This window comes from Psychrobacillus sp. FSL K6-2836 (genome assembly GCF_038003085.1).
GTDB lineage: Bacteria > Bacillota > Bacilli > Bacillales_A > Planococcaceae > Psychrobacillus.
The window spans coordinates 3,402,617-3,863,989 of the sequence record NZ_JBBOOM010000001.1 but is presented as its reverse complement, the minus strand read 5'-3'; the positions used below and the strand labels follow the sequence as shown (position 1 = coordinate 3,863,989).

Sequence of the window (461,373 nt, the reverse complement as noted above, 5' to 3'; positions counted from 1 at the left end):
GCAGTGTGTGTAGCGATTTTACCATCTAGCGTTATACCTGATTTCAATGTGACAAAAGGTTTTTCCGTTACGATAAATTTATTGAATACTTCGTTCATCTTTTGAGAAGCTTGCTCTTGAATGCCTGAAATTACTTGAATTCCTGCATCTTTTAGAATTTTAACACCTCGTCCAGATACGATTGGATTTGGATCGAGCGTCGCAATAACAACCGTTTCAATACCAGCCTCTACAATTGCTTCTGCACAAGGACCTGTTCTTCCGTGATGCGAACAGGGTTCAAGTGTCACATAGATTGTAGCACCCTTGGCATGTTCCCCCGCCATTCTAATAGCATGAATTTCCGCGTGGGGCTCACCGGGTTTCATATGTGCACCTATGCCAACAATTCGATTATCATTTACGATAACTGCTCCTACTAATGGATTCGGATCTGTTTGCCCTTTCATAGCACGAGCATTTTGCAGTGCAAGATCCATGTAAAATGCATGACTAGTCATTTTGAAAAGTACCTTCTTCCTCCATATGTCCTGAGCGATTTATTTTCGTGTGTAAGTAATTCTCATTGAATTCCGACACATCCCCCCATAATGGTGTACGTCCCGCTACAGATAAACCTGCGTCCTTTAATGCTTTTACTTTTTTGGGATTATTCGTTATTAATGTAACTGGTTTCGTGCGCAATACTTTTAAAACTTCGATTGCATCACCGTAATTTCTAGAATCATCCACAAAACCAAGTTTTTCATTGGCATCCACTGTATCCGAACCATTTTCCTGTAGTATATAGGCCATTGCTTTACTGAAAAGGCCAATTCCTCTACCTTCATGGTTTGCTAAATAGAATAATGCTCCTGCCCCGTTATCAACAATCATTTGCATCGACTGTTTTAATTGGAAACCACAGTCACAACGCTTACTGCCAAAAATATCACCTGTATGGCAAATGGAATGCATGCGAATTAGTGACTCCTCTGTCTCTTTAAAATCTCCATAAACTAACACACTGGACTGTTGGTATTCCGCTAAGTTAGAGGAGGATAAATTGTTGATAATTTGACCAATATCCTCAGTATATTCATTACTATTTAACCAGCTATACCACTGGAATATAACCGTATTCCCATTTAAATTTACTGGCAAACGAATCGGTCCGACTAAATAAATCGAACTTTCATCGGTTTTAATAACTTGAATTTTATCTTTTAATACATTCACTACATCATTTGATATTTCCTTAACATTTTGCATTCCAAATCCTCATTTCTCTAAAGCATAATAGTATCTCTATATTATTCTATTTAGATTACTTTTCGTAAGTAATTATATTTTAGTAATCTTTTTATGTCAATTATCTTAGACTAAAAGAGCCCTGCAACAGTTGCAAGGCTCCAATTTCTATTTAGTTATTAGATAATTTTTCGAAAACTGTATGGAATGCTTGAATTGTTTTCTCAATATGCTCTACAGTATGTGCGCTTGATAGGAATAATCCTTCAAACTGCGAAGGTGGCAGATAAATCCCTTCCTCTGCCATGAGACGGAAATACTTAGCGAACAATTCTAGATCAGATGTTTTCGCTGTATCGAAGTTAATCACGTCTTCATTGGTTAAGAAGAAACCTATCATAGAACCAGCACGATTCACTGTATGTGGAATATTATATTTTGTTGCTGCTTCTCGGAAACCTTTTTCAAGTATATCCCCAAGCTGTATAAAGTAATCATATGATTTTTCATTTAAACGGGTTAATGTTTCATACCCAGCTGTCATCGCTAAAGGATTACCTGAAAGTGTACCTGCTTGGTATACAGGTCCAGCAGGTGCAATCATTTCCATGATTTCACGTTTCCCGCCAAATGCTCCTACAGGAAGTCCGCCGCCAATAACCTTACCTAAACAAGTTAAATCCGGTGTAATACCGAAATATCCTTGTGCACAGTTGTATCCTACTCGGAAGCCAGTCATAACCTCATCAAAGATTAATACTGTTCCGTGTTTTTCAGTTAACTCACGTAAACCTTCTAAGAATCCTTCAACTGGAGGAACAACACCCATATTACCCGCTACAGGCTCAACGATTACCGCTGCTAAGTCATCTCCAAAGTTTTCAAATACATGGCGTACGCTTTCTAAATCATTATAAGGTACTGCTATTGTGTTTTTTGCAATAGACTCAGGTACACCTGGACTATCTGGTAATCCAAGTGTCGCAACTCCAGATCCAGCCTTTATCAATAAGCTGTCTCCGTGTCCGTGATAGCTACCTTCAAATTTCAAAATTTTGTTACGTCCTGTGTAACCTCGAGCTAAACGAAGTGCGCTCATCGTTGCTTCCGTACCAGAAGAAACCATACGAACCATCTCGATAGATGGAACACGCTCCATTACTAGCTTTGCTAATTTGTTTTCGATCAATGTAGAAGCTCCGAAGCTTGTGCCTGTTTCAGCAACCTGCTGAATTGCTTTTACAACGTTTGGTTCCGTATGCCCTAAAATAAGCGGACCCCATGATAAAACATAATCAATATATTCATTACCATCGATGTCTGTTAAAATTGCGCCTTTTCCACTTTCCATGAAAATTGGATCCATATCGACTGATTTAAATGCACGTACAGGACTATTTACTCCACCTGGCATTAACTCTTTCGCTTCTGTAAATGCTTGTTTAGACTGCTCATATGATTTTGTCATTATTTTTCCTCCAACCAACGGGCAGCATCTTTAGCATGATATGTTAAGATCATATCTGCACCTGCTCGCTTCATTCCTGTTAGTGTTTCAAGCACTGTTTCTTTTTCGTTGATCCAGCCATTAATCGCTGCCGCTTTGACCATCGCATATTCTCCACTTACATTGTACGCAACAATCGGAGTAGCAAATGTATTTTTTACATCGCGAATAATATCTAAGTAAGATAATGCAGGTTTTACAATTAGGAAATCTGCACCCTCTTGTACATCGGATGAAGCTTCTCGGATTGCTTCCATACGATTCGAATAATCCATTTGGTAAGTTTTGCGATCACCGAATTTTGGTGCACCGTCTGCTGCTTCACGGAAAGGTCCGTAATATGCCGATGCATATTTTACTGCATAGGACATAATTGGCACATCTTTATATCCAGCTTCATCTAGACCAAGACGAATTGCAGCTACAAAACCATCCATCATATTTGAAGGAGCAATAATATCTGCACCGGCTTCTGCTTGACTTATCGCCGTTTTTGCTAACAAATCAAGGGAAGGATCATTTAAAATACGTTCATTTTCATCCACTACGCCACAATGCCCATGGTCTGTAAATTCACATAGACAAGTATCCGCAATTACGATCAAATGTGGATGGCGTTCTTTGATGAAGCGGATCGCTTTTTGAACAATTCCATGATCATGATATGCCCCAGAACCAACTGCATCCTTTTCAGCAGGAAGTCCGAATAATATAACCGAAGGAATTCCTAAATTTACTACTTCGTCTACTTCCTCTGCTAAACGGTCAAGAGAGAATTGGAAAACGCCAGGCATCGATGATACTTCGTTTTTAATATTCTCGCCTTCCATCACGAATATAGGATAGATGAAATCTTCCTTATGTAAATAAGTTTCCTTTACCATTGCTCGAATACCAGCTGATTGTCTTAAACGACGATGACGTTGAAAAAATAATTCAGTCATTACACTCTTCCTTTCCATTCCGCTAATTTAACGATGACATCTCTTAAAGTATACGTAACTGGCATAACCTGCACAGAAACCTTCATAGACTCTAAAAAATGCTTTGTAATATGTCCGATTGCACAAACTGTGATATGTTCATATCCAAAACTAACCCCAATACTTCGGTGAAAAACCTCGGCTGTCGAAGGACTCGTAAAGATAATCGAACACTTTTCCTCGCTCATTAATAGCTTCTTCACAAGTTCCTTGTTTTCCTCGAGCTCCACTGTTTCATATATAGTCCATTCATCTACTTCATGGTTCAGTCCGGCTGTGATTGTATCTTTGGCAAGATTCCCTTTAACAAATAAACAACGATCCGTTAAGGATGCTACTGTTGGAAATTCCTGAACAAATATATCCGCACTAAATATAGTTGGGGTAAAATCGACTGTTAATCCCAAGGTTTCAATGGCATTGGCTGTTTTTATCCCAACCACCGCAATTTTAGCTTTAAAAAAACTTGCATCCAGACGATACTTTACCATCTTCGATTGAAATGCCTTCACACTACTTTGACTAGTAAAAATAAGCCAGTCATATAAGTTACATTTCTCTAGTTGATCTAAATCTTGAGGACTAACTATCTCCTTTGTCGCAATCATCGGAGCGATTACCGCGTTCCCACCAAGACCTTCTACAAGGTCTGATGCTTCCGATGACCTTAGAATGCCCGTAAAAATGACATTCTCTCCTAACAAAGGAGCATTATTAAACATTCAAATCTGCCTTCACTTGTTGGATTAAATCGTATGCTCCTTGTTCCGTAACAATACGTGCCAGTTCTTTTCCAAGGGCATCCGCATTTATACCAGTTAGAATTTCTTTATATACGATCGATGCATCCGGTGCAGCAACTAGAGCTGTCATTGTAATTTTATCCCCACTAATTGTTGCATGTCCAGCAATCGGCACCTGACATCCACCGTCCATTGCCGCTAAAAATGCGCGCTCTGCTTCAACTGCAACCCATGTATCACGGTCAGAAAGCTTGGATAGCTCATCGATTAATTCTTGATCATCTGCACGGCACTCAATAGCAAGAGCCCCTTGTCCAACTGCAGGTATGCAATCCTCGGGAGATAAATATTCTGTTACGACCTCATCGCTCCAGCCTAAACGTTTTAAACCTGCTGCTGCTAAAATAATTGCATCATATTCGCCATCTTGTAATTTTTGCAGGCGAGTATCTACATTACCACGAATCCATTTAATCTCGATGTCCGGACGTAATAATAATAGCTGGGCACTTCTTCTTAAACTACTTGTCCCAATTACCGCTCCTTTTGGAAGATCAGCAAATTTCACATGGCCTGTTGATATAAAAGCATCACGTTCATCCACACGTTTTGGTGTACATCCCATGACTAAACCTTCAGGTAATACAGAAGGCATATCCTTCATACTATGCACAGCAAAGTCGATTTCTTTGTCGTAAAGGGCCTGTTCTATTTCTTTCACAAAAAGTCCCTTTCCTCCAACTTTTGAAAGTGTAACATCCAAAATTTGGTCTCCCTTAGTCACAATCTCTTTCACTTCAAACTCAAAAGGTGCTCCCATATCTTTCATTTGTTGAATAAACCAATTAGTTTGAGTTAAAGCTAACTTACTTCTTCTAGATCCTACAATAATTTTACGCATAACTTAACGCGTCCTTTCTTTAATACCAAATATGGAATTGAGATAATTGACTTCCTAATAAGAAATTTATCAAAACAAATAGAAACGCATAAATGTGTATCCACGCATAATTTGTCCCTTTAATCTTTGCCGATTTTCTTATCAATAAAACAAGAATATAAATTACTAATACGATAAAAGAATTGACTATCTTTATATCATAGAGTGGAAAAGCATCTAATGATATATATGCCCATTCTAACCCAAGAACTAAACTTACAAACAATAATGGGATTCCCGTTAGAATGGACAGGCTCATCCCGTTTTCAGCTTGTTGCAGTGAAGGTAAACGAGTGAACTGTTTCGTCCACTTTTTCTTCTTTAACACTTTATATAAGATTAAATATAATGTCGAAAAAACAAATGCTAAAGCAAAAGCAGTATAAGCGAGTAGCGCAAACATAATATGAATGAATAACAGCTCAGATTTAAGGTTGTCTCCTACCAGTGACTGCGCCATTGGATTTGGGGCAAATGTATGAATCGTCATAAAAATAAAACCGATCAAATTCAAAAAGAATGCAGGAAGATCCAATCTAAATACCAACTGTAAAACAAGGGAAAGCATAATGATCAACCAGGCATAAAAATATATACCCTCAAACAATGAAAGTATTGGAAAACGCTTCATTTCCATCATATACATGATTAAAAAGATTGTTTGTAAAGTACCAACGATGAAAAGTAACCACACAGCAAATCGATGTGCTCGCAAATCTTTATGTAAGTAATCAATAAAATAAAAAACAAGGCTTATAGCTTGAAGAATGACCATAATCTCATGAAGCCTTGTCATCGTCAGGTCAGTCATAACATTCTCCTTTTACATAGTAAAAAGGCGTTTATTATATCTATTTGTCTCCATACAGATATAAAAACACCTCCTTTACTTAGTTGAATTGCAAGTTTTCTTTTAAATTTTGTGATTCCATTAATGTCTGCTTTAAATTAATTTTAGCTTTTTCTGCTTGTAATGCTACTTCCTTTTGAACATCCTCTTCTATACCAAAGATTTGCTGGAATAGTTGTAGCTGATTTGCAGGATCTTTTGCTGCAGATAATTCTTTTACTTGTAGAATTGGTTCTTTTAACAGCTGATTGACAATCGATTTTGTATGCTTGCTTAAAATTTTGCGTTCACGATCCGTTAAATTAGGCATTTTGTTTTCAATAGATGCCATTGTTTCTGCTTGTATCGTATTCGCTTTTTGACGAAGTGCTGCAATTATTGGTACTACTCCAAGTGTAGTTACCCAATCATTAAATTGTTCAATTTCTGTACTGATCATCTGATTAATTTGTTTTGCTGCACGTTCTCTTTCAGCTAAGTTCGCTTCCACAATCCCTTGTAAATCATCTATATCGTATAAGAACACATTTGGAAGATCACCGATACGCGGATCTAAATCACGTGGTACGGCAATATCTACCATAAATAATGGTTTCCCTTTACGAAGACGCTCTACAAACTGCATAAGTTCAAAATCAATGACAAATTCAGTTGAGCCTGTTGAACTAATGAGGATATCAGCCTCTAATAATGCACATTGAAGCTCGTCCATCGGTTTAGCATCGCCGTCAAACTTAGAAGCAAGCTCCTTCGCTTTTTCAAAAGTACGATTGATCACCGTAACCTTTTCAGCTCCACTACCATGTAGGTTTTGAATTGCAAGCTCACCCATTTTACCAGCACCTAAAATAACAACATGCTTATGGTTTAATGAGCCAAATATTTTCTTCCCTAGCTCTACTGCTGCGTAAGAAACGGAAACAGCATTCTCCCCAATTGCAGTCTCTGCATGGGCACGCTTTGCAAATGTTACTGCTTGTTTGAATAATTGATTGAATACAGTACCTGTTGTACCGTTTTCTTGTCCGTTTAGAAAGCTTTTCTTTACTTGCCCTAATATTTGCGTTTCACCAAGTACCATCGAATCGATACCCGCAGTAACACGGAACAAATGATTATTCGCTTGGTCATCCTCGTGAACAAATAAATAGGTAGATAAATTTTCTAATGGAATATCAAACCAATTTGCTAAAAATTGCTTCACATAGTATTTACCGGTATGTAGTTGGTCTACAGTGGCGTAGATCTCCGTACGGTTACATGTAGATACGATGACATTTTCTAATATACTTTTTTGGTCTTGTAATGCTTGCATCGCATTCGGAAGTTCCGTTTCAACAAACGACAGCTTTTCACGAATTTCGACAGGAGCAGTACGGTAATTGACACCAACCACGATTGTATGCATGGAATATGTCTCCCCTTCACGTCATTTCATAAGTCCAATTATATCATAGCTTTGCGTTAGTTCCGCTCATATTTGTGAACAACATATGAAATCTTATTTAGAATTATTATAAATTAATAATACCAAACAAGCTAACCCAATTCAAACATTCTGTTCACATTAATAAAAGTATAATAATTCAAAAAATAATGTCGAATATAAGGATGTTATTCCCTAATTGAGTAGTTTTTAATCTTTTGTATGTACTCTGATAAAATACAGTTGCTTTACCTTTCATGTGGACGCTTTCCACTTCAATCAATAAAATGAGTAGGGTCAAAACCGTTCCTATCGTTTTCGAAGGGCTTTGGATAGACGTTTTGCTATATTATTACCGAGTAAATTTTTAGTGATATTGGTTGTGACTTCCGTCACAACCAATATCACTTTTTTCGGTAATCTTATGGCGTTTGCTATCCGTTGCCCTCCTACAACTCTTAGAAACAGGTAAGTGCGTTTTTGGATAACTAGAGAAAAGATCCCGCCTATTCATAGAGGGGATGACAGTCTAAGTACGCGACATCGTGATGCTCCTGCGCAAAGCTCGTCGCAAAATAAAAAAACATTTCGCAACGACTGCCTGACCCACATCGTGTGGGCCCGAAGATGCAATTTCGTTCGCTATGTCGCTTCTTTATGGAGCAAACACTTACTTCTTCTCTTTATTTCCACTAGGATAAAAGAAAATTTGCTTTCTTCCTCGACCATTTGATAATCGCATTTCTAATTCAAAAGCGATTACAAATAATTTAATTACTCTCTAAAATTTGACCAATCTTATCATCAAGAGGATAAGCTAGGCCAAATATCCTAGTGGAGTACTACTCACTGATTGATTTTAGTTACAGGTGGCGACTCCAGCATGAGAAGCGAGAAAGTCGAGACCCCGCAGGCGTGTTTATTAGGAACGAAGGTCAAGAAATCTACAGCATGTGTCGACGATTCGTAACCAGCATTGTACTGGTCCGAGGAGGCTCGGCCTCGCTCAGCTAGAACGCGTCCACCTGTTTCTGCATCGCTACGCTAGCTTCGAAACATGAAAGTGCGTTGTAACGAAATCACTAGCATTATTCATTCCTTAAAGTATCATGAGCCTTGTGTTCACGGGAGATTTTTTATACTTTCTTAATCTTTAAAAAAGCGAGTTCTTGATCGACTTATCGCTCAAGAACTCACTCGGAAATACTTTTATACAATTAGTCTCTACTATTCAACTGCAGAGAATCAAATAAGTTTAGAGATTCCCAACAAATAGCTTCAATCTAAGTAGAATTAAATTCTACTTTCAATTTCAGCCCATGCTGCATCGAAGCCTAGACCTGTGTCTGATGAAAAAACGATTAATGGATCCGTTTTGTCCATTTGAAGTTCATCCTTCACTATCTTTTTATGCTTATCCCATTTCCCTTTAGGGATTTTATCTGCTTTTGTTGCGATAACAATACAAGGGATATTATAGTGCTTTAGGAAATCATACATCATACAATCATCGCCTGTTGGTGGATGTCTTAGATCTACGATTAACACTACAGCTTTTAAAATGTTGCGTGAGGTAAAATAAGTTTCAATCATTTTACCCCATGCAGCACGTTCTGATTTAGATACTTTTGCGTAACCGTAACCAGGTACATCAACAAATATCAGAGCTTCCTCTAATTGATAAAAGTTCAATGTTTGTGTCTTACCTGGTTTAGAAGAAATCCTAGCCATGCTTTTACGACCAATCATTTTATTGATAAAGGATGATTTCCCTACATTTGAACGTCCAGCTAAAGCTATTTCAGGTAAATCACCCTCTGGATATTGCGCTGGTCTTACGGCACTGATTAGTAATTCTACATTATGGATTTTCATTATTATGCCTCCTCTAGAGCCAGTTGAAGCACCTCTTCAGCATCGGAAACAAAATGGAATGTTAATACTTCGCGAACACTTTCTGGTATATCTTCAATATCGCGCTCGTTGTCTGATGGACAAATAATTGTCGTCAAACCTGCACGATGTGCACTTAGTGTTTTTTCTTTTAAACCGCCGATAGGTAGTACTCGACCTCTTAATGTAACTTCCCCTGTCATACCGACTTCACGTTTTATAGGACGCTTAGATAGTGCAGAGACAAGCGCAGTAACTATAGTAACCCCTGCCGAAGGACCATCTTTTGGAACAGCACCCTCTGGGACGTGAATATGGATATCCTTGTTTTCATAAAATGTTGGATCAATCCCAAAATCCTCTGCTTTTGATCGTACATAAGATAATGCAGTTTGTGCAGATTCCTTCATTACTTCACCAAGCTTACCAGTCAATTGGAGTTTGCCGGTTCCTGCAGACAACGAAACTTCAATTTGCAGCGTATCCCCACCTACTGATGTATAAGCAAGACCAGTAGCCACTCCTATTTGATTTTCTGTTTCAGCTTGTCCGTACCTAAATTTTCGTTTACCTATAATATTTTCAAGACTTTTTGTTGTAATCGAAACTCGTTTTTTATCACCTGATACAATTTGCAGCGCAGCTTTACGACAGATATTTGCTAGCACCCGCTCCAAACTACGCACTCCAGCTTCTCTAGTATAATGTCGGATTACATCCAGTAAAGCATCATCTTTTAACTGTAGCTGACTTTTCGTTAAACCATGCTCTTTTAGTTGTTTTGGTAATAAATGATTTTTTGCAATAGAAAGCTTTTCTATCTCTGTGTAGCCAGCAATGGATATAATCTCCATACGGTCACGTAATGGCCCAGGGATAGTACTTAAATCATTTGCTGTAGCGATGAAAAGGACATTGGATAAATCATATGTCTCTTCGATATAATGATCACTAAATGAATTATTTTGCTCAGGATCTAATACTTCTAGCATTGCAGCGGAAGGATCTCCTCTAAAGTCATTCGACATTTTATCGATTTCATCTAGTAAAAACAATGGGTTAACCGTTCCAGCTTTTTTCATCCCTTGAATGATACGTCCAGGCATAGACCCTACGTAGGTTCTTCGATGACCACGAATCTCCGACTCATCTCGGACTCCTCCAAGTGAGATACGGACAAAATTACGCCCTAAAGACTCAGCAATTGATTTAGCTAAAGAGGTTTTACCAACTCCAGGAGGACCAGCTAAACAAAGAATTGGACCTCTTAAGGATTTCGTTAATTGTCTGACAGCTAAATACTCTAACACACGCTCTTTAACAGACTCTAAGCCTTCATGATCCCTATTCAATATTTGCTCAGAACGTTTTATATCTAACAGGTCTTCTGTAGCTTTAGTCCATGGGATAGAAACGATCCAGTCGATGTAATTTCGTATTACGCCACTTTCTGGAGCCTGCGTAGGAAGTTTTTCATAGCGATCTAATTCCTTTAGCACATTCTTTTTCGTTTCTTCAGGTAAGCCAGCTTCCTCAATACGTTTTTTTAATTCGGCTACTTCACCTGTTTTACCTTCTTTATCCCCAAGCTCTGTTTGAATAGCTTTCATCTGTTCACGTAGATAGAACTCTTTTTGTGTTCTTTCCATCGCATGTTTGACCCTTGTATTTATTTTCTTTTCTAGGTCTAATATTTCTTGTTCATTGTATAAACGACCGACTAACCATTCTAAACGTTCTTTGACATCCATTATTTCTAATATTTCCTGTTTACCGGAAATTTTTAAAGGTAAGTGGGAAGCAACCATATCTGCTAAACGACCAGGTTCTTCAATATCAGTAACGGAATTGAATGTTTCTTCGGAGACACTCTTAGATGATTTTGAATACTTTCCAAAATTATGTACTAGCGTACGCATGAGTGCCTCTTCTTCTTGATCCGCTTTTTCGGGTTCAATAAATGCAGTCACTGAAACTTCGTCAAATGTATCAAGCTGATTAAAATCATCCCAAATGGCACGTTGTAATCCTTCTACTAATACCCTCAACGTACCATTCGGCAACTTCACCAATTGCTTTACTTTCGCAATTATGCCGACATCATATAGATCTGACATATTTGGTTTTTCAACGGTCATATCTCTTTGAACAGAAAGAAATAACTTTTCCTCTCGAATCATTGCCTCATTGAGTGCAGCGATAGAACGCTCACGCCCTACGTCTATATGTAAAATCATTGTAGGATAAACGAGTAAACCTCTAAGAGGCAGTACTGGATAAAATACATTTTTTTCTTTAGTCATTTGGGTAGTCACCTCCAGCTTATTCTGTCCGAATAACTCATTAATAATGCTTCGGATAAAAAAAGTTCCTATTAAGTTAAAAAAGCTGACATCCTTGCATGCGCTAAGCACGCGCAGATTGGAAGCCAGCTTTGTCAATGGCTAATTAAGCCGATGTTTTTTCATTATCTTTTTCTAATTCTGTGCCATCCTCTAATAATAGTTTAGGTTTGGCTTTTTCTGTAATAGATTCTTTCGTTATTACACATTCTACAATATCATCTCTTGAAGGTAATTCAAACATTACATCAAGCATGATATTTTCGATAATAGAACGAAGACCACGGGCACCAGTTTTTCGTTCTATCGCTTCTTTAGCAATAGCTTCTAATGCACCCTCTTCAAATGTTAGCTTCACATTATCCAATTCAATCATTTTTTGATATTGCTTAGCAAGAGCATTTTTCGGCTCTGTTAGAATTTGAACTAAAGCATCCACGTCTAATTGCTCTAGGCTAGCTAGTACTGGTAAACGTCCAATGAATTCTGGTATCAAACCAAATTTCAATAAATCCTCTGGTATTAGTTGAGAAAGTACAGAACCTTCTGCAACTTCGACTTTGTTAGGATCTGCTCCGAAACCAATTACTTTTTCACCTAAACGACGTTTAATGATTTGTTCGATACCATCAAAAGCTCCACCAACGACGAATAAAATATTCGTTGTATCGATTTGTAAAAATTCTTGATGAGGATGCTTACGACCACCTTGTGGAGGAACGCTTGCAACAGTACCTTCTAATATTTTTAGAAGTGCTTGTTGTACGCCTTCACCAGAAACATCACGTGTAATAGATGGATTCTCAGATTTACGAGCAACTTTGTCTATTTCATCAATATATATAATCCCTTTTTCAGCACGTTCGATATCATAGTCAGCTGATTGAATTAGTTTTAAAAGGATATTCTCAACATCTTCCCCTACATATCCTGCTTCTGTTAACGAAGTTGCATCTGCAATTGCAAATGGCACGTTAAGAATTCTTGCAAGTGTTTGGGCTAGTAATGTTTTACCACTACCAGTAGGACCTATTAATACTATATTAGATTTAGCTAATTCTACTTCATCGATTACACTATTTGAATTGATGCGCTTGTAATGGTTATAAACAGCTACTGCAAGTGATTTTTTTGCTCGTTCTTGTCCAATTACATATTCATCTAAAATAGCTAAAATTTCTTTTGGTTTTGGAACTTCTTTAAACTCTACTTCTTCTTCAATTCCTAGCTCTTCTTCTACAATCTCAGAACAAAGATCGATACATTCGTCACAAATATATACGCCAGGTCCTGCTACTAACTTACGAACTTGTTCTTGTGGCTTACCACAAAAAGAACATTTTAAGTTCCCTTTTTCATCATTGAATTTGAACAAAATATTCACCCCTATTCAAGCAATTATGTTACAAGATTCTCATCAAGTAATCAAATAATACGTTTAAGTATGTATTTTAATATATAAAATGCTATGTATATGATAGAACAAGGCACAGTTTTAAGTGCTGTACCTTGCTCTATTAGTATTAATCACGTATGGATTTGAAATTAAGAAATTTTAGCGTTATCCACTAAGAATTCAATTGTTTTTGCAAAACGTAGATCGTTTGCAAGAACGTCAGTACCACCAAGTGCACGTTTAATATCTTCAATCTTCATGTTGAATTGTGCGCTCATTTTTTCTAACTCTGCATTTATATCTTCTTCAGAAACTTCAATATTTTCTTGTTTAGCAATTGCTTCAACAGTTAATGAAACCTTAACTCGGTTATTTGCATCTTCTGTCATTTGTGCACGTAATGCTTCTTCATCTTGACCTGAGAATTGATAGTAAAGATCTAGGTTCATACCTTGTTGCTCTAAACGTTGACCAAATTCTTGTAGCATGCGGTCAGTTTCAGATGCGATCATTGCTTGAGGAATATCAATTGTTGCATTTGCAGCAGCAGCTTCAACTAATGTATCACGAAGCGTTTGAGCAGCTAATTGTTTTTTCTCTTCAGCAGTTACTTCTTTCAGTTTAGCACGTAAAGCGTCAATACCATCTACTTCAGCGTCAACTTCTTTAGCAAAGTCATCATTAAGTTCAGGTAGTTCTTTACCTTTAACTTCTTTAATAGTTACTTTAAATGTAGCAGCTTTACCAGCTAACTCAGCAGCATGGTACTCTTCTGGGAATGTTACTTCTACATCTTTCGCATCTCCAGTTTTTGAACCAACTAATTGCTCTTCGAAGCCAGGGATGAATGAGTTAGAACCGATTTCTAATGGATAATCTGTCCCAGCTCCACCTTCAAATGCAACTTCATCAACGAATCCTTCGAAGTCGATTACTGCAGTATCACCTTCAACGATTGCATCTTCTTTTACAACTAATTCAGCTAAACGATTTTGTTGGCTTTGTAGTTGCTCATCGATTTCTTCGTCAGTTACAGTTTCTTCTAATTTTGTTACTTCAAGACCTTTATAGTCTCCTAGAGTTACTTCTGGTTTTACAATAACTTTAGCAGTGAAAACTAAAGGCTGTCCCTTTTCCATCGTTACGATATCGATTTCTGGTTGATCTACTGGATCAATTCCAGCATCTTCAACAGCATGCCCATAAGCATGTGGAAGAATGATATCTAATGCATCTTGGAATAATGATTCTACACCATACATTTTTTCGAACATTGGACGAGGCATTTTCCCTTTACGGAAACCTGGTACGTTAATTTGTTTAACTACTTTTTTAAATGCTTGATCTAACCCTTTTGCTACTTCTTCTGCAGTAACTTCTACTGTTAATAAACCATTATTGCCTTCTTGTTTTTCCCATTTTACAGACAAATCCATTGACATATATTCTACCTCCAAATAATAATTTACAATAATTTAGCAGCCTGTATACACTCATACAGAACAGTTTTTCACTAATTATATTGACAACTTGTATATTATAGCATAGTTGACTAGAGTTTCAACATTATTCATAACTCAAAAATTCTAGTGATTCTTCCAATACAATGAGCAACTCTATGAACTCATCTGACCGTAATTCTCGATTACCAAATAACACATCCACATATTCAATGTATCTGTTAGCTACTATTTCATTAGTATATCCTACCCAATCAAATGGAAACAAGGCATAAGCATGTCGATGAACCATTTCCAACGTCATTTGAAGCTTTGTTGGATCTTTTTCTAACGTGTTCTCTATATAACGCTTTATGGGTTCTACTCGATCTACAGCAGTATGTTCCGGTGGTGCTGTTGGAATAATAGTTTCTTTAAAACCAAATTTTTCAACGGTAACTTCGTTATGCACTCCGGCAGCACCAAGTAGTAAAAGTGCAAGTGATTTAATAGTAGGGATTATGTCTGAGCTTTCGATAATAGTGATGATTTCCTTAGTTATCTCCATAATATCTGTTTGAAATGCCTCTTGCAATAATTGTTCCTGCATGCCATAAGGTAGTTTTTTAAAGTGACTAAGCTTAAACTGTTCACTATCAAATTTGGTCTGCACGTCTTCATCTGACGAATATGTAGTATCTGTTAACATCTTGATGCTCAGTTCTTTTAGTTGTTTAAAATTTTTCTTTTGTTGAAAAGTGTATGTCGAATCTTTCATCAACCCATTTAACACTTCGTTTAATTGTTTGTATTCTTTTAGATCTAGCAAAATTGTCAAATATAATTCTATTACCTGCTCGAAAAAAGGGGATTTCTTTTCGTAAAGAGTTTCACATATTTTCTTCGCATCTAATGCTCTACCTGTTTCTAGTAATGAAAGTATATAAACGCTTTGTACCATATCACTTAATTCTTTATATTTGTTAGCCTCATCAAAACAAGACACCGCTTCCACAAAATTGTTCTCTTCAGCAAATTTAAGCCCATTTTCAACATAATTTTCGATCATTCCAGGAAATAAAATGACGTTTTCATCCTTTAGAATTGGATGATTCTTTTTTTTCAACGTAATTCGCCACCCTCACTAGCTAATCTATGTACTTAATTATATATACTATATCATTTTTTCTTTGTGCACTAATACAATCTGGTTAGAAATTTTGAATACAACAAAAGAGATGCGCCTAATCGGCAATTGATCAGGTGCATCTCTTTAAAACTGTCTTAATAATTATCGACGCAAGCCACCGTCTTCTTCTGTACTGATCGTATCTTCTTTGTAGTTTCCATCTTCTTGTCCATCTTTATCGTTTTCTTTTCTTTTTTCTATTTCTTCGATTTTACTTGGTTGCTCCTGTGTTGTGTTAGGATCTTCACTGTATCGCTTTTCTTCATTTTGGTTAGGCATTTTGGATACTCTCCTCTTTTTAAAAATTTTATAATTTGTGATAGTTAATGGATTCCCTATCTTTATAGTTATAAACAAATTATGCGGTTTTTTCGTTTAGGCTTTCTAAGAGAGTCTCGTATAATTTTAAATCCTCTAAATATAATTTTTGATAGGATTCTAAACTATGTTTCTTCACTAACACAAAACTTGAATGATCAATCAGACTAAATTTTTCGTTAAGCATTTCCGCATTTATCCAAGCTGTTTGTTCAAATGCAATATTCATCTCATGTTCGTCTATTAGCATTGCAAGTAACTCTCTATTCTTATGAATCTCACTTACTAAATAACGCTTTTTGGTCTGGAAAATTTCGATAGTCCGCTCTAACGATTCAAGTAAATCTTGCCGATCCATTGCGTGACCTAATTCATGAATAGTTAATATTTTTATATATAATTCTAACGAAACAAGTGCTTGAATTTCTTCCCACGAACTTACTAACCGCTCAAAATCCACACCTATATAGTGTCCAATGAAGTTGTAACTCATATTAATACCAGAATGGTCTTGTCTTAATTCCAAATCTATCCTAACTGTTTTCATAATAGATCTGATAACCTTTTCAATATATTTATTAGTGTATCTACTTAACATATAGTTTCTTGACTTCCCCTTTATTTTTACTATTTCAACAAGATACACTATAGGATAATAGGAGTTTGATTTCAATCGAAAGGTTTTGGGAAAATATAAAGGATGCACGAAGCCATATTGGCTTCATGCATCCTCTAAATTATTATTTAGTTTTATTGACTTTTAGTTTTTAACTATTGATCGAGTTATAATCGTCTTCATTTCTTTTTTTGTTTTTTTCATCAGGATTTTCATGACTTTCCTTATCAAAGTCATTTAGATTGTTCCGGGCTTCTCCACCCTTGCGACCTAATTCTTCATAAAACTCATTTTCATGATTATTGGAGGTTGCTTCCCGGCCGTTACGTCCCGCTTCATTAACTGACTCATTTGGATTGTTGTTTCTGTTGCGTTTGTCCTGGTTGTTTGGCATTCTTGTAATTCCTCCTTTAATTTTTTTGAGCTTCATAGGCTCACTTTCTAGTTTCCCGGTTATAAACGAAATAAACACAAAAAAAGTATTTTTTATTAAAAAACACATAAAAGACAAGCCGTGTTTTCAACGACTTGTCTTTTGTATTAACTATTTTCTATTTCCTTTTTTTACCTTATCCTCGTAAAACACGCTAAAGTTCGGGTCTACAATTCCTATATTTAAGTATCTAGCTTTGTAGTCTCTTAGCAGCTCGAAGAATTTTTTACTTAAAAACAATATAACGATTAAGTTAACGAAAGTCGGGATAGCTGTTGTAATATCCGCAAAATACCAAACCGCTTTTCCAGGCATATCGTTCATTACTGCATAAATTACCATTAATGAACCTGGAATAGGATATAACCATTTGAACAATGTTAATATTTTGTACTTCAATGCAAGCTTCTTTTCATTATTAAATACATGTCTTAACAATATTTCATAATACGTATACCAACCTGTAGAAGTGGTTAGTCCGAATAAGAAGATGGAGATTGTTATTATATATCTACCAAACTCTCCAATTCCAATTTCAAAAGCAGATAATGTTAGAGCCGCACCATCTAAACCTGAAGACCATGCACCTGTTATAATAATTGTAAACGCAGTGATAGTACATACGATAATCGTATCCGCGAATACCTCCATCGCACCCCACATTCCTTGCTTCACAGGATGGGCAGTCTTAGCTGTTGAGTGGATCATTGGTGAAGTACCCCAACCAGCCTCATTACTATAAACCGCACGAGCAACACCCATACGAATTACCTGAGCAATTGCCGCTCCGGTGAACCCACCTACTGCCGCCATTCCAGAAAAAGCACTATCAAATATTAAGGAAAAAACAGGTATGATTTCGGAGTAATTTTTAAAAATGATAAAAAGTCCAGCGATCACATAGAACAAACACATAAACGGAACGAGCAAAGAAGCAATCTCACCAACCCGTTTAATGCCACCGTAAATAATAATATAAATAATCGTTAAATAAATAAACGAGGCGGGTATCATTCCAATATCAAATGTAGAGCTAACTGCTTCTGAAATCGTATAATTTTGAAGTGTGATAAAAAATGTAGTGAAAATACCTAAGCCAAATAGGATTGCTGGAACCTTCCAATACTTAAAATTCTTTTCCTCACCAAGACCTTTTTCCATATAGTAAGTTGGTCCTCCATATGGATTGCCTTTTTCATCCGTATTTCGGTAGTACACAGATAATGTTACTTCAACCGTTTTTGTAATCATACCTAGGAGTGCCGTAATCCACATCCAAAAAACTGCTCCAGGTCCACCAATGGCAATTGCAGTAGCAACACCACCGATATTCCCTACCCCCACACTTCCCCCAATAGCAGTAGCCACAGCTTGGAATGGTGTTAATATTCCTTTTGTATCTTCCGTTTTATCTTTTTTTCCAAAAACCTTCCCAAATGTTTCTTTAAAAATATGAGGCAAATAACTAAACTGAAAAAGTTTACTTCCAATTGTAAAATATAAACCTACAAAAAGAACTGTAAATATTAGTGGTAATCCCCATAACCAACCAACAATCGTTTCCAGTATTGCATCCAAAAGCATAACCCCTCTCTTATTTTTATGTGCTTATCTCTGGTACCTTACTTCTCCTCCAATAACGGTCATTTCCGTTTCGGTAGTCAATAATTCATCGGGACTTTCCATTTGAAAAGGGTCTTTAGATAAAATGGTCATATCACCCAACTTGCCCCGTTCTAATGTTCCTTTCAAATTTTCTTCATTGGTTGCGTAGGCGCCCCCCACTGTGAATAAATGAATGGCTTCATACATAGACAATTTTTCTGACTCATTATAGCCATTATGGCTTTCTCCAGCCTTCCTTCTAGTTATAGCCGCATGAATACCTAATAACGGATTTAAAGGTTCAATTGGAGCATCTGAGCCTCCAGCACTTATTACTCCTTTATCTAGGAGGCTTTTAAAAGGATACGCAAACCTAGCTCTATGTTTTCCGAGTCTATCCTCAATCCAAGGATAATCACTTGAAACAAATTTAGGCTGCAGATCAACCATTCGATGAGGACTGCTTAATCTTTGGATTAATTGTTCATTCAATATAGAAACATGAATGAGCCTATCGCGATATTTGGACGGTTTAAATTGATCTAAAATATCAAGGACATTAATAAGTGCCTGATCCCCAATCGTATGTATTGCTACAGGCATATTTTGCAGTCTAATGTCACGTATTAGTTGAAATAAGACTTCATTATCGTACATCGCGTTGCCAACATTACATGGATCATCTAGATAAGGCTCCGATAGATGAGCTGTCCTACCACCTAATGCACCATCAGCAAATAATTTAATGGCTCCTATTCTAACCTTGTCATTTCCATATCCAGTGCTCATTCCAGAAGTCACCATTTCCTCTAAATAATCATAATCTATTAATAGATTACTACGAGGCCCTATTCCCTCATGATTGATAAGTTCATCAAATAATCTGTATGTTTGTCGCGCACCTCCTAGATAATTCGGGTCATTAGTATGAATACTCGTTAAGCCTAAACGAATAGCTTGTTGCAAGCCCGCTTGTAAGGCACTCTTTAATTGTCCGTAACTCTTTTCTGGAATATGCTTGGAAATGATCGTTGATGCAGTTTCCAGCAATAACCCATTAGGCTTGTTCGTATTTGGATCTAATACAATTGTACCGCCATAGGGAATATTCATATTTGGGTGGTAGCCACTTATTTTCAAAGCAGTGCTGTTAACCAAAAATGCGTGTCCACAAATTCGAGGCAAAAAAAGCGGCTTATTCGACGAAACCTTGTCTAATTCTTCAATAGATGGAATTCTTCTATCTGGAAAAACATTCTCATCCCAACCTCTTCCTAAAATCCACTCACCAGGCTTCATATTAACTGCCCATTTCTCGATGGAGTCCAATAAATCATCTGTAGATTTAACGTTAGTGAGATCCAGTTCTTGTGAATTGATACCAACGCTTGAAATATGCAAATGACTATCTATTAAGCCTGGCAAAACAGCCCGACCTTCCAAATCGATAATTTTAGCTCCATTTCTCCCCCATTGAAGTAGAATTCCCTCATTAGTCCCCATATCCACGATTCGTTCATTATGAATAAAGATGGATTGCACAATAGGTTCTTTCGGATTCATCGTGTAAACTTGCCCATTGATAAAAATAGTTTTCACATTCATCTACTCCTTTCCTATATATTTATTATAAAATAAAATTACTATATATTGAATGATATATTTAGATATTTTAAAATATTCCGTCTTTTTAGAAGAGTATATGAGGTACAGAAAAAATGTAGAACTATCCTCAAGACTAGACTCTGTCAGTACATAAACGCATAAACAACACAAAAAACCACCTTCAGCTAGAAAGGTGATTTTTTGTGTTTATTTCTAAATTAGCAACTTGATTTGATCTGGTCAAAATTAGAAAGAAATTACTCCGAAGACAATTGCCGCTATAATCATGACAAAACATGACCCTAAAGCCCATTTAATAATAAACTTTTGATGGTCACCAAATTCCACACCAGCCATACCAACAAGTAAATAGGCAGAAGCCATTAATGGGCTCATCGCATGAACTGGTTGACCTAGTAATGACGCACGCGCAATCTCTACTGGATCCACACCATAAGCTGCGGCAGTTTCAGCCAATATTGGTAGCACCCCAAAATAGTATGGATCATTTGCCATAAAATAAGTAAACGGTATACTTGTTACAGCTGTAATGACGGCGAAATTCGAGCCTAAAGAATCTGGAATTACTGAAACTAAGCTATTGGCCATCGCATCAACCATTTCTGTTCCAGATAAAATTCCCGTAAAAATACCAGAAGCAAAAACTAAACCAACAACTGCGAGTACATTTCCTGCATGATTAGATATCCTTTCTTTCTGGTCATCTAGATTTGGATAGTTAATCATAAGAGCTACGACAAAAGCAATCATGAACAAAGTTGCTAACGGTAATACAGAGGTAACTAAACAAACAATCAGTACAATCGTTAAAATGAAATTGACCCATAACAATTTCGGTCGCTTATAGTCTTCCAATGCTGAAGTTACTGCTAGCTCACCTAAAGCAAGCATCTCGTCCTTTGAATATTGAATCTCTGCAACTCCCAATCTTTTACGCTCTTTTTTCCCAAGAATATACGCCGTAAATAAACACCATAAAATTCCAACGGCCATAACAGGGATTAGAGGAGTAAACACATCCGCTACATCTAGCTGCAGTGCAGCTACCGCTCTTGCTGTCGGTCCCCCCCACGGTGTCATGTTCATAACACCAAATGACAGCATCGCAACGCATGTTAATATGAGTGGATTCATTCCAATGCGCTTATAAAGCGGAAGCATTGCTGATACTGTAATCATATAAGTTGTTGTTCCATCACCATCAAGTGCTACAAGCATGGAAAGGATAGCTGTACCTAAAACAATTTTTAATGGGTCTCCCTTAACAATGACTAAAATTTTTGAAACAAGCGGATCAAATAGGCCAGCATCAATCATTACACCAAAATAAAGTATAGCGAACATTAACATTACACCAGTCGGTGCAACTTGTTTGATACCATCTAGCATCATTTCACCGATGCCTGGTCCAAATCCTCCTAGTAATGCGAACAAAATTGGTATTGAAACCAACGCGACCATCGCGGACATTCGTTTTGTTATGATTAAGTACATAAATACAGCGATCATTGAAAAACCTAAAAGCGCTAACATACTATTCCTCCCCTATATCGCATTCCCCAATTGTCATTTATCAAATATGACAAATAATTTAACAATTTAGATATTGTCTAAATATAGATTAGTAGTTCGCTCATGTAAACGTTTACAAAATATAGTTATTTAAAACCTTTTTAGCTATTTCGTTCATTTAATCCATAGTCTGATAATTCTAAAATCAACATAAAAAAACACTTAGAAAATCTAAGCATTCTTTGACTGACTTCTATATGACGAATAAGCAAATAGTTTTAACTAGTGACAGCTCTCTTATATATCACAAATGATTACAATGCCTTTACCGGTCCTTCAAGAACATCCTGACTACCAAATAGATACCTCAAAAAAATGGCACGATGAACAAGATGAAAAAAACGCGAAATAACTGATAAGCAGCAACCATTGATACATCTGCCTGGATAATCGGCACAAGAACAAAACAATCAACCAACTTGAATGAAACGGCGGAGGTATTAACACATATATCCCTAAGGCAACCTCGTAATAAGTTAATTTCTATATCATAATACTTTTGCCAATATCGTACGGCTATTATCATAAGAAGTAAATAATACGAAATATTATTTCATTAAATCCATTTAAACTATTTTGTTTATATTATTCAGAGCAATATTAGTATTCTCCATAAACCTTCATTAAATCCTCATACATCTTGTCCTGCTCTTCTAGGAATTTAGAAGTTTCACTGCTATCCTTATAAAAGTCTTTCCACATATATTTCTGTAGCATTTGTTGCCATTCCTCTGTCCGCACCATTTTTTCAATCGTCCTATCCCAAAAACGAATTTCTTCCTTCGTCATATTAGGCGGTCCCATAATACCGCGCCAATGTTCAAAAACTAAGTCTATCCCTTCTTCTGACCATGTAGGGATTTCAGGAAGTTCTGTTAATCTTTCATCAGATGAGATAACAAGCATTTTCACTTGGTTTAAATCATAATACTTTTTTGCCTCTGCTAAAGTCATTGTGGCAACATCTATTTGCTTTTTTAATAATGCATCCACTACTTGAGCACTATTTTCGTATATAAAAAAGTCCAGTTCTTCGGGTTGCAATCCAGCTTGTTTGCCAGCTAATACAAATGAGAGCTGATCGTCGTTCCCTAATCTTGGAGAAACGCCAATTTTATATTCAGAAGGTGTTTCTTTCAAATTTTCCATTAAGCTTTTTGCACTGCTTATGCTTGAATCCTTTGAAACGATTACGACCTCCCATTCTGTAGCCAAAATGGCTATTGGTGTAAAATCTTTATAGGTTATCTTACTTTGACCTAATAAATGATTAGTAATAAGCAAGCTGGAATTGATAGCTAATACATGATCTTTTTGCTGTTTTGTATATTTCCACCCTAACTCTCCACCAGCTCCAATTTTATTGAGCACATGAATATCCTCGTCAACTAAGTTTTCGCTCATTAGAACGTCTTGTATAGCTCGTGCGGTTAAGTCCCATCCTCCACCAATTGATCCAGCTACAATCCTTACTTCGTCTGTAATCACTTCCTGGTTGTCTTCTGGTGAACACCCGGTTAAGAGCGTGACAAAAAGTGTGAAAACGACCATTAATTTTATCCTCATTGTTCATCCCTCATTAACTTAATTAAGAACACCTCAACTATTTTGAGCCCTTTGTTATTCTATAAGGTAATATTTCCTCTGAGGTCTTCCTACTATTCCATATTCATGCTTTGCTGTGCAGACATCTATCGAAACGAGATACTCTAAATACCTTCTTGCAGTTGTTCGAGATACGCCCATCTTTTCACTCATTTCATCAATGGAAACGCCTCTAAGTTCTTCCACTACCCCTTTTATTTTCTCTAAAGTATGGCGATCAACGCCTGTTGGGAGATCTTTTTGCATGATTGTTGATGGATTAGTGATTCCAAATAATCGATCAATCATCGTCTGATCCATTTCGTCACTACTTCTAAGTAATTCTTTCTTTCCTTTATAACCTTCAATTGTTTCAACAAATTTCTTCATTGTTACCGGCTTCAATAAATAATTTGATACACCATATCTGACAGCTTTTTCAAGCATGGTTCTTTCCGTTGCAGCAGTCACCATAATAATATCAATAGTCGGATACATCTCTCTGATTTTCGATAATAAATCTGTTCCAAGTTCATCAGGCAAATAGATATCTAATAAAAGTAGATCCACTTCATTTTCACTTAAAAGTTCCATTGTTTCTTTCGCATTTAGCGCCTTCCCGACCAGTTGTACACCCGTTATCTTTTGTAAAAACTGCTCTTGAACTTGTGCAATTCGAAAATCGTCCTCTGCAATTACAACCTTAATCACTTTCTTCCACTCCTGACTCTATCCCAAAACCATTTTTCGGAAGGTAAACTGTAAAAATAGACCCTCCATTTCGTTCATTACTCACTTCAATTGTTCCACCTAATAATTCTACAATGCGTTTAACATTGAATAGACCATATCCCCTATTTTCACCCTTAGAGGAGTATCCTAAAGTAAACAAAGACTCTAACAAGTCTTCTGAAATTCCTTTTCCGTTGTCTATTACTTCAATAATTATATCGTTTCCAAGCCCCGTAATGGAAAAAGCCACTTTTTTCTCGTTCTGATGTGCAACGGCATCAAATGCATTATCAATAAGATTCCCTATGATTGTAACGATATCTGTTACCTCAATATGGCTAGGTAAGGGATCTACATAACTCTCAGCATCAATATCAAGGATAATCTTCTTCTCTGACGCTTTTCCAAGTTTCCCTAACAAAATAGCTTGGACATTTGCATCATGAATTTGATTAAATAATATTTGGTTTTGATGCTGATGATTGATAGACTCTTTTTGAATAAATTCTAATGCGTCCTCATACCGTTCTAATTGTAATAATCCTGATAACAAATATAATTTATTGGCGTACTCATGTGTTTGCGCACGAAGCCCTTCTGAATAACCTCGAACCTCCGTTATTGTATTCATAAGCTTTTTTAGTTCAGTTTTATCCCGGAAACTAGAAACGACACCTACAACATTCCCATTTTCAATAATTGGTATTAAGTTAAAGATGAAAACTTTTTCAATGATCAACACCTCAACATTATGAGCAGTCTTTCCTGTCTGTAGCACATCATCCATTTTTATATCTGGAAGGACATGCTGAATATGCTGACCTATAAAGTCTTCCGTGTTTAGATTCAACATAGACTTTGCAGAATGATTGATTAAAGTTAATAATCCATTTTCATCAATAGCTATAATTCCTTCTTTAACGGATAAAAGAATTGCACTTCTTTCCCTATACAAAGAAGCAATTTCATGTGGTTCCAGTCCCAATGTATCGTTTCTAATACTTTTTGTTAGAAAAATACCGCCGATGATTCCCAACAGTAAAACAACCAATGAAGCAACGATAATAATTTTAATGCGTTGATAAATACTCTGATAAATATCCCTTTCCAAAAACTCGACAGATACTGTTCCAATCACCTGAGTATAATCTCCATAATCCGTAATAATAGGTACCTTCCCAGTTAAAACTGAACCTTGCTTCCGCTCTACTTCAAAATTATTAGAACCCCCAAAAATTAACGCCAGATAACCTGTATCATCTAAAGTCTTCTGACCGACCAGACTTGGATTTACATGTGAATAAATGATACCCTCTCGATTTTCGATGATAATATTTGCCGCTTGCACCTGATCCTTTACCTGCTCAGCAATTGGTCGAAAATGGGTTTCTAATTCTTGTTTTTCAATAGCATCCCTAAGCTCAGGCATGAGGGAAATAGACTTTGCCGATTGCAAAGCTAATTGTTCCACATGATTCCTTGTATCAACAGATTGAAGGTAAGCAAATATGCTTGCAAGTAGAATAATGATTAAAAAAATTAGCGTACTAATTAGTCCTAATATTTTAGTTTGTAATGGAATATTTTTAAGTTTATTCATTGTCAGAACTCTTTTCTTAATATAACTATTCTTTTAATCATAGCATTTCCATAAACTAATTTATAGCGTATAGAGACCACTAAACTAGAAGAGTCAAAGAAGCAAAAAATGAAAAGATAATGATTCTGGTATTAGAATACATATAATCCGTTACACGCACATCTTATACATACTAAATGAGAAATTTTAAAGCCATCGAATTTATTAGATGCAAAAAAACCTCCTAATCATTGATTAGAAGGCAATTTCGATACAAAGCATAAAGTATGTCCCAGGAGAGATTCGAACTCCCGACCGACGCCTTAGAAGGGCGTTGCTCTATCCAGCTGAGCTACTGAGACTAGTGCTCCCCCTAAAGGGATACAAGGTTATTTTTGATGAATTAGGGATTCGTTCATATACGGTTTTTCCAAAAATTCATAACCTTAAATAATTATGTCCCAGGAGAGATTCGAACTCCCGACCGACGCCTTAGAAGGGCGTTGCTCTATCCAGCTGAGCTACTGAGACAAGTACTCCCCCACCTAAACTGATAGGAAAGACAAGATTTATTATATAATGATAACAAAGATAAGTCAACACTACTTCAAATAATTTATAAAGTTACTTTTTCTAGCAGTATATGTTCATCTGAATAAAACAGAACTGACCAAAAATCACCGCTTTTTTCAGCTATTGCATAGCTTTTTTCTTTACGTCCACGAGGTTGCTGAAGACTACCAGGATTGATAAATAATATACCCTCCTGCATTTCTGCCCCTAATAAATGCGAATGACCAAAGCAAACTACTGAGGCTTGTACCTCCTGCGCTCGATAAAAAAGGGGCATTAGAGTCGATTTAACATTGTATTTATGACCATGAACTACAAGTACTTTGGCATCCTGGACAGAAAACAATTCCTCTAGAGGAAATCGATCATCTATATCACAATTTCCACGAACAACATGAATAGGAGTATCATAAAAGTAATTTGCATCTAACTCACTATCCCCACAATGGATAATCGCATCCACTTCCTGTTGGTGTTGCTCCAACACCTGTTCCATTGTGTTGGTTGTATTATGTGTATCACTCATTATTAATAGCTTCATTTCCCTCACCTATCCTTCAGAAATTATTTCTTTCAGACCCAATGAAAGTTTTTTTATCGCATTGCCTCGATGAGAAATTGCTCCCTTTTGCTCCACTGTTAGTTCTGCCATCATTTTTTGTTCGGAAGGAACATAAAAGATTGGGTCATATCCAAATCCATTCGTCCCTTTTCTTTCGGTCCCAATGACTCCCTCACATGTTCCTCTGACAGTGAAAGGCTCTTTGTTTGGGGATGCAACTGCAATAGCACATACAAATCGTGCTGTTTTTTCGGTTTCTTTGATGCCTTCTAGCTCTTTTAGCACTTTTTCGATATTTGCCTCATCACTTTTCTCTTCGCCTGCATAACGTGCAGAATAGATACCTGGTCGCCCATCAAGTGCGTCAATCTCTAAACCACTGTCATCTGCAATAACCATCGTTTGTAAATGGTTTGCTAAGGAAGTAGCTTTTAATAATGCATTTTCTTCAAAGGTTGTACCTGTTTCTTCTATATCCATTTCTTCCGCCACATCATGGAGCGTTTTAACTTCATATCCTAGGGGGTTAAACAACGCTTCAAAGTCTTTTGCTTTTCCTTTATTTTTAGTTGCTATTATTATCTGTTTCAATTGATATCTCGTCCTTTTTCTCTAATTTTAAAAGCCAACTTCTCTAGTTATGTACATTAGCAGCTAATTATCAGTAAATACCCTGCAAGCAAAAGAAGACCCCGTTTTCGAGGATTCTCTAGCTAACAGGGTCATTTGAATGAAATTGTTCGAACGTCTGCACTCGGTATTTCCAACCATTTCTCTACGATCGTTTTGAATATAGGCACAGAGCCAGTCGTATAAAATATTGGTGATTCTTTTTGTTTAATCGGATTATTAAGTTCATGGTAATTTAAATATTCTTTTACATCATGAGCAGTTTCTTCCGCAGAAGAAAGTACATTTACATGGTTCCCAACAGCCTCTTCAATATGCTTTTGTAAAAGTGGATAATGAGTACAACCTAAAATGACGGTATCAAATTGCTCTTTCTTCAGTGGTGTTAATGTTTCCATTACCATATTTCGAGCAAATTCACCTTCGTATTCATTACTTTCTACAAGTGGTACAAATGTGGGGCATGCTAGTGGAATCACTTTACTAGACGTATTTAAAGAAGCAATAGCTTTCTCATACGCACCACTTTTTATAGTACCGCTTGTACCTAGCACTACTATTTCATTACTTTTTGTTGCTTTAATCGCCGCTCGAGCTCCTGGAAAAATTACACCTATCACAGGAAATGGCATCTTATTACTTAATGAATTGAGTGCTACTGCAGTAGCAGTATTGCACGCAATTACTAGCATTTTGATATTCATTTTTGCTAAAGCATTAGCCAACTGCCACGTAAATTTTCGGACCTCTTCGCTTGTTCTAGGTCCATACGGGCATCTGGCTGTATCACCAATGTAAATTATTTTTTCATTCGGTAGTAATTGCATAATTTCTTTCGCAACTGTTAACCCACCAACTCCAGAGTCTATAACACCAATTGGGGCTTTCACGTCAATTCCTCAGTTCTTCATCTCTTGATGTAATTTTTCTAATAATACGGATAAATTTGCAACTTCATCATGATCGAATTGTTGAAGTACATCCTCTAAATACTGCTGTCGTTTATCTATAACCTCTTCTATAATTCGTGCGCCCTCTTCTAACAAATGTATACGAACAACACGACGGTCTTGTTCATCCCTTATACGCTTCACAAGGTCACTTTTTTCCATACGATCAATTAAGTCCGTAGTTGTACTAAAAGCTAAATACATTTTATTGGATAAATCTCCGATAGTCATATCGCCAAGCTCGAGTAGCCATTGAAGTGCTACAAACTGTGGAGGCGTAATAGTGTAGGCACTTAAAATTTGTCGTCCCTTTTGTTTAATGATTCCAGATATATGTCGAAGCTCTTTTTCTAAAAAAGCAACTTGCTCCTGATCTAATATTGCCTTATTAATATCCTCTGCCATCTGTTCCTTCACTCCTCAAAACAATAACCTTCTTTCTATTATTGTGACGTGTTATGAGGAAAATGGCAAGGATTCATATCAATTCAACGATAGTTCACCTAATCGTAATAATTCTACAATCGCTTGAGACCTACCCGAAACTCCTAGTTTTTGTATTGTATTTGAAATATGGTTTCTAACTGTTTTCTCGCTTATTGATAACAAAGCTGAAATTTCTTTTGTAGAATTATCTTCTACTAATAATTGAAAAATTTGACGTTCTCTACTTGTCAAAATCGAACGATGCTGATTGTTGTCGTACAATGCCATAGCCCCCTATCCACTCTCCTACTAACGTATGTAGCACGGGGATGGTAGGTGACGGCTAGTTAATACTCTTTTGAAAAACTTCTCGTTCCTCCTCAGACCATTTTGCAGCACGACCAGTTTTTTTATCAATTTGAACTATGGATCCACGACCAGTAAAGACAATTTCACCTTTTTCATTCTTTGCCATGTAATGTATATCCACAGAGGATGAGCCAACAGAATTTGCTTTCACATAAATGTGGAGCAACTCATCAAAGAATACTTGTTTTACATAATCACATTGCAAATCAGCAACTACCGGAATTTTTTCTCCCTTTGGATTTAACCAGTCATTCATGAGTTGAATATGCTTGAAGTATTCAATTCGCGCATATTCAAAATAAGCAAATGTAACTGTATTGTTCAAATGTCCATACATGTCCGTTTCTGAAAAACGTACACTAACCTCCGAATAAAAACGAAAATCCTGCTCCCATGTTGCACTATCTTCTATGTATTTAGCCTTCATAAATTAAGCTCCCCCTAAAATGAATAGATATTCATTTATTGTAACAGAGAAAGAAAAAATCTGCATAGAATAATAATATTCTACACAGATCTTCTTATAGCATCTATTGTCTAGCTTCAACGCCTTGCTCCTGCGCAAAGCTCGTCGCAGAAAAACATATTGCTCCTGCGCAAAGCTCGTCGCAGAAAAACATATTGCTCCTGCGCAAAGCTCGTCGCAGAAAAAAACATTTTGCTCCTGCGCAAAAGCTCGTCGCAGAAAAAAACATATTGCTCCTGCGCAAAGCTCGTCGCAGAAAAAAATATATTGCTCCTGCGCAAAGCTCGTCGCAGAAAAACGTTGCCCCTCGAGGTTAAATGTAAATCTTTTCCTTCCAACAAGTTGGACTGCAAATCTTCCCATTTACTTGTCGGAGGCCCGCAGGAGGCGGGTCATACAGTCGTTGCGACACGATGTCGCATACTTAGACTGTATACCTCCATAGGCGCGATTACGCATTTCTACTAATCAACCATATGGTCGCTTCCGAAGAAGTCTTTGAACATTTGAACAGTAGTATCACGGTTCAATGCAGCGATAGAAGTTGTAAGTGGGATACCTTTTGGACAAGCAACAACACAGTTTTGTGCGTTACCACAGTTTGCAAGACCACCATCTCCCATAATTGTATTTAAACGTTCATCCTTGTTCATAGAACCAGTTGGATGTGCATTAAATAAACGTACTTGTGAAAGCGGTGCTGGTCCCATAAAGTTAGAACCACTGTTTACGTTTGGACAAGCTTCTAGACATACACCACAAGTCATACATTTAGACAATTCATATGCCCATTGACGTTTGCGTTCTGGCATACGAGGTCCTTCACCAAGATCGTAAGAACCATCGATAGGAACCCATGCTTTTACTTTTTTCAAAGAATCGAACATGCGTGTACGATCCACTTGAAGATCACGAACAACTGGGAATGTTTTCATTGGTGCCAATTGAATCGGTTGTGTCAATTGATCGATTAATGCCGAACAAGATTGACGTGGACGACCATTGATAACCATTGAACAAGCTCCACATACTTCCTCTAAACAGTTCATATCCCAAGTTACAGGAGTTGTAGCTTTTCCATCAACATTTACAGGGTTTTGACGAATTTCCATTAAAGCAGAAATTACATTCATATTTGGTCGATAATTTACTTCGAATTTTTCCCAAAATGGTGTAGATTCAGGTGTATCTTGACGTAAAATTTCAAACTGGACTTTTTTTGTTTCAGTTGCTGTTACCATTATTAATTGTCCCCTTTCGCAGAATAATCGCGTTTACGAGGTGCAATAAGAGATATATCTACTTCTTCATAATGTAAAACTGGAGCCCCTGTAGCTGGATCAAATTTCGCCATCGTTGTTTTCAAGAACTCTTCATCATTACGCTCTGGGAAGTCAGGCTTGTAATGCGCTCCACGGCTTTCATTACGATTAAGCGCACCTAATGTAATAACACGTGCTAAATATAACATATTTTTTAACTGACGAGTAAATGATGCGCCTTGGTTAGACCATTGTTGCGTGTCATCCATATTAATATTTTCAAAACGCTCTAAAAGCTCTTGAATTTTCTTATCAGTTGCTTCTAATTTATCATTATAACGAACAACAGTTACGTTATCCGTCATCCATTCACCAAGTTCTTTATGAAGTAAGTACGCATTTTCCGTACCTTTCATAGACATAACTTTGTCCCATTTCTCTTGTTCCAGTTTTAGTTCAGCTTCAAAGATAGAATCATCCATATCAACTGCATGAGTTTTAAGATGACTCATATATTTAACTGCATTTGGTCCTGCAACACTTCCGCCGAAAACAGCTGAAAGTAAGGAGTTAGCTCCTAAACGGTTAGCACCATGCTGTGAAAAATCACATTCTCCAGCAGCAAATAATCCTGGAATATTCGTCATTTGATCATCATCGACCCATAGTCCGCCCATTGAATAGTGAACTGCAGGGAAAATTTTCATTGGAACTTTACGAGGGTCATCACCAGTGAATTTCTCGTAAATTTCAATGATACCACCAAGTTTAACGTCTAGTTCATGTGGATCCTTGTGTGAAAGATCTAGATAAACCATGTTTTCTCCATTAATACCTAGCTTTTGGTTAACACATACGTCAAAGATTTCACGTGTTGCAATATCACGTGGAACTAAGTTACCGTAGGCAGGATATTTTTCTTCTAGGAAGTACCAAGGTTTACCGTCTTTGTATGTCCAAATACGTCCACCCTCACCACGTGCAGATTCTGACATCAAACGTAGTTTATCGTCACCAGGGATTGCAGTTGGGTGAATTTGGATAAATTCTCCGTTTGCATAATAAGCACCTTGTTGATATACGATTGAAGCAGCAGAACCAGTATTGATGATAGAGTTAGTAGTTTTCCCGAAAATAATTCCAGGGCCACCAGTAGCCATAATAACTGCATCTCCGCGGAACGCACGAATTTCCATTGTTAGAAGGTTTTGCGCTTTAATACCACGACATACGCCTTCGTTATCTTTAATAATTCCAAGGAATTCCCATCCTTCGAATTTTGTTACTAAACCGTCTACTTCAAAACGACGAACTTGCTCGTCTAGTGCATAAAGTAATTGTTGGCCAGTTGTTGCACCAGCAAATGCTGTACGGTGCATCATTGTACCACCAAAACGACGGAAATCTAATAATCCTTCAGGTGTACGGTTGAACATAACACCCATTCTGTCAAATAAACTAATAATCCCAGGTGCTGCATCTGCCATTGCTTTTACTGGTTTTTGGTTTGCTAAGAAATCTCCACCATATATAGTATCATCTAAATGTACTGCTGGAGAATCTCCTTCACCTTTTGTATTTACAGCTCCGTTAATACCGCCTTGTGCACAAACAGAGTGTGAACGTTTTACAGGTACTATTGAAAATAGATCTACGTGCGTGCCATCCTCGGCAGCTTTCATTGTTGCCATCAAGCCAGCTAATCCACCGCCGACAACAATCAGTTTACTTTTTGCCATGCTATTCTCACTCCTCGATTTAATAGTAGTTGAACGTCTTTACAGTTTCTTAAACGAATGCTAGAAGAGCTTGTACGCCAACTACAGATAACGCTAAGAAGATTATTAATGTTACGTAAGTTGCAATTTGTTGTGATCTTGCAGATTGTGTAATACCCCAGCTAACTAAGAATGACCAAATACCGTTAGCTAAATGGAATGTAGCCGAAATAACACCTACGATATAGAAACCTAACATCCATGGATTAGATAAGATCTCTTCCATCATGTTAAAGTTAACTTCTTTTGCTCCAATAGCAGCTTGGAAACGTGTTTCAAAAACATGCCATGCAATAAATACTACAAGGAAAATTCCAGTAAAGCGTTGCAAAATAAATAAATAGTTTCTTAATGTACCAAAGTTTTTCGGATTATTTTTTGCAGTGAATGCAATATAAATTCCGTAAAATGCATGGAACATTAATGGTAGATATATTACGAAGATTTCTAACAATAACTTAAATGGTAGACTCTCCATAAAGTGAGTTGCACTATTAAATGCTTCTGCACCTCTTGTAGCAAAATGGTTTACTACTAAATGCTGCGTTAAAAACAAACCTACAGGAATAATACCTAGTAAGGAATGCAGTCGACGCCAATAAAATTCGCGCTCCTTCGACAAAACAATTACCCCCTCAAATTTCCGACTGATAGTTTGAAAACTATCGCAAAAAAACAATTGTTTTCAAATCTTTCACATCATCATGTTACGTATTTATGACATATCCATTGTACTCTCATCATTTTGGAGCGTCAAGGTATGTTTCTGAATTTTCATTTGGATTCCTTTACCTATTTTGGATAATAATTTGTTTAATTAATCACAATCTATTCTGGTCCCCATTACTATTTTTTTATGATAAAATAAATAGGCAATAATGATTTTTGGAAAGAAGGGTTGCTACTTGAATGAAAAGGAACATTCACATGTAACTTCCTTTGGATATGAGTTAATAAGAGACCACGTGCTTACTTCTATTCTCGGAAAACATGAAAAAGATATATTATATTGGGCTGGAAAAGATTTAGCTCGAAAATTCCCCCTTTATTCGATGGAAGAAGCCGTCACGTTTTTCAATGAAGCTGGTTGGGGCACTTTACATTTAGAAAAAACAACAAAAGATTCTACTTTCTATACGTTAAGTACATATAATCTACCTCAGAGTGGACAGAGCAGAAGTCACCGATTAGAAGCAGGTTTTTTAGCTGAACAACAACAAAAGCTTACTGGCTATTTAACCGAATGTTACGACGAGGAAGTTAAAAAGAACGGCTTAGTCTCTTTACAGATAAAATGGGATTCTAAAACTAAAGGGTAACAGGTTAGTCATTTTTGACTTTTCCTGTCACCCTTTTTCAATAGATAAGCGTATATAAAAATGTTCTTCAAAATTACTATCATTAATGAAAGATACTACTGATTTCAGTTTCAACCCACTTTCATGTTTCGAAGCTAGCGTAGCGATGAAGAAACAAGTGGACGCTTTCCGCAGGGGAAGCGATGAGCTATCACCACAGCTCAACGCGTCGCTGTGATAACTCATCTGTCTCCCTCATCCCGCCGAAGTCGCCCTTTAACTATAATCAATATAGTGTGTAGTACTCAATATTAGATTTAGCATTGGTTATGATTATGAAAATAGAATTAGTTTTAGTTAATGAGATGCAATTATTTTAATGATGGATAAAGGAAATAGATTTTTCTTAATACTAGTGGAAATAAAGAGAAATAGTAAGTGTTTACCCAAAAGAAGCCAAATAGCGCCAGAAATTGTATCTTCTGGCGCTTACTCTATGATTAGGAAAGCATCTTTTCTCTAGTTATCCAAAAACGCACTAACCTCTTTCTAAGAGTTATAGGAGGGCGACGGGCAGACTAACGCCATAAAATTACCATAGAAAAAAGAGGCTGATCGTGACTGCGTCACAATCGACCTCTTTAAAAATCAATTTGATTTTATTTGAGATAGTTTAATTTCATCGTTACTTTAAACTATAAATTATTGTACCGATTGATGGGTTAACGCAAGATCGAATTCGTCATGCAAGGCATTTGCGGCTTCAATCATATGTTGCTGAGGTACTACAACAGACACTTTTATCTCAGATGTACTTACCATTTTCACAGGAATATTCTCTGTTCTCAGGCGATCAAACATTTGAGCTGCAACACCTGGGTTCGAAACCATACCAGAACCTACAATAGAAACCTTTGAAAGACCTACTTCAAAATCTGCGAAGGTAAAGCCAAGCGTTTGTTTATGTGTTTCTAAAACTGTTATCGCTTCAGCCAGAGATTCTTTTTTTATAGAAAAAGAAACTGCTGGCTTCACTCCATCAACTATCGACTGAACAATTATATCCACGTTTATATGGTTTGTAGCTAGAGTTGTGAAAATAGAAGCTAAAGAGCCATTAAATGGCACCTCATATTCTATAGTTAATCGAACGATATCGGATTCAAACGCTACCCCACGAACTACTAAATTATTTTCCACATCTACTTCCTCCTTCAAAATCGTTCCTTCTCCATCTTTATAGCTTGAGCGTACTCGTAATGGAACCTTATAGTTTTTAGCAAATTCAACAGCACGTGGATGTAATACCCCTGCGCCTAAGTTAGCTAGTTCAAGCATTTCGTCATATTCAAGTTGGTCAAGTTTTCGAGCATTCTCAATATAACGTGGATCGGATGTATAAATACCATCAACATCCGTATAAATGTCGCAAATCTCAGCTCCGATGGAAGCAGCAATAGCTACAGCAGTTGTATCAGATCCTCCTCTGCCAAGAGTAGTAATCTCTCCAGCTTCTGTTATCCCCTGGAAACCCGCTACAATAACTACTTTATTTGTGGCAAGTAAACCGTCAATTTTAGAAGGATCCAGTTTTAGTACTTTTGCATTTCTATGTACATTATCTGTTATGAGACCTGCCTGAGCACCAGTTAGAGAGATGGCATCTATCCCAATTGCATTTAACTTAATAGCTAGTAATGCCATCGTAACCTGCTCACCATTCGATAAAAGCATGTCCATTTCTCGTTTGGATGGTGATTCCGCTAATCCGAAAGCAAGGTTTGCTAATTCATCTGTTGTTTTACCCATTGCAGATACAACAACGACAATATCATTTCCTTTTTCTTTTTCACGTTTCACCCGATTAGCAACATTTGAAATTTTTTCTGTTGATTCAACTGAAGTACCGCCAAACTTCATTACAATTTTAGTCATGTATATCCGCTCCCTTTTTTGTCCCGCTTTCACGTGCAGTGAGACTCCCACTTCAACGAATCCACAATGTACAATGGCCTATGTGGGAAATCAACTGCCCGTTAAAGCCCGAATGGTTCAACTAACATAATAGGGAATGAAGAAAATCCCCATCAATTGAAGTTTCTCTTTACTGAAAGGATCAAAAAATGCTTTTCACATATTGTGAAAAGCATTGTCTCATACACGGTCCAAAAAATCTGCCCATGTGAGATAGCCCTCCAGAATATAAATTCTGACAATCCTACATCTATTAAATGCAGAACCAACAATAAAATAGGAAAAGCTATTCTATGTTTCGGCGAAAAACCCTTTCCTCAGCCATTCTAGGAACTTTCCTTCCTCCTGCTGAGTACTGATGTCTAATCGCACCTCTATCTTCACTTAAATACAGTGAATATTAAATTCATATAACCATAACACATGATTATTCAGAAGACAATACATTTTTCTGAAAATGACCAATCATTATATCTGCCTGTTTACTCGGAAGTCCCGCCGCCATTAATTCATCTTTACTTGCAGCTTGAATTTTCTTTAAGGAACCAAAATGTTTTAATAATAACTTTTTCCGCTGAGGTCCGATACCTTCAATACCATCCAGCGAAGATGCAATCGTATGCTTTCCTCGTTGCTGCCTATGGAATGTTATAGCAAATCGATGGACCTCATCCTGAATTCGTTGTAGCAAATAAAAACCTTCACTAGTCCGCTTCATCGGTATTAGCTCCAAAGGGTCTCCGTAAATAAGCTGCGAAGTTTGATGCTTGCCATCCTTTGCAAGACCTGCAATTGGAATATCTAGCCCAAGCTCATCCTCTATAATTTCACGTGCAGCTTCAATTTGTCCTTTGCCTCCATCAATAATGATTAAATCAGGTAGCGGCAAATTTTCCTTAAGTACACGAGTATATCTTCTACGTACAACTTCACGCATTGCTCCGTAATCATCATGTTTAGCTGCAGTTTTTGTTTTATATTTACGATAATCCTTTTTACTGGACCTACCATCGATAAAAACAACCATTGCGGATACTGCATCAGTCCCATGAATATGCGAATTATCAAAAGCTTCAATGCGCATTGGAGCTGCAATCCCCATCGAATCACCAAGCTGCTCTACTGCTCCGATCGTCCGTTCCTCTTGTCTTTCAATCAAATGGAATTTCTCCGTAAGTGCTATTTGAGCATTCTTTTCCGCTAATTCGACTAGATTTTTTTTCGTGCCTCTTTGTGGAACAAAAACCTTCATCTCTAGAAGCTTTGAAGCCAAGTCGATATCCGTACTTATAGGAACATAAATTTCTTTAGGTTTAATATGTTCTGACTTCGCATAAAATTGACCTAAAAATGTTATAAACTCCTCTTCAGGATCTCGGAAAATAGGAAATAGCGAAACGTCTCTTTCTATAAGCTTCCCTTGTCGTATAAAGAATACTTGCACACACATCCAGCCTTTATCTACATGGAAACCAAAAATATCTCTGCTTGTGAAATCATTCATCGTCATTTTTTGTTTTTCCATCACTTGTTCGATATGTGAAATTTGATCGCGATACTCTTTTGCTCGTTCAAATTCAAGTGCTTCTGCAGCTGAATTCATTTTCGCAACCAATTCTTTTTTCACTTGCGTATGCCCGCCATTCAAGAAACTAATAATTTCATGAATGATTGTATCATAAGCATTTTCTTCCACTTTTTTCACACAGGGAGCTAAACACTGTCCCATATGGTAGTATAGACAAACTCTATTTGGCATCTTTTGACATTTACGAAGTGGATATAAACGATCTAGAAGTTTTTTCGTTTCATGTGCCGCATGAGAATTTGGATAAGGTCCGAAGTATTTCCCTTTATCTTTTTTTACCTGCCTTGTAATGATCAGTCGAGGATCTTGTTCCGCAGTAATTTTAATATATGGATACGTTTTATCATCTTTTAACATAATATTATATTTTGGATCATGCTTTTTAATAAGATGGAGCTCTAGTATTAAAGCTTCCAGCTCAGATGAAGTGACGATATATTCAAAGTCAACAATTTCTTGCACTAATCGCAGCGTTTTACCATCATGAGCTCCTTTGAAATAAGAGCGCACCCGATTTTTTAATATCTTTGCTTTGCCGACGTATATAATAGTCCCTTGTCGGTCTTTCATTAAGTAACATCCTGGCTCATCTGGTAGGATGGCACATTTTTGTTCTATTAAATCATTCATATTATCACCCGTTTAAAAAAACCGGGCACTATGTAGCACCCGGTTTTATATTATGCGTTTTTTTCTACAAATTGTACTAATGCTTCTTTTGGTTGGAACCCTACTGCTTTGTCTACAGGTTGCCCATCTTTAAATAATACTAGAGTTGGGATAGACATAATACCGAATTGACTAGCAGTTGCTTGGTTTTCATCAACATCTACTTTTACAATTTTAACTTTGTCGCTCATTTCAGCGTCCATTTCTTCTAATACAGGAGCAATCATTTTACAAGGTCCGCACCATGTTGCCCAAAAATCTACTAATACTAATCCTTCTTCTATTTCTGAATTAAAAGTTTGATCTGTTCCGTGAACTATTGCCATATTAAAATTCCTCCTTTATCTACTATGTAATGATTATAACAGACAGAAATATCAACATCTACATATTAGCTCGAAATAGAAAAGCGTATGCTCCCTCAAAGTACAAAACCAGTTCCCTATCATTTTAAGTGATGATTTATAAAAAAAGACTAAAACGTTCAATAAGAATGAAACAAAATTTATTATTCAACGTATAAGACATTAAGTGTGTCAATTTCATAAAAGTATGTTAAATAGTGAAATTAGAACAACATTGATTTCTGCTTCAGGCGGACGCTTTCCGCTCCAGAGAAACGACAACTTTCCTATTCATAAAGGAAGCTCTCGAAGATGCAATTTCGTTCGCTCTTTCCCTACTTTCTTTAGTAAGCACTTACTATTTTTCTTATTCCACTAGTATAAAAGTAAATCTACTTTCTTCATCCTTCATGACAGAACCAGCCCCCTAAACGGCAGATGGTTTTATCACCATATTAACTTTGACTACACTTATCATCTAAGCGATAGGCTTTGCTATATCTTAAAGTGGAGTACTACACATTATATTGATTGTAGTGAAAGGCGTCGACTCCAGCGGGATGAGTGAGACAGATGAGACGTCACATCGACGCGCAAGCGACGGTGATGGCTCATCGCTCACCCCGCGGAAAGCGTCCGCCTGGAACGGAAATCGGTAGTATTATTCATTCTTATAAGTTCTGTAAACCAGTATTCATGCTGTATTTATATATATCTTCTTTCAAAAAAAAGCTGCCCAAAAGTTATTCTTTTGGACAGCCACTTCTATTATTAAGCGTTTACTTTTAGTTTTTTGAACTCTTCTGTAAGCATTGGAATTACTTCGAACAAATCTCCGACGATACCGTAGTCCGCTACTTTGAAAATATTTGCTTCAGGATCTTTGTTGATAGCTACAATAATTTTCGAGTTAGACATACCAGCTAAATGCTGAATCGCTCCGGAAATACCTGCTGCGATATAAAGGTCTGGAGTTACTACTTTACCAGTTTGTCCAATTTGTAACGAATAATCACAATAATCAGCGTCACAAGCTCCACGAGAAGCACCAACTGCTCCACCTAATACATCTGCAAGCTCTTTTAAAGGTGCGAATCCTTCTTCACTTTTAACTCCACGTCCACCAGCAATAACAACTTTTGCCTCTGATAAATCTACACCTTCTGTAGATTTACGAACTACTTCTTTTATAATTGTACGAAGGTTTGTAATATCTACTGACAAGGATGAAACGTCAGCTGACTTACTGTCATCTTTTGCAAGTGGTGCAATATTATTAGGACGGATAGTGATAAATTCAATACCAGCCTTCACTTTTACTTTTTCAAAAGCTTTGCCTGAATAGATCGGGCGGATGAAAACAGCCGCTTCGCCTTCACCTTCAATAGAAGTTACGTCTGATACTAAACCAATTTGCAGCTTACTTGCAATTTTAGGAGATAAATCTTTCCCAAGCGCTGTATGACCAAATACAATTGCCTCTGGATTTTCTTGCTCAATAACCGCTAACAATGCTTGACCATAGCCATCTGAAGTATATTGCTTTAAATGTGGATGTTCCACAGTAATTACACGATCAGCGCCATATTTACCAAGATTAGCAGCTAATTCTCCCACTGAATCTCCTAATAGAACACTAACAACTTCTCCGCCGCTTGAAATTTGTTTAGCTGCAGCGATTGCTTCATATGATACGTTACGAAGAGCACCTTCACGCGCTTCTCCTAATACTAATACTTTTTTAGACATGCTATTTTCCTCCTAATAGTAAAATTAATTCGGTTCAAATACTCCTCAGCGTATTCGCTCCTATGCAAAATAATCTTTTCTGAATAAGTTAAACGACTTTCGCTTCCGAGTGAAGTAAATGAACTAACTCTTTTACTTGATCAGCTAGCTCGCCTTCTAATACTTTTCCAGCTTCCTTTTTAGGAGGTAAATAAATTTCGATTGTTTCTGTTTTTGCTTCTACATCGTCTTCATCGATATCTAAGTCATCTAATTCTACTTCTTCTAGTGGCTTTTTCTTCGCCTTCATAATTCCTGGAAGAGATGGATAACGTGGCTCATTTAGACCTTGCTGAGCAGTAACCAATAATGGCAATGAAGTTTCTAATACTTCCGTATCTCCTTCAACATCACGTTTAATAGTCACTGTAGTCCCATTTATCTCTAAGTTTGTAATAGTAGTTACATAGTTAATACCAAGGCTTTCAGCAACTCGTGGCCCTACTTGTCCTGATCCACCATCAATTGCTACGTTACCAGCTAATATTAAATCCGGATTTTTATCCTTTAAGTATTCCGAGATAATATGTGCAGCAGTAAATTGATCCAACTCTTCTACATCATCCTCTATATTAATAAGGACAGCTTTATCTGCGCCCATTGCTAGTGCTGTACGAAGTTGCTTCTCAGCGTCTTCTCCACCCATTGTAAGAACTGTTACTTCTCCACCCTGAGCATCGCGAACTTGGATCGCTTCTTCAATTGCGTATTCATCATAAGGATTAATAATGAATTCTGCTCCATCTTCTTGTATTTTACCCCCGCTAACAACGATCTTCTCTTCTGTATCAAATGTACGTTTTACTAAAACATAAATATTCATATTGATATCCTCCCAATGTAAATTATTATTTACCTTTAAATACAGGTTCTCTTTTTTCAATAAATGCAGAAATGCCTTCTTTTGCATCCTCTGAAACAAAGACAGTTCCAAAAGCATTTGCTTCTGCCCTTACACCTTCATGATAGGAAGCAGGTTTAGCATATTGAAGCATTGCTAAAGCATTTTTTACAGCAATTGGACTCTTCTTCGCAATCTTAACGGCTAGCTTTTTGGCATGTTCAAATAATTCTTCTTCCGCGTAAGCTTGGTTTGCAAGACCTAATTGAGCTGCCTCTTTCCCACTTATTGGATCACTTGTTAACAACATTTCTGCCGCTTTCGCAAATCCAACATAACGTGGTAGTCGTTGTGTACCAGCAAAACCTGGTATTAAACCTAGTTGCAATTCCGGCAACCCAAGTTTTGCATTTTCTGCAACAAGTCTAATATGACAACTCATCGCAAGTTCAAGCCCTCCACCAAGTGCTGCTCCATGAATTGCAGCTATTACTGGTTTAGAGAAAGTTTCCACTCTTTCGAAAATTGTTTGGCCACTTGCTGCAAGCTCAGAGAATGCTTCTCCTGATGTAATGGAGGTAAATTCTTTTATATCTGCCCCTGCAGAGAAAAATCTACCTTCCCCTTTTAGCAAGACTACTCGAACTGCATCATCATTTTCAACTGCATCTAAAAGTTCATTTACTTCTAAAATAACCCCTCTTGCTAAAGCATTTGCTGGTGGACGATTTAATGTAACAGTAGCTACACCCTCTTCAATAGTCCATGACAGAAATTCCATTTTCTCACTCCCCTTTGTTAACCTTTTATACCATTTAACAATAGACGATGTACTTTACCTGTAAGATCAACTAAATCGTATTTATGCTCGTTCATGACCCAGGTAGTAGTCGTCTCATCAATTGTACCAAAAACCATTTGTCTTGCTAAGCGAATATCGATCGTATGATCAAATTCTCCTTGGTCGATTCCTTCTTTTAAAACGGTATCTAATAATATTAAATAGTTTCTTAAAACTGCATTAATCCGTAATCGCAATGCTAAATTGGCTTGTCTTAATTCCAATTGGGTGACCGTCGCTAAATGATGATCGCTTGATAACACCATAAAATGATTCTCAATCATTTTATACAATTTTTCTGAAGAACTAATGTCTTGTTCAATAATTTCTTTCAAATTATCCGCAAATATTTCCATTTTTTCTTCAAAAACAGAAACTAAAATTTCTTCTTTGTTTTTAAAATATAAGTAAATTGTCCCGTCAGCTACTCCCGCCTGTTTGGCTATTTTAGAAACCTGTGACTGATGATAACCATTTTCAGCGATTACAATAATTGCTGCATCGATGATTTGCTTATATTTTGGTTTGTCCTTTTTCAATATGAATTCACCACCAATTTATCAATTACGCCATGGCATAATTGTGTCCTGATTTTGAATTGAGTTAAAGCCTGCGTGATGCAGATAAGGTTGCCTTCGCCGCATGAATGCAAGTTACTTAGGCTACTATCCTTTAAAAAACTTCATTCAAAATCTGCGACATCCGCCGGAGGCTTTTTTATTCGGCTTGGGCTGAATAAAATAAAAAAATATGAATGATTATTCATTCATATTTTTATATTATATTTTATTTTATCGATTGTCAATAATCAATTAACTTTGAACTACTTGTTTTTGTTTCTCTTTTTCTTCTTCTACTAGCGTTCTTCTCAAAATTTTACCTACCGCCGTCTTCGGAAGTTCTGCTCTGAATTCATAGATTCTTGGCACTTTAAATGCAGCCAAATTTTCACGACAAAAAGCATTTAACTCATCTTCTGTCACAGTTACTCCCTCTTTAACAACTATATATGCTTTTACTGTTTCTCCTCTATATGGATCTGGAACTCCAGCAACAACACATTCCTGAATTGCCGGGTGTTCATATAGTACCTCTTCCACATCTCTAGGATAAATATTAAATCCTCCAGCAATGATTAAATCTTTTTTTCGATCGACCACATAAAAGTAACCGCTTTCATCCATATACCCTAAATCACCAGTTAAAAACCAACCATCACGCATTGTCGCTTCCGTATCTTCTGGTCGATTCCAATAACCCTTCATTACTTGAGGTCCTTTAACTGCGATTTCCCCAATTTCCCCAAATGGTAATGGCGTAGTTGAATCAACCGCGAAAATTGCCGCATCTGTATCTGGCCAAGGAATACCAACTGATCCTTTAATTCGATCTTCCTTATATATCAGATTCGCATGGGCTACAGGGGAGGTTTCGGTTAAACCGTAGCCTTCTACTAATTTACCACCGGTAATTTTTTCAAAATTCTCTTGTACCTCTAATGGTAATGGAGCAGATCCACTTAAACAAGCGACAATAGAAGATAAGTCATATTTTTGGATATCTGGATGATTTAATAAACCAATATAAATTGTTGGAGCTCCTGGGAAAATAGTTGGTTTTTGCTTATCTATCGTTTTTAGTGCAGTTTCTACATCGAACTTAGGCAATAATACCATTCTATTACCTAGCATAACAGAAAATACTAAAACGGTAGTCATTCCATACACATGAAAGAATGGGAGTACGCCTAAAATAGTTTCTTCACCTTCTTTGCATTTGTACATCCATGCGGTACACATAGCAGTGTTAGATACTAAATTTTTATGTGTAAGCATAACCCCTTTTGGAAAACCTGTTGTACCGCCTGTATATTGTAAAAGTGCAATATCCTCTTCGAAATCGAAAGCCATATTAATCGCTTCAGATTTTCCAACTTTCATAATTTCCGTAAATAAGTGGTTTATCCCTCGGTGCTCCACTTTAACACTAAATCCGTATTGTTTCTTTTGAATAAATGGATAAATAAGATTTTTAGGAAATGGAAGGTAATCCTTAATACCAGTAACAATGACGTTCTCTAAATCTGTATCTTTTAAAACTTTTGTAACACGTGGATATAATATATCCATTACTAAAATAGCTTTTGCTCCTGAGTCCTTCATTTGATATGCAATTTCTCTTTCTGTATAAAGAGGATTTGTCTGAACAACAATCGCTCCCGCATATAATGCACCGTAGTAACCAATTACCCCTTGTGGACAGTTCGGTAGCATAATTGCTACTCTATCTCCCTTTTGGATACCAATCGATTGTAAATAGTTAGCAAACTTCAATGATGACTCGTAAAGCTCTTTGTAAGATACATCTCTCCCCATAAAATGTATCGCAATCTTTGTTGGAAATTTCTTATACGCTCTTGTTAAATATTCTTGAACCGGAATATGTTCATAATCGAGCGTATGCGGAATTTCTGGTGGATATTGCGCTAACCACGGCTTTTCTGTCATTTGAATGCCCCCTTTGTTTATAATAGCGTGAATATTCCTATTTTTAATTATAGAGAAAACTGAATGACAATTCAATTCTTTAATAAAAAGAGTTTTTTTGAAAGCTTACTAGAAAGAAATAATAAAGACTGCAACGCTCACTCCCTCATCATTAAGATAAAAAGTGCTACATTGCAGTCTTCAAATAGGCTAGTAACTTATTATATTAATTTGTAACGATATATATTATACCTACTAAGATAAAAAGTATCCCAACAGCCAATAAAATTTTCGACAATTTCTCCATTATAACCGCTCCTAAGAAATACTTGCACCAATAACAAATGATAACCCTACAGAAATAACTAGTGAAATAAACCCAATTGAACGATTATCCTTTTCGATTTCCTGATCAACATTAAAGCTTGGAGTTAAAAACTCAAATAACAGGTAAGCAATAATTAGTAATGTAAACCCAAATAAACCCCACCCAACCATTTCAAAGAATGAATTGTGTTGTTCTATGGAATACCTAAAAATGTTACACACACCAAAAATCTTCCCACCAGTAGCAAGTGCAACTGCTACATTACCTTTTTTTATTTCTTCCCAATTCTTATACTTCGTGACGACTTCAAAAATAACCATCGAAACGAGCAAGCATAGAATAACAACACTAAAATAACCTGCAGACTCTACAAGTGGGTTTGACCAGAAACTGGATAGAAGCATACTTAAAAACCCCTTTTAACTTTTCCTTCTATACGGAGAGCCCGATAAAAAGTTTCATTATTTATAAATTATTTTAATTCAACAACTGTTACTCCGTGACCACCCTCACCAGCCTCGCCGAAACGATAGCTTTTCACACGAGAATGGTTTTTCAAAAACTGTTGTATAGCTTGTCTTAATACTCCAGTGCCTTTTCCATGAATAATAGAGATTCTTGGATAGTTAGCAAGAATTGCGTCATCTAAATACTTTTCAGTACGCATTATAGCATCTTCATATCGTTCTCCACGAAGATCTAACTCTAATTTTACATGTGAGTCTCTGCCACGAATAGAATTCACTGAAACGGTCTGTTTTTGTTTCTCTGGTTTTACAAATTCAAGATCCGATTCGTCTAATTTCATTTTTAACATACCAATTTGAACAGACCATTCCGTTTTAGACAACTTCTCAAGCAGAGTCCCTTTTTGACCGAAGCTTACTACTTTTACTTCATCCCCAGTTTTCAACTCTTGAGCCATTTCATTTAATTTCTTTTGTTTCCTCAATACAGGATTATCTGGTAAAGCGGCATCTAGACGTTTTTTTGCATCGATCAATTCATGTTCTTTTACGAACTTATGTGTATTTGTTTGCATTTTACGCAGTTCACTAATAATTTCATCTGCTTCTCGTCGGGCTTCATCAACAATTTTCTTTGCTTTATCTTTTGCTTTTTGTTCTAGTTTTTCTTTACCCTGTTCCAATTCAGCTAACCTTAGTTCTACATCTTCTTTTACTTTACGAGCTTCAGCTAAAAGGACTTCTGTTTCTTCTGCATCCTTTTCTGCTTGTCTACGACTGTTCTCAAGAGATGCAATCATGGAGTTCACTTCTCCGCGGTCTGTCCCAGTAAAGGTTTGTGCTTGGTTAATAATATACTCTGGTAATCCAAGTCGCTCGGATATTTCAAATGCATTACTTCTTCCTGGAACTCCTATTAATAGTTTATAAGTCGGACTTAAAGTTTCAATGTCAAATTCAACACTTGCATTAGCAACACCAGGTCTATTGTATCCATACGCCTTAAGTTCAGGATAATGTGTCGTAGCCATCACTCGAGCACCTGTCCCATGTACAGCATCCAATATAGATATCGCGAGTGCAGCACCTTCTTGCGGATCGGTTCCTGCTCCAAGCTCATCAAATATGATCAATGACTTATCGTCATATTTTTTTAATATATCGACAATATTAACCATGTGAGAAGAAAAAGTACTTAGACTTTGCTCAATAGATTGCTCATCTCCGATATCTGCAAATACTGATTCGAATAATGCCACTTCAGAGCCATCCAAGGCAGGAATAGGAAGTCCACTTTGGGCCATTAATGTACAAAGCCCAACTGTTTTCAGGGTGACCGTTTTACCACCTGTATTCGGTCCGGTAATGACAATAGTTGTAATGTCTTTCCCGAATTCAATTGTATTTGGCACAGCCGTCTCTATTGGAATAAGTGGATGCCTTGCTTTCACTAAACGAATATATCCTTCGTTATTAATGATTGGCATCGTACATTTTTGGGCTTGACCATATTTTGCTTTCGCTAGAATAACATCAATTTCTCCAAGTACATTTACTAACAGAAAAATGTCATGTCCTACTATTTCTACCTCAGCTGTCAATTTGATGAGGATACGATTAATCTCTTCCTGTTCCTTCACTTTTAAGCTTCGTATATCGTTGTTTATTTGTACTACTGCTGAAGGCTCGATGAATAATGTTTGTCCCGAAGAGGATTGGTCATGGATGATTCCACCGTAATGACTACGGTATTCGGACTTAACGGGAATTACATATCGATCGTTTCTGATTGTAATAATCGAATCTGAAAGCATTTTCGAAGCATTAGCCCCTCTTGTATAGCTTTCTAGTTTTTCACGCACACGACTTACTTGAATGCGTAATTGTTGGCGAATAGAGCGTAATGTACTACTAGCACTATCTAATACTGAACCATTTTCATCGATACAATCATTAATCTCATGTTCGAGAGCAGTTAAAACCGGAATATCTTCTTTTTTCCTTAGGAAGTGAGGAATTTTAACGTCCTCCGATTCCGCTACATTTTCTAAAAACTGGCGCAATATTTTACTTGCACGAATAGTACTAGCTATCTCCATTAACTCTGTAGGGCTAAGCATACCTCCAATTTGGGCACGTTTAGCATGAGGTCGAACATCTGTCATCCCACCCATTGGTACATTTCCACGTAACCTGAGAATTGCCATACCTTCATCCATTTCCTCTAACAGCTTCGTCACTTCTGTAAACTCAACGGAAGGTATGAGCTTATCTATATGGCTTTTTCCAATAGAAGAAGTACAGTAATTGGAAACTTCTTCTCTAATTTTATAATACTCTAAAGTTCTCAGTGCTCTTTCAGCTATCAACCGAAGCACCTCCTAATTATTTCTGTATATATTGCTTAAACTTCTCAAAGGACCAAGTGTTCACGATATTGTCTTTATGCAACCAGGCTTTTTGAGCATATCGTACACCAATGTCCATATATTTCAGTTGAGCGATATGATGAGCATCCGTATTAATGGCTATTGGAACACCCTTTTCTTGTGCTAGCTTTAAATATTCTGTGTTCAAATCGAGACGATAAGGATTTGCATTTAACTCCAAAATCTTGCCATATTCTTGGGCCCATCCGATAAGAGTTGGAACATCTGGATTATAACCATCTCTTTGTTCGATTATTCTTCCCGTTGGATGCGCAATCATATGTACATAAGGATTTTTTACTGCCGTTAAGAGTCTTTCCATAATCTTTTCTTGCGGCTGACTAAAACTAGAATGGATGGAAGCTATTACAAAGTCTAGTTGCGAAAGCAAATCATCTTCAAAATCAAGTGTGCCATCTGGTAGTATGTCCATCTCGGTACCAGTAAGTATTTCAATATCTGAGTATTTTTCATTAAGCTCATGTATAATATCCATTTGGTTTAATAATCGTTCCTTAGAAAGCCCATTAGCTACTTTTAAATAATTGGAATGATCCGTAATCACCATATGTGAATAGCCTTTCGCACGACAAGCATCTACCATTTCTTCTATAGAATGAGCCCCATCCGACCAAGTAGTATGCATATGAAAATCACCTTGTATATCTTTTAGCTTAACTAAGGAAGACAGCTGATCTAACTTGGAAAATTCCGATCCGTCTTCTCGAACAGTTGGGGGTATAAAAGGCAAATCAAAATAAGCATAAAAATCTTCTTCGGATTCAAAATGCTCGACACTTCCATCTGCAAGTTCAACACCATATTCACTGATCTTCTTGCCTTGGTCTTTTGCAATCTGACGCATTTTAATATTATGGTCTTTCGATCCGGTAAAATGATTTAATGCAGAGGCATACTGGTTTAACTCCACAAGTCGGAAATCGACATCAATCTCCACTTCCACAGCTAGAGTTACCGAAACTTTCGTATCTCCAGCAGCAATTATCTTTTGTACAGGAAGTACTTTTAATAATTCTTCTCTAACTGCTTGTGGAGAACTCGTAGCGATTATAAAATCGATATCCTTACTTGATTCTTTGACCCTTCTGTACGATCCAGCAACAGAAAACTTTTCAATTAATGAAATGGATGAAAGTTTGTGCTCGATTAGCTCTACGATCGGTTCGATTTGCCAAACGGCGGTTCGTTCCGGTTTTGATTGAAGGTTTACTATTTCTACTAATATTTTCTCTTCCGTCTTCTTGGCAAATCCGGGAAGACCTTGAACTCTCCCTTCTTCGCATGCAATCTTCAGTGCGTCAACGGAGTCAATATGTAATTCCTTGTAAAGCTTAGCAATTTTCTTGCCGCCAAGTCCTGGAATTTTAAGCATCGGGAGTAGTCCACTAGGCACTGTTTCTTGTAGCTCCATAAGCAAAGTAGAGTCACCAGTTGTGATTAAATCCTCTATTACAGCTCCGGTTGCTGCACCAATCCCTTTTAAAGATAAAATATTATCCATTTCAGACAAGCTTCTGTCATCTAATTCTAGAACTTGCGCAGCTTTTCGAAAAGCAGATACTTTAAAAGGATTTTCACCTTGTAATTCCATATATAACGCAATTTTTTCTAAAGTTTTAATAATCGTCTTCTTATCCAACGATAACACCTCTTTCATTTCAATTAACTAATATAGCTAACATAAGAAACCTAGATATGCCGGTGATTTCCGCTCCGAGTGGACGCTTTCCGTGGGCACGGCTTCAGCCGCTTCCTTTGCTCCTGCGCAAGCTCGTCGCAAAAAAGATTTTCGCTACGCTCCGTCCAGGGTCTTCAGCTCGTGCACCTGTCGCTTCGCTATCGGTGCAGAAAACATTTGCTGTTCCCACTGGAGTCGCCGCCCTGCGCTCCAATCAACCATATTCCCTTTATAAAAACAGATAATTGTAAATAGTATCAGCTAAATAAACGAGGATTATAGGATAAAAAGTCAGGGGGTAATTAACACTGGCACTAAGGGAAATCTTATCATCTAAGCAATGTGTTTTGCCAAATCACCTAGTGGAGTACTACTCCTTATATTGATTGTAGTGGAATGTGGCGACTCCAGCGGGATGAGCGAGAAAGTCGAGATCCCGCTGGTAGCGTAGCGAAGACATTGGCCAAACTTTATTTGGTCAATGTCTTTGCGACGAGTAACCGTAGGAGCATATGTTTTCAACGAGGAGGCTCGGCCTCGCCCGCGGAGGCCAACAGGATGTTGGTCACAAAGGCTTTGCCACAGGACGTGGCGCACTTAGCCTTTGTTCTCCACATGTAACGGAAATCATCAGGATTATTCATTCTTAAAAGTTCCGTGAACCCAGTTGACACGCTACATTATTATATACTTTCTTAACCTTTCAAAAAAACTTCCCTCTACCGAGAGAAGTTATTTTTCAATATAAATATACCACCAATTTTTAACCATTTCCGATAGGATTGGCGTATGATCTAACATCCATTCGGTTAATATTGAACCTGACATTAAATTTTGGATAAAATCAATTGGTAAAAGAGCAAATACATAAAGTAATACAAATAAAATAAAATAAAATTCGATAAGTCCTAAGATTGCACCCATAATATTGCTTACAAATCCCAAAACAGGTAAATACTTTAAAAAGTCAAACATAGATGCAATCATTTGTAAGGCAAATTTCACCACTATAAAAATAAGCGCAAAGGCAATAATTCGATAAAATGTTTGAGCTAAATCTAAACTTTCTACCGCAATTGTCAATTTAGAACCAGCAGTTACAGCTGGAAATGGAATCCATAAAACAAATTTATCTGCAAGTGGTTTATAATAAGAGTAAGCTACTACTAATGCAATAATAAAACCAGTCATGTGGAGAAGTTGAACAATCAACCCGCGCTTTGCGCCAGTTATTAAGCCACCCACAAGTAATATTAATATAATTATATCTAACATATTTTCAGTCCTTTAACCTTTTCAATTCTTCTTCAAGTAGCTCTAATTGTTCTTTTACTTTTATGTAATCATGTACAGTATTTACAGCTGTGAGCACTGCAAGCTTTGCAATGTCTAGCTGACTATTATGTGAATGTATTTCTCTCATTTTGTCATCCACTATAGAAGCTACTAGTCTCATATGGCCTGAAGATTCAGAACCTACCATTTTATAATTCTGTCCATATATATCAACCGAAATTCGTGTTTTTTCTTGTTCTGACAAAGCCATAACCCTCCTCAGAAAATCCTAATACCTATAATAACACGAAATAGATTACGATGTGAAGAAAGGAACGAACGAATGTCAAACGAAGTCTTATTAATGAAGCCAAATGAAATAGAAAAAGTAAAATCCCATTATATGAAATTTAAGGTAGAACGCTCTGCTCCTGGTGTTGTTTTTGCAGCAAAGCTAGCAGATACAGCCATTACTATCTATAAATCGGGCAAGGTTATGTTTCAAGGAAACGGCGCTACACGAGAGGCCTCACTTTGGGGAACAAGTTCGATTCAATCTACATCAACAAGTGTAGCGAAAGGAGATATTTTACCTCCTAACTTTTCTTCCTTATCTGTACTAGGTTCTGATGAAACAGGAACCGGGGATTATTTTGGTCCAATTACAGTTGCAGCTTGTTTTGTAAGTAGCGAACAAGTAGAACTAGTTAAAGAACTAGGTGTCAAGGATTCCAAAATGCTAACAGATGATGTAATGCGCAAAATGGCACCTGACTTAATGGCGACTTTAACACATAGCGTCCTAGTATTAAAAAACGAAAAATACAATGATATACAATCCCGTGGGTGGTCCCAAGGAAAAATAAAAGCGCTTATGCATAACCAAGCACTTAAACTTGTACTGAAAAAAATGGGTTCAGAAAAACCAACATTTATATTAATAGATCAGTTTGCGGAGCGTGGTATTTACTATAATCATATCAAAGCGGAGAAAGAAATAATCCGAGAAAATGTTTTGTTTTCTACAAAAGCTGAACAGCTTCATGTTTCAGTTGCAGCGGCATCCATTATTGCAAGATATGCATTTTTAAAGGAAATGGATCGTTTAACTGAATTAGCAAACACCACGATACCGAAAGGAGCAAGCGCAAAAGTCGATGAAATAGCAGCTAAGATTTATTTGAAGCATGGAGAAGAATTTTTAAAGTCCATCACCAAATGGCATTTCGCTAATACTGGAAAAGCGATAAAAATTGTAAACAAGAGACGATTTTAGCATAGGGGGTTGAACATAATTGGAAAATATTTATGAAACAGAACGGTTGTATTTATGTGTATTTGATCAATCACATGTAGAGGCAGCAAAACAATTTTGGGGTGATGAAGAAGTAATGTCACTGTGTGATGGGCCTTCTGCACATGAGTTGCTTCCTGAAGTGATAGAAGGATATCGTAAATTGCAAGAAGATAGAGGTTTATCCGTTTATGCAGTAATAGAAAAAGAATCGGATGAAGTAATCGGAGCAGTTGGTTTTAATCCAACTGATTCTATGGAAGTAATAGAGTTAATTTATCATTTTAGCAAAAACAAATGGGGGAAAGGTTTTGCAACAGAAGCTGCGGTTGCTTGCCTGAAGCTAGCTAAAAATAAAGGAAATACTAAAATCATTACTGCATCAGCAGACCCCCTAAATCAAAGTTCTTTAAAGATTTTAGAAAAAATTGGTTTTACCTATAAGGGAATGAAGTGGTTTGAAGATACAGAGCAAGAAGAGCCTTATTATGAGTATTTACTGTAATGTCAAATTTTCATATAAGTTACCATACTCTACTTATGATCTTTATCAATACATAAAAGGAACAAGAGGTTGTTTGTGAAACCGGCCACTTTTCCTCCTAAAGCTCCTGTCATGGAAAATTATTACAGATAACACAAAACCATAGAAATGCATAACATGTATCTGTACATGTTTAAATAGCGATGGAGGTTAGAGTATGGTAAATTTTCAAGCTTTTCATGGTACTGTTACCATGATTAGTGATTTTATGATTGGCTCTAATGGTGAAGGAGAAGGTTGTTATACATTAATGTCCGTAGATAACGGCAATGGAACTTCAGTAAATTTCGTGGTGTCCCCCACTACTTATTTTGTAGACCATGTAATGGTAGTGGTTGGAGACAGGGTGACCGGATACTATGATGCAAATGCTCCTGTTCCTCTTATTTATCCACCACAATATCGAGCACTCGTTATAGCAAAAGAAAATCCAAATCAAAATGTGAAAGTAGACTACTTCAACAGCCAGTTTGAAAGTAGCGATGGTCAATTAAAGTTAAATATATCACCATATACTCGAATATTATTGACAAATGGGCAAGCTTTTACAAGAAATCCCGCAAACCGAAATCTAATTGTAATTTATGGTCCTACCACAAGAAGTATCCCTGCTCAAACTACACCATATGAAATTATTGTTTGGTGTTAGAAATTATCGAAAAGCATTATATAAATTAATGAGACTGGGACATAATTAGTTTCAGTTTACGCAAAAAGAGAAATTGCACAGTGCGATTTCTCTTTTTGCATTTTATTTTGAAAATATCCGACGAGGCGTTATCCTCGTACCGCGTATTTTCTTAAATTTGTGGCCATGAATGCGAGCCCAATTTCATTATCAATCCACGACTTTCCACGAAATTGTACAAAACATTGGCGAAGCAATTCTTTCATATCTGGATGTACACGGAAACGGTTAAATAGTGCGGTAACTTGGCGCATACCCTTGGGCTAGACACATCATGCGAATACTATCTTTCGTCAGATCCTCCATTTTACGACCTGAAAAAGTGGATTGTGTGTACCCACATAAAATCAGTTTTAGCATCATACGAGGATGATACGATGGGCAACCTGTATCATGTTATAATTTTTAAACATAAGGACACTTCTTTCGTTTAGAATTTGGTAGTAGGATACTAAAACATTAGCAGAAGATGTCCTTTTTTGTTGCCTGAAATTATATAGAGATTAACTGAATATAGAAGAAATATTAGTTGTGCGGAGTGAAGGCGGCGACTCCCAGGGGACAAGCGCGTGGGAGAGACTACAGGCTCGACCCGTGCCCCCAGGAAAGCGTCCGCCGTAACGGAGAACAACGGTTACGAAGTAGACATAAAAATAAAGCAGTTCAAACTTTACTCATCGTAAAATTTGAACTGCTTTTAATTTTGAGGTGGGTTTTGTCCCAGCCTCATATTCTTTTATACTCACACCAGATTATCTGGTACTATCCTCGCTTCATCCATAACCCTTTGAACAAGTTGTTCCACAGTCTCGCCTCTAGCAAGTTTCGCATTTTGACCAGCCCATAGTGACATATATTCTTTGTTATTTTGATTTGCAGAAGCTTTTCGAATCGATTTGGTTAGTGCATTTTGTATTGGAAAGTTTGGAATAGTTCCTTCGAATTTTCCCATTTGCATTGTAAATTTATTGTTAATGCCTCTTGCCCATTTTCCTGAAAATGTACGAGTTAATGTCGTATCCACATCTTTCGAATGCAATATTGCTTCTTTATGTAAAGGATGCGCACCACTTTCCTCACAAGTCAAAAAAGCAGTGCCCATTTGACCAGCCTTTGCCCCTAAACATAATGCAGCCATTAGTCCCCGTCCGTCCATAATCCCCCCAGCTGCAATTACTGGAATACTTACAGTGTCTGCAACTTGTGGAATCAAAGACATTAAACCAACTAAGCTTTCCTCATGATTACTTATGAAGTTTCCCCTGTGCCCACCAGCTTCACTTCCTTGCACAACCACTGCATCCATTCCAAGCTTCTCAATAGAAATTGCCTCTGCCACAGTTGTAGCTGTTCCAATTGTAGTTACATTATGTTGTTTAAATTTTTCCATCACGTCAGCAGTTGGAACACCGAATGTAAAGGAGCAGATTGGTACTTTTTCTTCAATAACTACTTGTATTTGTTCCATATAAGACTGAAAGGCATTTTCTATGTTTGGAAGAGTGATCTTTTCTTCTAGTATGTTCAGTTCCTCACGATATCGGTTTAATAAACGGTTCGTCTTTTCTACTTCGTTTTCCGAGATTTCAAATTCGCACGGGACAAATAGATTCACTCCAAAATTACTCGAAGTTAGCTCCTTTATATCTCTGATTTCTTCTCGTAATTGAATTGGACTCATATATCCCGCTCCAATCATTCCAAGTGCTCCATTATTCGAAACAGCAGCGACTAATTTAGAAGTCGTAATTCCCCCCGCCATCGGAGCTTGAATGATTGGATAGTCTATTTTTAATAGGTTAGTAAGATTGTTAGTTAACATATTTCCCCTCCAAATTCATTAAAAAAGCAATGCCATTAATTGTACTTCTTCTAACTACAAGTATAATTTAAGTTTATACAAACCTATTACAAGGTAAATTTCTTTCAGAAAGTTGTATCCAATTATACCATCCATTTATTAGCGCTTTAGTTTTACTTTCCAATCATCGTAGCAATTGGCATCTAATCCTAAAACATTGCTTCTTAGTCATTCAAATGCTTTGCTCGGTGAAAATTACGTTCTTCTAGAAAACCAATGAATCGCTTGTTGTTCAATATCCTTGGCTAATTTCTCTTTTCCATTAATATAGGCGTCAATGTCATATGGAAATTGCTCCGCTAATGCTTTTTTTAAATCTCCGTATTTTTTTGCAATAACCGGTTGCACTCTCAAAAAATCTCGAAATGCAAGATGCCTTTCAATTTCACCATTGCCAAGTTCATAAATATGTACATGATGCGTCCGATTATCTCCTCCTTTTTGGAAGTATCTACGACCAGAAAGTCCGTTTTCACCTTTTGGTTCATAACCGATTGCAATCATTGCTTCGTTATATGCATCTATTTTTGTTATATCTCGTACAACGGGCATCATATCGATAATCGGCTTTGCACTCAAACCATTCACAGACGTGCTTCCAATATGATGAATCATTTGAATTTCTAAACCAAAAATCTTTTGGAGCAGTATTGCTTCTTCATCAAACTTTTTCTTCCAATCTGTTGAATACTTTTCTACTGATACTTTACGTTTATTCATTTTTCACCTCTTGCAAATATTCTTCTAACAATTCTTTAAGGACCTTCGAAAAACCAAGCAACTTAAATTGCTCTTCATTAATACATGTAGCAATTCTAGTTGCCACAACTCTTGCTAAATCATACATTTTATGATAGATACTTCCACTTTCAAGCGCTTCTTCCAGTTCATCCTCATCGTGTTGAATAACTTCTCCTGTAAGTAATGCGACAATATCTAGAAACAAGTCATCCCACCAAGGAATATAATTTTCGATTCTTATTTCGTAACATATATCAATATACACTGCATTATTTCCCCACAAGTATCGAACATCGTAGTGACGGAAAAATTTTTCCCTATCAGAAAATGCTGTAGCCACATATAATTATCATTTACAATACAAATCCTTTGCCCCGTGCTATACCCATAGTTACTCTGTAACCTTTTTCATATTTAATAATATGATATATCCTGTAGATTCTTTTTTCTCTACAAAAAAATTTGTGTACTCTCTTTGAATAATTCATTTCCTATCAAGTGATTGCCGTATCTTCTTAACATCTCTTTAGCACATTTTCTATTTTTTTCGCTCATTTCCACGTTTAAAGTTCCCAGTGATTTTTGCTAAGATTAATTGCTGTTCCTTATCATTTTCTGCCTCTTCTATTCTTTTTAAAAACTTATCTGCCTCTTTGGCTTTTAATATTTTCACACGCTTCCCATGAAATTCTATGAAAACCGTATTATCCTTAGAAATCTTATAACTAAAAGGGTTTTCATCTAAACGATTTCTTTTGTCTATTCCATCCACCAAATCACCCCCAAACTTCATTACTTTTTATATTCTCTTAAAAATGATTTTTTTCCTCTTTCTAATTTAAATATCTGAATTTAGTATTATTCCTATTAATCCATACAAATTCCTGATTAAATCAGTTACAATGAAGGGTATCATTACGGTTTTACTTAAGGAGAATTTATTTGAAGGTACATGTTTTATTAAAAGGATATAACTTTTTATTTTTTGGTTTACTTGCACTCTTTATTCCTTTTTTACCTGTGTATTTAGCTGAACAAGGATTATCCACGAGTGAAATTGGAATAATCATTGGAACTGGGGGGTTTGTGACGTTATTTGCACAACCTTTATGGGGATTCATCAGTGATAAAACAAAAACTATCCGAAAGGTCATGCTAATACTTGTATGTTTGACTGCAGTTTCGGGTTACTTTTTATTTAACTTCGATAGCTTTGTTTTACTAATTATCTTTGCATTGCTAGTGTATTTTTTCCTCATGCCACTTGATCCATTAACAGAGAGCTTAAATTTCACCGTTTCGGAGATGGCTCGGATTAGCTATGGTTCCATTCGCACATATGGAGCGCTTGGCTATGCAGTTTTGTCTTTAATAGCTGGGTTTACGATGGATTATTTTGGGGTGAGCAGTCTATCGATTTTATTTGTTTTATTGGGACTTCTATCGTTAGGAATTGTTTGGTTCATGCCTGATATACAAGCCTCTGCTAAACCAGTGACCATGAAGGGGTTAAAACAAGTATTACGAAACAAAGAAATGCTTCTGTTTTTAGCATTAGTCTTCGTAAGCTCCGTTCCTGCTCGTATGAATGATACGTTTTTAGGGATTCATATTAAAGCACTTGGGGGAGATACATCCTTAGTGGGAATCGCCTTTTTCTTGGCAGCTACTAGTGAAATCATTATCTTTGCGCTTAGTTTTTGGTGGCTAAGAAAAGGTAAGGAGTTGGAGATCATTACGATTGCCACCTTCTTTTACTTTTTACGTTTTTTTATATCAGGTTATGTAACTAGTCCTGTTACTCTAACTATCCTACAATTATTGCAAATGCTAACATTCCCTATTTTTTACACTGCTGCAATTCAGTACTTGTATAATATTATGCCAAAGGAATGGCGTGCTACGGGACAAACTGTTCTAGCATTATTATTTTTTGGATTATCTAGCATTATTGCTTCTTATGCAGGTGGATCCCTTTACAAAGAGTTTGGAGGACATTCATTTTACTTCATCATTTCAGCGTTGTCCTTCATAGGAGTTGTATTTGGTTTACTGTTGACTATTCGAAAGCGAAAAGTTCATGTATGATTATTTTCTTTAAAAATGGGTATTAAAAATACATAGACTTAAAATTAGTACCTTTTACTAAACTTTCTTTATTTACAGGAAGAGATTTTGGTGGGAGGTGATTAATTGAGAAGAGCCTATGGGGTAAAAAAGTTATCTTCTTATTTAGATACAGTTGGATACCCACTTACTGAAGAGGAAATAAACGATTTAATCATGAACAAAGAGATTCCTCACTTAAAACCAATGGCAAATATGATCGTCTTTAATTTGGATCATATTGATTGGTGGATTAATCAGAAACAAATTTCTCCAAAATGAAACCCTGCGTAAAATGCAGGGTTTCATTTTGCTATATTAACTCATTTCTCTCGAACCAATCATAATATCTTCTGAAGGTAATAGTTTAGAAAACAATATTGTCAATATTACAGACGCAAGTACCCCCCATAAAACACCTAATATTAAAGAGACAATTGCCCCAGAGATTATACCGATTCGAGCACCACAAACAGAAACTTTACTATTCTTCATACCCATAACAAAAGTAGAGTTTCTCTTACTTTTCCAGATTAATCCTACAATTAATACAGGTACCACTCCTCCCCCGGCCATAGAGTATGCTAGAGAAAATAAATCAATTATAGAATCCGCCCAAATAGCAGTTACAATAGTGAGTATGCCAAATACAACTACACTAACTCTTGTTAACTTGAGGTAATACAAATCCGTCTTTTCCTTTATATTCGGAATAACTAAATCATTGATGATTACAACAGCAGCTGAATGAAGTAATGATGACGCACTTGAGATAGCAGCCATGAAAATCATGATAAAGAAAGCTAGAGCAGCTAATTGTGTCATTTCTTCTAATATTAACCACGAAATAGCATTATCCGCATCGAGAGTTGGATTTTGAAGCTTAACTACTAATCCACTAATTGTTGCTAGAGTCGTAAAGATAATTGCTACAATACCACTTACCAGCATAGCACGACTTGCTGACTTTGAACTTTTAGACGCAAAGCAACGTTGCCAATAAACTTGAGCAGCTAATATTCCTAAAGTTCCTGTCACAAAAAGTGTTACAACCTCCATTACAGATAGATTCATCTGAACGAGTTCACTTGAACCGACTTCAGCTAACCCGGTTTTCAAATTTGCATAACTAAAGTCAATACGATCAAATACTTGAAAATAGAACCACACTGCTATAGCAATGAGAATCCCTCCTTGTATGAGATCAGTCCATACTACTGAATACATCCCCCCTACTGCTGTATAAATAATAAATACTGCAGAAAACACTAAAATCATTAGAACAGGTTCAGCACCAGTAAAGGTTGAAAACAAAGCCCCCATCCCCATTGCCTGTCCACTGACCCATGCTATCATTATGGATGAAGTCAAAATAGCAACTAGACTGCGAGTAATGCGATCTCGCACGATTAAATCATTTATCATTTCTGCCAACGTTTTATATGTAAATTTTGCTGCAAACCCTGCAAAAACTAAAGCAAATAGTATCTTTGCCCCCTGCTCTCCAACTACAAAAGGAATATTAGCTATTCCAATCTCATAACCCTTGGAAGAGTGACCAACAAAATTCCCAACACCCATAATCGTAGCAATATCCGTGAATAGTAATAAGAAAAAAGGTAGCGACCCACCCGCTATTGCATAGTGAGCGAAACTAGCATCTGCCTTCTTTTTAAAGAAAAACGACATTACTATAAAGAATAAGGATAATACTATAGTCAATGTCCATGTCCAAAAGCTTAAACCCATCAAACCCCTCCTTAATTTCTCTCTTCCCTGTGCGCCATACAATTCAAACACTATTCTGAATATATTTTATAATTCCATAAAAAAGAGCAACACCTAAAATCGGCGCTGCTCAACTTTTACCTATTATCCTCTTAACTCCGCTCCCGCTTGTTCTGCAAGTGCTTTTAAAACTTTGTTATGTGCATTTACTACTTCTTCGTCTGTAAGGGTACGCTCTGGGTCAAAGTATGTTAGGGAGAATGCAACCGACTTTTTACCTGGTTCCATTTTTTCTCCTTCATATAGATCGAATAGATGTACACCTTTTAATAATCTACCACCAGATAAGTGGATAATCGCTTGAAGTTCCCCGGTTGCTTTTTCACTATCTACAACTAAGGCAATATCACGTGTAATAGAAGGGAATTTAGATACTGGTGCATAATACAATGCTTCTACTGATTTATTTAGCACTTTTGCTAAATCCATTTCCAACACATACGTTTCTTTTAAATCACGATCTTTTTGCTCAGATGGGTGTAATTGAGCGATTAACCCGATTTTTTCTCCAGACAATTTGATAGAAGCTGTGCGTCCAGGATGTAAACCATCTACTACTGCACGTTCAAATGTAAGCTCACTTGTATGTCCGAGAAGCTCCATTAATCCTTCCACAATTCCTTTTAATACAAAGAAATCAACTGCTTTTTTCTCACCTTGCCAGCTATGGTCTAACCATTTACCAGAGATTACTGCTGCTAGATGTTCTTGTTCATGAGGTAATCCAGAATCAGTTTCACCTAAGAAAACAGAGCCTACTTCATACAGTGCTACCGTATCTGCTTGACGGGCTGTATTATAGGTAACAGCTTCCAGTAAATGCGGGATTAAACTTTGGCGAAGTATGCTTCGTTCTTCACTCATCGGCATTAACAATTCTGTTACCGTGGCTGTTTCTAACGCAAATTTTTGAGACATTTCTTTAGAAGTTAATGAATACGTAATTGCTTGGTATAATCCTGCACCTTCTAAGTAGGCACGTACTTGACGACGTTTTGCCTGATAAGATGTTAGACCGCCTGGCTTGGATTCCTCCACTGGTAGTGTCATTGGAATTTCATCATAGCCATACATACGTGCAATTTCTTCAATTATATCTTCTTCAATTTTAATATCTTGGCGACGAGTCGGTGCTTTAATATATAAGAGACCGTTTGCAGCTTGATAGTCAAATTTTAATCTAGATAAAATAGATGTCATATCCTCTAAAGAAATTTTCATCCCTAAACGATTGTTGATAAAGTCTGGAGATACAATCACTTCTGCAGGAGTTTTGTCTAGCTCATCAACAATTACAGATCCCGCTAACACTTCTCCTCCTGCAAGCTCTGCAAGAAGACTTGCTGCACGCTCTGCTGCAAGAATTACACGATTTGGGTCTACCCCTTTTTCAAAACGTGCACTAGCATCACTGCGTAAATTATGATCTTTCGATGTTTGACGAACAGAGCCACTTGCAAAGTATGCTGACTCGATTACAACGGTCGTAGTTCCATCGTGAACTTCCGAATTTGCTCCACCCATGACACCCGCAATTGCAACTGGCTCATTGCCATTTGTAATAACTAAGTGATTTGATTTCAAAGTACGTTCTTGATCATCAAGGGTAACAATTTTTTCTCCTTCACTCGCAAGACGAACAACAATTTCTTTTGTTTCTAGCCGGTCATAGTCAAATGCATGAAGTGGTTGACCATATTCCATTAGTACGTAGTTCGTTATGTCAACTACATTATTATGTGGACGTACTCCAGCTGCCATTAAACGATTCTGTAACCAAAGTGGTGATTCTTTTACTTGAATATTTTTCACAACTTTAGCAATATACATTGGATTTTCTTCGATTGCATCTACTTTCAGATTTAAGTAATCCGATGCTTTTTCATTACTTTCAGAATAGCTTGCTTCTGGATATTTCATATCCTCAGATAAAATAGCTCCAACTTCATAAGCTACGCCAAGCATACTTAATGCATCCGAACGGTTAGGTGTCAAACCAAGCTCTAAAACAACATCATCTAAACCTAGCAATGGAAGAACACTTTCTCCAGGAACTGCTTTTTCCGGAAGAACATAAATCCCATCTGCATATGCTTTAGAAACAAGGCGTCCTTCAATCCCTAATTCTTGAAGAGAACAAATCATACCATTCGATTCTTCCCCGCGAAGCTTCGCTTTTTTTATCTTCATACCGCCTGGAAGTACTGCTCCTGGACGAGCAACGATTACTTTTTGCCCTGCATCTACATTTGGTGCCCCACAAATAATTTGTGTAGTTTCTTCCCCAACATCTACCTGACAAATATTCAGTTTATCTGCTTCTGGGTGCTTCACTTTTTCTTTCACATAACCAACGACAACATTTGTCATTCCTTGAGAACGATCAATCACAGCATCTACTTCGATACCTGAGCGTGTGATCTTTTCTCCTAAATCTTTTGGATCTAATCCTTGTGTATTTACATATTCTGATAACCATTTCGTCGAAACTAACATATCATATTCCTCCTTACACTTCTGTTCGGTGGAATTGCGTTAAGAAACGCACATCATTCGTATAGAAATGACGAATATCTTCCACTCCATATTTCAACATTGCAATACGCTCTGGACCCATACCAAATGCAAAGCCAGAAAGCTTTTTAGAATCATACCCAGCCATTTCTAAAACGTTTGGATGAACCATACCAGCGCCTAAAATTTCAATCCACCCTGTTTTCTTACAAACATTACAGCCATCGCCACCACATTTGAAGCAAGAAATATCCATTTCCACAGAAGGCTCCGTGAATGGGAAAAAGCTTGGACGTAGACGAATTTCACGATCGTCCCCGAACATTTTCTTTGCAAATATCGAAAGAGTACCTTTAAGATCGCTCATGCGAATATTTTCACCAATTACCAGTCCTTCAATTTGTGTAAATTGATGTGAATGAGTCGCGTCATCATTATCACGACGATACACTTTACCTGGACAAATAATTTTAATCGGTTGACCTTCTTTTGCTTCCATCGTACGTGCTTGAACTGGAGACGTATGTGTACGTAAAAGAATATCTTCCGAAATATAGAAAGAATCCTGCATATCACGAGCTGGATGACCTTTTGGTAAATTCAACGCTTCGAAATTGTAATAGTCTTTCTCCACTTCTGGACCTTCCGCTATTTCATAGCCCATACTTATAAATAAATCTTCAATCTCCTCTACTACTCGAGTAAGTGGGTGATGGTTTCCGGTCTTCACTGGACGACCCGGTAATGTTACATCAATCGATTCTTTTTCTAGTTGTTCATTAATAGCCTGTTCTTGAAGTAAAGTCATACGTGCTTCCAATACAGTAGTTACTTCTTCACGTACTACATTTACTAGTGCACCCATTTTCGGACGTTCTTCTGCGGGAAGTTTGCCCATTCCTTTTAGTAGATCCGTAATCGGACCTTTTTTTCCTAAGTAGGCAACACGTACGTCATTTAGTTCTTTGACTGTGCCTGAAGCCGCAATTTTTTGTAATACTTCTTCTTTTAACTGTTGAAGTTGTGCTTCCATGTGTAATACTCTCTCCTTTTCATTCAAATTCGCCTTGGATTTGCGTCCAGATTTTGTATCCAGCTTGCCTCGATAAACTCCTTTACAAAATCTGTGACATCCGTCGGAGGTTGTTTAATTTAAATTAGCATGTTTTTGGCTGATTAATATTAAACAATAAAAAATCCCCGCCCCTATAAAAGGGACGAGGACTAATTTCGCGGTACCACCCTGATTATTGCACAAAAATAAGTGCAATCACTCAATTCGACTAACGGCTCTACACCGGCACACCTTTACAGCAATTGCTGGTCCCGGTGGCAGCTAACGGGGTGAACTTCTATATGCATTCTCCATTTACACTTTCAGTCAAGGTGTAAAATCCCTCTATTTCGAATGATCATATATACTTTTCCCGATTACAGCTTTTATCTATCAAATTATATCCATTATACGGACTTTTACATTTTTCTTCAAGTCTGATTTATTCAGAAATATATAAAAATAATAGTACTACTACATTTGCGCACAACTACAAAGTGGTATTTCAGTTCCAGGCGGACGCTTTCCACTCCAATCAATAAACAATTAACAATTAGATAACATGGTCTAAAATTATTTTAATGTAAGTCCATATAACAGAATTCCCGTAGCTACTGCAACGTTTAATGATTCTGCTTGTCCTAATAAAGGAACAATAATATTTTGGTCAGTTTGCCCGAGAAGTTCGGTATTAATACCGCTTCCTTCATTTCCGACGATTAACGCAAATGATTCTTCTTTTTTCACTTCATTAAAAGGTGTAGAATTTTCAAACGCTGTACCATAAACTGTTACTTTTCGTTCTTTCAATTTCTCTACCCAATCAGAGAGATCTCCTTTAATGATTGGCAAATGAAAGTGAGATCCCTGTGCGGAACGCAAAGTTTTCGAATTATAGGCATCTGCAGATCCTTTTCCAAGAATAACAGCATCAATTCCCGCTGCATCTGCAGTACGAATCATTGTGCCGATATTTCCCGGATCCTGCACAGCATCTACTAATAATAGACGATTCCAGTTAACATATTCTTCTTCATTCACAGTTTGTTGCTTGCAATGCGCAAATATTCCTTGCGTATGCTCGGTTTCAGCTAGCTCTTTTTTTATCAAGTCATTTATTTCTACAACTTCTATATTCTCAATCTCCCAATTGCCTGGAACTTCTGCTGTATCACTTATCATGATGGTGAGTACATTTTCTTTTTGCTTTATAGCTTCTTCTACTAAATGATACCCTTCCATAATGAATTCGCCTGTTTTGTCGCGTTCTTTTCTAACACTTAATAGTTTTTTCCAATGCTTTACTAAAGAATTTTGAGGAGATTCAATACGTTTCATATATATGTGACCGCCTTTTTTATATAAGTGTAACAAAATCATGTATAGCTGGCGAGAGTTTGGGGAAGATAATTACGAGGAGTGATGAAAATGGATTTTCAAATTAGAGAAGCTATTACCGCTAATATGAAAGGTCATACGGCAACAGACATTCGAGGTGTAGTAGAAGACGCTATTCAAAGAGGCGAAGAACATTTACTACCTGGGCTAGGTGTGTTTTTCGAAAAATGGTGGAACATGACAGACGAATCGAACAAGCAATCTGTATTAAACGAATTGGCAACTGCGTTCGCTAAATGATACAATCCCGTGAAGAAATTGAACTCTTCGCGGGATTTTTCAATTTTTAATAATACATTTTGGAGACATTCATTATATTATTATATCCATTAAATACATAATATACGTTTACCTTTTTAAAATAACTGCTTATAATTGTGTTATTGGAATTATTTTAAAATTCCGATATACATTTCATAATATTAAAGAGGCGAATAATATGAGTATATCCATTGATAATATTGTACTAGAATTAAAGAAGCTATTAACAGATGAACAAGTTTCGGTCAATCTAACTGTGAGAGAATTACATAGCAAAGACGAGTCGTATCATGAGGCAAGTCTTCCGGACATAGTTGTTTTTCCAAAAAATACGGATGAAGTTAGTCAAATTATGAAGTTAGCTAACAATTACCAAATCCCAGTTGTCCCTTTTGGTCGTGGCTCCAGCTTAGAGGGTCATATAATCCCCTATGATAATGGAATTACAATCGATTTTTCATTGATGGATAAAATTTTGGAGGTCCGTGAAAGTGACCTGCTTGTAAAGGTGCAGCCTGGTGTAACACGAACACAATTAAACAAAGAGCTAAAAAAATATGGATTATTCTTCTCCGTAGATCCCGGAGCAGATGCAACACTAGGTGGAATGGCTGCTACTAATGCAAGTGGAACAACCACAGTCAAATATGGTGTAATGCGTGATCAGGTTCGTGATTTGGAGGTTGTGCTTGCAGATGGAACTGTTATGCACACAGGAAGCTTAGCAGCAAAATCAGCATCAGGGTTACATTTGAATGGACTATTCGTAGGTTCAGAGGGGACGCTTGGTTGTTTTACAGAACTAACACTAAGAGTATACGGCATTCCTGAATTTACAACTGCAGCAAGAGCCGTCTTCCCTACCGTTCAAAATGCTGTAGAAGCAGTTACCTCCATTTTACAGGCAGGAATTCCAATCGCAAGAGTAGAATTAGTCGATGAGGAATCTATCCGTCAAGTAAATCATTATAATGATATGAATTACGCTGAAAGGCCCACACTATTTTTGGAATTTGACGGCAATGAAGCAGGGTTAAAACAAGATGTCGAGTTTACCAAAGAAATAATGGAAGATCATGGCTGCGAAGAAATCCAATTTGAAACAGATAATACAGCTCGTACTAAGCTATGGGACGCAAGACATAACCTAGCATATGCCTATATTCACGGGAATGTTGGAAAAAAAATGATGATTACGGATGTTTGCGTTCCTATCTCAGAACTTGCCGAAGCAGTGATATTTGCGCGAAAAGAATTACATTCCAATGGGCTTACTGGCGGTATTACAGGGCATGTGGGAGATGGTAATTTCCATTCAATCATAATGATTGATATGAATGATGCAGAGGAAGTTGCCAAGGCAGATAAATATAATGAAAAAATAGTTCATTATGCTTTAGAGCGTAACGGAACATGTACAGGAGAGCATGGTGTTGGTATTGGTAAACAAAAATACCAAGCTTTAGAGCATGGAACAGCATTACAGGTGATGGAAAAGATTAAAATTGCTCTTGACCCAAACAATATATTAAACCCACGTAAGAATGTTAATATTGGAGATTCAGGCGAGTAAAAGAAATTATTGGTTTCTACTAGTAAGTTAAAGCACATATTGGCATATAGCACTAATCTAAAAAAGGCTGTCTTACTCGTCGAATTAATCGACTTGTGGACAGTCTTTTCATGTAATAAAGAGTGATTCAGCGTCTCCCGAATCACTCTTCCTATGTAGTGATGAAGTTATCCATCTTGATAAACGACATCACATTGTATATATAATTCCAAACAAAGAGACAAACCCTGTCTTCCCCATTTGTTGATACTTAATTTAAGCCATGACTGATGCAAGCACCGCTTTTTGTGCATGCAAGCGATTTTCTGCTTGTTGGAAAATGTACGAGTTCGTACCATCAATTACAGTGCTTGCAACCTCTTCTTCACGATGGGCTGGTAAGCAATGTAAAAACATATAATCATCTTTTGCATTTGCAACTAGCTCCTCATTAATTTGGAAATCTTTAAAATCAGCAAGTCGTTTAGCTGTTTCCTCTTCTTGACCCATTGACGTCCATACATCTGTATACACAACGTCTGCATTTACAGCAGCTTCAACAGGATCATTAGAAACGAACAGAGAGCCACCATTTGCTAGTGCAATTGATTTAGCTTTTTCTATTATTTGTGTATTAGCTTCATAGCCAACTGGAGTTGCTACGGAAATATGCATCCCCATATAGGCAGCTGCTATAACTAGTGAATGCGCAACATTATTTCCATCACCTATATATGCTAGCTTCAGTCCAGACGTATATCCCTTCACTTCATGAATCGTTAAAATGTCTGCAAGTGCTTGGCATGGATGATAAATATCTGTTAATCCATTAATCACAGGAATACTAGCATGCTCGGCAAGCTCTTTAACCATTTCATGTGAATTTGCACGGATCATGATTCCATCTAAATAACCAGATAATACATGCCCAGTGTCGTAGACAGATTCACCGCGACCGATTTGTAAATCACGCGCATTCATGAACATGCCATTACCACCTAATTGCTTCATACCTACTTCAAAGGAAATTCTTGTACGTGTTGAATGTTTTTCAAAAATCATCCCTAACGTTTTCCCTTCAAGTAAAGGAGGACATTTTCCAGCTTTCGTTAGCGTCTTCAAATCAACAGCCAACTGTATTAAGTCGCTTACCTCCTCCTTTGAGTAATCTAAAAGTGTCAATAAGTCTTTCCCCTTTAAACTATCCACTACTTTTAAATTCACCCATTCAAGTAACTTCATTTATAAAAACTCCTTTTTCCGTATATTTATGTAATATCAATTATATGTTTGAATAATTATAAAGTCAAGTGGATTTATATACACTAAATAAACATAAAACACATTATTATTTTAAGTCATAAGTAATACTTGATAAGATTTTTTCTCTACTAACAATAAATTAAAATAAGAAAAACCGCGCAAAAAGATGCCCGGTCCTTTAAGGTCAAAACCTGTTTCTATCGTTTCCGAAATGCTTTGGACAGACATTTTACTATATGATTACCGAGGGAATTTTTAGGGATATTGGTTGTGACTGACGTCACAACCAATATCCCTTTTTTTCGATAATCTTATGGCGTTTGCCTGTCCGTCGCCCTCCTGCAACTCTTAGAAACAAGTTAGTGCGTTTCTGGATAACTAGAGAAAAGCTAATTTCCTATACATAGAGGATAGAGGAAGCTCTCGAAGATGCAATTTCGTTCGCTATTTCGCTTCTTTATGGGGCAAACACTTACTACTTCTCTTTATTTCCACTAGGATAAAAGAAAATTTGCTTTCTTCCTCGACCATTGGATAATCGCATTTCTAATTCAAAAGCGATTACAAATAATTTAATTACTCTCTAAAATTTGACCAATCTTATCATCTAAGCGATAAGCTAGACCAAATATCCTAGTGGAGTACTACTCACTGATTGATTTTCGTTACAGGTGGCGACTCCAGCGGGATAAGCGAGAAAGTCGAGACCCCGCAGGTAGTGGTTATTAGGAATGAAGGTCAAGAAATCTACAGCATGTGTCGACGATTCGTAACCAGCATTGTACTGGTCCGGGGAGGCTCGGCCTCGCTCAGCTAGAACGCGTCCACCTGTAACGGAAATCACTAGCATTATTCATTCCTTAAAGTATCATGAACCCAGTGTTCATGCCACATTTTTTTATACTTTCTTATCTTTTAAAACCCGTTGTACTTTACACTCCGAAAAAACATCTCTTTTTAAAATAAAATCCATTTTGTAAAATAGATTCACCAAAATGGATTCTTATTATTTCTATTCTTTCACACTTGTCGGTGTAGCTTCCTTTACAATAATGATACCGTCATATGCTTCATTCGGCGTCATTTCAATCGTGTAAAACATCTTTAAAAATTTGTACCACATGCGAAAGTCATCCCCGATATTTGCCATCTTTTGCTCCTTCGAAACTATTTCTTCTAACTCACCGGACTCACTCGCCTTTTCAAAATCCACGTAAAAAATATTTGATTCCACCTCTTTGAAAGCGTCCACTAACTCGTTGTGATTCTTCACTTTATAATTTTTACGATCCCCGGAGCTGCCATTTTTTGATTGAAAATTGCTCTCGATAAAGTCCGTACCAATTGCAAAATACTCTTCTCCGTATAGCTCATCTAAATAATTGCCCATCGATTTGTAGCCAGCTAACGACGCAGACGTTTTTTCTATATGTCCATTATGACCGTTAAAAAATACTTTCTCGTTACCTCTGGCTGCTTCAAATTGCATAATCCATTGCAAATTGTCCGTCAAATACTCATCTCGCAGCTGCATATAATCTTTATCATTTAAGAACAATTGCGTACGCTGCTTCAAGATTTGCGCGTATTGCAGGGCAAATGTGTACATTTCCTTTGTTGATTTTCCCACATAAGCTGCTTCATTCGATTGTAAATCTAGAATTATCTCATCTATTGTTTGCTTGGCCTCGTTTAACTGTTCCGTAGTTAACTCACGCATTTTCTCATTCGAGACATGTTCAAGTTTTAATTCATAATTTTTAAATGCATCTTGGTTTACTGTTTTGTAGTATTTAAGCACTCCTTCTTTACTGTAGTTATAGCGCTGCATGTCATTTCCATAAAAGTAAACCTTCTCGTCCTCGCTAACTGTCGCGTTATAATCATGCAGCCATTGTACAAGATCGACCATTTGCTCTGTTTGATAAATACCATAGTCTAGCGTATTTACTGCCTCTTCGGCTGTACCATTTCCATATAAAATGAATTCGTTTATTTGCTGCCCGCCTCCAAAGTCACCTTCTAAGACAAATACACGGACGTTTTCATGTTTGATTAACGTTTTAAATACATCTTTTTTCAGCTCTTGAAATTCCACATTCCCATGTGTTGCCTCTCCTAAGCCGATCAGCTTAACATGATCCGGGATATCCATAGCATCCACTGTTGAACTATATGATTCCGCATCATCAATCACTTTGCCACTGCTGCATCCTGCCAAAAAAACAGAAAGCAAGATAGCAGCACATACTATATAGCTCTTATTCAACATTATTATCATCCCCTTAAACTGCTTTCCTTTGAAAATATAAATACCCTCCGACAAAAAATAAGATAAAACTTCCGCCTACAACGGTTAATAATTGTACCCAAGGAACGAAAAAGGTATCGCCCGTGTCTCCCCCGATATACATCATTAAAAATGGCTGTGCCCACGGATAGAAAGTACCAAAACGCTCGGAGTTTACTACAAGTATAGTAGGCAATGTAAGAATCACATTAATGGCAAATGGCGCTGCAAAGCTCTTGAACAGTATGGACATCCATAACTGTAGTGCAACTAATGGCAAAGTCGCTACCCATCCTCCAACTAAGCTTTTCCAAACAATCTCCATTGGGAAAGGATCAGTGAACCCCTTTATCATTCCGACTATGTAAACAGCGACAAAAAATAATACTTGTATAACTAGTACTAGCACCATTAACAATACATACTTCGCGATGAATACCCTTCCTCTTGTCACAGGTAATGCCAGTAGCTGTTTCCACCCACCTGCCTGATGTTCGTATCTACAAATAGCACTTGCTAAAACTCCTGTTATCAGAGGTAAAAACAGTAAGGCATAGCTTAAATTCATAGATAGCAAGGACAAATACCACTCATTGATTTCAAAATCCTCATTAGAAAATCTACTTGTTAATCCAAGGAATATACCTATAAGCGGTACAGTCAAGATGATGAACAGAATCTTTGAATGTCTAAACTTAAACCATTCCGATTGTAAAATGGAGACCATTTATTTCACATCCCTTCTCGTAAAGTCAAGCATTCCAACAATATACAATAGTATACCTACTCCGATTCCAAGCATGACATTGATTAATGGCTCATCCCACTCGTTCATCAAAGAAGGCCACTTCCAGATCATCCAATCAGGTAATATAAAAGCAGAGTACGCAAATATGACACCTAATACCCCTGTCGTAATCGGAATTCCCTGGTTTTGGCTCACAGAGGCAATCCAGAGCTGTAATGCAAGTACAGGCAAGGCAGCTAAGTATGGATAGAAGCTATACTTTAACAGCTCCAAGTAAGGTATTTGATCTCCTAAGTTTAATAGAATGCCATATCCTAAAGAAAATACTGCTAACAGAAGCGAAGATACAAATAACAAGCTACCAAGTACCGTGAATTTCGATAAATACACATTCATCTTGGAGACAGGCAATGAAATTAGCTGCTTCCATGCATTCGTTTCATTTTCTATACTTGCCATAAATGAAGTTAAAATCGCGATTCCTAAAACCAGTGCTAGTGGGGTAAAGGAATGTACATTTGCTAAAAAGTATCCCCAATCATCGTCACTCTGTTTTAGTAAATAATCCTTTCGAACTCCGTAGTTGACCATCTGCAGGGCAATAACTCCGAAGGGACCTAAAAACGCTAGAAACCATAGTCCTTTTCGTTTAATCTTCAAAAAATCTGCCCGTAATAGTTTTCCAATCATATGACCTTCTCCCTTGTGGTCATTTGAAGGAAGGTATCTTCCAATGATCTTTTTTCCTCTTCTACACGGTAAATGGAGTAGCCTTCATGTACAAGGGTATGAATCGCCTTCGAAACTTTTTCATCGGAATGCTCAGACAATAAAATAATCCCGTCCTGCCAATCTGCTTTTATACCGTTACCTAATAGCGAACGCCACGCTTGCTCGCTGTCACTAACCTTTAATAGAACCTTTTGCTGGGCATACATGCGCAAATTTTCGATGGAATCCTGGTAAATCATTTTCCCTTTCGTAACGATTCCAACTGTCGTCGCCATTTGGTCAATCTCTGATAATAAATGACTGGAGATTAAGATGGTCATTCCAGTTTCCGCAGGCAGCTGTTTGATTAGATTACGAATCTCTATAATGCCCGATGGATCTAGTCCGTTGGTTGGTTCATCTAGGATTAGTAACTCTGGACTGTTTAATAGGGAAGCGGCAATCCCTAATCGCTGCTTCATTCCTAGGGAAAATCCTTTTACCTTTTTATTTGCAACCTCAGACAATCGAACTATTTCTAATACCTCATGGATTCTCGTTTTAGGAACGCCTAGTATTTTTCTTAATGCCTCTAAATTTTCATACGCAGTTAAATGCGGATAATAGGACGGGTTCTCTACTAGGGAACCCACTCTTTTTAAAATATTTATTTTTTCTTTATTTAAATCCTTTTCAAAGATTTGAATCGTTCCAGACGAAGCTTTCATCAGGCCTAAAAGCATACGAATGGTCGTTGTCTTCCCCGCTCCATTAGGTCCTAAAAATCCGTATATTTCTCCTTTACGTATTTTCATATCCAGCCCTATCACGGCACTTTCCTTCCCAAAACGTTTGGATAGATTGGTTGTCTGTACTACATATTCCATTTCCCTCACCTCATTATCTATGTTAGACATAGAATGTTAAAACTTGGTAAGGCGTAAGTTTAAATTTTGTTTAAAAAAAGGTATACTCGAAAGGATGTCCCTTCAAATACACCATCACTTGTTTTTCTTTATTTTGATAGTTGTTCCCTTTTCACCGGATTCAATATCCCAATCCAGTTTCATGCCCTTGACCATCATATCAACAATGGATAAGCCGATACCTGCTCCTGCTTCGTTGGATTCGTTTTTCATCCCATTTCCTCTGTCTAAAATGACGATGGCATCATATAGATTGGTAGATTCTGTTTTGACACAAATATATCCGCCGTTTTTTGCGTGGCGAAGCACGTTTTGTAATAAGTTATCTACTATGCTTCCTAACCAAATCGGGTCAACCTTCCATTTGTTTTGCTCAAATGGAACCAAATGGACTTCCACTTCAAATCCTTCCTTTTCGAAGACAGGGTACCATAAAGCTAAACATTCTCGTACGTAACGAATAACGTCAATTTCCTTTGATTCAAACTTATATTTACTAGCCATGAGTAATGTATACGACATCAAGTTTTCCATTAGCCTATCAATATTTACAACAGAAGCCTCCAACGACTTAATCGCTTTTTGACCCTCTTCTGATAAATTCTCTTTAGCAATCGAATAGGTTTGTGCCCTCACTTTTGTTAAAGGTGTACGCAAATCATGAGAAAGATTGGCAATCAGCTCTCGGCGTAGTTGTTCCTCCTCTCGTTCTCGCTGTTTACTTTCCCTCAGCTCACATACCATTTGATTGAACGTTTTTTCAAGCTGTCCAATTTCGTCCTTCTTTTTCACCGCAATCTCGATGGGTAGCCCGTCTACATCCCGTATTTCCATGGCCTCCTGTAAGTGTAATAAACGCTTTCTCATACTACGAAAGAATAAAAAGGAGACGAATATAAATAGGAAAATAATAAAAATGACACCAAAAACGAAAATGAGTCCATACCGATCATAAATATGTGCTAGCGGCGGATCAAACTCGGACCTCGGCATCTCCAGTACAACGAAACCGTTCCTTTCATCTTGCCCGACAAACGCAATAACCGTAAATGGGTCTCCTCCGTAACGCTCTTTTATGAATTTTGCTGTATATGAGGATGACCACTCCGCAGGCAGTTGTACCATTACGTCTTCTTGATTAGCTAGCTTCCCTTGATCGTCCACCCAAAACATCGATGCTTTTGGATGCTGCTGTTTCCAATTGTCAAAATGCTGTTGAATGGAATCAGTTGTAACCTTTTGCATAGCGTTTGCTTCTTGATGCCATTTCCCCTCTACTTCACTTTCCTCTAGCGTATCTCGAGTTTGGATTTGATCCTCTACATTTTTGGAAATGCCAAATAAAAATAAAGCGATAATTAAGTAGGAAATTTGAACAATTGAAAGTGCTAATAGAATAAGGAACATATACTTTGCTAATAATGATTGGAAAAACCTCTTCATATTTTTACCCTATACCCGATTCCACGAATCGTTTCAATGATAGTTGGTTTTGCTGGGTTCCTTTCAATTCTCTCTCGTAAATAACGAATATGCACCATCAACGTCTTATCACCCTCGATGTAACGCTCTCCCCATACTCCCTCATACAGCTGTTCTTTCGTTAATATTTGATTCAAATGACGAACGAAGTACTGCAAAAGGTGATACTGCTTGCCCGTTAATTGGATTTCCTCATTCGTCTCATTGTCAGCGATTCTCATGTCCTTTGTATAAATCATCAAATGCTGAAGCTTTAATACATCATCATTCTTTTGGTATCTCCGTAACAATACCTCGACACGCGCTGCAAGCTCATCCGGATGAAACGGTTTCGTTAAATAATCATCCGCAAAATTTAGACCCTCTATTTTATCTTCCACCGCGGTCCGCGCCGAAAGCATTAATATAGGCAGGTCTCCCTTTTCTTTTTTCATACGTCTTCCAATAGAAAAACCATCTAACCCAGGAATCATTACATCCAAAATAGCCATATCCACTTGTGAAATATACTTTTCCGCATCCTCCCCAGATTTCAGCCAAGTCACCTCATACCCTCTCTCCGTTAAATCCTTTCTTACCCAGCTTCCTATATCGATTTCGTCTTCTATGTAAAGAATATGTACCATTTTTCGTCCTCCTTAGGTTTTGCCTGTGGTTTGTTCGTTGAATGCTAGCTGGTTTTGGGAATGATGGTCGTGATGTAGTTCTGGATTTCTTAAAGAAGTACTATTGTCGTAAATTTTGCTCGACGGGTGGAGTTGGACTCTGATTGTAGTAAAGTAAAGCTGTATTATAGTAATCTAGCGGTCTATTGTCGTAAATTAAGCCGGGATTAACATAAATCTTGCTCGACAGGTGGAGCAGGATCTGAATTGTAGCGATCCAGGCAGCATGTAACAACAAAATTCAATAAACCCTAGAATATTTAAAAAATGATATACGGTTATTTATCAGGAGTACCCGAGAGGTGCGCATACTTTTTAAAATTGGGCTTCCGATGCACTCAATTAAAAGGCATTCTCAAATTAGAGAATGCCTTTTATATAAATATAATCATTATTCTCTAACCCCTATTTTAGGTTTAATATCATTTGCTAAAATAACTCTATTCTTCTCCTCCTCACTACACATGTAGGTTACATCTCTTTACGTATGAATGTGTTCCAGTATTGGTTTAAATTACCATAATTATAACATAGATTTTATTTTAATTCACATCTAATACTTCTGTTCTTTTAGTCATGCAAAAAACCTCCCAACATTTGTCAGAAGGTATTTATTATCTCAATTTTATTCGAAAATTTTGGGGAATCAGATATAACGGTGCCGCAATCTGTTCTTTCCCCTAGAATCCTTTAAACGCTAGTATTTAATCGAATGTAATTTTATTTACTGCATCACGATCTAATTTTTTTATCACTTCTACAATTAGTTTTACTGTGTTTTCATAATCATCTCTATGCAAGATTCCTGCATGAGAATGTATATAACGAGTTGCTACGCCTATTGAAAGCGAAGGAACACCGTTGACGGAAATATGCATAGAACCTGCATCAGTTCCCCCACCCGGTATCATTTCAAATTGATAAGGTATATTATTTTCGTCTGCAGTATCCGTTACAAAATCACGTAAACCTTTATGGGAAACCATAGATGCATCAAATAATACGATTTGTGGACCATCACCCATTTTACTTGTCGATTCTTTTGCAGTAATACCTGGAGTATCTCCAGCTACACCTACGTCCACAGCAAAGCCGATATCTGGTTTGATCTTATTAGTAGTTGTTTTGGCACCACGAAGACCTACCTCTTCTTGGACATTCCCTACTCCATAAACGATGTTCGGATGGTTTTCGCCTTTTAGTGCTTTTAATACATCAATTGCGATTGCACAACCGATACGGTTATCCCACGCTTTAGCTAATAGAAGCTTTTCGTTGTTCATTACGGAAAACTCAAAATAAGGAACTACCATATCTCCTGGTAATACGCCCCATTCCATTGCTTCTTCTTTCGAGGATGCACCTATATCAATGAACATATCTTTCACATCCGCTGCTTTTTTACGAGCTTCTGGAGATAGAATATGCGGTGGTTTAGAGCCGATAATACCAGTTATCGTATCTCCTTTACGTGTCACAATCGTGACGCGTTGTGCTAGCATTACTTGAGACCACCAGCCTCCAACTGTTTGGAAGCTCAAAAATCCTTTGTCATCAATTTTGGAGATCATAAAGCCGACTTCGTCTAAATGTCCAGCTACCATAATCTTTGGACCGTTTGCATCTCCAACTTTTTCTGCAATAAGGCTACCTAAATTGTCATATTCAATATTATCTGCAAAAGGGGCGATGTACTTCTTCATCACTTCTCTTGGTTCACGCTCGTTCCCTGGAATCCCTTTAGCATCTGTTAATTCCTTTAACATCGTTAATGTATCATCTAGCTTTGGCATTATTTCGACCTCCTAAATATATGTACAATTTAATTATATTCTAAATTAATGACATTTTCAAAATTTGAATGTAAAATATCTCAATCGGCTCCCGCTCCGCCGCCGTCACCACCGCCTCCTCCACTTGATGAATCTCCACCGTGATAACCTCCTCCATCTGTTGAAGCTGAAGCCTTAGTCCACGACCAAGACTTTGTCACATAATCTATCGGATCTGTACTTGCGAATAATACTGTAGCAAGTGGAATAGAGAGCTCCTCATATGGGATATCTACATTTTTTCTGCCCAGTAAATAAGCTCTAACTATCCATTTTTCTTGTTCAGCAATATTCAAAGTATTTGGCATCCCATTCTTTAATACTTTTCGATAGGAACGTACTGCATCTTTTGCACGTACTGCATTCATCGAAAGAATATTTCTAGGTACGACTAAATATAAAATGACAACCAATAATAATAATCCAACGTTCAAATCGACTACCTCATCATTTCCAATTGAAGTAGTAAAGAAAAATAATAGAACAGCATATATACTAAAAAATAATGTCGAACGTTTTTTTATCCAAAGCATAACTATAAAAATAATCGTAAAAGTACATATACAAGCAATAGCCAAATAGCTTTGTACATTTGCATAATAAGCGAATATAGTAATCAGTGAAACTATAAGGGTAGCAAAAGTTATGATTAGTAAAGGTATTTTACTATTAATAGCTCTCGCCTCTTCTAGCTCTTTTTCTACTAATTGATGCCATTCTATTTGTTTCTTTTTAAAGCCCCTTACTTTGGTATGAAAGAATTTGGAGTTCTTATTATCCTTTGCAGCCCCTGCAGCATCATGTAAATGAAATGCCCACTTTCTAGAGCCACTTTTAGTTGTAAATAGCCAACCTGTCATATATTTTTCAAATACTGAAGTAGCCAGTGCTCCATCTGTAAGCCGGAAATCCAATGTTTCTTCTGGAGCTTTCGGATCATATTTAAATCGAAGTGCAGACTTTGCGTGTTTAACTTTAACTGCTCCTTTTTCTGCTAATGAAAAGAGACCTGCAAGAAAGGCTTTAGGATGCGGTTTTCCACATTTATCAACAAAAAACAAATACAATACATCTGTACTTAAAACTTCATCACTATATCCTTTTCTCCAAAAATGTCTTTGCGGTAAGAAAAACAGTAAGCATAGGATGATAATTATTATTGCAAATGAGACTTTCGGTATGAATGAGATAAGTGTATCCATATAAGACAGTCTTTTATTCCATTTTTTCTGTTTTTCTATTTCATTAGCTAAAGCATCTTTATAGGATAATGATGCTTTAGTTTTTCCAGATAATGAAATTAAGTCTGCAGGGAATATTAAACTAGTCTTCGTTTCAGTAAATGCTTTGGAAACAGGACTTTTAAATCGAATACCAATAGTATTTTTCTCCGTTTTCACCTTTGCTTTATTGTACAAAACGCCTTCAAACGTATTTTTTTCAACTGTTTTAGGAAGAATATAATCTATTGTTACATTAGAATAATCCTGATCATGGTTGTCCCCTTCTTCAAAATAAACAACATCCAGTTCGTTATAATTATCATATGCAGTTACACTATTTTTGAGAGTATAAGCATACAAAAATGATACTTGCCGATCACGTACTCCTATATTCGAAAAAAATGTATTATTATCTTGTGTCACTTGTAAGAGAGTCATCATGGCTGGATCAATAAAACCTGGTTCCAAGTTCAAGTCGGCTAACTCATAAGCATAAAATTGTTCTACATCTTTACCATGTTCATTTGGGAAAGACCGATGCAATTTAGAGAAGGACCCCTCAAAATTATAAGTAAATACTTCATTTACTAATAGATCCCCGTTTGGTTGAATCCAGGACTTTATATGTACTTTATCAATGGAATAAGACTTCGCCTCTGCTACTATTCCAAAAGAGAATGATAGAAATACTAATATAATTGATAATAGAAACTTTTTCATAGATTACACCGCCATTCTAATATGTATTGTTATTTTTACGGTTCGCCCATGAAAAAGTTTCAATCAAAATCAATAACCACTTTTTTGACGTTCATAATTCGTTTCATTTTTCGCAATATACGCCTGTAAGACATCTTCATTGCTAAAACCTAGTTTTTTAGCAATTGCACCATACATTATCCACACTTTTTCGTAATGAGTTTTAGTCGGTTCAGTTAAAAACGTTAAGACGGACTCATTTGCACCTATGAAAAGTGCAGTTAAATCTCCGTCGATACTTTTATGTGGCCATTCCTCTAAATCTTGAAATCCTTTTTCTATTCCTAACGATAATATAAAGTGAATAGAATCAACATACTCCTCTAAAATAACACTTCGTTCTGATGGTCCCTTCTCACTCCAGAATTTAAAGCATCTAGTTTCGTTCGCAAGTTCTGCGAGTTCAACTATAAGTGCCAACCCTTTTTTTTCAAAAACATCGTCCGTTACTTGCTTATTAGCTTGAATATATTGGTCTAAAGCATGTTGCATTGTAAAAAGTTTATGTAAATTCATCATTTCCTCCAAATATTTTAATTTATTTTGAAACCAAACTACCTCCTCTATCGTATAGCAAGTACAATGTATTTTACAAGGAGGACATTTGAGATGTTCCATTTACTAAGACTGCTTATTTTGATACTTATCATATATGTTTTTTATAAAATTCTTCGCTATTTATTTGATCCTAAGCGTAAACTGGATGAGGCATATGAAAAAGAACAGTATTATTATTATGATGAGGTAAAAAATGTTCGTAAAAACTTCTTTATTACGTATAAAGGAATTCTATTTGAGGGAGAAAAATATTTAGGTACTACCGACCAAGCCTTCGAAGTCGTTTCAATTTTCATTTGGACAAAAGATCCTGCTAAATTACAAGGCTTGACGAAAGAAGACTTACGTTTTTTACAAAATGAAATAAAAATGAATTATCCTAATGCCAAAATAAACTGGAAAAGCCCTATTGAGCAATTAATGCAGGATGACGAATGAAAAGAATGGATATTTACTAATTAGTGTGAAAATTATACACATTTTTATATTGACTTACACTTTGTAAAATATTATATTAGAAGTCCTGCCAACAAAACATTGGCGCTAAGGGGACTTTGAAAAGTTCATTCTTATATGAAAGAGGATGGATAATATGAATAAAGAACTGTTAATGGAAAGTGCACGTAATATGAAATCAGTAGCATATGTACCTTATTCCAAATTTCCAGTTGGAGTAGCATTATTACTTACAGATGGCACTATAATTAATGGAGTAAACGTGGAAAATGTTTCATTAGGGGCAACTAATTGTGCTGAGAGAACGGCTATTTTTACTGCAATATCAAATGGTTATAAAAAAGGTGATTTCCAGGCTATAGCTGTCGCCGGTAATACGGTAGATTTCCTTCCACCTTGTAGCATTTGCAGACAAGTTTTAGCAGAATTTTGTTTGCCTGATATGCCAGTTTATTTAACAAATGAGAACAAAGATATACTAGAATTGAATTTAAGAGAATTATTACCTTACGCATTCACTGATCTGGAGATGTAAGTACAATACTTTAAAACCTGTTTCTATCCTTTTCGAAGGGCTTTGGACAGACATGTTTGCTATATGATTACCGAGTGAATTTTTAGAGATGCTATTGGTTGTGACGTCCGTCACAACCAACTAGCATCTTTTTTTCGGTAATCTTATGGCGTTTGTCTATCTGTCGCCCTCCTACAACTCTTAAAAACAGGTAAGTGCGGTTTTGGATAACTAGAGAAAAGCTACTGTCCTATTTATAGAGAAAACTCTCGAACTTGTACTAATCTTAATATCTAAGCAATACGCTTTGCCAAATCTAATAATTGGGACTACTCACATAATTGATGGTAGTGCAAGGTGGCGACTCCAGTGGGAAAAGCGTTAGGTGAAGACCCCGCAGCGAAGACATTGGCCAAACTTTGTTTGGGTAATATCTTTGCGACGAGTAATCGCATGAGCATATGTTTTCCGCTCGAAGAGGCTGAGGCAACGGCCACGGAAAGCATCCACCTGAAACGGAAATCAGTCATATTATTCATTTTTAAAAGTGCTGCAAATCCAGTGTTCACAGATCATTTTTATACACTTTCCTATCTCTAAAAAAAGACATCCCTATGCAATAATAGAGCTGTCTGTTGTTAATATGTAGAAAATTAAGAAAGCATATAATATCAATAGCATTAAAAATCCAACACGAAAGTTCGTATGCTTCGTTTTATGGCGAAACATTTGCATACCGATGTATGCCCCTATTCCCCCTCCTACAATCGCAAGTGTCCATAGTGTTTTTTCCGATATGCGCTGTCCATGTTTTCTTGCTTGTGATTTATCGTATCCCATTACAAAAAAAGCGATTATCGACATGATTAATATGAAAATAAGAATAACATTCGTCATCATATTATGCTCCTTGTACAAAAAAAGCTGATAGAATCTCTATCAGCTTTTTAACTTAAATTATTTTGCGATTGCTTTTTTTGCTGCATCTGCAAGTTGTGTAAATGCTTGAGAATCTGATACTGCAAGATCCGCTAACATTTTACGGTTAACTTCGATTTCAGCTAATTTCAATCCGTGCATTAAACGGCTATACGAAAGTCCGTTCATACGTGCTGCCGCATTGATACGTGTAATCCATAGTCTACGGAAATCACGTTTTTTGTTACGACGATCACGGTATGCATACATGAATGATTTCATTACTTGTTGGTTAGCAACTTTGTATAATGTATGTTTTGAACCGTAATAACCTTTAGCTAATTTTAATACTTTTTTACGACGACGTTTAGTTACTGGTGTGCTTTTTACGCGTGGCATGATTCATTACCTCCTGCTATTCTTTCGAATGATTGAATTTCTGTTATTATTTCATGTAAGTTAATAAAGTTTTGATACGTTTGTAATCGCCTGAAGACGCTACTTTAGTTTTACGTAGTTTACGTTTTGCTTTAGTAGATTTGTTAGCGAATAAGTGGCTTCCAAAAGCACGGTCATGTTTTAATTTTCCAGTCCCGGTTTTTTTGAAACGCTTTGCAGCTCCACGGTGAGTTTTCATTTTCGGCATGTCGAATTCCTCCTAAACAATTGTACTCTATTACTGTTTTTCGTTCTTTGGTGCAAGCACTAAGAACATACTACGGCCATCCATTTTCGGTTTTGACTCGATTGTGGATACTTCCGTACAAGCTTCTGCAAATCTATCTAAAACACGTTGTCCGATCTCTTTGTGAGTGATGGCACGGCCCTTAAATCGAATAGATGCTTTCACTTTATCTCCTTTTTCAAGGAACTTGATCGCGTTTTTCAGTTTCGTTTGGAAATCATGCTCATCGATTGTTGGGCTCAAACGAACCTCTTTCATCACGATGATTTTTTGATTTTTACGAACTTCACGATCTTTCTTTTGCTGCTCAAATTTGAATTTACCATAGTCCATGATACGAGCGACTGGTGGCTTGGCTTGAGGAGCCACAAGGACAAGATCCAAATTTACACGACCTGCTATTTCAAGTGCTTCGTTACGTGTTTTTAATCCTAATTGATCACCATTCTGATCAATAACTCGTAGTTCGCGAGCTCGAATGCCATCGTTTACATACATGTCTTTGCTAATAATGATCCACCTCCAAATAGTGTCGCGAATACATGGTTTGGGCATAAATTCCGTAGAAACGAATAAGTTACGCCGTTTTAGATCCATAAAAAAAGCAGACAGACATATGATATATGTCTGCCCGCCGATATGAGTACATGTAGAAACTACATGTTACAGTCGATCTTGTGCTTACCAGTCAACAACACTTTTAGGTGTCAAACAGGTGAGAAGCGGGCAGCCTCTTCTTATACCGCAAACTTGTATTCAATAACCTTATTAACTATAGCATGTTGATATACTCATGTCAACACACAAATCTATTAATGTGCTACTTCTTCTTTCAAACGTTCTAAGAACTCTGCAAAAGGAATGCTTTCTGATTTTTGTTCTCCGTATTTACGAACGTTTACATTTCCAGCTTCTAGCTCTTTATCACCCAGTACAAGCATGTACGGAATTTTTTGCATTTGCGCTTCACGAATCTTATAGCCCAGTTTCTCTTCTCGGTCGTCCATTTCAACACGGAAACCAGAAGCAACTAGTTGTTCTTCAATTTGTTTAGCAAATTCAAAATGCACTTCATTGGAAACCGGAATGATCTCAACTTGAACAGGTGCTAACCAAGTTGGAAATGCACCTTTATACTCTTCGATCAAAAATGCTACAAAGCGCTCCATTGTAGAAACAACCCCGCGGTGAATAACAACTGGGCGATGATGCTTGCCATCTTCTCCAATGTAATTTAGGTCAAAGCGTTCTGGTAATAAGAAGTCCAGTTGAACAGTCGATAAAGTTTCTTCTTTACCAATTGCAGTCTTCACTTGAACGTCTAATTTTGGTCCGTAAAATGCCGCTTCATCTTCAGCTTCAAAGTAATCTAAACCAAGCTCGTCCATCGCTTCTTTTAACATGCTTTGTGCTTTTTCCCACATTTCATCGTTATCAAAATATTTTTCTTTGTTTTGAGGATCACGATATGAAAGACGGAAAGAGTAGTCTTCTAAGTTAAAATCTTTATAAACCGAAATGATTAATTCTACAACTTTTTGGAACTCAGATTTGATTTGGTCTGGACGTACAAATAAATGCGCATCATTCAAAGTCATTCCGCGAACACGTTGTAATCCTGATACAGCACCTGACATTTCATAACGATGCATTGTCCCTAACTCTGCAATACGTAGTGGAAGGTTTCTGTATGAATGCATACCATTTTTGAATACCATCATATGATGTGGACAGTTCATTGGACGTAGCACTAATGTTTCGTTGTCCATTTCCATCGGTGGGAACATAGAATCTTGATAATGATCCCAGTGACCAGATGTTTCGTAAAGCTCTTTCGAACCTAACACTGGTGTGTATACATGCTTATAGCCAAGTTTTAGCTCTTTATCTACAATATAACGCTCAATAACACGACGGATTGTCGCACCATTTGGCAACCAAAGTGGTAAGCCTTGCCCTACTTTTTGAGAAGTTGTAAATAAATCTAGCTCTTTCCCAATCTTACGATGATCGCGTTCTTTCGCTTCTTCTAGCATATTTAAATGATGTGTAAGCTCTTCTTTTTTAAAGAATGCAGTACCATAAATACGTTGAAGCATCTTGTTATCACTATTTCCGCGCCAGTATGCACCGGCGATACTTAATAATTTGAACTCCTTAAGCTTGCCTGTTGATGGAACATGTACCCCACGGCAAAGATCAAAGAAATCTCCTTGCTCATAAATAGAAACTTGTTCTCCTTCGGGAATTGCTTCCAGAAGTTCTACTTTATATTCATCGTCTTTAAATTTATCAAAAGCAACTTGACGTGAAACATCATGACGAATGATTTCAATATTTTCATTAATAATTTTTTTCATTTCTTTTTCGATTAATGGTAAGTCTTCTGCAGTAATTGGCACCGGTGAATCAATATCATAGTAAAAACCATTTTCGATAACTGGTCCAATACCTAATTTAACATCTTTGAAAAGACGTTTAACTGCTTGTGCAAGTAAGTGCGCTGAGCTGTGGCGTAAAATTTCTAGTGCTTCGTCAGATTCTGGAGTAATAATTGCGATATCTCCATCCTCCGTAATCGGTGTTTTAAGGTCGATTAATACTCCACTTAGTTTTCCAGCAAGTGCTTTTTTACGTAATCCAGGACTGATTGATTGAGCAATTTCTTCTGTAGTTGTCGATACAGGGAATTCCTTTACTGCTCCATCTGGAAATTTCAATTTAATAATTTCTGCCATTTTGAACACTCCTTTTATAATAGGTGAAAACAATAAAAAAACCCCATCCCTAAAAAGGGACGAGGTTCAAGTCGTGGTTCCACCCTTCTTCTGTCTATCCACTACTTATAGTAATGATAAATGAAATAGACGAAGCTCTGCATCGGCTAACGGGCCGGTGACCGGTAATTGCTAGTTAAATTCACAATTACTGCTCAGAGGTGGTAAATCGATTGCCGATACTTAAGAAGCTTACAGCCAAGGCTTCTCTCTCTTCAAAGTCGTACAAACTGATTGTTGTCCTCTTCCTCGCATTTACTTATTCTTATGAAAATGATTATACGCCACAGAAAAATCAAATGCAAGATGAAATCCAATTTTTCCGTGCTTCTATCCCTAATTCTTTAGATTTCTCTCCAATTTTTCCCTTGAAGCGAAATTGGTGTCGTAAGTGCTCGAATTCGTTCCATGATTCGACCAGCTTTTACTACTTCCTTCTCCCCGCGTTGCGTGAAAGACAAATGATGTTGCAACTCGTCATAGTTGAAATTAGAAGACATAAAAGTTGGTAGTTGTTCTGACATTCTATAATGCAAAATTGTCCCTAAGATTTCATCTCTGGTCCAACTAGACATTGTTTCAGCACCAATATCATCTAGCATTAAAACAGGAGCTCGTTTGACGAATTCGATTTTCTCCGCAAGTGACTGATCCTGGATGGATTGCTTCATTTCTCTAAAAAATTCCGGAACATACACAACTACCGAATGTATATGTCTTGCTGCTAACTCATTTGCGAGAGCACCGAGTAAATAGGACTTTCCTACACCAAACTTGCCGTGAATGTATAATCCTTTTGCTGGTAGGACATTTGTACGCTCCCATTCATTAAGAAAGTCTTTAGCTGCACGGACTGCAACAACCCTACTGCCATCCTCTAGGTCCACTCCGGCAAGACTAGCTTCCATAACCTCTTTAGGCATATGAATACTATCAATCATAGAAATAACTTTCCTACGCTCGTCTTCAATAATACCTCGTTTGCAACGAATAAAATCATTATCTATCAAGTTTCGATCAAGGACTAGTTTAGGTTCATACCCTTTCATGTAATTCTGACATTGATCTAAAGTCGGACAAGAGCCACAATCATGAGATTGGGAGATAAATTCATATAGCTTACTCAAACTACGGTCGACTATCTCCTTATTGATCTCTGAGGCGTTTTCCTCTAGAAAATTCTGCACTCTAGGGTTTTCTAAAACTTCCTTTTTCATATCGTTTAGTCGCGTAGTAAATTCAGGCGATACAACTCTTTTTAGTGTTTCATTTATACGTTCCACTTTTGCCACCTACCTTTTCAATATACCTAGTTCCGCTAATAGTTTTTGACGTTCTTCATCGATATTTTGAATTCCATTTGTAGCATTCCCTGTTGATTTCTTCGTTTCCCCATCTTTCTTATAAAACCAATCAGGTACTTTTTCCTCACGGGACGGTTTTTTCGTATATGTTTTTTGTGGAGAGCCTTCATTTTTCCATTTTACATACTGTTCATGTTCGTTTCTAGCGAGTTCCATTGCTTCTTTAGCTGTTTTGACATCTTTTCGCATCCAGTGAGAAGCGATTTTCTCCGCATAATTTTTTGTGAGTTTCATGTCTGTACGTAGTAATACATATTGCAACAAAACATTGACGACTCCGATTGGCATTTTGAAGTGAGTTACAAAATGATTAGCTAGCTGAACATCTGCGAGAATCGGCTCTTTTCCGTTCGCGATATCCTTTAGTACCGTTACGGGAGGCGTTGTCTCCAAATAATGGATCAACTCACCTTCCTTCGTTAAAGGTCCGGTGGATTCCAAAGGTACAACTTTCTTTTCAATCTTCTCAATTACAGGAGCAACTTTAGAGACAGTCAGCTTATAATAATCCGCACATGCTTTTTTCAATCTCGCTTCTGATAAATGTAGTTCATCATCTAATGCAAGAATAACAACTTTTTGCATTTCCACTGGGCTTAATCTATATAAAAAAGCAAGTTTTGCAATTACTTCTCTTGCTTCTATTGTCATCGCTGATTTAGGTACTAATTGCTCGGAAAGACCCTCTTGAAGTAATGAAAAATCAAATTCGTCGTAATAAAAAGGAACAGAAGATTTTCTTTCCTTCGATTCAAAAGTGTCATCATAAGATACAGCATTATTCATTTTAGTCGATGGTTTAAATACATCGACAAAAGTTCTGGTAACATCTGTGAAACCATCATTCCACTTGGAATTTTGGATAAAACGATTACGTAATTGTTTAAATGAATTTTCTCCTACTTTATTTAGCAAGAACATGGATAGTAATGGATCCTTTAAAAATGACTCAGCATCTAATGGTGCTGCAAGCTCATAATGGAATATATTACCTTCATCCATTGTTTTTTTCCATGTACGTAGAAGACCGATTGCCTCTAAAGCAAGACGAGCTTGAAAAATTTTGCCGATCGGCATCCCGAGAACATTCATCAGCTGGTAATGCGACCATCGCTCACTTTGTTCTCCATCTGCCCAAAGCGTTAAATACAAACTAATGCTTTCTGCTCCAACCAACGGCTGATAAAACAAAGTCAACAATTGCCGATCATAATCTGAAAAAGAATATGGTAAGCGAATCATATACAAATCTGCTGGCTGTAGCTCTTTATATAACATCGACAATTGTATCTACACTCCTTTAAATTTTGTTAAAATAAAGAATGTTAACTCATAAGTAGCCATTCTATTAATACTTCTATTTATAATGACGGATTTTTCTTTAGAATTTCTTTTAATTCATCGATAAATACATTCAGATCTTTAAATTGGCGATAGACGGAAGCAAAGCGAACGTATGCTACTTCATCTACTTCTGCAAGCTTGTCCATGACAATTTCTCCGACGTCCTCTGACTTCACTTCTGCATTACCAAGTCTTCGTAATTCTTTTTCAATAGAGAAAACAATATTTTCTAGTTGCTCTAGTGCGACAGGTCTCTTTTCACAAGCACGAATTAGCCCACGTAGCACTTTCTCACGACTAAACTCTTCTCGTGAACCATCTTTTTTTACAACGATTAGTGGTGTCTCTTCTACTTTTTCAAATGTAGTAAAACGAAATCCACAATCTTCGCATTCTCTCCTTCTTCTGATTGCCTTATTGTCATCCACAGGACGAGAATCGACAACTTTTGTGCCATTATATTGACAAGTTGGGCATCTCATTTAGATCTCTCCTAATTCTTTACGGTAGTTTTATGTATCTATTATAACAATATTCTTCTATAAAATCGAAAAAGCAGAGGAATCGCTTCCTCTGCTCACTCAGTCAGGTATAAATCTATTACGCTTGAACTGTCATTCGTGATGCAGGCTTTTTAACTGGTCCCATACCACGTGGCATTTCTAACGTTTCGCGTGTTCCAGCATTAAGAGCATCTGCAATATAGTTAGCTGCGATTGATGGATCTAAATCACCACATGTATACACATCAATGCTCGCATAACCGTGCTCTGGAAAGCTGTGAATCGTTAAATGCGATTCGGAAATAATAACCACTCCACTTACACCTTGTGGTGCAAATTTGTGAAATGCAACTTCTCTGACTTCTGCACCAGATTTTAGTGCAGCATCAACAAATGTTTGCTCGATAAATTGCATATCGTTAAGTTTGTCGAAATCGCACTCCCATAGTTCTGCAATAATGTGACGTCCCATTGTTTCCAATGTCCGTTTCCCCCTTTGATAAGTTTATTTTTAACCTCAAAGTTGACTACCACGGGGGAAAGTTAGTCCAAAGAGGTCCTAACCCTTTAAGTAGTCGGTGTACAAGTAAAGTAACACGATTCTCATTATATGTTGTTTTATTAAATAATGCAAGAAATAATAAAGAGGCTAGGACAGAAATAGAAATTTTATTGGATAAGGAGAAACCTTTACTAAATAATGGATATTTTATAAAATTGATTGGAGTGGAGGGGCGACTCCTACGGGAATAGCGTGACGCCTGAGACTACAGGCTCAGGCCACGCCCGTGGAAAGCGTCCCTGGAATGGAAATCAATTTTGAGCATAGCAAAAAAACAGCATTTTTCTCACAGAGAAAAATGCTGTTTTGGGGTTCTGTCCCAGCCTCTTGAATAATTATAGGGATGAAGCTACTTTTTTGGTCAGGTCAACCACCCTTGCAGAGTAACCCCACTCATTATCGTACCAAGCAAGTACCTTAACTTTGCGTTCCCCGATGACCATAGTAGTTAAGCCATCAACAGTTGTTGATAGTGTAGTAGTGTTAAAGTCGATTGATACTAGTGGTTCCATTGTAATACCTAAAATACCTTGCATTGCACCTTCAGATGCTTTAGTGAAAGCCTCATTTACTTCTTCTGCAGTAACATCTTTTTGCAAATCCACTACTAAATCTACTAAAGAGACATTCGGAGTTGGTACACGTAATGCCATGCCATGAATCTTTCCTTGCAGCTCTGGCAATACGAGTGTAAGTGCTTTAGCAGCTCCTGTTGAGGTTGGAATGATAGATTGACCACAGGCACGTGCACGTCGTAAATCTTTGTGAGGATTGTCTAGATTATTTTGATCGTTTGTGTATGCGTGAACAGTAGTCATTAACCCATTTTCAATACCAAATGTGTCATTCAATACTTTAACTACAGGTGCTAAGCAATTTGTAGTACAGCTTGCATTCGAAATAATATGGTGAATCGATGGATCGAATTTATCATCGTTTACTCCCATAACAATTGTTGCATCTTCATTTTTTGCAGGGGCAGTAATAATTACCTTTTTGGCTCCAGCTTCGATATGTGCTGTAGCTTTTTCACCATCATTAAATTTACCAGTGGATTCAATAACAATATCCACGTTTAACTCTTTCCAAGGTAAATTTGCTGGATCTCGATCATCCACAATTTGAACACGCTGACCATTTACAACTAGTGCGTTTTCTTCAATTGCAATATTTCCAGTAAAAGTACCATGTGTAGAATCATATTTAATAAGATGTGCCAATGTCTCTAATGGGTACCTTGCATTAATCGCTACCACATTTAAGTCCTCTTGTGCTATTGCTTGACGAAAAACCATACGTCCAATACGTCCAAAACCATTAATTGCAATTGAAACTGCCATAAGAAAAGTCCTCCTGTAACTATGTGATACTTATTGTTTTATAACCTTGAATTAGTATAACACATTTTACGTATTGTGTAGCCCCAAATATACAGAATATAAAAGTCGATCTTTTCAAATAACTTATCATTGGTTCAATAGAGCGCAGGAACTTAAAAAGAACTAGACCTGTTTCAATCGTTTCCGAAGGGCTTTGGACAGACTTGTAGCTATATTATTACCGAGTAAAATTTTAAGAGGCTGGTCGTGACGACGTCACGACCAGCCTCTTCTTCTATCGGTAATTTTATGGCGTTTGTCTGTCCGTCACCCTTCTATAACACTTAGAGACAGATTAGTGCATTTTTGGATAACTAGAGAAAAGACACTATCCTATTCATAGAGGGGATGACAGTCTAAGTACGCGACATCGTGGTGCTCCTGCGCAAAGCTCGTCGCAAAATAAAAAAACATTTCGCAACGACTGCCTGACCCGCATCGTGCCTCGAAGATGCAATTTCGTTCGCTATTTCGCTTCTTTATTTAGTAAATACTTACTACTTTTCTTTATTTCCACTAGTATAAAAGAAAATCTGTTTTCTTCCACTTTCATTGAATAATATCATTTCTAATTCAAAAGCGATTACAAATAATTTGATCACTTTCTAAAATTTGTCCAATCTTCTCATCCAAGCGATAAGCTATGTTAAATCTTATAGTGGAGTACCACACACTAGTTGATTGTAGTGAAAGGCGACTCTAGCGGGATCAGTGAGTCAGATGAAACTTCACAACGAACGCGAAGCGGCGGTGAAGGTTCATCGCTCACCCCGCAGAAAACGTCCGCCTGAAACGCAAATCATGGGTAACGTTTAATACTTTAAAGTACTATTTTCAGTTTTATTGTTCCCAAATTGCTAATACTTTTATTAATTGTTGTTTAGTTTCTTCTATTGTGCCGTTGTTATAAATAACCGCATCCGCACCTTCTTCTTTTACCGACAAAGGTAATTGGGATTGAATACGTAATTTAGCTTCCTCCTGGGTAAACCCATTTCGAGACATCAATCTTTCTAGTTGCTTCTGTTCCGTTACTGTCACTACAAGGATTTTATCCACAAAGGATTGCAACCTACTTTCAAAAAGCAGTGGAATATCCATAATTATGACTGGATGTTCCTGCTGCATTAGGTGCTCCTTTTGGGCTAACATTTCTGCTCGGATAGCAGGATGCATAATATCATTTAATTGCTTACGTTTAGAAGGATTCGAAAAAATAATTTCTCCTAGTCCTTCCCGATTTAAGGATCCATCTTCGTGGATAACCTCTGTACCAAAAGTCTCTTTAATCATTTCAAGAGTCGCAGTTCCTTTTTCAACTACTATACGTGCCACAACATCTGCATCTATAATAGGAAAGTCCATTTCCATTAGCATATTTGCTACGGTGCTTTTCCCACTAGCGATGCTTCCCGTTAATCCGATAATCATCTGTTTGCTCCCTTATTTCTGACATGCTGGACAGTAGGTAGAAGTACGGCCACCGATTGCCTTCTGTTTCGTTTTCGTACCACAGGCTAAACATTCCTTTTTTCCATACATTTGAAGCCTATTTTGCATATTTCCGGATTCACCGTTGATGGACCGGTAATCGGAAATAGTACTACCTCCATTTTCAATACTATCAAGCAGAACAATTACTATTTCTTGGAACAGCTGAATTTTCCGCTCTCTACTAATTCGTTTTACTTTTCGAGCTGGATGTATTTTCATACGAAATAACGCTTCCGTTGCATAAATATTGCCACAGCCAGATATGATATGCCCATCCATGATAAATTCTTTTATCGCTTTATTTTCGTATTTAGGCAGTGCACTCATATACAAAAAATGATCTAATGCATATTGGTCAAATGGCTCTGGTGCCATTAGCAATAAAGGAGGGTAATCCGCTTCCTTTTCTAATAATCGTAATTCGCCAAATCGTCGGATGTCCGCGTAGACTAGCATGCCTCCCTCCTCAAAATGGAAGGTCACATGAGCATGCCTTTTAAACTTATCTTCTGTAATTTCATGCAAATTTTTCACATAAAACCAAGCACCTGACATGCCTAAATGAGATACAAGCATATGAGCATAACCATTTTTCAAAAGATGAAAATAAATATATTTCGAACGTCTCTCTAAGTGGTCAATTTTTACACCAGGCAAAGCTAAACGAAACTGATCCACATCTAGACCTTTAATGATAGCTTCTTTACCATTTGCCTTTGAAGTATATATCGTTTTAGAAACGTCTACAGATTTAATTGTTTTTCCAGTAACAATTGGTTGAAGGGAGCGTAACACTCCCTCTACTTCTGGTAATTCTGGCATACTTTTAACCTCCTACTTTGTGTCATACCAAGATGATCCGAAGGCATAATCCACTTTTAGAGGTACAATCAGCTTAATCGCATTTTCCATTACTTCCGGCACTATTTTTTCTAGCATTGCAATTTCCTCAGGAGGAGCCTCGAAAATTAGTTCATCATGAACTTGCAGTAGCATTTTCGTTTGCATATTTTCTGTTTTTAGTCGTTCTGCCATATCTATCATAGCTTTTTTTATAATATCTGCTGCGCTTCCTTGAATTGGTGTATTCATCGCAGTTCTTTCCGCAAAGCTTCGTAAATTAAAGTTAGAACTCGTTATCTCAGGTAAATATCTTCTTCTATTTAGGATTGTTGTCACGTAGCCTGTTTGTTTTGCATCATGAACAATATCGTCCATATATCCCTTTACTCCTGGGAAGCTGTTTAAATAATTCTCGATAAACTTCGCTGCTTCTTTTCTAGTAATATCCAGATTTTGTGATAAACCATAATCACTAATACCATATACGATACCAAAGTTAACGGCCTTGGCAGCACGACGCATATCAGATGTCACAGCTTCCTGCTCCACATGGAAGACATCCATAGCTGTTTTAGTATGAATATCTAAGTCATTATTAAAAGCATCTACAAGGTTTTCATCTTTAGACATATGCGCAAGAACACGCAATTCAATCTGCGAGTAATCCGCGGCAAACATTACCCAACCAGGTTGAGAAGGAACAAAGGCCTTACGTATTTTTCTGCCCTCTTCTAATCGCACTGGTATATTTTGCAGGTTTGGATTTATCGAACTCAAACGTCCTGTTGAAGTTAGCGCTTGTTGATAACGAGTATGGATTTTCCCATCGTCTTCATGGATTTCTTTTAGCAATCCTTCAATGTAGGTCGAATTGAGCTTACCTAATTGACGATATAGAAGAATTTGCTCAATTATTTCATGTTCATTTGCAAGTTTTTCAAGAACATCCGCTGCAGTTGAATAGCCTGTTTTCGTCTTTTTAATAGGTGTTAGACCTATTTTTTCAAATAATATTACACCTAATTGTTTAGGAGAATTTATATTGAACGTTTCCCCAGCTAGTGTATAAATGTCTTGTTCGATCGCCTGTAATTTAATATTTAGCTCATGACCCATTTCTACTAGAATTTGTTTATCCACTAATACTCCATCCGATTCCATCGTGCCGAGGATAGAAGCAAGAGGCAGTTCTATTTCTTTATACAATGCGTATTGTTCATTTTCTTCAAGTTTCACTTCTAGCTTTTCCTTAAGGTCCCATATAGCCTTTGCTTTTCTAACTGCATGTTCTGCAATTTTTTCGATTTCAGGCGTAGTTTTTTTGGCACCTTTTCCGTAAACACTATCATTTGTTAACAAGTTAAAATAACCAAATTCTTTCGCAATAGCTGCAACGTCCTCTGACGAAATAGCTGGATTTACAATATACGCTGCTAATAGCAGGTCAAATTCAACTCCATGCACACTAACATTATGTTTTCTACTAACTGCTTGTGTTGCTTTTGAATCTGCTAAATATTTTTTATTGGTATCATTCTGTAACCACGAACAAAAATCCTCCGATTGAAAAGCTACCTCTGCTGGAGCAAAATAACCTTTTTCTCCATTTGATAAAGCAATACCTAATAGTTCGCTTGTATGGTATTGAACATCATACATTTCTAAATGGACTGCCATCACTTTATCTAATATAGTAGAGTCTATTTGTTCAACGATCTCGAATTCTACTTCTGTGGTTTCTGATTCCTCTGAAATATAGTCAGATTTCTCCAGTAGTGTTTTAAAAGATAGTTCCTTCCAAACTTCAATTACATCTTCCATATTGGGACCACTATATGAAATATCCTCAATAGAAACCTGTATTGGTGCAGCAGTTTCAATCGTAGCTAATACCTTACTCATAATTGCCTGTTCTTCATTGGCAACAAGTTTTTCCTTTAACTTAGCACCACTTACTTTATCAAGTGCTTTGTATAGATCCTCTACAGAACCATGTTCCTTTAAAAGCTTAATAGCTGTCTTTTCTCCGACACCAGGTACTCCAGGAATATTATCTGAAGCATCACCCATTAAGCCTTTCATATCAATAATCTGTAGGGGGCTTAAACCATACTTTTCTTTTACATGTTCGGGCGTGTATTTTTCAATATCTGTGATGCCTTTTCGCGTAATATATACAGTAGTCTTTTCTGTCGCAAGCTGCGTTAAATCTTTATCTCCAGAAACGATTACGACTTGCTGGCCTTTATCATCCGCTTGCTTACTTAAAGTGCCAATAATATCGTCCGCCTCATACATTTCCAGTTCGTATCGCTTAATGCCATATGCATCTATCAACTTACGTATATAAGGGAATTGTTCTGAAAGCTCTGGAGGAGTTTTTTGTCTTCCACCTTTATATTCCCCAAATGTAGAATGACGAAAAGTTGTTTTTCCAGCATCAAATGCTACCAATATATGGGTCGGATTTTCTTCTTCCATAATTTTTTGAAGCATCATAGTAAAGCCATACACTGCATTTGTATGTATACCATGTTCGTTAGTTAATAAGGGTAGGGCAAAAAAAGCTCGGTAAGCCAAACTGTTGCCGTCTAATAATAGAATTTTTTCGGATGACATATACATTCACTCCTTCATAATAAAAACGTCATTCCCTATATCTTACCATGACAGTAAGGGGAATGACGATTCATATACTATTCTAAGTAACCTGATAAAATTTTCGCATATGGTGAATCAGATGGGATAATTATCATCGTATCTTCGCCTATCGTTTTCTTATAAGATTCTAACGTTCTGTATAAGGAATAGAACTCAGGATCCTTCGAGAAACTATCGTTATAAATTTGTGCCGCCTCTGCTTCTCCGTCCGCTTTAATCATCGCTGCATCTTTATTAGCTTTAGCAAGCATTTCCCGAACTTCTCGATCCGTGTCGGCTTCTATACGACGTTTATCTGCATCCCCAGTGGACAGGAATTTTTGTGCAATACTTTGTCTTTCCGAAATCATTTCATTGTAAACAGATTGCTCATTTTCCTGTGGCAGATCTGTACGCTTAATACGAACATCTATTACTTCAATTCCGTAATTATCCTTTTTCAATAATTCATTTACGTGGTTAGTTATTTGATCATTTAAGCTTCCTCTTGAGGAATTTTCATCGTTAATAATCTCACTATATTCTAGTTGACCTAGCTCTGAACGAACGACCGAATAAATAAATTCCTCCATACGAGAGCCAGCTCCAACCAATGTACCTGCGCTTGAAATCATTTCTTTTGGATTCACTACTCTCCAAACAGCATAATTATCTATAATGATTCGACGTTTATCTTTAGTATTGATCTCCGCCTCGGATAATTTATAGTTCATCTGGTATTTAGGGATTGTTGTTACACTTTGTAAAAATGGTATTTTCATATGAAGGCCAGGAGTATCTTTAATATCTTTAATTTCACCGAATTGGCGAATTACTTTAAACTCTCCTTCTTTGACTACATATATATTCGCTAATGCGATAATGAAAAGGACAAAAACTAAAAAGATTGCGATGAATGGCTTTGTATATTTTTTATAGTCCATAGGCTTTTTTTCCTTAGGTACTTTACTTGGTTTGTTTTCAACCGTTTTAAACTTAGCTTCTAAACTTGAGAATGGGTTTTTGTTGTCCGCCATTATTTACCGCTCCCTTCTTCTGTTTTAGCTTCTGTTTCAGTTACAGGTGGTGCTGTTTGTTTTGTTGTATCTAATGATTGAAGGGGTAAATATTTCATCGTTCCACCTTCATCATTCATAATGTACATTTTTGCATTTGGTAAAACAGCTTCTAGTGTTTCCATTACTAAACGTTGTTTCGTAATTTCTTTATTGTTTTGATATTCTGCATAAAGTTTATCAAACAAAGCTACGTCCCCTTTTGCCTGTTCAATCCGTGCAGTTTTATAACCTGTCGCATTTAAAATAATGGCATCCTTTTCCCCAATTGCTTCACTTAACTTTTGGTTTTTATATTTGTCTGCTTGATTTACTTTTGTATTTTTAGTCTCCTCGGCATCTGTTACTGCAGTAAATGCTGAACGAACTTCTGCATTAGGAAGTTCCACGTCTTGTAGTTTCACGGTTAGTACAGTAACACCAATATCATATTTTTCTATTAACGAGCGTAATAGATCATTCGTGTCACTCTCAATCTGTGCTTTTCCTGACGTTAAAGCATCATCTATTTTGGAGTTTCCAATAACAGAACGAATAGAGGCTGAGGTTGCATCATGAAGTAATTCTTTCGGGTTTTCAGCATTAAATAAATATGATTTAGGATCTGTTATTTTCCATTGAACAACTAAATCAGTTAAGACGATATTGTCGTCCCCTGTGATCATTTTAGTATCTTTATCAAATGATTCAATTTCACCGTTTGCTTTCTGACTATAGCCGAACTTTAAACTAAATGTTTCTTTGGAGAGTTTTTCTACTGATTGAATTGGCCAGGGCATTTTAAACTTCAATCCCGAATCCACTATTGGTTCGCTTGCTTCACCAAATGTAATGACGATTGCTTGTTCCGATTCATCTACTGTATACCATGAAGTAAAAACTGCAGATATTAATATAATGCCAATTACACTCATGGCAATAATAGTTAGTAACCTTTTCGTACTCATATTATTTCCTCCTTTTTATGTATACTTCCTTTTACGGTTTAACTTGGTAGTTGGTTTCAAAAATAATAGAATTGGTTATCTCATACATGTTTTCTATGAATAGCATGTTAAGTAAACTTTTAGAATTTAGTTGGAAAAGTAGATACTTATACATTCTTGTTTTTGCTTGAAACTGTAATGACGAAATTACTCTTTACATTAAAAAAACGGGTAAAAGATACCCGATCCTCTAAAAACAAAAATGTAGATATGCCGTTGATTTTCGCTACGAGCGGATGCTTTCCGTGGGCACGGCTTCAGCCGCTTCCCTCGCGATGCTCAGTCCAGGGTCTTCAGCTCGCCCTGTTCCCACTGGAGTCTCCGCTGCGCTCCAATCAACTAGTTCCACTTTACATAAACGAACAATTCAGATAAAAGAATATCCACATTCTTCTTTCATTATAAAATAGTATACCTAATAGGTCAGACGGTTTTATCACTATAATAACTTTGACTGCTACTATCGGCTAAGCGATATACCCTGGCAAATCATTGAGTTTAGTACTACACATTATGTTGATTGTATTGGAAAGTGGCGACTCCGGCGGGATAGCTTGAGCTGAAGACCCCGCAGGAAAGACATTAGTCAAACTTTGTTTGACCAATGTCTTTGCGACGAGTAACCGCAGGAGCATATGTTTTCGCAGCGACGAGGAGGCTGAAGCCAAGCCCGCGGAGGCCAACAGGATGTTGGTCACGAAGGCGTTGTCACACGACGTGGCGCTTTTAGCCTTTGTTCTCCACCTGAAACGGAAAGCAGTAGTATTATTCATTCTTAATTGTCCTGTAAACCCAGTATTCATTTTGCATTTTATATTCTCTCTTTATAAATAAAAAAAGCTAGCAAAATGCTAGCTTTTTTCAGGTAAATCGTTTGGAAAAGGGGTCTATTTAAATGTAACAAATAATTGTTAATGTATTATGAATGATTTGTAAATATTTCCTTACCAATTATTGTTTTTATACTTTTTATAATAATTGAACTGGCGGGCGATCAAAAATAATTTACGAGTAAAATGCTTGTCCTTCTTGTAGAATAATGGATTTCCCCATTTACCGGACTTCAAAAGCATTCTTACTTCTTTTTGAATCTCTTCATTTTCAACAAATTTCGTTAATACGATTTTAGGCACTACGGTAAATAGATAATGCTCATTCAATAAAGTTAGAGATTTTTCCTTTTGATAAATAACATCATCTACAAAATAACGGGCCATATTATGTCCTAGGGCAGTTGTATAATAACTAGATCGTCCTTGTCTAATATTCACCTCAAATACTTTAAACTTCCCATCTCGCTCATCGAATTTTAAGTCAAAGTTTGCAAAACCGACATAACCTATTGCTTCTAAAAAGTGTTGTAGCTTTTCCATCAGTTCCTCATTATATCGAGTAATGAGTGCAGTATAGTTACCAATAGCCGTAACTGTATGCTCCTGTAGAACTACCTGTGCAAGTGTACTTAGCTGGGCTTTGCCTTTAGAACTCATGTAGAAGACCGAATCCCACATATACGTATCATCCCCTGGAATATAATCCTGAATGATTAAGTCTTCTGTATAACCACTTGCATTTACTTTGCTAATCACATCATCTAGTTCAGCCTTTGTCTCTACACGGTAAACTTTTTGCTGACCAGAAAACTTATTTTTGTAATACATAACACCATTGCTCGGTTTTACGATTAAAGGAAATAGTACATCTTCCGTAAATGCTGCTTTTTTTGCACATGAATAATAATATGTTTTCGGCGCATCAATTCCGTGCTCTTCACAAAGCTTATAGAAATTTGTTTTGACGAGAAGATTATTCATTAATTCTTCCGACATATAGTTAAAAACATACATTTTTTTTAAAGCGTCTGCATTTTCAATTATTAATCGTACATAAAAATCATTTGTTCCTATTAATAACAATTCTTTGTCGTTTGTTTTATATTTTTGTGCAACTTCCATAAGTACCTGAACAAAAGCAGATTTATCCCACAAATTCGGCTGAATCTCTATATGTTCGATCACGCTACTCCATTTGGTAAAAGACATTTCTTCTTTACCTACTAATATTGGCTTTATATTGTATTCCTCGTGAAAAGAAATCGCCATATTATAAGCATTCATGTCTGTCCCAATAATTATTGGGATAAAGGGTTGGTTTTTCATAAAGACCTCCATTAACTTTTAACAAGCGGAATTGATACAGTAAAGACAGTACCTTTTCCTACTTCACTTTCTACTTCTAGTAACCCGTGATGGGCTTCCACTAGATGCTTAACAATTGCTAAACCAAGACCAGTTCCTCCAGAGTTTCTACTTCTAGCTCTATCAACTCGGTAAAAACGCTCAAATACCCTGCCAATTTCATCTTTTGATATTCCTATCCCTTCATCTTGGATACGGAATATTCCACATTTTTCGTTACGATCAATGGATATGATCACTGTTTTATCCTCAGGGGAGTAAGTCAGGGCATTCATCAATAAATTCATCATTATTTGGATTAAACGATTAATATCACCTAATACATAGACTGGTCCGTTATATATAATTTTGAGAGTCATATTCTTTTCCTCTACAATATGACTAGTCATCTCTTTACTTCGCTCAACAACTTCCAATAAGTTGATCTTTTGTAAATTCACTTCATATCCTACCTGTTCCACTTTTGACAAATCCAATAAATCATTGATAAGCATTTGAAGTCTATTACTTTCTTTGTGTATAATCTCAAGGAAAGAAAGCAATGTTTCTTCATTTTTATATGCGCCATACAATAATGTTTCTGAAAATCCTTTAATACTAGTGACAGGAGTCTTCAATTCATGGGATACATTCGCCACAAAATCTTTTCTAACTTGCTCCAGTTTCACAAGCTCCGTAATATCATGCATTACTACCACTATACCAAGCCATTTTCCATGCTCGCCAATAACCGGCGCTCCATAAGCATCCATAAAATAAGTATGTATGTTTTTCTTTATCGATATTTGTTCCCGATTCGAAGCCTCTGTCAAAAATAATTGATCAATGAACGCCTCAATCTGTTTTGGAAGACCAATTTTATTAAATAGCTTTCCATCAAGATCTTTAAACGATATATCAAGCTGCTTAAGAAAAGAACGATTCACAATAGTAATATACCCGTTACGATCAATCATAATAAGGGCACTGCCCATGTTCTCGATTAACGTTTTTAAACGTTCTTTTTCCGTTTCTCTCATGACGGATATATCATGTAAATTTCGTGCAAGTATATTAATAGAGTTACTCAGCTTCGACATCCCGGAAAATTCATCTTCAAAGGCACGAATTCGATAATTTCCTCGTGCTAATTCCATAGCGGTTTCCGTCAAATGCTCTATTGGCTGGGCATACTTCTTGAAAATATTTGTCCCTAAAAACAGTGCAACAAGAAAAGTAAGACTTAGAATGACGATTAAAAATAACCATAAGGAATGGGCATTGATCAATTCAGTTTGAGAGAATGTAGAAGCTAACATTTCCTTAATATGCCTCTGTTCATCTACTGTGAGTCCTGTGGAGTCTATATAATTGGATACTTCATCTATTTTTGTGTTTATGACTTTTTCAGAAGAGCTTTTAGCGAAAATAGGAAAAAGCTGTCCAAGTATAATTCCTAGACAAGCTAATATTAACCCTATCATAATAGAATAAGTTCTAAAAAGTTTGGAATGAAATGATTTCATTAGCTCTTAGGCTCCTCAAACTTGTATCCTAGTCCTCTAATTGTTTTGATGAAATTAGGCTTTCTACTATTCTCTTCAATTTTATCACGCAAATGACTAATATGAACATCCACTATACGAGTATCGCCAGCAAAATCATAGTTCCATACCGCACTTAATAGCTGATCACGTGTTAATACTCGATTTTTGTTTTCTATTAAATACACTAGTAATTCAAACTCTTTTGGAGTAAACTCCACGACGTCATTGTTTAAAAGAACCTCAAAACGTTCCGGGAATACTTGTAGCGGACCAAAAGTATACATTTCTTCTATGGTTTTCTCCTGCTTATGCTCAGTAGATATGCCAGAACGACGAATCATTGCTTTTACCCTTGCGGTTACCTCTCTTGGACTGAAAGGCTTCGTCATATAATCATCGGCACCTAGTTCAAGACCTAATACTTTATCGAATTCTTCGTCTTTTGCTGTTAACATTATTATAGGAATTTGTACTTTCTTTAAACGAAGCTCTTTGCAGACCTCCATGCCATCCATATGTGGTAGCATCCAATCCAGTACAATGACCTCTGGTTTTTCATCTAAAGCTTTATTAAGCCCTTCTAAGCCATCACTTGCTGTTATGACTTCAAAACCAGCTTCTTCAAGATTATATTTTAATAAAGTTACAATTGAACTTTCGTCATCCACAACTAATACTTTTCTCATTATTTTGCCTCCAAGGTTGATTTGAAACCCCCATTCCAAATCGATGTTAGCTATATCGTTATTATTTTTCTATAATTGGAGGCGTTACATGAAACTCGCCTTCCACAACAATTTCGTTTTGGTCATTTTGAGCTAATACTGTAATTATTACATTATTTAATCGTTCTACTATTTCCTTTACTTCAAATGTAAATTCTACAATTGAGTAATGATAAGTAGGTATTGGAAAGCTTATAAACTGTTTTGTTATATGTGATCCAGGGCCCGGCAAGTATTTTGAAATAGCGGATGTAATAATACCTGTTAACATAATAGACGGTACGATAGGTTTTCCATATTGAGTCTTAGCTGCAAAATCATGTTGAATATATAAAGGGTTGTTATCATTGGTTAGCCCCAGATATAGTAGCAAGTCTTTGTCCTCAATTTTTTCTGTTAGTGCTAACTTTTCACCAATCTCTATTTCCTGTATACGTCTACCTATTTTTCGAGTTTTCCCTAATAACAATAGTTCCTCCCCCTCACAAATAGCTAATTCTATATTAACAATAAACCTACGCAAAGCGCAAGGTGATGATAGGACCTTACCAGTTAGGATACTTGTGATTAAAGGCACTTTTAGCCATCCTTATGTAAGTCCCAAGCCAAGGTCCCAGTAATCAAGGACATTTTAATGTACTTTCTTATAAAAAAATCGAGTGGGTTTCCCCACTCGATTAGTAACAACCTTAAGTTTAAACTAAAACTTTCATAACAGCTTTGACGGCGTCTGCTGATTTGTTTAATAATGCTTTTTCATCTTCTGTTAACTCAAGTTCGATAATTTTCTCGATACCTGCTGCACCAAGTACTGTTGGAACACCAAGGTAAATGCCATCCATACCATATTCGCCTTCTAAATAAGCGATTGATGGCAATACTCGCTTTTGGTCTTTCAGAATTGCTTCAGCCATTTCAACTAAAGATGCAGCGGGAGCATAGTAAGCAGAACCATTGCCAAGAAGGTTAACGATTTCCGCTCCACCTTTACGAGTACGATCTACGATTTCTTCTAAACGAGCTGCGTCGATTAGAGTTTCTAATGGAATTCCACCAGCGTAAGAATATCTTACTAATGGCACCATATCGTCGCCATGTCCGCCAAGAACAAAACCAGTTACATCTTTAACAGATAGGTTTAATTCTTTCGCAACAAACGTACGGAAACGAGCAGTATCAAGTACACCAGATTGTCCGATTACACGTTCTTTTGGTAAACCTGATTCTTTATAAACTGTATAAGTCATCGCATCAACAGGGTTCGTTAATACTAAAATTGTTGTATTTGGAGAATATTTTACGATTTCAGATGTAACAGATTTCATTACTTTTTGGTTTGTTTGAACTAAATCATCACGGCTCATACCAGGTTTACGTGCTATACCAGCAGTGATAATTACTAGATCTGAATCTTTCGTATCTTCATAGTTAGAAGTACCAATGATATCAGAGTCAAATCCTTGGACTGGTCCAGCTTGTGCCATATCCAAAGCTTTACCTTTAGTAGCATTTTCTGCTTGTGGAATATCTACTAATACAATATCACCAAGCTCTTTTTGAGCAAGTAGAAAAGCAGTTGTTGCACCTGTAAATCCTCCACCGATTACTGAAATTTTACTTCTTTTCAATGTCATTAGAAAACTCTCCTTTTGTTTTTATAAGAAAAGGAAGGGAAAATTCCCTTCCTTAAAAACCAAAATTCAATTTCATATTACATATTTTTAATAAGTTCATCAGCGAATTCAGAACATTTAACTTCAGTTGCACCATCCATTAAACGAGCGAAATCATAAGTAACCACTTTAGAAGCGATAGATTTCTCCATTGAATCCATGATAAGTTTCGCAGCTTCAGTCCAGCCTAAATGTTCTAGCATTAATACTCCTGAAAGAATAACGGATGATGGGTTAACTTTGTCAAGTCCAGCATATTTAGGAGCTGTACCATGAGTAGCCTCGAAAATAGCATGTCCAGTTACATAGTTAATATTAGCTCCTGGAGCAATACCGATACCACCAACTTGTGCAGCAAGTGCATCAGAAATATAATCTCCGTTTAAGTTCATTGTAGCAACTACATCAAACTCTTTTGGACGTGTTAAAATTTGTTGTAAGAAGATATCAGCAATCGAATCTTTTACTAGAATTTTACCAGCTGCAAGTGCATCAGCTTGTGCTTTGTCAGCAGCTTCCGTTCCTTGCTCTTCTTTAATTTGATCATATTGGTTCCAAGTAAATACTTTATCACCAAATTCTTGTTCTGCTACTTCGTAACCCCAAGTTTTGAAAGCACCTTCTGTGAACTTCATGATATTCCCTTTATGAACTAATGTTAAAGAAGTACGACCTTCTTTAATAATATAGTTAATAGCCGCGCGAACTAAACGTTTTGTACCTTCTTCAGAAATTGGTTTAATACCGATACCTGAAGTTTCTGGGAAACGAATATTTGTAACACCGAATTCTGTTTGTAAGAAATCGATTAGTTTTTTCGCATTATCTGTACCTTTTGCATACTCAATACCAGCGTAGATATCTTCCGTATTTTCACGGAAAATAACCATGTCTGTATCTTCCGGACGTTTAACTGGAGATGGAACACCAGTGAAATAACGAACTGGACGCAGGCAAGTATATAGATCAAGTTCTTGACGTAACGCTACGTTTAATGAACGAATTCCCCCACCGATTGGTGTAGTTAAAGGTCCTTTAATAGCAATTAGGTACTCATTAATAACATCTAAAGTTTCTTGAGGTAACCATTCGCCAGTTTTATCGAATGCTTTTTGACCTGCAAGAACTTCTTTCCATTCAATTTTCTTTTCACCATTATAAGCTTTTTCTACTGAAGCTTCTAATACACGGGATGCTGCTGCCCAAATATCTGGACCTGTTCCGTCTCCCTCGATGAAAGGAATTACTGCTGTGTTTGGTACGTTAAGTACACCGTTTTCTACTGTAATTTTGCCTGTTGTCATTTGTTATTTCCTCCTACTATCATAATCATAGGGCAGTAAACACGGGAAGTGTTTAAGCCCTAGCTACTAAGATAATACTACTATTATCTTTCTTCAATTGGAATATATTTTTGCATTCCAGGCCCTACATATTCTGCACGTGGACGGATTAAACGATTGTTTGCATATTGCTCAAGAATATGAGCGCTCCAACCAGATACACGTGATACTGCAAAGATTGGTGTAAATAAATCATGATCTATTTTCAAGGAATGATAAACAGATGCAGAATAGAAATCTACGTTTGGTGGTAAGTTCTTTTGTCCTGTAACTATTTCTTCGATACGAATAGACATATCATATAGTTTAGATTCGCCATTAAGTGTAGTCAATTTTTTAGACATTTCACGTAAATGTTTTGCACGTGGATCTCCTTTTCTATATACACGGTGACCGAATCCCATAATTTTTACTTTGTTTTCTAATTTTTCGTCAATATAAGTGTCAACATTATCAAGTGTATCGATTTCAGTTAACATTTTCATAACTTGCTCGTTTGCTCCACCATGTAGAGGTCCTTTTAAAGCTCCAATTGCTGCAACTACGCCAGAATAGATGTCTGAAAGGGTTGCTACACATACGCGAGCAGTGAATGTAGAAGCATTCAACTCATGATCCGCATGCAATACAAGTGCTTTGTCAAACGCTTCGACCTCTATGTCTTGTGGTAATTCTCCGTGTAGCATGTACAAGAAGTTAGCAGCATAGCCTAAGTCTGTTTTAGGTGCTACAGGTTCTTGACCTTTGCGAACACGTGAGAAAGCTGTTACTAATGTCGGGATTTTTGCTTGTAATTTAATTGCTTTTAAGTAATTCGCCTCATCGGACATATCTTCTGCAGCATCATCATATAATGCAAGCATAGAAACTGTTGTTCTAAGAGCAGTCATTGGATGTACATCATTGATTGGGAATGTTTTGAAAAAATTCAAAACTTCTTGCGGTACAGCCATATGATCAGCTAATTGTTGCTTCAATTCAGCAAGTTCTGTCGCATTTGGAAGACGCTTATGCCAAAGCAAGTAAACTACTTCTTCAAAGCTCGCATTGTTTGCTAAATCATCAATATCATATCCAACGTATGTAAGTGTATCATCGATGATTGAACTGATTGACGTTTCTGCCGCTACAATTCCTTCTAAACCTTTAGTTGTTGTCATATCAAAGTCTCCCCTTTACAACATAAGACTTCTGATCATATTTTCAAAATCAGAAGAACTATATGTATATATTAATGTTTTTAGTATTGCTTACTTAAACAGTATAATCAATATTGTCGTCTTTGTGAATGAAAACGCTTAAGTTTGTTGAAAAATATCATAAAATCTCCTAATTAATTGAAAAGATTGGATGAAAATGATTACTCTACAATTAAATAAAAAAGATTTGTTATCACAATGGCTGCCAATTGGAATAATTATACTGATATCATTTATTGCTTACCCTCTTACTTTGTCAATTATTGGAGGTTACTTTCTATTTCCATTAACTAATTTATTACATAAAAAATTCAAAATTCCAGTATTTTTAAGTGTTTTACTCACTGTAGTTTTAATTTTATCGAGTTTTTTAATCATCTTATTTTTTCTAATTCAAACATTAATTGATCTAATTCCATTTATACACGAACATGTTGTTTTACTACCTGTTATGGAAATACAAAATCACCCTATATTTATGATGTTTGAAGGCAAATTTCAAACATTACTAAATAAAATATTGAATGATTTATTATTAAATGTAACGCATTTACCCTCTTATTTTTTTGAGATATTCTTGTTTAGTATTGGATTATTCTTTTCCTTAATCGAATCTATAAAGGACCGAGAATGGTTTCTAGTTTACTTTCCTAAAAAAATGCGCAGTCTTTGCCACAGAGCATTATTGAAATCTTCAACCATCGTAAATCAATTTATACATGTAGAGTTTAAGTTATTTGTATTAACGTTTATCTTAATCACTATTGGATTTTCGGTATTAGGATTACATAATCCGATTAAGTATGCATTTCTTATTTCTTTAGTCGATAGCGTTCCTTTTTTAGGTACAGGCCTAATACTAATCCCTTTATGTATTTACTTTTTTTTAATGGAAATGCATATGGTAGGTACTATTATCTTACTTTTATACTTGTTTGTTCAGTTAACAAGACATATCGTCGAATCGGTACTCTGGTCATCCACCACACAAATAAAGGCTGTCCACGTCTTTTATTTGAGCGCGGCAGCCATTTTAATCTTTGGATTTGTAGGGATATTGTTTAGTCCATTTATTTATCTATTCGCCCATAAATGGGAAAGCTTTACGAAGACTTCATCACAATAACTTGACCGTTTTTCATCTTTTTGCGAATCCATCTATAAACAAGTGGTTTAAATAAGTTACGCGTTGGAGCAAATAAAAGCATGAAGCCAATTAAATCAGAGATAAATCCAGGCAGTACAACTAATATAGCTCCGACAAATATACTAATACCATTTATCGCTGCTTCTCCTGGTGCTTGATAGTTTTTAACGCTGTCGGATACTTCACGGAATGCTTTAAAGCCTTGTCTTTTTGCAAAATAGCCACCAATTATTCCACTTGCAATGATCAATAAAAATGTATATCCTACTCCAATCGTTTTACCTGATAGCATTAGAATATATAATTCAACCGCAGGGATTAAGATAAACAAACCAATAATCCATTTCATCATTTCACCTTCCTTTTAGAAATAGCTTAAGCACCATTTAAACTCAAAACCTATTTCAAACGTTTCCAGCGGGCATTGGACAGACTTGTTACTACAATATTATCGGATAATTTTTTGAGAGGCTGATCGTGACTGACGTCACGACCAGCCTCCCTTTTCTCGGTAATCTTATGGCGTTTGTCTGTCCGTCGCCCTTCTACAACTTTGAGAAACAGGCAAGTGTCTTTTCGGATAACTAGGGAAAAGAACTTTCTTATTCATAGAGTATGTGTCCTAAATTACAATTTCGGTCGCTATTTTGCTTCTTTATTAAGTAAAACTTACTATTTTTTTAAATTTCCCACTATCTATCACTAAATAATAGCATCTCTAAATCAACAACGATTACAGAAAGTTTTATCACTATAATCACTCTGCCTAATGATATCATCTTAGCGATAGGCTCTGCAAAATCTTCCTGCTGAGTACTGCTCACTTAATTGATTGTAGTGCAAGGTGGCGACTCCACCGGGATGAGTGAGACAGATGAGGCATCACATCGACGCGCAAGCGACGGTGACGGCTCATCGCTCACCCCGCGGAAAGCGTCCACCTGAAACGAAAATCAATAGTATTAATAAATAGATTCTAATACGCTACTTCTTTTCATTCAATAAAAGCCCCACCTTTTAGGGTGAGGCATTTTCTTAAATTATGCTAGCGTGACCATGATAGATAAATCCACTTTCAGCATCTATCGTTAATTCTTGGCCATTTTTTATAAGAGTTGTGGCATCTTTAACACCTACAATAACCGGCACACCTAAGCTAAGTCCAACGACTGCGGCATGACTAGTTAAACCACCCTCTTCGGTGATTAAACCTCTGCATTTTTCAATACTAGGGACCATATCACGGTCAGATCCTAATGTCACAATAATACTATCCGTTGTATCTTGTCCAGCTAATTCTTCCGCGTTATTCACAACTATTGCTTTTCCGAATGCAGTATTTTTACCAATACCTTGTCCTCTTGCAACTAAGTCTCCAATAATATGAACCTTCATCAAGTTTGTTGTGCCCGCTTCTCCAACAGGTACACCAGCCGTAATGACAACTAGATCCCCATGAGTTACGTAATGGTGAAGAATACTTTCCTCCACAGCTACTTCCAAAATCTCATCTGTTGAGTGAGCTTTTTTTCCAACAATTGGATATACTCCCCAAACTAATGTTAGTTTTCTAGATGGGGTAGCAGTTGAAGTCACAGCAATAATCGGAACACCAGGTCTAAATTTAGCAATCATTTTTGCAGTATATCCACTTTCGGTTGGTGCAATAACTGCTTTTACCTTTAGGTTTATCGCCGTGTGTGCAACTGCTTGACCAATAGCATCCGTTAGGTTAACGTCACGTGCTTTACTAATTTTCGTTACATTTTCACGATAATCTACTGCATTTTCCGTACGACGAGCTATTTTATCCATCGTTTGAACAGCCTCTACTGGATAAAGCCCAGCTGCTGTTTCCCCAGAAAGCATAATTGCATCTGTTCCATCAAATATAGCATTTGCGACGTCACTTGCTTCTGCGCGAGTAGGTCTAGGATTTCTTTGCATAGAATCGAGCATTTGAGTAGCTGTAATAACAGGTTTTCCAGCTTCGTTACATTTTGTAATTAGTTTCTTTTGAACTAAAGGAACTTCTTCTGCTGGAATTTCTACACCTAGATCTCCCCTTGCAACCATTAAGCCGTCAGATACTTGAATAATTTCATCAATATTATCTACGCCTTCTTGATTTTCGATTTTAGCGATAATTTGAATATGTTCACCATTATTTTCTTCTAGTAGCTTACGGATTTCTAGCACATCTTTTGCACGACGAACGAAAGAAGCAGCAACAAAGTCTATATCCTGTTCAATACCAAAGAGGATATCCTGAGCATCCTTTTCTGTCATGCCAGGTAATTGTACCGATACTCCTGGTACATTGACACCTTTATTATTTTTTAACGTTCCTGCATTTTGAATATAAGTAGAAATAATTCCATTCTCTTTATCAATTTTTTGCACGATTAATTCAATTAGTCCGTCATCCAATAGAATGACTGAACCTTCATGAACATCCTCGATTAATTTTTCGTAGGAAATAGAGAAACGCTCTAAAGTACCTAACACTTCTGTCATCGAAATTTCAATTGTTTCTCCAGATTGAAGCTCAATCGCACCATTTTCCATTTTATGTGTGCGAATTTCAGGTCCTTTTGTATCCAATAATATTCCAACAACTTTACCTGTTTTCTTAGATACTTTACGAATCGTTTGAATTCTTGCAGAATGTTCCTCGTGATTTCCATGTGAGAAATTCAATCTGGCAACATTCATACCAGCATTAATTAGTTTCTCTAACATTTCTTCTGATTCACTTGCGGGTCCAATTGTACAAACTATTTTAGTTTTTCTCATAGTACAGTCCTTTCTATAATGGGAAGATATTGCCTCATTAGATAGATAATTCTTTAGATAATTGATACATAGATATATCAAATTCTTCATGATTTTCAAATGCTTCATTCATATCATAGTCTACCACTTGATGATTCCGTATGCCAATCGCACGCCCGCCATTTCCAGTTAGAAGAACCTCTACAGCTTTAGCTCCAAATAAACTTGCTAGCACACGATCGCGACCTGTTGGTGAACCACCGCGTTGAATATGTCCAAGTACCGAAACTCTCGTCTCAATATCTGCTAAGTCCTTGAGTTTACTAGCAAATTCTGCACCACTCATCACACCCTCAGCAACAATAATAATACTATGCTTTTTCCCTCGTTCCGAACCGCTTTTTAGACGCTCGACAATCTCATCCATATTTATCTCTACTTCAGGAATAATAATAGTTTCTGCTCCACCTGCAACTCCAGCCCATAAAGCAAGGTCTCCGGCATCTCTCCCCATTACTTCCACGATAAATGTACGTTCATGCGATGTGGCAGTATCTCTGATTTTATCGATACTTTCGATGACTGTATTTAAAGCTGTATCAAATCCAAGCGTATAATCTGTACCTGGAATATCATTATCGATTGTTCCTGGTATTCCTACACAAGGGAAACCATTTTCCGTTAATTTCATAGAACCACGATAAGAACCATCCCCACCGATAATTACTAAACCTTCAATACCATGAGCCTTTAGTTGCTCTACCGCTTTTTGTTGACCTTCCTCTGTCCGGAACTCTGGGCATCTTGCGGAATACAGTTTTGTTCCACCTCTTTGAATAATATCGCCAACAGAACCTAGGTCTAAAACTTCCATTTTACCTTCGATTAGACCTTGATAGCCATGGAAGATACCCACTACTTCCAGCCCCTCGTAGATGGCTTTTCTTACAACAGCTCGAACTGCTGCGTTCATGCCGGGAGCGTCTCCTCCACTTGTTAATACGCCAATTCTCTTCATCTATTTCTCCTCCAAAACATGAATTTCATAATATAAGCTTATCATGAAATGAACTAAAAAAAAATGCGTCGTTCTTGACGCATTTTATTCATTAAATTCCCCAATATTTTTAAATTTAACATAACGATTTTCTATTAGTTCATCTGGTGCTAAATTCTGTAATTGTTTTAAAGAAGTAAGAAGGGTTTCTTTCATATAATTAGCCTGTGCGGCTATATCTTTATGAGCTCCTCCATGTACTTCTGTGATGACAGTATCAATAATACCCATCTTCTTTAAATCTGGAGCAGTAATTTTCATCGCTTCTGCAGCTTGTTTTGCCAAGGATGCATCCTTCCAAAGAATCGATGCAGCTCCTTCTGGTGAAATAACGGAGTACGTAGAGTTTTCTAACATATGAATATGATTAGCTACACCTAATGCTAATGCTCCTCCACTGCCACCTTCTCCAATAACAACACTTATTACCGGCACTTTAAGTCCAGCCATTTCTACTAAGTTTCTAGCTATAGCTTCACTTTGCCCACGTTCCTCCGCTGCTTTTCCTGGATAAGCGCCTTTCGTATCTATCATACAAACTATCGGACGATTAAACTTTTCTGCTTGTTTCATTAATCGCAAGGCTTTTCGATACCCCTCTGGATGAGGCATACCAAAATTACGTTTTATATTCTCTTTTGTATCTAACCCTCTTTGATGTCCAATGATTGTTATTGGTTTCCCTTCAAACAACGCTATTCCACCTATAATCGCTGCATCGTCACCGAAAAATCTATCTCCGTGGAGTTCAATAAATTCTGTACATAATAATTGGATATAATCTCTTGTAGTGGGACGACTAGGATGACGAGCGACCTGAACCCGATCCCAAGGTTCCATATTTTCATATATCTCTTGCTCTAATTTTTCTAGTCTAGCTTCTAAATTGACGATTTCTACTGACATATCAACGTCAGCACTTTTTGTGTACTCTTTCAATTCTTCTATTTTTGTTTTTAATTGTACAATTGGTTCTTCAAAAGGTAGTACTTTTACCATTTTGCACCCTCCTTAGTCATATGAAGATGAACGATGGAAGCAACTTTTTCGCGCATTTCTTTTCGATGAATTATGGCATCCAACTGTCCATGATTCATCAAAAACTCAGCAGTTTGAAAATCTTCTGGAAGTTTTTCTCGCACTGTCTGTTCAATCACTCGTCTACCAGCAAAGCCGATTAAAGCTTTAGGCTCGGCAATATTAATATCTCCTACTGATGCGAAGCTTGCAGAAACTCCACCCGTTGTAGGATGCGTAAGAATTGAAATATATAATAGTCCATGATCACTATGTCGTCTTAATGCTACAGACGTTTTTGCCATTTGCATTAGCGAAAGGACACCTTCTTGCATTCTTGCTCCTCCACTTGCAGTGAAAATAATAAAAGGAATACTAAGCTCTGTAGCCTTCTCAACAGCTCTCGTAATTTTCTCGCCTACTACTGAACCCATAGATCCCATTCTAAAATGTGAATCCATGATAGCTACAACGACTTGTTGTCCATCTAATTGTCCAATTCCAGTAAGAACAGCTTCATTCAATCCTGTCTTTTGTGCGTCCGCCTTTATCTTTTCCGTATAACTAGGGAAATTCAAAGGATTTACAGTTTCTAAATGATCATCCATCGACTCAAATGTATTTTCATCTAGAAAAATTTCTACACGCTCCCAGGCTGTCATTTTCATATGATGATCACATGTAGGACATACCTTTAAATTCTTCATCAAGTCTTTTGTAAATACATTTTTTCTACACTCAGGGCATTTCATCATAATACCTTCTGGCACATCATTTTTTGCTTTTTCAGTCGGTATTGTGGCATATTTTTTCTTTTGATTTTTTCTAAATATATCTCGAATACTCATTTATACATCTCCCCTATTAATTAGCAAAAGCCATTCATTATATAGAGATATCGCTTGGTGTTCTTCTCCATTTTGCATTGCAGTAAGAAGCTGAATCCAAAGTGATTTCTCTTCTAGAATCATAATCTCTTGGTAAGGCTCTCCTGCAAACTGTTTTAACAAAAACCAAATTTTTAAACCTAATCGATTATTGGAGATGATTATAATTTCACGAATTATATCTTCTCGAATTATTTCTTCTACCATAAGTTTTTCTTTAAAGGCATCCCATATATGTAGTTCATAAAGTCTCTTAGAGTTACTAATTGTATAGATTGCATCTTTCTCTAATGCATGTCTCGTTATATGCACATCTTCCTTCGACTTAGACTCTTGTAGGATAAATGTAGATAGTACCTCAACTAGCCGATGCTTGCGATAATCCGATAGAAAAGTACCTTCACCTCGACGTGTTTCTATTAGACCGAGTAATTCTAAACTCCTAAGCGCTTCCCTTACTGTTGATCTACCTACCTGAAGTCGCTCTGCTAGCTCTCTTTCAGAAGGCAATTTACCACCAACAGAAACATTTTCTTCTGCAATTAGTTGTCTCAACTGCTTGACTATTTCCAGAAACATTTTTTTAGGATTATTCGTTGGGTCCATTAAGCCTCACTCTTCCATAAATTACAAAGTGGTCTGACCACTCATAATTAATAGCATACAAAAGATTTCTACATACGTAAAGAAAAAACTGCATATTAAATAAGCAGTTTACTTCTCCATATATTTAGTAATGATTTGAGAGCGGCCATTTCTACGTTCTGATTTTCCTGTGATAACAAGCATTTCCTGCTCTTTTAATAACGTATTAAATTTTGCATATTCCTCTGGAAATAAGGTTACTGACAAGCTACCAGTATCGTCCTGTACTGTTAGAAAAGCCATTGCCTCTCCTTTTTTTGTACGAATTCGTTTTATGTCCTGTATTAGTCCTACTATCTTTACAGACATATCTTTTGTTGTCTGCAATATATCCCAAATGTTATTGATTTTATCCTTCAACATTTTCTTCTTAGATAGTGTAGGATGCTCTGAAAAGTATTGACCTAAAACTTCCTTTTCAAATTGTAGCTTCTCCATAATTGGAAGTGGATCTGATTTTATATACTTAGACTTTCCAAAATGAGAGGCATCTCCCCCAAACAAATCTGATTCCTCGGTGGGACTTATCAATTCAGCATATTTAACAGCTGCGTCTAAAGTAGATAACAGAGTCGATCTCTCATAACCGAATTCATCTAAAGCCCCTGCTTTGATCAATGGTTCTACATTTTTTCTTGTAAAATGAACTGCTGACAAATCAGAAGCCAAGTCAAATATATCCTCCCATTTGGTTTCTCGTTCGATACGTTTCTGTAATAATTTTTGTATAAAATTATAGGAAACCCCTTTTATGGCTTGTAAACCAAATCGCACTCCTCCTTTTTCAACTGTGAAGAAGCGTTGACTACGGAAAATGGAGGGTGCAAGAATCTCCATGTCTTTTTGTTTCATTTCCATCATTAACTCATTTATTTTCGCTTGGTTTCCGGTAGCTATGCTCAATAAAGCACTATAAAAAGCTACAGGGAAATGTGCTTTTAAATAAGCCATTTGAAAAGAAATAACACTATAGGCCACAGCATGACTTTTTGGAAAACCATAGTCAGCAAATCGGACGATTAAATCATAAACTGCTGACGCTGACTGTTCTGAGTGCCCCTCTTGAATAGCTTTTTGAACAAAGTGTACACGTTCATTTTGTAAAACTTCACGATTTTTTTTGCTTACAGCTCTACGTAATAAATCGGCTTCTCCGAACGTAAAACCAGCCATTTTTGAGGCAATTTGCATAATCTGCTCCTGGTAAACTATGATGCCATAGGTTTCTTTTAAAATTGGCTCTAATATGGGATGTTCATAAGTTATGGGAGCCTGTCCTGCTTTTCGCTTTGCGTATAGAGGTATGCTTTCCATTGGACCTGGACGGAATAATGCGTTTACTGCAACTACATCTTCAAACTTTGTTGGATGAATTTGTTTAAGGGCTTGTCGCATTCCGGCTGATTCCAATTGAAATACACCTGTAGTATTTCCTTGCTGTAATAGCTGAAAGGTCAGCTCATCATGCAGCGGAATTTCTGTTAATTTAAATGGATTTGATTGTTTATAATTAATGATCTTCAAAATTCTTTCAATAATCGTCAAATTTCGTAGCCCTAAAAAATCCATTTTAAGTAATCCGACTTGTTCTACTTCCTTCATCGGCCATTGCGTTAAATAGATATCCTCATGCCCACTTTGAATAGGAATAACGTCCACTAAAGATACTGGTGATAATACCACCCCTGCTGCGTGTGTAGAGGCATTCCTTGGTAATCCCTCTAAAGCAAGTGCGACCTTAAACCATTTTTTTCGAACGTCTTCTGTTTGTATAAACTCACGCAACTTCTCAGACATCGTATATGCTTCATTTAACGTGATTCCGGGCTTTGCAGGTATAAAAGAAGAAATAGCTTCCAAAGTAGTAGACTCAAATCCAAACACTCTAGCAACTTCTCTAGCAGCAGCTTTTGCTGACAATGTTCCAAACGTAATAATTTGGGAGACATAGTTCTTTCCATATTTCTCTACGACATATTGAATAACTTCCATCCTTCTCGAATCCGCAAAGTCAATATCAATATCTGGCATTGTAATTCGTTCTGGATTTAAAAACCGCTCAAATAGTAAACCATAACGAAGGGGATCTACGTCGGTAATATTTAAAGAAAATGCTACAAGTGAACTGGCGGAAGATCCACGACCCGGGCCAGTTAATATATTTTGTTGTTTAGAGAACTTCATGAAATCCTGAACGATTAAAAAATAGTCCTCATAGTTCATTTGGTTAATAATGGACAGTTCATAATTTAAGCGCTCTATATATGGCTTCGTAATTTCCTTTATCCGTTTACTCAGTCCATCCTCACAAAGTTCTCTTAAAAAGTCCTTAGAATTCTTCGTTTCGGGTAATGGATATTTAGGCATAATAGAAGCAGTTTTTTCAATATCAACATTACAGCTATTAAGCATCTGCTCTGTGTTTTCAATCCAGTTTGGAACGTCTGAAAACCATTCACTCCATTCTTCAGTAGAAAGGAGATGAAGGGAGTTGGAAGAAGGTTTTAAGCGAGCGTGATCACTCATTTTTAGCGACTGATCCATCGCATTTAACACTTCATATGCAAAAGCATCTTCTTTTTCTATGTATCGACTCATATGGTATGCAGTAATTGGTATGGACAACTGTTCACCCAACTGAATGATTATTTCTTCATGGTCTAGTTTTTCACCATTTGGTCGTTCCATTGCAAGATAGAAATTCACACTTCCAAATATATTTTGCAATTCGGTAAGCTGCTCTATCGAAGTAGAAGACTCCCCTTTATAAACAGCGATCAATCCACTTTTATATGCTTCTAGCCATCTTTTAGGTAGAGCTGTAATATCTCTTGTCTCGATACTACTTGATATTTTCAGCAAATTTTCATAACCATTATGATCTTTCGCGTATAGCACCAGACCTACAATATTTGACTCTAATTGAACATTAACGGTGAGTCCCAGGACAGGTTTAATCTTGTGCGCATGTAATGCATGCCAAAAAGGCAGTAATCCATACAATTTACTATTTGTAATGGCAGCTGCCCTCGCATTATTCTGTTTTAGCTTTTGCGTAAGTTGTTCCAATTGTATTGTGCTCTTCAGCATATCCGCCGACGTCACAATTTGTGGATATACTGTTTTCATGTAAACACCTCAATTTACAACATTTTTAAATCTTCTATAACCAAAGCAGCTTCTTCCCATGTCTTTACGGCAGCTCCTGAAGCAAGTGGATGTCCTCCACCGCCATACTTTTTGGCTATTCCATTGATAACAGGACCTTTTGAACGAAGTCGAACTCGAATTTCTGAGGAGTCTTCTATAAAAAATACCCAACATTTCATACCCTTCACATCAGCTAAGGAACTTACTAGCAGAGACGCTTCTGATTGATCTACTTTATACTTTTGGAGAATTTCTTTCGTAAGTTTAACATGACCTACACCAGTTTCATCCATCTCAAAGTTTTCGTATACATAGCCTTTTAGCTGAAGGAGATTTCTTTCGACTTCATACATTCCATTATATAAAGCAGTACTATCAAAATCATATGTTAACAACTCTCCAGCAAAATCCATAGTCTGCTTGGTTGTACTTTGGAACATAAATCTACCTGTATCCCCTACAATTCCTGCAAATAATAAACGTGCAATGGAGGCATCCATTTTCCACTGTTTATATTCTTTTGCTTCTACGAACAACTCACAAATCATTTCACTAACCGAACTAGCATCTGTATTTACCCACAGTAAATCACCATAGGCATCATCGTTAGGATGATGATCTATTTTCATAAGAAAACTTCCAAGCTTATAACGAGCATCATCAATTCTTTCCGTATTTGCTGTATCTGTAACAATGATTAAAGCATTTTCAAAATCCTCATCAGAAACATTATCAGGATGGGCAAGGAAATTTAAAGTATTATCATGAGTGCCCGTTGCTAAGACTTTCTTTGTTGGATAATTTAATGAAATGAGCTCTTTTAAACCGATTTGCGAACCATAGGCATCTGGATCAGGTCTAACATGGCGATGCAAAATAATCTTGTCATACTTTTCTATTGTGTCTATGATTTGTCTTTTCATCTGAAATTACCTCTCTTGTTTGGTTTTACTATTCGCATTTTTATAAATTTCCCTTTACAATAGATAGAAGGTTAACTTTTTATTGGAGGTTCATTATGCTTAATATACTATTAGTAGCTGCAATAGTAGTTACATTTGTTTGGTATTTTTATTTTAAAACGAAACAATTCCGCACACCATTACCTATTCGTAAAAAATGGCTTGGTGCAAAGGCTTCTGTTTGTCTTGGAGCTTTTTTATTATTTTTTGGCATTAACTTTTTAATCATTTACCAATCTTCCGTAACATATATTGTTGCCGGTCTGTTTATCTTACTGGGAGGTTATTTTACGTATCACAATGTAAAAGTGGCCAAGCACTACGGGCAATTTGTAGAAGAAGAATTATCTATTAATCAATGATGCAGCTAAACTAGCTGCATCATTTTTTAAAAGATAAGAAAGTATAAAAATGTAGCGTGAACACTGAGTTTATGGAATGAAAAGAATGAATAATACAACTGATTTCCGTTTCAGGTGGACGCTTTCCGCGGGGCGAGCTGAAGACCCTGGACTGAGCATCGCGAGTGAAGCGGCTGAAGCCGTGCCCACGGAAAGCGTCTGCTCGAAGCGGAAACCAACGGTATATCTACGTTTTTGTTTTTAAAGGACCGGGCGTTTTTTTGCAAGGTTTGTCTTATCTCTCCAATAACTGATACGTTACCATTGCTTTTCCGACTAATAGTTTGTCATTAAAGATTTCAATATCCATCTTCGCTACTTTTCTACTCAATTCTAACACTCTGGCTTGAATGCGTAAGATACTTTCGAGCTGAATTGGCTTCGTATAGTAAATGGTCATATTCTCCACGACACTTTCTCCACGCTTACGAATCTTCAAGGTTTGTGCCCCGGTTTCAGTTACTAATATTGTAAAAGCACCATTGGACATAGCGCCATAATGATCTGTCATTTGTGGTGTAACAACAAATTCAAATATAAAATCTTCTGTAGAAATGATTTTTATTTGTTGCTTTACAATATCATCGATCGTTTCACCGTTTTGTGGTTGTCTAGCAGCAGCTTGCAATGCTTTCAATACATCTTGTCTACTAATGACACCCTCTAAATAATTTGTATCCCGCACTACAGGTAACAAATCTACGCCTTCCCAGATCATTCGATGACTTGCAGAAGATACACTTGTTTTCATCGTGACAGAAATCGGATTTTTCGTCATAACTTTTTCAATTGGTTCATTGTTCGATTTACCGATGACATCTCTCGCAGTAATAATTCCTACTAGTTTCTTCGATGCATCTACTACTGGGAAAACACCATGCGTCGTAACATCATTCAGTACTCGGTATTGTTTGACTTTATCTGTTGCATACAAATATGACGTCTCTTGTAGTGGAACATATATATCCTCGATTAATAACACATCTTTTTTAATAAGTTGGTCGTCAATGGCACGATTAATCATCGTAGCTACAGTAAATGTATCAAAACTAGTAGATATGACAGGAAGCTCTAGCTCGTCTGCTAACCTTTTTGTATTCTCTGTAACATCAAAACCACCTGTAACTAATACTGCAGCACCTGCTTGTAACGCAGTTTCATGAACCTTAAGTCGATTTCCCGCTATTAACAGATTACTCGGTTCTACATACCGCATCATGTCTTCAAGTTGCATTGCACCAATGACAAATTTGTTTAATGTTTTATGCAATCCTGTTTTTCCACCTAAAACCTGTCCATCTACAATGTTTACTACTTCTGCATAGGTTAAACGCTCGAAATGCTCTTTTTTCTTTAACTCGATTCGAATCGTTCCTACTCTTTCAATTGTACTAACTAGCCTTCTAGTTTCTGCCTCTTTAATCGCGCGATAGGCTGTCCCCTCACTGACAGTCAAATCTTTGGCTATTTGTCTAACAGATATTTTATCGCCAACTGGAAGTTTTTCAATGTATGCTAAAATTTGTTCATGTTTTGTTGTCATGTAGTCACATCCAAACGATTGTTATACGTTTATTGTACCACATAAGCATCATTTCCTAGTCACGAGTCCATTGAACAAACTCTCCTGCGTTTAACACTTGAACTTCTGCAGTCTTTACTAGACTTTTGAATATTTGCGGATCTTGTTTTATCGGAGGAAACGTATTATAGTGCACTGGTACTACAATTTGAGGTTTTAATAGTTGCACTGCATACGCAGCATCCTCTGGACCCATTGTAAAATTGTCCCCAATTGGAAGAAATGCAACATCAATATTATTACGTTCCCCTATTAGTTTCATATCTCCAAACAAAGCGGTATCACCTGCATGATAGATTGTTTTATCCTGTAACGTAAGAAGAACCCCTGCCGGCATTCCACCGTATATAATTTCTCCATTTTCTGTCGTATAAGAATTACTATGGAATGCTTGTGTGAATTTCACTCTTCCAAACTCAAAATCATAAGCCCCCCCTATACCCATTGCATGTACATTAATACCGAATGATTCGATATAGTTGGCAAGCTCGAATGTCGCAATCACCGTGGCATTATTTCGTTTTGCTAAGTCTACTGTATCCCCAAGATGATCATTATGACCATGCGTCAATAAAATAACATCTACTTTCTCTTCGGATGCGTTTAAATCGGTTTGTCCATTCCCTGTGATAAATGGGTCAATTAGGAATATGTGCGTATTTGTTTTTATTTTCACCACTGAATGTCCGTGATAGCTGATTTGCATAATGTATCCTCTCCTTTTGGGTAGTTATTTTAAAGTATTACTCTTACTTAGTTATTCATTCAACGTAGATGCCAGAAATCCTTTATTCTGATATGCTTATAGTATTAAATTTAAAAAGAGGTGCCCGTATGAATCAAACAGAAAAAATACAATCATATCTACAGGCTCATCAAATTGATGCAGCATTTATCACTACTCCAGACAACGTATTTTACTTTACAGGATTTAGAAGTAACCCACATGAACGCCTGTTAGGTGTAGCAATTTTCAAAGAAGCCTCTCCATTTATCATTTGTCCTCAAATGGAAATTCCAGATGCAAAAGCAACAGGATGGACAGGAGAAATAATCGGACATCAGGATACGGAAAACGCGTGGGATATCCTCGTACAAAAAATCACAGCAACAGCTGGTAATATCCAAAGCCTTGCCGTTGAGAAGTCGCATATGACAGTGGAAAGATTAGAAGCATTAGAAGAACGAATTTCTGCACTTCAAGTATCTAGAATCGACGAAACAATTAATGACCTTCGAGTTATTAAATCAGAAGAAGAATTAGTTAACATGCGCAAGGCAGCTGAGCTTGCAGACTATGCCATCGAAGTAGGTTGTAAGGAAATTGCAGAAGGTAAAACAGAGCTGGAAATTTTAAATGCAATTGAGTTAGCCGTAAAGGAAAAAGGGGCTGCACAGATGTCATTCGACACGATGGTTCTAAGTGGACCTAAAACAGCCTCACCTCACGGAACTCCAGGAGATCGTAAAATACAAAAAGGGGATTTTGTCCTGTTTGACTTAGGCGTAGTTTATAATGGCTATTGCTCAGATATTACTCGCACTGTAGCATTCGGAGAACCTACTCCAGACAAACGTGAAATATATGAGACGGTTCGCCGAGCAGAAGAAGCAGCGGTTGAAGCAGTTAAACCAGGCATTACTGCTATGGCACTTGATAAAATTGCAAGAGATGTCATTACAGAAGCTGGCTACGGTGATTATTTTACACATCGTTTAGGACATGGACTTGGAATTTCAGTTCATGAATTCCCATCGATTACGGGTGTAAATGATATGAAACTTGAAACAGGTATGGTGTTTACAATCGAGCCAGGTATTTATCACCCGGAAATTACAGGCGTTCGTATTGAAGATGATGTAGTTGTAACAGAAAATGGAGTAGAAGTTTTAACAAAATTCCCAAAAGAATTACAAATTTTATAATAGATTTAAAAAGCACTGTGGATGACCTGCAGTGCTTTTTTTAGTTTTCAAATGCCTTTACAAGCGGCCACATACGTACTTCGATCTTTTTCGAGTAATGTAAGATTGGTTCATCATTTTCTATAGCAACCCCCTGACTAGAGAGCATTGTGTTCACTTTTATTTCAGACTCTGCATGTTGAAGCAGCCATGGGTGATGCAATATGTCACATCGCAAAGGAATACCCTTTGAATTCAATGTATAAAGACAATATCGTTCGACTAACCATTCATCAAATGATCCCCGTTCAGCATAATATGGCTCTGAAATTGGACGATAATCAGCTATGAACTGTGCCTCCCCACACTTCCTTCTACTCTCATATCCAATCAAATCACCCTGCTTTTCGACCTTCATATCTGCATGAACATATGGTAGGTGATAAAATGTTCTAGCTACTTTTACTGCAAGAAGATTCGTTGCATCTAGACTAAAAAAGTATACCCCTGGTTTTCCATCAAGCGTTATATATGTTCTAACATTCAGCTCGGGAAATTTATCAGTGCCTGGTATAGGTGGTAATCCACGCAATCGAATATCAGTCATGTGAAACGGAACTACCCCGACCCAACACAAACCATCATAAGTATCCAAAGGTAACACTTCAGGAACTAGTTTGCGTAAAACATCGAATTTAACCGGAAAATGAGCAAATAGTAAATCATTCCAAGTTTGCTTCATTACCCATGGTAAGTTAGGTAAGGGCCATAATCTATGCCCATCATTCCAGTTCGCTTTTTTAGATTTTTGATAATCTGTCATGAAATACTTAGCTCCTATCCGATAAAATAAAATACAATAAACCCATATATGCCAACCGTTCTTATATTACCTTACCCGCTAATTTCTTATACTACAATATCAAGTATCCAACATAGGCAAAAACAAATCCGCCTACATATGTAATTAGAAAATACATCAGCCAAGTTTTGGGATACTTTTGCAAAGTATATAGTTCTTTATTCAATGTAGAAAAAGTTGTAATAGAACCTAGGAGCCCTGTGCCAATTAAAAGCAGATAAATTTCTCCTGCTTGACCACCGACCAACAGTCCAAGTAAAAAGGCTCCAACAAGATTTACTAAAAGGGTTCCACATGGAAATGCACCGCTTGTGCTTTTGTTCACCTTTTCGGAAACAATATATCGAATATTTGCACCTATAAATCCTGCAATACCTATTAAGAGGATACTCATTTAGTCACCTCATTTTTCCAACCAAAATTACTGATTATAATTCCACCCACAATACTAAGTGTAATATAAATTATTGCAAGAACAACTTGTTCATTCTCTATCATCGCTATCGTTTCTACGCTAAACGTGGAAAAGGTTGTAAAAGATCCTAAAAAACCTGTTCCAATGGCAGACTTCAGTTTATTAGAAAAAGGTAGAGTTCTGGAGGTTATAAAAGCCAATGCATAGCATCCAACCAAATTGACCAATAAAGTACCGAATGGAAAACCTGATTCAGATATCATAATAACACCTATTGAATATCTAGCAATTGCCCCTAAAGCACCTGCGATTCCTATGTACATATACACCATGAAGATCACCCCATTAACCAGAAATCACCCAAAGCATTATTGCCTTGAGTGATCTATTTTAAAATATTAGTTTAAAAGTGTCGTTACATCCACATAAGGTAGGTCTTGCGCCTCTGCAACTGCTTTAAAGGTAACATGTCCTGCTAAAGTGTTAAGTCCTTTTTGAAGAGAAAGATTATCTAGACATGCTTGCTTATATCCTTTATTGGCAATTTGTAACGCATACGGTATTGTCGCATTTATAAGCGCCATTGTAGAAGTTCTTGGAACTGCTCCAGGCATATTAGCAACAGCGTAATGTACTACTCCATGCTTTTCATACGTTGGGTTATCATGTGTTGTAATACGATCAGAAGTTTCGAAAATCCCACCTTGGTCGATTGCAATATCAATAACAACAGAACCAGAAGACATCGTTTTAATCATTTCCTCTGTTACTAGTTTCGGAGCTTTTGCACCTGGTATTAATACACATCCAATAACTAAATCTGCTTCTTTCACTGCTTCTGCAATATTATACGGACTAGAGATTAATGTTTGGATGCTTGAGCCAAAGATATCCTCTAATTGGCGAAGACGATCAGGGTTTAAATCGATAATCGTAACTTGTGCTCCCATCCCAATTGCAACTCGAGCAGCATTGGCACCAGCAATTCCTCCACCAATGATTGCAACTTTCGCACGTGGAACTCCAGGAACTCCTCCAAGTAATATTCCTTTACCCCCGTTAATTTGCTCTAAATACTGTGCACCAATTTGAGTTGCCATACGACCGGCAACTTCACTCATCGGAGACAATAATGGTAGTGTATTATTAGGCAATTGAACTGTTTCATAGGCAATTGCTGTAACTTTTTTATCCAGTAATACTTTTGTTAAATCTGCCTCAGGAGCTAGATGTAAATAAGTGAAAAGAATCGACTCTTCACGAATTAAGTCATATTCCGCATGAGTAGGTTCCTTTACTTTCATGACCATTTCTTGGTCCCATGCTTCTTTTGCAGTTGGTACAATTTTTGCTCCTGCAACAATGTAGTCTTCATCTGTAAAGCTTGACCCAAGTCCAGCTCCAGTTTCAATAAAAACCTCATGTTTATAATGCGTTAAACTTACTACCCCAGCTGGCGTCATTGCAACGCGATTCTCATTGTTTTTCGTTTCCTTTGGAATCCCTATACGCATTTTCGTATCCTCCTATGTAAACCATGTTGTTGTGAAGATGACGCATTATTTAATCGCATCATTTCATACAAATCCATTTTATCATTTATATATTTAAATTACTGCAATAATTTAATATTCTCATGTATGCGTTCACAAATAAGACTAAATAAAAATGAAGGGAAAGGAGGAATTATGTCTAACAATCTCGAATATTATATATATAACCAATAAGGAGGTTTTTAAAATGACATTAAAATACAATCAAATTTTAGTGGCTGTTGATGGTTCGAAAGAAGCCGAATATGCATTTAAAAAATCTGTATCTATTGCAGCACGTAACAATGCAACATTAAATCTAATAAACATTATCGATACTCGTTCATTTGCTGCAATCGAGGCGTATGACCGTTCGATTGCTGAAAGAGCTCAAACTTTCGCTGAAGAATTACTAGGTGGATATAAAAAAGAAGCACTAGCTGCTGGAGTACAAAATGTGAATGTAGTAGTAGACTACGGTTCACCAAAAACTATGATTTCTAAAGACATTGCTAAAAAAGTAGAAGCAGATCTAATCATCTGTGGTGCTACTGGTCTAAATGCAATGGAAAGATTCTTAATCGGCAGCGTATCCGAATATATCGTGCGTTCCGCTTCCTGTGATGTTCTTGTAGTTCGTACTGATGAAGTACTAGATGTATAATATCAAATGGTTGGCCGTGATTCTTCTCATGGCCAACCATTTTTTCTGTTATTAGATAGAATTGCCTAGTTTCTCAGATTCTAATCAGTGAGTGCTATAATGATTTACCATTTTATCTAGATATGCTCTCCTCTTACTTACTTCTTATAATCCTCTCACATATAATATCTGCAATCTCAAAGATTGACAAAGTCCCATCCACTATTATGTCAGAGTCTGGTTTAATTGTTTTTAACATCTCAAGATAGCCTCTTCTTCCACCCGAAACATAGTTATCCATATCGGATAAAATATTTTGGGTGGTATTACCGTGGAAATCTCGAGTTAACCGCCGCACTAGAGCAACGTCTAACGGGGTATCAATAAATACACTTAAATCAATGAATCTACTTATTAAAGAATGCTTATATGCAAAAGGATAATCTAATATTATAAAGTCCAACCGTTCAGAAAGTAGTATTTCCAATTCCTCTAAGAAAGGGGATAAATTCCACTCGTCATAGTTGGCACCATTATCCACCCAACTTATGATGTTCTCGGGTCCTTCCAAATCATAGGTATCAAAGAATAGCGCTTTAGAATTATGTAATTTTTCGTTTAGTTGTTTTACTATAGTTGTTTTCCCACCACCAGAAACGGCAGCTATAGAAATGACAAAAGGTTTCATATTATACTCCCTACCTGCGCTGAAATTTGCGTAATAAACTTACCATAATGGAAAGAGACGTTATTCTTTTTGAAATTTGAAAAGCTAAAAATCCCTAATATAAAACAAAACATAATTAAAATCCATGCTATTCCTGAAAATAATCCAAAGTGTAACAATCAAACAGTAGCCAGCACTTGTATTTCTATTTTTTACCCAGAAGAGTAATGTTATAAAACGGCAATCCCCATAATAATAGTGAAACCGACGTTTAGCATTCCTTTTACTTCTTGTTCTATCGGAAACAGAATTAGAATACCTCCTTTGTTTCTGCCCAAGTACTGAAGCTTTTTAAATTCACATTTAGACATCTGAGAGTGTTTCATATCTCTCTTAAATTTACCTCTATCCCTCTATTCTATAGTTACTTCCAAAAACCTTGCCTCTTCTTTAAAGTAAAAGAGGATGGGACAGAACCCCAAAACAGCATTTTTCTCTGTGAGAAAAATGCTGTTTTTTTGCTGTGCACAAAATTGATTTCCATTCCAGGGACCCTTTCCACGGGCGTGGCCTGAGCCTGTAGTCTCAGGCGTCACGCTATTCCCGTAGGAGTCGCCCCTCCATTCCAATCAATTTTATTAAATATCCATTATTTAGTAAAGGTTTCTCCTTATCCAATAAAAATTTCTACTTCTGTCCCAGCCCCACTTTTATATCCATTTTAAATATTCAGTCTTGGTCAAGCTATAGAACACCTTCACAGGTTCGCAATTCTCACCGTATCTCTAGCTATCATAATTTCTTCATTTGTCGGAATGACGATAACTTTTACTGGAGAATGAGGATAATTAATAAAAGTTTCTTTCCCGTTTATTTTATTTAAATCTGGATCCATGTACACTCCCATAAACTGGAGCCCTTTTAATACTTTTTCACGTATTACTTCACTATTCTCTCCAATACCCGCTGTGAAAATAATTGCATCTACGCCATTCATACGTGCTGCATAAGAACCCATGTATTTATGAATTCGATCGGCAAATACGTCTAGTGCCAGCTGCGCACGATCGTTTCCTTTGGCAGCTTCTCCAACAATATCTCTTAAATCACTAGAGAATCCTGAAACACCTAGCATTCCCGATTTTTTATTAAGAATATCTAGGATACCCTCTGCATCTTTGCCTGTTTTCTCCATCAAATAAGGGATTAAAGCAGGATCAATATTACCAGATCTTGTTCCCATTGTTACACCAGCTAGTGGCGTAAATCCCATGGATGTATCGATTGATTTACCATGATGAATAGCAGCAATACTTGCCCCATTGCCTAGGTGACAGGATATAAATCGAGTTGTCTCCAGCTGTCTATTTAATAGGACTGCAGCTCTTTGCGATACATACTTATGGGAAGTCCCGTGAAAACCATATTTTCTAATACCGTATTTTTCATAGTAGTCGTAAGGAATTGAGTATAGATAAGAGCTTTCTGGCATCGTTTGATGAAAAGCTGTATCAAAAACAGCTACAGCTGGGACATTTGGAAGCTCCTTTTTAAATACCTTTATACCAGTTATGTTTGCTGGATTATGGAGTGGAGCTAACTCAGATAATTCGTCGAGGCTCTTTAATACTTCCTCGTTTATTAAAACAGAATCACTGTAAACCTCACCTCCATGTACTACTCGATGCCCAACTCCTTGGATTTCATCTAACGAATGAATTACATTTTTTTCAATCAGCATATTTATCAATAGTTTTACTGCTTGTTCGTGATTGTCCACCTGTTCAATTATATTAATACGTTCTTCATTTGTCGTCATTGTAAAAATAGGATTACCTAGACCAATTCTTTCGATTAACCCTTTTGCAATTACCTGTTCGTCTACCATTTCAAAAACTTGGAATTTTAATGAAGAGCTTCCTGCATTTATCGCTAATATTATTGGCATAAAAAACGCTCCTTCGTTGAACTAGTACTTTAATTGTACCGTTCAAAGAAGGAGCAAGCAACTTACTTCATATTCTCTTCTTGCCAAATTTCGATCTTTTTCAAAAATAGTTCCATCGCTTCTTTGTTCATCATATTCGGAACCTTCGCTAATAGAACCTCTCTCGGTGCCTTCAAATTATCGCTTTTCTTTTGTAATATCAAGAGGCTTTTCTCTTGTCCCTTTGTTTTGAAAATGGAATTTGGAAATTGTATGACTGCTTGAATCCAACCATTTTCCTTGATGAATTCATGAAGTTTTGGTGCCTGCTTAGATTCAAATATAGTATCTGGTACTAAAAAGAATAGATAGCCACCTGGTTTTACATGCTTCATCGATTGTTCCATAAACAAATGGTGAGCATACGGCATTTCCTCTGTACTGTGTAAGAAGTATTCCTGTGAAGTTTCTGCATCTGGATAATATCCAACTGGTAGGTCGCTTACGACAATATCAACAGGATCGATTAAAAGAGGTTTTAATGCATCCTGTCTAAATAATTGAATGTCATGTGTAAGGAGTTCACCAGTTTGTGCAGCCAATTGGATTAACAGTTCATCAATTTCTACACCAAATGCATAGTTTTCCGATGGCAATGCATTCATAATAGTATACAATAAATTACCCGTTCCAAGTGCAGGGTCTAAAATAGATAGTTCTTTTTTGTTTTTTGTCAGTTCTTTTACAAAATAACTTACTAATAGTCCAATTGCATCTGGTGTCATTTGATGATTAACCTGAGCAGATTTCTTCATGCCTTTTAAAATGGCTAATTGAATAGCTTTGCGAATTTGTTCTTTATCTGCATCGATAATAGACGGTCTCTTTTTATCAGATAGCCAAAGTTCTAGTGCATAAACGACACCTTCTAAATATGTAGCAAAAGCCTCATTCTCGATAAAACTGCTTTCTTGATCAATAAATGTAAAGATTTGTTCAACATGTGTGTGCATAGTATCCCTCATAGTAAAACCCACTCTATAGCTTCAGAGTGGGCTTGCTTTTATTTTATAGATAAAAAGTATATCCTTTATACCCATTATATGTCTAGCTCCAACTCCTAGTCCTTCGAACGCTTCAAAAGTGCAAGGCAAAGTGCGCCTTTATTGCAATTCTTCCAGCGCTTTTCACGGCTAACATAGGCGTTTGGGCTTTCTTATTTTGTTAATGCTTTTACTGCTTCTAATGCTTTTTCATAGTTTGGATGATCTGTTCCTTCTCCAACATATTCAGCATAAGTTACAACATCGTTTTTATCTACTACAAATACAGAACGAGCTAATAAACGTAATTCTTGCATAAGTACTCCGTAAGACTCTCCGAATGATGCATCACGGTGATCAGATAAAGTTTGGATTGCATCAGCAGCATTAGCCCCACACCAACGTTTTTGAGCGAAAGGTAAATCCATTGAAACAGTTAAAATTGCTACATCATCACCTAAACTAGCAGCCTCTGAGTTAAATTTGTTAGTTTGTGTAGAACAAACTCCTGTATCTAGGGAAGGAACTACACTGATTAAACGAATTTTACCAGCTGAATCTTGTAGAGTAACGGGTGATAAATCATTTGCTAGCACTGTAAAGCTTGGTGCCTTTTCCCCAACAACCACTTCTTTACCAACTAATGTTACAGGATTATTTTTAAATGTTACTTGTGCCATAATATGTAGCCTCCTTTTTCATACCTTCATCTTACTAGAATACGTTCGGCTCATGCAACTCTTTTGCAACAGCATTTTCATATGTTACTTTCTCTTTCAAATCATACACTGCTTCATGTACGACTAATGTATCAGCTATAAAATCATGTACACCTTGCTTTTTAGGTGTGAAAGCTACGACTAAATAAGGAATATTCAATGGAATTATAGATATTAATCGACCAATCCACTCTCTAAATATAACAGTACTCCATTTTAGTTTTTCACCGTCTTTCGATATTACACGAATGCCAAATATCATCTTTCCAACCGTCTGGCTGCATAGTTTTGTCATCAACACAAAATACGCATAGAAGATAACTGCTGTGATTACTGTAAAGGGTGCATACCATTCGGGACTATTTAACTCGAATGAAAACAAACGAAATATAGGTTTGATCAATAACATTCCTATAGATGCTAAAACGAGAATATCTACTGTATATGCCCAAAAACGAATCCAAAAGCCTGCAGCCTTCTGTCCATATTGTGCAGTACGATGAACAATTACTTGCTGGGTTGCAGAGGTGTTCGCTTGCACATGCTGCTCTTCTGATTGTACAAATTCACTCATCTTAAACCCTCCTTATTCATTCCCATATAAATACATCATTTTTGGCGAACTATTTTCTGTGATTAACTGTCCAATAAGCTTGGATTCAATGTCTAAACCTAAGAATGATTGGGCTTTCATCGCAAATAACGAAGCAAAGCTTTGTGAGTAACCATATTCAAATACTTCTGCATTCTCCAGGTTATAGTCTGTTTTTATAGCTTGAACGACATCCTCTAAAAATCCATAGTCATCAGCTAATCCAGCTTCGATTGCCTGACGACCATTTAATATTCGACCATCTGCAACTTTCTTAACTTCTGCTTCCGTCATGTTTCTACCTTTTTCGATAATATCAACGAAGTCCTCATACGAGTCGTTTAACATTTCTTGAAGCATTGCCCTTTCTGCCTCTGTCATTTCTCTTGTAGGACTCATAATATCTTTGTATGGTCCTGATTTAATTGTTACAAATTCCACGCCATATTTTTCTGCTAATTTACCATAGTTAACACTTTGCATGATTACACCAATTGACCCTGTCATCGTTTCTTTATTTACAAATATTTTATCTGCAGGAGCCGAAATGTAATAACCGCCCGATGCAGCCATACTTCCCATCGAAACATATATTGGCTTTTCAGTTTCTTCCTGAAGTTCAATAATTTCTTTATAAATTTGTGCAGATTCGACAACTCCACCACCAGGTGAATTTACTTGTAACACAATTGCTTTAACCGAATCATCCACTTTCACTTGCTCTAATTGCTGTAGGAAATATTGATGGTTATATCCTTCTGCTGCAAAAAGTGAGCTTGCACTTCCTGTATCTTGTATTGTCCCATCTACTGTAAGTAATGCAATTCGTTCGTTTGTACTTCCTTCTTCTACAACGGTTTCAAAGAATTCTGAGCTAGAAGCAGATGCAAATTCATCCAAATACGATGTCCAATCTGTTGAAAATGCTGTTGAAACGGTATTGACGAAAATCGAAATAAGTAATAATAATGATGCTCCTAAAATAGCAAACCAGCGTTTCATATTCATATGTACAATTCCTCCTTTAATACTTCTCTTTACATACGTAAAAAATATCTAAATGTTTCACGAAATGGTAAAATAAATATATACAACAGTAAAGGAGAATGTTTATGGCCTCCAAAAACGCAATATATTTATATACTAAGAATGACACAAAATCTTTGCAAAGAAAAGACAGAATCGCCGAAGCAATACATAGTCATGGTTTTAAGGTTGTTGAAGACTCCAGGCTTGCATCCATAATCGTCAGCATTGGTACGGATGGATCCTTTTTACAAGCAGTTCGTAAAACTGGATTTAGACAGGATTGTTTGTATGCTGGTATTTCCACAACGGATACACTCAGTATGTACTGTGATTTTTTAGCAGATGATATAGATGCTATGGCTGAGGCAGTTCTTACGAAGAATATACAAGTTCGGAAATATCCATTGCTAGAAGTTTCGGTAAATAATCACCCGAAGTTTTTATGTCTAAATGAATTTACAATTCGCTCGAATATTATTAAAGCATTTGTATTAGATATCATAATCGATCAGAAGCATTTTGAGTCCTTCCGAGGCGACGGCATGGTAATTTCTACTCCAACAGGTAGCTCAGGTTATAACAAATCACTGAATGGTGCGGTGGTTGACCCTCTGCTTCCATGTATTCAAGTTGCAGAAATAGCATCTGTAAATAGCAATGAATATAGAACTTTAGGTTCATCCTTTATATTAAGTGGTCAGAGAACACTAGAGCTTCGCTTGCATAAGGACTGGAATGATTACCCTTCGATGAGCACAGATAACGAAGCACTTAGCATCCAGCATGTAGAGAATGTATCTATTTGTTTAAGTGATAAAATCATCAAGACCGTTAAAATGAAGAATAATAGTTATTGGGAAAAAGTGAAAAGATCGTTTTTATAATTCAAAACAGATAGCTTCGTTTTGCAACGGAACTATCTGTTTTTTTCTTATCTGCCCAGTTCCAGCGTCTAGCCCCTTTAGTCGCTTCAGGATTTCAGCGATTGTCTGACTTACATAGGCGCTTGAGCTTTTCTTACTTCCATTATTTTAGAAACTGTAAATAATATCAGTGCAAGCCAGATACATGAAAATGATAGAAATTCTATCTTACTAAATGCCTCATCGTATAACAAGATCCCTACTAGCAGCATTATCGTAGGTGCTATGTACTGAAAAAATCCTGACATATATAGCGGCATTGTTTTCGTTCCCTTAGCAAATAATATTAATGGCACAGCAGTTGCAACACCTGTGAATATTAGGAGGATGACAGTAGGTGCATTCGACGTAAAAAATGCTGCTTTATCGGAAACTACTAGGTAGACAAAATAGACTAACGCAACAGGTAAAACAAAAAAGGTTTCAATCGTTAATCCTCGTAACGCATCGATTTTGATACTTTTCTTGATGAGACCATATAAGGCAAATGTGATAGCGAGCGTAAATGCTATCCACGGAATTCCACCGTAAGAAACAGTTAAAATAATCACACCAACAGCTGCAAGTAGCACAGAGAGTTGTTGCGCTCTTGATAATCTTTCTTTTAAGAACACAATTCCTAGTAATATGGAAAGTAGCGGATTTATATAATACCCTAAGCTTGTCTGTACGATAAAACCAGCATTCACTGCATATATGTATGTAAACCAATTTCCTGTTATTAGATAGGAAGCTACAAAAAGCCCCCAGAAAGATTTTTTGTTTGCCCATAAATCCTTCAGATCAATTTTAAGCTGTTTAAAATTTCTACCTACAATTACTAGCATCAGTGTAAATATAAATGACCAAATTACCCTCCCTGAAAGTATTTCATCACTTGATACATGCTCTAATAATTTCCAATATATTGGCATGAATCCCCATAAAACGTATGCCAGTACTACAAATATGATTCCTTGTTTTTCTTCCGATCCCAATTATGACACCTCTTTTACTTTGTAACTCGAAATATTAAACTATTATATTGCTTTAAATTACTAAAGTAAATAAGAAAACACGGAGAGATAATTTCTCACCGTGTTTTCTGAATAATTTTCAACTCATACACTTACTTTTTACTCTGTTCTTTTTGTCGTAAGTCTAATCTTCTAATTTTACCAGATGTTGTTTTTGGTAATACATCGATAAATTCGATTTCTCTAGGATATTTATAAGGAGCAGTTATTTGTTTCACATGATTTTGTAGTTCTTTTATTAACTCCTCTGAACCTATAATTGATGCATCACGTAATACTACAAATGCCTTAACAATGCTTCCTCTTTCAGGATGTGGTTTTCCAACTACAGCGCATTCTTGCACTGCTGGATGTTTTGTCAATGCATCTTCTACTTCAAATGGACCGATTGTGTAACCCGAGCTAATTATAATGTCGTCTCCTCGACCTTCAAACCAGAAGTAACCATCCTCATCTTTTTTCGCAAGGTCACCTGTAATATAGTAGTCTCCTCTAAATTGCATAGAAGTTCTTTCAGGATCTTTTAAGTATTCTTTAAATAATGCTGGTGTTTCTAGATGAACAGCTATATCTCCAACTTCTCCTGGAGCACAAATTTGCCCTAGGTCATTAATAATATCAACTGTATTTCCTGGAGTTGGTTTCCCCATGGATCCAGGTCTTGCCTCCATGCCCTTCATCGTGCCAACAAGTAACGTATTTTCCGTTTGGCCGTAGCCATCTCGCACTTCTAGACCAAACACTCTATCAAAAGTTTCAATTACCTCTCTATTCAACGGCTCCCCTGCAGAAACAGCACTATGAAGAGAGGATAGATTATACTCGTTTAATGTATCTACTTTCGCCATGATTCGGTACTCTGTAGGCGTACAACAAAGAACATTAACTTTCTTCTCTTGTATAATTTTAAGGTATGTTTTAGGTTCAAACTTCCCGTTATAAACATAGCCGATTGCACCACTACCTAGCGTAGCTAAGAAAGGACTCCAAATCCATTTTTGCCAGCCCGGACTTGCTGTTGCCCACACAACATCTCCCTCTTGAATTGCCAACCAGTTTGGTCCAGAAGTGCGTAAATGTGCAAAAGCCCAGCCATGTGTATGGACAACACCTTTAGGATTTCCAGTCGTACCACTTGTGTAGGAAAGGAATGCCATGTCATCCTTTAATGTATCAATTGTTTGAAATTCTTCCGACTCCGCTTTTATTTCTTCCGTCAATGAAATCCAATTGTCCTTCTTATTGCCGATTACAAATAATAGTTGATCATCTATGTTGCGTACTTCTTCAAATTGATCAAGGAATGGTTCATATGCAATAATTGCCTTTGCTTCACTATGTGTCAAACGGTATTCAATATCCTTTGCACGAAGCATTTCAGAACTTGGTATTACAACAAGACCTGCTTTTAGTGCAGCAATATATATTTCATACGCTTCGATTAAACGAGGTACCATTATTAATACTACGTCACCTTTTTGGAGGCCTTTACGGGTGAACAGATTGGCAATTTTGTTAGCTCTTTGGAGTAAATGCTTGTATGTACTTTTTTTCTGTTCCCCATCTTCTGATTCCCATATTAACGCTAATTTTTCTTCATCAACCGCAAATTTTTCAAATTCTGTTACAAGGTTATAATGTTCCGGAGCTATTAAATTTTGTTTATTCATTTGACTTCCTCCTTTTCAATGTTTTAATTATAGAGGAAAATCACAAGTTTTAGTAAACAAAAGTTTCAACTTTCAGATATTTCTCTATTGAAGTACTCCAAAAGAAAATTTTATCCAATAAATGTTGTAGTATTAAGACAAACAAACTTGATGTTGTGGTGCATGCAAGGTCTTTCCTCCATTATCAGCTTAAAATGTGCAAAAACAGAGAGCTGAATAAATACATTCGGTACGTGAGACTTTTTTGGATGCGTAACGTTCGGGAGTCTTTGCACAACTTTGCCGTGGGTTCTCGCAACATTGGTCGTCGTTTGCGCAACATTCGCTCCGGTACACAGCTTTTTTGGGATGCGCAACTTTCAGAAGTCATTGCGCAACTTTGCCGTGGGTTCTCGCAACATTCGCTCCCTTTTGCGCATCATTCACTCTGGTATACGCATTTTTTTTCGAATGCACAACTTCCGTGAGTCTTTGCACAACATTTCACCATTCCAGAACACTGGATGTAGGTATCAAAAAAACCGATAGCCTAGGCTACCGGTTTTTTATGATTACTTATTTTTGGAATCCGTTCATTTGTTGTTGGGCTTGGGCAACTAATCGCTTAGTAATTTCTCCGCCTACGGATCCGTTGGCACGCGATGATGCTTCACCACCAAGTTGTACTCCAAACTCTTGAGCGATCTCATATTTCATTTGATCTAGCGCTTGTCTTACACCTGGTACTAGAAGTTGGTTTGAGCTATTATTGTTTGGCATGTTCCTCACCTCCTTGTGAAATTAGATTGTTCATTTTCATCTAATTCATACACAGAGAAGAAAAGGTATTTTTTGTCATTTGTTAAAGTAGATTTGAAAAATCATTCGACTTTTTCATTGGGAATGAAAGAACTTCTCTATTTTGTACTGCTTCTGTTATTAATTCATCAAAATCCTTAAAGCTCTCGTAGTATTCCACTTTTTCAAGCTTCGGTTTAGTCTTTGGACAGGATGGTGTAAAGATAGTACAACAGTCTTCATAAGGTAAGATGGAAGTTTCGTACGTTCCAATTTCCCGGGCAATATCTATAATATCTAACTTATCCATAGAAATTAGCGGTCTGAAGATCGGTGTTGATGTAACAGCATTAATCGCAGTTAAGCTTTCCAACGTCTGGCTTGCAACTTGGCCTAAGCTCTCGCCAGTTACAATTCCTAAAGCTCCTATTTCTTCACGAACGAGATCTGAAATTTTCATCATTAAGCGTCTAGTAGTAGTCATTGATACGTTTTCAGGTATTTGAGCTTGTATACTTTGTTGAATATCTGTAAAAGGTATAACATGCAGTCTTACTGTTGCACCAAAGTGGCTTAACTGATTGGCAAGATCCATCACTTTTTCTTTTGACCGTTCACTTGTAAATGGAGGACTATGAAAATGAATTGCATCCAGGCGAACACCACGTTTCAAAAGCATATATCCAGCAACAGGGCTATCAATTCCGCCTGATAACATCAGTAAGGAACGACCGTTTGAACCAAGAGGCATTCCACCTGCGCCAGGAATTACCTGTGCCATCATATATACAGCATCATTTAATACTTCAATACGTAAATCTATCTCTGGCTTTTTCATTTGAACTTTTAAAGTTGGATATTGTCTTAATACATTGCTTGCTACCACGCTTTGCAGCTCATATGTGTCCAGCGGGAAAAACTTATCTGAACGTTTTACGGTAACACGAAATGTTTTATCTTGGCTTTCTAGGCTGTCCATAATTTTGAGTGCAGTTGCTTGAATATCATCTAAATCTTTTGAACAAGAAGCTACTGGACTAAATGATTGAATACCAAATATTTTAGGCAATCGTTCTATTAACGCATGAATTTCCGAATCATCGGATGATGTTAAGAACATGCGATCTCTTTCGGCTTGAATCTTAATATTAGGCAAATCCACAAAGGAAAACCTTATATTATTGCGTAAATGTGATATAAATTGCTTACGATTTTTTCCTTTGGTGGATAATTCACCATAACGTACTAATATTTTTTCCCACTTCATACTTATTTAATCTCCTTTTATTACATTCATTACTTGCTTGAACACAATTTTAAATTGGTCTATTTCCTGTTGGGTATTAATGGTACTAAGGCTTACTCTCAATACGCCTTTTATATAATCGTCTGAAATGTGCATAGACTTTAGTACATGACTTGTCTTCGTTTGTCTTGAAGAGCATGCACTACTAGTCGAAACAATGACATCCTGTTGCTGTAACGCATTGATCAGTACTTCTCCTTTAATTTTTCGTACCGAAAATGAAATTATATGTGGAGCTTTTTTAGATGGCGATATAATTTTAACAAAAGAGAAAGATTGCAAAAATTCCACTAAATCATTTGACCATATTTGTAATTTCTCTACTTTGTTTTCTAGATCTTCCATAGCAAGTCTCATTGCTTTCGCTGTTGAGACCGCCAAAGGTACAGAAGTTGTACCACTGCGAATACCCGATTCCTGTCCACCACCGTATAATATCGGTTCAATTTCGATGAATTTTTTTAAAGCGAGTAATCCTGAACCCTTTAATCCATGTATTTTATGAGAAGAGATAGTTATAGCATCAACATCGAGATTCTTAAAATTAACCTGCATTTTCCCAAAACTTTGAACTGCGTCCATATGAATAAGTGCTCTACTTTGTTCTCTTACAATTTTTGAAAGTTGTTCGATTGGCTGTATTGCACCTGTTTCATTATTTACATGCATGACACTTACCAATACGGTATCATCTCGGAGATTTTTTTTAACTGACTCCAACAAAATGATTCCTTCTGTATCTACAGGAATCCATTCAACTTCAAATCCTTGTTCGCTCAATTTTTTAGCTGCTTCTAAAATAGAAGGATGCTCAATTTCAGAAATTAATACATGCTTCCCACGATGCTTATATTTATGAGCTAGACCAAATATTGCTAGGTTATTGGACTCTGTTCCACCTGATGTAAAAAATATTTTTTCACTCGAAGTTTTCAGTATATCTGCAATTTGTTCTCTAGCAGATTGTAACAATTCATTTGTCTGATGTCCAAACGTATGAATGGAAGCTGGATTTGCCCAAAATTTTTCGTTGACAGTAACGAATGTATTTAGTACCTCAGGATGTACTTTAGTCGTCGCACTATTATCAAAATAAATCATTTTCAATAACTCTCCTTTTCGGAAAAAAACCACCGTCACAGAGTGAGGTGGTTCACATTTGTATACAAAATATGATTTTCAAACGTCTACAATTTCATACTTTTTTTTAATCGTATGATTATGTACGCAAATCGTTTTCTTTCACTAATGCATCAATCTTCTTTAAAGCACCTGGCTCTACCTCTTCCACTGCCGTCGCTGCATCCTCTAAAGCCTTAGAATAACGTAATTGTCTAAATGCTTCCTCTGCTTCCAATAGTCTTGCGTGAACTTGCGGATGACTTGCGCGATAGCGGTTACCATACTGAATAATTTTTTCTGTAAGTAAAACATTTTCTAGCATTTCTTTCGCTCTGTTATGTACTTCTTCCATACACGCCTCTGCTTTTTCTAAATAATTATCTACTAACGACATATTTAGTGGCACTTCCTGAAGGCTTTGCATTGCTACATAAATATGCTCTTCTGCTTCTTCTAAACGAACATCCATATCCTCTGGAATTCCAGGTATATTGGCTTTTTGTAGCATGCGGTCAGTATCATGTAACATACTTTTTAGCTCATCTAGTTTTGCACGTGCACTATTCTCATCAATTCGAAGATTTTTCAAGCGATTAGCAAATCGGTCTTGTTCTTCGTAAAGTCGATCAATTTCTTCAGCAATATCATTTAACTCTTCTTGGAGGCTTGAGTATGCAGATTGTTCTTCCTCTACACGGCTAGAAAGCAATTCATACTTCTTCTCTAATTCCTCCAACTCTTTTAAGCAGCTTTGTGGAATTTCCGCCTCTTTTTCAGGTAGACGATAGCTTTGCTGTACATACGCAGCTTCTTCACTAACAGCACGTGTAACAGATGTTACTTCTCGTAAACGTGTACCCGTTTGCTCTTTGTATTGATCTACATATTTTTTTGCAAGTACTTCTTTTTCCAACATATCATAGAATGTGTCTAATTCATCTTTTAACTCTTCTACTCTACTAATTGTTTTACCGACATTTAGTTCAATGATTGCTTGTTTTAGCTCTATGAGTTCCGCTTCAATGCTATCTAATTTTTTATTCATTTCAAGATGCTGCAAGTAATAAGAACTCTCTTCCATTTCTTTTTGTCCATTACGTAATTCATGAATTATGGCTGGAATTTTATGTTGAATTTCGGATAAAACTGCTGGAATATCATGTAATTTAGGGAAGAATTTTTGCCCTTCATCTTGAACAGTAATAACAAGTTCACGGGCACTTAAATAATTTCCCGTATCCGTTAGACGATCGAATTCGTCAAATTGCGGAATGAAGGATTCTAGCTTTTGCTCCAGCGCATTTACTGCTGCACCAAAGGAATGCTGATGAGCTAGAAGTGTTTTTCTAGCTGCACGATGCTGCTCTTTTAGTTGCTCCATCTCGATACGATTTTTTTCTTCACTACCGATTAGATCTTCGAGTTCATTTAATATTTCGGACATTTTTTTATCACAAAGGGATATTAATATTTGAATCTCTTTTTCAATTTTTGTCGCTTTTGGAAATATAAATCTATCTATACTTTCTTCCGCATCAAATAAAAGAACATCAATCTTGGGCATATGTACATCCATTACCTCTGTCCATGCATTTCTCCATCTTTCAAACATTTCCTCTGTTTGCCCATTCATATTAAGTTGTTTCACTTTTGTCATTTCTTCTAAAATTGGTTTGTTTTGAATTTGATGTTTCTCATGTTCTAATCTTTCTATTTCTGCGTTATGTTTTCGTCTTATGATAAATGCAAAAATTGCAATTACTAAAAGTATAATGACTGCTGGGATGATATACTTCATTGTAAGCCCCCTGTTCCAAATTCAAAAAGTTCTATTTCCAATGTTACTCTATATCTTACCATGCTTTTTATGTTATTGTTTCATAAAACAAGAGAAAAACAATTAAATCTTAAAAAATCTTATATTTCTATAATTTGGAGGCTGATTTCTTTGAAAAAGGATGGTCATATCCACACACCCTATTGTCCACATGGGACTGAAGATTCTTTTCATTTGTATATTGAACAAGCTATTCAAAAGGATTTTGGGGCAATTACCTTTACGGAGCACGCACCCTTACCTGTTGGTTTTATAGACCCAACACCGAATAAGGATAGCGGGATGAGCATGAACCAATTAGAATCTTATATTTACGAGGTACAAAAGTTGAAAAAAGAATATAACCAAGATATTGTTATTTCTACAGGCTTAGAAATCGATTTTATAACTGGGTTTGAACAAAATACTATTTCTTTCTTAAATACATATGGAAAATACTTAGATGACTCTATTTTATCAGTTCATTTTATAAAATACGAAGATGATTATACTTGTATTGACTTTTCTAAATCTACATTTTTAGATTTCATCGATCGACTTGGAAACCCAATGTCTGTGTATAAATTGTATTATAAAACACTGATGGATTCAATAACGAGTAATCTTGGAAATTATAAACCGAATCGAATCGGTCATATAACGTTAGTACACAAATTCCAACATGCCTTTAGCGAAGAAGTTCAAGACCATGAAGATATAGTAGCTATTTTGAATGAAATCAAACATCAGAAGCTAGAACTTGATGTAAATAGCGCTGGTTTAGCTAAGCCTTATTGTTTAGAAACGTATCCTCCACTTCCTTATATAAAGCTAGCGAAGGAACTCGAGATTCCACTTGTATTTGGATCGGATGCACATCAAGCAAAAGATTTACATCAGTTTTACAACGAAATAAGTACTTTACTATAGTTAGAATGGAGACAATAATTATGTTCACAAAATCAGCCTACTCAGAAGATTTAACAGCAAATTACAATATGTTATCCAAACAATTAGACGCTCTTTTAACTGGAGAGACAAATGCAATTGCAAATTTCAGTAATGCATCCGCCTTATTAAATCAATTTTTTGATCAGATTAATTGGGTTGGGTTTTATATAATGGAAGATGGAGAGCTAGTATTAGGACCATTCCAAGGATTACCTGCATGTGTAAGAATCCCGCTGAATAGAGGTGTATGCGGAGCAGCTGCTTCAAAACAAGAAACAGTTATTGTCCCAGATGTGCACGCATATCCAGGTCATATCGCATGTGATGCAGCGTCACAATCCGAAATTGTAGTTCCCATCGTTAAAGACGGAGAACTTGTAGGAGTTTTGGACATCGATAGCCCTATTAAAGATCGATTCACAAAGCAGGATTCGGAAGGTTTGGAGCAATTTATCCAAGTGTTGGTTAAGCATATTTAACGATAAGGGGGCCCTTTATAAGGTCCCCCTTATTTATTGGTTCCTGTTTTAACTATCTATTTTATGACCACAGCTATTCATGGTGCAATAACTTCTATTTTAAATAACCTGTGTCATAACAATCATTACTATAAAAGCTAACGTAAAGAAATACCTCTTGTTATAAAAGTACGTCGTACAGCCGCCTCGTCTACTTTTGGTTCCTTAATATACGCCGATTTATGCCATAGACGGATAGCCTTTGTTGGATTTTATATTGCCAAATCGAAATAGCATAGAATGCAATGACTACGATAAAAATAAAACTAGTTTAAATATACAAACCTCCACCTTCTCCTTTAAGCTACCAAGTAGTACACTTTTTTCACAATTTAGGAAAAATGGTAGTTAGTTCAATTAAGTCATCTATTACCAAATCAGCCTGAGCAAGTTCATCTTCTTGTGCAAAATCAAAATTACACCCAATTGCAATTAAACCATTTTCTTTAGCCGCACTTATATCTGATAGACGGTCTCCGACTACCGCTGCTTTTTTTATATCATATTTCTTTATAATAGTCCTAACTAAATCTGCTTTATCCAGCGTCAGTATTTGTTGAATACTAAAAGTTTCAGTAACCCAGTTATCTAAATTATAATAACTTACAATTGCGTTTAAATATTCCGTTAAACCATTACTAGCTATGTAAATGGAACAATTTTTCTCTTTTAAATAACTGAAAACTTCCTTTACATTAGGATATAAAGCACCTTTCCCACCTTTTATATTTTCAACTAATCTTTCCAGAAAATAAGCATCCGTTTGTTCTCTTTCTTCATTGGAATGATTAGGTAACAAAGCTTCCCAAACTTTTGGTAAAGGTACACCCATAATTTCACGGTATTTATCAATAGGAGTTACTGTATCCCATTTATGTAATGAACGTAAATGGTTAAAAGTGTCATCAAGTGATAATTCTAAAATTTTATCTGTTTGAAATAGAGTTCCATCCATATCAAAAATCAGTGACTGCAACATTGTTTTCTCCCCTTTTTAACATTGCTGAATAGCTTCAAAAGTTTAGCTTCTAATTCCTGCAAATCCATAACAAGTTTTATATCTTCCTCAGGTTATATAAATATGAAAACTAATCCTAAATTCCGTAATGTATCATATATTTCTGTTCTTTTTTTGCCTGATTTATTTTTGTGGCTAAATCATTAAGTTCAATAGATTTTTTAATAATTTTTGAAGAAGCAACTACATCATAGAATAACGAAAGTGATTGTGGTGGAATGATCGTGATCCCCCAATTAGCTAAACCAAACTCAGGGCGATCAAGTGAATGATAATACGTTTTCATGATAGATAAATGTTCATATAAGTCATTAATAATATCATCATCCACAGAAATACAATTAAACTTTTGAGGACTATAATTATTAAAATTTTGCTCAATGTTAATGTCCTCAACTATTCCGAATTCATGATAAGGTATTATTAATCGCCTCTTTTCTGTACTAACTTGTTTCGCTAGTGAAAAATTAAAATAATTTAAATTTAACGTCTTTACTCGGATAAACATCAGCAAACCAACGCAGCACGCTATTGTGATGATTGATGATCTGCCCCGCTGTTAGTTCTTTGGAATCCCACGTGCTATGTGTGTCTGAAACTAGAGTCACCTTATACCCCATACTAAAAGCTCTTCTACATGTTGTGTCAACACACACTTCTGTTTGAATGCCTGAAATAATCAAATGTTCAATCCCTTGTCTCTTCAGTTCCTCATCTAAAGAGGTATTAAAAAATGAATCTGGAGTCGTTTTTTGAATGATAATATCTTCACTTTTTGGAGTAATGGAAGAATGGATTTCCCAACTATTTGTTCCATACTCTAATTGTTTCCCAGCGGCTTCATTATGCTGTACATAAAAAATCGGTATCTCCATCGACCTTGCCCGGATTAATAAACCATTTAAATTTTGTAATAACCTATCCCCTTTGAATACTTCTTCTCCTACTTGGAACATTCCATTTTGAACGTCAATTATTAATAGCGCTTCCTTCGTCAAAATACTCACTCCCTCTGTTCTCCTTACCAAAAAATATTTCAGTAATACATCTCATTTGTTAATATAAACTACTATAATTGAAACTCTTTTTTTATAATTTGGGCTACTTCTTCTACACTCAAATATGTGTTATCTATCCGTAAATAGTTTTCCTTGTCAATTTCACCCTTCTTAGAATTCAACCTGTTACTTTCTAGAGAACTTAATAAATGTTGTTCAGATTGTTCCATATTTCTTTTAGTTGGTTTATGTTCAAGTCTATGTGGTGTCTTATTTCTTTTTAACCTTTCAGCTACGTTGGCTTCTAATTCAATAAAATAAATATTAGCCCCCTGTGCGGCTATGATTTGACACATCTTTTCTATTTCTTCCCAATCTTCTTTTTGATCAAAATACCATACCTTAGTAAAAATCATCCCATTACTATCACTTTTTGAAAATGATTTAAATATTTCCTGCCGAAATAGATGTGTTAATCTCCACATTTCTGGACTAAAGCCAAATAGTGGCTCTAACAGATCAATAGTCATATGGTTATGGAATAACTTCATGCCTGTTACCTTTGCTAGTTCTTGTCCGACAGTCATTTTTCCAACTGCTTGTGGTCCAAATATAAAAACAAATTTCTTCATATTAAATTCCTCCTTGATAGAGAGACCTACTCTTTAGTACAAAATCCTACAAAATGCGTTAATCCTCCTGATTAAAGCATATGCCTGTTATGTAATAATTTTAAGCCAAGTCATTATTCGAATAATCTGAAATGGTTCAAACCAAGTAACTAAAAATATAATAATAAAAAAAGAAGCAACTGATATAAACTTTAAACTTCCTTTTTCCTTTTTAGAAATAGCTATAAAACTAAATATACCTCCAATTAATAAAAAAATAGCTCCTACAAACAGAATGGGCTCAAAATAATAATCCTTATCTATCCAAGTTAATGCAAAGAACAGAGTCCCTAAAATGATAGAGACTATTGAACTTATACTGAATGGTTTCATAATACACCCCAAATTCTTTTTCTAAATTTGACTTTATTTTTCATAATAAGTTTTTTCTCGTTCAACCAAATTTGTTTTATTATAACTAGTTCCATCTTCATTATAGAAAATAGCAGTTTTTAAAATTTTCGATACATAACTTACAAATAAATCCTTAGTATTTCTAATAACGCATAAACTATCTAAAGCTCTTTCATTAGCCAATCTAAAACTATATTCCATTGAATGCTTTCCTAATATTTTTACACTGCAAAATTACTATGTAATTTAATGAAAAATAACTTAGTAGCTTGTTAAGATTAATTTCCCTTTTTTCTCTGTAGAAGACTCAACATCATCAATAGCAGCATGTATATTCAGCAAATCATATTTAGAATCTACCCTCATCAAGCTTAACTTTTGGTCATCTATTAACCTTATCAAGCTTCTAAACGTTTTCTGCCATTTATCTGCCGTTACAATATTATTCCAATTCCGCAAATGAAAGATATTAGCATTAACTTTGGCATTATTTACAATGTCTGCCCAGTTTACTTGTATCCCCGATAAAAGACCGATTGTTAAAAAATTGCCATTAGGATGTACACAAAATGCCAGCTCGTTTCCAGATACGCCTCCAATAGAGTCAATAGCAGCATCTGCGCCGATTCCATTTGTTATTTCCATAACTGTTTCATAGAGTGGAACAGTAGAGGTATCAATTACATAAGATGCGCCAAGACGGAGTAAATCTTCTGTATATTTATTACTTCTAGTTACTGCAATTAATCGAAAACCTATTATTCTCGATAATTGAGCATAAATATGACCAATGGAAGAACCACACGCATTAACTAACAAAACGTCATTCGGTTTTAAGTTTAAAACTTCCGTACAAGTTACCCATGCTGTAATTGGATTGATATACATTTGTGATGCCGTAAAGTCATCAATAGAATCGGGTATGGGAACAGCAAGTTCAGCTGATGTTTTAACAAGTTCTTGCCAAGTGCCTTCCCCGCGTAAGGGCAAAACACGTTTCCCAATAAGACCTTTAGAAACTAAAGGACCAACCCCCTCTACAATACCTATCCCTTCATAACCCGGAATATTTGGTAGCGAAATTCGATGGGAATAAGCCCCTCTTATTGGAATTAAGTCTGAAGGGTTTATAGGTCGTGCCAACATTCGAACAATGACTTCATTTTCTTTAGGAAGTTCAATCCTTTTCTCCTCAACTTTCAAAACATTTTTAGGACTACCGAATTCATAGAACTTAATACATTTCGCATACAAAACTTTATAGTCTCCTTTCAATAAATCTAGGTTTACATAATTATATTTTCTTTATTCTTGTACCAAAACCACCCTGTCTATATTCCTATATCAAATCCCTTTCTTGTCGACATCTAGGGTCTGTTTAGTCAAACCAGTCATAGAGTATTTCTAATCGTTCATCATACGATGGGAAAAGTACATAGAACACAGGATATGTCCTCTCATCCTCATCATCTTGTTTCCAAAATAATGTTAACCATTCCTCAAAGTTATCTAAAACCTTAACAATACGTGGTTCAATTTGGCTAACATACCCAACCCTATATTCATCATTAGGAACATTATCTTCATACATAAATACTCAATGATTGTTCGAGTGATCTCCAGCATCAAACGTTGTGAAGGATATAAGCCGATTAGAATCTATCCACTCTTTAGTTTCTACTATTAAAATTTCATTAGGAATGTCTGGGATAATTCGATCGACTTTGCAAATATCACCAGATGGAGATTCTTTACTAACACCTCCAATGGGTTCACAATCCAATAAAAAAATACCATTGGAGAATTCCTTTAGAAACTTTACAAATGAAACAGGCAAACGATATCCAAGTGTTTCTTCATATATCGTAATCATTTCATCTGTAGCAACATCGAATCGATCAACATCAGGATACTTCCCATTAAATTGTTCGATAAATTCATCTATTCTCAAACTAGCACCCTTTCCAATTAGCTTATAAAAGAAGTTACATTGCTACAACGAGAAAGTAATAAATTCAGACAGTCAGCTACCTATTTAATGCTTAAGCTAATTTTTTAAATTTTTTTCAAGTATAATTTTATGTAATCCTTTTTCATCCTTATATGTGTTCATGACATCAAAGCCATTTTTTATATTCAAAATTAGCATGCTACGCCATTTATTCATTGTTTTTGTTTGAACAACACTATAACCTTTTTCTCTTAAATATTGATGTTGCTTTTCCATTATGGTAGAGCCAATACCAAATTCCCTAAAATCAGTATCTACTCCGCCTAACCAACTATAAAATTTAGTATCGTCTAACGCATATCCAATCTTATATCCAATAACTTTTTCACCACTCATAGCAGTAATAACTAATAACTGAGATTTTTTTTCCATTTTGTCAATTAAATTATCAGCTGCACCAAAAATTTCTGTATGTAATTCTACAATACTATCTAATAAAAAAGCATCAGGTAACGAATCAAAAATAAGGTAGTCAATCTCCAATTATATTTCCCCTTTCATTCCACTTACTTAATAAATGGAGTTCTAATGAACAGTTTGCCAAACAGATTCACTCATCCTCTAATGCAAAAATAACTACTACAAGATATACGTTAGAATATTGAAAAAGTTCCTGAATTTTATATGCATTATGGGAGATTTTAACTCTGCACTCAATATCAAAAAAAGAAGGCATTCGCCTATTAGCAAATGCCTAATGTAATATGTATCAGCTTTTGGAACAAGATGGTTAGCTTGGTCAACTCATAAAAGGGACGACTACCCAAGACACCCCACTTCAAACAAACGAAATGATCGTAAGTGTTAGGCAGCTCATAGTATTGCATTGAAAATACGTTAGATATAATATATTTAGTTACTTAAATTCTTTTAAGCACTCAATTATGATATCAGGTCTATCAGTATGAATGTCATGGTCACTCGAGTCTGCTATTATCAAAATCCCTCCTTCGGACAAATGAGATAATTCAAGTTGTAATTGACGCCAACACTCTTCATATAAAATTGCTTCTTGTTCTGGAATACCGTGTTTTATAAATGGTTTCACCGCTAGTTCTTTATCTCTTGCAATTACTTTTAGAGGAATATTCGGAAACTTCCCCATCGCTTTTATGCACTCACTGCTAGAGCCCCAATTTTCAAACTCATCTGCAATTGTATTAAATAGTCGGGGATTCGTTATAAATTCCTCAAAAACTAACCCGTCAATATCTGGTAATATTTTTTTATATTCATCAATCGTATTTTTAAATATTTCTTTAAGTTCGGTATTTGATTTTTTAGATATTACCCTATTACTTTCAACCATTTTCCCTACTGAGATTAGAGAGTTCATAACTGGTATATCAAGATCGTATAATTTGTTAAAGTTAAAAGAAGTAGAATCGACGAGTATTAGTCCTTTAACTTTACTTGGATACATTTTTACGTACTGCTGTGCACATAACCCTCCAAAAGAGTGACCCATTAATATAAATTTATCTGAAATCCCTATCTCCCTTACAAAGTCGTTGAGTTCTTCAGCAATATGCTGAGTTGTCCGAGATTTTCTAGGGGTCTGACTTCTACCGTAACCAGCCCTATGATACAAAATTACTCTAAAATCTTGTTTTATCTTTTCAACCAATGGATACCAATTATAAAAGGAGCTTCCTATTCCAATCTCTATAATGATAGTAGATTCTCCATCCCCAAACTCTTTATATTCTAGTTCTAATTTACTCAAAAATTAATCCCCCATAAACATTATTTAAATCGGCAATCCTACATAGATTGTATTAAGCAAACTACAACTTCTGCCTTCATATTTTTTCCAATAGAATACTCATAAAGGCGTAAAATAAAGAGGCTAGGACAGAACCCCAAAACAGCATTTTTCTCTGTGAGAAAAATGCTGTTTTTTTGCTGTGCACAAAATTGATTTCCATTCCAGGGACGCTTTCCACGGGCGTGGGAGTCGCCCCTCCATTCCAATCAATTTTATTAAATATCCATTATTTAGTAAAGGTTTCTCCTTATCCAATAAAATTACTACTTCTGTCCCAGCCTCCTTTACATTTTAGATAAGGCTTGCTTTAAATCTTCTACGATATCACTAGAGTTCTCTAGCCCAACGGAAAGTCTTAATAAGCCACCAGTTATACCCATCTCTAATCTTTCTTTTTCCGGTACAACTGAATGAGTCATCGTGTAAGGATGTTGGATCAATGTTTCAGCATCTCCTAAACTAACAGCAATTTTTATCAGCTTTAGTTCATTCATAAGCTTTTGTGCTTGTTTCACTCCCCCTTTTATAGTGAAGGAAATGAGACCGCCACCGGCTTTCATCTGCTTCTTCGCCACATGATACCCTGGATTATTTACATCAAATGGATAATAAATACTCTCAACAGCTGGATGTTCCTTTAACAAGTTGAATACTTTACTAGCGTTTTCCGAATGTCTGTCCATTCGTATATGCAACGTTTTTAAACCTCTTATTAATAGCCATGCATCAAAAGGTGAAATGATACCACCAAAGTCTTTTTGAACAGTGCCGCGAATTGTCTCCATTTCCACTTTTTCTTTTCCTACTAGTATTCCCGCTATGACATCACCATGTCCATTAATATATTTTGTGGCACTGTGAAGAACGAAGTCTGCTCCTAGCTCAATCGGATTTTGTAAGTAAGGTGAGGAGAAAGTATTATCTACAACAACTGGAATGCCGTGCTTCTTTGCAACTTTTGTGATTAGTTCGATATCTACAATTTCCATCGTTGGATTTATCGGTGTTTCTATATATATACAAGTAGTATTTGGTTTAATCGCATCTTCTATATCTTTTTCTGTCATTAAAGCTTTTAAGTCATGCGAAATATTGTACTTTTCCTTTAATATTTTTAACAGTCCAAACGTACAACCATAAATCCCTCTCGTACATAGAATATGATCACCTGATTTAGTAAGGTGGACTAAAATAGCACTCACCGCAGCCATACCAGAGCCAAATGCTAGTGCGCCTTCTCCTAGCTCCATTGCAGCAATACGTTCCTCTAATACCTGGACGGTAGGGTTTCCTAATCGAGAGTATACTCCACCAGATTCTTCTCCAGCAAATCTTCTTTCTCCCTGCTCTGCTGTGTCGAATGCGAATGTCGACGTCTGATAAAGTGGAACAGAAAGGCTATCATGGTGCTCAGCTGTTTTATACCCTTTATGGATATACAATGTTTCTTTAGAAAAATTCGAATTAACCATTTAAATACCCCCATTTGTAAACGCTTACATATAGTGTACACGGAATTTTAAAAAAAGAATAGACACCCCCTCATAAAGAGTGAGATGCCTTATAAACGCAAAGTTGATTTTTACCATTGTTTTTCGCTTTATACAATACAGTATCTGCATTGTGGAATAGCTTATTAAAACTTAAATTATCACTTTTCTGCCAGCTCGACACACCGATGGATACTGTAACGGAAGGATTGGTCTTTTGAGGAATGGCCATTAATAACTGTTTAGCCAATTCTACGCCTTGTTCTAATGACAACTTAGACAAGTATAGAGCCAGCTCTTCCCCACCCCATCTAGCACTAATTCCTCTATTTTCAATCATTCCTTGTATAACTCTTGCTATTTGTATTAAAATTTCGTCCCCTTTTTGATGACCATGTGTATCATTGATACGTTTAAAATTATCAATATCAATAAGTACAAAGACACCTTTGTCATCAGTTTCCATCGCCTTTTCAACAAACCTATCCAAATAATTTCTCGCAAAAAGATTCGTTAAATGATCTCGATCAACCATTTTTTGTAGTTTGTTTCTTAAAGTTGAATTGCTAATGGCTAGAGACGAATGCTGTATTAAGGACTGCATTAATTTGTAATTGTCAAAAGAGAAATAATAAGGTTCCTTATGCATGATAATACTAAATCCGGTAATATTGCTTTGTTCTTTTAAAGGTATCGCCACTAAAGAACGGTATTCGTATTTTAAATCTGTTAAACGATTGAAATCTGCTATAAATACAGAATCCTTCTCCGTTTTAAAGTGATTAGTAATATATTGAATATATAGTTGTCCATCCATCGTATGAAATAACTCCGTACTTGCAGGCGAAATTTTATATTCATCATTTTCTATAAAAACAAAACCAACGTGCTCTGGTTGGAAAAACTTCATTAACTGATCCCGTAAAAAGATAACCATCTCATCCAATGACAAATTCATATTCAACTTATGCGACGTTTCGTTGATTAATTGTAAATCGGAGACTAATCGATGGGATTGAATATATAATTTAGCATTTTCCAATGCATTACCTGCCGCTTCAGCGAGTAAAATTGCATATTCTTTTTGCCTGATCGAAAATAAGTAATCCAGCGGGGCAGAAATTTGTAAAATACCGTAAATCCCTTGCTTTCCAACAATCGGAATATTCAGCAATCTGACTCCTAAGTCCTGAGCCAACTCTGTCGTTATTTCACCAGAGACATAGGCCTCAACCGTAGTATTTCTCTCTGTTGTATAATCGAATAATTTATATGGAGCAGATGTTTTACGATCCTGATCATTTGATAAGATAAGTATAGGCTTGAAATTAGGAAAAGCTATTTGAATGGAGTTTAATGTCCCTTCTAATATTTGACCGATATCTAATGTAGAATTAAACATTTTCGTTACATTAAACAAATTTCGATACTGGTTTTCCTGTTGTGTTAAATATACTGACTTTTTAATGGTTTTAACTAATTTAGTAATAGTTAGCATGAATTCTTCTAGTTGTGGTGTTTGTGAAAATTCTTTCCATTTTTCAGTGGATTCCATTATGATTAATCCTAATGGTTGTAGATCCACATCTCTTAATAGTAAAGCTACGTCATTATCGGAAGAATATTTTATTTGAAGTGTATGCACATCGATAAAGTCTTTGTCATAGAAAAACGTTTCGATCTCTGACCATTTAATAGCATTGAGCTTTTTCGTAAATGAATGATTCCATGAAAGCTGTAAAAAAGTTTCTGCATCATATATAAAGTATTTTGCTTGTTGTATATCAAAAAACTCAAATAAAATATTTTGCAAATCTTCAAACCATTTAATACTCGATTCATGTGTAAATACGCTTTCATTCCAAATATCTAGAATATCGCTTTTTAGATGGATAATCTTATCTTCGCTTTCCATTACTTCACCTCTCAGCTTTCCAAGAGCAACCGTGATACTTTTATCACAGTTATACATAATTCAATATAACTATATTTTATCCTATTTATCCATTCTATGTCTATCATATTCTTGTAATTATTTTTGGATTATAATATGGTTTGACTTTTACTATATATAGAGTTAGAATGGACTTTGTGTAAAATAAATGCAGCAGTTGTATGGCCTAGATTGCTCATTTTGTTCCTCTATACTATAGATGGTGTATCCCGTAACCCTCGGCTGCTAGGGCGATGGTACATGAAAACAAAATGTCTGCTAGTCTGAATACATCTGGTCTTATTTTACAACAAAATAAAACCAACATAGAGGAGGAGACATACATGTCTCGTTATACAGGTCCATCATGGAAATTATCACGTCGTCTTGGTATTTCACTAAGCGGTACTGGTAAAGAATTAGAAAAACGCCCTTACGCACCAGGACAACACGGTCCTAACCAACGCAAAAAATTAACTGAGTACGGTCTTCAATTACAAGAAAAACAAAAACTTCGTCACACTTATGGTGTAAACGAACGTCAATTCCGTACATTATTTGATAGAGCTGGTAAAATGCAAGGTAAACATGGTGAAAACTTCATGATCCTTCTTGAAACTCGCCTTGATAATATTGTATACCGTTTAGGTCTTGCTCGTACACGTCGTGGAGCACGTCAATTAGTAAACCACGGTCACGTAATGGTTGATGGTAAACGCGTTGATATTCCTTCATTCCGTCTTAAAGCAGGTCAAGAAATTTCTCTTCGTGAAAAATCTCAAAACCTTGACGTTGTAAACGAATCTATCGAAGTTAATAACTTCGTACCAGAATACTTAACTTTTGACGCAGACAACAAAGTAGGTACTTTCGTTCGTAATCCAGAACGCGGAGAACTATCTGCTGAAATCAATGAAGCACTAATCGTTGAGTTCTACTCTCGTTAATATTATTGCTCTGCAAAGAGTAATATTAAAAGCCTTCGAAACCTTGATAACACAGGGTTTTGGAGGTTTTTTTATTTTCACAACAATGCAGGATTAAGCATTAAAAAGCAAGTTATTAAAGCTAACATAAATTATTAGTGGCCCGTATGTACAGGGATATGTAAGTGGTTTTCCTCTTGTTATGGTAACAGTTATTAAAGTAAAAGCAGTTGTAGCTAAGAAAGGTATTGTCAGCTAAAAGGGCTTTCCCATATGGAAAGCCCTTCTCTCTATTCTTTTACTCGCATCAAACGTAAACTATTTAAGGCTACCACAAGGGTTGCACCCATATCTGATGCTATGGCAATCCAAAGGGTTAACCAACCTGGTATTACCAAGAGTAAAGCAATTAGTTTAATACCAATGGCGAAAATAATGTTAGCTTTAATAATATTTAGAGCTTTACGACTAAGTTTTATAGTAAATGGAAGTTTTTTTAAATCATCCCCCATAAGTGCTACGTCAGCAGTTTCTAATGCTGTATCAGTTCCAGCACCACCCATAGCAATTCCAACAGTGGATGCAGCAAGTGCAGGGGCATCATTAACGCCATCTCCGACCATCGCTACTTTGCCATACTCGGATCTCAATTGCTTGATAAAATCCAACTTATCCTGCGGCATCAACTCTGCTTGGATTTCTGAAACTCCGACGTGGTTACCGATCGCATTAGCCGTACCTAAATTATCACCTGTAAGCATAATCGTCTTTTTGATTCCAAGTTGATGTAGCTTTTGCATGATTTCCTTACTTGATTCACGTACTTCATCTGCTACCGCAATGATGCCTAGAATCTCTCTTTCTGTTCCAATTACCATTGCTGTTTTACCTTGGTTTTGAAGTGTTGTTACATTGTTCACTAAGCTTTCTTCAAAATTTGAGGTTGTTAATTCCCTAAATAGTTTTGGACTCCCAATGTAATAGGTACTACCATTGACACTTCCCCTGATACCTTTACCTGTAATAGATGAGAAACTCTCTACCGTGACATTAGAATAAGAAACTTTCTCCTCTGCCGCTTTTTTCATGATTGCTGATGCAAGAGGATGTTGTGAATGATATTCTAATGCCGTAACGATCGATAGCAATTCTTTTTCATCTGTTTGACTATTTAATACGATAAAATCAGTTACTACTGGGACTCCTTTAGTTAAAGTACCTGTTTTATCAAATGCAATGGCTTTTAAACCACCCATTTCTTCTAGATAAATACCGCCTTTAATAAGCACACCTTTTTTGGCTGCATTTCCTATGGCAGATACAATAGAAATAGGAGTCGATATTACTAGTGCACAAGGACAGCCAACAACGAGAACAGATAACCCTTGGTAAACCCAAGTTTCCCACCCACCATCAAAGAATAATGGAGGTACTACAGCAACCAGGGCTGCAATCACTATAATAATTGGAGTATAATATTTTGCAAACTTATCAATAAAGGCTTGGGCAGGGGCGCGTTCACCTTGTGCTTCCTCTACAAGGTGAATAATTTTAGATATTGTTGTATCTTCTACAAGTTTGGTGATCTCTACCTCAAGTATACCCTCTTCATTTAATGTACCTGCAAATACTTCATCTTCAATCGTCTTAGCAACTGGAACTGACTCACCTGTAATAGGAGCTTGATTTACGGCTGAATAACCAGAAACAACCGTACCATCCATGGCAATCTTTTGTCCGGGTTTGACAATCATAATGTCACCAATCGCTATATCTTCCACATGAATCATTATTTCTTGGCCATTTCTTTTTACTAGTGCTTCTTTTGGAGCAATATCCATCAACGATCGGATAGATTGTCTCGCTTTTTCCATCGAGAAACGTTCAAGTGCTTCACTAATCGCAAAGAGAATTACTACGACGGACGCTTCAGCCCACTCACCTATTATCGCTGCCCCAATCACCGCAATAGTCATCAAAGTCTTCATATCAAAGTCAAAGCGAGTTAAATTTTGAAAACCTACTTTGAACAAAGAGAAACCTCCAATTACAACGGAAGCAACAAATAATAAGGAAGTGATGAGGTTATCTTCGCCATTTACGTATTGCGATAGATAGCCAAATACGATGAATAATGTAGCGTACAACAAAGTGCTATGTTTTTTGTAGAATGGAATTTTCTTTTCTGTAGGTTCTTTACCCTTTTCATATGGTGTAGATGCGTAACTAGGTGTATTTAAAGATACTTTAAGGTTTTCAAATGCTCCTGCCTTTTCCAATTCTTCAATTGAAACCTCTCCAGTGACAGAGATTTTAGATGCCCCAAAATTTACTTTTGCGTCTTGAACACCAGATATTTCTTTTACATTACGTTCAAATTTCCCTGCACAGTTTGCACATGAAAAGCCTTCTACTCGATAAACAGTATCTCCACCAGTTGGAATAGGTTTTAGTTGTCGTTTTGGTTTTTCTGAGGCTACTTTAAGATTCTCAAAAGCTCCAGCTTTTTCAAGTTCCTCAACAGTTACTTCCCCGTAAACGGAGATTTTAGAAGCCCCAAAGTTTACTTTTGCATCCTGAACTCCAGGAAGTTCCTTTACGTTTCTTTCAAACTTTCCAGCACAGTTTGCACATGAAAAACCCTCAACACGATAAACATTTTTTTCTTCCGAAGATTTTGTAGCTTCACTCAAACTCCAACAACCTCCTTCTGATGTTCATACGCTAATTTTATTAGTTCCTTTACATGTTCATCATCCAATGAATAAAACACTAGCTTGCCTTCTTTACGGTATTTTGCTACACCAAGATTTTTTAATAATCTTAAATGATGCGAAGCTGTTGCAGTAGTAGATCCAACAATGTTTGCCACATCACATACACATAATTCTTCTAGGGACAATGCATATGCAATTTTTATTCTAGTATCATCTGACAATGCCTTAAATATTTTGGCCACTTCCATATGATTTTGACCTGAGAGTTGATTTTGGACACTTTTCACCTTTCCTTCATCTATACAAGTTACTTCACATACGTCTTTATTCAAATTAGTTCTCCCCTTTTATTCAAATGTTTATTTGATTGTTATATTTATTATATTCATCTTCATTCAAACGGTCAAAGAATCATTTGAGTATAAGGTAAAAAAATCTCCCGTTCCTTAGAAATTGATAGATTTTTGATTGATTATTTTTATTACGAAACACCAGGGGAATTATAAAAGTAAAAATAGAAACCAATACAAATAAAGCTAAAACTATAAAATGTTTACACAGCAAAAACACCTCAAAGTTGTTTTGGATAAATTATCCCTCTTTTACAACTTAAAGGTGTTTTGGCAAACTTATTCTATTACTCCAAATGTTTACGCTTCCACAATTGGCTTTAATTTATTTTCAGTCGTTACCTTTTTTCATATTCTCTATTAAATCCAATAATCTTTGTTTCGTATTATCTGCTTCTTCTTCTAGCATTTTAAAATTATAGCCAGATTTATCTTGGTTGACTTCCACCTCTAATAAATCTCCCTCTTTTGCATTTACCGTAAATTTATCTTTTAAGATGACTAATTTATTTGCTTTATTATCCTTTTCAAATAGAACAACAAAAAAATCATCAAAATGATGTAATACATATCTCTTTGCACTCACTGCGAACGTCCCCTCAATCCAATAATAAAAAACTATATTTAAATCCAAACTTTTGTCTCAAGTTTCATTTTAACCTATTTCATGCTCTTTTTTAACTAATAATGTTTTCTTTTTTCGTTTTCTTGTTAAATTTGTGACTATTTAAACAAAACTGGTCAATACTAACGAGGAACTTTTAAGAAATTGGAGGGTTTAATATGAAAATGGGTAAATCATTTAATTCGCCTAATAAGAAGAATAAAAATAATGTTACAGGTGAAAATTATCTGGAGTATCAAAAGCTAGATGAACAGCAGAAGAAACAGCTTCAAGTAAAGGATGGTCAGAACAATCATCACATAGATGAGCGTGGAGGTTTTTAAAAACGTAAAAAGCTACTTCCCCTTGTAGTATTGGGAAGTAGCTTTTATCTTATACAAATTTAATCATTTTATAGTTTTTCTTACCACGACGAATAATCATAAATTCATCGTCTAATCGATCTGCTCCACTTACTACATATGCAACATCCGTGATTTTTTCTCCATTAATAGAAATAGCACCATTGGTTACATCTTCACGTGCCTGGCGTTTAGATGGTGACACTGCGCACTCCACTATAAAGTCTACAATCGTTTTTTCTTCTTTAGTCATCTCAACAGAAGGTACATCTTTAAAAGCATCTTTCATTTCTTCAGCAGTTAAAGCCTTCAAATCACCGCTAAACAATGCCCTAGAAATTCGTATTGCTTGGTCTAAAGCATCCTGCCCATGGATGAGGCGAGTCATTTCTTCCGCTAAAGTAATTTGCGCTTTTCTTAAATGAGGTTCATTTTCAACTGTTACTTCTAAAGCTTCAATTTCTGCTCGCTCTAAGAAAGTAAAGATTTTCAAGTATTTAATAACATCTGAGTCTGCTGTATTAATCCAAAACTGATAAAATTCGTATGGCGATGTCTTCTTGGCATCTAACCAAACCGAACCTGATGCAGACTTACCAAATTTCGTTCCATCTGCTTTTGTTACTAACGGAATCGTAATACCGTACGCCTTTGTATTATCATCATGTGTTTTGCGAATCACCTCTAAACCAGTAGTAATATTCCCCCACTGATCAGATCCCCCAACTTGTACGCGACATCCAAAATGATCATATAAATGATTAAAGTCAATTCCCTGAATTAGCGTATATGCAAACTCTGTGAAAGAAAGCCCTGTATCTAACCGAGAAGCAATAGAATCTTTTCCGAGCATATAGTTGATATTAATCAGTTTTCCAAAATCTCGTAGGAATTCAATAACATTCATGGAGCCAATCCACTCTCGGTTATTAACCATTTGTGCACCGTTTTCGGTATCAAAATCAAAAATTTGCTCCATTTGTTTTTTTATCCCCTGGACATTCAAATCAATCTGTTCAGTAGTTTGTAATTGGCGCTCTTCTGAACGACCGGATGGATCCCCAATCATTCCTGTTGCACCACCAACTAGAAGTATCGGTCTATGTCCGTGCATTTGGAAACGTCTTAGCGTTAACAATGGGACAATATGTCCAATATGCATACTATCTGCTGTCGGATCCACTCCACAGTACAATGAGACTTTTTCATTACTTAGAAGCTGTTCCATACCTTCAGCATCTGTTTGTTGGTATAAAAGACCTCTCCATGCTAAATCATCTAATAAATTCGTCATTTATCCTACCTCCTTAAAATAAAAAAAGTCCCTACATGATATAAATCATGCAGGGACGCTTTAATCAATTAGCGCGGTACCACCCAGCTTGAAGGATTTACTCCCTCCGCTTCAATCACTGTATCGTTGTGAGTACGTTTAACTCCAAGCCTGTAATTCGCTTTTATACACTGACTAGCTCTCACCAACCGCTAGCTCTCTTGACAGTATGCATAAACACTACTTCGGACTTTTCTTCGTTAAAATATATACCTATTTTACCTAATCTACGTTGTATGTCAATAACTATCGTCTAACAATATGTGCTTATGGTATAATAATTCATGATTTAGGGGGGAAAACTGAATGAAGAAATGGCTAGAAAAAATACAGATATTTAAAGATAAAATTGATAAGTGGGAGTCTACTAAATGGGCTAAGGGATTAAGAGTATCCTCTAGTGTAATATGGAATTTATGTTTACTTTTTATTGTCGGACTCCTGACACTCGGAGTATTCGGTTTATCTGTCGGCGCAGGTTATTTTGCTTCATTAGTAAAAGAAGAACCGCTTCGTGATAAGGACGAAATGCGAAGTGCTGTATTTAATTATGAAGAGACATCTGAAGTCTATTTTGCTGGAGATGTATATTTAGGTAAATTGCGCACTGACTTAGAAAGAACAGAAACAAAATTATCAGAAGTTTCTCCTTTTGTAATTGATGCAGTCCTTGCAACTGAGGATGAATATTTTGAAGTGCATAATGGAATTGTTCCAAAAGCTATCTTCCGCGGATTACTTCAAGATGTATCAAATTCTGATACACAAACTGGTGGATCCACATTAACACAACAATTGATCAAAAACCAAATTTTAACAAACGAAGTTTCTTATGAACGTAAGGCTAAAGAGATATTATTAGCTATGCGTTTAGAACACTTTATGAACAAAGATGAAATACTAGAATCATATCTAAATATTATCCCTTATGGGAGAAATTCTAATGGTAGAAATATTGCAGGGATAGAAACCGCGGCAAATGGAATATTTAATATTAAAGCAAAGGATCTTACATTACCTCAAGCAGCCTATATTGCTGGTATTCCACAAGCTCCATTTGCTTACACGCCATTTCGACAAGGTGGAGAGATTAAAGAAGGAAAAGCTCTACAGCTTGGTATTGAACGGATGAAGACTGTTCTATTCCGGATGAATGAAACTGGTTATATTACGGATGAAGAATATAATAATGCTGTTAGCTATGATATTACTAAAGATTTTAGAGAGCCGGAAATGCTCCCTCAGGATAAATATCCTTGGTTGACAACAGAAATTGAAAATAGAGTCAAAGATATTTTAAGAGATAAGTTTGCAGAGGCAGATTCAATTGATCCTGCCAGATTAGATAAAGAAGATAGACTATATGAGAAATATGAGATTTTAGCACAACGTTCAATTAGTACTGATGGTTATCGTATCTACACTACTATTAATAAAGACATGTATGAAGCTATGTTAAAAGTGAGAGATGAATTCGAATATTATGGTCATACCTTCCAAAAGGAAGTAAAAGATGAGGATTCAGGAGAGATAGTTTTAAAAGACTTCCCTGTTCAAGTCGGTGGGATGCTAATAGAGAATGGCACTGGTAAAATTCTTTCATTTTTAGGTGGACGAGATCATAGGATTGAAGCTCAAAATAGTGCTACACAAGGTATTAGACCAATAGGTTCTACGATTAAGCCACTGCTAGTATATGCTCCAGCAATAGAATACGGAGTAATAGGTGCAGGTAGTCCAGTAGTCGATCTAAAGCTGGAAAATTTAAGTAGTACCACATGGGCGAAATCTCCATCTAACTATACAACTGAACAAGAGCTAGGCATTATTTCTGCTCGGGATGCTTTAACAACATCTCAAAACTTGTCAACTATTCGGTTATACGATTTAATCATGGATCGCAAGCCTACTGACTTCTTAACAAAAATGGGATTTGAGCATATCGAAGAAAATGAGTATGCCAATCATGCACTTTCCATAGGTGGAATGACAAATGGTGCAACACTAGAGGAAAACACAAACGCATTCGGAACATTTGCAAATAATGGTCAGTTTATCGATGCTTATATGATAGAAAAAATTGAAGATGTAGACGGTAATATAATCTATCAACATGAAGTGGAACCTGTACCCGTGTTTAGTGCCGCTACTTCCTATATTACTACTGATATGTTAAGAGATGTACTGTCTAAAGGGACTGCAAAATTAGCAAACTCTAGATTGAAATTCCAATCTGATTTTGCTGCAAAAACGGGTACGACACAAAATCATAATGATTCATGGCTAGTAGGCTATAACCCAAATATTTCTTTAGGAGTTTGGTTGGGTTATGGAGATGATACGCAAACATTATATTATATGAATAATCGTTACAATCACCCTAGTGTACGTATCAATATGTTCTGGTCTAATATGATGAACGCTATGTATGATGTAAATCCTGAACTAGTAGATGCCTCTACTAACTTTACAGCTCCTGAAGGAGTCGTTACTAGATCCTTCTGTGGAATTTCTGGATTAGCAGTTTCAGACGCATGTTCTCAAGCTGGTTTAGTGAAGTCTGATTTATTTAACGCGGCTGTCTTATTACCAACCGCAAAAGATGATAGCCTAATCTCTTCTTCTTACGTAGAGATAAATGGAAACAGATATCGCGCGCTCGATACTACACCTGGTGAATTTGTTGTAAGTGGTGGTTATGGAGTAAACGAAGACTTTATCAAGCGTATGCTTGGCAAATTCGGAGGCAACGCTTCTAAGCTCTTCCCTACAAAATCTGCATTTGGAGGAAATGTAGTTTCTGAGGAAGTATATAATGCTGACGGAAGTCCACCAGCTACAGTAACAGCAACAATGACTAATGGTACAATGACTTGGTCTAAATCCACTTCTGCAGATGTTGTCGGGTACCGAGTGTATGAAGTCGGAAATGGACAAAGAGCACTGATTTCTTCTAGCAAAGAAGCTGCCGGAAATAGTTTACCTATTAATCGAGCAGGTCAATTTATCGCTGTTGCTGTGGATATCACTGGATTAGAATCTGGATCATCTAATATTGTATCCATAGAGGCTGCAGAACCACCGGAGCAAGTGGTTCCACCAACAGCACCAGAAGAGAATGAAGAGAATCCCGTGATACCTCCTATTATAGATCCAATTGTTCCACCTGTTGAAGAAAATCCTGTCACTCCTCCGGTAGAGGAAGAACCATCCTCTCCGGGTGAAGGCGGGGAATAATTAAAACACATTGAAATATCGAAAAGCCCAATTCTATTTAGAATTGGGCTTTTTTGAATAAAAAATATAAAAATAGTACAGTGAACCCCAGCTTCATAGTCGCCACATTTCTACTACAATTAATTATGTGAGTAGTGCCCTACAGTTTCTATCACCCTAAATATAGCATTAGTTAAAGTTAATAAGCCTTTAGTAATTGCAATTGAATTAGATGATAGAAATAGATTTTCTGTTATTCAAGTGGAAATATAGCAAAACGATTATTCGTACCCTTCGAAAACAATAGAAATAGGTTTTGATCTTATAGGACCTTGTATCTTTTGCGATTTTTCTTATCACATTAAACGGGTCACTTATAACTCACTATTCTCACATCAAATAAAAAAGAGCATAATGTTCAATTTAATGTTACAGTTAGAAAGAATATTTTAAAAGTGAGTAGGCGAACTAACATGATTGAGGTAAAATCATCTCCATTAAGTGATGGAGAATTCAATAGAGGCGTATTTGCTACATGTGATATCAAAAAAGGAGAGCTTTTCCATGAAGCTCCTGTCATTGCGTATCCAAATGACCAGCATCAACACATCGAGCAAACCATACTTGGTGATTATGCTTTTGAGTATGGGATAAATCATTCAGCTATCCTTCTAGGTTATGGTATGTTGTTTAACCATTCTTATGAACCTAATGGAATGTATGAGATTAACTTTAATAATCACACATTTGACTTCTATGCTTATACAGATATAAAAGCAGGAGATGAAATTCTTATCAATTACAATGGTGACATTGATAACAAAGATGAACTGTGGTTTAACAAAGAAGAGAAATAATGTGTAAAAAGTTCTCGCAAATTCAATTTTCTTCAGCATACCAATAATTGTAAAAAAGTCGTTCAAAGTTAAATTTTGAACGACTCTTTTTTTGTTTTGTTCCTGTATGCCTCTAACATTTCCACTGTTTTCTGCCACCCTTATTTGCTCCTTAGTGAATATTCTGCTTGCCAACACTATTCTAGAATGTGCTATTACTCATTTATAGCTTTGTAAAAAAGTTTGACTCTTTATCAATAAATTAATAAAAATCGCCGCCTTTCCACTGTATATTTCCTAGAGATCTCATATGATATTTATGTAAGTAAAATTATAGAGATTGTGAAGAAATGCACTTAAACTATCGACGCAGGTTAGAACAATAAGGAATAAAAAAGAAGTGACCATAAGCCACTTCGAAGGTACTATCTCTTTCTTGCAATTTTAAAACCATTCTCAATTTTTTCGAAACCGATTTTGGGGTAGTATTCCATCGCAATAGGGGAAGACAAAAGTAATAAGGCAACTTCTTCACCAATTTGTTCTTGTACTAACCGTATAAGTTCTCTGCCAATCCCCTTATTTTGATAATCTTTATTTACAGCTAAATCTGATAGATAACAACAATAACTGTAATCCGTAATAGCCCTAGCGACACCAATAAGTCGGTGATTATCCCAAGCAGTAATCAAAACGCCTGAGTTTTCAATCATGCGCTGCAGTCTGTTCAAATCATCTGAAGGTCTTTTAATACCTGATGATTTGAATACCTCAGAAAGTTCTTCTGCTTTAATTATTACATTCTCTTTATTTACAAAAACTTATACAGAAATTAAAACAGCCCAATTTTTCTATTAGAATCAGCATTTGTAGCTGTGTTCTTGCAATATAAATTTTAACAAAGCATAGTTTTCATCAAAAAATTGCTGATTCTTCTCGATTCCGCGTCGTTTACACCAACCCAAAGAATTAAATGCATCCGTAAAACGATAGAATGGTAATATGACTTCTAAATCTATTATTGGACGAATAGATTGATAGCCCTTTTTGTATGCTTCTAATGTCCCTGGATTTTTCATAAATATATCACGGTTTATTTTCGTGAAATCCATTTCCGTCGAACCAAAACGAGCACTTTCAAAATCTATAATTCCTGATACCTGATTTTCATGGACAATAATATTAGCCGGACGAAAATCCATATGTATAAAGCTCGGTCCATCTGGTTTAGGAAGATATTTACGTTGTTCTTCAAATAATTCTATTGATTGTAATAACAAATTCTCTGGTAGCACTTCTTTTACATCTTCTGCAAAACCATAAAAATGCGCTTCACTAAAAGCTGACCATTGTTCATACACATTTGAAATCCCTTTATATAAATTATTTTCCTGTGGAATCACGTTATGCAACTTTGCATGGTGTATTCCAATATCATAGGCTAATATTTCATCAACCTTTCTAGAAATAGGCTGCCCCCTGATCTCTGAAAGGAGAAGAGCACCTGGTATTTCATCATTCCCTTCCCAATACCCTAATAGCGTAGGTACTGGTAACGCATCACTTAATATTTCAATTGCTTCATATTCACGTACTAATTTCACTTTAGAATAAGGAATTTTCAGATATACTATTTGTTGATTTATTTGTTGTATTTTATATACAGTTGAGCTAAATGAATTAGGAACATCTTCAATGGAAAGAACATTAAGTTGAAACTTTTCTATAATTTGATTTAATTGTTCCATTAAATATCACCCACATCTTTTTAGAATGATTACTTTTAAAAGCATCTATCGTACCTTGAAATTAAATAGCACACTGTTTGTACTAACGTTAGGAATTCCTGCTTCTATATAACTTCTAACTAATTTCCAATCATTTAAGCTATTTTTTTGGAACGTTTGAAAGAATAAATTTGCTGTATCAAGACTCTTCCCCTGAATAACCATTGTAGCTGATAAAATAGCAATAGTTTCAGATTCTCTTATGGGAAGAATGGAAATTACATTTATATTCCATTGTGCATTATTTTCTTTAGCAAAATTAAAACCATGTTCCCATCCATAAACTGATTCTTCATACCCAAAGTCAACTATATCTCCACCTGTTATTTCTCTTGCTTCATAATCTTGTGATATTAAGTTTTTCATATCCTTTAAAGATGAAGCTCTCCAAACATCTAAATAAATATCTAAAAACACTGCGAATGATTTGTCCATAATATAACCTCCTAAATATAGTTGTAATTATATTTTATTAAAGAAGATAAATATTTTATTGTTTATATTAATCCGAAAAAATTAGTCTGAATTACTGTTAATAACAAAATAACACCAAATACTAACTGGCTGATTGTAAATATATAATCTTTTCTGTTTACTGCATGCTTCCACTCCATCACAGCCCTAACGGATTCGGATACAACTATAAAAATAATCAATAAAAACCATGTTTCCAAAAACCAAAACCACTCCGTAGGCTCTCTCGTGACATTTATAAAATACCCAAGCATGATGCAAACTAAAAAAGTAATTCTTATCGTCCAATCAATTTTTTTATGTTTCTCATTAATATGGTTATAAGAAAAAATTTTCTTCTTCTCAACTTTTAGCCATTTTCTCATAACAACATTAAATAAAAACAAAAGTAATACAACAATAGTTATCAAGAGAATTAACTCAAGCCAAAACATTCGCTCAAATCCATACATAAACTTTACCTCCTTGACTATATCCAGTAGTTCCTGTTATTACGTAAACCCAGTATTCACGTGCCATTTTTATATTGGCTTTTCAAATAGAAAAAGCACTGCTAAATGCAATGCCTTTTCTATTTTTATATTTTAGTGATTCTTTAGTTACTTATACCATTAGTCTTCCATCGTAGATAAATCGCCTGTTGGCAGCTTTAACTCCCAAGCTTTTAATACGCGGCGCATGATTTTACCACTTCTTGTTTTTGGAAGCTTATCTTTGAATTCTATTTCTCTAGGTGCTGCATGTGCTGCAAGGCCTTTTTTCACAAATTGTTGAATATCTGTTATCAGCTCGTCAGATGGTTCATATCCTTCATTTAATGCGACAAAGGCTTTAATGATTTCACCTCGTACAGGATCAGGTTTCCCTATTACCCCTGCTTCTAGAATAGCTGGATGCTCTAGTAATTTACTTTCCACTTCAAATGGTCCTACCCGTTCACCAGATGTCATTATTACATCATCCACTCGACCTTGGAACCAATAGTATCCTTCCTCATCCATATATGCGGAGTCTCCAGAGAAATACCATTCGTCATTAATGAAATAAGAATCGTACTTCTCTTTGTTGTTCCATACCTGGCGCATCATAGCAGGCCAACCCTTTTTAAGTGCTAGATTTCCCATTGTATAAGGCGGTACAACTTTACCCTGATTATCTATAATTGCTGCTTCAATTCCAGGTAGTGGTTTACCCATTGAACCTGGTTTAATAGGTAAGCAACCATAGTTACAGATCATCAGCGCACCGGTTTCTGTCATCCACCATGTATCATGAATTCGTTTATTGAAAACTTGCATACCCCATTTAATAACCTCTGGATTTAATGGTTCACCTACTGATAACACATGACGCAATGAAGACAAATCATGCTTCTTAACGATGGCATCTCCTGCTCCCATTAGCATGCGGAATGCTGTTGGGGCACTGTACCATACAGTAACTCCATACTCATCAATTGCATTATACCAAGCGTCCGGTGAGAATCGACCTCCAAGAATAAGTGATGTAGCACCTGTTAGCCAGGGACCAAATATACCATATGCCGTTCCAGTTACCCAACCTGGATCTGCTGTACACCAATAAATATCGTCATCTCTAATATCCATTACCCATTTCATAGATTGGTATTGCTGCACCATTGCGTAGTGAGCATGCAATATCCCTTTCGGCTTACCAGTAGAACCAGAAGTATAATGTAAAATTAGTCCATCCTCTTTATCAACCCACCTGATTTCAAAGGATTCTGATGCATTATGTAATGCTTTTTTGAAATCGATAAACTTATCCGATTCCTCTACATTTTCACCAACTATAAATACAGTCTCTAAATTAGGTAATTTATCTAATGGAATTCTATTTAATAATTCTGGTGTTGTGACAATTGCTTTAGCTTCACTATCCAGTAAACGATCGTATACAGCGCCTTCCATAAACGCTTCAAAAAGTGGACCAACTATTAAGCCCATTTTTGTAGCCCCAAGAAGTGCAAAATACAGCTCGGGTGATCTTGGCATGAATATAAACAGGCGATCCCCTTTTGTCAAATTCGAATGGGTTACATACACATTAGCAGCTTTATCCGTCCATTTTTTCATATCGCCGAAAGTATAAGATTCTTTACGTTCTGCATCTTGATAATGAAGTGCGACTTTATCCTTCTTATCGGATTCTGCATGACGGTCAATTGCTTCATACGCCATATTCACTTTTCCAGTTTTATACCATGAGAACTCTTTCTCTGCATCTTCCCATTTAAAGTTTTTTGCAGTTTCCTCATAATTACTTAACTGGAAATCCCCTTGAACAACTTGTAATGTTTCAATTTTCATCCTATTCACCCTTTCTATAACTATACTATTTCATTCTACAATACTTTTTTACACTTTTGCTAATCTTTTTACTTTTTAGAATGTTTGATTAAAATGATAGAGGTAATCGCTTTCTCTATTTAAAATCATGTATAATAAATACAATTACAATTATGTTATTAGGTGGTGAATCCGTGATACATTCTAAAACGTATAATGCAGCACAGAAAGAAACAATACATGGTACTGTCGTTATTGAAGGCCCTATTTCTTCTGAGGAAATTGCCAGGCTACAATTCCATGAGGATTTAGTAGCTTTTCGTGCGCCATCTCAGCAGCATCAAGCAATTATTGAAATTGCCAAGTTACCTGAAGGAAGAATAATTATTGTGCGAGATCAAGAAACGATTGTAGGTTATTGTACATACTTGCATCCAGATCCTTTGGAAAGATGGTCGCACGGGAATATGGAAAATTTGATAGAGTTAGGGGCTATTGAGGTAATACCAAAATTCCGGGGCACTGGAGTAGGAAAAACACTCCTCCGTGTATCGATGATGGATGATGCAATGGAAGATTATATTACGATTACGACAGAATATTACTGGCACTGGGATTTAAAAGGCACTGGTTTAAATGTTTGGGAATACAGAAAAGTCATGGAGAAAATGATGCAAGCAGGTGGACTGGAATATTTTGCAACAGACGATCCTGAAATTAGCTCCCACCCAGCCAATTGTTTAATGGCTAAGATTGGTAGTAGAATTGATACTGAATCCATCCAGCAATTTGACCAATTACGTTTTATGAATCGTTTTATGTATTAATCATTTACTAACTTTCTAACAAAAGGAGTTCCTGCACATGCTAGTTGAACAAATTATGAATACTTCCGTACCGAGTTTAACACCAGAGCATACGATTAATGATGCATTACAATTACTCAAAGAGAAGAAAATACGTCATTTACCAATTATTAATGATAAACGACAAGTACTTGGAGTCGTAACCGATCGGGACTTAAAAGAAGCAACTCCGTCTACACTACAAAATGTATCGGACCCAGAAATATATAATAGAACATTAGAAGAAATTATGACCAAAAACCCGATAACGGGTCATCCTTTGGATTTCGTAGAGGAAACGGCAAGTATATTTTATGATAATCGAATTGGTTGTTTACCAATCGTATCACATGGAAAACTTGTAGGAATGATTACCGAGTCCGATTTACTCTATAAATTTATCGAACTTACAGGTGTTCATCAACCAGGATCTCAAATTGAAATCCGAGTTCCTAACAAGCCTGGTGTTCTTTTCGGCGTTTCTAAAGTTTTTCACGATCAAAAAGTAAATGTGTTAAGTGTATTAGTTTATCCTGATAAAGATAAAAGTGATTATAAAATCTTAGTACTCCGAGTAAAGACTATAAACCCACTTGTACTTATTGAAGCTATTCGTGCAGAGGGTTACGAAGTATTATGGCCAAATCATCCGGGACTAGGGCTATGAAAAATGCTGTATTTGTCTTTTCCGAGGACCAGTTAGGCTACAAGTTTTCGGATACTCATCCATTCAATCAAAAAAGACTCACGTTAACGGTTGATCTACTAAAAGAAGTAAATGCTTTATCTTTAACAGAAATTGTCCCTCCTAGAATGGCTACAGACGAGGAACTGCTTCTCGTTCATGATGCAAACTACATTGAGATAGTAAAAGAAGCAAGCAAGGAAAACGCAGACAGTACTAAATATGAAAGCTATGGTATTGGCACAGAGGATACCCCTATTTTTCCGGAAATGCATGAAGCAAGTGCAACTCTAGTCGGAGGTACTTTGACCGCAGTTGACTATGTGATGGAAGGGAGATCTTCCCATGCAGTGAATTTAGGTGGCGGTCTTCATCATGGTTTCAGAGGACGTGCATCTGGTTTTTGTGTATACAATGATAGTTCTGTTGCGATAAAGTATATGCAAGAAAAGTATAATGCACGTGTTCTTTACATAGATACAGATGCTCATCACGGAGATGGAGTCCAATGGAGTTTTTACGACGATCCAAATGTTTGTACCATTTCGATTCATGAAACAGGAAGATATCTATTCCCTGGGACTGGGAGTATCACGGAAAGAGGTTCCGGAGAAGGTTATGGTACCTCCTTTAATTTCCCTATTGATGCTTTTACAGAGGATGAATCCTTTTTAGATATTTATCGGACAAGTTTTCGAGAAATTGTAGAGGCATTTAAGCCGGATGTTATTCTTAGTCAGAATGGTGCTGATGCTCATTATTTTGATCCTCTTACCCATCTATATGGAACGATGAAAATTTATCAAGAGATTCCGAAGCTCGCACATGAGCTTGCACATGAATTTTGCGATGGTAAATGGATTGCAGTTGGTGGTGGTGGATACGATATATGGAGGGTAGTGCCTCGTGCATGGTCCTACGTATGGATGGAGATGAATGACTTTCAATTTCCAAAGGGTAAGCTCCCAGAGAATTGGTTAGATAGATGGTCAAAAGAGTCACCAGTCCCACTTATACCTACTTGGTTAGATCCTGAACCATTATATGAACCTATTCCACGTAAAATAGAAATTACAGAAAAGAATAAACAAATGCTCGACAAAGCACTTTACCAGTTGAGAAATCAGCAAGCATTTAAAAAACACCAGTAGCAAAATAGCTACTGATGTTTTAGTATTTAGTACCTAACAAAATAATTGAAAAAACTTATCTATTAACTAATAGCATGAGAAAAAGCGGATAAAAAGACGCCCGGACCTTTAATGTTACAACCTGTTTCAATCGTTTCTGAAGGACTTTGGACAGCCGTTTTGCTATATTATTACCGAGTGAATTTTTTAGTGATATTGGTTGTGATATCCGTCACAACCAATATCACTTTTTTCGGTAATCTTATGGCGTTTGCCTATCCGTCGCCCTCTTACAACTCTTAGAAACAGGTTAGTGCTTTATTGAATAACTATAGAAACGCTACTTTCCTATTCATAGTGGAGATGACAGTCTAAGTACGCGACATCGTGGTGCTCCTGGCAAAGCTCGTTGCAAAATAAAAAAACATTTCGCAACGACTGCCTGACCCGCATCGTGCGGACCTCAAAGATGCGATTTCGTTCGCTATTTCACTTCTTTATTTAGTGAACACTTACTATTTTTCTTTATATCCACTAGTATCAAAGAAAATCTACTCTCTTCTTCCTTCATTAAAGAATAGTATTCTTTATTTAACAAAAAGTTTTTACTATATTTACTTTGAATACTATTATCATCTAAGTCATAGGCTATGCCATCTTATACTTGAGTACTGCTAATTATATTGATTACAGTGGAAAGCGCCCGCCTAAAGCGGAAATCAGCTGTCCTATCACTTAATTAAAGTCCCACGAACCCAGAGTTCACGGTACATTTTTATATACCTATCTTGTAAAGTTTTTACAACTTAATTTAGTGTGGTTACAATTCTCCACTCACTGTTGAAACGCATCAGTCACTTTTTTATCTTTCTGTAAAACGTTTATGTTATGTTCTTTAAAAAATAATTTTTATTAATTCAACTGTTATATTGACTAAAAAAATAGTAAGTAAGCACAGTAGAAATAAAGGGTCATGACTACTGTCACGACCCTGCTTACTGTAAATGAAATAAAATACTTTTTGATATTGCGCTTTTTTACTTAACTGATTTTCTTTCTTCAATCCAATGTGGAAGAATAACATTGTCTTCTTCAATATTCTCTTTGTTCATATGCTTAGTCAACAACCTCATAGAAACTGCACCAATATCATACAAAGGTAGAACTACACTCGTTAGTTGAGGTCTTACCATTCTTGTTAATTTTGAGTTTTCAAAGCTTATCACTTCGATATCATCTGGTACACTTAAACCATTATCTTGTGCTCCATGGATTAAGCCAATAGCGATTTCATCATTCCCAGCAAAAAAAGCTGTTGGAGGATCCTTAAGCTCTCGTAACTGGTCCCATGCAACAAGGCCATCGTCGTATGTATTATTAACTCCAACAATTAAATCCGTGTCAATTTCGACACCTGCCTCATTTAACGCTTTTTCATAACCTGATAAGTTGTATAATCTAGTAATTGTGCTATCAATAGATCCAGATACAAATGCAATCCGGGTATGACCATTTTTGATAAGACGATTAACTGCATCTACTGCTGCTTCATGATATTCAATATTTACCGAAGGAAACGAGTTAGATGTTTCCACTGTCCCTGCTAGTACAATAGGAACGGTTGCCCTTTTCATTTCATGCAACATTTCAGGGGAAATTTCATCACTCATCATAACAATCCCATCAACTTGCTTACTCAGTAATGTGGATAGTAATTGTACTTCTTTATCTTCTTGCTGATCTGAGTTTGTTAAAATGATGTTGTAACGATACATTGTTGCAATATCTTCTATTCCACGAACAAGCTCTGCATAAAATACATTCGAAATATCTGGAATGATAACGCCGACCGTTTTTGTTTTTTTACTAGCTAATCCCCTTGCAACAGCATTAGGTCGATAATCCAGTCGTTCAATTACCGCCAAAACTTTTTGACGTGTAGCTGGCTTCACATTCTGGTTTCCATTTACAACACGTGAAACGGTTGCCATTGATACGTTTGCCTCTCTTGCAACATCATAAATTGTAATAGTCAACATTTATCCCTCCTTCACTTTTTACATATAAATAATACATATATATAAATAATACTTGATAACCAACCTAACTTTCAATCAAATAGTAAAACCGACTCTAAAATAAGAGTCGGTTTTGTGAATTTTTTCACTAACTAGGCATGAATCTCATGATTTTTCAAGAACTTTTGTACAGAATCATAAAACTCATCAAATTGTTGTAAGTTCATTTGTTGTGCAGCATCCGATAAAGCTACCGCTGGATCTGGATGTACTTCTGCCATTACTCCATCTGCTCCAATTGCAATTGCAGCTTTTGCAGCAGGTAAAAGAATATCACGACGACCAGTTGAATGCGTTACATCCACAAATACAGGTAAATGTGTTTCTTGTTTTAAAATTGGTACCGCTGAAATGTCTAATGTGTTTCGAGTTGCACGCTCATACGTACGAATACCGCGTTCACATAGGATAATTTGGTCATTACCTTGAGACATAATATATTCAGCCGCATGGATGAATTCATCTAATGTAGCAGCCATTCCTCTTTTTAAAAGGACTGGTTTATTGATAGATCCTACTGCTTTTAATAATTCAAAGTTTTGCATGTTACGAGCCCCAATTTGTACTACATCAATATAATCTAGTGCTTCATCTAAATGACTTGGCGTTACAATCTCAGATACCGTAGACAAACCAAATTCTTGTGAAATTTTCTTTAATATTTTTAAACCTTCTAATCCTAATCCTTGGAAATCGTAAGGAGATGTACGTGGTTTATATGCTCCACCACGGATTAGTTTTAAGCCTTTAGATTGGATAGCTGCTGCCACCTCTGCAACTTGCGTATAGGATTCAACTGAACAAGGACCAAATACAAATGATGGTGTTCCTGTTCCAATTTGTTCGCCATTAATATTGACGATTGTGTCTTCTGGTTTTCTTTTACGAGAAACAAGAAGTGCTTTCTTTTGATCGTCCACTTGTAATTCCAAAGCAGTTTTGAAAATTTCTTTAAAGATATGCTCAACCGTTGATTGTGGAAGTGGTCCAGCGTTATTTTCTTTCAGGTGGTCTAACATATGTCTTTCACGTAGAGGATCATATCTATTAACACCTTGCTTTTCTTTTACTTTACCAATCTCTTGAATAACACCAGTTCTTTCGTTTATTAACTGTAAAATCTCAACGTTAATCTCATCAACACGTGCGCGTAAAGCGTCTAAATCTACATGACTCATAGATAATTCTCCTCTCTTCTCTCCATCGGTACTTTATAACGACTGAAAATTGTGATACATTTTTAGATATAAGACATATTATAATCAATGCATGAGAAAATGTCACGCATTTTATTTTAGCGATTCAACTCGCTAAAGTATTTGTCTAAAAAAGGACGTGGGAAATTGACATCTAAATTATTTGCATTAGATATTGGGACAAGATCTGTAGTTGGTATTATTTTAGAAGAACATGGGGAATCTTTTCATGTAGTTGATATATTAGTAGAAGAACATAAAGAGCGCGCAATGGTCGACGGACAAATACATAATGTACTAAAAGTGGCAGAGATAATTCAGTCCGTCAAAGAAAAACTAGAAGAAAAGTACGGGACTCTTGAAAAAGTAAGCGTGGCTGCGGCTGGAAGAGCGTTAAAAACAGAGCAAGCCGAAGTAAAAATGGACATTAAGAATAGACCTATTTTTTCAGAAGATGATATGAATCGACTTGAATTATCAGCTGTTCAAAAAGCACAAAGTAATCTAATTCAAAATGATACAGACAAACATACCAATCATTATTATTGTGTTGGGTACAGTGTTGTCTATTATCGATTAGATGGGGAAGAAATAGGGAGTTTAGTTGATCAGCAAGGTAACGAAGCATCTATAGAGGTTATCGCTACTTTTCTACCACGTGTCGTAGTAGAATCACTTCTTTCTGCGTTAAAACGGGCAAACTTAGAAATGGAAGCATTGACGCTAGAACCAATTGCTGCGATTAATGTGTTGATCCCCCCTTCGATGCGAAGATTGAACGTAGCACTAGTCGATATTGGTGCTGGAACTTCCGATATTGCTATTACAGATTTAGGAACAGTAGTCGCATACGGTATGGTTGCAACGGCTGGTGATGAAATTACAGAAGCTTTGAGTGATCATTACTTATTAGACTTCCCATTAGCTGAAGAAGCAAAAAGAATGATTAATACCGAAGATTTCATACAGATTCAAGATATTTTAGGCTTCGAGCAAGATATCCCAAAAGAAGAAGTTATTGAATCGCTCAAGCCTGCAATAGAGGTTTTAGCTAGCTCCATCTCAGACGAAATTCTTCGACTGAATAATAACAAACCTACGAAGGCGGTTATGCTAGTTGGCGGAGGAAGTTTGACACCAAACCTGCCTAGTATTTTAGCTGAAAAACTAAATTTACCTTCCAACCGCGTAGCCGTTCGCGGTATAGATGCCATTCAGCATTTAACAAAAGCAGAGCATATACCAATTACTCCTGAATTGGTAACTCCTATCGGTATTGCTATTGCTGCAAAACGAGCACCAATTCAATATATGTCTGTGCAAGTGAACAATCAAATAATTCGTTTGTTTGAACTAAAGGAAATGACCATTGCGGATGCCTTTTTAGCTGCTAATATTTCTGCTCGTAAACTCTATGGGAAACCCGGAGCTGCTTTAACCGTACATGTGAATGGGCAAATCATCCATATCCCAGGAGAGCATGGAAAACCAGCTGTTATCCAGCTAAATGGTTTAGATGCTAATACAAAAACATCTATTCAAAACAAGGATAAAATTGAACTTTTAGAGGGCATTGACGGTAAAGAAGGATTTGCCACGGTGCGAGATCTACTGGACGATGCTACTATTAAATCTATTACATTCCAAGGGGTTATGTATATAGTAGAACCGGTAATTAAAATAAATGGACAAAAGGTATCTTTAGATACTGTGTTGCAAGAGAATGACAAAATTACAGTAGAGACTCCGCAAACAGTCGAACAAGTTTTGCATGCTATCCATAAAGAAAATTATTTAACGCAGCTTCAGCCTTATACAGTTACTATAAATAATAAAAACCATTTTATCCCGACATTTTCATCAAGATTATTACTGAATGGAAATCCAGTAAAACTATCCTATTCTGTTCAAGAGAATGATATTATACAACTGGAAACTGTCAGTTCACCAACGTTGGAAAAACTCGCAAATCAGCTGGAAAAGAAAATAGTAGATCAAATAATAATTAAGTTCCAAAACAAAACGGTGGAGCTTTCAAGAGAATGTGCAATTGTTCATAAAGGTACCGTCCAATTATCCTCTACTGATGCTATTCCTAACGAATCAAACATTCAGTGGCAAGATGTAAATAATTCTCCTTGGATTTTTCAAGACGTTTTTCGTTTTACTGAATGGAATATGCCTGAACAAGCTGGTTCCTTCCGGATTTTAAAAAACGGAGTAGCTTCTCGTTTCGATGAAGAAATATTCGGTGGAGATCAATTGGAAATTATATTTGGATAAATTAAACACACAAGAAAAAACGGACAAAAAGATGCCCGGTCCTTTAAGATCAAAACCTGTTTCTATCATTTCCGAAGGGCTTTGGACAGACATTTTACTATATGATTACCGAGGGAATTTTTAGGGATATTGGTTGTGACTGAAGTCACAACCAATATCCCTTTTTTTCGGTAATCTTATGGCGTTTTGACATGAACCCAAAAGCAGTGTTTATTAGGAACGAAGGTCAAGAAATCTACAGCATGTGTCGACGATTCGTAACCAGCACTGTACTGGTCCGCGAGGAGGCTCGGCCTCGCTCAGCTAGAACGCGTCCACCTGTTTCTGCATCGCTACGCTAGCTTCGAAACATGAAAGTGCGTTGTAACGGAAATCACTAGCATTATTCATTCCTTAAAGTATCATGAGCCTTGTGTTCACGGGAGATTTTTATACTTAATCTTTTAAAAAAAGCCCAAATTCAGTTTGGGCACTTTTATCGATTATTAACTATATTTGTTTTAACAGAGAAAATCTTATCTTCTGATTGAATCATCAATTTTTGATACTTCAAATATTCTTTCTCCAAGTTCATTAAAATTACCTTTTTCAAGGATATACTCTTCGTTGGAGTTTTTTAAAACGATATCAAAGTTTCGAAGATAAGGATGCATGAATAATTCATATTGAATTCTACGCTCTTCATGAGATTTTCTTAAATAATTTATGTCTGTTCCCCTTTCAGAAACATCACGTAAACTTCTTCTCATTAGCTCAGTTTCTCCCTCTGTATATAAGTAAACCTTTAGATCATACAAATCGGGATCTGTAAATGCAACGCTCATACCTTCTACAATATTTATTTTGTTTTGCGAAGAAATCAGCATGCTCTTTGTATAACTCGTACCTATTGTATAAAAATCCAAACCATCTCTCATCATATGAATATCTCTCTCTAAAGCTAATATATTATGTGCAGCATGATGACAGGCTGTCATTTTATCGTGATGAAGTTGGTTCTTATATTCATAATCGATAAAAGCGTACTTCCTAAGAGAAGAGCCTATAATATATGGGTCCGTATTGACATAATTCACAATGTCATGTCCTAGAATCTTCAAAAGATTATTAGCAAACGTTGTCTTTCCAGATGCACCATGACCCGAGATCCCAATAATTATTCTATTATCCTTCCTGCTAATCAAATTGATTATTTCATGTAATATTTTATCCATATTTCACCTCTACTTGCTCCGCAAAATTGATGCTCATAGCTACATTTCTAAAAATATTATCTATGTTTTTAATAAAACTCCTTCAACTTCCTAGCATAGTAAGTAAGAAAACGTTGTATTAAAATATCTATCTGGTCTATGTCCCAAAGTTACCAAACAATATCATACCAATAGCGAAAATAGTTAAGACTAACAAAGCTAACATACCAAGAGAGGAAATAAGTAAAGCAATTGTTTTTAAACGCCCTTTCACACTAAAAAGAGCAGTGAAAAATGATCCCAATAGTAATACTATTAACAACCATAAGTCCAAGGATTCAGGTAAGGGATTCAATACTTGCGGGATAAAAAAAGCTAAAACGATAAATATAATGATCAACACCAATGAAATCGAGCCTAAATATCTCTTCATCAAATCAGCCTCACTTTCATTCAAACTTACTCTTTACGTTAATCGAATATAGTTTCTTTTTCAGGGTTCCGTAAAAATTCGAAGAGAGTTAAAATTTGTGACTCTGTATTCCTATTAGTGGAAAGCTGTGGTAAATTATGTTCCGAAAAAAAGTTAATATTATTCGTTTCAATACCAATTGCTGGTTTTCCTCCGATAATTTCACATAATATAAATAACTTATAATAATGATATGCTTCTGGAGGATGTGGGTGTTTGTTTTTATCCAATAAGGCAACTAGTCTAATTGGCATTACCTCGAACCCAGATTCCTCTTGTATTTCCTTCACTACATTTTCAGAAGGTGATAATCCTATATCACAAAATCCTCCTGGCAAAGCCCATTTATCATCTATATTTTCTTTTACCATTAAGATCTGATTATCTTTAAAAACCACACCGCGGACATCAACTTTCGGAGTTTGATAACCGGTTTCATTTGCAAATAAATCTCTAACTTTATCCATATCGAGTTCTGTATGTTCTGCTATAATTTCTATACTTATATTACGTAATTCTTCATAACGTTCGATATCATAAATATCTTTTGAAAAAGCCAGTCCAGACTGAGACAGAGCCTGAATTCTTTTTGCCCATTCCAACCATTGGTTACTCATTAGACACCCACTTTGAAGGAACTTTTAAATTCTTTTACACTTTTTATGATTAAATTTGGTTGTTCGCTAAATGTAGATGTTTGGTATTCCGGTAACCACTGTACACCAATTGTATAGACATTAGCTTGCACCCCTGCAATCACATCTGCATCACTATCTCCTATATAAATTGCATCTGAATTATTTACTCCTAATAAAGATAAAGCTTTTAGAAGACCCTCTGAATTAGGCTTGGGATTTAGCACATCATCACCAGTTATAATAACGTCAAATAATTCATCCATCTTTAATGCTTTTAAAGAAATATCTAAGCTTCTTTTTGCCTTTCCAGTAAAAATCCCTATTTTTATAGATTGCTCTTTCAAGGACTTCAATAATTCTAGAATTTCAGAATTACTTTCTACTAAACTTTTATGATGTTCAGAATATTTTTCGTAATAATATTCTATAGCATCCTCCTTATTAGGATTGGACAGGTTATTTCTAATAATACCTGTTTCAGAAGGACCAAACATATCCTTTATGTCTTCTGAACTAAGATCCTTATGATCAAATTCTTTAAATACATTTTGAAAAGCATAAAAACAAATGGGCAATGTATTAGCCAATGTCCCATCAAAATCAAATATAAAAGCTCTCATCATCAGTCTCCTATCATTATAAAAGGATTCATGATTTTTCTTGATCCTTATAAACAAATCTTACCATATTATTATTAAATTCTCTTTTATTATTAGAATACTTTGTGAAATATAAAGAGTACCTCTCTAATAGAAATGCGTATTTGTACTTTTATAATTTTTTTCTTCTAAACGTTTACTTCCCAGTTAAAAATATTAATCGCAGTAGTTCTTTACTTTTTATTTCTATATGCAACTAATGATGTTTTTAAAGCAGCGTAATTTCCTATAGCTGCATTGCCATAAAACCAACCCATGAAAATGCCCGCTACTAAGTTATAACGATGGCTAATGAAGATAGAAATTATTAGACCTACTAGTAATGCAACAAGGGGAACAAATTTGTTAGGTATTTTAAAGTATATTTTTAGTAATTGAGTTAGGATCATAATTAAAGGTATAGCTATGAGAGCATCCCAAAAATTGGTATGAATTATTGGAAAATTCATATCGTATTTCACCTCTTAAATAGCGTGCCCGATTAATAAAAGTTTAATCTTTTAACAAATTAACTTCCAATGTAGCTTTCATAAATGATAATTCCTACTTGACGCTTTCTTTTCAATACATAATTCCACATTTTGAAGAAATTTGCTTTGTTTAAACAAATAAAAAAAGCACTGCATAAAGCAATGCTCTTTTGTATTTTGTGTTTTTAAAAGTTTACTTTTTTTCTTCAGCTACAACCGCTTCTTTAATAGCCTCTGCGATTGCTGTTGCGTTTTCTTCTTGCTCTGTTAATTCTTCTGTTGTATGAGAGATAGTTTCCATAAATTCCATTGGCTCTTCTCCCTCAGATGATGCTGTACCGTCATCCAGTGGTGAAGAAGCACTTGGCTTAATAGCTTTTACTTTTTCAACAAATTGACCAGATTGCTCTTGAATTTGCTTAGAAAGCTGTGTTGTTTTTTCTTTTGCAGTAGATGAAAAGTCCATTGTTTTTTCTTTAAGCTGACCGGCCTGAGTGGAAAGATTTCCACGAAGCTCTGTACCAGTTTTTGGCGCTAATAATAATGCAGTCGTTGCCCCAATAATTCCCCCGATTAAAACACCGATGATAAAATCCTTACCATTTACTTCCTCGTCACGATAAATATCATCTCTTGAATCATTGTTGTAGTATGGAACTGGTGGATAATTCGAATGTCCTTGCTGATTATAAGATGGTTGGTTTGCATAATATTCATGATTATAAGTTGCTTCACTGTAGTTAGGTTTAGTTTGTTTTTGATTTGTCATGTAAATCCCTCCGATTATAGTGGTTTATGGTTGTCGTTATCGTTATCGTAAGTATAATACCCAGCACGTTCTAAAGCTTTACGCTCTCTCCATTTGTCGCGAACTCCTAGGAAAACGTTACTCCATTGTACAACCTGGGCAATTTTTTCTTCATTCTTTTCCACTTCTGAGGTTACAGAAGTTGTTAAGCGTTGGATAGAATGATTAAATCCATTTACAGAAGTCCCCACATTTTTAACTGCATCGACTACCGTATTTAACTTCTCAGATTTAGCTTGAATATCTTCTGCTAAATCGTTTGTTTTATGAAGTAGTTCAGCAGTTTCTTTTGTCATGTTTTGTAAATTTGTTTCTAACCCATCTAATGTGTCTGCTACATTATTAAGCGTCTTCTTAACTGAAAATAATGTCATTGCTAAACTAATACAAAGTATTAGAAATGCAACAGCGGCTATAATAGCAGCTATGTATAAAAGATTTTCCATTTTACATCCTCCTAAAACTCATATGTCTTAATACAATTTTACCCTAATCAAATCAAATTAAACTTCCTACCTATACTATACTACGTTTCTTTTAAATTTCCTTCAAAAAAAAAGCTTAATCCAAATAGATTAAGCTTTTTTATTAGCTATTAAGTTTTGCTTCAAAAGCTTGTTGATACTTTTGAACGTCCCCTGCTCCCATAAATAAGAAAACAGAATGTTCTTTTGTCTGTAATTCCCCTACATTTTCTTCAGTTAAAATATGGCTTCCTTCGATAATATCTCCAAGAGTTGCTATAGTTAAATTCCCTGCATTCTCTCTTGCAGATCCAAAAATATCACATAAATAGACTCTATCTGCCAAACTCAAAGCCTCACTGAATTCTTGTAAAAACTTTTGAGTTCTTGTAAAAGTATGTGGTTGGAAAATCGCAATAATTTGATGAGTCGGATACTTTTGTCTAGCCGATTGAATAGTTGCTTTTATTTCCGTGGGATGATGAGCATAATCATCAATGATAATATCATTATTTACTATAGTCTCCGTAAACCTTCTTTTAACCCCTTCAAAAGTCTCTAATCCTTTTTGAATAGTATCTGCTGGGACACCTTCATAATGACATAGAGAAATAACTGAAAGAGCATTTAGAATAGTATGGTCACCAAACAATGGAATAGAGAAGCGATCATACAATTCGTTGCGTACAAATACATCAAAAGATGTACCTTTTGGTGTAATTTCAATATTGCGTGCAGCAAAATCATTATGTTCCCCAAAACCGTAGTATACGACAGGAACTTCCGATTTAATCTGTTGCAAGTATTTGTCATCTCCACAAGCAAAGATGCCTTTTTTCACTTGCATTGCCATTGACTGAAATGCTTGGAATACATCATCAATATCTTGGAAATAATCTGGATGATCAAAATCAACATTTGTCATGATTGCATAATCCGGATTGTACGCTAGAAAATGACGGCGATATTCGCAAGCCTCAAACACAAAGTTAGAAGCATTTAGCATACCTTTTCCGGTGCCATCCCCTATTAAATAGGATGTGGGCTGGTATCCACTTAAAACATGAGATAACAAACCAGTAGTCGATGTTTTGCCATGAGCCCCAGTAATTGCTATAGAGGTAAACTGGCTCATGTAATTCCCTAAGAAGTCATGATATCGAATTACCTCTAAGCCAAGTTCTTTAGCTTTAACTAGCTCAGGATGACTATCTGGAAACGCATTTCCTGCAATAATAGTCCAACCCTCTTTAATATTCGATTCATCAAATAGTAATATGTTTATATTTCGCTCATGTAATGGCTTTTCAGTAAAAAAATATTTTTCAATATCAGAGCCTTGTACTTCATAACCAGTATCATGCAAAATTTGCGCTAATGGACTCATTCCAGACCCTTTAATGCCTGTAAAATGGTACTTTGTCATACGTAGAAACCTCCTGGGATTCGCCCCACTTATATACATTAAATATTTCATGCGCCTATTTAGACGTATTTATAATTATATCACTTTTCTTGTAAAACTTTAATAAAGTGAAACTTCAATCAGTGGTTTTTTTCTTTATCCCACTGATTGATGGTACTCAGGAAAAAAACACCGCGTCCTGCGGCAATGCCTGAGTGATTAACGTTTTGTTAGCCCGTAGCTCGCAGAATGCGAGTTACATAACCGAAGCCACACGATGTGGCGCTTATCGTCTAGTTCTACGTCGAGCTTTACGGGCAGTTGATCTCCCACTTTCGCTTTGTTGATTGGGACATACACTGAATCGGGAATCGTACGAAGTACAGGACGTACTAGTGCCGATGTTGCCACAGGAAGTGGCGACTTTAATCGACCTTGCCTATTAAAGCGTGATAAACAATTTTAACTAAATATTTCATCTAGCGTATCGCTCGTTAATAGTACATCTCTTGCCTTACTTCCCTTTTGCTCCGTAATATATCCATTTTCATACATGGCATCTATTAAACGAGCTGCTCGATTATATCCTAGATGGAATTTACGTTGTAATAACGAAGTGGATGCAGTGCCTTGCTCTACGATAAAACGGCAAGCCTCTTCAAATAAATCATCCTGCTCAGAAGTAATTTCTTTTTGGAGAAGCTCCTCTTGCTCAAACATATAATCTGGATTACCTTGACTTCTAGCATATTCAATAACACTTTCAATTTCATCATCTGAGACATACGTACCTTGGATACGTACAGGACTAGACATACCATTCCCTTGATAAAGCATATCTCCTTTTCCTAGCAAACGTTCCGCGCCCTGCTGATCTAAAATGGTACGCGAATCAATTTGTGAGGATACAGAAAATGCAATTCGTGTAGGGATATTAGCTTTGATCAGACCAGTAATTACGTCTACTGAAGGACGCTGTGTAGCTAATACTAAATGTATGCCACATGCTCTTGCTTTTTGTGCGATTCGGCATATAGCGTCCTCTACTTCTGTAGGCGCCATCATCATTAAGTCAGCAAGCTCATCAATTACAATGACAATATAAGGCAGTTTTTGCGCAAACTGCCGCTTTTCTGTAGCAAGCGTATTATACCTAGTAATATCTCGCACACCAATATGTGCAAACAATTGATAGCGTCGTTCCATTTCCTCCACTGCCCATTTCAATGCAGCAGTTGCGGCTTTTACATCCGTAATGACTGGACTGACAAGATGGGGAATATGATTAAATGGTGCAAGCTCAACCATTTTTGGATCGATTAGTAATAATTTTACTTCATCAGGCGTCGCTTTATACAACAGACTTACTAATAATGAGTTAATAAATACAGATTTCCCAGATCCAGTCGCTCCCGCAATTAGTCCATGCGGCATTTTACGCAAATCCAATGTCACTGGTTTGCCTGTAAGATCCAATCCTAAGGCCGCCTCTAGCGGGGATTCTGAGTGTAAAAATGTATCTGTATTTATTACTTCAGATAAGCGCACTGCACGAGATTTTCTGTTTGGTATCTCAATTCCTATTGAGCTCTTTCCTGGAATAGGTGCTTGAATTCGAATATCCTTTGCTGCTAATGCAAGCTTTAGGTCATCCGCTAGGTTACGTATTTTACTTACTTTAGTCCCCTGACCAACTGTAATTTCAAATTGGGTGACGGCTGGTCCCTGTACCATTTGAACAATTTCACCCGTAACTTGAAAATGAGATAGCGTATCTACTAACGTGAATGCCTGTTCCTCCATCCATTCTTTATCCTCCACATTCATTTCGGGCGGAAGTAAATGACTAAAAGATGGTCTTACATAATTTGTTTGGATTTCTTCTTGCTCTTCCACTACTATTGGCTCTATTTCTTGCTTATTCACTTGAACCTGCTCAATCATTTGTTTTTGTTCCTGTTGAATTGATGGCGCTGTTGTAGTGACCGCTTTCTTTGCAACAGGGGATATTTTGTTCATAGTATCTATTCTATTCATTTTACTTTTATCTGATTTCAACATTAGTACATTAAAAGGTCTAATGTTTTCTTTCACAGGTTTTTCTGTTTCTAGGATCTCCATATTTTGAACTGGTTCAATTGTTTCTTGTACTTGCGTTACAGCTACCTCTGCTTGTACAACTTCTACTAACTCAGTTACTTGTAAATCATCCTGAACTACTTCAACCTCTTGTGCATCTTCCACTTCATTATGAACTGGTTCAATTGTATCTTGTGCTTGCGTTACAGCTACCTCTGCTTGTACAACTTCTACAAGCTCAGTTAGTTGTAGGTCATCCTGTACTACTTCAACCTCTCGAACTTCTTCTACTTCATTTCCCTGGACAAATTGTTCAACTTCACTTGCTTGAATTACATGGCTTACTTCTTCCACCACTTCTTGTACTGGACTAATTGGTTCCGGATTAAATAGTACCTCTGAACTTACCGTATCCGTTTTTTGTTCTTTTTCTACTAAAATCTCTTTTTCTTTTACTTTATTATCTATTGTTGTTTTGGAATATCCATAAATCGGAGAAGGCACTTCTGTAGGTGTGAATGCTCTTTTCTTTCGATTTATAACGGGAGTATCTACTACTTTTTTTTCCTCTACTATTTTCTTCTCTGCCCGATGTATTACAGTAGGTTGCGCTCTTTGCTGCCATAAGTTTTGTGTATGTAATGGTTTATATTCGGGCTCCTTGAAATAAGGTTCTTCTTTATATGTTTCAACTATTTTTTCTTCCTTTGGATATCCATATAATGTCTCATTTTTCTCTTCATCTGATATTAACGGGAAACGAAAAGGAGTTTTCTTCGCTTTAGAATGTACTATTTGTTGCTGCTCTTTGTATTCCTCTTCATATTCTTTTTCTTCTGATGCAAATAGTTTTTTTAACCAATTCAAATTCATCACTCTTTCTAAAAGATACCTCTTATTCTACCAATAATAATAGGTTTCGTCTGTATTTATGAGGTAGAATGGGAAAAAAATCATGTGTTTTACAATTTTACCTATCCCGAAAATGCCACTTATGTATTGGGAGGTCGAAATTAATGGATAAATATTCCGATTCGCAAGTAAAATAACATATGAACATCATTAACCAACATTGAAATTCATGTATCGTCTTAATTAGATAAGTGGAGTGTTACTAACTATTCCAATTTAGGATAACCGAACCAAGAGACCCAGTGCTTTAAGTTCAAAACCTGTTTAGTTTCCGAAGTGCTTTGGACAGACTTGCAATATTATTACCGATTGTTTTTTTGAGAGGCAGGTGGTGACTGAGTCACGACCAGCCTCTCTTTTGGCGTTTGTCTGGCAGACACCTCCCTCAGGTCATTTCTTATGTATTTCTTCTACTAGTCAAAAAGTATACGACATAAAATTAACTGGTATCTATCATATAGAGTGGCGTTAGAGCGACCGAAATTATATCTTCGGGCGCTTGTTCTATAAATAGGAAGGTTTTTTTACTAGTTTTCCAGAAACGTCTTATTTCTTGCATAATGGATAATTTAACTATTTTTTTGCTAATTCACAGACTAAATGTGTAGAATCGTATTACTAATCGTTTGTTCTCTAGTCACGAGGGAGACTGCAAAGCATAGTGCCTTTAAATGACCCTGCATATTCATCGTGTTTTTCATAAAGGCTACTTTAATTAATAATAACTACTCACTTAAATGATTGGATCGCAAGGCGGTAACTCCAGAGAGATTAGCGTTAGGTGAAGACCTGCAGCGAAATAGGCTGTGGGAACGACTACGGTAAGCGTCCGCCTGAAGGGGAAATCATAGAGGTCATTATATGTACTGTTTTGTTCATTAACGAAAAAAGCACACCTATAAGGCATGCTTTTCATTCATTAAACTAAAAATTCACTTCCAACTTCTTTTTGCTCGTCTAAAATAAGAATTCCTTTTACTTCTGGAGCGTTTGGAATCGCCAATTCTCTTGCAGAGCATAGCATACCACTCGATGCAACACCTCTAAGTTCAGCGTCTTTAATAACCATTCCTGAAGGCATTACTGCACCTACTTTAGCTACTACTACTTTTTGTCCTGCTTCTACGTTAGGTGCACCACATACGATTTGCAACGTAGATTCCCCAACGTTTACTTGGCATACTTTTAATTTATCGGCATTTGGGTGCTGTTCTAACGAGTCCACATGGCCGACTACAAACTTAGGAGATAGATCCACTTCTAAGGTAAAAGAAACGTCATTTTTCGTTAAAATTTGTTGTACAGCTTCTACTATTTCAGCAGTTAAAGGAACATTACCTTGTACATCCAGTTCTTTATATTTACTGAATTCAAAAATGTTGATAGCCAACACTTCGTTTGTTTGTGCATCTTTTACTTGCGTAACATCGCCATTTGTTTCCGTTATAACTTTTTGTTTTTTTTCAGGTGTTAATTGGATTAATAATACATCTCCAACTCCAGGTTTGTTGTAAAAAATATTCATTTGTCTTCGTTCTCCTTTGATACTCGATTTTTCGCCATGATAAATATTGGTTCTAAATCTCCATTGTCATAGATGAAAGATAATGAAGTAATCGGTACGATTCCTACGGTGAAGAAATGCATCGTCATTTGCGCTAGAACGTCGTAACCTGTTTCATTTCTTATATCACCAATTATCATAACATCTTGATGGGGTACAGAAATAGTCATATCTCCGGTAATTTTCTTTTTCATCTCTTTTAATAGCGATTCGTTTAGTATACGACTTGCATCGTATCCATCGTTATTATTAAAGAAATAAAAAATATTGCCTGCTACCTCATCTGTTTTAAAGTGATTTTCTAAATTTCTTACTTGGAAGAGTGCTCGTTCACGTACTTCTGTCTCTCTTATTTTCCAATCCGCCAACATTTTTTCATCTAGTAAACGGTAAGTGCTACCTAGATCAACTGCATAGTAAATACGAGTCTCTGCTGTATGATCCTTCGTGATAAAACGATTACCCTCATTAGAATTAAGTGGAAAAGAAGTGGAACGAATAACTGGATATACCGAAAATGATGGATCTATTTCACCAGCCATCTCTTTTTCCATAGCTTTAAATGTTTCGTGTATCGTATACACTACCTCATTAATCGCCGCTTCTTTTTTCGTTTCATATTTAGCTAAAATTGGAGGAACTGAAATCTCAATTCCTTTTCCTGTTGCTTTATGAGTCAATCTGAGCTTATTTGTTTCTCTATTATAATCATACGTATATAGATCTTCGGAAAGCTTTGTTTTTAAGAGTCTTACTAGTTCAAGTGCTTTCATCTTTTATCTTTTCCTTTCATAAAACAAAACGGTCCACTAGGTGAACCGTTTTGATGGATTAAATCGATTGAAGAAATGATTCAATTTCTTCCCTAGTTTTACGATCCTTACTAACAAATCGACCTTTTTCTTCGCCATTTTCAAATGCTAGGAAACTAGGAATACCAAATATATCAAGCTCGATACATAAATCGATAAACTGATCACGGTCTACAGATATAAAAGTGATATCCGTAAATTTTTCTTCTACCTCACCCATAAATGGATCGATAAAATGACAATCTGGACACCAGCCGGCTGTGAATTTAAACACGACTTTTCCTTGCTGCTTTAACTGTTCGAATTGTTCTATTGAAGCTAGGTTTTCCATATGTATCACTCCTCTAGTTTGTTGAAATTGACCTCACAATTAGCATCATGTCCTCTAAGTTATTGGCAATATTTTGTTGCTCTGAAATAGTTGTTAATTTAATACCACCAATACTCGTTATAAGCTCATACTTTTCTTTACTGTTTTCAATAATTGCAGCAAATCCAAATCGACCATTTTGCTCAAATGTTTTTTCATCTAATACTTCTAGATTACTATCTGACGTCATTAAATCATAGTATAGTTGACTGCTCTGTAATTCATTTGGATTAATAAAGAGAATATATGAATCATTTCCTTTTGAAAGAATAATATTCGTCGTATCCGATTCTTCCTCTATTGAAAAACCACTAGGTATAAATATATTCATATCATTCACTTTTTCATTTGGTTTTTCTGCATCGTCTTGAAACACTACTTTTGCATTCTCAAGCCCATCTAGAGACTGTTCTTCCAGAGAAGAACATCCAGCTAATAAAATGACAGCTAGTGACGCGATCAAGAATCGCATCCATTTTCGAGCCATTCCCTTTCCTCCATTCAGTGCATAACTGGTATATATTTTAACGATGATTTTCTACAGTTGCAACTACTTGGGCTTATTGGCAAATTCAAATTGCCCTATCAATAAAAGCATTATATGCTCAAACATAGTACTTCTATTAACAAGTCCATTTGAAAATACACCAATTGCACCTTCATCATGTCGAATATCGTTCTTATTAGTATAGACGTCCATTACAGGCCCAAGTTCCGCACCGCCTAGTAATTGTTCTGCTAATTCCTTAGGCAGTGGAACTCCAGCTCCAGTAGCCGTAAAAACATCTCCCTTTTGTGTCACCAGGGCACCCCAATTACAAATGTACATCTGGCCATCTATTTCTTGAACTCCACCTTCTAAACCTATTCCAAACAGAGCATCTGTATCTTCCATAAGATGCTTGGCTCGGTTAATAGCACCTTGCCTTGTCTCTTCCTGACTCAATGGTTGATCGGAAACTAGGGATGGAACTTCTATATTCTCAAATTTAGCATTTGGATAATAAATACTTGAAATCGCTTGAACCGCTTTTGTTTTAGCTCTATTATGTGTACCTATTAATATTTTCATACATTAATCCCCCTTTCTAGATAAAAAGATGCCCCGGGAGGCATCTTTTAAAATTGTCGAAGTTAAATTATATTTTCTGTTGAAAATTTGTTCATTTATACATTCGCTTTAATTGTCTCCAAAGTTGTACGATCGCATGACTTAACTAGTTTTACAATAAGCTCTTTCGCTGCAGCATAATCATCTGTATGAATAATAGAAGCTGACGTATGGATATATCGTGAGCAAATACCGATTACTGCACTTGGGATACCTTCATTCGATGTATGAACACGTCCAGCGTCTGTTCCGCCCTGTGAGATGAAATACTGATATGGAATTTTATGTGTTTCTGCCGTATCTAAAACGAATTCACGCATACCACGGTGCGTCACCATTGTACGATCGAAAATTCGTAGTAATGCCCCTTTTCCTAGTTGTCCAAACTCATTTTTGTTACCAGAAGCATCATTTGCAGGACTTGCATCTAGGGCAAAGAATAAGTCAGGATTAATCATGTTCGCAGATGCCTGTGCACCTCTAAGACCAACTTCTTCCATAACATTCGCACCAGAATAAAGCATATTCGGCAATTGCTCATTTTGTACTTCTTTTAAAAGCTCAATTGCTAAACCACAGCCATAACGATTGTCCCAAGCCTTTGCCATAATTTTTTTATCATTTGCCATTGGTGTAAATGAACAAACCGGTAAGATTTGATCTCCTGGTTTAATACCCATTCGTAGAGCATCCTCTTTATCATCTGCTCCAACATCAATTAGCATATTTTTTATATCCATCGGTTTGTTTCGTAGCTCGTCGCTTAACAAGTGTGGAGGAATAGAACCGATTACTCCAGGAATTGTTTGATCTTTAGTGACAACGTCTACTCTTTGCGCAAGTAAAACCTGGCTCCACCAACCGCCCAATGGTTGAAAACGAATCATTCCATTATCGGTGATTCCAGAAACCATAAATCCAACTTCATCCATATGACCTGCAACTAAAATTTTTGGACCATTTTCGTCCCCTTTTTTAAGCCCAAATATTCCACCTAAATTATCCTGAACAATTTCATCTGAATATTTAGTCAGTTCATTGCGCATAAAGGCACGAACAGCATACTCATTTCCAGGGGCTCCTGGTAGTTCTGTCAACGTTTTAAATAGTGAGCGCGTCTCTTCATTCATATAAAAAAGCCTCCTAAAGCTATGTAGAAAATTATCTTCACATTCTATTGTAATAAAAGATCGGTTCGTTTACTACATTAAAACTTCGTGAACCGAAAAATTTAATCGAAACGAGGATGTATGATACACTAAAAAAAATGAGATAGGGAGGAATACTAATGAAATTAAAGGATTATATGATGGGACTTGGAACTGGAATTGTTATTGGTGTTATTGCCAGCAAAGCTACAAATAAGATGGATTTCAATCGTTCAGCAGAGTTAGTATTAAACGAAATTAAAAATTCTTTTAAACAAGAGGGTCCAATTGATGGATCATGGATATATATGACGCCTGAGAAATTTCAAAAAGAAGCCATTAGTATGAATGTGTATAAAGGTGGAATTTCTCGAGTAAAAAACGGTGAACTTGAGCAATTTGAGTTTGCAGCAGATGCAAAAACAGGATCCGTCGTCGATTTGGTGAAGATTTAAGCTCTGGAAAGAATGGTTGGTCATGATTTCTATTATGATTAGCCATTTTCTTATCTTTCAATCGTCACGATTAAAATATCCTTACCATTTATCTCATTAGAAAAACTCTCACTGATTAAATCTTTATCTCTAAGACTATTTACTTGCTTTGACCCTCCAATTACTTGCTTTCCTCTATAATTTACTTTTGCTCATTGTTTGTTTACTTGCTCTCAAATGTGATTTACTTGCTGAGCGGTAAATTTATCCATTACTTTTAATAAATCCGTAAAACTTTGGATGAAATTGGATAATTATTCACAAAAATAAAAAACGAGCGATGACTAAATGTCACTGCTCGTTTTTTATTCATCGACTTCTCTCAACTAAATCCATTATTTCTTTTCCATCCTCGGACCATTTGATCATTCGATAGAAGGCATCATGGTAGAAGCTGAACCAGTAATTTTGTTGAAGTGCTTGTTTGACCCATTTTTCTTTCGCATATACAGATGTCATTGGATAATCGTCATACGCAAGAACCCAAAGCGGATTTTGGTGCGCATGGGTAGGCATAAGATCTGCCATATGTATTACAGTATCCTCCGCTTGCTTGAATACAACAATACTATGTCCGTCACTGTGTCCTCCGGTATGAATCATTTCGATTCCATCTACTACCTCAAGAGAATTTGTAAACGGAATTACCTGACTTTCAATTGCCTCCCAATTTTCTTTCCAGTATGTATTTTTGGAGCGAATATTGGGATTTTTCATCTCATGCCATTCAACATCGGATACATATATTTTGGCATTTGGAAAAGTGGATACAATTTGGTTTCCTTCCCATTTTGTCAGACCACAGGCGTGATCGAAATGGAGATGAGTCATAATGACAATATGGATGTCCTCTAGTAATAAGCCTAATTCTACAAGATTATCTTCCACTTGTGATTGATCGGAAACCCCATAGTTTCGTAATTGTTTCTCGGTCATTTTTCGATAACCAAGGCCTGATTCCATTAAAATATTTTGCCCCTTATATTGGATCAGTAACGGATCCGATGGTAGTTCAATCTGGTTTTTCTCATTAACAGGATATTTCTTTTCCCATAATGGCTTTGGGACAACTCCAAACATGGCACCCCCGTCCATAAAAGTTGTTCCTCCCTTTAACCATGTGAATGACATTTCATGAAATTTAAATGTGTCCATTCTCCGAAGTCCCCTTTCAAATATGCCCCAGCATATTTGCGTCCAGATTTTTATCGAGTTCGCTCGATAAATTCCTCTAAAAATCTGTGACATCCGCCGGAGGCTTTAACTTTGTTTAGCAGTGGTCTTGTGGACCCCTACTTATTTGCATACATTCTTCACACAGATTCGTTGCAAAAAAACAACTGCTGAATGAAGTTAAACGTATTTTGCTTCTACTCGGTATATCGGTTGGCCTTTTGCAGAAAATTTTTCTTCATATTCCGTCATAACATTATCCTCAGGCATATTAACATGTAAATCGAGGGAAACATCTTTGATAAGCATACCGAAGGCTGACATACTCGTTAATGAATATTCAAATAGTCCACGATTATCCGTTTTGAAATGAATTTCAGCATGGTCAACCAAAATGGATTTGTATAACTCTAAAAACTCTGCATGTGTTAAGCGTCGTTTAGCATGTCTAGTTTTTGGCCACGGATCAGAGAAGTTTAAGTAAACTCGATCTACGTCATTTTTTTCAAAATACTTTGCTAAATCTGCTCCGTTAACTTTTAATAAACGTAAATTTGGTAATGGCTGAGCAGCAATAGCATTTTCCAACGCTGACACAATCACACTGTCATATAGCTCGATGCCGATATAATTGATTTCAGGATTTTGCTTGGCCATTCCTGTTACAAACTGCCCTTTTCCTGAACCTACTTCGATGTGTAGTGGATGATCATTCTTAAATTCGATATCCCATTTCCCTTTGATTTCTTCTGGATTTGGGATCACTATTTCTGGATGAGCATTGATAAAATCCTCTGCCCATGGTTTATGTCTTAACCTCATTATTCAAACTCCTTTTTCTTTAACGGTTTGCTAAATTCCATGCATTTGCTATTACTGAACATGCAAAAGCTGTATCTTTATCGGTTATGCAAGAAAACTCTCCATCTACATGGCCGAACACTTCATCATGGATAACTATATTAAAATCTGATGCTTGAAACTGTGTAACTTCTTTAAATTTAGTATGTTTTCCAAAGAATACTGTACCAAAAATAAATAATAATTTCCATCTTGATAATTTGTTAATGACTGTCATTTCTAGTAATTGATCATTAGGAATAGATGTTGGTGAAATTTTCATACCACCTCCAAAAAACGGCTGATTGCAAATAACAAAGAACCACACATCATCAAATTGGATAACTTCTTCTTTATTATGTAGGGTAAAGGAAAATTTATTGAACGTAAATAACTCTTTAATAAGATATAATATGTATGCAAGCTTACCTAGTTTTAAAAGATTTAATCTACTTTTCCACACAGAATAATTAGCGAGGTAAGCAACTTTTGCATCAAATCCAAATCCTGCATTATTAACAAATTGGTATGTTGAATTATGAGTTTGCACGGTCCCAATATCCATCTTTGTATGAAAATCGCTCATAGCAAAAGCCTGTAGGTCCTTCAAGGTACGAAAAACGGAAAATGTTCGGCCGAAGTCATTTCCACTTCCTGCAGCAATGATACCGATTCGAACATGCTCAAACCCAACTACACCAACGATAATTTCATGAATGGTCCCATCTCCGCCAACACCAACAATGAGCAAATTATCCATAGATTCTGCGCATTTTCTTGCTATTTTCGTGGCATGGTCTTTACTCTCTGTGATAAATACTGTATGAGGAAAATCGATAGCGTCTTTCCACTTTCTCCATATCTTCTTACCTAACCCATTCCCTGCATACTCATTTACGATAAAGACTATATTACTCATTGGTTTCCTCACTACCTAAATCCCAACTAGATCTTGAATACGAAGTGGTTTGTACTAGGTCCAATATAGCCTGTGCTGCTTTAAATTGCATATGCTTCATCGGAGAATGGGAAGATTTCAATGATAAAAACCATTCTGGAAATTTTCTAGTATCGATAAATTCGGTATGAAACGAGTTTCCTGGATAATCAATATAACCATTCCTTGAAAGAATTACTTTTTTTATCGGTAACTCTATTTCTTGTTTTTCGAAAATCTGCCCTAAAATTGATTCCATTCGATTCAGATTAATTGTAGGATTTAATATTTTCTTTTCTTCTTTCCCACTTTTCTTTAGCCAAAATCGTTCCCCACTCCCTATAAACGCATCGGAAGTTTTGTCCTCCAGAACTACAATACAGACAACTTCAGTAGGAAGTATTAGTATAATATCTAACTCAATTGGTGCTTTTTTTAGCTTTAAAATAGGATAATAAAATAAAAAATAATTATCCGGTAGTTTCTGTGTTAAATCTCTTAGCAGTGAATCACGCATATATTTTGGATCTACATAAGACTTTTCTCGTAAAGTGGAGCTTGCCCATTTTAATTGAAAATGAAATAACTGATCTAAATACATTCGCTTTAACTCTTCTATTGTTTGAGGCTTATATACTAATTTGGGTTCAAAAAGTAACGTACTAGATTCTTCTGGGATTGGTACCTCTTCAGTCAACTCATCATTTTGCCAGTCTATTTCTTCTGTTATTTCTTTTTTATGCTTAGGAAAAAGAATAGAGAAAAGCGACTTTTTCTCGTATTCTACAACAACTTCCTCTTCTTTTTCGATCCAATCTGCATTAAAAGAACCTCGTTCCCACTCTTCCTTTGTTCGATCCCACTGTTGTTTCTTTAATCTTACAAACTGAGTTGGATATCTTTTTAGATCAATTTGATAGCGAGAAACATAATCTTGTAGCTTAACTAGTTGGGCCATTCTTTTCTCCCCTCCTTCACTAAAACTGTACTTATTTCTTCATAACGCGGAGAACGATTCGCATTAATCGTAAAAAGAGACAAGCTTAATACGTTAAAGGCTAAATTAGGTAATGTAAACTCTGTTAAATTTAGCGACTCTTTAGTAGCCCATTTTTTTGCGATTGTAATATGGGCAGTAAATTCATTTTTTTTCTGCACTTCTATAAAATTCGCTAATAGCTGTACAATTTTTTTTTGTAATAATTGCAATGGATTACTTTTTTCCAAGGCGGTATATACAACGCGTGGAGTGGCTTCATTTCCAAAATGCGCCACTCCACTTGTCTTCAGTTCAAACGGTTCCCATACTAATTGGTGAAGAGCATGAATTATCTGCTCTAATGTACTATCTTCTACATGCCCTAAATAATAGAGTGTAATATGCAAATCTTCTGCCACAGGTAACACTTTATGTGTCTTTAGTAAATTTGTTTTATCACGTTCGTGAATAATTGCATTTGCTATCTGCTTTGGAATTTTTACAGCGATAAAATAATGCTTGGTCATATTTTAACGGACGAAGGAATTCTTTTTTCAAATGCTACTTGAAGCTTTTGGGTCCATTTGCCACGTTTTCCGTTACCGATTAATTTACTGTCAATCGAAATTATTGGCATTACTTCCGCATTTGTCGAAGACATAATCATTTCATCCATCTCAAGTGCTTGTGCTTTTGTAAATGCTTCTTCAACTACTGGAAGCCCTACCTCTTCACAGCAGCTTAAAATAACTTGGCGAGTAATTCCATTAAGTATTAAATTGCTAACTGGATGTGTATATAAAACGCCATCTTTAATACCGTACATATTAGAAGATGAACCTTCCGTAATTGTTTCTCCACGATGTAAAACCGCCTCATAGCAGTCTTTACTGATTGCTTCCTGTTTTGCTAACACATTTCCTAATAAATTTAACGATTTGATATCACAACGAAGCCAGCGGAGATCTTCTACAAAGCAAGCTTTGACTCCATTTTCTAGCTGTGATAGAGGACGTACAGTTTCCTTTGTATAAGCTGTTAATACGGATTCAACCGACGGAATCGGGAAATTATGTTGACGCATACTAGTACCGCGCGTAAATTGAAGATACACTTGCCCATCTTGAAGCTCGTTCATTTCTATAAGATCGTGTAGCATTTTATGCATGACGTCTTTTGTATATGGAATGACTAATTGAATTTTGTCAGCACTCGCATACAATCGATCAATATGCTCTGTTGCAGTGAACATATCTCCGTTATATATTTTAATCACTTCATAAATTCCATCACCAAATTGATAACCACGATCTTCGTATCCAATTTTCACATCTTCTTCTTGTACAAATTGATCATTCCATAATACTTTTACCATGCTTATTTCTCCTCCAATTTTGAGCTTCCAGCAAGTTCTACTATAGCATCTGCATAAATTGCAGTTGCTTTAACTAAATCTTCAATATCTACATATTCATCTATTTGATGAGCTACATCTGTTCTACCTGGGAAAAGCATACCAAATGCTACCCCTTTTTCTAATACTCTCGCATACGTGCCACCACCGATAGATAATAGCTCTGCTGTCTCACCGGTATGTTTTTCGTATACTTTTTGTAATGTTTTAATGAGTATATCTTCTTTATCGACATAATGCGGCTTAGCATTAGTACCCAAATCCAATGTAATACCTGTACTACTAAGCACCTCTCTACATGCACTTAATTGTTCATCGAAAGGATAGCTTACAGAATAACGCATACTCACCTGTGTACAAGATCCCTGTGCAGGTGCATAATGAATAACCCCTGGATTTAAAGTCGTATCCCCTGAAATCTCATCTGTAAAATTAAGTGCCAGTGCATGCCCTCTGCTTTCTTCTCCGAAGGAACTTACTAAAAAGTTGACGAATGCTTTTGAATGAGGAGTCAAGTTAATACTTTGTAAGAATTTTGCCAATAAAATTCCCGCATTGACACCATCATCTGGTTCCATTGCATGTGCTGATTTACCATGCACAAGTACTTTAACCATAGGACCTTCTTGCGTAACTTCTCCTTCTACATTATGTTCTGTTGCAAACGCTTGGAATTTTTCTTTGATCATATGTAGACCACCGAAAATTACAGCAAATGCTTCATCTGGCACCATATTTGTGCGTTTACCTGCTTGAAAAAATTGAATCGTTTCTGTATCAGCTGAACCAGTTTGCGTAAAGATTAGATTTGCAATCCCTTTTTCTGCATTAATAATCGGAAAATCTGCATCAGGGGCAAATCCCATTTGGGGCATTGCTTCTTTTTCAAAATATCTAGCCATACAACGGAATCCACTTTCTTCGTCTGTTCCAATGATGAGACGGACTTTTTTCGAAAGCTCAATTCCAGCTTCTTTCACTAATTTCATCGCCATCCAAGCGGCTATTGTTGGACCTTTGTCGTCTATTGCACCGCGTCCGTATACTTTATCCTCTGCTACAACGCCTTCAAATGGTGGATACGTCCAATTTTTACCTTCTGGCACAACATCAACATGACAAAGGATTCCTAAAATATCTTCCCCTTCACCCATTTCAATATGTCCAGCTACATTATCCACGTTCTTTGTTATAAATCCTTCTTGCTCACCTTCATTCAACATGTGTAAAAGAGCTTCTAATGGCTTGGGACCAAAAGGCATTTCATCATTACCTTCTTTTTCATCCATCACACTTGGAATTTGTATTAATCTTTGTAATTCTGCTACAATATCTGATTTTTTCGATTCTGCTAGTTCTAACCAGTTCATATTTGTTTCCCCCTAAATAATGCTTATACTCCATTTTACACTTTTTATAGGAAAAGACACAAAAAAAGAAGGCATTTTATGACCTTCTTTTAAACTATAAACAACATCCCCGTAGACCATTTACTTGCTGTGGCATGTCTATAACTTGTGTTCGCTGTTTGTTTACTTGCTCTCAAAGTGAATTTACTTACAAATAGGAAAATTTATCCATTACCCTCTAGCTATTACTCTGAAAAAACTTAGATAATGCTGTATTTCTAGCATGTTCCTAAACTAAAGAGAAATGTGAATTATTTGTAAATATCATAATATCTATAGAAATTTCAATAGAAATCTACTATAATGGAATTGTCAGAAAGTAAATATTTTGACAATCATTTTGTAAAGGGGCTGTAAATTGCAATTACTCAGTTGCTTTTCACCCAAGTCGTCCGCTAGTCTAGCCAAGAGATATCATGATGAAGGAGTGGTTACTTATGAAACCAACTACTGATCGGATGCTAACTCGAATAAAAGACATGTATATGTTCATCCGGGATAATGGAACAGTTACAACACAAGACTTAGTCAATGAATTTGGCATCACTCCTCGCACGATTCAACGAGATTTGAATGTGCTTGCTTTTAATGACCTAGTCATTAGTCCTACCAGAGGCAAATGGACCACGACGAACAAACGAGTTAAATTGACATCTTAGATACTAACAATATGAAAAGAATGACCATGCTCAGATTTAAGCGAGGTCATTCTTTTGCTGTATTTGTTCTAACTCTTCTGCAGTTAATTCTCTGTATGTGCCCTCTGCAAGAGAACTGTCTAACAATAACATTCCCATAGAAAGCCTTTTTAAATAAACTACTTTTTTCCCCACCGATTCAAACATTCTTTTCACTTGATGAAATTTACCTTCTGTAATGGATAATTCTATTTCAGAAATAGGACCACTATTTAAGATAGTAAGAATTCCAGGCTTTGTATGATAGCCATCATCCAATATTACTCCATCTGAAAATGCTGTAATATCTGATTCATCTACTACACCTTCCACTTTCGCATAATACACTTTTGGTACATCCTTATTTGGTGATAGTAGTCGATGTGTTAAAGCACCGTCATTCGTCAATAAAAGAAGTCCTACAGTATCCTTATCTAATCTACCTACTGGGTATGGTTCAAAATGGCGAACATCATCATCTAATAAATCAATAACTGTTTGATCCCTTGAGTCCTCTGTTGCAGAAATTACTCCAGGTGGTTTATTCATCATTAAATAGATGAACTCTTTATATTCAACTACTTCTCCGTAAACCGTCACTCTATCATTTAGCTCATTCACGTGCATGGAACTGTCTTTTACAACAGCCTCATTTACTTGAATAGCCTTTGATTTGACCAATATTTTTACTTCTTTCCTTGTACCATATCCCATATGAGATAGAAATTTATCTAATCGCATTTTATTCTCCTAAAAACCATTTTTTTTCGTAAAACGGGTAAGTCTATCCCCAAATAGTTTTTGAGCAAGGCCCAATCGCAAAGTAACAAAGGCATAAAATACTGCTCCTATACCTGCACAAACGATTATTGCAAGTAGCCCTTTTAGCTTAGTATCAATGGACATTAACTGTCCAAATCCTAATTTCACTATAAACACAAGTATTAGCATTGCTGCATTCACTATTAATATAAGCATAATTCTACGTATGACCATATTCGATTTATAATGTAGCGTTTTGTGTATAGCAAACATGTTCAATCCAATTGCTACTATATAACCGCAGGCTGTAGCTATAATTGCACCATCTGTTTCGAACGCTTTAATAAGCGGCGTATTTAGAACAAGCTTCGTCAGTATTCCAAGTAATAGGTTTAGTATTATTAACTTTTGTCGATCAATTCCTTGCAATATAGAAGTAGTTACTGGATACAACGCAAATAAAATTGCAATCGGAGCATAATGAGCAAGCACGGTTGCGCCTGTTTCACTCGCTTCATAAAACACTAAGTAAAATTCATCAGCTAACACAGAAATTCCCATTGCTGCAGGTACTGTTAAGAACAATAAAATCTGGAAAGATTGGTCCAATGCTTTACGAACCTGCACAAAGTCTTGTTTTGCATAATAACTAGTGATCAATGGGATCAACGTCATACTGAAACCAGTTGCTAGCATAACAGGAATCATCACAAGCTTATGGGTACTGTAATTCAACATACCTAATAATGTGTTAGATATATCCCCACTTATCCCAATTATAGACATCGCACTATTAAACGTAATCATGTCTATAAATTGGAACAAGGGATTAATGACCCCTACAAGTGCAAATGGTACTGTATAAATTAACATTTCTTTATAAATGTTAGTTAACGACACATCTGAACTAACTTTACCTGAAGTAGTTAACAAATTGTTAAACTCGGGCTTCAGTTTTCTCCAATACCAAAGTAACACTACTAATCCCGCAATTGCCCCTAAAAACGCGGCAAATACTGCAAAGGAAACTGCAGTTTTTTCTGTGCCATTAAATATGTATACAACAAAAAAACCACCGACTAGTACAAAAAGGATTCGAACAATTTGTTCCCACAATTGAGAAATCGCCGTGGGAGTCATATGTTGATAGCCTTGGAAAAACCCTCTTACTAAGCTCATAATTGGCACTACAATTACAGCAAAACTTACAAATTTAATCACAGAAGCTACATCATTTACGGAAAATACTGCCTCATCATCTTTTATAATTAGATGCGCAATAGGATCAGCTAGGAAAAAAAGGATTAAAAAGCCTAAGAATCCTGTCACTGCCATTAGTAGCATACTCGATTTCACGAGCTTTCTGCCAGTGGCATAATCACCAAGTGAATTATATTTAGATACAAACTTCGAAACAGCAACTGGGACTCCAGAAACTGCAATTGCTAGCATAATGGAATATGGAGTATAAGCGTATTGATAAAGTGCAATATACTCTTCCCCCACTATTTGATAAAAAGGTATTACATAAAGAACACCTAGTATTCTTGATAATAAGAGACCGACCGTTAATATCATTGTCCCTTTCAATAAATTCGATGCCATCTAACCCGTCCATTCTTATCATATTCGCCTCGGCGAATATGCTCCTGCGCAAGCTCATTGCAGAAAACAGTGCGCCCAGATTTTTCTCGAGCTTGCTTAAGAAAAATCTGTGACATCCGCGGAGGCCTTTACTTTATTAAGCAGGGGTTTGTAGACACCACTTAGTTGAATACATATCTTGCATTCACCTCACCACTTATAGAAGTGGGATAGTTCTGCTCCTGCGCAAGCTCGTCACAAAAAAACATTTGCTTAATGAAGTTAAAATGTCTATCTTACAGTTTACAACTGTCTAAACAAAACCACAATCATGTATAATAAAGAAAAAACTGAAAGTGTGAATTTATTATGTATGACGTTATTGTAATTGGTGGGGGTCCCTCAGGATTAATGGCCGCTGCGGCAGCTGGTGCAGAAAATAAGAAAGTACTACTTATTGAAAAAGGAAACAAGCTTGGGAAAAAGCTCGCAATATCAGGTGGCGGGCGTTGTAATGTTACGAATAGACTCCCTCAAGAAGAAATTGTAAAAAACATCCCTGGAAATGGTCGATTTTTATTTAGCCCATTTTCTGTTTTTAATAATGAAGATATCATTGAATTCTTTGAAAATCTAGGAGTTGCTTTAAAGGAAGAAGATCACGGAAGAATGTTCCCAGTATCTAACAAGGCTATGGATGTTGTAAATGCCCTGCTAGATGAATTAAAAAGATTACAAGTGGAAATAAAGTTAAATTCAGCTGTAGCCAAGTTATTGATGAATGATGAAAAAGTAATTGGCGTAAGACTAGCTTCAGGCGAAGAAATTACTTCAGGTGCTATCGTCGTAGCAGTCGGCGGTAAAGCAGTTCCTCAAACAGGCTCAACTGGGGACGGTTATCCATGGGCTGAAAAAGCTGGACATACTGTAACGGACTTATATCCAACAGAAGTACCTTTATTGTCCAATGAAGCATTTATTAAATCTAAAGAACTTCAAGGTCTTGCACTTCGAGGCGCCGGTGTTTCTGTGTTAAACAAAAAAGGAAAGCCAATTATTACGCATGAGATGGATATGTTATTTACCCACTTTGGCTTAAGTGGCCCTGCCGTCTTGAGATGCAGTCAATTCGTTGTAAAGGAACAAAAGAAAAATGGCGGACAACCTGTTGCTGTTCGAATTGACAGTCTTCCAGAACAAAATGAAGAACAAACTTTCCAAATGCTACTATCCACTATAAAAGAAGATCCTAAAAAAGCAGTAAAAAATGTATGGAAAGGCATTGTACCTGAAAGATGGCTATTATTTTTACTTCAACGTACTGGCATTCAAGAAAGTGAGGATGGCCAAAATCTTGCGCACGAAAAGATTCGTGCACTTGCGCATGAGTTAAAGCAATTCAACGTCTTTGTTTATGGTACACAACCTTTAGAGAAAGCTTTTGTTACTGGTGGGGGTGTATCTATCAAGGAAATAGAGCCTAAAACTATGGCTTCGAAGAAAAAGGCAGGACTATATTTTTGTGGTGAAATATTGGATATTCATGGTTACACAGGGGGGTATAATATTACCTCGGCCCTTGTAACAGGAAAAATTGCTGGTATGAGTGCCGCGAAATCGATTGAATTTTAAAATAATTTATAATACAATAAACTATAACAAGCGATAAGGAAGAATAGTAACTTTATGAAATGCTCTAGAGAGCTGACGGTAGGTGCGAGTCAGTGCAGACTATAAAGTGAATGGGCTTCTTAGCTCCAAGGCTGAACATTTAGTTTTAGTAGGTTTTGGCGTTCGTCTACGTTATAGGACTCGCAACTGTTTCGTTGCAATAAGTGGATTACAATAGTGATCAATGAAGGTGGCACCACGGCTCTCCGTCCTTTTCGATGGAGGGCCTTTTTGTATTTAGTTGAGCTGAGATTAGCCTTAGAAAAGGAGAGCTGAGTAATGAAAGTTGAGACGAGAAGCTATCAAATGAAAGAAGTACAAGGGGATATGATGACTCCTATTTCCATTTTTCATTCATTGCACGGAAAGAAAAAAATGTTATTTGAATCTTCCGCAAAGCATGAGGAAAGCGGAAGATATTCCTTTATCGCTGTGGACCCCATCGGTGAATTAACCGGTGATCAGCATGGATATTCATTATCCTTTGAAAATGAAGAAATTGAACGAGAGCAAATATCTGTAATAGAAAAACTTAAAACAATGTTTCCTGTTCACCAAGATCCATATCCATTTTCCTTCTTTGGAGGGGCTATTGGCTATTTTGGCTATGAAACTGCATTCTATAATGAGCAAATAGGAGATTTATTGAAAGATGAATTAGAAATGCCAGATGTACATGTCATGTTTTACGATACATTTATTATTTTCGATCATTTGAAACAAACTGTTTCCATTGCCGCTATCGATTTGTTTCAAAATGGACGTTCTGAAAATGCGATGATTAATGCGATTGAAAAGATTTTCTCCGAGCTTAAGCAAGGACCGAGAACTCCTGACAGTACGGAGCCTAAACTCGCTTTTCAACCTCAAATTCAGGAAAAAGACTTTACGGATATGGTGGAAAAAGCAAAGGAGCATATTTTAAGAGGCGACATTTTTCAGATTGTCCTATCTCAGCGTTTTACATCTCCATTTAACGGAGACTCTTTCTCGCTGTATCGCCAGCTTCGTACTTCCAATCCATCTCCTTATATGTTCTATATGGATTTTGAAACCTATACTATTTTAGGAACATCTCCTGAAAGCTTAGTAAAGGTGAAAGATGGATTAGTGACAACGAACCCGATTGCTGGGACTAAGCCCCGTGGGAAAACTGCCGAGGAAGATGCCCGTATTGCAAAAGGGTTATTAAATGATGAAAAAGAAATCGCAGAGCATCGTATGCTCGTTGATCTAGGACGAAATGATATTGGTCGAATTGCAGAAGTCGGAACTGTTCAAGTCGAGAAATATATGAAAATTGAGTACTACAAATATGTCATGCATATTGTGTCCGAAGTAACTGGTCAACTAAAAGAAGATGCCCATGTTCTGGATGTGCTAACTACCTGCCTACCTGCTGGAACCGTTTCTGGAGCACCGAAAATCAGAGCTATGCAGATTATCAATAATTTAGAGCCTATGAAACGTGGTGTTTACGCGGGGGCTGTTGGCTATATTTCCGTTACAGGTAATATGGATTTAGCACTCGCCATTCGAACAATGGTTGTGAAGGATCATCATGCCCATGTTCAAGCTGGAGCCGGTGTTGTCCATGATTCTATCCCGAAGAGTGAGTACGAGGAAACAATCCATAAAGCGAAAGCTCTTTTGGAGGTGCAACGATGATTTTATTGATAGATAACTATGATTCCTTTACGTATAATTTATATCAGCAAATAAGTATGCTCGGCAAAGAAGTAAAAGTCGTTCGCAATGATGCTATTACTATAATTGAAATAGAAAAATTAAACCCTGAGGCAATTATTATTTCTCCCGGACCAGGCATTCCTGTTGATGCAGGTATTTCTATCGAGCTTATTCAAAAGCTACACAAAAAATTTCCGATTTTAGGAATCTGTCTTGGTCATCAATCGATTGGAGCAGCTTTTGGAGCAAAAATTGTGCAGGCAAAAACGATTATGCACGGTAAAATGTCCATACTATCCCATAGAAATCAGTCCTTATTTGAATCTTTTGATGAACCAATTTCAGTCATGCGATATCATTCGCTTGTAATTGAAGAGGCGTCATTAATAGATCAACTGGAAGTGCTTGCAAGGTCACAAGACGACGATGAAATAATGGCTATTAAGCATGTCTACTACCCTCTTTATGGCCTTCAATTTCACCCGGAATCGATTGGTACAGAGCACGGTAATCGAATTATGCACTCATTTATCAAAATCCTTGAAAGAAATTATGTAAAATAAGATATAGCTGAGAGGCTGGGACAGAAGTAGAAATTTTATTGGATAAGGAGAAACCTTTACTAAATAATAGGTATTTAATAAAATTGATTGAAATGGAGGGGCGACTCCTACGGGAATAGCGTGACGCCTGAGACTACAGGCTCAGGCCACGCCCGTGGAAAGCGTCCCTGGAATGGAAATCAATTTTGTGCACAGCAAAAAAACAGCATCTTTTTAGTTGGAATAACCAAAAAACAATATTAAGCTGCTTATCCCGAATAAGGGCTAAGCAGCTTTATTAACTTCATTAAAAGGTACTTTTAAAAAGGATGATGCGAGGCTAATTTTAACATCTTACATAATTGCGTTTAAAACCAAGCTTTCCTCTATCTACTTCCTTTTGAATACTTTCGAAAGCATTTAGGAAACTGTTTTTTTTCTTTTCCCGTTTAACTTCTACTATACCTATTGCCTTTGCGGTTTCGACCGCCTTTTCATGTAGTGGCAGATAGGAAATCCCCACTGTGTATAGAAAATTATTCATAGCGGATTTCGTTCGTTCTGGCGAATCATGTATCGTATCTTTCACAAGATCAAGCATATTAGAAATCTTGATTTCCGAAAACTCAACATCTTTCCGACTCCCCAGAAGCCAACAGTAGCAACTCCAACCTGCCGACATTCTCAGCTCGTCACCACTTGCGATCCATTTATCAGAAACTTCTTGTGCAATATCCGATTCAGATAAAGTAACAGAGACTACATAATCGGATAGCATATAAAAATACGCCGCATCGATCCAACGATCATAATCCGACTCCGTCATGGCTTTTGGGTCTGCAATAATGCCAGCAAAGTACATTGCATCGTAGTTCCCAGTGGCATAAAGCTCTTCAGCTAAATTTTGATCTATTTTTATTTTCTTTGCGATTGGTTTCATAACACCTGTAGCCACACCAAAAAGCGGCTCCTGCGCACCATTGGATATGTACATTTTTTTAGTTCGTTCCTTGGCAAGCGATTCAAGCTCCTGCATAACCATTTCCATATTCATCGTTTAGCACTTCCCTCTTTTTTTGAGTTTTTCACCTGACCTTTTGCCCATTCAAACATCACTAATCCAATTTTCCCTTGAAAATAGGACTCAATTCACTCCATACATCAAACATATTTCCATCTATATCGTGGAAAACAAAATTATTTCCTGGATGTCCCCGATCTTCTATTTCTCCAACATGTACTCCCTTTTCCTTAAGAAAGTCATGAAATTCTATCAATTGCTCACTTCCATCAACTTCAAAAGTTATTGTAAAATGTTCCTGTTCATAGCTATCCAAAAACCCAGACCTCTCCCCTATTTTAGCCTTAACAAGAAAGAAGCTTTGATCAGCAAATTCTAAGATTGCTTTATCAGCATTTCTAAAGTTTTCAAAAGCTCCAAGCATCTCCTGATACCACTTCGATGATTTCTCCGGATCTACAACAGGTATGTATGTAGTCCCCACTCTTTTAATAAACGTACTCATTGCATACACTCCCCACATATTTTTATCTTTCTCTTTGAAACTTCAATTCACTATCTATTTCCATCATATCATTTTTTGGAACTTACACGGCCATGATTAAAATACGAATGGATTCGAACCCTACTTAACGTTATAATATTTTCAGAAAAATACAAACTTCAATGCTTCGAGAATCGTTTAATATATAACGGAAGGAGTTGTGGTTTTGTTGAATATTAATGATCTAAAAGAATTAATGTTTCAATATACAGAACCCTTAATACGTTTGGCCTATTACTACGTCAAGGATCTCCAAGCGGCAGAGGATATTGTACAAGAAGTATTCATCAAGCTTTTTCATAATCAGTATCATTATGAAGAACGTGGTGAGTTAAAGGCTTTTTTAACAACAATGACTATTAATAAAAGCAAAGATTATTTAAAGAGTTGGACCTATAGAAAGGTCCAATTACAAAATAAATTATTTTCACATGCTAGTAAAAGAAATTTGGACGAATTAGTAAAAAAAGATGAGCAAGCAATAATTGGAGAAGCAATACTAGAATTACCCTTAAAACAGCGAGAAGTTCTTATTTATTTTTATTTTAATGAAATGACAATTACAGAGATTGCACATATTTTATCTATTCCAGAAGGTACAGTAAAAACTCGATTAAGGCGAGGTAAAGAACTATTAAGAAAGCAACTGAAAGGAATAGAATGGGAGGTACTTTTAAATGAATAATTATATCCCTAATGAAGTGAAAGATTTAACAGCCAGTAAACAACGTGTAATGCAAAACGTAGTCAATGAGCTAGAAAATACTTCAAGAACATCAAAACATAAATGGCGATATGTAGTGATCACCACTATTTTGACAATAAGCGCAATCCTATTTGTCTTCAACGAAATATTTTTGGAAAATGAACAACAGACTGCAACCGAAGTGCAGCTAGATTTTACCAAACCTACATTCTCCGAGGAACAAGGTTTACTTTATCTTCATGGAGTAACATTAGGTGACTCACAATCAAAAGTAATAGAACACTTAGGTGAAAATTATACAATTGGTGACTACGAGGATGGTAGTGATGCAGACTTCATATTGGATTATGATGGTATTGCGCGATTCTATTTTTACCAAGAAAAATTAGATTCAATCATATTCATGAATGTAGATGAAAACTTTTTTAACAAATTGTTTAATGATTACAATGGCTTTAAATTTCTTACTCCAACGAGTGGTAATGACCGTTATTTCTACTCGAAGGATACCGGTCAGCTATTAAAAGCAACAATCGTTCCTGGGGGAAACCTTTACTTATATCTAATGGCTGGGGGCAATGATCTCTTGGAAAATCCAGATTTTCCAAAAATAGAACCGATTTTAGATTAAGTTTGAAAAGTTACGAGCCAAATCACAAATCAACAATGTTTCTAACCATAAACCTAACAAAAAAATCATCTCGACTCTATGAAAAACATAGAGTCGAGATGATTTTAAACATTCGTGTAACTTATGGTCAAATCTCTTTATAAAAGCTGCATTAAATTACGATATTGACCATTTTACCTGGTATGGCAATAATTTTCTTCACTTCTTGCCCTTCTAGCCATTGTTGTACTTGTTCAGATGCAAGAGCTAATGCTTCTAACTCTTCTTTTGTTGCATCTTTTGCAACATGTAATTTCGCACGGACTTTTCCTTTAATTTGAACAGGAATTTCTACTTCATTGTCTACTAATTTAGACTCGTCGAAAGTTGGCCATGCTTCATACACGATTGTATCGTCATGTCCAAGAATACTCCATAGTTCTTCTGCAATATGTGGAACGATAGGAGAAATCAGCTTCACAAAGCCTTCTACATATTCTTTTGAAATTTGCTCTGCTTTGTAGCCTTCATTGATAAATACCATCATTTGCGAAATGGCTGTATTATAATGCATTGCTTCAAAGTCTTCCGTTACTTTTTTAACCGTTTGGTGATACGCTTTTTCCATATTATCAGAAGAAGTGTTCGTTACTTTAGCACTCAACTTACCATCTTCATCAACAAGTAAACGCCAAATACGATCTAGGAATCTTCTTGAACCATCTAATCCGTTTGTAGACCATGGTTTCGAAGAGTCTAATGGACCCATGAACATTTCATATAGACGAAGTGAATCAGCACCATGACTTTTCACGATATCATCAGGGTTTACTACATTCCCTTTTGACTTAGACATTTTCTCGTTACCTTCACCAAGAATCATCCCTTGGTTAAATAGCTTTTGGAATGGCTCTTTCGTTGTCACCACACCAATGTCGTAAAGGAATTTATGCCAGAAGCGTGCGTATAACAAATGAAGTACTGCATGCTCTGCTCCACCTACATAAATGTCAACTGGAAGCCAACGTTTTGCTAGTTCTGGATCGACAAGCGCCTCGTCATTATTTGGATCGATGTAGCGTAAGTAATACCAGCAGCTACCAGCCCACTGAGGCATTGTATTCGTTTCACGACGACCTTTTTTGCCTGTTACTGGATCTACAACATTTACCCACTCTGTAATATTCGCAAGTGGTGATTCTCCTGTTCCACTTGGTTTAATATCCGTAGTTACTGGAAGCATTAATGGCAACTCAGATTCCTCTACAGGTGTCGATGTGCCATCCTCCCAATGGATTATTGGAATTGGTTCACCCCAATAACGTTGACGGCTGAATAACCAATCACGTAGACGATACGTAATTTTCTTCTCACCTTTACCATTCGCTTCAAACCATTCAATCGCTTTAGAAATCGCTTCTTGTTTATTTAAACCATTTAAGAATTCTGAGTTAACAAGCGTACCGTCGGCTGTATAAGCTTCTTTTGCGATATCCCCACCAGATACTACTTCCACGATTGGTAGATCAAATTGTTTTGCGAACTCATAGTCACGCTCATCATGCGCAGGAACTGCCATAATAGCTCCTGTACCGTATGATGCTAACACATAATCTGCAATCCAAATCGGCATTTTTTCACCGCTTACCGGGTTAACTGCATAAGCACCTGTAAATACACCTGTTTTGTGTTTTGCAAGATCTGTACGTTCTAAGTCACTTTTTAATATTACTTGATCTTTATAAGCTTGCACTGCTTCTGCTTGGTCAGCAGTTGTTATTGTATCCACAAGCTTATGCTCGGGCGCTAATACCGCATAAGTTGCACCAAATATAGTGTCTGGTCGAGTTGTAAAAGCACGGAATGATTCATTTGTACCGTCCACTTCAAATATAAGCTCTGCACCCTCTGAGCGTCCAATCCAGTTACGTTGCATTTCTTTTAAGCTATCCGGCCAGTCAAGATCATCTAAATCTTCTAAAAGTCTGTCTGCATAAGCAGTTATACGAAGCACCCATTGACGCATCGGACGACGTTCTACAGGATGTCCCCCACGCTCCGACACACCATCGATTACTTCTTCATTAGCCAATACAGTACCTAATGCTGGGCACCAGTTTACTGGCACTTCATCTACATATGCAAGACCTTTTTTGTACAGCTGGATGAAAATCCATTGTGTCCATTTGTAATAAGAAGGATCTGTCGTATTAACTTCTCGATCCCAGTCAAATGAAAATCCCAAATCTGTCATTTGACGTTTAAATGTGGCAATATTTTTCGCAGTGAATTCTGCAGGGTCATTCCCCGTATCAATTGCATATTGCTCCGCTGGAAGTCCAAATGCATCCCATCCCATTGGATGAAGAACGTTATAGCCTTGTTTGCGTTTAAATGCACTTAGAATATCCGTCGCTATATACCCAAGTGGATGCCCTACGTGAAGACCTACTCCTGAAGGATAAGGGAACATATCTAATGCATAAAACTTTGGTTTAGATGGATCATCCGTCATCTTATACGTCTTATTCTCCTGCCAATATTTTTGCCACTTTTTTTCAATTGCTTCATGATTAAAGCTCATCGTAACTCCTCCTCAAAATAAAAAAACTCGCCCCTTAAAAAAACTAAGGGACGAGAGATATACTCACGCGGTACCACCCAAATTAGTGAAAACCTCACTCAACTTGATTCCTTAACGCGGAAAACGGTATAAGCTACTATCAGTTCACTTACACAGACTCAAAGGCGAGTTCAATAATTCGTTACGCTAACTTACACCATCCGTTAGCTCTCTAAAGAAACGAGATCTATCTACTAATCCTTTTCACAGTCGACTTCTATTAGATTTAATAATAATGGATTCCACATTAAAAAACAAGCTGATGTTAGATAGAAACATTTTCTCTAACATTATTGACTATAAGCTCAGCATCTGTAGCATCGATAATATCTTGAACCGAATAACCCTCGAATACCTCTTTCAATTCAAGTCCATTTTCAGTTACTTCTATCATTGCCCGTTCTGTTATTATTTTATTCACAACGGCTTTACCTGTTAAAGGTAATTCACATTGTTTTTTTATTTTAGCAGAACCGTCTTTTGCACAATGATCCATAATGACAATAATTTTCTTAGCACCGTGCACTAGGTCCATTGCTCCGCCCATTCCCTTAATCATCTTTCCTGGGATCATCCAGTTAGCAAGATCACCTTTTTCGGATACTTCCATTGCACCTAAAATAGCTACGTCGACATGTCCTCCACGAATCATCGCAAATGACTCCGCACTATTGAAAAAAGCAGAGCCCGGAATAGTAGTCACTGTTTCCTTCCCAGCATTAATAAGATCAGGGTCTACTTCTTGCTCGGTTGGGTATGGTCCAATGCCAAGCAGGCCATTCTCAGATTGTAAAACGACTGTTTTATCTGGTGAAATGAAATTAGCTACTAAAGTCGGAATTCCTATTCCTAGGTTTACGTAGTTTCCATCTTCGATTTCTTTTTCTGCTCTTCTTGCAATCTTCTCACGTGAATTCAATCGAAACTCCTCCTTAAGAACGTGTCGTTAAACGTTCGATTCTTTTTTCCTGTTCTGCTTGGAATAGACCTTGAACATAAATGCTCGGTGTATGTATTTGAGCTGGATTTAGATCTCCTGTTTCTACAATTTCTTCTACTTCTGCAATTGTAATTTTACCTGCTGCTGCCATCATTGGATTAAAGTTTTGCGCGGTCATATTATAAATAAGATTCCCAAATTTGTCCGCCTTAGCTGCGCGGATAAAAGAATAATCAGCACGCAGTGCCTCTTCCAGCACATACTCTTTTCCATCGTAGACTCGCACTTCTTTTCCTTCTGCTACTATGGTTCCTACACCAGCAGGAGTAAAGAAAGCTGGAATTCCTGCACCACCAGCGCGGATTTTTTCTGCCAGCGTTCCTTGTGGTGTCAATTCCACCTCTATCTCACCAGAGATTACCTGTCTTTCAAACTCTTTATTTTCTCCAACATATGATCCTATCATTTTCTTTATCTGTTTATTTTTAAGTAGTAGTCCTAGACCCCATTCATCTACACCACAATTGTTGGAGATTACTGTTAAGTCCTTCACACCTTTATCGACTAATGCTAAAATTAGCTGCTCCGGAATTCCAACAAGTCCAAAGCCTCCAACCATTAGTGTCATTCCATCTTGAACTCCCGCAACAGCTTCTTTAGCTGAATTATAAATAGGTTTCATGCTCCCAGTCCCCTTCCATTTGTAAGCTTGATACATTATTATTTTCTCAAATATCCGATAACTTAGCAAACTATTTTCCTAAATCTGTTTCTACGATTCATAATTCCTACATCTAGATATAATAATGTGCAAGTAACCTGTAAAATCAAAACCCGCATCTACCGTTTCCGTAGGCACTTTGGACAGATTTATCGCTAGATTATTAACGAGTAATTATTGGGAAGGCAGGTCGTGACGATAGTCACGACCTGCCAACTTTTCCGGTAATTTTATGGCGAATAACTGTCCATTGCCCTTCTTCAACTATAGGAACATGTTCAGTGCATTTTTGTATAATGAGAGAAAAGATTCTTTCTAATGCCTAGAGCAAGCCCATGAAGATGCAATTTCGTTACCTATTTCGCTTCTTTATTGGGTAAGTACTAACTATATCTTATAGTCTATTTACTAAATAATAGTGTTGAATTTAAACAACCATTACAGAGTATGATTATCACTACATTTACTTAATTTAATTTCTATTGTCCTAGCGATAAGCTCTGCTAAATCTACTATTGAGTAATACACACTCCGTTGATTGAAGTGAAAGGTGGTGCGCTTAGCCTTTGTAATCCGCCTGAAACGGAAATCAATAGTATTATGTCTTATTCTTCTAAAAGTTTAATATAGTTTATGAAATTATTGACTCGTGTAGCCACCGTCCAAGACAACTGCTTGCCCCGTCATCCCTTTAGCTGCATCACTTGCTAAAAACAAAGCTAAATCAGCAACTTCCTTTACATCTAATAATCTTTTCTGAGGAACTAAAGGATATAATACTTCCTCTAAAACAGATTCAACTGGTACATTACGTACTTTCGCTAAATCCTTAAATTGGTTTCGAACAAGCGGCGTGTCCACATAGCCTGGACAAACAGCATTTACTGTAATCCCATCTGCAGCTGTCTCAAGAGCTGCAACTTTTGTAAGTCCGATTACTCCATGTTTGGCTGAGTTATAGGCTGCTTTACCAGCAAAACCAACTAAACCATTTATAGAAGCCATATTAATAATTCTACCGAATCCATTCTTCCGCATATGCGGAAGAACGTGTTTAGTAGCCACAAATGGAGCCGTCAGCATTATTTTTATCAATAGTTCAAAGCGTTCAGTCGGAAAATCTTCTAGCATTGAAACATGCTGCATTCCAGCATTATTAATCAATATATCAATTCGTCCGTACTCTCTTACGGTTAGATTAATGGAGTTAATAATATCTTCCTCGTTTGTCACATCACATTTAATCCCAAGTACATCATTACCTAGTGCTATTGCAGCATTCTTTACCTTCTCTTCATCTATATCTGTTAGAACAACCTTCGCACCTGCTTTGTAAAATTCCTGTGCAATTTCAAAGCCAATACCCTGTGCCGCTCCCGTGATAAGAAGTATTCTATCTTTTACCATACGCTTAACCTCCAACTATCAACCCTTTTACTTGATGGACTGAAAAATTAACTACCTATACCTAAACCAAATGAGAATAATATAATCGCAATCGCTAACCCTATTAAAGGTGTTACAACTGTTGTTGCCGCTACAGCCCAATAGGCAGCACTATGTTTTTCTCCACAGATTGATTGAATCGTTGTTACAACATATCCGTTATGTGGTAGGGAATCTAATGCACCGGATGAGATTGCTACAACACGGTGCAACGCTTCTTGGTTTACTCCTGCATCAATATAACCTGGTGCTAATAGTGGTAATGCAATTGTTTGACCACCAGAAGCAGATCCTGTCATACCTGCGATCACCGATACCGCTACACCAGCACCTATTAATGGAGAACCCGGTATACTAGCCATAGCATCTACTGCTACACCAAATGCAGGAACAGCTTTTGCTACACCACCAAATCCTACTACTGCAGCTGTATTACCAATTGCTATAATAGCCCCTATTGTACCAGCAGAAACTGCTTCCCATGGGCTTTTAAAGTATTTCCAACTCACGATAAATGTTGAAATGATTCCACCAAGTAATGCTAAGATTAGTGCAGATTGCTTTAATTCATCGTGGAAAATATATGATATAACTAAAACTACTATTAATGGGATAAATGCTAGAAACGGATTCGGTAATGCACGAGTTGTATCAAAGGTAGGATCAGTTTTTCTATCTTCAAAGCGCTCACCGTTATTTACTGCTTTCGTAATAATTTTCTTCAGCCACCAGTAACCAAATACTGCCATAAAGACTGCAACAATTATACTTACTTCCCATCCAGCATATGGTGTTGTTTCAAGATAATCCATTGGAATCCAGTTTTGAATTTCTGGTGATCCAGCAGAAGTCATTGTAAATGTTACAGATCCTAAAGCAAGCGTTGCTGGTATAAAACGACGTGGCAAATCTGCTTGTTTAAACAAAGAAATAGCCATTGGGTACACTGCAAATGCTACTACAAATAAGCTAACTCCACCGTAGGTCAAGATTGCACACGCAATAACAATAGCTAGGACAGCAAATTTCATCCCTAATTTGTCCACTATCATTTTTGCAACTGAATCCGCCGCACCACTATCTTCCATAACCTTTCCAAAAACCGCACCTAATAAGAACATTAAATACCAGGACATGATAAACCCCGTAAATCCTGACATATAGTTGGTCACAAAGTTAGGTACGCCATCCTCTACTAATTGTGGAAACAGTGGCATACCACTCATTAATGCCACAAATAAAGCAGATATCGGTCCAACTATAATAATATTTACCCCTTTTAAAGTTAAACCGATTAATAGAACAAGACCTCCTATTAACCCAATCATACTCATTAGAATACTACCATCCATAAACAAATCCCCCTGTATTTTAATAGTGTAATCAACCACCGTTTCTCTGCAGTAGAATCGGATTTCTGGATCTATCTATCAAACTTACAACCAATTATAAAAGCGCTTTCATAAGTCATTAAAACATAATCTAAATTTTCATTCAATAGAAATTGTGACGGGGTCGTTCAGAGTCCAAATGAAAATAATCCGATTTATCGGATTATTTCATTATTAAAAACAACAAATACAATGTTTATTTAAAATGCAAAAAATCCGATTTACTGGATAAATGTCCAATAAATCGGATTTAGGTCATAAGTTGTGTTTTTTTATTTTTTCGTACAATGTGGATCTACTTAGACCAAGTTGCTTTGCAATCCTTATTTTATCTGATTCTTCCTCTAAGTAAGACTGAAGCACTTTCTTTTCTACTTCTGCTAAAATGTTCTCGAGCGTTCCAGTAGTTTGGAAAGAAGGTACATTACTTAGTTTTATCTGTGAAGGAAGGGCAGATGGCAAAATAATATCGTTTTCCGCTAAGAAAACCGCTGCTTGCAAAATATTTTGTAATTCCCTTACATTGCCTGGCCAGTGATACGACTGAAGTATTTCCCTAGTTTTTGTTGCTAAAGTGACATGTCTACGACCAGCCTGAAGCATAAATTTTTGAAGAAAATAGTTGAGTATATCTATAAAATCTTCCATTCGTTCTCTTAATGGTGGAATGGATAGAGTAATTGCTTGTAAACGGTAATATAAATCCGCACGGAACTTCTTCTCCTCAATTAGCTTTGAGAGAGCAACATTTGATGAAACAACAATACGAACATTTACTTTTTCGCTGTTCTCCGAATTCAGTGGCGTAATTTCCTCTTCCTGCATCGCTCTTAAAAGCTTCGCTTGAAGTGTCAGAGGAAGTGCACTAATTTCATCTATATAGAGAGTTCCTTTATCTGCTTGCTTATATCGACCGTTTCGTAAGGTCCCGTTGTTATGATCAAGTACTCCAAATATTTCTTTCTCAAGCAACTCTGGTGGTATTGCAGCACAATTTACTTTAACAAAAGGGTAATCAGAGCGTTCAGAAAGCTGATGGATACTATGAGCGAACATATCTTTTCCTGTTCCACTTTCTCCTTCGATTAACACTGGAAGGTCACTTGGCGCAATTATCTCAATTGTTTCTTTTATTTTTCGAATTGCTGGAGAAGTTCCTTTAATATCTCCTAATCTGTATTCTGTGTAACTATTATCTTCTATATTTAACTGAATTCTTTCCATTGTGTTTCGAACATGAGAACTTAACTTTTTCCAATCAGACATATCTCGAAAAATGACACTACCAAAAGCGCCAACAATTTTACCATCAACAAAAAGGGGTACACGATTCGCAAGCATATATGTGCCTTTTATATAATGGGGAGAAGCATTATCTGGAACCCCTGATTTAATAACTTCATGCATTTTGGTATTTTCAATTATATCTGCAACAGGTCTCCCTATCGCTTCCTCACGCTTTACTTCAAGAAAGCTACAATAATCCTCATTAATATAAAGAATTTTCGAATCTGCATCTACTACAACAAACCATTGAAAAGCATTTTCTAAAATTTCAGCAAGAACAGAGGTTGATAGGTTTTTTTGTAAATTCTCCAAATCAATTCACATCCTTCTCAGGTGCTACTTTCTTAAGTGGGCGATCGTATAAAAGGGTAGGAACTATTGCTAACGCTATAAGTAAAGTAAAAACTAAGAACATGGCTTGTATTCCATAAACATCAACTAAAATTCCTCCAGCAAACGGACCAATCATTCTTCCTATAGTAGCCATGCTGTTCACAATACCTTGATAAAATCCTTCTCTCCCTTTCGGTGCTAGCTGTCCGGCTAATGTCGGTACTGCTGGCCAGATGAATACCTCTCCAAGTGTTAGGACAACCATTGCAACGATAAACATTGTGTAATCTTCAGCATAAGAAACAACAACAAAAGAAGCCATAAATATTACTATACCAATCACCATCTGTGTTTTAATTCGATGCTCCAACCTATTAATAATTGGCTTAATAAGTGGCTGAGTTAATAGTATTAGAGCACCGTTCATCGTCCAAAGCATGCTATATTCTTTTAAAGTAATACCTAAATCCAAAACATGGGTAGAAATAGTGGATGTCCATTGTACATAAGCGACCCACGTAAGCATATAACCAATTGATACAATCATCATTGCATAAAATGGTGCTTTTTGTTTGATTTTTTTAGAGCTTTTCATTATTGAAGCATTTATATTAGGAGCTACTGACATTTTGCGGTAATAAACTCCCGCTACCACAAGAAATAATACATAAGTCAATAAATTAGCTAGAAAAATATTATTTATATTATGATCCGCAACTAAGCCTGCAACCGCAGGGCCAATTGCCACTCCTAAGTTTTGAGACAAATAAATTGCATTAAAAGCTTTTCTTCCACCTTCGGGCCAGACACTCCCTACTAAAGCATACATGCTTGGGAAAATAATACCCCCGCTAAAACCAAGAATAGCAACAAACCAAATATATTCTGGCCAACCATGCCAAAATGTTAAGAGCATTAATGAGACCATTGACAATATAATCCCAAACATAATAGATTTATATCCACCTATTCTGTCAAATAGAAATCCTCCTAATAAATTACCAATAACTCCTGTTCCCGCATTAATCATTAGCACAAACCCAGCCATTGTTAGCGTTTGCCCAAGATGATCATGCATGTATATAGTATGTAACGGCCATAAAAAAGAATTTCCCGTTGTATTGATGAACATTCCGATTATTAAAAACCATACTGCTTTAGGCAATTTAAACACCTCACTTCTATTGTACTCAGAAGAATATTGTAGTCCTTTTCAAATGGCACTTCAAGAAGATTAGACAAAACTTTATAAAGTCATGATAAAATAAGCCTGTTAAGGAGTGAAGAATATGAATGAAAATAATTTACCTTTCCCATCTGATGGGAAACGCTATTTTACATGGAATCGTTATTTACGAGATATATTTGGTATGAAAATTTTTAAAGTAGCATTAGATGCTGGTTTTGATTGTCCTAATAGAGACGGAACAGTCGCATTTGGTGGCTGTACTTTTTGTAGTGTGGCAGGAAGTGGTGATTTTGCTGGAGATAAGGTAGATCCCATTCCAGTTCAATTTGAAAAAATCAAGATGAACATGCATGAAAAATGGAAGAACGGAAAATACATTGCCTATTTCCAGGCTTATACGAATACGCATGCCCCCCTTCCTGTTCTGAAGGAGAAATTTGAAGCGGCACTAGCATTAGAAGGTGTTATAGGAATTTCCATTGCAACAAGACCTGATTGTTTACCCGACGATATAGTCGAATACTTGGCAGAGCTTAACAAACGTACTTTTTTATGGATAGAGCTTGGTCTTCAAACAGTACATGAGCGCACAGCTAATTTGGTGAATAGGGCTCACGATTATCCTTCCTATATAGAAGGTGTGAACAAACTAAGGAAGCATGAAATCCCTATATGTACGCATATTATAAATGGTCTGCCTTTAGAAAATCGGGAAATGATGATGGAAACCGCACGAGAAGTGGCCAAGCTAGATGTTCAAGGGATTAAAATTCATTTACTGCATTTATTGAAGGGAACTCCAATGGTTAAGCAATACGAAAAGGGAATGCTCGAGTTCATGGATCGAGATGCCTATATCCAGCTTGTTGCAGATCAGCTAGAAGTTTTACCTCCTGAGATGGTCGTTCAACGAATAACTGGTGATGGACCAATTGACTTAATGATCGGGCCCATGTGGAGTGTAAACAAATGGGATGTATTAAATGGAATTGACGCTGAGCTAACCTCTAGGGAGAGTTACCAAGGAAAATACTATGTAAAAAGTGGTGCAGCAAAATGAAACTAAAACGAGTTTTACCTTTCGCTAAACAATTATTAATGTCTACAGTTGAACCTGGAGATATTGTGGTGGATGCAACAGCCGGAAATGGACATGACACTTTGTTTTTAACAGAACTTGTTGGTGAGCATGGACATGTATATGCTTTTGATGTTCAAGCAGAGGCTATCTATGCAACTACCAAAAGATTAGAAGAAGCGAACAAATTAGAAATAACTACATTAATTCAAGATGGACATGAAAATCTTCATCTTTATATTCAGCAAAAAGTTTCAGCAGGAATATTCAATTTGGGCTACTTGCCTGGAAGTAATCATGAAATAATTACAACAGGAGCTTCTACTCAGCAGGCAATTGAATCATTATTACAATTACTTAAAGTAGGCGGAATAATTGTCCTAGTAGTTTACCATGGTCATCAGGGTGGTAAAGAAGAAAAGGATTCCATTCTTCGGTACGTGCAGAGTTTACCACAATCCTTTGTCCACGTCTTAAGCTATCAATTTCTTAACCAACAAAATGATCCTCCATTTATCATCGCAATTGAAAAGATGAAAGAGCAAAAGTAGTTGTATATCTGGCGTGAGTAAGGGAATTATAAGTAACAAAAAGGAGTGACATTATGCCAAAAATTGCTTCAATTAGTACATATAACCCACCATATACATTAGAACAATCAAACATTGAAAATCTCACAAAAGAACTATTTCAAGATAAAATACCTCAATTGAATAGACTATTAAAAGTGTTTGAAAATGGAGATATACAAACTCGCCATTTTTGTGTTCCTTTAGAATGGCATCAAAGTGAACATAGCTTTGAAGAACGTAATAATTTGTATATAGAGTTAGCTACCAAATATAGTATTGAAGTTATCCATCGTTGTTTAAATAGTCTCGATTTTTTAGAATCTTCCCTGCATCCAAGTGAAATTGATGCAATAGTGTTCGTTAGTAGTACTGGTATTTCTACTCCAAGTATTGATGCTCGGGTGATGAATCATTTACCTTTTTCTGATCGCATGAAACGCATTCCCTTATGGGGTTTAGGCTGTGCCGGGGGTGCATCTGGGATTAGTAGAGCTTTCGACTATTGCAAGGCGCATCCGACCTCCAAAGTATTAGTAGTTTGTGTAGAACTCTGTAGTTTGACCTTTCAACCAAATGACTTTTCGAAGAGTAATTTAATAGGAGCCTCGTTATTTGCTGATGGAGCCGCGTGTGCACTAGTTTGCGGAGATGACGTAAAGCTGTCTACCTCAAAACCAGTGCCTCACATCATCGCGACAGCTTCTAAGTGGATGCCGGATTCAGAGGATGTCATGGGTTGGGATATTAAAAACAATGGACTACATGTAGTTTTTTCCAAAAGCATTCCTTCTATTATTACTTCTTGGTTGGGACCATTTGTAGATGATTTTCTAGGTGAACAGCGAGTGACTAAGAATGACCTAGTGAACTTTGTTGCACATCCAGGAGGAAAGAAAGTATTAAAAGCATATGAAGAAACGTTGGAACTAACAGAAGAGCATACGTACATCTCACGAGAAGTGTTAAAAAGTCATGGGAATATGTCTTCTCCTACTGTTCTTTATGTGTTGGAGCAATTTATGAAGAAACAAAATAATGAGGAAGAGTTAGGTTTACTAGTTGCACTTGGTCCTGGATTTTGTGGAGAAGCTATATTACTAAATTGGAGGGATTAGTTTGTTATTCTTCATCCTTATCTCACTAGTGGTTCTTCAACGACTTGCGGAGGTAGTAATAGCAAAAAGAAATGAAAAAAGAATGCTTCAACAAGGTGCCTATGAAGTTGGAGCATCCCACTATCCCGTAATGGTTGCTATGCATGTGAGCTTTTTTATAAGTCTCATTTTAGAAGTGTTGATATTTGATAGAGCGATTTCACCTTTATTTTCTGCATTTTTAATCGGCTTTATAATTGTTCAATTACTTCGAATATGGTGCCTCGCATCTTTAGGTTCTTTTTGGAATACTAAAATCATTATTCTACCAGGGGCTAATGTAGTGAAAAGAGGTCCTTATTCCTTCATTCGACATCCAAACTATGTAGTAGTTTGTTTGGAAATTATTTTACTACCATTAATGTTCCAAGCATATATAACTGCTATTACCTTTACGCTATTAAATATTGCCATGCTCTCTGTACGTATCCCTACCGAGGAAAAAGCATTAAGAGAAGCTACTAATTATGAGGACAAATTTAAAAAGAAGATTTCGGCATCCTAACCGAAATCTTCTTTTTATTATTTATTTTCTTTTATTCTATTAATTACTCATTTCTTTATTGGCAGCTTCTTCTACTGCTCTTGCAACTAAATGATGTAATGTTGGATCCAACGGGTTAGGAATAAGTTCGCCCGGTTTAGTGTGATTAACAATTGCTAGAGACGCAGCGATTAACATTGGATATGTAATCTCTTTTGCTCCAGCATCCAAAGCACCCTTGAAGATACCCGGGAACCCGATAACATTATTTACGGAACGTCCATCAGCTGCAAATGCTGCTCCTGCAGCAATTGCATCTGAAGGTAAAATCTCTGGGTTTGGGTTAGATAATGCTAATATTATTTGCCCTTTACGAACCATTTCTGGCTTAATAAGACCAGAAACCCCAGTTGTAGCAACAATAATATCACATTTTTCCATTAGAGCGTCTAATGATTCTAGAGTTTGACCGCCATAATTTAGCAAACGCTCTTGAGCAGCCTCTTGACGATCTAAACCATAAACTCCCTCCACACCATACGCCATTAACATACGACAAATAGCTAAACCTGCTGCACCCAATCCAATTTGACCAATTTTCGCATTTTTAATGTCAACATTTGTAGCTTTGCAAGCAGATAATATTGCAGCCAATGCTACTACTGCAGTACCATGTTGGTCATCATGCATAACCGGAATTGGCAACTCTGCTTTCAATCTTTCTTCTATTTCAAAGCAATGTGGAGATCCAATATCCTCTAGTAAGATCGCTCCAAACCCTTTATGAATGTGTTTGACTGTCTCAACAATTTCATCTGGATCGCTTGTATTCAATAAAATCGGAATGCCACTTAATCCCACAAATTGGTCTAGCAATACTGCTTTTCCTTCCATAACCGGCATCCCTGCAACTGGTCCTATATTACCTAGTCCTAAAATAGCTGTACCATCCGTCACGATGGCTACAGATGTGCCGATGGAAGTAAAATAGTTAGCTTTTTCTGGATTATGTAAAATGTCCATACAAACGGATGCTACACCTGGTGTATAAATACGTTGAAGATCGCGCAATGAACGAACATCTAGTCTGCTCTTCATAGCGATTTTACCGCCTTCATGCGCCTTTAATACATCATCTGTAACGGCATGAATTTTCACACCGTTATCAATCGATTCAATATTGGAAATCACTTGATCTAATTGATCTTTCGATTTACAAGTGATTGTAATGTCGCGAACAGTTGTTAACGCACCACTTTTAAGTGTTGTAATGTCACCAATGTCTCCCTCGGCCATACCAATTGCAGTAGCAACCTTTGCAAAATTACCAGGTTTTGAAGGTGTTTCCACGATGATGTTACGAATAATATGTTGGTTTTGCATGTCAAATCTCCTTACTCTATTCTCTATTTCAACCAACAAATTATAACATAAAATGTCTACTTATGCCTTCACATCTCGTTTAATAAACGTCATAAAGCTTAATGCCAAAAATAGTATCGCATAAATTCCGAGGACAGTTAAAGACATAGTGAGAGTAGTTTCGTGTATAAAAAATTCTTTTCTGAGATGCTGCGTTAAATCAGAATGTGTTAACCAAATATATTCTACAGGTATATACTTTTGTAGAAGCATTATGATCATTGGTCCCATCATTAAAAACAGCATAGATAATGCGATAGCAATGGAAGGTGAACTAAATACCGTTCCGATAAAGAATGCAAATAGTATAGACATGGTGAAATCACCTAAGGAGTACACATATGTTAAGAAAATATCTTTCATCGTGTTTGTTTGCTGCACTACACCATCAACAATAGTCAGGTCGACTCCAGTTGCAGTTCCAAATAAGATAAATCCAATTACCGTAGTGAGAATAATCGTTACTACTATTAATGATATACCAAACAAGAAAATCGTAATTAGTTTGGACGCTAATATTTTGAATCGGGAAACAGGTCGTGTTAGAAGCATTTTAATCGTACCATCTGTAAATTCCTGCGATACAATGGATGCTCCGGGAATAACTGCTAATAATGTAATAAGCACCATGATGGACGCACCAAATGCCATATTTCCTTCCATACTTTGATTGACTTGAGGTGCTGCATTATTATCTAAGCGATACTGTGCCATCGCTTTTTGCTCCTCATACATTTGGATAGACCATTCATCTAGGTCAGGTGTTTTAAGCTGTGCATTAGAATCATCGATTAAAACTTGTTGTTCCTGTTTCCAATTGGTGGTATCCACTTCTTCCATAGTTACCTTATCCAACACACCGACACCAATAATCACCAATAATAGAATACCTAAAATAGCCCATGTACCTTTTTTATGCCATAGTTTCATCCATTCATTTTGTATCAAACTAAACAATTTGACCGCCTCCTGTCATTTGAAGGAACTGCTCTTCAAGCGTTTCATGCACTGCCGAGATAGCAAAAATTTGAACCTTCTGCGCAACAAGTTCATTAATAAGACTTGGTACCTTCTCTTCTTTCAAATCAAGTAAAAATACTCCTTCATGCAATGTGAATACATAACCATTTGAACTTAAGTAAGTTTCTACTACTTCAGTTGGCTCTGCTTTAAGTTGCATACGTGTCTTTTCATCATTTTGAATCATCCGTTCATCAATCAGCTTACCATTTTGAATAACAGCCACACGGTCACACATCAACTCTATTTCTGACAGTAAATGACTAGATACAAAAATAGATACATTATTCTCCTCTGCTATTTTGCGAAGATACGTGCGGAACTCACGAATTCCAGCAGGATCTAAACCATTTGTTGGTTCATCTAATATTAAGAATTTCGGATCATGCAGTAAGGCTTGTGCTAATCCTAAACGTTGACGCATACCTAAAGAATACGTCGACACCTTTTCATGGATTCGCTTAGTTAGTCCTACCTGGTTAATCACTTCATCTATCCGTGCCTTCGTTACTCCATTATGCATTCTAGAAAAATGAAGTAAGTTTTTATAGCCCGACATATACTTATACATTTCCGGATTTTCTACGATAACCCCTACATTTGCAATTGCCTTTTCATAATCATCTGCAATAGATGCGCCTTCAATAGTAATAGTCCCACTAGTTAGATGCATAAGACCAGTCATTAAACGGATAGTCGTTGTTTTACCAGCACCATTTGGACCTAAAAATCCAGTGATTTGACCGGGAAATAACTCTAGTGAAACATTATCGATAAGTGTTTTCCCTCTAATAATTTTGGTAATATTCTTTAACTGAACGATTGGCTTAGTCATTTCATTTCACCTTCTCTTTCGTTACATTTTTCATCCAACTTACTGCATCCTGATTTGTGTTAAAGCGTATTGTTTCTAATTCGTCCTGGGCAATTACTTTGCCATCCTTTAAAACTATTAGCTGATCTAGTATCGGTTCGACTTCATGCAATTCATGAGTCGATAAAATAATAGATTGTTCCTCGATATTAGTATACCGAATGAGCCCCTTTATAAGAGATTCACGCACGATTGGATCTAACCCAGAAAACGGTTCATCCATCACATAGTAGGATGTATTTCTACCAAGAGTCGCTGCCATTTTCGCTCTTCCACGATTCCCTTTAGAAAGTTTCTTAAGCTTCACATCAACATCTACTTCCAAAAAGTTGGCTACCTCCAATGCCTTTTCTATAGTAAAATCCTCAAATTGCGATGCGTAAAATGCGAAAAGCTCTTTTGTTGTATAAAAGCTATAAAACAAATCCGTATCAGGTAAATATGCAATGTCAGTCGCATGTATTCTAGATAAAGACTCCTTATGAATGGAAATAGTTCCCTTTCGAGGTCTTTGTATACCAGCAATTATTTTCAATAACGTAGATTTGCCACTACCATTTTCCCCAGCTATACCTATTGTCGTTCCTAGGGGAAACGTTAGTGATATATCCTTAAGTACTTCCCGTCTTTGGTAATTAAACGAAACATGTTGAAGTTGAATCATTGAGTCCCTTCCTTTCTTTGCAAAATTTGAACGATCTCTTCTTTCGAAAAACCAAAAACTGCAATAGACTGAATAAATTGATTGACCAATTTCACTTTCATATCCTCACGCAAATGCAAAATACGTTCTTCATCTGTTGTGATGAATGTGCCTTGCCCGCGCTTCGTCTCTGTTAGCTCCATCAATTCAAGCTCCTTATATACACGTTGTACGGTGTTAACATTAACACCAACTTCCAATGAATATTCTCGTACGGATTGCATTTTATCTCCGGACTTTAAGTTTCCTTTTAAAATATCCCCACATATTAAATCCACAAGCTGACTATAAATAGGTTTATCACGAGTGAAATCCTGCGTCATCTCGTAACCACCCTCTCCACCCACTTACAAATCGCCCAAAATAACAATACAAAGATTATCCAATTGAACAATTCCTCTACAATGTATATGGAGTCAACTTCTAAGTTAAAATTACTAGTTGTAATTGTAGGTAAATAATCTGCTATAAATTTTATAGATATTTCACCTTGGTTTAGTACTTTATCTAATGAAAGAAAACTAAATAGTTGCGGTAAATAACTAACTATTAAAAAGAAAATTGCTACCGTTGTGATTAGTGAAAATTTACCAATCCAATATTTACCTTCTAAATAAATTGTCCATAAGAATAACCATACAATATTGACTAAGACACCGACAAATAACATTATAACTAGCAATAAAAGCTGTAAATTAAACAATTTTGCAAAGCTACCTACAAACAAATCCGATAAGAAATATATCCCTGCTGTCGTGATAAAAACATTTCCAACAAAATAAATAACTAAACTAAATAAAAATTTCGCACCAATCAATGTATGCATAGAATGAGGATTATGCAGCCACATATCTTTTTTTCTGTTATCGTGATTTAGTGAGCTATTAAATTGAATTAGGATATTAATAGAACTAAAGCCAAGCATTAAAAACATTAAAACTATTCTAATTTCCTGAATGGGAGCCGAAGTTATTAAATATCTCTCCAATATTATCGGAAGAATTAAGACAACCCCAATACCCATTACCGCTGAACCGAAAAGCCATGTCTTATATAGAGCCCATTCCTTTAACAACAACCCTTTCATTTTCCCTCTCCTTTTGTAATCACCGTCGTCATAGTGTATCTGTGTAATAGTTATATATTACACTAACACTATATATTTTATCACATCTATTTGCAAGTGATTTATTTGCAATCGACAAATAAGATAGACTGGTCAGTGAAAATGTAAAGCCTATACTATAAAAAGCTGGATCCACGGCATACACTTAACCTGGATCCAGCTTTTTTGTTAGTTGTGAGTGGATATGCTAGGGTGCATGACGACTCGGGGGCGAGCGGATAGCGCTGTTGCTCGGGCGGATAACGTTCAATCTCGGGCGTTTGGCTTTCCCTCGAGCGGATTGCTCTGTCCCTCGAGCGGATAGCCCTGTTGCTCGGGCGTATGGACTCGATCATCGGGCGGATAGCGTTCTGCCTCGGGCGTTCGGCTTTACCTTGAGCGGATAGCTCTGTTCCTCGGGCGTATAGCCTCGTCGATCGGGCGGATAGCATTCTGCCTCGGGCGTTTAGCTTTCCCTCGAGCGGATAGCTCTGTACCTCGGGCGTATGGACTCGTCGATCGGGCGGATAACGTTCTCCCTCGAGCGTTTGGCTTTTCCTCGAGCGGATAACCCTGTTCCTCGGGCGTATGGACTCGTTCATCGAGCGGATAGTATTCTGACTCGAGCGTTTGGCTTTTCCTCGAGCGGATAGCATTCTGCCTCGAGCGTTCGGCTTTCCCTCGAGCGGATAGCCCTGTTCCTCGGGCGTATGGACTCGTTGCTCGGGCGGATAACGTTCAATCTCGGGCGTTTGGCTTTTCCTCGAGCGGATAGACCTGTTGCTCGGGCGTATGGACTCGATCATCGGGCGGATAGTGTTCTGCACCGGGCGTTCGGCTTTCCCTCGAGCGGATAGTATTCTGCACCGGGCGGATAGCGTTCTACCTCGGGCGTTTGGCTTTTCCTCGAGCGGATAGCTCTGTTGCTCTGGCACATGGAGCAACTCTCGTGCGGGCGTATCGTTATGTATCGGCAATACTGAACTTCAAGTACATATAATTTAATACTTTCGTTAAAAAAACCGTCAGCACTCACGCTGACGGGGGTGATATAGCTTTTATTTATCCTTGTCATCATTTTCGACTAAGAACTTTAATCTTGATAGTTTGTTATTCCAGAACTGTTCATAATAATCGAGCCACTGTTTTACTTCTGTCAATGGCTCTGGTTGCAAATGATACACTTTTTCTCTACCTAACTTTTGACCATTGACTAAACCAGCTTCAGTTAAAACATTAAGATGCTTCACAATTGCTGTTCTACTCATATCGTAATGAGAAGAAATTTCGGCAATAGATCTCTCCCCGTTCGCTAATAGTCGAAGGACATCGCGCCTTGTTGGATCAGCTATCGCTTGAAAAACATCCACCTTTTTGATGGCATCATTCATTAAGCTTCGACAACTTGCTTAAATTTGTTTTGTACAATTCCAACCCAGCCTTGATTCATTATGCTACGGACATCTGTACTCGACTTTTTAGCTTTCGAAATAATGGATTCTCCGTCTTTCCATCCACCATGAATTAATGTGAATTCAGTCCTAGTACCGTTTTCTTTCAAAAGAAATGTAACAAACCAACCATCTGTGTCCCATTGAAACGAAAGTTTGTGTGGCTCGTCAATCTCAAGCACCTTACAAGGAGACGGGCCAAATGGTGACTGGATTGTAAATTCGTATCCTTCCTGCGCTTGAAAATCATTAGGCATAAACCAAGCAGAGATTCCTTCCGCTGTTGACACATAATTCCAAACCTTTTGGATTGGTGCCTCTACTAAAACAGTTTGTGTTATATCAGGTAAATTTTCTTTCATCATTAATAGCTCCTTTTCAATATATAATGTAACCCCTAGGTGTTATATTATATATAACCAAAAGGTGTTATGTCAACTTGCAGAAATTATATTACCTCTGCTTCACCACAAAAATCCCCATCTACAGTTAGTAGATGGGATTTTAAATTCAAACAATATAGCCAATGTCCGTTAGCACATTATTGATAAAAGACTGTGAATAAGTAAAAATTTCTTCTCGCTCCGGTTCTTGATAGAGGTCATGAAAACAATTTTTCCATTCTTTATATTGATATTCAGAAAGCTCCTGCTTCCTTAGCCAGCTTGCTGCAGCATTTGTATCAGTAATCTTATCTCGCTCTCCAGTCATTACAAGAATAGGTTTATTTGGTATGGAGATAGTCGATTGGTTCACTGATTTTAAAAGTGCTTGGAGTTCCTTGTACCATTCTGTTGAAATGAAGGTTCTATACGTGGGATCTGATACGAATTGTTGAAATACTTCATAATTTCTTGTTAAATCATTTAAGTGAATATCATGATTGATTTTCTGCGGTATTGATAATTTCGCTAGTGTGTTCGTCCATTTCGAAGGAAGCTTTTCAAGCTGGAACCATGGCGATGTCAGTATTACTCCCGCATATTCAATATCTAGTTTACGTAAAACTTTTATAAGAAGGGTGGCTCCAAGACCATGTCCCATTAAAAATATTGGAAGATCATACGTAACTGCAACTTGCATTGCTTGTTTAATGTAGTTCTTATATAGTTCGAAGGATTCGTCGTGAATAGTTTTTGATTTTTTTAATTCTCCATGGCCTGGCAAGTCACCCATAACGATATGATAGTTGGAGCTTCTCAATTTTTCAATTAACCAAGCATATCTTCTATGATGCTCATAAGCACTGTGCACAATAACTATTACGGCTTTGGGCTTTCCTTCTGTTTCCCATTTCCACATATAAACAAACCTCTTTTCTTTCCTTGCAATTTCATCGTATTTGGTTTCTTTCAATCTGTATGTCTGATACGATTAATTATATTCTAATTTTAAAAGGAGCGTATGCAAAATGATTTATCCATATAAAGATAAAACCCCCACAATTGACGACTCTGCTTTTATAGCTGATTATGTCACAATAACAGGTGATGTGACAATCGGTCCAGAGACTACAATTTGGTTTAATACGGTAATTAGAGGGGATGTTGCTCCTACTATTATTGGAAGTAAAGTAAGTATTCAAGATTTAAGTTGCCTACATCAAAGTCCAAATAAACCACTTTTAATAGAAGATGAAGTGACTATCGGACATCAAGTGACTTTACATAGCTGTACAGTACGTAAAGGTGCGTTAATAGGAATGGGGTCCATTATTTTAGATGGAGCTGAAATTGGTGAAGGTGCATTTATCGGAGCTGGGAGTCTCGTACCACCTGGCAAGAAAATACCTCCAAATTCATTAGCACTAGGCAGTCCTGCAAAAGTTGTGCGCGAGCTAAATGATGAAGACAAAGCTGATGTACAAAGAATTATCCGAGAATATGTAGAAAAAGGGCAATATTATAAAACACTTCAAAAATAATTGGGATAACGATTAGTTTGTGTAGATTAATCGATTTTACACAATGTTTGATCATTCCACATTTTTTTATTTTCTACTATTGAAAAAAAAGGCTTTCCATTATAGGAAAGCCTTTTTTGTTCATACTAATTATAATCCAGCTTTTTCTTTCAACGCTGCAGCTTTATCTGTTTTTTCCCATGGTACATCAATGTCTGTTCGACCAAAGTGACCATAAGCAGCTGTTTGTTTGTATATTGGACGGCGAAGATCTAGCATTTTAATGATTCCTGCTGGACGTAAGTCGAATAGTTCGCGAATATATGAAACTAATTCAACTTCTTCTACCTTTCCAGTACCAAAAGTTTCTACAGCAATTGAAACAGGTTTAGCTACACCAATTGCATAAGCAAGTTGTACTTCACAACGATCTGCAAGGCCAGCAGCAACAATGTTTTTAGCAACATAACGTGCAGCATATGCAGCGGAACGGTCAACTTTTGTAGGATCTTTACCAGAGAATGCTCCTCCGCCATGACGAGCATAACCACCGTAAGTGTCTACGATAATTTTACGTCCTGTTAGACCTGCATCTCCTTGTGGTCCACCAATTACGAAGCGTCCAGTTGGATTGATAAAGTATTTTGTATTTTCATCTATTAAATTTGTAGGAACAATCGGATTGATCACTACTTCTTTAATATCTTTTTGAATTTGCTCTAAAGTAATTTCTGGATGATGTTGAGTAGAAATAACAATTGTATCGATACGAACAGGATTATTATTTTCATCATATTCTACTGTTACTTGAGTTTTTCCGTCCGGACGAAGATAGTCTAAAGTTTCGTCTTTACGAACTTGTGCCAATCGATGAGATAGTTTATGCGCTAAACTAATTGGTAGTGGCATAAGCTCTGGTGTTTCATTACAAGCATAACCGAACATTAAACCTTGGTCTCCTGCTCCAATTGCATCAATGTCAGAATCACTCATAGAGCCTTCTCTTGCTTCTAAAGCTTGGTCCACACCTTGCGCGATGTCAGGTGATTGTTCATCAATTGAAGTAAGCACAGCAGAAGTTTCTGCATCAAAGCCATACTTTGCACGTGTATAGCCAATTTCTTTAATAGTAGAACGAACTACTTTAGGGATATCTACGTAAGTAGATGTAGTAATTTCTCCAGCAACTAATACTAGTCCTGTCGTTACACTCGTTTCGCAAGCTACACGAGCATTTGGGTCTTCTGCTAAAATTGCATCTAGAATTGCATCAGAGATTTGATCACAGATTTTATCTGGATGCCCCTCTGTTACTGATTCTGATGTAAATAATCGACGTTGTGTCATAGATTATTCCTCCTATATCCTGCGAGATTTCTCTCAAGAATTGATACGGTACTCATTCCCATGTCAAGCCATTCAAAATGATTCATGCATTTTCATCACAAAATTTCTAATGTAATAATTATGCATTGAAGTTAACTTGAAGCCGTTTCGGACTTGGCACACAAGGATAAAGGGCGATGTTAAATAAAAAAACCCCTCACTCACGTATTTATACATGAGGAAAGGCATTAGTATCATAAGCACCTTTCACTCTTATCAAATCAAGGAATTTCACCTTGTCTCAGGTTTGGCACCTTTGTAATAATAAAAAAATTACAGGTTGCCGGGTTTCATAGGGCCTGACCCCTCCACCAGCTCGGGATAAGAGTATCCGTTCAATTTATCATCATACGTAAATATGTATTAGAAGTCAACTATTTTTTGTTTGTATTTTGTACACAAAAGAAAAAATTTAATTTGATTAGTATAGACTAATTACTTTAATGTGTTATACTATTTCACATATCTAGAAAACTTCCTCTTTTTTAGGGGAAATATAAAAAAAGGATGGTATATTCAAGATGAATTCAATTGATACTGTGAGTGAACTGAAAGAATTGTTAGCAGGAAATAACGTTAGCAGCCAATTGTCAGTGCCACAACTTGTGGAAAAAGCTACAACAAGAGGAGAAGCTGTTCTAACTTCTACTGGTGCAGTAAAAGCTGAAACAGGAAAATATACTGGCCGCTCTCCACAAGATAAGTATATAGTAGATGAAGCTATTTCAAAAGACAAAATCGATTGGGGTTCAGTAAACCAACCAATTTCTTCTGACGTTTTTGAAGCACTATATAAAAAAATGATTAACTTCTTAAACAAGCAAGATGAAATCTTCGAATTTAAAGGATATGCTGGAGCTGATAAAGAATCACGTTTGGGTATTCAAGTAATTAACGAATATGCTTGGCATAACCTCTTCGCTCATCAGCTATTTATCCGTCCAACACAAGAAGATCTTGCAACACATACAACAGATTTTACTATTCTTTCTGCACCTAATTTCAAGGCAGTTCCTGCTATAGATGGAACACGTTCAGAAACGTTTATCATTGTATCCATGGAAAAACGCACTGTTTTAATAGGTGGTACTGAATATGCTGGCGAGATGAAAAAATCAATTTTCTCTATTATGAACTACTTACTTCCAGAACAAGATATTTTACCAATGCACTGCTCTGCAAACGTTGGGGATGCTGGAGATGTTGCATTATTCTTCGGTTTATCTGGAACAGGTAAAACTACCCTTTCTGCAGATGCTGGTCGTAAACTAATCGGTGATGACGAGCATGGCTGGTCAGATAACGGTGTGTTCAATATCGAAGGTGGCTGTTATGCAAAATGTATTGACCTAACTCGAGAAAATGAACCTCAAATCTGGGATGCGATATCATTCGGAACTGTATTAGAAAACGTAGTGGTAGATGCGGAAACTCGCGTTGCTAATTATACTGACAACTCATTAACAGAAAATACTCGTGCGGCTTACCCAATTCAATATATCGATAATATTGTAGACCCATCTGTAGCGGGTCATCCAAATACAATTATTTTCTTAACTGCCGATGCTTTTGGCGTATTGCCTCCAATCAGTAAACTAACAAAAGAACAAGCAATGTACCATTTCTTAAGTGGCTTTACTTCTAAGCTTGCTGGAACTGAACGTGGAGTTACTTCGCCACAACCAGTATTTTCTACTTGCTTCGGTTCACCATTCTTACCATTACATGCAACGGTATATGCAGAAATGCTTGGTAATAAAATTGATGAGCATGATGCACAAGTATTCTTAGTAAACACTGGTTGGACTGGTGGAGAATACGGCGTAGGTAACCGCATGAAGCTGTCATACACTCGTACAATGGTTCGTGCTGCAATTGATGGTAAACTAAACAATGCTGAAACAGAAACAGATACAGTATTCGGTTTAGCTATTCCTAAAGAAGTAGAAGGCGTTCCTACTGAGGTACTTATACCTCGTAATGCATGGGCAGATAAAGCAGCATATGACCAAAAAGCCGCTGAGTTAGCTCAATCATTCCGTGAGAACTTCAAAAAATTTGGTACAGTCTCTGAAGACATTTCCTTTAAAGGCGGACCATTAGCTTAATAAATTTAAAATATAAAAGAGCCCCAAAATGAATATTTGGGGCTCTTTTTTTTGAGTATTGTTCATATACTAAAATTTGTTAATTTGAAAAGTATGGATAATATTTAACAACCGTCACCAAAAAACTAATCACTATAAATGCTAAAAGCCCCAAAGTAATAGGTGTCATCTTAAATTGAAATGGCATTATACCCCCGGTGTCTAGACCATTCTGTCCTTTTGCAAAAGCATTATATTCGTTATTTGTTTGATTGTTATTTAATTGAAATAACCAAACACACCCAAATATAGCAAGTCCCCCTAAAAATATCGTATCTATGAAACTCCATCCAAAAAAAAGTGAAACTAACCAAAGTGAAAGTGTTTCAATAGCTACTGTAACTGCAATAATATAAACTTTATCCATTAAACTTACCCCCTATTAGAACTTTAAGATTTTTCTGATTTATTAATTCTAATACGGATTTCCAAACTAAAAAGATTCATTTTTTGAACTGACCAAGTCCACTTTTTAAAAAGCACCTCTTCTTATCATAGATATTCAACACCTTCATTAATTCCACCTTATTAAATTAATTGTTACTTATATCAAAAAAATCAGAAACAATATAGTTTCTGATTTCCACTTACATATAAACTTGTATTAACAACTGGAAAATTCGTCTCTTCACTCTCTATTGAAAAAGATATTTACGTCTCCTAATTAGCATTAATCACCATTTGTCTCATGAAATACACTATCAGTTATTTTCGGAAATATTTCTCTGAACTTTTCTGCTTCTTCTTCATTAACCTTAAATAGAATAATTTCCGAACCATAATGACCTATTTCCATCTGTTCAACTCCATCCTCTTGGAAGAACATCGTGAACCACTTTAACCCACCCTTTGGATCAACAGAATAATTTCTAAAATAGAGCCTATTTTCATCCGTTAGATTAATAGTAACTACTCTCATCAATCCCTCTGTTTGAACAGAAACTGCTCGAGAATTTAACTCTTCTAATACGTCTAGTTCCTCCATCCAACAATGGATAACCACTTCTTGGAATTCAGTTGTATATTGATCCCACAAATCCTCCCAAAAACTAGTATCTATAGGAAAAGAGGATTTTCCTTCTACACTCATTGTCTCAGTTGTCACTACAACATTGCCCATTATTAAACCCCTCTCTCATTTTTCATCCAGTGACATGCATCTTTAACTACACGTCTATTTATTTTGCTTGGAAAGAAATGTGTGAACTCTGGATAGTACCATGTTTCAACTGGTATACTATTCCCTATTAATGCCTGTTCTAAAACCTTTGCGTGCTCAAAAGAAACATTTGTATCTCGTTCCCCATGTATTATTAAAGTGGATACTTTCAATTCCCCTATATGAGGTAATACATCTCGCTGCTCATACCCCAATGGATATTTAGTTGGGGTTCCACCGATAACTCGTTTCATCATCTTTCTCATATCTAATCTTTCTTCATAAGTTAAATAAATATCGGAAACTCCCGCCCATGTTACTAAGGATGTAATATCATTACGTAAAATAGCAATCCATAATCCCATGATTCCACCACGAGAAAATGCAAATAGGTGAATCCGTTCCGGTATACAATATTGCTTTAGTACATCTACTCCGCAGATGGCATCCCAGCGATCCTCTCCAGCAAATTCATCTCTTCCTTCCCCACCACGATTACCGCGATAATACGGTGCAAATACGATAAATCCTTCAGATGCAATTTGTGCAATTCGTGCTGGCCGAACCATGCCAATACTTTGCATGCCGCCTCGACAATATAAAATACCTTCATAGCTTCCTGCCTTTTTTGGCGAAGCTAACATTCCTTTAACTCGAAGACCACAGGACCAATATGTAATTTCTTTCAATACAATATGAGGGTTTGGAGATGGATAGATTCGAACCTTTTCAATCGTTCCATTTATTTTCAACTTCATTCACCTTCTTTAAAATGGCTTTCATTCCATCATCTTTCATATGGAAACTTAAATAATCACTATGTGTGAGTTCCTCTGAAGATAGCCAGAAAGCACCTTCAGTCTCAAAGCTTGTCCGCTCTTTATTAATATACCCAACTTCAGCTATATAAACAGTTTTACAAAAAGGGATATTATCCATTACCATATATTCTGCAAGCCATTCTAGCTTCACTATATCAACATTTGTTTCTTCTTTTGTTTCTCTAATTGCAGCTTCAACTAAAGTTTCCCCTCTCTCTGCCTTACCACCTGGAAACTCCAATCCTCTTTTAGGATGCTTCGTCAATAACCATTTGTCTTTATGCTTTGCTAAAACAAGTACATGTTTGGATGCAATTGAAAAGCTTCCTTGTTGAAAGGATAACTTCACTTGATAGCCGTTTAAATCTTCGAAAGAGATCATTTTCTGATTCCCCCTTGTTTTCTTTAAATTTTAACATATGAATAAGAAAAGACTTAGCCCAGTAAGAGCTAAGTCTTTAAGTATCCTCTATTTGGGAGGCCCCATTTTGTAATCCTCATTACCTTCTTCTCTATTTTGTGCAATATTCTGCTTTGATTTATCTTGTGGATTTTGATTAAGAAGGGAACTAACATTTCGATACGTTACTGGATTTTCATTTCCTTTTCTGTTTAAATTTTTACTCATAATTGAACCTCCATTCTTCTTTGAAAATAAGGTAGCTGTTCTATAAATCTTTTCGCGTCACCTGAAGTGAATTCATGAATCCATGCATACACTTTCTTTAGTCTTCTATCGTATTGATCATTTTCTCCATCCACATGATATGGCTTCACGGACATTGGTTCATGTGCTCGTAGAAAATTTCTGCTTTGTACATTTTTCATTTGATAAAAAAGTCTTTCAAATACTTTAATTTCATTTCGAGTAGCAGTTACTTCAAATTCCCACTGAGATTCATCGGGATAAGCATATACTTGCTGACTCTTTACGGAGATATACACTTTGTATAAGGTCATTTTCACACATCCTTTTATAAGAGTCTGTGCGGAAAATAAAAAAACATGCACTTAAAGCGCATGTTTTTTAAGCTATGAGAATATACTTTCTACTCAGTATCTATCTAGGCTCTGACGCCTAGCCCCTTGAGTCGTTTCAGAATGGCAGGTAAAGGCAAAGAACGCCTTTACTGTCATTCTTTCAACGCTTTTAGGCGGCCCACAGGATATGGGTCAGTCAGTTGTGGCGACACGATGTCGCAAACTTAGACTGAATTCCTATAAATAGGCGCCTCCCTTTTCTTTTTAAGCTTGAATGTCTACAACTGATCCTTTATTAGGATGTGGAGCAGCTGTTTGAGGCATGTCTTCCAACATTTTTACCGCTACTACAGTTTCCATGTTCATAGCATTTTGTAATACGCTCATTTGCACGGTTTGTTGCAACTGTAGTAAATTAGATGACATTATGGAGTTTATATCCATAGAAATCCCTCCTTCATAACAAGCTTTATATCGGTTAGCTTAGATTATAATGAAGTACATATTATTTATTTGTGTCTCCTAAAAATGCATTTAACATCCATTGATGTTTTTCTGTTTTTTGGTAAATTGCATTTAAAATATCTTCTGTCATATCATCTTCATCTTTTGCTGCTTCTTCCATCCCTTTTTTAAGAGATTTCATGATTTTATCAAAATCGTCTACCACAGTTTCTACCATTTGGTCAGCCGACTCTTTACTTGAAGCTTCTTTTATCTCTGAAAGCTCCAGATGTTCTGTTAAGGTTGCAACTGGTTGTCCACCTAGTGTTAATAAACGCTCTGCAATTTCATCCATATTAAGTGTAGCTTCGTTATATAACTCTTCGAATTTGGCGTGTAAAGTAAAAAATGACGGCCCCTTTACATACCAATGGAAATTATGTAATTTAGTGTACATAACCGACCATGTTGCTACTTGTTTATTTAGTTCTTTGTTTAGTGCTGCTGACATAAAATTGTCACTCTCCCTTTAAATATAGTTGCTTTCTCTTTCAATATACCTCTAATTTTCATACAATAAACATAACGATAAGTTAATTGGAGTGAGCAATAATGGTATTTTGGATATTAGGTGCAGCAATAATACTAAGTATTTTTGGCTTTTCTTTTTTATACAAGCTAGCTATGAATGACAAGCCTTCGAAAATTGATCCAAAACCTAAGGATGCTGAATAATCCATGAAGCATATAATTATATCTATTTTTCGCTTTTATCAAAAGTTTATCTCGCCACTTTCCCCACCTAGTTGCCGTTTCTATCCAACATGTTCTCATTACGGAGTAGAAGCAGTTCAAAAACACGGGGCAATAAAAGGAAGCTTTTTAACGATAAAAAGAATTTCCAAGTGCCATCCTTTTCATGAAGGTGGCGTTGATCCCGTTCCTGATGAATGGCCTTTGAAAAAATAATAATTCAAAGGCTATTTTTTTCTTGCTTTTTTTTTGATAATACTGTAACCTAATGAAGTTATCAATTTTCAAAGCGTAATCATTACTATTTAAGGAAGTGAGTTTATTGAAACGTATAATTATAGTTAGTGTTCTTTTTATATTATTATTCTTAGCTGCTTGTGGAAACAGCGAAGAGAAGGTAGAAAACGACAATCAACCGGTACAAGTTTATACAACTGTGTATCCATTACAATATTTTGCTGAACGTATTGGAGGAGAATCTGTGGACGTCTCTTCTATCTATCCAGCAGGAGCAAATGAGCATACTTTTGAGCCAACACAAAAAGATATGATGTCACTTGCTGATGCTGATTTATTTTTTTACATAGGACTTGGCTTAGAGGGCTTTGTAGAAAATGCTAAGAAGACATTAGCAGAGGAACATGTGAAGATGGTGGCCACGGTAGATGCCGTATCAGATGAACAATTGGAAGAATCTGATCACGTGCATGAAGAGGCTACTACAGAGGAATCACACGATCACGAGCATGAGGAAGCTACTACAGAGGAATCACACGATCATGCACATGAGGATACTACTACAGAGGAAGCTCATGAGCATGAAGATGAATCAGCAGAAGAGCATGACAGTCATGAAGGTCATGATCATGGAAATATAGATCCACATGTTTGGATATCACCTAAAATTAGTCAAAGTCTCGCACTTTCGATTAAAGACTCTTTAGTGGAAATTTCACCTGAGCAAAAAGAGACTTTTGAAAAAAACTATGAGGAACTTATTAATGAACTTCAGCAATTAGATACAGATTTTGAAGAAATGGCACAAACTGCTAAGAACAAAACATTCTTTGTCTCACATGCAGCATTTGGTTATATAGCAAACACCTATGGCTTAGAACAATTAGCAGTAGCTGGATTAAATTCACAGGATGAGCCATCTCAAAAAGAGCTGACGAAACTCATTGATTTAGCAGAAGAAAAAAATATAAACTATATTTTATTTGAACAAAATGTTTCATCAAAACTAACCGAAGTGATTCAACGAGAAATTGGTGCAGATAGCTTAGTACTGCACAACTTAGGCGTATTATCAAAGGAAGATATTGAAAACAAAGAAACTTATTTTACATTGATGAACAAAAACCTAGAGACATTAAAAACCGTTTTGACTAAGTAATATTGTTACTGATATAAAAAGCAACTTCTAAATTGAAGTTGCTTTTTAACAATCATATGAATTTTAATAATTCTCTTCTTACTAATTTATTGGCTCCATTGCGAGGGAGAGCATCTATAAAGTAATATTCCTTTGGTAGCTTATATGATGCAATTTGAGTCTTCAAAAAGGTCTTTAACTCATCTATAGTAATTTGCTCTTTTATAACAATAAATGCTATTGGTATTTGGCCCCATTTGTCATCCTGACGACCTGTAACCCCTGCTTCAATTACCGCTGGATGTTTGATGAGTGCTTGCTCTACTTCTGCTGGATAGATATTTTCCCCACCTGATATGATTAGATCTGAGCGCCGATCGACAACGAACAAATATCCTTCCTCATCCATATAACCGATATCCCCGGTATGAAGCCAGCCATCTATTAAAGGACTTTTGGATTCAGCTGCTCCAATATATCCTGTTGTCACATGGGGTCCTTTAATACAAATTTCTCCCAATTTTTCTTTTCCTTCAATCTTAACATCTGCAAAGAAAAGTGGCTTTCCAGCTGAACCAAGTTTGCGAATGGCATCCTCACTCGATAACGTAGTTGTTTGGGAGGAAGTTTCCGTCATACCATATGTTTGAAGTATGGGTATATTACGTCCAATTGCTCTTTCTAAATAAGACAAAGGAACAGGTCCTCCTCCAACTAGCATCGATTGAAAAGAGCTGGGAACAAGCTGATTTCTATTTTCTAATACCGTTAAAATTCGTTCTAGCATTACTGCAACTAAAGACATTCTAGTAGCTATTCCACCTACTATTTCATCTGCCACAATTTCTGCATCAAATTTAGTATGGAGACTAACTGTCATTCCATAAAACAATGATCTCATGAGAATAGAAAATCCACTAATATGAAATAGCGGCACTGTACATAGCCAGCAATCATTCGGATGCACACCTAGATGTAGAGCAGAACTAGTTGCATTCATCACATGATTTTCTAACGATTGGCGAACTCCTTTTGGACGACCAGTAGTCCCCGATGTATACATAATAGTAATCGTGCGATCTTTAGACCACTCAGCCTCAATAGAAAAAGGCTTTCTAATTTTGTCATGAATATCTGCATAGGAGAACTTTTGAATATAACTTAAATTTCTCTTTTCCAGGTTATCTACAAGCAATGCATCTGGTTTGCTGTCGTAGAGCTGGTATTTCAATTCTTCATCACTCAAACGTTCATTTAACATAACTATCTCACAACCAAGCTGCATACATCCATATAGTGCGATGACTAATTGAGAATTAGAGGAAGCTAATACAGCTATCCGCATCCCAGGTAGGATACCTGCTGAATGTAGTCTTTCTGCAAATGTCGTTGATTCATCGTAGATTTGTTGAAATGTCCATTCTTCTCCTAAATAGCATAATGCTAATCGGTCGGGTGTTAAACGGGCACGTTTTAAAAGTAAATTCGGAAACATTGTATCACCCTCCTTTATGCAATAATCTGGTACCATTGGTTAATTTGATATACTCTATGTAAAAAAGCCATCCTATAAAAGGATAGCTTCTTACTTACAGAGGTTCACTCATCACGGGAAACGTGGGAATTGACCAAAATCTGGTTTGCGTTTTTCTTTAAAAGAATCGCGACCTTCTTTTGCCTCATCCGTTGTATAGTAAAGCAGAGTTGCGTCACCTGCTAATTGTTGAAGACCTGCTAAACCATCCGTATCTGCATTCATCGCAGCTTTTAAGAAACGAAGTGCTGTTGGACTCATTTCTAGCATTTCCTCACACCATTGAACAGTTTCATCCTCTAATTGCGCGTATGGAACTACCGTATTGACTAATCCCATATCAAGTGCTTGCTGTGCATCATATTGACGGCATAAGTACCAAATTTCACGCGCTTTTTTATGTCCGATAATGCGTGCTAAATAACCAGAACCGTAGCCGGCATCAAACGATCCAACCTTAGGTCCAGTTTGTCCAAATCTCGCATTATCAGCAGCAATTGTTAAATCACATACTACATGTAAAACATGTCCGCCTCCAATTGCATATCCAGCTACCATTGCTACTACTGGTTTAGGGATTACACGGATAAGACGTTGTAAATCTAGTACGTTTAAACGTGGAATTTCGTCTTCTCCTACATATCCACCATGTCCACGTACTTTTTGGTCTCCTCCTGAACAAAATGCATGCTCACCTTCACCAGTTAAAATAATGACACCTACATTTTGATCGTCACGAGCACGAGAAAATGCATCAATCATTTCCATTACTGTTTTAGGGCGAAATGCATTACGCACCTCAGGACGGTTAATAGTTACTTTAGCAATTCCGTTATAAAACTCATACTTAATGTCTTCATATGTATGTAATGTTGTCCATTCGCGAGTCATCTTACATCCTCCTTTAAAATAATATCCTCTACTATTGTAGCAAACAATTCAGGATTTTCCACATGAATTGCATGACCTACATCCATAATTTCTTTATGTGCAGCTTTTGGAAGGTATTTTTTCATCTCTTTCGCAAGCTTGCTAAACTTTTCATCTAGCTCTCCAGTTATCAAAAATGTTGGTGTGACGATTTCTTCGAGCTTGTCCCAATAGGAAGGCTGCACGCCAGTACTAAATCCACGCAAGCTATTAGCTAACCCTATTTCAGAGCCCGCAAGTCGCTCCTGTCGTATGTGCTGTTTTTTCTCCAAAGTTAGTTGTCGCTGAGAATGAAATAAAGGAATTCCTTCCCAAAAATCCACAAAGGATGTGAGTCCTTCATTCAATATTCGGTCCGCAAGCTGCTCATCTGATTGTTTTCTATTTAAACGTTCTTCTTTATCAATAAGACCAGGAGAACTACTTTCAAGTATAAGCTTTTTTACAGGATATTGGCTTGCATAGGGAAGAGCCAATCGACCACCCATTGAATAACCAACTAGCGTAAAATTACTCCACTGAAGCTGCTGAAACAATGCTTGTAAGTCTGCAATCTGCTCCTCTACAGCATAACGGGATGAAATCATAGGCTTAGAAGTTTCTCCGTGCCCAATAAGATCAATGGTTAATATATCAAATGTTTTAGGTAGAAATGTAATCACTTCATCCCAGGAATGTCTAGATCCCGTAAAGCCATGTAAAAAAACGATTCTTTCCTTTGCTCCATTATTATATCTGTTGAAATGGATATCAATCCCACGGACATTTACAGTTGTACTTTCCAAACCGAGTCCAGCTCCTTCGAAATATCAGTCCATAATTTGCGATGTGTTTCTGTATTAACTTGTCTATTCGTAAATACTTCTATAATACGAATATCCTTCGACTTCTCTTCAGCTAATGCATCTTTAAAGCCTTCCTTCGAATGAACTGCAGTATACTGAGCATTATACATAGCTGCAATATGTGAAAACTCTAATCCTGTAGGAGTACCAAATAAATGTTCAAAATAATTGGTTTCAGTAGATTGGGATAAATAAGAGAAAATTCCTCCACCATCATTATTCATAACGATAATTGTCATATCGGTTGGGTGGAATCGAGTCACAACCAAACCATTCAAGTCATGTAGAAACGCTAAGTCTCCAATTAAAAGATATCCTGGACGATCTAATGCCGCTTGAGCTCCGAGTGCTGAAGAAACTACTCCGTCTATTCCATTAGTTCCTCTATTCGCATAGAGCAGAATATCCTTAGTCGTTTTATTGAAAAAAGTATCTACATCTCGAATAGGCATGCTGCTACTAGCAAATAAATAAGACATATCAGGCAATTTTTCAAACAACATTCCTGCTAATGCACCTTCATCTGATTCATTTTGGATATAATTGTTCACATGCTTAGTCGCTATTTCATTTGCTTGAGACCAGGAATTTGTATATGAAGAAGCTGCCTTTTCCAGTGCTTTGATCCATAATGATTCAGCCTCAACCTGTACATGATGAGTAGCGATATGAAGTGAATCACGGAATAGAGGGCTTTCATCTACAACAATAAACACTTTAGGCTTACAAGACTTTAAAAACAACATTAAGGGCTTAGAAACTGGTTGAGCTCCAAAACGGATTACTACATTTGGACCAGCCTCTTTTTTAAAAGTATCATTTTTAAGAATAGCGTCGTATTGATCAACACATAAATCCATACAATCATCAGGTACAGACGTTCTTAAATTCGATAACGGGTCAACTAGAACTGGCCACTGTACCATTTTTGCAAATTCCCAAAAACCATCAGTAGTTGGAAGAGAATCTCCAACTATAAATAATCCCTTTTCTTCATTTTGAAGAATATCTTTATACCATACTAAAAATTCTTCACTAGGTACTAGCTTTCCTATCTCCGGTACTTGCATATTCACTGTTGGTAAGGCTTGCTCCATATCAAGTAATAACGGTTCACGGAATGGTACGTTAATATGGACAGGACCCATCGGAAAAGCTTTAGATGTAGACACTGCACGCTGAATATGACGCTCTACAAATGCCAAATTTGCTACATCCTTTTCAGGTAAGGGAAAGTCAACTGTCCACTTCACATGCTTACCGTATAAATGAAGCTGATCAATTGCTTGAGGTGCGCCTACTTCTCTTAGTTCATGTGGACGATCGGCTGTAACGACCAATAAAGGCACTCGAGCGTAGTATGCTTCCACTATAGCGGGAAAGAAATTTGCAGCTGCGGTCCCAGAAGTACATAAAAGTACAACAGGATTTTTTTTTGCTTTTGCAATCCCCAGCGCAAAATAACCAGCAGAACGCTCATCTATTTGACGATAAAATTGAAAACCCTCACTTTTGGCAAATGCATAAGCAAGTGGAGTAGACCTTGAACCAGGACACATAACAATATCCTGAACCCCTGCCTGTTTAATCGTTTCTACAAAGTGATTGACATAAGATGTTAAATACTCGATGTTAGTCATTCATATTTCCTCCAAGTGTTCGAAGCATCGGACGGAACTTCACTCGTGTCTCCTCAAATTCATCCAAGGATGATGATTCGGCAACAATTCCACCACCTGCATATAAATAGGCATGTTCATTTTCCACTAAAGCGGAACGTATCCCAACAGCGAACTCACCGTCTCCTTCAGCATTGATCCAGCCAATAGGTGCAGCATAATATCCACGGTTCATCTGTTCAGACTCACGAATAATCTTAATCGCATCCTGACGAGGCTCTCCCCCTAATGCTGGAGTTGGATGTAAAGCCTGTACTAGCTCGAATAGCGAAGAATCCTTTTTAAGATTCCCTTCTATCGGAGAATATAGATGCTGAATATCTCTGATTTTCATAAGCTTTGGTCTAGTAGGTACTTTAATATCCTCACAATATTGCATAAATACTTTCTTAATCATTTCAACTACATATTTATGCTCACCTAAATTTTTGGAATCTGACAATAAAGAATCTCCTAGCTCTTTGTCCTCGAGAGAATTTTTCCCTCGTCTTATAGAACCCGCTAGTCCAGCAGATTGTGCTTTATCATTTTCCACTTTTACTAATCGCTCAGGTGTTGCACCAAAAAAGATTTTCTCATCATTCTCTATACCAAACAAATAACTCTCTGGTTGTTCCATTGAAGTATTATATATTGCTGTAGCTGGAGAGAAATTATCGTCAAATGTTAGTTTTAGTGATCTTGCAATTACTACCTTTTGTACTTCATCTTCTCTTATTCTTTTCGTTACATCCTCCACCGCATGCAAATACTCATCCTTCAAGCGATCTTCTCGGTTGATTAGGGTTGGTTTGGCATGTACCTTTAACTCTTTTACTTGAGCAGTGTGTATTAGTGTGTCTCTTTCTATACGTAGCTGTTCAAAAGTTTCCGTGCTCTTCGCTTCATCCGTAATATAGTGAATATTTACAAATGCTTGGTCATGTCGAATAACTAACTGAAATGTAGATACGACAAAGAATGCAGACGGAAATGTATCCCATTCCGACTTAATCTTGTTTTTCGGATCAAACGCGAATCCCCCAAAAAGAATAGGAGATACATCTGCTTTTTCCTTTAATGATGACTGGCATAGTTCCTTCCACTTCATATCAATATCCTTGTATCTATCATCTTCTAAATTATTTGTAATTGTATGGGCATGTCCCAACCCTACTAAAGTGAGCGTTTTCTCTTTGTTTTGCCAAAAATAACGTTTCCCTTTATATATTTCGTCCCCTGCCTCAAAAAAGGCTTGTGCGGATAATCTTGATACTTCTATCGTTTCCGTATAAAAACGGTATTTTGTATTAATGGCACCGGTAGTTTTCGGCATAAATATGACCTCCGTTTAATAACTACTCTTTTATCTAGGATAATTAATTTACTCTACCCTTAATCATACATCTTTCTACACATTTCAGCACACATTTAGCCATAAATATATGCTAAAATTGAGTTTGGATTCTTTTAAAGGAGAGAAAAATGATGTCACACGAATTTCAAGCAGATAAAGGCTGGCGTGTTTGGTGGAAATTAACAAGACCACATACTCTAACTGCCTCATTTGCTCCTGTTTTCTTAGGTACAATGATTGCCCTATATGAGGCTAAAATTGACTGGTTATTATTTATAGCTATGTTACTAGCATGTCTACTCATACAAGCTGCTACAAATATGTTTAACGAATATTATGATTTTGTACGAGGCCTCGATAGCGAGGAATCGGTAGGTATCGGTGGAGCTATTGTCCGTAATGGTGTAAAACCCAAAACTGTCATGCAATTAGCCCTATTATTATATATAATAGCTGCCTTATTAGGAATCTATATTTGTTACGAAAGCTCCTGGCTATTATTAGTAGTTGGTGCGATTTCTATGGCAGTGGGATATTTCTACACAGGTGGACCTTACCCTATTTCTAGTACTCCCTTTGGAGAACTATTTAGTGGGTTGTTTATGGGTATGTTAATTGTTTTAATTGCCGTTTATATTCAAGTTGGTTCAGTGCCAGTATTTGCTGTTTTATTATCTGTACCAAGTGCCCTTCTTGTTGCTGGGATAATGCTTTCTAATAATATTCGAGATTTAGTTGAAGATACTGTAGGTGGTCGAAAAACGATGGCTATATTAGTTGGTCGAAAAAACGCCATTACTATTCTAGCTTCTTATTTTGTATTATCTTACCTATGGATCATTGGTTTAGTACTTCTACAAATAATCACCCCATGGAGTTTATTGGTCTTATTAAGTCTGAAGAAACCAATACATGCGATTAAATTGTTTAAGCAAACAGAAAATCCAGTTCAAGTAGCACCAGCTATGAAAGATACTGCACTGACAAATACGATTTTTGTGTTTCTATTAGGAATAGGTTTACTGATTGGCTATTATTTATAACAATTAAAATAAAAACAGATGAGGGGTTATTTACCTTCTCATCTGTTTTTGTTTATATAATGTACGCTAATCTAGTTTTCTATCTACATATTATATTTGGTTCGAAAAACCGGTAAATAGACGCCCGGTACTTTTATAGCGTTTTTATATCCATCCCCCTCCTTCAACTTTAGGAACTAGGTTAATATAGCTTTTGGGAAGAAACTCATTCCAATCTTTTAATGAGGATGACGTTCTAAGAACGCTACATCGTATCACGACGACTGCCTAATCCGCATCGCGCGGCCTCCGAAGATACAATTTCAGTTGCACCTTTCCTTCTATATTAGATAAACAGTTACTATTTCTCTGTATTACCACTATTATAAAACTAAATCTACTCCCTATATAGTAGCTATTGAAACATTCTTTAAAGTATTACGAACGCTCGGTTCGCAGCATGATATTCCATATACGTTCTTATTTTTCTAGGAAAGTGCAAGCGCCTATGTATAACAGCAGAAATAGTTAATAGTAATGAAATGCAAATATAAAAAAAGGTAACCAATGAATGGTTACCTTTTTTTGAGTATGACCCCTACGGGATTCGAACCCGTGTTACCGCCGTGAAAGGGCGGTGTCTTAACCGCTTGACCAAGGGGCCTATATATGGCGGAGAAGGAGGGATTTGAACCCTCGCGCCGGTTGCCCGACCTACACCCTTAGCAGGGGCGCCTCTTCAGCCACTTGAGTACTTCCCCATATATATGGCTCCGAAGGTAGGACTCGAACCTACGACCAATCGATTAACAGTCGATTGCTCTACCACTGAGCTACTTCGGAATAATGGTGGGCCTAAATGGACTCGAACCATCGACCTCACGCTTATCAGGCGTGCGCTCTAACCAGCTGAGCTATAGGCCCATTATTGGAGCGGGTGAAGAGAATCGAACTCTCATCATCAGCTTGGAAGGCTGAGGTTTTACCACTAAACTACACCCGCATTACTATGGTGGCTCAGGACGGAATCGAACCGCCGACACAAGGATTTTCAGTCCTTTGCTCTACCGACTGAGCTACTGAGCCTCTTCAGTTTGCACTAAGCTACGCATCTCTTCGTCAACTTCACTCGTTCAATCAGTCACGTACTTTAGTACGCTCCTTCTTTCGCTCGATTGCTTCCTCGACCTGCTTGCTTATTCCAAACTTCTAATCGATTTACGCTAAGCCTTTTGCTTATCCTAAATCAATAATTAATATGTATAAGGTTTGAAACTTATATAAATAAATGGCGGTCCCGACCGGGATCGAACCGGCGATCTCCTGCGTGACAGGCAGGCATGTTAACCGCTACACCACGGGACCATTTGGTTGCGGGGACAGGATTTGAACCTGCGACCTTCGGGTTATGAGCCCGACGAGCTACCACTGCTCCACCCCGCGACAATACAATACTTAAGGATAATTTATTACTTCCACAAACAATAAGATGAAAATGGAGGAGGAAGAGGGATTCGAACCCCCGCGCGGTATGACCCGCCTGTCGGTTTTCAAGACCGATCCCTTCAGCCAGACTTGGGTATTCCTCCAAGATATTGTTGGTGGACCTTGCAGGACTCGAACCTGCGACCGGACGGTTATGAGCCGTCTGCTCTAACCAACTGAGCTAAAGGTCCTTAAGATGGCGGCAGAGGGAGTCGAACCCACGACCTTTCGGGTATGAACCGAGTGCTCTAGCCAGCTGAGCTACACCGCCAAGATTTTCAAACTTTTTATAAATGGTGGAGCCTAGCGGGATCGAACCGCTGACCTCCTGCGTGCAAGGCAGGCGCTCTCCCAGCTGAGCTAAGGCCCCAAAAATAATAACTGGTCGGGAAGACAGGATTCGAACCTGCGACCCCTTGGTCCCAAACCAAGTGCTCTACCAAGCTGAGCTACTTCCCGTTATATGGTGCGCTCGGCAGGACTCGAACCTGCAACCTCTTGATTCGTAGTCAAGTGCTCTATCCAATTGAGCTACGAGCGCAATGTTTCATAAAAGTGGTGCCGAGGACCGGAATCGAACCGGTACGGTAGTCACCTACCGCAGGATTTTAAGTCCTGTGCGTCTGCCAGTTCCGCCACCCCGGCACTTTAGTGAATCTTTGGAGCGGAAGACGAGGTTCGAACTCGCGACCCCCACCTTGGCAAGGTGGTGTTCTACCACTGAACTACTTCCGCTCGGTTATTAAATTAAATGGTGCGGGTGAAGGGAGTCGAACCCCCACGCCTTGCGGCGCTAGATCCTAAGTCTAGTGCGTCTGCCAGTTCCGCCACACCCGCAATATATATTCACTATAAAAAGTGATGAGCCATGTAGGATTCGAACCTACGACCCTCTGATTAAAAGTCAGATGCTCTACCAACTGAGCTAATGGCTCGAAAAATGGTGCCGGAGAAAGGACTTGAACCCTCAACCTACTGATTACAAGTCAGTTGCTCTACCAGTTGAGCTACTCCGGCAGGAGTAAAATATTATGGTGGAGGATGACGGGCTCGAACCGCCGACCCTCTGCTTGTAAGGCAGATGCTCTCCCAGCTGAGCTAATCCTCCTGGGTAATTTATGTATTATTTGCAAGCCCAGCGACGTCCTACTCTCACAGGGGGAAACCCCCAACTACCATCGGCGCTAAAGAGCTTAACTTCCGTGTTCGGTATGGGAACGGGTGTGACCTCTTTGCCATCATCACTAGACCTGAATAATTATTGAAAGACAAGTTTTATTATAACAACCCTGTAGAATATTGCAAGAGTTTTTTAATAAAAAATTTATTCTTTCAAAACTGGATAAACGACATTGTTACGATAAACAAATTTGGTTAAGTCCTCGATCGATTAGTATTCGTCAGCTGCACATGTCGCCACGCTTCCACCCCGAACCTATCTACCTCATCGTCTTTGAGGGATCTTACTTACTTGCGTAATGGGAAATCTCATCTTGAGGGGGGCTTCGTGCTTAGATGCTTTCAGCACTTATCCCGTCCACACATAGCTACCCAGCGATGCTCTTGGCAGAACAACTGGTACACCAGCGGTGTGTCCATCCCGGTCCTCTCGTACTAAGGACAGCTCCTCTCAAATTTCCTACGCCCACGACGGATAGGGACCGAACTGTCTCACGACGTTCTGAACCCAGCTCGCGTACCGCTTTAATGGGCGAACAGCCCAACCCTTGGGACCGACTACAGCCCCAGGATGCGATGAGCCGACATCGAGGTGCCAAACCTCCCCGTCGATGTGGACTCTTGGGGGAGATAAGCCTGTTATCCCCGGGGTAGCTTTTATCCGTTGAGCGATGGCCCTTCCATGCGGAACCACCGGATCACTAAGCCCGTCTTTCGACCCTGCTCGACTTGTAGGTCTCGCAGTCAAGCTCCCTTCTGCCTTTACACTCTTCGAATGATTTCCAACCATTCTGAGGGAACCTTTGGGCGCCTCCGTTACACTTTAGGAGGCGACCGCCCCAGTCAAACTACCCGCCTGACACTGTCTCCTACCCGGGTTACGGGTATGGGTTAGAATTTCAATACAACCAGGGCAGTATCCCACCGACGCCTCCTCCGAAGCTGGCGCTCCGGGCTCTATGGCTCCTGCCTATCCTGTACAAGTTGCACCAAAATTCAATATCAAGCTATAGTAAAGCTCCACGGGGTCTTTCCGTCCTGTCGCGGGTAACCTGCATCTTCACAGGTACTATAATTTCACCGAGTCTCTCGTTGAGACAGTGCCCAGATCGTTACGCCTTTCGTGCGGGTCGGAACTTACCCGACAAGGAATTTCGCTACCTTAGGACCGTTATAGTTACGGCCGCCGTTTACTGGGGCTTCAATTCGCACCTTCGCTTGCGCTAAGCACTCCTCTTAACCTTCCAGCACCGGGCAGGCGTCAGCCCCTATACTTCACCTTACGGTTTTGCAGAGACCTGTGTTTTTGCTAAACAGTCGCCTGGGCCTATTCACTGCGGCTCTTCAAGGCTATTCACCCTAAAGAGCACCCCTTCTCCCGAAGTTACGGGGTCATTTTGCCGAGTTCCTTAACGAGAGTTCTCTCGCTCACCTTAGGATTCTCTCCTCGACTACCTGTGTCGGTTTGCGGTACGGGCACCTATCACCTCGCTAGAGGCTTTTCTTGGCAGTGTGAAATCAGGAACTCCGGACATACGTCCTCGCCATCACAGCTCAATGTTATAGAATGCGGATTTGCCTACATTCACACCTTACTGCTTGGACATGCATAACCAACAGCATGCTTACCCTATCCTTCTGCGTCCCCCCATTACTCAAACGGTGGTTTGGTGGTACAGGAATATCAACCTGTTATCCATCGCCTACGCCTATCGGCCTCGGCTTAGGTCCCGACTAACCCTGAGCGGACGAGCCTTCCTCAGGAAACCTTAGTCATACGGTGGACGGGATTCTCACCCGTCTTTCGCTACTCATACCGGCATTCTCACTTCTAAGCGCTCCACCAGTCCTTCCGGTCTGACTTCAACGCCCTTAGAACGCTCTCCTACCACTGATACCAAAGGTATCAATCCACAGCTTCGGTGATTTGTTTAGCCCCGATACATTTTCGGCGCAGCGTCACTCGACCAGTGAGCTATTACGCACTCTTTAAATGATGGCTGCTTCTAAGCCAACATCCTGGTTGTCTAAGCAACGCCACATCCTTTTCCACTTAACAAATACTTTGGGACCTTAGCTGGTGGTCTGGGCTGTTTCCCTCTTGACTACGGATCTTATCACTCGCAGTCTGACTCCCAAACATAAATCATTGGCATTCGGAGTTTGTCTGAATTCGGTAACCCGGGATGGGCCCCTAGTCCAAACAGTGCTCTACCTCCAAGATTCTAACGTTTGAGGCTAGCCCTAAAGCTATTTCGGAGAGAACCAGCTATCTCCAGGTTCGATTGGAATTTCTCCGCTACCCACACCTCATCCCCGCACTTTTCAACGTGCGTGGGTTCGGACCTCCAGTAAGTGTTACCTTACCTTCATCCTGGACATGGGTAGATCACCTGGTTTCGGGTCTACGACCACATACTCATTCGCCCTATTCAGACTCGCTTTCGCTGCGGCTCCGTCTTCTCAACTTAACCTTGCATGTAATCGTAACTCGCCGGTTCATTCTACAAAAGGCACGCTATCACCCATTAACGGGCTCTAACTACTTGTAGGCACACGGTTTCAGGATCTATTTCACTCCCCTTCCGGGGTGCTTTTCACCTTTCCCTCACGGTACTGGTTCACTATCGGTCACTAGGTAGTATTTAGCCTTGGGAGATGGTCCTCCCGGATTCCGACGGAATTTCACGTGTTCCGCCGTACTCAGGATACACTCAAGAGAGAATGAATTTTGGACTACGGGGCTTTTACCCTATCCTGCGGACCTTTCCAGATCGCTTCGTCTAACTCATTCCTTTGTAACTCTATGTAGAGTGTCCTACAACCCCAAGAGGCAAGCCTCTTGGTTTGGGCTATTCCCGTTTCGCTCGCCGCTACTCAGGGAATCGATTTTTCTTTCTCTTCCTCCAGGTACTTAGATGTTTCAGTTCCCTGGGTGTGTCTCAGATGCGCTATGTATTCACGCAAATGTACTGCTCCATTACGAACAGTGGGTTTCCCCATTCGGAAATCTCCGGATCAAAGCTCACTTACAGCTCCCCGAAGCATATCGGTGTTAGTGCCGTCCTTCGTCGACTCCTAGTGCCAAGGCATTCACCGTGCGCCCTTATTAACTTAACCTAAAAGTTAAAAAGTCTTACACGTCATGATTACGTAAATAATCACAACAGAATTTCTTGTTGTTTATTGTTTCAATGTCGTTTTATCCAGTTTTCAAAGAACAAGCGTTGAATCTTCATATAAAAATGAACATTCAAAACTGAACTGCAAAACGTTAAGATACAGATAAAGATCTGTATTCCGATATTATCCTTAGAAAGGAGGTGATCCAGCCGCACCTTCCGATACGGCTACCTTGTTACGACTTCACCCCAATCATCTGTCCCACCTTCGGCGGCTGGCTCCCGTAAGGGTTACCCCACCGACTTCGGGTGTTACAAACTCTCGTGGTGTGACGGGCGGTGTGTACAAGGCCCGGGAACGTATTCACCGTGGCATGCTGATCCACGATTACTAGCGATTCCGGCTTCATGTAGGCGAGTTGCAGCCTACAATCCGAACTGAGAACGGTTTTATGGGATTTGCTCACCCTCGCGGGGTTGCGACCCTCTGTACCGTCCATTGTAGCACGTGTGTAGCCCAGGTCATAAGGGGCATGATGATTTGACGTCATCCCCACCTTCCTCCGGTTTATCACCGGCAGTCACCTTAGAGTGCCCAACTGAATGCTGGCAACTAAGATCAAGGGTTGCGCTCGTTGCGGGACTTAACCCAACATCTCACGACACGAGCTGACGACAACCATGCACCACCTGTCACCGCTGTCCCCGAAGGGAAAACTCTATCTCTAGAGCGGTCAGCGGGATGTCAAGACCTGGTAAGGTTCTTCGCGTTGCTTCGAATTAAACCACATGCTCCACCGCTTGTGCGGGCCCCCGTCAATTCCTTTGAGTTTCAGTCTTGCGACCGTACTCCCCAGGCGGAGTGCTTAATGCGTTAGCTGCAGCACTAAGGGGCGGAAACCCCCTAACACTTAGCACTCATCGTTTACGGCGTGGACTACCAGGGTATCTAATCCTGTTTGCTCCCCACGCTTTCGCGCCTCAGCGTCAGTTACAGACCAGAAAGCCGCCTTCGCCACTGGTGTTCCTCCAAATCTCTACGCATTTCACCGCTACACTTGGAATTCCGCTTTCCTCTTCTGTACTCAAGTCCCCCAGTTTCCAATGACCTTCCACGGTTGAGCCGTGGGATTTCACATCAGACTTAAAGGACCGCCTGCGCGCGCTTTACGCCCAATAATTCCGGACAACGCTTGCCACCTACGTATTACCGCGGCTGCTGGCACGTAGTTAGCCGTGGCTTTCTAATGAGGTACCGTCAAGGTACGAGCAGTTACTCTCGTACTTGTTCTTCCCTCACAACAGAGTTTTACGATCCGAAAACCTTCTTCACTCACGCGGCATTGCTCCATCAGACTTTCGTCCATTGTGGAAGATTCCCTACTGCTGCCTCCCGTAGGAGTCTGGGCCGTGTCTCAGTCCCAGTGTGGCCGATCACCCTCTCAGGTCGGCTACGCATCGTCGCCTTGGTGAGCCGTTACCTCACCAACTAGCTAATGCGCCGCGGGCCCATCCTGTAGTGACAGCCGAGACCGTCTTTTAACATTTCCCCATGTGAGGAAATGGATTATTCGGTATTAGCCCCGGTTTCCCGGAGTTATCCCAATCTACAGGGCAGGTTGCCCACGTGTTACTCACCCGTCCGCCGCTAAATCAGAAGAAGCAAGCTTCTTCGTCATTCGCTCGACTTGCATGTATTAGGCATGCCGCCAGCGTTCGTCCTGAGCCAGGATCAAACTCTCCATAATAGAGAACTTAAAAAGCTCATTTTGTTTTGCTGGCATCATCATTAAATGATGTCAAAATTGTTTTGCTTATCATTCTAACAAGTTAGCTGATAAGCTGTATGTCTTAACGTTTTGCATGTTCAGTTTTCAATGTTCATGTTGTTCAAGTCGTTTTGACGACTTTATTAGTATAACTTATTTCAGATTTGATGTCAAACATTTTTTTGAAGTTTTTCAAGTTGTTTGTATCTCGTTCCGAAGGACAAGTATTAATATACATCGTTTAGAAATAAAAAGCAACCCTTTTTATGAAAAAAACTTAAATAACTACTAAACTCTTGAATTACTCGTATCTTATTAAGAACAGATCTTCATTATTCGAAACAACCAACTAGGTATCTTTCTATCCTTTTAGCCCATTATTAACTTGATAAATCAAATTATCAATTCATTTCAAGCCGAAAAAAATATTAGTTTGAGTAATAGAAAACCTCTCATAACTCAAAACAACGAATACAACAGCGCTTTATTTTAATTATCTCAATCCTTATAATAAGAGAAACAAATCTACCGAACTATGCTATTCCATAAAGTAGGGCAATTAATAGTAGATAGTGGTTAAAAAAGCTCTCAATACATTAAAAGAAATAAGGAGGAGTTTTGATGGAATGGCTAAACTACCTTAATGATTATACTGAAATCATATTTAAATTAATTTTTGCTGCATTATTAAGTTTAATAATAGGTATAGAAAGGGAACTAAAGAAGAAACCGATTGGATTAAAGACAAGTATAGTAATTGCTACATTTAGCTGTCTACTAACATACATATCCATTGAAGCTGCTTATAAAGCTTCTCCAAATGACGCTATAAATATTACGATGGATCCTTTGCGTTTAGCAGCACAAATAGTTAGTGGAATAGGTTTTCTCGGAGCTGGAGTTATATTACGTAAAGGAAATGATAGTATAACCGGCTTAACGACTGCTGCTATGATTTGGGGAGCTGGAGGAATAGGTATAGCCGTTGGTGCAGGGTTTTATGTTGAATCAGCACTTAGTGTAATTATTGTAATAGTAGGAATTGAATTGATCCCTCCACTTCTCACTAAAATAGGACCAAAACGATTGAGATCGAAGGAATTATCCCTTACAGTTTTGGTAGGAAATCCAGAAAGTATACCTAAAGTATATGACTTTTTACAAGGAAGCGGTGTTTATATAGAAAGTATCCGCATTAAAGACATCACTTTAGACAATAATACGGTTAAACACGAAATGGATATGAGATTATCCATAATTACTAAAAAAAATACTGCTGAATTCTACGCTACGATAAAAAAACAAAGTTTTATTGAATCGGTAGAGGTAGAATCTATTTAAAAGGAGCAATCATATGGGAGAATTATTCAAGTTATTAAAAGACGGCAACAAACCCTCTTTATTAGCAGCAATTGTAAATACAATTATAGCCTTGTTAAAAGGTGGAGCGTTTTTCTTTACTGGAAATGTAGCAATGTTCGCAGAAATGATGCACTCCATAGGTGATGCAGCAAACCAATTCTTCGTTTACATCGGTTCTTCATTGTCTAAGAAAGCACCAACACCAAGATTTCCAAATGGTTTTGGGCGCTTAGTAAACCTCGTTTGCTTAGGCGCTGTAATTATCGTCGGTATTTTATCTTACGAGACTATTATAGAAGGATGGCACCATATACAACATCCAAGCGAATCTACAGGTGTAGCAATCACACTTAGCGTACTTGCAATTGCCATTGTGTTAGAATTTGTAGTTCTGTACAAAGCAGGGAAAGAAATTTTGCATGAAGTTGGTATTAAAGGTACCCTTCTATCCCCATTAACAACAAGTTTTGCTAACTTAAGTAGAGCAAAACCTGCAACAAAACTTGTTTTTATGGAAGATTTGGTAGCAACATCTGGAGGTATCTTAGCTTTCGTAGCTGTTCTAATTTCTCACTTCACTGGTTTTTTACAAGCAGAGGGTATCGCTTCTATTATGATTGGTATAATGATGTTCTATGTAGTTGGAAAAGTATTCCTAGATAACGCTAGAGGCGCATTAGGGGAAACGGATGAACAAATGCTTGTTCATATTGCTCATATTGTATCTGAAAATGAGCATGTAAAAGATATTCAAAAGCTTGAGGTAATAAAGGAAGGTGAATATCTGCATGTAGAAATAATTGTAGAAATTGATCCTCAGTATACCTTCGCCGAAGTAGATGATATCAGCGATAATATAAAAGAACTAATTTTAACTCAACAAGGAGTAACAGATATTACAATCTCATTTGATGAGGATGATGGAATCAGAACATGGACTCAACATAAGGATCCCCATACTGTGTTAAAAACACGTGCTTGACTAAATTTAAAAGGTGAATCATGACTAGCGTTGTGATTCATCTTTTTCTATCTTGGAGTAAATAAAAAACCACATGACAATTAATTGTCATGTGGTTTCATTTCACTATAGACAAGCAGTCAAAATAGATTTAGTGTCTTCAGCATTTAACTTATGGAAGTTACCATAGTCTCCGTAGACCATTGCCTTTTCTACCATAAGGTCTATTTTGCTGTCATCTATATTATAGTCAGCTAATTTGGATGGTGCGTTTAAAGAATTCCAAAACTCCTCTAAGCGATCTATTCCTTCATGAGCTACCTCTTCAACAGTTTTACCTTCTGGATTCACTTTAAAAACATTTGTTGCAAGCTTCGCAAAACGCTGTGGATTTACTTTTACGTTATGACGCATCCATCTAGGGAAAACGATAGCCAATCCCCCGCCGTGTGGAATATCATATACAGCTGAAATTGCATGCTCTAAATTATGACTTGCCCAGTCGCCGTTATAACCCATTTGTAGGAAGCCATTTAAACCAAGGGTGCCCGCAAATAATATAGTTTCTCGATATTCATAGTTGGTTAGGTCATTGATGAGTTTTGGTCCTACTTCTATAACTGAACGTAAAGTCCCTTCTATCAATTCGTCCTGAACAGGTGTATTTGTTGCATTGTTATAGTATTGCTCAAACATATGAGACATCATATCAACTATTCCGTAAACCGTTTGATCAAGAGGAACTGTGAAAGTGTTTACCGGATCTAAAATGGAGAATTTCGGATAAACTAAAGGATTTCCCCAGCCATATTTTTCTAGTGTTTCTTCATTAGTAATAACAGACCCAGAATTCATCTCTGAACCGGTTGCTGCCAGCGTTAATATAGCTCCAAAAGGCAATGCTTCTTGCGGAACCGCTTTGCGCGTGACAAAATCCCAAGGATCTCCGTCGTACTTAGCCGCAGCTGCGATAAGTTTAGTACAATCTATCACTGAACCTCCACCTACTGCGAGTATTACGTCTATCCCTTCTTCTTTACAGATTTCTGCACCCCGTTTTGCAGTTGCCAATCTAGGATTTGGTTCTACACCCTCTAATTCAAATACTACCATTTCAACTTCTTTTAATTCGGCCATTACTTGGTCGTATAATCCATTTTTCTTTATACTACCTCCACCGTAAACGACAAGAACTTTCTTCCCATAAGGAGATAACTCTCCTCCTAATTTACTTATTTGACCTTTACCAAATATCAATTTCACAGGGTTATAAAATGAAAAAGCGTTCATCTAAAATCCTCCTCTTTCCATACTTTCTTAATAATAAAAAAACCGCTTGTAAAATACAAGCGGTTCACCTTACTATTAACTTATACCCAACCACGGAAACGTGATGCTTCTGCAGTTTTACGTACACCTACCATATAAGCAGCTAGACGCATATCAATATTACGAGTTGTTGCAACTTCGTAAATGTTTTGGAATGCTTCTACCATTTTCTTCACTAGTTTTTCATCTACTTCTTCTTCTGTCCAGTAGTAACCTTGGTTATTTTGAACCCATTCAAAATATGAAACAGTTACTCCACCAGCACTAGCTAAAACATCAGGCACTAATAGAATTCCTCTATCATAAAGAATTTTAGTACCTTCTGTTGTAGTTGGTCCATTTGCAGCCTCTACTACGATAGTCGCTTTAATATTATGAGCGTTTTCCGCAGTAATTTGGTTTTCGATAGCAGCTGGAACTAAAATATCACATTCCAATTCTAATAATTCTTGGTTAGAAATCGTATTTTCAAATAGAGTTGTTACCGTTCCAAAGCTATCACGACGATCTAATAGATAGTCAATGTCTAAACCGTTTGGATCATGTAAAGCCCCGTATGCATCGGAAATAGCAATAACTTTTGCACCTTGGTCACTTAAAAACTTAGCTAGAAAGCTTCCTGCATTACCAAATCCTTGGATAACAACGCGTGCACCTTGCATATCAATATCGCGTTTTTTTGCTGCTTCATTGATGATAATTGTAACACCTTGAGCAGTTGCGCGGTCGCGTCCTTGTGAACCACCGAGTACTAGTGGCTTACCAGTGATGAAGCCTGGTGAATTGAATTGGTCCATACGACTGTATTCATCCATCATCCATGCCATGATTTGAGCATTTGTAAATACGTCTGGAGCAGGAATGTCTTTTGTCGGTCCAACGATTTGTCCAACAGCACGTACATATCCACGGCTTAGGCGTTCTATTTCTCCCATTGACATTTCACGTGGATCACAAATAACTCCACCTTTACCACCACCATAAGGAAGGTCAACAATACCAGCTTTTAAAGTCATCCACATAGATAGAGCTTTCATTTCATCTGGTGTTACTCCTGGATGGAAACGGACTCCACCTTTTGTAGGTCCAACAGCATCATTATGTTGTGAACGGTATCCAGTGAAAACTTTCACCGTGTTGTCATCCATACGTACTGGAATTCGAACTTCTAGCATACGTAGTGGTTCTTTCAATAAATCATACATTGCTTCGTCATAACCAAGTTTGTGCAGAGCCTCTTTAATAACCGCCTGAGTTGATGTGAACAGGTTTAAATTTTCAGCCATTTTATATTTTCGCCTCTTTAATTTATTATTATTTCTTCGCAACCATTGTAACATAGAATTGTTGATATTTCTCTAAGAATTATTATTTATTGAATACTTTTTGAATTTTTTCGATAGCCCAATCTAACTCTTCTTTTGAAATGATTAGAGGTGGAGCAAAACGAATTACCGTATCATGCGTTTCTTTACATAATAATCCTAGTTCTTTTAACTCTTCACAGAATGGACGTGCTTCTTCTGTTAATTCCATTCCTATAAATAATCCACGACCACGAACGTCTTTAATAGAAGGATGTTTAATTTCTTTTAGTGCATCCATGAAATAATTACCCAATTCTAGAGAGCGATCAGCTAATTTTTCATCCACTAAAACGTCTAATGCAGCTAAAGAAACCGCACATGCCATTGGGTTACCACCAAATGTAGAACCATGAGAACCTGGGTTAAATACACTTAGAATATCTTTATTTGCAACGATACATGAGATTGGGAATACTCCTCCACCTAATGCTTTTCCTAGAATGTACATGTCTGGGTCTACTTCTTCCCATTCACATGCGAACATTTTACCAGTACGGCATAAACCAGCTTGGATTTCATCAGCGATAAATAACACATTATTTTCACGACATAATTCAAGAGCTGCTTTCATGAAACCAGCTGGAGGAATAATAATTCCTGCTTCTCCTTGAATTGGTTCTATTAAAAATGCAGCGGTATTAGGTGTAATTGCAGCTTTCAACGCTTCTAAATCACCATATGGAATAAGTTTAATACCAGGAAGCAATGGTCCGAATCCACGTTTGTATTCAGGATCAGATGAAAGTGAAACTGCTCCCATAGTACGACCGTGGAAGTTTCCATTACAAGCAATTACTTCTGCTTGATCTGCTTCTACCCCTTTAACATCATAAGCCCATCTGCGAGCTGCTTTAAATGCAGTTTCAACAGCTTCAGCACCAGTATTCATTGGTAATACCATTTCTTTTCCTGTTAACTCACTAACTTTTTCATACCAAGGACCTAATTGGTCATTATGGAAGGCACGAGAAGTTAAAGTTACACGATCAGCTTGGTCTTTTAATGCTTGAATAATTTTCGGATGGCGATGCCCTTGGTTTACTGCAGAATAAGCCGACAGCATATCCATGTATTTGTTACCTTCAGGATCTTTTACCCAAACTCCTTCAGCTTCAGATACTACGATTGGAAGTGGGTTATAGTTGTTTGCACCAAATTTGTTCGTTTGCTCAATCACTTGTGATGAAATTGTCATTCACTCATTACCCCTTTTATTTAAAATAAAGGCAGACTTTTATCCAAGTCTGCCTCAAAAATCTTAAAGCATTTCAGAAGTTGTTTTTGCTTGCATGTGAAGTTGGACGTAATCTGGTCCACCAGCTTTTGAATCTGTTCCAGACATATTGAATCCACCGAATGGTTGGTATCCAACAATTGCACCAGTACATCCACGGTTGAAGTATAAGTTACCAACGTGGAACTCTTCACGTGCTTTTTCTTGGTTTAGACGATTGTTAGTAATAACAGCACCTGTCAAACCATATTCAGTATTGTTAGCAATATCTAACGCTTCATCAAAATCTTTTGCTTTAGTAATACCAACAACTGGACCAAAGATTTCTTCTTGCATAATACGAGCAGTTGGAGATAGGTCAGCAATTACAGTTGGTTGGATGAAGAATCCTTTAGAATCATCACCAGTACCACCAGTAACCAGACGGCCTTCTTCTTTACCAATCTCGATATAGCTCATAATTTTTTTGAATGATGCACCATCGATAACTGGACCAACGAAATGCTCGTCGTTATCAGGAATTCCAACTGTTAAAGCGTTCGTTAATTCTTCTACACGGTTTAATACTGTGTCATATACGTCTTCTACGATTACTGCACGTGAACATGCAGAACATTTTTGTCCACTGAAACCAAATGCAGATTTAACGATAGATTGAGCCGCTAATTCTAAATCAGCTTCTTTATCAACAACGATTGTATCTTTACCACCCATTTCAAGGATTGAACGTTTAATCCAAATTTGCCCTGGAGCTAATTTAGAGGATTTCTCTACGATTCCTAGACCAACATCACGAGAACCAGTGAAGCTGATTAGACGCGTACGTGGGTGTTCTACCATGAAGTCACCAATCTCAGCACCAGAACCTGGTATGAAGTTTACTACTCCTGGAAGCATCCCTGCTTCTTCTAATACTTCTACAAATTTATAAGAAACTACTGGTGTTGTAGAAGCTGGTTTTAATAGTACAGTGTTACCAGCTACCATTGCAGCAACAGTAGTACCTGCCATAATTGCAAACGGGAAGTTCCAAGGTGAAATAACAACAGCAACACCTAGTGGAATATAATTATATTGGTTATATTCACCTGGGCGACTTTCAACTGGCGCACCATTTTTTATACGTAGCATTTCTCGACCATAGTATTCTAAGAAGTCGATTCCTTCTGCAACTTCTACATCGGCCTCAACCCATGTTTTTCCTGCTTCTCTTGATAATAGAGCAGTGAATTCGAATTTACGACGACGAATGATTGCTGCTGCTTTGAAAAGAACGTCTGCACGAATTTCAGGCTTTACTTTTTTCCAAGTTTTGAATGTTTCATCTGCAATATCCATAGCTTTAGAAGCAATTTCTTTTGTTGCTTTTGAAACAGCACCAACTAGTTCTTCTTTTTTTGCTGGATTATAAGACTTTATTTTAGCTTCTGTAGTAATACGTTCCCCACCAACGATTAACGGAAAATCATTTCCTAGGTATGCATCAACTACTTTGTAGCCTTCTTGAATTGCTTTTTTATTTTCTTCTTTCGAAAAATCTGTGAACGCTTCATGTTTGTAAGGTATCAAATGTATATCCTCCTTTGAATTGGGTGCAAAAAAAATTTGCAGTTTCTTTTAGTTTACATATATAATAATGCAAAAGATTGTTGCGTTTTTCAAGTAAAAAATTCTAAAATGTGAAATATTTTTTTGAGGTGAGCCATTTGGACGAACAAATAAAAGATTTTCTACCGTTTTATAAATTTGCTACCGAGCATGTAGCAGTAGGCATTCACGCCGTTAACCTATCTGGCAAAACAATTATTTACAACGAAAAAATGAAAGAAATTGAAGGTTTAAATTTAACAGATATTGTCGACCGATCCATCTTTGAACTATTTCAATTTGAACAACAAGAAAGTACATTACTAAAAGTTTTAAATAATGGAGAACCAGTTTTACGTGCAAAACAGACATACTGGAATCGTAATGGACAAGAAATAACTACTATTAACGATACATACCCTGTATGGCAAGATAAAAAACTTATTGGGGCAGTTGAATTCTCTCGCGATATAACAGCTTTAGAAAGACTAATTTATCAGCCTTTAAAGCGTTACAATGAAGCAATCACCCTTTCTAGCATTACAGCCGTTTCGACAGATATGCAGGAAGTATTAGAACGTTCGATTAAGGCTGCACATGTACGAATGCCTGTCCTCTTAGTTGGAGAAGCTGGTACCGGCAAGGAGTTAATAGCCGAAGGTATTCACAATCAACTTTCACCTGTAAATATACAGTTCATCTCTCTCTTTTGCCATAGCTCAGATAGTTTATTAATAAATAAATTTCAAAAAGAACTAGCAGATATCTCGAACTGTACAATATTTTGTGAAAGAATTGATTTATTATCCCTCGAATTACAAAATGAACTATTGCAAATTCTTTCTTCAAATGAAGGACGACAAAATTTATATATTGCAAGCATCGGCGAGGATCCAGTAGATCTTATAGCTTCTAACAAGTTAAATAAGGAGTTATATTATTATTTCGCCAAAATATCAATAAGTATTCCACCTTTACGCAAACGCACTGAGGATATTCTACCTTTTATGTATGATTACTTTAATCGATATTTGAATCGCTATGGCTCCACGATTAATGAAATTGATGAGGATGTTGTTCAAGCTTTTTTAATGTATGAATGGCCAGGCAATCTAAAGGAATTGGAATTACTCCTGGATGAGATTAGCTCAATGGTTACTACCGAGCAAGTATTGAAGTTTGATATGCTGCCTCTCCACTTCAAACTGAAGGTTCAGGATTTTAATGAAACCTTAGGGAAAGCCGAGGATTTTGTTATTACATCTGATAAGGAATTAGTGCCACTTGATGAGTATTTACGTTCTGCAGAAATGTACTACCTACAAAAAGCTTTAGATAAATTCGATGGTAATATTACAAAAGCGGCTGAAGCACTAGGAATGAGCCGGCAAAATTTACAGTATCGAATTAGGAAGATGAAGAAGTAAGAAAAAATGCCCAGTCCTATATTTTCAAAACCTGTTTCTATTGTTTTCGAAGGGCATAGGACAGACGTTTTGGTATATAATTACCGATTGAATTTTTAGTGACATTGGTTGTGACATCCGTCACAACCAATGTCACTTTTTTCGGTAATCATATTTCCGCTCTGAGCGGACGCTTTCCGTGGACACGACTTCAGCTCGTCCTGTTCCCACTGGAGTCCACGCCCTGTGCTCCAATCAACCATATTCCCTTTACAAAAACAGATAATTGGAATCAGGATCAGCTAAATAAACGAGGATTATAGGATAAAACGTCAAGAATATTAAAGCTAGTAATAAGGAAAATCTTATCATCTACGTGATATGTTTTGCCCGATCACCTAATGGAGTAATAATCATTACATTGATTGAAGTGAAAGGTGGCGACTCCGGCGGGATGTGGGAGACAAATGAAATATCACAACGTACCCGAAGGGGCGGTGATGGTTCATTGCTCCCCCGCGGTGGCCAACAGGATGTTGGTCACGAAGGCGTTGCCACACGAGGTGGCGCTCTTAGCCTTTGTTCCTTTGCCTCAAACGAAAATCAGCGGTATCACTCTCTCTTGAATGTGTCGAGAACCCGCTATTCACAGGACATTTTTATATAATTTCTTACATTTCAAAAAAAATTCTACAGTGATTTTTTCACTGTAGAATTCCTTTTAAAGTGCCGATTGTTTAATCCAGTCGGCTAACTTTTCTTTCAATGTATTAAATCCTTCCTCATCATGCTCATCTACTCGATCTTGAAGTGATTTCCGAGGTCTATCGTCACGTTTTGGTAGTGCTGGTTTTTCTTGAAGTTCTCGCATCGATAAACTAATTTTACCGGCCTCGTCGTCGATCTCCAGAATTTTCACCTCTACCTCTTGCCCTACAGTTAAAAATTCTTCCACTTCTTTTACAAACCCGTATGTTATTTCTGAAATATGCACAAGTCCTTGTGTTTGCTCATCTAGGCTTACGAAAGCTCCATATGGCTGAATCCCTGTAACTTTACCTGTGACAACATCTCCTACCTTATAATTTTGAGTCATAATCCGTTCCTACTTTCTTATATACGTTATAGTCATGTTAAATTATAACATAGTAGGAAGTATGACGGCAAAAATCACTGAGTTGGCATAAACGGTGGTCTCCATCCATTTTCGGTTTGGATAAGTTGAAAGCCAAGAACTGAATCCTCTGCAAACTTATGTGCTTTAGTATTTTTCGTTATCGTGACTACTCCATCACCTTTCGAATAATCCTTAAACTTCATCTCTTTAATTTCAAGCCTAATATCTACTATATTCTGATGCTCACCGTTTATATATTCATCTTTGGGTATCTGCAGTCTTCTATTGTCTTTAATATACAATTCATACTGTGTTTCATAGTCCTCTAGACTAGCTGAGTAATAATATAAACCAACAATTTCCTCAGGGCTAGCCTCTTTTAACACTGTTTGATCGTATGTTCCAGAAAATGATTTATATAAAGTATGCACCCGTTGGACAAATTCGTCATCCACTATAGTTGCTTTAGTTACAAAATAATCCTCTACCCCATGAATTCTCCAAATGTCATCACTTTCTAGATAGAGAAGTAAATCATAGCTAACTTGACTATTTTTTTCCTGCCCTAAATAGGTCTTTAAGTATTGAAAGTCTTGGATTAGATAGTCTTTATTGAAGTATAAGTTTTCGGCACTTTCTCCAATAATATTCCTTAGAGTTGGATTTTTTAAAAATTCCTCTTTATCATTCTCATTTTTAAACTCACTACTCATTAATTCCCACATTACTTCATAGTTATTTTCACTATCAGCATAATGATATAAAAGGGTAATATCTATGGGGCTAAATCCATGTAATACTAATGAATCAAAATTTTCGTTGAATTTTTTATATAACTCATGTACACCATATAGAGCATATGGAGTTTCTAGGCTTACCTCTGCTCCATCCGGTAGTATAGAAAACCAATCTAATTTGGTTATATCAAGCTCATCATCTAAAGCCATATAGTAATAATCTCTCAGCTGCTCTATGTCTAATCTTTTATAGGTTTCGTTGTATTTCCAATCACTTGCATTCATAGATGAAACAACTGGCTTCATTAAGGTGGCTATTGGAGACACACCCGGAATATTAACTAACGATTCCCAAGCCATTCGTGTGTCCATATTAACTTCATTTTTTTCATTAAACATTTCGCTTGTTTCTGATGGAAAAAGAATTGCCTCAGCCAGATCAAAGTAATAATTTTCGAATCGAGAATGCATAACTGTATCTTCTGTGGAATTTAATAGAATAAATTCTATTTCTGCTAAATAGTATCCAAGGAGAGATAATTCCTGCTCCTCTAGTAAATAAGCTATGCCATAAATACCCGGAATTGAATTATATAATGATAAATAGCGCGACTCATTTTCGTCTAGAACCGTGAATAGATCTCTTGTAAATAAGGCCCAATCAGTTTCAATTCGAAATTCTGTTCCATCTGCATTAACTACCAATTTTAGTCCCTGTTTAGGTAATACCTCAATCATATTTTGTATTTCCTCAGGCATATTATATCGATTCGCAATTAGAACATGCTCGCTTAGTCTACCATCGTGTTTTGCAATATTTAGAGATTGTTCATTGTCCCGAAGTATTAGTTCATAGATATTAATGAGATGTTCAGATTTCGCAACAAAATCATTTATAAAACTAATACTTTGTATTGCATCTAATTTCCCTTTAGTTTTAAATTCCTCTACCATTTCGGATGGAAGCATTAACCCATCAATGGCCCTTTCATATCCGTCTTTTATAGACACGTCATCATTTTTACCCTCCAATGTACCTGGACTTATTTGTGCAGTGAAAATATTGTCTGCATATTGAACAAATTCGATGTTAGCAAAGTCAACTTCATCCATTTGAAGCATTTGCTGACGTTTTAAGCGTTCTTCTTTATATTGTTTTTCCAAATTTTTAATATCATCTCCGCTATTTTCTTGATCACTTGTTATAACATCATTAGAATCATTTAGAAAAGTTGTTCCCAGAATCCCAATGATAAATACACTTGCTAAACTCACTGCCCACACTGTGATTCGCTGCCGTTTGGTTCCTTTATTTTTCTTTACTATTGGAGCAACATTATTTTCATTTTCTATTTTTTTAAGAATTTCATCAGTATCCGCGAATGAGGGCAATCGATCATAAGATGATTTTAAAAGGTTTAGGCGTTCTTCTAATTGTTTATCGTCCATGCTTTACTCCTCCACTCATCTGTAATGCCGATTTTAATAATGCCTTTGCTCTCATTAAACGTATCTTTATCGTTGATAAAGGAACATTTAATATTTCTGCAATTTGCTCATATGATAAATCATGAAAGTAAAACATTATGATAGGATGTCGATATTTTTCGTCCAATGATTGAATGGCATTATGGAGTTCCCGGTCTTCTTCAAATACTAAAACTCGGTCTTCTGCGGATTTCGACGTATAATTTAATCCATCTTCATGTAGTTTCTGTTCTTTCTCTTTTTCTTTCGTTTCCTTTCTGTAATAATCCCTTGCAGTATTTAATGTGATTTTGTATAACCACGTTGTAAACCTGTCACGCTGAAATTGATGTAGAAATCGATATAGCTTCACAAAAACTTCTTGAGTTACATCTGGAATGTCATGGACTCGAACACCACACTGAAATGCAAACTTTTCAACGGTCCTGTGATGTATATGTATGAGTTCTGTATATGCTGCTTTGTCCCCCTGTTGTGCTCGTTCTATTAACTCAAGCTCTAACATAGTCCTCCCTCTCTCTCTGTTGTTCTATTGGTGACACGAAAGATTGTTCTAGATTGTTTCAAAAATCAGTTTACATCTTCTATAAATCCTGGAGTACAATAAGACAGTCCTATAAAAGAAAAACTTCAATTAGTGAGGATCTTCTCCCCTACTAATTGAAATCGGAACTTAGGCAAATAACGCCACGTCGTGCGGCAATGCCTGAGTGATCAACATCCTGTTGACCCGCGGCTCGCAGGATGCGAGTCACATAGACGATGCCACACGACGTGGCGCTTTTCGTCTATGTTCTACGACGGGCATTTACGGGCAGTTGATTTCCTACTTACGCTCTGTTACTTGGTCCAATTCTTGAGGTCGGAGTTCTATTGCCCGTTATTGCGGGGTAAAGGAGGAATTATCGTGACAAACCGAGATCATTTTGGATCTAAAATCGGATTTATATTAGCGGCAGCCGGAAGCGCAATCGGGTTAGGTGCTATTTGGAAGTTTCCATATATGGCAGGTACAAATGGAGGTAGTGTATTTGTAATTTTGTTTATTCTATGTACTTTTCTTATCGGTCTCCCTATTTTACTTGCTGAATTTGTTATAGGAAAAAAAGGTCAAGCAGATGCTGTTACAAGTTTTAAAAAGTTGGCTCCCGGAAAACCATGGTTTTTAATTGGTTGGGCAGGTTTTGCCTTTTCGTTTATCATATTATCATTCTATAGCGTTGTTGGTGGCTGGATTTTATCTTATTTGTTCCGCGCAATTACGTTTAGTTTAAACGGTAGTAGCAAAACATTCTTTAATGACTTGTTTAATACAGTTATTTCAAATCCATGGGAGGTAGTAGTCGCTCAGGCAACTTTCATCCTTCTAACTATTTGGATTGTAGCTGGTGGGATTAAAGGAGGAATCGAGAAGGCGAGTAAGTGGATGATGCCAATCCTTCTTATTTTCTTTGTAGTATTAGCAATTCGGTCCCTTACATTAGACGGTGCTATTGAAGGGATAAAGTTTTTATTTGTACCAGACTGGTCTTATTTCACATGGGAAACAGCTTTACTTGCCTTAGGACAGGCTTTCTTCTCTTTAAGTGTTGGTGTTTCTGGAATGGTTACTTATGCGTCCTATTTACCGAAGGAGACAAATTTAAGTACGTCCGCACTGAGTGTGTCTGTCCTGAACATAGGAATATCCATAATGGCAGGACTTGTTATTTTCCCAGCAGTCTTTGCATTAGGCTTCTCGCCAGATGCTGGACCTGGTTTAGCATTTATCATTATCCCAGCTGTATTTGAACAAATTATTTTCGGTCAATTTTTCTTAATTTTATTTTTTATTCTGCTACTGTTTGCAACGCTTACTTCTTCCATCAGTATGTTAGAAATAATTGTATCAATTGGGATTAAATCAAAATATGATAGAAGGAAACGTGCTGCATGGTTTTTCGGATTCCTTATCTTCTTATTTGGAATTCCAAGTGCCTTATCTTTTGGTGTACTATCAGACGTTGACGTCCTAGGTATGTCGATCTTTGACTTTGCCGACTTCCTAACAAGTAGTATCGGACTACCGCTAGGTGCATTATTTATTTCATTATTTGCTGGTTTCCATTTTTCTAAGCCCTCGCTAATCCATGAGCTTAGACTGAATGATATTCTTTTGAATTCTTGGTATATTATCGTCCGCTTTGCAGCTCCGATCGCAATACTAATCGTTTTTATCCAAGGTGCTATGAAATTGTTAATGTAATAATTGTACTTTTTCTGACATTTATATCAAAAAATCAAAGAAAAATTGTGTTATAATAATAAAATAATTAAGACAGGGGTTGATGAAATCATGAAGAAAGATTTACATGAGCAATTACGTCAATTAAGAGAAGAGCGTAATATTACGCTAGAAACTCTTGCGTTGAAAACAAGAATTGGTACTGGGAAGCTAGAAGCATATGAATCAGGCGTAGAAAAGCCATCAGTACAAACAATATTGAAATTGTCCAATGCACTCGAAGTTCCAGCTTCAAACTTATTAGACGGTCTACAAGAAGTTTAATCATTATATAAAAAAAGCTTTCGGTATTAAAACCGAAAGCTTTTTCATTTTATATAATACATTTCATTTCATACTTTAATGCGATCAACTTGTAAGATATATCCACGCATTTTTCTAATGGAATCCATTCTTCAAAAGAATGTTCATAAATTTCCTGAATTCGCTTTGCCAATTCAGATGGGTGATCAATGTCTTGCAAATATGCGACTACATCTGCCGTTTCTGTTTCATAGGCATGTTCTCCAAGGTGGAAAGGATCCCATTGTTGTAATGTCCATACTGCTCTTCTATTCATTTCAATTGTGTCCATTTTAATTTCACCTTACTAGTTTTATTAGATAGGGTTATAATAACATAATAAATACAAATTGAAAGGGGAAATTACCTTGTCTATTTTTTCTACTGTTTTTAATCGACGAAATACATATTCTGCAAAATGGGATATGTTAGAGCAAGTATATTCTATCAACGATGCTTCTGAAGTACTCCCTATGTGGGTAGCGGATATGGATTTTGCTATTCCTTCCACAATTATTGAGGCATTACATAAACGAATGGAACATCCAGTGTTTGGTTATTCCATGGCGCCTGAAGAAACAAAATCATCCCTTACTAATTGGGTAGCTGAAAAGCATCAACTTACTATAAAAAATGAATGGATTCTGTTTCTCCATGGGGTCATTCCTGGAATAGCAGAAGCTATTGAAGCATTCACTGAAGTTGGGGATAAAGTTCTTATCCATACACCGGTATATCCTCCATTTATGAGTGTACCTACAAATTTAGGTAGAAAAGTAGTCACTAGTCAGTTATTAGAAAAGAATAATTCCTACGAGATGGACTGGGAATCATTTGAGGACTGTTTAAAAAATGATGTGAAAGCTTTTATCTTATGTAATCCACATAATCCTGGTGGAAAGGTATGGAGCGAAAAAGACTTAACGAAGATAGCTAAACTTTGTCAACAATATAATGTTTTAATCTTGTCAGATGAAATTCACTCGGATCTCATTTTCGAACCAAATAAGCATATACCAATGCTTAAAGTGGCGGAAGATCCAAATAACATCATAACTTTTTTAGCACCAACAAAAACATTTAATTTAGCAGGGATTCAAGCTGCTACTATGGTTGTTCCCGATGAGAAAAAACGGAAGGTACTAGAAAATCTTGAGATGAACCGTGGATATATGGGATTAAATATATTTTCACTTACAGCACTCCAAACAGCATACGAACAAGGAGCACCTTGGTTAGAGGAGCTGTTAGAGGTATTGACAGTAAATATGGATTACGTGGTGGAGCATCTTTCGAAATTAGATGGTATAAAAGTTTCCAAACCAGAGGGTACATACTTACTTTGGATAGATTACCGTGGGACGGGTCTTTCTGAAAAAGAAATGATGGATCGCCTATTAAAAGTTGGAAAGCTTGCTCTAGAGCCTGGCACTAAGTACGGAAAAGCTGGAGATGGATTTTTACGGATGAATGTGGCTTGTCCACTCTCTACTGTTGAAGATGGAGTAGCACGCTTCGTAAAATCACTTCAATAGATATGTTTTGAAAGCATATATCTGCTTTAAGAAAAACCGGGCAAACACGATTGGTCCTTTTAGGTCAAAACCTGTTTCTAGCGTTTCCGGAGTTCTTTTGCAGATTTGTCGCAATATTATTACTGTGTGAGTTTTTAAAGATACTGGTTGGTTGTGACCTCCGTCATATCCAACCAGTATCTATTTTTCGGTAATCTTATGGCATAGCGTAGCCTATCCGTCGCCCTCCTACAACTCTTAGAAACAGGTTAGGTACGTTTTTGGGTAACTAGATATAAATACTTCCCTATTGATAAGACAAGCTCACGAAGATGCAATTTCGTGAGCTATTCGCTTCTTTATGAGTCAAACACTTACTACTTCTCTTTATTTACACTAGTAAAGAAAACCTGCTTTCTTAATCTATTATTGGTAATAGCATTACAAATAATTTTATTAATCTCTAAAATTTGAGCAATCTTATCATCTTAGCTATAAGCTATGCTAAATCTTATAGTGGAGTACTGCATACTAATTGATAGTAAAACACTAAAAGACCTCCCATCAAGGAAGGTCTTTTATGTTTTCATTTATACTGAGCCCAATTACAGAGACTGTTATTTAAGTTCATCTTGTTTTGCTTGCATTATTTTTTCTTCTAAAACTTTTGCTTTTTCTGCATCTTTTTTAGATTTTTTTATTAGCCATCTAAAAACGAATACGCAAATAGCCATTAAAACAACTAATTCGATTACAACAGGTATATATTCCGATTTATCTTCTGGAAAATACAAAAAAGCTAGGTGTAAAAACGAAAACATATATACACTCCTCTAATTATTTCTGAACAATTTCAATCGAATCTATAGTAATATCTTCTACTGGCTTATCATTAGCATCTGTTTCTACTGCAGCCATTTTGTCCACTATGTCTAATCCTTCAATCACTTGTCCAAATACCGTATGTTTTTGATCAAGGGTCGGCGTACCACCCATTTCCCCATAAGCCTCAGCAATTTCCTTTGGCCATCCACCATCAATTAGTTGCTTCGCTGTTGCTTGAGCATTAGGTGCTTGAACGATGAAAAACTGACTACCATTTGTATTTGCTCCTGCATTTGCCATTGAAAGAGCCCCTCTTATATTAAAGAGATTCATCGAAAATTCATCCTCAAAGTCTGCTCCGTAAATACTTTCTCCACCCATACCAGTACCAGTTGGATCTCCGCCTTGAATCATGAAGTCTTGAATAATTCGGTGGAATATAATCCCATCATAATAACCATTTTCTGCATGTGTTAAGAAATTCTCCACTGTTTTTGGCGCTAAATCAGGGAATAGTTTAATCTTAATAGGTCCCATTGACGTATTCATTGTAACTAACGCTTCATTTGCAGCTACTTCTTTAGAAAGTTGTGGATACATTATTGACTCTCCTTCTTGCCCAGTATCAGTATTTACATTAGTATCTTCTTTTTCTACCTCTTCCTTCGGTGCACTAGAATCATCTGATCCACAAGCACTTAAAAAGAAAATAGTTGTTGCTATTCCTATAAGTAATAATATTTTTTTCATGAATTATTCACCCCAAATTAGTTTACCATAACAATACATCAAAATTCAGTGACAAAGTATCTAACTTTCTTCGACACACTAAATGTTCTATACTAGAAGTAGAACAGTTACGCTTCCATAGAAAGAAGGGATTACAATGAGCGTACAAAAACGAAATTTTACGATCATGTGGTTTTCTAACTTTCTAGTTTCGGCCACTATGACAATGATCATGCCATTCTTATCATTATATATAAATACGATGGGTGATTTCTCTGAAAGCTATGTACAAAAGTGGTCTGGACTCGTGTTCGGCGCTACATTTGTGTCTGCATTTTTAATGTCACCTATTTGGGGAAGAATAGCTGATAAATACGGATATAAGCCAATCTTAATCATTAATGGATTTGGAATCGCATTTAGTGTTTTGCTAATGGGGTTTGTCAATTCAGTTGAAGCCTTCTTTGTCCTTCGTTTATTTATGGGGATTGTTACTGGATTTATCCCTACCTCTTTAGCCTTCATAAGCTCTCAAACTCCAAAAAATATTGCCGGAAAAACGATGGGGACATTACAGATGGGAAGTGTTTCTGGTACACTATTCGGACCTATTATTGGTGGTTTTTTAGCAGATACATTCGGTTTCCAGTACACATTCATTATTACAGCTTCAGCTGTTTCTATTGCTGCGTTGATTGTACTCTTTGGTATACATGAAATTCGCAAAGAGAAAAAAGCTGGTGATCATGAATATTCTAGAAAGACAGTTATTTCAAGTATATTTCATCATCGTCTCATCTTAAATGTTCTTATGATTACCTCGTTGATACAAATTGGACTGTTTAGTATTCAACCCCTTTTATCTTTATATGTTTCTCATTTAACAAACTCTAAAGAAGTTGCGCTTCTCGCGGGAATTACGTTTAGTGCAACCGGAGTCGGAAGTCTATTATTTGCTAGAACATGGGGTAAACTAGGTGATTCGATTGGATATGAAAAAATACTATCCTTTCTTCTGATTCTTGCCTTCGTGTTTATCATTCCCCAGGCATTCGTCTCAGAGCTATGGCAATTAGTAATACTACGTTTCTTATTTGGTATAGCCTCCGGTGGCCTAATACCAATCACTACTGCTTTAATACGTAGAGAAGCTCCGATTGAGGTTCAAGGTGAACTAATGGGCTATAATACAAGTTTCCGCTTTTTAGGTAATATTATTGGACCAATGTTTGGTGGATTTATTAGTGGTTACATAGGTATTTCATCCGTCTTTTTTGTAACCGGCGCATTATTCCTAATCGCATTTACCATCATATACTTCGCTAGAAAGAAACCTCGAATAGATTTTGAGGATGTATTAATAGAAGAAGAAATGCACGCAAAGTTATCGTGAAGATAGCACACTTTCAATGCCGAAAGTGTGCTATTCTTTTTATTAGAAAATATATGCTTTTTACTTATTATCTGTCCAGCTCGAGCCCCTAGCCCATAGAGTTGCAAATAAAGGCCAAAAACGTCTTTGTTGCAATTCTTGGCCCGCACGATGTGGGTCATGCAGTCATTGCGACACGATGAACGCGAACTTTGACTGCTTTCTTTGACTTAGGCGCTTGCGCTTTTCTTATTAGATTATTGGAATTGGAGTGCAAATCATGCGTCAGGCAATTGGATATATTATCGTTCTACTATGCTTCCCGCTCATTTGGATTCTATATTCGTTTATCCATACTGAGATGTTAACAGCCTCTGAATTCAGAGAGGATTTAAAAGAAGCTATTCCGCTTCATACACCAGCAATTACTTCGCCTATTGTTCTGTTAGATAAAGATAAGGAAGTTTTCTCGGAGGATTATGTCGAATGGCGAGATCCCCTGCCATTAGAATCTATTCCACTCTTCATACAAGAAGTGCTTATACAAAGCGAGGATGTAGAGTTTTATAATCATATTGGCTTTGATTTCAGTGCAATTTTCCGTGCCGTTTTTGCAAATGCGGCAGCCAATTCAAGCGACCAAGGCGCAAGTACAATCACACAGCAATTAGTAAGGCTACGTTACTTATCTACAGAAAAAACATATGAACGCAAAGTGATAGAACTTGTCTATGCGTACGAGATGGAAAAACAATCGAACAAAGAAGAAATATTAGAAAATTATTTAAATGAAATATATTTTAGCAACCAAGTATATGGAATAGGCGCAGCCGCAACCTATTATTTTGGAAAACCTTTAAGCGAATTAACTGAAGCGCAACAAGTATTTATTAGTGCTATTCCAAATAACCCGTCTGTATATAATCCATTGAAAAACTTTGAAGCTACTAAAAAGCGGCAAGAATTGTTGATAGATATTTTAGTGAAAAACGAAAAAATTTCTGAAGAGCATGGAAATAGGTTAAAAGAAGAGACTATCGTTCTTCAAACAAAATCAAAAAAGCAATTATATCCAGTTTATAGTACTTATGTTTTAGACGAATTAAAGTCTTTGATCAGTTCTAACGAGGGATTTCAAGAAAAAATTGAATCCGCCTCCAACGAGCAGCAAGCAATATTTTTCAAAAATGAGTTACAAACTCGTGTGAATGAAGTAATTTCTCAAGGGCTAATTGTACATACAGCTTTAGACCCTCTTAAACAAAAAGAAGACGTAGCATATATTGATAATCTCCTAGACAAAACAAAAGATTTACAAGCTGCTTCTGTCGTTATTAATAATGAGACAAGAGAAATTATTAGCATATTCGGTGGAAAGGATTATCGAAAGTTTGATTTTAATCGTGCAAATCAAGCAGTGCGACAACCTGGTTCTGCTTTCAAACCCCTACTTGTATACGGTCCAGTTTTTGAAATGACTTCATTAACTCCTAATAACGAGATTAGCGGGGGTAAGTTATGTATTGCGAATTATTGTCCTCAAAATTATGGAGGAGCCGTATACGGAAACGTTTCTCTAAAACAGGCGTTTCGTTTTAGTCATAACACTCCTGCTGTTCGTCTACTACAAACTGTGGGAATGGAAGAGGCGTTTGGGAAATTAGAGCAGTTCCAGTTTAATCATTTATTAGAAGAGGATCATACCTACTCTGCAGCTCTAGGCGGTTTGACAAATGGAGTAACAGTACTCGAAATGGCAGATGCTTACTCTGGTTTTATTGATGGAATGTATAAACCCGCTCACGCTATTCGCAAAGTAACAAACAAGAATGGGGACATTCTGTATGAGTGGAAAGAAGAAAAAGTGGAAGTATGGTCTTCTAAAACGGTAAATATAATGAGAGATTTGCTAGCAGATGTTGTAGTGAATGGGACGGGAAAAGGAATAACTGTTAACTCCTCCTATGTTGGGGCAAAAACAGGTACGACTAACGATTATTTTGATTACTGGGTTACTGGACTTACAGATACTTATACAACAGCTGTATGGATTGGCTATGATATGCCGCAAAATATGAAACAAATAGAATCTAAAAAGATTCACCATAAAATATTTAATCAAATAATGAATTGAGAAAGATTTCATGAATTTCTGCATCTAACAACGGCGCAGGCTAGCTTAACTATACACATAATAGAAATCGATTTTTGGATGTTTATTTCGATAGACGCAATTTTGGCATTAATTTATCTTTACAATGACATGAAAAATAAAGAATTAAAGTATGATCACTAAACTAGCTATTTAGTTTTTTTAAGTATACAAAAAGGTGGGCCACTATGAAAAAGATTGCATTGATTGGTTCCGGAGGGTCAGGGAAGTCTACTCTGGCCCGAAGATTAGGGGAAAAGTTGAACATAGAAGTGTATCATTTAGATGCATTGTTCTGGAAGCTAAATTGGACTCCAACGGCAAAAGAGGAACAAAGAAAGGTTCAAAATGAATTAGTCAAACAAGAAGAATGGATTATTGATGGGAATTATAACGGTACAATGGATATAAGACTGAATGCAGTAGACACCATTATCTTTGTTGATATCAATAGGGTAATATGCATCTATAGAGTTTTCAAGCGGATGATCCAATATCGTGGAAAATCGAGACCAGATATGGCTGAGGGCGTCAATGAGAGATTTGATTTTGACTTTCTGAAATGGGTATGGGATTACCCGAAAACAAAGAAACCTGTTGTTTTAGAGAAACTTGAAAAATTACCCAATGATAAGAAAGTCATTATTTTAAAATCTCCAAGAGAAGTACAACTTTTTTTAGATAAAGTATCTAATGAGTTGTAATCTTAAATGGTTCTTTCTTAAATGTAACAGATTCAGCTTTATACATTTTTCCATCCCAACCATATTTAACTTTTAGACTACCTATGCCAGCCTCAGGAATAGATACAAACACAGTTGTATAGCCATAAAGAACGCCATTTTTAGGTTTATAATCCTCCCTCGAACCTACTCCAGGAGGGTCATCAGAATATTGATAACCAAATTTTAAATAGTCCACTACGTATTTCTTGTTACCAATTAAAACAGTAATCTCATCGCCTTTTCGTTCCATTTTTACAAGTCTTTTGAGTGCGTCATTTATGGACTCAACTGGCACCTCTTCGTATCTTGTATATGGGTCATTTACATGATTTAACACATGTATTTCCTTTGTAGAAATTCCAGAGCCTGCACCAGAAATCAATGCGACAATAACATCTTTTAGTTCATCGCCATTAATATCCTCATAAAATAATTTAGGAGCAAACTTTGAATTATACCAATTTGGAAAGTTGTATAACAACTCACCAACTTGAACCGTAAAGTTTTTCGTAGCCATACTATCCACCTTATCAGCAATTAAAAAAATATTTTCATACCACACATTAGATATAATATGTGACGTTACAATTCTTTGAAACGCATATACTTTTCCTGTTTGACATACTAAAATCATTATTAATAAACAAACAAAAAATCTCTTCATTGTTTTCACTCCTTTCATTTATAATTCCCCAAAGAAAGATAATTTTACTGCTATTTTCTTTTTTAATAAATTTACCTCAATGCGAATTCTGTATTTGAAATGGGGAAAAGCTGGAGGTAGCTTCAATTACAAACTGGTAGTTTATGAATGAATAAGTTAAATGGAGGTAGAAAAATGTTATTATTATGGCAACTTTCATTATTTATTTCAATTTTAGCTTTAATGGTAGGTATTATTAAAAAGTCTTGGGTATTCTTATTAATTAGTACAATTACATTTATACCAATATCATATTATTTTTCAGGAGCAAATAATGCTTGGAAATATGTTGGTTTGACACCACTCATACTACTTGTTCTGACGATACTAATTTGGTTCATAGGTAAGAAAAAAATGAGGTCAATTAAAGGGTAAACCGGAAACGATTTTTTCAAAGGGAACTGTTGAGACGCAGGTTATTGAAGTGGAATTGATAAAGAGAGAAAGCCCTCTATTAACCAATTAATATTAGAAAAAAAATAAAAGAGGGTTATTCAGTTGATGACAGTGTAGCTCTTCACTTGGTGGGAAGATAATTAAAATTTCTTATTAGGGTTAGTTTAATATTCGCCCTCCGAAATAATCAATTTCTTTTTATAAGAATGAATAACAATGTGAAACCTCTTATTTTGATCAAGATTTGTTCAAAATAAGAGGTTTGTTTTTCCCTAGAAATTGAGTATTGTAGCCAATTTTAAATGATCTATTTAAAAGTTTACAGCCAGATCTACGATTTCTCTAATAATAGACGGTATGCCATCCGAATTTTTAATAATAAATAAGTGATCTGCTTCCTCTTCAGTCGGTTCTATTATATCGCCTTTATTGGTCTCTGACTGCTGCCTAGAGAATACTTCATCAAAAGTGGAAGCGACTCTTAATATCTTTGTACTTCGCCTACTTTCAGCAATTCTTACTTTCAGAATATGATCTGGAAGTTCAAAATTTACGAGGACACAATGAAAACCTTGGTTTTGATAATATTCGATTAGTCTCAATCGGCCTCTGCGATTACGATTTGAATTGCAAAGAATAATATGACAATTGGTCTCATGAACTGCATGATTTACAATCGTTTGTGTAATGGCATATTTTATCGTGTTACTCCCCTGCTTGGGCAATAGAGATTGGTAATACGTATGAAGGAACTCAGCATGATTATCTTGGTCAACCACAACTGAGTTTGCAAGTTCTTTTTCTAAAGCTTTGGCAAATGTCGTTTTGCCACTATGCGTTTTTCCTACAGTTATAATGGCTAATCTTTTCATTAGAAAACTCCATTCTTAAAATTTCAAGTTAAATCTTCTCTATTATTCGTAGTACTTTAAAGAAGGCAGATACTCTCGCCATTCCTTCCACGCTTCAAGGTAAGCATCTAAGTCCTGTGGATGGACTTTTTTACAAATCCCAATACGGGTATACAATTGAAAAAGAACCTCTTCCAAAAGCATTGAATTATCGATTGAGTTATCCAGGTTCAATAACGAAAACGAAGTAAATAATGTCCCTAAGTCTAAATCGTCTGGAGAAGAGCAAAATGCGTATGTAAAATCATAAATCCTGGGACCTACTAGTGGTGAAGGGTCAATAATTCCATTTAGTTTATTGTCATTAAATACGAAATTATGAACTCCAGCATCTCCGTGCAAATAATACTTCTCTTCCTGATATTCATAAGTATTTAGTTTATTTACTAAAACTTCTACACGCCTATGTTCCTCAATCGAAAATAAATCCCCAATATTAGCTTTAGCATATTCCAAGCTTTCAAGATTAAAGTCTGCCCATAAGTTTCTATTAATCCCAGTAACCCTACCACGACTTACGTTCTCATCTGCTTTTTTATATTTATTAAATAGTTCTTCAACTATAATGGTCATCCATTCTAATTTAGATCCTCGATTGACATGAGTATCTCCTAAAATATATGAGTACACGATAAATTCATTGTTTTCGTCTGTGTAAAGTACATTTGGCAGCAACTTTACGTTTCTATAAGTAATAAGGAAATCCTTAGTTGTAGTAATAATTTCAGGTTGATCTTTTTTCAATACATATAATGGCTTCTCCTCACTCAATAGACTATATATAATTCCATTTGTAGTACCACTTTTTATTTCTTTATAATCTATACTCTCTTCTTTAATAATGTCCTTGTACTTAAGCGTGTTTATGATTTTATCTATTGCTTCCATATCTATACCTCACTATTAATTACATAATTTTCAAACAATTAACTTTGTATTCTTATCTACAATCTAGAATCTATAAGTCTATGATTTGCCTATTCTTAATAGATTATACATCTTTACTTCTATGGGTTAATCTCGAACGACTAAGTGTCGTCCGATTTGCGGGTTATCGAATTGTTACATATGGATGTAATGTGTTCGTGTTTAATTGAAACCTCATACTAAATATTGGCTAAGTACTACCCATTTTTGATTTTCGTTATAGTCGGCGACTCCAGTGAGGGAAGCGAGAAAGTTGAGCCCCCCACAGGAGTATTTCTATGTACGAAGGCTAGACACCTAGATTGTGTGTCAGCAATCGTGAATAGCATATTATGAGCCCGAGGAGGCTCGGCTTCGCCAACGGAAAGCATCCTACTGTTTCTGCATCGCTTCGCTAGCTTCGAAACATAGTAGGGCGTTGTTACGAAAATCAACAGTATTACTTTAAAAATATCTTAAAGTAATGGAAGACTTGCGACTATACCATTGTATAATTTGATAATTATATATATAACGAGTGCGATGAAAAGACTCCAGACAATGATTTCAAACATGACTAATCCTAGTGTACCGACAAGACTCATCGAGTTGCTCAATTTATATACGACATAAACAAAATATATAAAACTAGTCAACATAAAGATAATTAGCAATATTTGAATCGATTGAAATCCTACTAGAGAAATTACTGCTCCTATAAAAAATATTACAAAGCCTCCACGTGCCTGTGCCATAGTTTTTCCTTCAAAGTCCTTTGAGAAAAATAACATTCCTATTTCATGAATTGTTTCTGCAATTAGTTTTAATGCAGAGAAAATCATAAAATAGATTAATGCCAGTAAAATCAATAAAAACAGTTTTAGTTCTAAATCCGAAAGAAATTCTCTCATTCCACTGTACACACCAATTACCTTAAAAAGCTCTATAACTTCATTCATTGTAAATATAGCAAATGAGAAACTGAATAATACTATTGTAATTAGTGGTAAAAAGCCAAACACATAGGGGTTTTTCATATGTACTCCTTTAATAGACTGTTACTGTTATTTTTCCTTTTTGCTACGACTGTTGTTGGAGCAAGTGAATTTTTTGTGACACTGTAAAATAACCTAGTTCTACTTATTTAACTATTCCTAAATATCATATCGAAAGAAAGAACCTATATGCAATAGTAACCATTACTTTCCCATGCAATTAATACTTATTTGCGTTATAATTTTAGGGATACATTAGAATACATATACTTGAGAGGAGGATTCACTTGTCCCTAATTTTTGCAATTTTCTTGCCCATCTTAGCGGCTCTAGTTATTCCATTTTTATTCAAAAAGATTTCAAGTATCCATACAGGATGGTTTGTGTTAATTGTACCCGTTGTTTTAGTTGGGTTTTATGCAACATATATATCCGCCATAATGGATGGCTCCACATATTTAGATAAATTTGAATGGATTCCATCATTGGATATTTCATTAGTTTCATACATAGACGGGCTAAGTTTACTTTTTTCACTACTTATAACCGGAATTGGAGCATTAGTAATTCTCTACTCTATCTTTTATCTAGATAAAGCGAAAGAGAAATTAGGTAACTTCTACGTTTACTTATTACTATTTATGAGTGCAATGCTTGGAGTTGTCCAATCGGACCATCTCATAAGTTTATATTTCTTTTGGGAATTAACCTCCATTTCTTCCTTTCTACTAATCGGATATTGGTATACAAAGGACCGTTCTCGATTTGGTGCTTTAAAATCGATGCTGATTACTGTATTCGGCGGGCTGATGATGCTAGGAGGATTCCTATTATTAGGTATTATGGGAGAAACGTTCTCTATTCGTGAATTAATCGATCAGGCTCCAACACTTGTTAACCATGAGTTATTTATCTGGGCACTAGTGCTCGTACTAATCGGGGCATTTACGAAATCCGCTCAGTTTCCATTTTACATATGGTTACCAGATGCAATGGAAGCTCCGACTCCGGTCAGTGCTTACCTGCATTCAGCAACTATGGTTAAAGCAGGCTTATACTTAGTTGCAAGATTCACACCCATATTCGCTTTATCTGAAGTTTGGGTTTGGCTCGTAACAGGAGTAGGATTACTGACATTGTTCTGGGGCTCTGTCTTTGCAGTGAAGCAAACAGATTTAAAGGCAATACTAGCTTTCTCTACAGTAAGCCAGCTTGGGTTGATCATGTCCTTGCTTGGTATAGGTTCTATCTCTTATCATGTTACTGGAGATTTAGTGGCTACCTTTACATTCGCTTCTTTTGCAGCAATATTCCACTTAATGAATCATGCTACGTTTAAAGGCAGCTTGTTTATGATAGCAGGTATTATTGATCATGAAACAGGAACTCGAGATATTCGTAAGCTGGGCGGATTAATGAGCCTGATGCCTATTAGCTTTACTATCGCTATGATCGGTAGCTTCTCAATGGCTGGTATTCCGCTATTTAATGGATTCTTAAGCAAGGAAATGTTTTTAGATGCTACCCTTTCCTTACAGCATTTCAATGTACATGCTTTGGAATCATGGTGGATTTTGTTCCCACTAGTTGCATGGATCGCTAGTGTTTTCACGTTTGTGTATAGCCTGTACTTCGTATTGCATACATTTCGTGGAAAATACAAACCAGAGCTATTACCTAAAAAAGCACATGAAGCCCCGTTTGGTATGCTCGTGTCTCCAGGAATATTAGCAATACTTGTCATAGTTATTTTCTTTGTTCCAAACTTTTTTGGGAACACTTTCATAAAACCGGCTGTAGCTGCCATTCAGCCAATAGCTTATCAAGTACCAGCAGATATTGGATTTAAGATAAAAGCATGGCATGGCTTTGGCTCTGTAGCATTGTACATGACATTAGGCGTCTTTTTAATAGGTTTCATCTTATACAAAACGATTAATAAATGGTCACCTGTTTACGACAGGATGCCTTCTAAAATATCACTCAACAGTTTTTATGATGGACTGATGAACCTATCAGACAAAGGTGCAAATCGATTATCTTCTTCTTATATGACTGGATCAATTCGTTCTTATTTAATGTATATGTTTGCGGCGCTAATTATTCTATTAGCACTTACAATGTGGATAAAAGATGCATTTATTATGGATCTTACAAATTTAGCACCAATTCAATTTTTTGAGGTATTAATTTCCATTGTGCTGATAATCAGTACTATTACTATTTTGGTAACTAAATCTCGATTAACAGCAATTATTGCTCTTGGAGCAGTTGGTTATACAGTGGCGTTATTTTATATCATTTTTAAGGCGCCAGATTTAGCGTTAACTCAGTTAGTTATAGAAACTGTATCGGTAGCTCTATTTTTAGGTGCTTTCTATCACCTTCCTAAGATGGACAAGTATGAAAAAGGGAAAGAAGATCGTCGTTTCCGCTTGAATAACTTCCTCATTGCTTTAGGTGTGGGTATCATGGTTACGTTAATAGCTATTGCCTCTCATTCCCAAAAGCTAGTCTCATCCATCTCTGAATATTACAAGGAAACCGTCTATTCAGAGGCCGGTGGAGGAAATATTGTAAATGTAATTTTAGTCGATTATCGTGGCTTCGATACATTATTTGAAATTAGTGTACTTACTATTGCATCACTTGGAATTATAGGAATGATCACAGTTCGCCTAGCAAAAAAGAAAGGAGATAGAAAAGTTGAAAACAAATGATTTAATTATTCAAACGGCCACAAAGGTAGTGTTTTTCATCATCTTTCTATTCTCCATTCATATCTTTTTTGCAGGTCATTATACTCCTGGTGGAGGGTTTGTAGGCGGATTAGTCATGTCTAGCGCTATAGTTTTGCTTATGTTAGCTTTCGATTTAAAAACTGTACAGGAAATGTTACCTTTCAATTACACAGTAGTTACTGCTATTGGTCTGTTGATTTCAATATTAACTGCAGCAGGTTCTATTTTCTTTGATGTCCCATTCTTCACCCATGTATACGATTACTTTAACTTACCACTGCTTGGAGAAACTTCTATTCATACCGCTATGTTTTTCGACACGGGTGTTTACTTAGTAGTTGTTGGAGTTACGATGACCATTATCCAAATGATAGGAGGAGATGAATAATGGAGATCCTGATGTCCATTTTAATCGGCTTTCTATTTATGGCTGCCGTCTATTTAATACTCTCTAGAAGTTTAATACGTATAATAATTGGCACTGGTTTACTTAGTCATGGAACACATCTATTACTACTGACGATGGGTGGTTTAGGTGGAGAATCTGCTCCAGTTTTAGCAGACGGAATTACTGATTATGCAGATCCATTACCACAAGCGCTAATTTTAACTGCGATTGTAATTAGCTTTGGTGTAACTGCGTTTTCGCTCGTTTTAGCTTACCGTACTTATAAAGTTGTTGGTACCGATAATATGGATTTAATGAAAGGAAATGAAGACAATGATTAACTTATTATTATTCCCTGTCCTAATTCCTTTTCTGTTTGCTGCTGTTCTATTACTTTTCCCTAAGAAAGTGAAAGCTCAGCGAATTGTAACGATGATAGGTTTGCTATTTGCTTTAGCTTCATCCTTTGTCTTGCTTTACAAAGTAAAAGTAGATGGTGTACAAGCGCTCACATTAGGTAGCTGGGCACCTCCATTTGGAATTACAATGGTTTCTGATATGCTTTCTGCATTATTGGTTACTTCTTCTCTAATCATCGCATTATTTGTAGTGTGGTATAGCTTCACTTCTATAGGAGAGGAACGAGAAAAAGCATTTTATTACCCAGCGATACTATTCATGCTTACTGGTGTAAATGGTGCATTTACTACCGGTGATATTTTCAATATGTTTGTATTCTTTGAAGTATTATTAATGTCGTCTTATGTTTTGATTGTTTTAGGAGGAGAAAAGGTTCAGCTGAAAGAATCGATCAAATACATAATTGTTAATGTTGTATCTTCCTCATTGTTTGTTATTACAGTAGGTTATTTATATTCGGTAGTTGGTACGCTGAATATGGCGGATATTTCTGTAAAGCTAGCAGAAGTAGGACCTTCCGGAATTGTCACAGTTATAGCTGTACTATTCCTTATCGTATTTGGAATTAAGGGCGGTATATTCCCTTTATTCTTCTGGTTACCAGGATCGTATGCAGCCCCACCTGTTCCAGTCCTTGCGTTATTTGGAGCACTGCTAACAAAAGTTGGAGTATATGCAATCATGCGAACGTATACCTTATTTTTCACAGCAGATATTGGGTATACGCATAACTTATTAATGATACTGTCCATTCTTACTATTGTAGTAGGCTGTATTGGAGCTCTAGCGTATTTTGATGTGAAACAAATTATTATTTACAATATCGTCATAGCAGTGGGTGTTATATTGTTTGGGGCATCTGTGATGAATGAAAGCGGAATGATGGGGTCTGTATTTTATTTGATCCATGATATTCTCATTAAAGGTGCACTGTTCCTATTGATAGGAATTATTATTAAGATAACAGGAACTTCAGATTTACGTAAAATGGGCGGTCTTATGAAGCGCTATCCCTTGCTAGCATGGTGTTACTTAATCGTTGCATTTGGACTAGCTGGTATTCCTCCTCTAAGTGGTTTTATTGGGAAGCTTTTAATCGTACAAGGTGGATTTGAAGGTGAGCTTTTATGGCAAAGTATCTTCATCCTAGCGTCAAGTCTTCTAGTTCTTCTTTCAGCAATTCGTATTTTCATCTACGCATTCTGGGGCGAGGAAAAAGGAGATCATCTTATTAGTAAGAAAAAATACCGTCATTTATTGGCTCCAGCCATCACATTAGCTGGTATTACTGTCCTATATGGTGTTGGTGCAGAATACTTGGTACCATTTATGGCTGATGCAACAAATGTGCTCCTCGATCCTTCTATTTATGTTGATGCTGTATTCGAAGGGGTGAAATAATATGGCTTTCCAAATTTTATTGAATGTACTAATCGCACTTACCTGGATGTTCCTATCAGTTTCTTTTAAGCCTACGACGTTTATAGTAGGTTATTTACTTGGTCTGTTGATGCTTTTCATGCTTCGTAAATCCTTTAGCTCTAGATTTTATATGGATCGTCTATGGGCCGTCATTAAGTTAGCTAGTCTATTCTTAAAGGAACTTGTGTTGTCCAACTTTTCTGTATTAAAGTTAATCGTACAACCAACAATGCCTATTCGTCCAGCAATCTTCGCGATGCCAACGGTACTGGAACAAGATTGGGAGATTACCCTTTTGTCTAGTTTAATCACTTTAACACCAGGTACAGTAGTAATTGATATTTCAGATGACAATAAAACATTGTATATCCACTCCATAGATTTTGAAGATATTGATGAAGCGGTAGAATCCATACGTAATACATTCGAAAAAGCCATTTTGGAGGTGAGCAGATCATGATAACCTTTCTATGGGTAATTGTAGTGTTAATCAGTTTATCTATTCTAGGCTTTGTTTATCGCCTAGTGAAAGGTCCTTCTACTCCTGACCGTGTTATTGCATTGGATGCTGTAGGAGTAGGGCTTATAACGCTGATCGGGCTTATATCCATTCTTTTTGATACCGTCTTTTTCTTAGAGGTTATATTGTTACTAGCGGTTCTATCTTTTATCGGGACTGTTGCTTTTTCTAAATTCACGGAGAAGGGAGAAATCATTCAACGTGACCGTAATAGCTAATATACTTATCATTGCTACTATTTCTTTTGGAACCATTTTCATCTTAGTTACTGCTATTGGTTTAGTACGCCTACCCGATGCATTCTCTAGAGCTCATGCTGCCTCAAAAAGTGCTACTTTAGGGGTAATGAGCATATTACTAGGAGTATTCCTTCATTTTTGGTTAATCGAAGGTCATTTCAATTCTCGTATTTTACTCGGAATCGTCTTTATATTCATCACGGGACCTGTAGGGGGTCATATGATGGGTCGTGCAGCTTACCTGTCGGGTGTGAAATTGTCCGATAAGACTGTACGGGATGATTTAGCCGAAGTGATTAAAGAGAAAAGAGAAAAGCTACAATAATAGAAAATGAGTAAGAGCAATCTATAAAGCATGTTTTGAAATAGTTTTTTTCAAAACATGCTTTTATTTGATTTTTTTAGCAAACTTTTTTGTCAGACTACACGTCTAATAAATGAAAGGAGACCTAGATATGAACAAATCCCGTTACAAACAACGAAGACCTTGGATTGACGCTGCTGTTATTAGTATGATTGCACTTCTGAGTATTAGCCTCATCTTCCTCAGTCACTCAACAAAGAGCAATGCAAATCAATCTACCAACAACGGAAAAGCCCCTGAAATAATAAAAGAGGAATCGACTAAAGAATCGGCTTTTCCTGGAATACTTATTAAAACGGAGGTATCCAATGATAAATACTCCCCTTATTCCATACAATATCCACAAAGTAAAGTAGAATCATTTAATGCACAGATTAATAAATACATAGATGAACAACTTGAAACTTATTTAATCGCCATGCAAGAAAACAAACGGATCGGTAGTAAGACCCCCGGAGAATTGAACATTGCGTTTGAAGTATTTCCACATACATCTGGTTCTTATTCGTTTGTAATGATTACTGGAACTTATTTAGGAGGGGCAAATGGATACACAAGTTTTAACACGATTCATTTCCATGCTGCTTCTGGGAAAATTATAGAGATTGATGATTTGTTTGGACATGACGAATCTAAACTTATAAAACTTTCATCACTTGTACGAGACAATATTATGAAAGATCCCAGCCTAAAAGATAAATTACTAGAAGAAGAGATGATGCTGGCTACTGAACCGAAATGGAGTAACTTTGAGAAGTTTGCCTTAATAGACGATACACTTGTTTTGTATTTTGATGAGTATGAAATAGCTAATGGTTCTGCAGGCGCACCGATTATTTCAGTCCCTCTTGCAGAGCTATCTGAACAGCTTGTCGCACCCTTCAAGCCTACTGTCTCAGTGGAAGTATTGCCAAAACCGCCTGTTGAAGAAGATTCTGAGAATATTAGAGAAGAAAAAGAAGAAGAGAAAAACAACGGCATTGAGACTGAAACTCAAGATGACGAACAAACTGAAAATGCGAAGAAGAAGCAAGTAGCCCTTACTTTTGATGATGGACCAGATCCAAAAGTAACACCTAAGATTCTTGCAACTTTAGCAAAGTATGATGCTAAAGCAACTTTCTTTATGCTTGGGAGCAGAGTAGAATTCTACCCAGAAATCGCGAACAATGTTTTGGAAGCTGGTCACGAGCTTGGCAACCATACTTGGACTCATGCAAACTTAACGAATATGTCATCAGATGCAATAACAGAAGAAGTTTCCAGAACAAATAACATCATCGAAAAATCCACTGGCGAAACACCAACTGTTTTTCGTCCTCCATACGGTGCTTTTAATGATGACATGCTGAACGTTTTGAGCTTACCGGTCGTACTTTGGGACGTTGATACGCTTGATTGGAAACACCGTGATGCTACTCAGCTACTCGCATCTGTGAAAAGCAGTGTACATGACGGAAGCACCATTTTAATGCACGATATTCATTTATCAACTGCCCAAGGATTAGAAAGTGTGCTTGCATATTTGACGAGTGAAGGTTATACATTTGTGACTGTTTCAGAACTTGATTGACTAATAGAAAGAGTGACTTAAAAGCAAAAGCTTTTGAGTCACTCTTTTTCATTTCTGGCGCTAAATTGAACATGGCAGTTATACAATTTGGTAGTTACTTTCCTATTCATTGAGTAAGCTCTCTCGAAGATGCAATTTAGTTCGCTATTTCGCTTCTTTATGGAGCAAACACTTACTACTTTGCTAAAAATAAACCCCTTCTTAATCGCTCATTAAATGGCAGACAAATGTGCAACTAACCTTCTAGCAAGGCTATGTAAACAATTTCAGTATTTTCTAGCTCAATGATTAACTTATAAGTATCATCATCGTTTGCTTTGTATATCTTCGTTCCTACTGGTAATTGGGTAGCAACTCCATCTTTAAATAACCATTTCTTATTAGTTTGCCCAGTGATTTCACCGAGTTCTTCACCTTTTGTTAGTTCTAATTCTTGAATCCACTCTATGTTGGCAGCGTTTGAATAGACCAAACCATCATTCCACTGAAAGATATCTGCATCTTCATTTTCTTTAATGACATCTCTTGCTGTTGGGTTACCAAGATTTTGAGAACATCCAGCCAATAATAATAGCAATAAGAGGCTAATAGTATTGTATCTCATAAAGCACCCCCATTAATCGGATGAAAAATGGCCATCAAAATATTTTACTTTGCAAATTCATTTTTTCATTTTATAACCTTTACATTATTAAATGGAAAAAATACAACTTTTGCAGTTCCTAATACTTTTTCTCTCGAAACAAAACCAACGTTAGGATCGCGGCTATCTGTACTGTGTCGGCGATTATCCCCTAAAACAAAAAAGTGTCCTTCTGGCACAACAACCTCACCTAAGTAGTCTTCTAATGTAAAATCCTCAGTAAGTGTACCATTGTCTAGTAATTCTTTTTTATATGTTTCCAAGTATGGTTCTTCGTATCGCTTATTGTTTATAAATAGTTCATCATTTTCGAAAGAAATGCTATCACCAGGAACACCGATAATACGCTTGATATAATTTGTATTTTCCTTCGCTTCAAATACAATCACATCGAATCGGTTATACTCCGTCAATCTTGGTCCAATTTTATCTACTACTACTTTGTCTCCATTTTCAAAGGTAGGCATCATAGAAGCACCATCAACTACAATTGGTGTTAAAAGGAAAAACCTAATTCCCCAAGCAAATAAAAAAGCAATACCTATCGCTTTTATCCATTCTAATAATTCATTTTTTTCTTTACTTTTTCCCATGTGTATCGTCCCCCAAAAGATTCTATAAATAATAGACGTTTGAATTTTCTATTAGTTTCAAAAAACATCGAAAGAATTGGGATTATTAGTTATTTTTATTTATTCATTTTTCTTAGATTGTCTCTCTATAATAAATAAAATAAAGCTCCTGCACCCACGAATTATTCGTAGATACAAAAGCTTTTCTAGTTAACGCTTTTCTTAGTAATAACCACCATAGTATGGTTGATAAGGATATGGTGGATAAGGATAATAATACGGATATGGCTGATACGGATACGGCTGTCTATATCCTCCATAATTACCTATCGAAGAACCTAAAAGTCCCCCTACAAAACTTCCCAGTAATGGTGCTCCAAATCCAAACCCACCTATAAAAGGATTTCTTCTGAAATTATCTCTATGAAATCTTGTCATGCTGCTCCTCCTCTCACCTCAGTTTATGCAGATGGGTGAGCAACCTATATGACTTTAGCCTATTCTTCGCCAGCCATTCTTTCTACTAGAGTTGCAAGTGTACGAACCATTACACCTGTACCACCTTTTGGTCCAAAGTCATGGGCCGCTTTCGTATCTGAAGTACCAGCAATGTCCAGATGAATCCACGGAGTTTCCTCAACAAATTCTCCAACAAACCCCCCACCGAAAATCATATGTCCATCTCCACCTGGTGAATTATTTAGATCTGCTACGTCACTTTTACGAATACGCTTTTTGTCATTTTCAGTTAGTGGCAGCCTCCAAACGAATTCCCCTGTCTCTAGTGAGGATTCCATGAAAGTTTCAAAGAATTCTTCATTGTTCGTTAATGCGCCAGTTTTATCGTATCCTAATGCTGTTATAACTCCACCTGTTAATGTTGCAACATCTACAATATAGTTCGCTCCTTGTTGCTTAGCGTATGTTACAGCATCTGCTAAAACTAAGCGTCCTTCTGCATCTGTATTTAAAATTTCAATAGTTTTCCCACTCATTGATGTAATAACATCATCTGGTTTAAAAGCATTGCCTGAGATCATATTGTCTGTAGAAGCAATAATAGCAATGACATTTTTATTTGGACGAAGCTCTCCAATAATTTGCATTGCACCTAAAACTGCTGCTGCTCCCCCCATATCACCTTTCATACCAACGATACCTGTTTTAGTTTTAATAGAGTATCCACCTGTGTCAAATGTGATACCTTTCCCTACTAATCCTACAACATCAGTCCAATCATCTGTTGCTTGATATTTTAATGCAATAAGTCTTGGTTCCTCAACAGAGCCTTGATTTACAGCAAGAAGTGCGCCCATTCCAAGCTCTTCAATCTCTTTTTTACCAAGAATTTCTGTTTCAAATCCGTATGTTTCTCCAAGTTCTCTTGCATATTCCCCTAATTGAGTAGAGGTCAATACATTACCTGGCGTATTAACAAGAATTCTTGCTTCGTTTACAGCATCTGCATATATAGTTCCTACTTCAAAATAAGAAACGACCTCATCATCTTCTTCGTCCATTAACAGTTCGATAGACGGTAAATAATAGTCCGGAACATTCGAAGTTGTTTTATACCCTTCATATGTAAATGACCCCATGCCAATTCCTTCAGCTGCTAAGTATGCTACATCTGCTACAGTTATCGCTTCTGTAGTAAATGAAGGAAGCCAAATCCCTAGTGATTCTGGTTTACTACTTAGTAATTCTTTACCCACAAGCCCAAACGCTTCCCGCACTCGCTCTTGCGTTAATTGTTTTCGATCACCGATTCCTACAAATAGCACTCTTTTTACTGACTCATGATTCGATACAGGAATTTTGACGATTTTCTTTAAGTCTGTAGAGATATCCCCACTTTTTACCCAGTCCCCAATATGCTCTCCAAAACTATTTAAAAAAGCATCCCATTTTGGTGTATTTTCCACATGCTTTGAAACCGCAACTACAAGCGTTTCAGATTGTACTTCTTCAAATATTACTTCATTTGTATGGATAATCATCATTTTTCCCCCTACTATTTCGGATATAATCTTATTATATAGGAACCTTACGTATTTTTCGAATTGTTTGAGTGTGTTATACTATCAATAATATAAGTTCAAATGAAAGGCGGTGTCTACTTTGGCAATCCTCCAAAATACTCCACTTATGGCTGCACTTTTTTCTATTTTCTTTGCACAATTCGTCAAAATTCCTATTCACTTTTTAATGACGAGAAGATTAGATTGGTCGTTATTCACTTCTACTGGTGGAATGCCTAGTTCTCACTCTGCTGCTGTTACTTCTTTATGTACCGCTATTGCTTTTGAAACAGGACTTGGATCTCCATTGTTTGCTGTTGCTACGGTATTTGCAGTAATTGTTATGTTCGATGCAACAGGTGTCCGTTTTCAGGCAGGTCAGCAAGCAATTATGATCAATCAAATGCGACTTGACTTCCAATTATTTGTAGAGCAAACAAAAGATTGGTCGCATAAGAAAAATGAAGAAAAAATGGAAGAACTTAAAACCTTACTTGGTCATAAACCTATTGAAGTTTTCATGGGCGCCATAACTGGTATACTAATTTCCGTTGTAATTTATAACTTTATACAATAAGAAAAACCGGGCATTAACCCCTGGTCCACTAAAAACAGAAACGTAGATATGCCATTGATTTCCGCTCCGAGCGGACGCTTTCCGTGGGCACGGCTTCAGCCGCTTCCCTCGCGATGCTCAGTCCAGGGTCTTCAGCTCGCGCTGTTCCCACTGGAGTCGCCGCTCTGCGCTCCAATCAACTAGGTCCACTTTTATCGGATAATTCGATATAAAACCACCTAAATATACTTGTTTTATCTTAAAATAAGTAGGGATGAAATGGACTCATATTATGGAAAATCTACTTTCTTCTTTCCTAGTAAAATAGTATTCCTAACCGGCGGACGTTTTTATCCCTCTATTAACTTTGACTACTCTTATCATCTAAGCGAGAGGCTATGCTAAGTTTTATAGTGGAGTACTACTTACTAAATTGATTGTAGTGAAATGTGGCGACTCCAGCGGGATAAGCGAGAAAGTCGAGACCCCGCAGGGAAGAAGTGTAGCGCCTGACTGAGGAGGCTCGGCCTCGCCCGCGGAAAGCGTCCACATGTAACGGAAATCAGTAGTATTATTTATTCATTCTTTTCTTCCATAAACTCAGTGTTCACGCTACATTTTTATGTACTTTCTCATCTTTTAAGAAAAGGATGGCTCAATTATGAGTCATCCTTTTCTTATTAAAACATCTGATATCCATTTTTTCTTAAATACTTAATGACAAAGCCTGCAGCGATTGCACCAACAAGACCGCCAGCTAAAATTATTATATCCGCAGCGTGAAGAGAAACAATTTTTTCCCCTAAAGCCGAGAAAGCAGATCCTGGTTTTGTAAAATAATCAAAAAATTTAACTTCATCAATGATTAGTACCACAACAATCGGATAAAGAATGGCCATGAACCATGTCATACGAAGTAACATATTCAATAAGAAGGCGATTCCAAAAAACATGACAAAAAATATAACAACTGAAAGTATCATTTGAACTAGCATAAACTCCATTTTATATAACCTCCGTAACATCTGTAAATAGTTTACCTTAACGGAGGTTAGTATTCAATGAACATATTTGTTTTCACTTTTTTGTCATAATCTTCATTTCTTTCTTCCAGAACCATTACAACAGTTGCATGTTTCAGATCCACCTAATCTAAGTTGGAAATAGCCTTCTCCTTTGCAATAAGGACAATGCGTATTTTTCGTCTCAGTTTTCATTCTTGTCATAGAAATCGTCTCCTTTTCGTTCTATTTTTAATATTCAGATAATATATCACATACAAAATAATTTGTAAAGGGTAATATAGTTACATAAATATGCTACTCTATATTATTTTTACGCTCAAATAAGTGATAACAATTGATGAAACTTTTAACAAAGCACTTCTATATCAGTGATACTGAGTCGCTGAACAATTTATCTACTTACTTATTATAAATGCATTAACTTTATGGTTCGGAAAGTATGCGCTGGAGTATATTGCCAGTGCGGCAATACATCTAAGATTTATATCTATCCAACAACAGTGAAAGGATTTTTAAAGTTTCCTCGACAGATTCTTTTTTATTTTGAGTCTGTGCAATCCATAGAGCAGATTCATTTAATGCACCCGATAGGATATGTGTTAATGCATCGATAGATAACGATTCAAAGTACCCTTTTTTCTGCATTATTTGAAGCTGTTCGTGTAATAGCAGCATAGAGCCTTTTTCATCCATGCTCCGCCAAGTTTCCCATCCTAGCACGGCCGGTCCATCTATAAGCATGATTCGCTTGTTTTTTTCTTCGACGGCTGCAGTAACAAATGCACGACATCCAAAAATTAGTTGGTCCCATAGATCCTCGCTCTGGGCTGCCTCAGATTCTACCTTTTTAGCAACTTCTCTCTGAATAGACTCTAGTACAGCGAGAAAGAGTCCTTTTTTACTCCCAAAATGGTGATAGACTGCCCCTCTAGTTAAGCTAGCTTCTTTAACTATTTCATCCAATACAGTAGCTGAGTAGCCGTGCTCGGTAAAGTGCTTTCTAGCAACTTCCTTGAGTTTGCTAATTGTTTCGTAACTTTCTTCCTTACTTCTTTTCATGAAAGGCGATTCTCCTATTCTTCTCATTGCTCATAGTATTTCCAATAGTTCTATAGCAGCTGGGTCTCCCGAACTTGTTAGAGAACGTAAACCACGACGAATAACCCAGTTAATACTATCATCTTCTAAATCCAAACGGTGAATCCAATCAAGAGTAGCATCTCTGTAGTCCTTTGTTAAATCATTTAAATGGTTGGCTACTGACTTTCTTACATAGTAAGAAGAATCCTTTAATAATGGAAATAATAAATCTAAATTATTAGCTGGATTCCCTTTAATTGCTTGCGTACGCTTTGCCCAAGGAAGACGTGTACGTGTCCCTTCACTAACAAGGCGGCGAACATGTGGGTTCGTGTCATGCAACCAGGTGTTTAAACACTTCAAACATTCATCTGGATAGCACTCCAAATAAGGGCGTATGGTATATTCTGAAGTATGTCGCTTAGTAATTTCATACATTGCATGCATGGAAATTTCAAAATGCTGTAACCCATATCTTTCCACAAAAAAAGCAATAGGCATTAAAAAATAACCATTCGTAAACATTCCTTGTTCTGTTTCATTTTCCGGTCCAAGAATTCTTAAGAGAATGTTTAATGCCTCTGAATAATCGGTAGGAAGAGTGTTTCTTAATTCATCGGCTAGGACAGCAACCCTTCCTTTTAATTCTAGCGGTTCGGTTTTAAGTGCAACAGATTGAACAAATAAATCTGTTGGAAATGTTGGAAAATAGGGTTTTATGAGACTAGAGAGCCGGTGAGCTAACTCCAAATCGAAGTAATACTTTAGAGCTTTTCTCTCACTCATCTGTTTCCCCTTTTTCGTTACTTGACCATACCTTCTCAACATATTGAGTACTTTCCTCTTGTGAAGGAGGAATGACTTTTATTACGTCAATTAAGACTCCGTTTGGGTCACTTGTTATAAAATGCCGTTGTCCAAACACCTCATCACGAATATCAAGCTTTAGAGGGAGATTTTCAGAAATAATGAGTCGATGGTACTCCTTATCCACATCTTCCACTTCAAAGTTCAAAATCAGGCCTTGTACTGATTTTTTATAAGCAACTGGAATCGTGGGATGTGAACTATCAATGAGTGCCAATTCAAAAGGAAAGGAACTCTTGGATTTTCTTAAACTAACGTACCAGTCTGCATTATATACTGTTTCAAATCCAAAGAAATCTGTGTAAAATTTTGAACTTTCCTCAACCTTGTCTGTCAAAATAACAGGATAAAAACTATTTGTTCTCATAGAAAAATCCACCTCCAATATTTATAAAGCCACTTTAACATACATACTGTATGTTTGTAAAGGGATCTAACGGGTGCGTTTGTTAAAGATTCGAATATCGAAATAGTTATGGCTTAGTTCTCAATCAAGGAGAACTAAGCCATTTTTTGTGTCAAAAATACAGCTAATTGATATGTTAATTGCGATGATAATTTACATATAAATATTCTGCTAATTCGAATGTTATTTTGAATGTTTGTACCACTCAACTGAACGGGTTAAGACAAACCCTTATCGCTCTTTTCTATGCAAAAAAGCGTTTTTAGATATAATCCAGTAAGGCATCGTTAGTTGAAATAAAAATTAGGTGCTTCTATTTAATAGATGAGCGCTTCCAAATGATGTTCAATTTTTTGGGGGAGAGCTTTTACTTATACATATCTTATCTTCTAGAAGCTTTGTCAGTTTCTTTTCATCTTGATAGAATCCAAGTTTAGCATGACTCCTTGCAATGACAGAGTATATTCTATTAACATTTTCTAATGAAGCCAGAAGATTCCCATCAAGATAATCAATTATTACTTGTCCACGATAATAAGAGAAGGGCTCAAGGGGCGATAAATGGTTTTGTAATAACAAGATTTCCTTCCGACTAGCTCCACCGTTTAGAAACAGATTCATCTGTTTTAAACCGATCAAGAAGCCCATTAAATGTTTATTCTTTTTAGTGACTGGAATCTCCAAATATGAAGAAATTTCTTCATAAGCCGAGTCAAAGCCATTAGTTCTAAAAACCTTATAAAACACTAGTAAGGCTGCAGAGATATTTTCAATACTAGCGGGTTGGTCTCTAGCGATTCTAAAAATATCATTGTCCCAATCATCTGGCTCTTTGTCGCTCATCACCTCATTAATGATCAACAATTGGTTAATTAGATTTGTACTTTCACTATCATCCTTATACAATGTCATTACAACATTTCCATCACTCCGAATTCCTGATTTGAATGGGATAAAAGTGAATACTGAAATAAAGAAATTTATGACACTGAAAACTAGAGCGATAGAATTATCAAAGAGAACGTATACCAACATGCTGACAATTGAGACAAATAGCGAGATAATAGGGCCACCTAAAGCTAGGATCAACCATTTTTTTCTCAGTGCCTCAGGTTTCTTTTCATAAGGCATTAGCATTGAAACGCCGAAAAAGTATAACCAATTTTTATTCTCACTGATTTTTAATCGATTTCCTTTGTTTGTTATTTCAAATGGCCCCGTAATAAAATAAAGAAATTGAAAGTTTTGCACTTTACCAAAAATAATATGACCTAACTCATGGAGGGTTATAGCTAACCAAGTTAGTCCGAGAAGAATAAAAAATACCTCTACAATCCGGACATGAATCTCCATGAACCAAAAGGTTACTGCACCACAGATTAAAAAGAAAACAATCCATTTAGGTGTCAGGAATCGCTTCATAGAATTCATCCCCTTTAATAATTAAATGTATTTTATATTAAAACCTGTTAAGTGCCAAAACAGAGGGAACCTCGTTAGGATGGGAAACCCTGAGTAATTGATATCCTATTCCTGCTAATCCATTGAACAAACCTAAATCACTAGAGAATTTTTCCTTGCCTGATAAATCAATGTTTTTTGCAGTCTCATATACAAGGACCTTTGAAAAGAAGTGAAATTCATCCTTTTGCATCTTTTCAGCATAAGTAAGGAGTAATTCAATATCCCCCATGTTTCCATGACACAAACCGTCATCAGTCTTTTGATAACCATTTAACACCTTATCGATAAAAACTTTCAACCCTTGATGCTCATTACGTATCAAAATCCTACTTAGCCCTATACCAGTAGAACCATGGCACCATTGATTTGCATCTTTTCTGTCTTCCTTCCTTAAATCCTTCCACCCATGAACTTCTCCGTTGTACAGACTCTTATCAAACGCTAGGAAACCATCGGTGAATTTATTAAATTTCTCATCATAAGCAGAAAGCCGAGCAAAAGTATAAGCAAAACCGCTGGCCCCATGTGAAAAGCCTCCTAGATTCACACGTTCGTCTTTAAAGTCAATTAACGTAAATTCTCCATCCATCTTGATATGTTGAATAATATGATCTGCCAATCCTTTGGCTCTGATTAGGAATTGGACGTCATTGTTCTCCTCATATATCGTGAGAAATACATGAATTAGACCACTAGAACCGCTGAGAAAATCGAAAGAGATGTCTTTTGTGAAATGCTCGTCGATTAAATCTAGGTACTTATCAAATAGCTCATCAAAAAAATTGTCCCCCGTAATCTTTTTGTATTGGTACATAGGGGAAATGAGCGAGCCTATACCATAAAAAGCTGAAATTTCGTTATAGTTACTGAAAGTGACCGACTGAGAGGCTGTATTTATGCATGCTTTAGATATATCATAGTATTTTTGGTTTCCTGTTATTTTTCCGTTATATAAGAAAAATAGTGCTAATCCTAAAATACCATTGTACAGATGTGACTCAATTGGCAAAATAACCCCAAAACCTTCCTCGCTTACTTGCTTGTTAATCCAGGAAACTGTTTTTCGATCTTCAGAGAATATAGCTCTATCGTACATATATTCAGCGATAAGGTCAGCTTTGTTTATGAAAATTTCTTGATTGTAGTTGTTTTCCTTGTTAGCTTCAATTATATGTTGACGATTAACCTTTGTATATTTCTTTGCTTGCTTTTTGGTCAGAGGCATTGTGGAAAGTTTGATTAACTCCAATTGTTCATTCATTGTTTCAATAGAAATATTTTCTAGATTGTTGCGAAGTAAGTCATAGGTAGTATTTAAATAGACATTGGGTATCTCTTTTCCTCGACTGTCGACTAATGAAGTGGAATTAGTATTCGCTTTGAAAAAAGGGATATCTCCATTGAGCATGTCTTCTATTTCAGATTTAATTATGTTTTTGTTCTTAAACGGATAGTACCAAAGGCGATCAAACAGTATTTCTCTTTCAAGGGCATCCCTTGTGTAATCAGGATGAGTAGCTTCTTGAAGGAAATTTGCATAAGTTTGCGTATTTCGAGCAATAATACGAATATCCAAATCTTTAAATAACGTGATTGGACCATCCTCTGATAATAATTCTTCCTGGAAATCTAGAAAAAGATTATAAGTTTCTTTAAAACCTTTCATAATTTTTTCTATATATTCTCCAACCTCGACCTGATTATTATCCAGGTGAGGAATATTTTTCCCCTTTATGGATTTACCATAATCATAGGTAAATTGCATATCATCTGTATTACGTCCCTTCAGTTGTAATACTTTGAATGGTAAATCTTGTTCTCTTCCATTCAATGCACTCATATCCAACCCTTTACTTTTTGCACTTTTAAACATAACCATTGGAAGTAGGGCAGTACCTAAAACAGAATCGCTTATTTTGTCTTTGGCAAGAAATTCTGCATTTTTGTCAACTGCAAATGGAACATATTGGTGCAATAGCGTTTCTAAATCAATAATGTATGGAGAATCACCTGATGCAATAATATTTTCTAGATGAATATCACAACCTTTTAACAAATGGACAACAGAAAGTAACGAGCCAAACCTTTCGTAATATTGTTCGACTTGAATGGTTGATTTACAGTCTTTTGTAATGACCTTTTCTTCCCAACCATAACCATCTTTTGCAATAGACTTGTGATATTTAAGATCAATAGTCTGTTTCTTCAAGTTGATCCAATCCAAAAGTTGATGAAACCTTTTCGTAGCAAGCAAATTCTTAGGTTTATAGATCAGTTCAACTCCAGAACTTAAAATAACATTGATAACTGACTTCCCTTGTTCATGTGTATCCCCGAGATCTGTGACGAGCATATTTATGGTGTCTGTACTTGGAATTTTAAACGTGCTCCCTAATAGTTCAAAATCTTGAACATACCTTTCCATGAACTCTTCAAGGTTATTTACAAAGTATAGAGTCTTAGTAGCTAAGGTTCTCAGAAGAACTGCATATTCATTATAAAATTCTTCGAGGTTGTTTAAATTTAAAAATGTATTTCTAATAAAACAAATGAATCTTTCTTCCGGTGTGTCACCATCTATTTCTCCTCTAAGCTTCGCAATATGTAGTTCTAATACTATCGATCTTATAGCTTCCTTGTTCAGGGTGTTAAGTAGTGAGTTGATATTTGATACGAGGAAAGATTGGGAACTAATATACTTCTCCCAGCCATTTTTATGGAGCGTGTTTTTGATTGAATTCCAAGCCCACAATGCAAATGGTTTGAATGCCAAAGTTATATCAACTTCTTCAATCGGCTGATCCGCAGTCTCTCTCGCGAGTATAAGACCCTCCTCATAAACCTTAAACCATTCACTACTGAGAATGTATTCACTCGCTTTATCATTTAAAGATATCTCTTTAGATAATAGAATAGTAAATTCTTCTTGAGATAGATTGGAAGTGGCTAATTTAGTTTGCACACCTTCAGGAATATCTTTTAAGAGAGTCCTCTCCAACCATTTTGTATAAATGTCTGATGAGTTTTTCACTGCTAGTTCCTGTAGCAAGTAATTTCGCTTTTCCTCAAGATACAAATAATTTTTCGGCTGCTTTATTTCTAAATTTTTAGTTAGAGTCTCCATACAAGAACATCCTTTCTAGGGTATATTTTTAAAAAGCCTCACTCCTGTATCGGAATGAGGCAGGTTAGTATTTATTAGCAAATTTCTAAAGACAGAAGCATTGTTGCAATAGCTGAAACACCAGCACCTGCTGCGCACGGTAAGCTGCTTGCAATTAAAGCTGCTGCAGCTACAGCACAGATAGGAGTTGTTACTGCATCTGGCTGTACGTCACCTGCACCTTGAATAAATTGCATTTCTTCAATAGAAAGTTCTGAAAGACTTGTGCCGGAAGGGTGATTCAGGTTTCCAGTGAAATTGTTACGTAATTCCGGATTTTTCCAAGCATTGATTATTTGTTCTTGAGTCATTGTTAGTACCTCCGTAGTTTTAGTATTGTTTTAATTTTAGTTGCAGTACCATCGAAGATTTGAATGAGTGGGAGCTAAAAGAAATTCAAGGAGCATATGACGTACAACCTGACACTACACCACTATGCTTTATTGTTTCAGCTACCATTGGAGGAGCCGGAGGTTTAGGATTCTCTATTCTTTAGTATCTCAATCCCTTACATAACAGCATTTATCACTGACAAAGTGATAGTTACCAAAGAGCTTTCATCGTTACCAATGATCGGCCTCCTAATTTGCATGTTATTTATTGGGTTTTCAGCACTTTCAATTCTTCGAATATTTACCGTAGCAAAACTACAAACACTCATGGATTACTTTATGATGTCAAATTTTATGGACCACTTGTTGAAACTTCCCTATCGCTTTTTTGAGAACCGATCAAGCGGAGAGCTAATCTTTAGAGCAAACTCTAATATGTATATAAGACAGATCTTATCAACACGAACGGTGACTTTAATAGTTGATAGCCTTTTGTTATTTGTCTATATGCTGTTGATGATGAGAATTTCGATTTCAATGTCCATGATTGTTCTAGGTATTGGTGTTACTATTCTAATCCTTTTGATTTTAAGTTCAAAAATTACAAAAAACTTATCGAAATTAAACATTCATACACAAACCCGTGTGCAGAATAGCTTAACGGAAAGTATCACTGGGATAGTAGATGTGAAGATGATGGGAAATGAAGATTTAATTCTTGAAGAGTGGGAAAAAGATTTCAAGAAACAACTGTCGAACACCGAAAAGCAGAATAAATGGACAGGTTCTATCAGCTCGATAACCACTTCACTACAATTTATTTTCACCTTATCAATCTTGTGGTACGGGGCTTCGATGGTAATAAAAGGTGATATAACACTAGGGACCCTATTGGCGTTCAATACGCTTGCGCTTTCCTTTATTACACCATTGATTTCATTAGGGACAACCTATATAGATTTTGTGGTGGTTGGGACATTTGTGCAAAGACTATACGATGTGATTGGTGCAACCTCTGAAAATTTGACAGAAGGTTCAAATAATGTAGATACCTTGAAAGGGAAGATTGAGTTTTCAAATGTTTCCTTTAAGTATGATGAGTTCGCGAAAAATACAGTAGAAAACTTAAATTTTGTAATTAACCCTGGAGAGAGGGTGGCAGTGGTGGGTCTTTCCGGATCAGGAAAGAGTACTATAGCTAAACTTATTCTTGGATTGTATATACCAACTGAAGGAGAAATTCTTATAGACAATCAACCTTTGCAAGAGTTTAATCCCCGTAAAATAAGAAGTAAAATGGGAGCTGTTCTACAAGATGCAAGATTGTTTAACAAGTCCCTGTATGAAAATTTAATAAACAATCAAAAAGAGGCAACTTATGAGGATGCTGTTGAAGCGACTAGAATTGCATGCATTCACGATGAAATTATCAAATACCCTATGGGATTATTCACGATTGCTTCTGAAAATGGTTTAAACTTCTCCGGTGGGCAAAAACAAAGATTTATTTTAGCTAGAGCGCTTCTAAAGAAACCAGCCATTCTCGTTCTCGATGAGGCAACAAGTGCTTTAGATAGTGTAACCGAATCTCAAATAACGAAGAACATCAGAGAAAACATAGCTTGCACAACTCTAGTCATCACTCATCGCTTAAGTACCATCATGCAAGCCGACAAAATAATAGTAATAAATGATGGAAAAGTTAAAGGAATTGGCTCCTACGAAGAATTAAAGAAATCGAATGAACTATTCCAAGATTTATATAAAACTCAACTTATAGAGGAGGAAGAACAAAATGAACTTGAAGTACACATGGTATAAAATACTTAGCATCCTAATCTTTACTTTTTCTTTTACACTTTTAATCAACACTAATGATGTGAAGGCAAGTAGTTCCAATAATAATGAAAAAAATCAATCTTTAATGATAATGTTAGATTCAGAGAGTGAATTAGGCAACATAGCACGAGAAATCCGCATGAAATTTAAAAATATAAAAGTGAAAGAGATTGATGCAATTAATGTCCTGGTTGCAGAGAATTTTTCAGGTGATGAAATAGAAGAATTCAAAACATATCTTAAACAAGATCTTGGTGTAAGTGAAGATGAGATCGCAACGGATTTATCATTAGATGTCCCTATTGTAGAAAAGATATCTCATGGAACTTCGTTGCTATTAGACAACTATGAGATTAACTCACCCAATATTTATGATGAGCTTTTATGGGATATTAAGCTAGTTACAAACAATTACGCTTCCTATCAACTAAGTAAAGGATCCCCTGAAATCAAAGTAGGAATTATTGATTCAGGAATTGACTTTAATCACCCGGCTTTGAAGGATAATATTATTAGTCAGGGTCATTCTTTTGTTCCCGGGGAAATGAGCACACAAGATTATTTAGGTCACGGGACAATGGTTGCCGGCGTAATTGCTGCTGATGGAAAAATGAAAGGGATAGCACCGGAAATTGGACTAGTCCCATATAAAGTTTTTGACGCGAAAGGGGCCAATTCTAGTTGGGTAATTGAAGCCATCATCCAAGCCACGAATGACGATATGGATGTAGTTAATCTAAGTTTAAGCACTTTCAAATCTTTAAAAAATAAAGATGATAGAGCTATTATCAAAGCTTATGAAAAAGCCTTTAGATATGCAAAAAAACACAATACTACTTTGGTCGTTTCAGCCGGAAATGAGGGATTAGATATTACTAACCCGAAACTGTTAGCTGAACAACTGGAGAAGCCAGAGGATTTAATTATCCATTTGCCAGGCGGGTCTAATCACCTTATAACAGTGGCAGCAACGAATAAGAAGAATTTATTATCTACCTATTCTAACTATGGTAAAAACGTTAGTATACTAGCACCAGGAGGAAGTTATGAATTTGATACGGAAACTTACACATTAGATTTGACATCAATGACTTTAACAACGTTTCCTACTAACCTTCCACAGACATTTATTAGTCAGTATTTAGGTCTTGATCATGGGTATGAAATGACAGTAGGAACGAGCGTAGCAGCCCCAAAAGTAACAGCCATCGTCGCTTTACTCAAATCGGAGTATCTTAAAACAAATAACAAAGAAATGAAGAATGAACAAGTGGAAAAAGTATTGTATCAAACATCGATGAAACTGGATGGTTACGATAAACATATTTCTCAAAGTGGTATCATTAATGCGTATAATGCACTATCGAAAATGAAAAAGTATAAGTAAGAATTTTTATACCATAAAAATCCAGAATAGCAATCACTCTTTTGTTAGTGAAACTATTCTGGGTTTTATTTTTGTTGAATCATTAAATATTATTCGGGTCTGAGAGAATTTCTCTTTTGAATAAATTCATTGAGGTATCTGGTATAAATCGTGACATTACTATTTGATTCAGTAAACGTAAAGATTCTTATGACTTCATCAGTTAGATCATAGCCATTTTTTATATTTCCTTTTGTTATTTCTAATAATCCTTCTAGATATTTGAATAGCAATCTTTCATAGATAAACTTCTCAGGTATATTAGAGTTTTTAACTTCAGATAGAAAAATAGTCGCTTCTTCAATTTTCTTTTTTTCTAAACAAACAATAATTGTATTAAATATAATACCGTATATATCAGCACGATGACTCATCAATCGAGCATAACGTTTACTCTTCTTGAATATTTCTTTAGATAGCAAAATGACAGATTCAATATTTAATACTTTAATCATATTTCCATAAATTGTTACCTCATACTCTCCCCATACCTCTAATGACCACAAGCTATTTACCACTAAATCTATCGATTCTTGAGCCAGAGGCTCCCCGGTTAAATCACTTAGAATTGCTTCAAACATTAAACTATTCATCCTAAAGTCCGTAATTTCAGTTTTAGTAAACTTTTCTTCTTCCTCTTCAATAATCTTACGGATAATAGTCACATTAGATTGATGATACGCCTTAATAACAAGTGACAATTTCTCTCTGAATTCACTCTTTTTAAACTCATTATGTGTGTAGAGAAATTCTTCTAAGGTAACGTTCATTCTATTCAACAAAGGAATTATCCTTGATAGAGTCACGTCTGACTCATCTCTTTCGAACTTTGAAATCATTGAGACCGACATTATATCTTTGGCGATATACTGAAGAGTTAGGTTCTTTTGTTTTCTAATTTCCCGAAAAGTTTTTCCGTAACTATCCATTTGACACCCACTTTTTCCAATATATTAGAAAAATTCAAAGCTATAGTAACGGTTATGAAATAATTAATTAAACAAACTTAAACAAGAGGAGGTAAAAGTGTAATGAAGAAAAAAATGTTACTAACGGGACTCATCCTGTATATCGTTGGTGGAGAGGTTTTGTCCGCAGTAGTTGAATCTCTTTTATATATTACCCCATAAATTTGGTAATGACTAGAGTTTAACTCAAATATTGTCAATCTCTTTTGCCTATGTATTTTGGAATAAAAGTAAAAAATAAGTAGCATATATCTTGAATGAAAATGGAGGTATTAATATGTTAAATAATGTTGTTCTAACTCCTAAAGAAATAGAGGTGGCATTATTAATTTCAAAAGGTCTGAAAGATCAAGAAATAGCCAACAGATTAAAAGTTAGTAGAAGGCGAGTATGTGAGATCGTACACTCCCTAAAAAATAAGTATAATGTCGAAAACAGAGTGGGAATTGGTGTAACCACTTATTTACTAGGCATACTGAAAATCGCATAGATTTGATAATAAGTTCTAAAACTGATTAGAAAGTGGTGATTTTCATGTTCCCTAAGTGGTTTATGTTAATAAACCTCCTGTTTGGTTTTGCTCATTTGATGTTAGGGCTATATACCATATTTAGAAAGACAGGAAAAAAGGCTAAATGGTTACCTAAAAGAGTGACAAATTCAAAAAAATCAATGATAACTATTGGAATATATGAAATACTTACCGGTATTCTATTTTTCACTATCTTGGCTATGAGTCTTCTAGAATATACTATAGTCAATATTAGTATTGTTTTAATTTTTTACTTTGTACTTTCTTTAATTTTTTGGGTGTATTATCAATCGGACCACCTGAAAAATGATTCAATTAAATCTAACTTCTCAAAATAAATACTTATTTATTTCAGGCTACCCCATGGAAACAACTGGTCGGAAGGAGCCTGTTTTGTTGTGTATGGTACCTATGCTCTAATGCCCGATATCGCTCGCTGCATTATCCTCAAAAATCGTTCCATGTTCAAAAGTAACGTTGAAGAGAAGTAGACTTTATTTTAAATACGAAATGAGTATTTTTAAAATGGTGAAATTTGATTAGATACTTTAGTGGGGTGAGATTGTGAAATACTTTGAAGAAGCCAAAAATATTTGGATAAATTACGTTCCAAAGAGTGGTCAATCAGATACTGTTGAAGGTGAATTAATAAGGGCGATTGAAAAGCTTCGATATGAAGCACAGAATAATGGGAATGGTAACTGGGATGAAGGGTTTGAACTATTTTGCCAGTACTTATGGGATAATCTAAACGATAACAGAGTTTTTGGACATGATGTTTTAAATGAAATAAGAACATATATTGATATGGTAAATAATAGTGAAGTACCGTACTTTGAAGATGATTTATATGATCGAATTACTGACCGTATCATTGAATGGAGTTTAGCTCATAAAGGTCCAATTAAAAGGGAAAAGGACCCAAAGCAATATAGATAAGTTATTAAACAAACAGGTGCTTTAGCTTAACGAGAAGTTTGATTGTAGGGGGGATAATATGTCAAAGTACATTAGTATATTTTTCTTAACTTTAATGGTTAGTGTAATTTTCTTTTTTATTTTTTCTAATTTGTTTGATGGCGGGGATTATGCTGAAACAGCGATTTATACATTCGGTACAATAATTGTTATACTTCTATCATTTTTGATTTCACTCCTGTACTACTTAATAAATTTATTAAAAAGGAAAATCTGACTTTTCACTAACGTGGTGCTTTAGTAAAAAAAGACAGGAAAAGATGAGCTTGGAGAAGCATTTCCAAGCTCATTTTCCTATACAAAATTAACCACTAACTTTAGCATAGCCTTATAAAAAAGGCTCCCACTAAAAAGAAAGTGGGAGCTACTATAGTTTCATATAATTATAAACTGAATTTACCTTTTTTCACTACTAGTGGAATTCCACCGATCATGTAAAGGGCACGATTATCGATTACTTTTTTCATAATTGATGCTTTTGTACCTGTAAGTTTTCTTCCCATTACATCTCCAATTGCATCATGTTCACCAAGAGAACAAACAGTTCCTTTTAAACTTGGTACAAATTCTTCTGTCGCATTACCATTCATAAGGGCAACAATGTTTTTTGCAATAGTTACTGCTTGTTGCATTGCAATTTGAGCTGTTGGTGGATACGGACGGTTAATAGCTTCATTGATCATTAGAGCGCAGTCTCCCACGATAAATACATCAGGGAATCCAGGAGCTCTCATATCTTTTTCTACTTTAACACGCGCACGCATATTTTCAATACCCGATGACTCCATTAAGCGATTCCCACGAACACCTGCAGCCCATACTACTGTACCAGCTTTGATGAATTCAAATTCTTCTTCGCCTGTTTTAATTTTTACGCCTTCTGGAGTTGCTTCAACTACTGGAGTTCCAATAGAGAATTCAATTCCTTTAGCTTCTAATTGTCTTACTGCATAATCAACTAGCTCCGGATCAAATCCTGGTAATACCATTGGAGCTGCTTCTACACAAACTACACGTACTTTATCTTTTGGCACATCGTATTCTTTACAAAGTTCAGGAACGCGATTTCCTAATTCACCTAAAAATTCTATACCTGAGAATCCTGCTCCTCCTACTACGATTGTTAGGCGAGTATCATCTTGTACTTCTTCTGTAGACCATGATGCAAATTGGTATTCAATATGGTCACGAATTTGACGAGCAGCATTTACGTTAGCAATTGAAAGCGCATATTTATCTAAACCAGGGATACCGAACGTTTCACCTTCGAAGCCTAAACCAATAACTAAGTAGTCATATGTATACTCACCAGCACTTGTTGTAACTTTTTTAGTATTCACGTCAATAGCATCGACTGTAGCTTTCACAAAATTTACTTTACTAGAATTGATAACACTTTTCACATCATAACGAACTTGATCTGGTCGTAGAGTACCAGCAGAAGCTTCATGTAACCAAGTAGATTCATAATGATAGTCATTTTTATTGATCAATGTAATATCCGCTTCATTTGCACCTACTAATTTTTGAAGGTTTACTACTGTAGATAATCCACCATATCCTGCACCTAATACTAGAATTGTTGGTCTTTTCACGAAGATCGCAACCACCTTTTTATATTTTTTAAGAAAAGTTATGACACAAAATTTACATCATTAAACTCTTCATCTTTGTCTAGTGTTCGACAAAAACCCTTACTTCCTATATTAGACCTTTTTACATATGATTTCAATACATTGTTATTTAATTGTAAAGGTCTGAAAATCCTGAGTTAAAATCTCAACAACTATATTAACATGCCAATAAAATTTTCATGTAAGGTGCAAAAAAAAAAAGAACATTTTCATTAATAGAAAATGTTCTTACATATGACTAACAGCTTTCAGGTGTTCCCTCTTTTTTGGCTGTTCTAAATGATGTCCCACATCCGCAAGATGCAATAGCATTAGGATTTTCAATCGTGAATCCGCCACCCATTAATGATTCCTTATAATCGATTGTGGTTCCATTTAGTATAGAGGCATCTTCTGTTGACACTACTATTTCTATTCCATGCTGATGAAGCTCTATATCTTCTTGCTGTTTTTCTTTTTCAAATCCCATCCCATAAGAAAGACCGCTGCATCCACCACCATTTACTGAAACTCGAAGGGCAGAGCCTTCTTCTCCATTATGCGTCATCATTTCTTTTACACGGTAAGCTGCCGCTTCAGACAAAATAACTACTTCTGTCATCTGAATCACCTTTCCTTTCTTTTTTATCCCGCATTAAAGGGCATTAAGTCTCCCAATTCAAGGCTCGGTCCAAGCAAAAAAGCATTAGCGGGAGATAACTGCCCGTAAAAGCCCGAATGGTTCGGGCCAACAGGATGTTGTTCACTCAGGCATTGCCGCACGAAGCTGCGTTATTTGTCTGAGTTCATTTTTTCAATCAGTATGGATGAAGAAAACCCTCACTGAATGAAGTTTCACTTTATATCATATCAATGTTTTTACTATGTATACAAGGAAAACTACTCGAATATTTACTTCGCTTTCAAGATGAATTTCAGGTATAATAGAACTATAACGTAGTTGAGTGAAAAGAGGACTAAAGATGGAATTAACTCCCTATTATCAAAAAGACATAGAATGCTTAAACTGCAAACAAAAGTTTAAAACAACAAAGGTCCGCTCAAAATTTATAAAAGTTGTATCGCATCATACAGATTTTCAACCTATTTATGAAAACAAAGAAGTAAATCCATTACTATATAATATATTTGTTTGTGAGCATTGTGGATTTTCGTTTACAGATGACTTTACAAAATATTTTGCTCCAGGAGTAAAGGAAATAATCCAAGAACAAATTGCCAGCAAATGGACTCCAAGATCATTTGGCAATGAACGAACGATTGAAGAAGGAATTATGACCTATAAACTAGGAATTCTTTCAGGGACTTTAAAAAAAGAGAAATTTGTAAGTATTGCAGGTTTAGCACTACGTACAGCTTGGTTATTCCGACTACAGAATAAGCAGAAAGAAGAGATTCGGTTCATGGAAATTGCTCGTGATCGTTATGCGGACTCCTATTTAAATGATGACTACAATGGCACACAAATGTCCGAATCCCGCATGCTCTATTTAATAGCAGAATTATCTAGAAAAATAGGTGATATCGAATATGCTACACGGTATTTTTCTAAAGTAATTGAAAAACAAAATTCTTCCATAGAACCAACTATTATTGAAATGGCAAAAGATCGTTGGTATGAAATTCGTGCTCAAAAAGAAAAAGAAGCCCTTTAAAGAGGCTTCTTTTTAAATTTATCCCGCTTTAACGGGCTGGCAGATAAAGTTGCCATATCCTGTGGTTCGTACCATAGGATGTTAGTCACTTTATTAAAATACTTGTTCTACTTCTACTACTCCTGGAACTTCTTCCAAAAGTGCACGTTCAATACCTGCTTTAAGTGTAATCGTTGAACTTGGGCAGCTGCCGCAAGCTCCTAGAAGGCGTAGTTTTACAATACCATCTTCAATATCTACAAGCTCACAGTCTCCACCATCTCTAAGTAAAAATGGACGCAATTTATCTAAAACTTCTTGAACTTGTTCATTCATTGTATCAGTCATATCTATCGACTCCTTTCGCTATAATCATTATAATGTGAAGGAAGGAAAAAATCCAATAAAGAATTCCGAGGAGGTCACCATTATGACGTTTCAATCTTTAAATATAGAAGTATATGGAGCTGATGTTGTTTGCGCAAGTTGCGTAAATGCGCCATCTTCCAAGGATACATACGAATGGCTACAAGCTGCCATCGACCGTAAATTTCCAAATCACCAAGTTACTTTCACCTATATCGACATCGAAAAGCCAATTGAGAATGAGCGACACCAACATATCGCCAACCAAATAGCTGAGGATGAATTCTTTTATCCACTCGTGATGATTAATGATGAAATGATTGGTGAAGGCTATATCCAGCTAAAACCTGTCTATGCCACACTTGAGAAATATGGCTATACAGAATAATTCAACAAAAAAAGAGTCGAAATGCTCGATATAGCGCATTTCGACTCTTTTTAAATTACCCGTTATGACGTTTATACATCCAAAGTAAACCAGATTTCATCAAACGTGCGATTCGTCCAGTTACAGAGATATCTGCCAAGTATGCAAATCCTTGTTTTTTCCCAAGTGAGCCCATAAACCCTTTAAGTTTGATTTCCGGCATCTTCTCAGGAAGTGGTGTATCCTTCCAGCGTGCTTGAAGCACTTTAACAATTTGCTCAGCTTGTTCTTCCGCTAATTGGGCACTTGGCGCTAATGGAAGAGATGCAGCATCACCAACGACATATACATTTGGATAGCTTGGTAAATCGTGATATTGTGTTAAAATGACGCGGCCTGTTTTATCTTTTTCACCTGGTAGGGCTCTTACAGGAGCCGCTGGTTGAATACCCGCTGTCCAAACAACCACATCTACAGGAATTACTTCTTCGTGATTGTATAATTTGTTCGGTTCTACTTTTGTAATGTTAGAATTACTAACTACGTCTACATTGTTATTATCAAACCATTTTTGTACATAATTACTTAATCTTTCTGGGAAGTCTCTTAAAACACGCGGACTGCGGTCAAATAACTTGATCGACAAGTCTGGACGGCTTTCACGAAGTTCACTTGCAAGTTCTATTCCGCTAAGTCCTGCTCCCACAATTCCTACAACAGAACCCGAAGGTAGACCCCCAATTTTATTGTAAGTATCTCTTGAACGCCCTATCGTTTGAATACTATAAGTAAATTCATCAGCCCCAGGTACGTTATGATATTTGTCCTCACATCCAAGTCCAATTACTAAGTCATCATAAGAAATCGCTTGTCCATCAGCTAGTAAGACTTGTTTGCTTTCTACATCAATTTCTATAATTTCTCCGTAGGTAACTTTTAATTTTTCGTTTTCTGGGAATGCTACTCGAATACCACTATCCGGAGAAGTTCCAGCAGCTAGCGCATAAAACTCAGTTTTTAAACTATGAAATGGCGTTCTGTCTATTAAAGTAATTTCTACATCATCAGGAATATTATTCGGCAATAAGCGAAGTAATATTCGCATATTTCCATATCCCCCACCTAACAATACTAATTTTCGCATAATATTCTCCCTTAAATTTAATGTCATCTCAAATTATAATAGATTGTGATACATTTCACAATAGAACATCTTAATTGACGTTTTCTTTAAAAAAGAGTAGCATGACCATGTAGTGAGGTGAACAGCTGTGAATCCTATGGTTGAATTTTGTATAAGCAACCTTGCAAATGGGTCCCAAGAAGCTTTTGAAATATTAGAACAGGACTCTAATTTAGATGTTTTAGAGTATGGTTGCCTTAGTTATTGCTCCCTCTGTTCTGAAACTTTATTTGCCATTGTAAATGGTGAGGTTGTAGAAGCAAATACCCCAAGCGAACTTGTTGCAAACATTTATCAATATATAGAGGACAATCCCCTATTTTAAAAGACTGAGACTAGAGCTACAGTCTTTTTTTATTTTGTCCATTCACTTAAAGATTCTAAATAATAGGTAGGTTGCTCTGATTGAAGTTTTACTTCTGCTGTACTATTTACCCCACTATTCACATGTACTGTATCAATCCCCATACGAATTCCAGTCAAAATATCTGTTTGATAATTATCCCCAATCATCACCATCTCTTCTTTGCTAAATCCATATTGTTTTTGTATGAACTCTAACATAAATGGTTGAGGTTTTCCCATATACATAGGCTCTACTCCAGTAGAATGCTCGACCAATTTTGTAAAAGCTCCATTACCCGGTAAAAACCCTATTTCTGAAGGAAAAGCATGGTCACTATTAGTGGATAGAAATGCTGCTCCTGCCCTTACTGAAAGACAAGCAGTAGCTAGCTTTTCATAATTAATGTCACGATCAATTCCAAGGACGACAACATCTGCCATTCCTTTAGTTATGGAAATACTTCTTGATTTTAAAGCATCTTCCAACCCAAGTTCGCCAATCATAAATACTTCTTTACCCGGTATATACTCGTTAATATAATTTGCCGCGGCAATGGAAGATGAAATAATATGGGCAGTATCTATATGAATATCCATTATTGCTAGTTTTTCTTGCAGCTGCTTTTGGGTCATGGAAGAATTATTCGTAACAAAAAAAGGCTCCGTTCCATTGCTTTGCAAATAATGTATAAATTCAACCGCCTCAGGAATGGGCGTTTTTCCTTTATAGACGGTTCCATCTAGATCAATAAAATATGCTTTATAATTTAACATTGGAATCCTCAGGTAAAAATGCAGAAACTGGCCCTAATTCATCTACTAGATATGTTTCCACAGCTTTAGGGTATTCCTTTAAGAATCGCAAATTCTTTGTCAGAACTTCCTCTAATTTTAGATGGTCCACCGCATAAAATTGACGAACAAGTACTTTTCTATATTCGATAACTTCTTTTAAAGGTCGATCCATTTCAACAGTGATAACTTTTTCATCCGTTAAAATATCGATTATATCATCGTATCCACCTGGATCGCGCATGATAAACCCATCAATCATTGAATTTCCTACATCGATTATAGATTCGATAATATTATGACCAATTCGTTCAAACGCTAATTTGGATACTTCATCTGCTTGCCAATCTTGTTTTGCCTCTATAATGTTTAACAATTGGTTCATATGTGCCAATGTTAAAGCTATTTTTTTTCTATCTACAAAATACATGGAAAGGCCTCCTAATTGTTGTTCATTTGATATATACTCCTATTCTATAGTACCATAATTCTTAGGTAGGAAGGAGTGTCACATGGTGGAACGATTTTATTTGTACGATGATGTAGAGGATACGAAAACGCGATTTGTTGGCTTTACAGGGGAATCCCAAAGATATGATCTAGCTATTTCCCAAAGCTCTCGATTTTTTGGAAAAGTACTAGTTATGGATATACAATATGGACGAGCAGCAATAATAGGAGCGGATGATGTGGAGGAACCGGGCTATCTCGAACATGTATTTAATAGATCAGAAGAAGAAGCAGTAGAACTACGCGATTATCTACGCGAATTATTAAGTTGATACAAAGTGGCTAGTTGTGATTACTATCATGACTAGCTATTTTTATGTGCACTCTCGGATAGCCCATTAACCCTGTGTTATAGCCCATAAAACAAAAAAACCTTGAGTAGATCATAATTGATCTTGCTCAAGGTTTTCGTTTACTTCTTTTATAGCTTCTACAGGAACTATTTTAGGAGCTACTCCTGTTTTCTTTACGACAAAATAGGCACAGCCAAAATTACAATATTCATATAAATAATCTTTCATCGTCCCTATTTTTGTGTCAAATGTAGCTTTATGACTACGATCCTCAAAAAAACCTTTGAGGCGAAGCTGACCATAGCCCCAATCACCCATAATATAATCGTATTTGGTTAAGATTTCACTATAACGATCTAAAAAAGCTTCTTCTTTAAATGCCTCACGATAATCTTCTATAATCTCATAAGTAAAGCCTTCTGCAACTATCATTCAATCACCATCCATTAGCTATTTGGAGTAGCTAGAAGTTCCTCACCTTGCAATTGTCTTTGCTTAGCAGCAGCGTTAACCTGTTCATCTGCATGATAACTACTTCTAACTAGTGGACCAGCTTCGCAATGGGAGAATCCTTTGCTCATGGCAATTTTACGCAATTCTCCAAATTCCGCTGGGGAGTAATATTTCAGAACTGGTAAATGTTTTTTGGTAGGCTGTAAGTATTGACCAATCGTCATTATATCTACGTTGTTAGCGCGAAGGTCATCCATCACTTCTAGTATCTCTTCATGTGTTTCTCCTAAACCCAACATTAGTGACGATTTTGTCGGAATGCTTGGTTGCATTTCTTTTGCTCGACGTAGTAGCTCTAGTGAACGATCGTATTTAGCTCTTGCACGAACTCTAGGAGTCAGTCGACGAACTGTTTCAATATTATGGTTAAGGATATCGGGTTTTGCATCCATAATATTACGGATATTTTGCTCAATTCCACCCATATCAGAAGGCAAAACTTCTATTGAAGTAAAAGGATTTTTTCGGCGAATCGCTCGGATCGTTTCAGCAAAAACTTCAGAACCACCATCTTTTAAATCATCCCGAGCAACTGCTGTTACAACTACATGTTTTAAATTCATAATAACAACCGAATCAGCAACTCTTTCTGGTTCAGCTAAATCTAATTCATTAGGTAGTCCAGTTTTTACTGCACAAAAACGGCAAGCTCGTGTGCAAATAGCTCCTAAAATCATAAATGTAGCTGTTCTACGTGAACCCCAGCACTCATGTATATTTGGACATTTTGCTTCCTCACATACCGTATTTAAATTATTTTCACGCATTAACTTTTTTAGACCCTTGTATTCATCGTTCGTATTTAACTTGATTTTTAGCCACTCTGGTTTTCTTTGGTGCTCTGTTTTCGTTGGTTTACACGATGTCATTTCATCTCGACCCCATTCTAAATAAACTAACTACACTGTTGTCAATGTAACATAATATTTAATTGCAAACAACCATACAATTACCAGAGTCATCCAATATAAAAATAGCTAAACTACTTTTTTACCTTTGAGACTCCAGATAGAGAAAAATAAGATTAGGATGACGACTACCGTTATAAATCCAAAAATAACGGATCCAGTAAGACCCAATATTAAATAACCAATTGCTGCAATGACAGCACTAATAATAGCATAAGGTAACTGTGTCATTACATGGTCAATTACGTTAACTCCTGCACCTGTTGCTGACATAATGGTAGTATCAGAAATTGGTGAACAATGATCACCAAAAACTGCACCTGCTAAAACTGCAGCTAAAACAGGAAGTAATAATTCCGGTTCTACGACCATAATGATGCTTGCACCAATTGGTATTAAAATACCGAATGATCCCCATGAGGAACCAGTTGCAAACGCCATAAAAGCGGTTAAAACAAATAATAAGAAAGGAATTATACCGACTGGAATATTATTTTCCGTAACGATTTTAGCTAAAAACTCTCCTGTTCCCAGTGCATTTATTAAAAATGAAAGAGCCCAAGCAAATATTAAAATACAAATAGCTGGTAACATTGAATTAATACCAGATATAATCGCTTTCCCTATTAACCCAGCATTTGCTTCTGGATTTCTCTTTAATTGACGAGTGTATAACAGAATCGCTAATATACTCGATACAATTCCACCTATAAATAAAGAAAGTGGAACGTCTGTATTCTCAAAAATAACAAATAAGTTCATTACTTTTCCTGAAGCCTGGTACCCTGTCCAAAACATTGAAACAAGTGTTATACCTATTAACGATACAATTGGTAAGATTAAATCATTCACTTTTCCATAATTATTTTCCGGGAAATTACCTTGTAAATCACCTGGATTTGATTTATTGGGATCAAAAAGCACTCCTGTTTCTTTTGCACGTTTTTCATGTTTTTTCATCTCACCTAAGTCATTGTCTGTCCATGCTATAAAAAATACCATTGCAAGTGCAGCAATAACATAGAAATTCATCGGGGCCATTATCAGAAATGCCTGAAGTGGTGTATAGTCTGTTACTGCATAAGTAGCGAAAATAACACCTAACTGACTTATTAGAAAAGCTCCCCAACTAGAAACTGGAGAAACTACACAAACTGGTGCTGATGTAGAGTCGATAAAATAAGCTAGCTTTGCACGTGATACTCGGTGAGAATCTGTGATTGGACGGGCAATTTGTCCAACAGCAAGTGCATTAAAATAATCGTCTACAAAAATAATAATACCTAAAAAGGCAGTTAATAGTTTTGAACCACGATTCGTTCTAATACGTTTGACTGCCCACGCTGCAAACGCAGTACTTCCTCCTGATAAGCTGACCATCGCTGTAACTACTCCAAGCAGCAAGATAAAAGACAATATATAAATATTATACATATTCAATCCATTATCCCAAAACGACGTGATAAAGGAATCCCAAAGAATGATTAGTGAATCAACGGGTGAAAAGTTTTCTACTAATAGAGCTGCCGAAACGATTCCGACCCCCAATGATAATAAAACCCTCTTCGTCACAAGCACCATTACAATCGCTAGTAGTGGTGGTAAAATTGAAAATATCGTATTTTCCAAAACAAATCCTCCTCAAATATAAAAAAGCCAACCTAATATACATATAGGTTGGCTTTTAATTAAAATTTCAAGCATAAATTTTATATACTTTGTAGTTCTCCATTTATACTTTTGTATAAATGACAGTGTTATTTTTGTTTAAAATAACCCCAATTAGATTTGTTTCGACGATCAGCATCTAATTTCGGCAAAACTTCCTTCCGTTTACAATCACAGTTGTCATTCTCCTGTAAACTACTCTTAAGTTCTGCAGCCTCTACCTATTTCTATTCATTTCTACCAGTATAACAGTAAATACTAGGTTATAAAGGTTTTTTATTTTTCTGGTAATGGTAGTGGTACTTCTATTGATGGAGCTGCATCCCCGTCGCCACCTGTGTATATATATGGAACCTGGCCTTGAACAATCCCCATTGCAACCGGGATACTCTGTTCAACCGTACTCATTTTACTTGCTAGAGGAACAATTATTTGTACGTTTACCGTAATATGGATATTGACTTCAACATACGCATTATTAATACCAAATTTAGTAATTGAAGGCACTACATTTGATTGTACATTACCAATGACGTGAAAGCGTATAGGAATTTTCGGACCTAAGTTTCCAATGATGGGGATATTCGCCGCTTGCCCCATCGGAACGAAAAATACGACTCCCCCCTGATCCTCCATCGTTTGTTTATCGTACTCGATGTCATCTAAATAAGGTAGACTTGAAAAGTTACCCTGCTCAGCCTGTTCTAAATGAGACTGAACAAGCTGATTTGTATCAGATAGTATACGATTTATTATTTCTGTATTAAATCGAGTAGTGACCATTGTAGTACTATCTGATGGCACCTCTTCGATTATGTCATTTACATCGAGCGTATTCGAAATTCTTGAGTTAATCGCTTTATTTATTACCATGGATGCTATTTTAGTTGTTTGAACTTCTGCATATTCCAAGTAGGTAGCATTCAACTGCTTATTAATATAATAGATGAGTCCTCCAACTGATAACATAAAACAAGTTAAAAAAATGGCTAATTTACGCTGATTAGTAAAGAAAGTAAATCGCTTTTTTTTCTTTCGATAGAACAAAAACAATCCCCCTAATTACTACTTATGTAAGGAGGGGGATTTTCATGACTTATATTCATTTTTTTCATACTGTCCATACCATTTTACGACATCTCGAATCATTTCGGGCATAAAGTATTGTTTTGGAGCAAACTTTAATGAAGGAAAAAAGTAACCAAATGTAAACATATCTAAAGTTGCCAACGTATATATGTTTTCATGCTCAAGTGGCTTTTCATCGACTAACACTGAACCATCTTCTAGCTCTTGAAGCTGTTCGTATAGTATTGCTCCAAGAAAGTTACCTCTAAAACCTAGCCCCTTTACTTCAAGCTTTGGCCATTTTTCATTTTTCGCTGTTCGAATAACTTCGAGTAGCTCTGTACCGGTTAAAGTAATAACACATGGATTAATAGGGTGCGGCAAACATTGATGTAAGTCTCTCGCAGTAATTGGCCCCTGCTGTAGGTCCTTTAAGAAGATACCCGCCGGAAACATCGCACAGTTTGCATTAGTAAAGGAAAGTAATGCTTTTCCGAAGAAATGAGATAAATCAGATTCCATAAACCATTCCTTTTTCAATATGGATGAGTTGTAAAAAGCAATACTAGACATTTCAGCTATTCCTTCATTTTCCCAAGCTAACTGTGAATCTTTTGCGTTCATTGGGACTGACAGTGCCTCAATAGGAAATAGCACTGCTTTCTTCGATTGGATTGCTCCTGCTGCATGGTCAAATTCCAACGTCACAAGCCCAACATTCATACCAAATTTACCTGTAGCGGCTTGCAACGAACTACCGATTACCTTTCCTTCTTCAAATGCGTGATGAGTATGCGACCCCAAAATCAAATCCACCTGCGGAATTTCCAACGAAATTATTTCATCCTGTGACATTCCTAAGTGAGACATGCAAATAAGAACATCCACTTGTGGACGAAGTGCTTCACATACCCCTTTTAGACGTGGAATCGGTTCTTGAACATGCCAACCTAATTTTTCATAGTAAATGCCGTAATCTGCAGTTGCCGCAACAATTCCTATTTTAATACCTGTCGGTGTCACATGTATTTTAAAGGGTAATACCCACGGTGGAATATTCCCTTCCAAATCAGTAAAATTGGAGACGATAACTTCAAAATTAGCCTCTATGTATAAGGATTCCAAGTCTTCATGGCTTAGAGTGATCCCCTCATTATTTCCAATCGTTACATAATCGTAATGGGCTTCATTTAACAGACGCACATTCCCCTTTCCCAAAGTACCCTCCGTAAATATATTCGAACGATCCAGATGATCTCCAATATCTAAGGTTAAGTGAGAAGCCTGTGCACCATGTTTTTTCCGACTATCTGAGAGAAATTGATGAATAGCAGGCCAATTTTCTAGATGACTATGCAAATCATTTGTATGGTATATATAAATCGTCTCTCTCATTTTTCACCCACCCTAATCAAATATGCCTCCGTGTGATTGCTTCCGCTTCACTTTGTTCAACTCCGCAGGAAAAATATTGCTTTCGCTTCACTTTGTTCAGCTCCGCTGGAAAAACATTAACTGAATGAAGTTATAGTAGTCCATCTATAATAGATCGTATACCTAATAATAGAAGTACAATTCGTAAAGCCAACACAAGTGTATCAGAATTCAGCTTTTTGTTTAACTTTGCTCCTATTTTTGCTCCAATATAAGCAGCGGGAATTACTGGAATTGTATATAACCAAGGTACATTTCCTAATGATATATGCGTAACAGAATTCACCATTGCTGATAAAAACACCATAAACATAGACGTACCAACTGCTACATGAGGTGGGAATAGGAATAATAAAATCATCGCAGGTACGATAATAGATCCCCCGCCAATACCAAATAGACCTGATGCAAAACCAACACCAAAAGTTAATAATAATGCAAACCAAATGGGATATCCGTATACATATGTTTTATCGCCATCATTAAAGGTTTTCTTTTTCCCATTTTCCACAAACCATCGAACTGGTTTTAGGCGATCTCGAACTAACAACAAAGTGGATAAGATAACAAGTAAAATACCAAAATATAAGTTAAATGAAGGCAAATCCAATCCTTTGTTCACAAATGCACCAAGTATGGTTCCAGGAATACTACCGATAAAGAAAATAAACCCACTTTTAAAGTCAACTGTTTTAGTCTTCATATAGGATAATGTAGAGGACAGTCCCGTAAATATCATCATAATAACAGACAGTCCAACTACACTCTGCGGCGTAATATTTGGTATCATACCAAGAGTTGCGCCAAAAAACAGTGTAGCTGGTACTAAAATGACGCCTCCACCAAGGCCAACCAATGCTCCGACAATTCCTGAGAAAAGACCACTAACTGCAAGTATAATCCATTCCATTTAAAAATCTCCTTCAAATAAATCTAATTGTTTTGGAGCAAGTCCTTCAAAATTTAATCCTAGCATGTTCTGGAATGTTTTTGCATTGCTTGCCGCATGCCCACCAGAGTTATTATTAAACAAGACGACAACTTCATTTGCCAGTTTTTCTAGTTGTTCACAAACATTTTTAATAGAAGAAAGTTCTTCTTTATTGTAATCATATAAGTACCTTACTTCTCTCCACTTCACATTATTGCCCGGATTTATCCACCCATATGTATTTCTACCATGCAACCGAACTAGCACCTTATTTGTAGTGGCAATCGGAACTAAAGGAATACTGCCATCACCTGCCTGTGGTTCATCACAAACGCTATGATGAAGATGATTTTCCTTCAAAAATTGAAGTGTGGAGTCTTTGTATTCTGGAGCATACCAGGATTGATGACGAAACTCAACAACCACATCAAAATCCTTTAACTCTTCTCTTACTTTACGTATATATTGTACACTTTCCTTATTACATTGGAACCAAGGCGGAAATTGCGCAAGTATCATGGACAGCTTCCCTGATTCTTTAAATGGCATAATTGATTGTCTATATAATTCAAACATTTCGTCAAGCGAATCAAAAGGAAAATCACCTCGTAAATGACCAGTTATTCCTTGATATGCTTTCACAACAAATTGAAAATTATCTGGAGTTTCTTTAATCCACTTTATACTATTTTTTATCGGTTGAATTGCGTAAAATGCCGCATCTAATTCCACGACGGGAAAGTGTGCACTGTAATCTTGTAATCTTTCCTTTGCGGAGGATACGTACAAATCTGGATGATCTCCCCAACCGGTTAGGCCGATTTGAATCATTTTCATCACCTCACTATTAATACAATAATATCATATCACTCAGTTTGCTTCAGAGATAATTAATGACTTATATCCAGATTTTAGTCGGATATGATCTTCCCAATAACGTATTTAATCTTTAGAGTATGAAAAGATGGATAATAATTTTTTATTTCGCTAAAATATATATGTGTCGTTACGAATAGCCCATTACGCTTATTTGAAGCAAAGGGAGGAATTAAATATAGTGAAAGTAGATGTATGTATCGTAGGTGCAGGTCCAGGGGGAGCACTTCTTGCTTATTTATTGGCTAGGAAGAATGTTTCTGTTGTGTTAATAGAGCGAACAAATCAAATTGGTAAAACGTTTCGTGGAGAGCATTTAAATGAAGAAGGCGAAGCTATTTTAAAAAAATATAATTTATTTGACGAAGTGGAAAAACTCGGTCTCTTACGAATGGAGAAGCTTGAGTATTGGCAAGATGGTAAGCTTTATAAAACAATCTTACCAGATTCAGCAGTCGGACATCTTGGTATTCATGTTCCTCAAGCGCATTTGTTGCATGTATTATTAGCAGCAGCTGAGCAATACCCAACGTTTCAACTAATGTTGAGTACGAAGGTGGAGGAACTACTGCAGGATGAAGATGGGACTTATACGGGTGTCTCAGCTTCACAGAATGATGAAAAAGTGTTCATTGAAAGTGAACTAGTTATTGGTGCTGATGGCCGTAATTCTACTGTTCGTAAAAAAGCGAATCTAGATGTAACTACTCGTAAACATGGATATGATTTGCTTTGGGCAAGAATTCCAGCACCAGAAAAATGGGAACCTTCTATTAAAATGGCCTTAATTGGTGATAAACAAATTTCCCTTTTTACCCAAGCAAAAGGTTATATTCAAATTGGTTGGAATATTGAAGAAGGTTCATTTGTAGCACTTAGAAAACAGCCTTTTACACCATTTATCGAGCAGCTGATTGTTGCATTTCCAGAACTTGAACAAACAGTGCGCGAAAATATTATATCGTGGAAGGATTTCGTTCTATTAGATGTGTATAGTAGCACTAGTGAAAACTGGGGAAAAAAAGGAGTCGCATTAATCGGAGATGCAGTTCATACGATGACACCTACTGGGGCATTTGGATTAAATAGTGCTTTGAAGGATGCGGATTATTTCGCTTCATTGATCGATAAAAATACAATTACCCAGCTTAATACTGCTGATTGTGCCTCAGTTCGGAAAAAAGAAGTGGCTAAAATTCAAGCTATTCAAGTAGAAAAAGAACAATCTTTTGCTTCTCAATTTGTTGTGATGGTTTAACATACAACAAAACCAGTCAAAATATTTTGACTGGTTTTATAATGATTTCATTTGAACGTCACTTCTCTAATAGTAACTGGAGTATCCTTAAAAGCCTGTAAGAGGCCATCCTTCTCAATCTGTTCCTTCATTACTTCTTTATAAGGCAGTTTTACAACTAGTTTGCTCTTCAAAGGGGAGAATGATAGGGAAATAAGTTCTTCGTTTTCCCAACTTGCTATAATTGGCTCTTCCGTAGCAAATAAAAACATCTGTGGAAATCCATTTTTGAAAAAAGGATGCTTCTTCTTATTATTTCCTGGTTCATGTAAACAAATATATAATGAGAGGAAATCGGAGAATTTTAACAGATCCAAATGATACATTAATGTCTTTTTCTTCTCCTCATTCCCGATTATTCCTAATTCATCATAAAGTCGATCCTGTCTTTGCTTTTCAATATTCCAAAATTCTCGAACTGCGGGTTCTTCAGCATCTTGAACGAATGAAGAATAATGTAAACTACACAATAAACAAGCATACTTACCCATTCCCTCCACCTCATCCAATCCTTTTTCATAAAAAGAAATTTTAAGGTCAGTAGGATAATCAATAAAAGAGAAAGGCTCCTCTGACTTATCATTCCAAAGCGGAGACTTATCTGGATCTATCCAACCACGGTCATGCTCCTGAATCGCTAGTATTACTTCTTCGTTATCTTTAGAACCATAATAAAAATCATCCTTACAATGTTCGGCTATCTGCTTTGAAACTTGCGCATGATCATCCTGAGTAATCATTACATAGCTATCTTCTCGTTTATATACAATCATTTTCAATATCCTCTCTTTACAAAATTACACTAGTTTAATTACTTATACTACTTTTTGATTACCACTTAATGAATTGCATCAAACTAACATTATTTAACAAGTCTATAAATAAAAAAATGCAGCAAGGTGAATAGTACACCTTGCTGCATTTATATAATTGGATTAACCAATAGAACCTTCCATCTCGAATTTAATCAGACGGTTCATTTCTACTGCGTATTCCATTGGAAGTTCTTTTGTAAATGGTTCGATGAAGCCCATTACGATCATTTCAGTTGCTTCTTCTTCACTTAACCCACGACTCATCAGGTAGAATAATTGTTCTTCAGATACTTTTGAAACTTTTGCTTCATGTTCTAAAGAAATATTATCATTCAAGATTTCGTTGTAAGGGATTGTATCAGAAGTAGACTGATTATCCATGATCAATGTATCACATTCGATATTTGCACGAGCACCTGTAGCTTTACGTCCAAAATGAACGATACCACGATAAGTTACCTTACCACCTTGTTTCGAAATAGATTTAGAAACAATAGTAGATGAAGTATTCGGAGCTAAGTGCATCATTTTCGCACCAGCATCTTGATGTTGACCTTTACCAGCAATTGCGATTGAAAGCGTCATACCACGAGCGCCTTCACCTTTTAAGATAACAGCTGGATATTTCATCGTTAATTTTGATCCAATATTTCCGTCAATCCATTCCATTGTTGCGTTTGCATCACAAACTGCACGTTTTGTAACTAAGTTATAAACGTTGTTTGCCCAGTTTTGGATTGTAGTGTAACGGCAATAAGCATCTTTTTTAATGATGATTTCAACAACTGCACTATGAAGTGAGTTTGTTGTGTAAACAGGAGCAGTACATCCTTCAACATAATGTACAGATGCGCCTTCGTCTACAATAATTAGCGTACGTTCAAATTGACCCATGTTTTCAGAGTTAATACGGAAGTATGCTTGCAGTGGAGTTTCCACTTTCACACCTGGTGGTACATAGATAAATGATCCACCCGACCATACCGCTGAGTTAAGTGCTGAAAACTTATTGTCTGATGAAGGAATTACTGTACCCCAGTGCTTTTTGAAAAGATCTTCATTTTCACGAAGTGCTGAATCTGTATCTTTAAATACAATTCCTAAGTCTTGAAGCTCTTGCTTCATATTATGGTATACAACTTCTGATTCGTACTGTGCAGAAACACCTGCAAGATATTTTTGCTCAGCTTCTGGAATACCTAATTTATCAAATGTAGCTTTGATTTCATCTGGCACTTCATCCCATGAAGTTTCTGTTTGTTCAGAAGGCTTTACATAATACGTAATCTCGTCGAAATTTAAAGACCCTAAATCTCCACCCCATTGTGGCATTGGTTTTGAGTAAAAAATTTCTAAAGCTTTTAAGCGATAATCTAACATCCATTGTGGTTCTGATTTCATACGTGATATTTCTTCTACGATTTCTTTCGTTAATCCACGTTTAGAACGGAAAATGGATACGTCTTTATCGTGGAAACCATATTTGTAATCACCAATTTCAGGCATTTTTTTTGCCATCGTAATTCCTCCGTTCATGTGTTATTCTTTTTCTTCTGAAACGCCTTTTTCCATTGCCTTCCAAGCTAACGTTGCACACTTGATACGTGCTGGAAACTGAGAAACACCACTTAATGCTTCTATATCTTCAAGCTCAATAGAATCATCATAATCTTTCCCTAGCATCATTTCTGAAAAAGTACTAGAAAGTTGTAGAGCTTCCTCTACAGATTTTCCTTTAACTGCTTGTGTCATCATGGATGCAGATGCCATAGAAATAGAGCATCCTTCTCCATCAAATTTCGCATTTTGTATTTTACCATCTTCCACTTGAAGTGTTAAATGAATGCGGTCCCCACAAGTAGGATTATTCATATCAATTGTTAAAGCTCCATCCTCAATACTACCTTTGTTACGAGGATTTTTGTAATGATCCATAATCACACGACGATAAAGTTGATCTAAATTAGAAGACATCGTTAAAATACTCCTTTGCTGAAAGCAATCCAGTAACTAGACGATCAATATCCTCTTCTGAATTGTATATATAGAAACTAGCACGAGCAGTTGCCACACATTGCAACCATTTCATCAATGGTTGTGCACAATGATGTCCTGCACGAACCGCAATTCCACTCATATCTAGAACTGTTGCGACATCATGTGGATGTACATCATCTAAATTGAATGTAACAATTCCTGCACGCTTGGCAGGATCAACAGGTCCATAAATGGATAAGCCGTCAATCGTAGACATTTTTTCCATTGCGTAAGCAGCTAACTCATGTTCATGCTTTTCAATTTCATCTAACCCGATTTCCTCTAAGAAATCAATTGCAGCTCCAAGACCAATGGCACCAGCAATTATCGGAGTTCCACCTTCGAATTTCCAAGGAAGCTCTTTCCACGTAGAATCATACAACCCTACGAAGTCAATCATTTCCCCACCAAATTCGACTGGTTCCATTTTATCCAATAATGCTTCTTTTCCGTATAGTACCCCTATACCAGTAGGACCACACATTTTGTGACCAGAGAATGCAAGGAAATCACAATCAAGTGCTTGAACATCTAATTTTAGATGAGGTGCAGCTTGTGCACCATCAACTACCATTACCGCTCCATGCTCATGTGCAATTTGCGTAATTTCTTTTATAGGATTCATTGTACCTAAAACGTTTGAGACATAAACGATTGACACAATTTTAGTTTGGTTAGTAATTGTTTCTCTAACCTTTTCTAAAGAGAGTGTGCCATCAGCTTCTAAATCAATATATTTTAATACAGCACCAGTTCTCTTCGCCAATTGCTGCCAAGGAATAATATTAGAATGGTGCTCCATATGCGTAATAACAATTTCATCGCCTTCTTTTAGGTTAGCCTGGCCGTAGCTCTGTGCCACCATATTGATAGCGGTTGTTGTACCACGAGTAAAAATAACTTCTTTAGTAGATTTAGCGTTAATGAATTTTTGAACCTTTTCACGTGCTCCTTCGTAACTGTCCGTTGCTCGGTTACCAAGCGTATGAACTCCACGATGCACATTAGAGTTTTCAAATTCATAATACTTTTTAATAGCTTCAATCACTTGAATTGGTTTTTGAGAAGTAGCACCATTGTCTAAATAGACTAATGGATGCCCATTGATCTCTTGGTCTAAAATCGGAAAATAGCTTCGAATCTCTTTAGTATTGAGCATTAGCGAACTTTCCTTTCAATAACCTCCGTCAGCTGTTTCTTCACGCCTTCAATAGGTAATTCGTTTACTACAGGAGCAAGGAATCCATGAATTACTAGACGCTCTGCTTCATGTTGAGAAATACCACGGCTCATTAAATAATACAACTGAAGTGGATCTACTCGGCCAACTGATGCTGCGTGACCTGCTGTTACATCATCTTCATCGATTAAAAGAATAGGATTTGCATCTCCTCGTGCTTTTTCGCTAAGCATTAAGACGCGAGACTCTTGCTCTGCATTAGATTTGGTTGCACCATATTCAATTTTACCAATACCATTGAAAATAGACGATGCTTCATCTTTCATAACGCCATGCTTAAGAATTTGACCTTCTGTATGTTTACCCCAGTGAATTACTTTTGTTGTAAAGTTTTGTTTTTGTTTACCGCGACCTACAACAACCATTTTTACATGACCCTCTGAATTATCTCCAACTAAATGCGTTGTATTTTCAGAAATAGTATCACTGTCATTCATCATACCAAGTGCCCATTCAAGTACAGCATCACGACTTGTTACCCCACGACGATTAACGTATGTTGTAAAGCCTTCCGCAAGAACGTCAACAGTACCGAATGTGACTTTAGAATTATCTTTTGCAATTACTTCCGTTACGATATTAGCTAGCCCTTCTGCATGATCTACGGTAGATAAGTAGTTCTCTACATATGTTACAGAACTATTTTCATCTGCTACTAGTAAAGTATGGTTGAAAAGGGAAGCTGTTTTATCATCATGTAAATAGATAACTTGAATTGGTTCTTCAATTACTACATTTTTAGGTACGTATAAGAATACACCACCGTTTAATAGTGCAGCATGGAGTGCAGTTAATTTATGCTCTGTTACTTTGACACCATCTGTCATAAAGTATTGTTGAACAAGCTCTGAATGCTCACGAACTGCAGTGTATATATCTGTTAAAATAACACCTTTTGCTTTTAGTTCCTCAGATAATGAAAGAAAAGCTGGTGTATTGTTATGTTGAATGTAAATGTTTTTTTGCTCATCCGCATTTACAACAGCTTTCACTTCTTCAGGTAGCTCAGCTAAAGAAGTAAATTTACTGCTATCTACAGTATGAACTGGAAACTCTGTGAAATTCCAATTAGTAATTTTTGTTTTGTCTGGTGTTGGCATCGGAAGTGCTTCAAGTTCACCAAATGCTTTCAGACGAAGTTCTGTCATCCAGCTTGGTTCTTGCTTACCTTCTGAAAAGGAGCGGATATCTTGCTCGGTTAATGCCAATTTTGTTTCAACCGTCATGCTGATTCGTCCCCTTTCTTATGCTTCTTGTCCAACTGTTTCGTCTTCGATTCCTAACTCTTCTTTAATCCATTCGTAGCCTTCTGCTTCTAATCTTTGTGCAAGCTCAGGTCCGCCAGATTTAACTACGCGACCTTGCATCATAACATGAACATGGTCAGGAGTAATATAGTTAAGAAGACGTTGATAGTGAGTGATTACTAAGCTTCCGAATCCTTCACCACGCATTTGGTTAATCCCTTTAGAAACAACTTTTAATGCATCGATATCAAGACCAGAGTCAATCTCATCTAGAATAGCGAATTTTGGTTGTAGCATCATTAATTGAAGAATTTCATTACGTTTTTTCTCTCCGCCTGAGAATCCTTCATTTAAATAACGTTGTGCCATATCTAAATCCATTTCCAAAAATTCCATTTTGCTATCAAGCTCACGAATGAATTTCATTAATGAGATTTCATCGCCTTCCTCGCGGCGTGCATTGATCGCTGAGCGAAGGAAATCTGCATTTGTAACTCCAGTGATTTCACTTGGATATTGCATTGCTAGGAAAAGACCAGCTTGAGCACGTTCGTCTACTTCCATTGCTAAAACATCTTCTCCGTCCAATTCAATTGAACCAGATGTAACTTCATATTTTGGATGACCCATAATAGCAGAAGCTAAAGTAGATTTACCTGTACCATTAGGACCCATTACTGCGTGAATTTCGTTTGTATTAATCGTTAAATTAACACCCTTTAAAATCTCTTTACCGTCTATTGCAACGTGTAAATCTTTAATAACTAAAGTCGACATTTAATAACCTCCATTAAGTAAATACGAATGTATAATCATTCTAATTTATTATCATTCTAATCTTAACTCAAACTAAGGTGCCTTGCAAATCTTTTGGAGCATATTCTATTTAATATTGTAGAATATACAGATTTCCTGTTTTCTCTTGACTTTTCACTAAACTATTAGGTAAATAGTATTCTTTCTATATTTTCAATAAGAATCGACTAATTGAGAATCGATTTCACTATGAAGCTAGTGAAAACAAAAGAATCCACGGAGAAATTCTCCATGGATTCTTGTATATTATCCCCTAAATGCCTGGGCATCAATTTTCGCTGCTAATTGCATGCACTTTTCATGATCTTCCTGTCGTTTGTTTTCAACTTGCAATCGTAATTCCTGACTTTGTCTCAATTCATCGTACCCAAAACCATGTACTCCTCTAAATGCGTGGTCCATCTGTTCTGTATAAGGTAAATCGTCCGAACTGATAATGAATCATCCCTCTCTTTTTTTAGTTCATGTTCTATATACCCGCTTAATCGGGACTTAAACATTAATTTTAAAAAAACTTAATCTTTTTTGGAAAATTTGTCTACGATAATCGCGAGTGCTCCGTCTCCAGTAACATTTGTCGCCGTTCCAAAACTATCCTGCGCAATGTAAAGAGCAATCATCAATCCTATCATTGCCCCGTTAAATCCAAGCATTGTTTCCAGTAATCCAAGCGCTGCCATAACCGCTCCACCAGGAACTCCAGGTGCCGCAATCATCGTTACGCCAAGCATAAATATAAAAGGGATGAATGCGGATAACATAATATCTTGTCCATTAATAAGCAACACACCAATTGAACAAGACACAAGCGTAATCGTGCTCCCTGATAAATGGATTGTTGCAAACAAGGGAATCGTAAAGTCTGTAACTTTTGCAGAAGCACCAGTTTTCTGTACCTGTTTTAGCGTCACCGGAATAGTTGCTGCTGATGACTGTGTACCTAAAGCTGTAAAGTAAGCTGGAGACATTGTTTTTAACAGTTTCAAAGGATTTTTCCCTGTTAACGTACCAGCCGCTGTATATTGTAACGAAAGCATTACAAGATGCAAAACGATAATCATAACAAACACAACGCCAAAAACAGATAATACCTTCGCAACTTGTCCACCGTACGCCATATTCATAAAGATTCCAAAAATATGTATCGGTAATAACGGAATAATAATATAAGAAATTACCTTTTCAATAATCTCACTAAACTCTTCAAATGCATTTTGCAGCGTGTTTCCTTTCAGTTTGGAAATCCCAATCCCCATAATGAATGAAAAAACCAATGCAGTCATTATATCCATCATCGGAGGTATCGGCATTTCAAATAAGCCCCCGATTAAAAATTCCTCTGGATTTTCTAACTCCACACTCTCCTTACCACCGATAAGCTTTGGTAGCAAATTCGAAGCGATAAAAAATGCGATAAAACCAGCAACGATCGTTGATAAATAAGCAACGCCAGTAGAAATTCCGAGTAATCTCCCAGAACCCTTTCCTAGCTTAGCTATACCCGGTACGATAAAGCCAATAATGATGAATGGCACTATAAATCCTAAAAACGCACTAAAAATACTATTAAAAGTAGCCATAATCTCTACCACTATTTTAGGGACAACTAATCCCAATAAAACCCCAGCCACAATAGCTACCACTATTCGTGGCAATAAACCAAACCTTTTCACGAAGTGTCCTCCTTATATGTACAAATGTATTATCAATAATATTTATACACTTTAGCACACTCACTTATTAAATTGAATAGGTATAGTAATATACGTAATATTCTATTAAATGCCGGGTGGTTTATAAAATGTGGCAGCACTATTTCCAGACTTTATTAAAAGAGAGCTTGTTAGTATTCTTTTCGCTTCATGTCTATTATTTAATAAAAGAAACTCTCTACATTCCTTATTAGTAATAGTTTCTTTGCAGAGCGAAAAATAAGTGGAAATCGCTTTATGATGTGCATCCGAATTAGTCTTTTTACAAGCGGGACAATACCAAGTACGGATTATTTTCTGCATTCCAATAAAACCGCAGCATTCACATTTTACTCCTAGTTTTAAATCTTCAAATGGAATTGAGAAATGATCGGTAAGGGGAATGATTGGAGATGAAGAGGGTCTACTCAGTAGAATTCCTTTTAATTTCTCCATTTGTTCGTTACTTAGGGTTGAATTATATTCGGGAAGAGTTCGGAGGTAGGAACGTATTTCATTCCTATAAATTATTTTAACGGTGTTGACTGACTGTGTGATAAAACTATTCCGAGAAGCAAAGATTACTACACCATGGATAGGAACTGATATATTGTACCGGCGGAAGAATTGGGAGAGTTGATACTTATATTCACTCAACTGGTTTGCTGGGCAAGGGTATTTATTTACTTTCCCATCCTCCTTCCGTTGGATAAGTTGGGAGGGATTTGTCGAAAACTCTAATTCACCAATAATGTTTTTCACTTCAAGGATAACGGCTCCATATGGGGTTATTATTAAGAAATCTAATTCAAACGCACATTCTGCAAAGAGAAACATTTTGTGAAAAATATAGCATTCATAAGGAAGGTTCATTTGCTCTAACTCTTTGTAAACAATCTCTTCTCCATAATCTCCCGCTTTAATAGCACCTATTTCTTTGGATATCCTTGCATATTGTGGATGTTGCGGAGAAAGTCTTTCCAATAAATCCGACATCCTTGCTACAGATTTGGATGGGGAATATGGTTTAATTATCAAATTTTCATCACCTCTTCAACAGAATAGCATGAATAATTAGTTTTTTCTAGATTAAATTTTTTAGGCGGATAGGGTTCTTGCTCGGGCGCTTAGTCTACTCGCGCGAGCGCATACGGCTCTTTCTCGAGCGTTCGACATCCTACCGGGTGGATAGGCGGCTTGCTCGAGCGCTTAGCCTACTCGCGCGAGCGCATACGGCTCTTTCTCGAGCGTTCGACATCCTACCGGGCGGATAGGCGGATTGCTCGGGCGTTTAGTCTACTCGCGCGAGCGCATGCGACTCTTTCTCGAGCGTTCGACATCCTACCGGGCGGATAGGGGACTTGCTCGGGCGCTTAGTTTACTTGCGCGAGCGCATACGGCTCTTTCTCGATCATTCAACATCCTACCGGGCTGATAGCGCGCTTGCTCCGGCGCTTAGTCTACTCACGCGAGTGCATGCGACTCTTTCCCGAGCGTTCAACATCCTACCGAGCGGATTGGCGGCTTGCTCGGGCGCTTAGTCTACTCTCGCGAGCGCATACGGCTCTTTCCCGAGCGTTCAACATCCTACCGGGCGGTTAGGGTTCTTGCTCGGGCGCTTAGCCTACTCGCGCGAGCGCATACGGCTCTTTCCCGAGCGTTCAACATCCTACCGGGCGGTTAGGCGGCTTGCTCGATCGCTTAGTCTACTCGCGCGAGCGCATACGGCTCTTTCCCGAGCGTTCAACCTCCTACCGGGCTGATAGGGACCTTGCTCGGGCACTTAGTCTACTCTCGGGAGCGCATGTGCATTCTTCCTTGGTGTATCACAACACACAAAAAAACAGACATCCAAGGATGCCTGTTTCTCCTATACATTATTATTTTACTGGTACTACTGATCCGCCCCACTCGCTTAGGATGAAGTCTTGGATTTCTTTAGATTTCAATGCTTCTACTAAAGCTTTGATCTCTTTATTTTCTTCATCGCCTGAGTTTACTGCAATGATATTTACGTATGGTGACTCATCTGACTCTTCAATTGCGATCGAATCTTCTAATGGATTGATACCAGCGTCGATTGCGTAGTTAGAGTTGATCAATACTGCATCGCCTTCTTCATTTTCATATAACTGAACCATAAGTGCTGATTCATAGTTAGCGTCAAATTGAAGGTTTTTAGGGTTTTCAACGATGTCTTTCACTTCAGCTTTTGTTTTATCAACACCATCTGCTAATTTAATAAGACCTTTAGCTTCTAACATAGCAAGGATACGACCGTGATCGGCAACGGAGTTACTCATTAAGATTGTTGCACCCTCTGGAAGTTCTTCGATAGAACCGTATTTTTTAGAATATAAACCGATTGGTTCAATATGTATTTCGCCAGCGTTAGCAAAATCATATCCAAAATCAGCTTTTTGTGATTCAAAGTAAGGGATATGTTGGAAATAGTTCGCATCCAAATCGCCTGAGTCCAAATCTTTGTTTGGTAATACATAATCTTGATACGTTTCTACAACAAGTTCAATTCCTTGTTCTTCTAGAATAGGTTTAACTTCTTCCAATATAACTGCATGAGGTACGTTAGATGCACCTACCACAAGTTTACTACTTTCTTCATCTCCACATGCTGCAAGTGTTAGTGCACTTACTGACAATAATGCTCCAGCTAAAAACTTCTTCATTCTCAAATCTCTCCCTTTTTATCTTATAATTTCTATGTGATCGAGTTCACTCGTTAACACCAATTATCGTTTATCTATTTTGGTAGTAATTGCATCGCCTATCCATTGGATGATAAATACCATGATTAATATTAAAATCGTAGCAACAAGTGTTACGTCTGTTCTCCCTCTTTGGAATCCATCCAAGAAAGCTAATGTTCCTAGTCCCCCAGCTCCGATAATACCCGCCATCGCTGTATAACCAACTAGTGAAATCCCCGTAACCGTAATCCCTGATACTAATGCGGGCATAGATTCTGGCAATAGAACCTTCCAAATAACAGTAGAAGTTTTAGCGCCCATCGATTTAGCTGCTTCTAGTACTCCCTTATCAATTTCTCGTAGAGCTATCAACACCATACGAGCGTAAAATGGAGCAGCTCCAATAACTAAAGCTGGGAATGCCGCATTTGGCCCACGCATTGTTCCAACTAAAAACTTCGTTAATGGGATTAATAAAATGATCAAAATAATAAATGGAATGGAACGGAATATATTAACGAAAGCTCCTGTTAACCAGTTAGCTAACTTGTTCGCCCATGCTTGATGAGGACTAGTTAAGAAAAGTAAAAGACCGAGCACTAGCCCAATAATTGCTGTCAGTATAGTAGATACTGCAGTCATATATAATGTTTCAACGGTTGCTTCCCACATTTTTGGCCAATCAACGTTTGGAAATAAATTATTAATCATTGTTGATCACCTCTGTATTTACTTTTTGTTCATGTATATAGCGGATGGCCTCATCCACCAATAATGCATCTCCCTCGAGTTGAAGGATTAGGGTACCAAATGCGCCATTTTGTGTATGCGAAATATTCCCTTGAACAATATTCACTTCTAAATCAAATTGCTTTATCAATCTCGAAAGTATTGGTTGCTCTGTTTGCTCTCCAACAAATTTTAGCTTGATCAACTTGCCATTTGGATAAAGCTCTTTTAAATGTTGTATTGTTTGTAAGGCTTTAGCTGAATCATTGACCTGTGAAACAAAACGCTTCGTTATAGGTTGTTGTGGATTTTGGAATACATCTAAAACTGCGCCTTCTTCTACCACATGCCCTTTTTCCATTACTGCAACGCGACCACATATTTTTTGTATGACCTGCATCTCATGGGTTATCAGTACAATAGTAAGACCTAACTTTTCGTTAATACTAACTAATAAATCCAAAATAGAATCCGTAGTTTCAGGGTCTAGCGCCGAGGTTGCTTCATCACAAAGAAGGACTTCTGGACGATTTGCTAGTGCACGTGCAATTCCGACACGTTGTTTTTGACCGCCTGATAATTGAGAAGGATAATAATGTCCACGTCCCTCAAGGCCTACAAGCTCAATAAGCTCGTTAACCCGTGTAGCACGTTGATCTTTTGGAACACCAGCTATTTCTAAGGGAAAAGCAATATTTTCTGCAACCGTTCTGGACCATAACAGATTAAAATGTTGGAAAATCATGCTTACCTTTTGTCTTACTTGACGAAGCTTCACTTCATTTATCTTTGTAATATCTTGATTGTTCACGATAATTTGTCCAGAAGTTGGTTTTTCTAATCCATTTAATAAGCGAATAAGTGTACTTTTACCTGCACCACTATAGCCAATGATGCCAAAGATTTCGCCTTTCTTTATGTCAAGATTCACCTCTTCAACTGCAACGATCGTACCCTGTTTCGTACTAAATTTTTTCGAAATATTATTTAAATTAATCACGCGAATCTTGCCACCTTTCTATGAAACACTTTATTACCTATTTATCACTAAGTAATGTTGTATGAATTTTTATATCCAGCATTTTAATGCTACTTATCGTGCCAAACAGTTACTATATAAATACATATACTTCCCATTTCGATCTAAAAAAACCCTCCTGCAAAAGAGCAGAAGGGCTTTAAGTTATCCATTTTAATAACATTCATCCATTCTCTCATTTCCCAAAGCATTTGCTTTGCGTGATTTGGCACCATTTCATTTACATGACGGTTGCCGGGCTTCATAGGGCACTTCCCTCCACCTCTCTTAATAAGAGTATTACTATTTAATTTGTCGGTATATCGTATATTATCACACGACTACTTGCTCGTCAATACTTTTTATAGAGTCTAATATAAATGGAACAGATTGAAAGGCATATATTTTTTTATATACCGCATCACCTTTAGCTATTAACAGACAAGGCACACTTTCAATATGATAATCCATTGCAAAATTCTCTAAGTAATTAATATTTGCTTGGCCAATCGAAAAAGGCTTCATCTCTTGTACAACTTGCATCATTTTACTAGCAACTTGGCATGTTCCACATAAAGGTGTATAAATATAAAACATCGTAAGCTTACCGCTTTTTTTATGACTATTCCACTGTTCAAGTGTCCATTCATTCACATTACATCATCCTAAAGTAAATATTCTCTCTTCACTTTTATATTAACACTTTTTAATATGGAAGCCAAAACTTTGAACGGAGTAGTCGCAACTTCGCAGTACATTGGGTTGGTGTATAGATGAATCGCCTCTGGGTATTCCTTCCTCACAACTGACCGAATTTGCTCTCCGGATTTATCTGCATCTAAAAACGCATATATAGGTATACCGTCATAAGGACTTAAAATTTCTTCAAGCTTTACATTTGATATCGTTCCATTTGTACAAATAATTTCTGTTGATTCGTCAAGAAGTTTTAAAAGCTTTAGTTTATCTGATCTTCCCTCAACGAGAATTATTTTTTCACTAAAGACAATAGCCATCAGCTTCTCTCCTAACTACGCCCTTTCCAATATTATATGAAAAAAACGCCGATAATAAGCGGCGTTTTCATAATTATTCTGAAATTAATTCTTCGTATTTTTCTGGAGATAGTAAACCATCCACTTCCGTTAAATCAGCTGGCTCGATAACAATCATCCATGCATTTTCATAAGGGGATTCATTTACATATTCAGGGCTATCTTCTAATTCTGTATTTACCTCTACAACTTTCCCGCTAATTGGTGCATACAGTTCAGATACGGTTTTTACAGACTCTACACTACCAAATGGATCTCCTGCTTTGATCTCATCTCCAACTTGTGGAAGTTCGACAAACACGATATCTCCAAGTTCAGATTGTGCAAATTCAGTAATACCGATACGGACATTTCCGCCTTCAGTCTTTACCCATTCATGTTCTGCTGAGTATTTTAAATCTTTAGGTGCGTTCATATTATATACCCCTCTCCATTATTAATACATTCATCTATTATATTCACATATTTTTATAGTAAAAACAAGTGACTTTAAGAAGTCTTCCAAACATCCTCAAACTGTTGATCCTTGAAGCCTAGCGTTAATTTTTTTCCATCAAAAACAACTGGTCGTTTAATAAGCATCCCATCAGAGGCAAGTAAGGATAATTGCTCATCTTCTGACATAGTAGAAAGCTTGTCTTTCAATCCAAGCTCTCGATATTTCATACCAGATGTATTAAAGAATTTTTTTAATTCCAATCCACTTACTTCGAACATTTTTTGAAGTACATCTTTTGTTGGTGGACTTTCAGCTATGTTGTTGTCTATGTATTCTAAATCATTGTCCTTTAACCATTTACTCGCCTTTCTACAAGTTGTACATTTAGGATAACCGTAATATTGAATAGTCATGTGGAACCACCTTTTTCTTTTTATCATACATAATAGTGTAAACGATGAGCAATCATTTTGAACAATGAAGAAGAAAATATGTATAAGCTTAATATCTTATAGGCAAGAAACACTAGATTCATGACATGCAAATTTAAGAAATACCGGACAAAAAAGATACCCAATCTTTAAGTTCAAAACCTGTTTCCAACGTTTCCGAAATGCTCTGGACTAACTTGTTGCTATATTATTGCCGATTGAATTTTTAGTGATGCTGGTTGGTTGTGACGTCCGTCACAACCAACCAGCATCATTTTTTTCGGTAATTTTATGGCGCTTATTTGTCCGTCGCTCTTCTACAACTTCTAGAAACACGTTAGTGCATTTTTGGATAACTAGAGAAAAGCTACTTTCCTATTCATGAAGCAGGCCCCCGAAGATACAATTTCGGAGGCTCTAACGCTACTCTATACGATAGATACCGTCTATTTTTATGTCGTATACTTTTTTATTAGTTGAAGAAATCCATACGAAATACCCTAATTAAAAATTTTTGATAACAAATCCAGAGCCTTTACATTGCATGCAATCCTCTGTATTCTATATCAACAGGAAGACTGATTTTATATACTCAAGATGCATAAATATCCTTATATCTAATGAATGATTTGGTCTTAATTTATCTTTACTTGCTCTCACCTATTGTTTACTCGCTCATTTCTGTGGCTTACTTGCGGTCGTAAACGATTTACTTGCTCTAGGCCTATATTTACTTGCGGACTTTTACCTTTTACACGCGGAGTGGATAATTTTACTAAATTTCATTACTCATTCACAGCCTAAATCTGTAGAATTGAATGACTAATAGTTGCTTTCCACTCAATTTGTCGACTGCAATTGATAGTGTCTTTAGATGCCCCTGCATATTTATCGTGTTTTTCATAAAGGCTTGATTTTAATTGATGAATAATGACTACACACTTAATTGATTGTAGTGGAAAGCGGCGACTCCAGCAGGATAAGCGAGAAAGTCGAGACCCACAGGGAGGATTCATAAATACGAAAGATTTAATACATCGTGTGTCGTTAATTTGTGAACGGAATCCCATTGTCCCGAGGAGGCTCGGCCTCGCCTGCGGAAAGCGTCCGCTTGCAACGAAAATCAACTGTATTATTATTAATTAGGGATAAATAAAAAAGCCGATCTACTAGAATCGGCTTTTTCGTTTATTTGATTAATGAACGTATTTTTCTGCTTCGATTAATTTTACAGATGCTTCACGTTTTTTCTCAATAACATTGTATGGTGTGTAGCGTGTTAATTTACGTAATGCGGAAATCATCATACGTTGATTATCTCCATCTACAGATGCAATAAGTGTTTCTTTTGCTGCCTGTTCGATTTCAATAAATGCTTCTTGTGTGAAGATTTGTGTATAAAGAAGTTTTTGTGCTGCTTTTTCTTCTCCATCACGTCCGATTGCTTTTTCTGTTCGTAGAACTGCTGATTCCATGGCAAATAAGTTGTTGGCAATATTAGCGATGTTCACAAGTACTTCTTGTTCTGCTTCTAGTTTTGTACCGAAACGTTGTGCAGCAAGTCCAGCAACTAGAATGCCAATTTTCTTCGCATTAGCTACTAACACTTTTTCCTGAGCAAGTGCTTCTGTTCCAACCTCTTCTGGCATCATCATTAATAGCTCTTCTTGTAAACCTTGTGCTTTTTGAAGAAGTGGTAATTCACCTTTCATCGCTTTTTTCAGGAATGTCCCCGGTACGATTAAACGATTGATTTCATTTGTTCCTTCAAAAATACGGTTAATACGAGAGTCACGGTAAATACGTTCTACTTCATACTCTTGCATGAAACCATATCCCCCATGTAATTGAACCGCTTCGTCGACGATGTAATCTAAAACCTCAGAACCTACAACTTTGTTAATAGAACATTCAATTGCATATTCAGCGATTGAAGCAGCAATTGCTTTTCCATCTTTTTGTTCTTCCGCACTCAACTGACTCATACGCTCTTCAAAATATCCAACTGTACGGTAGATCAAGCTTTCAGTTGCATACAATTTAGATGCCATAGTAGCTAGTTTATTTTTCGTTAAATTAAAGGAAGAGATTGGTGTCTTAAATTGTTGGCGTTGGTTTGTATAAGAAATTGCTAATTCTAACGCACGTTTAGATCCACCAATTGTACCTACACCTAATTTATAACGCCCAATATTTAAAATATTGAATGCGATAACATGGCCGCGTCCAATTTCACCCAGCAGATTTTCTACAGGAACTTGAGCATCCTCAAGGATTAGTGTACGAGTAGAAGAAGATTTAATACCCATTTTCTTCTCTTCTGCCCCAACAGATACTCCTGGGAATGTTTTTTCTACGATAAATGCAGAAAATTTGTCTCCATCTATTTTAGCGTAAACTACGAATACATCAGCAAATCCTGCATTTGTAATCCATTGTTTTTCACCATTTAAGACATAGTGTGTACCTTCTGCATTTAATTTCGCAGTAGTTTTTGCTCCTAATGCGTCTGATCCTGAACCTGGCTCTGTAAGTGCATAAGCAAATATTTTCTCTCCTGAAGCTGAATTAGGTAGGTATTTTTGCTTTTGTTCTTCATTACCAAATAGAACGATTGGTAATGTACCAATTCCAACATGTGCTCCGTGAGTAATAGAGAATCCACCAGCTACAGACAGTTTTTCTGCAATTAGCGCAGAGGAAATTTTATCTAAGCCAATTCCTCCATATTCTTCTGGAATGTCAGCAGCAAGCAAACCAAGATCTCCTGCTTCTTTTAATAAACGTACAGAGTGTTCGAATTCGTGATGCTCCAAGTTTTCTACTACTGGTAGCACAGAATTTTTTACATACTCCTCTGTCGTTTTCGCAATCATCTTTTGCTCATCATTGAAATCCTCTGGTGTAAATACGCGGCTTGCGTCTAAATCTTCTACTAAAAAGGCTCCACCTTTAACTGCATCTTTTAATTCATTCATGTTTATTTCCCCCATCCTTGTATTTTTAAATTAATTCGAACACTCCAGCAGCTCCCATTCCGCCTCCGATACACATAGTAACAACTCCGAATTGTTTCCCTTGACGTCTAAGCTCACTCATCAATTTCAAAGATAAAATAGTTCCTGTTGCACCTAAAGGATGACCTAGAGCAATTGCCCCACCGTTTACATTCACTTTATCCATATCTATACCTAAGTGACGAACAACTTGAATAGATTGAGACGCGAATGCTTCATTGATTTCCCAAAGATCGATGTCTTCGATAGATAATCCTGCAAGTTTTAATGCTTTTGGTACCGCTACAATTGGTCCGATTCCCATTACCTCTGGAGGTACTCCCCCAACTGCAAATGAACGGAATTTGGCAAGCGGCTTTAATCCTTGTACTTCTGCAACTTCACGATCCATGATTAATACAGCACCTGCTCCATCTGAAGTTTGTGAAGCATTTCCTGCTGTTACTGATCCACGAACATTGAATGCAGGGCGTAATTTAGCAAGAGTTTCTAACGAAGTTCCTATACGTACGCCTTCATCCATTTCGAACATGAATTTATTCTGCTGTGCTTTATTGTTTTCATCTACAAAATGCTTTATCACTTCAACTGGTACAATGTCATCATTGAACTTTCCTGCTGCAATAGCTGCTGCCGCTAGTTCATGTGATCTTACTGCAAATCCATCCTGATCTTCACGACTAATACCATACTTAGTTGCTACTTGTTCCGCTGTGTGACCCATTCCCATATAGTATTGCGGCGCTGTTTGTGCAAGATGTGCATTCGGACGAATCGTATTTCCCATCATCGGAACCATGCTCATAGACTCCACTCCACCAGCGATAATCGCTTCGGCATGACCTAGCATAATACGCTCTGCTCCGTATGCAATTGACTGTAAACCAGATGAACAGAAACGGTTTACTGTAATAGCTGGTGTTGTATCTGGCAGACCTGCTAATGCACCGATATTACGAGCAACGTTCATCCCCTGCTCTGCTTCAGGCATCGCACAACCTAATATAAAATCATCTATCGGACCATCATAACCGCCCGCTCTTCGTAATGTTTCTTTAACCACAAGTGCCCCAAAATCATCAGGACGTACAGTTGCTAAAGATCCTTTTTTCGCTTTACCTACTGGCGTTCTTGCCCCTGCTACTATGACTGCTTCACGCATGAGTTTTCCTCCTTTACCTTTATGCAAGATTAGTTGCGTAATGGTTTACCCTTCACTAGCATGTGTTGCATTCTTGCTTGAGATTTTGGATCAGCAACTAAGCTCAAGAAAGCTTCTCGCTCCAAGTTAAGTAAATATTGCTCATCCACTAATGTACCGTATGGAACTTCTCCACCTGCAATAACATAAGCAAGCTTTTTCGCGATTTTTAGATCATGCTCACTGATAAATCCAGATAAAAGCATACCTTCTGCTCCTAAAATAAGTGCTGCATATCCTGGAGATCCAGAAACTGGTACTTTTTCACGAATCGGTGCTTTATATCCGGCTTCTGCAAGAGCCAATACCACTTGTTTCGCATCGTATATTAAATGATCAGGATTTACACTAATTCCATCTGCAAAATTCAAGAAGTTATTTTCACGCGCTTCTTCACCCGAGGTTGATACTTTTGCCATTGCAATTGTTTCAAATACTTTACTTGCAACAGTAAGATAATCTATCTCAACACCGTTTGGAAGTCCTTTTAAGTGCTTAATATAAAGCTCTTTGTTACCTCCACCACCTGGTATAAGACCAACTCCAGCCTCTACCAAGCCCATATATGTCTCAGAAGATGCTTGGATATGAGCAGCTGGTAAGCATGTTTCTGCCCCTCCACCTAATGTCATTCCAAATGGAGCAACTACTACTGGTTTAGGCGAGTACTTAATTTTCATCATCGCATTTTGGAATTGACGAACAACAAAATCCAATTCGAAAATATTATCGTCTTGTGCTTCCATTAAAATCATTCCAAGGTTTGCTCCCACACTGAAGTTTTTACCTTGGTTACCTATAACAAGTCCCTTGAAGTTCTTTTCTACTTCATCAACGGCAAAGCTAATCATTTGAAGAATATCTAAACCAATTGAGTTCGATTTCGAATGGAATTCAAGCAATGCAACTCCATCACCTAAATCTATTAAACTTGCACCAGAATTAGATTTAATAACACCATGTTTTTTCTTATATCTTTTTAAATCAATTACCTTTTCACTAACAAAAACTAATGAATAATCAGTTCCATTGAAGTAGTATTGATCGCCATCTTCTTCTTTATAGAAGGATTGGAATCCTTTATCAAGTAATGATTGGACAAACGCTGGAATTTCAAGACCTTCTGCCGCCATCTTTTCAACTGATTCCTTTACTCCAATAGCATCCCAAATCTCAAATGGTCCTTGCTGCCAGCCGAATCCCCACTTCATCCCCTGGTCAATCGCAACTATATCATCTGCAATCTCCCCATGTAACTGAGCAGAATAGATTAATGTAGGACTCAAAATACTCCAAAGTAATTCACCAGTTCTGTCTTTCGCATAAGTTAATGTTTTTACTTTTGCCGCAAGACCTTTTTGTTGCTTAGCCATTTCCATTGAAGGCGTTTTTAACTTCTTCATTGCCTCATATTCAAGTGTTTCAGGATTTAGTTCTTTGATTTCTTTACCTTCTTTTAAGAAGAATCCTTGCCCAGATTTAGCTCCTAACCATTTGTTTTCAAGCATTTTTTTCAAAAATGCAGGCACTTCAAATACTTTTTGTTCCTCACCAGATGTTTGGTCATATACGTTTTTCGCAACATGTGCAAATGTATCCAAACCAACCACATCTAAAGTACGGAAAGTAGCTGACTTAGGACGACCGATTAGTGGTCCTGTAACAGAATCTACCTCTCCAACCGAATATCCTCTAGCTTGCATTTCGCGTAATGTTACTAGCAATCCGTATGTCCCGATGCGGTTTGCTATGAAGTTTGGAGTGTCTTTTGCGAGTACCACACCTTTTCCTAACACATTTTCCCCAAATTGCTTCATGAATTCTACGACTTCTGAATCCGTCGTTTTAGCTGGGATTACTTCTAATAACTTCAAATAACGCGGTGGATTGAAAAAATGTGTTCCTAAGAAATGCTTTCCAAAGTCCTCTGAGCGCCCTTCCACCATTGCATTAATACTAATACCCGATGTATTAGAGCTAATGATTGTTCCTGGCTTACGAACTGCATCTATTTTTTCATATAAGCTTTTTTTAACTTCTAAGTTTTCAACTACTACTTCGATAATCCAGTCTACGTCTTTTAGTTTTTCAAGATCGTCCTCTAAGTTTCCAGCAGTTATGAGCTGCAGGTTCTTCTTAGCAGTAAGCGGTGCTGGTTTTTGCTTCAACAATTTTTGAATAGCTGTCCCTGCAAATTTATTTCTTACTGCTAGATGTTCTAAAGTTAACCCCTTTGCTTCTTCATCTTTACTAACTTCTTTAGGTACGATATCTAATAATAATGTAGGAATACCAATATTTGCTAAGTGTGCAGCAATTCCTGAACCCATTACTCCAGAACCTAAAACAGCTGCCTTTTTAATTTGATACGTCACGTGCAAAGCCTCCCCTTTGTCTTGAATGAATACTCATTCATTTTAAATACAAAAAAAATAGAAGCAATCTCTATGTCTATTAGTTTAGAACAATATTTAAATTTTCGCAATAATAAAATGAATAAATAATTCTTTTTTCTTTCTCCGACATAAGAAACAGTGTACACTGTAATCAAAGTCATAGGAGGTAAGCAAAACATGCAAAAAATTACAACTACTGAACAATTCAATGAGATCATTTCTGGAGACAAAGAGGTTTTAGTAAAATTTGAAGCTGGATGGTGTCCTGATTGCCGTCGTATGGAAATGTTCATCGATCCAATAGTAGAAAAATATAACCAATATACTTGGTACGAAGTCAATCGCGATGAGCTACCTGAAGTTGCTGAAAAATATGAAGTAATGGGAATCCCAAGTCTTCTTATTTACCAAAACGGCGAGAAAAAAGCACATCTTCATAGTGCAAATGCAAAATCACCTGAACAGGTAACAGAATTCTTAGATGCACAGAACTAAGTAAGATAGTATCTATAAGAAAAGGCATTTAAATGTTGTACTGCGACGAGCTGTGCGCAGGAGCACGTTACAGATTTTTTAGATACTCAAAGAAAGTAAGACAGTATCTATTATGCAAGGCATTTAAATGTTGTACTGCGACGAGCTGTGCGCTGGAGCACGTTACAGTTTTTTTTAGATACTCAAAGAAAGTAAGACAGTATCTATTATGCAAGGTATTTAAATGTTGTACTGCGGCGAGCTGTGCGCAGGAGCACGTTACAGATTTTTTTAGATACTCAAAGAAAGTAAGACAGTATCTATTATGCAAGGCATTTAAATGTTGTACTGCGACGAGCTGTGCGCAGGAGCACGTTACAGATTTTTTTAGATACTCAAAGAAAGTAAGACAGTATCTATTATGCAAGGCATTTAAATGTTGTACTGCGACGAGCTGTGCGCAGGAGCACGTTACAGATTTTTTAGATACTCAAAGAAAGTAAGACAGCATCTATTATGCAAGGCATTTAAATGTTGTACTGCGACGAGCTGTGCGCAGGAGCACGTTACAGATTTTTTAGATACTCAAAGAAAGTAAGACAGTATCTATTATGCAAGGCATTTAAATGTTGTACTGCGACGAGCTGTGCGCAGGAGCACGTTACAGATTTTTTAGATACTCAAAGAAAGTAAGACAGTATCTATTATGCAAGGCATTTAAATGTTGTACTGCGACGAGCTGTGCGCAGGAGCACGGTAACAGAATTCTTAGATGCACAGAACTAATAAGAAAGGTTGTTTCTATAAGAAACAGCCTTTTCTTTTTAAATCGAGACCAAGTTGATGTATTCGGTATAATAAGAAAAAACAGAGGTGCTTATATATATGTCAAAAGAACATGAAATAATTGAATTAAAAGAAAAAATTGCTTATTACGAACGAATTATTAAAACAATTTCTACCCCTATTATTCCATCTATAGTTCCTAAGACCATTTTAATCCCTATTGCTGGCTATATGTTTAGAGAGCGCTTTGAAAATATTCAGACTAAAACTCTCCAATATATCGGAGAGCATAAAGAAATTGAACATGCAGTATTTGATTTTACTGGGGTTAATGTAGAAGATGTTGAAGCATTCGATTACAATGAACTTGCCATGTCTATTTCCAGTTTGAATAGCTCCCTTCGATTAATGGGAATTCGTCCAATTTATGTTGGGTTCAATCCTCGATTTATCCGTGAAATTGTTCACGCAAGTATTCAAGTGGATATAGAGACATATAAAAGCTTCCGTGAGGCATTGAACAAGCTACTAGTTGAATCCAACAATTTCATCGGTATGAAATAATGAAAAAACGGACAAAAGGTGCTCAGTCCTTTAAGTTCAAAAACTGTTTCTACCGTTTTCAGTAGGCTTCGGACAGTCTTATTGCTATATTATTATCGGTTAAATCTTTAAAGAAGCTGGTCGTGACTTACGTCAAGATCAGCTTCTTTTTTCTTCGGTAATCTTATGGCATTTGTCTGTCCATCGCCCTCCTACAACTCTTAGAAACAGGTAGGTGCGTTTTTGAATAACTAGAAAAAAGCTACTTTCCTATTCATAGAGTAAGCGCCAGAAGATACAATTTCTGGCGCAATTCGCTTCTTCATTGGGTATACACTTACTATTTCTTTTTTTATTTCCCTAGTATTAAGGGAAATCTACTTCCCTCATCCATCATTAAATAATAGCATCTCTAACTCAACAGCAATTTCATAAATTTTTTCTTACTACATTATCTAAAACTAATTCTATTTTCATAGCCATAACCTATGCTAAATCTTATAGTGAGTACTACACAATATATTGAATGTAGTGAAAGGTAGCGACTCCGGCAGGATCAGAGACAGATGAAACAGAAATCAGCTGTATTATTCATTTGTTTAAGTACATTAACCAAGACATTTTTATATACTTAATTATAACAACGAGCCCCCCATACTATTAAGTCTCTCCTTCATTCGTTAACTATTTAAAGTAAGTAGGGACATAGCTCAAAAAGTTGTAAAACATATAGGTCCATTCCTCGGTTTAAACCATTCATCTAGTTTTTTAGGATCCTGCTGGTGTACCTCTGCTTCTCCGCAATTATAAAGAGACTCTAATGTTACACAGCCCATCCACCATGAACTTAAATCGTGGATTCCGATAATAACATTCACCAGTTCATCCGTTTTTTCTACTTTATGAATTTCCCATTGTTCACTACTAAAAGATAATTCATAAACCCCGTGCTGCTCAGCAATAAATGAATCCTTTATTTCCAATATAATCTTTGTATTTTCCTGTGGTCTCCCTTGGCCATGAAAATTAGTGCCATTAACAAACGACTCTATATTTGTAATTCGATACATAATGCCTGAACCAGTAGTGGCCACTTCATGATAAACGCTTGGAATTACATGATTTGAATCATTTAATGGGTTTGAAAGACTATACAAAAATGATTGATCATTCGTACGGAAAATAATTCGATCTACTTGATCCTGCTGTGAACTTACCCAAGAGGCAAGTTGTTTATAGGCACTTGGGTTACTCCATATCCATTCGTGTATAATCATATGCTGATGCAAAAAATGGCTGTCTTTTACTGGGTCCAAAGTGAAAGCTAGCGCCCCAACTAAACGATTTCCCTCTTCTACTCCAACATAATATGTTTTTTTCGTTTTAATATATTGCTTTTCCTTCCAAGTTCTTTTCAACATTCCATGATTGTTTTGAGCGTATTCATTATATAGAGATACGATAGCATCCTCATCCGATGGTGTTAAAAACTTCACCTGGCTTTTATTGCCGTCTGCTATCAATTCACCAGGTTTAAATTTAAATTCGTATCGTAATGGACCGTACCCATACCCCATTTTCCGATAAAAACTAGGGTTAAAAGGATATAGTGAGACAAGTGCAACATTTTCCTGTCTAGCGTAGGCATGAAAATGGGATAGAAGTTGAAATGCAATTTTTTCTTTTTTATGTAACAAATGAACAGCAACCATTCCAATACCAAATATGCGCTGAAACTTTCCATTTATATTACATTCAAAATCATTCACTCGAAATATCCCAAGAAGTTCATCCTGTTCATCAAAACAACCAAAAAATTGTATCCCATTATCTTCATCTTGCTCTGTTGCCAATCGCTCCATGAATTCTTTTTTCTTTTCATCTGACTGTATGAGCATTCCAGGATATGCAAGAGAAGCTATATCGGCTGCCTGTTTTAAGTCCCCTGTTTGTAGTAACCTAATCATTCCATTTCCCCCTGTATTAACGATTGTGTTAAATTGTATTATAGATTAGACGAACAATTAAGAGAATAAGAATTTGCTTATCATTCTAAAAAAAGAGTTTTCCCATTTGTAAGGGAAAACTCTATTACTCGGAGGTCGACTATGAAATTACAACTGCCAGTTCAAGGTTATTCTCAATATGATTCATTGATTCAAGCTAATTATCGTGCTTCTGCTTGCGGACCAGTTACAGCTTACGTCTTGTTAAATTACTTATTTCCTCAAGCAAGTCCCTATCAGCCAAATGATTTATATAAAAAATTAGGTGGAACCCGCATTGGGTTATTTACCTATCGATTTATTCGAAACTTGCGAAAGTTGTTAGGACCAAATTGGAAAGTTAGCAAGTGTACATTACAAGTAGCTTTTAACGAATTGAAAAACGGCAGACCCGTTGCATTAAAATTCGATAAATACTTTTCGCTACAGTGGAATAAAAAATTCAATTTTTCCTATCACTGGGTTCCGCTTATTGGCTATGAATTAGTTGATAGTGAAGTGGTGCTAATCATCCATGACAATGGAGGTAGAAACCGCCCAAGTCAAATTAGAAGAGTTCGCTATTCAGATAATGCATCCATTCTCACTTTCGTTCAAATTACTCCTATAGAAGAATAACTATTTTTGAAGCTGTCTAGCCAATATAGTATAACCATGCTCATATAAGAAATCGTGTTTCTCCGCAGCGATATCTTGTATTAGTAAATGATCCAGCTCTGCTCCTATCGGGACATCTCTTCGAATTGTAGCTAGCTCTTTGGACAGTTTCAGCATCTCCAAATCCGTCTCAATTTTCGTTCTCTGGCCTGCTTTCAAAAGTGGCAATGCCTCTATGACTTTATCTACAGTTCCATAGGTTTGGACAAGCTGTAGTGCTGTTTTCGGACCTATTCCCTTAACTCCTGCATAGCCATCACTAGAATCTCCCATAAATGCCTTCACATCCGGAAAAAGTAATGGAGAGATCCCATATTCCTCAAGGAAACGACCTTCATTGTATACATCATAAATGGTAAAACCTTTTTTCGTGAACGCGATTTCTGTGGATGGCTCTAGTAATTGCAGAAGATCCTTATCTCCACTAACTATTGTAAACCTCGCGTCCTCCTTCCATTTATGTGTAACCGAAGCAATTGTATCATCCGCTTCCATTCCAGCTATTCCAAAGTTCATCCACCCTAAATGCTCAGACAAATCCTGAGCCATATCAAACTGAGGTATAAGCTCTTCGGCTGGCTTAGGTCGATTTGCTTTATAGCCATCATACAACTCATTTCTAAATGTAAGCATGCCTTTATCCCAGCAAATAGCCATATGAGTAGGCTGCATTAGATTTTGAGCTGCCAATACATGGCGAGCGAATCCTTGCACCGCATTTGTTGGAATTCCTTTGTCATTTTTAAAATAATTCCCGGACATTGCAGTTGCAAAAAACGATCTAAATAATAATGCCATTCCATCTATTACTAATACATGTGGTTTTTCCTGAGTCATTATAAACACCCTTTTTAATATAGTTTACTTATTATAACATGAGTAGATTTAATCTATTAAACAGTGGGTATATATATATAAATTAATAATTAATAGAATGGAGTACGAAAGATGAATATACATAATGGATCTCTTTATTGGCCTACTACTACAGCGCCATTCACACCAAAAACTACTTATGAACTACTAGACATATATGATGCAGTTATAGTTGGTTCCGGAATATCGGGATCACTTACTGCGCTTGCATTAGCAGATAGTGGTCTTAAAATAGCAATATTAGACAAGCGTGAGATGGCAACAGGGAGCTCTAGCGCAAATACAGGGCTCCTGCAATATTCGAATGATATTATGCTACACGAACTAATCGAACAAATTGGGGAAAAGGAAGCCGTTCGCTTTTACCAGCTTTGTTATGAAGCAATGGATGACCTTGAGAATATAGCAAAGAACCTACCCATCGAAGTAGACTTCATCCGAAGACCAAGTATATGTTATGCGAGCGATGAAAACGATGTAGAAAAGATAAAAACAGAATATGAAACATTAAAAAAGTTTGGGTTTCCTTGTGACTATTGGGAACGAAATGAAATGGCTGAAAAAATGCCTTTTGCCAAGAATGGAGCATTAGTGACATTTGGTGATGCGGAGATTAATCCACTGAAGTTTGTACATGGAATACTAACTAAATTAGAGGATTTAGGTGTACATTTATTTCCATATACAGAGGTGTTGGATGTATTTGAGGATAACGATAATTTAGATATACGCACCTCTGCTCAATCTTTTTATGCCAAACATATCGTCTACACAACTGGCTATGAAACAACTCCAGTAGGTAAACGGATTGGAGCCGATATTAATCGTTCCTATGCATTTGTTAGCAATCCAATCCCAGAGTTTAGTGATTGGTATGAACAAGCATTAATTTGGGAAACAAAGCGACCTTATTTATACATTCGCTCAACAGTTGAAGGAAGATTAGTTGTTGGAGGATTAGACGAGGATAAAACAGAAGCCCCTCACTCGGATGAAATCATTCAGAAACGAGCGGAAAATTTATTACACCAGGCTAAAGAGTTATTTCCTAATTATGATATACGAATAGATTATGCCTACGCTGCTAGCTTTGGTGAGTCCGTAGATAATATTCCATTTATCGGGCAACATCCTAGCAAACAAAACCAATTCTATTTACTCGGTTATGGAGGAAATGGAACTGTTTATAGTATGCTAGGCTCTCATATTTTAAAAGATTTAATAGTAGGAAATCGAAGCGAGGATGCTGAGCTTGTTCAACTTGAGCGGAAATATGGTATAGCATAATAATTGATAGTGTTTAGGAAAATATGTAGAGGATCATCTTCTAGGTATGACCCTCCATTCTTCTTGTTTGTCTGTCCACTTGGGAAATTAGGTGTTTTAGCATTAGACATTCCCGTTATAGACATTAAAAAATCACAATAAATGGGAAATAGTAACTTTTCGTTACTATTTTTGACGTAATAATCTTTAAAACGTCCGTAACATCTCGCATATGCATACTTTGAAAGTTGTACTTGTTCTTTAGATAGTCGACATGCTTTAAGATTTCTTCTAAAAATTGGATATTTTCCTTTGTATCTCTCCCAAAATTATGCGGATGCCACCATAAATGATAGAGTTCGTTTTTCTTTGCGGCCTTAGTCAATCCTTTTTTAATACGGCGGAGCCGAAGCTGTTCTAACATAGAAAATCTACTATTATAAGGTCTCAAGAAGCGACTAGAAGGAATGTTAACAATTGGATCTGTTTCGATATTCTTTAAACAATACGTGTGATTCCCAGATATATTTACATATGCATCTATTAGACGACACAATCGTTTCAGCCATGAATTTTTTTCACTTGTATGAGCTTTATACATCCAGGTCTTTTCATTTCCTCTGTATGCCTTTACTCCAAGCTTTTCGCATACATGTAAATAATGTGGGTTTACTTGGTTCCTTGGAAAAACTAAAGATGCTGTTTTTCCCAAGGAAGAAACAGCCTTCAAATCCTTTTCGAAATGCTCCTTATTTTGCCCATTTTCTAAGCAATAATAATGAGAAAAGGTATGTGTTCCTATCTCTTGATTGGATGTTTCTCGTATCATATCGATTAATGACATGCCGAAATGATAAGGGTCCACCGTTTCATTGGCCCCTACATTGGATAGATTCATTACTGGGCTAAATGCAGTATTTTCATAAGGTATATCCATCGTGTTAAAATATGATAAAAGTTCCTGTTTATCCTTACAATACAGCATACCAACAATCGCCCATGTTGCATGAATATCATATTTTAAAAACAATTGAAGTATTTGAGGTATAGCTATACGTGCACCCAAAATATTGTTGCCATATTCTTCTTTTGTATAAACATCATGTACTCCCCAATTTAGCTCAAAGTCCAATGAAATAATAAGAGCTCCCAGTTCCTCATCCTTTCCTCAGTTTAATCATTCGTCCAAAGAGCACTAATTTCCCAAGAATTGATGTTGCTTCATACCCTGAATATACTTCTGTAATTTCACCACCGAACTCAATTTTGAAACTACTAATATTTTCATTTGTGGTTAATCCACCCATGTCATACACCAAATTTTTTCTTCTTTTAAAATATAGAATACTTTGCCAAAACAAATATCGGCTAGCTATACTTAACATCCGCTTATCAATTGCATTATCCTTTAATCTAAAGTGAGATGCAGAGTATAAAGAAAAGGCAGTCTCCTCATCATTAATATAAACTTGGTAGGCAAGGATTTCACTATTACCGCTACTTATTATTCTAGTGATTATCAAATTACTAGATTCCATTAATAATTCCATTGTTTTAATGTGAAATGCACCACATTTATACGTATTCGTATGTTTGGCAAATTCATTGTAAAATTTTTGAAATTCCCGGATATTTGCTAGGGTTGGACGGTCTAATACCTCTATTTGAAAATCGTGCTTAGCTGCTTGTCGAATTTGTTTTCTATTTGTACGATGAAGGTCATTCAACAACTGTTCTTCAGTTTTTGTCAAATCGATAAGTAATGTATTTTGTTTTATTAATTGGTTAACTGGTCGATAGGCATGTGAAAAACCGATAAGGTGCGCAGGTTGTAATGGAATTTCACCAGTTTTTAAAAAGTAGCAATTTACTAGAGTCAAATTTATAAGCTTTCGCTTTACTAGGATTATTGTGGCACCCTTCTTTTCTTTTAGAATTTTTCTCTACTAGTTTTAGTTTTTCCTAAGACTCTTATAAAAGAAACTTTCTCGGTCCACTGAAACCCAAGTTGGGTTAGTAATTTAACACTTTCCTTATCCTTTGTATGAACACTTACAAATATATCTTTCCCTTTATAATGAGAATTCACAAACCCTAGAACTTGTAGAATATTTTCATTTTTCCAATCTCGTATATAAATGCTTCTTTTTTTTAGATTAAGGACTACCTCAACATCATCTAATCGTATGACATTTTCATTTACCCAAAATGCTTTTAATATGTCTTCTGAATAGAATCCTGCATATCCATTATAAATTTTCTGTAAAATTTCTTTTCGTTCATGTTCAGAGGTGAGAGCTAAATTTGGAGATAGTTCTTTAAAGCTAGTCTCTGTGTCCTCGACCACTTCAAAGTTTGAAATTTTCCCAATTACATAAGATCTCTTGTCAAAGATAAAGGGAAATAACTTCCTATTAATAACTCTTATCTTATATCTAAAACTTCCTTTTTGACGTAGAAAGTATCTAACTTTCCCTATCGTATTTCTTCGAAACAACACAACAGCTCTGTATTTTTTTACTTTAGAAATAAGTATATTCTTGATCCATAGTATATTTCTAATAGTCTTTGCCCGTATGGTATTTGTAGAAAATATAGATTTTCTTGTATAGTCCACATCAGTATTCCAATCCATCTTATAAGGTTCATACCCAATACTCATATCCAATTTTAGAAACCCTTCGGATATTAAATGGCTAACTTTTTCTTTTATCAATAATCTGCCTGGCCCATAACAATCAAAATCCGAATCATGTCCTAATACATATCCTAAATAACGTGTACGACAAGTAAATCCATACGTAAAAGCAACCTTTTCTTCTTGTACTTGAAGTGTTGTTAAACGAACTGAAAACTTTCCTTTGGGTAACTCAGCTAGATATCTAAAGAACTCCAGCTTACTTTCTGAAGAAAAGCCGCTTGTGTCATTTTTCTTCTCCCATCGTCGCTTATGCAATCTAACTATCTCGTCCATATCATTAGACTCCAATAGTTGTAAGGAAATTTCACCTAACCCCCTTAACCTCTTGTCCCGTCGATCCATCCCATGCAGTTTTTTTCGAGATTTCATATACTCATCGACATCTAGATTCTCAAGATTTATAAACGGTGTAATAATGGAAAAGTGGCGTTCTTTCAAATTCCTTGCATTTACATACTGTGATAATGCATACGGAGTATTCGTACTCTCTAATAATCCATGGAGATAAAATACGATGCTTTTTTTTCTACTTATCATTTCATCCAATACAAACATAATGGCTCGGCTTGCATCAGATCTCCTAACAATAATATCCATATAGTTTGCTACTCCAAAAGCTAAAAAGTGACACATATAGCCAAACCATGTTTTTTTGAATTGAAAGGGAAAAAAGGCAATAACCCGATTATGATCCTGTACTGCTAAGATTTCTACATCTTCTTTAGACCCCAATATTTTCCACCAGTTATATACAAACTCGTATTCTATAAAGGGATTAGTATTTTCGTTTTCCTCTGTTATCTTATTCCAGTCCTGTTCGTAAACTTCTAAATGTGAATAAGATTTAATACTAATAAGCTTCAAATAATCCTCCTTCGTTTATAATTGTTCCACCATATTATAAGATTGAATAATTTCTTCTATACCCTCTTCCAATGAATAATTAGGTTCCCAATGCAGTAGGTTTACAGCTTTTTCATTTGAGAGTACACTTCGTTTAATCTCCGAAGCATCTAATTCTTTTATAAGCGGCTCTATTTCTATATTGGTAACATGAGAGATTAGCTTAAATAATTCATTAATCGTTGTTTCTATGCCTGAGCTAATTTGGAAGACACCCGTTTCATAAGAAACTAATGCTGTAAGACAAGCGGCGGCAACATCTTTTACATAGATAAAATCCCTCGTTTGACTACCATTGTTAATAATCGGTGCTTCCATTCTGGAAATTCGATTTAATAAACTGTCAATTACCCCACTCTCCTGATTGGGTCCAAACACATTAGAAAATCGTAGTATACAGCTTTTAAGGCCAAACATTTTTTCATATAAGTGTACATAATTCTCCGCGGAAATTTTAGATAATGCATAAAAAGAAAGAGGAGCCAATTTTGAATTCTCTTTTACTGGCAAAGAAGTTGGATTCCCATAAACAGCTGCTGAGGAAGCTAATATAAACTTTTTCACATTAAATTGATTGGAAAGCCGGAGAATATTGAGTGTACCTAGAACATTCGCTTGGCAATCTTCTATTGGTCTCTCCATAGATTCAAGTACCGAGGATTGAGCTGCTAAATGGATAACAAAGTCAGGCTGTTCAAACTGAAAAATATGTCCTATTTCTTCGCTATTAATATCTGCTTCATAAAAGGTAGCACCCAAAGATACCCTGCTTTTATTACCTTTAGATAAATTATCTAAAGCAACTACTGAATATTGATGATCTAAAAGCTCTTGTACCACGTATGATCCTATAAATCCTGCCGCTCCTGTAACTAGTACCTTCAATCTTTTTCCCCCAATTTTATTAAGTTTTTATACGTAAGAAAGGTTTTATAATACATCCTTTCAAATGTAAAACTAGTTTCATATATTTCACGACTTTTTTTGCCCATCTTTTTTCGAAGCGAAGGATTTTCTATTAAAGTGGAAAGTAATTCAGGTAAATTATGGTGAATTAAATATCCGTTTTCAGAATTCCTAACCGCTTCCTTGACTCCACCTACATTAGAGGCAACAATTGGTAGTCCGTGCGACATCGCTTCTAATATTGAAAGTGGCAACCCCTCCCACGATGAGGTCAACACAAAAATATCCGCATCCATTAGTAGTTCCGAAACGTTAGAATGATTACCTAAAAAAGTTACTTTATGCCCCATGTTATGCTCTTGAACATATTGGGCACATTGTTCTTTCAGCCTTCCATCACCTGCAAATATCATATACCAATTTAAATCCTTAATAAGGGACAGAGCCTCTAAAAGTTCTAAATGTCTTTTCGGTGTATCAAAACGGGCAACCATTAAAATTTTCACCATTTCAGTAGGTACTAATGGATTGTTTGGATTACTTTGATCCATCACACCGTTGTGAATCGTTTCTAGTTTTGTGGAAGTTAGAACTTGATGCTGCAATGCTAGAATTCTGTCATAATCACAAACGGTAATAACTTTTTTCGTTATTTTACCTATCCACTTTTCTACCCTGCGATAAAAAACCTGTTTATTTTTTCCTACACCTTCTGTGAACGCCCAACCATGAGCTGTAAATACGAAAGGAATCCGAAGTGACCAACAAGCAACTCTCCCAAGTATGCCAGCTTTGGAAGAATGAATGGCAACTATATCAGGGTTCATTTGTTTCAATGATTTTCGCATTTCAAAAAAAGCGAGTAAATCCTTGACCAAATGCATATTCCTTAATAAGTGCTTTATTGGAATGTACTCAATTTCATTTACATATAGCTCATCTGCAAGTTTTTTTTCTGTTCCGTATAGAATGGAAATATGATGCCCTTCCTGTGCAAGTCTTTTGGAAAGGTCTCGAACATGTACTTGAGCCCCCCCTACTTCATGCATATGTGTGATCAGTTGAACAATTCTCATTAACATCCCTCATTCCATTGATGTAAACGAAGAAATAATTTATATAGACTTTCGACATTAATATTAATTGCTGTACTTACTTTAATGAACCGTGAGTTGAATTTAATTACACTACTATCTAAATTGATATTTTGAAGCTACTTTGTTCATCCAAGCATTATTTTCTATATACCATTGAATTGTTTTTGCAAGACCTTCATTGAATGAATAAGATGGAGACCATCCCAACTCTCTACTCATTTTAGAATTATCGATTGCATATCTCCTATCGTGCCCTAGACGATCAAATACAAATTGGATTAAATTCTCACTCTTATTTAAATAATTTAAAATCAATTTAATGGTTTCTATGTTTTCTTTTTCATTATTTCCACCTATGTTATATACTTCGCCAAGCCTTCCATGATGGAACACTACATCAATAGCAGTACAATGATCATCTACGTGTAACCAATCCCTTACTTGTTTTCCATCACCATATACTGGAAAAGGTTGATCCTTTAAAGCTTGAGAGATAATCAACGGAATTAACTTTTCATGATTTTGATATGGACCGTAATTATTTGAGCACCTTGTAGTGATAACAGGGAGTTTATAAGTTTCATAATATGCTCGTACTACCATATCTGCTGAAGCTTTGGAGGCTGAGTAAGGACTATTCGGAGAGAGAGGCGTCTTTTCTGTAAAATATCCATCTTTACCTAAAGCACCATAAACTTCATCCGTAGAAATTTGAACAAATTTAACATTTTCTCTATATTCAGTAGAATACTTATCCATTTTATTTATCTTCCAATATTGTTTTGCAACATCTAACAAAGCTTGTGTTCCTAACACATTCGTTTTTAAAAAAACTTCAGGATTATTAATACTGTTGTCTACATGAGATTCAGCTGCAAAATGTATAACAGTTTGAATATCGAATTGTTGAAAGAGTTTAGTTAAAAGTTCACGATCACAAATATCTCCTTTAACAAAATGATATCTTTCCATTGGTTGTATATCTTGTAAGCTTTGGAGATTACCAGCGTAAGTTAACAAATCCAGATTGACTATGGTGTAATTATATTTCGATAGCATATATCGTATAAAATTCGACCCGATGAATCCTGCTCCACCTGTAACTAAAATATTCATCTTAATCTCCTCTATGCTCTATTAGAAGTCGCAACATCAACCAAATACTGTCCATAATTTGTCTTCATTAAAGGTTCTGCGAGTTGTAACAATTGCTCTCTAGAAATATAGTTTCTGCGGAAAGCTATCTCTTCAATACAAGAAACATATAATCCTTGTCTGTTTTGAATTGCTTCTACAAAATTCGATGCTTCTAGTAGAGACTCATGAGTTCCTGTATCTAACCAAGCTAACCCCCGCCCCATGATTTTTACTTTCAATTCTCCTAATTTAAGATACTCATTTATAATAGAGGTTATTTCTATTTCTCCACGAGATGAAGGTATTACCTTTTTTGCAATGTTTATCACTTTGTTATCAAAAAAGTATAGTCCTGGTACTGCATTGAAAGATTTTGGGTTTTCTGGTTTTTCTTCTATTGAAATTGCATTGCCTTGTTCATCTACTTCCACAACCCCATATGCTCTTGGATCCTTTACATAACACCCAAATATAAACGCACCTTTTGACAAAGTAGAGGCTACTTCCTGTACTTTATAACCAAAATTAGATCCATAAAAAACGTTGTCCCCTAGCACTAAGGCAACTGGGGAATCACCTATAAACTTTTCACCAATAATAAAGGCGTCCGCTAAACCAGTTGGATATTCTTGAACAGCATAAGTCAAATCCATTCCTATTTTAGTACCGTCACCCAATAACTCTTGAAATCCCTCTATATCTCTTGGAGTAGAAATAATTAATATGTCTCTTATTCCCGCGAGCATTAAGACGGATAGAGGATAATAAATCATTGGTTTATCGTAAACTGGTAGCATTTGCTTAGAGATAGCTTTTGTTAGCGGATATAAACGAGTACCAGTACCACCAGCTAAAATAATTCCCTTCATATTGAATCACGAATCACTTTACAAATTTCCTCCACTGATTCAAGTTGCAATTCACCATAAAACGGCATAGCTAGCACTTGGGTAATAGCTTTTTGAGCAACTGGAAGATTTTCTTTACGAGCTGATTCCAAATGCTCGTACCACTCAAAGTCACTACATAAAGGATAGAAATATTTTCGCGTAAATACGTTGTACTCTTTTAGTTTCTTGTGTAGCCAATCCCTTGTTTTACCATACAACTCTTCATCTATTTGAATGACAAAATATTGATAACTGCTGCATTCACCTTCTAATTTCGTCAACACGTTAATACCAGGTACATCTTTCAAATACGATTCATAAGCTCTTTTTATTTGATGCCTTTTCTTCCGTTCGGTTTCCACAAGCTTTAATACTTCAAGTCCAACTACCGCCTGAATTTCGTTTAACTTTGCATTTAGTCCTGAAAGAACAACTTCCTCTGGATTTGCGATTCCGAAATTTTTTAGAAGGCTTAGTTTTTCAACTAAACTATTGTCTCTAAATGTCAATGCTCCACCTTCAACTGTATTAAATAGCTTTGTTGCATGAAAGCTGAACATCGTCATATCGCCATAATAACCAATAGGTTTATTATTTAGATTAGTCCCGAATGTATGGGCACCATCGTAAATTAGCTTCAAATTATATTTGTTTGCGATTAATTGAATTTGTTCGACATCACATGGATTTCCAAATGTGTGAACACCAAGAATTGCAGAAGTTTTTTCAGTAATGAGGGGTTCGATTTTTGCTGCGTCTAGGGTAAGTGTTGTAGGTTCTATATCACAAAAAACAGGAGTTAAATTATTCCAATCAAGAGCTTGAACAGTTGCGGGAAAAGTAAATGGAGTAGTAATCACTTCTCCTGTAAGGTTTAAAGCTTTTAAACCTAAGAGTAATGCGGATGTACCATTATTAAATAAAGATAAATTTTCTACATCTAAGTAGTTTTTTAATTCAAGTTCTAACTTGGTTTGCTGCGGACCACTATTAGTTAGCCATTTACTCTCCCAAACTTCTTTAAGCTTACTATTAAGATCATAAACATCTGGAAGCAATGGTCTTGTAACATAAATAGGTTCTTTAAACTTAATTTCTATAATGGATAGCCTCCTCAGATTTTTGTATAGTATTAATAGCTTCATCACCAATAATTTGGATATCCTTATAGCCAATCACACCAATTTTTGCTTCCAGTACTGCTGGATCTACTTTTTCTTGTTTTAACCATGAAACAATTGCTTTCGGGAGATTTACACCTGCGTAATGACTAAATGGATAGCCACCACCGAAACGTGCATTCATTTCCAAAATATAAGGAACTCCTTCCACAATGAATGCATCAACATCTAAGTTCCCAATATGATTGGTAATATCTCCTAGCTTTTTTCCAATAAGCTCAAAAGCTTCATCCTTTACCGTTTCTGCAGTATCTGTCTCTCCAGATCTCATTGCACACTTTTTCTTTACAATTGTATTCATATATTTTCCTTGTAAATCATTTATGATGTCTAAACCATATTCTTGGCCATTTAGTTTTTCTTGAATAATTACTGAGAGTTGATTGTCCTGATTTGACTCATATGACAGATACGAGTCATGAATTTTTTTTTTGGCTTTTTCAAATAGTACCTCTAGCTCATTCGTATTATCAGCTTCAAAAATCGAAATGGAGCCCATACCCCATCTAGGTTTAATTATCAGTGGGAACTCTATATTTCCTTGTTCAATTGCATTTAATGCATCTGAAATTTTCAAGAAAACCTTTGGTGTTTGAAAGTCATAGGAAATAAGAAATTTATATGTTTCCCATTTATCATTGCATATTCTAATTATCTCTTTACTAGAAACAATTACACTAACTCCAATTTCATTGAACTCCTTTTTGCTGTTCGTAAGAATCGGAAGATCAATATCGAATAAAGGAATGATTGCGTCTATGTGATTTAATTGGCAATAGTTTTTTAAAAAAGGAATATAGTTATCATCATAGATAAGGGGTGTTATGACAGATTTATCTCCATACTTCATTGCGGTTGAGTTTGTACTATTCCCTACATGTACCTCACCTTCATCTCCTAAAGCCTCTTTAAAATAATTAACCAAATAGCCTCTTCTTCCGGCGGATGTTAACAGCAAATTCATATATCTTCCCCAATCTATATTTTTCTCTTAAATAATAGTGAAATTATTAATTCATATATAATCTCTAATTCCTTGACCTTCAAAAGCTTGGAAAGTCCAACGTATACAATAATGCCAATCATTATTTGACAGAGTAATAAAAAGAAATGATTCTCAGGTAATAATGGAGCTACTGCATAAACGGAAATCCCCATGAATAATGAAATCCCAAAGGATGGCATAATATCCTTCAGCTGCTCCCAGCTCGAATAGGAGATCTCTCTTGCTGAGTAATACATATTAATAAGCAATGAAAGATAAGAATTTATGACCGCTGCGCAAATTAATCCAATGATTCCTAGCTTAAATAAGAAAGAAAGTACAATAAGTATGGTGAGAAGGCCTTTTTTAATAATTTCTAATCGCAAAAACAAATCAGATCTACCTTTGACTTTTAATATGTTAAGATTTAATGCGTGGATTGGATATAGCATACCCGCAAGACACAATAGTTGAAAATAGTATACTGAAGGAAGCCATTTTTCCCCAAAGAGAAGTTGAAAAAGAGGAGTAGCGATAACAGCTATCCCTACCATTAAAGGGAAATTAATAAACGCTATCGTCTTGATTATTTTTCTGAACACTGATTTAAGTCGTTTCTCATCCTCTCGAGTACTACTCAATACCGGGTAAGTCACTCTTTGAACGGTTGCAACAATTGACTGTGAAGCCATATCTCTAATTCTAACTGAATTGCTATAATAACCAAGTTGAGCAACTGAGTAAAACTTACCAATAATCAAAAAGTATAAATTATTGTAAAACGTATCAATGAGACCAGATATAAGTAGCTTATAACCAAAACTAAAATACTTTATAAATGATTGTGTGCTAAATATTAATGAAGGCATCCATCTATTAAAGCTCCATAGTAAAAGGGTTTGTACAAATTGCATGGATATCATGTTAGCAACTAGACTCCATACCCCAAAACCTAAATATGCCATAGCTATTGATATACTTCCCGAAGTTAAAACAGCTATGACATTTATTTTCATTAATGTTTTGAAATCTAGAATTTTGGTGAGTTTAACTCTTTGAATAATTGCCAATGAATTCATTATAAGTACAAGAGAGAGAACACGAATAATTCCAATTAATTCTTTACTTTGAAAAAACATACTAATAGAAGGTGCAGCAATATATAAAAGAAAATAGAGCAAAATAGAAATAAATAAATTAAAGTAAAATACCGTGGAATAATCCTCTTGGCTCGTATTTTGATCCCTAATCAATGCCTGTGAAAAACCACTATCCACTATAGAATTTGAAATTGCTATTAACACTAAAATCATTCCGATAATACCAAAATGTTCTGGCAGCAATAATCTCGCAAGGACAATTTGGATAACAAACTGAAACCCATGATTTGCAAATAAATCTGCGGAACTCCAAAACAATCCTCGTAAGGTTTTATTTTTTAAGGAGTTTGAACCGTGCATATATAAGCTCCTAGTGTTTTATTTACAATGCTTATATTTCATTTCATTTATTTATTTTCATTCGAGCTAAAATTATATAAAGAATTGGTAAATGGCATTTTACATAAATCTCAATTCTTTTTTTAAAGCCCATTTCATTAATATATGCTTTGAACTTTGAGCTTTTCAATTCACTTATATCTTTCTTAAGTAGCAGTATCTCAAATTCTAATTTCATTATTTTTTTCTCTATTTGCATAGAGTACCTTAAATTCGTATAGGTATTAAAAGCTGTTAAAACTGAAATATCTCCCATATAAACTTCTATCATTTTTTCTTTAAAATTTTTGTCTTCGTTTAAACGACTTGACCACGAACCTTTAACTCCAATTCTATATACCGCCATACCTTTGTCTATATAGTAGGTATATCCTTTACTCGAAAGTATTAACTGCATTGGATAATCGCCTACATGAGCTTTCCAATAAAAATCAGGTGGAGTTTCCATGAATTTTTTCGGATATAGCAAGGAACCAGTTGGACAAAACCCTCCGCCACCTGAAATTATATCTTCTATAGGACTTACTTGATTTTCCTTATAAGGTCTAATTTGCTTTCCGGTTGATTTTTTAGGAGCTTTTATTATTTCCGCTGCATGAAAACACAAACTGCAATTTGGATGGCTTTCCATATATTCAACTTGCTGTTGTAGCTTGTAAGGGTCAGTCCAATAATCATCACCCTCGCATTCTGCAATATATTTACCTTTACTATGATTAAGAAGTCTGTGAGAATTCTGCCTAGGACCGACATTCTTTTCAGAAGTTATTATTCTAATTTTCTCAGGATACAGTCTTGCGTATTCTTCTATTATTTCCCTAGTATTATCTGTACTACAGTCCTCCCCAATGAGAATTTCATAGTGGAAATTTGTTTTTTGCATAAGGAAACTCTCAATTGCGTCAGCTATATAATCTTCATGGTTATATGTAGTGCAATTAATACTGACAAGAATTTTCACAATTTCACACCACTTTCAATTTATTTTTCAATTATTTAAGTTTTTTTCATTCTTTTAAATTTCGCTAAGTCTACTATCTGTATAAGTAGACCCATAATTAATAAGTATAGAAAAATATAACCTAAAATAACTGATTTAATTTCCTTTTGAAAAATTATCAATAAAATGTGAGATGAAATTAACCAAATTAAAGCAATCAAATGACTAAATATAAGTATATTTAAAAACAGGAAATTAAAAATTAAAAGTAAATAAGGGAGTGGCTGTAAGCGAAATAATTGGATGAAAAATCTTTCCTTAATAGCTTTAATAAAAACTTGACTAGTGCCAATGAAATTTTTTTTGTTTTTTATTATAAATAGGTTCATTATTTTTTCTTTAGTATTGGGAATCTCAGTGTAATGATTCACCATAACCTGATCGATGATTTCAACTTTATAACCTTTCTTTGTCATTCTTGAATACAATTCAATTTCTTCATTTGCATATATATTACTGGACCAATTACCTACTTCAAATAAGGCTACTCTTCTTAATAAAACTGCTCCTCCAAAGTACCTTGCAATACCATTTTTACTCTTAAAAACTCGATACCTATTTTTATTACGTTCTCTATCAATATCTTTATATTTACCTACAAAACCAAAATTACTTGTTACATTTTCAAAGTTTAATAACCATTCAGTAAATTGATCATTTAACTCCATGTCTGCATCTAGAAACAATATCCATTCTTTTTCAGTAAAACTTGCACCAATTTTTCTGCCCAATGATGCTGACAAATCTTCATTCCTGCTTAATTCTATTACAAAATCAAAAAAACCTTTTGCCATTGTTACGCTGTTATCTATAGAAGCAGAATCTACATAAATCCTTTTATTTATCAATTTATCAATTTTATTAATTGATAATTTTAATGCATTTAAATTTACTTCCTCGTTTCTACCAATTACAACAAGGTCTAACCACAATCAATTTCAACTCCTTCTTTTTATCTAATTCAATGTTTACTAGAAAAGTTAATACACTATTGGGTTAGAATATTAGGAGATTGATTAATTTCAGATATTGATGTAACACTAAAATCATTAGTGGTTCCAAAATAGTTACAAGTAATAACAGTGAGAAATAAAAATAGAGGAAAATAATCCATCATTACTGAGTCGAGTGAAAAATTTGAAATCAGTAACACAAATAGTGGTAGCTTATTAAATCCCTTCATTTCCTTCATAATATTATTGTCAAATACAACTTGTTTTTTAACGTGTCTGTACGATGTAAATATAAAAATTAGTAATATTAGAATTCCAATAAAACCCAAAAAATAACAGTATAGCAAGTACATATTATGTGCTGCATATCCTCCCAAAAATCCCGAACCAAATCCATTTCCAACAAGGAATATGCGTAAACTAGATAAAATTTCCCTAATATATAAAAGCCATAAATCTGATCTGCCTGTAGTAATAGAAACTGTTGAACTTCCTTCTAATGAAAAACGAAATAAAGTTGCTTTTATAAAATTTATAAATCCTAATGGTAACATGACTAAAAAAGAGATCATTAGAACAAAACTAAATTTTAAAGCAGTAATTATATTATTTTTTATATATATAGCGCAGATGAATGAGATTATTAAAATGAGCAAAATTAAAAACATTTTAGAAAGAGTATTGATACCCATGAATACCAAGATGAAAATTAAAAAGTTTTCTTTAAGATGTCTTTTTTTATATCCAGAAATAACAATCAATAGCGAAATACCAAATAGTACTTGAAAAGCAAAATAATTAGGGTCTATATCTAAACCACTAAATCTCATATAGAGATGATCATTCTGGTATACTGTAAAACTTTCACCCATACTTTGAATATGCAGTTTAATTTGCGGAATGAATTCACCTAACATTGCTACAATACCCGATATGGAAAGACCAAAAGTGTAGTAAAGAACGTAACTATTAAAACTATCAATATTTTTGATAGTTGAAAAAGCAACTGTAATTGTAAAGAAGTTTAGAACAAATCCCAAAACTATAAATAATCCACTGCTAGCATTAATGCTAAAATTAAATAAAATATATAAAACAAAAAACAGAAATCCTAATAATACTTTTATGTTTATTTTATTTCGATTTACTGTTATAAATATTGCACAGGACATTAAATATATGAGTTGAAGTAAGTGAAAAAAGGAGAATCCTCCCTCTTCTAATTTCAAAACATAAATCCATGTACAGAAAAATAATAAAAATTTTATTTTACCCTCTAATCCTTCTCTAAAGATTCCATAACCTATTGCTATTAGAAACAGGAATAAAAATAATTTTTGACCACTTATTAACATAGCTAATATAGACAGTACTCCAAAACTAATGAGTACTTCATTTCTTAATAGTCTATCAAACCTCATTTTATACCCCTTCCTAGCTTTTGATAAATTATATTAATATTAGAAGATTAGAGTCTATAAGAATTAAAAGAGGTTTATCAGAGTGTTTGATTTTAATAGTCCGATATTTAATAAATAAGATCCTTCAGCTGTGTTAATGCCAAATGATTGAAATTATTTTTCTTTTTTATGTTTTTCTTCAATTCTAGTAATATTAATTCACCGTCAAGAACTGACTTCAAAACTTCATAAAGAGATTTAATGTCATTATTAACAATTATCCCTTCAAAACCGTTTTGAATTTGCTCTTCTGCAGAAGCGTAAGCGGTAGTTATTATTGGAGTACATAATATTAAAGCCTCATTTATTACCATTGGAAACCCCTCATATTCAGAGGTAAGTACAAAAGCATCCGCATCCTTAATAAAAGGATAAGGATTCACTTTCTCCCCTACAAACGTTATATAATCGCTCACTTCATATTTTTCAGAGAGTATTTGATTTTTTTTCAAATCAGGACCATTTCCAATAATCCACCATTTGAAATTTATATAGCCACTCATTTTTAACAATTTCACTACTTCTATGATTCGATCTATTCTCTTTGAAGCGTTGTCTATTCGAGCTACAGTTACAAAATTAATAATATTAGTTTGGAATAATGTTGGAAAAGAATTTGCACTTTTGTATATTTCTTCAATTGGAGTTAAATTATAAACTACAGAAGACTTATAGCTATAAAATGGAAACAAACGATCAAAGTCATCTTTCCCTACTTTCGAAACATTAACTATTGAGTCAAAGCCCCTGTATGACTCAATAATTTCTTCTTTACTAAACTTAGCTTTAATCGGATCTGTATGAATCCATCCTATTTTTTTGTTCGCAACGACTTTTTCAGTGACAAATTGATTGCAACCCCTATTAAAATAATTACCTGGAACATCATTAAAATATGATATAGCAACATCATATGAATTTAAGTTTTTCTCTAATGAGAATAGAATCTTAAAAAAGTTACTTGATCCCACTATTCTTACTAAAAACATCAATATAATTCTCATTATCCAGCTAAATAGCTTTTCATACTTAATCACATTCTTAAATGGCGTAGCTGTTAATCTTAATAGATAGCTACTTTTAATGACATTTACATTTTTAGGTATTTCTCCGAATAATTCTCCTCCAGGTGAGAAAAGAAATAAATCAATATCAATATCTTTCTCTGTTGCTAATACATTTAATATATTTATTAGCGATCTCTGTATTCCACCTATATGTAAGTTGTAACCTACAAATAAGATTCTCATATTAAATTTCACTCCTAAATTTTAGCTCCATTATGATTATGAATTTTCTTTCATTCTTTTCACCCATAATACTGATAATAATAATGATTCTTCCCGATTTTATAGTTGTTAAGAATTGTTCCAAGTATGTTTGCATAGGAAGCTTGGAGTACTTCTTTAGCTTTAATGACATTTACTTTTTCCGTTGAACCTGAGCTGATAACAAGAATAGTACCGTCGCATTTGCTGGCGAGTACTTGTGCATCAGAAACGGACAAGACTGGAGGGGCATCAAATATTATTAAGTCGTATTTTTCTTTTACTTCTGTTATTAGCATATCCATTGAAGTCAACTCAAGAAGTTCTGCTGGATTTGAAGGTATTGGTCCACTTGTAATAAGATCTAATCCATTTATTCCAGATTCTTTCACTACTTGGTTCAGATTCCAATAGCTCGTCAGTAAGTTGGTTAATCCAGGAGTGATTGTTTTAAGAAATGTATAATGCATCGTTGGCTTTCTCAAATCTGCATCGATAAGGAGTACTTTTTTTCCTTCTTGCGCAAATGCAATGGCAACATTCGCTGCTATTGTTGATTTCCCCTCTCCAATAGATGAGGAAGTAAATAGTAGGGTTTTAAGTTCCCTATTTGGCATTGAAAATTTAATGTTTGTCCGAACGGTACGAAATTGTTCTGAAATAATCGATTGTGGGTTGGAGCTTGTCACGAGTTTTCGGGCTAAAGGTTTTATTTTCTTCCTTCTTTTAAACAAGAATTTATGCCCCATTTCTATTGTGTGATTTTGGTTCTTTTGTTTTTTTTAGATACTTATTTGAAATGGGACTGACAAGCCCTAATATTGGTAGACCAAGTAATTCTCCAATATCCTGCTCTGTTTTAACAGATGTATCTAAATACTCCAATAGAAAGGTTATTCCAATTCCAATTATTAAGCCGATAATAGCTGCTATTCCTATATTAAGTATTAAGTTTGGTTTAATGGGCTTTGTATCTTTCGTAATTACTGCTAGTGACAGAATATTAACGTTATCAACATTCATCAGTAAATTAATCTCTTCTTGAAATACTTTGACCGTCATATTAGCAATGTCGATTGCCTTTTGTAAATCTGGATCTTCTACGCTAACGTTCACAACTTGGGAGTTTTGTTCGCTAGTTACAGTTATTTGCTTATGAAGTAAATCTGCTGTTGTTTTTAGATTCAAGTTGTCAATAACTTTCGATAGAATAACCGGGCTTTTTATAATGACATTATATGTGTTGATTAATTGAAGATTCGTTTCAATATCTTGACTATTAAATTGATTTTGATCGAATTCCTTTTGATTGATAAGAACTTGAGTCGATGCTTGAAATATTGGTGTTAGGTAATAGTAACTAACCGCACCAGCAACCGTCATAGATAAAACTAATATGGTAATAATAAGTACAAAACGCTTTTTTATAATTTTGAATAATTCTTGTAAAGTAATCGCTTCTTCCATTACGATTCAGCCTCCTTATACCTGTCCATTTAAATTGCATGCAATTCTAAGTTACAAATAATAATAATTTTTAAAACCAATAGGTAGTAAAGGCTGAATCTCAGTACCATATACAATATGATTTGCATTTTCACAATAATAATTAACATGACTTTCAGAGAAATCTCTTTTTATAGATTCAAACGCTTTTGTCAGTTGGAATGGTCTTTTTATATAATGATGCGCATCGGAAGAGATAAAGTGTACTAAATTATGTTTGATTAACTCTTTTGTATATTTTCTAAAGCTTCTGCCATTAAGTCCGAGTAAACTAGAAGCTGTAATTTGAATAAGGACTCCTTTACATACATATTCGTAAAGTAACTGTTTGTTTTTTCGAAGAATTTTATTTCTTTCTGGATGTACAATGATAGGGGTGTATCCTTTTAACTGTATTTTGTAAATAACGTCCAAAGTATTAGCTGGTATATAGGAATTTGGAAGTTCAATTAATAAATACTTACCACTATTTGCTAGCGTGAAAGGATCTTTTTCAAGTTCCTCCAGTATATTTGCCGATAAATGAATTTCTTGACCTGGTAGAATTTTTAAATGTATATTTCTTTGACTAAGTTCTCTGTAGAAACCTGCAACTGCCTCTTTAACTTCTAAAGCTGAGTTTCTATATTTTTCACTTAAATGATGAGGGGTTGCAATAACATGTGTAATACCATTAGCAACAGCGTTTTCTGCAAGTAATAGAGCTTCTTTTAGAGACTCGGGACCATCATCTAGTCCTGGTAAGATATGATTATGAATATCAACTAGCAAACCCCTCTTCCTTTCTGTTTTGACTCGTTCACCATGCTCCTTTTCCCGTAATTACTATAAATAAGGTTCGTATTATAATCGTCAGATCAAGCAGCAATGAGCAATGCTTTACATAATATAAATCGTAGGTAATTTTTTCCCCGTGCGTGATTGTGGAACGTCCATGCACCTGGGCATATCCTGTGATTCCTGGCTTAACTAGTAAACGTTTCTTTTGGAGGGGAGAATAATGGTTGGTAATTTCAATCATTTCTGGTCTTGGGCCAACAAAACTCATCTCACCTTTTAAGACATTCCAAAGCTGGGGAATCTCATCAATACTATATTTTCTATATATTTTCCCAAGTTTAGTAATCGTTAAAGTTGGTGGTGTTGTAAAAGAAAAGTTTTGAGGGACTTCATCTTTCCATTCGTATTGGTGAGAGCTAGACTCAACATCCTCTGCTTGCATTGTTCGGAACTTCCAAATTATAAAAGCTCGATTATGTAATCCCGCCCTTTTTTGTTTATATAGAACAGGACTACCTGTGAAGATAAATAGAATTATGGATAAGCACACAATAGCTGGTAACAACAAAAAGAGTAGCAATGAACTAGCTAATACATCCACTGTTCGTTTACCAAAACGACGATAGAAATACGGGCTGTCCTGTTGGGACAATGTGTGATCTATACTTTCCAGGGGCTGTTCTCCTTTGATTAATATTGTAGAAAACAAGATACATAGATAAGTATATTCAGTATGCCTATAAAAAAAGAACTAACTTATGTCTGATAAGGCCAAGTTATATTAACCATGTTTTCACAATTTATTGCGTTCAGCATATTGGTTATGGTATTTTTTTCGGATTGATATTTACAAGCAAAACTTTTCCCATAAGCAAAAAAACACTACAGGGTAAACTTCTCCTGTAGTGCTTTTAGATTCTAGCAAACTGATCGTACACATCCTGTAACGTTTTACAACCATGTATTTTAACTTTTTCCAAATAGACGCTCCAAAGTTTGGCAGTCATTTTGGCATCCTCTAATGCATGATGGCGTCCTACAATTGGGATGCTGTTATGTTCACATAGGTCTTCTAAAGAACTTAGTTGTATATTGGGCTCTGCAATTTTATAGAGAAAAGAGGTATCAACAATTCGATGCTTAAATGATGTACGAAATAGTTTTGTACTTGCATATTGCATAAAATTCCTTTCGTGATTAGCGTGATGCGCTACAAGTATACAGTCATTTGTAAATTGAAGAAATTCAATTAGTACATCCCCAACAAATCTAGCTTCCTTCAATTGGTCATTTGTAATGCCTGTCAGTCCGACAACCTCCAAAGGAATTTCTTTTTCAGAGTAAATAAGCGAGTAAAAAATATCGTCTTCTTGAATGGATGAACCATGCATTTTTATTGCACCAATGGAGATAATATCATGCCCTTGTTTTGGGTTAAAGCCAGTCGTTTCAATATCGAACACGACAACTTTAAGTTCATCTAAAGAAGTTTTCAGTGCATCCTCTTTTTTCATTTCTTTTTGCAAATTCCTTAAGAATGCCATTTGTTGTGCACTCTGAACATCACCTATACCAATATTCGTACGTTTTCCCTGAATTCCTCTTAGTATTTGCATGAATGGTTCAAATGCCATTGTGAACACCCTTTTTCAGCAACGCAATCACTTCACGATGTAATTTGGTTCCAGCTTTAATAATACACTTAAGATCTCTCCGTTCCGCCTTCGTCAATTTTTCAATCTGTAAATAGTGTGTATCTGAATAACTTTCGACCTGTGATAGCATAAGCCGATAAATTAACAAATCTATATAATTTTTTTCGCTATTTTTTAATAAAGGTGCATACTCCTGAATTTGGATTAGTTTATTCATCCGAACTAAAGTGGAAGTTTCCACTATTCCCTCTCTTATCGAAAGAAGTCGAATGGCATTTACATACGGCAGGAATCCAGAGTATTTTAAATTTACGCACCCTTGATATAAACCATGCCTTTCCACTAATAGTTGACCAACCGGACCAATTACATTTTTGACATGCTCTACATTAGCAGTAAACCGCGTTAGTAGGATTGGATGTTGTAATTGGTATGCATGAATGGATGATTTTAACTGATTTATGAATTCCATCTTTCCGTGAAGCACCCTAGCATCATAAAAGATTTGAAGATAACGAATGGATTCCCAGCTCTTATCATGCATCCAGTCATTGAGTTGTACTTGCCAACCATCATAAGATTTACACCACTCTGGATTAGAGCTCATCACTTTACCTTCACAATACGGGTAACCTACTTTATATAGCCCGTAAGAAATTTCTTTTCCAAATACCTTAAAATATAAATCATTTTCTTCTGTTGATATTTCATAGGCAATTCCATGATCTTGATCACTGATTACTCCTTGTTCCTGTCTCCCACCACTACCTGTTATAAACCAACAAAAATCACATGGAGCTGGACCAGTTTCCATTTTCATAGTTGCTAGTCTTAATACTTTGAGCATCACCTGATCATGAAAATCATTGAGCGAAACGATATCATCTAGGAAGTTTGTTATATTTAGTTCCTTCCATTCTCGAATAGATTCATACGTTTCCACTAATACACGCCCTTTTATATAAAAAGCCTCTAAATTACAGAGGCTTTTTTGCTTTTATTAATGAGATTTTGACTCTTCTAAAATCATTTGTTCAGGATAGCCATAGTTCCCATGTTCACTCATATCTAGACCCATTAGTTCCTCTTCTTCCGATACCCGTATACCACCCATTACTTTTTTCATTATGAAAAGGATAGCATAGGAAACTACGAATGCAAATAATCCACAAGATACAACTCCCATTAGTTGAACACCTAATTGATCTAATCCACCGCCGTAAAATAATCCCGCTTTCCCAACGGATGCAAGCTCTGGTGTTGCAAAGAAACCAGTAGATAATGTTCCCCATACTCCAGCAGCTCCATGTACAGATAACGCATAAATTGGATCATCCACTTTTCTCTTTTCAAAAAATCTAGCACTATAGAATACTAATACTCCAGCGATCAAACCAATGACAACGGATGCCCAAACATCTACGAATGCGCAGGATGCAGTAATAGCAACTAATCCAGCTAAAGCTCCATTTAATATCGTCGGTATATCAGACTTACCTAGTACTACCCATGAGATCAACGTTGCAGCAACAGCTCCCGCTCCAGCTGCAAGCGTTGTATTTAATGCAACAAATCCAAAGAATGCAGCATCTACAGATACTGTACTACCAGCGTTGAATCCGAACCAACCAACCCAAAGGATCAGTACTCCTAAAGCTGTATATACTTGGTTATGTCCAGCAAGATTATTTGCCGAGCCATCTTTATTGAACTTCCCAATTCTTGGTTTAAGAATCATTGTTGCTGCAAGGGCAGCCATTGCACCAGTTAAATGAACTACAGTTGAGCCTGCAAAATCCTGTTTGCCATGGCCGGCTAACCAACCTCCACCCCAGACCCAGTGGGCAATTACTGGGTAAACAATTATTCCAAAAAGAATAGTAAAAATAACGTATGCGGATAATTTTGCACGCTCTGCAAAACCACCAAGTGCTATCGTTACTGCAATACCGGCAAATGCTAATTGGAAAACAAAGAATACGGTAGTTGCAATACCTGCTCCCTCTAGAATTTCTCCGCTATAGAAAAAGTCTGTCATTCCTACGAAGAAATTTGCATCGCCCCCGAAGATAAACCCATAGCCTACTGCCCAGAACACCATTGACGCTAGACCAAATGTGAATATTGTTTTACCGGCAACGTGACCAGCATTTTTCATTCTTGTCGAACCAGCTTCCAGTAATATAAATCCACCAATCATAAATATGACTAAAATTGCAGCTATCATCGTCCACAAGCTGTTCATCAAATACATTACATCATCCATTGTCATCTCTCCCCTTTTCTTCATGTTAGGTTTCCTTTCTTGTGATGTTAGAAAACATAACATTATTTATATTATTTATTCTATTCATTTTTACGTAGATGTCAACACAATTTTCAGAATATATTTTTTTCTTTGTTAAAAAGGCTCGGAAATACCCCATTTCTAACTGTTTGCTACTAAATTAATTTTTAGAAACAAAAAAACTGTCTCCACTGCAATTTACAGTGATGACAGTTTATCTTACATATTTGAATTTAATTCCATTCGCCGTCGCTATCCTCTTCTTCCTTTCCACGTGCAGGAAGTATACCCATTTTAACCGCTAATTTTGGTAAGTTCATCGCGATGAACATTAGTACGACCGTTATAATTGCAAGGTCATAAGCTCCATATCCAATAGTTAACCCTACACAAGCAGTGATCCAAAGATTTGCTGCCGTTGTAAGTCCTCGTTTTACATTATCCTTGTCTAACCAGATTACACCTGCTCCCAGAAATCCAATACCACTGATTACTTGGGCAGCCAAACGCATCGGATCCATATAGGGCCCTTGATTGAGGGATGACAACGCCATAGCTAAAGTAGATCCTAAACATACTAAAATATGCGTTCTTATACCAGCTGGTTTATCTTTTATCGCTCGCTCTAGACCAATAAAAAATCCTATTAGTGTCGCTACACCTAACCGGATATACAAGTCATAATGCGAATTAAATAATGTAGTAATGAAGTCCATGATGTAAATCCTCCTCAAAATACTGTTCTGATAACATTCTATAAATCTTCTCAAAATCCTTCAAAGGTAAATACTATCACAAATTGGATAACTAATTATAAATCACGATCCATAAGGAAAATCGGGCAAAAAATAAAATGTACCCTATAAGATGGACACTTTGAAAAAAGTCATTCTTGTGGGGTATGGGTTACTTTTGCTTATAATGAGAAAAAAGATGTTGGAGGACCTTCTGAACGTGAAATGACACTAGAAGAAAAGATTGCTTGCTTAGAGGAGAAAATCAATTATTACATGCGGAAAATGAATTACTTTTTCAAAACGTCCTTTAGTTGAGCGGATTTATGTGGCAACCACCATTTAATGTGGTGGTTAGAGGAGTTTATGTGGTAGATAAATGAGCTTATGTGTTGGTTAAGTGGATTTATGCGGCTGCCTCCATTTTTGTGGTGGTTAGAGGAGTTTATATGATAGATAAAAGAGCTTATGTGGTGGTTGAGTGGATTTATGTGGCGGCCACCATATTATGTGGTGGTTATAGAAGTTTATGTGGTAGATAAATGAGCTTATGTGGTGGTTGAGCGGATTTATGTGGCAGCTACCATTTTATGTGGTGGTTAGAGGAGTTTATGTGGTAGATAAAAGAGCTTATGTGGTGGTTAAGTGGATTTATGCGGCGGCCACCATTTTATGTGGAGGTTAGAGGAGTTTATGTGGTAGATAAAAGAGCTTATGTGTTAGTTGAGCGGATTTATGTGGCAGCCACCATTTTATGTGGTAGTTAGAGGAGTTTATGTGGTAGATAAATGAGCTTATGTATTAGTTGAGCGGATTTATGTGGCAGCCACCATTTTATGCGGTGGTTATAGGAGTTTATGTGGTAGATAAATGAGCTTATGTGGTAGATAAATGAGTTTATGTGGTGGTTAAGTGGATTTATGTGGCAGCCACCATTTTATGTGGTGGTTAGAGGAGTTTATGTAGTAGATAAATGAGCTTATGTGTTAGTTGAGTGGATTTAAGTGGCAGCCACCATTTTATGTGGTGGTTAGAGGAGTTTATGCGGTAGATAAATGAGCTTATGTGTTAGTTGAGCGGATTTATGTGGCAGCCACCATTATATGTGGTGGTTATTGTAGTTTATGTGGTAGATAAATGAGCTAATGTGGTGGTTGAGCGGATTTATGTGGCAGCCACCGTAGTGGCGCTCTTAGCCTTTGTTCCTTTGTTTGAAACGGAAATCAGTCATATTATTCATTTTTTTAGTGCCACAAACCAAGTGCTCACAGGACACCTTTATATACTTTCCTTTCTAAATAAAAAGGAGAGCACTAAATTACAAAGTGCTCACCTCTCAATTATAAAAATTACACTGTAAATTCACCTTTTTTAATTGTTTCATGGAACCAATGGTAGCTATTCTTTTTCGTTCTTTCCAACGTATCATAATTCACATACACAATGCCAAAACGCATACTATACCCTAAAGCCCACTCAAAGTTATCCAGTAGGGACCAGTATAAAAACCCTTTTATATTAACACCAGAATCCATACTTCGCTTTAAAGCCGTCAAGTGAGACTTTAAGTAATCAATTCTTTTATAATCCGCTACTTCACCATTAATCGGCTCATCATTATAGCAGGCACCATTTTCTGTAATATAAATCGGTACACTGCCGTAAAGGTCTTTAATTTTCACTAGAACTTTATAAAAACCTTCTGGATAGATAAACCAATCTATATCTGTTTTGTCATATCCCATATTTATATTTTCTAAATCGAATAACCCTTCATTTTCTTTATAACGTCCTACATTACCCGTGTAATAATTTAACCCTAGAAAATCGATTGGTTGCGAAATTATTTCCATATCCCCATCTAAAATGGTTGGAGCAGCTCCTTTTTCTTTAAACCATTCCAACATAAAATCAGGATAGCTACCTTTAAAAACTGGATCAAAAAACCACTCTAAATTCCAAGCGTTTCCTCGATTGCATGCTTCAATATCCTGCTCTTTCGTACTGTAGGGTTCAAACCAAGTAACATTAGGGGCGTATCCAATTTCACCTTCTAGGTTACACTCTCTAAAAAGTTTAACCGCACGACCATGTGCAACCAACAAATGGTGTGCTATATCAGTCGCTAGTTGAAGGTCTTGATTACCCGGTGCATGCTCTCCAATATAATTCGATAGGAAGGATGAGCACCAAGGCTCATTAACAGTTATCCATTTTTTAATCTTCCCGTTGAATTCCTTAAACATGAAGTCCGCATACTGAACGAACGCTTCAATTGTTTCCCGATTATTCCAACCACCCTTGTCCTGTAACGCCTGCGGGAGGTCCCAATGATATAGTGTACACATGGGTTCAATGCCTTTATCTAACATCGAGTCGACTAATTTATGATAATAGTCGACTCCTTTTTGGTTCACTTCTCCTGTACCATTTGGGAAAATCCTTGGCCAAGCAACTGAAAAGCGGTACACATCAGCACCTAGATCATGTATTAGCTCTACATCCTCTTCATACCGATGGTAGCTATCGCAAGCTATATCACCAGTGTCTCCATTATGTACCTTCCCTGGAGTTTTAGAAAAGGTATCCCATATCGAGACCCCTCTGCCATCTTCGTTTGTCGCACCTTCTATTTGATAGGATGCGGTTGCTGCACCCCACCTAAAATCCTTTGGAAACTGTATAATTGCCATTTATTGCCCACCCTTCATTTATCGTTTCTTGGTCGTTTCCTCTACAATACCCGAAGAATTCCTCACTACTAACTCCGGATCTACAAGTGACGGTCTTAAACCAGTTACTCCATTTATTAAATCGTTTAACTTTATAGCTGCCAATCTACCAATTTTCTGCTTGTCTTGCTTAATAGTGGAGAGAGCAGGCTCCATATAACGACAGGCCTCTACATCATCACAGCCTATCACTTGAATATCTTGTGGAACTCGAAGTCCGTAGTCCTTTATGGCCCTCATAGCACCAAGCGCCATCATATCCGAAGCAGCTATTACTGCTTTTGGCAAAGAATCTCCCTGAAGAATTTCTTCCATCGCTTCGTATCCACTAGACTCAAAAAAGTTACCATGTTTTATCCATTGCGTTTGAGTGGTAATACCAAATTGACTCATCGTCTGCAGAAATCCCTCTAATCGCTGGTTCGATATATCAGAACTTTCCTTCCCTGCAATATACCCAACGTCTCTGATAGAGTTTAAATACAAGTATTCCACCGCAAGCTGCGATACTTTATAGTTATCCGTCATAACGTAACTAGAATTCTGCCCAGTCAGCTCGATGTCAATCCCAAGACAAGGGATGTCACTTTTATCCAACTCCAATACGGCTTCCTCTACTTCTTCCCCAGCAATTACTAAACAACCATCTAAACGAAAATGTCTTGATCTGGCAAGATAATCTACATTTTCCTTATTGAACATCTCATTGGAGAAAATGATAATATCATAACCCATTGCACCAAGTGTTTTTTGAAAAGATGATATAACCTCATTGAAAAAGGGATGGTTAAACTCTACGTTTATCTTCCCCGCGTATATCAGCCCAATTAGACTAGATTTCTTCGTCGCTAGGGACTTCGCGGAAAAAGTAGGTTGATAATTAGTTTTGTCGATAACTTCTAGTACTTTACGCTTTGTTTGTTCACTTACACCATCATAGTTGTTGATTACCTTAGAGACAGTGCCTCTTGAGACACCCGCCATTTGAGCAATATCACGTATAGTTAAAGTCATTTTACATCCCTCATATTCCATGTGCTGATTACTATTATTTAACCGATCCCTCGGCAATACTCGATATAAACAGTTTGTTGAACAGTAAGAACACTATAAGCAATGGTATCGTAGCCCAGAATACACCGGATAGCAGCATACCAAAATCCACCTTAAAAGTATTATTTAATGACGCTAGAGCTACTTGTATTGTATAGGATTCAGGATCTCGAAGCACCGTAAATTGCCATAAGAACTCTCCCCAAACAGAGGTAAACACAATAATTCCAAGCGTTGCAAAAGCAGGTAAAATGATAGGCAGTACAATACTGCGATATATCCTGAATATAGAACAACCATCAAGTCTTGCTGCTTCTATCAATTCTTCCGGTACAGATTCACTTACATATTGTCTCATTAAAAATATTCCTAAAGGATTTAAGAAAAACAAGACCATCGCTGCAAATAAATTATCCAATAATCCCGCTTTCGCAACTAATAAATACTGCGGTATTAATCCTAGTTGAGGCGGAATTATAATAGTGAATAATATAGCGAAGAAGAGAATATTCTTTCCTGGAAACTTTAATTTTGAAAATGCAAATCCAGCTAACGAACTTATAAATAATACAACAATAGTTACAGTAAGACAGACGATCAATGTATTAAACATGGACTGAAAAAACGGAATCATATCCAATACTTTTTGGAAGTTCTCTTTCAACTGATCACCTGGAACCATCGCCGGGGGAATCGAATTGTATGCAGAGCTATGACTCGTGGACATAACGAACATCCAGTAAAAAGGGAATAACGAAAAGAGCGATATTACCGTTAAAAACAAGTACATTCCAATACGGCCAATGCCCCACTTTTTACTTCCTACATCACTTTTCACACATGTTTCCTCCCATCCTTACCGAGTCTTTTAGTGAGCATCATATTAAAAGCTGAGGCAACTACGATGAATAACAACAGAACAATAGCAGCTGCAGATGCCGTCCCGAAGGAGGATAACCTAAATGCATCGCGATATAAATACATAACAACTGTCATTGCTTCATCTCTTGCAAAAGCAGTATTACCTAGAAACACAGTTGGCTCCGTAAATAATTGCATCGCTCCAACTGTCGAAAAGAATACCGTTAGTATAATAAATGGTTTCAGTAATGGAATCGTAATATATCGAAGCTGTTGGAAAATACTAGCTCCATCAATTCTAGATGCTTCATAAAGTTCGTTCGGAATGCTTTGCATACCGGCTAAATAAATGATCGTGTTGTAACCAAGCCAGCGCCAAAAAACCATTGTCGAAATCGCTATCTTTGCTCCCCATTCAGAGGTCTTCCAGCTGACTGGGTCAAATCCAAATAGGCCGATAATATAGTTTACTAAAGCTGTTTCATTGTTACTAAAAAATACACTAAATACTAAAGCAACCGCTACCATTGAAGTAATATATGGCATAAAAATAGTTACCCTAAAAAAAGCTTTGAAACGTAAGTAAGACAGATTCAATAAAAAAGCCAAGATTAGCCCAATGACAAGTTGAGGAGCAGTCCCCATTAACCCAAGAATAATTGTATTGTAAACAGATTTCCAAAATAACGGATCACTTAGTATTACCTGAAAATTACTTAACCCGACAAACTCCATTTCTCCCATACCATTCCATTTTTGAAATGCTAGGATTAAACTAAATATTGCCGGATAGAGACCAATAATCGCAAATATGATAAAAAAAGGTGATATATATAAATACCCCGAAAGCATCTCCTTCATCTCTTGCGATGAAAAACCTTTCCTTCGTCTTTTTTGATGTTTTTCATCTAAAGAAACCATACACTCGTCCTCCTACCTACATACAGAGTATATTCGGCGGGTAAAACCGCCGAATATGTCATTCACTTTCTCAACTTTAGCGATCTAGTTTAGTTTTAATACGTTTGATAGCTTCAGTCCATTCTTTCTCTGCATCTGCTCCGTCCTGTGAGTTAACTAAAGCAGCAAGAATTTCATCGTGTACGCTTGTATAATCCTTCCCTTTGTATACCTTTCCAATCTTTTGTGCAGACTCGGCAAACACTGTTTGTGTCGACTGCCCACCAAAATAATCATCGCTTGCTTCTTTAAATTCAGCCATATCATATACAGCAGGTGCAGAAGGGAAAAGACCATTACTCTTAAAAGATTCTAATTGGTTTTCAGGTGAAACCAACCATTTTACAAACTCATATGCTTCTTCTGCATGTTTTGTTTCTTTAGGGATAGAAATGTAAGAACCACCCCAGTTTCCGCTGTACTCAGTCGGTAATGTAGCTATATTAAATTCTCCAGTAGCTTCAGGAGCATTCGATTCCATCCACCCTTTGAACCAAGCAGCTCCTAATTCCACTGCAAAGTCTCCATTGTCAACTCCACTTGCCCATTCAGCTGACCACATTGCATAATTTCCGACCAAACCAAGTTCGTTCATTTCGATAGCTAAGTCATATGCTTCTTTAACTCCATTTCCACTTTCTTCTATCAATAGGTTACCTTCCTTATCAAAATAACTTTCCTCTAACGCATCTAACTGTGCTCGGTACATCATTTCCATACTAGCAACCATAGGTTTACCAGTTTTTTCTTTTATTTGAATAGCAGCTTCCTTAAAATCTTCAGGAGTTGCGATTAAAGCAGAAACCTCTTCGGGAGTTGTTGGTAAACCTGCTTCTTCAAATACATCTAGTCTGTAGTAAAGACCCTTAGGACCAATATCAGTTGGAAGACCCATTAGGAACTTGCCATCATCATTCTCTGCAATTTCCCATTTCCAGTCCAAATATTCACCTTTCACATCATCCGCGCCCATATCATATAGATTGACAAAGCGATCTTGTGCATCACGGAAACGATCGAGTTGGTCAAGCTCAAGTGCAGCTATATCCGGCGCACCACTACCAGCAGAAAGAGCTGTAAATAAATTGTTATGATGATCTGCTGTTTCTGAAGTTTTTATTTTAATTTTTATATTCTCATTTTGTTTCTCATACTCTTTGACAAGTTCCTCATACCCGGTAGCACCAAATAACCAAAAATCTAAAGTGATTTTTTCTCCATCTCCTCCCGCTTCATCTGAATCATCAGATGAATTATCAGAAGAACACGCTGCAACGATAAATACGAACAAAATGGATAGTGAAGCGATTAACAGTTTTTTTAATTTCATTATGATTTCCCCCTGAAATTTAATAGTTTAATAGTTTTCATACAGTAAACCACCTTACTCCCTCTAAATTGCCCTCCAATCCGTCATTTAATCCTTCAAGCATGTGCATCTTCGGTGTCCTATAGTCACTTTAATTTTATAGAAACCGGTTTCCATTAAGGGCAAAAAAATAAGCAATAAATCGGTTAACTAAAAAATAAAGCGCTTTCATTTAACATTATAATCTATTTTAAAATAAAATCAATGAATTTTTAGAAAATTCTTATAAACCGGTTTCTATAACATTATATTCTATGAAATGGGTCATTCTAAAAAGACCACTTATAATAATTTATTTTTCCACCAGCTCGTAATCGATTTGCTCATGACTTTGTACATCTCTAGCCCTAGTAATAGATAAATCTAAGGCTCAATGTTGAACTCTCCTCCCTTTTATACAATGAAATGGTAGCCAAACCATTCTATGGAAGGGGCACCGTAAAAATCTAATAATCGCTACACATTCTTTTGTTTAGGCAATTTTTTATACTTTTTATTCTAAAGCAATTAACTTGGGAGGAAATTTACAATGTCATTATTTACAAAGTGGGCATTTGGAAACAGGGCAGCAGTAGCAGTTTTAACCATTTTAATATTAATTATAGGGGTGGTAAGTTATTTTAGACTGCCCATGGAATTTTTACCAACTGCGGATAATCCGCAGATCACTATTATTTCCATGGGTCAGGGCGTTGATTCCAAAACGATGGAATCAGAAGTAACTCTCCCTATTGAAAGAGCAGTCACAGGGCTGAATGGAAAAACGACCATTTACTCTACAACTGGAGACGGGTTTTCGAAAGTAGATCTGTTCTACGAAGCAGGATATGATATGAAACAGGCAAAACAGGACGTACAAGATACTTTAAGTAGTATATCCTTGCCTACCTATGTATCCAAGCCAACTATTTCTCAGTTAAATACTTCTATGATTCCAATCGTCAATATTGCGGTTACCTTTGATGAAGGTTTAACGGAAGAAAATAAAGAATTTGCACGCAATGAACTACAATCCATGTATCAAGAAGTAAAAGGGGTTTCTAAAGTAGATGTTTATGGGATAACAGACTCCTTCATTTCTATTAATATAGATGATGAAAAATTAGAAGAGATGCAAATTCCAATTCAATCAATATTGGGTATCCTTCAAGGTCAAAATACTTCTGTAACAGTCGGAGAGAAAATAATTGATGGAAAAACAAGCAATATTAAGGTAACTGGCGATATTAATAGTCTAGATAAACTTAAAGATCTTCCAGTGACCTCCGATGTATCCCTAAACGATATCGCAACTATCGAAGAAACAAAAGATTCAAACTTCATTAGCCGTTTTAATGGCATGGATAGCTTGGATATTAGCATTACAAAAGATAGTCAATCCAATGCAGTTTCGATTAGCAAGGAGATTGAAAAGCTAACAAACGAAATCAATGAAAAATATGACCACCAGGAATCCGTCATTTATATATCCTCAGCCGATTTAGTGGAGAATTCCGTTCATACGATGATAAAAGAAGTTCTTCTTGGGGCATTATTTGCAACAATCGTTATTATGCTCTTTTTACGAAATATACGTTCCACTTTTATTACGATCATTTCAATCCCTCTATCACTTTGCTTTACATTATTTTTGCTATCCTGGTCGGGTGTAACATTAAATATTTTAACGCTAGGTGGCGTTGCGGTTGCAGTTGGGCGACTTGTAGATGACAGTATTGTAGTGATTGAAAATATTTTCCGTAAGATGCAAACAGAAAAATTCTCTATCCAGATGATTATTGACGCAACTAAGCAAGTGGGTGTAGCCATAACTGCGTCTACTTTAACAACAGTAGCCGTTTTCCTGCCAATGAGTTTGTTAAATGGAGGACTTCAGGAATTCTTTTTACCATTTGCTTTAACGGTAACCTATTCCTTACTCGCTTCATTAATCGTTGCTTTGACAGTTGTCCCACTAATGAGTGCGGGGTTATTGAAGAATGCTAAGATTCCTGAGCATAAGCCAGCTGTTCGTTTCCCTAAAATGGTTACTTGGTCTTTAAACCATAAATGGATCGTATTCACAGTGTCTATCCTTCTCTTCGTCGGATCTATAGGAGCATACTTCATCATCCCTAAGGGGGCGGTTGATAGTTCTTCTGCAGACTATGTCAGTGCCACAGTTAGTTATCCAAGTGATACACCGATTGAAAGAGTGAAGGAAGAGACTATTGAACTTGAATCATCCATACTAGCTATGGAGGAAGTTCAACACGTATTTGCTCAAGTTGGCTCCCCTCCTGAAGCAGCTCAGTACGGTTGGGTAGGTTCCTCCACAGAAGCATCTTTCAGTATTTTACTAGAGGACAAAAAGGATACGGATATTATAGTCAAAGAAATGGAAAAGCAAAAAGAACAATATCCTGATGCACTTTTTGAAATAACTACCGCTTCCTTTATGATGGGAGGAGCTAGTACAAATATTACTATTGATGTTGTCGGAGAAGATTTAACTGAACTGGAGGATGTAGCGACAACTATTAAAGGAAAAGTACAAAACTTAGACGGTGTAGAGGAAGTTACGACTAACCAGGATGAAAAGAAAACAGTACACTCACTTGTTGTGGATCCTTCTAAAGGAAATACAGAACAAATTGCACAGCAATTAGCCGTATTGTTAAACAAAACACCAATTGGAACAATTAGTGTAGATGATAAGCAAAAAACTGTTTTTATGGAACCTCTATTGGATACAGTAACACCTGAAGACTTAAAAGATATTCCGGTCATGACCGATGAAGGTCTGGTTCCCGTCTCCTCCATAGCAACATTACAAAGCGAAGAGCGTACAACTAACCAGGTTCATAAAGATGGCGATGCCTATCTTCGAGTAACAGCATCAGTCGACCCTGCCAAGCTTTCCGAAATCGCAAGCGCAGTTAATTTAGAGATATTCGGAGATCAAGAGGATCTGGAAGGAATAGATATACCAGAAAATGTAGAAGTATCAATCGGTGGTTCAAGCAGTCAACAAGCCGAAGATTTTACAGATTTATTCCTAATAATGCTTGTTTCTATCGGAATTGTGTTCTTAATTATGGTCATTACTTTTAAGTCAATCAAAGCACCTATTGCCATTCTTTGCTCACTACCATTAGCTGCAATTGGAGCTATTTTAGGAATTCTTATCACTCGAATTCCAGTAGATATTACAGCACTACTTGGTGCCTTAATGCTCATTGGTATCGTTGTAACAAATGCGATTGTACTGTTAGATCGAGTTAAACAAAATGAACAAAAGATGATTATACGAGATGCACTTGTGGAAGCAACCGCAACAAGAATGAGACCAATCTTCATGACAGCCATTGCAACAATCTGTGCGATGCTTCCACTACTAGTGAAGCAAGCTGAAACAGGAAGCCTAGTATCACAAAGTCTTGCTATTGTTGTTATTGGTGGATTAGCTATGGCTACCCTACTGACTTTAATAGTAATTCCATGTATATATGAATTACTTTATTTTAGAAAATCAAAGAAGCAACGTCTTAACAAAACTGCTGAAGAAGATGCCTCACTATAATAAATAATACCTATTGATATAAAATAATTATGAAAACGAGGCCGGGACAATTCTTCAAAAATAATAAGCCCCGAAAATTTACGATCAGTAAAGTTTTTGGGGCTTTCTATTAGGTTTATACTACAGTTGTTTTCCGTTACGGCGAACGCTTTCCGGGGGGCACGGCTCGAGCCTGTAGTCTCTCGCTCGTGCTGTCCCCCTAGGAGTCGCCGCCTTCACTTCAAACAACTAGAATTATAGGTTTTTAATAATAATGCTATCAAATGATATACCTCTGTAAAGTGAACAACGTGAAGTCGAGTTACCGATTTCACGTTTTCAAACTTAAAGACTTGTTATGTCTCAACTTCTTCTAATATTGTTATCAAATCTTATTTTACTTATCTCGAGGGTCTAGCTTCCTGACAGTTGGAGCATTTTTTCTGATTGCTCCCCTTAAACTTTGTGAATGTTTTTTCAAAATTAGTTCCACATGAACATTTAAATAGGAGTTTTTGTGAGTATCCTACATATTCTTTTGAAAGCAATGCACATTCTGAATTCTTACTGACATAATTTCTTATTTCATCTATCGTCCATTTTTTATTCATATCGACACCTCCGATAATATTTATTATTTAAGTACAGGAAGGAACACTATATGTCTTCCATTCAATTAGATTCTAGAATTCCAAATCTACCTCAGTGTGTTATTATACCACCACTTTATGAATTCTTGTACAATTTTAAAAAGTAATGTTGTTTATAGTCTTGATACGTGCTATACTTGTTTACTAACAACAAATATATTTTGACTTCCATACTATCGATTACTATTTTAGTCGACATTAATGGGTGCCAAACCCGCAAGAGTTCTTTAGGAACAAAGAATTCTTTAGAAAAAAAGCATTATCTCTTTGGAGATAGTGCTTTTTTTATTTTCTATATTAAAGTTTCTGGTTGTTTTTCGATGAGGCTGCTATGACTAAAGTTGCCCCCCAAGCACAATAAGAATACTGCCAACCATAATCCATTTTTTATATAAATAAAAACCAACAACAAATATTGCTAACCCTAACAAATAGAGAAACACTCTCTTTTTCATAAATTTTCCTCCCCTTTATTATAAATTGGACTCAGAAAATACTAAGCGAGCATCTTCAACTCTATATTCACTTTATCGTTGCAATGGCAAGTAGATTGCGGGACAATCATTTATTGCGAACAGAAAAACAATACTTTCCATTTACAATTATTAGGACAATACCAATTAGAATAATTGAAAATAGCTGAGAATGATTCGTAGTTATTGAATAGAAAGTAGATAGTACAATGGCAATGAATAAAACAAAATTCATTAGATTATAAGATTTATAGAATCCAATTAGCATTACATGTCTTTCACCTTCATCCGAAACTTCTAAAAGTTTTTCTTCATATTTGGAATCTGATATTTTTGGGATATTGCGTTCAGGATATATTAATCGGATTAAGTTTGTCATGTATAGCGTAAACAAATAACTAAGTATCATAGTAACTATGGCAATAATCGTCAAGTATACACTTTGTGATGTAATAAGTGTTGTACATAAAACCAGCACCGATAATACAATACTAGAATGAATAAAAAATGAGTGATCAGCAAATTTTTTATATATTAATAAATCCACTTCATCTTCTTCATCCCCGTTAGCTTCCGTGTTATGCAGTTTTTTCACTTGCCAATATATTTTAAAGCTAACTCCTAGCAATATGATATTGATAAATAAAATAATTACAACAATCGCATCCGCATATTTGAAAAGGTCAAGCGTGAAATTATTTAACATAAGTGTTGCCACAATGAATCCAATTACAGCAGAGATTAATATTTGAATAACCGTTTTCATTTATAATTCATCCTCCTCAATCAAAAATATACTTTCCACAGGTTCATTAAAAACACGTGCTATTCGAGCAGCGATTAATAAAGACGGAATAAATTCTTCCCGTTCAATTAAACTAATCGTTTGCCTTGAAACTTTCGTAAGCTTGGCAAGCTGCGTTTGGTTCAACCCATCACGTGCCCTTAGTTCCTTCAGGCGAGTTTTCATATAGCATCCCCTCTCATAAAAAAAGCGTAACAAAAACTAGTCATTTTGACAAGTATAGTTGTCAAAATGGTTCTAAAAGTAACATCCGAGTAATATAAAATAACCGATTGATGTTTACGCATCAATCGGTCAAATAAATAAAAATCACTATCCTTTCCATTAGGAAAGAATAGTGATTTTTTGTGGGAATAGCATATATTACAGATTGATGTATTTTACTCTATAAAACCACTAAACTAAAGCTCTGTTAACTAATTTCGAATAAGATAATCAAATGAGCCTAAAGCTGCAGTTGCACCAGATCCCATAGAAATAATGATTTGCTTATGAATACTGTCTGTACAATCACCAGCAGCAAATACACCAGGAATTGTAGTAGCTCCACTCTTATCAACGATGATTTCACCAATTCGATTTCTTTCAAGCGTTCCTTCTAACCAATCAGTGTTAGGAACTAAACCGATTTGAACAAATACACCAGCTAATTCAATGTGTCTTTCTTCGCCTGTATCTCGATTTACATAAGTAATACCATTTACTTTGTCAGTACCTGTAATTTCTTTTGTTTGAGAGTTTGTTAAGACTTTGACATTTGGAAGGCTGTGTAAACGTTTTTGTAGAACATCATCAGCTTTTAATTCTGAGTTATATTCAAGAACTGTTACATGTTTCACAATCCCTGCAAGGTCAATTGCTGCCTCTATACCGGAGTTACCTCCACCGATTACCGCAACTTCTTTACCTTCAAATAACGGACCATCACAGTGAGGACAATAAGCGACACCTTTATTTTTGAACTCTTGCTCACCAGGAACATTAATATTACGCCAACGAGCACCAGTTGAAATGATAACGGATTTACTCTTAAGAATAGCACCATTTTCTAATTCAACCTCGATTAGGTCTTTCTTTTCTAAACGTTTTGCCCGCTGTAGGTTCATAACGTCAATGTTGTATTCTTTCACATGCTCTTCAAGAGCTTGTGCAAGTTTAGGACCTTCTGTAGTTTTCACACTGATAAAATTTTCAATAGTAAGTGTGTCTAAGATTTGGCCACCAAAGCGTTCAGCTACAATTCCTGTACGAATACCTTTACGTGCTGAATAGATTGCTGCACTAGAACCGGCTGGACCACCACCAATAACAAGCACATCGTAAGGCTCTTTTCCGGAAAATTCTTCAACGTCAGGTCCAATACCTAATTTAGATATAATTTCCTCAATTGTCATTCGACCATTTCCAAAAGACTCACCATTCATATACACTGCTGGCACTGCCAATATATCTTTACTCTCTACTTCTTCTTTGAATGCTGCACCATCAATCATTGTATGTGTAATATTAGGGTTAAGTACACTCATAATATTAAGAGCTTGGACAACATCAGGGCAGTTGTGGCAAGTTAAGCTTACATAAGTCTCAAAGTGATATTCACCAGTAATCTTTTTAATTTGATCAATTATACTTTGATCTACTTTTGGCGCACGTCCACTCACTTGAAGTAAAGCTAAAACTAAAGAAGTAAATTCATGTCCTAATGGAATACCAGCAAAAGTAACCGCGGTATCTTCTTCTCCAACACGGTTAATACTAAAGCTTGGTGTTCTAGTTAATTCTACTTTTTCTACTGTAATTTTAGATGAAAGGGATGCTAGCTCCTCAACTAGGGCTAGCATTTCCTCTGAAACTTTATCCGAACCTACACTTACTTTAAGAACGATATCGTTTTCAAGCAGTTCAAGGTACTGACTTAATTGAGATTTAATTTCTGTATCAAGTGCCATTCAGTATCGCTCCCTTAAATTTTACCTACAAGGTCAAGGCTTGGCTTAAGTGTTTCGCTACCTTCTTCCCATTTAGCTGGGCAAACTTCACCTGGATTTTTGCGAACATATTGCGCTGCTTTAATTTTGTTAATAAGAGTACTAGCATCGCGACCAATACCACCTGCATTAATTTCAATTGCCTGGATCACACCATCAGGGTCAATGATGAAAGTTCCGCGATCAGCAGCGCCCTCTTCTTCGATAAACACCTCAAAGTTGCGAGAAAGAACATGTGCCGGGTCACCAATCATAGTATAGGTAATTTTGCCAATAGCGTCTGATGTATCGTGCCATGCTTTATGCGTAAAATGAGAATCTCTTGAAGCCGAGAATACTTCTACACCTAACTCTTGTAGTGCAGGATATTGCTCTTGAAGGTCTTCAAGTTCAGTTGGACAAACAAAAGTAAAGTCTGCTGGATAGAAGCAAACAACACTCCAATGACCTTTAAAATCTTGATCAGTTACTTCAATAAAATCACCGTTTTTGTATGCTTGTGCTGTAAATGGTAGTACTTCTTTTCCGATTAATGACATAGTTAAAATTCCTCCATAAAATTAGTAATAATAATAATTAACAAGTATTAATTGTTACGTAGGCGTCGAATTTTGTCAACTGAAACACAATTGTATTTTGTGTATAAACTTTTAAAATATACTATACTAGAAAGATTTCCTTCATTGATTTCATAGGGTATAAAAGATTTTGAATCCTCTAAATATATAAAAATTATTATATAATACCAGTCATACTAGGGTATAAGTTAGTATTATAGTTCATGGAATACCATATAATATTTTATAAGTCCAACTTCTAAAGACATGGTCAATGCATTGAAATATTACTTTTAGTGTAGTTTGTAAAAAAAACCTGTTATTTACACTTTTTTAATACTAAAAATTACTTTTATTAGAGTCATATTTAATCTTGGTCCCTGTGTCAGAAAAAAACATAAAAATCATAACATTCGCATTTGCTTTTATACCAAGGGTAGCTGCCTAACCCGCATTGTACAGGACTTCGAAGATTCAACTTCGGGCGTGCCAGGCGTACAAGAATTTTTCGTTTCTAAACATCATAGAAAAATCATCTCACCTTAAGCTAAAAAGGTGAGATGATTTTTGTGTTGTTCTCTAAGTTAAAATTAGAAAGATAGAACTTCAGGACAATCACAGCTTTTATAAGATGAAACTTACAACAATTGCTGTTAATACACTTACTAATGTTGCTCCGTATAAAAGTTTCAAGCCCATTCGCGCTACAACATTTCCTTGTTTTTCGTTAAGACCTTTCACAGCACCTGAAATAATCCCGATAGAAGAGAAATTTGCAAATGATACAAGGAAAACAGATATAATCCCAATCGATCTTTCACTTAGATTTGCTGCTAAATCATTTAAAGAAAGCATTGCTACAAATTCGTTCGTCACCAGTTTGGTAGCCATAATACCACCAGCTGTCACTGATTCGGAAACAGGAATACCCATTAAAATTGCAAATGGGGCAAAGATATATCCAATAATTTCTTGGAACGAGATTCCTAATGCCATATCGAATATGGTATTTACTCCTGCCATAAGTGCAACGAATCCGATTAACATCGCCGCAACTACGATCGCCACTTTAAATCCATCCATAATATATTCGCCGAGCATTTCAAAGAAGCTCTGTTTTTCTTCTTGAACCACGAGAATATCTTCTTCTTCACTGACAGTGTATGGATTAATAATAGAAGCAATGATGAATCCACCAAATAGATTAACCACGATAGCCGTAACAACATATCTAGGTTCCACCATTGTCATATAAGCCCCAACAATAGACATCGATACGGTAGACATTGCTGATGCACATAGTGTATATAGACGTTGAGACGATAATTGTCCAAGTTGCTTTTTCACCGTGATAAATACTTCCGATTGGCCAACAATAGCAGAAGCTACCCCGTTATAAGATTCCAATTTACCCATACCGTTTACTTTACTGATTCCCCAGCCCAACCACTTCATAATGAAAGGAAGAACTTTTATATACTGTAGAATTCCAATTAGAGCCGAAATGAAGACGATTGGTAGTAAAACAGTTAAGAAGAAAGGAGCTTGTCCTTCATTCGTAATGCCTCCAAATACAAAGCCGATTCCTTCATTTGCAAAATCTAGCAATTTTGTAAATACGGCTGCAATCCCCTCAATAATAATCAATCCAAATTTAGTATTCAGTAAAATAAAAGATAAAATTAACTGCAAAACGAGCATCTGTATAATTGGTCTGACTTTTACTTCTTTACGATTGCTACTTGCAATCCAAGCAAGACCCAGAACAACAATTAAACCAACGATAGAGATTATATAATTCATTGAATGCCTCCACAAAGATGTATTATTAGAAGTTGAACGTCTGATGACTATACAACTCACTTAACAAGTATACCTGCATTACTCATTATGTCCAAATACAATGTTTACATGTTGATGAAGGAAAAGTATATTTTTTGTAAGCGGTTCACTATTTTGTAACACCATGACCGACATTCATTTGAACGCAACCATCATTAAGTAAAATTTTATTTGCGTTAGAGCAATAAATATCTTGAAATAGCTTTTTTTGATAGGAATTGTAACAACATCGTTCATGTTACATTGATAGGAAAGGCAAATTAGTTCTTGTTTCAAGAGTATTTATGTGTAACTGATACCGAGATGATAAATTATTATAAAACTAAAAAGCCATGATCGCCGAATCATCTTCGGTAATCATGGCTATTAAAGCTTAAATTTTCGTATTTTTTAAGAATTCACAGGAACTATTTTACCTTCTTTGCGATCTTTAGCGTGCTCAGCTGTAGCTGTGAACAGTACGTCAGAAGATGAATTCAATGCAGTTTCACAAGAATCTTGAATCACACCGATGATAAAACCAACACCAACTACCTGCATCGCAATATCATTTGGAACTCCAAATAAATTACATGCCAATGGTATAAGTAACAGTGATCCGCCTGCAACACCCGATGCGCCTGCCGCAGAGACAGCTGCAACAACAACAAGTATTAATGAAGTTACAAAATCAACTTCAATGCCAAGAGTATTTACTGTTGCTAGAGTTAATACAGCAATAGTTACGGCTGCTCCAGCCATATTAATAGTTGCACCTAGAGGGATTGACACTCCATAAGTATCCTCATCTAAGCCAAGTTTTTCACATAATTTCATATTTACCGGAATATTAGCGGCTGAACTACGTGTAAAGAATGCCATTATACCACTTTCTCTTAATACCATTAAAACAAGTGGATAAGGATTTTTTCGAGTATAGAAGAATACGATTAACGGATTCACTACGAATGCGATGAACAACATACACCCAACTAAAATTAATATTAATCTACCGTAATCAAGTAAAGCAGAAAGACCACTCGTAACAATGGCATTATATACAAGCCCCATAATACCAATCGGTGCTAAATTAATCACCCATTGAACTATTTTAGTGATTGCATCCGAAAAATTACCTAACATGTCCTTCGTATGTTGATTGGCTTTTTTAAGTGCAAGCCCAAGAACGACTGCCCACATTAATATACCTAAATAGTTAGCATTTACTAATGCATCAATTGGATTTGAAACCAAATTAAAAAGTAATGTTTCTAAAACTTCCGCAATACCTTCTGGTGGAGATAAGTCTTCTACTCCTGTTGTCAGAGTTAGTGTAATCGGGAACATAAAGCTTGCAACTACAGCGACAGCCCCTGCTAGAAATGTACCGATAGCGTAAAGACCAAGAATCGATTTCATATTCGTTTTCTTACCACTTTTATGACTGGCAATTGCATGCATCACTATAAATAATACTAGTATTGGAGCAACTGCCTTTAATGCCCCGACAAATAAAGATCCAAAAATAGAAATCCAGCTTGCACCACTTGGAACAGCTAAAGCCAAGATAACACCGACAATAATACCAATAACAATCCTTTTTACTAGACTTACTTGATTCCATTTAACTAATAAATTTTTCATCCGACTATCCCCCAAAATTTTCTCCCTTGATATAAAAAAGCAAAAATCAACTCAGTAAAATAATATGTACTTATTTTAACTTTAAGTAGACTGATATTTTATTTTAGCACAAATTTTTAGAATTTTGCATTGTTATTTTTTGTAAGAATAAACTTCGGTATTTATTATGTATCCAATAACATCCATTATCTATTCCAATAAAAAAAACGATGGGAGTTCGAGCTCCCATCGACATTTTTTATTAGTTCTTTTTGTTATAACCTTGAGTGTTTTCATTTTGTTTCGCTTTACGATTAGCTTGAGCATTTTGTTGTTTAACTTCTTGGGCATTTGTTTGACTTTCAATTGATACGCCAAATTCTGATCCAAATTCATTAAACATGTTTTGTGATGCACCTTGTCCATTTTGTTGAGCTTTTTGAGCAGATTGTGCATTTTGTTTTCTAACTTCTTGCGCATTTGTTTGAGCTTCTTTTGGAACCTTGTTATTGTTGTTTGCCATTTTTCTTCACCTCCATGAATTATGATTGCCGAAATGGAGGTATTTATTATTAGCAAATTTTGGATTGGGTTGATTAATAGCAAAATACGGCTGAATACCTAATACGAAAAGGATTAAAACTTATTTCGTTTCTTAAAAAGCTTATGTACCAACAGAGAAATATCCATTATCCTTGATTTTTTGAACGTTATTTAGTTCAGTTGCAAATAACATAAATGATTCCTCATCATATGCATCAAGTGCTTTATTCACATTAAGATTCAGATGAATAATTTTTAGTTCCAAGTCCAAGATAGAACAAATCCTGTCTTCGTTGCACAGTTTCTCTATATCATCCACTTGAATAAGAAATTGAAACTCTCTGTTTACCGTTACTAAAAAGTGCCATCCAAGCAAGTCATCGTACTTCTGCTCATTTGTAATTGTCCATACATCACTTTGGTGGAACTCAATCACATGTTTGTGCTTTTGTCCCGGACAGCAGCAGCTTACTTCATGTTGAAACATTTCTAGTATTATAAAATTTTCATTCACTAGATGGTCCTCCCTCGTTTTTGGTTATCTCTGAAAGATACAAATTGTATTTTTGTTTATACAATACTGTCACCTGTATTATTCTTTTTTATGACATGTTAAAATTAAATGATAATGATAATCACTTTCATTTACTATTGTATATGATGATCATTATCAACGTCAATTCAATTTAGCTCGAACTTTCTTGATATTCATTTTATACAATGCTTCATTCTTACATTTATTATATAATCCTCTCTTAGTCCCATATTTCCCATTAAGAAAACCTCCAAATAATATAATTTGGAGGTTAAAAGCATGGTACTTGCTGCTATTTTTACAAGGAATAACGTACCCTTTTATTTAATTTTCTTTGCTATTTTCTTTGTTCTTCACAAAAAAGTAAGCAGTAATCCATGTGGTAATCGGGATAACTAGTGTTACACCAATTCCAGCACATAGAATGGTTATCATTTCTGCACTAAAAATCTTTGAATTTACAACTTCCCCAACAGAATACGATAAATCTTTAAACCAGATGAGCAATGCTAAATAGCCTCCAAAGAAGGCAAAAAACAGCGTATTTGAACTTGTTCCTAATATATCTCTACCTATATTTAATCCAGAGAGAAACAAATCTTTTCGACTAATATTCGGATGATGAAAATGGATTTCCCTCATAGGAGATGAAACAGCTATAGCCGTATCCGTAATAGCTCCTATCGTACTCATAATAATCACAGATACCGTAATTTTCACAAAATCTACTTCGACCAATAAGGAAAACATTCCAAGTTCCCCTATTTCTTCTTCCCCGAATCCTTGAATCATTGCCTTATTAGTGATAAAGATAATAAACAGCAGTAAGATAACAGTGCAGATAATCGTTGATAGAAAAGCTGTTTTTGTTTTGCTGTTCACACCATTAATATAGAAAAGATTGATGCAGCTGATCACTCCACAAGCTACTATTGTTAAAATCACTGGATCAATAATCGGGTCGTTCATCAAAATGACAGTTATCATGATAACGCCAAAGTTGAAAAATATAGCGAGAAATGATCGTACTCCTTTTCTTCCGCCAATTAGGGTCATCAATAGGAATAATATCCCGGCCAGTACTACTAATACATTCATTGTCTTGCCCTCTTTCTATTCACGAAAAATAATGTTGTATAGAGACCAATCGGAATAGTTAACACAATTCCTATTCCCCCAGCTAACGCACGAGCCAATTCCAGTGAAAGAGTTAAGGAAAGCGTATAACCAAACGGAGCTGCGTTTTTAAAATAGAGAACAAGAGTTGGAATTGAACCACTTACATAGACAAAAAACAAAATATTAGTCATCGTTCCCATAATATCTTTTCCAATTTCCATCCCTGATGTAATAAGTGCTTTTACTGAAATATTATTATTTTTCTCATATAATCCAAAAATCGAAGAAGACATGGTAATAGCTACATCCATCACAGCTCCTAAAGAGCCAAGAAACAGCCCTGCCATAAACACCATTCGATATGGTCGAGTGATAAACTGCATTTCCTCATATCGAAGTCCCTTTTCTCCTGTTAATAATAGAACGAGATAAGTTATCAATAGTGAAATAAAGGTTCCTAGCAGCGTCGCTATAATTGCCGCGTATGTTTTATCATTTAAACCGTTAGCAAGTAACAACGAAATAACCGTAAATATAATAGCACTTATTCCGCAAATCCATAATAGACTTTGATTGGAAGTGTGAATATAGATATCCAATGCATATGATAAAATTACGGCATTAATTGCTAGACTAATGAACGAGAACAGCCCCTGCTTTTTTCCTACGATTAGTAAGACAAAAATAAATACCCATCCTGCTAGCAACAAATATTTATCACGTTTGACATCCAGAATTGTCCCAGTTAATTCCGAACTATCTACCAAATGCTCATCTATTTTAATAAATAACTCGTTTCCATTTTCAAACTCATGGTCATAGGCTTTTGATTGGGAGTATTCATTTGTCAAATGAATTTCCTTTCCTTTATCCTCTCCATTTATTAATTCTGCAATTATATGTTGTGTATATAATTTATCTTCATTTCCATTAATACCGTTTACTTCCGTCACATCTTCTATAGTTGTTTTTACGACCTTAGCAATTGGACGTTCATAGAAAGAGTGGTTATTAAATACAAAAATAACTGAACCTATAAAGCAGCATAAGAGTACGGCGAAAAAAATTTTATACTTGAAGCTCATCTTATATATGCTTCCAAAGAAATTCATGAATAGACCTCCGATACAAACGTATCCAAATTATAATATTAGTATAGCTGTTTAAGATGCTATTAGGCTACATTGAGAGTATTAAACAATGATACATATCCCACCTAGATGTGAAAGTAAAGATAAAGGATGGACTAAAATTACAAATATAATAATTTAGGCAAGAAAAAAGCATCCTTATTGATGGATGCCCTTTGCTACTGTTCCCTTGTGTAAGAAACTAACATGAAGTTTCTTACACAAGATAAAGTGCTATATATTCCTATTGTTTAGTATTACCTTTTCGAAATCCTTGCACGATATCAAGAATGCTTAAAAATATCCAGAGCACAATACTAATAATGATAGCCGAATTTTTTAGTTCAAATGATAAATGAAACAAATTCTCTAAATACGTATAAAATTCTACATTAATGAGCTGATCATTAGTAATTACGACGATAAATACAATGGTAGATACAATATTTCTTACCGTATTCATAATTGCCAATTTAAATGTCCATTGCCGAATGATGAGTTTATAAAATACAAGAGCAATTTCTATTATTAGAGCAACTATTACGATTAGCCAAAACGATTGTAATACTTCCTGATTGAATGTAGGGATGATTAGCTGTATTTTGCCTTGTACTTTTTCATAAACACCTATCAAATGACTAGCATTAAAGTAGACTGCAATAAAAATAGCAATCCATAACAAGCTACCAAATATATCTGCAGTTGAAATTTTCTTCACTTTCGAAATAAGCGGTATGCTTTTTAAATCATCAGGTGTCCATTCTTTCCAACTCGGTGTAAGCGGCGATTTATCCTTCGAATTATCCGTGCGCTCCAAAATGGCAAAAACGAGCGTAATCCAAAAGAAGGTCTGAACCGTTGCACTGATAATACCCCAAATACCATGACCAAGGATTAAAATGATTATGTTGATAATTCCGTTAACAATGTCTTCTTCCCCACTATAAGAAAGAATATTTTCCACAATAATAACAAAAAATGTGATTATTGCCACGATCGGTATAACTATTTTCAATAGAGTCATATACGTATCAAAGTATCTTGGACCTATTAAATACATTGGTCGGTCTGAGTATTCACTAGCAAGTGATGCTGGATTTCCTAGATTTTGGAGAACCTTTTTTACTTCTTTCTCTGAGTAATTTTCTGGGAGCATATCTTCAATAGTTGACCTTAATTCCAGAGCAATGTCATCACGACTTTTCACTGGAAGCCTTCGTGTCACTTCCTGTATATAAATATCAATCAGGTTCATTTTTCACTTCTCCTTCTAATAAATTTTGAAGTTCTTTCGTTGATTTTTCCCATTCGGCTTTTAGTTGCTCAAAAATTTCGATCCCATATTCGCTTAATACGTAATATTTCCTCGGTCTGCTTTCCGTTGTATCCCAGCTGCTCTCGACTAATTCCTGTTTTTCTAAACGCCGTAGCAAAGGATATAAGGTACTTTGCTCGATGGAAACACTCGACTCCTCCAGTAGTTGCACTAACGAATATCCATATTGCGGTGTTCTGAGTTGGCTTAGTACAGCAAGCGTCAATGTTCCTCTGCGTAACTCTGTTATTAATGAACCTAGCAATTTTTCCATATTTCACCTCACTACTTTATACTATGCGTCGTACACTATCTTATACTGTGTATAATACACTATTATAAAATTTAAAACAATTTTATTTGCAATATAAAAATCTAAATTTATTTAGGTTTTCTTTTAAAGGTATATTAAATAGTGAAATCCAAACAAAGTTGATTTCTGCTCCAACACACTTTCATGTTTCGAAGTATGAAATTTACTCAACTAACAATAAAATGCCCGCGAAGTTAATAACTTCACGAGCATTTTTGGGCTTACATCAAGTTAATCAAGTGACTTGGTACATCAATAATCATATATTTAATGTTTCTAACAAAGGATAGCAGTACCAAACTGTTTAATCATTAAAAAGCAATTCAGTTGCTATTAGTTTATAAGAGTTTCTTCGAGCTTCTGCAGAATATGTAATTGTACTCAGCATGATTTCATCAGCTCTATATGTAGCTTGCAACTGGAGTAATTTCTGTTTTACTTCTTGTGGATTACCGATAATCATATTCTGTTTCATCTTATCAAATGTATCTTGCTCAAGGTCGTTTAAAAGATATTGCTTTGCCTCTTGAATAGAAGGAACTCCCTGACCACCTTCCCTCTTAGCTTTCTGCAATTCCCATATGAGTGCACTTAACGATATTTCATGTGCTTTTTCAGTTGTTTCTGCACAAATGACTGATACAGTTACCATGACTTGAGCTGTTTGTCCTTGTTTTCTAGGAATAAAAGCATCTAAATATTCCTGAATAATGGACGGCCCATCATTGTCACTCATAAATTGACCGAATGTATAAGCAATCCCATTTTCCGCAGCAAGTAAAGCACTTTTCTTACTAGTCCCAAGAAGCCAAGGTACTGGGGAAATATCCGGAATTGGTGAGGCAGAAATTTTAGAATACTCAAGTTCAGCAGGAAAATCATCGTCCAAAAAATGGAGAAAATCTTTCACTAGGCAAGGCATTTTATAGACATTTTGCAAAAAATTATCTGATAATGCATTGGTTACTTCAGCAGAACCTCCTGGAGCACGTCCTAAACCAACATCAATACGATTAGGAAATAATGTAGCGAGTGTATTATATATTTCTGCTACTTTAAAAGGTTTATAGTGAGGCAACAAAACAGCTCCCGAACCGATGCGAATTGTATTGGTATTTGCTCCAATATAACTTAAGATCACTTCAGGAACTGAACTTGCGAGTCCAGGTAAATCATGATGTTCCGTAACCCAATAGCGAGTATACCCAAACGCCTCTCCGGCTTGTGCTAATTTCAACGACTCATTTAAAGCATCTTTCGCAGTCTGATTTGAAGAAATTGGTGATTGATCCAATATACTTAACTTCATCCCTCAAACCCCTTTCTTATATCTTCGTTTCCAGCAAGCTCAATTTATACTCTCCTACTTGCCCTTTCTCATATAAGTTGGTTATGGAGGTAGAGTACTTATTGATACTCCCTCTAAAAGATAAACCAAACTCTGGTACAGTCACATCAAAAGTACCCTTATATAGAAAAGTTGCGATATCATGATATTCTTCACTAGTTACGTTAAACACAATAGAAATTTGGTGTAAACCATTTACTTTTTCTTCTTCATAATTATTTACTTTAATTAGTATATTATCTAGCATAACTTCTTTCGCCATGTTATATTCTAGGTTTTTGCTCATGCCAAGCACCTCCGGATTTAAGTATTGGATTTAGTGTACCATCATCGAAGGTATTTATAATGTTTAAGGATTGTTATAAACAAGCTACTAAATCCAAACACCTGCACCACATCCCATGACAAAAGCTGTCCGCTTAAGCGATTGCCATAGACTAATTGATGCTATTACAAATCAAAGTAAGAAATGAGTAAGATAAAAAAGACCGAATGATGTTAGTGCATCAATCGGTCAATATAATAGTGGATTTCCTTCAAAGGTTTTGGCTATTGAGGGTAAGTAACACATCTGAGCCATTAATGGGTTACTTTTTATGGTTAAATGAAAGAATTGAAGCAATCAAGGCTGCAAATGCTACTGCAAACATTCATGCTTCAAATACTGTCACCGGGTTAGCTTGTTTTGGCGAAACTAAAAGTAAAATTTTATTTTGTTTGTGATAATTCACTTTCAGTTACCCATTTGTGGTTAGTCACTTTCTCCCCTGTAGTAGAAGTATAGTCAACCATATACACAGTTGTTTCTTCTGCAGAATCAATTTCGGCGGTTGCTCCTTCCATTCCTTCCATATGTTCAGCGTTTAGCACAACTTCTGTACCAGGATCTAAAGGTGCAGTTTGTGGATCCTCTAATTCTTCATGAATAACCCATTTATGATTTTCTACTCGTTCTCCACCAGTTGTAGGAGTATAGGAAACAGTATAAACAGTAGTATCATAGGCACCGACAATCGTTGCTTCAGCACCTTTCATACCTTCCATATGATCTGTTCCAATAATAGCTTGACTTCCTACCTCAAAAGTTGGATTTTCAGCTACTTTTAAGCCGTTAGGAACTTCACCTGATCCAGACATATCCATACTTGAATGATCCATACTCTTACTTTCTTCCGTGTTCATATCTATGTTTTCTTGTGTGTTAGTTTCCTTTTCGTCACCAGCACAAGCAGACAATGTAATCGCAATAGCCAACGAACCAAGAACCATTATTTTTTTTCTCATTAGTATCCTCCTCAAAATTTTTCTGAATTTACAACAAGATCCACCTCGCTGTTTTAAACAATCTTACACTGAAATTATGAAAAAATTATGCAGGCCAGTTATAGAAGATTGTAATGGCCATATTTTATCGCGATGTAAGTTGTCTTTATAAATTTATAATTCCCTATTTTATTGAATAAAAACTAGGAACTTTGATTTACGCTTAAACTGCTATTTAAAATAACACCGTAGAACTTCTGATTTTATTACCTTCATTTTTTTATATATTGCACTTCTTCAACAGCTTTCGAGTTGAACATGCTTCTAAGGAACATACATATACTCTATACAAATCTTGTGAACATAAAGTCATTTATCGGAGTTCAATATATTTATGAGCCTACAAAAACACCCTCCAGCTAAGTGATCTGAAGGGTGTTCGTACTTCGGTGTAGGAAGTTAATTTAAGACTTCGTAATTTTATCCGTAGTATGAGTCAAATAACAGGTATAGTAGAAAGATTTTTCTTTCAACTAGTTAACTCTCATATCCGTCTACTACTACATCCAATTTCCCTGTTTCTGGGTGGATGACAAGTCCATGGACACTTACATTTTTGGGGAACATCGGATGATTTTTGACCATCTTAACGCTTTGCTCGATACTTTCTTCCACTGATTGAAATCCTGTTAGCCAACCTTTGATATCAATACCGGCATTTGATAAGGTATTTACGATGTCTTTATCTAATCCGTCTTGTTCACATTTTTCTAAGAAAGAATTAGGTTCTAACCCTTTCATCCCACAACCGTGATGTCCAACGATGGCAACTTCCTTTGCTCCAAGGTCATATAGCGCAATTAGTATACTCCGCATGACACTACCAAATGGGTGTGAAACGATTGCTCCTGCATTTTTGATAAGCTTTACATCACCATTTTTAAAGTTCATCGCTTGCGGCAACAATTCAACGAGTCGAGTATCCATACATGTAAGAATAACCATTTTTTTATTAGGAAATTTAGTCGTCTTGTATTTTTCATACTCTTTATTTTCAACGAATTGTTTATTGTATTCAAGAATCCCTGAAATTAATGTCATTTAAATCCCCCCTAAATAGTTAATAAAATTATTTCATACTTTTCTTTAATATTCAATATCCACCGATTCAATTTGTGCTTTCATAAACTTCCATTGGAAAAGTAGGTCCATATATAAATTCAATTAAACCAACCATATTGATATAGAATTCTTATTACTCCACTAATATATTTCCAATATATTGTGCCGTCCCAAAATCAGAAGTAAGATTTACCTCTATTAAATATTCACCTTTTTCATCGGGAAAATTAAATTCTTTAAGTCTATTTACATCTAATTGTATTTGTTCACCATCTCTCCAAACTGAAACGGTTAAATCTAAAATCGCAAAATCTTGACTATCAAAATCTACAAAGTCTTCTAGTCCAGCCTTAACTGTTATTTGTTGTTGTTCTCTTGCTAATTCCAAACTGTCTGCTTTTTTTACCGTACCATCTTTTTCCCAATTTATATTTGCTTCGGCCAATTTAACTCCACTGTAAGAAAGCGTAACGCTAGGGGGTGAGTAATCATAATTTTCTCCGATACATCCCACCAATAAAACAATACTGATTAAACAAGCTACTAACTTTGCAATGTTCCCCATTTTATATCCCATCTTTCCAGTTATTATAAGTCCCATTATTTGATATTAAGTAAAGAAACTCGTAACCCAATAGCGAACTTGCGCTAACTTCAACGACACATTTTAAGCTTGTTTAGATGTGTGTTTTGAAGAAATTGGTGATTTATCCTAAAAGCCCTTTCTTATATCTCCTTTTCCAGCAAACTGAGTCTAAATTCTCCGATTTGGCCTTTCTCATATAAATTGGTAATGGAAGTAGAGTATTTATTAATCTTCCCCCGAAAGAATAAGATAGAATCTGGAACAGTAACTTCAAAAGAAGCTTTATAGAGTAAAGTTGCAATATCATGATATTCTTCACTTTTTACGTTAAACACAATTGAAATTTGGTGTAAGCCATTAACTTTTTCTTCTTCATAATGATTAACTTTAATTAACCTATTATCTAGTATAATTTCAGTCACCATGTGATTTTCTACGTTTTTGCTCATGTCAAACACCCCCGAATTTGTATACTAGATTTAGTTCACTGTGTATCTTTGTTAACCTTCACCCCAATAATCTTTAATCGATCACTATACTCGAGGCATACAACTTTTCTTGCTTGTATCGAAGTCCTCGCATTCACAGGTATTGCTTGCACTTTACCATTAATTTCAGCCTGAACAATAAAGCATTTCGCTCCGCATTTCATGAGTATCCTCCTCAATTGCGTATATATTTTTTTTATAAATTACGCGCATATATTTGGCACATCTTTGTCTTTAATAAAACCGTGTGTTATGAAACAAGGCTTGTTAGTTCTCTATCTTAAGCATACATGAAGTATTTTATTAGAACCAATGAAGCGCAGATATTTATCATTATATTCTTCCTCAACTAGCAACTATATTACCGAAAAAATATTTTATTAGAATTTTCTCATATTTTAGATATATAGATTTAATATGATAAAATAAATTGAAATTAATTCCAGAATAAAGCATAAGATTTTACCTTTTAATTCAATTGGTAGAAGTACACAAATGTACTTGTTTTGTAAATTTAATAGTTTAAGAGGTGATTTAAGTTGATAATGGAGAATAAAGAGCAAACTATATTTGATCATGTTGGCAGCAAAATAATTACAGATAGAGAGATTGACATAGTCACTAGATTAGGGGAGCCACTAATAGTGGTTTTAGGAAATGTTTTAAGTAACGAAGAGTGCGATGAGCTAATCAGATTATCTAAGGACAAATTGAAACGTTCAAAAATTGGAACAACACGCGAAGTAAATGAACTGAGAACAAGTAGTAGTATGTTTTTTGAAGAAAGTGAAAGCGAAATTGTTGCTAGAGTGGAAAAAAGGGTCTCATCTATTATGAATATCCCTATTGAACACGGAGAAGGTCTTCAAATACTACAGTATACTCCTGGTCAAGAGTATAGAGCTCATAATGATTTCTTTTCATCTACTAGTAAAGCAGCAAACAATAATAGAATTAGTACACTCGTTATGTACTTAAATGATGTAGAAGAAGGCGGAGAAACTTATTTCCCTAAACTGAACTTTTCAGTAACACCCAAAAAAGGTATGGCAGTATATTTCGAGTATTTCTATAATGATCAAAATTTAAACGATTTAACTTTACATGGTGGAGCACCTGTTATAACTGGAGAAAAGTGGGTTGCAACGCAATGGATGAGAAAACAGAGAATACGGTGAGGAGGGGCTTTAATATATAAATGTGATTTATCACAACGTCGTTCCCTCAAGGGGATTGCATATTAGTGAATAACCCATCAGAGCGCAAACTCATGGATGGGTTATTTTTTATAGTTAAATGTAAGAATTTTGTTCAACAAAATGGTCCTATCCACAAAGAAAGAGCACAATTAAGTTATAGAATTGTGCCCTTAAATTGAATATTGTTATGAAGAATCTAATTGATATTTACGCAAAGCATTCCATTTTTTTCTCAATTTACTTTCCATCTTCAGAACGATCTTCAATACGTTCTTCAATTTCTTTCTTTTCTTCGTGCCACCATAATGCTTCTTCTGGTTCTTCTAAAATCTCTTTTATTTCAGCTTTCTCTTCAACCGCTGGCGGTGAACCTCGAAGAGCTTTTCCTGAAGTATCTTTAAGAAATATGGTTACAACAATAATACCGATAATAGATGCAAATATGACATAGTAGGCAGGTACCATTTGGTTCATCGTTTTGCTAATTAGCCAAGATACAAGTAAAGGTGTCGTGCCACCGAACACTGATGCAGAAATATTAAAAGTAATCGCCAATGCCCCATTCCGCACATTCGTAAAAAATAGGGACGGTAATAGCGCTGGCATTGTTCCCTGAAAAGAAGCGGAAAATACTCCAAGAATCATTAATCCTAAAAATACTAGTATTGTGTTTCCACTACCGATTAAATTAAACGCAGGTATACTTAAAAGGATCAACCCGATTAACCCGCCTTGAATTACCTTCTTTGCTCCAATACGATCACTAAAATAGCCCATTAACAAAACAATCGGAATCATTATAACCATTACAATAACAATTAATAAAAGCCCTTCTGTTTCTCCATAACCCAGAACAGCAGTTAAATGAGATGGCATATACGATAAAACAATATAGTTTACAACAATATAAAAGAAAACAACAAACATACCGATCAGTATTGCTCTCCAATGGTACTGTAATATATGCTTTACTGATTCATCATTATCATCATCAGATTTACTTTCCTTCATTGCCTCAAATGCAGGTGTTTCTTCTAAATTATTTCGCAAATAAAAGCCAATTAAACCAATAGGGGCAGATAAGAAAAAAGGAATACGCCAACCCCATTCTAACATTGTTTCCTCCCCTAAAATATAGGTGAGTAAAGTAACAAGACCAGCTCCTGCGATATAGCCAACTAAGGTACCAACCTCAAGACCACTTGACATAAAACCTCTTTTTTTATCAGGCGTGGATTCAGCAATAAACGTCATAGCACCTGAATATTCTCCACCCGCTGAAAAACCTTGAACTAGACGAGCAATAAGTAAAAGCACGGTGGCAGTATAGCCTATAGATGCATGACCAGGAATCAAACCTATACTTAATGTGGCCAGAGCCATCATGATCAAGGTAATAGCTAAGACCTTTTTACGGCCTAAACGGTCACCAAGCATCCCAAAGAAAATTCCACCAATAGGTCGAGCAATAAAGGCAACTGCGAATGTTGCAAAAGCAAATACTAATTGCATGGGTCCACTTACTTCAGGAAAAAATACTTGTCCAATTGTAACAGCTAGATAAGAGTAAATTCCAAAATCAAACCATTCCATTCCATTACCAACAGCAGTTGCAAAAACAGCTTTGCGTGCGGAATTCGTGTCAACAATTGTAATTTCTTCTTTTTTCAACTTTGGTTTCGATTTTCTTTTCAATTTTGGGCTATTATGATTTTTGTTATAAGCCAATCGAAAAGCCTCCTTGTTGATTAATTGATACTAGTCTTAAACTATCCAAAATGTTCTTTATTATTTATTAATTGTCTCTTTTCAATAATTATCTAAACCAACTTAGTCAGTTTTTACCCAAACTTCATGTTTTCTGATATTGGACATAAAAAAACCTCCTAATCCAAATTGGAATCAGAAGGTTTAAAACAAAGTTAATATAAATAATATGTATTTTACCTAAGTAAAGGGATATCCAATAAGAGTTCAAATTCTATCAATTACCCTTAACGTTGTTTATCTTGAACTTTTAGCAAAGATATATTTAAATCACAACATTCACGTTTGTTTGAATTAGCATGAATTTTTCTGACACAAGGACATGGTTTTAAAAAGTTACAGTTTCTCCAAGAAGGCCAACTACTCTCGCTAAATTCACAAAAAAAAGAGGGTCCTCTAACATATCACTGAGTAATCCTCTTCAAACATCTATTATTTACTTTCATAAAATTCTTCTGGAATTCCTTGAATTAATGGTGAAGCTTCACCGGAATAGAAAATACGTAAATCGTGGAGAGACCTCGTGCATCCTACATATAATAATTTAGCATCATACTTTGATTCTTTATAGTGACTTGCATCCACATCGATAAGTAGCACTGCATCAAATTCCAATCCTTTAGCTAAATACACAGGAACTACTGAAATACCACCAGCGTATTTACTTTGATTTGCTTCAATGACGTTCGCATTAATCCCTGCAGTTAGTAACTTTTCATGTATCGAATGACATTCAGCATCTGTTCTACCTATAATCGCAATCGTCTTGTGATTTCCTTTTTGTAAATCTTGTAATACCTTCACGATTTCGGTAATTTGATCATCCGTAGCAATCACTTTCACTTTTTGACCACTGCGAAAAACTGGTGTTGCAAGACCTACTGGAACTTCCGCCTGCTTAATAACCTCATTGGCAAATTCGATAATTTCCTTTGTAGAACGGTAACTTCTCGTCAGTTCATAATAACCAGTCTCTTGAAACACTTCTTTAAAGTCATTCCAATCCTCAATACCTTGATAATTATAAATTGCCTGAGATAAATCGCCCAAAATGGTAAAAGAATTTCCCAGTGTAATCTCTTTTAAAACATAAATTTGAAATGGTGAAAAGTCTTGTGCTTCGTCGATGACAACATGATGAAATTTTTGTTTGCCTTCTATTCCTATTAACTGGTGATGAATATATAGGAGTGGCGCTAAATCTTCTACATTTACTTCTTTCTTTTGGCAATTCTTTTCTGTTTCTCGTACAAGCGCTTCCGGCAATAGTTCTACTATTTCTTTTCGTTTCATCAAGGATGTATAAAATGATAAAGCGCTCATTTTCGGCCAAAACTTCATATATGCATTTAATCTTATATTAGCCTCTTTTTTCACTAGCTTTTTCTCATTTGTTCCTTCGACCTTTTTAAGTTCTATCTCTATCCAACGCTTGATTCGTGCAACTAATCGTTCCCTGCGCTTTGTTAATGGATAATGCTTATATTCAACCAATAACCACTTCTTAATTTCATCTACTGTTATCACAGCTTGATCCCATAGTTCTAAATTAGTTGTTGGTACTAGATTTTCTTCAAATTGCATGAGACTTTTTTCGATAAATGATTTAAACTTTATTGACCCCTTTAATTTACCCTGCATAACTTTATTATTGTCACGATTAATTGAAAAAGCTTCTTTCAACTTTTCTTCTGGTTGTTTTAGTTTCACCGTATTATCTAAAAGGCTTAAACCCCACTCAGGAAAAGTAGTTTGTTTAATATTACCTACTCCCAGTTCAGGAAGTACACCAGAAATATAATCTAAAAACAAACTATTTGGAGCGAAAATAATCATTCTATCTGCTTGTAGCTGTTCACGATATTCATATATTAAAAAAGCAAGGCGATGTAAAGCGACAGTTGTTTTCCCACTCCCTGCAACCCCTTGGATTAATAACGGTATATTCTTCTCAGCTCGGATAATTTCATTTTGCTCAGATTGTATCGTTGAAACGATATCTTTTAATTTATTATCTTTATTTTCACCTAATCGGTACAAGAGAAATTCATCTGTTAGGGATACATCTTCGCTTCCTTTTACATACGTATCAACAACACGCTCTAGCTCTCTTTTACGAATGGCTATGTTTCTTTTTAAATAGACTTCTCCCTCTACCAATCCATCAGGCGATTGATAAAATGCCGGTTCTTCACCACCATTGAAGGAATAAAACATACTCGCAACTGGTGCACGCCAATCAATAACTATTGGTTTCTTCGCTTCCTCATCAGAAACACCGACTTTCCCAATATATAATGAATTTGGCTCTAAATGGCCATCCTCCTTAAAATCTAACCGACCAAAGTATGGCTCCTGTACACCAATTCGTAAGTTTTGCCGATTTAACTCCCTCATACTTTCAAGAACTTGCTCGGTATAGTTATCTCCATGATAAACTGGAATACTTTCTAGCTTGTGTATTCGGTCATCCAGTGTAGATAAAACCTCTAGCAATCTCTTAAATTCCTCTTCATATATAGTGCTCATTATGATACTCCCCCCAACTTTCTAAAATTTCAGTCGAGTTACAATTGTATAAATATGTATGTACAAAGTCAATAGTTCCCTGTGTTAGAAACAAACGTGGAAATCACAACATTCACGTTTGTTTGAATAAACTTGAATGTTTCTGACGCAGGGAAGGTACTTCAATTCCTGTAATTCTTTATTCCTGTTTTAATGGCGATTCTAACACACGACACATAAAACTTTTCCATCCCCTGTCCACTTTTCGACCACTTCTTTCTATATAGAAAGAAAAGGGGGAATTCTAATGACTCACTACTTACAAAAGCACGCTCGTTTCAATTCAATAGCAGAGATGGATGAGGCTGTTGCAAAACATTGCGCATTCCATCGATATGAGCTAAACAAAACAGATCAACTGGTGCTCGATGTAATCCGAAGGTATTCGGTGAAATATGGAGCTGCCCATTTAAAACACGCAACGATTGAAACAGCGATCGGCAAATCGAATGCGACTGTTCGTCGAGCGATACGAAAGCTCGAACAGCTTGGCATTATTCAACGCATTCACTATGTACGCCCTGTCATGAGTGGGCTTGGTGCGAACATTTATATTATTTTACCTTTCGATGATCAGGGGAGTTTGAACAGTCGAGAAGATGCGGACAACCCGCATGACGACGAGGGAAATGAGCCAATTTCTGAGAAAGAACCGTTATTCTTAAAATCTTCTTTAAAAGATCTTACTAACACGTCTCCTATGGAATCGAAAAAGTTATCCACAAGTCTATTTAGCAGAATGAAAGAATTGCTTTCAAATACAATTGGAGAAACAAAAAAAGCACGCGATTTTTACGGCATTCACCGGTCTTTATCAAGTGAAATGCTGCGTTTTGATATTTACAAAGATGATGGAGAAATTTTTAACGACCTAGCCTATCGTGCGCTGAAAATTACAGTGATGGCAACCAAGCGAAAACAAATACGTAACTTGCCTGGTTATTACAAAGGCGTGCTTCGCAAATTAATCGATGAGACATATTTTAAGGATATGTTTATGTATTTTGACGTTCCAGTAGAAAATTTTTATATTCCGGAGAATTACGAGCTAATATGAAATAAGGGTGCCAGGTGGGAGACCATTCATACTTTCCAGCGATTCCTGGTCGCATCTGGTACCCGTGCAAAGTAACTTAAATTTTTTCCCTGTGTTAGAAACAAACGTGGATGTTTCTGACACAGGTAAGGTATCTCAATAATTATATATAACCTTCAAATGAAGATATATGAAAGACAACTTTTCTATAAGGTAAGGTTTGCATTTACTTCTCGTTGACTATTTCAATGGTCCAATATTCATTCGTTTTAAAAGTAATTAACTAAAACTTTGAAGATACTCTTATTGCTTCATCCTTCAATTCCAATGATTGTAGTAATATAATAATTAAATTCGCAACCATTTCATCATATTCTGGCTCTAATATATACCAATATTTCGCATCTCGAACTAACGCTAATTTTACTTCTATGTTCGCTTCATTCAAAATAACAAGAAATTTGATGGGTGCAAATTTGGACTTGATCGCTGTTATCCATCGTAACTATGGTTTTTTCTTTCACTATTTCTAATTAGGCATCTTGTCCACTTACATTACATCTTCTGTTAAGAACCACATTTCACGGTTTTGACCAGAGTACGATAATGTCGTAGTCAGCTTTTCATCGTCTTTCTAGATCTTGTAGACCAACTAAGCATTGTCTAGAGTCGCCTCAGATTGACTCAGATGCCATTGCACAGGATGATGTGAAGAAAGGAATTAGGGTCAATCCTTGAGACTCATGAGAGGCTTATATCATCATTTTATGGAGTCGGATCTGTAAATATCGTGTAGAGTAAGTGTCGTAGGTAATAGTGTCTGGAATGGGACACTTTTTCCCAGTAAACATAAAAAAAGGGATGTCAAGCATCCCATTTTAAAAAGTTAATTAATTATCGATAAACTTACCAGTATTCCCCAGTATACTCTCCAGTTGTTAAATCAAACGTAAATCTCATATAGCTTCTATTTGAATCTCCTGTTTCATATGCCGTATATGTAGCACCTCTTTCTATTACTAATCTATTATTTGCATTTTCTAATACAAGATAGGTGATATTAGATACATCTGGCTCACCGATATCTGGGGAAAAGCTCATTCTAATAACCTCATTGATTTTGTTCTTTACAGATTCGTTTGCAAGCTTATGAATATACGGATGCTTAAATACACCATGATTCATACCTCTTTCTTCCCACGTAAGGAACGCTCCATTGTTATTCTGTTTCATTTGCTTCGCAATTAAATCAGATGGCGCTTTTTCGTATGTAGATAGATTAGACTGCTTAACACGAACGCCTCCACCTAGATCATATACATTCATGTTACCTTCTGTAGTGATCTTGTGTACACGCCACATTGAGCCTTTCTTAGCATTCATATGGAATGATACTTTTCCATCAGTGCCTCTCTTATAAATCTTCACATCTTTGGAGAATACGATTCTACCGATCTGTGTTTGAGATAATTCGTTCTTACCCCACATAACCTTCTGTGTGTCTTGCTGAGTAGTTTGTGTGGATGCTTCTGTATAATCTCCTGCGATTGGTGAGAACAACATCATTGCTGTTAGGATTCCTGCACCTATTGTACATTTTTTCATTTGTGTGCCTCTCCCTTAGTTGAATTACATACTAGTATAACGGATGTCTATAACTCTATTAAAAAAGGGATGTCAAGCACCCCTTTTAAAAATTCATTCGATCTTTTCTTCAATTATCATGCCAGTTGTTACATCATATATCATTGTTCCGTTTTGATTTACAATTCCTCCCTCACCCTCAGTATCCGTATATGAAATACTAAATACTATTAATAGACGATTATCCCTATTCTCCAGTACACTAAATTCTTGTGAACCATTCCAGATACCATGGATCATTGCAATACGGATAACATGTTTTCGAATATTCTTGTTAATATTTTCCTCAGCATCTTTACTTGCAAGTCTTCTAACTTGAGGATAGTCGAAGCCATATGTTCTGTCCCACCAGATGTGTGCACCATTCTCTTTTACTTGTTTCTCAATTAGAGCCGTAGGTGCTGACTCGAATTCAGAAAGGTTTGACTGTTGTACTCGAACACCACCTAAGTCGTAGATGTTCTTACCACCTTCGTTAGTAATTTTATGCACTCGCCACATAGAACCCTTCTTAGCATTCAAATGGAACTGCGGTACATTGTCAGCGCCTCGTTTATAAAGCTTAGTGTCTTTTAGGAATGTGATTCTACCAATTTGAGTATCACCCAGTTCGTTTGCTCCCCACATGAACTTTTGTGTTGTTTGTTGAGTTGATGCATTTGCTAAAGATGATGCTTCCGCAGTGTTCCCTGCGACTGGTGAAATTAGCATCATTGCTATTAAAACTCCTGCTCCTATTGTACGTTTTTTCATTTATGTGCATCTCCCTTAAGTTGTAGAGTCTTATTCTATATAATCTAAAGGTTTCGTATTTGATTCATCTCAGGTTGGTTGCCTTTGAGTACTTATTAAAACAGTGGTTTTATTATTACTTTAATTTTAATTCACTAGCTTCAACTAGCTTAATATTGGTTGTATCTACTATTTCATACCCTTCAGCACTATCACCACTGCCCTGTGGTGTGTCGAACCAAGTAGTACCTTTTGTACTTATAATTTCACCATACTTTAAATATTCAGTACGTGGAACATCAAAAGTATTAGCATCTGCATTATTATAATTTACGATAACTGGATTACGACTAATATTAATAGATACAGGATTTTCATAAAAGCTACGTCTTATTTCTAATGGTACTTCTTTGAAAACTACCATTTTTGTTGCCTTTACACGATACCCTGAACTCATATTGTAGTACCTTTCGCCATTGTATTTTTCAATGTCGTACACTCTAAAGAAGTTGCCTTTTGGAACAACCAGCGATACAAAATTACCTTCATCGTCTTTCTTGTAAACTTTCACATCTTTAGTGAATGTCATTTTACCTGTTTGGTTCTTGACTACTTCTGCGCCATCCCAAACCATAATTTTATCGCTTGACTTCTCATTTGCCAATGTTCCTGTTGTAGCTGTTAATAGACAGCTTAGTGCAAGCACCCCACTGATAATCATTTTTTTCAAACTTGTTTTTTTTCACGGTTGTTCTCTCCTCATTGTTATACTTAGTTAGCGAAACTTACTTTATTTTGTCTTTAAAGTACTTTCCATGTTTACATGACTTTATAAATCTTAGCAATATATCCCTTTAATTTATATATGTAAAATTTCCCTTTTTCAAATGACTTTTCTTATTAGTGGATTGTGCTTCGATTTCATAAATAATCCCTCAAACTAGTTACTACTTCTAATATAGATTAACTTACAATTGATTTATATGATTATTTTAAAGACATTTGGATTAAATAGTAGTGAAAATGTTTCAAACAAGTATCTACCTTTTGCAGTAGCATTAATATCATCATAAAATCTTAACCCGTAAGTATTTGAATCAGCTACGTCAAGCTTAATAGTACCAATTTCGAATGATTCTAATGTAGTCTTTCTAAATTGACGTGGCACTCCTTGTGATTGTAAAAATTCAGATGCTTGCTTCACACCATTGTATGGGTCGTTACTTTTAGGTGCGTCAATGACATTATCCACCACTTTACTCGGATCCTGAGCATCCCCTATTGCCTTACTTCCTTTTACTGCTAATTTCCCACCCGTACTAGCCATACCTACAACAGGAATCATCGCCGAAAAAGAAAGTGCTGCATTTAATTCATCCCCTCTAGCCGTATAGATAGCTCCATTTACACCATCTGCTATTTCACCAAAACCAGGTATAAGTCCTGCTATATCTAATCCAAATTGAAAAGAATCTAGTATTTTGTTTTCTTTCGGTTTGTCGACTTTAACGGTCTCTTCTTTCTTATATTCAATATGGGAAACAACTTCATAGAAAACCGTTTGGCCCACACCATACTCTTTAACGAGTAAACCATTATCATATTCATGATATTTTATATTTTCCGCTACGTTTTCTTCAATAGTCTTAACTTTCTTTCCTTCTAGGTTTGAAAAGTCGGTGCAGTAATCATTGTACCAATCAGCTGTTCCTGTTCTCTTACCCATAAGTAATTTGGATCTAAGAATACTTTTGGGAACAGCTCTGTTCTAAGGAGATAAAAGCGCTCTTTAAGCCTTTTTTGATAATTGCTTGCGGTCTTAGATAATAAAGAAAGGCAAGGGGTGTACCTTCAAAGTATCCATCGAGCTCGCGGAAACCACCGTCTTCGAATTCCTCTTCTACTTCGTTGACCACTTCATATTGAATTGGATTGCTTATCCCAGGCTGGTATTCTTTGATGATCAGACCATTTTCGTACAGGTGGAATTTTAATAGGTAAAAGCTTCCATAAGCTTCTCTATTGATTGTCTTGGTCTTTTTCCCCTCGAGTTCCCGAAACATTCCTGGTGTGATTTCCGTACCTATCAGATTATCCTGATTGCTGGACTCTAGGCCTCGATTAACCCTGTTGTTCAATAGCCGTCTTCAATACACTATTCATTGATATCGCAGCCCATTGGTTCAATCGAAAATCTATGTCCGTGACTCCGTCCGTAAACAGTCCTTCTATATCCGTCAGCCAAGATAAGTCTAAATTGAGCGAGATAGCAAAGTAATTTTGAATATTTCTTTCCTGAACTTCCTATTAAGCAATTATTAGAAGAATCTGGTTTTATAAATATAACACGATTATATTCAACAGGTTTTTGCGCTAGCTGGATTTGCCATGCAGAATGATTTAGTAGATCATAATCGACAAATTTAAGTGAAAGATGAATATTCAAAAGAGCTCATTTTGATGATTCATTCAAAACAAGCTCTTTTTAAACATTTCACTTTATTGTCAGTCGCAATTGTTTGAGTACCTGGCACTCATCACGAGGATAGACTATTCGAAGATGGAAATGGTGGTATCTGATGATATTTTGGATATTTACTGATGGTGATAAGAAGTAACTAGGACATACATTTTTAAAGTAATTTGTACGCACTATATAATTTGATCTAACATCATATAGGGGTTACAAGGGATACCTCTACTATCTGAATAAAGAGTGGTTTATTCGGCACTAGGTACCCCACGAAAAAGAAACCTTGAAAGGCATTTAGCCAATCAAGGTTTTATTATTAACTCAAAAAAGTCGGCAACTGTTTTAACCATTCTTCAAAGTTATTAGCTTCTTTATCTATATTAGTTTCTTCATGTGAATAATAGTAAACTCCTGTGTTTGGATACTCATTGGAAAGAAGGCAGAAGTAGTCACCATTACCTATACTATAAAACGGGATTAATTCTTCCTTCCATCCCCCCTGTTTCATTTCATAGTTATAGGTAAATTCTATAGTGTCATTTCCATTTGTATTACTATTGGAAACATTTAAGATATCTCCTGGAAACGAATATTTAGACATTAATTCAATAAAAAATTTAAATTCCGATGGAAATTGACATCCAAACTTTTTTTCGATATTTTCCCAATCACTTGCCAAAGGAATATCTATATTTCCTAATTCTTTATCTAATATACCATCTAATAAATTTGCAATTTCATCTCTTGTCACTTACTTTTCCTCCTTTTAAATCCCTTCTCCTGGTAGTATATATTCTTTTCCTCTTTCTTTATAGTGTTCTCTAATTTCCTTGGCTCTTTGAGAAGGAGTTAACTGGGAAGGTTTATCATGACGTGTATGATTTCCTCCACCTCTATGAGTTCTTTGTTCTAATTCATCTAATATCCCAAAATTTTTAACAGGGACTTGTTGTCTATGGTGTGCTTCTATATTTTTATCACCATGCGTCATTTTAGTTGTTGGTCCTTTTCCTTGACGCATTCTTATGACTTCTTCAATTGTTTTTGGTTCATATCTTACAGGTGGTATAGACATAGGTGGGTCTGGATTTGGATAATTTGATGGGCTTAGCTTAGCATTATCTATACCCTTATTAAGGTTTCCCGCCTCTTTACTACCATTCAAACTACCCTTAGACTTGTTTTCAAAAGTAGGAATCTTCTTTACAGAAAGATCCCCTTTATATTTAGATATCTTGGCTCCGGAGATAAAAGCGAGCTTGAAGCCTTTTTTGACAATCGCATGCGGTCTTAGATAATCAACGAATGCAAGTTTTGTACCTTCAAAGTACCCATCGATCTCGCGGAATCCACCATCATCGAATTCCTCTTCTACTTCGTTGACCACTTCATATTGAATTGGCTTGCTTGTCCCAAGCTGGTATTCTTTGACGATCAGACCATTTTCGTACAGGTGGAATTTTAACAGGTTAAAGCTTCCATAAGCATCTCTATCTATTGTCTTGGTCTTTTTACCCTCGAGTGTCCGAAACGTTCCTGGTGTGATTTCCGTACCTATCAGATTTTCCTGATGGCTGGACTCTAGGCCTCCATTAACCCGAGAGGTCTGTTGTTCAATGGCCGTCTTCAATCCACTATTCATTGATATCGCAGCCCATTGGTTCGATCGAAAATCTACGTCCGTGACTCCGTCCGTAAACAGCCCTTCCATATCGGTCAGTCACGTGTCAATCGTCTGCAAACCTTGTTCTATAGGATTCAGTGCGTTCGTTTGGATAGCATTAAATTCATAAAGTAGAGTTAAAGTATCATCACGTTTTCTCTTAGAACTAATGACTCCCTCCTGCACTCCGCTATCATCTAAATGCGGCAGGGCAACAATATCACTCACTTGATCCATGATACAAATGAAATTAATAAGCCAATCGCCGGTTTAATACCGTCAATTGGCTGCATAATAGGGTATTTTATTCCGCTCTGCAAATGGATAGTCAGTGCCAAGAAAATTAAAGTTTTAACTAATAATTATTCATGTAAAGACTTAAAATGGCTAGCAAGTGATACAATTTCTTCATCAAGATTAGGAAACGCAATAATATTATCCAATACATTTATAAAATATGCTTTTCTGTCCCCTTGAGAACCATTGATAACTCTATTTAACATCCAAACAGTATGTTGTGTAGGTTCCCTTTTGAGTGATTCAACAAGCTTTTCTTCATATCCATTTTTATAAAACTTTTCAACAAAATGCACAAGAGGCCCAGGTCTACCGAAATTTATATTTGGATATTTTTCCATCAACTTAAAAATAGGCAGAATAGCTTCAAAAGCATCCTCCCTTTCTTCTATTTCTTCAACAACATCATATGTAACATCAATAAAATCCTCATTCATAATTGATTTTGCTAACTTCATCATTAATTGTTTTAATTCATTTTGCATCTTATCATTCCTTATTCTAGAGTATTTTTCATATGATTTAACGCTTTATTTGTAATATCGTTTACAATATCTTCTGAAATACCAGCATCTCGCAAAATTTTAGAATTACTCGTAATATTATCTAATGGTAATTAATTGGTTGCGTCAATACCTCTTTGTACTTTATTTATAAGCTTGTGTTGTTCACGCTCTAACGCTATTACTGGATTGTTCTTCGAAATTATTGAAAACACTAAGGAAACTATTGAAGTGAAACAAATTTTAAAACCAATTTACAATTTCAAGTCTTCGGAATATATCGGCTACAAAAAACAGTAAATATAATAAAAATAAAGGAGCAAAAAATTAATCTCTGCTCCTTTTTCATCCTGTATAATTTAATTCCAATTTGGCTTTATGACACTAATTATAATTCTTCGGGATTTACAGGAGTTATCTCTTCAATTAGCGTAACCTCACTTTTTGATACCCAACCAAGCCAGGAATCTCTATCTACTCTGGGCAGATTTAGATTACTTCCCACCAGTATAGAACCAGTGGCAACCTGGTATTTATTTTCTTTTTCTTGTAAGATTTGGACTTTCTCCCCTTTAATAATTCCAAAAGGAATAATACTTACACAATCCACTAATTCGTTTGGTTTCACTATCTTAGTGTAAACTCCACTTTGGTAAGTATCTTCAAATGTAGAATCTATTTTCTCTTTCTCGTCAGTAATAATTTTCAAATTATTATCCATATCAACAGTTATTCTATACTCGACTCCCTTATAGATTCCAAGTAAACCTTTTTTTAACATACTTTTCACCTCGTTAATCTTCTGAAATAAATTCTCTACCGTTAAATATTCCAATAACCTCATCTTTCCCACCCACTACTCTGTGTAGTTTTGCACCTAGTTCTAATTCAATATAATTTTTAGAAGTCCATTCTGGTATAACTTCACCATTTCTAGATGCAGTAAACCCATTTCCTGTCCATGGCCACTCATTATTTTCCCAACTATACGATTTGTTCATATTATGACCATAGGGAATCTCTAAATTTTCAGGAGCAAGCAATTCCGGGTTTTTTACTTTAAATTCAATATAACCATAACTATTTCCATCCTCAGGATAAGGTTTTACTACTTTTCCATTGTATTCATCGTAATAAGAGTAATCTAATCTCATAGACTCTCGAACGTGAGAATAATCATGTATATGGGAACTATCTTCAGCTTTTGCCAAAAAACCTTTAACTGTGCTATTTTCTCCATCAAGATATTTTTGAATATCTTTAACATGGATGTTCTTTATTAAAGTTGTTTTATTATCTGGACGTGGGACAGAGTCTCGAAATTCTTGAATTATCATTCTTTCACCTTCATTTAGCTCATAGTACGGTTTTAATCGTAAATCAGTAAATTGATTGTAACTTAATTTATGCTCTCTTAATTTGATTGGAAGAATATTATTCATAAAACTATTAGTGTCCATTTGACTAGCTGCAAATCGGACATCTTTATCCATTCCGACAACAACTTTATCATGAAACTGAGCATATCGTTTTGCATCTTCTATGTCCATTAATTCATTAAAATCGCTTTGTTTTCCTAACTCTTTATAACCCACTCCCTTATTAATATCTTTAGGAGCTACTACACCTGGTTTAATTGGTGATGTTAACAATTTGCCAACTCCGAAAATGCTTCCTGCTAATCCAAAGCTATTTAACCAATGCTCCTTTGAAAAAGATTCTTCTGGCAAGACCGCTTCTTTAACCATCCCACTAAAACCAAATGTAGCATAATTAGCAAAGTCCATTTTCGAGTCGAACATCTTGCCTCTTCTCTCTTCGGCTCCCGACAAAATTCCATTTCAAAATCTACTTCATAATAAATCATTCCTGGATCGATAACAGGCTCATAAACGATATTACATATATTTTGTCCCCCAATGGATACATTAAAGCATCTCTCCAAATCTGAAATATACTTATTTGTACAATTCAAATCATGTACATGTACGGCTGATTCAAAGGATTGTCCATTATAGAAGAAAAATAGTTTATTCCTCCAATTCCTTGTCTCTTTCTATTTCTTTCCTCAATTTCTATGATTGATTAAGTCTTATTAGCAATTAAAATACGTTCCCAGTTTTGAATAATTTCGTAATGTTATCATTTTACGCTCATAATAAAAAAAGAACACCTTAAAAGGTTTTTACCCCAATTAAGGTGATTATAATTATACTGCCTTTAATACTTCATCTACAGGATTGCCAAACATATCTGGGTCTTCGCTTTTTATGTCTCTTAATAAGTTGATTATTATCTCTTTTGTCTTAATATCTAGCTTAGAAATCACACTACCGTAAATTCTTCTTACCTGTTCATGATTTAAAATTCTGTAATGTAAAACTTCCATCCATTCTCTAGCTCTATCTATTATTCTCGGGACAGCTAAAGCTATTAAATATAATCCATCTTCGATATTTTCTTTATAGAGATGCTCTATACCATGTACTAATCCGAACATTATTTCATATTGTTCAGTATCATCGTCAAATCCCATGCATAATTCAGTAATGAGTGATTTATCACCTAAACCAATGAGATTACTTAACGCTTCTTCAAATTCAGATATTTCTTTTTGAGATTGTAAAAGTCTATTTGTATATACCTTCTTTAATTCCAATTTAATATCCATACACTCCACCCCACTCACTTATTAAATAACTCTGGATATATTTCTCTATTCTTTCTAATTGTATTTATAAGCCCTTCTCTTATTTCAGATGTGTACATACCATCCTTCATGTATATTCTTTTTGCATTTAATATATCATGAGCAAGGGCATCACGGTAACTTAGATTTAAATATTCTTCTAATTTATTTCCACTTAAACCATAAGTATATGTTTCTCTATGCCTTCCACCTACTCCTGGATGGGGCTGTTCCATATTCATACTTACACCATTATTTCTTTTTATCCCCGCTTGTTTCATCTTAGCAGCAGAAGGCATGTGATGCGGTGTAATATTATCAAATGCAGTACCTTGTTTTGCAAGTTCCTTAAATGTCCCAACTTTACCTTCTGTAGGCAAAAGAGGATTACCTTTACCCTTAGCTCCATCTGTAACATAATCTGCAGCTTTGCTCGCATCCTGAGCATCTCCTATTGCCTTACTTCCTTTTACAGCAAGTTTACCACCGGTACTAGCCATGCCTACAACTGGAATCATCGCAGAAAAAGAAAGTGTCGCATTTAATGCATCCCCTCTTGCCGTATAGATCAGTCCATTTGCTCCATCCGCTATTTCACCTACAACAGGTATAAGTCCTGCAATATCTAATCCAAACTGTAAAGAATCTAGGAATTTGTTTTCTTTCGGTTTGTCTAAGCTGACGGCTACTTCTTTATATTCAACCTTGGAAACAATTTCATAGAAAACAGTTTGATTTACTACATACTCTTTAACGAGTAAACCATTATCATATTCATGATATTTTATATTTTCCGCTACGTTTTCTTCAATCGTCTTAACTTTCTTTCCTTCCAACGTTTGAAAAGTCGCTGCGGTAATCATGGTACCAATTAGCTGTTCCTTTTCCTTTACCCATAAGTCATTTGGATTTAAGAACACTTTTGGGAACAGTTCTGTTCTAATGTCACTTCTATACGTAAGGACATCCCACTGACTAGGCAAGAAATTTATATCCTTTACCCCTGCTTGGAACAGTCCTTCCATATCCGTCAACCACGTGTCCATCGTCTGCAAACCATGTTCAATGGGATTCAGTGCGTACGTCTGGGTAGCATCAAATTCATAAAGTTTCATTAAGGTATCATCACGTTTTCTTTTAGAACTAATAACTCCCTCCTGCACTTCACTATCGTCTAAATGGGGCAGGGCAACAATATCACTCACTTGATCCATGATACTGTTTGCCTCATCCGTCAAGCTAGCTGTAAGTTCGCCAATAAGTGTAAGTCCCTGTTCTAGCTCTCCGTCAAGAAATGTTTCGAGTATGTAACCGGAGGAATCAGGTTCCAGTGAATGAAGTGCTGCCTCCATCTGGTTAAGCACTTGTTTAAACTGTTCAGAAAACAACTGGAAAAAATGAAGAAACGGTAAATGACATTCCTGGTAAAAGGAACGTATGGCATTTCCCCCCGCTCCCTTTAATTGGTCCTCCATCTTGACTAGACCCTCCACTGCATGGTGGATTGATTTCATTTCACTGCATAGCCTGTCTAACATAGCTAGATTGCGCTGTAGCCCATCTTGAAATATATCTACATCCAATATTTTCATAGGCTTTGCCTCATCGAACATCTACAAATAGCCACTTCATCATATTTTCTATTATACAATATTACCCCACAGGTAAACATTCTTCTCCCCCTCTAGCAAACTATTAATAGTTATAATATTCCATTTTTACTCAGGAAGGTAAAGGGAGAAGATATAATATTCTCAAAAATAAACCTTACGGATTAATGCAACAAAATCGCCCGTGACTCTTACACTATATTCCGAGGAAAATAGTAGTTAAAAGGAAATATTTTAAATGAGTTCATTAAGTACTTTCTTCGCCCGTCCCCGAAAAGACAAAACTGAGTCTGGAACAGAAACTTAAGAAGTACCTTTATAAAGAAAAACCTTCTATTTCAGCCTTTGGATTGAAGTTTTTTAGCTAACATAAAATTGTTAGACTATGTTTGATAAAATTTACACTCGGAGGCAAGTGCTTTTCCCCCTACGTTTTTTTATTTTTTTTTAAAGTAGTAAAAAAGAAAAAGGGATTACTGCTCCGAACTCGAATGGATACATAGGAGTTGAAAAGAAGGAGTGTTGAATTGATGAAAATAATTAAAGGTAAATTTGATAATGCAAAAGTATTTACAGAAAATATTGATGACGTGACAATTGAACAAATTAGAACATTCTTAGATCAGCAGTTTGTGGCGGGTGGTAATGTTCGTATTATGCCAGACTGCCATGCAGGAAAAGGGGCAGTTATTGGTACTACAATGAAAATAAAAGACAAAATCGTTCCTAATCTAGTAGGAGTCGATATTGGTTGCGGCATGTTATGTATGGAGATTCAGAAAAGTGATATAGATTTTGAAAAACTTGATCAAGTAATTCGACTCTTTGTACCAGCAGGTCAAGGTATTAGACAGAACCCGCACTCATTTACATCCAATATTGAACTTTCTAAAGTAATTGCTCCCTTCTCACTTGATACTGCTAACCTTTCGTTAGGTACACTTGGTGGTGGCAACCACTTTATCGAAGTAAATCAAACGGAAGATGGAAGACTATTTATAGTTATCCACTCTGGTTCTAGACATTTAGGAGCTAAAGTAGCAAGATTTCACCAAAAACGTGCAATAGATACTTTAAGATTTAATAAGGAGGAATTAAAAGAAATAATAGCGAACTTGAAAAGAGAAGGAAAACAAAACGAAATACAAAAGGCCATTCAATCTTTTAAAACAAAAGAAGTAGTTGTTCCTGCAGAACTATCTTATCTGGAAGGGTTACAAATGGAAGAATACTTTCACGATTTAAAAATAGCACAGGATTATGCTAAGTGGAATCGAGCAGCAATGGCACAGGTTGTCTTAGAAAACATGAATTTCGTAGAAGTCGGTAGAATAGATACAGTTCATAACTATGTAGACCTAGATAATATGATATTAAGAAAAGGCGCAATATCTGCTCAAAAAGGGGAACTCGTGTTGATTCCCATCAATATGCGAGATGGTTCTTTATTGGCCGAAGGGAAAGGAAATGAAGACTGGAATTACTCAGGTCCTCACGGAGCAGGGCGGATATTTAGTCGAACTAAGGCTAAGGCTACTCTCAATATGGAAGATTTTAAGGAAACCATGAAAGATGTATTCACCACTTCTGTTGATATTGACACGATTGATGAATCTCCATTTGCTTACAAGACAATGAATGAAATTATTGAAAACACTAAGGAAACTATTGAAGTAAAACAAATTCTAAAGCCAATTTACAATTTCAAGTCATCTGAGTATATTGGCGGCTATAAAAAAAGTAAATATAATAAAAATAATGGAGCAGCGAATTGATCTCTGCTCCTTTTTCATCCTGTATAATTTAATTCCAATTTTGCTTTATGACACTAATTATAATTCTTTGGGATTTACAGGAGTTATCTCTTCAATTAGCGTAACCTCACTTTTTGATACCCAACCAAGCCAGGAATCTCTATCTACTCTGGGCAGATTTAGATTACTTCCCACCAGTATAGAACCAGTGGCAACCTGGTATTTATTTTCTTTTTCTTGTAAGATTTGGACTTTCTCCCCTTTAATAAATCCAAAAGGAATAATACTTACACAATCCACTAATTCGTTTGGTTTCACTATCTTAGTGTAAACTCCACTTTGGTAAGTATCTTCAAATGTAGCATCTATTTTCTCTTTCTCGTCAGTAATAATTTTCAAATTATTATCCATATCAACAGTTATTCTATACTCGACTCCCTTATAGATTCCATGTAAACCTTTTTTTAACATACTTTTCACCTCGTTAATCTTCTGAAATAAATTCTCTGCCGTTAAACCAATAACCTCATCTTTTCCATCAACTACTCTGTGTAATTTTGCACCTAATTCTAATTCAATATAATTTTTAGAAGTCCATTCTGGTATATCTTCACCATTTCTAGATGCAGTAAACCCATTTCCTGTCCATGGCCACTCATTATTTTCCCAACCACTATACGATTTGTTCATATTATGACCATAGGGAATCTCTAAATTTTCAGGAGCAAGCAATTCCGGGTTTTTTACTTTAAATTCAATATAACCATAACTATTTCCATCCTCAGGATAAGGTTTTACTACTTTTCCATTGTATTCATCTTAATAAGAGTAATCTAATCTCATAGACTCTCGAACGTGAGAATAATCATGTATATGGGAACTATCTTCAGCTTTTGCCAAAAAACCTTTAACTGTTCTATATTCTCCATCAAGATATTTTTGAATATCTTTAACATGGATGTTCTTTATTAAAGTTGTTTTATTATCTGGACGTGGGACAGAGTCTCGAAATTCTTGAATTATCATTCTTTCACTTTCATTTAGCTCGTAGGACGGTTTTAATCGTAAATCAGTAAATTGATTGTAACTTAATTTGTGCTCTTTTAATTTGATTGGAAGAATACTATTCATAAAACTATTAGTGTCCATTTGACTAGCTGCAAATCGGACATCTTTATCCATTCCGACAACAACTTTATCACGAAACTGGGCATATCGTTTTGAATCTTCTATGTCCATTAATTCATTAAAATCGCTTTGTTTTCCTTGCTCTTTATAACCCATTCCCTTTTCAATATCTTTAGGAGCTACTACACCTGGTTTAGTTGGTGATGTTAACAATTTGCCAACTCCGAAAATGCTCCCTGCTAAACCAAAGCTATTTAGCCAATGCTCCTTTGAAAAAGATTCTTCCGGCAAGACTGCTTCTTTAACCATCCCACTAAAACCAAATGTAGTATAATTAGCAAAGTCCATTTCCGAGTCGAACATCTTGCCTCTTCTCTCTTCGGCTCCCGACAAAATTCCATCTGTTACTCCGAAAGTCATATAATTTATAAAATCATAGCTAGAATCTAGTGATTTATCGCGTCGTGCTTCTACCCCGTACCAAAAGTCTTGACCAATTTCTTTAAAACTATGAAAAGACTTCACAAATGGATTTTGGTTTATATTTTCTATTTCCGCCCCATTATTCCCTGGTCTTGGACATGATAGCTTGTTCACCAGTTTCATGAAAATTCTTTTTTAATTAGCTAGGTTAAAGTAATTGGTTGACGAAGCAAACTATTTATACTGCTCAAAATGCTTAGCAACCCATCGTTTCTGGTTTAAGCCACCACGCCTCAAATTTGATAGAGTGATTATTTTTCCGTTCCTCGTTATGTCCTTTAAAACCGAGTATATTAAGGTTTTTTTCGGTTAGGTTAGGTTGTGTTATATCCTTTTTGTTTGTTGCATCATCTAGATTACTTTCTCTATTTTAAAAATGTGTTATCAATAAAATCTAGTTTTTCTCATCAAGCCCTATTATGATTTAAAATGCGTTTTCTTAATTGTGCAATCGATAAGTACCTGCCATTTTCTTTACAATGAAGCATCGCGTGACAGTTCGGACAAACAGGGATTAGATCTTGTTTTGGATCTACAATGTAGTCTTGTTGTAATTGATGAAGTGGAATAATGTGATGGACATGGATAAAATCTTTCCCAACTTTTCCATATTTGTTTTCAAAATTCAAATCACATACTTGGCATCGGGCTCCATAATGATTCATGCATTGGGTGCGAGCAATCGGATTGCGTTCATATACATTGACTCGAACAGATTTACTCATGCCTTCTTCTAACGTTTCAGGAACTTCGTCCGGATAATAATTTTCTGTTAAATCATGTTCAAAAAAAGGGATAATTCAGAAGTATCAACCTCATCTACGAAGCGAACACGCGTCCAATTATAATCTAAGGATTTATTATATTTCTCTTCATCCATCCAAAAAGTTTTATTGTAATGAACATCATTAGTACGTACCAATCCCTCTATCACTTCAACTTTATAACGAACTTTTTGGGTATTACCTGATATATACAAAAATAAAATATCACCTTTTTCATAATTATAAGAGCGTTTCCAATCTAATGTTTCATATCGACTAAATGCACTCGCTAAGTCGTATTCATTTGGATTAGCTGGGACCAACCAAACACGTCGCGCATTTTTATGCCATCTTTCTTCAAGTTCTCTCCGACGACTGGTTGCAATTTCTTCAGGAGCCACAAAACGAAATTCATCTTCTCCAACATAGTAAGGAATATCATATACATAGCCACGTTCAATTGAATCAAATGTTAATTTGGATGTCTTCAGATGATTTGCTAAATATCTTGCTGCTTCTTGAATATTTGTTGCTTCAAATAAATGCTCATCATTTTTGATAATAGTTATTGGACATGCCATTTAATATCCTCCTTTTATGTAGTTACTCTAAAATGCACCTCGATTAAATAAAGGCTGATTGTAGTAAATTATACCATTTCTAAGTGACGATAAGGATGGTTATCGATATCTAGAAATAGTATCGCCTTTAAACAAAAAAAATCTGCAAATGCAGATTTTTTAAAAATAAGGCCTCTAGTAATAGCTCAACAATATTTGTTGGAAGTCCTTTGATTCAATCACTAGTTATTTGGGGGATTTGACTTCTATTATTTCATTTAAATATTTATTTAACAAATTTTTATCTATTGGATGCAATACTTCCCCTTCTTCTATACTTGTTCCTTCAAGACTATTAAACTTTTTAAATAAATAAATATATCCACGTTTTTTTGATTGATCTCTTCCTCTGTCAAACCATTTATAATAATCGTCATGTTTATTATTTTTGAGAAATAATGATAAATAATACATAGCTTCTACATAATAATAATTTATATGTTTTAGGTCTTCTAATGCAGATTTATATAGAGAATACGCTTTAACAAAGTCTTTCTCTAAAAACGCTAACATTAAGCTTTTTAGCCCTTTGGTATAAGGATTTACTGGAACAAGCTTAATAACTGTGTTTTTATTAATTGCCCCCATTTTTGCTTTAATATAATTTAATTGTATTGACTCAATAAAATCCTTTCTATACTGATTATTTATATATTGCTGCAACTCTTCTACGCTTAGTTGCCCTTTACTATACTTGAATTCACAGTAGAAAAATCCATTAGTTTTATATGAGTACTCTTCAAAGTCCTCTATTAATCCTAGTTTAAATAAGTTTGGTATGAGGGGTACCTCTTCTAAAAAATAACTATTTGCAATCGCCATCTCTAAAACTTCTAGTTCTTGCTTATAAGAATAAATTTCCAATGCATAGGCACATATATAATCCATCGTTATTCTTTCATTATAAGAGAATTCTTGTTTATCGAGCTCGAAAATTGATTGCAATGGAATAATCTGTTGCATTTTATTAAGAACATTTTCAAAATCTCCACGATAATATTTTGATCTCAAAATAATTATATCAATAAGTAATGCACCATTTTCAATATCGTTATATAGTTCTTTAATATTTTCAAGAATAGGCGTTATCGGAGGCAATTCAAGCATTTGTATACTTGAACACACCTGTCTTATATACTGAAAGGTTTCGTATTTGTCATTATCCAAAAACTCAATAAATTTTATACACTCAATAAAATTGTTAATTTGTGTTTGTGTAACTTCTAGAAAACGTGAAGAAGAGTTAATTTCTGCCGAATAAAGTTTATCAATTCTCTCTAATACAAATTGATTATATTCAAACGCTCTTTTATAATATGGTTTTTTTTCTGCCTCAATTCTATCCTTAAATTTACTATTTGCAAATCTTCCTACTATAGATTGTAGTTTCATGCTACCATTTGAAACTTGTATCAACGACTTATTTTCTAAAGATCTAATTTCTTTATCAGAAATTTTATTAACATCTTTCTTGTACGCATCGCTAGCAAAAAAAGTCTTGAAATTCACCATATTTATACCATCAGGAAATAGTGCTAAAAGTTCAAAAATTAATTGTTCTCTATGTTTTAATTTACTATATGAATAATTAATTGAGTGGAAAAGCGATTTTGTTCTTTCAATGTTAATATCTACTTTTTCATCAAAAACTTCTTCATAATCTATTTTTGTGGTGGCATCAAAAAAATCCTTTTCTAAGTCTTTTTTTAGTGTAAGTAAGTCTTTACCATGCGGAATATTGCTAGTAACAATTTTTATTGCTAATGGATTATTGTTTAATAGATTTTCTAAGATAGATTCTCTTAATATTTTTCTGTCTGACTCTCTTATATAAGATTTATAATACCTATTAAAAAGATTTTCTGCTTCATCCGTTGTTAATGCTCTTAAATCATAAAATTCTTCATACTCTTCATCAAGAAGTTCCCTAGTTGTTATAACTATAGAACTATAATCACAAATAATAGAAATTAATTTCTTGATGGATGATGTATCCTCCTTGTTCCTTAAATATAATAAGGATTCGAAATTATCTAGAATTAAAAGAGAGTCTTTTTTAATATTATTTTGTTGTAGGTACTCTATAATATTAATTGTGCTATCAATTTCAAAACATTGCGTCATTTTATATTCAAAAGTTTTAAGATCATATATATGTTCACAATCTATAAATATAATGCCATCCTTATAATAATTTCTCTTAGCAAATTCAATGGCCATTTTTTTTACGATAGTTGTTTTCCCTATTCCACCAGAAGCTTTAATGGAAAATACACGTCCAGCGATATCTAAGCATTTACGGGTAATTGATTCTAAATCACTTGTTCTGCCTACAAAATTTATTAAATTCTTTGGATCAATTCCTGAGGACAGGGGGGTTTGTCTCTGTACAACTATACATTTACCTCTCGGAATCTGAGGTATTTCTAAATTGGCTTGATTTAATACAGTAGTACTTTCATCAAATAGAACATTATTTTTTCTAAATAACCCAAATATCAATGAATTGAAATCTTTCTCATCATATCTGTTTATAACATAGGAATTTGTTAATACCTCTGAAGTATCATAACCACTACTAGAAGAAAATAAATACACCCCTTTAAGGTTCTCTTGATATAGTTCTTCTTCCAACTTGGTAAGCGAAATAAACTTAGATGTCATATAATCATCTTCTATTAAAATTTTGTTATTATACATTTCAGTAAAAATGAAAAGATAATCAAAATCTTCGATACTATTAAGTTTATTTACAGAAAAAATCTCAACAGTTAAATTGATGTCATAATTCTTGAATGCTTTTAATATATGATTTTTCTCAAATAAAATACCCTTATTAATAGGTTCTGCAAATAATATACAAATTTTTGTGGTTTCACTTACCAATTTTACTATATCAGTATTATTTTCTTTAATAACTTCTTCTACTTCAATATTAGTTACAGATATCTGTTTTGAAGATGTTTTTAATTCCAATAAGGACTCAAAAAAATTATCCAGATCACTCCAATCTTCTAGCTTTATGGACTCGATACCTGTAATATTAATATTTTGTTCTGTGGTAATCATAAAGTGATTACCCTTTAAACCATTATATAAATTATTTATATACTCAAACTGATATTTAACATAATCATCGGTTAAACTAAAGCCCAGAAATATAATAGTATTATCAGAAATTAATTTTTTTAATTCTTCTACAGCTATGGAATCCGGTCTGTACAATTTTTCATATTCATCTCTGAATAAGATGGCCTTTGAAGGATCCTCAATACAGCCATGTAACTTAAAAATATAGTTTTCATAACTAGGTAATTTAGATATTCTATACTCATTATGGTAGGTAATTTTCTGTAAATCTCTATTAGCAATTTCTAGTATTTGATCATAATTTGTCGTTATAATTTTTTTTGAAACTTCGGTCATCTTTTTATATTTAGTAGCTTCTGTCCTTAATTTTTCTTTATTCTCATTACTTAATAGAAAGAATTTGTCTAACTTGTTTAATACTAAAGATTTTAGTCCCTTTTGATTAAGTTTGTCTAAAATTTCTAACGCATCCATCATTCCAGAATCTAAATTCGCTTTTAATAAGTTACAAAAATCGTAGTCATGACTTAGTTCTTTAAGAATGGAAGACAGTAAACTATTCCAATCTGGAAAGCCAAGATCTTTGGAAAAACCTGACCCTACAAAAAAGATTAATTTGTTCTTTCTTAGTGCATCTTGTATTTCTGTATGTATCTTCATTTTTCTTCACCTGTTTTTCATAGTATTCAATAAATTATACTTTTAATATACATATCGTACCACCTCTTCCTCATTTTTACCTTTTTATTTCTAGTAATTTATGTATTTTGCTTCAAGAAATTATCAATACTATTACTGTTATTTTACATGTGTTCTTATATTTATTCCTAAATGTCCATATTAGTACACTTTTGCGAACTGATTTAAATTACTCAAATTTAATGTTTTCTATAGTTCGTAATACCATTAAATAACCTTATGAACGTTCGTGGTTTCTCGCATACTTTTATGAACTCTTTCAGTAGATTAATAGAAAGAAATCCAAGAGAGCATTAAAAATATATAATGAAAAATTTGGTCCATACGAATTAGCAACAAGTATCAAAATGAAGGTCTCTAGCTAGAAGCCATGAAAAAATAGGTTTAAGCGAACGAGAGTCTTAATGGATAAACAAAGTGTTAATGATTTCGAAGAGCACAATATCATTGCTTACGAATCATCCGCAAGGGAGATGTTTTGTATATTCTCTCACTAGATCAATTTCGACCAAATAAAGAGGGAATTTAAAAGACTGGAACAACCTGAGGAAAAACCTTGTGGCGGATATTGTGGTGATGGATATACCTTTCGGATTACTTCTTCATAAGAATCTACTTGATTATGATCAATTTTATCTTCAATTGTATACGCATTGTTTTTTTCTATTTTTCTAAAATCTTTTTTCTGTTTGAAGTCCATTTTTGCGAGTGCAGCAATTAGTTTAGGCAATAAAGTTGGAACTTTTTTCTCTCTTGAATCATAAATAAAAGTTACTGGTCCATTGATCGTATCTGCCATAACCCCTCTATTTTCTCCAGTATTACTTGCCATTAAAACTAACCCCCCCATTAACAGTACCTGCTCGAACTCCCGAGTTAGTTCCATGATTAATTATAGAACTAGTAGTATCCACTGAAGAAAAATCATTTCTGATTTGAATGATTTCATTCTTAGTTTTTAATGCTTCATTTTTTGCTTTAAAAGCAAATATTGTAGAAATAACAGTAGCAATCATTGAGATAAGACTAATAATAGTTGTAAACTCCATTTATTTATCCTCCACACTTTTAACTTTTTAGACTTCTCCATTCGTTCTTTCCACTAGAAATATCTATATACTGTTCAACACGTCCTTTAATCTTTAATAATAAATCGAAATTAAATGGTTGCTCTGTTTCCTCAAAAAGTAATATCCCTGTAGCTATAGCTGTTTTAATAGAATTACTGGTATTCTTTATTCTCATCATACGAAAAAAATTTAAGCATGCCTCTTCTAAAGAAATTAATCTATAATGTTGATCTTTCCATACATCAACCTCAATAACATCGATATTTTTTAAGTATCGCATTTTGAGTATAGTAAGGGACTTGTTTGCCATTAACTATCATTTTCACTTCTTTTTCGTGCTCTTCTTCAGTCATAAAATAATCACTGTAAAGCAAGGTTAGTACGAGAAACAACATCCCAAAATTAACAGGTCTTTCAAACACTGATTCTCCTTGCGTGTCGTAGTTCGATTGTATCCATCTGTTCAACCTGATTCCTGTGACGAGTATCGGACTACTTTCCTCCGAAGAGTTTTCCGCTCGATTTTTCCAAAAAACATCTAATGTGATGTCTTTCATCTCCCAAGGTATGAACCGATGGAGATTTGCAGGAATGAATAGATAGAGTTCATCATTTATAAGAAAGTAAGATCTTTCATTTTTTTGGGCATGCATTAATTTTTCAACTGGATATTCTAATCTCATACCACCCCGATGTTGTTCTACTACTGATTGCTTCATTTTTATATAATCCTTATTACAATAAGGATCCCCCAAACGTTGAAGCATAGTTCATTGAGTTGACACTTGAAAATATCACTTATCGTGAAAGAATTTAGGTTCAATCTTTCTAAACCTCTAAAGATGGAAATTTCTTCTTTTATAGGATTGAACGTGATTAATGATGCTGAACCAAATTTCCCTTTGTACTGTAGCTCTTGTGCTGCATTACGCAGACTTACAGTGACTAATTCATCTTCCTTCACCAAATTCTCACCACAAATCCAGATATCCGTAATATTTAGCGATTTATATAGCAGTCTTCGCTTTCGAATATCTTCAGAGGAGATATTCGAACGTTGGTACTCTACAACCCATTTCTGACCGGTCTTGAATAGAATAAAGATATCGGCAACTTGCTTTGAATCTGGCAAAAAATGTTCAACTTGGATGGTCTCTAACTTACTTGCAAGTGTTTCTTTTAGATATTCATATAATTTTAATTTCCCTAGATTGTGCTCTTCACTTTCACCTACACCATATGTACAATCTCTTTGAATCTTATGTTTGAAATGTGAGATTCTCTTTGCAGGCAAAGCCCAATGCATCTCTACCTTACTTTCGCACAGTGGACAAAACAATTCATTCCTTTGTAATGGCTGTTTCAAATATTCCCTTCGATTCTTCCACCTTTTTTCTATTAGATTTATTGTCTCTCCTCTCAAGATTGCCTTTTGCACATTTCTCCACCTCATTAAAAATCAATTCTTTATCGTCAAATAACTACATAATTCACTTTGTTTTAAATGGTTAAATTTGTATCTATTATAGACTGCTATTAGCCATTACAGAAATTTTTTTTAGTTAATCAAAACTGACGAAAAAGCCCCCTAATGAGGGAGCTCATAATTTAAAAGATTATTTATAGGTCGGCAATACTAATCTCTGGTAACTACCGAAAGTAGCACGCCCTTTTCCCCTCGCCATCTTCCTCTGCCACTAATGAACCTTTTACGGTATTGAACACACTTATATATTTCTCTTTCAATGTGAAATTCGAAAGGAAATTAGTTATAACCCTTATACCAAATTAAGTTTATACAGGTAGCCCTTAAGATCATCTGAAGCTTCTACTTTAATAATCGCCTGTACACCATTCTCTCCTATAAAAAGATTGAAATAGGGTCCCCGAGTTTCCGTGTAATATCAAAATAACAATGTGTGACATGAAAATTGGAATCAAAAAGACAACATCTCTAGTTTTACTTACAGCCCCCTAATAGTAGTTTCATCCTAGGTATATTTCAGTATCACCTTGAATTACTTTTTGAACATTGGTAGAATGAAATTATAAAGGAAATATCTAAATTTCAGAAAATATTCCTTCTATTTCTTAATTCCGTAATAATAAATCTCACTATGTTTCACAAAGTGTGTTGAAACAGTAGAAGTATATTAATAACTTCCTAATAGAAAGGAATATTTTCCAAATTGAAAATTAATGAGCTTGAAATTCATAATATTAATTCTATTACAAGTTTACAATTAAAGTTTCAGCCCGGTGTAAACATATTGTGCGGGACTAATGGTACTGGTAAAACTACTATATTAGAATGTATAAACAACTCATTCTCCACTAGAAAGTATTCTAGAAGTGGTATTAGAAGAACGGTTGATAGTATCGAGAGTTCCTACAGCATAACGGTTTCAGAAGAACAATTTTATACCTATTTTTTTGAAACTCAAGACCAAGAGAATGATTTGTTTAGACCTGATAAATTTCAAAGTGATGGGAAAATAGAATCTGATAAATTTATTTACCAAAAGATTACTCAAAGAAATCCTAATTTAAGACCACTTGTTTTAGGTGAAAATGGCCGACCTAGAGTTATGTCACCATTTGATTTGATCAAAGGTTGGTTTTATAGATGCTACTTTCAGAAGAAAGACTTCACTGAAGATAAATATAAAAACTTAGTATTAGCCAAAAGAGTATTCAGTCAATTAGATCCGAATGTTACTTTTAATGATGCTATTGAAAGAACTGAAACACAAGGAAGTCGTAACTCAGTTAGAGTGATAGAAATAATGGTAGAAACCCCTAAGGGAATTATTAATATGGACTTTCTATCCTCTGGATATAAAGCTTGCTTCAGTATATTAATAGGTATAATAAGGTCAATAGAAGAAACAAACCATATGGCTGTAGAAAGTTTTGATGGTATTGTTTTAATTGACGAAATAGACCTTCACTTACACCCAGAGTGGCAATCTAAAATTGTGGATATACTCAAATGGCTTATACCTAATGCACAGATTATTATTACAACTCACAGCCCCCATGTTATACAAAATGCATCACCTGGAGAAATAATACCTCTAGGAATAGATGAAAATAACAGGATGTTTGTACGGAATCTTCCCGAGAGCAATGAATATGGATATCAAGGTTGGACAATCGAAGAAATTCTTGTATATGTAATGGGATTAAGTGATCCAAAATCAAAGATATTTCGTGAAAAACTAAAGAAATTTGAACAAGCGTTAGATGATGAAAATATAAAGGATATTAAAGAGAATTATAAAGCTTTATCATCAATGATCCATCCTCGAAATTCACTAGGAGCTCTACTAAGAATTCAAGCAGAAGAATTCTTTGAAGACGATAAGGAGGAATATGAGTGATTCAGTTAGAAAGACCTAATTGCCCTAGTGAACTGACACTCAAAAAATCAGAGTTAACTGAAGAATATAAATCATCAAAAAAACCTGTGTGGAAGAAGACTTTTATCACTATTCCTTTACAGAAGATGTCAAATGATAAGTGTTGTTTCTGTGAATGTAAATTAGGAGAAGAAGGGAAATATATGCAAGTTGAACATTTTCATCACAAGAACGATTACGAAGATGAAGTTGTCGATTGGAATAACCTTCTTCCTATCTGCATTAGGTGCAATTCACATAAAAGGTCTCACGATACATATATTAATCCAATAATTGATCCAACTATACAAAATCCCCAAAATCATATATATATGTCTAAGTATCGCATTAAAGGTAAAGATGGTTTAGGTAAGCTTACTACTGAAGTACTAGATTTAAATGATACAGAAGAAATAATTGTTCCTCGTTTTAAGGTAGCAAATAAGGTTCTTGATAAACTAGAACAGACTTTTGAAATGGTGAAAACCTATGATATCACTACTGGTTCTCCAATAGAAAAGGCCAAGATAATAAGGAAATTTAGATCATTATTGAAAGAGTGTGGATCTAAATATCCATATAGCGCAACTGTTTCTACAGTAATCTTATCTGACCATCTGTATGACGAAACCAAATCATTATTTTCTATCAAAGGTATTTGGACAGAAGAGTTACAGACCCTTGAAGATGCTGCAACAAAAGTAAAACTTGATGTGATGCCATGAAGGCAACAAAAAATTAGAAATTAATTTCTACATAGAAACACCGGCTACACATAGTTAGCCGGTGTTGGTTCTTTCAATTTAAATAAACATTTGTTGCATGAATGCTTTTTTTTGCTCTTTCAAAAAATTTAATTTAAATTTTTCTTTTTCAACTTTCATATCAATTTTCGATAAGAAGTTAACAATTACTCGTTGTTCTTCTATACTCGGAATATCAAATTTCATTTCTGAAAAGTCAGTATAGCTAATGGCCTTTCCATCTCTAATTCCATATGTCAAGTTATTCAAGCGTGTAATGAAGTTTTTGGTTTTAAAAAAGTATTTAAAATAAACTACTTCTATATTCTCAGGACTGCTAATTTTAAATACTGTATAAGCTGGACTCACTAATCCATCATATGAAGAGGTTTCAATGCCTCCCTCGAAAGATCGAAGACTTATAATAAATTCATTTACTCTAACCCTCTTGTAATTAACCAAATTATTTGATGCAAACTGCATCTTTCTATTTAAAAGATTTCTTGGTAAGATACCTTGGTCTTGAGAAGCTGACAACACCTCTAATGTACCATCATGACTCTTATCAGAAACGCTTTGAAATAAATCTTTGGCCTTAACTCTCATTCTCCACTCTGGATACTCTCGCCCATTCTCATTCTTAAACCGTAGCTTTTGACTAAAAATCTTTTGCATAAGACCTTTTTTCTGCAGTTTCAGCAACTCAACTTTTTCTTGTTGTTTTTGCATTTTTTTATCTAACAAAGTAAGGAAATCCGCAATTTTAGTTTGTTCAGATTCTAAAGGCATTTTAATCTCTACTGAACTTAAAATAGCTTGGCTAATATTATAACGAGTACTACCGCCAGCTTTAGCACCAATTTGATTCCGAACATTAAAAGATTCTAGATTTAATTTTAAAAAATACGGGTGATAGTCTGCTAGCTTCTTACCTCTAATAACAAATCCACCAAATAACGCATATTTATCCTTGTCTAGATAAACAGAACTTTTCCCGACATCTTCACGAGTTTCAGAACTTCGAAGAAAAAGAATATCACCGAACTCAACTTTATTGGACTCTTCAAGTTTTGCTGGAACTGAAACTGACCCAACAATATCTTCATATTTAATGTAGTTGTTATTTAATATATCTAAAACATTAATGAATTTACGACCATGTCCATAACTATCTTTATCCGCATTAATCCCATTATTGAAAGACAAATAATGACTTAAAACCGCCTTTTGCCATTCTTCATTAAATCCTTTAAATCGTAATTTAGGTGCATCCATTCTATTACACCCCCAACTCTTTAAAATATTTCGTCAGTTCCACGTCAATCTCTGCAATCTCTTCGTCAATTTCCTTCAAGCGTTTTGAAACAACTTCTAAATCAATCACTTCTTCTTCTTCAAATGTATCCACATATCGGGGAATATTTAAGTTATAGTCGTTTTCCTTGATTTCGTCTAACGTTGCTGCATATGAATACTTCTCAATCGTTTCACGACTTACATACGTTTCAATAATCTTTTGTACATTTTCATCAGTTAAATTGTTTTGATTCTTCCCTTTTTCAAACTCACTAGAAGCATCAATAAAAATGATATTATCTCCAGCTTCTCTGCATTTCTTAAATACTAAGATACATGTAGGAATCGATGTCCCAAAGAAAATATTCGCTGGTAATCCAATCACGGCATCCAAATAATTCTTGTCTTCAATTAAGTATTTACGAATAACCCCTTCTGCCGCCCCTCTGAATAGAACTCCATGAGGAAGTACTACAGCCATTGTACCGTTATCATCTAAGTGATGAATCATGTGCTGCACAAAAGCGAAATCAGCTTTAGATTTTGGTGCAAGTTTTCCGTAGGCACTAAAACGTTCATCATCCAAAAATTTAGCTTCTGCACTCCAGTTAGCGCTATAAGGTGGGTTAGCTACAACTGCTTCGAATTTCATATCTTGATGGCGAGGCTCTTCCAATGTATCCGAATTCTGAATGTCAAAGTTTTGGTAAGATACATCATGTAGCAACATGTTCATTCGTGCCAAGTTATATGTTGTAGATGTAAGTTCTTGTCCATAAAACTTACGCACATTCGTTTCTTTCGCAACTCGTAAAAGTAATGAGCCTGAACCACAAGTTGGATCATACACATTTTTTAAATCCTTTTTTCCATGAGCCACGATTTTCGCCAAGATTTTCGATACCTGTTGTGGTGTATAGAATTCTCCTGCTTTTTTTCCTGCATTTGCCGCGAACTGAGAAATTAAATACTCATAAGCATCCCCAAGTACATCAATATCGACATCATCATGTAAGAATGGAATACTATTTACGCTTACCATAATTTTCGCAATAAGCTTAGAGCGAGATTTTACATCTCTCCCTAACTTAGATGAAGCTAGGTCCATATCATCAAATAGATTTTGAAAATCTTCTTGGCTATCTGTACCAAGAGTTGACTCTGTTACATTATTTATTGCTTGTTGCAACATTTCGGTATCGAAAATACCTAGTTCTCCTCTTTCAATTTCATGAATCATGTTCGTGAAAAGGTATTCTGGCTCAATCACATACCCAATTTGTTGCAATAGCTCGTCAATCAATGCTTCCTTCATTTCAGGGTCATCCCAAGCTTCTACGTAGGATACGTTATCTTCTTCCAAAAGCTTGTCCGCACGATCTTCTGTTTTTTCGGATAAGTAACGATAGAAAATCAAACTAAGAATATAGTTTTTAAATTCATAGGCTTCCATTTGGCCACGAAGATCATTTGCCATATCCCATAGCTTCTTATGTAAGTCTGCCTGTTGTTTACGCTGTTTTTCACTGGTTGTCATTATGTATATCCCCTATCGTATGTATAATGGTGTAATTCATAAATTGTTCTTCTAGTTGCTTCTGTTCCATCTGTAAAGCCTGTTTCTTTTTTACTCCCCTATACATCTTTCCTATCAGTTCTTGTTTATCTAAGGGAGGCATCACAATTTCTAATTCTCGCAGCATTTGAATGGATAAGGGAGAGATACTCGTACCTTGTCGTGCAATCAGCAATTGCTTTCGGCAAAATGGATGTTCATTAAAATACCACTCGAAGTATAAAGGTGAAAAGTGTCCCTTCCCTTCAATAACGACGAAATTAGAAGGAATTAATAGTCCGGAGTGTTCTGCACGAATAGCTACCGCTTTTTGTGAAATTAGATTCACTACGACCATTTTTTCTGATGCTAGTTTTAATTTGGATAATTTATTTACTTCAATTGGAATCGATGTCACACGTTCACTATCACCACGGTAACCCACTCCAAGGCTTTCATTCATTTCTTTCATTGTATAAAGATTGACTTTCCGCGCTGCCTTATCCTCCGGGCTTGTTTCTACACGAGATACAAAAACTCCATGTGTAACGGTTGCTACCTCTTGCAGTTGCACAAACACACCTCCTAAATGATATTTTTAGTAATATCTACAATCACTATATCGTATATATTCTTTTTAATCAAATGATATTTTTAAAAATATCAAAAGAGGCATATCGGTGGATATACCTCTTTCATCAGCCATATTTGGTTGTATGTTCTACGATGAAATCAACAATTCGTTGGGAAAATTTCCTTTTCTTTAACAGACCACCCTTTACAGAATCACTGATTTCAGACTGTTTAATGATATTGCTATACTCGTACTCTTGGATGTATTCTTTTAAGAGCTCTTTTTTTAGGGTAACTTCTTTTGCGAACGACTGAATTTCTTTTTCTCTTTCTTCTTCTTCATATGCATTGTACCTATCGTCTATTGAATCTTCACTTGTAAGTGTTGGGACTACACGTTGTAAGAATCCTTTGACTAAATCCACTTTCAAACGTAATTCTTCATTATCTGCACGATCTAATTCATCTTCGATAAACTTCACTTTCTTCTTCACATCTTCTGCATCATTAAAATCTATATCTTTGAGTAGATTCATGATGTAACTTACATTAATACGGTCTGTATGCATGAGTTCTAGTGCAAAATCAATGTCTTGTAAAATGGATACTTTATCTACATCTTTTTTGGTCTTTTCATATAGCATTAAATATTTACTTTTGTAATCTTCATAGTCTTGTCTTGTAATGTTCAATTCTTCTGGAGTAAAAATAAATTCAGTGAAAGTTTGAAGTTTCACCAATATCTTTGTTAATTCACGGAATCTTTCAATATACGCTTTTTGCTCTTCTTCTCTTTGCAATTGATCCACTGCAGAGGGAGTAGCTGCCATTTCGCGTACTTTTTTTAAGCTGTCATGAAATTCATTTAAATATTCCTTATAGCTTCTCATGAGTACATCATCTACCGAATTCGTTTGAGAGAACAATCGTACGGCTTCATCGGTTTTCTTTTTAAGACTGCGATAGCAAACGATATTTCCGTAAGGTTTCGTTGCTTTTTCTACCCGATTTGTACGGCTATATGCTTGAATTAAATCATGGTACTTCAAGTTTTTATCTATATATAAGGTATTTAACGTTTTACTGTCAAAGCCTGTTAAAAACATATTTACAACTAGTAAAATATCAATTTGAGCTGATTTAACACGTTTGGAAACATCAGAAAAATAACTTGCGTATGTATCAGTCGTATAATTCGTTTTGAATAACCCATTATAGTCCTTCATCATTCGCTCTAAACTATCTCTCGAATGTTCATCCCGTCCTTCGCTTTCTTCATTTGTACCATACGTAAAGATTCCTGCTATTTTAAAATTATGATCATAGGTTTTGAAAAGATCATAGTATTTGATGAGCATGGGAATACTTTGAACCGTAAAAATCCCGGTATACCCTTTGCTACGGGATTTTCGCTCATGATTTTCTAAAATATTCTCTACGATTAGCTTCATTCGATCTTCATGGGACCATACTTCATCCGTATTAATTGCTTCTACCCGTGTGTCATCTTCTTCATCTAACTTCGAATCAAATGTACGATGGTACTCTACAGAGAAACCAAGCACGTTTCCATCATTAATAGCATCTTTAATTAAGTAGGTATGCAGACACTTCTCAAATAAATCAGCCGTCACACGACCATCTTGGCTTTTATTTTCTTCAAAACGGGGCGTTCCAGTAAACCCAAAATACTGGGCATTTTTAAAGTGACGAGAAATAGCCGTATGCATCTCCCCAAACTGACTCCGATGACATTCATCCATAATGAAAATAACACGATCATCTTGATACCGTTCCATAATGGCAGCATACTTTGGAATCTTCACCGCATTAGCCATCTTTTGGATGGTCGTCAGTATAAGCGGCTTTGTCATGTCTTGTACTTGTTCTACCAGTTTATCTGTCTTATCGGTTGTATCCACGGATCCTTTTTCAAACTTATCAAATTCAGCAATAGTTTGACTGTCTAAATCTTTACGATCTACTAAGAAAAACACTTTCTTAATATGAGACTCATTAGCTAAAATCTGACTAGCTTTAAACGAAGTTAAGGTTTTACCAGAACCGGTTGTATGCCATATATAGCCGTTATTTTTCGTTTCTAAGGCACGTTGCACTAGTGCTTCTACCGCATACACTTGATACGGTCTCATAACCATCAGCAACTTATCACTTTCATTTATCACCATATAACGTGCAATCATTTTAGCAATATGGCATTTCTCTAAAAAAGAATCGGTAAAGTCACTCAAATTTGTAATACGACTATTCTTGTCATCGGACCAGAAGAATGTATACCCAAATAAGATATCACTATCACTATTGGCGAAGTACTTCGTATCTACTCCATTGCTGACCACGAAAATTTGTAGGTAACGATACAATCCCTTATAAGAATGTTTTCGATATCGCTGGATTTGATTGAATGCTTCTTTAAAATCAAGCCCACGCCTTTTTAATTCAATTTGAACAACAGGCAATCCATTAATCAGTATAGTAACATCGTACCGATTCACATATTTTCCTTCTACCGTTGTCTGAGTTGTTACTTGAAAAAGATTTTGACACCACTCACGTGTATTAAACAGTTCCAGATAGACCTCTGAACCATCATCCCGTTGCAGAATTATTTTATCCCGTAATATTTTCGCAGAATCAAAGATACTTTTCTTATCAATACGGGTCATTAACCGAGTGAACTCATCATCTGAAAGAGGTGTATCTGCTAACTTGTATTTATTAAATTTATTCACTTGTTGTCGGAAGTTAGCTACAAGTGCCTCATAATCAGACAGTACGACTCGTTCATAACCTTTGCGAATTAATTGGTCATACATATTCTTTTCTAATTGAGCTTCTGATTGATACGACATAACTTATCCCCTTATATTCAGCAAACCTATATAAGCTAATTCTAACATATTTTAATAAACAAACTTCCACACATTTCCTTCTAAATAATGGTATTATTTAAATTAAAACTACTGTATATTCCGAAAACTACTTTTGGAGGTGAATTATGAATAATTAAATTATTTCCATTAAAAGCATAACAAAGATTTATTAAGCCGTATATACTGTGATAGCTTATAAAATATAAAACCTTAGCCGTAGCTCCCACGCTATTATTAGATATGTTCCATCTTCTAAATCCACACTATACTATTTTTTAGTATCCTGTTCATGTAGTTTAAGTGTAACAATTCACAATTGATTGCCGAAATCTACTTGATGTTTTGGACATAAAAATAGACCATCGAAATGATGGTCTTGTTTAACTAAAGCACCCGTTAGCCATCCATGCAGCAAAAAAACGCTGCACCACAGAGGATGAAAATTGTTGTAGAACGGGTATAGATTAGTATGGCTGGCGAAGAAGGTCGATGAACTATGGTGCCATAGAGCCCATCCGTTAGTCTGACTCCAACGACCACGGTGCATCACAGACTGTCGCACTCTATACGAGTAGCACTCATGGGAGATTAATCCTACTCTGGTTATTGCACCAGCCATGCCTTTATTCTATGAAGAATGGAGTTGGTCGCTGATTTACCTTTTAACTCAATATAAACATTCTGAAGGCTCAGCCTTTTTTTAAAAAAGCTATTTCTGAGTCTCTTTTGTTATGCAATTTTATAGATTTTGAGCGTTATTAATTTTCATGGGAGTTTAAGTACAATCCTTCACAAACTTGAAACTCTTTTTCAATTTTACAGGAATGCAAGTTCAATAAAAAGGCATCAATCCTTCTTAGATCAAAACCCCTGTTAGTTATTTATGTGTAATTTTGCAAACGTATGGTACTATACAGGCAAATAGAAGCAAATTACAATTTATCAGTGAGTTTGAAATTTTGAAAGGAGATTTTGAAATGGAGAATACAGACAGCTTATTAAAAGTGTTAGATGATAAACTTGGTATATCAATTACACCTGTTGAAGACAATCAAAAATACGATAGATATAACAAGATTAATAATGATGACTTTGCAAAAATTAATGCCTGCTTTCAAAATGTTCCATTTTTTTTAAAAAGCGTTAATGATGCTAACTACTATTCTGGAACATATAAAGTCGTATATGATAAAGGACTAGGTGTGTTGCAAAGGTCAGCAAAAGATCCAACTTTATTTAGGGGTAATATTGTTGCTCCAGGAAAAAATAATGATATTACAGGACAAGCATTGCTTCAAGAGTTAAATAAATCCGATTTTATGACATTATCTAATATAGTAACTGCTACTTTTACAGTTGCTTCTATCGCTACAAGCCAATACTTCCTAGCAAGAATTGATAATAGGTTAGAATCAATCGAAAAAAAAGTGATTGAAATTCAAAGATATCTAGAGATTGATAAAGAAAGTCAGTTATGGGCAGATGGTGAATTCTTAAAAGAAGTACGAGACAATGCACAATATATCTTAAATAATGAAACATATAGTCAGGCAACACTTATAAATGTCCAATCTATAAGGAGAACAGCTCTAGCTAATATCAAATTATATTATGAGCAATTACAAAATTTAAAATCAACACTTAATCAAAACGATAATAGCAAAGAAACAACAGAAAAACTTAATAAATATAAAAATTATTTACCTAAATATTGGTATTCAATTTATTTATACCAAACGGCATATTATTTGGAAATCAATCTATCAAATATTACTGATTCTTCTTTCTTACATAAAGTAATTTCGGAAATGAAAAAAAATGTCAATATGTATCAAGAAGCATATGACGTTATTAAGGGTTTAATTAACAAATATATTAATGAAGTTAAGGCATTAAAAGCTAATGATGTACCAGCGAAAGTTATGAAGAATGTAGGCGAAATTGTAAATAGTCCTGTGAGTAGTCCATTATTTAAGGGTGTCGGATTTTTACTAGATATTGGTGCTGACGGATTAGAAAAACACGAAAAAACTAAAAAAAAGGCTAAGAAACAAGAAATAATTGATGAATTGGAATTAGTTATTAAACCTTATTCTGATTTAGAACCTTTGAAGTTTCAAATTGAATTAATAAATAATATAGATACTGCTTATAATAAACGTCTTGAATTAATTGTAACCAGTAATGAAGCATATATAAAATGAATTCAAGTAGATTAAAATAAATTCCAATTTATCGGTGAGCTAATTTGAAAACACTTATGACACTTCCTTGGTGTCTTTTTTTATATCATCGCCAATTCTCCTATTCACAACTAATTGTTATATCTTCGACTAGTCGAGTAGAAGGGAACCTCTCTACCTTGCGGTAATTGTGTTCCTCCCCCCTCACAGAACCGTGCTTGCGCTATTTACGCACACGGCTCCTCCTAGTCATCGTTCACAAAATATAGCTAATTTCTTTTCTTAGGTCGTATATATTCACCTTAATTCGTGGTGAAGGTAACGGATATTTATGAAGAAAGAGATTGAATTTATCCCAAGTAAAGGATTTTCTTTGACTTCTTCTGTTGAGCCATTTAAACAGTAAATATTGGATTTTGTCTTTAAAGCGGTGAACACTTGGAGTGTTATCCGTGATGCAATAGTAGTTGTAATAACCTACAAGCGAGCGTTTAAATCTATCCATAATCATATGAATATCATTATTTCGGTTCTTCTTTATCCATTCCTTCGATTCCTTTAGTTTACCTTGTAGCTTTTTCCTGCTTGATTTCCGCTTCACACGATAGTATCCAGATTTACTCTTTCCACAATAGTGTGTAAAACCTAGGAAATCAAAGGTGTCAGGTTTTCTATTTCCCTTTAGTTTTGCATCTTTCTCCGCAGATCTCCCGAAGGGAATAATTTTGGTTTTATCCTCAGCTATTTCTAAGTTAAACTTCTGTAATCTCAGCTTCAATGATTGAAAGAATTCCTGAGCTTCGCTCTTATATTGGAAGCAACAAACAAAATCATCGGCATATCTAACTATGTATGCTTGTCCTTTACACTTTCTTCTAACTTCCTTCTCAAACCACAGGTCCAGGACATAATGGAGGTATAGATTGGCAAGTATCGGAGATATGACTCCACCTTGCGGTGTGCCTTTATCTGTCTTGTATTTCTTTCCTTCCTCCATGTATCCACCTTTTTGAAACCTACCAATTATTCTTAGTAAGTTAGGGTCAGCGATTCGCAGTTTTAAGAACTCCAGCATCCATATGTGGTCAACATTGTCAAAGAACCCTTTGATATCTACATCTACTATATAATTTACTGATTTCTTTTCAATATAATAATTTAATATTTTCAAAGCATCGTGGCAGTTACGATTTGGGCGGAACCCAAAAGAACAGTCTAGAAAATCGTTTTCATAGATAGCATTTATTATTTTTGTAATGCCTTTCTGTACAATCTTATCTTCATGTTCCGGTATCCCCAACGGTCTTTTCTTGTTGGAGTTAAGCTTGGGAATATACATTCTCCTTACGGGAACTGGATGATAACTTTTACTTTTAAGCTTACTTAAAAATCATTATACTTAGGTGTTTAAATGTTCTAAAAAAAACCATTCTTTAATGAGTTAAAACTACAACTTCAACTTTAGTAACAAATTTAACTAACTTTTTCTTTTAACTTATTTAATAGAAACTCAGAGATTAATCCCATACTTTCAATAGCAGCTATAGCTTCATTAGGTGTAACTGTTGGTAAAAAAGGCCGCCCGTGCCCCGTCCCCTGTTTATTTCGCAGATTATTTACCGCACACCCTAACTCGTATAAACTTATCTCCATACGAGACATCGACTCGTTTACTCCTTTGGTATTAGGTGTAGATAATCCTAAAAGATGAAAGGCAAGTCCTAATAAAGTTGGAAAATTACTTTGTTGATATTTACCTAGCAGTTTTGTGATGACATGTGCGGCTACTGCCTCTAATAGGTCCTTACTTGTTCCTGTTAATAATGCAGCGTCAGATGCTCCCTTTTTAGCACGTCTAATATAGCTCTCTAGCGCTTCTTCCATTTCTAGATCAGATAAGTTTTCTAATACCATCGGAGTTAAGGTTCCATCACTTGCCAATACTATACCTTCTAATTTTAGTGAGTTTTGAAGATTTAGAATGGATTCATTTCCAACATAATTAGGTGAACTATCTCTAAACCCTCCATGACCCCTAAGTAACGAGATGAGTGAACCTACAAATGATTCTCCTAATTCTTGATTGTATTCTAAAGCCCAATTCAATACTGCATAAACTCTTTTCGCTTTTCCCACATTACCATTTAATCCGTTTAATTTTGGATCTCCTTTATCTAATCCATGACGAAGGATAATGTTATCTAAATCTGCATGACTAGGCTTACGAGTTGCAACCAACGCGTCATCTACTATTTGTGACATTGCAACCGCAATCTCATCATTCAATGGGATTTTATTCATAAGGTTATCTTCCTTTTTAGTTCAATTAGAGTTAACTTGTCCTACAACGTTTTAGTTAAATACCTTTAGATTACTTCATGAACATTATACCATTTTTCAATCTATATTCTGGGATATTTTCAAACATTTTTTGCTAATTATGTAAGTATAATAGAATACATTCAGTGTACAAATATAAATCAACCATCTAGCAATGGAAATATATACTTATAGTTATCTGTTTGCTTACTCATTCCTAATTTAGTCTAAAGAGGGTGATTGAGTGGAGAGTTTAGTTAATATTGTTGGTGGAAATATAAAGAAAATTAGAAAATAAAAAAAATTAACTCAAGAACATCTAGCAAAATGTGAAATGCAAGTATCATACTTAGCTGCAGTCGAACGAGGAGATAGAAATATTACATTAAAAAAAACAACAATTAAATATAAGTTTAATATATTTTAAAAATTTCTTGAGCTATTTTATAAATCAAATGTATTTCCTTTTCAGATTTTCCAGAAAGAAAATTATTAAGAGTTTCTAATTCTTTGGAGTGTGTTGATAAACTAATATTTTTGCTATCTGTTATGAGCCTAGACAGTTATAACTGGTGGTACTGTCTAGGGGAAACTATTTTTAGAATTTAAATTAGTAAATTCATAGATTTTATATTAAGGATTAAATCCATTTATATACCTTTTAAATAGATAATAATAGCTAGTTACTTCATTGCAGTTTAGCGAAATAAAATTTTCAATCATTTTTTCTTTATTATCTGGGTCCTCATAGGGGGTCAAAGAAGATTCCCTTGCGATTAAACCAATGTTACGTAACTTTAATGATGAAATATATATTGTCTGAGCAAAGACATTTTTATCTTCTATAAGTACCTTTAATACTTCCTCTACCTCTAGATTAACATCTTCCATATAAATGCCATTTTCAAAGTTTACTTTTCTGTGTAATTCATACAAAATTAATAGCTTTAAATCACTCTCATTTAACTGTGTTAAAATGTCCAGGCAGATTTGCATTCCAGCTTGATAACTTGGATGTGAAGAGTTTCCAAAGATAACTACAAAATGTGCTGCAAGTTTTCTTAGCCATTTCCCTTTGGCATTTACCCCTCTTCTAATAATCTCCTCTATAGTAGATTGCATTTCAATTGGAAAATCTAAATTGACTAAAAGTTTCAATTCTTCAATTTCTCTTTCTTCCATAGCTTGTTTTGTATCACTTAGAAACAATTTTAATTTCTCTAAATCTCTCATTTCTAAGTTTCGGTTATATGAATTAAAAATACATGCTAATGTTGGAAGTGCTAGGGATACTATAGTTTGAAAATCCGGTGGTAGGCTTTTAAGCATATCTGTTATTCCAGTAGGTATACCCGCCGTTATCATATCAGATGTAACAGCCTTAAGTTCTTTTTTCTTCATTATTTTACTCCCTTTTCTATTAATTAAAGCTTACAAAAAAGACTTTTAATTTTTTTAACTCCACTACTTTGTTCTTTTTTTCCATATTTGCTAACTCTTTCTTTATAAAACCAATTGCTCCGAATCTTATAATCAGTTTGTTTTTATTATCATATTGTTCATAAACTGTACCTAGAGTTGTTTGTTTTGTTTTAATAATACCAATGTAGAATTCCCTCCAATTTTATTTATTTATATATAATTCTACGTTTTATTTTAAATACCTTTTTTATAGTTAGTAACTTAAAGAGATAGAGGTTAAGTTAAATTGGCAAGAATTAGTTCCTTACCATGCTTTTAGAAATACACTTTGTTCTTTATAATTCAAAAAACCTTATCCAATTTTGGATAAGGTTTCAATATTCATGTACATAATCTCTCTTACCATATCTTAAAGGCCTTTGAAAATATCCTCTTAATTTATAAACATTATCACCACTTGTCATATCCAACTAATACGACACATTTATCATACTTTCACTTCGCTTTCTTATTTTGTATTACCTTAAACTTTATAAAACCTATTCAAAATATAGAAAATATTGACATGCATTTTACTTGAATATATAATAAATTAATTAAGTGTACTGAAGTCTGGGCCTAAAGCTCTTATCTTCATCAACTTCATATGTGCATTTATTCTACTTACTGGTTTACGTTATATCAGTTTATTACCTGATTACTTACCATTTATGGAGGCGATGCAAATGCAAATGTCAACACAACAACTAACGTCTATTATCACTGAGTCACTTTGGGCTTTTGGAATTAGTTTATTTGCAGGTATGATTATTGGTGGAGCTAGCTCAAACCCAGGGGCTTCGGCTTGAGTACATTTAAATTAATTTCCAAAGAGTGTGGATAATCTACACTCTTTTTTATTTGGTTAAAATCATTATGTGTCTACTGTGGCTTACCTATAAGCACCCTTACAACAACTCACGTTTGGTTTTAGATAGATTTTTCCGCCTTTATACGTTAATCCTTCTTTCCTTAACTTAACTGACAAATAAAAAAACCAGAAACCCTTATATATTAAGGTTTTCTGGTAGTTTAGGAAGCGTTATTTTGTATTATCCGAATTTATTTCTAGATGTATATAATATTTTAAGTATATCCTTGCCAATATGGCAAAGATATACTTAAAGTCGCAGCTTTATCGAATAAAAAATCAAGCATAAAATTTCCTAAAATAAAATAAAGCATAAAGTTTCCAAAAGGAAATTTTATGCTTTACGTCACAATTTAACAGTGTTTCTACTGCTAAAAATAAGTATGGAGACGGCGGGATTTGAACCCGCGTCCAGAAACTCTAACACTTAAGCTTCTACGCGTGTATCTTACCTATTTAAAGTTTCGCGTAGCATTATGCCGATAAGCGGGCGTCCTGTACGCTAACTTGGAAATCTCTTGTAGACAGCTCAAGTTGCACTGGCTACCGTATCCCACTAAAGTTGAGCTCTACCTAGCCACATGGGCGATGGATAGATAAAGCAGATCCGAGCTTACGCTGCGAATGCTAAGTTGTTGTTTGTTTTGCCTGTTGTTATAAGTTCCGTTTTTACGGAGCCGAGCCTCCGACGCGCAACTCAAGCTCAGACTATCCCTGTCGAATCCATAACGTCCCCGTTTATGGAATATGTTGCTTAGTTACATAGCTTACTATACATCAAATATGGTCAAAATTCAAGTGAGACATTCTACCAACTCTGGTTAGCGTTACTGGTTACGTTCTTTGAATGCTCTTTCGATATCACGTTTTGCCTCTTTTTTCTTCAAGACATCTCGTTTATCGTAATCTTTTTTCCCTTTACCAACACCGATTAACACTTTCGCATAGCCACTTTTTAAGTACATTTTCAACGGCACGATGGTATAACCATCTCTTTTAGTTTCACCGATTAACGTACTGATTTGTTTTTTGTGCAGCAATAGCTTTCTCGCTCGTAGTGGATCGTGGTTAAATCGATTTCCTTGCTCGTATGGACTTATATGCATATTGGAGATCCATGCCTCATTGTTACGAATTCGTATGAAAGCATCTTTCAACTGCACCTTCCCATTACGAATGGATTTGATCTCCGTTCCTTGGAGCACTATCCCTGCTTCAATCGTTTCTTCAATATAATAATCATGGTTTGCTTTTTTGTTCTGTGCAAGTACCTTGTCGTCATGCTTTTTAGCCATTTCATTCACCCCTCAAAAACTGAGAAAGAGCGACTTGGTCATCGCTCTTTTATTTTTTCTTTGGACGTTTACGACGTTGAGATTTTTTCGCAACGGACTCGTAAAACTTTTGTTTCTGTTTTGCACCTTTTTTCGGACCAGGCTGAGATTGTTCTCTATTTCTAGAGTCACCGCTGCCCTTTTTGGAAGCATGTATAACTTTTGGTGTTTCTTTTCTAGTTCGTTGGAATGCTTTTTTCATCCCTACGATTTCAAAATCAATCGAAGCTTCTTCTGGTTTTACGGCAGATACTCGAACCGTTACTTCATCACCAATACGGAACTGCTTACCAGCACGTTCCCCAATCATCATCATTTGACGATCGTCAAAACGATAATAATCATCGGTCATATTCGTGACATGTACTAGACCTTCAATTGTATTCGGAAGCTCGATAAATAGACCAAAGTTCGTTACGGAACTAACAATACCTTCAAATTCCTCACCGATTTTGTCAGCCATATACTGTGCTTTTTTAAGGGCATCAGTATCACGCTCTGCATCTACTGCGCGACGTTCACGTTTAGACGTATGCTCTGCAATATCGTCCATTATAGCTCCCCAGTGATTAATGGTAGGCTGTGACACGTCTTCATTTACCAAGTACGTACGTATTAAACGATGAACGATTAAATCCGGATAACGACGAATTGGTGAAGTGAAGTGGGTATAAAATTCGGTTGATAAACCAAAATGTCCTAGACATTCAGCATAGTATTTCGCTTGTTGCAATGAACGTAAAAGCATTGTAGAAATAACCGGTTCCTCTGGCATTCCTTCAATGTTTTCAATAATTTCCTGTAACGCTTTTGGATGAACTTCATTTCCAGTACCTTTAACAACTATTCCAAAGTTCGTTAAGAAATTAAAGAATCGTTCTAGTTTTTCAGGCTTTGGATCTTCATGAATACGGTAAATGAAAGGTACATCCATCCATTTAAAATGCTCGGCAACTGTTTCATTGGCAGCAAGCATAAACTCTTCAATCAGACGCTCTGCAACTGTACGTTCTCTTGTTGCAATATCTGTTGGCCAGCCATCTTCATCGACAATAATTTTCGCTTCAGGGAAATCGAAGTCAATTGCTCCACGTCTCTCACGTTTCGTACGAAGGACTTCTGCAAGCTCTCCCATTAGTTCAAACATAGGAACTAAGTCTTTATAACGCTCTATTAATGCCTCATCTTTTTCTTCTAAAATTTTGTAAACATCTGAATACGTCATTCTTTCCGTAGTTCGGATAACACTTTGGAAAATTTCATGAGAGGTAACCATACCTGAACCGTCAATAATCATTTCACAGGATAGCGTTAAACGATCCACTTGCGGGTTTAACGAACAAATTCCGTTTGATAGACGATGTGGAATCATTGGAATAACGCGATCCGCTAAGTATACACTCGTTCCACGGTCATATGCTTCACGGTCTAATGGAGATCCTTCAGTTACATAATGACTTACGTCAGCGATGTGTACGCCAAGTTTATATGTACCATCCGAATTTTTTGTAACGGTTACTGCGTCATCCAAGTCTTTAGCATCTGCTCCGTCAATTGTAACGATTACTTCATTTCGAAGATCTCTACGATCGTTTAAGTCTTTCTCATCAATTTGATCTGGAACAGCTTCTGCTTGGTTGATCACTTCTTCTGGGAAGTCGATCGTAATTCCATGCTTATAAATAATAGAAAGTATATCAACACCTGGATCATTTTTATGCCCTAGAATTTGCGTTACCATCCCAGTAGCGGATTTTCTTTCATTCGGCCATTCCGTAATTTCTACGACTACCTTATGCCCTTCAATCGCGCCTAATGTATCTCCTTTAGCGATAAATACATCCATAGGGACCTTCTTATCGTCTGGTATAACAAATCCAAAGCCTTTATTGTCTTGGAATGTTCCAACAACTTGCGTCATACCACGTTGGGTAATTTTAATAATAGAACCTTCTCTGCGGTCTCCCGATGAATCCTTGGAAACTCGTACAAGTACTTTGTCTCCGTTGACTGCTCCATTTACTTCCGTTGGAGGTATGAATATATCATCCATTCCACTCTCTTCAGGGGTAACGAAACCGAATCCTTTTGCATGTCCTATGAATTTCCCGACTATTAGATTCATACGGGAAGGAATCCCATATCTGTTGGATCTAGAGCGGACGACTAAACCGTGTTCCTCCATTTGAACAAGCGTTTTCACTAGTTCTTTAAAATCATCTGCATCTACCAGATTAAAATGCTGTTCTAACTCTTTTGTTGTTAATGGTTTATATTCTTCTGTGTTTAGTAATTCGAGTAATTGTTCTTTCATGTTTTCCATCTAACATCCCTCCTTTTTCAGCGTGTGCACATTTGAACTGTTTTACACATTCCAATCGAGCGACTCTAAAAAGTTTAATATATCTTCGTGTAATTGTTCTTTTTCTGGGCCAAGTGTGATTACATGCCCGGAGTTCTCATACCAATTTAGTTTTTTCTCAAAGGACTCTGCTTGTTCAAAGATATAATTGGCAGAAGTAATATCGATGACCTTATCTTTATTCCCTTGAGTTACTAAAAGCGGAGCGTACACATGATCTACATGATCACGGACGTTGTAAACAAATTCTCTTAACTCAGCCAATGTCTCCATCGGTGTTTTTCTAATAGCCTCTACTTCTTCTTCTATTTGCTGCTCGGATTTTCCTTCATATTTCTTATATTCTTTTGCGTATTTTAATACACCTTCAAACATAATATCCGTCGTTTTCATCGTCATCGGGGAGCACATGGTGACAATACCTTTTACAGGTAATGTATACCCTAACTTCAGTGAAAATACTCCTCCAAGTGATAATCCAGCAACAGCAATTTCATCATAGCCTGCTGCTTTTAGTCGGTCATATCCTCGCATGACATCTTTCCACCAGTCTTGTGGTCCTGTTTCCAACAGTTCTTCCGGTGGCACACCATGTCCTTTGTAGTGTGGAGCCAATGATGTGTATCCGTTTTTTTCTAAAAAACGTCCAAGCATACGAACATCTGAGGAATTTCCAGTAAAACCGTGTAACAGCAATACGGCACGTTTTCCAGCTTCAAAGAAAAATGGCTTAGGAGTTGAAATTCGCATATGTAAAACCTCCATCAATAATAAGCTTTTCGCATTATTCACCATACTAATTATTTCATTAATTAGTTTAATATGCCCGAATAATGCCTTATATTTCATATGTATAAACTATTTATAAAACTATTTTAGTTAAAAGAAAACGCCTAACCAATCAGAAGTCGGTCAGGCGGTTCGCATCTGTTTTATATTCAAAAAGGCTTTGGTGTATAATACACTCGTCAGAAAAAATTATCCTATCAATAGATTAGGATTAAAATTTAGTTACGGCAATAGTCAATATAAAAAATAGAACTGCAAGTACAATCGTTACTCTATGTAAGACTAAGTCCATACCTCGAGCTTTTTGTTTTCCAAAAAGTTGTTCAGCCCCACCAGAGATGGCTCCTGAGAGACCAGCACTTTTCCCTGATTGTAACAATACAACAACGATCAATGCGATCGCAACGATGACAAGTAATGTCATAAATAATGCGTGCATTTATTCCACCTCCTGATAAGAACGTTCACAACAAATTAATTTTACCAAAAAACAGGAACATTGACAACCTATCGCCAAAATATTTAGTTAAAAAAATCAGACTCCTCTATGTTATACCTGGAAGTTTATTTACTTGCTCCGATATGACCGTTACTTGCGTTCACGATAAGTTTACTTGCCTTCATCCATAACTTACTTGCGCTCACAGTTTGAATACTTGCTCTCAAGTATATTTTACTTGCTAAACGGGAGTTTTATCCATTATATTTTGTTCCATTTCGCCTTCAACTAGTGAAGGTGACAACAAATGATTATAAAGTGGTGTTATCCATACATTATCCTAGGTTAATCTAATATGTCTAAGCGATAATCTTTGCTAAATCTTCTGATTGTAGTGAGAGGTGGCGACTCCAGTGGGAAGAGTGAGACAGATGAGATATCACAACGACGCGGAGCGACGGTGATAGCTCATCGCTCACCCCACGGAGGCCAACAGGATGTTGGTCACGAAGGCGTTGCGATCGCGAGGTGGCGTTCTTAGCCATCGTACCTTTGTCTCCACCTCAAACGAAAATCAGCAGTATTATTTATTAATGAGTTTATAGAACGGAAAACTTTATACTTTTTTTAGAAATAAAAAAGCAGTTAGCAACTCTCGCTAACTGCTTCGTTTCATTATTTTTTTAAGTTGTAGAATGTTTCTTTTCCTAGGTACTGAGCAGTTTCATATAACTGATCTTCAATACGAAGTAATTGGTTGTATTTTGCTACACGATCTGAACGAGATGGTGCACCAGTTTTGATTTGGCCAGCGTTTGTTGCAACTGCGATATCTGCAATTGTTACATCCTCTGATTCACCAGAACGGTGAGAGATAACTGCTGTATAACCAGCACGTTTTGCCATTTCAATTGCATCAAAAGTTTCTGTAAGTGTACCAATTTGGTTAACTTTTACAAGGATTGAGTTAGCTACACCTTGTTCAATTCCTTGCGCTAATTTTTTCGTATTTGTTACGAATAGATCATCGCCCACCAATTGTACTTTTTTACCTAAACGCTCTGTTAATAGTTTATGACCATCCCAGTCGTTTTCGTCTAAGCCGTCTTCAATTGAGATAATTGGGTATTTTTCGCAAAGCTCTTCATACCAAGCAACCATTTCTTCAGAAGTTTTTACAACGCCTTCACCAGATAAGTGGTATTTGCCATCTTCTTTGTTGAATAATTCAGAAGCGGCAACGTCCATTGCAAGAAGTACTTCTTCTCCTGGTTTATATCCTGCTTTTTCAATCGCAGTCACGATAGTAGAAAGAGCTTCTTCGTTAGATTTTAAGTTCGGAGCAAATCCGCCCTCATCCCCAACTGCTGTGTTTAGTCCTGCTTCTTGTAATACAGATTTTAAGCTATGGAAAATTTCAGCGCCCATACGTAATGCATGGCGGAAAGATTCTGCGCCTACTGGCATTACCATAAATTCTTGGATATCTACGTTGTTATCCGCATGTTCTCCACCGTTTACGATATTCATCATTGGAACTGGCAATTGTTTCGAGTTGAATCCACCTAAGTATTGATAAAGTGGAATATCCAAGTAATCTGCTGCTGCATGTGCAACAGCAATAGATACGCCAAGAATAGCGTTAGCACCTAAATTCCCTTTATTTTCAGTTCCGTCTAGTTCGATCATTGCATGGTCAATTTCTACCTGATCCAATACGGAGTAATTCTCTTCTAATTCAGCTGCAATAATGTTATTCACATTTTCAACTGCTTTTAAAACACCTTTGCCTAGATATCTTGACTTGTCACCATCACGAAGTTCTACTGCTTCATATTCACCAGTAGATGCACCAGACGGAACGATTGCGCGTCCAAATCCACCGCTTTCTGTAAATACTTCCACTTCTACTGTTGGGTTACCGCGTGAATCTAATACTTCACGTGCTTGAATTTGTGTAATAATTGGCATTTTTAACTCTCCGTTTCGATTAGTGTTTTACCTGTCATTTCAGGCGGTGTTTCTATCCCTAATAAGTGTAACATGGTTGGAGCCAAATCGGCTAAAATTCCGTCACTTCTTAGAGTTGTATTTTTCGACGTGACAATCACTGGAACAGGATTTGTCGTGTGGGCTGTCATTGGCTGCCCTTCCATCGTTGTTACTTCATCTGAATTACCGTGATCTGCGGTAATAATTGCATGCCCGCCCTTAGCTAAAATGGCATCGACCACTTTACCTAAACAATCGTCTACTGCTTCAATCGCTTTAATCGTTGGTTCTAGCATTCCACTATGCCCTACCATATCTGGATTGGCAAAGTTTAATATAATCGCATCGAATCGATCATTGGCAATTGCATCTAACAGTGCATCCGTTACTTCATAAGCGCTCATTTCAGGCTGTAAATCATATGTAGCAACCTTTGGAGAGTTGATCAGTATACGCTCTTCTCCTGGGAAGGTCGCTTCTCTGCCACCACTCATAAAGAACGTTACATGTGGATACTTTTCAGTCTCCGCAATACGTAATTGTGTTTTGTTATGGTTTGAAAGTACTTCACCTACCGTGTTATAGAGATCTGCTTTCTCGAATACCACATCTGCCACAACATCATCACTATAATGCGTGAAGGTTACAAATTTTAAATTCGTCGGATGATTGTCACTTAAAGGCAGACTATCAAATGATGGGGTGTTTAGAGCCATCGATAATTGAATAGCACGGTCGGGACGGAAGTTAAAGAAGATAACGGCATCGTTCGTATCAATCGTTACAGCAGGCTTCCCATCTTCTTCAATAACGAAGGGAACAACAAATTCATCCACAATATCCTCTTCATAAGAAGCTAAAATACCAGCTGATGCTGACTCTGCTGTTTTCCCTAAACCTTCTACTATTGCTTTATATGCGATTAAAACTCGTTCCCATCTGCGATCACGATCCATAGCATAGTATCTACCACTGATGGAAGCGAACTTCCCTATACCGATATCCTTCATTTGTTTCTCAGTTTCTGCTACATATCCGATCGCAGTTCTAGGACCTACGTCGCGTCCATCCAAAAATCCATGGACAAATACGTCTTCTAGCCCTTGTTCTTTTGCGAGCTTCAATAAAGCAAATAAATGCGAATAGTGACTATGAACGCCACCGTCAGAAAGTAATCCCATCAAGTGTAATTTTCCACCTGTTTGCTTTACATGCTCAATTGCAGCTAAAAGCTTAGGCTCTAAGAAAAATTCTCCTTCACGAATTGATTTATGAATTCGAGTTAGGTTTTGATAAACTACTCTACCTGCACCAATATTTAAATGACCAACCTCTGAATTACCCATTTGCCCTTCTGGTAAGCCAACTGCTTCTCCAGAGGCCGTAAGTGTTGCATTCGGAAACTTATTCCAATATCGATCGAAATTTGGTTTGTTTGCCTGAGCAACTGCATTTCCAAACTTTTCATGACGCAAGCCGAAACCATCTAGTATGATTAGTGCTACTGGACTTTTAGGCATTTGCACCAGCCTCCAATAGTTTCACAAAAGAATCTACTTGTAGGCTTGCTCCTCCTACTAGTGCACCGTCAATATGCTCCTTAGAAAGAAGCTCTTTAATATTTTCAGGTTTCACACTACCTCCGTATTGGATGCGAACTTGACTTGCCACTTCTTCACCAAAACCATCTAAAATAGTTTCACGGATTGCTTGGCATACATCATTTGCATCGTCTGCAGTAGCTGTTTTCCCAGTTCCAATAGCCCAAATAGGCTCATACGCAATAATAGAATGGATTAGTTGATCTTCTGTCAACCCTTCGATTGCTGCCATTACTTGGTTAGAAACAATAGCTTCTGTTTCATTTTGCTCACGTTGCTCTAATGTTTCACCTACACAAATGATTGGTGTAAGTTTATTTTCAAATGCAGATTTTACTTTTTTATTGACTGATTCGTCTGTTTCGTTGAAATATTGACGGCGTTCAGAATGCCCAATTACAACATATTCTACTCCTAAGTCCTGAAGCTGTTGGCCGCTAACCTCACCAGTATATGCCCCCTCTTTTTCCTCGTGCATCGTTTGTGCTCCGATAGAAATAAACGAACCTTTTGTCGCTTGAACAAGCTGATCTAAAAATAGCGCTGGAGCACAGATTACTGCATCAACTTTTGAGCTATCTACTTGTTGTTCCTTTAACTGAAGTGCAAATTCCTTTGCCTCACCAAGTGTTTTATACATTTTCCAATTCCCTGCTATTACTGGTTTACGCATATGACATCTCCTCCATTACTTATCGTTTAAAGCAGAAACTCCTGGTAAATCCTTGCCTTCCATAAACTCTAAGGAAGCTCCTCCACCAGTCGAAATATGGTCCATCTTATCGCCAACATCGAACTTTTCTACAGCTGCTGCAGAATCGCCGCCTCCGATAATTGTATAGCCAGCTGTTTGTGCCATTGCATCCGCTACTGCTTTTGTACCGTTTGCAAATGCTTCCATTTCGAATACTCCCATAGGTCCATTCCAAATAATTAGCTTACTATTTTTAATAACGTCAGCGTATAGTTCTCGTGTTTTTGGACCAATATCTAATCCCATCCAATCAGAAGGAATTTGATCGATATCTACTACTTTTGTGTTAGCATCCTTTGAAAATTCATCTGCAACTACTACATCTACCGGCAAATAGAAAGAAACACCTTTTTCTTTTGCTTTTTCAAGGAATCCTCTTGCAAGGTCCAGTTTATCTTCTTCTAGAAGAGATGTACCAATCTCATGCCCTTGTGCCTTTGTAAATGTATAAGAAAGGCCGCCACCTATTAAAATATTATCAACCTTGTCCAATAGATGATCAATTACACCGATTTTATCTTTTACTTTTGCACCACCAATAATGGCAGTAAATGGACGTTCAGGCTCTGCTAAAGCTTTGCCTAATACATCTAACTCTTTTTGCATCAATAGCCCTGAAACCGCAGGAAGTAATTTTGCGATACCTTCTGTCGTAGCATGTGCACGATGTGCAGCACCAAATGCATCATTTACGTAAACATCAGCAAGCTTTGCAAAGGACTTTGCTAGCTCCGCATCATTCTTCTCTTCACCTGCATGAAAGCGAACATTTTCTAATAATACGATTTCTCCATCATTCATAGCTGAAACTGCATTCTCTACAGTTTCTCCAATAGATTCATCTAGTTTTTTTACTGGCTTATCCAAAAGTTTTGCTAAATGCTCTCCAACTTTAGTCAAACGTAAATCTTCCTTCACTTCACCTTTAGGTCGTCCCATATGGCTAGCAAGGATTACTTTCGCACCCTGTTCGATTAAATTATTAATCGTTGGTAGTGCTGCACGAATTCTCGTATCATCTGTGATTGCTCCATCTTCCATTGGTACGTTGAAGTCTACACGACAAAATACACGTTTTCCTTGTAAAGCTACATCGCTCATTGTTTGTTTTACCTTCATGAGATAAGCCTCCTTATATTTTGAAAAGCGCAAGCGCCTACTCAAGCACCGAAAAGCGTTGGAAGAATGGCGGTAAAGGCGTCTTTTGCCTTTATCCGACATTCTGAAACGACTCGAGGTGCTAGGCGCAGGAGCTAGACACATGCTGTTAAAAAAAGGAGCTAGGGGTAATCCCTGGCTCCTTTACCCTCTTTTATTATAGAGGTAATTCTATCGATTCGCCACGTAAAATCACATTCATCTTATGTGTCTTTCCTAGTCAAATACGAAAATCTTATAGTCCTTTATTAGCCATAAGTAGTGCTAGGTCGATACAACGCGCAGAATATCCTGATTCGTTATCATACCATGCTAATACTTTTACTAAATTATCTTCAAGTACCATAGTAGAAAGCCCATCAACTGTAGATGAAGCTGTATTTCCGTTATAGTCTCTAGAAACTAATGGAAGTTCATTATAATCCAAGATTCCTTTTAACTCATTGTCAGAAGCTTGTTTTAAAGCTGCATTCAATTCTTCTACTGTAACGTTTTTATCTAATTCAGCAACAAAGTCTACGATTGATACGTTTGGAGTTGGTACACGAACTGCCATACCATCTAATTTCCCTTTCAACTCAGGAAGTACTTTAGCTACTGCTGCTGCTGCTCCTGTTGTTGTAGGAATCATAGATTCTGCTGCTGCACGAGCACGACGGTAATCGCTATGCGGTAAGTCTAAAATACGTTGGTCATTTGTATATGAATGGATTGTTGTCATCATTCCACGTTTGATACCAAATTGATCTTGTAAAACTTTTGCAATTGGTGATAAACAGTTAGTAGTACAAGAAGCGTTTGAAATTACATGATCAGTTGCTGGGTTGTATTGATCAGCATTTACACCCATAACGAATGTAGGCATATCGTCTTTAGCAGGTTGTGATAAAATTACTTTTTTAGCTCCAGCTTCAATATGCTTGCTAGCTTTATCAGTTGTACTGAAAATACCTGTACACTCAATAACGATATCTACTTGTTGTTCTTTCCACGGTAATGCTGCAGGATCTTTTTCAGCGAATACGCGAATGTTTTTACCATTTACTACAAGGTAATCTCCTTCAGAAGAAACTTCTGCGTTGAAGATTCCGTGAACTGAATCATATTTCAATAAATGAGCAAGCATTGCAGCATCCGTTAAATCATTGATCGCTACTACTTCAATCTCTGTTTGTTCTAAAGCTTCTCTGAATACTTTACGTCCAATACGTCCAAAACCATTAATCGCTAATTTTACTGTCATTTTAAATTCCTCCTAGTTGTTTTGTTCAATTATTTGAATCATTTCTTGTGCTGCACCTTCATCGGTAACTAAAACCGTTTGAGCTGGTGCTTGTTTAAAATATGATAATAGAGCATTTGCTTTTTTAGTGCCTCCAGCTACTGCTAGAAGATGCTCCATATTTCCTAATTGTTTTAGTTGAACTCCAATTGTGCGAATTCTGTGTACTGCTTCCCCTTGGTTATTAAAGTAATACCCAAAGGCTTCACTAACTGCACCGATTTCCTTCAAGCGTTGCATTTCTTCTAAACTTGAATTTCTACGGCGAGCCATTTCAAGTGCATCCCCAATACCATGAATGATGATATTAGTTCGTTCGTATAAATCCATCATTTCTTTTATAAATGGTTCATTTTTCATCGTAGAGTAAGCTTCCTCACTCAGGCTATCCGGCATGTATAACGTTCGATAAGAACCATTCATTTTATTGGCAAATAGAGAGGCTATTGTATTGGCTTGAAGCCGAACATCCTTACCAACTCCACCTCTTGCAGCTATAAATAATAGTCGCTTCCACTTGTCAGTTTGATGAACATAATTCGAAATGGAAGCAATCGTTGTTCCGCCAGTTACAGCTATGATGGACTCATCCGATAAAATACTTTCCAAATATTTTGCTGCTTCTTGTGACTGAAGCATTGCAGTATTCGTATTAGTATCTACATCTCCCGGTACAATTATCACTTCTTTTATATTTAAATAACTTACAAGTGATTGTTCGAGCTGCAATCTACCAGACCATTCTCGTACAACTTCTTTAAGCTCTATCAATAAATCATTTCCACTAGAAGTTATACTAGCTCCATCTCTCGATATTTCTATAAATCCCTGATTGCGCAAAAAGTCTAATTCTTTTCTAGTTTCTCTTTCCGACAATCCTAAAAGGTCACCGATCACTCTTCGGCCGTACCCTGGAGACAATTGAATCGTTTGGAGTATTCGATACCTTTTTTGTAACAAGATGTTCATCTCAGGCATTAGCTTTAACTGAGCCTGTAGTAACGAATCCATTTTTCACATCCCAACTGACTGCGACATTTTTGTCCCACCACTACTTTTTTTGTCCCATGTGCTTAAAAAAAATTTATTTCTAAATTAAGGATACATTAGTATATTCCCAATAGCAAGAATTTGAAACAGAATTGTGAACAAATTTAATCCAGAAATGCGTCACATAAATACTTATATTGCGATTCTACCTATCTATATTGCGGTTTGGGGATTGGATCTTGCGATTATCTGATCCTATATTGCGGTTTGGGACGTGGATCTTGCGATTTGGCCCCATTAACTTGCGATTACCTGTAGAATCATCAAAGTAATGCTTCCAAAATAGTCGCGTAATCTACTTGCCCATATTGAATAATTTCATCTTCCAATACGATGACAGGAATCATCAGCATATATTTTTCATGTAGTGCATCATCTTCTTCGATATTTACTTCATTTATGTCAAACACGACATCTTCTCTTACAAGCTTCAACATAAGCCTTGCATCATCACATAAATGACAGCCTGGCCTTGTGTAAAAATGGACAATCATTTTATACCATCCTTCCAAAACTCATTTGATTTATGTTTATTATAGTCTTTTTGAAATTGTTATTCCCTCATAAGGTAAAATAAAAGCGATACTTTTTATTTATCCGTTCGTCTATTGCAATAAGGGGAGGTCAGAAGATGGAAATGGAACAGCTATACAAAGAGCATAGCGATAGAGTTTATAGCTATATATACTATCTTGTCCGTCAAAAAGAATGTGCCGAGGATCTCACACAAGAAACATTTTATAAAGCATATAAAGGGCTAGACGGCTTTAACAAGCAAGCTTCAACTGCCACTTGGCTATTAAAAATAGCAAGAAATTTGACCTATGACTATTTTCGAAGGAAAAGGGTAATACAATTTTTCACCTTTGATAAAGAACATGATTTAGAAACAAATGCACTATCACCAGAAAGTCGATATGAACGAAAGGAACAGCTTGCTAAGATGTACGACTCCTTATATAAACTAAAAAAAGATTATCAAGAAGTCTTGCTCCTACGCAAAATACAAGAGTGTTCCATCCAAGAAACAGCCTATATACTTGGCTGGACTGAGGCAAAAGTAAAGATGAAAATGACTCGAGCACTTGAGGCACTTAAAAAGAAATATCATCAGGAAGGAGGTTATGCAAATGAAACCATCAAAAAAATTCGATGAGCTTTTTGAGGAAATGAAAAACGTAGAGCGTTCAGATGAAGCAAAGCAAAATACGTGGCTAGCCTTAAAAGGTAGAATAGAAACAAAAAGAAAACGCAACATATTCCCGGCATTTATTTCATTAGCAATAGTAGCGATTGCCTCCTTTCTATTCATAACTTTTACTAATCCCTCAGAAATTGAACAATCAGCTCAGCCTCTTTCCAATGAAGAGGTTATAAAAGCAGTACAAGAAAGAGAATACAATGGACCAGATATGGAAATTTCACGCTTATTGAACGATTGGTGGGACCTCCAAAGTTCAACGAAAACAGAGACCCAAGAAGAGTACGATCAACTTCTACAATCAAAGGAATACAAAGATTTTATGAATTATTATGAAACCACTTTTGGTGAATACTTCACGGAGAACATGCTAACAAATGCGATCAGTTCAAATTTGGTGTTTAAATATAATCATTATTTAATAGATAATGACATAGAAATGCACCTAGAAAACGTCAAAATTGTACAAGAAAAAGATCATCCCAATATCTATCGCCCCAATATAGAGGTATCCCTCACCAATAGCCAAGGTCAGAAAATTTTTCATACATTAAAAGAAGAATTTATCTTTTCTACGTCAGAGCCTGGAAAAATAGGCAGCTATAATGGAGTTAAAGATGGTGGAGGCTTAGAACTTCGAGAGAAAATAGAGAACTTTAACGCATATGTTGAAAATAACGAAGAAGTAAGAACTCCATCAATTGATATATCCTTCGATACGCTTTGCTTCAATGGTCGCATGGTTGACCAGCAAGAAAAAGTAAAATTTGAATCGGGATGCACATCCGATAAAAATGAAATAAATCCCATCATGACAATGATTGACTATCCTTTTATAAAAGAAGTAACAGAGCAAGAAAGCCAAGAGAGGGCTGAGGCTCTTCCTCAAATGGATAATTATCAAATATACCTAACAAACGCAGTAGATATAGGAACTACATTGTATACTATTACTTTGTATAAGGATGGAGTGCTGATGTACTCTCCGGGTTCTGATTTAGGTATTAGTGGTGATATCACTACTGATCGACATACACCGATATTTGAAGAGGTCAAGCTGAGGCTAAATGAATTTGCTGAAAATTGATCAAACAAAAAAACCAACTGTTTGTTGGTTTTTTTATCTTGTCGGTACTTAAAATTACTAAAGGACAATTTACTCTCCCCCGCTCATAATTTCAATACAAACTCTGCTTCTCCGTCATTGATATTACCCGTTTTTTGGAATCCTAAGCTTTCGTATAGTCTTATGGCTACTTCATTGTCTGGCTCCGTTGATAGATAAATCGTTGCACAATCATCTATCTGTTTCATTTCATCCAATATCATCTGAACAACCTTTCTGCCATAGCCTTTCCCCTGATAGGTGTGTTCAATCATTAATCGACATATCCAGTAATTTTTAGTATCTTCATCTAATCCATACATAGTGAAGCCAATAATCTTGTCATCTTCCTCAACGCCTCTAACAATCCATCCAGTTTCGTAAATTGATTGCACGATAGATAGCGCATTGGATGCTACAAATTTTTCTACTATGGTTGCCTTCCCGTCTTCATTAGTGGTCAAAAGAACCGTTTGTAACCAGTTATCCTTCGTAATCTCTACTAGTTTCATTGTAAATCCCCCATATATTACTTCTACATTATTTTATCACAATAATTAAAACAATCACATAATAGGAATTTCAAATGAAAAAAAGCCCCATAAAGGGCTTCTTCCATTTATAATTTACCACTTGCGACCCGCTCCTCCACCGCCGGAGCTACCGCCGCCAAAACCTCCAAAGCCGCCACCAGAACTTCTTCCGCCTCCTCCGAAACCTCCGAAGCCACCGGGGCCGAACATTCCAGTGCTATTACGTCTTCTACCTGAACCGGTACCACCCCCGCCTCCTCTCATCATAGTAATAATTAAGTAAATAACAACTACTATTACAATGATTGTAGAAAAGGAAAATCCACCGCCTGTAGAGCCAGCAAGTGGAGAAGGCTCCTGTGGTGTTGCCAACTCACCGTCCCATCCATACTCTGTAGCAACCTGGTTATATAAAAGCTGATAAGTGGAAAGTATAGCCCCCGGCGCATCACCTTGCTCTAAAAAAGGGTATGTATACTCTTCTAATATTCTCCCAACTTTTCCATCAGGTAAAGCACCCTCTAAACCGTAGCCCACACCAATGTAAACATCCCGGTTACCGACTTTATTAGGATCCATTTCCAGAATAAAAAGAACTCCATTATCCTTCTCTTCATCACCAATACCATAGGCACGCATCACATCTACCGCATATGTCGCAACATCCTGTCCTTCTAAAGACTCGACTGTCATTACGACAATTTGAGAACTAGTAGCATTCTCTAAGTTTTGTCCAAGCATTTCAATTTCCTGCTCCTGTTCTTCCGATAGAACATCATAGAAATCCTGGACATATAGTTCTCCTGGTATAGCTTCTGGATAATCAGATACAGCAAGCGTTATTAACGGGAACAATAAAGTTAGGAGAAGCGCAAGTGAAATGACACGTGCACTCTTCTTCATCACTCGCCATCTCCTTCAAAATCGACTACTGGTGCTTCTTCTACTCCCTCGGCTGATTGGAAGTATTCCTTCTCATCAAAGCCAAACATAGACGCTACTATACTCCCAGGCATACGTTTTACTTTTTTATTGTAATCCGAAACAACTGTATTATAATCTTGTCTTGCTACAGAAAGTCTATTTTCTGTACCAGCAAGCTCATCCATCAATTGTCTAAAGTTAGCATCTGCCTTAAGATTTGGATAATTTTCCACTACTACTAATAATCGACTCAAAGCTCCTGATAATTCATCATTCGCCGCTGATTGTTCTTCAGGTGTCCCAGCTCCCGCCAATTTAGTTCTGGCATCTGCGATATTCCCAAGCACCTCTTCTTCGTGTGCTGCAAAGCCTTTAACTGTATTAACTAAGTTCGGTATTAAGTCCATTCTTCGTTGCAGCTGGTTTTCTACTTGTGCATACGCATTGTTTACATTTTCTTCTTTGTCTACAAATCCGTTATAGCTTGCCATAAATATACCTGCAATAACAGCAATAATTACAATGACAATAATAATTGGCACTAGTAATTTTTTCATCGTGTTCACCTCTTTAGTAATTATAGTATTATTGTACCTTTAAATCGAAAATACAAAACCTATTCTTATTTACGGAATAAGGTAATTTTAGTTTCATATACCTTGATGACCTTATTAATGGATTAATTTTCCACTTATCAAGTAAAACCACCATCTACCGCAAGTAAATGCTCTATAGAACATTAAAAAGGAAGGATTGAAATTTTCCATGATGAACACTTTGTAGTACCAATGCATATTTTTATAAACTTCATTGTTTAAGTAATTTATTCAGTGGTAATGATTAATAAATGAAATCTATCGTTACATTCTAAAAACTGAGGTGATTTTGATGAATAATTCACTACCACAAGATGCTGTACATACATTAGAACAAATTCAAGGGAAATTTCCTGGTTATCGTCGTGCTCATGCAAAAGGGGAATTTTATGAAGCAATTTTTACTCCTAATGGAAATGCGATTCCATTTACGACAGCAGGACATCTGCAACATGAACCAGTACCCGCTACAGTCCGTTTTTCTAATAGTCCACCTGATCCTACTGCAGCAGATTTCCTATCTCCAGCAAAAGGAATGTCTATCCATTTTCATCAACCAGATGGTTCAACTAGTCACCAAGTATGTACCACCATCCCAATGTTCATAACAAAGGATCCAAAAACCTTTATTGAAATGCTAAAAATTTTAGGTTCTCATAAAACTGGTATACATTCAATTGATCTCGGACTAGGAATTGCACAACTTCTCACTACCTTCCCTGAACATAAAAACACATTACTCGCACTTAAAGAACAACTAAAGCAACCACCAATTAGTTACGCGGCTCTAAATTACTACCCTATACATGCCTTCTATTTAGTTAATGCTGAAGGCAAGCGGCAAGCCATAAAATACGAGTGGCATCCATTGAAGGAAGAAAAGTCACCTTCCATCCTCGAAAGTATTAATTTTTCCACCAATTATTTGAGCGAAGATTTGGAAAAACGACTCGAAAAGGGAACTGTATCGTTCGCGCTATATATTCGTTTAGCAGAGGACACAGACCCTACAGATGATCCTACCGTCATTTGGCCAACTGATAGGCAAAAAATTTTAGTAGGTCTCTTAACAATAAACAAAAAAATATTTCCAACAGAAAGCATATTGTTCGACCCTACTATCGTTGGCAAAGGCATCGAATTATCAAATGATCCTATTCTCCATTTTAGACATGAGACATATGCAGTCTCCTATGATAGAAGAAATAAAGAAAACAAAAAAACACCCTAAACAGAAAGGGTGTTTTACTTTATGCCCTCGGCGAGGATCGAACTCACATTCCAAGCTTCGGAGGCTTGTGTGTTATCCATTACACTACAAGGGCAAGCGACTTATCTATTATACAAATAGAAAGAATATAATTCAAGCAAACATTTTGAAGCTTAATATTTGACCTTCCTTGACCATAATGTGTATGATAAAGTTACAACTGAGGAAGACTTTCTCAGTAACCTATACTAAACCACCTTTGAAGGAGGCAATCAGGATGAATTTAATTCCTACAGTTATTGAACAAACTAATCGTGGAGAACGTGCATATGACATCTATTCTCGATTATTAAAAGACCGTATTATTATGCTTGGAAGTGGTATTGACGACAACGTTTCAAACTCTATCGTTGCTCAATTATTATTCCTAGAAGCTGAAGATCCAGAAAAAGATATCTCTATTTACATTAATAGCCCAGGCGGAAGTATCACAGCTGGTATGGCAATTTATGATACAATGCAGTTCATCAAACCTGATGTACAAACAATTTGTATCGGTATGGCTGCTTCTATGGGTGCATTCTTACTTACTGCTGGAACAAAAGGTAAACGTTATGCGCTTCCTAATGCTGAAGTAATGATTCACCAACCACTTGGTGGAGCCCAAGGGCAAGCAACTGAAATCGAAATTGCTGCAAAACGTATTTTACATTTACGCGATAAGTTAAACCACATTATTTCTGAACGCACTGGTCAACCAATCGAGGTAATTGCAAGAGACACAGATCGTGATAACTTCATGACTGCTGAACGTGCAAAAGAATACGGCTTAATCGATCACATTATCGATCGTAGCGAAATGAAAAAATCATAA

435 protein-coding genes, 23 tRNA genes, 3 rRNA genes, 1 other RNA gene, 2 pseudogenes, 4 riboswitches and 4 other annotated features (1 of these 472 running past the window's edge) are annotated in these 461,373 nt (G+C 36.2%); of the genes and pseudogenes, 90 read left to right on the top strand and 374 right to left on the bottom strand.

Annotation, left to right across the window (positions count from 1 at the left end; translation table 11 throughout):
* The 33 genes from ribD to MKY37_RS18525 form a co-directional block, all read right to left on the bottom strand.
* Nucleotides 1–500, bottom strand: partial view of a bifunctional diaminohydroxyphosphoribosylaminopyrimidine deaminase/5-amino-6-(5-phosphoribosylamino)uracil reductase RibD gene (gene ribD, locus MKY37_RS18685; protein WP_340779267.1) — the 5' portion only. 592 nt of this gene lie to the left of the window's left edge; 500 of the gene's 1,092 nt are visible here — the first part of the coding sequence; its start codon is at nt 498–500; its stop codon lies off the left edge, out of view.
* Nucleotides 493–1,251, bottom strand: a complete 759-nt coding sequence (locus MKY37_RS18680; protein ID WP_340779265.1) for a GTP cyclohydrolase II — start codon at nt 1,249–1,251, stop codon at nt 493–495. Before MKY37_RS18680 ends, ribD begins: the two co-directional genes overlap by 8 nt.
* 151 nt (nt 1,252–1,402) lie before the next feature.
* On the bottom strand, nt 1,403–2,698 hold the full coding sequence (gene hemL / locus MKY37_RS18675; RefSeq protein WP_340779264.1) for a glutamate-1-semialdehyde 2,1-aminomutase: 1,296 nt from the start codon (nt 2,696–2,698) through the stop codon (nt 1,403–1,405).
* Nucleotides 2,698–3,681 carry a porphobilinogen synthase gene (gene hemB / locus MKY37_RS18670; protein WP_340779263.1) on the bottom strand — a complete coding sequence of 328 codons (984 nt, stop codon included), beginning with the start codon at nt 3,679–3,681 and terminating at the stop codon, nt 2,698–2,700. The genes hemL and hemB overlap by 1 nt, the downstream gene beginning before the upstream one ends.
* Nucleotides 3,681–4,442 carry a uroporphyrinogen-III synthase gene (locus MKY37_RS18665; RefSeq protein WP_340779262.1) on the bottom strand — a complete coding sequence of 254 codons (762 nt, stop codon included), beginning with the start codon at nt 4,440–4,442 and terminating at the stop codon, nt 3,681–3,683. The genes hemB and MKY37_RS18665 overlap by 1 nt, the downstream gene beginning before the upstream one ends.
* Entirely contained in the window at nt 4,435–5,364 is a 930-nt protein-coding gene (gene hemC, locus MKY37_RS18660; RefSeq protein WP_340779261.1) for a hydroxymethylbilane synthase, read from the bottom strand. Before hemC ends, MKY37_RS18665 begins: the two co-directional genes overlap by 8 nt.
* A gap of 19 nt (nt 5,365–5,383) precedes the next feature.
* A complete protein-coding gene (locus MKY37_RS18655) occupies nt 5,384–6,214 on the bottom strand; it encodes a cytochrome c biogenesis protein (protein ID WP_340779260.1) in 831 nt (276 codons plus the stop codon).
* 79 nt (nt 6,215–6,293) lie between these two features.
* Nucleotides 6,294–7,661: a glutamyl-tRNA reductase gene (hemA, locus tag MKY37_RS18650; RefSeq protein ID WP_340779259.1), complete on the bottom strand. Its 1,368-nt coding sequence runs from the start codon at nt 7,659–7,661 to the stop codon at nt 6,294–6,296.
* Nucleotides 7,662–8,972: 1,311 nt separating this feature from the next.
* On the bottom strand, nt 8,973–9,554 hold the full coding sequence (gene yihA, locus MKY37_RS18645) for a ribosome biogenesis GTP-binding protein YihA/YsxC (protein ID WP_340779258.1): 582 nt from the start codon (nt 9,552–9,554) through the stop codon (nt 8,973–8,975).
* Between the two features lie 2 nt (nt 9,555–9,556).
* The gene (gene lon, locus MKY37_RS18640) at nt 9,557–11,875 is read right to left on the bottom strand and encodes an endopeptidase La (protein WP_340779257.1); all 2,319 of its coding nucleotides are present in this window, start codon (nt 11,873–11,875) and stop codon (nt 9,557–9,559) included.
* 145 nt (nt 11,876–12,020) lie between these two features.
* Nucleotides 12,021–13,289: an ATP-dependent protease ATP-binding subunit ClpX gene (clpX, locus tag MKY37_RS18635; protein WP_340779256.1), complete on the bottom strand. Its 1,269-nt coding sequence runs from the start codon at nt 13,287–13,289 to the stop codon at nt 12,021–12,023.
* A 170-nt stretch (nt 13,290–13,459) separates the two neighbouring features.
* Nucleotides 13,460–14,740, bottom strand: coding sequence for a trigger factor (gene tig / locus MKY37_RS18630; RefSeq protein ID WP_340779981.1), 1,281 nt, complete (start codon nt 14,738–14,740; stop codon nt 13,460–13,462).
* Between the two features lie 136 nt (nt 14,741–14,876).
* Nucleotides 14,877–15,875: a hypothetical protein gene (locus tag MKY37_RS18625; protein WP_340779255.1), complete on the bottom strand. Its 999-nt coding sequence runs from the start codon at nt 15,873–15,875 to the stop codon at nt 14,877–14,879.
* Nucleotides 15,876–16,040: 165 nt separating this feature from the next.
* Complete coding sequence (locus MKY37_RS18620; protein WP_340779253.1) at nt 16,041–16,217, bottom strand: hypothetical protein; 177 nt, start codon at nt 16,215–16,217, stop codon at nt 16,041–16,043.
* A 79-nt stretch (nt 16,218–16,296) separates the two neighbouring features.
* A complete protein-coding gene (locus MKY37_RS18615; RefSeq protein ID WP_340779251.1) occupies nt 16,297–16,803 on the bottom strand; it encodes an integrase in 507 nt (168 codons plus the stop codon).
* Nucleotides 16,804–17,023: 220 nt separating this feature from the next.
* On the bottom strand, nt 17,024–17,266 hold the full coding sequence (locus MKY37_RS18610; RefSeq protein ID WP_340779250.1) for a stress-induced protein, KGG, repeat-containing protein: 243 nt from the start codon (nt 17,264–17,266) through the stop codon (nt 17,024–17,026).
* Nucleotides 17,267–17,416: 150 nt separating this feature from the next.
* Nucleotides 17,417–18,883 (bottom strand): alanine/glycine:cation symporter family protein, encoded by a 1,467-nt coding sequence (locus MKY37_RS18605; RefSeq protein WP_340779249.1) that lies wholly within the window; start codon nt 18,881–18,883, stop codon nt 17,417–17,419.
* 30 nt (nt 18,884–18,913) lie between these two features.
* Nucleotides 18,914–20,515 (bottom strand): amidohydrolase, encoded by a 1,602-nt coding sequence (locus tag MKY37_RS18600; RefSeq protein ID WP_340779248.1) that lies wholly within the window; start codon nt 20,513–20,515, stop codon nt 18,914–18,916.
* A gap of 246 nt (nt 20,516–20,761) precedes the next feature.
* On the bottom strand, nt 20,762–22,069 hold the full coding sequence (locus MKY37_RS18595; protein WP_340779247.1) for a CitMHS family transporter: 1,308 nt from the start codon (nt 22,067–22,069) through the stop codon (nt 20,762–20,764).
* A gap of 639 nt (nt 22,070–22,708) precedes the next feature.
* Nucleotides 22,709–23,674, bottom strand: coding sequence for a tripartite tricarboxylate transporter substrate binding protein (locus MKY37_RS18590; protein ID WP_340779246.1), 966 nt, complete (start codon nt 23,672–23,674; stop codon nt 22,709–22,711).
* 54 nt (nt 23,675–23,728) lie between these two features.
* A complete protein-coding gene (locus MKY37_RS18585; RefSeq protein WP_340779245.1) occupies nt 23,729–24,403 on the bottom strand; it encodes a response regulator in 675 nt (224 codons plus the stop codon).
* Nucleotides 24,396–26,024 (bottom strand): sensor histidine kinase, encoded by a 1,629-nt coding sequence (locus MKY37_RS18580; RefSeq protein ID WP_340779243.1) that lies wholly within the window; start codon nt 26,022–26,024, stop codon nt 24,396–24,398. The genes MKY37_RS18585 and MKY37_RS18580 overlap by 8 nt, the downstream gene beginning before the upstream one ends.
* 267 nt (nt 26,025–26,291) lie before the next feature.
* Nucleotides 26,292–26,365, bottom strand: a tRNA-Arg gene (locus MKY37_RS18575).
* A gap of 95 nt (nt 26,366–26,460) precedes the next feature.
* Nucleotides 26,461–26,534: transfer RNA gene (locus tag MKY37_RS18570), tRNA-Arg, on the bottom strand.
* 85 nt (nt 26,535–26,619) lie between these two features.
* Nucleotides 26,620–27,117: a metallophosphoesterase family protein gene (locus MKY37_RS18565; protein WP_340779242.1), complete on the bottom strand. Its 498-nt coding sequence runs from the start codon at nt 27,115–27,117 to the stop codon at nt 26,620–26,622.
* Nucleotides 27,118–27,126: 9 nt separating this feature from the next.
* Nucleotides 27,127–27,729 carry an XTP/dITP diphosphatase gene (locus tag MKY37_RS18560; RefSeq protein ID WP_340779240.1) on the bottom strand — a complete coding sequence of 201 codons (603 nt, stop codon included), beginning with the start codon at nt 27,727–27,729 and terminating at the stop codon, nt 27,127–27,129.
* Between the two features lie 131 nt (nt 27,730–27,860).
* The gene (gene racE / locus MKY37_RS18555) at nt 27,861–28,658 is read right to left on the bottom strand and encodes a glutamate racemase (RefSeq protein WP_340779238.1); all 798 of its coding nucleotides are present in this window, start codon (nt 28,656–28,658) and stop codon (nt 27,861–27,863) included.
* 9 nt (nt 28,659–28,667) lie between these two features.
* On the bottom strand, nt 28,668–29,123 hold the full coding sequence (locus tag MKY37_RS18550) for a MarR family winged helix-turn-helix transcriptional regulator (protein WP_340779237.1): 456 nt from the start codon (nt 29,121–29,123) through the stop codon (nt 28,668–28,670).
* Between the two features lie 78 nt (nt 29,124–29,201).
* Nucleotides 29,202–29,426: a helix-turn-helix domain-containing protein gene (locus tag MKY37_RS18545; protein WP_370627162.1), complete on the bottom strand. Its 225-nt coding sequence runs from the start codon at nt 29,424–29,426 to the stop codon at nt 29,202–29,204.
* Nucleotides 29,427–29,487: 61 nt separating this feature from the next.
* The gene (locus tag MKY37_RS18540; RefSeq protein ID WP_340779235.1) at nt 29,488–29,940 is read right to left on the bottom strand and encodes an acyl-CoA thioesterase; all 453 of its coding nucleotides are present in this window, start codon (nt 29,938–29,940) and stop codon (nt 29,488–29,490) included.
* A 503-nt stretch (nt 29,941–30,443) separates the two neighbouring features.
* Nucleotides 30,444–31,220: a succinate dehydrogenase iron-sulfur subunit gene (sdhB, locus tag MKY37_RS18535; RefSeq protein ID WP_340779233.1), complete on the bottom strand. Its 777-nt coding sequence runs from the start codon at nt 31,218–31,220 to the stop codon at nt 30,444–30,446.
* 2 nt (nt 31,221–31,222) lie between these two features.
* Nucleotides 31,223–32,980 carry a succinate dehydrogenase flavoprotein subunit gene (gene sdhA / locus MKY37_RS18530; protein WP_340779231.1) on the bottom strand — a complete coding sequence of 586 codons (1,758 nt, stop codon included), beginning with the start codon at nt 32,978–32,980 and terminating at the stop codon, nt 31,223–31,225.
* 49 nt (nt 32,981–33,029) lie between these two features.
* Entirely contained in the window at nt 33,030–33,641 is a 612-nt protein-coding gene (locus MKY37_RS18525) for a succinate dehydrogenase cytochrome b558 subunit (protein WP_340779230.1), read from the bottom strand.
* A 283-nt stretch (nt 33,642–33,924) separates the two neighbouring features.
* Between MKY37_RS18525 and MKY37_RS18520 the strand changes: the two genes are divergently transcribed.
* Complete coding sequence (locus tag MKY37_RS18520) at nt 33,925–34,338, top strand: YslB family protein (RefSeq protein WP_340779229.1); 414 nt, start codon at nt 33,925–33,927, stop codon at nt 34,336–34,338.
* Between the two features lie 681 nt (nt 34,339–35,019).
* Here the strand turns inward: MKY37_RS18520 and MKY37_RS18515 are convergent.
* From MKY37_RS18515 to zapA, 13 genes are all read right to left on the bottom strand, one after another.
* Nucleotides 35,020–36,252, bottom strand: coding sequence for an aspartate kinase (locus MKY37_RS18515; protein WP_340779228.1), 1,233 nt, complete (start codon nt 36,250–36,252; stop codon nt 35,020–35,022).
* Between the two features lie 245 nt (nt 36,253–36,497).
* A riboswitch (Lysine riboswitch) is annotated at nt 36,498–36,676 on the bottom strand.
* Between the two features lie 42 nt (nt 36,677–36,718).
* Entirely contained in the window at nt 36,719–38,509 is a 1,791-nt protein-coding gene (gene uvrC / locus MKY37_RS18510) for an excinuclease ABC subunit UvrC (protein ID WP_340779227.1), read from the bottom strand.
* Nucleotides 38,510–38,559: 50 nt separating this feature from the next.
* Nucleotides 38,560–38,874 carry a thioredoxin gene (gene trxA / locus MKY37_RS18505; RefSeq protein WP_211894793.1) on the bottom strand — a complete coding sequence of 105 codons (315 nt, stop codon included), beginning with the start codon at nt 38,872–38,874 and terminating at the stop codon, nt 38,560–38,562.
* Between the two features lie 789 nt (nt 38,875–39,663).
* Nucleotides 39,664–40,641 carry an electron transfer flavoprotein subunit alpha/FixB family protein gene (locus MKY37_RS18500; protein ID WP_340779225.1) on the bottom strand — a complete coding sequence of 326 codons (978 nt, stop codon included), beginning with the start codon at nt 40,639–40,641 and terminating at the stop codon, nt 39,664–39,666.
* Nucleotides 40,642–40,729: 88 nt separating this feature from the next.
* The gene (locus tag MKY37_RS18495; protein ID WP_340779224.1) at nt 40,730–41,503 is read right to left on the bottom strand and encodes an electron transfer flavoprotein subunit beta/FixA family protein; all 774 of its coding nucleotides are present in this window, start codon (nt 41,501–41,503) and stop codon (nt 40,730–40,732) included.
* 25 nt (nt 41,504–41,528) lie between these two features.
* Nucleotides 41,529–42,302 (bottom strand): enoyl-CoA hydratase, encoded by a 774-nt coding sequence (locus tag MKY37_RS18490; protein WP_340779223.1) that lies wholly within the window; start codon nt 42,300–42,302, stop codon nt 41,529–41,531.
* A gap of 17 nt (nt 42,303–42,319) precedes the next feature.
* Complete coding sequence (locus tag MKY37_RS18485; RefSeq protein WP_340779222.1) at nt 42,320–42,901, bottom strand: TetR/AcrR family transcriptional regulator; 582 nt, start codon at nt 42,899–42,901, stop codon at nt 42,320–42,322.
* Between the two features lie 273 nt (nt 42,902–43,174).
* The gene (locus MKY37_RS18480; protein WP_340779221.1) at nt 43,175–44,869 is read right to left on the bottom strand and encodes a long-chain-fatty-acid--CoA ligase; all 1,695 of its coding nucleotides are present in this window, start codon (nt 44,867–44,869) and stop codon (nt 43,175–43,177) included.
* Nucleotides 44,870–45,166: 297 nt separating this feature from the next.
* On the bottom strand, nt 45,167–45,580 hold the full coding sequence (locus MKY37_RS18475) for a DUF350 domain-containing protein (protein ID WP_340779220.1): 414 nt from the start codon (nt 45,578–45,580) through the stop codon (nt 45,167–45,169).
* A gap of 68 nt (nt 45,581–45,648) precedes the next feature.
* Complete coding sequence (locus MKY37_RS18470) at nt 45,649–48,012, bottom strand: endonuclease MutS2 (protein WP_340779219.1); 2,364 nt, start codon at nt 48,010–48,012, stop codon at nt 45,649–45,651.
* A gap of 16 nt (nt 48,013–48,028) precedes the next feature.
* A complete protein-coding gene (polX, locus tag MKY37_RS18465; RefSeq protein ID WP_340779218.1) occupies nt 48,029–49,732 on the bottom strand; it encodes a DNA polymerase/3'-5' exonuclease PolX in 1,704 nt (567 codons plus the stop codon).
* Between the two features lie 771 nt (nt 49,733–50,503).
* Nucleotides 50,504–51,046, bottom strand: coding sequence for a CvpA family protein (locus tag MKY37_RS18460; protein WP_340779216.1), 543 nt, complete (start codon nt 51,044–51,046; stop codon nt 50,504–50,506).
* 4 nt (nt 51,047–51,050) lie between these two features.
* Nucleotides 51,051–51,311: a cell division protein ZapA gene (zapA, locus tag MKY37_RS18455; protein WP_211894803.1), complete on the bottom strand. Its 261-nt coding sequence runs from the start codon at nt 51,309–51,311 to the stop codon at nt 51,051–51,053.
* 78 nt (nt 51,312–51,389) lie between these two features.
* On the opposite strand from zapA, the gene rnhC reads away from it, so the two are divergent.
* The 3 genes from rnhC (at nt 51,390) to MKY37_RS18440 (ending at nt 53,533) form a co-directional block, all read left to right on the top strand.
* Nucleotides 51,390–52,322, top strand: coding sequence for a ribonuclease HIII (rnhC, locus tag MKY37_RS18450; RefSeq protein ID WP_340779215.1), 933 nt, complete (start codon nt 51,390–51,392; stop codon nt 52,320–52,322).
* Between the two features lie 19 nt (nt 52,323–52,341).
* A complete protein-coding gene (locus MKY37_RS18445; protein WP_340779214.1) occupies nt 52,342–52,845 on the top strand; it encodes a GNAT family N-acetyltransferase in 504 nt (167 codons plus the stop codon).
* A 196-nt stretch (nt 52,846–53,041) separates the two neighbouring features.
* Complete coding sequence (locus MKY37_RS18440) at nt 53,042–53,533, top strand: hypothetical protein (RefSeq protein WP_340779213.1); 492 nt, start codon at nt 53,042–53,044, stop codon at nt 53,531–53,533.
* Nucleotides 53,534–53,739: 206 nt separating this feature from the next.
* On the opposite strand, the pseudogene MKY37_RS18435 reads toward MKY37_RS18440, so the two are convergent.
* From MKY37_RS18435 to MKY37_RS18415, 5 genes and pseudogenes are all read right to left on the bottom strand, one after another.
* Nucleotides 53,740–53,965: pseudogene (locus tag MKY37_RS18435) on the bottom strand (transposase); the annotation flags it as partial.
* A 349-nt stretch (nt 53,966–54,314) separates the two neighbouring features.
* Nucleotides 54,315–55,394, bottom strand: coding sequence for an NAD(P)H-dependent flavin oxidoreductase (locus MKY37_RS18430; protein WP_340779212.1), 1,080 nt, complete (start codon nt 55,392–55,394; stop codon nt 54,315–54,317).
* Nucleotides 55,395–55,628: 234 nt separating this feature from the next.
* The gene (locus MKY37_RS18425) at nt 55,629–56,153 is read right to left on the bottom strand and encodes a GrpB family protein (protein ID WP_340779211.1); all 525 of its coding nucleotides are present in this window, start codon (nt 56,151–56,153) and stop codon (nt 55,629–55,631) included.
* Nucleotides 56,146–56,514, bottom strand: a complete 369-nt coding sequence (locus MKY37_RS18420) for a hypothetical protein (RefSeq protein WP_340779210.1) — start codon at nt 56,512–56,514, stop codon at nt 56,146–56,148. The genes MKY37_RS18425 and MKY37_RS18420 overlap by 8 nt, the downstream gene beginning before the upstream one ends.
* A gap of 198 nt (nt 56,515–56,712) precedes the next feature.
* Nucleotides 56,713–56,946: a hypothetical protein gene (locus tag MKY37_RS18415; protein WP_340779208.1), complete on the bottom strand. Its 234-nt coding sequence runs from the start codon at nt 56,944–56,946 to the stop codon at nt 56,713–56,715.
* Nucleotides 56,947–57,116: 170 nt separating this feature from the next.
* Here MKY37_RS18415 and MKY37_RS18410 point away from each other — a divergent pair, with 170 nt between their 5' ends.
* Both MKY37_RS18410 and MKY37_RS18405 read left to right on the top strand, forming a co-directional pair.
* Nucleotides 57,117–58,262: an MFS transporter gene (locus MKY37_RS18410; RefSeq protein ID WP_340779207.1), complete on the top strand. Its 1,146-nt coding sequence runs from the start codon at nt 57,117–57,119 to the stop codon at nt 58,260–58,262.
* Nucleotides 58,263–58,367: 105 nt separating this feature from the next.
* A complete protein-coding gene (locus tag MKY37_RS18405; protein ID WP_340779205.1) occupies nt 58,368–58,562 on the top strand; it encodes a hypothetical protein in 195 nt (64 codons plus the stop codon).
* A 36-nt stretch (nt 58,563–58,598) separates the two neighbouring features.
* Here MKY37_RS18405 and MKY37_RS18400 read toward each other — a convergent pair whose 3' ends face one another.
* The 4 genes from MKY37_RS18400 to MKY37_RS18385 form a co-directional block, all read right to left on the bottom strand.
* On the bottom strand, nt 58,599–60,029 hold the full coding sequence (locus tag MKY37_RS18400) for a sodium:solute symporter family protein (RefSeq protein WP_340779204.1): 1,431 nt from the start codon (nt 60,027–60,029) through the stop codon (nt 58,599–58,601).
* Nucleotides 60,030–60,152: 123 nt separating this feature from the next.
* A complete protein-coding gene (gene pheT / locus MKY37_RS18395; RefSeq protein ID WP_340779203.1) occupies nt 60,153–62,564 on the bottom strand; it encodes a phenylalanine--tRNA ligase subunit beta in 2,412 nt (803 codons plus the stop codon).
* Nucleotides 62,565–62,577: 13 nt separating this feature from the next.
* Nucleotides 62,578–63,615, bottom strand: coding sequence for a phenylalanine--tRNA ligase subunit alpha (pheS, locus tag MKY37_RS18390; RefSeq protein ID WP_340779202.1), 1,038 nt, complete (start codon nt 63,613–63,615; stop codon nt 62,578–62,580).
* Between the two features lie 177 nt (nt 63,616–63,792).
* Nucleotides 63,793–64,026, bottom strand: a binding site (T-box leader).
* Nucleotides 64,027–64,209: 183 nt separating this feature from the next.
* On the bottom strand, nt 64,210–64,974 hold the full coding sequence (locus MKY37_RS18385) for a TrmH family RNA methyltransferase (RefSeq protein WP_340779199.1): 765 nt from the start codon (nt 64,972–64,974) through the stop codon (nt 64,210–64,212).
* Between the two features lie 90 nt (nt 64,975–65,064).
* Between MKY37_RS18385 and sspI the strand changes: the two genes are divergently transcribed.
* Complete coding sequence (gene sspI / locus MKY37_RS18380) at nt 65,065–65,274, top strand: small acid-soluble spore protein SspI (protein WP_340779197.1); 210 nt, start codon at nt 65,065–65,067, stop codon at nt 65,272–65,274.
* Nucleotides 65,275–65,473: 199 nt separating this feature from the next.
* Nucleotides 65,474–66,868, top strand: coding sequence for an FAD-binding oxidoreductase (locus tag MKY37_RS18375; protein WP_340779194.1), 1,395 nt, complete (start codon nt 65,474–65,476; stop codon nt 66,866–66,868).
* 255 nt (nt 66,869–67,123) lie between these two features.
* On the opposite strand, the gene argF is transcribed toward MKY37_RS18375, so the two are convergent.
* The 10 genes from argF to MKY37_RS18325 form a co-directional block, all read right to left on the bottom strand.
* Nucleotides 67,124–68,089 carry an ornithine carbamoyltransferase gene (argF, locus tag MKY37_RS18370; protein ID WP_340779193.1) on the bottom strand — a complete coding sequence of 322 codons (966 nt, stop codon included), beginning with the start codon at nt 68,087–68,089 and terminating at the stop codon, nt 67,124–67,126.
* Between the two features lie 1,033 nt (nt 68,090–69,122).
* Nucleotides 69,123–70,382 (bottom strand): erythromycin esterase family protein, encoded by a 1,260-nt coding sequence (locus MKY37_RS18365; RefSeq protein WP_340779192.1) that lies wholly within the window; start codon nt 70,380–70,382, stop codon nt 69,123–69,125.
* Nucleotides 70,383–70,395: 13 nt separating this feature from the next.
* Nucleotides 70,396–71,127: an ABC transporter permease gene (locus MKY37_RS18360; protein WP_340779190.1), complete on the bottom strand. Its 732-nt coding sequence runs from the start codon at nt 71,125–71,127 to the stop codon at nt 70,396–70,398.
* Nucleotides 71,128–71,838 carry an ABC transporter permease gene (locus MKY37_RS18355; RefSeq protein WP_340779189.1) on the bottom strand — a complete coding sequence of 237 codons (711 nt, stop codon included), beginning with the start codon at nt 71,836–71,838 and terminating at the stop codon, nt 71,128–71,130.
* Complete coding sequence (locus MKY37_RS18350) at nt 71,835–72,746, bottom strand: ABC transporter ATP-binding protein (protein ID WP_340779187.1); 912 nt, start codon at nt 72,744–72,746, stop codon at nt 71,835–71,837. The genes MKY37_RS18355 and MKY37_RS18350 overlap by 4 nt, the downstream gene beginning before the upstream one ends.
* A 114-nt stretch (nt 72,747–72,860) precedes the next feature.
* The gene (locus tag MKY37_RS18345) at nt 72,861–74,228 is read right to left on the bottom strand and encodes a sensor histidine kinase (protein ID WP_340779185.1); all 1,368 of its coding nucleotides are present in this window, start codon (nt 74,226–74,228) and stop codon (nt 72,861–72,863) included.
* Nucleotides 74,225–74,893: a response regulator transcription factor gene (locus MKY37_RS18340; RefSeq protein WP_340779184.1), complete on the bottom strand. Its 669-nt coding sequence runs from the start codon at nt 74,891–74,893 to the stop codon at nt 74,225–74,227. The genes MKY37_RS18345 and MKY37_RS18340 overlap by 4 nt, the downstream gene beginning before the upstream one ends.
* A gap of 743 nt (nt 74,894–75,636) precedes the next feature.
* The gene (locus tag MKY37_RS18335) at nt 75,637–76,725 is read right to left on the bottom strand and encodes a M42 family metallopeptidase (RefSeq protein ID WP_340779183.1); all 1,089 of its coding nucleotides are present in this window, start codon (nt 76,723–76,725) and stop codon (nt 75,637–75,639) included.
* Between the two features lie 80 nt (nt 76,726–76,805).
* On the bottom strand, nt 76,806–78,707 hold the full coding sequence (locus tag MKY37_RS18330) for a DUF2207 domain-containing protein (RefSeq protein ID WP_340779182.1): 1,902 nt from the start codon (nt 78,705–78,707) through the stop codon (nt 76,806–76,808).
* Nucleotides 78,708–78,776: 69 nt separating this feature from the next.
* Nucleotides 78,777–79,262: a dUTP diphosphatase gene (locus MKY37_RS18325; RefSeq protein ID WP_340779181.1), complete on the bottom strand. Its 486-nt coding sequence runs from the start codon at nt 79,260–79,262 to the stop codon at nt 78,777–78,779.
* 93 nt (nt 79,263–79,355) lie between these two features.
* On the opposite strand from MKY37_RS18325, the gene MKY37_RS18320 reads away from it, so the two are divergent.
* From MKY37_RS18320 to MKY37_RS18310, 3 genes are all read left to right on the top strand, one after another.
* Entirely contained in the window at nt 79,356–79,742 is a 387-nt protein-coding gene (locus MKY37_RS18320) for a sigma-w pathway protein ysdB (protein ID WP_340779180.1), read from the top strand.
* A gap of 154 nt (nt 79,743–79,896) precedes the next feature.
* On the top strand, nt 79,897–80,295 hold the full coding sequence (locus MKY37_RS18315; RefSeq protein ID WP_340779179.1) for a cytidine deaminase: 399 nt from the start codon (nt 79,897–79,899) through the stop codon (nt 80,293–80,295).
* Nucleotides 80,296–80,643: 348 nt separating this feature from the next.
* Nucleotides 80,644–80,874, top strand: coding sequence for a hypothetical protein (locus tag MKY37_RS18310; protein WP_340779178.1), 231 nt, complete (start codon nt 80,644–80,646; stop codon nt 80,872–80,874).
* 12 nt (nt 80,875–80,886) lie between these two features.
* On the opposite strand, the gene MKY37_RS18305 is transcribed toward MKY37_RS18310, so the two are convergent.
* The 22 genes from MKY37_RS18305 to citZ all read right to left on the bottom strand — a co-directional run bounded on the left by MKY37_RS18305 (nt 80,887) and on the right by citZ (nt 105,470).
* A complete protein-coding gene (locus tag MKY37_RS18305; protein WP_340779177.1) occupies nt 80,887–81,171 on the bottom strand; it encodes a DUF1294 domain-containing protein in 285 nt (94 codons plus the stop codon).
* A 60-nt stretch (nt 81,172–81,231) separates the two neighbouring features.
* Nucleotides 81,232–81,591 carry a 50S ribosomal protein L20 gene (rplT, locus tag MKY37_RS18300; RefSeq protein WP_340779176.1) on the bottom strand — a complete coding sequence of 120 codons (360 nt, stop codon included), beginning with the start codon at nt 81,589–81,591 and terminating at the stop codon, nt 81,232–81,234.
* A gap of 46 nt (nt 81,592–81,637) precedes the next feature.
* The gene (gene rpmI / locus MKY37_RS18295) at nt 81,638–81,838 is read right to left on the bottom strand and encodes a 50S ribosomal protein L35 (protein WP_053588661.1); all 201 of its coding nucleotides are present in this window, start codon (nt 81,836–81,838) and stop codon (nt 81,638–81,640) included.
* Between the two features lie 30 nt (nt 81,839–81,868).
* Nucleotides 81,869–82,390: a translation initiation factor IF-3 gene (gene infC, locus MKY37_RS18290; protein WP_211896192.1), complete on the bottom strand. Its 522-nt coding sequence runs from the start codon at nt 82,388–82,390 to the stop codon at nt 81,869–81,871.
* Nucleotides 82,391–82,689: 299 nt separating this feature from the next.
* A complete protein-coding gene (thrS, locus tag MKY37_RS18285) occupies nt 82,690–84,615 on the bottom strand; it encodes a threonine--tRNA ligase (protein WP_340779173.1) in 1,926 nt (641 codons plus the stop codon).
* 383 nt (nt 84,616–84,998) lie between these two features.
* Nucleotides 84,999–85,937: a primosomal protein DnaI gene (dnaI, locus tag MKY37_RS18280; protein WP_340779172.1), complete on the bottom strand. Its 939-nt coding sequence runs from the start codon at nt 85,935–85,937 to the stop codon at nt 84,999–85,001.
* A 9-nt stretch (nt 85,938–85,946) separates the two neighbouring features.
* Nucleotides 85,947–87,296 carry a replication initiation and membrane attachment family protein gene (locus MKY37_RS18275; RefSeq protein ID WP_340779979.1) on the bottom strand — a complete coding sequence of 450 codons (1,350 nt, stop codon included), beginning with the start codon at nt 87,294–87,296 and terminating at the stop codon, nt 85,947–85,949.
* Nucleotides 87,297–87,379: 83 nt separating this feature from the next.
* Nucleotides 87,380–87,844: a transcriptional regulator NrdR gene (gene nrdR, locus MKY37_RS18270; RefSeq protein WP_340779171.1), complete on the bottom strand. Its 465-nt coding sequence runs from the start codon at nt 87,842–87,844 to the stop codon at nt 87,380–87,382.
* A gap of 118 nt (nt 87,845–87,962) precedes the next feature.
* Nucleotides 87,963–88,346, bottom strand: coding sequence for an adenosylmethionine decarboxylase (speD, locus tag MKY37_RS18265; protein ID WP_093060429.1), 384 nt, complete (start codon nt 88,344–88,346; stop codon nt 87,963–87,965).
* 416 nt (nt 88,347–88,762) lie between these two features.
* The gene (locus MKY37_RS18260; RefSeq protein ID WP_340779170.1) at nt 88,763–89,767 is read right to left on the bottom strand and encodes a glyceraldehyde-3-phosphate dehydrogenase; all 1,005 of its coding nucleotides are present in this window, start codon (nt 89,765–89,767) and stop codon (nt 88,763–88,765) included.
* Between the two features lie 879 nt (nt 89,768–90,646).
* Nucleotides 90,647–91,237: a dephospho-CoA kinase gene (coaE, locus tag MKY37_RS18255; protein WP_340779169.1), complete on the bottom strand. Its 591-nt coding sequence runs from the start codon at nt 91,235–91,237 to the stop codon at nt 90,647–90,649.
* 12 nt (nt 91,238–91,249) lie between these two features.
* Complete coding sequence (gene mutM / locus MKY37_RS18250) at nt 91,250–92,122, bottom strand: bifunctional DNA-formamidopyrimidine glycosylase/DNA-(apurinic or apyrimidinic site) lyase (protein WP_340779168.1); 873 nt, start codon at nt 92,120–92,122, stop codon at nt 91,250–91,252.
* Between the two features lie 12 nt (nt 92,123–92,134).
* Nucleotides 92,135–94,762, bottom strand: coding sequence for a DNA polymerase I (polA, locus tag MKY37_RS18245; protein WP_340779167.1), 2,628 nt, complete (start codon nt 94,760–94,762; stop codon nt 92,135–92,137).
* Nucleotides 94,763–94,839: 77 nt separating this feature from the next.
* Nucleotides 94,840–95,820: a protease modulator HflC gene (hflC, locus tag MKY37_RS18240; RefSeq protein WP_340779166.1), complete on the bottom strand. Its 981-nt coding sequence runs from the start codon at nt 95,818–95,820 to the stop codon at nt 94,840–94,842.
* Nucleotides 95,820–96,806: an FtsH protease activity modulator HflK gene (hflK, locus tag MKY37_RS18235; RefSeq protein ID WP_340779164.1), complete on the bottom strand. Its 987-nt coding sequence runs from the start codon at nt 96,804–96,806 to the stop codon at nt 95,820–95,822. The genes hflC and hflK overlap by 1 nt, the downstream gene beginning before the upstream one ends.
* Before the next feature lie 983 nt (nt 96,807–97,789).
* A complete protein-coding gene (locus MKY37_RS18230) occupies nt 97,790–99,004 on the bottom strand; it encodes a carboxylate--amine ligase (RefSeq protein ID WP_340779162.1) in 1,215 nt (404 codons plus the stop codon).
* An 11-nt stretch (nt 99,005–99,015) separates the two neighbouring features.
* On the bottom strand, nt 99,016–100,548 hold the full coding sequence (gene pnpS, locus MKY37_RS18225; RefSeq protein WP_340779160.1) for a two-component system histidine kinase PnpS: 1,533 nt from the start codon (nt 100,546–100,548) through the stop codon (nt 99,016–99,018).
* A complete protein-coding gene (locus MKY37_RS18220) occupies nt 100,548–101,258 on the bottom strand; it encodes a response regulator transcription factor (RefSeq protein WP_340779977.1) in 711 nt (236 codons plus the stop codon). The genes pnpS and MKY37_RS18220 overlap by 1 nt, the downstream gene beginning before the upstream one ends.
* A gap of 58 nt (nt 101,259–101,316) precedes the next feature.
* Nucleotides 101,317–101,763: a MaoC/PaaZ C-terminal domain-containing protein gene (locus MKY37_RS18215; protein ID WP_340779159.1), complete on the bottom strand. Its 447-nt coding sequence runs from the start codon at nt 101,761–101,763 to the stop codon at nt 101,317–101,319.
* A gap of 226 nt (nt 101,764–101,989) precedes the next feature.
* On the bottom strand, nt 101,990–102,928 hold the full coding sequence (gene mdh, locus MKY37_RS18210) for a malate dehydrogenase (RefSeq protein ID WP_340779156.1): 939 nt from the start codon (nt 102,926–102,928) through the stop codon (nt 101,990–101,992).
* A gap of 77 nt (nt 102,929–103,005) precedes the next feature.
* Nucleotides 103,006–104,271, bottom strand: a complete 1,266-nt coding sequence (icd, locus tag MKY37_RS18205; RefSeq protein WP_340779155.1) for an NADP-dependent isocitrate dehydrogenase — start codon at nt 104,269–104,271, stop codon at nt 103,006–103,008.
* An 83-nt stretch (nt 104,272–104,354) separates the two neighbouring features.
* A complete protein-coding gene (citZ, locus tag MKY37_RS18200) occupies nt 104,355–105,470 on the bottom strand; it encodes a citrate synthase (protein ID WP_340779154.1) in 1,116 nt (371 codons plus the stop codon).
* Nucleotides 105,471–105,660: 190 nt separating this feature from the next.
* Between citZ and MKY37_RS18195 the strand changes: the two genes are divergently transcribed.
* On the top strand, nt 105,661–106,635 hold the full coding sequence (locus MKY37_RS18195) for an AI-2E family transporter (RefSeq protein ID WP_340779153.1): 975 nt from the start codon (nt 105,661–105,663) through the stop codon (nt 106,633–106,635).
* On the opposite strand, the gene MKY37_RS18190 is transcribed toward MKY37_RS18195, so the two are convergent.
* From MKY37_RS18190 to MKY37_RS18155, 8 genes are all read right to left on the bottom strand, one after another.
* The gene (locus tag MKY37_RS18190; protein WP_340779151.1) at nt 106,613–107,005 is read right to left on the bottom strand and encodes an FxsA family protein; all 393 of its coding nucleotides are present in this window, start codon (nt 107,003–107,005) and stop codon (nt 106,613–106,615) included. The genes MKY37_RS18195 and MKY37_RS18190 overlap by 23 nt on opposite strands.
* A 686-nt stretch (nt 107,006–107,691) precedes the next feature.
* Nucleotides 107,692–109,452: a pyruvate kinase gene (pyk, locus tag MKY37_RS18185; protein ID WP_340779150.1), complete on the bottom strand. Its 1,761-nt coding sequence runs from the start codon at nt 109,450–109,452 to the stop codon at nt 107,692–107,694.
* A gap of 37 nt (nt 109,453–109,489) precedes the next feature.
* A complete protein-coding gene (pfkA, locus tag MKY37_RS18180; protein ID WP_340779148.1) occupies nt 109,490–110,449 on the bottom strand; it encodes a 6-phosphofructokinase in 960 nt (319 codons plus the stop codon).
* Nucleotides 110,450–110,533: 84 nt separating this feature from the next.
* A complete protein-coding gene (locus tag MKY37_RS18175) occupies nt 110,534–111,487 on the bottom strand; it encodes an acetyl-CoA carboxylase carboxyltransferase subunit alpha (protein ID WP_340779145.1) in 954 nt (317 codons plus the stop codon).
* Nucleotides 111,481–112,353: an acetyl-CoA carboxylase, carboxyltransferase subunit beta gene (accD, locus tag MKY37_RS18170; RefSeq protein ID WP_340779144.1), complete on the bottom strand. Its 873-nt coding sequence runs from the start codon at nt 112,351–112,353 to the stop codon at nt 111,481–111,483. Before accD ends, MKY37_RS18175 begins: the two co-directional genes overlap by 7 nt.
* Entirely contained in the window at nt 112,354–112,998 is a 645-nt protein-coding gene (locus MKY37_RS18165; RefSeq protein WP_340779143.1) for a FadR/GntR family transcriptional regulator, read from the bottom strand.
* Between the two features lie 108 nt (nt 112,999–113,106).
* Nucleotides 113,107–116,166 carry a DNA polymerase III subunit alpha gene (gene dnaE, locus MKY37_RS18160; RefSeq protein ID WP_340779142.1) on the bottom strand — a complete coding sequence of 1,020 codons (3,060 nt, stop codon included), beginning with the start codon at nt 116,164–116,166 and terminating at the stop codon, nt 113,107–113,109.
* Nucleotides 116,167–116,180: 14 nt separating this feature from the next.
* Nucleotides 116,181–117,110: a DHH family phosphoesterase gene (locus MKY37_RS18155; protein ID WP_340779141.1), complete on the bottom strand. Its 930-nt coding sequence runs from the start codon at nt 117,108–117,110 to the stop codon at nt 116,181–116,183.
* Nucleotides 117,111–117,205: 95 nt separating this feature from the next.
* Between MKY37_RS18155 and MKY37_RS18150 the strand changes: the two genes are divergently transcribed.
* A complete protein-coding gene (locus MKY37_RS18150) occupies nt 117,206–117,511 on the top strand; it encodes a YtpI family protein (protein ID WP_340779139.1) in 306 nt (101 codons plus the stop codon).
* Nucleotides 117,512–117,785: 274 nt separating this feature from the next.
* Here MKY37_RS18150 and MKY37_RS18145 read toward each other — a convergent pair whose 3' ends face one another.
* Both MKY37_RS18145 and MKY37_RS18140 read right to left on the bottom strand, forming a co-directional pair.
* Complete coding sequence (locus MKY37_RS18145; protein WP_340779138.1) at nt 117,786–119,093, bottom strand: DRTGG domain-containing protein; 1,308 nt, start codon at nt 119,091–119,093, stop codon at nt 117,786–117,788.
* A 55-nt stretch (nt 119,094–119,148) separates the two neighbouring features.
* Nucleotides 119,149–119,838: a metal-dependent hydrolase gene (locus MKY37_RS18140; protein ID WP_340779137.1), complete on the bottom strand. Its 690-nt coding sequence runs from the start codon at nt 119,836–119,838 to the stop codon at nt 119,149–119,151.
* A 128-nt stretch (nt 119,839–119,966) separates the two neighbouring features.
* On the opposite strand from MKY37_RS18140, the gene MKY37_RS18135 reads away from it, so the two are divergent.
* Nucleotides 119,967–121,058 (top strand): M24 family metallopeptidase, encoded by a 1,092-nt coding sequence (locus MKY37_RS18135; protein ID WP_340779136.1) that lies wholly within the window; start codon nt 119,967–119,969, stop codon nt 121,056–121,058.
* A 40-nt stretch (nt 121,059–121,098) separates the two neighbouring features.
* Here the strand turns inward: MKY37_RS18135 and MKY37_RS18130 are convergent, their stop codons facing one another.
* The 4 genes from MKY37_RS18130 to ald form a co-directional block, all read right to left on the bottom strand.
* Nucleotides 121,099–121,860, bottom strand: a complete 762-nt coding sequence (locus MKY37_RS18130; protein ID WP_445323055.1) for a YqjF family protein — start codon at nt 121,858–121,860, stop codon at nt 121,099–121,101.
* A gap of 91 nt (nt 121,861–121,951) precedes the next feature.
* Nucleotides 121,952–122,293 (bottom strand): fluoride efflux transporter FluC, encoded by a 342-nt coding sequence (locus tag MKY37_RS18125; protein WP_340779134.1) that lies wholly within the window; start codon nt 122,291–122,293, stop codon nt 121,952–121,954.
* Nucleotides 122,290–122,646 (bottom strand): fluoride efflux transporter CrcB, encoded by a 357-nt coding sequence (gene crcB / locus MKY37_RS18120; protein ID WP_340779133.1) that lies wholly within the window; start codon nt 122,644–122,646, stop codon nt 122,290–122,292. Before crcB ends, MKY37_RS18125 begins: the two co-directional genes overlap by 4 nt.
* A gap of 66 nt (nt 122,647–122,712) precedes the next feature.
* Nucleotides 122,713–123,828 carry an alanine dehydrogenase gene (ald, locus tag MKY37_RS18115; protein ID WP_340779130.1) on the bottom strand — a complete coding sequence of 372 codons (1,116 nt, stop codon included), beginning with the start codon at nt 123,826–123,828 and terminating at the stop codon, nt 122,713–122,715.
* 226 nt (nt 123,829–124,054) lie between these two features.
* Between ald and MKY37_RS18110 the strand changes: the two genes are divergently transcribed.
* Complete coding sequence (locus MKY37_RS18110; RefSeq protein WP_340779128.1) at nt 124,055–124,510, top strand: universal stress protein; 456 nt, start codon at nt 124,055–124,057, stop codon at nt 124,508–124,510.
* Nucleotides 124,511–124,643: 133 nt separating this feature from the next.
* Here MKY37_RS18110 and MKY37_RS18105 read toward each other — a convergent pair whose 3' ends face one another.
* The 7 genes from MKY37_RS18105 to sppA all read right to left on the bottom strand — a co-directional run bounded on the left by MKY37_RS18105 (nt 124,644) and on the right by sppA (nt 130,445).
* On the bottom strand, nt 124,644–125,177 hold the full coding sequence (locus MKY37_RS18105) for a hypothetical protein (protein WP_340779127.1): 534 nt from the start codon (nt 125,175–125,177) through the stop codon (nt 124,644–124,646).
* Nucleotides 125,178–125,386: 209 nt separating this feature from the next.
* Nucleotides 125,387–125,527, bottom strand: coding sequence for a hypothetical protein (locus MKY37_RS18100; RefSeq protein WP_340779125.1), 141 nt, complete (start codon nt 125,525–125,527; stop codon nt 125,387–125,389).
* 386 nt (nt 125,528–125,913) lie between these two features.
* Nucleotides 125,914–127,104, bottom strand: coding sequence for an acetate/propionate family kinase (locus tag MKY37_RS18095; RefSeq protein ID WP_340779123.1), 1,191 nt, complete (start codon nt 127,102–127,104; stop codon nt 125,914–125,916).
* A gap of 62 nt (nt 127,105–127,166) precedes the next feature.
* Nucleotides 127,167–128,096 (bottom strand): class I SAM-dependent methyltransferase, encoded by a 930-nt coding sequence (locus MKY37_RS18090; RefSeq protein ID WP_340779121.1) that lies wholly within the window; start codon nt 128,094–128,096, stop codon nt 127,167–127,169.
* A gap of 203 nt (nt 128,097–128,299) precedes the next feature.
* Complete coding sequence (tpx, locus tag MKY37_RS18085) at nt 128,300–128,806, bottom strand: thiol peroxidase (RefSeq protein ID WP_340779119.1); 507 nt, start codon at nt 128,804–128,806, stop codon at nt 128,300–128,302.
* A 34-nt stretch (nt 128,807–128,840) separates the two neighbouring features.
* Nucleotides 128,841–129,419, bottom strand: coding sequence for an RDD family protein (locus MKY37_RS18080; RefSeq protein ID WP_340779118.1), 579 nt, complete (start codon nt 129,417–129,419; stop codon nt 128,841–128,843).
* 12 nt (nt 129,420–129,431) lie between these two features.
* The gene (gene sppA / locus MKY37_RS18075) at nt 129,432–130,445 is read right to left on the bottom strand and encodes a signal peptide peptidase SppA (protein ID WP_340779117.1); all 1,014 of its coding nucleotides are present in this window, start codon (nt 130,443–130,445) and stop codon (nt 129,432–129,434) included.
* Between the two features lie 104 nt (nt 130,446–130,549).
* Here sppA and MKY37_RS18070 point away from each other — a divergent pair, with 104 nt between their 5' ends.
* Entirely contained in the window at nt 130,550–131,350 is an 801-nt protein-coding gene (locus tag MKY37_RS18070; protein WP_340779116.1) for an NAD kinase, read from the top strand.
* A gap of 110 nt (nt 131,351–131,460) precedes the next feature.
* Here MKY37_RS18070 and rarD read toward each other — a convergent pair whose 3' ends face one another.
* The 6 genes from rarD to ezrA all read right to left on the bottom strand — a co-directional run bounded on the left by rarD (nt 131,461) and on the right by ezrA (nt 139,078).
* On the bottom strand, nt 131,461–132,366 hold the full coding sequence (gene rarD, locus MKY37_RS18065) for an EamA family transporter RarD (RefSeq protein ID WP_340779114.1): 906 nt from the start codon (nt 132,364–132,366) through the stop codon (nt 131,461–131,463).
* A 131-nt stretch (nt 132,367–132,497) separates the two neighbouring features.
* The gene (gene mbcS, locus MKY37_RS18060; protein WP_340779113.1) at nt 132,498–134,075 is read right to left on the bottom strand and encodes an acyl-CoA synthetase MbcS; all 1,578 of its coding nucleotides are present in this window, start codon (nt 134,073–134,075) and stop codon (nt 132,498–132,500) included.
* Nucleotides 134,076–134,630: 555 nt separating this feature from the next.
* Nucleotides 134,631–134,834 carry an alpha/beta-type small acid-soluble spore protein gene (locus tag MKY37_RS18055; RefSeq protein WP_211894867.1) on the bottom strand — a complete coding sequence of 68 codons (204 nt, stop codon included), beginning with the start codon at nt 134,832–134,834 and terminating at the stop codon, nt 134,631–134,633.
* 82 nt (nt 134,835–134,916) lie between these two features.
* Nucleotides 134,917–136,119, bottom strand: a complete 1,203-nt coding sequence (thiI, locus tag MKY37_RS18050) for a tRNA uracil 4-sulfurtransferase ThiI (protein ID WP_340779111.1) — start codon at nt 136,117–136,119, stop codon at nt 134,917–134,919.
* Nucleotides 136,120–136,125: 6 nt separating this feature from the next.
* Complete coding sequence (locus MKY37_RS18045) at nt 136,126–137,259, bottom strand: cysteine desulfurase family protein (protein ID WP_340779108.1); 1,134 nt, start codon at nt 137,257–137,259, stop codon at nt 136,126–136,128.
* Between the two features lie 118 nt (nt 137,260–137,377).
* Nucleotides 137,378–139,078: a septation ring formation regulator EzrA gene (gene ezrA / locus MKY37_RS18040; protein ID WP_340779105.1), complete on the bottom strand. Its 1,701-nt coding sequence runs from the start codon at nt 139,076–139,078 to the stop codon at nt 137,378–137,380.
* 150 nt (nt 139,079–139,228) lie between these two features.
* On the opposite strand from ezrA, the gene hisJ reads away from it, so the two are divergent.
* Both hisJ and MKY37_RS18030 read left to right on the top strand, forming a co-directional pair.
* On the top strand, nt 139,229–140,026 hold the full coding sequence (gene hisJ / locus MKY37_RS18035) for a histidinol-phosphatase HisJ (RefSeq protein WP_340779104.1): 798 nt from the start codon (nt 139,229–139,231) through the stop codon (nt 140,024–140,026).
* Between the two features lie 20 nt (nt 140,027–140,046).
* The gene (locus MKY37_RS18030) at nt 140,047–140,526 is read left to right on the top strand and encodes a GAF domain-containing protein (RefSeq protein ID WP_340779102.1); all 480 of its coding nucleotides are present in this window, start codon (nt 140,047–140,049) and stop codon (nt 140,524–140,526) included.
* Between the two features lie 364 nt (nt 140,527–140,890).
* Here MKY37_RS18030 and MKY37_RS18025 read toward each other — a convergent pair whose 3' ends face one another.
* The 13 genes from MKY37_RS18025 to MKY37_RS17965 form a co-directional block, all read right to left on the bottom strand.
* A complete protein-coding gene (locus MKY37_RS18025) occupies nt 140,891–141,544 on the bottom strand; it encodes an HAD family hydrolase (protein WP_340779100.1) in 654 nt (217 codons plus the stop codon).
* A gap of 115 nt (nt 141,545–141,659) precedes the next feature.
* Entirely contained in the window at nt 141,660–142,007 is a 348-nt protein-coding gene (locus MKY37_RS18020; RefSeq protein ID WP_340779975.1) for a short-chain dehydrogenase, read from the bottom strand.
* 43 nt (nt 142,008–142,050) lie between these two features.
* Nucleotides 142,051–142,581, bottom strand: a complete 531-nt coding sequence (locus MKY37_RS18015; protein WP_340779974.1) for a cysteine hydrolase family protein — start codon at nt 142,579–142,581, stop codon at nt 142,051–142,053.
* A 71-nt stretch (nt 142,582–142,652) separates the two neighbouring features.
* Nucleotides 142,653–143,213: an AAA family ATPase gene (locus MKY37_RS18010; RefSeq protein ID WP_340779099.1), complete on the bottom strand. Its 561-nt coding sequence runs from the start codon at nt 143,211–143,213 to the stop codon at nt 142,653–142,655.
* 87 nt (nt 143,214–143,300) lie between these two features.
* Entirely contained in the window at nt 143,301–143,585 is a 285-nt protein-coding gene (locus MKY37_RS18005; RefSeq protein ID WP_340779098.1) for a hypothetical protein, read from the bottom strand.
* 33 nt (nt 143,586–143,618) lie between these two features.
* Nucleotides 143,619–143,807 carry a hypothetical protein gene (locus tag MKY37_RS18000; RefSeq protein ID WP_340779096.1) on the bottom strand — a complete coding sequence of 63 codons (189 nt, stop codon included), beginning with the start codon at nt 143,805–143,807 and terminating at the stop codon, nt 143,619–143,621.
* Between the two features lie 60 nt (nt 143,808–143,867).
* Nucleotides 143,868–144,860, bottom strand: coding sequence for a zinc-dependent alcohol dehydrogenase family protein (locus tag MKY37_RS17995; RefSeq protein ID WP_340779094.1), 993 nt, complete (start codon nt 144,858–144,860; stop codon nt 143,868–143,870).
* Nucleotides 144,861–144,984: 124 nt separating this feature from the next.
* Entirely contained in the window at nt 144,985–145,197 is a 213-nt protein-coding gene (locus MKY37_RS17990; protein WP_340779092.1) for a hypothetical protein, read from the bottom strand.
* A gap of 6 nt (nt 145,198–145,203) precedes the next feature.
* Complete coding sequence (locus MKY37_RS17985) at nt 145,204–145,557, bottom strand: SMI1/KNR4 family protein (protein ID WP_340779091.1); 354 nt, start codon at nt 145,555–145,557, stop codon at nt 145,204–145,206.
* Between the two features lie 96 nt (nt 145,558–145,653).
* Entirely contained in the window at nt 145,654–146,100 is a 447-nt protein-coding gene (locus MKY37_RS17980; protein WP_340779090.1) for a GNAT family N-acetyltransferase, read from the bottom strand.
* Between the two features lie 373 nt (nt 146,101–146,473).
* Nucleotides 146,474–147,343, bottom strand: coding sequence for an alpha/beta fold hydrolase (locus tag MKY37_RS17975; protein WP_340779088.1), 870 nt, complete (start codon nt 147,341–147,343; stop codon nt 146,474–146,476).
* Between the two features lie 326 nt (nt 147,344–147,669).
* Nucleotides 147,670–148,857, bottom strand: coding sequence for a methionine gamma-lyase (gene megL, locus MKY37_RS17970; protein ID WP_340779086.1), 1,188 nt, complete (start codon nt 148,855–148,857; stop codon nt 147,670–147,672).
* A gap of 70 nt (nt 148,858–148,927) precedes the next feature.
* Nucleotides 148,928–150,790, bottom strand: a complete 1,863-nt coding sequence (locus MKY37_RS17965; RefSeq protein WP_340779083.1) for a sensor domain-containing diguanylate cyclase — start codon at nt 150,788–150,790, stop codon at nt 148,928–148,930.
* Nucleotides 150,791–151,152: 362 nt separating this feature from the next.
* Here MKY37_RS17965 and rpsD point away from each other — a divergent pair, with 362 nt between their 5' ends.
* Nucleotides 151,153–151,755, top strand: a complete 603-nt coding sequence (gene rpsD, locus MKY37_RS17960) for a 30S ribosomal protein S4 (protein ID WP_340779080.1) — start codon at nt 151,153–151,155, stop codon at nt 151,753–151,755.
* Between the two features lie 269 nt (nt 151,756–152,024).
* Here the strand turns inward: rpsD and MKY37_RS17955 are convergent, their stop codons facing one another.
* The 3 genes from MKY37_RS17955 to MKY37_RS17945 all read right to left on the bottom strand — a co-directional run bounded on the left by MKY37_RS17955 (nt 152,025) and on the right by MKY37_RS17945 (nt 155,387).
* Nucleotides 152,025–154,427, bottom strand: a complete 2,403-nt coding sequence (locus tag MKY37_RS17955; protein WP_340779079.1) for a heavy metal translocating P-type ATPase — start codon at nt 154,425–154,427, stop codon at nt 152,025–152,027.
* Entirely contained in the window at nt 154,424–154,783 is a 360-nt protein-coding gene (locus MKY37_RS17950; RefSeq protein WP_340779078.1) for an ArsR/SmtB family transcription factor, read from the bottom strand. Before MKY37_RS17950 ends, MKY37_RS17955 begins: the two co-directional genes overlap by 4 nt.
* Nucleotides 154,784–155,132: 349 nt before the next feature.
* Nucleotides 155,133–155,387, bottom strand: a complete 255-nt coding sequence (locus tag MKY37_RS17945; RefSeq protein ID WP_340779077.1) for a hypothetical protein — start codon at nt 155,385–155,387, stop codon at nt 155,133–155,135.
* Nucleotides 155,388–155,584: 197 nt separating this feature from the next.
* On the opposite strand from MKY37_RS17945, the gene MKY37_RS17940 reads away from it, so the two are divergent.
* A complete protein-coding gene (locus MKY37_RS17940) occupies nt 155,585–155,749 on the top strand; it encodes a hypothetical protein (protein ID WP_340779074.1) in 165 nt (54 codons plus the stop codon).
* Between the two features lie 49 nt (nt 155,750–155,798).
* Here MKY37_RS17940 and tyrS read toward each other — a convergent pair whose 3' ends face one another.
* Complete coding sequence (gene tyrS, locus MKY37_RS17935) at nt 155,799–157,061, bottom strand: tyrosine--tRNA ligase (RefSeq protein WP_340779073.1); 1,263 nt, start codon at nt 157,059–157,061, stop codon at nt 155,799–155,801.
* A gap of 48 nt (nt 157,062–157,109) precedes the next feature.
* Nucleotides 157,110–157,307: a binding site (T-box leader), on the bottom strand.
* Between the two features lie 99 nt (nt 157,308–157,406).
* On the opposite strand from tyrS, the gene MKY37_RS17930 reads away from it, so the two are divergent.
* Nucleotides 157,407–160,337 carry a transglycosylase domain-containing protein gene (locus MKY37_RS17930; protein ID WP_340779071.1) on the top strand — a complete coding sequence of 977 codons (2,931 nt, stop codon included), beginning with the start codon at nt 157,407–157,409 and terminating at the stop codon, nt 160,335–160,337.
* Between the two features lie 452 nt (nt 160,338–160,789).
* Nucleotides 160,790–161,173: an SET domain-containing protein gene (locus tag MKY37_RS17925; RefSeq protein ID WP_340779070.1), complete on the top strand. Its 384-nt coding sequence runs from the start codon at nt 160,790–160,792 to the stop codon at nt 161,171–161,173.
* 404 nt (nt 161,174–161,577) lie between these two features.
* Here the strand turns inward: MKY37_RS17925 and MKY37_RS17920 are convergent, their stop codons facing one another.
* The 5 genes from MKY37_RS17920 to acsA all read right to left on the bottom strand — a co-directional run bounded on the left by MKY37_RS17920 (nt 161,578) and on the right by acsA (nt 165,743).
* Nucleotides 161,578–161,949, bottom strand: coding sequence for a GNAT family N-acetyltransferase (locus MKY37_RS17920; protein WP_340779973.1), 372 nt, complete (start codon nt 161,947–161,949; stop codon nt 161,578–161,580).
* A 63-nt stretch (nt 161,950–162,012) separates the two neighbouring features.
* Nucleotides 162,013–162,900, bottom strand: coding sequence for a phosphotransferase family protein (locus tag MKY37_RS17915; protein ID WP_340779069.1), 888 nt, complete (start codon nt 162,898–162,900; stop codon nt 162,013–162,015).
* A 45-nt stretch (nt 162,901–162,945) separates the two neighbouring features.
* Nucleotides 162,946–163,374 (bottom strand): flavoprotein, encoded by a 429-nt coding sequence (locus tag MKY37_RS17910; protein WP_340779068.1) that lies wholly within the window; start codon nt 163,372–163,374, stop codon nt 162,946–162,948.
* Nucleotides 163,375–163,436: 62 nt separating this feature from the next.
* Nucleotides 163,437–163,865, bottom strand: a complete 429-nt coding sequence (locus MKY37_RS17905) for a DUF4181 domain-containing protein (protein WP_340779067.1) — start codon at nt 163,863–163,865, stop codon at nt 163,437–163,439.
* A gap of 159 nt (nt 163,866–164,024) precedes the next feature.
* Nucleotides 164,025–165,743 carry an acetate--CoA ligase gene (acsA, locus tag MKY37_RS17900; RefSeq protein ID WP_340779063.1) on the bottom strand — a complete coding sequence of 573 codons (1,719 nt, stop codon included), beginning with the start codon at nt 165,741–165,743 and terminating at the stop codon, nt 164,025–164,027.
* 173 nt (nt 165,744–165,916) lie between these two features.
* On the opposite strand from acsA, the gene MKY37_RS17895 reads away from it, so the two are divergent.
* The 3 genes from MKY37_RS17895 to MKY37_RS17885 are packed head-to-tail and all read left to right on the top strand — an operon-like array spanning nt 165,917 to nt 168,403.
* Nucleotides 165,917–166,549, top strand: a complete 633-nt coding sequence (locus MKY37_RS17895; protein WP_340779062.1) for a GNAT family N-acetyltransferase — start codon at nt 165,917–165,919, stop codon at nt 166,547–166,549.
* A 37-nt stretch (nt 166,550–166,586) separates the two neighbouring features.
* Nucleotides 166,587–167,234 carry an acetoin utilization AcuB family protein gene (locus tag MKY37_RS17890; RefSeq protein WP_340779061.1) on the top strand — a complete coding sequence of 216 codons (648 nt, stop codon included), beginning with the start codon at nt 166,587–166,589 and terminating at the stop codon, nt 167,232–167,234.
* On the top strand, nt 167,231–168,403 hold the full coding sequence (locus tag MKY37_RS17885; RefSeq protein ID WP_340779972.1) for an acetoin utilization protein AcuC: 1,173 nt from the start codon (nt 167,231–167,233) through the stop codon (nt 168,401–168,403). The genes MKY37_RS17890 and MKY37_RS17885 overlap by 4 nt, the downstream gene beginning before the upstream one ends.
* A 1,016-nt stretch (nt 168,404–169,419) precedes the next feature.
* Here MKY37_RS17885 and ccpA read toward each other — a convergent pair.
* Complete coding sequence (gene ccpA / locus MKY37_RS17880; protein ID WP_340779060.1) at nt 169,420–170,418, bottom strand: catabolite control protein A; 999 nt, start codon at nt 170,416–170,418, stop codon at nt 169,420–169,422.
* Between the two features lie 134 nt (nt 170,419–170,552).
* A complete protein-coding gene (locus MKY37_RS17875) occupies nt 170,553–171,638 on the bottom strand; it encodes a bifunctional 3-deoxy-7-phosphoheptulonate synthase/chorismate mutase (protein WP_340779059.1) in 1,086 nt (361 codons plus the stop codon).
* 165 nt (nt 171,639–171,803) lie between these two features.
* Between MKY37_RS17875 and MKY37_RS17870 the strand changes: the two genes are divergently transcribed.
* Complete coding sequence (locus MKY37_RS17870) at nt 171,804–173,939, top strand: cell division protein FtsA (RefSeq protein WP_340779057.1); 2,136 nt, start codon at nt 171,804–171,806, stop codon at nt 173,937–173,939.
* A gap of 515 nt (nt 173,940–174,454) precedes the next feature.
* On the opposite strand, the gene MKY37_RS17865 is transcribed toward MKY37_RS17870, so the two are convergent.
* From MKY37_RS17865 to MKY37_RS17795, 15 genes are all read right to left on the bottom strand, one after another.
* Nucleotides 174,455–175,153, bottom strand: coding sequence for a uridine kinase family protein (locus MKY37_RS17865; RefSeq protein ID WP_340779056.1), 699 nt, complete (start codon nt 175,151–175,153; stop codon nt 174,455–174,457).
* Between the two features lie 136 nt (nt 175,154–175,289).
* The gene (locus tag MKY37_RS17860; RefSeq protein ID WP_340779055.1) at nt 175,290–175,565 is read right to left on the bottom strand and encodes a histidine kinase; all 276 of its coding nucleotides are present in this window, start codon (nt 175,563–175,565) and stop codon (nt 175,290–175,292) included.
* 38 nt (nt 175,566–175,603) lie between these two features.
* The gene (locus tag MKY37_RS17855) at nt 175,604–176,221 is read right to left on the bottom strand and encodes an NUDIX hydrolase (RefSeq protein ID WP_340779054.1); all 618 of its coding nucleotides are present in this window, start codon (nt 176,219–176,221) and stop codon (nt 175,604–175,606) included.
* Nucleotides 176,221–176,865, bottom strand: coding sequence for an HAD family hydrolase (locus tag MKY37_RS17850; RefSeq protein WP_340779053.1), 645 nt, complete (start codon nt 176,863–176,865; stop codon nt 176,221–176,223). The genes MKY37_RS17855 and MKY37_RS17850 overlap by 1 nt, the downstream gene beginning before the upstream one ends.
* 209 nt (nt 176,866–177,074) lie before the next feature.
* Nucleotides 177,075–177,350, bottom strand: coding sequence for a hypothetical protein (locus MKY37_RS17845; protein ID WP_340779052.1), 276 nt, complete (start codon nt 177,348–177,350; stop codon nt 177,075–177,077).
* Nucleotides 177,351–177,564: 214 nt separating this feature from the next.
* Nucleotides 177,565–178,140 (bottom strand): YtxH domain-containing protein, encoded by a 576-nt coding sequence (locus MKY37_RS17840; protein WP_340779049.1) that lies wholly within the window; start codon nt 178,138–178,140, stop codon nt 177,565–177,567.
* A gap of 14 nt (nt 178,141–178,154) precedes the next feature.
* A complete protein-coding gene (locus tag MKY37_RS17835) occupies nt 178,155–178,625 on the bottom strand; it encodes a DUF948 domain-containing protein (protein WP_340779048.1) in 471 nt (156 codons plus the stop codon).
* Between the two features lie 142 nt (nt 178,626–178,767).
* Complete coding sequence (gene murC / locus MKY37_RS17830; RefSeq protein WP_340779047.1) at nt 178,768–180,069, bottom strand: UDP-N-acetylmuramate--L-alanine ligase; 1,302 nt, start codon at nt 180,067–180,069, stop codon at nt 178,768–178,770.
* Nucleotides 180,070–180,510: 441 nt separating this feature from the next.
* Nucleotides 180,511–182,994 (bottom strand): DNA translocase FtsK, encoded by a 2,484-nt coding sequence (locus MKY37_RS17825; RefSeq protein WP_340779045.1) that lies wholly within the window; start codon nt 182,992–182,994, stop codon nt 180,511–180,513.
* 964 nt (nt 182,995–183,958) lie between these two features.
* Nucleotides 183,959–184,564 carry a YtpR family tRNA-binding protein gene (ytpR, locus tag MKY37_RS17820; protein WP_340779043.1) on the bottom strand — a complete coding sequence of 202 codons (606 nt, stop codon included), beginning with the start codon at nt 184,562–184,564 and terminating at the stop codon, nt 183,959–183,961.
* Nucleotides 184,561–185,376 (bottom strand): DUF1444 family protein, encoded by an 816-nt coding sequence (locus MKY37_RS17815; protein WP_340779042.1) that lies wholly within the window; start codon nt 185,374–185,376, stop codon nt 184,561–184,563. Before MKY37_RS17815 ends, ytpR begins: the two co-directional genes overlap by 4 nt.
* A 58-nt stretch (nt 185,377–185,434) precedes the next feature.
* Complete coding sequence (locus tag MKY37_RS17810) at nt 185,435–185,746, bottom strand: thioredoxin family protein (protein WP_340779041.1); 312 nt, start codon at nt 185,744–185,746, stop codon at nt 185,435–185,437.
* Between the two features lie 13 nt (nt 185,747–185,759).
* Nucleotides 185,760–186,272 carry a hypothetical protein gene (locus tag MKY37_RS17805; RefSeq protein ID WP_340779039.1) on the bottom strand — a complete coding sequence of 171 codons (513 nt, stop codon included), beginning with the start codon at nt 186,270–186,272 and terminating at the stop codon, nt 185,760–185,762.
* A gap of 63 nt (nt 186,273–186,335) precedes the next feature.
* Nucleotides 186,336–186,857: a DUF84 family protein gene (locus MKY37_RS17800; RefSeq protein WP_340779038.1), complete on the bottom strand. Its 522-nt coding sequence runs from the start codon at nt 186,855–186,857 to the stop codon at nt 186,336–186,338.
* Nucleotides 186,858–186,952: 95 nt separating this feature from the next.
* Nucleotides 186,953–188,026 (bottom strand): M42 family metallopeptidase, encoded by a 1,074-nt coding sequence (locus MKY37_RS17795; protein ID WP_340779036.1) that lies wholly within the window; start codon nt 188,024–188,026, stop codon nt 186,953–186,955.
* Between the two features lie 158 nt (nt 188,027–188,184).
* Here MKY37_RS17795 and MKY37_RS17790 point away from each other — a divergent pair, with 158 nt between their 5' ends.
* Complete coding sequence (locus MKY37_RS17790; protein ID WP_340779035.1) at nt 188,185–188,499, top strand: hypothetical protein; 315 nt, start codon at nt 188,185–188,187, stop codon at nt 188,497–188,499.
* A 348-nt stretch (nt 188,500–188,847) separates the two neighbouring features.
* Here MKY37_RS17790 and MKY37_RS17785 read toward each other — a convergent pair whose 3' ends face one another.
* The 7 genes from MKY37_RS17785 to pepV all read right to left on the bottom strand — a co-directional run bounded on the left by MKY37_RS17785 (nt 188,848) and on the right by pepV (nt 195,251).
* Nucleotides 188,848–189,693 carry a YtnP family quorum-quenching lactonase gene (locus tag MKY37_RS17785; protein WP_340779034.1) on the bottom strand — a complete coding sequence of 282 codons (846 nt, stop codon included), beginning with the start codon at nt 189,691–189,693 and terminating at the stop codon, nt 188,848–188,850.
* A 198-nt stretch (nt 189,694–189,891) separates the two neighbouring features.
* Nucleotides 189,892–190,533, bottom strand: coding sequence for a tRNA (guanosine(46)-N7)-methyltransferase TrmB (gene trmB, locus MKY37_RS17780; protein ID WP_340779033.1), 642 nt, complete (start codon nt 190,531–190,533; stop codon nt 189,892–189,894).
* 19 nt (nt 190,534–190,552) lie between these two features.
* A complete protein-coding gene (locus MKY37_RS17775) occupies nt 190,553–191,470 on the bottom strand; it encodes a diacylglycerol/lipid kinase family protein (RefSeq protein WP_340779032.1) in 918 nt (305 codons plus the stop codon).
* Nucleotides 191,463–192,446 carry a nuclease-related domain-containing protein gene (locus MKY37_RS17770; RefSeq protein ID WP_340779031.1) on the bottom strand — a complete coding sequence of 328 codons (984 nt, stop codon included), beginning with the start codon at nt 192,444–192,446 and terminating at the stop codon, nt 191,463–191,465. The genes MKY37_RS17775 and MKY37_RS17770 overlap by 8 nt, the downstream gene beginning before the upstream one ends.
* Nucleotides 192,434–192,994, bottom strand: coding sequence for an RNA 2',3'-cyclic phosphodiesterase (gene thpR / locus MKY37_RS17765; RefSeq protein WP_340779030.1), 561 nt, complete (start codon nt 192,992–192,994; stop codon nt 192,434–192,436). Before thpR ends, MKY37_RS17770 begins: the two co-directional genes overlap by 13 nt.
* Complete coding sequence (dat, locus tag MKY37_RS17760) at nt 192,991–193,842, bottom strand: D-amino-acid transaminase (protein ID WP_340779029.1); 852 nt, start codon at nt 193,840–193,842, stop codon at nt 192,991–192,993. The genes thpR and dat overlap by 4 nt, the downstream gene beginning before the upstream one ends.
* Nucleotides 193,843–193,844: 2 nt before the next feature.
* Entirely contained in the window at nt 193,845–195,251 is a 1,407-nt protein-coding gene (gene pepV, locus MKY37_RS17755) for a dipeptidase PepV (protein WP_340779027.1), read from the bottom strand.
* A 476-nt stretch (nt 195,252–195,727) separates the two neighbouring features.
* Here pepV and MKY37_RS17750 point away from each other — a divergent pair, with 476 nt between their 5' ends.
* Complete coding sequence (locus MKY37_RS17750) at nt 195,728–195,949, top strand: DeoR family transcriptional regulator (protein WP_211894923.1); 222 nt, start codon at nt 195,728–195,730, stop codon at nt 195,947–195,949.
* 36 nt (nt 195,950–195,985) lie between these two features.
* On the opposite strand, the gene MKY37_RS17745 is transcribed toward MKY37_RS17750, so the two are convergent.
* Together MKY37_RS17745 and MKY37_RS17740 are read right to left on the bottom strand one after the other, a co-directional pair.
* The gene (locus MKY37_RS17745) at nt 195,986–196,708 is read right to left on the bottom strand and encodes a pseudouridine synthase (RefSeq protein WP_340779025.1); all 723 of its coding nucleotides are present in this window, start codon (nt 196,706–196,708) and stop codon (nt 195,986–195,988) included.
* Nucleotides 196,709–196,717: 9 nt separating this feature from the next.
* Nucleotides 196,718–198,334, bottom strand: a complete 1,617-nt coding sequence (locus tag MKY37_RS17740) for a putative polysaccharide biosynthesis protein (RefSeq protein ID WP_340779023.1) — start codon at nt 198,332–198,334, stop codon at nt 196,718–196,720.
* A gap of 348 nt (nt 198,335–198,682) precedes the next feature.
* Between MKY37_RS17740 and MKY37_RS17735 the strand changes: the two genes are divergently transcribed.
* The 3 genes from MKY37_RS17735 (at nt 198,683) to MKY37_RS17725 (ending at nt 202,236) form a co-directional block, all read left to right on the top strand.
* Nucleotides 198,683–199,945, top strand: a complete 1,263-nt coding sequence (locus MKY37_RS17735) for a BaiN/RdsA family NAD(P)/FAD-dependent oxidoreductase (RefSeq protein WP_340779022.1) — start codon at nt 198,683–198,685, stop codon at nt 199,943–199,945.
* A 24-nt stretch (nt 199,946–199,969) separates the two neighbouring features.
* Nucleotides 199,970–200,201 (top strand) — a binding site (T-box leader).
* 62 nt (nt 200,202–200,263) lie between these two features.
* Entirely contained in the window at nt 200,264–201,652 is a 1,389-nt protein-coding gene (gene trpE, locus MKY37_RS17730; RefSeq protein WP_340779021.1) for an anthranilate synthase component I, read from the top strand.
* Nucleotides 201,649–202,236 (top strand): anthranilate synthase component II, encoded by a 588-nt coding sequence (locus MKY37_RS17725; RefSeq protein ID WP_340779020.1) that lies wholly within the window; start codon nt 201,649–201,651, stop codon nt 202,234–202,236. The genes trpE and MKY37_RS17725 overlap by 4 nt, the downstream gene beginning before the upstream one ends.
* 325 nt (nt 202,237–202,561) lie before the next feature.
* Here the strand turns inward: MKY37_RS17725 and MKY37_RS17720 are convergent, their stop codons facing one another.
* Together MKY37_RS17720 and MKY37_RS17715 are read right to left on the bottom strand one after the other, a co-directional pair.
* Nucleotides 202,562–203,269, bottom strand: a complete 708-nt coding sequence (locus tag MKY37_RS17720) for a DNA alkylation repair protein (protein ID WP_340779019.1) — start codon at nt 203,267–203,269, stop codon at nt 202,562–202,564.
* A 61-nt stretch (nt 203,270–203,330) separates the two neighbouring features.
* A complete protein-coding gene (locus MKY37_RS17715) occupies nt 203,331–203,741 on the bottom strand; it encodes a VOC family protein (protein ID WP_340779018.1) in 411 nt (136 codons plus the stop codon).
* Nucleotides 203,742–203,946: 205 nt separating this feature from the next.
* On the opposite strand from MKY37_RS17715, the gene MKY37_RS17710 reads away from it, so the two are divergent.
* Together MKY37_RS17710 and MKY37_RS17705 are read left to right on the top strand one after the other, a co-directional pair.
* Nucleotides 203,947–204,465, top strand: coding sequence for an RNA polymerase sigma factor (locus tag MKY37_RS17710; RefSeq protein WP_340779016.1), 519 nt, complete (start codon nt 203,947–203,949; stop codon nt 204,463–204,465).
* Complete coding sequence (locus tag MKY37_RS17705) at nt 204,458–205,117, top strand: hypothetical protein (protein WP_340779014.1); 660 nt, start codon at nt 204,458–204,460, stop codon at nt 205,115–205,117. The genes MKY37_RS17710 and MKY37_RS17705 overlap by 8 nt, the downstream gene beginning before the upstream one ends.
* A gap of 151 nt (nt 205,118–205,268) precedes the next feature.
* Here MKY37_RS17705 and leuS read toward each other — a convergent pair whose 3' ends face one another.
* The 7 genes from leuS to MKY37_RS17670 form a co-directional block, all read right to left on the bottom strand.
* Nucleotides 205,269–207,680, bottom strand: coding sequence for a leucine--tRNA ligase (leuS, locus tag MKY37_RS17700; protein ID WP_340779012.1), 2,412 nt, complete (start codon nt 207,678–207,680; stop codon nt 205,269–205,271).
* 43 nt (nt 207,681–207,723) lie between these two features.
* Nucleotides 207,724–207,936 (bottom strand) — a binding site (T-box leader).
* Nucleotides 207,937–207,984: 48 nt separating this feature from the next.
* Entirely contained in the window at nt 207,985–208,638 is a 654-nt protein-coding gene (locus tag MKY37_RS17695) for a 3-oxoacid CoA-transferase subunit B (RefSeq protein ID WP_340779011.1), read from the bottom strand.
* A 13-nt stretch (nt 208,639–208,651) separates the two neighbouring features.
* Entirely contained in the window at nt 208,652–209,341 is a 690-nt protein-coding gene (locus MKY37_RS17690; RefSeq protein ID WP_340779010.1) for a CoA transferase subunit A, read from the bottom strand.
* 678 nt (nt 209,342–210,019) lie between these two features.
* A complete protein-coding gene (locus MKY37_RS17685; protein ID WP_340779009.1) occupies nt 210,020–210,787 on the bottom strand; it encodes a 3-hydroxybutyrate dehydrogenase in 768 nt (255 codons plus the stop codon).
* 47 nt (nt 210,788–210,834) lie between these two features.
* The gene (locus MKY37_RS17680) at nt 210,835–212,178 is read right to left on the bottom strand and encodes a GntP family permease (RefSeq protein ID WP_340779008.1); all 1,344 of its coding nucleotides are present in this window, start codon (nt 212,176–212,178) and stop codon (nt 210,835–210,837) included.
* Nucleotides 212,179–212,472: 294 nt separating this feature from the next.
* Nucleotides 212,473–213,816: a sigma-54 interaction domain-containing protein gene (locus tag MKY37_RS17675; RefSeq protein WP_340779006.1), complete on the bottom strand. Its 1,344-nt coding sequence runs from the start codon at nt 213,814–213,816 to the stop codon at nt 212,473–212,475.
* 1 nt (nt 213,817) lies between these two features.
* Complete coding sequence (locus MKY37_RS17670) at nt 213,818–215,002, bottom strand: MDR family MFS transporter (RefSeq protein ID WP_340779005.1); 1,185 nt, start codon at nt 215,000–215,002, stop codon at nt 213,818–213,820.
* Between the two features lie 124 nt (nt 215,003–215,126).
* Between MKY37_RS17670 and MKY37_RS17665 the strand changes: the two genes are divergently transcribed.
* Genes MKY37_RS17665 through MKY37_RS17650 form a run of 4 tightly spaced genes read left to right on the top strand, consistent with a single transcriptional unit; the run spans nt 215,127 to nt 218,335 of the window.
* Nucleotides 215,127–216,086, top strand: coding sequence for a TIGR01212 family radical SAM protein (locus tag MKY37_RS17665; RefSeq protein WP_340779004.1), 960 nt, complete (start codon nt 215,127–215,129; stop codon nt 216,084–216,086).
* A complete protein-coding gene (locus tag MKY37_RS17660; RefSeq protein WP_340779003.1) occupies nt 216,083–216,655 on the top strand; it encodes a class I SAM-dependent methyltransferase in 573 nt (190 codons plus the stop codon). Before MKY37_RS17665 ends, MKY37_RS17660 begins: the two co-directional genes overlap by 4 nt.
* 53 nt (nt 216,656–216,708) lie before the next feature.
* Nucleotides 216,709–217,791, top strand: a complete 1,083-nt coding sequence (locus tag MKY37_RS17655) for a type III polyketide synthase (protein ID WP_340779002.1) — start codon at nt 216,709–216,711, stop codon at nt 217,789–217,791.
* A gap of 1 nt (nt 217,792) precedes the next feature.
* Nucleotides 217,793–218,335, top strand: coding sequence for an isoprenylcysteine carboxyl methyltransferase family protein (locus MKY37_RS17650; RefSeq protein ID WP_340779001.1), 543 nt, complete (start codon nt 217,793–217,795; stop codon nt 218,333–218,335).
* A 39-nt stretch (nt 218,336–218,374) separates the two neighbouring features.
* Here the strand turns inward: MKY37_RS17650 and MKY37_RS17645 are convergent, their stop codons facing one another.
* The 9 genes from MKY37_RS17645 to MKY37_RS17605 form a co-directional block, all read right to left on the bottom strand.
* Nucleotides 218,375–219,697 carry an NAD-dependent malic enzyme gene (locus tag MKY37_RS17645; RefSeq protein ID WP_340779000.1) on the bottom strand — a complete coding sequence of 441 codons (1,323 nt, stop codon included), beginning with the start codon at nt 219,695–219,697 and terminating at the stop codon, nt 218,375–218,377.
* A gap of 60 nt (nt 219,698–219,757) precedes the next feature.
* Nucleotides 219,758–220,693 (bottom strand): ABC transporter permease, encoded by a 936-nt coding sequence (locus MKY37_RS17640; protein WP_340778998.1) that lies wholly within the window; start codon nt 220,691–220,693, stop codon nt 219,758–219,760.
* Nucleotides 220,686–221,591 (bottom strand): ABC transporter ATP-binding protein, encoded by a 906-nt coding sequence (locus MKY37_RS17635; RefSeq protein ID WP_340778996.1) that lies wholly within the window; start codon nt 221,589–221,591, stop codon nt 220,686–220,688. The genes MKY37_RS17640 and MKY37_RS17635 overlap by 8 nt, the downstream gene beginning before the upstream one ends.
* Before the next feature lies 1 nt (nt 221,592).
* Nucleotides 221,593–222,294, bottom strand: a complete 702-nt coding sequence (locus MKY37_RS17630) for an ABC transporter ATP-binding protein (RefSeq protein ID WP_340778994.1) — start codon at nt 222,292–222,294, stop codon at nt 221,593–221,595.
* Entirely contained in the window at nt 222,291–222,656 is a 366-nt protein-coding gene (locus MKY37_RS17625; protein WP_340778993.1) for a GntR family transcriptional regulator, read from the bottom strand. The genes MKY37_RS17630 and MKY37_RS17625 overlap by 4 nt, the downstream gene beginning before the upstream one ends.
* A complete protein-coding gene (locus MKY37_RS17620; RefSeq protein ID WP_340778992.1) occupies nt 222,653–223,420 on the bottom strand; it encodes a hypothetical protein in 768 nt (255 codons plus the stop codon). The genes MKY37_RS17625 and MKY37_RS17620 overlap by 4 nt, the downstream gene beginning before the upstream one ends.
* 1,076 nt (nt 223,421–224,496) lie before the next feature.
* Entirely contained in the window at nt 224,497–224,829 is a 333-nt protein-coding gene (locus MKY37_RS17615) for an ArsR/SmtB family transcription factor (RefSeq protein ID WP_340778991.1), read from the bottom strand.
* The gene (locus MKY37_RS17610) at nt 224,829–225,251 is read right to left on the bottom strand and encodes an SRPBCC family protein (protein ID WP_340778990.1); all 423 of its coding nucleotides are present in this window, start codon (nt 225,249–225,251) and stop codon (nt 224,829–224,831) included. The genes MKY37_RS17615 and MKY37_RS17610 overlap by 1 nt, the downstream gene beginning before the upstream one ends.
* 148 nt (nt 225,252–225,399) lie before the next feature.
* On the bottom strand, nt 225,400–226,191 hold the full coding sequence (locus MKY37_RS17605; RefSeq protein WP_340778989.1) for an alpha/beta hydrolase: 792 nt from the start codon (nt 226,189–226,191) through the stop codon (nt 225,400–225,402).
* Between the two features lie 109 nt (nt 226,192–226,300).
* On the opposite strand from MKY37_RS17605, the gene MKY37_RS17600 reads away from it, so the two are divergent.
* The gene (locus tag MKY37_RS17600) at nt 226,301–226,813 is read left to right on the top strand and encodes a gamma carbonic anhydrase (protein ID WP_340778987.1); all 513 of its coding nucleotides are present in this window, start codon (nt 226,301–226,303) and stop codon (nt 226,811–226,813) included.
* Nucleotides 226,814–226,942: 129 nt separating this feature from the next.
* Here the strand turns inward: MKY37_RS17600 and metK are convergent, their stop codons facing one another.
* The gene (gene metK, locus MKY37_RS17595; RefSeq protein WP_340778986.1) at nt 226,943–228,139 is read right to left on the bottom strand and encodes a methionine adenosyltransferase; all 1,197 of its coding nucleotides are present in this window, start codon (nt 228,137–228,139) and stop codon (nt 226,943–226,945) included.
* A 249-nt stretch (nt 228,140–228,388) separates the two neighbouring features.
* Nucleotides 228,389–228,506: riboswitch (SAM riboswitch) on the bottom strand.
* 193 nt (nt 228,507–228,699) lie between these two features.
* Here metK and pckA point away from each other — a divergent pair.
* Complete coding sequence (pckA, locus tag MKY37_RS17590) at nt 228,700–230,286, top strand: phosphoenolpyruvate carboxykinase (ATP) (RefSeq protein ID WP_340778983.1); 1,587 nt, start codon at nt 228,700–228,702, stop codon at nt 230,284–230,286.
* A 79-nt stretch (nt 230,287–230,365) separates the two neighbouring features.
* On the opposite strand, the gene MKY37_RS17585 is transcribed toward pckA, so the two are convergent.
* The 8 genes from MKY37_RS17585 to MKY37_RS17550 form a co-directional block, all read right to left on the bottom strand.
* Nucleotides 230,366–230,692 carry a hypothetical protein gene (locus MKY37_RS17585; RefSeq protein WP_340778982.1) on the bottom strand — a complete coding sequence of 109 codons (327 nt, stop codon included), beginning with the start codon at nt 230,690–230,692 and terminating at the stop codon, nt 230,366–230,368.
* A 303-nt stretch (nt 230,693–230,995) separates the two neighbouring features.
* On the bottom strand, nt 230,996–231,445 hold the full coding sequence (locus tag MKY37_RS17580; RefSeq protein WP_340778981.1) for a hypothetical protein: 450 nt from the start codon (nt 231,443–231,445) through the stop codon (nt 230,996–230,998).
* 2 nt (nt 231,446–231,447) lie between these two features.
* Nucleotides 231,448–232,236 carry an alpha/beta hydrolase family protein gene (locus MKY37_RS17575; RefSeq protein ID WP_340779971.1) on the bottom strand — a complete coding sequence of 263 codons (789 nt, stop codon included), beginning with the start codon at nt 232,234–232,236 and terminating at the stop codon, nt 231,448–231,450.
* Nucleotides 232,214–232,687: an NUDIX domain-containing protein gene (locus tag MKY37_RS17570; protein WP_340778980.1), complete on the bottom strand. Its 474-nt coding sequence runs from the start codon at nt 232,685–232,687 to the stop codon at nt 232,214–232,216. Before MKY37_RS17570 ends, MKY37_RS17575 begins: the two co-directional genes overlap by 23 nt.
* Before the next feature lie 87 nt (nt 232,688–232,774).
* On the bottom strand, nt 232,775–232,933 hold the full coding sequence (locus tag MKY37_RS17565) for a hypothetical protein (protein ID WP_340778979.1): 159 nt from the start codon (nt 232,931–232,933) through the stop codon (nt 232,775–232,777).
* Nucleotides 232,930–233,265, bottom strand: coding sequence for a transposase (locus MKY37_RS17560; RefSeq protein WP_340778978.1), 336 nt, complete (start codon nt 233,263–233,265; stop codon nt 232,930–232,932). The genes MKY37_RS17565 and MKY37_RS17560 overlap by 4 nt, the downstream gene beginning before the upstream one ends.
* 285 nt (nt 233,266–233,550) lie before the next feature.
* Complete coding sequence (locus MKY37_RS17555; RefSeq protein WP_340778977.1) at nt 233,551–233,730, bottom strand: putative motility protein; 180 nt, start codon at nt 233,728–233,730, stop codon at nt 233,551–233,553.
* 61 nt (nt 233,731–233,791) lie between these two features.
* Nucleotides 233,792–234,241, bottom strand: a complete 450-nt coding sequence (locus MKY37_RS17550; RefSeq protein WP_340778975.1) for a Dps family protein — start codon at nt 234,239–234,241, stop codon at nt 233,792–233,794.
* Between the two features lie 101 nt (nt 234,242–234,342).
* On the opposite strand from MKY37_RS17550, the gene MKY37_RS17545 reads away from it, so the two are divergent.
* From MKY37_RS17545 to MKY37_RS17535, 3 genes are all read left to right on the top strand, one after another.
* Entirely contained in the window at nt 234,343–234,465 is a 123-nt protein-coding gene (locus MKY37_RS17545) for a hypothetical protein (protein ID WP_269915822.1), read from the top strand.
* Nucleotides 234,466–234,468: 3 nt separating this feature from the next.
* Nucleotides 234,469–234,699 (top strand): membrane protein insertion efficiency factor YidD, encoded by a 231-nt coding sequence (gene yidD, locus MKY37_RS17540; RefSeq protein ID WP_340778972.1) that lies wholly within the window; start codon nt 234,469–234,471, stop codon nt 234,697–234,699.
* Between the two features lie 106 nt (nt 234,700–234,805).
* Nucleotides 234,806–235,879 carry a metal ABC transporter solute-binding protein, Zn/Mn family gene (locus tag MKY37_RS17535; RefSeq protein WP_340778971.1) on the top strand — a complete coding sequence of 358 codons (1,074 nt, stop codon included), beginning with the start codon at nt 234,806–234,808 and terminating at the stop codon, nt 235,877–235,879.
* A 52-nt stretch (nt 235,880–235,931) separates the two neighbouring features.
* Here MKY37_RS17535 and MKY37_RS17530 read toward each other — a convergent pair whose 3' ends face one another.
* The 5 genes from MKY37_RS17530 to MKY37_RS17510 all read right to left on the bottom strand — a co-directional run bounded on the left by MKY37_RS17530 (nt 235,932) and on the right by MKY37_RS17510 (nt 242,161).
* The gene (locus MKY37_RS17530; protein WP_340778970.1) at nt 235,932–237,353 is read right to left on the bottom strand and encodes an o-succinylbenzoate--CoA ligase; all 1,422 of its coding nucleotides are present in this window, start codon (nt 237,351–237,353) and stop codon (nt 235,932–235,934) included.
* Nucleotides 237,354–237,464: 111 nt separating this feature from the next.
* Complete coding sequence (gene menB, locus MKY37_RS17525) at nt 237,465–238,283, bottom strand: 1,4-dihydroxy-2-naphthoyl-CoA synthase (RefSeq protein ID WP_090564459.1); 819 nt, start codon at nt 238,281–238,283, stop codon at nt 237,465–237,467.
* Entirely contained in the window at nt 238,280–239,107 is an 828-nt protein-coding gene (gene menH, locus MKY37_RS17520) for a 2-succinyl-6-hydroxy-2,4-cyclohexadiene-1-carboxylate synthase (RefSeq protein ID WP_340778969.1), read from the bottom strand. The genes menB and menH overlap by 4 nt, the downstream gene beginning before the upstream one ends.
* On the bottom strand, nt 239,089–240,807 hold the full coding sequence (gene menD / locus MKY37_RS17515; RefSeq protein ID WP_340778968.1) for a 2-succinyl-5-enolpyruvyl-6-hydroxy-3-cyclohexene-1-carboxylic-acid synthase: 1,719 nt from the start codon (nt 240,805–240,807) through the stop codon (nt 239,089–239,091). The genes menH and menD overlap by 19 nt, the downstream gene beginning before the upstream one ends.
* The gene (locus tag MKY37_RS17510) at nt 240,800–242,161 is read right to left on the bottom strand and encodes an isochorismate synthase (protein ID WP_340778967.1); all 1,362 of its coding nucleotides are present in this window, start codon (nt 242,159–242,161) and stop codon (nt 240,800–240,802) included. The genes menD and MKY37_RS17510 overlap by 8 nt, the downstream gene beginning before the upstream one ends.
* A 152-nt stretch (nt 242,162–242,313) precedes the next feature.
* Here MKY37_RS17510 and MKY37_RS17505 point away from each other — a divergent pair, with 152 nt between their 5' ends.
* The gene (locus tag MKY37_RS17505) at nt 242,314–243,225 is read left to right on the top strand and encodes a 1,4-dihydroxy-2-naphthoate polyprenyltransferase (protein WP_340778966.1); all 912 of its coding nucleotides are present in this window, start codon (nt 242,314–242,316) and stop codon (nt 243,223–243,225) included.
* 571 nt (nt 243,226–243,796) lie between these two features.
* Here MKY37_RS17505 and MKY37_RS17500 read toward each other — a convergent pair.
* From MKY37_RS17500 to MKY37_RS17390, 23 genes are all read right to left on the bottom strand, one after another.
* Nucleotides 243,797–243,868 (bottom strand) — tRNA-Glu (locus tag MKY37_RS17500).
* Between the two features lie 6 nt (nt 243,869–243,874).
* Nucleotides 243,875–243,965 (bottom strand) — tRNA-Ser (locus MKY37_RS17495).
* Nucleotides 243,966–243,972: 7 nt separating this feature from the next.
* Nucleotides 243,973–244,047, bottom strand: a tRNA-Asn gene (locus MKY37_RS17490).
* A gap of 4 nt (nt 244,048–244,051) precedes the next feature.
* Nucleotides 244,052–244,128: transfer RNA gene (locus MKY37_RS17485), tRNA-Ile, on the bottom strand.
* Nucleotides 244,129–244,133: 5 nt separating this feature from the next.
* Nucleotides 244,134–244,207, bottom strand: a tRNA-Gly gene (locus MKY37_RS17480).
* A gap of 7 nt (nt 244,208–244,214) precedes the next feature.
* A tRNA-Phe gene (locus MKY37_RS17475) sits at nt 244,215–244,290 on the bottom strand.
* Between the two features lie 203 nt (nt 244,291–244,493).
* Nucleotides 244,494–244,569, bottom strand: a tRNA-Asp gene (locus MKY37_RS17470).
* 3 nt (nt 244,570–244,572) lie between these two features.
* Nucleotides 244,573–244,647: transfer RNA gene (locus tag MKY37_RS17465), tRNA-Met, on the bottom strand.
* A 53-nt stretch (nt 244,648–244,700) separates the two neighbouring features.
* Nucleotides 244,701–244,793, bottom strand: a tRNA-Ser gene (locus MKY37_RS17460).
* 10 nt (nt 244,794–244,803) lie between these two features.
* A tRNA-Ile gene (locus tag MKY37_RS17455) sits at nt 244,804–244,880 on the bottom strand.
* Between the two features lie 6 nt (nt 244,881–244,886).
* A tRNA-Met gene (locus MKY37_RS17450) sits at nt 244,887–244,960 on the bottom strand.
* 23 nt (nt 244,961–244,983) lie between these two features.
* Nucleotides 244,984–245,059 (bottom strand) — tRNA-Ala (locus MKY37_RS17445).
* A gap of 12 nt (nt 245,060–245,071) precedes the next feature.
* Nucleotides 245,072–245,148, bottom strand: a tRNA-Pro gene (locus MKY37_RS17440).
* Nucleotides 245,149–245,153: 5 nt separating this feature from the next.
* Nucleotides 245,154–245,230, bottom strand: a tRNA-Arg gene (locus MKY37_RS17435).
* Nucleotides 245,231–245,245: 15 nt separating this feature from the next.
* Nucleotides 245,246–245,334: transfer RNA gene (locus MKY37_RS17430), tRNA-Leu, on the bottom strand.
* Nucleotides 245,335–245,349: 15 nt separating this feature from the next.
* A tRNA-Gly gene (locus tag MKY37_RS17425) sits at nt 245,350–245,424 on the bottom strand.
* A gap of 17 nt (nt 245,425–245,441) precedes the next feature.
* A tRNA-Leu gene (locus MKY37_RS17420) sits at nt 245,442–245,526 on the bottom strand.
* A gap of 25 nt (nt 245,527–245,551) precedes the next feature.
* A tRNA-Lys gene (locus MKY37_RS17415) sits at nt 245,552–245,624 on the bottom strand.
* 6 nt (nt 245,625–245,630) lie between these two features.
* Nucleotides 245,631–245,706, bottom strand: a tRNA-Thr gene (locus MKY37_RS17410).
* A gap of 15 nt (nt 245,707–245,721) precedes the next feature.
* Nucleotides 245,722–245,797: transfer RNA gene (locus tag MKY37_RS17405), tRNA-Val, on the bottom strand.
* A gap of 25 nt (nt 245,798–245,822) precedes the next feature.
* Nucleotides 245,823–245,938 (bottom strand): 5S ribosomal RNA (rrf, locus tag MKY37_RS17400).
* A gap of 121 nt (nt 245,939–246,059) precedes the next feature.
* Nucleotides 246,060–248,988: ribosomal RNA gene (locus MKY37_RS17395) — 23S ribosomal RNA — on the bottom strand.
* 196 nt (nt 248,989–249,184) lie between these two features.
* A 16S ribosomal RNA gene (locus tag MKY37_RS17390) occupies nt 249,185–250,738 on the bottom strand.
* The 16S, 23S and 5S rRNA genes sit together here with 20 tRNA genes alongside, the layout of an rRNA operon.
* A gap of 642 nt (nt 250,739–251,380) precedes the next feature.
* Between MKY37_RS17390 and MKY37_RS17385 the strand changes: the two genes are divergently transcribed.
* Entirely contained in the window at nt 251,381–252,100 is a 720-nt protein-coding gene (locus MKY37_RS17385) for an MgtC/SapB family protein (protein WP_340778965.1), read from the top strand.
* A 13-nt stretch (nt 252,101–252,113) separates the two neighbouring features.
* A complete protein-coding gene (locus tag MKY37_RS17380; RefSeq protein WP_340778963.1) occupies nt 252,114–253,103 on the top strand; it encodes a cation diffusion facilitator family transporter in 990 nt (329 codons plus the stop codon).
* Nucleotides 253,104–253,208: 105 nt separating this feature from the next.
* Here MKY37_RS17380 and MKY37_RS17375 read toward each other — a convergent pair whose 3' ends face one another.
* The 4 genes from MKY37_RS17375 to pruA all read right to left on the bottom strand — a co-directional run bounded on the left by MKY37_RS17375 (nt 253,209) and on the right by pruA (nt 258,581).
* A complete protein-coding gene (locus tag MKY37_RS17375; protein ID WP_340778962.1) occupies nt 253,209–254,372 on the bottom strand; it encodes an iron-containing alcohol dehydrogenase in 1,164 nt (387 codons plus the stop codon).
* Nucleotides 254,373–254,452: 80 nt separating this feature from the next.
* Nucleotides 254,453–255,697: a Glu/Leu/Phe/Val family dehydrogenase gene (locus MKY37_RS17370; RefSeq protein WP_340778960.1), complete on the bottom strand. Its 1,245-nt coding sequence runs from the start codon at nt 255,695–255,697 to the stop codon at nt 254,453–254,455.
* 82 nt (nt 255,698–255,779) lie between these two features.
* Nucleotides 255,780–256,973, bottom strand: coding sequence for an ornithine--oxo-acid transaminase (locus MKY37_RS17365; RefSeq protein ID WP_340778959.1), 1,194 nt, complete (start codon nt 256,971–256,973; stop codon nt 255,780–255,782).
* Nucleotides 256,974–257,036: 63 nt separating this feature from the next.
* Complete coding sequence (gene pruA, locus MKY37_RS17360; RefSeq protein ID WP_340778958.1) at nt 257,037–258,581, bottom strand: L-glutamate gamma-semialdehyde dehydrogenase; 1,545 nt, start codon at nt 258,579–258,581, stop codon at nt 257,037–257,039.
* A 137-nt stretch (nt 258,582–258,718) separates the two neighbouring features.
* Between pruA and MKY37_RS17355 the strand changes: the two genes are divergently transcribed.
* A complete protein-coding gene (locus MKY37_RS17355; protein WP_340778957.1) occupies nt 258,719–260,026 on the top strand; it encodes a sigma 54-interacting transcriptional regulator in 1,308 nt (435 codons plus the stop codon).
* Nucleotides 260,027–260,726: 700 nt separating this feature from the next.
* Here MKY37_RS17355 and yugI read toward each other — a convergent pair.
* From yugI to MKY37_RS17340, 3 genes are all read right to left on the bottom strand, one after another.
* Complete coding sequence (gene yugI / locus MKY37_RS17350) at nt 260,727–261,101, bottom strand: S1 domain-containing post-transcriptional regulator GSP13 (RefSeq protein WP_340778956.1); 375 nt, start codon at nt 261,099–261,101, stop codon at nt 260,727–260,729.
* Between the two features lie 74 nt (nt 261,102–261,175).
* Nucleotides 261,176–263,308 (bottom strand): hypothetical protein, encoded by a 2,133-nt coding sequence (locus MKY37_RS17345; protein ID WP_340778955.1) that lies wholly within the window; start codon nt 263,306–263,308, stop codon nt 261,176–261,178.
* Nucleotides 263,298–263,852: an RNA polymerase sigma factor gene (locus tag MKY37_RS17340; protein WP_340778954.1), complete on the bottom strand. Its 555-nt coding sequence runs from the start codon at nt 263,850–263,852 to the stop codon at nt 263,298–263,300. The genes MKY37_RS17345 and MKY37_RS17340 overlap by 11 nt, the downstream gene beginning before the upstream one ends.
* A 402-nt stretch (nt 263,853–264,254) precedes the next feature.
* Here MKY37_RS17340 and MKY37_RS17335 point away from each other — a divergent pair, with 402 nt between their 5' ends.
* Together MKY37_RS17335 and MKY37_RS17330 are read left to right on the top strand one after the other, a co-directional pair.
* Nucleotides 264,255–265,592 carry a sodium-dependent transporter gene (locus MKY37_RS17335; protein WP_340778952.1) on the top strand — a complete coding sequence of 446 codons (1,338 nt, stop codon included), beginning with the start codon at nt 264,255–264,257 and terminating at the stop codon, nt 265,590–265,592.
* Between the two features lie 90 nt (nt 265,593–265,682).
* Nucleotides 265,683–265,895, top strand: a complete 213-nt coding sequence (locus tag MKY37_RS17330; RefSeq protein ID WP_340778951.1) for a helix-turn-helix domain-containing protein — start codon at nt 265,683–265,685, stop codon at nt 265,893–265,895.
* Between the two features lie 49 nt (nt 265,896–265,944).
* On the opposite strand, the gene MKY37_RS17325 is transcribed toward MKY37_RS17330, so the two are convergent.
* Nucleotides 265,945–266,205, bottom strand: coding sequence for a DUF1871 family protein (locus MKY37_RS17325; RefSeq protein ID WP_340778949.1), 261 nt, complete (start codon nt 266,203–266,205; stop codon nt 265,945–265,947).
* 76 nt (nt 266,206–266,281) lie between these two features.
* Between MKY37_RS17325 and MKY37_RS17320 the strand changes: the two genes are divergently transcribed.
* A complete protein-coding gene (locus MKY37_RS17320) occupies nt 266,282–267,448 on the top strand; it encodes a MalY/PatB family protein (protein ID WP_340778947.1) in 1,167 nt (388 codons plus the stop codon).
* Nucleotides 267,449–268,044: 596 nt separating this feature from the next.
* On the opposite strand, the gene MKY37_RS17315 is transcribed toward MKY37_RS17320, so the two are convergent.
* Together MKY37_RS17315 and MKY37_RS17310 are read right to left on the bottom strand one after the other, a co-directional pair.
* Nucleotides 268,045–268,248, bottom strand: a complete 204-nt coding sequence (locus MKY37_RS17315) for a hypothetical protein (RefSeq protein WP_340778946.1) — start codon at nt 268,246–268,248, stop codon at nt 268,045–268,047.
* A 16-nt stretch (nt 268,249–268,264) separates the two neighbouring features.
* On the bottom strand, nt 268,265–269,002 hold the full coding sequence (locus tag MKY37_RS17310) for a peptidylprolyl isomerase (RefSeq protein WP_340778945.1): 738 nt from the start codon (nt 269,000–269,002) through the stop codon (nt 268,265–268,267).
* A gap of 136 nt (nt 269,003–269,138) precedes the next feature.
* Here MKY37_RS17310 and MKY37_RS17305 point away from each other — a divergent pair, with 136 nt between their 5' ends.
* The 3 genes from MKY37_RS17305 to MKY37_RS17295 all read left to right on the top strand — a co-directional run bounded on the left by MKY37_RS17305 (nt 269,139) and on the right by MKY37_RS17295 (nt 273,209).
* Nucleotides 269,139–270,374: an MFS transporter gene (locus MKY37_RS17305; RefSeq protein WP_340778944.1), complete on the top strand. Its 1,236-nt coding sequence runs from the start codon at nt 269,139–269,141 to the stop codon at nt 270,372–270,374.
* A 259-nt stretch (nt 270,375–270,633) separates the two neighbouring features.
* Nucleotides 270,634–272,487, top strand: a complete 1,854-nt coding sequence (locus MKY37_RS17300) for a transglycosylase domain-containing protein (RefSeq protein WP_340778943.1) — start codon at nt 270,634–270,636, stop codon at nt 272,485–272,487.
* 206 nt (nt 272,488–272,693) lie between these two features.
* The gene (locus tag MKY37_RS17295; RefSeq protein ID WP_340778942.1) at nt 272,694–273,209 is read left to right on the top strand and encodes a DNA topology modulation protein; all 516 of its coding nucleotides are present in this window, start codon (nt 272,694–272,696) and stop codon (nt 273,207–273,209) included.
* On the opposite strand, the gene MKY37_RS17290 is transcribed toward MKY37_RS17295, so the two are convergent.
* Complete coding sequence (locus tag MKY37_RS17290) at nt 273,196–273,894, bottom strand: hypothetical protein (protein WP_340778941.1); 699 nt, start codon at nt 273,892–273,894, stop codon at nt 273,196–273,198. The two genes, MKY37_RS17295 and MKY37_RS17290, sit on opposite strands and share 14 nt — an antisense overlap.
* 174 nt (nt 273,895–274,068) lie before the next feature.
* On the opposite strand from MKY37_RS17290, the gene MKY37_RS17285 reads away from it, so the two are divergent.
* Entirely contained in the window at nt 274,069–274,308 is a 240-nt protein-coding gene (locus MKY37_RS17285; RefSeq protein ID WP_340778940.1) for a hypothetical protein, read from the top strand.
* A 332-nt stretch (nt 274,309–274,640) separates the two neighbouring features.
* Here the strand turns inward: MKY37_RS17285 and MKY37_RS17280 are convergent, their stop codons facing one another.
* From MKY37_RS17280 to MKY37_RS17270, 3 genes are all read right to left on the bottom strand, one after another.
* Nucleotides 274,641–275,201, bottom strand: a complete 561-nt coding sequence (locus tag MKY37_RS17280) for an AAA family ATPase (protein WP_340778938.1) — start codon at nt 275,199–275,201, stop codon at nt 274,641–274,643.
* A 42-nt stretch (nt 275,202–275,243) separates the two neighbouring features.
* A complete protein-coding gene (locus MKY37_RS17275; RefSeq protein WP_340778936.1) occupies nt 275,244–276,128 on the bottom strand; it encodes a hypothetical protein in 885 nt (294 codons plus the stop codon).
* A gap of 494 nt (nt 276,129–276,622) precedes the next feature.
* Entirely contained in the window at nt 276,623–277,183 is a 561-nt protein-coding gene (locus MKY37_RS17270) for a DUF5366 family protein (protein ID WP_340778934.1), read from the bottom strand.
* Nucleotides 277,184–277,428: 245 nt separating this feature from the next.
* Here MKY37_RS17270 and MKY37_RS17265 point away from each other — a divergent pair, with 245 nt between their 5' ends.
* From MKY37_RS17265 to MKY37_RS17230, 8 genes are all read left to right on the top strand, one after another.
* A complete protein-coding gene (locus MKY37_RS17265) occupies nt 277,429–279,861 on the top strand; it encodes a Na+/H+ antiporter subunit A (protein ID WP_340778933.1) in 2,433 nt (810 codons plus the stop codon).
* The gene (locus MKY37_RS17260; protein WP_340778932.1) at nt 279,848–280,270 is read left to right on the top strand and encodes a Na(+)/H(+) antiporter subunit B; all 423 of its coding nucleotides are present in this window, start codon (nt 279,848–279,850) and stop codon (nt 280,268–280,270) included. The genes MKY37_RS17265 and MKY37_RS17260 overlap by 14 nt, the downstream gene beginning before the upstream one ends.
* Nucleotides 280,270–280,611 (top strand): Na(+)/H(+) antiporter subunit C, encoded by a 342-nt coding sequence (locus MKY37_RS17255; protein WP_340778930.1) that lies wholly within the window; start codon nt 280,270–280,272, stop codon nt 280,609–280,611. The genes MKY37_RS17260 and MKY37_RS17255 overlap by 1 nt, the downstream gene beginning before the upstream one ends.
* The gene (locus MKY37_RS17250) at nt 280,604–282,091 is read left to right on the top strand and encodes a Na+/H+ antiporter subunit D (protein WP_340778928.1); all 1,488 of its coding nucleotides are present in this window, start codon (nt 280,604–280,606) and stop codon (nt 282,089–282,091) included. Before MKY37_RS17255 ends, MKY37_RS17250 begins: the two co-directional genes overlap by 8 nt.
* A 1-nt stretch (nt 282,092) precedes the next feature.
* Nucleotides 282,093–282,572 carry a Na+/H+ antiporter subunit E gene (locus MKY37_RS17245; protein WP_340778927.1) on the top strand — a complete coding sequence of 160 codons (480 nt, stop codon included), beginning with the start codon at nt 282,093–282,095 and terminating at the stop codon, nt 282,570–282,572.
* Complete coding sequence (locus MKY37_RS17240) at nt 282,569–282,850, top strand: Na(+)/H(+) antiporter subunit F1 (RefSeq protein WP_340778926.1); 282 nt, start codon at nt 282,569–282,571, stop codon at nt 282,848–282,850. The genes MKY37_RS17245 and MKY37_RS17240 overlap by 4 nt, the downstream gene beginning before the upstream one ends.
* The gene (mnhG, locus tag MKY37_RS17235; RefSeq protein WP_340778924.1) at nt 282,834–283,196 is read left to right on the top strand and encodes a monovalent cation/H(+) antiporter subunit G; all 363 of its coding nucleotides are present in this window, start codon (nt 282,834–282,836) and stop codon (nt 283,194–283,196) included. Before MKY37_RS17240 ends, mnhG begins: the two co-directional genes overlap by 17 nt.
* A 130-nt stretch (nt 283,197–283,326) precedes the next feature.
* Nucleotides 283,327–284,808: a polysaccharide deacetylase family protein gene (locus MKY37_RS17230; protein ID WP_340778923.1), complete on the top strand. Its 1,482-nt coding sequence runs from the start codon at nt 283,327–283,329 to the stop codon at nt 284,806–284,808.
* Between the two features lie 235 nt (nt 284,809–285,043).
* Here the strand turns inward: MKY37_RS17230 and MKY37_RS17225 are convergent, their stop codons facing one another.
* From MKY37_RS17225 to MKY37_RS17210, 4 genes are all read right to left on the bottom strand, one after another.
* Nucleotides 285,044–285,412: a hypothetical protein gene (locus MKY37_RS17225; RefSeq protein WP_340778922.1), complete on the bottom strand. Its 369-nt coding sequence runs from the start codon at nt 285,410–285,412 to the stop codon at nt 285,044–285,046.
* A gap of 65 nt (nt 285,413–285,477) precedes the next feature.
* Nucleotides 285,478–286,044 carry a signal peptidase I gene (gene lepB / locus MKY37_RS17220; RefSeq protein ID WP_340778921.1) on the bottom strand — a complete coding sequence of 189 codons (567 nt, stop codon included), beginning with the start codon at nt 286,042–286,044 and terminating at the stop codon, nt 285,478–285,480.
* A gap of 201 nt (nt 286,045–286,245) precedes the next feature.
* Nucleotides 286,246–286,461, bottom strand: a complete 216-nt coding sequence (locus tag MKY37_RS17215) for a hypothetical protein (protein ID WP_340778920.1) — start codon at nt 286,459–286,461, stop codon at nt 286,246–286,248.
* Nucleotides 286,462–286,520: 59 nt separating this feature from the next.
* Entirely contained in the window at nt 286,521–288,023 is a 1,503-nt protein-coding gene (locus MKY37_RS17210; protein ID WP_340778919.1) for a leucyl aminopeptidase, read from the bottom strand.
* Nucleotides 288,024–288,144: 121 nt separating this feature from the next.
* Between MKY37_RS17210 and MKY37_RS17205 the strand changes: the two genes are divergently transcribed.
* Nucleotides 288,145–288,621 carry a divergent PAP2 family protein gene (locus MKY37_RS17205; RefSeq protein WP_340778917.1) on the top strand — a complete coding sequence of 159 codons (477 nt, stop codon included), beginning with the start codon at nt 288,145–288,147 and terminating at the stop codon, nt 288,619–288,621.
* 659 nt (nt 288,622–289,280) lie between these two features.
* Here MKY37_RS17205 and MKY37_RS17200 read toward each other — a convergent pair.
* The 8 genes from MKY37_RS17200 to MKY37_RS17165 form a co-directional block, all read right to left on the bottom strand.
* Entirely contained in the window at nt 289,281–289,604 is a 324-nt protein-coding gene (locus MKY37_RS17200) for a YuiB family protein (protein ID WP_340778916.1), read from the bottom strand.
* Between the two features lie 93 nt (nt 289,605–289,697).
* On the bottom strand, nt 289,698–289,817 hold the full coding sequence (locus MKY37_RS17195) for a YuiA family protein (protein ID WP_445323072.1): 120 nt from the start codon (nt 289,815–289,817) through the stop codon (nt 289,698–289,700).
* 282 nt (nt 289,818–290,099) lie between these two features.
* Nucleotides 290,100–290,684, bottom strand: coding sequence for a TetR/AcrR family transcriptional regulator (locus tag MKY37_RS17190; RefSeq protein WP_340778914.1), 585 nt, complete (start codon nt 290,682–290,684; stop codon nt 290,100–290,102).
* Between the two features lie 30 nt (nt 290,685–290,714).
* Nucleotides 290,715–291,491, bottom strand: coding sequence for a hypothetical protein (locus MKY37_RS17185; RefSeq protein WP_340778913.1), 777 nt, complete (start codon nt 291,489–291,491; stop codon nt 290,715–290,717).
* On the bottom strand, nt 291,484–291,939 hold the full coding sequence (locus tag MKY37_RS17180; RefSeq protein ID WP_269921569.1) for a VOC family protein: 456 nt from the start codon (nt 291,937–291,939) through the stop codon (nt 291,484–291,486). The genes MKY37_RS17185 and MKY37_RS17180 overlap by 8 nt, the downstream gene beginning before the upstream one ends.
* Before the next feature lie 384 nt (nt 291,940–292,323).
* Nucleotides 292,324–293,400: a hypothetical protein gene (locus MKY37_RS17175; RefSeq protein ID WP_340778911.1), complete on the bottom strand. Its 1,077-nt coding sequence runs from the start codon at nt 293,398–293,400 to the stop codon at nt 292,324–292,326.
* A gap of 37 nt (nt 293,401–293,437) precedes the next feature.
* Entirely contained in the window at nt 293,438–296,566 is a 3,129-nt protein-coding gene (locus MKY37_RS17170) for a type 2 lanthipeptide synthetase LanM family protein (RefSeq protein ID WP_340778909.1), read from the bottom strand.
* Between the two features lie 74 nt (nt 296,567–296,640).
* On the bottom strand, nt 296,641–296,916 hold the full coding sequence (locus MKY37_RS17165; RefSeq protein WP_340778908.1) for a lichenicidin A2 family type 2 lantibiotic: 276 nt from the start codon (nt 296,914–296,916) through the stop codon (nt 296,641–296,643).
* A gap of 59 nt (nt 296,917–296,975) precedes the next feature.
* Between MKY37_RS17165 and MKY37_RS22420 the strand changes: the two genes are divergently transcribed.
* From MKY37_RS22420 to MKY37_RS17155, 3 genes are read left to right on the top strand one after another with little or no spacing between them, the layout of a single operon-like run.
* Nucleotides 296,976–297,101: a mersacidin family lantibiotic gene (locus tag MKY37_RS22420; protein WP_445323054.1), complete on the top strand. Its 126-nt coding sequence runs from the start codon at nt 296,976–296,978 to the stop codon at nt 297,099–297,101.
* A 1-nt stretch (nt 297,102) separates the two neighbouring features.
* Nucleotides 297,103–298,758 (top strand): peptidase domain-containing ABC transporter, encoded by a 1,656-nt coding sequence (locus MKY37_RS17160; protein WP_340779969.1) that lies wholly within the window; start codon nt 297,103–297,105, stop codon nt 298,756–298,758.
* A complete protein-coding gene (locus MKY37_RS17155; RefSeq protein ID WP_340778907.1) occupies nt 298,733–300,163 on the top strand; it encodes a S8 family serine peptidase in 1,431 nt (476 codons plus the stop codon). The genes MKY37_RS17160 and MKY37_RS17155 overlap by 26 nt, the downstream gene beginning before the upstream one ends.
* Nucleotides 300,164–300,252: 89 nt before the next feature.
* On the opposite strand, the gene MKY37_RS17150 is transcribed toward MKY37_RS17155, so the two are convergent.
* Nucleotides 300,253–301,131, bottom strand: coding sequence for a helix-turn-helix domain-containing protein (locus MKY37_RS17150; protein ID WP_340778906.1), 879 nt, complete (start codon nt 301,129–301,131; stop codon nt 300,253–300,255).
* A 316-nt stretch (nt 301,132–301,447) separates the two neighbouring features.
* Between MKY37_RS17150 and MKY37_RS17145 the strand changes: the two genes are divergently transcribed.
* The 3 genes from MKY37_RS17145 (at nt 301,448) to MKY37_RS17135 (ending at nt 302,897) form a co-directional block, all read left to right on the top strand.
* On the top strand, nt 301,448–301,660 hold the full coding sequence (locus MKY37_RS17145; RefSeq protein WP_340778905.1) for a LuxR C-terminal-related transcriptional regulator: 213 nt from the start codon (nt 301,448–301,450) through the stop codon (nt 301,658–301,660).
* A gap of 606 nt (nt 301,661–302,266) precedes the next feature.
* Nucleotides 302,267–302,641, top strand: coding sequence for a hypothetical protein (locus MKY37_RS17140; RefSeq protein WP_340778904.1), 375 nt, complete (start codon nt 302,267–302,269; stop codon nt 302,639–302,641).
* 58 nt (nt 302,642–302,699) lie between these two features.
* Nucleotides 302,700–302,897 carry a hypothetical protein gene (locus tag MKY37_RS17135; protein WP_340778903.1) on the top strand — a complete coding sequence of 66 codons (198 nt, stop codon included), beginning with the start codon at nt 302,700–302,702 and terminating at the stop codon, nt 302,895–302,897.
* A gap of 166 nt (nt 302,898–303,063) precedes the next feature.
* On the opposite strand, the gene MKY37_RS17130 is transcribed toward MKY37_RS17135, so the two are convergent.
* Nucleotides 303,064–304,275, bottom strand: a complete 1,212-nt coding sequence (locus MKY37_RS17130) for an NAD(P)/FAD-dependent oxidoreductase (RefSeq protein ID WP_340778902.1) — start codon at nt 304,273–304,275, stop codon at nt 303,064–303,066.
* Nucleotides 304,276–304,552: 277 nt separating this feature from the next.
* Nucleotides 304,553–304,915, bottom strand: coding sequence for a HesB/IscA family protein (locus MKY37_RS17125; RefSeq protein WP_340778901.1), 363 nt, complete (start codon nt 304,913–304,915; stop codon nt 304,553–304,555).
* A 361-nt stretch (nt 304,916–305,276) separates the two neighbouring features.
* On the opposite strand from MKY37_RS17125, the gene MKY37_RS17120 reads away from it, so the two are divergent.
* On the top strand, nt 305,277–305,969 hold the full coding sequence (locus tag MKY37_RS17120) for a DUF2225 domain-containing protein (protein ID WP_340778899.1): 693 nt from the start codon (nt 305,277–305,279) through the stop codon (nt 305,967–305,969).
* A gap of 93 nt (nt 305,970–306,062) precedes the next feature.
* Here MKY37_RS17120 and MKY37_RS17115 read toward each other — a convergent pair whose 3' ends face one another.
* A complete protein-coding gene (locus MKY37_RS17115) occupies nt 306,063–306,296 on the bottom strand; it encodes a NifU family protein (protein WP_090567122.1) in 234 nt (77 codons plus the stop codon).
* An 82-nt stretch (nt 306,297–306,378) separates the two neighbouring features.
* On the opposite strand from MKY37_RS17115, the gene MKY37_RS17110 reads away from it, so the two are divergent.
* Nucleotides 306,379–306,702, top strand: a complete 324-nt coding sequence (locus MKY37_RS17110; protein ID WP_340778897.1) for a YuzD family protein — start codon at nt 306,379–306,381, stop codon at nt 306,700–306,702.
* A 55-nt stretch (nt 306,703–306,757) separates the two neighbouring features.
* Here MKY37_RS17110 and MKY37_RS17105 read toward each other — a convergent pair whose 3' ends face one another.
* A complete protein-coding gene (locus MKY37_RS17105; RefSeq protein WP_340778896.1) occupies nt 306,758–307,825 on the bottom strand; it encodes an NAD(P)/FAD-dependent oxidoreductase in 1,068 nt (355 codons plus the stop codon).
* Nucleotides 307,826–307,952: 127 nt separating this feature from the next.
* On the opposite strand from MKY37_RS17105, the gene MKY37_RS17100 reads away from it, so the two are divergent.
* Nucleotides 307,953–308,189: a YuzB family protein gene (locus MKY37_RS17100; protein ID WP_340778895.1), complete on the top strand. Its 237-nt coding sequence runs from the start codon at nt 307,953–307,955 to the stop codon at nt 308,187–308,189.
* 29 nt (nt 308,190–308,218) lie between these two features.
* Here the strand turns inward: MKY37_RS17100 and MKY37_RS17095 are convergent, their stop codons facing one another.
* The gene (locus tag MKY37_RS17095) at nt 308,219–308,983 is read right to left on the bottom strand and encodes a TIGR01457 family HAD-type hydrolase (RefSeq protein ID WP_340778893.1); all 765 of its coding nucleotides are present in this window, start codon (nt 308,981–308,983) and stop codon (nt 308,219–308,221) included.
* Nucleotides 308,970–309,431 (bottom strand): DUF86 domain-containing protein, encoded by a 462-nt coding sequence (locus MKY37_RS17090; RefSeq protein WP_340778891.1) that lies wholly within the window; start codon nt 309,429–309,431, stop codon nt 308,970–308,972. The genes MKY37_RS17095 and MKY37_RS17090 overlap by 14 nt, the downstream gene beginning before the upstream one ends.
* A gap of 85 nt (nt 309,432–309,516) precedes the next feature.
* Here MKY37_RS17090 and MKY37_RS17085 point away from each other — a divergent pair, with 85 nt between their 5' ends.
* The gene (locus tag MKY37_RS17085; protein WP_093537775.1) at nt 309,517–309,783 is read left to right on the top strand and encodes a DUF3055 domain-containing protein; all 267 of its coding nucleotides are present in this window, start codon (nt 309,517–309,519) and stop codon (nt 309,781–309,783) included.
* A gap of 111 nt (nt 309,784–309,894) precedes the next feature.
* Here MKY37_RS17085 and MKY37_RS17080 read toward each other — a convergent pair whose 3' ends face one another.
* The 7 genes from MKY37_RS17080 to MKY37_RS17050 form a co-directional block, all read right to left on the bottom strand.
* Nucleotides 309,895–310,236 (bottom strand): YutD family protein, encoded by a 342-nt coding sequence (locus MKY37_RS17080; RefSeq protein ID WP_211895023.1) that lies wholly within the window; start codon nt 310,234–310,236, stop codon nt 309,895–309,897.
* A 14-nt stretch (nt 310,237–310,250) separates the two neighbouring features.
* The gene (gene lipA / locus MKY37_RS17075) at nt 310,251–311,186 is read right to left on the bottom strand and encodes a lipoyl synthase (RefSeq protein WP_340778889.1); all 936 of its coding nucleotides are present in this window, start codon (nt 311,184–311,186) and stop codon (nt 310,251–310,253) included.
* Nucleotides 311,187–311,294: 108 nt separating this feature from the next.
* Nucleotides 311,295–312,854 carry a Na+/H+ antiporter NhaC family protein gene (locus MKY37_RS17070; RefSeq protein WP_340778887.1) on the bottom strand — a complete coding sequence of 520 codons (1,560 nt, stop codon included), beginning with the start codon at nt 312,852–312,854 and terminating at the stop codon, nt 311,295–311,297.
* A gap of 84 nt (nt 312,855–312,938) precedes the next feature.
* A riboswitch (Lysine riboswitch) is annotated at nt 312,939–313,121 on the bottom strand.
* Nucleotides 313,122–313,169: 48 nt separating this feature from the next.
* Entirely contained in the window at nt 313,170–313,940 is a 771-nt protein-coding gene (gene yunB, locus MKY37_RS17065) for a sporulation protein YunB (protein ID WP_340778886.1), read from the bottom strand.
* A 42-nt stretch (nt 313,941–313,982) separates the two neighbouring features.
* Nucleotides 313,983–315,356, bottom strand: coding sequence for a bifunctional metallophosphatase/5'-nucleotidase (locus MKY37_RS17060; protein WP_340778885.1), 1,374 nt, complete (start codon nt 315,354–315,356; stop codon nt 313,983–313,985).
* A 130-nt stretch (nt 315,357–315,486) separates the two neighbouring features.
* Nucleotides 315,487–316,305 carry a sulfite exporter TauE/SafE family protein gene (locus MKY37_RS17055; protein WP_340778884.1) on the bottom strand — a complete coding sequence of 273 codons (819 nt, stop codon included), beginning with the start codon at nt 316,303–316,305 and terminating at the stop codon, nt 315,487–315,489.
* Nucleotides 316,306–317,157, bottom strand: a complete 852-nt coding sequence (locus MKY37_RS17050; protein ID WP_340779968.1) for a DUF72 domain-containing protein — start codon at nt 317,155–317,157, stop codon at nt 316,306–316,308. It abuts the gene before it with no gap.
* Nucleotides 317,158–317,326: 169 nt separating this feature from the next.
* Between MKY37_RS17050 and MKY37_RS17045 the strand changes: the two genes are divergently transcribed.
* Nucleotides 317,327–318,460, top strand: a complete 1,134-nt coding sequence (locus MKY37_RS17045) for an FAD-dependent monooxygenase (protein ID WP_340778883.1) — start codon at nt 317,327–317,329, stop codon at nt 318,458–318,460.
* A gap of 47 nt (nt 318,461–318,507) precedes the next feature.
* Here the strand turns inward: MKY37_RS17045 and MKY37_RS17040 are convergent, their stop codons facing one another.
* From MKY37_RS17040 to MKY37_RS16950, 19 genes are all read right to left on the bottom strand, one after another.
* Nucleotides 318,508–319,272 carry a DUF3891 family protein gene (locus tag MKY37_RS17040; RefSeq protein WP_340778881.1) on the bottom strand — a complete coding sequence of 255 codons (765 nt, stop codon included), beginning with the start codon at nt 319,270–319,272 and terminating at the stop codon, nt 318,508–318,510.
* Between the two features lie 162 nt (nt 319,273–319,434).
* Entirely contained in the window at nt 319,435–320,832 is a 1,398-nt protein-coding gene (gene sufB / locus MKY37_RS17035; protein WP_340778880.1) for a Fe-S cluster assembly protein SufB, read from the bottom strand.
* 21 nt (nt 320,833–320,853) lie between these two features.
* Nucleotides 320,854–321,288, bottom strand: coding sequence for a Fe-S cluster assembly sulfur transfer protein SufU (sufU, locus tag MKY37_RS17030; RefSeq protein ID WP_340778879.1), 435 nt, complete (start codon nt 321,286–321,288; stop codon nt 320,854–320,856).
* Complete coding sequence (locus MKY37_RS17025) at nt 321,278–322,510, bottom strand: cysteine desulfurase (protein ID WP_340778877.1); 1,233 nt, start codon at nt 322,508–322,510, stop codon at nt 321,278–321,280. The genes sufU and MKY37_RS17025 overlap by 11 nt, the downstream gene beginning before the upstream one ends.
* Nucleotides 322,510–323,817 (bottom strand): Fe-S cluster assembly protein SufD, encoded by a 1,308-nt coding sequence (gene sufD, locus MKY37_RS17020; RefSeq protein ID WP_340778875.1) that lies wholly within the window; start codon nt 323,815–323,817, stop codon nt 322,510–322,512. The genes MKY37_RS17025 and sufD overlap by 1 nt, the downstream gene beginning before the upstream one ends.
* A gap of 18 nt (nt 323,818–323,835) precedes the next feature.
* Nucleotides 323,836–324,615, bottom strand: coding sequence for a Fe-S cluster assembly ATPase SufC (gene sufC, locus MKY37_RS17015; RefSeq protein WP_340778874.1), 780 nt, complete (start codon nt 324,613–324,615; stop codon nt 323,836–323,838).
* Between the two features lie 285 nt (nt 324,616–324,900).
* Nucleotides 324,901–325,056: a hypothetical protein gene (locus MKY37_RS17010; protein ID WP_340778873.1), complete on the bottom strand. Its 156-nt coding sequence runs from the start codon at nt 325,054–325,056 to the stop codon at nt 324,901–324,903.
* Nucleotides 325,057–325,169: 113 nt separating this feature from the next.
* Nucleotides 325,170–326,327, bottom strand: a complete 1,158-nt coding sequence (locus MKY37_RS17005; protein WP_340778871.1) for a dicarboxylate/amino acid:cation symporter — start codon at nt 326,325–326,327, stop codon at nt 325,170–325,172.
* A 105-nt stretch (nt 326,328–326,432) separates the two neighbouring features.
* Nucleotides 326,433–327,383: a nuclease-related domain-containing protein gene (locus MKY37_RS17000; protein WP_340778870.1), complete on the bottom strand. Its 951-nt coding sequence runs from the start codon at nt 327,381–327,383 to the stop codon at nt 326,433–326,435.
* A gap of 842 nt (nt 327,384–328,225) precedes the next feature.
* Entirely contained in the window at nt 328,226–329,032 is an 807-nt protein-coding gene (locus MKY37_RS16995; RefSeq protein WP_340778867.1) for a MetQ/NlpA family ABC transporter substrate-binding protein, read from the bottom strand.
* Between the two features lie 63 nt (nt 329,033–329,095).
* On the bottom strand, nt 329,096–329,764 hold the full coding sequence (locus MKY37_RS16990; RefSeq protein ID WP_340778866.1) for a methionine ABC transporter permease: 669 nt from the start codon (nt 329,762–329,764) through the stop codon (nt 329,096–329,098).
* The gene (locus tag MKY37_RS16985) at nt 329,757–330,782 is read right to left on the bottom strand and encodes a methionine ABC transporter ATP-binding protein (protein ID WP_340778865.1); all 1,026 of its coding nucleotides are present in this window, start codon (nt 330,780–330,782) and stop codon (nt 329,757–329,759) included. Before MKY37_RS16985 ends, MKY37_RS16990 begins: the two co-directional genes overlap by 8 nt.
* A 211-nt stretch (nt 330,783–330,993) precedes the next feature.
* Nucleotides 330,994–331,098, bottom strand: a riboswitch (SAM riboswitch).
* 35 nt (nt 331,099–331,133) lie between these two features.
* Nucleotides 331,134–331,454, bottom strand: a complete 321-nt coding sequence (locus tag MKY37_RS16980; protein WP_340778864.1) for a thioredoxin family protein — start codon at nt 331,452–331,454, stop codon at nt 331,134–331,136.
* An 11-nt stretch (nt 331,455–331,465) separates the two neighbouring features.
* On the bottom strand, nt 331,466–331,816 hold the full coding sequence (locus MKY37_RS16975; protein ID WP_340778862.1) for a toprim domain-containing protein: 351 nt from the start codon (nt 331,814–331,816) through the stop codon (nt 331,466–331,468).
* A 73-nt stretch (nt 331,817–331,889) separates the two neighbouring features.
* Nucleotides 331,890–332,270, bottom strand: coding sequence for a glycine cleavage system protein GcvH (gcvH, locus tag MKY37_RS16970; RefSeq protein WP_340778861.1), 381 nt, complete (start codon nt 332,268–332,270; stop codon nt 331,890–331,892).
* Between the two features lie 74 nt (nt 332,271–332,344).
* A complete protein-coding gene (locus tag MKY37_RS16965; RefSeq protein WP_340778860.1) occupies nt 332,345–332,707 on the bottom strand; it encodes an arsenate reductase family protein in 363 nt (120 codons plus the stop codon).
* A 1,214-nt stretch (nt 332,708–333,921) separates the two neighbouring features.
* Nucleotides 333,922–335,703, bottom strand: a complete 1,782-nt coding sequence (locus tag MKY37_RS16960) for an acyl-CoA dehydrogenase family protein (RefSeq protein WP_340778859.1) — start codon at nt 335,701–335,703, stop codon at nt 333,922–333,924.
* A 25-nt stretch (nt 335,704–335,728) separates the two neighbouring features.
* Nucleotides 335,729–336,904, bottom strand: a complete 1,176-nt coding sequence (locus MKY37_RS16955) for an acetyl-CoA C-acetyltransferase (protein ID WP_340778858.1) — start codon at nt 336,902–336,904, stop codon at nt 335,729–335,731.
* 29 nt (nt 336,905–336,933) lie between these two features.
* The gene (locus MKY37_RS16950) at nt 336,934–339,273 is read right to left on the bottom strand and encodes a 3-hydroxyacyl-CoA dehydrogenase/enoyl-CoA hydratase family protein (protein WP_340779967.1); all 2,340 of its coding nucleotides are present in this window, start codon (nt 339,271–339,273) and stop codon (nt 336,934–336,936) included.
* A 243-nt stretch (nt 339,274–339,516) separates the two neighbouring features.
* On the opposite strand from MKY37_RS16950, the gene MKY37_RS16945 reads away from it, so the two are divergent.
* Both MKY37_RS16945 and MKY37_RS16940 read left to right on the top strand, forming a co-directional pair.
* A complete protein-coding gene (locus tag MKY37_RS16945) occupies nt 339,517–339,834 on the top strand; it encodes a thioredoxin family protein (RefSeq protein ID WP_090567024.1) in 318 nt (105 codons plus the stop codon).
* A gap of 864 nt (nt 339,835–340,698) precedes the next feature.
* Nucleotides 340,699–341,163: an STAS domain-containing protein gene (locus tag MKY37_RS16940; protein ID WP_340778856.1), complete on the top strand. Its 465-nt coding sequence runs from the start codon at nt 340,699–340,701 to the stop codon at nt 341,161–341,163.
* A 689-nt stretch (nt 341,164–341,852) separates the two neighbouring features.
* On the opposite strand, the gene MKY37_RS16935 is transcribed toward MKY37_RS16940, so the two are convergent.
* A complete protein-coding gene (locus MKY37_RS16935) occupies nt 341,853–343,109 on the bottom strand; it encodes a GNAT family N-acetyltransferase (RefSeq protein ID WP_340778855.1) in 1,257 nt (418 codons plus the stop codon).
* 141 nt (nt 343,110–343,250) lie between these two features.
* On the opposite strand from MKY37_RS16935, the gene MKY37_RS16930 reads away from it, so the two are divergent.
* Nucleotides 343,251–343,766 carry a C39 family peptidase gene (locus MKY37_RS16930; protein ID WP_340778853.1) on the top strand — a complete coding sequence of 172 codons (516 nt, stop codon included), beginning with the start codon at nt 343,251–343,253 and terminating at the stop codon, nt 343,764–343,766.
* Here MKY37_RS16930 and MKY37_RS16925 read toward each other — a convergent pair whose 3' ends face one another.
* Nucleotides 343,767–344,642 (bottom strand): 5'-3' exonuclease, encoded by an 876-nt coding sequence (locus MKY37_RS16925; RefSeq protein ID WP_340778852.1) that lies wholly within the window; start codon nt 344,640–344,642, stop codon nt 343,767–343,769.
* 111 nt (nt 344,643–344,753) lie between these two features.
* Here MKY37_RS16925 and MKY37_RS16920 point away from each other — a divergent pair, with 111 nt between their 5' ends.
* Nucleotides 344,754–345,968: an NAD(P)/FAD-dependent oxidoreductase gene (locus MKY37_RS16920; protein WP_340778851.1), complete on the top strand. Its 1,215-nt coding sequence runs from the start codon at nt 344,754–344,756 to the stop codon at nt 345,966–345,968.
* Between the two features lie 124 nt (nt 345,969–346,092).
* On the opposite strand, the gene MKY37_RS16915 is transcribed toward MKY37_RS16920, so the two are convergent.
* The 27 genes from MKY37_RS16915 to MKY37_RS16785 all read right to left on the bottom strand — a co-directional run bounded on the left by MKY37_RS16915 (nt 346,093) and on the right by MKY37_RS16785 (nt 375,825).
* Nucleotides 346,093–347,079 carry a polysaccharide deacetylase family protein gene (locus tag MKY37_RS16915; RefSeq protein WP_340778850.1) on the bottom strand — a complete coding sequence of 329 codons (987 nt, stop codon included), beginning with the start codon at nt 347,077–347,079 and terminating at the stop codon, nt 346,093–346,095.
* A 25-nt stretch (nt 347,080–347,104) separates the two neighbouring features.
* Complete coding sequence (locus MKY37_RS16910) at nt 347,105–347,827, bottom strand: hypothetical protein (protein ID WP_340778849.1); 723 nt, start codon at nt 347,825–347,827, stop codon at nt 347,105–347,107.
* Between the two features lie 50 nt (nt 347,828–347,877).
* Nucleotides 347,878–349,512 (bottom strand): GNAT family N-acetyltransferase, encoded by a 1,635-nt coding sequence (locus MKY37_RS16905; RefSeq protein WP_340778848.1) that lies wholly within the window; start codon nt 349,510–349,512, stop codon nt 347,878–347,880.
* 15 nt (nt 349,513–349,527) lie between these two features.
* On the bottom strand, nt 349,528–350,436 hold the full coding sequence (locus MKY37_RS16900) for an NAD-dependent epimerase/dehydratase family protein (protein WP_340778847.1): 909 nt from the start codon (nt 350,434–350,436) through the stop codon (nt 349,528–349,530).
* A complete protein-coding gene (locus MKY37_RS16895) occupies nt 350,433–351,533 on the bottom strand; it encodes a glycosyltransferase family 4 protein (protein ID WP_340778846.1) in 1,101 nt (366 codons plus the stop codon). Before MKY37_RS16895 ends, MKY37_RS16900 begins: the two co-directional genes overlap by 4 nt.
* A 114-nt stretch (nt 351,534–351,647) precedes the next feature.
* On the bottom strand, nt 351,648–352,670 hold the full coding sequence (gene rfbB, locus MKY37_RS16890; protein ID WP_340778845.1) for a dTDP-glucose 4,6-dehydratase: 1,023 nt from the start codon (nt 352,668–352,670) through the stop codon (nt 351,648–351,650).
* An 11-nt stretch (nt 352,671–352,681) separates the two neighbouring features.
* Nucleotides 352,682–353,560, bottom strand: a complete 879-nt coding sequence (rfbA, locus tag MKY37_RS16885) for a glucose-1-phosphate thymidylyltransferase RfbA (RefSeq protein ID WP_340778844.1) — start codon at nt 353,558–353,560, stop codon at nt 352,682–352,684.
* Nucleotides 353,557–354,726, bottom strand: coding sequence for a DegT/DnrJ/EryC1/StrS family aminotransferase (locus MKY37_RS16880; RefSeq protein ID WP_340778843.1), 1,170 nt, complete (start codon nt 354,724–354,726; stop codon nt 353,557–353,559). Before MKY37_RS16880 ends, rfbA begins: the two co-directional genes overlap by 4 nt.
* Nucleotides 354,671–355,726 (bottom strand): ATP-grasp domain-containing protein, encoded by a 1,056-nt coding sequence (locus MKY37_RS16875; protein ID WP_340778842.1) that lies wholly within the window; start codon nt 355,724–355,726, stop codon nt 354,671–354,673. The genes MKY37_RS16880 and MKY37_RS16875 overlap by 56 nt, the downstream gene beginning before the upstream one ends.
* A 14-nt stretch (nt 355,727–355,740) precedes the next feature.
* On the bottom strand, nt 355,741–357,207 hold the full coding sequence (locus MKY37_RS16870; protein WP_340778840.1) for a lipopolysaccharide biosynthesis protein: 1,467 nt from the start codon (nt 357,205–357,207) through the stop codon (nt 355,741–355,743).
* 43 nt (nt 357,208–357,250) lie between these two features.
* A complete protein-coding gene (locus MKY37_RS16865) occupies nt 357,251–358,129 on the bottom strand; it encodes a glycosyltransferase family 2 protein (RefSeq protein WP_445323053.1) in 879 nt (292 codons plus the stop codon).
* A gap of 113 nt (nt 358,130–358,242) precedes the next feature.
* Entirely contained in the window at nt 358,243–359,178 is a 936-nt protein-coding gene (locus MKY37_RS16860) for a glycosyltransferase (RefSeq protein WP_340778838.1), read from the bottom strand.
* Between the two features lie 56 nt (nt 359,179–359,234).
* Entirely contained in the window at nt 359,235–360,620 is a 1,386-nt protein-coding gene (locus MKY37_RS16855; RefSeq protein ID WP_340778837.1) for a hypothetical protein, read from the bottom strand.
* 107 nt (nt 360,621–360,727) lie between these two features.
* Complete coding sequence (locus tag MKY37_RS16850; RefSeq protein WP_340778836.1) at nt 360,728–361,909, bottom strand: glycosyltransferase; 1,182 nt, start codon at nt 361,907–361,909, stop codon at nt 360,728–360,730.
* A 59-nt stretch (nt 361,910–361,968) separates the two neighbouring features.
* Nucleotides 361,969–362,676 carry a CpsD/CapB family tyrosine-protein kinase gene (locus MKY37_RS16845; protein ID WP_340778835.1) on the bottom strand — a complete coding sequence of 236 codons (708 nt, stop codon included), beginning with the start codon at nt 362,674–362,676 and terminating at the stop codon, nt 361,969–361,971.
* Nucleotides 362,666–363,394, bottom strand: a complete 729-nt coding sequence (locus tag MKY37_RS16840) for a YveK family protein (RefSeq protein WP_340778834.1) — start codon at nt 363,392–363,394, stop codon at nt 362,666–362,668. Before MKY37_RS16840 ends, MKY37_RS16845 begins: the two co-directional genes overlap by 11 nt.
* 51 nt (nt 363,395–363,445) lie before the next feature.
* Nucleotides 363,446–364,204 carry a tyrosine-protein phosphatase gene (locus tag MKY37_RS16835; protein ID WP_340778833.1) on the bottom strand — a complete coding sequence of 253 codons (759 nt, stop codon included), beginning with the start codon at nt 364,202–364,204 and terminating at the stop codon, nt 363,446–363,448.
* A 28-nt stretch (nt 364,205–364,232) separates the two neighbouring features.
* Nucleotides 364,233–364,922 (bottom strand): sugar transferase, encoded by a 690-nt coding sequence (locus tag MKY37_RS16830; RefSeq protein WP_340778831.1) that lies wholly within the window; start codon nt 364,920–364,922, stop codon nt 364,233–364,235.
* A gap of 202 nt (nt 364,923–365,124) precedes the next feature.
* Nucleotides 365,125–365,847 carry an exonuclease domain-containing protein gene (locus tag MKY37_RS16825; RefSeq protein WP_340778830.1) on the bottom strand — a complete coding sequence of 241 codons (723 nt, stop codon included), beginning with the start codon at nt 365,845–365,847 and terminating at the stop codon, nt 365,125–365,127.
* Nucleotides 365,837–366,811 (bottom strand): DUF294 nucleotidyltransferase-like domain-containing protein, encoded by a 975-nt coding sequence (locus MKY37_RS16820; protein WP_340778829.1) that lies wholly within the window; start codon nt 366,809–366,811, stop codon nt 365,837–365,839. Before MKY37_RS16820 ends, MKY37_RS16825 begins: the two co-directional genes overlap by 11 nt.
* Nucleotides 366,812–366,868: 57 nt before the next feature.
* Nucleotides 366,869–368,134 (bottom strand): ammonium transporter, encoded by a 1,266-nt coding sequence (locus MKY37_RS16815; RefSeq protein WP_340778828.1) that lies wholly within the window; start codon nt 368,132–368,134, stop codon nt 366,869–366,871.
* A gap of 254 nt (nt 368,135–368,388) precedes the next feature.
* Nucleotides 368,389–368,871 carry an MgtC/SapB family protein gene (locus tag MKY37_RS16810; RefSeq protein ID WP_340778827.1) on the bottom strand — a complete coding sequence of 161 codons (483 nt, stop codon included), beginning with the start codon at nt 368,869–368,871 and terminating at the stop codon, nt 368,389–368,391.
* Nucleotides 368,872–370,238: 1,367 nt separating this feature from the next.
* Nucleotides 370,239–371,582 (bottom strand): GH1 family beta-glucosidase, encoded by a 1,344-nt coding sequence (locus MKY37_RS16805; protein WP_340778826.1) that lies wholly within the window; start codon nt 371,580–371,582, stop codon nt 370,239–370,241.
* 18 nt (nt 371,583–371,600) lie between these two features.
* Nucleotides 371,601–372,635, bottom strand: coding sequence for a LacI family DNA-binding transcriptional regulator (locus MKY37_RS16800; RefSeq protein WP_340778825.1), 1,035 nt, complete (start codon nt 372,633–372,635; stop codon nt 371,601–371,603).
* A 34-nt stretch (nt 372,636–372,669) separates the two neighbouring features.
* On the bottom strand, nt 372,670–373,464 hold the full coding sequence (locus MKY37_RS16795) for a carbohydrate ABC transporter permease (RefSeq protein WP_340779966.1): 795 nt from the start codon (nt 373,462–373,464) through the stop codon (nt 372,670–372,672).
* Between the two features lie 44 nt (nt 373,465–373,508).
* Nucleotides 373,509–374,456 carry a carbohydrate ABC transporter permease gene (locus tag MKY37_RS16790; RefSeq protein ID WP_340778824.1) on the bottom strand — a complete coding sequence of 316 codons (948 nt, stop codon included), beginning with the start codon at nt 374,454–374,456 and terminating at the stop codon, nt 373,509–373,511.
* A 76-nt stretch (nt 374,457–374,532) separates the two neighbouring features.
* Nucleotides 374,533–375,825, bottom strand: coding sequence for an ABC transporter substrate-binding protein (locus tag MKY37_RS16785; RefSeq protein ID WP_340778823.1), 1,293 nt, complete (start codon nt 375,823–375,825; stop codon nt 374,533–374,535).
* A gap of 568 nt (nt 375,826–376,393) precedes the next feature.
* Here MKY37_RS16785 and MKY37_RS16780 point away from each other — a divergent pair.
* A complete protein-coding gene (locus MKY37_RS16780) occupies nt 376,394–379,426 on the top strand; it encodes an efflux RND transporter permease subunit (RefSeq protein ID WP_340778822.1) in 3,033 nt (1,010 codons plus the stop codon).
* Between the two features lie 380 nt (nt 379,427–379,806).
* On the opposite strand, the gene MKY37_RS16775 is transcribed toward MKY37_RS16780, so the two are convergent.
* The 15 genes from MKY37_RS16775 to MKY37_RS16705 form a co-directional block, all read right to left on the bottom strand.
* A complete protein-coding gene (locus MKY37_RS16775; RefSeq protein ID WP_211895077.1) occupies nt 379,807–380,016 on the bottom strand; it encodes a hypothetical protein in 210 nt (69 codons plus the stop codon).
* A 600-nt stretch (nt 380,017–380,616) separates the two neighbouring features.
* Complete coding sequence (locus MKY37_RS16770; RefSeq protein ID WP_340778821.1) at nt 380,617–381,294, bottom strand: DUF3169 family protein; 678 nt, start codon at nt 381,292–381,294, stop codon at nt 380,617–380,619.
* The gene (locus MKY37_RS16765; RefSeq protein WP_093269942.1) at nt 381,295–381,498 is read right to left on the bottom strand and encodes a helix-turn-helix transcriptional regulator; all 204 of its coding nucleotides are present in this window, start codon (nt 381,496–381,498) and stop codon (nt 381,295–381,297) included.
* A gap of 251 nt (nt 381,499–381,749) precedes the next feature.
* Nucleotides 381,750–383,282 (bottom strand): alkyl hydroperoxide reductase subunit F, encoded by a 1,533-nt coding sequence (ahpF, locus tag MKY37_RS16760; RefSeq protein WP_340778819.1) that lies wholly within the window; start codon nt 383,280–383,282, stop codon nt 381,750–381,752.
* A 14-nt stretch (nt 383,283–383,296) separates the two neighbouring features.
* Nucleotides 383,297–383,860, bottom strand: coding sequence for an alkyl hydroperoxide reductase subunit C (gene ahpC, locus MKY37_RS16755; RefSeq protein ID WP_340778818.1), 564 nt, complete (start codon nt 383,858–383,860; stop codon nt 383,297–383,299).
* 642 nt (nt 383,861–384,502) lie between these two features.
* Complete coding sequence (locus MKY37_RS16750; protein WP_340778817.1) at nt 384,503–385,681, bottom strand: NupC/NupG family nucleoside CNT transporter; 1,179 nt, start codon at nt 385,679–385,681, stop codon at nt 384,503–384,505.
* A 429-nt stretch (nt 385,682–386,110) separates the two neighbouring features.
* Entirely contained in the window at nt 386,111–387,343 is a 1,233-nt protein-coding gene (gene sstT / locus MKY37_RS16745) for a serine/threonine transporter SstT (protein WP_340778816.1), read from the bottom strand.
* A gap of 241 nt (nt 387,344–387,584) precedes the next feature.
* Nucleotides 387,585–387,845, bottom strand: a complete 261-nt coding sequence (locus MKY37_RS16740) for a gamma-type small acid-soluble spore protein (protein WP_340778815.1) — start codon at nt 387,843–387,845, stop codon at nt 387,585–387,587.
* A 141-nt stretch (nt 387,846–387,986) separates the two neighbouring features.
* Complete coding sequence (locus MKY37_RS16735; RefSeq protein WP_340778814.1) at nt 387,987–388,379, bottom strand: hypothetical protein; 393 nt, start codon at nt 388,377–388,379, stop codon at nt 387,987–387,989.
* Between the two features lie 345 nt (nt 388,380–388,724).
* Entirely contained in the window at nt 388,725–389,498 is a 774-nt protein-coding gene (locus tag MKY37_RS16730) for a YibE/F family protein (protein ID WP_340778813.1), read from the bottom strand.
* Nucleotides 389,495–390,631, bottom strand: a complete 1,137-nt coding sequence (locus MKY37_RS16725) for a YibE/F family protein (protein ID WP_340778812.1) — start codon at nt 390,629–390,631, stop codon at nt 389,495–389,497. The genes MKY37_RS16730 and MKY37_RS16725 overlap by 4 nt, the downstream gene beginning before the upstream one ends.
* 262 nt (nt 390,632–390,893) lie before the next feature.
* Nucleotides 390,894–391,904, bottom strand: a complete 1,011-nt coding sequence (locus MKY37_RS16720; RefSeq protein WP_340778811.1) for an HAAS signaling domain-containing protein — start codon at nt 391,902–391,904, stop codon at nt 390,894–390,896.
* A complete protein-coding gene (locus MKY37_RS16715) occupies nt 391,891–392,238 on the bottom strand; it encodes a PadR family transcriptional regulator (RefSeq protein WP_340778810.1) in 348 nt (115 codons plus the stop codon). Before MKY37_RS16715 ends, MKY37_RS16720 begins: the two co-directional genes overlap by 14 nt.
* A gap of 343 nt (nt 392,239–392,581) precedes the next feature.
* Entirely contained in the window at nt 392,582–393,586 is a 1,005-nt protein-coding gene (locus tag MKY37_RS16710; RefSeq protein ID WP_340778809.1) for an LLM class flavin-dependent oxidoreductase, read from the bottom strand.
* Nucleotides 393,587–393,602: 16 nt separating this feature from the next.
* A complete protein-coding gene (locus MKY37_RS16705) occupies nt 393,603–393,887 on the bottom strand; it encodes a DUF3219 family protein (RefSeq protein WP_340779965.1) in 285 nt (94 codons plus the stop codon).
* Nucleotides 393,888–394,177: 290 nt separating this feature from the next.
* Here MKY37_RS16705 and MKY37_RS16700 point away from each other — a divergent pair, with 290 nt between their 5' ends.
* Nucleotides 394,178–394,348, top strand: a complete 171-nt coding sequence (locus tag MKY37_RS16700) for a hypothetical protein (protein WP_340778808.1) — start codon at nt 394,178–394,180, stop codon at nt 394,346–394,348.
* Here MKY37_RS16700 and MKY37_RS16695 read toward each other — a convergent pair.
* From MKY37_RS16695 to MKY37_RS16675, 5 genes are all read right to left on the bottom strand, one after another.
* Nucleotides 394,334–394,909 carry a YdhK family protein gene (locus tag MKY37_RS16695; protein ID WP_340778806.1) on the bottom strand — a complete coding sequence of 192 codons (576 nt, stop codon included), beginning with the start codon at nt 394,907–394,909 and terminating at the stop codon, nt 394,334–394,336. The two genes, MKY37_RS16700 and MKY37_RS16695, sit on opposite strands and share 15 nt — an antisense overlap.
* Nucleotides 394,910–395,425: 516 nt before the next feature.
* The gene (locus MKY37_RS16690) at nt 395,426–395,989 is read right to left on the bottom strand and encodes a beta-class carbonic anhydrase (RefSeq protein ID WP_340778805.1); all 564 of its coding nucleotides are present in this window, start codon (nt 395,987–395,989) and stop codon (nt 395,426–395,428) included.
* A 154-nt stretch (nt 395,990–396,143) separates the two neighbouring features.
* A complete protein-coding gene (locus MKY37_RS16685) occupies nt 396,144–396,611 on the bottom strand; it encodes a hypothetical protein (protein WP_340778803.1) in 468 nt (155 codons plus the stop codon).
* 125 nt (nt 396,612–396,736) lie between these two features.
* On the bottom strand, nt 396,737–397,021 hold the full coding sequence (locus MKY37_RS16680; protein ID WP_340779964.1) for a DUF3219 family protein: 285 nt from the start codon (nt 397,019–397,021) through the stop codon (nt 396,737–396,739).
* Between the two features lie 59 nt (nt 397,022–397,080).
* Entirely contained in the window at nt 397,081–397,248 is a 168-nt protein-coding gene (locus MKY37_RS16675) for a hypothetical protein (RefSeq protein ID WP_340778801.1), read from the bottom strand.
* Nucleotides 397,249–397,629: 381 nt separating this feature from the next.
* Here MKY37_RS16675 and MKY37_RS16670 point away from each other — a divergent pair, with 381 nt between their 5' ends.
* The gene (locus tag MKY37_RS16670; RefSeq protein ID WP_340779963.1) at nt 397,630–398,262 is read left to right on the top strand and encodes a 2OG-Fe(II) oxygenase; all 633 of its coding nucleotides are present in this window, start codon (nt 397,630–397,632) and stop codon (nt 398,260–398,262) included.
* A 258-nt stretch (nt 398,263–398,520) separates the two neighbouring features.
* On the opposite strand, the gene MKY37_RS16665 is transcribed toward MKY37_RS16670, so the two are convergent.
* Both MKY37_RS16665 and MKY37_RS16660 read right to left on the bottom strand, forming a co-directional pair.
* Nucleotides 398,521–400,011 carry an MFS transporter gene (locus MKY37_RS16665; protein WP_340778800.1) on the bottom strand — a complete coding sequence of 497 codons (1,491 nt, stop codon included), beginning with the start codon at nt 400,009–400,011 and terminating at the stop codon, nt 398,521–398,523.
* A gap of 471 nt (nt 400,012–400,482) precedes the next feature.
* Nucleotides 400,483–402,579, bottom strand: a complete 2,097-nt coding sequence (locus tag MKY37_RS16660) for a HelD family protein (RefSeq protein ID WP_340778799.1) — start codon at nt 402,577–402,579, stop codon at nt 400,483–400,485.
* Nucleotides 402,580–402,865: 286 nt separating this feature from the next.
* On the opposite strand from MKY37_RS16660, the gene MKY37_RS16655 reads away from it, so the two are divergent.
* Nucleotides 402,866–403,675, top strand: coding sequence for a helix-turn-helix domain-containing protein (locus MKY37_RS16655; RefSeq protein ID WP_340778798.1), 810 nt, complete (start codon nt 402,866–402,868; stop codon nt 403,673–403,675).
* Nucleotides 403,676–403,937: 262 nt separating this feature from the next.
* On the opposite strand, the gene MKY37_RS16650 is transcribed toward MKY37_RS16655, so the two are convergent.
* The 14 genes from MKY37_RS16650 to MKY37_RS16585 all read right to left on the bottom strand — a co-directional run bounded on the left by MKY37_RS16650 (nt 403,938) and on the right by MKY37_RS16585 (nt 415,247).
* Nucleotides 403,938–404,102 (bottom strand): hypothetical protein, encoded by a 165-nt coding sequence (locus MKY37_RS16650; protein ID WP_340778797.1) that lies wholly within the window; start codon nt 404,100–404,102, stop codon nt 403,938–403,940.
* 458 nt (nt 404,103–404,560) lie between these two features.
* Nucleotides 404,561–405,259, bottom strand: coding sequence for a hypothetical protein (locus MKY37_RS16645; protein ID WP_340778796.1), 699 nt, complete (start codon nt 405,257–405,259; stop codon nt 404,561–404,563).
* A gap of 93 nt (nt 405,260–405,352) precedes the next feature.
* Nucleotides 405,353–406,051, bottom strand: coding sequence for a hypothetical protein (locus MKY37_RS16640; RefSeq protein WP_340778795.1), 699 nt, complete (start codon nt 406,049–406,051; stop codon nt 405,353–405,355).
* A 115-nt stretch (nt 406,052–406,166) separates the two neighbouring features.
* A complete protein-coding gene (locus MKY37_RS16635; RefSeq protein ID WP_340778793.1) occupies nt 406,167–406,760 on the bottom strand; it encodes a hypothetical protein in 594 nt (197 codons plus the stop codon).
* A 249-nt stretch (nt 406,761–407,009) separates the two neighbouring features.
* Entirely contained in the window at nt 407,010–407,756 is a 747-nt protein-coding gene (locus MKY37_RS16630) for a hypothetical protein (protein ID WP_340778792.1), read from the bottom strand.
* 13 nt (nt 407,757–407,769) lie between these two features.
* Complete coding sequence (locus MKY37_RS16625; RefSeq protein ID WP_340778791.1) at nt 407,770–408,168, bottom strand: hypothetical protein; 399 nt, start codon at nt 408,166–408,168, stop codon at nt 407,770–407,772.
* A 651-nt stretch (nt 408,169–408,819) separates the two neighbouring features.
* Entirely contained in the window at nt 408,820–409,254 is a 435-nt protein-coding gene (locus MKY37_RS16620) for an SMI1/KNR4 family protein (protein WP_340778790.1), read from the bottom strand.
* Between the two features lie 15 nt (nt 409,255–409,269).
* Nucleotides 409,270–410,214, bottom strand: coding sequence for a hypothetical protein (locus MKY37_RS16615; RefSeq protein WP_340778789.1), 945 nt, complete (start codon nt 410,212–410,214; stop codon nt 409,270–409,272).
* Between the two features lie 9 nt (nt 410,215–410,223).
* Nucleotides 410,224–410,403 (bottom strand): T7SS effector LXG polymorphic toxin, encoded by a 180-nt coding sequence (locus MKY37_RS16610; protein ID WP_340778788.1) that lies wholly within the window; start codon nt 410,401–410,403, stop codon nt 410,224–410,226.
* 125 nt (nt 410,404–410,528) lie between these two features.
* The gene (locus MKY37_RS16605) at nt 410,529–410,948 is read right to left on the bottom strand and encodes a hypothetical protein (RefSeq protein ID WP_340778787.1); all 420 of its coding nucleotides are present in this window, start codon (nt 410,946–410,948) and stop codon (nt 410,529–410,531) included.
* A gap of 406 nt (nt 410,949–411,354) precedes the next feature.
* The gene (locus MKY37_RS16600; protein WP_340778786.1) at nt 411,355–411,747 is read right to left on the bottom strand and encodes a hypothetical protein; all 393 of its coding nucleotides are present in this window, start codon (nt 411,745–411,747) and stop codon (nt 411,355–411,357) included.
* Between the two features lie 13 nt (nt 411,748–411,760).
* The gene (locus MKY37_RS16595; protein WP_340778785.1) at nt 411,761–412,753 is read right to left on the bottom strand and encodes a hypothetical protein; all 993 of its coding nucleotides are present in this window, start codon (nt 412,751–412,753) and stop codon (nt 411,761–411,763) included.
* Nucleotides 412,754–413,175: 422 nt separating this feature from the next.
* On the bottom strand, nt 413,176–413,637 hold the full coding sequence (locus MKY37_RS16590) for an Imm30 family immunity protein (protein ID WP_340778783.1): 462 nt from the start codon (nt 413,635–413,637) through the stop codon (nt 413,176–413,178).
* A 14-nt stretch (nt 413,638–413,651) separates the two neighbouring features.
* A complete protein-coding gene (locus MKY37_RS16585; protein ID WP_340778782.1) occupies nt 413,652–415,247 on the bottom strand; it encodes a ribonuclease YeeF family protein in 1,596 nt (531 codons plus the stop codon).
* Between the two features lie 548 nt (nt 415,248–415,795).
* Between MKY37_RS16585 and MKY37_RS16580 the strand changes: the two genes are divergently transcribed.
* Nucleotides 415,796–417,040 carry an RtcB family protein gene (locus MKY37_RS16580; RefSeq protein ID WP_340778780.1) on the top strand — a complete coding sequence of 415 codons (1,245 nt, stop codon included), beginning with the start codon at nt 415,796–415,798 and terminating at the stop codon, nt 417,038–417,040.
* A gap of 57 nt (nt 417,041–417,097) precedes the next feature.
* Here MKY37_RS16580 and MKY37_RS16575 read toward each other — a convergent pair whose 3' ends face one another.
* The 10 genes from MKY37_RS16575 to MKY37_RS16530 form a co-directional block, all read right to left on the bottom strand.
* On the bottom strand, nt 417,098–417,709 hold the full coding sequence (locus MKY37_RS16575; RefSeq protein WP_340778779.1) for a hypothetical protein: 612 nt from the start codon (nt 417,707–417,709) through the stop codon (nt 417,098–417,100).
* A gap of 129 nt (nt 417,710–417,838) precedes the next feature.
* A complete protein-coding gene (locus MKY37_RS16570) occupies nt 417,839–418,753 on the bottom strand; it encodes a hypothetical protein (protein WP_340778777.1) in 915 nt (304 codons plus the stop codon).
* Between the two features lie 284 nt (nt 418,754–419,037).
* On the bottom strand, nt 419,038–419,295 hold the full coding sequence (locus tag MKY37_RS16565) for an HNH endonuclease (protein ID WP_340778775.1): 258 nt from the start codon (nt 419,293–419,295) through the stop codon (nt 419,038–419,040).
* A 107-nt stretch (nt 419,296–419,402) separates the two neighbouring features.
* The gene (locus MKY37_RS16560) at nt 419,403–419,975 is read right to left on the bottom strand and encodes a hypothetical protein (RefSeq protein WP_340778774.1); all 573 of its coding nucleotides are present in this window, start codon (nt 419,973–419,975) and stop codon (nt 419,403–419,405) included.
* Between the two features lie 225 nt (nt 419,976–420,200).
* Nucleotides 420,201–423,764, bottom strand: coding sequence for an SIR2 family protein (locus MKY37_RS16555; RefSeq protein ID WP_340778773.1), 3,564 nt, complete (start codon nt 423,762–423,764; stop codon nt 420,201–420,203).
* Between the two features lie 532 nt (nt 423,765–424,296).
* Entirely contained in the window at nt 424,297–424,635 is a 339-nt protein-coding gene (locus tag MKY37_RS16550; RefSeq protein WP_340778772.1) for a hypothetical protein, read from the bottom strand.
* Nucleotides 424,625–424,852: a hypothetical protein gene (locus MKY37_RS16545; RefSeq protein WP_340778770.1), complete on the bottom strand. Its 228-nt coding sequence runs from the start codon at nt 424,850–424,852 to the stop codon at nt 424,625–424,627. The genes MKY37_RS16550 and MKY37_RS16545 overlap by 11 nt, the downstream gene beginning before the upstream one ends.
* Nucleotides 424,853–424,871: 19 nt before the next feature.
* Entirely contained in the window at nt 424,872–425,048 is a 177-nt protein-coding gene (locus tag MKY37_RS16540; RefSeq protein WP_340778769.1) for a hypothetical protein, read from the bottom strand.
* A gap of 73 nt (nt 425,049–425,121) precedes the next feature.
* The gene (locus MKY37_RS16535; RefSeq protein ID WP_340778768.1) at nt 425,122–425,592 is read right to left on the bottom strand and encodes a hypothetical protein; all 471 of its coding nucleotides are present in this window, start codon (nt 425,590–425,592) and stop codon (nt 425,122–425,124) included.
* A 2-nt stretch (nt 425,593–425,594) separates the two neighbouring features.
* Nucleotides 425,595–426,311, bottom strand: a complete 717-nt coding sequence (locus MKY37_RS16530) for a competence protein CoiA (RefSeq protein ID WP_340778766.1) — start codon at nt 426,309–426,311, stop codon at nt 425,595–425,597.
* Nucleotides 426,312–427,062: 751 nt separating this feature from the next.
* Here MKY37_RS16530 and MKY37_RS16525 point away from each other — a divergent pair.
* Entirely contained in the window at nt 427,063–428,256 is a 1,194-nt protein-coding gene (locus MKY37_RS16525; protein WP_340778765.1) for an AAA family ATPase, read from the top strand.
* A complete protein-coding gene (locus MKY37_RS16520) occupies nt 428,253–428,999 on the top strand; it encodes an HNH endonuclease (protein ID WP_340778764.1) in 747 nt (248 codons plus the stop codon). The genes MKY37_RS16525 and MKY37_RS16520 overlap by 4 nt, the downstream gene beginning before the upstream one ends.
* A gap of 78 nt (nt 429,000–429,077) precedes the next feature.
* On the opposite strand, the gene MKY37_RS16515 is transcribed toward MKY37_RS16520, so the two are convergent.
* The 4 genes from MKY37_RS16515 to MKY37_RS16500 form a co-directional block, all read right to left on the bottom strand.
* Nucleotides 429,078–430,292 (bottom strand): restriction endonuclease subunit S, encoded by a 1,215-nt coding sequence (locus MKY37_RS16515; RefSeq protein ID WP_340778763.1) that lies wholly within the window; start codon nt 430,290–430,292, stop codon nt 429,078–429,080.
* 4 nt (nt 430,293–430,296) lie between these two features.
* On the bottom strand, nt 430,297–431,850 hold the full coding sequence (locus MKY37_RS16510) for a type I restriction-modification system subunit M (RefSeq protein WP_340778762.1): 1,554 nt from the start codon (nt 431,848–431,850) through the stop codon (nt 430,297–430,299).
* Nucleotides 431,837–432,442, bottom strand: a complete 606-nt coding sequence (locus tag MKY37_RS16505; protein WP_340778761.1) for a hypothetical protein — start codon at nt 432,440–432,442, stop codon at nt 431,837–431,839. The genes MKY37_RS16510 and MKY37_RS16505 overlap by 14 nt, the downstream gene beginning before the upstream one ends.
* Nucleotides 432,443–432,566: 124 nt before the next feature.
* Entirely contained in the window at nt 432,567–435,314 is a 2,748-nt protein-coding gene (locus MKY37_RS16500; protein ID WP_340778760.1) for a type I restriction endonuclease subunit R, read from the bottom strand.
* A 998-nt stretch (nt 435,315–436,312) separates the two neighbouring features.
* Between MKY37_RS16500 and MKY37_RS16495 the strand changes: the two genes are divergently transcribed.
* Nucleotides 436,313–437,539, top strand: coding sequence for a hypothetical protein (locus MKY37_RS16495; protein ID WP_340778759.1), 1,227 nt, complete (start codon nt 436,313–436,315; stop codon nt 437,537–437,539).
* 235 nt (nt 437,540–437,774) lie between these two features.
* Here the strand turns inward: MKY37_RS16495 and ltrA are convergent.
* The 3 genes and pseudogenes from ltrA to MKY37_RS16480 form a co-directional block, all read right to left on the bottom strand.
* Nucleotides 437,775–438,890, bottom strand: a pseudogene (gene ltrA, locus MKY37_RS16490) (group II intron reverse transcriptase/maturase); the annotation flags it as partial.
* 101 nt (nt 438,891–438,991) lie between these two features.
* On the bottom strand, nt 438,992–439,819 hold the full coding sequence (locus MKY37_RS16485; RefSeq protein ID WP_340778758.1) for an abortive infection family protein: 828 nt from the start codon (nt 439,817–439,819) through the stop codon (nt 438,992–438,994).
* Between the two features lie 651 nt (nt 439,820–440,470).
* Nucleotides 440,471–441,238, bottom strand: coding sequence for a hypothetical protein (locus MKY37_RS16480; RefSeq protein ID WP_340778756.1), 768 nt, complete (start codon nt 441,236–441,238; stop codon nt 440,471–440,473).
* Between the two features lie 746 nt (nt 441,239–441,984).
* Between MKY37_RS16480 and MKY37_RS16475 the strand changes: the two genes are divergently transcribed.
* On the top strand, nt 441,985–442,107 hold the full coding sequence (locus MKY37_RS16475) for a hypothetical protein (RefSeq protein ID WP_340778754.1): 123 nt from the start codon (nt 441,985–441,987) through the stop codon (nt 442,105–442,107).
* A gap of 443 nt (nt 442,108–442,550) precedes the next feature.
* Here the strand turns inward: MKY37_RS16475 and ssrA are convergent.
* The 12 genes from ssrA to MKY37_RS16415 form a co-directional block, all read right to left on the bottom strand.
* Nucleotides 442,551–442,905: a transfer-messenger RNA gene (gene ssrA / locus MKY37_RS16470) on the bottom strand.
* A gap of 91 nt (nt 442,906–442,996) precedes the next feature.
* Nucleotides 442,997–443,464 carry an SsrA-binding protein SmpB gene (gene smpB / locus MKY37_RS16465; RefSeq protein WP_090566820.1) on the bottom strand — a complete coding sequence of 156 codons (468 nt, stop codon included), beginning with the start codon at nt 443,462–443,464 and terminating at the stop codon, nt 442,997–442,999.
* 49 nt (nt 443,465–443,513) lie between these two features.
* Nucleotides 443,514–445,826, bottom strand: a complete 2,313-nt coding sequence (rnr, locus tag MKY37_RS16460) for a ribonuclease R (protein WP_340778753.1) — start codon at nt 445,824–445,826, stop codon at nt 443,514–443,516.
* Between the two features lie 42 nt (nt 445,827–445,868).
* The gene (locus MKY37_RS16455; protein ID WP_340778752.1) at nt 445,869–446,615 is read right to left on the bottom strand and encodes an alpha/beta hydrolase; all 747 of its coding nucleotides are present in this window, start codon (nt 446,613–446,615) and stop codon (nt 445,869–445,871) included.
* Between the two features lie 250 nt (nt 446,616–446,865).
* Entirely contained in the window at nt 446,866–447,093 is a 228-nt protein-coding gene (gene secG, locus MKY37_RS16450) for a preprotein translocase subunit SecG (protein ID WP_211895144.1), read from the bottom strand.
* 675 nt (nt 447,094–447,768) lie between these two features.
* Nucleotides 447,769–449,064, bottom strand: coding sequence for a phosphopyruvate hydratase (eno, locus tag MKY37_RS16445; RefSeq protein ID WP_340778748.1), 1,296 nt, complete (start codon nt 449,062–449,064; stop codon nt 447,769–447,771).
* A 2-nt stretch (nt 449,065–449,066) separates the two neighbouring features.
* Nucleotides 449,067–450,605 carry a 2,3-bisphosphoglycerate-independent phosphoglycerate mutase gene (gpmI, locus tag MKY37_RS16440; RefSeq protein ID WP_340778747.1) on the bottom strand — a complete coding sequence of 513 codons (1,539 nt, stop codon included), beginning with the start codon at nt 450,603–450,605 and terminating at the stop codon, nt 449,067–449,069.
* A complete protein-coding gene (gene tpiA, locus MKY37_RS16435) occupies nt 450,598–451,359 on the bottom strand; it encodes a triose-phosphate isomerase (RefSeq protein WP_340778746.1) in 762 nt (253 codons plus the stop codon). The genes gpmI and tpiA overlap by 8 nt, the downstream gene beginning before the upstream one ends.
* A 15-nt stretch (nt 451,360–451,374) precedes the next feature.
* Complete coding sequence (locus tag MKY37_RS16430; RefSeq protein ID WP_340778744.1) at nt 451,375–452,559, bottom strand: phosphoglycerate kinase; 1,185 nt, start codon at nt 452,557–452,559, stop codon at nt 451,375–451,377.
* 274 nt (nt 452,560–452,833) lie between these two features.
* Nucleotides 452,834–453,841, bottom strand: a complete 1,008-nt coding sequence (gap, locus tag MKY37_RS16425; RefSeq protein WP_090566796.1) for a type I glyceraldehyde-3-phosphate dehydrogenase — start codon at nt 453,839–453,841, stop codon at nt 452,834–452,836.
* A 12-nt stretch (nt 453,842–453,853) separates the two neighbouring features.
* Complete coding sequence (locus MKY37_RS16420; RefSeq protein ID WP_340778743.1) at nt 453,854–454,891, bottom strand: sugar-binding transcriptional regulator; 1,038 nt, start codon at nt 454,889–454,891, stop codon at nt 453,854–453,856.
* Between the two features lie 302 nt (nt 454,892–455,193).
* Nucleotides 455,194–455,424 carry a glutaredoxin family protein gene (locus MKY37_RS16415; protein ID WP_340778742.1) on the bottom strand — a complete coding sequence of 77 codons (231 nt, stop codon included), beginning with the start codon at nt 455,422–455,424 and terminating at the stop codon, nt 455,194–455,196.
* 137 nt (nt 455,425–455,561) lie between these two features.
* On the opposite strand from MKY37_RS16415, the gene MKY37_RS16410 reads away from it, so the two are divergent.
* Nucleotides 455,562–456,086: an RNA polymerase sigma factor gene (locus tag MKY37_RS16410; protein ID WP_340778741.1), complete on the top strand. Its 525-nt coding sequence runs from the start codon at nt 455,562–455,564 to the stop codon at nt 456,084–456,086.
* Nucleotides 456,061–457,218, top strand: a complete 1,158-nt coding sequence (locus MKY37_RS16405; protein ID WP_340778740.1) for a hypothetical protein — start codon at nt 456,061–456,063, stop codon at nt 457,216–457,218. Before MKY37_RS16410 ends, MKY37_RS16405 begins: the two co-directional genes overlap by 26 nt.
* An 83-nt stretch (nt 457,219–457,301) precedes the next feature.
* Here MKY37_RS16405 and MKY37_RS16400 read toward each other — a convergent pair whose 3' ends face one another.
* From MKY37_RS16400 to MKY37_RS16390, 3 genes are all read right to left on the bottom strand, one after another.
* Nucleotides 457,302–457,748, bottom strand: a complete 447-nt coding sequence (locus MKY37_RS16400) for a GNAT family N-acetyltransferase (RefSeq protein WP_340778739.1) — start codon at nt 457,746–457,748, stop codon at nt 457,302–457,304.
* A 114-nt stretch (nt 457,749–457,862) separates the two neighbouring features.
* A complete protein-coding gene (locus tag MKY37_RS16395) occupies nt 457,863–458,672 on the bottom strand; it encodes a TPM domain-containing protein (protein ID WP_340778738.1) in 810 nt (269 codons plus the stop codon).
* On the bottom strand, nt 458,672–459,250 hold the full coding sequence (locus MKY37_RS16390; RefSeq protein ID WP_340778737.1) for a LemA family protein: 579 nt from the start codon (nt 459,248–459,250) through the stop codon (nt 458,672–458,674). Before MKY37_RS16390 ends, MKY37_RS16395 begins: the two co-directional genes overlap by 1 nt.
* Before the next feature lie 331 nt (nt 459,251–459,581).
* Here MKY37_RS16390 and MKY37_RS16385 point away from each other — a divergent pair, with 331 nt between their 5' ends.
* Complete coding sequence (locus MKY37_RS16385) at nt 459,582–460,520, top strand: catalase (RefSeq protein ID WP_340778736.1); 939 nt, start codon at nt 459,582–459,584, stop codon at nt 460,518–460,520.
* A 22-nt stretch (nt 460,521–460,542) separates the two neighbouring features.
* Here MKY37_RS16385 and MKY37_RS16380 read toward each other — a convergent pair.
* Nucleotides 460,543–460,614: transfer RNA gene (locus MKY37_RS16380), tRNA-Arg, on the bottom strand.
* A 162-nt stretch (nt 460,615–460,776) separates the two neighbouring features.
* On the opposite strand from MKY37_RS16380, the gene clpP reads away from it, so the two are divergent.
* A complete protein-coding gene (gene clpP / locus MKY37_RS16375) occupies nt 460,777–461,373 on the top strand; it encodes an ATP-dependent Clp endopeptidase proteolytic subunit ClpP (RefSeq protein WP_211895156.1) in 597 nt (198 codons plus the stop codon).

What these genes read in the sequence shown, in the direction of transcription:
- MKY37_RS17040 (WP_340778881.1), bottom strand. Translation starts at nt 319,272, where the DNA reads ATGATTGTATATAAACGAGAAGATAGCTATGTAATGATTACTCAGGAT.
- MKY37_RS18325 (WP_340779181.1), bottom strand. Translation starts at nt 79,262, where the DNA reads ATGAATTTACATAAACTTTTTACAATGCAACATGCTTTAGACCAATAT.
- MKY37_RS17110 (WP_340778897.1), top strand. Translation starts at nt 306,379, where the DNA reads ATGACGTTTCAATCTTTAAATATAGAAGTATATGGAGCTGATGTTGTT.
- crcB (WP_340779133.1), bottom strand. Translation starts at nt 122,646, where the DNA reads ATGGTGTATATGTACATAGGAATCGCAGGTGCTTTAGGGGCAATTGCT.
- secG (WP_211895144.1), bottom strand. Translation starts at nt 447,093, where the DNA reads ATGCACGCATTATTTATGACATTACTTGTCATCGTTGCGATCGCATTG.
- MKY37_RS17775 (WP_340779032.1), bottom strand. Translation starts at nt 191,470, where the DNA reads ATGAGTAATATAGTCTTTATCGTAAATGAGTATGCAGGGAATGGGTTA.
- clpP (WP_211895156.1), top strand. Translation starts at nt 460,777, where the DNA reads ATGAATTTAATTCCTACAGTTATTGAACAAACTAATCGTGGAGAACGT.
- argF (WP_340779193.1), bottom strand. Translation starts at nt 68,089, where the DNA reads ATGAAGTTACTTGAATGGGTGAATTTAAAAGTAGTGGATAGTTTAAAG.
- MKY37_RS17505 (WP_340778966.1), top strand. Translation starts at nt 242,314, where the DNA reads ATGTCACACGAATTTCAAGCAGATAAAGGCTGGCGTGTTTGGTGGAAA.
- MKY37_RS18195 (WP_340779153.1), top strand. Translation starts at nt 105,661, where the DNA reads ATGAAAATGATTACTCTACAATTAAATAAAAAAGATTTGTTATCACAA.
- MKY37_RS18335 (WP_340779183.1), bottom strand. Translation starts at nt 76,725, where the DNA reads ATGCCAAAGCTAGATGATACATTAACGATGTTAAAGGAATTAACAGAT.
- MKY37_RS16895 (WP_340778846.1), bottom strand. Translation starts at nt 351,533, where the DNA reads ATGAGAATTGTTCAACTGATCACACATATGCATGAAGTAGGGGGGGCT.
- MKY37_RS17560 (WP_340778978.1), bottom strand. Translation starts at nt 233,265, where the DNA reads ATGACCTTATACAAAGTGTATATCTCCGTAAAGAGTCAGCAAGTATAT.
- menD (WP_340778968.1), bottom strand. Translation starts at nt 240,807, where the DNA reads ATGACTAACATCGAGTATTTAACATCTTATGTCAATCACTTTGTAGAA.
- MKY37_RS16810 (WP_340778827.1), bottom strand. Translation starts at nt 368,871, where the DNA reads ATGGACTTCATTACTACATTATTTAATTCGCATTATGACTTGTATATC.
- dnaE (WP_340779142.1), bottom strand. Translation starts at nt 116,166, where the DNA reads ATGAAAACAGTATATCCACAAATTGTGACGTCGGCGGATATGCTGAAG.
- MKY37_RS18100 (WP_340779125.1), bottom strand. Translation starts at nt 125,527, where the DNA reads ATGTCTAAATGTGAATTTAAAAAGCTTCAGTACTTGGGCAGAAACAAA.
- MKY37_RS17300 (WP_340778943.1), top strand. Translation starts at nt 270,634, where the DNA reads ATGCGTCAGGCAATTGGATATATTATCGTTCTACTATGCTTCCCGCTC.
- MKY37_RS18620 (WP_340779253.1), bottom strand. Translation starts at nt 16,217, where the DNA reads ATGCCTAACCAAAATGAAGAAAAGCGATACAGTGAAGATCCTAACACA.
- yihA (WP_340779258.1), bottom strand. Translation starts at nt 9,554, where the DNA reads ATGAAAATCCATAATGTAGAATTACTAATCAGTGCCGTAAGACCAGCG.
- MKY37_RS17625 (WP_340778993.1), bottom strand. Translation starts at nt 222,656, where the DNA reads ATGACGCAGGATTTCACTCGTGATAAACCTATTTATAGTCAGCTTGTG.
- MKY37_RS16920 (WP_340778851.1), top strand. Translation starts at nt 344,754, where the DNA reads ATGAATATACATAATGGATCTCTTTATTGGCCTACTACTACAGCGCCA.
- thrS (WP_340779173.1), bottom strand. Translation starts at nt 84,615, where the DNA reads ATGGCAGAAATTATTAAATTGAAATTTCCAGATGGAGCAGTAAAGGAA.
- MKY37_RS16805 (WP_340778826.1), bottom strand. Translation starts at nt 371,582, where the DNA reads ATGGCAATTATACAGTTTCCAAAGGATTTTAGGTGGGGTGCAGCAACC.
- MKY37_RS16715 (WP_340778810.1), bottom strand. Translation starts at nt 392,238, where the DNA reads ATGGAAAAATTGCTAGGTTCATTAATAACAGAGTTACGCAGAGGAACA.
- MKY37_RS17655 (WP_340779002.1), top strand. Translation starts at nt 216,709, where the DNA reads ATGCCAAAAATTGCTTCAATTAGTACATATAACCCACCATATACATTA.
- MKY37_RS18615 (WP_340779251.1), bottom strand. Translation starts at nt 16,803, where the DNA reads ATGAAAACAGTTAGGATAGATTTGGAATTAAGACAAGACCATTCTGGT.
- MKY37_RS18305 (WP_340779177.1), bottom strand. Translation starts at nt 81,171, where the DNA reads ATGACGAATGTTATTCTTATTTTCATATTAATCATGTCGATAATCGCT.
- eno (WP_340778748.1), bottom strand. Translation starts at nt 449,064, where the DNA reads ATGCCAATTATTACACAAATTCAAGCACGTGAAGTATTAGATTCACGC.
- ezrA (WP_340779105.1), bottom strand. Translation starts at nt 139,078, where the DNA reads ATGAAGTATATCATCCCAGCAGTCATTATACTTTTAGTAATTGCAATT.
- MKY37_RS16930 (WP_340778853.1), top strand. Translation starts at nt 343,251, where the DNA reads ATGAAATTACAACTGCCAGTTCAAGGTTATTCTCAATATGATTCATTG.
- MKY37_RS16840 (WP_340778834.1), bottom strand. Translation starts at nt 363,394, where the DNA reads ATGGAAGAAGCGATTACTTTACAAGAATTATTCAAAATTATAAAAAAG.
- MKY37_RS17330 (WP_340778951.1), top strand. Translation starts at nt 265,683, where the DNA reads ATGAAGAAAGATTTACATGAGCAATTACGTCAATTAAGAGAAGAGCGT.
- MKY37_RS16455 (WP_340778752.1), bottom strand. Translation starts at nt 446,615, where the DNA reads ATGCGAATTTCAACTCCTAAGCCATTTTTCTTTGAAGCTGGAAAACGT.
- MKY37_RS17620 (WP_340778992.1), bottom strand. Translation starts at nt 223,420, where the DNA reads ATGAAAGGGTTGTTGTTAAAGGAATGGGCTCTATATAAGACATGGCTT.
- MKY37_RS17715 (WP_340779018.1), bottom strand. Translation starts at nt 203,741, where the DNA reads ATGAGTACGTTTATTAAAAGAGTGGGGACTACATACATACCTGTTGTA.
- MKY37_RS16670 (WP_340779963.1), top strand. Translation starts at nt 397,630, where the DNA reads ATGGAGAATAAAGAGCAAACTATATTTGATCATGTTGGCAGCAAAATA.
- MKY37_RS16415 (WP_340778742.1), bottom strand. Translation starts at nt 455,424, where the DNA reads ATGATTGTCCATTTTTACACAAGGCCAGGCTGTCATTTATGTGATGAT.
- MKY37_RS17660 (WP_340779003.1), top strand. Translation starts at nt 216,083, where the DNA reads ATGAAACTAAAACGAGTTTTACCTTTCGCTAAACAATTATTAATGTCT.
- rfbA (WP_340778844.1), bottom strand. Translation starts at nt 353,560, where the DNA reads ATGAAGGGAATTATTTTAGCTGGTGGTACTGGTACTCGTTTATATCCG.
- MKY37_RS17290 (WP_340778941.1), bottom strand. Translation starts at nt 273,894, where the DNA reads ATGAAGAGATTTTTTGTTTGTTTATTAATAATGATTTTAGTATGTCAA.
- rnr (WP_340778753.1), bottom strand. Translation starts at nt 445,826, where the DNA reads ATGGAAAACATGAAAGAACAATTACTCGAATTACTAAACACAGAAGAA.
- MKY37_RS17600 (WP_340778987.1), top strand. Translation starts at nt 226,301, where the DNA reads ATGATTTATCCATATAAAGATAAAACCCCCACAATTGACGACTCTGCT.
- leuS (WP_340779012.1), bottom strand. Translation starts at nt 207,680, where the DNA reads ATGAGCTTTAATCATGAAGCAATTGAAAAAAAGTGGCAAAAATATTGG.
- yugI (WP_340778956.1), bottom strand. Translation starts at nt 261,101, where the DNA reads ATGACTCAAAATTATAAGGTAGGAGATGTTGTCACAGGTAAAGTTACA.
- pfkA (WP_340779148.1), bottom strand. Translation starts at nt 110,449, where the DNA reads ATGAAGAGAATTGGCGTATTAACAAGTGGAGGAGACGCTCCCGGCATG.
- MKY37_RS17285 (WP_340778940.1), top strand. Translation starts at nt 274,069, where the DNA reads ATGTTATTATTATGGCAACTTTCATTATTTATTTCAATTTTAGCTTTA.
- MKY37_RS18655 (WP_340779260.1), bottom strand. Translation starts at nt 6,214, where the DNA reads ATGACTGACCTGACGATGACAAGGCTTCATGAGATTATGGTCATTCTT.
- MKY37_RS16990 (WP_340778866.1), bottom strand. Translation starts at nt 329,764, where the DNA reads ATGATTAATAATTTATTTCCAAACGTTGATTGGCCAAAAATGTGGGAA.
- MKY37_RS18345 (WP_340779185.1), bottom strand. Translation starts at nt 74,228, where the DNA reads ATGAAGAGGTTTTTCCAATCATTATTAGCAAAGTATATGTTCCTTATT.
- MKY37_RS17865 (WP_340779056.1), bottom strand. Translation starts at nt 175,153, where the DNA reads ATGGATAAAATATTACATGAAATAATCAATTTGATTAGCAGGAAGGAT.
- MKY37_RS17385 (WP_340778965.1), top strand. Translation starts at nt 251,381, where the DNA reads ATGGAATGGCTAAACTACCTTAATGATTATACTGAAATCATATTTAAA.
- MKY37_RS18440 (WP_340779213.1), top strand. Translation starts at nt 53,042, where the DNA reads ATGGTAAATTTTCAAGCTTTTCATGGTACTGTTACCATGATTAGTGAT.
- MKY37_RS17740 (WP_340779023.1), bottom strand. Translation starts at nt 198,334, where the DNA reads ATGGCATCGAATTTATTGAAAGGGACAATGATATTAACGGTCGGTCTC.
- MKY37_RS18125 (WP_340779134.1), bottom strand. Translation starts at nt 122,293, where the DNA reads ATGAGTATCCTCTTAATAGGTATTGCAGGATTTATAGGTGCAAATATT.
- MKY37_RS16740 (WP_340778815.1), bottom strand. Translation starts at nt 387,845, where the DNA reads ATGGCAAACAACAATAACAAGGTTCCAAAAGAAGCTCAAACAAATGCG.
- MKY37_RS16585 (WP_340778782.1), bottom strand. Translation starts at nt 415,247, where the DNA reads ATGAAAATATTGGATGTAGATATATTTCAAGATGGGCTACAGCGCAAT.
- MKY37_RS18595 (WP_340779247.1), bottom strand. Translation starts at nt 22,069, where the DNA reads ATGTTAGCGCTTTTAGGTTTTTCAATGATCGCTGTATTTATGTACTTA.
- smpB (WP_090566820.1), bottom strand. Translation starts at nt 443,464, where the DNA reads ATGGCTAAAAAGCATGACGACAAGGTACTTGCACAGAACAAAAAAGCA.
- MKY37_RS17120 (WP_340778899.1), top strand. Translation starts at nt 305,277, where the DNA reads ATGGAATTAACTCCCTATTATCAAAAAGACATAGAATGCTTAAACTGC.
- thiI (WP_340779111.1), bottom strand. Translation starts at nt 136,119, where the DNA reads ATGAAGTGGGAAAAAATATTAGTACGTTATGGTGAATTATCCACCAAA.
- MKY37_RS16995 (WP_340778867.1), bottom strand. Translation starts at nt 329,032, where the DNA reads ATGAAGAAGTTTTTAGCTGGAGCATTATTGTCAGTAAGTGCACTAACA.
- tyrS (WP_340779073.1), bottom strand. Translation starts at nt 157,061, where the DNA reads ATGACGAATTTATTAGATGATTTAGCATGGAGAGGTCTTTTATACCAA.
- MKY37_RS18665 (WP_340779262.1), bottom strand. Translation starts at nt 4,442, where the DNA reads ATGTTTAATAATGCTCCTTTGTTAGGAGAGAATGTCATTTTTACGGGC.
- MKY37_RS17145 (WP_340778905.1), top strand. Translation starts at nt 301,448, where the DNA reads ATGTTAAATAATGTTGTTCTAACTCCTAAAGAAATAGAGGTGGCATTA.
- MKY37_RS17770 (WP_340779031.1), bottom strand. Translation starts at nt 192,446, where the DNA reads ATGGCCCAACTAGTTAAGCTACAAGATTATGTTTCTCGCTATCAAATT.
- MKY37_RS16960 (WP_340778859.1), bottom strand. Translation starts at nt 335,703, where the DNA reads ATGAATGAATTAAAAGATGCAGTTAAAGGTGGAGCCTTTTTAGTAGAA.
- MKY37_RS16965 (WP_340778860.1), bottom strand. Translation starts at nt 332,707, where the DNA reads ATGACTATTCAATATTACGGTTATCCTAAATGTACAACTTGTAGAAAG.
- ahpF (WP_340778819.1), bottom strand. Translation starts at nt 383,282, where the DNA reads ATGGCACTTGATACAGAAATTAAATCTCAATTAAGTCAGTACCTTGAA.
- MKY37_RS16865 (WP_445323053.1), bottom strand. Translation starts at nt 358,129, where the DNA reads ATGCAAAAAACAAATTTCCACTATGAAATTCTCATTGGGGAGGACTGT.
- murC (WP_340779047.1), bottom strand. Translation starts at nt 180,069, where the DNA reads ATGACAAAGTACCATTTTACAGGCATTAAAGGGTCTGGAATGAGTCCA.
- mbcS (WP_340779113.1), bottom strand. Translation starts at nt 134,075, where the DNA reads ATGAATAAACAAAATTTAATAGCTCCGGAACATTATAACCTTGTAACA.
- MKY37_RS17860 (WP_340779055.1), bottom strand. Translation starts at nt 175,565, where the DNA reads ATGAAGAGATATTTAGGCTCGATTTCATTGGTGTTGATCATTATATTT.
- MKY37_RS17305 (WP_340778944.1), top strand. Translation starts at nt 269,139, where the DNA reads ATGAGCGTACAAAAACGAAATTTTACGATCATGTGGTTTTCTAACTTT.
- MKY37_RS17585 (WP_340778982.1), bottom strand. Translation starts at nt 230,692, where the DNA reads ATGGATAAAGTTTATATTATTGCAGTTACAGTAGCTATTGAAACACTT.
- MKY37_RS16875 (WP_340778842.1), bottom strand. Translation starts at nt 355,726, where the DNA reads ATGAATTTGCTGTTAACATCCGCCGGAAGAAGAGGCTATTTGGTTAAT.
- MKY37_RS16935 (WP_340778855.1), bottom strand. Translation starts at nt 343,109, where the DNA reads ATGATTAGGTTACTACAAACAGGGGACTTAAAACAGGCAGCCGATATA.
- MKY37_RS17645 (WP_340779000.1), bottom strand. Translation starts at nt 219,697, where the DNA reads ATGCAAAACCAACATATTATTCGTAACATCATCGTGGAAACACCTTCA.
- sufD (WP_340778875.1), bottom strand. Translation starts at nt 323,817, where the DNA reads ATGACGGTTGAAACAAAATTGGCATTAACCGAGCAAGATATCCGCTCC.
- MKY37_RS17605 (WP_340778989.1), bottom strand. Translation starts at nt 226,191, where the DNA reads ATGTGGAAATGGGAAACAGAAGGAAAGCCCAAAGCCGTAATAGTTATT.
- MKY37_RS17685 (WP_340779009.1), bottom strand. Translation starts at nt 210,787, where the DNA reads ATGGTAAAAGATAGAATACTTCTTATCACGGGAGCGGCACAGGGTATT.
- MKY37_RS16495 (WP_340778759.1), top strand. Translation starts at nt 436,313, where the DNA reads ATGGAGAATACAGACAGCTTATTAAAAGTGTTAGATGATAAACTTGGT.
- MKY37_RS17545 (WP_269915822.1), top strand. Translation starts at nt 234,343, where the DNA reads ATGGTATTTTGGATATTAGGTGCAGCAATAATACTAAGTATTTTTGGC.
- citZ (WP_340779154.1), bottom strand. Translation starts at nt 105,470, where the DNA reads ATGACAACAACTAAAGGTTTAGAAGGAATTGTAGCGGCAGAAACGTCA.
- MKY37_RS18150 (WP_340779139.1), top strand. Translation starts at nt 117,206, where the DNA reads ATGCTTAATATACTATTAGTAGCTGCAATAGTAGTTACATTTGTTTGG.
- MKY37_RS18260 (WP_340779170.1), bottom strand. Translation starts at nt 89,767, where the DNA reads ATGGCAGTTTCAATTGCAATTAATGGTTTTGGACGTATTGGACGTATG.
- tpiA (WP_340778746.1), bottom strand. Translation starts at nt 451,359, where the DNA reads ATGCGTAAACCAGTAATAGCAGGGAATTGGAAAATGTATAAAACACTT.
- trmB (WP_340779033.1), bottom strand. Translation starts at nt 190,533, where the DNA reads ATGAGGTTAAGACATAAACCATGGGCAGAGGATTTTATCAATGCTCAT.
- acsA (WP_340779063.1), bottom strand. Translation starts at nt 165,743, where the DNA reads ATGAAAATTGAAACATTACAAGTTGTTCAAGGGGATTTCCAGTTAAGT.
- MKY37_RS18425 (WP_340779211.1), bottom strand. Translation starts at nt 56,153, where the DNA reads ATGAATAAACGTAAAGTATCAGTAGAAAAGTATTCAACAGATTGGAAG.
- MKY37_RS16640 (WP_340778795.1), bottom strand. Translation starts at nt 406,051, where the DNA reads ATGAAAAAACGTACAATAGGAGCAGGAGTTTTAATAGCAATGATGCTA.
- rfbB (WP_340778845.1), bottom strand. Translation starts at nt 352,670, where the DNA reads ATGAATATTTTAGTTACAGGTGGAGCAGGATTCATCGGGTCGAATTTT.
- MKY37_RS18025 (WP_340779100.1), bottom strand. Translation starts at nt 141,544, where the DNA reads ATGTTGCAGTCACTGATTTTTGATATGGATGGAACTCTATTTCAAACA.
- MKY37_RS17750 (WP_211894923.1), top strand. Translation starts at nt 195,728, where the DNA reads ATGAAACCAACTACTGATCGGATGCTAACTCGAATAAAAGACATGTAT.
- MKY37_RS18095 (WP_340779123.1), bottom strand. Translation starts at nt 127,104, where the DNA reads ATGCCAATAATATTAGCGATAAATGCAGGAAGCTCTTCATTAAAATTC.
- MKY37_RS16555 (WP_340778773.1), bottom strand. Translation starts at nt 423,764, where the DNA reads ATGAAGATACATACAGAAATACAAGATGCACTAAGAAAGAACAAATTA.
- MKY37_RS18430 (WP_340779212.1), bottom strand. Translation starts at nt 55,394, where the DNA reads ATGTTAACTAACAATCTTACTAACCTATTAAAAATAGACTATCCAATC.
- pckA (WP_340778983.1), top strand. Translation starts at nt 228,700, where the DNA reads ATGAATTCAATTGATACTGTGAGTGAACTGAAAGAATTGTTAGCAGGA.
- megL (WP_340779086.1), bottom strand. Translation starts at nt 148,857, where the DNA reads ATGGTTAATTCGAATTTTTCTAAAGAAACATTGTATATCCATAAAGGG.
- MKY37_RS18110 (WP_340779128.1), top strand. Translation starts at nt 124,055, where the DNA reads ATGACATTAAAATACAATCAAATTTTAGTGGCTGTTGATGGTTCGAAA.
- MKY37_RS18005 (WP_340779098.1), bottom strand. Translation starts at nt 143,585, where the DNA reads ATGAAACCATTCAGTATAAGTTCAATAGTCTCTATCATTTTAGGGACT.
- MKY37_RS18130 (WP_445323055.1), bottom strand. Translation starts at nt 121,860, where the DNA reads ATGACAGATTATCAAAAATCTAAAAAAGCGAACTGGAATGATGGGCAT.
- MKY37_RS16825 (WP_340778830.1), bottom strand. Translation starts at nt 365,847, where the DNA reads ATGGCATTTGAACCATTCATGCAAATACTAAGAGGAATTCAGGGAAAA.
- uvrC (WP_340779227.1), bottom strand. Translation starts at nt 38,509, where the DNA reads ATGAATGATTTAATAGAACAAAAATGTGCCATCCTACCAGATGAGCCA.
- MKY37_RS17705 (WP_340779014.1), top strand. Translation starts at nt 204,458, where the DNA reads ATGAATAATTATATCCCTAATGAAGTGAAAGATTTAACAGCCAGTAAA.
- MKY37_RS16720 (WP_340778811.1), bottom strand. Translation starts at nt 391,904, where the DNA reads ATGAACCTGATTGATATTTATATACAGGAAGTGACACGAAGGCTTCCA.
- MKY37_RS17905 (WP_340779067.1), bottom strand. Translation starts at nt 163,865, where the DNA reads ATGTATGGATTTGAGCGAATGTTTTGGCTTGAGTTAATTCTCTTGATA.
- MKY37_RS17095 (WP_340778893.1), bottom strand. Translation starts at nt 308,983, where the DNA reads ATGTTAAATTATAAAGCATATTTTATTGATCTAGATGGAACCGTCTAT.
- MKY37_RS18045 (WP_340779108.1), bottom strand. Translation starts at nt 137,259, where the DNA reads ATGATTTATTTTGATAATAGTGCGACGACTAAAGTACATCCTGAGGTA.
- MKY37_RS18365 (WP_340779192.1), bottom strand. Translation starts at nt 70,382, where the DNA reads ATGTTGAATAAGAGCTATATAGTATGTGCTGCTATCTTGCTTTCTGTT.
- MKY37_RS17615 (WP_340778991.1), bottom strand. Translation starts at nt 224,829, where the DNA reads ATGAATGATGCCATCAAAAAGGTGGATGTTTTTCAAGCGATAGCTGAT.
- MKY37_RS17510 (WP_340778967.1), bottom strand. Translation starts at nt 242,161, where the DNA reads ATGCCGAAAACTACCGGTGCCATTAATACAAAATACCGTTTTTATACG.
- rnhC (WP_340779215.1), top strand. Translation starts at nt 51,390, where the DNA reads ATGTCAAACGAAGTCTTATTAATGAAGCCAAATGAAATAGAAAAAGTA.
- MKY37_RS18490 (WP_340779223.1), bottom strand. Translation starts at nt 42,302, where the DNA reads ATGGAATTTCTGTCATGGACTATTGAAGAGGGTGTAGCTACTGTTACA.
- MKY37_RS16590 (WP_340778783.1), bottom strand. Translation starts at nt 413,637, where the DNA reads ATGGATATTAAATTGGAATTAAAGAAGGTATATACAAATAGACTTTTA.
- MKY37_RS17135 (WP_340778903.1), top strand. Translation starts at nt 302,700, where the DNA reads ATGTCAAAGTACATTAGTATATTTTTCTTAACTTTAATGGTTAGTGTA.
- MKY37_RS16540 (WP_340778769.1), bottom strand. Translation starts at nt 425,048, where the DNA reads ATGAGAATAAAGAATACCAGTAATTCTATTAAAACAGCTATAGCTACA.
- MKY37_RS17565 (WP_340778979.1), bottom strand. Translation starts at nt 232,933, where the DNA reads ATGAGTAAAAATTTAAACAGAAAAGGAAATGAAAATCCAGTAACGTAT.
- MKY37_RS18580 (WP_340779243.1), bottom strand. Translation starts at nt 26,024, where the DNA reads ATGAATAAACTTAAAAATATTCCATTACAAACTAAAATATTAGGACTA.
- MKY37_RS16695 (WP_340778806.1), bottom strand. Translation starts at nt 394,909, where the DNA reads ATGAGAAAAAAAATAATGGTTCTTGGTTCGTTGGCTATTGCGATTACA.
- polA (WP_340779167.1), bottom strand. Translation starts at nt 94,762, where the DNA reads ATGTCATCCGAAAAAATTCTATTATTAGACGGCAACAGTTTGGCTTAC.
- MKY37_RS18475 (WP_340779220.1), bottom strand. Translation starts at nt 45,580, where the DNA reads ATGCTTCTATCCAGTTTCTGGTCAAACCCACTTGTAGAGTCTGCAGGT.
- MKY37_RS17735 (WP_340779022.1), top strand. Translation starts at nt 198,683, where the DNA reads ATGTATGACGTTATTGTAATTGGTGGGGGTCCCTCAGGATTAATGGCC.
- ald (WP_340779130.1), bottom strand. Translation starts at nt 123,828, where the DNA reads ATGCGTATAGGGATTCCAAAGGAAACGAAAAACAATGAGAATCGCGTT.
- MKY37_RS17025 (WP_340778877.1), bottom strand. Translation starts at nt 322,510, where the DNA reads ATGCTCAATACTAAAGAGATTCGAAGCTATTTTCCGATTTTAGACCAA.
- MKY37_RS16845 (WP_340778835.1), bottom strand. Translation starts at nt 362,676, where the DNA reads ATGGGGCATAAATTCTTGTTTAAAAGAAGGAAGAAAATAAAACCTTTA.
- gpmI (WP_340778747.1), bottom strand. Translation starts at nt 450,605, where the DNA reads ATGCCTAAAAGTCCAGTAGCACTAATCATACTAGATGGTTTCGGCTTG.
- MKY37_RS17230 (WP_340778923.1), top strand. Translation starts at nt 283,327, where the DNA reads ATGAACAAATCCCGTTACAAACAACGAAGACCTTGGATTGACGCTGCT.
- MKY37_RS16550 (WP_340778772.1), bottom strand. Translation starts at nt 424,635, where the DNA reads ATGGCAAGTAATACTGGAGAAAATAGAGGGGTTATGGCAGATACGATC.
- MKY37_RS17890 (WP_340779061.1), top strand. Translation starts at nt 166,587, where the DNA reads ATGCTAGTTGAACAAATTATGAATACTTCCGTACCGAGTTTAACACCA.
- MKY37_RS16545 (WP_340778770.1), bottom strand. Translation starts at nt 424,852, where the DNA reads ATGGAGTTTACAACTATTATTAGTCTTATCTCAATGATTGCTACTGTT.
- MKY37_RS16395 (WP_340778738.1), bottom strand. Translation starts at nt 458,672, where the DNA reads ATGAAGAAGAGTGCACGTGTCATTTCACTTGCGCTTCTCCTAACTTTA.
- MKY37_RS17840 (WP_340779049.1), bottom strand. Translation starts at nt 178,140, where the DNA reads ATGACAAATCAAAAACAAACTAAACCTAACTACAGTGAAGCAACTTAT.
- mdh (WP_340779156.1), bottom strand. Translation starts at nt 102,928, where the DNA reads ATGACATTGAAAAGAAGTAAAATTTCAGTAATCGGTGGAGGATTTACA.
- MKY37_RS17915 (WP_340779069.1), bottom strand. Translation starts at nt 162,900, where the DNA reads ATGGAACAATTAAATCAAATTATAGAAAAGTTTCAACTTAATGTTCTT.
- MKY37_RS18460 (WP_340779216.1), bottom strand. Translation starts at nt 51,046, where the DNA reads ATGTTAGATATAATTATATTAATATTACTTGTGGGTGGCTTAATAACT.
- MKY37_RS17275 (WP_340778936.1), bottom strand. Translation starts at nt 276,128, where the DNA reads ATGGAAGCAATAGATAAAATCATAAACACGCTTAAGTACAAGGACATT.
- MKY37_RS17200 (WP_340778916.1), bottom strand. Translation starts at nt 289,604, where the DNA reads ATGGAGTTTATGCTAGTTCAAATGATACTTTCAGTTGTTATATTTTTT.
- MKY37_RS18010 (WP_340779099.1), bottom strand. Translation starts at nt 143,213, where the DNA reads ATGAAGAAATTTGTTTTTATATTTGGACCACAAGCAGTTGGAAAAATG.
- rplT (WP_340779176.1), bottom strand. Translation starts at nt 81,591, where the DNA reads ATGCCACGCGTAAAAAGCACACCAGTAACTAAACGTCGTCGTAAAAAA.
- MKY37_RS18350 (WP_340779187.1), bottom strand. Translation starts at nt 72,746, where the DNA reads ATGGAATATGTAGTACAGACAACCAATCTATCCAAACGTTTTGGGAAG.
- MKY37_RS18550 (WP_340779237.1), bottom strand. Translation starts at nt 29,123, where the DNA reads ATGGCAGAGGATATTAATAAGGCAATATTAGATCAGGAGCAAGTTGCT.
- MKY37_RS17090 (WP_340778891.1), bottom strand. Translation starts at nt 309,431, where the DNA reads ATGTATTTTGTAGATAGAAAAAAAATAGCTTTAACATTGGCACATATG.
- sppA (WP_340779117.1), bottom strand. Translation starts at nt 130,445, where the DNA reads ATGAATATGAAACGCTGGTTTGCTATTTTAGGAGCATCATTATTATTA.
- MKY37_RS16955 (WP_340778858.1), bottom strand. Translation starts at nt 336,904, where the DNA reads ATGCGTGAAGCAGTCATAGTAGCAGGGGCAAGAACGCCAGTAGGTAAA.
- MKY37_RS18320 (WP_340779180.1), top strand. Translation starts at nt 79,356, where the DNA reads ATGTTCCATTTACTAAGACTGCTTATTTTGATACTTATCATATATGTT.
- ahpC (WP_340778818.1), bottom strand. Translation starts at nt 383,860, where the DNA reads ATGTCATTAATCGGAAAAGAAGTACTACCATTTACAGCACAAGCATAC.
- MKY37_RS17215 (WP_340778920.1), bottom strand. Translation starts at nt 286,461, where the DNA reads ATGACAAGATTTCATAGAGATAATTTCAGAAGAAATCCTTTTATAGGT.
- MKY37_RS16400 (WP_340778739.1), bottom strand. Translation starts at nt 457,748, where the DNA reads ATGAAACTAGTAGAGATTACGAAGGATAACTGGTTACAAACGGTTCTT.
- MKY37_RS17930 (WP_340779071.1), top strand. Translation starts at nt 157,407, where the DNA reads ATGAAGAAATGGCTAGAAAAAATACAGATATTTAAAGATAAAATTGAT.
- MKY37_RS17340 (WP_340778954.1), bottom strand. Translation starts at nt 263,852, where the DNA reads ATGTTAGAGCTTGAGTTAATAGAACGAGCACAACAGGGGGACAAAGCA.
- MKY37_RS17315 (WP_340778946.1), bottom strand. Translation starts at nt 268,248, where the DNA reads ATGTTTTCGTTTTTACACCTAGCTTTTTTGTATTTTCCAGAAGATAAA.
- MKY37_RS16945 (WP_090567024.1), top strand. Translation starts at nt 339,517, where the DNA reads ATGCAAAAAATTACAACTACTGAACAATTCAATGAGATCATTTCTGGA.
- MKY37_RS17280 (WP_340778938.1), bottom strand. Translation starts at nt 275,201, where the DNA reads ATGAAAAGATTAGCCATTATAACTGTAGGAAAAACGCATAGTGGCAAA.
- MKY37_RS18515 (WP_340779228.1), bottom strand. Translation starts at nt 36,252, where the DNA reads ATGACTAAAATTGTAATGAAGTTTGGCGGTACTTCAGTTGAATCAACA.
- MKY37_RS17805 (WP_340779039.1), bottom strand. Translation starts at nt 186,272, where the DNA reads ATGGCTCGAAAATGGATGCGATTCTTGATCGCGTCACTAGCTGTCATT.
- MKY37_RS17855 (WP_340779054.1), bottom strand. Translation starts at nt 176,221, where the DNA reads ATGAGTAACCAATGGTTGGAATGGGCAAAAAGAATTCAGGCTCTGTCT.
- MKY37_RS16850 (WP_340778836.1), bottom strand. Translation starts at nt 361,909, where the DNA reads ATGAGAATCTTATTTGTAGGTTACAACTTACATATAGGTGGAATACAG.
- MKY37_RS16600 (WP_340778786.1), bottom strand. Translation starts at nt 411,747, where the DNA reads ATGTTAAAAAAAGGTTTACTTGGAATCTATAAGGGAGTCGAGTATAGA.
- sufC (WP_340778874.1), bottom strand. Translation starts at nt 324,615, where the DNA reads ATGTCGACTTTAGTTATTAAAGATTTACACGTTGCAATAGACGGTAAA.
- MKY37_RS17295 (WP_340778942.1), top strand. Translation starts at nt 272,694, where the DNA reads ATGAAAAAGATTGCATTGATTGGTTCCGGAGGGTCAGGGAAGTCTACT.
- MKY37_RS17690 (WP_340779010.1), bottom strand. Translation starts at nt 209,341, where the DNA reads ATGAAACCTATTTATAATTCAGCTAAAGAAGCTGTTGCGGGAGTTCAA.
- MKY37_RS18105 (WP_340779127.1), bottom strand. Translation starts at nt 125,177, where the DNA reads ATGAAACCTTTTGTCATTTCTATAGCTGCCGTTTCTGGTGGTGGGAAA.
- MKY37_RS17910 (WP_340779068.1), bottom strand. Translation starts at nt 163,374, where the DNA reads ATGGACAAATCATTCGCAGTGTTTTTAGATATTTATTTAGATGTTTGG.
- MKY37_RS17170 (WP_340778909.1), bottom strand. Translation starts at nt 296,566, where the DNA reads ATGGAGACTCTAACTAAAAATTTAGAAATAAAGCAGCCGAAAAATTAT.
- MKY37_RS16560 (WP_340778774.1), bottom strand. Translation starts at nt 419,975, where the DNA reads ATGGCATGTCCAATAACTATTATCAAAAATGATGAGCATTTATTTGAA.
- MKY37_RS16855 (WP_340778837.1), bottom strand. Translation starts at nt 360,620, where the DNA reads ATGAGGTTTGATAGACTATTAAGAAATGAAGTACTCATTAGTTTTGGA.
- MKY37_RS18400 (WP_340779204.1), bottom strand. Translation starts at nt 60,029, where the DNA reads ATGGGTTTAAGCTTTTGGACATGGACATTGACTATAGTATTATCCTTA.
- MKY37_RS17365 (WP_340778959.1), bottom strand. Translation starts at nt 256,973, where the DNA reads ATGACAATTTCATCACAAGTGATTGAGCAAACGAACAAATTTGGTGCA.
- MKY37_RS16950 (WP_340779967.1), bottom strand. Translation starts at nt 339,273, where the DNA reads ATGGGTTCAGGAATTGCTGCACACTTAGCAAATATTGGTATTCCTACA.
- MKY37_RS16580 (WP_340778780.1), top strand. Translation starts at nt 415,796, where the DNA reads ATGAAAATAATTAAAGGTAAATTTGATAATGCAAAAGTATTTACAGAA.
- MKY37_RS17635 (WP_340778996.1), bottom strand. Translation starts at nt 221,591, where the DNA reads ATGACTAAGCCAATCGTTCAGTTAAAGAATATTACCAAAATTATTAGA.
- MKY37_RS16535 (WP_340778768.1), bottom strand. Translation starts at nt 425,592, where the DNA reads ATGAAGCAATCAGTAGTAGAACAACATCGGGGTGGTATGAGATTAGAA.
- MKY37_RS17530 (WP_340778970.1), bottom strand. Translation starts at nt 237,353, where the DNA reads ATGTTTCCGAATTTACTTTTAAAACGTGCCCGTTTAACACCCGACCGA.
- MKY37_RS16870 (WP_340778840.1), bottom strand. Translation starts at nt 357,207, where the DNA reads ATGCACGGTTCAAACTCCTTAAAAAATAAAACCTTACGAGGATTGTTT.
- pnpS (WP_340779160.1), bottom strand. Translation starts at nt 100,548, where the DNA reads ATGAAATCATTTCATTCCAAACTTTTTAGAACTTATTCTATTATGATA.
- MKY37_RS17850 (WP_340779053.1), bottom strand. Translation starts at nt 176,865, where the DNA reads ATGATGAGAGCTTTTATATTTGATTTTGATGGGACATTGGCTAATACA.
- hemL (WP_340779264.1), bottom strand. Translation starts at nt 2,698, where the DNA reads ATGACAAAATCATATGAGCAGTCTAAACAAGCATTTACAGAAGCGAAA.
- MKY37_RS17180 (WP_269921569.1), bottom strand. Translation starts at nt 291,939, where the DNA reads ATGAGAACAAATAGTTTTTATCCTGTTATTTTGACAGACAAGGTTGAG.
- MKY37_RS17190 (WP_340778914.1), bottom strand. Translation starts at nt 290,684, where the DNA reads ATGAAAAGAAGTAAGGAAGAAAGTTACGAAACAATTAGCAAACTCAAG.
- MKY37_RS17310 (WP_340778945.1), bottom strand. Translation starts at nt 269,002, where the DNA reads ATGAAAAAAATATTATTACTTATAGGAATAGCAACAACTATTTTCTTT.
- MKY37_RS17255 (WP_340778930.1), top strand. Translation starts at nt 280,270, where the DNA reads ATGGAGATCCTGATGTCCATTTTAATCGGCTTTCTATTTATGGCTGCC.
- MKY37_RS16725 (WP_340778812.1), bottom strand. Translation starts at nt 390,631, where the DNA reads ATGAATTTCTTTGGAAGCATATATAAGATGAGCTTCAAGTATAAAATT.
- MKY37_RS17125 (WP_340778901.1), bottom strand. Translation starts at nt 304,915, where the DNA reads ATGACAGAAGTAGTTATTTTGTCTGAAGCGGCAGCTTACCGTGTAAAA.
- MKY37_RS16430 (WP_340778744.1), bottom strand. Translation starts at nt 452,559, where the DNA reads ATGAAGGTAAAACAAACAATGAGCGATGTAGCTTTACAAGGAAAACGT.
- trpE (WP_340779021.1), top strand. Translation starts at nt 200,264, where the DNA reads ATGAAAGTTGAGACGAGAAGCTATCAAATGAAAGAAGTACAAGGGGAT.
- MKY37_RS16420 (WP_340778743.1), bottom strand. Translation starts at nt 454,891, where the DNA reads ATGGATTCGTTACTACAGGCTCAGTTAAAGCTAATGCCTGAGATGAAC.
- MKY37_RS18375 (WP_340779194.1), top strand. Translation starts at nt 65,474, where the DNA reads ATGAGTATATCCATTGATAATATTGTACTAGAATTAAAGAAGCTATTA.
- MKY37_RS16790 (WP_340778824.1), bottom strand. Translation starts at nt 374,456, where the DNA reads ATGGTTTCTTTAGATGAAAAACATCAAAAAAGACGAAGGAAAGGTTTT.
- MKY37_RS18315 (WP_340779179.1), top strand. Translation starts at nt 79,897, where the DNA reads ATGAATAAAGAACTGTTAATGGAAAGTGCACGTAATATGAAATCAGTA.
- MKY37_RS17115 (WP_090567122.1), bottom strand. Translation starts at nt 306,296, where the DNA reads ATGACTGATACAATGAATGAACAAGTTCAAGAAGTTTTAGATAAATTG.
- MKY37_RS16800 (WP_340778825.1), bottom strand. Translation starts at nt 372,635, where the DNA reads ATGACTTTAACTATACGTGATATTGCTCAAATGGCGGGTGTCTCAAGA.
- MKY37_RS16510 (WP_340778762.1), bottom strand. Translation starts at nt 431,850, where the DNA reads ATGACAACCAGTGAAAAACAGCGTAAACAACAGGCAGACTTACATAAG.
- MKY37_RS16655 (WP_340778798.1), top strand. Translation starts at nt 402,866, where the DNA reads ATGACTCACTACTTACAAAAGCACGCTCGTTTCAATTCAATAGCAGAG.
- MKY37_RS18385 (WP_340779199.1), bottom strand. Translation starts at nt 64,974, where the DNA reads ATGAAACGTATTGAATCTCCTCAAAATTCTTTAGTAAAGCATTGGAAA.
- MKY37_RS16925 (WP_340778852.1), bottom strand. Translation starts at nt 344,642, where the DNA reads ATGACTCAGGAAAAACCACATGTATTAGTAATAGATGGAATGGCATTA.
- sufU (WP_340778879.1), bottom strand. Translation starts at nt 321,288, where the DNA reads ATGTCTTCTAATTTAGATCAACTTTATCGTCGTGTGATTATGGATCAT.
- MKY37_RS17155 (WP_340778907.1), top strand. Translation starts at nt 298,733, where the DNA reads ATGAACTTGAAGTACACATGGTATAAAATACTTAGCATCCTAATCTTT.
- lon (WP_340779257.1), bottom strand. Translation starts at nt 11,875, where the DNA reads ATGACTAAAGAAAAAAATGTATTTTATCCAGTACTGCCTCTTAGAGGT.
- MKY37_RS16750 (WP_340778817.1), bottom strand. Translation starts at nt 385,681, where the DNA reads ATGAATTATATAATCTCTATCGTTGGTTTAATTGTTGTTCTGGGTCTT.
- MKY37_RS17885 (WP_340779972.1), top strand. Translation starts at nt 167,231, where the DNA reads ATGAAAAATGCTGTATTTGTCTTTTCCGAGGACCAGTTAGGCTACAAG.
- MKY37_RS16675 (WP_340778801.1), bottom strand. Translation starts at nt 397,248, where the DNA reads ATGAAATGCGGAGCGAAATGCTTTATTGTTCAGGCTGAAATTAATGGT.
- MKY37_RS17550 (WP_340778975.1), bottom strand. Translation starts at nt 234,241, where the DNA reads ATGTCAGCAGCACTAAACAAAGAACTAAATAAACAAGTAGCAACATGG.
- sdhA (WP_340779231.1), bottom strand. Translation starts at nt 32,980, where the DNA reads ATGGCAAAAAGTAAACTGATTGTTGTCGGCGGTGGATTAGCTGGCTTG.
- MKY37_RS17250 (WP_340778928.1), top strand. Translation starts at nt 280,604, where the DNA reads ATGATTAACTTATTATTATTCCCTGTCCTAATTCCTTTTCTGTTTGCT.
- MKY37_RS17225 (WP_340778922.1), bottom strand. Translation starts at nt 285,412, where the DNA reads ATGAGATACAATACTATTAGCCTCTTATTGCTATTATTATTGGCTGGA.
- MKY37_RS16775 (WP_211895077.1), bottom strand. Translation starts at nt 380,016, where the DNA reads ATGAATAAAAAATGGACGATAGATGAAATAAGAAATTATGTCAGTAAG.
- MKY37_RS18355 (WP_340779189.1), bottom strand. Translation starts at nt 71,838, where the DNA reads ATGATTGGAAAACTATTACGGGCAGATTTTTTGAAGATTAAACGAAAA.
- MKY37_RS18480 (WP_340779221.1), bottom strand. Translation starts at nt 44,869, where the DNA reads ATGACAGAAAAGCCGTGGTTAGCGCAATATCCACCAGAAATTCCGCAT.
- MKY37_RS17345 (WP_340778955.1), bottom strand. Translation starts at nt 263,308, where the DNA reads ATGGACGATAAACAATTAGAAGAACGCCTAAACCTTTTAAAATCATCT.
- ytpR (WP_340779043.1), bottom strand. Translation starts at nt 184,564, where the DNA reads ATGAATATTTTTTACAACAAACCTGGAGTTGGAGATGTATTATTAATC.
- hemC (WP_340779261.1), bottom strand. Translation starts at nt 5,364, where the DNA reads ATGCGTAAAATTATTGTAGGATCTAGAAGAAGTAAGTTAGCTTTAACT.
- MKY37_RS16685 (WP_340778803.1), bottom strand. Translation starts at nt 396,611, where the DNA reads ATGGGACTTATAATAACTGGAAAGATGGGATATAAAATGGGGAACATT.
- MKY37_RS18680 (WP_340779265.1), bottom strand. Translation starts at nt 1,251, where the DNA reads ATGCAAAATGTTAAGGAAATATCAAATGATGTAGTGAATGTATTAAAA.
- lepB (WP_340778921.1), bottom strand. Translation starts at nt 286,044, where the DNA reads ATGGGAAAAAGTAAAGAAAAAAATGAATTATTAGAATGGATAAAAGCG.
- MKY37_RS18030 (WP_340779102.1), top strand. Translation starts at nt 140,047, where the DNA reads ATGTTCACAAAATCAGCCTACTCAGAAGATTTAACAGCAAATTACAAT.
- MKY37_RS16565 (WP_340778775.1), bottom strand. Translation starts at nt 419,295, where the DNA reads ATGAATCATTATGGAGCCCGATGCCAAGTATGTGATTTGAATTTTGAA.
- MKY37_RS17240 (WP_340778926.1), top strand. Translation starts at nt 282,569, where the DNA reads ATGATAACCTTTCTATGGGTAATTGTAGTGTTAATCAGTTTATCTATT.
- pheT (WP_340779203.1), bottom strand. Translation starts at nt 62,564, where the DNA reads ATGTTAGTTTCGACGAAATGGTTATCAGAATATGTAAATACACAAGGA.
- MKY37_RS16940 (WP_340778856.1), top strand. Translation starts at nt 340,699, where the DNA reads ATGTCAAAAGAACATGAAATAATTGAATTAAAAGAAAAAATTGCTTAT.
- icd (WP_340779155.1), bottom strand. Translation starts at nt 104,271, where the DNA reads ATGACAACAGGCAAAATTACAGTAGAAAACGGTGTACTTAACGTACCA.
- MKY37_RS18610 (WP_340779250.1), bottom strand. Translation starts at nt 17,266, where the DNA reads ATGCCAAACAACCAGGACAAACGCAACAGAAACAACAATCCAAATGAG.
- MKY37_RS17055 (WP_340778884.1), bottom strand. Translation starts at nt 316,305, where the DNA reads ATGGAATGGATTATACTTGCAGTTAGTGGTCTTTTCTCAGGAATTGTC.
- MKY37_RS18165 (WP_340779143.1), bottom strand. Translation starts at nt 112,998, where the DNA reads ATGGACCCAACGAATAATCCTAAAAAAATGTTTCTGGAAATAGTCAAG.
- MKY37_RS16405 (WP_340778740.1), top strand. Translation starts at nt 456,061, where the DNA reads ATGAAACCATCAAAAAAATTCGATGAGCTTTTTGAGGAAATGAAAAAC.
- dat (WP_340779029.1), bottom strand. Translation starts at nt 193,842, where the DNA reads ATGGTAAAAGTATTATGGAATGATCAATTTGTACAAGAAGAAGATGTG.
- MKY37_RS17965 (WP_340779083.1), bottom strand. Translation starts at nt 150,790, where the DNA reads ATGGAAAGCGAAGATAAGATTATCCATCTAAAAAGCGATATTCTAGAT.
- mutM (WP_340779168.1), bottom strand. Translation starts at nt 92,122, where the DNA reads ATGCCAGAATTACCAGAAGTAGAGGGAGTGTTACGCTCCCTTCAACCA.
- lipA (WP_340778889.1), bottom strand. Translation starts at nt 311,186, where the DNA reads ATGACATCGTGTAAACCAACGAAAACAGAGCACCAAAGAAAACCAGAG.
- MKY37_RS17800 (WP_340779038.1), bottom strand. Translation starts at nt 186,857, where the DNA reads ATGAAAATATTAATAGGTACACATAATAGAGCTAAAACAAAAGCGGTT.
- MKY37_RS16630 (WP_340778792.1), bottom strand. Translation starts at nt 407,756, where the DNA reads ATGGGTAAGAGAACAGGAACAGCTGATTGGTACAATGATTACTGCACC.
- MKY37_RS17940 (WP_340779074.1), top strand. Translation starts at nt 155,585, where the DNA reads ATGAAAATGGGTAAATCATTTAATTCGCCTAATAAGAAGAATAAAAAT.
- MKY37_RS17325 (WP_340778949.1), bottom strand. Translation starts at nt 266,205, where the DNA reads ATGGACACAATTGAAATGAATAGAAGAGCAGTATGGACATTACAACAA.
- MKY37_RS17080 (WP_211895023.1), bottom strand. Translation starts at nt 310,236, where the DNA reads ATGATAGTTGCAGAAGGCTTTACTTATGAGATTATAGAAGATTATCGT.
- rpmI (WP_053588661.1), bottom strand. Translation starts at nt 81,838, where the DNA reads ATGCCGAAAATGAAAACTCACCGTGGAGCTGCAAAGCGTTTCAAAAAA.
- hflK (WP_340779164.1), bottom strand. Translation starts at nt 96,806, where the DNA reads ATGAGTACGAAAAGGTTACTAACTATTATTGCCATGAGTGTAATTGGC.
- MKY37_RS18190 (WP_340779151.1), bottom strand. Translation starts at nt 107,005, where the DNA reads ATGAAATGGATTATTGGTTTGTTTATCTTAATCCCTGCGGTTGAATTA.
- MKY37_RS18055 (WP_211894867.1), bottom strand. Translation starts at nt 134,834, where the DNA reads ATGCCAAACAATAATAGCTCAAACCAACTTCTAGTACCAGGTGTAAGA.
- MKY37_RS17570 (WP_340778980.1), bottom strand. Translation starts at nt 232,687, where the DNA reads ATGATCTCTTTCGAAGATTTAAACGGCTATCAAGTGAAGTTATCCTTT.
- metK (WP_340778986.1), bottom strand. Translation starts at nt 228,139, where the DNA reads ATGACACAACGTCGATTATTTACATCAGAATCAGTAACAGAGGGGCAT.
- MKY37_RS16765 (WP_093269942.1), bottom strand. Translation starts at nt 381,498, where the DNA reads ATGAAAACTCGCCTGAAGGAACTAAGGGCACGTGATGGGTTGAACCAA.
- MKY37_RS17810 (WP_340779041.1), bottom strand. Translation starts at nt 185,746, where the DNA reads ATGGAAAACCTAGCTTCAATAGAACAATTCGAACAGTTAAAGCAGCAA.
- gap (WP_090566796.1), bottom strand. Translation starts at nt 453,841, where the DNA reads ATGACAGTAAAATTAGCGATTAATGGTTTTGGACGTATTGGACGTAAA.
- MKY37_RS17610 (WP_340778990.1), bottom strand. Translation starts at nt 225,251, where the DNA reads ATGAAAGAAAATTTACCTGATATAACACAAACTGTTTTAGTAGAGGCA.
- MKY37_RS16515 (WP_340778763.1), bottom strand. Translation starts at nt 430,292, where the DNA reads ATGGATGCACCTAAATTACGATTTAAAGGATTTAATGAAGAATGGCAA.
- tpx (WP_340779119.1), bottom strand. Translation starts at nt 128,806, where the DNA reads ATGGCACAAGTAACATTTAAAAATAATCCTGTAACATTAGTTGGTAAA.
- MKY37_RS16880 (WP_340778843.1), bottom strand. Translation starts at nt 354,726, where the DNA reads ATGAAGCTATTAATACTATACAAAAATCTGAGGAGGCTATCCATTATA.
- yidD (WP_340778972.1), top strand. Translation starts at nt 234,469, where the DNA reads ATGAAGCATATAATTATATCTATTTTTCGCTTTTATCAAAAGTTTATC.
- MKY37_RS17380 (WP_340778963.1), top strand. Translation starts at nt 252,114, where the DNA reads ATGGGAGAATTATTCAAGTTATTAAAAGACGGCAACAAACCCTCTTTA.
- MKY37_RS17785 (WP_340779034.1), bottom strand. Translation starts at nt 189,693, where the DNA reads ATGGACACATTTAAATTTCATGAAATGTCATTCACATGGTTAAAGGGA.
- MKY37_RS17165 (WP_340778908.1), bottom strand. Translation starts at nt 296,916, where the DNA reads ATGACTCAAGAACAAATAATCAATGCTTGGAAAAATCCGGAATTACGT.
- MKY37_RS16480 (WP_340778756.1), bottom strand. Translation starts at nt 441,238, where the DNA reads ATGAAGAAAAAAGAACTTAAGGCTGTTACATCTGATATGATAACGGCG.
- MKY37_RS18500 (WP_340779225.1), bottom strand. Translation starts at nt 40,641, where the DNA reads ATGTCTAAAAAAGTATTAGTATTAGGAGAAGCGCGTGAAGGTGCTCTT.
- MKY37_RS16680 (WP_340779964.1), bottom strand. Translation starts at nt 397,021, where the DNA reads ATGGTGACTGAAATTATACTAGATAATAGGTTAATTAAAGTTAATCAT.
- MKY37_RS18540 (WP_340779235.1), bottom strand. Translation starts at nt 29,940, where the DNA reads ATGAAGGCTAAATACATAGAAGATAGTGCAACATGGGAGCAGGATTTT.
- MKY37_RS16390 (WP_340778737.1), bottom strand. Translation starts at nt 459,250, where the DNA reads ATGAAAAAATTACTAGTGCCAATTATTATTGTCATTGTAATTATTGCT.
- sspI (WP_340779197.1), top strand. Translation starts at nt 65,065, where the DNA reads ATGGATTTTCAAATTAGAGAAGCTATTACCGCTAATATGAAAGGTCAT.
- hemA (WP_340779259.1), bottom strand. Translation starts at nt 7,661, where the DNA reads ATGCATACAATCGTGGTTGGTGTCAATTACCGTACTGCTCCTGTCGAA.
- MKY37_RS18275 (WP_340779979.1), bottom strand. Translation starts at nt 87,296, where the DNA reads ATGTTATATAAAGAGCTACAGCCAGCAGATTTGTATATGATTCGCTTA.
- MKY37_RS16645 (WP_340778796.1), bottom strand. Translation starts at nt 405,259, where the DNA reads ATGAAAAAATGTACAATAGGTGCAGGAATCCTAACAGCAATGATGTTG.
- MKY37_RS17370 (WP_340778960.1), bottom strand. Translation starts at nt 255,697, where the DNA reads ATGGCTGAAAATTTAAACCTGTTCACATCAACTCAGGCGGTTATTAAA.
- MKY37_RS17790 (WP_340779035.1), top strand. Translation starts at nt 188,185, where the DNA reads ATGAAATTAAAGGATTATATGATGGGACTTGGAACTGGAATTGTTATT.
- MKY37_RS17925 (WP_340779070.1), top strand. Translation starts at nt 160,790, where the DNA reads ATGATTGAGGTAAAATCATCTCCATTAAGTGATGGAGAATTCAATAGA.
- MKY37_RS16500 (WP_340778760.1), bottom strand. Translation starts at nt 435,314, where the DNA reads ATGTCGTATCAATCAGAAGCTCAATTAGAAAAGAATATGTATGACCAA.
- accD (WP_340779144.1), bottom strand. Translation starts at nt 112,353, where the DNA reads ATGAGTATTCGAGATATATTTAGAAAAAATCAAAAGAAAAAATATGCC.
- gcvH (WP_340778861.1), bottom strand. Translation starts at nt 332,270, where the DNA reads ATGAACGCACCTAAAGATTTAAAATACTCAGCAGAACATGAATGGGTA.
- MKY37_RS18600 (WP_340779248.1), bottom strand. Translation starts at nt 20,515, where the DNA reads ATGAATGTGAAAACTATTTTTATCAATGGGCAAGTTTACACGATGAAT.
- MKY37_RS16595 (WP_340778785.1), bottom strand. Translation starts at nt 412,753, where the DNA reads ATGGACTTTGCTAATTATGCTACATTTGGTTTTAGTGGGATGGTTAAA.
- sufB (WP_340778880.1), bottom strand. Translation starts at nt 320,832, where the DNA reads ATGGCAAAAAAAATGCCTGAAATTGGTGATTACAAATATGGTTTCCAC.
- MKY37_RS18340 (WP_340779184.1), bottom strand. Translation starts at nt 74,893, where the DNA reads ATGGTACATATTCTTTACATAGAAGACGAAATCGATATAGGAAGCTGG.
- MKY37_RS16690 (WP_340778805.1), bottom strand. Translation starts at nt 395,989, where the DNA reads ATGACATTAATTTCAGGGATTCTTGAATACAATAAACAATTCGTTGAA.
- MKY37_RS17725 (WP_340779020.1), top strand. Translation starts at nt 201,649, where the DNA reads ATGATTTTATTGATAGATAACTATGATTCCTTTACGTATAATTTATAT.
- MKY37_RS17245 (WP_340778927.1), top strand. Translation starts at nt 282,093, where the DNA reads ATGGCTTTCCAAATTTTATTGAATGTACTAATCGCACTTACCTGGATG.
- MKY37_RS18135 (WP_340779136.1), top strand. Translation starts at nt 119,967, where the DNA reads ATGAATCAAACAGAAAAAATACAATCATATCTACAGGCTCATCAAATT.
- MKY37_RS17835 (WP_340779048.1), bottom strand. Translation starts at nt 178,625, where the DNA reads ATGGAAAATCTTTTATACATAGCTGCTATTATAGCCGCTGTTGCATTT.
- trxA (WP_211894793.1), bottom strand. Translation starts at nt 38,874, where the DNA reads ATGGCAATAGTTCACGGAACAGATCAAACTTTTAATTCAGAAATAGAA.
- MKY37_RS18080 (WP_340779118.1), bottom strand. Translation starts at nt 129,419, where the DNA reads ATGAGTGAATTTGTACAATCAGAAGAGCAGCATGTGCAAGCGAACACC.
- MKY37_RS18155 (WP_340779141.1), bottom strand. Translation starts at nt 117,110, where the DNA reads ATGAAAAGACAAATCATAGACACAATAGAAAAGTATGACAAGATTATT.
- MKY37_RS17815 (WP_340779042.1), bottom strand. Translation starts at nt 185,376, where the DNA reads ATGAAAGCACTTGAACTAGTAAGACTCTTAAAAACAAAGCTTTCCGAA.
- MKY37_RS17680 (WP_340779008.1), bottom strand. Translation starts at nt 212,178, where the DNA reads ATGGATGGTAGTATTCTAATGAGTATGATTGGGTTAATAGGAGGTCTT.
- MKY37_RS18360 (WP_340779190.1), bottom strand. Translation starts at nt 71,127, where the DNA reads ATGGTCTCCATTTTACAATCGGAATGGTTTAAGTTTAGACATTCAAAG.
- MKY37_RS16575 (WP_340778779.1), bottom strand. Translation starts at nt 417,709, where the DNA reads ATGAACAAATCGTATAGTGGTTGGGAAAATAATGAGTGGCCATGGACA.
- MKY37_RS18140 (WP_340779137.1), bottom strand. Translation starts at nt 119,838, where the DNA reads ATGCAAATCAGCTATCACGGACATTCAGTGGTGAAAATAAAAACAAAT.
- MKY37_RS17845 (WP_340779052.1), bottom strand. Translation starts at nt 177,350, where the DNA reads ATGAATTTTCCAATAATTCATACCAATTTTTGGGATGCTCTCATAGCT.
- sstT (WP_340778816.1), bottom strand. Translation starts at nt 387,343, where the DNA reads ATGAAAAATTTATTAGTTAAATGGAATCAAGTAAGTCTAGTAAAAAGG.
- MKY37_RS17270 (WP_340778934.1), bottom strand. Translation starts at nt 277,183, where the DNA reads ATGAAAAACCCCTATGTGTTTGGCTTTTTACCACTAATTACAATAGTA.
- MKY37_RS17060 (WP_340778885.1), bottom strand. Translation starts at nt 315,356, where the DNA reads ATGAGAGAGACGATTTATATATACCATACAAATGATTTGCATAGTCAT.
- MKY37_RS16485 (WP_340778758.1), bottom strand. Translation starts at nt 439,819, where the DNA reads ATGAATAAAATCCCATTGAATGATGAGATTGCGGTTGCAATGTCACAA.
- MKY37_RS18090 (WP_340779121.1), bottom strand. Translation starts at nt 128,096, where the DNA reads ATGCACACACATGTTGAACAAATCTTTACATTTATTGATCAAGAAAGC.
- rpsD (WP_340779080.1), top strand. Translation starts at nt 151,153, where the DNA reads ATGTCTCGTTATACAGGTCCATCATGGAAATTATCACGTCGTCTTGGT.
- MKY37_RS17745 (WP_340779025.1), bottom strand. Translation starts at nt 196,708, where the DNA reads ATGCGATTAGATAAATTTCTATCTCATATGGGATATGGTACAAGGAAA.
- MKY37_RS18495 (WP_340779224.1), bottom strand. Translation starts at nt 41,503, where the DNA reads ATGAATATTTATGTTTTAGTAAAACGTACATTTGATACAGAAGAGAAG.
- coaE (WP_340779169.1), bottom strand. Translation starts at nt 91,237, where the DNA reads ATGATTATCGGATTAACGGGAAGCATCGCTAGTGGGAAAAGCACCGTA.
- MKY37_RS16770 (WP_340778821.1), bottom strand. Translation starts at nt 381,294, where the DNA reads ATGAAAACGGTTATTCAAATATTAATCTCTGCTGTAATTGGATTCATT.
- MKY37_RS18000 (WP_340779096.1), bottom strand. Translation starts at nt 143,807, where the DNA reads ATGGAATATAGTTTTAGATTGGCTAATGAAAGAGCTTTAGATAGTTTA.
- MKY37_RS18330 (WP_340779182.1), bottom strand. Translation starts at nt 78,707, where the DNA reads ATGAAAAAGTTTCTATTATCAATTATATTAGTATTTCTATCATTCTCT.
- MKY37_RS16975 (WP_340778862.1), bottom strand. Translation starts at nt 331,816, where the DNA reads ATGGCTATTGTCTTTAGTGAAAAAATAATTCTCGTTGAGGGAAGATCA.
- hflC (WP_340779166.1), bottom strand. Translation starts at nt 95,820, where the DNA reads ATGGCGGACAACAAAAACCCATTCTCAAGTTTAGAAGCTAAGTTTAAA.
- MKY37_RS18230 (WP_340779162.1), bottom strand. Translation starts at nt 99,004, where the DNA reads ATGAAAAACCAACCCTTTATCCCAATAATTATTGGGACAGACATGAAT.
- MKY37_RS16710 (WP_340778809.1), bottom strand. Translation starts at nt 393,586, where the DNA reads ATGAAGTTAAGTATATTGGATCAATCACCAATTTCTTCAAATCAGACT.
- MKY37_RS16605 (WP_340778787.1), bottom strand. Translation starts at nt 410,948, where the DNA reads ATGCAAAATGAATTAAAACAATTAATGATGAAGTTAGCAAAATCAATT.
- MKY37_RS16615 (WP_340778789.1), bottom strand. Translation starts at nt 410,214, where the DNA reads ATGGAAGGGCTGTTTACGGACGGAGTCACGGACGTAGATTTTCGATCG.
- MKY37_RS16475 (WP_340778754.1), top strand. Translation starts at nt 441,985, where the DNA reads ATGCAAATGTCAACACAACAACTAACGTCTATTATCACTGAGTCACTT.
- MKY37_RS17105 (WP_340778896.1), bottom strand. Translation starts at nt 307,825, where the DNA reads ATGCGAAAATTAGTATTGTTAGGTGGGGGATATGGAAATATGCGAATA.
- MKY37_RS16785 (WP_340778823.1), bottom strand. Translation starts at nt 375,825, where the DNA reads ATGAAATTAAAAAAACTGTTAATCGCTTCACTATCCATTTTGTTCGTA.
- MKY37_RS18590 (WP_340779246.1), bottom strand. Translation starts at nt 23,674, where the DNA reads ATGAGGATAAAATTAATGGTCGTTTTCACACTTTTTGTCACGCTCTTA.
- MKY37_RS18175 (WP_340779145.1), bottom strand. Translation starts at nt 111,487, where the DNA reads ATGGTAAAAGTACTACCTTTTGAAGAACCAATTGTACAATTAAAAACA.
- MKY37_RS16730 (WP_340778813.1), bottom strand. Translation starts at nt 389,498, where the DNA reads ATGAATGTATTAGTAGTACTGGCCGGGATATTATTCCTATTGATGACC.
- MKY37_RS17010 (WP_340778873.1), bottom strand. Translation starts at nt 325,056, where the DNA reads ATGGACCACGCATTTAGAGGAGTACATGGTTTTGGGTACGATGAATTG.
- MKY37_RS17795 (WP_340779036.1), bottom strand. Translation starts at nt 188,026, where the DNA reads ATGAATGAAGAGACGCGCTCACTATTTAAAACGTTGACAGAACTACCA.
- MKY37_RS16385 (WP_340778736.1), top strand. Translation starts at nt 459,582, where the DNA reads ATGAATAATTCACTACCACAAGATGCTGTACATACATTAGAACAAATT.
- MKY37_RS17990 (WP_340779092.1), bottom strand. Translation starts at nt 145,197, where the DNA reads ATGTATGAAGATAATGTTCCTAATGATGAATATAGGGTTGGGTATGTT.
- hemB (WP_340779263.1), bottom strand. Translation starts at nt 3,681, where the DNA reads ATGACTGAATTATTTTTTCAACGTCATCGTCGTTTAAGACAATCAGCT.
- MKY37_RS18565 (WP_340779242.1), bottom strand. Translation starts at nt 27,117, where the DNA reads ATGAAGCTATTAATAATGAGTGATACACATAATACAACCAACACAATG.
- MKY37_RS16815 (WP_340778828.1), bottom strand. Translation starts at nt 368,134, where the DNA reads ATGGATGATGTAATGTATTTGATGAACAGCTTGTGGACGATGATAGCT.
- thpR (WP_340779030.1), bottom strand. Translation starts at nt 192,994, where the DNA reads ATGACCAAGCATTATTTTATCGCTGTAAAAATTCCAAAGCAGATAGCA.
- MKY37_RS16660 (WP_340778799.1), bottom strand. Translation starts at nt 402,579, where the DNA reads ATGAGCACTATATATGAAGAGGAATTTAAGAGATTGCTAGAGGTTTTA.
- sdhB (WP_340779233.1), bottom strand. Translation starts at nt 31,220, where the DNA reads ATGGTAACAGCAACTGAAACAAAAAAAGTCCAGTTTGAAATTTTACGT.
- MKY37_RS17665 (WP_340779004.1), top strand. Translation starts at nt 215,127, where the DNA reads ATGAATGAAAATAATTTACCTTTCCCATCTGATGGGAAACGCTATTTT.
- pepV (WP_340779027.1), bottom strand. Translation starts at nt 195,251, where the DNA reads ATGAACTGGTTAGAACTAGCAGAATCGAAAAAATCAGATATTGTAGCA.
- MKY37_RS17375 (WP_340778962.1), bottom strand. Translation starts at nt 254,372, where the DNA reads ATGAACGCTTTTTCATTTTATAACCCTGTGAAATTGATATTTGGTAAA.
- MKY37_RS17195 (WP_445323072.1), bottom strand. Translation starts at nt 289,817, where the DNA reads ATGAAAACTGAGACGAAAAATACGCATTGTCCTTATTGCAAAGGAGAA.
- MKY37_RS17580 (WP_340778981.1), bottom strand. Translation starts at nt 231,445, where the DNA reads ATGGGCAATGTTGTAGTGACAACTGAGACAATGAGTGTAGAAGGAAAA.
- MKY37_RS17175 (WP_340778911.1), bottom strand. Translation starts at nt 293,400, where the DNA reads ATGAAGCGATTCCTGACACCTAAATGGATTGTTTTCTTTTTAATCTGT.
- MKY37_RS17720 (WP_340779019.1), bottom strand. Translation starts at nt 203,269, where the DNA reads ATGAATATGGAAATGGTTATGCAGGAGCTTGAATCGCTTGCCAAGGAA.
- MKY37_RS17050 (WP_340779968.1), bottom strand. Translation starts at nt 317,157, where the DNA reads ATGATTCAAATCGGCCTAACCGGTTGGGGAGATCATCCAGATTTGTAC.
- menB (WP_090564459.1), bottom strand. Translation starts at nt 238,283, where the DNA reads ATGACTCGCGAATGGACAACATTACATACATATGAAGACATTAAGTAT.
- MKY37_RS17875 (WP_340779059.1), bottom strand. Translation starts at nt 171,638, where the DNA reads ATGAGTCATGTAGATTTAGACGCTTTACGCGCACGTGTTGATGAGATT.
- MKY37_RS16410 (WP_340778741.1), top strand. Translation starts at nt 455,562, where the DNA reads ATGGAAATGGAACAGCTATACAAAGAGCATAGCGATAGAGTTTATAGC.
- pyk (WP_340779150.1), bottom strand. Translation starts at nt 109,452, where the DNA reads ATGAGAAAAACTAAAATAGTTTGTACAATTGGACCCGCAAGTGAATCA.
- MKY37_RS17150 (WP_340778906.1), bottom strand. Translation starts at nt 301,131, where the DNA reads ATGGATAGTTACGGAAAAACTTTTCGGGAAATTAGAAAACAAAAGAAC.
- MKY37_RS16780 (WP_340778822.1), top strand. Translation starts at nt 376,394, where the DNA reads ATGTCATTATTTACAAAGTGGGCATTTGGAAACAGGGCAGCAGTAGCA.
- MKY37_RS16570 (WP_340778777.1), bottom strand. Translation starts at nt 418,753, where the DNA reads ATGAAACTGGTGAACAAGCTATCATGTCCAAGACCAGGGAATAATGGG.
- MKY37_RS18145 (WP_340779138.1), bottom strand. Translation starts at nt 119,093, where the DNA reads ATGACAACAAAACATGAACAAATTTTAGCATACATTGAAAAACTTCCA.
- MKY37_RS17555 (WP_340778977.1), bottom strand. Translation starts at nt 233,730, where the DNA reads ATGGATATAAACTCCATAATGTCATCTAATTTACTACAGTTGCAACAA.
- nrdR (WP_340779171.1), bottom strand. Translation starts at nt 87,844, where the DNA reads ATGAGATGCCCAACTTGTCAATATAATGGCACAAAAGTTGTCGATTCT.
- MKY37_RS16610 (WP_340778788.1), bottom strand. Translation starts at nt 410,403, where the DNA reads ATGGATCAAGTGAGTGATATTGTTGCCCTGCCGCATTTAGATGATAGC.
- MKY37_RS17630 (WP_340778994.1), bottom strand. Translation starts at nt 222,294, where the DNA reads ATGATTCAACTTCAACATGTTTCGTTTAATTACCAAAGACGGGAAGTA.
- MKY37_RS17185 (WP_340778913.1), bottom strand. Translation starts at nt 291,491, where the DNA reads ATGAGTGAGAGAAAAGCTCTAAAGTATTACTTCGATTTGGAGTTAGCT.
- MKY37_RS16705 (WP_340779965.1), bottom strand. Translation starts at nt 393,887, where the DNA reads ATGGCGAAAGAAGTTATGCTAGATAATATACTAATTAAAGTAAATAAT.
- MKY37_RS16795 (WP_340779966.1), bottom strand. Translation starts at nt 373,464, where the DNA reads ATGTACTTGTTTTTAACGGTAATATCGCTCTTTTCGTTATTCCCTTTT.
- MKY37_RS18070 (WP_340779116.1), top strand. Translation starts at nt 130,550, where the DNA reads ATGGCCTCCAAAAACGCAATATATTTATATACTAAGAATGACACAAAA.
- MKY37_RS17210 (WP_340778919.1), bottom strand. Translation starts at nt 288,023, where the DNA reads ATGATTATCCATACAAATGAAGTAATATTTGAAGAAGTACAATCTGAA.
- pheS (WP_340779202.1), bottom strand. Translation starts at nt 63,615, where the DNA reads ATGGAAGCACAACTTCAACAGTTAAAAGAAGAAGTATTACAAAAAATT.